The organism is Streptomyces sp. NPDC001750, from assembly GCF_042892615.1.
In the GTDB taxonomy this organism is placed as follows: Bacteria; Actinomycetota; Actinomycetes; order Streptomycetales; family Streptomycetaceae; genus Streptomyces.
This window is the reverse complement of sequence record NZ_JBIAUE010000001.1, coordinates 277,708-735,390: the sequence shown is the minus strand read 5'-3', so window position 1 is coordinate 735,390 and position 457,683 is coordinate 277,708. Positions and strand designations below refer to the sequence as shown.

Sequence of the window (457,683 nt, the reverse complement as noted above, 5' to 3'; positions counted from 1 at the left end):
AACTCCACGAGACGGCCTCGGTGGAGCACCGCGATACGGTCGGCGTCGCGAATGGTGGAGAGCCTGTGGGCGATGGTGATCACCGTGCGCCCCTCGGACACGCGGTCGAGCGACTGCTGGATGTCGTGCTCGGTCCTGCTGTCCAGGGCGCTGGTCGCCTCGTCGAACACCAGCACCGGCGCGTCACGCAACAGTGCGCGTGCGATCGAGAGCCGCTGCTTCTCACCCCCGGACAAATGGTGGCCCCGCTCGCCGACCGTGGTGTCGTAGCCGTCCGGCAGCTCGGATATACGGGCGTGGATACCGGCGGCCGTGCAGGCCTCCACCAGCTCCCGGCCCTCGGCGTCGGGCTTGGCGATCCTCAGGTTCTCGGCGATGCTCGCATGGAAGAGACACGGGTCCTGCGAGACGACGGCGACCGCGTCCGAAAGCGTTTCGAACGTCAGATCCCTCAGGTCCTGGTCGTCCAGAGTGACCCTGCCGCGCGTCGGGTCGTACAGCCGGGCCAGCAACCGGGCCAGGGTCGACTTCCCGGATCCCGTCTCACCCGCAATGGCGATACGGGATCCGGCGGGGATGTCCAGAGAGATCCCCCGGAGAGCCGGCTCGGCATCGGCGGAGTAGCGGAAATCGACATCGTGCAGACGGATGGATCCTCTGATCTCGGACCTGGGCACGGACAGCGCCGTCGGCTTCTCCTCGATCTCGGGTTCCTGATCCAGATACTCGAAGATCCTGGTGAACAGCGCCATGCTGCTCTGCAGTTCGACACCGAGCTGCGCAAGCGACATGGTGGGCCCGAGCAAGGAGGTCTGGAGGGTCACAAAGGCGACGAGGGTTCCGATCGAGAGGGAGGAGCTCCCGTACGCCGAAGCGAGCCCGGCGCCCCAGTAGAGGAACACGGAAAGAGACGTCATGACGATGGACAGCTGAGCGATGCGCCAACGTCCTGTCACTGCTGACCGGATGTCGAGGTCGGCCAGCTCGGAGGAGCGCCTGGAGAACTTCTCGACCAAGGCCGCGGACCGGCCCATGGTCCGTCCGAGGACGATGCCGTCCACGGACAGCGATTCGTCCACATGCGACGTGAGGGACGCCATCTTCTCCTGACGCTTTTGCATGATCCTTCTGCGTGTTCTGCCGACGCTCAGGCTCACCAGGGCCACGACCGGAAGCAGGGCGAGGGAGATGCAGGCGAGCCGCCAGTCGAGAACGAACATCGCCACGGCGGTCGCCAGCAGCGTGGTCACACAGGTGACGGCGGCAGCCGCGGTGTTCGTCACGAACGACTGCACGCCGCCGATGTCGTTGGCTATCCGGGACTGGAACTCACCGGCATGTGTCCTGATGAAGAACCTCAGGGAGAGCCTGTGCAGATGGCTGTAGACGGACACACGCAGATCGTTGATGACCCGCTGCCCCACGGTGGTGGATATCCATGCCTGCCAGACCTGCAGGGATTCTGTGACCATGATGACCGCGAGCATGCCGACGGCCAGCGCCGACAGCAGTCCCGGGCGCTTCTGTGGAATAGCGGTATCGAGTATCTCGCGTATGAGGAAGGGGGAACTCAGCGAGATCGACGAAGCAATGACGATGAGGCCGACCACGATGAACAGACGTGATCTGTAGGGAGCGAAGAGCGCGATGATTCGTCGCACCTCTGCCGTGTCGAACGGCATACGAGTCCCAATCTGCGGAGGCGGCGGTGAGTCGGAACGGCTGTCACACAGTGAGCAGAGCGGTCCCCCATTCCATGGCCGTCGTGTTTCCTCGTGCGTACGACTCCAGGGCCAGGCCCACCCCCGTGACTCCGTCGAGGAATCCGGGGAAGTCCGCCTTTCCGTCCGACCCCTCCACCGAGAAGCGCAGCCCGAACGCACTGTCCGCATCGAAGGATTCGACGATGCGGACCACGATGTCGTCGAGAACCTGCGACACCTGCGGGCAGTCCCCCTCGAAGAACTGAAGCAGGTGGAGAGCTCCGGCCCAGCCGTGGCAGGCGGAGGCGTCGTGCACGACCCAGTCGGACGGGGGGACGCTCAGCTGGGAGGCCACCGAACGGATCGCCAGGTCCGACCAGTCCGGACGGTCGAGTGCGCGTCCGGCCAGTTGCAGGGCACGTGACACCCCCGGCGAGCCGTAGCACCACGAGGGACGCTTCCTGCGCCACGGGCCCACTTCGCCGGCCCGCCACTCGTCGAAGCTCACCCACCCGGGCCAGAAGACTCCGCGCTCGTCCTGAAGGCTCCAGTGGTCGAGGAGCCCGACGAGCCTCTCCGTGGCCGCGCGCTGTCCTTCGACGACGATGCCGGCCGAACACGAGAGGGACAACAGGGCCAGGGGGCCCGCGATCCCGTGGGCCAGGCCCAGATTGAGATGGCCGTCCGCACCGAAGGGCAGAGCTCTGTCCGGGTCCGCGGTCGGCGGCACCAGCGACCAGTACCCGGGCACCCGCGAGCCGCCGTGCTCCACATCGGACGCCATCCGGACCAGGGCGGCGAGAACGCCTTCAAGTTCTTCGCGCATATCGTCCTGCCGCATGAGCAAGTAGCGCCCGATGCCGGTCAGACCGGACAGCACATCGAAGTCCTGAAAACTCTGGCAGGGGCCGCCGCCGGCCATGGAGAGCATGGTTTTGGAAACATACCGGACATGTGTGTCGAGTTTCTCGACGGCCTGGACGTATCCACCGGTCGCGCGATGTGCGATCCAGGTGGCAAACGCCAGTGAGCTGACATCGTTGTACAGGCCCTTGACTCGGTCGGTACGGTGGAGGGCGGCGAGTGATTCCGCGAGGTATTTATGCGTGAATGCTGCACTGCCGGGATCCCGCTCGATACGGCTGCTGAAGAGGAGGGAAATTCCGGGAAATCCCGAACCGAGCGAGAGCGGATACCATTTCTGGCTCTCCGGGAGCAGCTCTTGGGGCACCCATACCTGATCGTGCACTCTGGCCGGATCCGCGAGCTTCTCGGCTATGAGGTCGGAAACGTGGAGGGCTTCCGGTGCATATGTGCGAGTCACGTTCCTTCTCCTTCGCTACGGGGCGGCCCTCAGGGCGCGTGACGCTTTTTCCAGAAGCGACAGGGTCCTTCGCTCGTGTGGGGCGTCCGTGCCGAACAGGCGGTTGTGCTGCATATGGAGCAGGCCGAGGATTGCCGTGTTCTGGGAATCCGTGTCACGCAGCTCGTTTCGGGCGCAGAGGACATGATTCCCGTATTCCTGCGCCACCGTGGAGTTCTCCCAGAAGGGCTTGAGCGCACCGACACCGGTGACCTCGGCGAGCTGTTGGGCCGTACCGCCCGGACGTATGAGCCCGGTGGCCATGTCGACGAAGTGCCGCGGGACGGAGACCGGGCCGGGACTCCTGGGCGCGACATGCGCCGCCCACGCGCACCAGTCCCAGTCCCCCAGGGATTCCAGGAGGGTCGCGTAATTGGCGACCAGGAGGACCTCCGACGGGACCTCCTTGTTGGCGGCGGGCAATTGCGCGAGTGCCGACTGGCTGTCGATGCAGAAGAGTTGCTCCGCCGGGACGATCGCCTCCGGGCCGCCGTACCGCGACACCTCGGGTTCGTACGAGCTCAGTTGCACGTCCCGAAGCAGTCCCGCACTCTTCATCGTCCGTGCATGACGGAACAATGCGGGAAGGACCTTCTGGCAGATCTTCTCGGGGGCGCCGTGGAAGCGAATTCTCAGATGCGGGTCCGGGTCGGCATAGCGAATGAAGTGCCATCGGTCGATGGAATCGGCCACGTCCCGTACGAGCGCCGGCACGAAGGTGGAGAGGAGTTCGTTCTGGGTGGATTCGGAGGAGTAGAGTTTCGCGAAGATCCACTCGCCGCCGGGAAGATGAGTGGTCTCGTCGAGCACGGTCGGCATGGTGAAGTGTGAGTGCTTCTTGTTTTTCACCTGCCGGGGCAGGAGTGGGACGATGAATTCGTTGCTCCGTCCATGGATCCAGTCGAATTCCCGATGGCTGGAGTTCCTGTCCTCTGTGACCCTGGTATCAGGATTCCTGACGATCTCGCGTCGCAGCATCTCCTGTTGGAAGGTGTTGTTGAGATCGATTCCGTACACGCGGTCGTATGTGGCGACGTTGATCCGGTCGGGTATGTCGAATTTCTCCCGCCAGTTTTCGAGCGAAGCTCTCCAGGATGTCCGGGCGGTGGCTGCGCGCAGGAGTTTCCTGTCGACGTTCCACTGGAGAGGTGAGGCCACGGTTCTTCCGAAGCGCACACGTGGCAACTGTGGAGCATGCTCCTGGCCCGACCAGTCCCAGGGCTGCCACATTTTGGGCTCGCCACCGTACCGGAATTCGGCGAGGAACCGCGCGATGTTGGGTGCCTGATCCCGCACGTTGAGCATGTGCGGGAGAACCGGGGTGACTTCCTGCCCGGTCCTCTGCCAGTACAGACGCATACGGTGTCCGTCGTCCGCCACACAGAGGTCGCGCCAGTCGATGTTCGACGGATCCGCCGGATCATGGAAGGTACCCAGATGGATCTTGTGCGGTGCGATGGCCGGAACCTGGACGAGATTGAAGAACCTGGGTGTTCTGGGCATGAAGAACACCTGGGCCGTGATCGCGTCGGGGTCCGGTGCCGCCATGAGCTTCGCCAGCTCGTCCGTGCTTCCGGTGATACCGGCGAACCGTCCGGTCGTGGCACCCGCGGTGACGCTTCCGGTCAGCGGCGTCGCGAGGAGCTCGAAAGCCCCTGAGTTGAGTGCTTCCAGGTCGCGCGCGAGCACCTGGAAGCTCAGTTCCATCGCGGTGGGAACGCGCGGGGGCCGGTCTCCCGACAGATCCAGGACGTCCTGACGGCTGAGGCGTATTTCCCGGGCGCCGGAGCCGAGGCCCTCCTGCAGCAGCGATGCCAGTTTCTCTTCGCGATCGGTGTCCGTGTCGGGGTGCTGGTGTGTGAGGTTCCGGTGCGAGGCCGGGTTCTGATAGGTCGCCGGGAATCCGAGCCCTGCATGCGGATCGGTGAGTCTCTCCATGGGAACGGACCGTCCCGTCCCGTACTTTTCGAGAAAGGCGTTCCGGTACTCGTTCCAATGGGAGTTGGGGGCGCTCTCCGGCGCGATGGACCACATCGCCGACGCGTAGGCTTCTGCTTCGTCCAGTACGGATCGGGGCAGCGTGATAGCCAGCCCGGAGAGCAGATCCACCTGAAGGGGTGGACGGCTGCTGTCCCCAAGGGAATGGACGAGTTCCAGCATGCTCTGCCAGCTCTCGATTCCGTCTCCCGGGGCAAGACCGGCGTATGCCTCCAGGGATTCTGAGACGGCGGCCATGCGAGGTGTTGCGGCGGAGTCCGGGCCGAGCGCGGTCATCGCGCTGCGCAGGGGCGTCTCGTTCGGATGCACGGGGGCGAATGACGTCAGCAGCAGCTCATGCCGGATGAGCCCGGCCATCATGCTGTCGATCTTTTCGAGAGCGGATTCGCCGAACTTTTCGGCTGCCTCGGCCAGCAGCGAGGAGTAGGCCACCGCCTCACGCGTTCGTGACCGGAGCCAGGAGACGGCCTCGGTATGGCGGACCGAAAACTCGCCGCTGAGACGCGATGCGCCGGTGGACGCCTCGTCACCGACACCGGAGCGGGTGTACGGAAGTATCAAGCGGTTTCCGCGAACGAAGCACAGGTTGTTGAACGTGACCGTGACACGGTGCCGCGTCGCGGGATCCTCCAGCCACTGCGTGGTCATTCTGTGGAGCCATTCGCTGTCCAGCCGGACGGACTTTCGCTCCGGGACCTTCGGGCCGACGCTCCCTGTGACATCAACCGATGCTCTGGTAATGCCTGCGAACAGGCCGAAAGGTGTGGTGCGTCCGGTCATACGGAGCATGTAACGGGTGAGGGAGACAGCCGAACTCATCAACTTCTTCCGCTTCACGGGGAAGCCATGGGTGATGCGCTCGACCGTTTCGAGGAGTGAGGTGCTGGAGACTGCGATGCCCTCTCGGAGGACGGGGTCCTTCATGAGCAGCCTGATGTATTGAATCAACTCGTCGTCTGTCGCATCCGGACCACCGGGTGCGTCCGGACTCACGAAGTCGAAGTCCCCGCGGGATCGCGAGGAGACCCGGCACATGATGGGTTCGCCGGCTGCGTAGCTGTTCTCCCGTTCCATTTCCTCATCCTCACGCGCTTCATCCGACAAGAAGGGCCTCCTGCCGGGCGTGTGCAGTGCCGGCAGGAGACCTCCCATTACCTTGCTAGCAGCACGACCTGCACATGGAGAGGAGCGAGCAGGAGTGGGTGGCGCCGCTCTGCGTCGGGTAACAGTTGACGGTTCCGCAGTCCTGGCCCATCGACATCATGGGCTTGGTGTCCTCCGAGACGGATGCACCGGGGATGATCTGGATGTCGAGATCCAGCTCGCTGAGCTCGATGGTCTCGGCGTCGTTTTCCAGAAGCATGGCAGTACCCATGGGGAACCTCACCTTCGGTTGGTGGAACGAGTGCCTTCTGCGCGGCGGAGATTCACCGCGGTTGGACGGTGTCATGCCGACAAGGACGTTTTCTTGCAGGTTCCTTGAACCGGACTTCAAGGAACCTGCAAGATCCTGCGGGCACCGTTCCGGGGTTTGCGGTGCCCTGGTCCGGTAGAAGCTCCTGGCCTACCATGATCTTTTCAGCGGAGGCGTCGCGGCTCTTCGGTCCCGTGATGACGGCAGGGGGTCGCGTGAGATTTCAGTTGCTGGGCCCCGTGGTGGGCTACTCGGGCGAGCAGCGGATTGATCTCGGTTCGGCAAAGCAGCGGTGTGTACTGGCGGTTCTGCTGCTGGACGCGGGGCGTGTCGTGCCCATCGAGCAGTTGATACACCGGGTCTGGGGCGAGGAACCGCCCCGTACGGTTCGTTCCACCCTCTACAGCTATGTGGCGCGCATCAGGACTGCCCTGCGCGATCCGGGCGGGCAGGCGGCCGGAATGACTGTGGTGCGGCATGCCGGCGGATACGTGCTGGAAGCCGGCCATGAGCGTATCGACGTGCACAGCTTCCGACGCCTCACCGAGGCTGCCCGGGCCGCTGACGACGACGGTGAAGCAGGCGACCTCCTGCACGCCGCGCTCGATCTGTGGCAGGACGAGGCCCTTTCCGGGCTGACCGGTGCGTGGGTCGAGAGCGTCCGGACCCGGCTGGATGCCGAGCGGGTCGCCGCGGCGTTGCAGTACAACGACATCCGGATCGGACTGGGCGAGGGCGAGGAACTCCTGCCGGAGCTCCGCAGCCTGATGGCGCTCCGGCCGCTGGACGAACGGCTCGCGGGGCAGCTGGTGACGGCTCTCTACCAGGCGGGGCGTCAGGTGGAGGCGCTGGAAACCTATGAGTTGGTCCGTGACCGGCTCGTCGGCGAACTCGGCATCGATCCGAACCCCGACCTCCAGGCACTGCACCGTCAAGTGCTCTCGGCAGCCCCGGCGCTGAAGGGCACGAGCAGCCGCGAACCGGAGGTTCTCACCACGGTCCCCCGTCAGCTGCCGGCGTTACCGACACCCTTCGTCGGCCGTGAACGCGAACTCTCGGTCCTGGACGAGATGATCAGCGAGGGACCGGAATCCGAGAACGCCGCGGTGGTGGCAGTGATCGGAGGCATGGGCGGGGTCGGCAAGACCTGGCTGGCGATACGTTGGGCATACCGGCACCTCAGCCGGTTTCCCGACGGGCAGCTCTATGTCGACCTGCGCGGATTCGACCACACCGAGGACCCGATCTCGCCGGCCGCGGTTCTCCGGGGGCTGCTCGACGCCCTGGGCGTCCCGCCTGCCGTGATTCCGGCCGGGGTGCATGCACAGACGGGCCTGTACCGGTCCCTGATCGCCGGAAAACGCATGCTGATCGTGCTGGACAATGCTCGTGACACGGTACAGGTGGCCCCTTTACTGCCCGGTGGTCCGCACTGCACCACGCTGATCACCAGCCGCAACGCGTTGGCGGGGCTGCACACCACCTCGCGGACGCGTGCTCTCACCTTGGGCGCTTTCGCGGACGAGGACGCGCGTAGACTGCTGGCCGAGCGGTTGGGCTTCGTTCGGCTCGACGACGAGACGGACGCCGTTGCCGCGTTACTCTCGCACAGCGCAGGCCTCCCGCTCGCCCTGGGCATTCTGGCGACCAGAGCTGCCTCGCATCCCGAATTTCCGCTGGCGGTGGTCGCCAAGGAACTCCACAGCGAGGCGACGCGGCTCGACGTACTGGGCACCGGCGAGCTCTCCACCGATCTGCGCGCGGTATTCGCCTCCTCCCGCTCGGCGCTCGACCAGGAAGCGGCCAGGATGTTCGATCTGCTCGGGCTGGCCCCGGGCTCCGACATCAGCCTGGACGCGGCCGCCAGCCTCGCGGGCCTGCCTTCGCCGCGTACGCGTGTGCTGCTGCACCGGCTCGGCGAGGCCCACCTGGTGCAGCAGCAGGCCCCCGGGCGGTACGCCATGCACGATCTCATCCGGCTCTTCGCGGTGGAACGGGGTCGCATGACGCTGGGGGCCGTCGCCAGGGACCGCGCGCTCAGGCGCTTGGCCGACTTCTGTCTCCATACCGCCTACCGGGCCGACCGGTTGCTCAGTCCGCACCGGGAGACGATGGGGCTGCCGATCCCCCGGGCGGGCAGGCCCTCCGACGTGGTCCACGACGCGGCGAGCGCACTGGCGTGGTTCGAGGCCGAGCACGGCATGATCGCGGATGTCCAGTCACTCGCGGCGAAGCGGGGGTGGCACGCGTTGGTCTGGCAACTGGCGTGGATCTCGGAGCCCTTCCGGCTGAGACAGGGCCGCTATCGGGACAACCTCATGGCGTGGCGGCTGGCGCTCAAGGCGGCCGAACACCTCCGCGATTCGGGTGTGTTCGCCCCCACACTGCGCTTCGCCGGCCGCGCCTTCGCGATGGCCCGCGAGTACCCGGGAGCCGAAGCCCACTCGACCTGAGCATCTGCGGAGCCGGGAGACACCGTGCGGCGAACGGACGCGGACGTGGACGCGGACACGGGAATGGCGGCCCGTCGGAGAGACCCGGACGGCCTGTTGGGCCGGTGTCACCGGGCGAACGCCTCCGGCGACGGGCTCGGCCCTGGGAAGATCTCGTCCGGCGAGGCCATTGCCTCCGCGGAAAGGTCCAGTTCCAGCGCCCGCAGTGCCGAGTCCAGCTGGTCCCGGTCGCGCGGGCCGCCGATCGGCCCTTGTCGTGGTTGGGCCGGGCCTCGCCGTCGGCGCCCGACGTGCCGAGGACGAGTCGGCCGACCGCGAGTCCGGTGCGTCCGGGCTGTGGGTACTTCATGGATGCCGGGACAACGCCTTCGAGTCCGCTCGAAGAAGGGGCGGCCGGGACGCGGCCTGCTCGCCGCCCCGGCGGGGTGCCGGGGCGGCGAGCAGGGGACGCGGGTCCGTGCGGGATCGGGGCCGTTCGGCTACTTCAAGTAGACGAGCCCGTCGGTGGTGATCGCCGGGCGGCCCGACGTGCCCACGACGACGATCTTGACGGTGTGCTTGGCACTGCCGGACCAGGTCTTCGTCCACAGCGCGTCGCGGTACTTGGTGCTGCTGGACTTCAGGTCGACCGTGGACGTCTTCACGCCGTCCACGTAGACGTACACCTGGCCGGAGGTGGCGGCCCTGGAGACGACCAGGGCGGCCGAGCGGCCGGTGAACGTCCAGCTCAGGGACGCGCCCTTGGACGAGCTGGAGTACGACTTGCCGCCGAGGTAGCTGGTCGAGGACTTCGTCGTCCACGTCCCGGTCTTCTGCCCCGAGCTCTCCTGGAGGATGACCGGGGTGCCGGAGACCGACGCGGTGGCGGTGTTGCCCGCCCAGTCGTACGCGGTCATGGGCCAGGCGGTGGCGGCGCCGGACTTGGCGGTGTGCGAGGCGCTGGTCGTCGTCGGCCCGTAGGTCTTGGCGACCGGGGCGGTGAGCCGGACCTCCTTGAGCGCGGCGGTGTCCGTGGCCTTCCACTTCAGGGTGAGCGGAACGGCGGCGGTGTTCACCGTGCCGGTGCGCAGCGCCAGGTTCGGCTTGGTGGCGAAGGAGGGCGCGCTCTGGTCGGCGACCACGGTGACCGCGGCGGACGTGGTGACCTTGCCGGACTGGTGGGTGGCGCGGACCTGGACCTTGTGGGTGCCGACGGCGAGCGTCGCCTTGGCGGAGGTGGCGGTGCCCGCGGTGGTGGCCACGGACTTGCCGTCGACCAGCAGCTCGTACTTGGAGACGAACACGCTCGGGGTCGACGCCGACCAGCCGACGGTGACGGCGGACTTGGTGTAGTACGTCGTGCCCGAGAGCCCGGCGCCGGTCACGGACTTGACGGTCAGCCCGGTGACGGGGCCCGCGGCGAGGGAGCGGATCGCGGGCAGCTGCCCGTACAGCTTGGTGCCGGGGCACTGGGTGTTGAAGCCGTCGCGGTGACCGGAGATGGTGTTGAACGTGTACGCCGTGCCGGAGGTGAACTTGGTGCCCGCGAAGTTGCCGCCGGTCGCCCCCGCCGTGAGCGTGGTGGTGCCCGCCGGGTCGACCTTGTACTGGCCGAGCTTCCACGCGGCGACCCGGGCCACGGCGGTGGTGGCCGCGGTGGGCGCGGCGGCATCCGTGTAGGTGCCGATGACGGCGATGCCGGCCGTGTCGCGGTTGAAGCCGTAGGTGTGCGCGCCGAAGACCGGCCGGTCGACGCCGCCCTTGCGGCCCTCGAAGACCGTTCCGCACTTGTCGACCACGAAGTTGTAGCCGAGGTCCTTCCAGCCGTTGGCCTTGACGTGGTACGCGTACAGGCCGCGCACGATGGCCGCGGAGTCGGCGCACGAGTAGTTGTTCGTCTCGGCGGTGTGGTGGACGAAGACGGCCTTGACGCCGTTCAGGTATTCGGGCGCCTCCGGGCTCAACGACTCGTCGGCGCCCCAGCCGGCGCGCGAGACGATCGGCGGCTTCGGCACGGTCGACGGCGGGGCGGGCGGCAGCGTCGGCGCCGGGGGCGTACTCGCGGAGGGCGAGGGGCTGGTGCTCGCCGTCGGTGTGGGTGTCTGACCGGCCGGTTCGGAGGCGCTGGGCGTGGGATCCGTGGTCGGGGTCGCCTCACCGGACGGCTCCGTGCCGGTGTCGGGCGCGGTCGGCTCGGGCGTGACCGGGTCCGACGGTTCGGTGGTCGGGGTGGCCGCGGGGTCCTCCGCCCCGGGCAGGTCGGCGGCGAAGGCGGCGGGCTCCGCGTTCAGCGTGCCCCGCCCCGGGTCCACGGTGTCCAGCCGCAGTCCGGCGGGCAGCTTCGAGGAGACCTTGCCGCCCGCGTTGATCCGCGCCTCGACACCGTTGGACGGGCCGACCCAGCGAGGCTCGGTGCCCCCGCGCACGCCGGCCCGGCCGGTCTCCGCGCGTCCGGTCACGTCGGTGCCGAGCGGCAGCCAGGACGACCAGGTTCCGTCGGCGGCGGACCGGGTCCGCACCTCCACGGCGCCGGTGACCTTCGCGGCCGGGTCGGTCCAGGTGATGCCCAGCATGCTGAAGGGGGCGGTGTCCCGCTTGCCGAGGGTGGCTGATGTGCCGTCGTCGGCGACCTTCAGCGCGGTCGCGCGGACATCCGGCCCGGCCGGCCCGGACTTGGCGTCGGTGTCCGCCGGGGAGTCGCCCGTGACCCCCTCGAAGACCAGGACCCCTGCCACGGCGGTGGTGGCCAGGGCGGCCGTGAGCCAGATTCTCTTCTTCGATCTCAAGTCGTACCCCACGGGATGGTGTTGGACATGAACGCGTCAGCGTGTGTCCAGCGACAGCACTGGCTCATGACGAGACCAGTGGGGGGTACGAGTGCTGTCGCGTGCTGTCGCGCGCGTGCTGCGAGGACACAGCTTGCCATGCCGCTCCGACGACCGGACCTCTGCCCCCGCCCGTGACGCCCCGGGATGCGATGAATTCCGCTTTCGTTCACCGCCCGGCAAACCGGTACGGAGCGGTCGATGCCGTTCGGTGAGCCGGTTTCGGAAGGACCCGTGCCGCCGGTCTCGCGACGGTCGGGGCCCGCCGTGTCGTGGGCACCGCCCGGTGAACCGGTCCGGCGCCGGTCAGTTCGCCTCGGCGAACCGGTCCAGCGCCGCCAGCACCGCGCGGCGTGTCGCCGTACCGCCCAGATGTCCGGCCCCGTCGATGACGGTGAGCTCGGCGTCCGGCCAGGCCTTCGCCAACTCCCATGCCGTGATCAGCGGTCCGCCCAGGTCGAAACGGCCGTGCACCAGCACGCCCGGAATCCCCGCGAGCCGCCCCGCTTCCCGGATCAGCTCCCCCTCTTCCAGCCAGGCGCCGTGGGAGAAGTAGTGCGAGCAGATCCGCACCAGCGCCTGCCTCGCCCGGCCGGGGCGCCCGCTGTACGGGGGCGGTCCGGTGTACTGCTCCAGGGAGACCACCGCGTCCTCCCAGGCACACCAGTCGGCCGTCGCCCGCTCCCGTACACCGGGGTCGGGGCTCTCCATGCGCCGTGCGTAGGCCGCGAGGACGGCGGGCGTGGCGTTCCCCTCGACCTCCGGCACCCCGGCCCGGAACCGGTCCCACGCCTCCGGGAAGATCTGTCCGGCGCCCCGGTACAGCCAGTCGATCTCGGAACGCCGGGTCGTCGTGACCGCCGGGATCACGATCTCGGAGACCCGCTCCGGGTGCTGCTCGGCGTACGCGAGGATCAGCGTCGAACCCCACGACCCGCCGTACAGCAGCCAGGTGTCGATCCCGAGGTGCCGACGCAGCCGCTCCATGTCGGCGATCAGCCGGTCGGTCGTGTTGTACCGCATGTCGGTGGCGGGGTCGCTCGCGTGCGGGGTGGAACGGCCGCAGCCCCGCTGGTCGAAGAGGACGACGCGATACCGGTCCGGGTCGAAGCACCGCCGGGCCTGCTCGGTGCACCCCGAACCGGGGCCGCCGTGCACGACGACCGCGGGTTTGCCGGCCGGGTTGCCGCACACCTCCCAGTACACGTGGTTGCCCTCGCCGACATCGAGCATCCCGTGCGCGTACGGTTCGATCGGCGGGTACTTCTCATCGGGCTCGCGGTCCACGGTGTCGTCGCTCCCTCGGCTCCGGCGGGCAAAGGGAACATCGTAGGGCGGGGCGTAGCCTGAGCGCCGTGAATTCCGTACCCCGGGTACTGGCCGTACTCGACGAGCTGGTGACCGCCGCGGCGCCCGACGACCGCGGAGCGCTGTGGCAACTGGCCGAGCCGGGCCGGGAGCTGGACGCCAATCTGGTGCGTCTCCCGGCGGGCGCGGAGGTCGGTGAGCATCAGGAGGACGTGCTGGACGTGCTCCTGGTCGTCGTCGCGGGCGGCGGCCGGGCCGTCGTCGCGGGCGAGGAACTGGACCTGACGCCGACCACCGTCCTCTGGCTGCCCCGCACCTCCCGCCGCGCGCTCGTCGCCGGGTTGGGCGGCCTGGCGTATCTGACCGTCCACCGCCGACGCCCCGGACTGACGATCACATCCCCGGCCGGGACCTCGGCGCCGTTCCCGGTCGCGGAGCCGGGTGCTGAGCCGGTCGCGGAGTCGGCCGGGCCGTACGCCGCGCGCCCGGCAGCGGACGAGGGCGGCGAGGCGCCCTGCATGCTGGACCTGGTCTGCCCCGCGTGCGGCCGACTCTCGGCGGACCCGGAGCCGGTGTTCTGCAGCAGGTGCGGGGAGCGGTTCGCCGAACGCTGACCGGCGGGGCCGGCCACCCCCGGCCGGAGCCGCGGACCCCGTCCCGGGCCGCCGCACGGGACGCGCCGATCACCGGGGCCGCCGTCTCGCCCCCGCCGTCGTGGCCGCCTGGGCGGCGCGCGAACGCCGCAACAAGGAGACGCTGTTCTACAGCACCTCCTCGGACAACCACGCCTCGCGGTCCGTCGCCCGGCGTCTGGGGCTCACCCCATTGGGCTGGATCTGGACCGTGCGTTGACCTCCGGGCCGACATGACCGATTGACAAGTACGAAGGAGAGCCGGGGATATGACGGTGCGTCTAATCTGAGGCGCGGTTGATCCATGGAACGCACAGGGGGTCGCATGCACAGCGACGGTACGGAGGATCGCGGTACGGGCGACGGACGCCACGGCGACGGATCCGACAGGCGCCACGGCGACGGAGCCGACGGCTGGTCGTACGACGGCCCGGAGACCCAGCCACCGCCGGAGACGGTGACCGCGCCCCTCGAAGTGATCGACGCGCGTTACCAGTTGCTCCGCAGACTCGGGCACGGCGGGATGGGCGAGGTCTGGGAGGCCCTGGACACCCGCCTGAACCGCAACGTCGCGGTGAAGGGCCTGCTCGACCGCGGCTCCGTGGGGACGGACAAGCAGGCCCAGTTCCTGCAGCGGGCGCGGCGCGAGGCGGAGGCCATCGCGCGGATCAAGCACCAGAACGTGGTCGCGGTCCACGACCGGGTCGAGACGGACAGCCAGGTCTGGATCGTGATGGAACTGCTCAACGCCCACTCGCTGGCCGATCTGCTGCGCGCGGAACAGCAGCTCACGGTACGGCGGACGGCCAGGATCGGTCTGCAGATCCTGCGCGGGCTGCGGGCCGTGCACGAGGCGGGGGTCGTCCACCGGGACGTCAAGCCGCACAACGTCCTGTTTCGACCGGACGAGTTCGCGATCCTGGCCGACTTCGGGATCGCGACCTTCGACGGGGCCGTACCGGTCACCCGGTCGGGGGAGCTGGTCGGGACGGTGAAGTACCTCGCACCCGAGCTGTTCGACCACGCGTCGGGACGGCCGCAGCCCGCGACGCCCGCGTCCGACCTGTGGGCCCTGGGCATCACCCTGTACGAGATGGTCGAGGGCAGGACTCCCTTCGACGGGCTGTCCCTGGTGGAGTTCCTGATCGCGGTGCGCGACTCGCCGGTACCGCCCATGGCGTACGGCGGGCCACTGACCCCGGTCGTCGAGGAGCTGCTGCGCAAGGACCCCCGGCAGCGGCTCTCCGCGGCGGACGCGGAGAAGATGCTCCGGGCGGTCGTCCACGAGTCCCCGGCGCCGGGGACGTCCGTGCCCGGCACCTCCCCGGTGCGCCGGCCGGACACCGCGTCGTCGCCGTCCCCCGACCCCGTCTCTCCACCGGACCCGGCCCCGCCGCCCCCGCGGCACGGGACGCCGACACCGCCTCCGGGGCCGTCCCCGGAGGGTTCCCGGACGCCGGAGGAGCCCGACCCGGCCCGGCCCCGGACCCCGGACCGGGCCCCGGCCCCGGCCCAGGGACCGGACACGGGCCGGGCACGGACCCGGCGCAGGGCCCTGGCCGCCGTGCTGTGCGCCGCCCTGCTGGTCGGCGCCGGCTGGTACGCCGTGGACCTCTCCCGGCGGGGCGAGGAGACGAACGCGCGCGGCGGGGAGGGCAAGGGCGCGCCCGCGCAGCAGTACCGGACCACGCACCGGACCCTGAAGGTCGGCGTCAAGGCCGATCAGCCCGGTCTCAGCGAGCGGACGGCGAACGGCACGTACCGGGGCTACGAGGTCGACCTGGCCCTCGCGATCGCGCGGGACATGGGCTACGCCCCCGAGGCCGTCGAATTCAGAGCCGTGAGCACCGAGAACCGGAGCAGCCTGCTGGAGAGCGGGACGGTGGACCTGGTCATCGCCACGTACAGCATCACCGACGGGCGGAAGAACGCGAAGCCGCCGGAGTACAGCGTCGCCTTCGCCGGGCCGTACTACGTGGCGAACCGGAGCTTCCTGGTGAACAGGAAGTCGAAACTGCACAAGGTCGAGGACTCCAGCGATCTGATCCGCGACGACCTGGAGGTGTGCACCGCCCGGGGATCGACGTACGTGGACTGGCTCGCGGCGGAGAAGTACAACATGACGGCCTCGCGCCCGAACGGATACGAGGAGTGCGTGCAGCGCCTGCTGAATCCGGCGTCGGACGTCTACGCGGTGAGCACGGACGACGTCATCGTCGCCGGGTTCGTCAAGAAGGACCCGGGCCGTCTCAAGCAGCTCCCGAGCAGTTGGGGAGCGGAGGGCTACGGCGTGGCGATGAAGCCCGAGGAGAAGGAGCTGAAGGGCGAGGTGTGTTCCGCCCTCGCGAAGGTCATGGCGGACGGGACGTGGGAGCGGCTCTACCAGAAGCATCTGTATCCGCTGAGGGACCGGGCGGCGGCGCCGAACAGGCCGTCCCTGGAGGAATGCCCGAAGCGCTGACGGGCGGCGGGGCGGGCGGAGACGCGGGACCGGCGGGACCAGCCGCCTCCCGGCTCATCGGGGGAGCGGATCGGTGGTGAGACCCGTGAGGGCGGCGACGGCCAGGCGCACCGTGCGGTCCGTCGCCGCGGCGGTCTCGCGCGTGGCGGAGTGGGCCCCCGGCAGCGATGTGGAGGTCGTGGCACGCGCCGCGGACGTCATCTTCACGCCCCCGCCCGTGCGAGCACCCCTGCTCGCACGCTACGGCGCCCCGCTCGCCCGGCCGCACATCCGCCGTGGGCCCACGCCCCGCCCGCGGACGCGGCGTCAGGCCGTCGGCTCCCGGCGGAACAGGGCCGTCCAGAGGAACGGCTCGCCGAAGGACGGGGACTCGGGCGGTTCGTCGTTCATGCGGCGGAGCTCGACCTCCGTCAGGCCGGAGAAGATCCGGCGCAACGACTCGGGCGTGTAGGCCAGCCCGCCCCGCAGCCCCGCCCCGTCGTAGAAGGCGGCGTCGGGAAGTTCGGACCCCATGCCCCGCTCACCTGCCGCGAAGCAGGTGAGCGCGAGATGCCCGCCCGGGGCCAGCACGCGGTCCAGGAGCGCGAGATAGCTGATCCGGCGGTGCGGCGGCAGATGGTGGAAGCAGCCGGAGTCGTGGATCAGGTCGTACGGACCGGTGAGCCCGGTCCCCTCGGCCGCCGTGAGGGCGAAGGCGTCACCGTGGTGGAACCGGATGTCGGCCCCCGCCTCCCGGGCCCGTTCCCCGGCCCACGCGAGGGCCGCCGGGGAGAGGTCCACCGCGTCGACCCGGAAGCCCAGGGACGCGAGGTGCAGCGCGTTGCGCCCCGGGCCGCACCCCAGGTCCAGGGCGCGGCCCGGGGGGACCAGACCGCGGTCCGTGTACGAGACGAGGCTCTCGTCGGGCTTCGCCACGAAGAACGGGACCGGCTTCATCCGGTCCGTGTAGAAGCCGTCCCACCAGGACGCCGCGTCGGCCGTCCACCGGTCGGCCTCCGGCGTGACCAAGTCGTCAAGAAGCGCGAGGACATCGTCCGTCGTGCGAATGTTCCGGTCCATGCGGATTCCGCTCCCCTTTCCTGCCCGGAAGGGGGAATCGTAGAACCGTCCGGTGCGGGAACCCAGCGCCGAAGAAGACGGCGAAGGCCGCTGCCCGGCCTCCGGCGATCCCCGGCGGGAGGGGCCGAATCCCAGGTCGAAGCCAGTCGGTTCGGGCGTCGTCGCTTGCCTGGAGAGGCGTGGAAGGGCATGTCCGGGCGCCGCCCGCCGGTGTTTTTCCGGCGGTGTCCCCCCGGCCCTTTGTGCCGCGTCCGGACGTCGTGCCGGAGGCGACCTCCCGGGTTTCGGAAGCCCTCGCTCCGGGCGCCGTCACGCCCCCGCCGAATATGCCCATTGGACTCCGGCGTGACTCAGAGTGTCGTTAGAGTCACCGTCGTGAGTGCGTGTCGGCGGCGCCCGTACCGGGTGCGGTGCGGGCCGCGGCGCGGACGAGCGGACCCTCGCGGCCGGGAGGCCGACGCCGTGGCGGCAACGGTTCGTCGGGCGATCGGACTTGATGAGGTGCCGCCCCACGCGTGCCCCACTGCGTGGCGGAGACCCCACCGGCGGGGCGGAACAGGAAGAGTGTGGGGGCAGCGGTACGGACGACGAAGGAGGACCGATGATGGGTGCCGTGGCGAACCAGCGGAGCGGGGCGGCCGGGCAGGAGACGGAGGGACAGGGCGCGCGGGACCGACTCCTGCGGGCCGGACGCCAGTTGTTCGCCGCGTACGGGTACGCGCACACGAGCGTCGAGGATCTGTGCGAGCAGGCCAAGGTGCCCGTTCACGTCTTCCAGCAGGAGTTCGTCTCGCGCGAGGTGCTCCTGATGGCGATCTACGACGAGGTCGCGACCCATGGACTGCGCGCTGCCGAGAACGCCCTCATGGCGGAGGGGATGGAGGACTGCCCGACACGGGAGAGGGTCCGGCTGCTGTTCGACGCCTATGTGAAGGCGGTCACCGGGGACCCCTGCGCGGCCCGGGTGGCGTTCGTCGAGGTGCTCGGGGTCAGCCGGGAGGTGGACAACCATCTCGCCACCTGGCGGACGATGTGGATCGAGTTCCTGACCTCCGAGGCGGAGCGCGCCGTGCGCCGGGGCGAAGCGGTGCCGAGCGACCACGCCGTGACCGTCACGGTGCTGAACCACGCGGTGGACGAACTCATGGCCCACCACGGCCGCCGCCCCCGCCAGGTCGACGCCGAATGGCTGACCGACGAACTGACCAGGCTCTCGCTGACCATGATCCTGCCGTCCTGACCCCGCTGTCCTGCCCCGGCAGCCCCATCTGCCGGACCGGCCGCCCGCCCGCCCCGCCGACCGCCGGTCACCCGTCACCGGGCGGGCGAATAATGGGCGGATGGCGGACGACGGAGAACACCGGGCGCGCGGAGCGCGGCACAGGACCGGGAACCATCAGGAGCACGGCGGCCGGGCGGACGACCGCAAGGCGGGCACGGACGACGAGATCTCGGCCGTCCTGACGGGCGTCGGACCCCGGCTGAGGGCCCTGCGCCAGGAGCGCGGCACGACCCTGGCCCAGATCAGCGAGACCACCGGCATCTCCGTCAGCACGCTCTCGCGGCTGGAGTCCGGCGGCCGCAAACCCACCCTCGAACTGCTGCTGCCGTTGGCGAAGGCGTACGGGGTCCCGCTCGACGAACTCGTCGGCGCCCCGCCCACCGGCGATCCCCGCCTCCGCTTCCGCCCCATCACCCGGGACGGCATGACCTTCGTGCCGCTGGCCCGGCACCTCGGCGGGCTGCACGCGTACAAGCAGATCCTCCCCGGCGGGCGCGGCGCGACGGGGCCGCTGGAGCAGCGGGTGCACGAGGGATACGAGTGGGTGTACGTGCTGACGGGACGACTGCGGCTGGTGCTGGGCGAGCACGATCTCGTGCTGACGGCCGGTGAGGTCGCCGAGTTCGACACGCGTACCCCGCACGCGTGGGCCAGCGCCGGGCCCGAACCGGTCGAATTCCTCAGCCTGTTCGGTCCGCAGGGCGAACGGATGCATGTGAGGGCCCGGCCCGCGGGGCGGCCGGAGAGCTGACGGTAAGGGCGGGGACCCGGCGGGTGGGCGGGGCTTCGACGGCCGGGCGGTCGCCTACGGCCGGGGCGTGTAGGGGCCGCCGAGTCCCCACGCCTGGTGCATCGCGTCGGCGAACGCCGCCGCCAGCCTGTGCTCGCCGGTGGGGCCGGGATGCGTTCCGTCGTACGTGTCCCGGTGGATGTCGTACCCCGTGGGGCGCGAGGCCAGCAGGATCGGGGACATTGGGTCGTCGAGGTCGGCCACGGCCTTGGCCAGGAGTTCGTTGAACCGGTCGCACTCGGCGGCGAACGGGGCGTCCGACTCGGCCCGTACGTTCGGTATCACGGGCAGCAGCACCATCTTCACGCGCGGGTTCGCGGCGCGCGCCGCGGCGATGAACTCCCGTGCGTTCAGGGCGGTCTGGCCGCTGTCGGTGTAGAACCCGAGGTCGATCAGGCCCAGCGACACCAGCAGTACGTCCGTGCGGTGCGCGGTGACCGTGTCGGCGATCACCGGGGCCATGTGCAGCCAGCCCTCGCCCCAGCCGGCCAGATGGGCGCGCGCCCCGGCGGGGAAGTCCGGCGCGGCGTACGCGTGACTGACGGCGGCGTCCGCCCCGGTGTCGTACAGCGCGTCGCGCGGACCGACGATCGCAAACGGGGTGCCGAGGACGGACGTGAGGTGCTGCCACATCCGGTAGCGCCAGGTGAAGTCGCCGGCGCGCCCGATCGTCATGGAATCGCCGACAAACGTGAAACGCATGGGTGTCATCATCGTCGATCAGCGGCGATCGCCCGTCCGGGGGCGGCGTGACGATGGACACTTGTGTCATGCGTTCGTACCTGACTGTGTCCGGAGCCGCCGCACTGCTCCTGTTCGCCGGGGCGCTCCCCGCCGGGGCGGCCGCCACCGAGTCCGGCGACGGGGCCGACCGGAGCTTCACCATCGAGGACCCCCGGATCACCGAGTCCAGCGGTCTCGCCGCCAGCCGCGCCCACCCGGGCGTCTACTGGACGCACAACGACAGCGACGACGGGCCGTACGTCTACGCCGTCGACTCCCGCACCGGCAGGACCGTCGCGACGATCACCATGAGCGGCGTCGGGCGGCCGCGCGACGTGGAGGCCGTCTCGCTCGGACCCGACGGCAACCTGTACGTGGGGGACATCGGCGACAACCTGAACGGCAGCTGGGACCACGTCTGGATCTACCGCTTCCCGGAGCCGAAGGAGCTGAAGGACACCACGGTCCGCGCCACCCAGTTCGACGTGAAGTACGCGGACGGCCCGCGCGACGCGGAGGCGCTGATGGTCCACCCCACGACCGGACGGGTCTACATCGCGTCGAAGAACGAGAACGGCGGGGGGCTGTACGAGGGTCCGGCCCGGCTCGCCACCGGCTCCGTCAACGTGTTCCGGCGGGTGGGCGAGGTGCCGTGGGTGACGGACGGGGCGTTCTCCCCGGACGGCGGGGAACTGGTGCTGCGCTCGTACTTCAGCGCCCGCGCGTACGCCTTCCGAAGCGGCAGGCTCGGCGCCGACCACGCCGTCCGGGCACCGTTCCAGCGGCAGGCCGAGTCGGTGACGTACACGGCGGACGGCTCGGCGCTGATGTTCGGTTCGGAGGGGGAACGCAGCGACGTGGTGCGGGTGGACCTGGGGAAGGACGCCGACCGCGGTGGGAACGGGGCCCGGGGCGGGGACTCGTCGGCGTCCGCCGGGGACACCGGGGACGGCATCGGCGGCGCCGGGGGCATGAGCCTGAGCGGGGTGCTAGTGCTGGTCGCCGTGGCCGCCTTCTTCCTCATGAAGCGGCGTCGCGGACAGGGCTGACCGCATGGAGCGGCGCCGTGGCCCGAGCCGGCCGTCCGGGTGGCGGCCCGGCTCACTCCCCGGACCGTCGTTGCCCGGACCGTCGTTCGACGAGCACCTCGAAACCGTCGATCAGCCGTTGCAGGCCGAACGCGAAGTGGTCGGTCCCGTGGTCGAACGCGTCGTCGGAGAGGGCCGCCATCAGCGGGTAGTCGCCGCTCAGCATGGCCCGTTCCAGGTAGGGGCGCTGGTTCTCCCAGAAGTCGTCGTCGCTCAGCCCGGTCTCCCGGGAGACCTCGGAGGTGTGGAGGCGGGCGCGGGCGATGCCCTCCACGAAACTGTTGACCGTGATGATCACGGAGATCAGCTCGGCGTCGGACAGCCCCATGCCCCTGATGCCGCCCAGGGCCCTCTCCAGACCGCGCACGGCGTTGGGGCCGAGGACCGTGCGTGCCTGATTGACCTTGAGCAGCCAGGGGTGGCGGCGCAGTTGCTCCAGGTAGGAGCGGGCCATGGCGCCGAGGGCGGCGCGCCAGTCCGCGGGCTCGTCCCCCGCCGTGCCGTCGGGGACGGCCGATGGCTCGCCCAGGACGTGGTCGAGCATCAGATCGAGCAGTTCGGCCTTGCCGGGGACGTAGCGGTAGAGCGACATCGTGCCCGTGCCCAGATCGGTGGCCAGCCGCCGCATCGACAGGGCGGCCAGGCCCTCCGCGTCGGCGATCTCCACGGCGGCGGTGACGATCCGGTCGAGGGTGAGGGCAGGCCTGGGGCCGCGGGCGGGTCGGTCGCCGGTGCCCCAGAGAAGTTCCAGGCTGCGTGCGATGTCGCCGCTGCCGGCCGTCGTTCCGTCCGTCCCACCCGCTGAATCCCTCTGAGCCATGGCTCCAGCGTAAGCCGCTGGACAGAAACTGCGTACGATGTACTCTCATCCGGGTACAGCGTACGCAGCTAATGGCGGTGCCTCTCCGGGGGCGCCGGGTGCGCGGCTGCTCGATGCGGTCGCGCGGTTCAGCGGACGAAGGGGGTTGTGTCATGGGTGCGAGCGGATATGCCGTACGTGCCGAGGGGGTCACCAAGCGGTACCGGCGGCAGCGCGGAGGCGGGCGCGGCGAGGAGGAGGCGAGGGCGCTCGACGGCTTCGACCTGACGGTGGGACGCGGCGCGGTGCACGGGCTGCTCGGGCCGAACGGGGCGGGCAAGACCACCGCCGTGCGCGTGCTGTCGACGCTGCTGCGGTTCGACGGCGGACGTGCCGAGGTCGCCGGACTGGACGTGGCGCGCGAACCCCGCCGAGTCCGCGCGAGGATCGGGCTCGCCGGGCAGTACGCCGCCGTCGACGAGATCCTGACCGGCCGGCAGAACCTGGAGATGTTCGGGCGTCTCTTCCATCTGGGCGCCGACCGGGCCCGGCGGCGCGCCGCGGAACTGCTGGACCGGTTCGACCTGGGCGGGGCCGCGGACCAGGGGGTCGGGGGATACAGCGGCGGGATGCGGCGCCGCCTCGATCTCGCGGCCTCGATGATCCTCGCCCCCCAGGTGCTGTTCCTGGACGAGCCGACGACGGGGCTCGATCCGCGGGGGAGAGGTGAAGTCTGGGACAGCGTACGGGCGTTGGTGGCCAACGGTACGACGGTGCTGCTCACCACGCAGTATCTGGAGGAGGCCGACCGGCTCGCCTCGCGCATCACCGTCATCGACCGGGGCCGGGCCGTCGCCGACGACACCCCGGACGGGCTGAAGAACCGGGTGGGCGGTGACCGGATCGAGGTCGTCGCGGGTGACGCGGCGGATCTGCCCGCGGTCGCCGGGATCGTGGGACGGGCCGCCGGTGCCGGCCCCGTCGTCCTCGACGAAGCGGACCGCCGGGTGCACACCGGGGTCCTCGACCGGGTCGCCGCGCTCACCGAAGTCGTGAGGGCCCTCCAGGACGCGGGTATCGCGGTGGAGGACATCGGGCTGCGTCGTCCGACCCTCGACGACGTGTTCCTCGCCCTGACCGGAAGCCCGGCGTCCGAACGTCCGGCGTCCGAACGTCCGGCGTCCGAACGTCCGGCGTCCGAAGGCCCGGTGTCCGAGAGCCCGGGGTCCAACGGCCCGCGGCCCGGACGCCGGACCGGCACCACGGGGGAAGAGGAGGTGGCGGCGTGACCGCCGTCGAACCGCGGGCGTGGGGACCCGCGCGTGGCCGGCTCCACTGGGCGCTGGCCGACAGCTGGAACGTGGCCCGGCGCTCTCTCACCCACTACCGGCGCCAACCACTCGCCATCGTCTGGCAGTTGGGCTTCCCGATCCTCTCCGTGCTGCTGTACGGGTACGTCTTCGGCAGCGCCATGAAGGTTCCCGGCGGGGGCGACTACCGGGAGTTCCTGATGCCGGGCATGTTCGCCACGACCATGGCCCTGGGCTTCATGAACACCGCCGTGGCCATGGTGACGGACGTCGGGAAGGGGGTGGTGGACCGGTTCCGGTCCATGCCGATGGCGCCGTCCGCGGTCTGTGCCGGACGCGGTCTCGCCGATCTGCTGGTCGCCGCCGCCGAACTGGCGATCCTCGTGGCGACCGCGCTGGCGATCGGCTGGCGCGCGGGCGACGGACCGGCCTCGGCCGTGGGCGCGTTCGGACTGCTCCTGCTGCTCAGGTTCAGCCTGATCTGGGTCGGCGTCTGGCTCGGGCTGCTGGTCCCGGACCCGGAGTCGGCGGGTGGGCTGTACGCGATCGCGTTCCCGGTCACGATGATCTCCAGTGCGCTGGTCGCGCCGTCCCTGATGCCGGGCTGGCTGGGCGCCGTCGCCGCCTGGAACCCGATCTCGTCCACGGTCACGGCGACGCGCGAACTCTTCGGCAACCCGGTGGCGAGCGGCGGCACCTGGGTCGAGGAACACGCCCTGCTGATGGCGGTGGCGTGGCCGCTGGTGCTGACCGCGGTGTTCCTGCCCCTGGCGGTTCAGCGCTTCCAGCGACTGAGCCGCTGAGCCGCCGAGCCGCGGTGCCGCTGGATCGCGGGTGGTCGGTGGGGGCGTCGACGCCCCGGGGCCCGCCGGGCACGGGTCGGCCGGCCCGGGTAGGGTCCGGCGCCATGACGAACCAGGAACCCGCGCCCTTCTCCACCGAACGCCTCGACGCCCTGCCGCTGCGGGTCGCGTACGCGGACGAGATGGCGGCGGTGCTGGACGACCCGGCCCTGTACGCGTACACCGGAGGCGCCCCGGAGTCCGCCGACGGTCTGCGGGCCCGCTACGAACGGCAGACCGCCGGTTCGCCCGACCCCGGGGTGCGGTGGTGGAACTGGGTGCTGCGGGTTCGGGACGAGGACCGGTCGGCCGGATACGTGCAGGCAACGGTGCGCGTCCGGGACGCGGAGGCGGAGATCGCCTGGGTGGTCGGGACGCCGTGGCAGGGGCGTGGGTACGCGAAGGAGGCCGCGGTCGGGCTGGTGTCCCATCTGACGCGGGCGGCGGCGGAGGAGGACGTGCGCACCGTCGTCGCCCACATCCACCCGGACCACGCCGCCTCCGCCGCCGTGGCCGCGGCGGCGGGGCTGGCGCCGACCGCGGAGTGGCACGACGGCGAACGGCGCTGGGAACGGAGCCCGGACCGGAACCGGGAGCCCGGCGGGGAAGCCCACTGAAGGGCCGTTGTCAGTGGCGGGTGTGAGGATGGCGCTCGCCGGTGGGGCGCACCGGCCCACCTCGTCTCGCACTGAGCCGACACTGTTTCGCATTGAGGGGACACCACCATGGGCACCTGGGACTCCGGTCACTTCGGCAACGACTCCGCAGCGGACTTCTCGGGGCGTCTGGACGACGCCCGCGAGGCCGAACGGCCGGCGCTGATCCGCAAGGCCCTGGAAATCGCCGCCGCCGCGACGGACTTCCTGGACAGCGACGAGGCGGCGGAAGCGGTCGCGGCGGCGGCGCTGGTCGGTGCGCAGTGCCCGGGAGGGGAGCCGGTGACCACCGCGTACGGCCCCGACAAGCCGCTGCCCGAGCTTCCGGCGGACCTGCGCCCGCTCGCGGTGAAGGCGCTCGACACGGTGCTCGGCGAGAACTCGGAGATGCGCGAGCTCTGGGAGGGCGACGAGACGTGGACGGCGGGCATCGCCCGGCTCCGGGAGGTGCTGGTCGCGGCGAGCGCCTGAGCGCGCCCGACGGGGACCGGGCGCGGCCGAGTTCAGGCGCGGGCGCGGCCGGCCCGGATGAGGTCGTCCACGTCGAGGGCCACCGGGGCACCGATCGAATCCGGGAGCGGGGCGGACTGCCCGGGGGCGTACACCTGGTGGCTGTCGTACCCGCCCCCCATGGGCTCGGTGAGGGCGTGCACCCGGCCGTGCTTGCGGTCGATGATCACGTACACCGGGACCTTGGCCTCGGCGTACGCGGCGACCTTGTTGCGCAGGTCGTTGTTGTAGTTGCTGGAGGTGACCTCCAGCACGAGACGGAAAACGGCCGGGTCGTAGCAGTTGTTCTCGACCATGTGCTCGTCGAAATCGGCGTCGACGACGGCCAGGTCGGGGATGGCGTAGTCCGCGGGGCCGCTGGGGAGCCACAGGCCGATGCCCTGGAGGACCTCGGTCTCGCCGTCATCGATACCGGCTGGCGATGAAGGGGCGCATGACTTTGGTCAGCACTCGGGCGTGCGGTCCGTCCGGGGACGGAGCCACGGTGATGACGCCTCCGATGATCTCGACACGGTAACCCGGGTGCTGCTCCATGAGGCTGTTGGCCGTGTCGAGCAGGGGCTCGGGTTCACCGTCACAGGGGTGCTCGACTGCTGCTGCAGACATTGCGGGCCTCCTGAAGGGATGATGTCGAGGCCCGTCATCGTAGGACGGCCCGGCCGCCCAGGCCCGGAAAGCGACCCGCCATCCGGCCGGGTGAACGGCAAAGGTCCCCGCGCACGCCGGATGCGCGGGGACCTTTGCCGGTCGAGGGACTACGAGCGCGTACGCGTGCCCGTCACAGCTTCTCGATCACGTAGTCGATGCAGGCCGTCAGCGCCTGGACGTCCGCCGGGTCGATCGCCGGGAACATCGCCACGCGCAGCTGGTTGCGGCCCAGCTTGCGGTACGGCTCGGTGTCGACGATCCCGTTGGCGCGCAGTGCCTTGGCGACGGCCGCGGCGTCGATCTCGTCCGAGAAGTCGATCGTGCCGATGACCTGCGAGCGCTTGGCCGGGTCGGAGACGAACGGCGTCGCGTACTTGGACTCCTCGGCCCAGCCGTACAGGTGCCGGGACGAGGCGGCCGTGCGGCGGACCGCGAAGTCCAGGCCGCCCTGCCCGTTCAGCCAGTTCAGCTGCTCGTTCAGGAGGAAGAGGGTGGCCAGGGCCGGGGTGTTGTACGTCTGGTTCTTCAGGGAGTTGTCGATCGCCGTGGGCAGGCTGAAGAACTCCGGGATGTGCCGGCCCGACGCGTGGACGCGCGCGGCGCGCTCCAGGGCCGCCGGGGAGAACACGCCGATCCACAGGCCGCCGTCGGAGGCGAAGGACTTCTGCGGGGCGAAGTAGTAGACGTCCGACTCGGTGATGTCGATGGGCAGGCCGCCCGCGCCGGAGGTGGCGTCCACCAGGACCAGGGCGCCCTCGTCGGCGCCCGCGACGCGCTCGATCGGCGCGGCGACACCGGTCGAGGTCTCGTTGTGCGTGAACGCGTACACGTCCACGCCCTCCTCGGCCCGCGGCTCCGGGTGGGTGCCCGGGTCGGAGGCGACCACGGACGGGTCGGCCAGCCACGGGGCGAGCTTGGCGGCCTTCGCGAACTTCGAGGAGAACTCGCCGAAGGTCAGGTGCTGGGACTTGTTCTCGATCAGACCGTGCGTCGCGATGTCCCAGAAGGCGGTGGAGCCGCCGTTGCCGAGGATCACCTCGTAGCCCTCGGGGAGCGAGAAGAGGTCGCGCACGCCCTGACGGACCGAGCCGACCAGGTTCTTCACCGGGGCCTGGCGGTGGGACGTACCGAGCAGGGACGTACCCGTGGCGGCCAGGGCGTCGAGCGCCTCCGTCCGCACCTTGGAAGGACCGGCGCCGAAGCGTCCGTCGGCGGGCTTGATGTCAGCGGGAATCTGGATATCGGCCACGAACCGGAGCGTAGTACCTCATGGCAGGCTCCGAGGACCATGTCCGTCGGATGAGACACCCGCTCCGGTGCGTGGACCCCGGTGCGCGGACCCCTGCGCTTGGGCCGCGCACCTGTGCAGGGGTCCGCGCACCGGGCGCGTCAGGCCAGGCGCACCGGCAGCTCGTACAGGTCGTTCTGGGTGACGATCGGCTTGTTGCGCAGTTCGGACGCGGGGACGGCCAGCTCCAGGTCCGGGAACCTCTCGTACAGCGCGGGCAGTGCCACCCCCGCCTCCAGCCGGGAGAGCGCCGCGCCCGGGCAGACGTGCGGGCCGTGGCCGAACGCGATGTGGCGGTTGGGGGAGCGGGTGATGTCGAAGTCAGCGGCCGTCGGTCCGTGCTGTCCCTCGTCGCGGCCGAGCGCACCGAAGGAGACGATCAGCGCCTCGCCCTTCGGCAGGATCCGGTCGCCCACCTCGACGTCCTCGGTGGCGAACCGGAACAGGACGTGGGACGTGGGCGTGGACCAGCGCAGCGTCTCCTCGATCACGTTCTCCCACGGCACCTCGCCCTTCAGCACCCGCGCGCGCTGCTCGGGGTGGGTCTGGAGCGCGACGACCGCGTTGACGATCAGGCTGATCGTGGTCTCGTGACCGGCCGCGATGATCAGTTGGAGGGTGTTGACGATCTCCTCGCCGGTGAGCTGGTCGCCGTCCTCGGACGCGGCGATCAGGGCGCTGGTGAGGTCGTCGCCGGGGTTCTCCCGCTTGCCGTCGACGATCTTCGTGAAGAGCGCGCCGAGGTCCGCCATCATCTGCGGGACCTCCTCGGGCGGGGTCTGCGTCGAGAAGAACTTCTCGAACAGCCCCTTCAGCCGCGGGTGGTCGGCGCTGTCGACGCCCATGAGCTCGCTGATCACGTTCATCGGCAGCGGGTAGGCGAACTCCGCCTTCAGGTCGACCGGCCCGTCCTCGGCCAGGGCGGCCAGCCGGTCCAGGCTCGCCGCGGTCAGTGCCTCAATGCCGGGGCGCAGCCGTTCCACCCGCTTGACGGTCAGGGCCTGGGCGACCAGGGTGCGCAGCCGGCGGTGGTCCGCGCCGTCGACGGTGAGCATGGAGCGGCCCGGGTTGGCGAGGCCGATCAGCGGCCAGTCCAGGGGTATCTCGCCGCGCTGCCAGGCGTTCCAGACATTGATGTCCTTCACGAGGCGGCCGTCGGTGAGCAGTTCCCGGGCCTCGGCGTGGTGGGTGACGGCGAAGCAGGGCACCCCGCCCGGCAGTTCCACATCGGCGAGCGGACCGGCGGCCCGCAGCCGGGCGGACTCGCCGTCGAGGTCGGTGACGAAGGGGTCGAGCACGATCCGGGTCATCTCGCGCCTCCGATGGCGGCTTCAGTGGCTGATCCTGGGGCTGATCCGGTGGTTGATGCGGTGAAGGGGCCGATGGCGGCCGCCAGGGCGGTGCCGGTCGGGGAACCGATGGCGGGCGTGGGCGTGAACGTCACGGGCAGGGCGGTGAGGCCGCGCAGCCAGGGGGACGGACGGCGGGTGAGCTGTTCGGCCGGGACGGCGAGGTCGATGTCGGGGAGCCGGTCCAGCAGCACCTCGATGCCGGTGCGGGCGATGACCTCGGCGGTCTCCTGGGCCGGGAACGGGCAGCGGTGCTCGCCGTGGCCGAAGGAGAGGAACGCGTTGTTGCCACCGGTCAGCGCGGAGCCGTCGGTGCGTACCTGCGGGTCGTAGTTGGCGGCGGCGATGCCCAGCAGCAGCATGTCGCCGGCCTGGATGTGGCGTCCGCCGAGGTGGGTGTCGCGCGAGGCCCAGCGGCCCGCTACGTTCTGGGTCGGGGTGTCCTCCCAGAGCACCTCGTTCATGGCCTCGGCGACGCTGTGCCGGCCGCCCGAGAGGGAGGCGGCGAAGCGGTCGTCGGTGAGCATCAGCCGCAGCGAGTTGCCGATCCAGTCGGCGGTGGGCTGGTGTCCCGCGGCCATCATCACCATGAGGTCCTGGGCGACCTCCTCGTCGGTGAAGCCGCCCGGGTCGGCCAGCATCCGGGTCGCTACGTCGTCGCCGGGCGCGGCGTGCTTGTCCGCCAGCAGCTGGAACATGGACGTGGCGAGGTGCTGCTGCCCGGCCAGGGCCCGTTCCCGGCCGTCGATCATGTCGTTGAGCGAGCCGACGAGCGCGGCGCCGATGGTGTCGGCGAAGCCGTAGATCTTCGCCAGGACGAGCGCCGGGAGCAGCATCGCGTAGTCGGCGATGATGTCGGTGCCGCCGGTGGAGCAGAACCGGTCGACGAGGCCGTCGGCGAACTCCTCCGCGTACCGCTTCAGCGAGAACGGGTCGACCCCCTCCAGCGCGTCGCTGATCATCGCGGCGCGCTGGGTGTGGCGGGGGCCGACGGTGTAGAGGATCGACGGCTGCTTGCGGCCGATCATCGGCAGCAGCGGCCAGTCGTCGGGGATGCGGTCCCACTGGTTCCACAGGTCGGAGTCGCGGCTGAACAGCACCGGGTCGCCGGTGACCTGGTGCAGTTCGCGGTAGCCGAGCACCAGCCAGGCGGGGACGTCCCCGTCGAGGACGACGGGCGCCACCGACCCGTGGTCGCGGCGCATCTCCCGGTACAGCCGGGTCGGTTCGGTCTGGAACCGGGGGCCGGACAGCGGTACGCGGCCCTGGGAGAAGGGGCAGCCGGAGGACGGCGCCGGGGGCTGGGTCACGACGTGGGCTCCGGGGTCATCTCCGGCGCGCCCGCCGGAGGGAGGGCGGACGGGTCGGCGGAGGACTCGGCGGCGAGGCGGCGCCGCGACAGCGTGTGCAGGTGTTCGACCAGCGTGATCAGTACGTACTTGCTGGACGAACGGTCGCGGGCGTCGCACTCCACCAGGGGCACGTCGTCGGAGAGGGCGAGTGCCTCCCGTATCTGCTGCTCGGTGTGGAGCGGTCCGCCGAAGTCGTTGCAGGCGACGATGAACGGCGCGCCGTGGTGCTCCAGGCGGTCGATCGCGTACCAGGAGTCGGCGAGCCGGCGGGTGTCGACGAGGACGACGGCGCCGAGCGTGCCCGAGAACAGCCTGTCCCACAGGAACCAGAAGCGTTCCTGACCGGGGGCGCCGAAGAGGTACAGCACGGAGCGTTCGTCCAGGGTGATCCGGCCGAAGTCGAAGGCCACGGTGGTGGCCGTCTTCGAGTGGACGCCGTCGAGGTGGTCGACGGCCTCGCCCGCGCTGGTCATGGTCTCTTCCGTGTTCAGCGGACGGATCTCGCTGACGGAGCGGACCATGGTGGTCTTGCCCACCCCGAAGCCGCCGACGATGGCGATCTTCAGTCCGTTGTCGGCGGTCGCCCGCAGGGCGGCACGGTCAGAGGTTGCGGAGTCCAACGAGCACCTGTTCCAGGATGTCGGGGTCGGGGAGCCGGTCCGCGACCCGGGCGGTACGTGGGTGGCGGGCGCTGATCCGGCCGGTGGCCAGCAGATCGGACAGCAGGATGCGGACGATGCTGACGGGCAGTCCGAGGACCGCAGCGATCTCGACGACGGCGGTGGGCAGGGCGCACATCCGCAGGATCGTGGCGTGCTCCGACTGCATGCCGGGGGTCGGTTCGCACTCGGAGACCACCAGGGTCACCAGGTCGAACATGTCCGAGTCGGACCGGCTGCGGCCCCCGGTGAGGGTGTACAGCCGGTCGGGTGCGTCGTCCCGGCCGGGGCGGGGGCGGCTCATACGGTCGCGGTCGCGTCGACGGAGGTGGATCCCGTCGCTCCGGGAGTCCCGGTGGCGGAGCCCGTGTTGGCGACGGAGGAGCGTGGCGGGGCGCTGAGATGCTCGCCGAGCTGTTCGACGAGTTCGCTCATGTTGTGCCCGACGAGGCCGACGTCCGCCTGGTCGGAGGCGATGACCGCGAGGTGGGCGCCCGCCCCGGCCTCGACGATGAACAACACACCGCCGTAGAACTCGGTCATCGCGGACCGTACACCGCCGGTGCCGTCGCCGAACTCGACGGACGCGCCCTGCGAGAGGCTCTGGATGCCGGCCGAGATCGCGGCCAGCTGGTCGGCCTGGTCGACGGTCAGCTCGGGGGTACGGCACAGCTTGAGGCCGTCCCTGGACAGGACGAGGGCGTGGCGGGCGCCGGGGGTGCGCTCCAGGAGCCCCTCCAGCAGCCAGTTGAGCTTCTCGTCGGTGGTCGCGGTCATCGGGTGTTGCCTTCTTCCGGGTGCGGGGTGTTGGGCCGGACAGCCTGGCGGAAGCTGCTGAAGCGGGCTGCCTGTTCCTTGGGGTCGGCGGCACGGGGCCGGGTGGTCTCGCCGGTGGCGTCGGTGCCTCCGGCGTCGTCGGCGCGGCTGCGGGCCTCGGCGATGCGGGCCTCGGCGGCGGCGAGGGTACGGCCGCGGGGGCGCCGGGGGAGCCCGCTCTCGCCGAACCGGGGGAGGCCGCCGGTGGTATCGGACGCGGCGGAGGCCGCGGGCGTGGCGGGCGCCGGGGCGGCGGCCGGGCCAGGGGCGACGGCGGGGGCCGCGGGCGCGGGGGCCGCCGTCGTCCGCGGGCGGGGGAAGTCGTCGGGGCCGGCCGGGGCGGCCGGGGCGTGCGTGGGCTCCGGTTCGGCGGCCGGGGCCGGGGCCGGGGCCGGGGCCGGTGCGGGGGCGACGGTCCGGGCCGGGGCCTGGACGGGGGCCTGGGACGCGACGGGGGCGGCGGCCGGGGCGGCGATCCGGGTGAGGATCTCCTGCGGGAGCATCATCAGCGCGCCCGTGCCGCCGCGCGCGGACGGCCGGAACGAAACGGTCAGACCGTGCTTGCGGGCCAGCCGGCCCACGACGGCGAGGCCGAGCCGGGTGCCGGAGAGCCCCGTCAGGTCCTGGTCGGTGGCGGACACCGCGCGCTCGGCGCGGCGCAGCTGCACATCGCTCATGACCAGGCCGCTGTCCTCGACGGTCACGACGATGCCGGCCGGAACCTCCTCGACGTACACATGGACCTCGGCCGTGGGCGGCGAGAAGTTGGCGGCGTTGTCGATGAGTTCGGCGAGCGCGTGCATGACGCCCTCGGCGGCGTGACCGGAGACCGCGACATCGCTCGTCGAGTGGAGGCGTACCCGCTGGTATCCGCTGATCCGGCCCATGGCGCCGCGCAGGATGGACTCCATCACGATCGGCTTGGCCCAGCGCCGTCCGGAACGGGCGCCGGTCAGCACGGCGATGGAGTCGGCGAGGCGGCCCGCCTGGGCGGTGCGGTGGTCCAGGTGGAGCAGGTCGCCGAGCACGTCCTCGGCGGAGTGCCGGTGCTCCATCTCGCGCAGGTCGGCGAGCATGCTGGTGGCCAGGGCCTGCATCCGGCCCGCGGCGTTGGCGCAGGCGGCGATCGCGGCGGAACGCTCGCTCTCGCTGCGGGACGCGCGGGCGGCGAGCCGTTCCACCTCGGCAGCCAGCCGTCCGGCCTCGGCGGTGGCCTGCGCGGCGATCCGCGCGCACTCGGCGTCGGCGGCGGCCCTGATCCGGGCGGTCTCGGCCGTGAACCGCTGGCCCTCGGCGGCCGAGGCGGACACCAGCCTGCTGATCTCGCCGGTGAACCGCTGGGTCTCCGACGCGAGACGCGCCCGCAGCCGGTTCGCGCCGGCACGGGCGTGGACCGTGGCGGCCACGGCGGTGGACAGCAGTACGGCGGCGGCACCCGCGCCCCAGGCCAGGGGAGTCCGCACCGAGTCGGGGGCGGCGACGACCGCCCACAGGCACAGGGAACCGGTGACGGCCAGTGATATCAGCAGGGCCAGTGCGGTCGGCCGGGATGAGGCGCTCAAGTGGAGTCCTTGGGGCGGACGGGGGCGGGCGGGCCGGGCGGTCCGACGGAACGATCGGGCCGGCGGACCGGTCGGGCGGAGTGTTTGGGGCGAACAGGGCTTATCGGGACGGTTCGGGGCGGCTTCGGGGCAGGCGACAACTGGAGTTGACTATTCCCAGATAAGTCGTGGTCACTATATGAGAATTGACGCTCTCTTTGGGAAGGCCTTGTGGCCTTCTCTGTTTACGTATGGGGCGACGTGTCCGGCTGTGCGTCGGAGGCGCGACAGACTGTGAATCCGCTGCGTTCGGGGGCGTTCGGGCGTGTTTCCAGCGCGTTCAGGAGCATTTCAGGCATATTTCGTCTCCTTCCGGCTCGCTCTGGCCCGTTCCTGCTCGTTCTGGCTTGTTATGGCTTGTTTCGGCTTGCTCCGGCTTGTTTCGGCTTGTTCCGTCGCGTTGAGGCATTCGCGGGAAACGTGCGCGGTCCGGGCGCGCGGGCGCCCCGCCGACGGCATCCTGGGCCGATGGCCGCACACCAGGAACCGACGGGACGCGACGCACGACCGACAGGGAACGACGCCGACCCGGCGGATCGCGAAACGAAGCGCACGGATCACGACGCACGACCGACGGGACGCGAAGCGAAGCCGGTGGGTCACGGCCTGCGACCGGCGGAACGCGACGCGCTCGCCCGGGCCCTGCGCGCCGCGGTCCGCGGAGAGGTCGACTTCACCCCCACCGCGCGGGCGCTGACGACGATGGACGCCTCCAACCACCGCCGCGTACCGCTCGGTGTCGTCGCCCCGCGCGACGCCGACGACGTGACCGCCGCGCTGGCCGTCTGCCGCGAGCACCGGGTGCCCGTGGTGCCGCGCGGCGGCGGGACGTCCATCGCCGGACAGGCCACCGGCACCGGGGTCGTGCTCGACCTCACCCGCCACATGCGGCGGATCGTCGCGCTGGACCCCGGTTCCCGTACGGCGGTCGTCCAGCCGGGCGTGGTCCTGGACGAGCTGCGCGCGGCGGCCGCCCCGTACGGCCTGACCTTCGGCCCCGACCCGTCCACGCACGGCCGCTGCACGCTCGGCGGCATGATCGGCAACAATGCCTGCGGGGCGCACTCGGTCGCCTGGGGCACCACCGCCGACAACGTGGACACCCTGACCGCGGCCCGCTACGGCGGCTCCACCCTCCGGGCGGGCCGCGGCCGGGACGCCGAACTCCCCGACGGGCTCCGTGCCTTCATCGACACCAACCTGGCGCTCCTGCGCACCGGATTCCCCGAACTCCCGCGCCGGATCTCCGGCTACGCCCTGGACGCGCTGCTGCCCGAACGCGACACCGACCTCGCCCGCGCGTTCTGCGGCAGCGAGGGCACGCTCGGCGTGGTGACGGAGGCGACCGTACGACTCGTCGAGGCACCGGCGGCCCGCGCGCTCGCCGTCCTCGGCTACGCCGACGAGTCCGCGGCCGCCGAGGCCGCCCCCGGCCTCCTCCCGTACGGGCCGCTGACCGTGGAGGGCATGGCCGCCGATCTCGTACGGGGGGCCGCCGACCTCGTGCGGACGTCGGCCGGGCTCCCGCGCGGCGGCGCCTGGCTTTTCGTCGAGACCGGCGGCGCCACCCCGGCCGAGGCCCGCGCCCACGCCGAACGGATCCTGCGGTCCGCCGACCCGCTGGACGGCATGGTGGTCACCGACCCGGCCGGGCAACGGGCCCTGTGGCGCGTCCGCGAGGACGCCGCCGGCACCGCCACCCGCATGCCCGACGGCACCGAGGCATGGCCCGGCTGGGAGGACTGCGCCGTGCCGCCCGCCCGGCTCGGCCCGTACCTGCGCGCGTTCCGCGCCCTGCTCGCCGAGCACGGACTGCGCGGCGCCCCGTACGGCCACTTCGGCGAGGGCTGCGTCCACGTGCGGATCGACTTCGACCTGCTGACCCCCGAGGGTGTGGCCCGATACCGCCGCTTCTCCACCGACCTCGCCGACCTGGTCGTCGCGCACGGCGGCTCGCTGAGCGGCGAACACGGCGACGGCATGGCCCGCGCCGAACTCCTCCCGCGCATGTACGGGGACCAACTGGTCGACCTCTTCACCCGGTTCAAGGACATCTGGGACCCGGACGGCGGCATGAACCCGGGCATTCTCGCCCGCCCCGCCCGGCTCGACGAGAACCTCCGCTTCGACGTGCTGCCGCGACGCCCGGTGGACGTCGCGTTCGGCTACCCGCACGACGGCGGCGACTTCACGGCGGCGGTACGCCGGTGCGTGGGCGTCGCCAAGTGCCGTACGGCCGTGCCCGCGGGCACGGCCGTGATGTGCCCGTCGTTCCGGGTGACCGGCGAGGAGGCCCACTCCACCCGGGGCCGGGCCCGGCTGCTGCACGAGATGCTCGCGGGCGAGGTGATCACGGACGGCTGGCGGTCGACGGAAGTGCGCGACGCGCTCGACCTCTGCCTCGCCTGCAAGGGCTGCCGCACCGACTGCCCGGTGGGCGTCGACATGGCCACGTACAAGGCGGAGTTCCTGCACCACCACTACCGGGGTCGCCCGCGCCCGGCCGCGCACTACGCGATGGGCCGGCTGCCGCAGTGGCTGCGCCTGGCGGCCCCGTTCGCGGGCGCGCTGAACGCCCTGGCCCGGGTGCGTCCGCTGGCCGCCCTGGCCAAGCGGGTCGCCGGGATCGCTCCGGAGCGCGACATCCCGGTGCCGGCACGCGAGACGTTCAGCCGGTGGCTGCGGCGACGCCCGGGCAGGGGGACGGTGATCCTCTCCAGCGACCGGGTGGCCCTCCTGTGGCCGGACACGTTCACCGAACACTTCGCGCCCGAGGTGGGCCGGGCGGCCGTCCGCGTCCTGGAGTCGGCGGGGCGCACCGCGTTGACGCCCGGTCGCGGGCTGTGCTGCGGCCTCACCTATGTCTCCACCGGCCAGCTCGACCGGGCGCGTGCGGTGATGCGCCGGACGCTGGACCGGGTCACCCCGGTCCTGGGCGACCCGATCGTGGTCCTCGAACCGAGCTGCGCCGCCACCCTCCGCACCGACCTGCCCGAACTCCTCCCCGACGACCCGCGGGCCACCGAACTGGCTTCGTCCGTGAGGACGTTGGCCCAGTACCTGGAGGAGTGCGCCCCGCACTGGCAGCCACCCCGCCTGGACCGCCCGGTCGCCGGTCAGACCCACTGCCACCAGCACGCGGTCCTGGGCGACGAGGCGGACCACCGCCTGCGCGAACGGGCCGGGCTGATCGGCGAGTTGAGCGGCGGCTGCTGCGGTCTCGCGGGGAACTTCGGCTTCGAGCGAGGCCACTGGGAGGTGTCGGTGGCGTGCGCGGAGGAGCAACTGCTCCCCTCGGTACGGGAGGCCGGGCCCGGCACGGTGATCCTGGCGGACGGCTTCTCCTGCCGCACGCAACTGGCGCACCTGGGCGGCGGGGTACGGGCACGCCACATGGCGGAGGTGCTGGCGGAGGGGCTGGGGCCGGAACCGGGTGCTTCCTGAAGGCCCGTCGGGTGACCCCTGAGCCCGAGCCCCGAGCCCCGAGCTTCGAGCCCCGAGCTTCGAGCCTCGGGGTGGGGCTGTTCACTCTTTCGTGGGCACGGAGAGAGGGGCGGACCCGGGACTTGAGCTTCGGGCTCCGAGAGCCGGGACGCGAGCTTCGAGGTTCGAGCGATGTTGTTCAACCGGTTGGTTGGAAAGGGAGGTTGGTAAAACCTCCCCGCCCTCCCCAACCCGTAACGGCCAGCAAGTATGACCAATCGTGACCAACTTGCGGCGCGAAGTCGCTCGTGCCCTGCGCACGCCCGCACCCCCGCGCCCCCACTCGCACCCTCACCCGAACGCCAGGACCGGTTACGGCAAGCGATCCGTTCCGGAACAACGCCCGCCCCACGCGGACGACTTCGCGCTGCTGCCCGAACGCGAGCGGCACATCGCGGGTTACGTCGACGCGCTGCCCGAGGGCGGGGCGATGGACATCAAGTCGCTGGCCAGGACCCTGCCGGCGTACGGACAGATGGCCGTCGGCAGCGCGTTACGGGTGCTGAGCGTGGCCGGTCACCTGCGCCACGTCCGGTGCGAGAACGTCGACGACAACGGCCGGGTCCGCTGGGTCACCCGCACCTACTGGTCGAGGACCGCCCACGACAACGAGTGGTGGAACATCTACCTCGCGGCGGAGGAACGCCGCTGCGCATCAGGAGCGGCCACCGCACCCGCCGTACCGGAGCAGCCGCCTGCCCCGTCGGTACCGCAACAGCGCACCGCAGAGCCACAACCGGATTCGCAGCCGGGGTCAGGGGCGCCCATGGACCGGCAGCCCTCGCCCGCCTTCCTCGCCCTGGCCCGTCTCGGCCGTACCGACGCCCGCCTGGCCCTCTCGTCAGCGGACTGCGCGGCACTGGAACAGCTGGCGGCCGAGTGGTTCGCACGTGGTGTGGACGCCGACTACCTGACACACGCCCTGACCGCCGCGCTTCCCACGTCCGTCGGCTCGCCCTTCGGCCTCGTCCGCCGCCGCCTCCACGACAAACTCCCGCCCCGCCTGCCCACCACCACCGGCCCGGCAGCGCCGGGAACTCCCGCGCGCCGTCTGATGGTCGAGTGCACCGAATGCGGCGTCCCCGGAAGGCCCGAAGCGTTCCGCGACGGCCTGTGCACCCCCTGCCGCCAACCCGACCCCGACCCGGCTGCCTGACGACCCGATCCACCGGGAACGTCCTGCTTCGCGGGCCGTTCCCGAAAGCCATGCCCAACCCCCGTAAACCACCCCCGCCGGGGTTGACGAAACAGATAGGGACACCCCCCTTGCGGCCTGGCACCTCCTTTGAACGCACCCTGCCGACTTCGATCGCACCCTGCTGACCCTTCGGACCGGCCGTCGGAGCAATATGCTGGTTCCGTGTGGCGCGTCCGCCCGGCCCTCGGCCGACCTCACTCGGCGGAGACGACAACGGGCGAGCACGGGCTTCGAGCTGCCGGGTCCGGAGCGGAGAGGTGCTCGGCAACTGGTCGCTCTCCCGTGCCGCGGTCTCGTCGAGAGGGGATGAGCCTCGATGATTCGTCCCTCCGCCACCCCCGGCGATAGGCCCGACGACCTCGGCGGCGTCTTCACCGCTACGGCCACGGTCGATGATCGCGGCATCGTGACGGGGTGGAGCGAGGATGCTCGGCTTCTGCTCGGTTACGGGTCCGACGAGGTCGTGGGGCGACCTGCGGCGGGGCTGCTGGCGGAGGACGTCAGCGGTGCGGTTCAGCGGTGCGGAGCCGACGGGCCCGGCCGGAACGCAGACGGCTCCGGCTGGAACGGAAGGGTGACACTGCGGCACCACGACGGTGGCCGCGTCGAGGTGGGACTGCTCGCGCACCGCGGAATGACGGACGGCGGGGCTGTCGAGTGGTTCGTGGTCTGCGCCCCGGCGCGCGAGGCGTGCACCCTCGGGGAGCACGTGCTGTTGGAGCGGGCGTTCGCCCAGTCCCCGTACATTCTGGCGATCTACGACACCGACTTGCGGTCGGTGCGTGCGAACGCGGAGATGGAGCGTGCGGTCGCCATGACGGACGACGAGATGCGCGGGCTGCGCCTGTCGGAGATCGTTCCGCACCCGGACGCGGAGAAGAACGAGAGGGCCATGCGCCGTGTGCTGGAGACCGGCCGACGGGTCTATCTGGAAAACTATCTGCGCGTACCAGGAGAGAGCCGTGAGCACGCCTGGTCGATCTGCGTCGCCCCGGTGGTGGACAGTTCCCATCGGATGAACGGGGTGTGTTTCACCGCGCATGACATGACCAAGCGGTACTGGGCCCGGCAGCGGCTGCTGTTGATCAATGAGGCCGGCACCCGCATCGGCAGGACCCTGGACGTGGCCCGCACCGCCCAGGAGCTGGCCGACGTGGCCGTTCCCCGGCTCGCGGACTGCGCGACGGTCGACCTGCTCTCGTTCCTCCACGGCGGCGAGGAGCCGCGCCCGGGCCCGCTGACCGGCCCTGTCAGCATGCGCCGCACCGCCGTGCAGTGCGCCGGGGCCGTCGAAGCCCCGGCACGGAGGGAGTACATGGTCACCTACCCGGATTTCTCACCTCCGGTCCAGTGCCTTTCCACGGGCCGTCCCTCCGCGTACGACACGACCGACCCGCTCATGGCCCGGTGGGCCGCCCATGACCCCGCGTGGGCGGCGATGATGCGCGAACAGGGGGTGCACTCGGTGATGGTCGCGCCGATTCGTGCCCGCGGCATCACGCTCGGTGTGGCATTCTTCAGCCGCCACCAGCACCCGGAGCCCTTCGAGCAGGACGACATACTGCTGGCCGAGGAGATCACGACGAGGGCGGCCGTCTGTATCGACAACGCGCGCCGTTTCACCCGGGAGCGCACGACCTCCGTCACTCTGCAACGCAGCCTGCTGCCGCGCGAGCTCCCCGAGCACGTGGCTGTCGATGTCGCCTTCCGTTACCTGCCTGCCGGGGGCTCGGTCGGAGTGGGCGGAGATTGGTTCGACGTGATCCCGCTCTCCGGTGCCCGGGTGGCCCTGGTCGTCGGAGACGTCGTGGGCCACGGTCTCCATGCGTCCGTGACCATGGGCCGGCTGCGTACCGCGGTGCGGACCCTGGCCGACATCGATCTGCCGCCCGACGAACTGCTCACCCACCTCGACGACCTCGTCGTCCGGCTGGGCTCGGACGACGAAGCCGAAACCGTCGGGGATGTCGGCGCCACCTGCATGTACGCGGTCTACGATCCGGTCTCGCGCCGGTGCACCCTGTCCGCCGCCGGCCACCCCATGCCCGTCGTCGTACCGCCGGGCGGCACAGCGGAACTCCTTGAGATGCCCATCGGCCCGCCACTGGGCCTGGGCAGCCTGCCGTTCGAGACCGCCGAGGTCGAACTGCCCGAAGGCAGCCTCCTCGCCTTCTACACCGACGGCCTCGTCGAGTCCCGCAACCACGACATCGACGAACGGATCGACACCCTGCGTGCGGCCGTCTCCCGGACGGCTCCTTCGCTGGACGAGGTCTGCGACACCGTGCTCGACGCGCTGCTGCCGCCCCAGTCCGACGACGACATCGCCCTGCTCCTCGCCCGTACCCGTGCCCTGGGACCGGGCCAGGTCGCCGGCTGGGACATCCCCGCCGAGCCCTCCGCCGTCGCCTCGGCCCGGCAGCACGCCGCGGACCAGCTGGCCGCCTGGGGACTGGACGAGGCCGTCTTCACCACCGAGCTGGTGGTCAGCGAACTCGTCACCAACGCCATCCGCTACGGAAGCCCTCCCATCCAGCTGAGGCTGCTGTTCCACGACCACACCCTCATCTGCGAAGTCTCCGACACCAGCAGCACCGCCCCCCACATGCGCCGTGCCCGCGTCCTCGACGAGAACGGCCGCGGCCTCCTCCTGGTCGCCCAACTCACCGGACACTGGGGTACTCGCCCCACCCCGCACGGCAAGACCATCTGGGCCGAACAGAACGTCCGAGCAATGGCCGCAGGGCCGTCGGTCTGATCACCGGTCTCCCGGCGGACGGTCGGTCGGGCCAGGCCGTACTCATCGGTGAGGGCGTTCTCGGTCATCGGACACGGGGGTCGCGGCGGCGGGCATCCCCGCGCACGATCTCGTGGGCGAGGGCGAGGAGGTCCGGCAGCGAGGGGTGGCCGGGGGCGTCGCGCCGGGCGAGGAGGACGGGGAGGGCCGGGGCGTCGACGAGCGGACGGTAGGCGACGCCGGAGTGCGGGTGCATCTCGGCGGTGGAGGCGGCGGAGACCCCGACGCCCCGTCCCGCCGCGATGGCGGTCAGCCAGTCGTCGGTGTTGGCGACGGTGAGGGTCGCGGCGGGGCGGGCGTCCGGCGGCCACAGGTCGAGACCGGTGGTGCCGGAGACGGGGTTGAGGACGACGGTGCCGTCCGCGAGATCGGCGAGGCGGAGCACGGCGCGGGCGGCGAGCGGGCCGTCCGCCGCCACGGCGGCCACCCGGCGCTCCTCGAACAGCACCTCGGTGACGAGCCCGGGCGCCACCACCGGTCCGCGCAGCAGCGCGGCGTCGACCTCGCCCCGGGTGAGCCCGGCGGTGCGGTCGTCGATCCGCAGCAGTTCGAGCGGGGTCGACGGATACCGCTCCTGCCAGCGCCGGAGCAGCGGTGTGGTGTATGGGCCGAACGCGGACCAGGCGTGCCCGACCCGCAGCGGCCTCAGGCGCGGCCCGCCGGGGCCGAGTGCCTCGTCGAACGCGGCGACCGCGGCGACGGCCCGGTCCCGGAAGGCGACGCCCTCGGGGGTGAGGACCAGATGGTGGGTGGACCGGTCGACGAGCCGGACGCCGAGGCGCCGTTCCAGGGCGGCGAGCGTCCGTGAGACCGCGGGCTGGGTGAGGCGCAGCCGGGCGGCGGCGCGCGTGACGTTGCCCTCGTCGGCGACGGCGAGGAAGGCGCGCAGATGACGGATCTCGATGCCGCGGTCCCGCCTGCGGTCCGGAGGGGCCCCGGTGCGGGGGTCATCGCTGGGTCCAAGGCTCATGCGCGCGGAGCATAACCGGAGTCCAACCCGCATTTCACATGGCACGCGGAGGTACCTACCGTAAGAGGGAGGAACCGCTCGGTCCGGTGCAGTACGTTCGATCGGGCGGTTCAGCGGAATGCACTGATGGCGACGGACTCAAGGGCATTTGGACGCTGAGCATCCGGGCATCGACATCGGAACACCGAGCGTCCGGACGTCCAGCATCCGGACATCGAGCGTCCGGGCATCGGACTCGGACTCGGGAGGAACAGCGCAGGTGGACGTGAACGACCGGAGCGCGGCGGCAGAGGCGGCGGCGACGGAACGGGGGGCGGCCGTCGCCGTACCGGGGGCGGTGGCCATGGCCGACAGTGCACCGGGTTCCGTCCGCGCACGCGATTCCGTCGGTGCGCCGGGTTTTGGCCGAGCTCCGGGCCGGGCGGCGGCGCTCGCCCCGATCGCCCTGGTCGTCGCGGGCGGCCTCTCCGTCCAGTTCGGCGCCTCGGTGGCGGTCCTGCTGATGCCCCGGGCCGGGGCGCTCGGGGTGGTCACCCTGCGGCTGGGCGTCGCCGCGCTCGCGATGCTGATCGTCTGCCGCCCGAGGCTGCGCGGTTACTCCCGCGGCGACTGGGGCACCGTCCTGGCCTTCGGCGTGGCCATGGCCGGCATGAACACGCTCTTCTACCAGGCGGCCGACCGCATCCCGCTGGGTGCGGCCGTGACCCTGGAGGTGCTGGGCCCGCTCGCCCTCTCGGTGATCGCGTCGCGCCGCCTGGTCAACGTGGTGTGGGCGGGGCTCGCGCTGGGCGGTGTCGTGCTGCTGAGCGGCGGGGGCTTCGACCGTCTCGACCCGGTGGGCGCCGCGTACGCGCTGGGCGCCGGTGCCATGTGGGCCACGTACATCGTCTTCAGCGCCCGCACCGGCCGACGCTTCCCGCAGGCGGACGGCCTGGCCCTGTCCATGGCGGTCGCCGCCCTCCTCACCCTGCCCCTCGGCGTCCTGGAGTCCGGCTCGAAGCTTCTGGTTCCGTCCACGCTGGGACTGGGCGCGGTGGTCGCGCTGCTGAGTTCCGTGCTGCCGTACACCCTCGAACTCATGGCGCTGCGCCGCCTGCCCGCCCCCACCTTCGCGATCCTCATGAGCCTGGAACCGGCCATAGCGGCCACGGCCGGCTTCCTCGTCCTCGGCCAGGCCCTGGCCCCGACGGACGCCCTGGCCATCGCCCTCGTCATCGGCGCGAGCATGGGCGCTGTCCGAAGCCAGGCCCGGGGCGCCGGGAAGCCGCGCCTCGACCGCGCCTGACGTGCCGCCCGGCCGCGCCTGACAGCTGCCCCGTCCGTACCCGTGCCCCGGCACCCGGACGGGGCACGGGCTGAACCGGGTGCCGGGGCGGGCCCACGGGACGGCCGGGGACGTACGGCGGACCGGTTCAGGCGGGGAGCAGGCGCGCGGTCGCGGGGCTCAGTTCCACCGGGCTGCTCTCGCCGACGACGACGGTGCCGCCGAGGTTGACGGTGTGCCGGCCGACGACGCAGTTGGGTTCGAAGGAGAAGCTCATCCCGGGCAGGAGAGGCATCTCCGTGCCGACCGTGGGGATCTCCGCGAGGAGCCCGTAGTCCTGGGCGTACTCCTGTGCGCGCAGCCCGGCGCCCCAGCCGCAGACCGGCCCGTAGGGGTTGATGAGGTGGACGAGCGGGTGGACGTTCCAGGCCCCGGCCTCCTCCAGCGGGGCGGACATCGCGCGGACCAGGTCCCCGAAGTCGTTGCCCGGCCGCAGCGCCGCCAGCCCCGCCTCGTACGCGTCACGGGCGATCCGCTCCGCGCGCAGGGCGTCCGGGTGGACGTCCCCGACGGCGATCGCGACCTGGTGCTGGGTCTCCTTCATGCCCGCGTACGCGAACACCTCGGCGAGGACGACATCACCGTCCTCCAGGACGTGCGGCCGCTGCGGACGGTAGGCCCAGGCGGGCTGGCCCCAGGAGACGGTCCCCTTCCCCGCCTGGAAGATCATCGGAGGGGCGATCGAGCCGCGCCGGAACGCCTCGGCCATTCCGGCGGCGTAGACCTCGTTCTCCGGCACACCGGGACCGGCGGCCTCGCGCATCGCCGCCGCCATGGCGTCCCCGGTCCGCGCCGCGTGGGCGAGCACGGCGAGTTCCTCGGCCGACTGCTGGGCCGCCCGGAGCAGGAACGGCCGGTACACGCCCCGGAACGAGGCGTGCGGGAGCTCGCCGGTCAGGACGTCCATCAGGGCGTGGGGCATGATCGGCACGAAGTGCCACGGCGGCACGGGGTCCATGCCGATCACACCGATGGCCGCGCGCTCCAGCCCGTGCTCGCGCAGCACCGCGAGCACCCCCTGCGGATGGCGGGCGACGCGCATGTTCTGCGGGGCGATCCACACCTCGTCGCCGCGCCTGCGGGCCTCGATGTGGTCGCCGATGGTCATGGGGGTTCCGACCAGGACGACGGGATCGGCGTCCCGGGCGAAGACCACGATCGTGCCGGGCCGGTCGTTGGTGAAGTACGCGTCGTGCGCGTGCGGTGCGGGCTGCACCATCTCGTGCTCCCCGTACACCAGCAGCGCGTCGAGCCCCTCGTCGCGCATCAGGTCGCGGGCGAGCCGCCAGCGGCGGTCGCGCTCGGTCAGGGACAGGGTGGCATCCATGGCGGATCCTCCGGTCGAAGCGGTGGACGTTCTTGCAAACGGCTGTTTGCAAACGACCGTATGCATCCTCTCCCACGATTGTCAACGGGTGTTTGCAAACGATGGTTGATATGGTCGTGGCATGGGGTTCGGTGAACGGTCTGCCGCCACGAGGGCGGCCATTCTGCGGGCGGCGCGGGAGCGCTTCGCCGTCGACGGCTACGACAGGGCGACGATCCGGTCCATCGCCGCCGACGCGGGCGTCACCGCCGCCATGGTGATCCGCTACTACGGGAGCAAGGGCGAACTGTTCGCTCTCACGCTGGAGCCGGGCTTCGCCCACCTGGATCTCGGCAGCGCCCCGCGCGAGGAGTTGGGCATGCGGTTCGCCAGGGCCGCGCTGGATCCCTGGGAGAGCGGGGCCAATCCCGGTATCGCCGCGGTGCACCGGGCCGCGCCCACGCACGAGGAAGCGGCGCAGATCATTCAGAAGTACCTCGACCGGCAGGTCGTCCCCGCGCTCAGGGCCGCCCTCCCCGACGACCCCGACATCGAGGAGCGGGCCGCCCTCGTGCACAGTCAGGGGCTCGGGGCGTTCATGGCCCGCTACATCCTGCGCCTGGAGCCCCTCGCCTCCATGGACTACGAGGAGTTCGCCGCGGCGATCGGCGACAGCGTCCAGCATCACCTCACCCGCCCGATGCGCCGCTGACGACGCCGCTGGTCACAGGGCCCCCGGCGGGTCGTCGGGCCCCGGGAGCGGGATCAGCTGCGGCAGAAAATCATGCAAGCGTGCTTGCTTGTTTATGGTCGCGCTGTCATGCTCCTGGGCACACCGCCACGCCCCGAGGGGAGCGCACCGTGTCCGATGTCGCAGCAGTGATCGACGATCTGCGTGACGAGAGCGGCGAACTCGACGAGATGGTACGGGGGTTGAGCCCCGAGCAGTGGGCCGCGCCGACGCCCGCGCCCGGCTGGAGCATCGCCCACCAGATCGCCCATCTCACCTGGACCGACGGGGTCGCGTTGCTGGCCGCGACCGATCCCGACGCCTTCGCGGCCGAGGCGGCGAAGGCGCTGGAGGCACCCGACACCTTCGTGGACGTGGCCGCGCGGGCGATCGTGGCGGAGGCCGCCCCGGATGTGCTGCTCGCGCGGTGGCGGGACGGGCGGGAACGGATGCAGCGGATGCTGCGTACGGCTCCGGCCGGGACCCGGATCCCCTGGTACGGGCCGCCCATGAGCGTGGCGTCCATGGCGACCGGCCGGCTCATGGAGACCTGGGCGCACGGTCAGGACGTCGCCGACGCGCTCGGGGTGACCAGGGCGCCGACCGCCCGGTTGCGGCATGTGGCCCGGATCGGGGTGCGAGCCCGGGACTACGCGTACCTGGTACGGGGGATCGCGGTGCCCCAGGAGGAGTTCCGGGTCGAACTCGACGCCCCGGGCGGTGAATTGATCGCCTACGGCCCCGAGAACGCCGCCCAGCGCATCACCGGGCCGCTCCTCGACTTCTGTCTGCTGGTCACCCAGCGCGCCCACCGGGACGACCTCGCCGTACGGGCCACAGGCCCGGACGCCGACCGTTGGCTCGACATCGCCCAGGCGTTCGCCGGACCTCCGGGCGCCGGCCGCGCACCCCGGTCCGAGTCGCCCGACGCCCCCGCCGCCGACCGCGCATCCCGGCCCGAAGGGGCCGAAGCCGACTCCGAAGGGCCCGACGCCGCCCCCGCCCCCCACGGGCCGAGGGCATGACGGCCCCACTCCGGATCGGCAACGCCTCCGGGTTCTACGGCGACCGCTTCGACGCCCTGCGCGAGATGCTCACCGGCGGTCCCCTCGACGTCCTCACCGGCGACTACCTCGCCGAGCTGACCATGCTCATCCTCGGCCGCGGCCGGCTCAAGGACCCCGCGCGCGGATACGCCACCACCTTTCTGCGCCAGCTCGAAGAGGGACTCGGGCTCGCCCACGAACGCGGGGTGAAGATCGTCACCAACGCCGGAGGGCTCAATCCGGCCGGGCTCGCCCACGAAATAAGGGTGTTGGCGGAGAAGGCCGGGGTTCCGGTGCGGGTCGCCCATGTGGAGGGGGACAGCCTGCCCGTCCCCGACGGGTACCTCACGGCCAACGCATACCTCGGCGGCGCCGGGATCGCCGCCTGTCTGCGGGCCGGGGCCGATGTCGTCGTCACCGGGCGGGTCACCGACGCCGCACTTGTCACCGGTCCCGCCGCCGCCCACTTCGGCTGGGGGCCGGACGACCTCGACGCGCTCGCCGGGGCCGTCGTCGCCGGGCACGTACTGGAGTGCGGCACCCAGGCCACCGGCGGGAACTACGCCTTCTTCCGCGACTTCCTCCACGACGATGAGCCGGGCCGCGACGACGAGCCGGGCCGTAACGACGGGCCGGGCCGCGACCACGGGCCACGCCCCGACCGCGAACACGGCCGCGACCACGAGCACGGCCACGAACAAGGCCGCGACCGTGAACGGGGGCGCGGCCGGGCGCACTCCCTGCTCCGCCCCGGGTTCCCCATTGCCGAGATCCACGCCGACGGCAGCTGCGTCATCACCAAGCACGACGGCACGGGAGGCGTCGTCGACATCGGCACCGTCACCGCGCAACTCCTGTACGAGACCGGCGGCGCCCGCTATGCCGGGCCGGACGTCACCGCCCGGCTCGACACCGTACGGCTCGCGCAGGACGGGCCCGACCGGGTGCGGCTGTCCGGGGTGCGGGGCGAGGCGCCGCCGCCCACCCTCAAGGTCGGGCTCAACCGGCTCGGAGGCTGGCGCAACGAGGTGGTCTTCGTTCTCACCGGACTCGACATCGAGGCCAAGGCGCGGCTCGTCCGGGACCAGTTCGCGGACGCGCTGGCCCGCTCCCGTGCCGAACCGAGGGAGGTGCGCTGGGAGTTGGCGCGCACCGACCGGGCCGACGCCGCCACCGAGGAGACCGCGAGCGCCCTGCTCCGGCTCGTCGTCCGCGACCAGGACCCGGAGGCCGTCGGGCGCGCGGTCTCCGGGGCCGCGGTCGAGCTCGCCCTCGCCGGCTATCCCGGCTTCCACGTCACCGCACCCCCCGGGAGGGGCAGCCCGTACGGCGTCTTCGAGGCGCGCTACGTACCGGCCCACGAGGTCCCGCACATCGCCGTCCTCCCCGACGGGCGCCGCGAGCACCAGGAACCGCCCGTGCGCACCCGGCCCCTCCGGGACGCCGAACCGCCTCCGCTGCCCGAGCCGTTGCCTTCCGGCCCCACCCGTACCGCCCCGCTCGGCCGGATCGCGGGCGCCCGCAGCGGGGACAAGGGCGGCGACGCGAACGTCGGGGTCTGGGTGCGCGGTGACGACGCCTGGCGGTGGCTGGCGCACGAACTGACCGTCGAACGGTTCAAGGAACTGCTGCCGGAATGCGCCGAGTTGGATGTCACGCGGCACGTCCTGCCCAACCTCCGCGCGCTGAACTTCGTCGTGCGCGGACTGCTCGGCGAGGGCGTCGCCGCGCAGCACCGGTTCGATCCGCAGGCCAAGGCGGTGGGGGAGTGGCTGCGATCCCGGCATCTCCCCGTCCCCGTAAAGCTGTTGGAGGACGCCCACGCTCCGGAGGTGACCGTATGACCGTCCTGCCCACCGGGCTCGACACCGCGAGCCCCGAATACGCCGCGAACCGCGCGGCCATGCTCGCCAAAATCGACGAACTGGCCACCGAGCACGCCAAGGCGCGGGCGGGAGGCGGCGAGAAGTACGTCGAACGGCACAGGAAGCGCGGCAAGTCGACCGCACGCGAGCGGATCGAGCTGCTGATCGACCCGGACACCCCGTTCCTGGAGCTGTCGCCGCTCGCCGCCTGGGGGAGCGACTACACGGTGGGAGCCTCGCTCGTCACCGGCATCGGTGTGGTGGAGGGCGTCGAGTGCCTGATCACCGCCAACGACCCGACCGTGCGCGGCGGCGCCTCCAACCCGTGGACGCTGAAGAAGGCGCTGCGGGCCAACGAGATCGCCTTCGCCAACCGGCTGCCCTGCGTCAGTCTCGTCGAGTCGGGCGGGGCCGATCTGCCCTCGCAGAAGGAGATCTTCATCCCGGGCGGCGCGCTGTTCCGCGACCTCACCCGGCTGTCGGCGGCCGGCATCCCCACCGTGGCCGTGGTCTTCGGCAACTCGACGGCGGGCGGCGCGTACGTCCCCGGCATGTCCGACCACACCGTCATGATCAAGGACCGTTCCAAGGTGTTCCTCGGCGGTCCGCCCCTGGTGAAGATGGCGACCGGCGAGGAGAGCGACGACGAGTCGCTCGGCGGCGCCGAGATGCACGCCCGCGTCTCGGGGCTCGCCGACCACTTCGCCGTCGACGAGCGGGACGCGCTGCGCCTGGCCCGTCGCGTCGTCGCCCGTCTCAACTGGCGCAAGGCGCACGCCGATCCGGGACCGGCCGAGCCGCCGAAGTACGACGAGGACGAGCTGATCGGCATCGTGCCCGGCGACCTGAAGGTGCCCTTCGACCCGCACGAGGTCATCGCCCGGATCGTCGACGGTTCCGACTTCGACGCGTTCAAGCCGCTGTACGGGACCAGCCTGGTGACCGGATGGGCCGCGCTCCACGGCTACCCGGTCGGCATTCTCGCCAACGCGCGGGGCGTGCTGTTCAGCGAGGAGTCCCAGAAGGCGGCACAGTTCATCCAGTTGGCCAACCAGCGCGACATCCCCCTGCTGTTCCTGCACAACACCACCGGCTACATGGTCGGCAAGGAGTACGAACAGGGCGGCATCATCAAGCACGGCGCCATGATGATCAACGCGGTGTCGAACTCGAAGGTGCCGCATCTGTCCGTGCTGATGGGCGCCTCGTACGGGGCCGGGCACTACGGCATGTGCGGGCGCGCGTACGACCCGCGCTTCCTGTTCTCCTGGCCCGGCAGCAAGTCCGCCGTCATGGGGCCGCAGCAGCTCGCCGGGGTGCTGTCGATCGTCGCCCGCGCCTCCGCCGCCGCGAAGGGGCGGCCGTACGACGAGGAGGCCGACGCCGGGCTGCGGGCCATGGTGGAGCAGCAGATCGAGTCGGAGTCGCTGCCCCTGTTCCTGTCCGGGCGGCTGTACGACGACGGGGTCATCGACCCGCGCGACACCAGGACCGTCCTCGGGATGTGCCTGTCCGCGATCCACACCGCCCCGGTCGAAGGCGCCCGCGGCGGCTTCGGCGTCTTCCGGATGTGAGGCCAGGGATGACCACGCAGAAGTCAACATCGATGTCCCCGACGGCCCCCACGTCGATCTCCGCCAGGTCGGTCGCCGCGCCGACCTCCGAGCCCACTCCCGCGCCGATTTCCGCGCCGATCTCGACGCTGCTCGTCGCCAACCGGGGCGAGATCGCCTGCCGGATCTTCCGCACCTGCCGGGCGCTCGGTATCGCCACCGTCGCCGTGTATTCCGACGCGGACGCCGACGCGCTGCACGTACGGGAGGCGGACACCGCCGTACGGCTGCCGGGCGCGGTCCCGGCCGACACCTATCTGCGCGGTGACCTGGTCGTACGCGCCGCCCTCGCGGCGGGCGCCGACGCCGTCCACCCCGGCTACGGCTTCCTCTCCGAGAACGCCGGTTTCGCGCGGGCCGTGCGGGACGCCGGACTCGTATGGGTGGGGCCGCCGCCCGAGGCCATCGAGCTGATGGCCTCCAAGACCCGGGCCAAGGAGCTGATGGCCGGGGCGGGAGTGCCGCTGCTCGCCGCCGTCGACCCGGAACGCGCCACCGAGGCCGATCTGCCGCTGCTGCTGAAGGCGGCGGCGGGCGGCGGCGGGCGCGGAATGCGGATCGTACGCGAACTTGTCGAGCTCCCGGGCGAGTTGAAGGCGGCGGCGGCCGAGGCCCAGGCGGCGTTCGGGGACGGGGAGGTCTTCGCGGAGCCGTACGTGGAGCGCGGCCGGCACGTCGAGGTGCAGATCATGGCCGACGGGCACGGCGGGGTCTGGGCGCTCGGCACGCGGGACTGCTCGCTCCAGCGACGCCATCAGAAGGTCGTCGAGGAGGCTCCCGCGCCCGGCCTCGACGACGCGCTGCGGACCCGGCTGCACGAGGCCGCCACGGCCGCCGCGCGGGCGGTGGGCTACCGGGGCGCGGGCACCGTCGAGTTCCTCCTCGCCCCCGACGGCAGGCCGTACTTCCTGGAGATGAACACCCGCCTCCAGGTCGAACACCCCGTGACGGAAGCCGTGTTCGGCGTCGACCTCGTCGCCCTGCAAGTGCGCGTCGCGGAAGGCGGCCCCCTGCCCGGCGCCGTACCCCCCGAGCCGCACGGGCACGCCGTCGAGGCCCGGCTCTACGCCGAGGACCCCGCCCGCGACTGGCAGCCGCAGACCGGCGCACTGCTCGCCCTGGAGATACCCGACGAGCCCGGACTCCGCCTGGACACCGGGTACACCGGGGGCGACACGATCGGCGTGCACTACGACGCGATGCTCGCCAAGGTCATCGCCCACGCCCCCACCCGCGACCAGGCCGTACGCCTTCTCGCCCGCGCCCTGGAACGCGCCCGTGTGCACGGGCCGGTCACCAACCGCGACCTGCTCGTACGGTCCCTGCGGCACCCCGACTTCCGCGCGGCCCGCCTCGACACCGGCTTCTACGACCGCCACCTCACGGCCCTCACCGCGCCGGCCGAGCCGACGGAACTCCGCCTCGCCGCCCTGGCCGCCGCCCTCGCCGACGAGGCCGCCCGCCGGGAGGGCCCAGGACCGGGACCGGTCCGCTTCGGAGCCTGGCGCAACAACCCCTCCGGGCCCCAGGTCAAGCGCTACCGCGCCGAGCCCGAAGGCTCCGAGCACGAGGCCGTCTACCGCACCGGCCGCACGGGCCCGGTCCCCGCGACCGGGGAGCGCGTCATCGCCGCCCGCCCGGACCGCGTCACCCTCGAAGCCGGGGACGTCACGCGCCACTTCACCATCAGCGCGTACGGGGAGAGCCCGCACGAGGGGGCCGTCCACCGCGGCACGGTGTACGTCGACACCGCCGGCGGCTCGTACACCCTCACCGCCCTGCCCCGCTTCACCGACCCCGCCGACCGCACCGAACCCGGCTCCCTGCTCGCCCCCATGCCCGGCACCGTCGTCCGCGTCGCGGAGGGACTGGCGGCCGGGGAGGCGGTCGAGGCCGGGCAGCCGCTGATCTGGCTGGAGGCGATGAAGATGGAACACCGCATCCTCGCCCCCGCCTCCGGCACCCTCACCGCGTTCCATGCCACCCCCGGACTCCAGGTCGAGGTCGGCACCCTGCTCGCCGTCGTACGGGACACGGACGCCACCCCGGGCAGCCGGACGCCGGACACCGATACGAGCCCGAGCACCCACGCACCCGGCACCCACGTACCGAGCACCCACGTACCCGGCACCGACGCGCCGAGCACGCACGCGCCGAGCACGCACGCGCCGAGCACGCACGCGCCGAGCACGCACGCGCCGAGCACCCACGTACCGGGCACCGACACACAGGAGGCACCGAAGCGATGAGCACCGTTCTCGAAACCGACGAACACCGGGACCTGCGCGCCGCCGTCGCCGCCCTCGGAAAGCGGTACGGGCGCGACTACATGATGTCCGTCGTGAGCGACGGCTCCCACCCCCGCGAACTGTGGGCCGAGGCCGCCAAGGCGGGCTACCTCGGCGTGAACCTTCCCGAGGAGTACGGCGGCGGAGGCGGCGGCATGGCCGAACTCTCCATCGTGCTTGAGGAGTTGGGGGCAGCCGGTAGCCCACTGCTGATGATGGTCGTCTCCCCGGCGATCTGCGGCACGGTGATCGCCCGCTTCGGCACCGACGAGCAGAAGCGGCAGTGGCTCCCCGGCCTCGCCGACGGCAGCCTCATCATGGCCTTCGGCATCACCGAACCCGACGCCGGTTCCAACTCCCACCGCATCACCACCACCGCCCGCAGGGACGGATCCGGAGCGGACGCCGACTGGCTGCTCACCGGGCGCAAGGTCTTCGTCTCGGGCGTGGACATCGCCGACGCCACACTGATCGTCGGCCGCACCGAGGACGCCAGGACCGGGCGCCTCAAGCCCTGCCTGTTCATCGTCCCGCGCGACACCCCCGGCTTCGGCCGCTCGCCCATCGACATGGAACTCCAGGCCGCGGAGAAGCAGTTCGAACTGGTCTTGGACGACGTACGGCTGCCCGCCGACGCGCTGGTGGGAGGGGGTGTCTCCCACTCGGGCGAAGCCGAGAGCGGGGGAGGGGACGCCGGACTGCTCCAGTTGTTCGCCGGACTCAACCCCGAACGCATCATGACCGCCGCGTTCGGCATCGGCATGGGCCGCTACGCGCTCGCCCGCGCCGTCGACTACGCGAGGACCCGGCAGGTGTGGAAGGAACCCATCGGCGCCCACCAGGCCATCGCCCACCCTCTCGCCCAGGCCCACATCGAACTCGAACTGGCCCGGCTGATGATGCAGAAGGCCGCCCGGCTGTACGACGACGGCGACGACATCGGCGCCGGCGAGGCCGCCAACATGGCCAAGTACGCGGCGGGCGAGGCCTGCGTGAAGGCCGTGGATCAGGCCGTGCACACCCTCGGCGGCAACGGACTCGCCCGTGAATACGGCCTGGCGTCCCTGGTCACGGCGTCCCGCGTCGCCCGGATCGCCCCCGTCAGCCGGGAGATGATCCTGAACTACGTGTCCCACCAGTCCCTGGGTCTCCCCAAGTCGTACTGACCCGGGCCATCCTGTCCCTCCACCGTGCCGCGGCCACGCGCCGCGACCCGTCAGCGCGGCTGCCGATGCGCGGACGCACCGGCAGCCGTCCTTCGCCGCTCCGAAGGGACCCACCGTCATGGCCCACGTGTTCCACAGCGATCTCCCGCCCGTCCGGGCACTCGACGTACCCGTGCACGACGCGGTCCTCGGGCGGGCCGCCGCGTACGGCGACGCACCCGCGCTGATCGACGGTACGGACGACGGCTCCGCCCTCACCTACCGGCAGCTCGACGACTTCCACCGCAAGGTCGCCGCCGCACTCGCCGGGGCCGGTCTGCGCAAGGGGGACGTACTGGCCCTGCACAGCCCCAACACCATCGCCTACCCCGTGGTCTTCCACGGCGCCACACGCGCGGGCGCCACCGTCACCACGGTGCCCCCGCTGGCCACGGCGGAGGAGTTCGCGAAGCAGCTGCGCGACTCCTCCGCCCGCTGGATCGTCACCGTCTCCCCGCTGCTCGCGACCACCCGCCGCGCGGCCGAACTCGCCGGCGGTGTCGAGGAGATCTTCGTCTGCGACCGGGCGGACGGACACACCTCCGTCCTCGACATGCTCGCCACCACCGGGCCCGAACCCCGTGTCACCATCGACCCGGCCGAGGACGTCGCCGCCCTCCCGTACTCCTCCGGCACCACCGGAACCCCCAAGGGCGTGATGCTCACCCACCGCTCCATGGCCACCAACCTGGAGCAGCTGCGCCCCTTCGTCCCCATGGGCCCCGGCGACCGCATCCTGGCGGTCCTGCCCTTCTTCCACATCTACGGGCTGACCGCCCTGATGAACGGCCCACTGCGCCTCGGGGCCACCGTGGTCGTGCTGCCGCGCTTCGACCTCGAACAGTTCCTCGCCGCGATCGAGAAGCACCGGATCACCGGCCTGTACGTGGCCCCGCCGATCGTCCTCGCCCTGGCCAAACACCCCGCGGTCGACCGGTACGACCTGTCCTCGCTGGAGTACGTCGTCAGCGCCGCCGCCCCGCTCGACGCCGAACTCGCCGCCGCCTGCTCGCGGCGGCTGGGCCTGCCGCCGGTCCGTCAGGCGTACGGCATGACGGAACTGTCGCCCGCCACCCATGTCGTCCCGCTCGCCACCGACAACCCGCCGCTCGGCACGGTGGGCAGGCTGATCCCCGGTACGGAGATGCGGATCGTCCCGCTCGACCAGGACGGCGGGAACGGCGGGAACGGCGGGAATGGCGAGGACGCCCCGCCCGGCACCGTCGGCGAGATCCTGATCCGCGGACCGCAGGTGATGAAGGGCTACCTCGGCCGCCCCGACGCAACTGCCGACACGATCGACGCCGACGGATGGGTGCACACCGGCGACATCGGACGTGTGGATCCCGACGGGTGGCTGTTCGTCGTCGACCGCGTGAAGGAGCTGATCAAGTACAAGGGCTACCAGGTCGCCCCCGCCGAACTCGAAGCACTGCTGCTCGGCCACGAGGCCATCGCGGACGCCGCCGTCATCGGCGTGCCTGACGCCGAGGGCAACGAGGTCCCCAAGGCGTACCTGGTCCGCCGCCCCGGCGAGGCGGGGGAGCGGCTGACGGCGGACGACGTCATGGCGTACGTCGCCGAGCGCGTCGCCCCGTACAAAAAGGTCCGGCAGGTCGAGTTCGTCGCCGCGGTCCCGCGCGCGACCTCGGGCAAGGTCCTCCGCCGCGAGCTGCGGGAGCGGTAGGAGCGGCGGTGACGGGTCGGCTGCGGGGAAAGAGACATGCCGACCCGCCGCGCACCACCGTGGGAAGCCTTCAATTACGTTCTACGGATCCGTGTCCTTGCCGCTCGGGGCGGGGCCCCACCGTTGTCGGCACCCGCTGCAGTACCAGTGCCACGCGTCGGGGGCTGTTGGCGAGGTGGAGGTGGTGTCGCGCCAGAGCGGTCGGGGGTCAGGGCAGTGTGGGCACGGCGGCGGTGTCATGCGGTGCGGTGGCAGGGGCAGGCGCACCGCCGGATCTCGATGGGCACCTCCCACTCCGGAGCCCCTGCCCGGCGGGTGACGCCCGGTCCGGGGCACTCCCCGTGCACACCGATCCGGCACGCGGGCGCGAGCCCCTTCTCGGTCGGTGCCGGCGCGGTCACGGCTGCTCGCCGTACGGGCGAAGGCGGCGCTGTTCGCGGCACAGGGCACAGGCGTACAGGACGGTCCCGGGGCCCGAGCCCTGCTCGACGATCTCGATCAGGACCGCTGTTCCGGACGGGCCCTTGTGCCAGTCACACCAGTCGGACTCGGCGCTCCCGGGGCCCGGTACCGCGTGGATGGAGTGCATGCTCACCGCCGCTTGCCTTTGCACCGGTCGCACCGGCAGGCCGGGTACTCGGTCGACAGTTCCACCGTCCTGGCCGGAACCACTTCGGCCTTCGGGCGGACGATACGCGTCCCCCCGTACCGGTCGGCCTCGTACACCTTGATTGTCATTGCCACGGGTTGCTCCCAACCGCCGGATACCGTTTCGCCATCAGCATCGGTCGCCGCATGCAACCCCGGTATGACCAGCGGGGGTTACCTAGGCGGTAATACGCTCGTTGGAGCTTCAGGAAGGTGCCTGAGTGTGCATAGGATTGCTTCGGAAGTCAGCCCCATGGACGCCACTACCCACGGACTGCTCGGTCCTGACGTGCTCGACAGAGAAGACGTGCGCCGAGCCCTGGCTGAGCATGACTTTGCTGCCGTCTTCGCTCTGACCAAGAAATGGGGCGGCCTTTCTCAGAACCGAATTGCATCTGCCTGCCGGCTCACCCCGGGCAAGGTGTCCACGATCACCAGTGGCCGCCACCGTGTCACCTCGTTCGACGTTATTTGCCGGATCGCCGATGGACTCCGCATCCCTGGTGGGTTACTCGGACTCGCTCCGCGCCCCTGGGAGCACCAGCGGAACACGGAGCAGCAGTGTCCGTCGGAGTCGCCGGGTGAATGGCCATCGGACGAGATCCCGTGGCGGTCCGATGCCACAGTGGAATGGGCTGAACATCTCACCAGGAGCGATCTTGTGATGGACCGCCGCGCAGTCACACGCGCACTGGCAGCATCCGCAGTCACTGGTGCTGCCCTGCTCGATTCCCTTGAGGGGTGGCTTGTCCCGGGCGCGGCCGTGGCTGCCCCACGCCGTCCGGGGAGGCTTGGCCTCAGGGACGTCGAGGAACTGGAAGCCACAGCACGGGCGTTCCGCAAGTGGGATCAGCAGTACGGCGGAGGCTTACGACGAAAGGCCGTGCTCGGGCAACTCGTCGAAGTGGCCGCCACCCTTGGTGAACATCAGGCGGACGATGTCGAAGTCCGCCTCCACTGTGTGATGGCTCAGCTTTCTGGCACCGCGGCCACGATGGCGTGGGACTCCGGGCTTCACCGCCAGGCTCAGGACTATTACCGGCTTGCTCTCCGTGCTGCCCACGCTGGCGGGGACGTGGCCTTCGGGGCCAATATCCTGGCGGGCATGGCGCGGCAAATGCTGTACTGCGGCCACGCGGACGACGCGCTTCAGCTCATCAACTTGGCACAAGAGGGCGCCCGTTATGCCATCGGACCTCGCGTCCGAGCCATGCTCCATACCCGAGAGGCATGGGCATATGCGGCGCAGGGGCGACAGGCTGGGTTCCGCCGCGCAACGGCGAGAGCGGAGGAGGCTCTGTCCGACGCAGGAGAGGGAGACGACGAGCCTTACTGGATTACCTATTTCGACAAGGCTGAACTCGCTGGGGTGACCGGTGGGCGACTTCTCGACCTTGCCCGGAGCGATCCACGCAAGTATGCGGACCAAGCGGCTGCGGACATCCGGACCGCTCTGTCTCTGCGCGGCGCAGAAGCCGGCCGGTCCCACGCGCTGGACCGCATCGGCCTGGCTGAATGCTACTTTCTGGCGAATGACGTGGCGGGCGGAGCGGCCGAGGCCCAGCGAGCTGTCGAAGCCGCCCGGGGCACGCAGTCAGCTCGTGTCCGTGCGCAACTGGGACAGCTCTATCCCTACACCGTGGGACACGGTGCCTCACGGTCCGTGCGTAGGGCGCGCGATAGCATCCGCGACCTGCTGGCGAACTGAGGAGTAAGCGTGGCAACTCTGGCCGTGACCGGACATATGGATGTGACCGAGGAGAGTACGCCGCTCGTACGGGCCGCACTTCGTGACTTGCTGGCTGAGTACAGCGCCGATCTGATCGGTGTGTCGTGCATCGCGGCCGGAGCGGACACCCTCTTCGCGGAGGAGGTCACGGCTGCGGGCGGACGGTTGATCGTGGTCATCCCCTCGCAGGACTACAGGAGGACGAAGGTCAAGGGCAATCACGCGCCCGTCTTCGACCGCCTTGTCGAGGCAGCCGTGGAAGTGCTGACTCTTCCGCACGAGAAGGCGAACCGCCGTGCCTACGAGGCAGCCAACGCCGAACTCTTGAAGCGCGCTGATCGGCTCGTCGCCGTGTGGGACGGCTGCCCTCCGTCGGGGAAGGGCGGGGGTACTGCGGACACTGTGATGGAGGCGCGTGCCGCCGGGCTTCCGGTCGACGTGGTGTGGCCGAAAGGAGCAGCTCGGAGGGGCTGAATCCGGACATGTCCGGGTGGCATCTCCCGAGCCTCGGCCCGACCAGAGTCCCCTGCCCCGGGCAGGACCTGGGTGAAGTGAATGCGCCGCCGAGGGCCGGCAACGGAAGGAACGGGCGCGACCATGAGGAGGGGTCCGCTGCCCGGGGCAAGGCAGAACCATGCAAGCACGCTTGATTGTTCTGGGATCCGCTGCCACGCTCTGCGGGACGCCGTGGAACGGCCTCGCGGGGACACCGTGGGGCAACTCGGCGGGACCCCCGGCGCCGCCCCCGGGACGACCGGCCCCCAGGACAAGGAGACGAACCGTATGACGCCGTCGCTCGCCGCCCCCGTCCACGACCGGGGCATCACCACCCTCGCGCTCGACTCGCCGGGCAACCGCAACGCGCTCTCCGCCGCGCTGGTCGGCGAGCTGTCCGCCGCCCTGGAGGTGTGCGGCGCCGACGACGCCGTGCGGGCCGTGGTGCTCACCCACACCGGCAACACGTTCTGCGCGGGCGCCGACCTGACCGCGCCGCCTGATCCGGCGGCGTTCGTCGCCCTGATGCGGCGGATCGTCGCGCTGCCCAAGCCCGTCGTCGCCCGCGTCACCGGGCACGTCCGGGCGGGCGGGCTCGGGCTGCTGGCGGCCTGCGACATCTCCGTCGCCGGCCCCGGCGCCTCGTTCGCCCTCACCGAGTCCCGGCTCGGGCTGGCTCCCGCCGTGATCTCGCTGCCGCTGCTGCCCCGCACCGACCCGCGCGCCGCCGCCCGCTACTACCTCACCGGCGAACGCTTCGACGCCGCCGAAGCGGCCCGCATCGGTCTCGTCACGCTCGCCGCCGAGGGGGACGCGGACCAGGCGCTCGCCCCCGTGCTCGACGGGCTGCGCAGGGCCTCCCCGCAGGGGCTGACCGCGTCGAAGGAGCTGGTCACGGCTACTGTGCTGGAGAATTTCGACCGGTACGCCGAAGACCTCATCGCCCGCTCGGCGGCACTCTTCGCCTCCGCCGAGGCACGGGAGGGGATGACGGCCTTCCTCGAACGACGGGACCCCTCATGGGTGTTGTGACGCCCCCCACCGACAGGACGCCCAAACAGGACCGCAGCCGGGCCACCCGCCGACGGCTCCTGGAGGCCGCGGTGGCCTGCCTGGCCGAACACGGCTGGGCGGGCTCCACGGTCTCGGTCGTCGCCGAACGCGCCGGGGTCTCGCGCGGTGCCGCCCAGCACCACTTCCCGACCCGTGAGGACCTGTTCACCGCGGCCGTCGAATACGTCGCCGAGGAACGCTCCGCCGCTCTGCGCGCCCTGCCCGTACAGGGCCGCACCGCCGTCGTCGCCGCCCTCGTCGACCTCTACACGGGCCCGCTGTTCCGTGCCGCGCTCCAGCTCTGGGTCGCCGCGTCCAACGAGGAGCAGCTCCGCCCCCGTGTCACCGAACTCGAAGCCCGCGTCGGCCGTGAGACCCACCGCATCGCCGTCGAACTCCTGGCCGCCGACGAGACCAGACCCGGCGTGCGCGAGACCGTGCAGGGTTTCCTCGACATGGCGCGCGGCCTGGGCCTGGCCAACGTCCTCACCGATGACACCGCCCGCCGCCGCAGGGTCGTGACGCAGTGGGCGCTGCTGCTGGACGAGGCGCTGGGCTGACCCGGATTCGGGCGGCGCCGCGTGCGGGGCTTGCTCGGCGCAGCCCGTAAGTAGGGCTGGCACCAGGTGACTTGGGGTGACAGCCGGAGTGATCAGCGGGGTTCGCGTGCCTAGCGTCAATAGGCGTGAGACACGAACAGAGTAGAGCAACCAGGAACCACCTCGGAAACCCGCGCTCCGCCGGAATTCAGTTCTCCGCCAGAGTTCGGCACCGCGCCGGAACGAGTCGTACGGCGCGCCGCGCGACGGTGCTGGTGGCGGCCTCGGCCCTGCTGGCGGTCGCCGTCCCGGCGGCGAACGCGTCGGGTGCGGCGCGTGCTTCGGGTGCGGCCGACGAGGCGAGAGCGGCCCAGCGCACCACCGCAGCGCACCGGGCGACCGACGCACCGAACGGTTGCGATGCGGCGCGCACGGCCCTCGGGCGCTCCCTGGACACCCTCGTCACCCGGCACGTCATACCGGGTGTGGCCGCCGAGGTCATCGGTCGGGACTGCGGTCGGTGGACGGCGGAACGCGGCGTCGCGGACCTGCACACCGGCCGGCCGATGCGCGCCGCGGACCGGCTGCGGATCGGCAGCGTCACCAAGACCTTCACCGCCACCGTCGTCGTACAGCTCGCCGACGAGGGCCGGATCGGCCTGGACGACCCGGTCGAGCGCTACCTCCCCGGACTGATCCGGGGCAACGGCCACGACGGCCGCACGATCACCGTGCGGCAGCTCCTCCAGCACACCAGCGGGCTCCCCGACTACACCGAGGCGATCGTCGAGCGGCCCGTCGACGAGTGGCGGTTCCGCCATTTCGAGCCCCGGGAACTGGTCGCGACCGCGCTGGCGATGCCGCGTCCCGCCACTGAGTGGCACTACTCGACCACCAACTCCGTCATCGCCGGGATGATCGTCGAGAAGGTCACCGGGCACGGCGTCGAGGCGGAGGTGCGCCGCCGGATCATCGAGCCGCTCGGCCTGCGCGACACGTACTGGCCCGGCGACCGCACCCGTATCCGGGGCCCGCACTCGCGCAGCTACTTCCCCGCCGCAGGCTCGGCGGACGCCGCACGGCCGGACACCACTTCGTCGTCCGATGGTGCCCCGCTGTCCGACGGCACCTCGTTGTCCGACGGCACCGAGTGGAACATGACCTTCGGAGGCGCGGGCGGGGCGCTGGTTTCCACGCCCGGCGATGTGAACCGGTTCTTCCGCGGCCTGTTCGGCGGGCGGCTGGTGTCCGCGCACGGGCTCGCAGAGATGAAGCGCACCGTCCCCGCCGACCCCGAACGGCTGTGGCCCGGCGCCCGTTACGGCCTCGGCCTGATCGCCTCCCCGCTGACGTGCGGCGGCATGTGGTGGGGGCACGGCGGGACGGTGCCCGGCGGACATCGCGCGCTCGGGGCGATCGGTCCCGACGGACGCGGCATCGCCCTCGCCCTCAACAAGGTGCCCGACAGCCAGGAGGCCGAGGCGGACTTCCTCGCCGCCGTGGACGTCGGCCTCTGCCCCGCCGACCGTGCCCCGCACGCGAGCAGCACCGACAGCACCACCGGCACCGACAGCACCACCGGCACCGACAGCACCACCGGCACCGACAGCACCACCGGCACTGAGAACACCACCGGCACTGAGAACACCACCGGCACTGAGAACACCACCGGCAACAGCACCGACCAGCTCAGGGAGACAGAGTGAACGCCTCGAACAATCGCTTGCCCAGTTCGACGAGTCCGGCCGGGGCCGTGCGTCGAGCCTCCGCCGTCGGCCTCGCCCTGGCCGCCTGCGTCACCGCGTCCTCCGCGCTGGCCACGGCCGCGGCTGCCCCGGTGACCGACCGCGGGACGAACACCGCCACCGCGACCACGGGCACCGATACCGCCACCGGGGCCGGCCTTGACCGCTACCACCGGCAGCACCTCGCCTGGGGCAGCTGCGTCACGGGCCCCGACGACACGGTGGGCCGTGAGCTGGACGAGGCCGGGGCCCAGTGCGCGGACGTGACCGTGCCGCTCGACTACGCCAAGCCCGACGGTCGCACGATAACCGTGGCCATGTCCCGGCTGAAGGCCACCGACAGCCGCCACCGCATCGGCACGATGCTGCTCAACTTCGGCGGCCCCGGCGGCACCGCCGTCGATACCCCGCCGCTCATGCGGAAGGCGATGAAGGACGTCGGCGCACGCTACGACATCATCGGCTTCGACCCCCGCTTCGTCGGCCGCAGCACCCCGCTCGACTGCGGTTGGCCCACTGGCATCTTCTTCCGCTCGGCCGGGCCCGACCGGGCGGGCTTCGACCGCCAGGTCGCCTTCCAGAAGGACCTCTCCGACAAGTGCCGGGCCACCAACGCGTCCGTGCTGCCACATGTCACCACCCGCAACACCGCCCGCGACATGGACGTCATCCGGGGCGCGCTGGGTGAGCGGAAGATCTCCTACCTGGGCTACTCGTACGGCACCTACCTGGGCACCGTCTACAGCCAGATGTTCCCCGGCCGCTACGACCGGATGGTGCTCGACGGGGCGATCTCCCCACAGGACTACGGCCCCGGGCTGCTGCGGGACGCGGTGTCCGAGAACGAACAGGCGCTCGCGGACTGGGCCGGCTGGGCCGCCTCCCGGGACACCACCTACCACTTCGGCCGCACCCGCGATCAGGTCCTCGCCACCGTCGACCGCGTCGTCGAGGCGGCATCCCGCCGGCCACTCACCATCGGCACCAGCAGTGACTCGTACCGGGTCGACGCCTCCCACGTGCCGCTTCTCCTCTTCATGATGCTCTCGGACGACAGCGACGCGTCCCGGGCCGAACTCGCCGCGGCCGTCTCCGTGCTGTCCGAGGCGGCGGAGGGGAAGCCCACCCGGCCGTCACCGGCATTCACCGAAAGCCTGCGGCACGTGCTGACCGGCGACAATTCGCCGACCGGCAGCGTGCAGACCGCGATCCTCTGCGGGGACAGGGCCGCGCCCCGGAACCCCGAGAGCTACTGGCGGGACGTCGAGCGCAGCCGCGCCGCCCACCCGCGGTTCGGCCCCATGACGGAGAACATCACGCCGTGCGCCTTCTGGGACCGGCCCCGTGAGGAGCCCACCCAGGTGCGCCACGACGTCCCGGCGCTGATCGTGGCCGCCACCGGCGACCCGCGCACCACGTACCGCAGCTCCCTCAAGCTGCATCGCGAGCTGCCGAGCTCCAAGCTGATCACCCTCACGGGAGCCAACCGCCACGGGATCTACGGCGACTACGGCAACGCCTGCGTCGACGACCAGGTCAACCGTTACCTGGCCACCGGAAAGCTGCCCGCGAAGGACCGGACCTGCGCCAAGCGGACGACGGGCCGCCAGGACTGACGGAACGTCCGACAACCCCGGCCCCGCCCGGTCAGCCCCGGCCCCGGCAGTCCCGGCCCCGGCAGTCCCGGCCCTCCGGGCGGGCCGGGCCTTGGGCAGGTCCGGGGCCGGGTGGGTTCGGGCCCCGCCCAGGCTCGCGTCCCGCCCGGCATGGTCCGTCCCGCCCTCACCGCGGCCCAGGGCTCAGTTGCCCAGGTCCCCGAGCTGTTCGTACCCCTCGATCGACCGGGGGTCGCGCGGTCCGGGCCCGATGTACCGGGCGGTGGGCCGCACCAGTCGGCCCGTCCGCTTCTGCTCCAGGATGTGGGCCGACCAGCCCGCCGTGCGCGCGCACGTGAACATCGACGTGAACATGTGCGCCGGTACCTCCGCGAAGTCCAGCACGATCGCTGCCCAGAACTCCACGTTCGTCGCCAGCACCCGGTCCGGGCGCCGCGCGTGCAGTTCCTCCAACGCGGCCTTCTCCAGCGCCCGCGCCACCTCGAAGCGCGGCGCGCCCAGCTCCTCGGCGGTGCGCCGCAGGACACGGGCCCGGGGGTCCTCCGCCCGGTAGACCCGGTGGCCGAAGCCCATCAGCCGCTCGCCCCGGTCCAGGGCCCGCTTGACGTACGTGGTGGCGTCCCCGGTCCGCTCGATCTCCTCGATCATGCCGAGGACCCGGGAAGGGGCGCCGCCGTGCAGCGGCCCTGACATCGCGCCGACCGCGCCCGACAGCGCGGCGGCCACATCGGCGCCGGTCGACGCGATGACCCGCGCGGTGAACGTGGAGGCGTTCATGCCGTGCTCGGCGGCCGATGTCCAGTACGCGTCCACGGCCTTCACGTGCTTGGGGTCCGGCTCGCCGCGCCAGCGGATCATGAACCGTTCGACCACGGAACCGGCCTTGTCGATCTGACTCTGCGGCACCATCGGCCGACCCTGCCCGCGAGCCGACTGGGCGACGTAGGACAACGCCATCACCGCCGCCCGCGCCAGGTCGTCACGCGCCGTGCGCTCGTCGATGTCGAGCAGCGGCCGCAACCCCCACACCGGGGCGAGCATCGCCAGCGCGGCCTGCACATCGACCCGGATGTCACCGGAGTGCACCGGGATCGGGAACGGCTCGGCCGGCGGCAGACCCGGACTGAACGCTCCGTCGACCAGCAGCCCCCAGACGTTTCCGAACGAGACATGACCGACCAGGTCCTCGATGTCGACCCCGCGGTAGCGCAGCGAACCGCCGGCCTTGTCCGGTTCGGCGATCTCCGTCTCGAAGGCGACGACTCCCTCTAGTCCCGGTACGAAGTCGGACATGGCGGCTCCCTCGGTCGACGGCTGTGCGGAGGCCACAGTGGCCTGCCCCAAGATATTGGCGGGTCCCCACGACTCGGGGAAGCGTGACATCCGGCACAGCTCCCCTAATCACCGATGACGGACAGTTGCCCTCCTCGCAGGCCGGACGCCTTCCCCGCGGATCTTCCCGGGCTGGACGGGCGCCCCTCCTTGCCGGGCGGGGCCGACCGCTGCGGCAGGATGACCCCGTGCCCACCGCAGACTCACCTTCCGATTCCATCACCGATCCGGCCGCGATGCGCGAGCAGTACCGCTCCGAGCCCTTCACCGAGGACTCGCTGGCCGCCGACCCGATGCAGCAGTTCGCCCACTGGTTCCGGCAGGTCGCCGTCGGAGGGCTGCTGTACGAGCCCAACGCCATGGTGGTCTCCACGGCAACGCCCGACGGCCGGCCTTCCTCCCGCACGGTGCTGCTGAAGAAGTACGACGACCGCGGCTTCGTCTTCTTCACCAACTACGAGTCCCGCAAGGGCCGCGAGCTGGCCGCCAACCCGCACGTCTCGCTGCTTTTCCCCTGGCACCCCATGGCCCGCCAGGTCATCGTCACCGGCACCGCGTCCCGTGTCGGCCGCGAGGAGACCGTGGCCTACTTCCGTACCCGCCCGCACGGCTCCCAGCTCGGTGCCTGGGCGAGCGCCCAGTCCACCGTGATCGGCACCCGCACCGAACTGATCGCACGCTACGAGGAACTGGCCGCCCGCTACCCCGAGGGCGAACACGTCCCCGCGCCCCCGCACTGGGGCGGCTTCCGTGTCGTCCCCGCCACGATCGAGTTCTGGCAGGGCCATGAGAACCGGCTGCACGACCGGCTGAGGTACGTGCGCGAGGGCGAGAGCTGGCGCGTCGAGCGCCTCTGCCCTTGAGGGTCTGTTCCGAGTTCGCCCGCGGCGTCGCGGCGTCGCGGCGTCCGGCACCGTGGCCTCCCGCGTCGTCGTCGTTCGCCGACGCCCCGCGTCGACTCCCTTCTCCGCCCTGGATTCGACCGCACCGGACGCCGCTGCTTGCTCCCCGGACGAACTCGGAACAGGCCCTGGCGGCACGCCGCGCGGCGGGCGTTCCGCGGCGGAAACGCAGAAACCCGCAGGCTCTGGTCCCTCCTCACGGAGGAGCCGGCCGGACTTACCGGCGAGCCTGCGGGTCGGTGACTGCTTGGGATTGGCCGATGACCGGCCTGCACTGCGAAGAGCGCGGCAACGGGCGTCAGCCCGCAGCCACCTCACGAGTCCGAGAAGAAATCACTTTTCGGAACACCTCCTTTCACGTGTGGCAGCAGCCTATGAAGGCGTGGAGCGGGGCTCAACCCATTTATTTCGGCGGCGGAGAACTGGGAAGCCGGAAGCCGGGGCCCGAAGCCGGGCGCCGGTGGCCGGGAGCCGGATCGGGCCGGTCCCGCCACGCCCGGCAAGCCGCGGCGGGGCCGGCCATGACAGGACCGGCCGCGGCGGGATCGGCCATGACAGGACCGGCCGTGGCGGGATCGGCCGTGGCGGGATCGGCCGTGGCGGGATCAGCCGTGGCGGTAGAAGATGCGGTCCCGGTACTCCGTCATCACGCGTCCGTTCCATTCGTGGCCACCGTCCACGTTGCCGGACCGCAGCAGCGGCGGCTCGATGCCGCGCGCCACGAGCCGCTCCGCGGCGGCGGCCATCATGGCCTGCATGATCGCGCTGGTGACCACGGTCGACGCGGGCGCGAACGGCGCCTCGATGCCCTCGGTGGTCAGTTCCGCGTCGCCGATGGCGATCTTGCTGTCGAGCACGATGTCGCAGTGGTCCCGCAGGAAGCCGCCCGAGGAGTGCCGGGACCGGGTGCCCTCCGCGTATGCCACTGACGTGACACCGACGACCTTCAGCCCGAGGGCCCGCGCGTTCATCGCCATCTCCACCGGGAGCGCGTTGCGCCCGGAGAGCGAGATGATCACGAGGAGGTCGCCCTCCCGGGCGGGGCTGGAGTCGAGCACCGCGCCCGCCAGACCGTCGACCCGCTCCAGGGCCGAGCCGAGGGTCGCGGGCATGACGTCGACGCCGACCGTCCCCGGTACCGTCAGCAGGTTCATCAGGGCGAGCCCGCCCGCCCGGTAGACGACGTCCTGTGCGGGCAGCGAGGAGTGCCCGGCGCCGAAGGCGAAGAGCCGGCCGCCTGCGGCGACGGTGTCGGCGATCGCGGCACCGGCCGCCGCGATGTTCCCGGACTCCTCGTCGCGCACGCGCTCCAGCAGGCCGATCGCGGCGTCGAAGAACTGACCGGCCGGCTTGCTGTCGCTCATCGAGGAGACCCTTTCCGCAGGGGGAGAAGTGTTCACGGGATGTCCATGGGGTGTCGTGCCGCGGATCACGTTGCGGTCTGGACCAGTGGCCTGTCAATACCGTCTCCGCCGCTTCACCGCATGCTGTTCGACCGGCTCGGCACGGTTGTCAGCGGTATGCGTCAGAATTGGTGCAGGGCCAGCGCACGACGTTTTCCTGTCACAGCACCGAGGGGCACGAATGTCCGGACTGATCGACACCACGGAGATGTATCTCCGCACCATCCTCGAACTCGAAGAGGAAGGCGTGGTCCCCATGCGCGCCCGGATTGCGGAACGGCTGGACCAGAGCGGCCCGACCGTCAGCCAGACGGTGGCGCGGATGGAGCGCGACGGCCTGGTGCAGGTGGCGGGCGACCGCCATCTGGAGCTGACCGGTGAGGGGCGCCGCCTCGCCACTCGCGTCATGCGCAAGCACCGGCTCGCCGAATGCCTGCTCGTCGACGTCATCGGGCTGGAGTGGGAGCAGGTCCACGCCGAGGCGTGCCGGTGGGAGCACGTGATGAGCGAGGCGGTGGAGCGGCGGGTCCTGGAGCTGCTGCGCCACCCCACGGAGTCCCCGTACGGGAACCCGATCCCGGGCCTGGAGGAGTTGGGCGAGAAGGCCGAGGCCGACCCGTTCCTCGACGAGGGCATGGTGAGCCTGTCCGAGCTCGACCCGGGGGCCGAGGGCAAGACCGTGGTCGTGCGCCGGATCGGTGAGCCGATCCAGACGGACGCCCAGCTGATGTACACGCTGCGGAGGGCGGGCGTGCAGCCCGGTTCCGTGGTCAGCGTGACCCAGTCGCCCGGCGGGGTGCTGGTCGGCAGCAGCGGGGAGGCCGCGGAGCTGGATGCCGAGATCGCCTCGCACGTGTTCGTGGGCAAGCGCTGAGTCGTGACCGGTGCGGCCGGGGGATCCCCTCGGCCGCACCGGGTGCCGTACCTCGACAGGACGCCGGAGCGGAGCCCGGCGTCCGCTTTTCTGTTTTGGCATTCGCTTTTTTTGTTTTTCCGTCCGGACCGCAGCGCTTGGACGGGGCACGTGCCAGGCTGTGGCTCCAGGCATGCCTGAGAGTGTCGGCACTCGGCCGCGCGGCCGGGGAGGGAGCAGGCGCATGCGCCCGTCGAACTGGCACGTCCGCCCCACCCAGCACGTCTGTCCTGTCCCCTCCATGCGGCCCGCCCGGCACGTCCGGCCTCTTCGGCGCATCCAGCCCGTCCGGTCTCCTGGCGCGTCCGGCCCGACGGGTCCGCTCGGCCCGAACAGCAGAGGGCCCCGGCGCCTGCGGACGCCGGGGCCTGTCCTCCCCTGCTTCGACCCGGAGCCCCGAGCTCCCAGGGTCGGTCCCCACGGGCCCTCATCCCCGAGTGGCCCGCCTCCCGGGGAAGGTCTCCCCTCCGACATCGGCGCCAACCCTCGGGGCCGGTCACTCGAACGAGGGGTGTTGGTCGGCGGAACCCCGTTTTCGAATAAAGGTTCGATAGTCTGCGTGCGTGTGACCACACGGTGATCGAGCGGGACCGAGCGGTGATCGAGGACGAGAAGGGGGTGCCAGAACCTATGGCGCGGCGCATCGATGTGACCGGGGCCGATGGCGTACGTCTCGCGGCCTGGGAGTTCGCCGAACCGCCCAAAGGGGGCGCGGAGGGCGAGCGGCCCCCCGGCGTACTCCTGCTCCACGGCCTGATGGGCCGGGCCGCGCACTGGGCGTCGACCAGCCGCTGGCTCGCCGCGCGGTACCGCGCGGTGGGCCTCGACCAGCGGGGTCACGGCCGCAGCGAGAAGCCGGCCGAGGGCCCGTACACCCGGGACGCGTACGTTGCGGACGCCGAGGCGGCGATCGAACAGCTCGGACTCGCCCCCGTCACCCTCGTCGGGCATGCCATGGGGGCGCTCACCGCCTGGCAGGTCGCCGCGAAGCGCCCGGACCTGGTCCGGGCCCTGGTCATCTGCGACATGCGGGCCTCCGCGCTCGGTGCGGCCTCGCAGCGGGAGTGGGAGGAGTGGTTCGCGTCCTGGCCGGTGCCGTTCGCGACGCTCTCCGACGTACGGAAGTGGTTCGGGGAGGACGACCCCCGGGTGGAGCGGCCCAACCCGGCGCGCGGCGACTTCTTCGCCGAGGTGATGGCCGAGCGGGCGGACGGCTGGCGGCCCGTCTTCTCCCGCCGCCAGATGCTCCGGTCCCGTGCGACCTGGGTGTTCGACGCGCACTGGGAGGAGCTGGCCCAGGTCCGTTGCCCGGCCCTGGTGCTCCGGGGCATCGACGGGGTGCTCGGCCGGGCGGAGGCTCAGGAGATGGTCCGCGTGCTTCCGCGCGGGCAGTACGCGGAGGTGGCCGACGCCGGTCACCTCGTCCACTACGACCAGCCGGAGGGCTGGCGCGCGGCGGTCCAGCCGTTCCTGGAGCGGTTTGCCGAGGGCCCCCGGGGCGACGGCGACTCCACGAACTCGCCTCCCGGTGAGCGGGCCCTGACGGACTGAGCGGGCCATGGCGGATCTGAGGACCGTTGACGGCCCGGCCCCGGATCCGGGCCCGGGCCGGGAGTGTCGGGGCCGGCCCAGGGCGCACCCGGGCCGGCCCGTGACGTGCCGGACCTGGGCAGCGGGCCGTGACGACCCCGGCTCCAGGGTCTGTCGTCAAGGCGGCGTCGTTCGGCCGGAAGCCGGGCAGTTCGGCGTCCGGTGTGCGTGATCGCAAGGAGGAAAATCGCCCTCGTACCGGATGTACGGGGACGACTCCGACAATGCCGCGAGCGTGCGGACCGGGTGCCGCACGGCAGGCGACAGTTGGACAGAACACCTAGTGCCGCGGCAGGCAACGTTTGCCCGTCAAGGAGCGCGTCCGGTACGTGCTCTCGGTGTGCCGGCCGGAAGCCCTCGTACTGGATGTACTTGGGATTTCGGCCGGTGCGGCGAGAGGGCGTGCCGGGCGTCGCGACGGGGCGAACGTTGCCTGATGCGGCACTAGCCCTTGCTGACCGCCGCCAGGATCTCCGGGAGCCGGTCCGCCGTGCGCGGTGCGGCGAGCCGCAGCCCCGCCCAGAGGATCAGCGCCCCGTACACCACGCCCGCGGGCAGCAGCGCCCACAGCCACTCGTGCCGGTCGGTGACGCTCAGCCAGACCGTCGCCGTGATCACGGGCGCTCCCAGGACCATGGCCGAGATCATGCCGCCGAAGATCGAGATCCAGGCGAGTCCGGCCTGTCCCGGAGCCACGTTCTTGAACGCCCCGTCCTGCGGAATCGAGTACGGGAACAGCGCCGAGGACACCGCGCCCGTCCCCAGCATCCCGCCCAGCAGGGCGAACGACAGCCCCAGCGCCCCGGGGAATGCCGTCCAGTCGCCGACCATCGCCGCTGTCACCACCGTCACCACGGCCGTGAACGGCAGGGTGATCAGCAGCAGCGCCAGCGCCCGCGCCCGCAGTTCGACGTACGCGTCGCGGCGGGAGGAGATCGTCAGCGCCACCATCCAGAACGCGGAGGTGTCCTGGCCGAACTGGTTGTACATCTGGACGCCGAGCATCCCGGCGGCCAGGCAGGCGAAGTAGACCGAACCGTTGCCTTGCAGCGCGTTGACCACCGGCACGATCAGCCCCACCGCCAGCGCGGTGACCCAGGACGCCTTGGTCTTCGGATCGCGGGCGATGTACCGCAGGCTGCGCTCCATCACCGTTCCGGTGCGTCCGGCGGGCAGCAGGGCGGCGAGCCCGAAGCCGCCCCGCCCGGCCTTCTCACGGGTCGGCGCGGCGGCGGCCAGGGTCGAACCGTCGGGGGCCGTCATCAGCTTCACCAGGCTGCGCTGCCACAGCCACAGCAGGAGGACGAACGCCGCCAGGGACAGCAGGAGCTGCGCGGCGGCCTGCCCGTAGAGGCCCCGCGAGGCCGAGTCCACGGAGCCGATCGCCGAGGCGGGCGGCAGCCAGCGCACCACGTCGGCCACCGGCGCGAGCGCGGACAGGCCGCCCGCCTCGCCCAGCCGCTGCGCCCCGAAGTTGACCACCTGGAAGCCCACCGCGATCACCAGTCCGCTGAGCACCGCCAGGTCGCGGCCCTTGCGCGAGGTCAGCAGGCGGGAGTTGGCCGTGGCCACGGCCCGGGCCAGGGCCACGCACACCAGCAGCGCGAGCGGCGCGGCGACCACGGCGAACGCCGCCCCGGCCGCCCCGTGCGCCACCGCGATGACCGAGCCGAGCACCAGGCACAGCGTGAACAGCGGGCCGATCCCGATCAGCGACGCCACCAGCAGCGCCGTGATCAGCGGACGGGGACGCAGCGGCAGCATCACCAGACGGCTCGGGTCGAGCGTCTCGTCACCGGCGGCGAAGAACAGCGGCATCACCGCCCAGGCCACCGCCAGTACCGCGGCCGTCAGCACGACGACGGAGTCGACGTGCGCGTTCCCGCGCAGCAGGATCAGCCCGAGCAACTGGCTCGCGGCGAACAGCGCGGCGAAGACGATGGAGGTGATGTACGCGGCGCGCCGGCCCGCCGACTGGCGCAGCCCGTTGCGCAGCAGCGCCAGCTTGAGCCGCACGAAGACGGGGACGAGCGCCGTGCGTCCGGTCGCGGCGGGCCGGACGGCCGCGGCTCCCGCAGGGGTGTCGAGCACGCTCATCGGTCGCCGCCCAGCCAGTCCAGGGACTCACCGGCGGTCCGCGAGCCCGCGCCGACCAGTTCGAGGAAGGCGTTCTGCAGGGAGGGTGCGTCGCCGCGCACCTCGGCCAGCGGGCCCTGGGCCCTGATCCGGCCCGCGGCCATGACGGCCACCCAGTCGCAGAGGGACTCCACCAGTTCCATCACATGGCTGGAGAAGACAACGGTCGCGCCCGAGTGCGTGTACCGCACCAGTACTTCGCGGATGGTCTGCGCCGACACCGGGTCGACGCCCTCGAAAGGCTCGTCCAGGAACAGCACTTCGGGGTTGTGCAGCAGCGCGGCGGCGAGCCCGATCTTCTTCCGCATGCCGGTCGAGTAGTCGACGACCAGCTTGTGCTGGGAGCCCGCCAGGCCGAGGACGTCGAGGAGTTGGGTGGCCCGCTTGTCGACCTCCTCGCCCGGCAGCCCGCGCAGTCGCCCGGTGTACGCGAGGAGTTCGCGCCCCGAGAGGCGTTCGAAGAGGCGCAGCCCCTCCGGGAGTACGCCGATCCTGGACTTCACCTCGACCGGGTCGCGCCACACGTCGTGGCCGCCGATCTCTATGCGCCCCTCGTCGGGGCGGAGCAGCCCGGTGATCATCGACAGTGTGGTGGTCTTGCCCGCGCCGTTCGGCCCCACCAGACCGATGAACTTGCCCGCGGGCAGTTCGAGATCGATCCCGGCGACCGCGGTCTGCTGCCCGAACCGCTTCCACAGCCCCTGCACGCGAACGGCGGGCGGTGCCACCGGCACTCCGCTCGCCGTTCCCGTTTCCCCCGGCCGGACTTCTCTTTCGGTCTGTGCCCGGTCCTGCATGATTCCTTGCCTTTCGTCGCCCCGTTTGTACGGACAGCTTACGAAAGGTGTGCGCGGGTCCGCTCCTGCCTACGAAACGTGTGCTCGGCTCCGTCGTCGCCCACGGGAAGCGCGCTCGGGTCCGTCGTCGCCCACGGGAAGCGCGCTCGGGTCCGTCGTCGCCTGTGCGAGGCGCGACCGGGCGTCGGCCGCTTCTCGCGCGCAGGCGTAGGCGAGCGGGCCGATGACCTCCTCCACGTCCGGCAGCCAGCGTTGGGCGGACGTGGGGCGGCGGGCCCACTGGACCGCGCCGCGTCCGCCGACCCGGGTCGGCGGAGCGGTCACGCAGCGGCCCTCGCCGTGGCCGACGAGGTCGATCGTGGCGGCCCGCCAGCCCAACTCCCTGACCAGGCCGTCCGTCTTGGAAGCCGCGCCCGGAAGGACGAAGAAGAACATCCGCCGGTCCGGGGTGCGGGTGACGGGGCCGAGCGGCAGTTCCATCCGCTCCATCCGGGCCAGGGCGAGGAAGCCCGCGGACTCCGGTACGTCGAGCGCGTCGAAGGAGCGGCCGGTGGGCAGCAGGATCGACGCCGTCGGGTGCTCGGACCACATCCGGCGGGCGGCAGAGCCGCTGGCGGTGGCGCGTTCCGCCCAGTCGGCCCCGGCGGGATGGGCGCCGGGCGAGGCGCAGTCGGTGTCGCCGCAGGAGCACCGCTCCGTGCCGTCCCCCGCCTCCAGCCAGGTACCGGGACAGACGTCCCAGTGCCGTTCCTCCGCGTATCGCACGGCGGCGTCGAGCAGTTGCCCGCCCCTTTGCAGGGGGATGTGCGTGGCCTGCGCGGCACCGGCGCTCTCCCGTTCCACGCCGGGCACGTGACCACGGCCGGCCGCGGGGACACCGCCGGGTACGCGCCCGTCGTCGGGCTCCGCGGTCCCGGTCCGCTGCCGGACTCCGACGAGATCTTCCACTCCGATGGGCTCTTCCATGATCGGCACAACTCCCGCCACCGGCCGGGGTTACGGGCGTACCGGGCGCGGCCACGGCGTACCGATCCGGTGAACGGGGCGCATGGATGCATGGGCGGGGGCGCGCGCGAGACGCCGCCCGGCCGGTCGGGTAGCCATGTACCGGCGAGGCCGCGACGACCGTCCGCGGCAACGCCGGAGGGGCGCCCGCGGCATCGTCGGAACGGCCGGCCTCCGTCGTGTGGCGACAGGAGTGACAGGTAATGACAAGGAACGGCAAGGAAAAGCAAGGAACAGTAAGGAATACGACGGACGTGACGAACACGATGAATGTGCGCATTTTCCGTGCAATCGCCGGGCATTGATCCGCTCATCGATCTCTGCGGCCTCTGGGGGAAACATGGCAGCCAGGCCTCTCGTCGCCCGCCAGCCGAACGAACGGCTCCAGGCGCTCATTCAGGAAGCCGGATGTTCCAACGCCGGCCTTGCCCGCCGGGTCAACATGGTCGGCGCGGAGCGCGGCCTCGACCTGCGGTACGACAAGACCTCCGTGGCCCGTTGGCTGCGCGGACAGCAACCGCGCGGCAGGGCACCGGGCATCATCGCCGAGGCGCTCGGCCGCAAACTGGGCCGTACGGTCACGATCGACGAGATCGGCATGGCCAACGGCAAGAACCTGGCGTCCGGCGTCGGTCTCCAGTTCGCCCCGACCGTCATCGGCGCGATCGAGCAGGTCTGTGAGTTGTGGCGGAGCGACGTCGGCCGTCGCGACTTCCTCTCGGGTTCGACGGTCGCCTCCTCGGCCCTGGTCGAACCCAGCCGCGACTGGCTGATCACCGGCGCCGACCCGCAGGTGGCGCGGACCGCCGGGGCGCGGGTCGGGATGTCGGACGTGGCCGCGGTCAGGGCGATGACGTCCGCGCTGGTCGACCTCGACCACCGGTTCGGCAGCGGGCACGTGCGGCCGGTCCTCGTGCATTACCTGAACAGCGTGGTGTCCGGGCTGCTTTCGGGTGCGTACCGCGAATCGGTCGGACGGCAGCTGTTCGCCGCGGTCGCCCGACTCACCGAACTCGGCGGGTACATGGCGGTCGACACGGGCCAGCCGGGGCTCGCCCAGCGCTACTACATCCAGGCACTGCGGCTGGCCCAAGCGGCGGGCGACCGGGCGTACGGCGGATACGTACTGGCCGCGTCGATGAGTCATCTCGCCGCCCAGCTCGGCAATCCGCGGGAGATCGCGCAGCTGGCGCGGGCCGCGCAGGAGGGGGCGCGCGGGCACGTCACCCCGCGCGCGCAGGCGATGTTCCACGCCGCGGAGGCGCGCGGCCACGCCCTGCTCGGCGACGCCCGCACCTGCCAGGCCGCGGCGGGCCGGGCGTCGGCGGCCATGGATCTCGTCGATCCGGACACCGGGGACGACCCGGACTGGATCGCGCACTTCGATCACGCCTATCTGGCCGACGAGTTGGCGCACTGCCACCGCGACCTCGGCCAGGCGGAGGCCGCCGCACGCCGGGCGAAGGAGGCCCTGGACGGTCATCCGGAGTCCCGGGCGCGCCGACGTGGCATCGGGCTGGTGCTTCTGGCCACCGCCCAGGTCCAGTTGCGCGAGGTGGAGCAGGCCTGCCACACCGGCACCCGGGCCATGGAGCTGCTGGCATCGGTGCGTTCGAGCCGGGGCGCGGAGTATCTGGACGACCTGCAGCAGCGTCTGGTCCCGTACGGGGACGAGGCGGCAGTACGGGAGTTCGGGGCGCGTCTGGAGCTCCAGGCGGCCTGACCGGCTCCGCCGGTTCCGCGCCCGTCCCGCGTCGCTTCCCTGACGTCCCGCGTCGGTTGCCTGCGTCGTCCTGCCTCGGTTGCCTGCCGCCCTGTGCCCGTTCCCTGTTGTCCCAGGTTGTCCGACGGTCCTTCGCCCGTGTCGCGTGGGCGCCGGTGCCCGGCCTCTGTGAATGGGGTGGTGAGTGACCGGACACGCTTGGCGGACGGCGGGGGCCACCCGATAGCGTGAGCCGACGATTCCGTAGGTTCACATGTAGGAGTCCCGGTGACGCAGAGCGGACAGGGTGACGAGCGGCAGCTCCCTGCTGTACGGCCCGCGCACGAAGGTGTCGTGCTGCCCGCGGGTGGCGGCGAGCCCTGGATACCAGGAGGGCCCGGCGAGCAGGGCACCCCGGCGGGCGGTCAGCCGTGGGGGCAGGCCTGGGGGCCGCAGGCGGCGCACCCGGACGCCTCGTCACTGCCGCAGCAGGCCACTCCGGGACAGGGTCCGTACGGGCACGATCCGTACGGGCAGGCGCCGCAGGGGCAGTCGTACGGGCAACCGCTGCCCCCGGCGCAGCAGCAGCCCCCGCAGCATCATCAGCACCACCAGCCGCCTCAGATTCCACAGCAGCCGTCGCAGCCGTACGCCCAGCCCCTGCCGCCCGAGGCGGTGCCCCATGCGGGCGGGGACGCGGACGCCACGCAGTACATCGCGCCGGTGCCCGGCGGGCCGGTGCCCGGCGGACTGCCGCCGGAGAACCCCGCGGAGGCCACCCAGTTCCTTCCCCACGGTACGCAGCCGCAGCAGCAGCCGTACCAGCAACAGCAGCAGCCCGCGCACGGCGGCGACGCGGAGGCGACCCAGTACATCCCGCCGGTTCCCGGCGGCGCCCCGTACGGGATCAGGCCCGGCGCCCCGGGTGACCGTCAGCCGCCGGCCGAGTTCGACAACCTGTTCCGCGAGGGCGGGACGGCCGGGTCCACCCAGCAGATGCCCCGGCTCGCACCCGCGCAGCAGCACCCGGGCGGCGGCGCCCATCAGGCGCCCCCGGCGCCGCGACCGGGGTATCAGCAGGCGGACGAGCCGCAGGGGCGGGCCGCACCGCGCAAGAAGCGCGCGCACGTCACGCTCATCGCGACGGTCGTCGCCGCCTGTGCCGTCGTGGGGCTCGGCGCCGGTGCGCTGATGAGCGGCGGCGACGGCAAGGGCGACGACGACAAGCAGCCCGTGGCGGCCACCGGTTCGCCGTCGAACGAGGCCCCCCAGCAGCCGGCCGAGGACCCGGTGAAGACGCAGGCCGAGGCGCTGGACAAGCTGCTGGCGCACAGCAACAACAGCCGTTCCGCGGTCATCGGCGCCGTCGAGAAGACCAAGAACTGCCAGGACCTGGACCAGGCCGTGACGGACCTGAAGGACGCGGCCCGGCAGCGCCGCGATCTGGTGACCCAGCTCGAACAGCTGAGCGTCGACAAGCTGCCGGACCACGAGCGGCTGACCGCCGCCCTCACCAAGGCGTGGCAGGCGTCCGCCTCCGCCGACGACCACTACGCCGCCTGGGCCGAGCAGGCCAAGCAGGGCAAGAAGGTCTGCAAGCACGGCAAGGCCCGCACGACGTACCAGACGCAGCAGGCCACCGTGCGCAGTGGCGAGGCGAGCAAGGCGAAGCAGCAGGCGTCGGAGCTGTGGAACGTGATCGCGTCCAAGCACGGACTGACCCGGCGGGAAGCGGTCGACCTCTGAGGAAGGCGGCCGGCCTCCGACGGCGGGGCGCGCGCCGGGGCGGGGCGCACGCCGAGGTGAGGCGGCCGGGGCGGGAAGGACCGGCCCCGGCCCGTACGCCGACAGGAGCCCGGACGACGGCAGGAGTCCGTACGTCCGCGGGAGCCCCCGGCGGGAGTCCGTACGTCGGCGCGGGGGGCGTACGCCCGCGGCGGGTGAGGAGCGTGGCCGCTCCTCACCCGTTCACCCTCTGGCGCTGGCGTCCGACAGCGTCTCGGCGACGTCCACGAAGCCCTTCTTGTCCTCGACGAGCCGCCCGTCGCGGACCACCTGGAACGTCACCTTGCTGTTGACGATGCGGGGGTACGCGGACGAGCCGAGCGTGTCCGAGAACCGCCAGCGCAGTGGCGGTGTCAGCCCCCCGGTCTCGATCCGCGGACCGTGGCCGAGCGCTCCGACGACCTTTCCGGCGGTGACCTGCGGGGAGTCGATCGTCTTCACGATCTCCTTCAGCGCGGTGTAGGCGATCCACGTGGTCTGGACGCCCGGGTCGTCCGCGTCGATCCGGTTGTCGCCGAAGGCGTGCTTGCGGACCACCGCCCGCATCTCGTTCCAGCGGGAGTCGCTCGGCGCCGGGTACCAGCCGGTGACGTATGCACCCTCGAACGGACTCTTCCGGCCACCGGTGCTGTCGATCATCTGCTGCCCGACACTGCCGAGCACGGACGAGATGCGGACCTCTCCGTACGAGGGTTCGAGCCGTCGGAAGGAGTCGAAGAAGGTCTCCGTACGGCTCCCGAGCACAGCCGTCACACAGCCGCCGCTCCGGCCCGCTGCCCGGAGCGCGCGGCCGGCCGCGTCGTCGTACGACGTGGCCGCCTCGGCCGCCCGGATGTCGGCGGGGGCGGGGCGGTCGGCATCGGTGAGGCCGGTCTTCAGGAGCCACGCCTGGCCGTCGCCGCCCAGGGTGTCGGGCCGCACCACGGACACCCGGTCGCAGCGGCGGGCCAGCTGTCGGGCGTTGCCCGCGAGGAGCGCCGACTGCCCGCCGTTGACCGGGAAGGAGTTGTAGCTGCTGAACTCCTCCTCGGAGGCGCCGTAACCACCGAGGAAGGGGATGCCGGCGGTCTCCAGCGGTGGCATGAACGACGAACCGTGCCGGCTGTAGGAGCCGACGACCGCCACCGCCTTCTTCTCGACGGCCAGCCGGGCGCAGTTGGCCGCGCCGACCGGGGTGTCCGCCTCGTCACAGGTGACGACCCGCAGCTCGTGACCGTTGAGCCCGCCGTTCTCATTGACCCAGCGCCCGTACGTGACCGCCATGGCGGTCATGCCGGACATGTCCAGGGTGTCGGGCCCCGTGGTTCCCGCGGGGGCCCAGGTGACCACGGTGACGGGCTCCCTGGAACCCCCCGTGGCCCCAGGGAGCGCGCCGCAGCCGGTGGCCAGCAACGCCCCGGCCGCCGCCGCGCTCATGAGGAGCCTGCGGGGGCGGGGGGAGGTGGGGCGTCGCCGTCCGGTCATGGACAAGGAGAATTACGCCCCCGGGGTAACGGCACTGTGTGCTTCGCGCAACGCAGGGTGACGTCCAGGTGAATTGCGGGGGCCTGCGCGGTTGGCTGAAAAGGGAACGTACGATCGACTACCGTGCAGCAAGGTTCGCAGAACACTTCCCGCCGCGGCCGCCGCTCCTCCACCATGGGCGGCATGCCGCTGAACGACATGCCGTGGTGGCGCTGGCGCAGCAACGTGCGCTCGGCGCTGCACATGCTCTCCGACCCCGTCTTCCACCAGGAGTGCTGGCTGGCCGGACGGGAAGGGTACGGCGACGTCACCGACGCCGTGTACCGCTTGGTCGAGGACACGTGGCTGGACAACTGGTCCGCCGAGAAGTACGTCGGCACGATCTTCCGCGATGCGGACGAGGCCGCGCTCGTCGACGCCGCCGTGCTGCGGGTGCTGCGCATCCTGCACCAGATCGGCGCGGACGCCCCCGTGTCGGCGTACCTGGAGCACCCGGGCTGGCCGGAGGCCGTGGTCGCCGCCAGGGAGGCCCATGTGCTGCTCGCCACCAACGACGGCGAGGACCCGGACACCCCGCCGCGCTCCCTGGACGTGCTCCGCATCATGACCGGGTCCGCATCATGACGGGCCGGGGCGCCGGCCGCTCCGTGACGGCAGGTCCGAGCGACGGATGGTCCTCGTGAGGGTGCGTGTACACCATGATCGGGTCCGCATCATGATCGGGTCGGCCTGATTCCGGCCCGATGTGGCACCCTACGGGAATGACCGTGCCACATCCCGCCGAACCGGCCGAGACCACCCCCGAGCAGTACGTCCTCACGCTTTCCTGCCCCGACAAGCAGGGCATCGTGCACGCCGTGTCGAGCTATCTCTTCATGACGGGCTGCAACATCGAGGACAGTCAGCAGTTCGGCGACCACGACACGGGTCTGTTCTTCATGCGGGTCCACTTCTCGGCGGACAGCCCGGTGACCGTGGAGAAGCTGCGGGCCAGTTTCGCCGCGGTCGGCGACTCCTTCCGGATGGACTGGCAGATCCACCGTTCCGCGGAGCGGATGCGGATCGTGCTGATGGTCAGCAAGTTCGGCCACTGCCTCAACGACCTGCTGTTCCGTTCCCGGATCGGGGCGCTGCCGGTCGAGATCGCGGCCGTCGTCTCCAACCACACGGACTTCGCGGAGCTCGTCGCCTCGTACGACATCCCGTTCCGGCACATCCCGGTGACGAAGGAGACGAAGGCGGAGGCGGAGGCCGAGCTGCTGGAGCTGGTCGAGGCGGAGAACGTCGAGCTGGTCGTCCTCGCCCGCTACATGCAGGTCCTCTCGGACGACCTGTGCAAGCGGCTGAGCGGCCGGATCATCAACATCCACCACTCCTTCCTGCCGAGCTTCAAGGGCGCGAAGCCGTACCACCAGGCGCACGCGCGCGGAGTGAAGCTGATCGGTGCGACGGCGCACTACGTGACGGCCGATCTCGACGAGGGGCCGATCATCGAGCAGGAGGTCGAGCGGGTGCGCCACGACGTCACCCCGGACCAGCTGGTCGCCCTCGGCCGAGACGTGGAGTGCCAGGCGCTCGCACGGGCGGTGAAGTGGCACGCGGAGCGGCGCATCCTGCTCAACGGCCACCGCACGGTGATCTTCGCGTAGCGCGCGCCGCGGGCCGCACGCCGTGCGTCCCCGCCCCCGCCCGTTCCCGCTCGTCCAGGGCACGGGCGGAGGCAGCGGCGGCCCGGTCGCCGCCCACAACTCGCCGCCGATGCCCCACGGCTTCCGCCGAGCCGCGCCGACATCCCGGATCACCGGTCCCCGGACGCCCCGGCCACTGCGGAGATCATTTCGTCGGGAGTTCTCAGAGGCGGCTCAGCGACGCCGCGGTGAACAGGACATCGCGGATCGCCTCGCGGTCGCCCTGCTGACCGGCCGCCGCGTCCACGGGAGGCACCCGCCCGGCGATCAGCTGGCAGAACTCGACGCTGTCCAGCGCGATCTGCGCCACTGTGTGCGTGGGCGAACCGGAGGCGGCGGGGGAGTCCAGCGGGATGTACCAGTTGCCGCCGCCCGAGCCCTCGATCTCCAGATGCAGCGAGCGGCCCGGCGAACCCGCCGTCACCAGATGACGTACGGGCCCGGCCAGTCCCGTCCTGCGGCGTTCGGCCAGCGCCGCGGGCAGCACCCGGGCCGCCAGGTCGACGATCCGGTTCAGATGCGGGGCGGACGGCGCCTCGTACGGGTAGTCCACCGCGTCCGCGATGTCACCGCCGTGCACCCAGCATTCGAAGGCGCGCTCCAGCAACGCGTCGTGCATCGGCAGCGCGAAGTCGCCGTACGGGACGGAGAGCTCGGAGACCCGGCGGCCCGCGAACGACACCGTGCGGATGAGGGTGTGGCTCTGCGCCCGCCACGGGTCGTGGACCGAGCGGGTGGGCGGCAGACGGGTCGCGGACCAGTACCGCTCCGTGCGGGCGGTGGGCGACAGCGGCCAGTCCTCGGCCCGGCCGATGGTGCCGTCGCCGAGCGGCACGTCCAGGCCGAGGGCCGTGCCGACCAGCCCGTCGACGGTCATGAGATGGCCGACGACGCCCGCGACCGTCGTCCTGCGACGGGCCTGCTCCTCGTCCTCGAACCACTTCAGCCGCACCGGGGCGTGCCACTCGGAGTCGCCGATGTCGTGCAGCAGCGCGTCGAGCCGGGCGGTCTCCGCCTCGTACGGAGCGGCCCAGTCCGGTACCGGGATGGCGGCCGGGCGGCGGGACAGGCAGGAGTCGATCACCCGGGCACGCAGCGCCGGATCGAGATCCAGACTGCGGTCGGTCTGCAGCAGGCCGACCGCGTCGCGCAGCCGCAACGCCTCGTCCGCGCAGGTGGCGCACTCGGTCAGATGCGCCTCGACGGCCTCGGTCTCCTCCGCCGAGCACGCGGCCAGCGCCCAGGCGCCGAGCAGCGCCTTGAGGACGCGATGGGGCAGCAGCGGGGCCGGCGGCTCCGTCGGCTTCTGCGACAACGGCGGGCCCTGTGGATTCGGTGAGCCCGGCGGGCTCTGCGGCTTCGATCGCGGGTTCTGCGGCTTCGGCGGGCCGGATGGTGCCACGGCGGATTCCCGTTCCGGTGTCGTCGGCCGCGGTTCGTCGGATGCCCACGCCCGTTCCTCGGGTGCCCACGGTCGCTCGTCCGGCGTCCGGTGCCGTTCCTCGGGCGGGGACGCCGGGGCGAGCGGCGGCAGCGGCAGGGAGCCGAGGTCGAAGTCGTCGGCGGCCGCCCGCGGTCCCGGTATGCGCGGTGCGCCCCGCACCTCCTCGTCGCGTCCCTCGCTCTCGTCGTCGCGTCCGTGCGCGTTGCCGTCGGTGGTCACAGCGCCCGTCCGTATCCGGGCGGGGACGCACCCTCCAGCGGGTGGGTGTGGGCGGTGGACAGCAGTTGCAGCCCGAGCCGCAGCCGGCGACGGGCCTCGTCCTCGGTGACCCCGAGGTCGGCCGCGGCCTGCCGGTAGTCCCTGCGCTGGACGTAGGCGAGCTCCAGCGCGGCGCGCAAGGGGGCGGGCATGGACGTCACGATGTAGTCGGCGCGGGCCGATGCCGTGGCCCGGCGCACCCGCTCCTCCAACTCGGCGCCGGTCCGCCCGTCCGCGTCCTCGGCGGGGCGGTACGTCTCGCGCAGCCGCCGTACGGAGTGCCGGTGCGCGAGCCGGGCCACCCAGGAGCGCATCGAGCCCTGCTTCGGGTCGTAGGCGTCCGGGTTCTCCCACACGTAGCCGAAGACCTCGCGGGTCACCTGGTCCGCGGCCGTCTCGTCGTCGAGCATCCGGTGGGCCTGGCTGTGCACGAGCGAGGCGAACCGGTCGTAGAGCTCGCCGAGGGCGGCCGCCTCACCGCGCGCCAGCCGCTGCTGCATCTTGCGGTCCCAGCGGGGTGGTGCGTTTCTCGCCATGCGACCCCCAGCCCTGTTCCCCTCGTCACATCGAATGTAGTCGGCGGTGCCGACCACGGACGAGCCTTTGTGGCAAGTGCGCCCCCGGAGAGGCCGGACGTGGTAAGGAAGACGCCGTCTCGCCGCGATGGCGAAATCGTACGCGAACCAATCATTTCGGTTCGAACACGACTATGGCCTCTCGTGCGAGTCGGTGTTTCATGGATCTGCGGCGGGGGCACCCGCGAGAAGGAGCGGAAACTTCCGGAACGTCGGACGAACCGGTCGGGAACGGCCGGAAGCAGTCAAGAAGTCGACGCCACGGAACAACGTCGGAAGACACGGAACGAGAGGCCCCGTCGCGTGACACTGAAAGTGGCCGAGACCGTGCACGGCGACTGGACCGTGCTGCGCATGCGCGGCGAGCTGGATCTGGTGTCGTCGCCCGCGATGCGCCAGTCCGTCCACGAGGCGGTCGCCGAGGGCCGCCACGACGTGGTGCTCGACCTCTCCGAGGTCCAGTTCTGCGATTCCAGCGGCGTCGGCGTACTGATCGCGGCCCGCCGCCTGATGCGCTCGTGCGGGGGCCGGCTGCGGCTGATCCTCCCGGCGCGGGGCGCGGAGGAGGGCTCGCATGTCAACCGGGTCATCAGCGCCCTCGGCGTACGCCGTCTCTTCGACGTCTACCCCGACCGGCGCGCAGCCGTCGACGACGGGGCCCGGCCGCTCCCGGTCTGAGGACCGGGGGAACCGGGGCACCGGCCCCCGCTGTCGGGGAGAACCGCTCGCCGTCGGGAGATCTGTTCGCTGTCGGGGAGATCCGCTCGCCGTCAGGAGAACCGCTCCCGCAGCCGGTACTTCAGCACCTTCCGCAGGGTCTCGTTGCGCGGCAGCTCCGCGACCACCTCCAGCTGTTCCGGCAGCTTGTGCACGGAGAGTCCCCGTTCCCGCAGGTAGCCGGTGATGTCCGGCAGGGTCAGCGGGGCGGCGCCCGCGGGCTGCTCCACGACCGCGCAGACCCGCTCGCCGCGCTCCGCGTCCGGGAGCCCGATCACCGCCACGTCCCCGACCTCCGGGTGTCCGTGCAGCAGGTCCTCTATCTCGTTGGCGGAGACGTTCTCGCCCTTGCGGATGATGATGTCCTTCAGCCGCCCGGTGAGCACCAGGTGCCCGCTCGGCTCGACATGGCCGACGTCCCCGGTGATCAGGAACCCGTCGGCGTCGAAGGCGGCGGCCGTCGCCGCAGGGTCCAGATAGCCCTTGCAGACGGCCTCCCCGCGCAACCGGACCTCGCCGTCCGTGCCGTGCGGCAATGGCAGGCCCTCCTCGTCCGTGATCCGGATCTCCATGCCCGCGGGCGGGCGCCCCTCCGTCCCGGCGAGGTGTTCCGCCGTGTCGTCGGGGGCGCCCATCGTGATCATGGGGACCTCGGTCATGCCGTACCCGTGGGTCAGCTGGACGCCCATCTCCCGCACCACCGCGTGGTACAGCTCCGGCGGCTTCGGCGCCCCGCCGCCCGCCAGCAGCCGCAGGGTGGGGACCGGTCCGCGGCCCGGGGTCCTGCGCTGCTCGGCCAGGAACATCGAGTAGAACGCCGTGGAACCGCCCGCGACCGTCACCCCGTGGCGCCGGTACTCCGCCAGCGCGTCCGGCATCGCGAAGTGCTCGAAGAGCACCGCCGGGAACCCGTAGAGCAGCAGCATCACCGAGTAGTCGGGCCCGCCGACATGGGCGAACGGGAACGCGATCGAGCCGATGTCGTCGGCCGACAGGCGCAGTGCGTGGGCCAGGCAGGAGCCGCCCGCGATCAGGCTGCGGTCGGTGTGCAGGACCCCCTTCGGGTCGGAGGTGGTGCCCGAGGTCCAGTAGATCCAGCGGACCGCGGTCCCGTCGGCGGGCGGCGGGGGCAGTACGGCCGGATCGCCGTCCGGCAGCGACGCGTACACCTCGAAGACCAGCGGTGCGGGCCCGGCCGTCGGGGCCGGTGCCGCCTCCGCGGCCGGTTCCGCCGTGACCGCTTCCGGCGTCGAGGCCCTTGCCGCGGCCAGCCGGTGCGCCATCGCCGTGTGGTCGAAGCCGCGCCAGGTGCCCGGTACGGCGAAGAAGCGGGCCTTCGACTCGCGCAGCGCGAACCCCGTCTCGCGGTCCCGGTGGAACGGGATGACGGGCGACTGCACGGCCCCGATCCGGGTCAGCGCGAACGACAGCAGCACGGTCTCGATCCGGGTCGGCAGCTGCCAGACGACCACGCTCCCGGGGCGCACCCCCATCCCCCAGAGCCCGGCCGCGACCCGTTCGCCACGGTCCCGCAGCTCCCCGAAGGTCAGGGTGCGGTCGTCCTGGATCAGGAACGGGCGGTCCGGCGTCAGGGCGGCCCGTCGCTCGACGAGCTCCCAGAAAGTGCCCGACCTGCCCAGCGCGTGTGCGGTCTCGTCCACGGCGAACCCCTCAAAAAGCTGACGGATAGTCAGATCATGCGGAGAGGGTAGAGCGCCGCGCCTTGTCGGTCCAGGGGTGCGGGGCTAGCCTGAGTCGGAGCTTGATCTGACGGGTCATCAGAAATGAATATCCAGAAACCGTCCGCCGGGGACGCAACCGGCCCGCGGGGGACGGAAGGAGACCCGTCGGGGACGCGAAGAGCCCGCCGGGGACGGACAGGGGACACCGTGACGGAGAAGGGGACACCATGACGGAACTGCCTCGGATCGTCAGCGTCGACGACCACGTGATCGAGCCGCCGCACCTCTTCTCCACCTGGCTGCCCGCCAAGTACCGCGAGCGCGGCCCGCAGCCGCTCACCGCGGGCATCGGGGAACTGGCGTACGTCGGCGGCAAGTACGTCATCACGATGGACCCGGACGGGCCGCCCACGGACTGGTGGATCTACGAGGACCTGAAGTTCCCGTACAAGCGGAACATCGCCGCCGTCGGCTTCGACCGCGACGACATGACGCTGGAGGGCATCACCCGCGCCGAGATGCGGCCCGGCTGCTGGGACCCCGCCGAGCGCCTCAAGGACATGGACCTCAACCACGTCGAGGCGAGCCTGTGCTTCCCCACCTTCCCGCGCTTCTGCGGCCAGACCTTCGCCGAGGCGCGGGACAAAGACGTAGCGCTCGCCTGCGTCCGCGCCTACAACGACTGGATGGTCGAGGAGTGGTGCGGCGACAGCGGCGGGCGGCTCGTCCCGCTCTGCATCATCCCGCTCTGGGACATCGATCTGGCGGTCGCGGAGATCCACCGGAACGCGGCGCGCGGGGTGCGCGCGGTGACGTTCTCCGAAATCCCCACCCATCTCGGCCTGCCGTCGATCCACACCGGCTACTGGGACCCGTTCTTCGCCGCGTGCCAGGAGACCGGCACGGTCGTCAACATGCACATCGGGTCCAGCTCGCAGATGCCCGCCGCCTCCCCGGACGCCCCGCCCGCCGTCCAGGCCAGCCTGTCCTTCAACAACGCCATGGCCTCGATGATGGACTTCCTGTTCAGTGGGGTCCTGGTGCACTTCCCCCGGCTGAAACTCGCCTACAGCGAGGGCCAGATGGGCTGGATCCCGTACGCACTGGAACGCGCGGACGACGTCTGGGAGGAGCACCGGGCCTGGGGCGGGGTGCGCGACCTGATCCCCGAGCCGCCGTCCACGTACTACTACCGGCAGATCTTCTGCTGCTTCTTCCGGGACAAGCACGGGGTCGCCTCGCTCGATGTCGTCGGACGGGACAACGCCACCTTCGAGACCGACTACCCGCACGTCGACTCGACGTTCCCGCACACCAAGGAGGTCGCGCTCGACCATGTCAAGGGGCTGGACGACGAGACGGTCTACAAACTGATGCGCGGGAACGCGATCCGGATGCTCGGCCTCGACCTCGACCGCGACCGCCGCCCGGCCCCGAACGGCCGGGAAGCGTAGGCGCGCGATGGATCTCGCGTACACGGAGGCGGAGGAGGAGTTCCGGGCACGGCTGCGTGCGTGGCTGGCCACCGTACTGCCCTCGCTGCCCGCGAAGCCCGCCCCCGACGACTGGCCGGGGCGGCGCGCGTACGACACCGCCTGGCAGCGGATGCTGTACGACGCCGGCTACGCGGGCCTGCACTGGCCCGTCGACGCGGGCGGACAGGGTGCCACCCCGACCCAGCACCTGATCTTCCTGGAGGAGACGGAGAAGGCCGGCGCCCCGTACGTCGGCGCCAACTTCGTCGGACTGCTGCACGCCGGGCCCACCATCGCCGCCGAGGGAACCGCCGAACAGCGGGCGCGCTGGCTGCCCCCCGTACTGCGCGGCGACGAGATCTGGTGCCAGGGGTTCAGCGAGCCCGACGCCGGATCGGACCTCGCCGCGCTGCGGACCCGGGCGGTGCGCGACGGCGACCACTACGTGGTGAGCGGCAGCAAGATCTGGACCTCGCACGCGGAGGTCGCCGACTGGTGCGAACTGCTGGTGCGCACCGACCCCGCGGCCCCCCGGCACCGGGGCATCAGCTGGCTCGCCATGAGGATGGACACCCCGGGCGTCACCGTCCGCCCGCTGCGCACCCTCGCCGGGTCCACCGAGTTCGCGGAGATGTTCCTCGACGAGGTGCGGGTGCCGGTCTCCCACCGGGTCGGCGCGGAGAACGACGGCTGGCGGGTCACCATGGTCACGCTCTCCTTCGAGCGCGGCACGGCCTTCGTCGGCGAGGTCGTCGCCTGCCGCCGCACCCTGGCCGCCCTGGCCGCCCGGGCACAGGCCGACGGACGCTGGGGCGACCCGGTGCTGCGCCGACGACTGGGCAGGCTGAACGCCGAGTTCCGGGCGCTGTGGCGGCTCACCCAGTGGAACGTGAGCGAGGCGTCGGGGCCGGGCCCCGCCGGGCGCGGCAGGGGTGCGCCCGGCACGGGCGGCGTACCCGGCACCGGGGGTTCGGTCTTCAAACTGCGCTACTCGCACGCCCGTCAGGAGCTGTACGAGACGGCCGCCGAGGTGCTCGGCGCGGACGCCGCCGATCTGGACCGGGAATGGGTCCTGGACCGGCTCTCCTCGCTCTCGTACACGATCGCCGCGGGCACCTCGCAGATCCAGCGGAACATCGTCGCCGAGCGGATACTCGGCCTGCCTAAGGGGCGCTGAACCGGCCATGGACTTCCAGCTCTCGGACGACCAGCGGGCCCTGCGTTCGGGGATACGCGACATCCTCGCCGGGCGCTTCGGCAGGGACCGGATGCGGGCGGCCCTCGACGCGGGCACGGCGGTGGACCGCGGGCTGTGGCGGGAGCTCGGCGAGGCCGGGTTCTTCGCACTGCGGCTGCCGGAGACGGAGGGCGGCGCCGGGCTCGGGCTGCCCGAGGCGGTCCTCCTCTTCGAGGAGGCCGGGCGGGCACTGCTGCCGGGGCCGCTGATCGCCACGCACCTCGCGGCGGGGGCCGTGAAGGGCGCGGCGGAGGGGACGGCGGTGGTCGCCGCGCTGGAGCCGGGCCGGCCGGTGGAACACCTGGGGGACGCGGACGCACTGCTGGTGCTCGGCCCGGAGGGGATGGGGGCGCGGGCGTCGGAGCCGGGGGCGGAGCCGGCGCCGGGCCCGGAACGGGCGTACGCCGTGACGGGCGGGGAACTGCGAGACCTCGTGGGCGGGGCCGCCGAGCCCGTACGGTCGCTCGACCCGTTCACCCCGTTGTGGCGGATCACCGTCCCCGCCGGAGCGCCCCACGAGCGGCGGTCCGTCGAGCTGTTGCCCCGCCGGACGGCCCGGTGGCGTGACGAGGGCGCGCTGCTCGCCGCCGCCGAACAACTCGGCAGCGCCGCCCGCACGACCGAGATGGCTGTCCAACACGCCGGTGAACGCGAGCAGTTCGGCGCCCCGATCGGATCGTTCCAGGCGGTCAAACACCTGTGCGCCGACATGCTGGTCCGGGCCGAGTTGGCGCGCTGCGCCGTCTACGCGGCGGCCGTGACCGCGGACCCCGTCGAGATCGCCGGGGCCAAGCTGCTCGCCGACGAGGCGGCGGTCCGCAACGCCCGCGACTGCCTCCAGGTGCACGGCGGCATGGGCTTCACCTGGGAGGCGGATGTCCACCTGCATCTCAAGCGGGCCTGGCTGCGCTCCGGCCGGTGGATCGGGGCGGCGGCGGCCGAGGAACGACTGGCGTCGGATCTGCGCAGAGGCGCCGGGATGCCGCGCTGAGACCGGCGCCGGGGTTCCGCACCGGGGCCGGCGCGGGGGTTCCTCGCCGGCGCCGGGTTCGGACGTGTGCTGAAAATGTCTCGGATCCGTGCCCAGTCCGGTCGGGACTCGTGTGAGGCGGTTCGAATCCGTGCTCGAGTCGGTCGGGTTCCGTGAAGAATTCCCGCCCGCAGATATGTGCGAACGCGGTTAGCGGTGAGGTGACGGAGGGACCCCAGGGCCTCACGGTACGGAGTCACGCGGTGCGTTCGGCCGCCTCAAGAGCGAGGTCCGTGCCCGCGGGTGGATTCGTCACGGGGCGGAGTCGGCGGTCACCTCGGGTACTCTCCGTGGGGTGCGAGAGGTTCTGGAGCCGGGTGTACCGGACGATCCGGGAGTTGCCCCCGTGGCGGCTCCGGACCGGAGGGGGCGGTCGGCCCGCGTTCCGAGTGGTGACACCGGTCCCGCCCGGGAGATTCCCGAGACCTCCACGTGCTTCTGTTCGACTCCCCGCAATGTGCGTCGCACAGTATGTACCACGCGTACTCCTTCGCGCTGGAATATGCCCGAAGCGCTTGTTGCGGTGACTGTACGTCAACCATGCTGTCGCGTACGGGAATCACGTTCCGTGACCCCGAGGAGGCGCGAGGCGATGTGTCCGCCGGTTCGGATGGTGTGAGCGGTGCAGGTGCTTCAGGTTCAGCTGGAGGTCGGTCCGGATCCCGCAGAGGTCGGGCGGGCACGCAGATGGGCGCGGTCGAGACTGATCGGGTCGGGGATGAGGGGTGACGAGCCGCTGGCCGAGACCCTCATCCTGCTGATCTCGGAGCTCGTCACGAACGCGGTGGTCCATACGGGCTGCCCGGCCGTGCTGCGCATGCTGTTCGGCTGCGCGGGCGGGTCCGGCTCCGGGACGGTACGGGTCGAGGTGGCCGACGCCAGTTGCCGCCCGCCGCAGCAGCGTCACGCGCTGGGCGAGGACACCGGCGGCCGCGGACTGGAGCTGGTCGACGGCCTCGCCGACCGCTGGGGCTGGCAGCCGGAGGGCGCGGGCAAGCGCATCTGGTGCGAGGTCGACCGGGAAGCCCCGCTGGTCCAGGTCGTCCCGCTGCACCCGGGCGGCCAGGCGCTCCGGACTCCCTCGGGGGCGAAGGACACCCACGCGGCGCCGGGCACCCACGCGCGCGCGGTCCATGGCACGTCGTGCGTGGGCGGTCCGCCCTGCGCGGGCGGTTCCTCGTGCGTGGGCGGCGTCGGAGGCACGGGGAGCCCGGACCGCAAGGCGTACGAGTCCCCGCGCGCTGTCACGCGACGTGCATAAAGGTTAAAGCAGTGGTCCCGAGAGGCGGTTGGGGCCGAGCGGAGCCCTTCGGGCCGCCCCGGGGCCGGGGCCCGAGGGGCCCGGGTCACAGCACGGCGACCGGGGCGACCGGGGTGCCGGTGGCGCCGACGAACGGTTCGGGCATCGCCGACAGCAGGAAGGCGTAACGCTTCTCCTCCGCACAGGCCGTGGACAGCGTCTCCAGGTTCCAGTTCTGGCCCTGGAGCATGCCCATCTCGACCAGGTCCAGCGCGTGCACGCCCAGCCACAGGTCCTCGATCTCGGGCGGGAAGATCTCGAAGGTCAGGGTGTCGTTGGCGACCGCCGCCACGTCGCGTGCGCGGAACCACTCGGGTGTGCGTATCGAGAGGCCGGGCGAGGGGTGGGCGTACGCGGGCCTGTCGCCCGTCAGATAGACCCGTACCTGCCCCGTCCGTACGAGGACGATGTCGCCGGAGCGGACCCGTACCCCGGCCAGGTCCTCCGCCGCGTCCAGGTCCTCGGGGGTGACGGCGTGGTCGCCGGGCAGCCGGTCCACGCCGTGGGCTCGGGCCACATCGAGGAGGATCCCGCGCGAGACGAGGTGCGGCACCTTGTCGATGCCGCTGAACCGCGCGCCCTCGTGGGCGGTGATCGTGTCGGCCGGGCGGCCGTTGTAGATCCTCCCGGAGTGCGAGACGTGGGTGAGGGCGTCCCAGTGGGTGGCCGTCTGGAGGCTCAGCACGGCCGAGTCGTCGCTGGTGGCGACGGTGCCGGGGCCGAAGAGCTCCTGGTTGATCTGGACCATGGTGTGCAGCGGGTTGATCCTCCCGGGGACCAGACCGCTCTGCACGCCGTCCTGTTGGAGGGGGAGCGCGAGCGGGACGCGTCGCCCGGAGCGGACCGTGGCGGCGGCGTCCCGTACGACGGAGTCGGTGATCAGGTTGAGCGTCCCGATCTCGTCGTCGGCGCCCCAACGTCCCCAGTTGTTCACGCGCTTGGCGATGTCGTGGAACTCCTCCGGCAGTGACACGGCGCCTCCCGGGGCTTGTGTTAGCGGACCTGATGGCCCATAAAATCTAACGGTCCGTCAGAAACCGCGGGAAGGGGCCGGGCATGGGGAACTTCTTGGCAGGCAAAGTGGTGGCCGTGACGGGTGCCGGTCGCGGCATCGGACGGGCGGTCGCGATCGCGGCGGCGGCCGAGGGCGCCCGGGTCGTCGTCAACGACTACGGCGTCTCCATCGACGGCGGCGAGCCGAGCAGCGAGGTGGCCGAGTCCGTCGTCAAGGAGATCGAGGCGGCGGGCGGGCAGGCGGTGGCCGTCGCCGACGACATCTCCACGATGGCGGGCGGGCAGCGGATCGTGGACACGGCGCTCGCGCGGTACGGCCGGATCGACGGGGTCGTGTGCGTGGCCGGCATCCTGCGCGAACGGATGCTGTTCAACATGTCCGAGGAGGAGTGGGACCCGGTCGTCGCCACCCATCTCAAGGGCACCTTCACCGTCTTCAGGGCCGCGTCGGCGGTCATGCGCAAGCAGGACGACGGCGGCACGCTCATCGGATTCACCAGCGGCAACCACCAGGGCAGCGTCGCCCAGGCCAACTACAGCGCCGCGAAGGGCGGGATCATCTCGCTGGTACGGAGCGCGGCCCTCGGTCTGCACAAGTACGGAGTCACCGCGAACGCCGTCGCCCCGGTCGCCCGCACCCGGATGTCCGCCAACGTGCCCATGGAGCTCAAGGAGATCGGCGAGCCGGAGGACGTGGCGGCGCTCGTCGTCTACCTGCTCAGCGACCGGGCCCGCAAGGAGCGGATCACCGGCCAGGTGTACACCGTCGCCGGGCCGAAGATCGCGGTCTGGGCGCAGCCGAGGGAGCTGCGCGCCGGGTACGCGGAGGGCCCGTGGACCCCGGAACGGATCGCCGACTTCCTGCCGGGGACGGTGGGCACCGACCCCATGCCCATGCTCGCGCAGCTGGAGGAGATGGCAGCGGCGGCGGCCGCCAAGGCCCGGCCGAACGCCTGACGGGACCTTTCAGGACGTCCCGTGGGACCCCGCTTTCGCGGGCGTTCCCTGGCACGGACCGCGCCGGCACGGACCGCGCCGGCACGGACCGCGCCGGCGCGCTGTCCGGCCCCGGCGCGCTGTCCGGCCCCGGTGCGCGGGCGCCGGGCGCCCCCCTCGCTCCGTACCCGTACGCAGGAGGCAACGTGGACTTCACCCTCGGCCCGGACGACACCGCCTTCCGTGCGGAGGCCCGCGCCTGGCTGGACGAACACCTCGTCGGCGCGTACGCGGCGGCGGCCGGCACCGGTGGGCCGGGCAGTGAGCACGAGAGCGTCGACGTCCGCCGTGCCTGGGAACGCGAACTCGGGCGCGGCGGCTGGATCGGCCTCGGCTGGCCCGACGACGAAGGCGACGGACACGGGGACGGCGGCGGGTACGGGGACGGCGGCGGGTACGGGAACCGGCGGGCGAGCCTGATCCAGCAGGTCGTCTGGGCGGAGGAGTACGCCCGCGCCGCCGCGCCCGCCCGGGTCGGCCACATCGGCGAGAACCTCCTGGCCCCGACGTTGATCGCCCACGGCACCCCCGAGCAGCGACGGCGTTTCCTGCCCGCCGTCGCACGCGGCGAGGAGCTGTGGTGCCAGGGCTACAGCGAGCCCGGCGCCGGATCCGACCTCGCCGGGATACGGACCAGCGCCGTCCCCGACCCCTCACGCGGCGGCCACCGCGTGACCGGGCAGAAGGTCTGGACATCGCTCGCCCGGGAGGCCGACTGGTGCTTCGTGCTGGCCCGCACGGAGCCCGGCTCCCGGCGCCACCACGGCCTGTCGTTCCTGCTCGTGCCGATGGACCAGCCGGGCCGGATCGAGGTGCGGCCGATCCGCCAGATGTCGGGGACCAGCGAGTTCAACGAGGTCTTCTTCGACGGGGCGCACGCCGAGGAGTGCGTCGGCGGCGAGGGCAACGGCTGGGCTGTCGCCATGGGACTGCTGGCCCTGGAGCGCGGCGTCTCCACGCTCGTCCAGCAGATCGGATTCGCCGCCGAGCTCGAACGGGTGGTGCGGGGCGCCGTGACCACCGGCGCCGTCACCGACCCGGTGCTGCGCGACGGCCTCGTCCGGCAGTGGGCGGAGCTCAAGGTCATGCGCTGGAACGCCCTGTGCACCCTGGGAGCCGTAGGCGACCCGGGCGCGCCCAGCGTGGCGAAGCTGCTGTGGGGCGGCTGGCATCAGCGCCTGGGCGAACTCGCCGTACGGATCAGGGGCGCGGCCGGGGCCGTCGGCCCGTACGACTGGACGCCGGACGTCCCGTACGAACTCGACGAGACGCAGCGGCTGTTCCTGTTCACCCGGTCCGACACCATCTACGGCGGCTCGGACGAGATCCAGCGGAACATCATCGCCGAGCGGGTGCTCGGCCTACCGAGGGAGTCGGGATGAGAGGCGTCGTCTTCGACGGCAGTCGCACCGAGGTCGTCGACGATCTGGAGATACGGGAGCCGGGGCCGGGCGAGGTGCTGGTGGCGGTGGCCGCGGCCGGGCTGTGCCACAGCGACCTGTCGGTGATCGACGGGACGATCCCGTTCCCGTCGCCGGTGGTGCTGGGGCACGAGGGCGCGGGCGTGGTCGAGGCGGTCGGCGCGGGTGTCGGCCATGTGGCGCCCGGCGACCACGTGGCGCTGTCGACGCTGGCCAACTGCGGGGCGTGCGCGCAGTGCGACCGGGGCCGGCCGACGATGTGCCGCAAGGCGATCGGAATGCCGGGGCGGCCGTTCTCCCGGCGGGGCGAACTGCTGTACCAGTTCGCCTCCAACTCGGCCTTCGCGGAACGGACCCTGGTCAAGGCCGTGCAGGCCGTGAAGATCCCGGCCGATCTGCCGCTCACCTCGGCGGCCCTGATCGGCTGCGGGGTGCTGACCGGGGTCGGGGCCGTGCTCAACCGGGCCAAGGTCGACCGCGGCGACACGGTGGTGGTGATCGGCACCGGCGGCATCGGGCTCAACGTGATCCAGGGGGCCCGGATCGCGGGCGCCCTGACGATCGTCGCGATCGACGCCAACCCGGCGAAGGAGGCGGTGGCCCGGCGCTTCGGCGCCACGCACTTCCTGACCTCGGCGTCGCCCGACGGCGTACGGGAGATCCTGCCGCACGGCGCCGATCACGCCTTCGAGTGCGTGGGCCGTACGGAACTGATCCGCACCGCGATCGACCTGCTGGACCGGCATGGGCAGGCGGTCCTGCTGGGAGTTCCGGCGGCGACGGCGGAGGCGTCGTTCCTCGTCTCGTCGATGTACCTGGACAAGTCGATCCTGGGATGCCGCTACGGATCCTCGCGCCCGCAGCGGGACATCGCGCTGTACGCCGAGCTGTACCGGGAGGGCAGGCTGCTGCTGGACGAACTCGTCACCGAGACCTACCCGGTGGAGGACTTCGCCAAGGCGGCGGACGACGCGCATCACGGCCGGGTGGCCCGGGGGGTGCTGGTCTTCTGACCCCGGTGGCCCGGACGAGGCGGACCTCGGCCTCGTCCTGCCGGGCCCGGGTCCGGGTCCTGTCGGGTCCGTCAGGTCCGTCGGTTCCGCGCGGCCCGGTTCCGGGTTCGGTTCTGTCGGTACTTGGTTCGGTCTTGTCGGTCCAGGGTCGATCCGGGACCGTCGGTCCCGACAGTTCCGCGCGGCCCCGGACCGACGGTCGCGTCGCGTCAGTTCCGCGCGGCCCGGTCGCGGAACGTGCGCCGGTAGGCGCTGGGGGAGACCCCCAGTACCGCCTGGAGGTGCTGTCGCAGCGAGGTGGCCGTGCCGAAGCCCGCGTCGCGCGCCACCTGGTCGATCGACAGATCCGTCGACTCCAGCAGCTGCCGTGCGCGCTCGACCCGTTGACGGGTCAGCCACTGCACGGGACTGATCCCGATCTCCTCCCGGAAGCGGCGGGTGAACGTCCGCACGCTCATCGACTCCTGCCGCGCCATGTCGCGGAGCTGGATCGGGTGCTCCAGCCGGCTGAGTGCCCAGGCGCGGGCAGTGGTGGTGGTTGCCAGCCGCGCCTCCGGCACGGGCCGCTGGATGTACTGCGCCTGCCCGCCGTCCCGGTGCGGCGGTACGACGGTACGGCGGGCGACGTCGTTGGCGACGGCGGTGCCGTGGTCGCGGCGCACGATGTGCAGGCACAGGTCGATCCCGGCGGCGACCCCGGCGGAGGTCAGGACGTCCCCGTCGTCGATGAACAGGACGTCCGGGTCGACCCGCACGTCCGGGAACAGCCGCTGGAAGTGGTCGGCCGATGCCCAATGGGTGGTGGCCGGGCGCCCGTCCAGATACCCGGCCGCCGCCAGCACGTAGCTGCCGGTGCAGATGGAGACCATCCGGGTGCCCGGCCTGACGTGCGCGAACGCGGCGGCCAGTTCGTCGGTGAGCCTGCCCTGCGTGTACACGGGGCCCAGCTCGTAACTGGCCGGGATCACTACCGTGTCGGCCGTGGCCAGGGTCTCGGGGCCGCGTTCGACGGTGATCGTGAAGTCCGCGTCCGTATGGACCGGGCCCGGCGGGCGGACGGAACAGGTCACGACTTCGTAGAGCTTGCGGCCCTTGTCGAGCGGCTCGGAACCGATCGAGCGACCGAAGATCCTTTGCGGGATGCCCAGTTCGAAGGGAAGCAGCCCATCGAGGGCCAGGACGACGACTCGGTGCGGCATGAACGGACTCCCTTCGACTCTAGCTGGTATAGACCACAAGCTGACGCATGTCACTCCCGTGAAGGCAAAGTCGGCAGGGCGCCCGCGCATTCCCGCCGAGGTGCGGGCGAGCGCGCCGGGCGTGTGCGAGGCGAACCCGGCGCACTCGGTACGCCAGGTTCTGCGTGCCGGGTCGCTCCGCATGCCGGGTCGGTGCTCGGGCGCCGCCCCTGAAGGGGTTCCCCGACGCCCGGGCGCAGGAGCGGAGCGCGCCAGGGGTGGAGCGCGCCGGGGGCGGAGCGCGCCGGGGGCGCAGCGCGAGCAATGGAGTGAGGCCGCAGCATGGCCCGATCCTTTCGAACCATGTCCCTACGGCCAGTGGCCCCGACCTCGGGCCGCACTGATGCTGGCTGACGTGACCCAGACGACCGACAGCACCGCCGAGACCGGGGGCGACGACGGCCGGGAGACCGGCCCCACACTCCCCGGGCGCGCGTCCCAGGCCGGTGCCCGCCGCACCCCCCGCCCGAACACCCGCGGTGTCCGCCGTGTCGTCCCCGTCCACCGGGCCTGGATCGTCGCCGCCGTCACCTTCGTGACGATCATCGGTGGAGCCGCCTTCAACTCCCTCCCCGGTCTCCTCATCGACCCGCTCCACACGGAGTTCGGCTGGTCACGCGGGGAGATCGGACTCGCCGTCTCCATCGACATGGCGCTGTACGGCCTCACGGCACCGTTCGCCGCCGCACTGATGGACCGTTTCGGCATCCGCAGAGTGGTCGTGGTCGCGCTCGGCGCGGTGGCGGCCGGGGCACTGGCCAGCGTCTGGATGACCGCCTCCTGGCAACTGATGATCTATTGGGGGCTGCTCGTCGGCCTCGGTACCGGCTCGATGGCGCTGGCGTTCTCCGCGACCGTCACCAACCGGTGGTTCGTCGCCCGGCGCGGCCTGGTCACCGGCATCCTCACCGCGGCGAGCGCCTCCGGCCAGTTGATCTTCCTGCCGCTGTGCGCCTGGATCGTCGCCGAGCACGGCTGGCGGCCCGCCTCGGTGACCGTGGCGCTCGCCGCCCTGGTGGTCGTCCCGTTCGTCTGGCTCCTGCTGCACGACCACCCGGCCGACGCGGGCCTCGCCCCGTACGGCGGCGCGTACACACCCAAGCCCGCGCCCGCGCGCGGGGCGGCGCGGCGAACGCTGCGCGTGCTGTTCGACGCGGCGCGCACCGGCCCGTTCTGGCTGCTCGCCGGGACGTTCGCGATCTGCGGGGCCTCGACCAACGGCCTGATCCGCACGCACTTCGTGCCCTCGGCCCACGACCACGGCATGCCCATCACCGCCGCGGCCTCGCTGCTCGCCGTCATCGGGGTCTTCGACATCATCGGCACGGTCTTCTCCGGCTGGCTCACCGACCGCTTCGACGCCCGCCGCCTCCTCGCCGTCTACTACGCGCTGCGCGGCGTCTCGCTGCTCTTCCTGCCGATGCTGATGGCGCCGGAGGTGCACCCGCCCATGATCTTCTTCATCGTTTTCTACGGTCTGGACTGGGTCGCCACCGTCCCGCCGACGCTCGCCCTGTGCCGCGAGCAGTACGGGGAGGACAGCGCCATCGTCTTCGGCTGGGTCCTCGCCTCCCACCAGGTGGGCGCGGCGGTGGTGGCGTTCCTGGGCGGCGTGGCGCGCGACGTGTTCGGCTCGTACGACGTGGTCTGGTACGCGTCGGGGGCGCTGTGCGCGATGGCGGCCCTGATGGCCCTGGTCATCCGGCGCCGCCGCGACGGGCGGAAGGCCGGAGAACCGGTCACCGGCTGAACCGTACGAGGGATGATCGGCAGGTGGCCGGAGCACCAGGCTCGGGCACTCGACGCGCCGTCGGGGGTCGCAACGGACTCCTGCCGTGTGCACGGGACCACGACATCGGCGAGGTGGGGCTGTGGGAATGGTCGTGCGGCTGTGGGCGGCCGGAGAGATGCCGTACGGCGACGCGCTGTACCGGCCGGACGACACCGGCCTGGAGGTGCATGTGGAGGGGCCCGGGGTCTACCACCCGGACGCCGGCCAGCCGATCCCCTTCCGCCTCGGAGGGCCGGTCGACGTGGCCCGGCTCATCGAGGAGAGCGGTACCACCGAGGCGGACCCCCACTTCGAGAGCCCGCTGCCGGGCGGAACGGGATGGATGTGCGGCGGCGGCAGCGGGATGGGAAACGTCGGCTACCTCGCCCGTCTCGGCAGCGACCACTCCCTGCGGTGGGTGGCCGTGATGTGGAACTCCAACCCCTTCGTGGGGGTGCGCCACGAGGGATCGACCGCCGTCTTCACCAACGACTGGGGGAACTGCCTGACCCTCGACCTCGGTGATCCCGCTCTCGCCTGAGCCCGCAGGCCCGCCTCCACAACGACGTCCGCGCGTTCACCGGGACGACCCCCGTCGGCTGAACGGCTCGAACCGCCCGAACCGCCCCCGGTGGAACAGCAACGGACCGTCCCCGTCGCCGTCGCCGTCCCCGTCCCCGTCCACCGAGTCCGCCGTTCCCGAGGCCCCCAGGGCCTCCACCCGGCCCACCACGATCAGATGGTCGCCCCCGGTGTGGACGGCGTGGACGCGGCAGTCGATCCAGGCCGGCACGCCGCCCAGTAGCGGTGACCCGGTCACCGGGGCCGCCTCGTACGCCACCCCCGCGAACTTGTCGGCCCCGCTCACCGCGAAGCTCCGGCACAACGCCTCCTGGTCCGCCCCGAGCACGTTCACGCAGAACGCCCCGGCGCGCGCGATGCGCGGCCAGGTCGTCGACGTACGGGCGACCATGAACGCGACCAGGGGCGGATCGAGGGAGAGCGACGCGAACGACTGGCAAGCGAAGCCCGCGGCACCCTCCGGGGCGCCGTCGCCGTCGCCCGGGTCGTGTGCGGTGACGATCGTGACCCCGCTGGCGAAGTGCCCCAGTACGCGTCGGAATTCGGCCGGGTCGACGGGGGCCCGTTCGTCCTCCGCGACCGCCCGCAGATCCGGGCGCGGCAGCGGATCGACCGGCGCCGGCCCGGTACTGGTGGCGGCGCCGACGGACCTGAGGTACCGGACGGCGGTGGCGGCCATTCCTGCGTGTCCCATCACACTCCCATTGAAACTGACGAGGCGTCAGATCGGAAGAGTCGGGGCGACGAATCCGGGTGGGACGGCAGGACTACTCTCGTTCCGGAGAGGCTTCGGAGAAGCTTCAAGCCGCGCCCGGAGCCGGTTCCGTCCTGCCTGGGGAGTGGCCGGGGGGGGGCGAGTACGGCGGCACGGGCGCCCGGGGAAGGGGAACGCGTGTCGACGCGTATCGCGGGAGGCACGAGGCAGGCCGCTACGGCATGGACGATGTGGAGCGGTCGGCCGATCGGGGCGAGCGTGATCGCCCAGCTTGTGATGGTCATGATGGGTGTGGAGATCGCGGGGTTCGTCGGCCTGGCCTTTCCGGCTCCCGCCCCGTCGGACGACCCCGGAGTCGCACTGCTCATGGTGCCGTTCCTGCTCTGCTTCGGAGTCCCGTTCTTCCTGGTGGCGAGCCTGCTGGTGGTGCTTCCGACCGTTGCGGCGGCGCGTTGGGCGAGCGTCCGGTTCACCGGCCGCGAGGTGTGGTGGTGGGTCCCGGTGGCCGCGCTGGTCCCGGCCGCGGTGGGCACCGCCGTAGCCGGTATCGCCCTGCACCTGGCTCCGGGCACGCTGCTCCTGTGCTGGCCGGTGGGCGCGGCGCTGCTGACGGGCACCGCGCTGGTGGCCCGCGAGGTCGTGCTGCGGCGCCGCCGGTTGAGAGGAGTGGCCGGCTGGTGCGTGGTGGCCGTCGTGGCCGTGTACGGAATCGGCGCGGGCCTGTACGGCACCGGACTGGTCACGGAGTACCGCCCGCCGAAGGTCGACGCCGCCCAACTGGCCGGGACCTGGACCGACGGCGGGGGCGGCACGTTGCGCCTGGCCGCCGACGGCACGGCACACGCCGAAGCGCTGACCGACCCCGAGGAGGCGTGGCCGGACCCGGCGAAGTCGGCCCCCGCGAAGCACCGTTGCTCGGGGCGGGGCACATGGAGCTACGAAGCCGGTGACTCCACGACCTGGGGGCAGCGCGTGCGGCTCCAAATCGGTGGCTGTCCCGACTACGATGCAACCGGCGGGTGGCGGGTCGGCGGTACCCCGGATCGGATCGAGCTCAACTATGAGTACGGGGACGCGGATTCACCGCACTGGTACACGCTGGCCCCGCGCTGATCGCCCGGTGATCACTCGCCGCCCGACCGGTCAGCCGCCGGCGGCGTACACCAGGAAGTCCGCCCAGGTGGTGGGGGCGAGGGAGAGGTGGGGGCCGTCCGCGTTCTTGGAGTCGCGGACGTGGATGGTGTGGGGGGTGGTGGCGACTTCGACGCAGTCATTTCCGCTACTGCTGTCGCTGTGGCTGCTCTTGAACCATGTCGGCTCGGAGGCATTCCCAGCAGAGGCATTCTGGATCACGTGTTCCTCCAGCACTCGTTGGTACAGGTCGGTTTGGTGATCCGCCTCGCCCTCGGTGGGAGGGCGAGGCGCGGTGTCGCGCTGATCAGAGCTTGGCAGCGTACGTCACGAAGTCGTTCCAGGCGCCGGGGGCGACGGTGAACAGCGGGCCCGGGGCGTTCTTGGAGTCACGGACGTGGACGGTGTGGGGGGTAGTGGCGACCTCGACGCAGTCATTGGGGTTGCTGCTGTCGCTGTAGCTGCTCTTGAACCACGCCAGCTCGGAGCCGTTTCCGGCAGAGGCGTTCCGGATCATGTTTCCTCCAGCATTCGCTTGATGAAAGTCAGCGACTCCCGCGCGCTGAGAGCCTCCGCTCGGATGATGCCATAGCGCAGTTCGAGGATCCTTAGCTGTTTCGGGCTGGAGACGGGACGCCCCCCGAACTCGTCATCGGCGCGCCCAACTGCGGTGCCGTCGCCGAACTTCAGCACCCGGATCCGCCCACTTGTCCCAGGGTGATTCCAATGGGCGGTCGGCATCACCTGGATCTCCACATTGCGCAACTCTCCGACTTTCAAGAGGTGTTCCAACTGCCTGCGCTGGACCATCTTGCCCCCGGTAGGTCGCCGGAGCGTCGACTCTTCCTGGACAAAGCTCAGCTCGGGTGCGGGCGAGCGGTCGAAGATGGACTGCCTGGCCATGCGCGCCGCCACTCCACGTTCCACCTCGTTGTCCGACAGGGCGGGACGCATGGTTTTGAGAAGCGCTCGGGCGCACTCCTCGGTCTGGAGCAGCCCGTGCACGTTATGGCTGCCATAGGACAGCAGCTCCACCGCCCTTGCCTCCATCCGAGCCAGATCCCGGATCTTCTTCGGGTACCGGACCTCCGCCACGTCCGCCTTCATGGCGGAGATCAGCCCGCCTGCCCTCAAGGTCCTGTCGGCCTTGTCCAGATACTCCGGGCGCGGAATCCGTTTGCCCGCCTCGACCTTGTAGACCTGGTCCTCGCCGTACCCGATCGCGAGGCCGAATTCGGCCGCCCGCATCCCTGCGGCCTCTCGGCGCAGCTTCAACTGTCGCCCCACCGTGGCGACGACCGCCGCGCCAGACTCGTCGTCGGGATCGACCTCCCAACCGGGCTCGTCCGTATCGGTCCCGGACTGTTCCGTGCCGTCCGCATCCACCCGCATCCGCGCCACCTCCACCATGGCCTCCTGTCGTCGTCATCGCGACGGCCGTGTCTGTCCGTACGTCCACTCCGGACAGCTCCGACAGCTCCGGACAAGCAGCGGACAGTTACCGTACGCATTCGTCTGATCACTGGTCAGCGTAGGGCGGTGCGGCGAGGCTGAGTGCTGTGAAACAAGAAATCACCCTCCCTCAACACAGCGGCGCTGTCCGCGGGTTCGCCGTGCTGCTCTCGTCCACCCGCCGAGGTGCCCGGCTGGCCCGACTGCTCGCCACGACGCAGCTGGACGAGTGGGGAGTCACGTCACGGGTGGAGGCCGCAGCCCAGATCGTGGCCGAGCTGGCGGCCAACGCCATGGCCCATGGGCGGGTGCACGGGAGGGACTTCCGGCTAGGGCTCGCCCTGTACGGCGGTGGCGCGGTGTTGCGCGTCGAGGTGAGCGACGCGCGTGGCGAGTGCCTGCCGCCCGAGCCGGGGCACACGCTGGTCCCGGACGCCGACCGCGAGTCCGGGCGCGGGCTGCTGATCGTCGAGGCGCTGGCGGACCGTTGGGGCGTCAGCCCGGGGCCCTTGCCCTGCAAGACCGTCTGGGCCGAACTCGATCTCGACCTCGCCCCCGCGCCGTGACCGGGGCCGGTCACCGCTACCGGGATCGGCCGGCCTGGTCCTCCGACCGCCGAGGGGTGCATGAACGAATATCCGTGCGATCACGCTCTCGCCGTCCCGTCGCACACTCGGCTGACCCAGACCAACTGAACTGGAAATAAGCCCGGTTGTCGGGCATATGCTCGCCGAGCGAACACCTTCAGAGGCGTGACGTCCTCAAAAGGCCGCAACACCGCTTTCCGGGAGCCAGTGGCTCGGGACCGTCCGCGACGTACCTCCGGCGGGCCGTCACTCGCCGTTTCTCTCCGCCCAACACATAGACGCAAGTCGTCGGTGACCTGTGCGCCTCTACCGGGCCACGCCCTCCGATCGTTTCAAGCAACTCCAAGGAATCCGTATGGTCAGCTCGTCCCACGAGGCGATGCACCGCATCTTCCAGGAGCACCCGGGGCTCTTCTCCCGTGTTTCCGAGGTGCTGGGGATCTCCATCGGCTCACTGGCCTCGGCCACCGTCATGCCCACGGACCTCACCGAGAACAAGCCACTCGAACGCCGGGTGGACACCCTGCTGCGGATCGACCTGGAGGGCGACGACCAGTCGTACCTCCTGGCGATCGAGGCTCAAGGGAAGAAGGACCCGGAGAAGCCAGTGAGCTGGATGTACTACCTGTCCTACTTGCAGGCCAAGTACAAACTGCCGCCCATGCTGCTGGTCGTCTGCCAGGACCGGGCCACCGCTGAATGGGCCGCTCAGCCGTGCTCCGTCGGGCACCCGCAGGCGCCCGTACTCACCCTGCGCCCGCTCGTCGCGGGCCCGCACAACATGCCCGTGATCAAGGACGTGGCCGAGGCCCGGAAGGACCTGGCGCTGGCCACCCTGGCAGTGATCACGCATGCGGGCGATCCGGACATCGGTACCATGCTGAAAACGCTGTCGACCGCTCTGCGGGATGTGCCGGAAACCATCGCTGACCCCATCGTCGAACTCACCGCACAGGGCCTGGGCAATCGTCCGGCCGCACAACAGTGGAGGAACCTGGTGGCCGTGGATCTTTCGTTCTACAAGTCGGCCCTTTCGGAGGAGCTCCGGGACGAGGGTCGTGCCGAGGGCATCGCGCGGAGTGTGCTGCTTCTGCTGGGGCAGGCCGGTGTGGAGGTCTCGGACGAGGCGCGTGTGCGGATCCTGGGCTGCGGGGACGTCGAGACGCTGAGCCGTTGGCTGCTGCGGGCCCCGAACGCCTCCATCGTTGAGGACATCTTCGCCGGAGAGTAGCCAGCCGCAGGATTGGCGCCGGACCCCGGGGTCCTTACCGCCCCCGGTACTTCGGCGCCCGCCGTTCCACGAAGCCGGCCACGCCCTCGTTGGCGTCGTGCGTGGTCATGTTGATCTCCTGTGCCATGGCCTCCGCCACGAAGGCCGTCGCCCGGTCGGACTCCAGTGAGACGTTCACCAGCTGTTTCGTGAGGGCGATGGACCGGGTCGGGCCCTCGGCCAGCCGTTCGGCCCAGGCGCGGGCCGTCGCCGCCAGCTCCCCGTCGGGTACGACCCGATTGACCAGGCCCAGGCGTTCGGCGTCGGTCGCCGGGAGTGAATCGCCGAAGAACATCAGCTCCTTGGTCCGCTGCGGTCCGATCAGGCGCGGCAGCAGATATGCGCCGCCGCCGTCCGGTACGAGCCCGCGGCGGACGAACACCTCGATGAACTTCGCGGACTCGGCGGCCAGCACCAGATCGCAGGCGAACGCGAGATGGGCGCCGATGCCCGCCGCCGTGCCGTTGACCGCCGCGATCACCGGCTTCTCGCAGTCCAGGACCGCGGCGATCAGGCGCTGCGCGCCGAGCCGGATCGTACGGGCCACGTCCCCCGGAATCCGGTCGCCGGGCGCGCGGGCGCCCGGGGTGGAGGAGCCCGTCGCCGGGGAGCCGCGCAGGTCGGCGCCCGCGCAGAAGCCGCGGCCGGTGGCCGTGAGGACGACCGCCCGGACCGCAGGGTCGGCGGAGGCGTCGGCGAGCAGGGCGATGACGCGTTCCCGCTGGTCCCAGGTGACGGCGTTCATCGCCTCGGGGCGGTTGAGCGTGATCCACGAGACGCCGTTGTCAGTGGTGTGGAGTACCAATGAATCGAGCGGGTCGGCCGGCGAGGTCGGACCGGTTCGTTCGGCGTCCTCGGCGTGCTCGGTGCGCTGATCACGTTCGGTGTGCTCGGCGGTGTCTTCGGGGGAGGACGGCATGAGGCAGCTCCTTGGCAGGTGGTGGGGTCGTGCGCGGCGGCCCGGGGCGGAACGGTGGACCGGGTGGTTGCGGCGGGGCGGTTCGGCGGGACCGAGGTGTCCTGTGGGGCCGATGTGTTCCGTTGGCCCGACGCGTTCAGTCGGTTCGGGCGGCCCGACGAGGGTTTCGGTCCCGCCACCCGTCAGCGGCAGACGGCCAGCGCGTCCAGTGCCACCGCGCCCTGGCCCCGCCCCAGCACCATCAGCGGGTTGATGTCCAGTTCGGCGAGGTCGTCACCCAGTTCCAGCGCCATCCGCTGCACCCGCAGCACGACCTCCACGAGCGCGTCCACGTCCGCCGGCGGGCCGCCGCGCACCCCTTCCAGCAGGGCCCGGCCGCGCAGTTCGCCGAGCATCGACCTGGCCTGGTCCTCGCCGAACGGTGGCACCCGTACGGCCGCGTCGTGCAGCACCTCGACGAGCACGCCGCCCAGCCCGACCGTGACCGTCGGTCCGAACAGCGGGTCCTGCGTGACGCCGACCATCATCTCGACGCCCCGCTCGATCATCTGGCAGACCAGGATGCCGTCCAGGTCGATGCCCTCGTACCGCGCGATGTCGGTCAGCTCGCGGTACGCGTCGCGCACCTGACTGGCGGAGGTCAGTCCGACCTTGACGAGGCCCAGTTCCGTCTTGTGGGTGAGCTGGGCCCCCGACGCCTTCATGACGACCGGGTAGCCGACCAGCCCCGCCGCTCGGACGGCCGCCGCCGCGCTGGTCACCAGTTGCTCGCGCGGCACCCGGATCCCGTACGCCCGCAGCAGCTGCTTCGCCGCGTGCTCGCTCAGCTGGTTGCCCGCGCGCAGCAGTCCCTGTGCCTTGCGGAAGGACGGCGACGGCGTGCGCGGCGCCTCGTCGAAGGGGGAGCGGTAGCGGGTGGTGAACCGGTGGTGGTCCAGATACGCCTTCACGGCGGTGACGCAGTTGCGGAACGTACGGAACGTGGCGACGCGGGAGGACCCGAGCAGCGTCGTGCGGTACGCGTCCTCGGTGCCGACGGGCGAGCCCCACACCACGCAGACCAGCTTGTCCGTGGCCTCCGCCGCGTCCACCAGGTCCTGCGCGAGTTTGTCGCTCATCGGCGGGAAGGGGCCGGTGATCGGACAGATCAGGACCCCTACGTCCGGGTCGGCGAGGATCGCGTCGATGATCTTCCGGCCCCGCCAGTCGCCGACCGGGTGCCCGCCGTTGTCGACCGGGTTCGCGACGTTCAGATAGCCGGGTATCCACTGGTGCAGCTCGCGCTGCTTCTCCTCGGACAGGGTGGGGAGGTTCAGTCCCGCGCCGGTCGCCAGGTCCGAGAAGTGCGCGCCCGTGCCACCGGAGATCGAATACACGACGACTCCGTCGGCCAGCGGCTTGCGGGCCCGGGCCAGCAGTGCGGCCGTGTCCTGGAGCTCGTCGAGCCCGTCCACCCGGATCACGCCGAACTGCCGCATCGCCGCGTCCACCACCTCGTCCGCGCCGGTCAGTTTGCCGGTGTGCGAGGCGGCCGTCCTGGCCCCCGTCTCCGTACGCCCCACCTTGACCGCCACCACCGGCACCCCGGCCCGTGCGGCCCGGTCCGCGGCCAGCAGAAAGGAGCGCCCGTCCTTGAGCCCCTCCACGTAGCAGGCGATGGCCCCGACCTCCGGGCGCTGTGAGAAGTACGAGATGAAGTCGGCGGTCTCCAGATCCGCCTCGTTGCCCGTGGGAGCCCAGTGCGAGAGCCGCACCCCCAGCTCCTGAAGGGTGTACACGGGGCGCCCCTGGTGACCCGACTGGGTGATCAGGGCGATCGCCGGCCCGTCCAGGTCGTCCCGGAACTTCTCGAAGGCGTTGAGGTTGGTGTTCGGCCCGAGCAGCCGCAGCCCGGACCGCTCGACCGCCTCGGCCAGTCGTGCCTGGGCGGCGGCGCCCTCCTCGCCGGTCTCGGCGAATCCGGAGGCGAAGGCGACCGCGAACCTCACTTTGGCCCGGGCGAGTTCCTCGATCACGGGGAGCGGATCGCCGACCAGCAGCACGGCCAGGTCGACCTGCTCCGGCAGATCCGCGACGGACGGGAAGCAGGGCCGTCCGAACACGGTCCCGCGGGTGGGGTGGACGGGATGCAGCCGGGCGCCGACCCGTTCGGCCCAGGCGATCAGCTGTCGGGTGATCCCCGTGTTGGGGCGTCCCTCAGCGTCGGAGGCGCCGACGACGGCCACGGACTCGGGCCGGAAGAACCGGTCCAGGTCCGGCACGGACGCGTGCAGCGGTCGGCCGCTGACATCGAGATCGCCCTCCGCGGCGGCGGTCGCCATGCAGCGGACGGTGGCGTGCGGTTCCTCGCCGCAGGCCACCACCCGGGCGCGGAAGTCGGTGGTGAGGGTGCCGTGAGTCGATCCAAGCATCGTTCCGCCCGCTCCTGCTCGAAGTCCGTCGGGTGCCTGCTTCCGGCCAGCCAATAGCTGACACGCTGTCAGGTTACTGAACTGACGGCTCGTCAGGAATGGGTGTGCAGGCAATACGTGCGGGCGACGCGTGCAGGCAATGCGTACAACCTCCTTGTGATCTTGAACGTCCAATGTGCAGGCCGGTTTTCATCGGCCGCACTCGCCGTCCACGGCCCACCCTTGGGGGAGAGAATGAGATCTGACGTCGCCCGGCGCACCACGCGCCTCGGGGCCCGTACCGCCGCCGCAGCGGCCACCGGCCTGCTGACCGCCGGACTGCTCGCCGTCGGAGCCGCGGTACCCGCGTCCGCCGACGAGCCGGCCGGCCAGACCGACCAGTTGTGGATCAACGCGCCCATCGAACAGACCCTGCCGCTCGGTGGTGGTTCCGACGGCGAGCCGCAGAGCCGTTCGCTGGACATCGGGCTCTCCCACGACAACGACAACTTCGCCGTCACGGACGGCCGGCTCACGGTCGACATCTCCGGCATCGCCGGAGTGGCCGAGGTGACCTGGCCCGACAACTGCACCCCGAGCGGGACGACGGCCGTGTGCGGTGTCCCCGAGGTTCCGGTCGTCGGTGACGCCTACAGCCCGCAGGTCCACCTCACCGTGCGGGCCGCCGAAGGCGCGGCGGCCGGGGCGCACGGCCGGATCACCTACGCGGCCGTCGCCACCGGTGGGCCCACCGGCAGCCTGGAGGCCCCGCTCGACTCGTTCGACACCACGCTCACCGTCGCCGGCGGGCCGGACCTGTCTCTCGGGAACGTCGCACCGGTGAAGGGCGCCCAGCCGGGCAGCACGCACACCGTGCCGTTCACGCTCACCAACAAGGGCGACGGACCTTCCGAGGGCTTCACCGCCAGGCTGGTCGCCTCGTACGGGCTCGATCTCGTCACCCGGTACCCCGAGTGCGCGTACCGGACCATCGGCGGTGACGACTACGCCCCGATGACCGAGGTCGCCTGTACGTTCGACGAGGTCCTCGAACCGGGTGAGTCCTTCGCGCTGCCCGAGCCGATGCGGGTGGCCCTGGCCCCGCACGCGTACGCCGAGCGCCTCGACATCAGCGTCGAGCCCGGCAACGGGGCCACCGACCTGGCGGAGGAGGACAACTACACCATCGCCTCCCTCGGCGCGGTGAACACCGCCGACTTCGAGGCGCGGGGTGCCCGCGTCGCGGGCGTCGCCGGTGAGACCGTGACCGCCGAACTCGGATTCCGCAACAACGGCCCGGCCTGGATCGCCTACCCCGTCTCCGGCGACCCCGTGGCCCGGGTCGACTTCACCGTCCCCGAGGGCGTCACCGTCACCTCCGTGCCCGAGGAGTGCGTGGCGCGCTCCCTGGACGGCGTCGACTCCTGGCCGAGCAGCGCTGGCGCGCCGCGTTACGTGTGCAAGCTGCCGTACTGGAGCCTGCCGGACACGGCGCACGCCTTCTCGTTCAAGCTGCGCATCGACCGGGTCGTTCCCGACGCCACCGGTTCGGTTGTGCTTCGGCCCAGCTTCGGCAGCGAGCCCTTCCCGTTCGACCCGAACCCCGGGAACAACACCGCCCAGGTCGTGGTGAACGCCACCTCCGGGGCCTGACGCACACCCCACCGAACCGCGGCCCCCGGAGGCCTGTCACCGCCGCGTCGGTGCCTGGCATCTCCGGGGCCCGGTAGGGGAGTTCACCGCGCGGGGCGCGGCCGGGCACCAGACCGGCCGCGCCCCGCGCGCGTACCGCTGCGGGCTCGGCCCGTGCGTACCGTTGGGCGCCCGCCCCTTCGTGCGTACCGCCTCTTCGTTGGTACCGCCACGGGCCCGGTGGGCGGGCGGTCAGCGGGCGCGGGCCGTCCTCCGGGCGATCTTCTTCGCGATCTTCGGTGCGTCCAGGGCCATTTCGCGCAGCATGCCGCTGATCGGGTTGGTGAACCCGGTGAAGTACAGGCCGGGAGCCTGCTTGGGCGTACGGCCGCCGCGCACCACCGGGCGGCCCCGGGCGTCCAGCACGCCGAGGTGGCCGACCAACCCCTCCAGGGACCGCCGGTAGCCGGTCGCCGCGATCACCGCGTCCGGAGTGATCCGGTTCCCGTCGGCCAGCACCACCGCGTCCCCGTCGAACGACTCGACGGCCGCCACCGGCACCACCCGGCCGCGCTTCACCGCGGCTATCAGCCCCACGTCCTGCACCGGAATGGCGCCCTCCCGGACCCGTGAGTACAGCCCGGTGTCCGGACGCGGCAGCCCGTACGCGCCGAGGTCGGGCACCGCCAGTCGGCTCATCAGGCGCGCGGCCGGGTCCACCAGCCACACCGGCAGCCTGCGCACCAGGACGGCCGTCGCCTGGGAGGGCCAGCCGAGCGTCGAGCGGCGCACGATGTGCGGCGCCGTGCGCACCGCGATCCGCACCCGTGACGCCCCGCCCTCCACCAGGTCCACGGCGATCTCGGCGCCCGTGTTGCCGATGCCGACGACGAGGACGTCCCGACCCGCGTAGGGTGCGGCGCCGCGGTACTCGGAGGCATGCGCGAACGTGCCGGTGAAGGTGTCGCGCCCCGGCCAGTCGGGGACGCGCGGGGTGTGGTTGAAGCCGGTGGCGACCACGACCGCGCGTCCGGTCAGCATCCGGCCGCCGCTCGCGGCCAGCTGCCAGTCGGAGCCGTCCGGGGCCCGGTCGACGCGGGAGACCTCGACGCCCGTCGCCACCTCCAACTCGTGGTGCTCGGCGTACTTCTCCAGGTAGCGCACCATGTCGTCCCGGGCCACCCAGCGCCCGAAGCGGCGCGGCATCGCCAGGCCCGGCAGCGCGGACCGGCGGCGGGTGGTGTGCAGGCGCAGCCGGTCGTAGTGGCCGCGCCAGGACGCCCCGACGTCGCCGGACTTCTCCAGCACCACCGCCCGCACACCGCGTTCGCGCAGGGCCGCGGCGGCGGCCAGACCGCCCGGACCACCGCCGATGACGTACACGGGCCGGTCCTCGGTGCGGTCGTTGAGGGCCGGGGCGGAACCAGCCGCGGCGGGGGCGGTGTGCGACATGGTTCTGGAGCGTAATCGCGAAGTTGATTGATGGGTCTCGGTCAAGCCCGGAATCGATTGCGAATCGGTCACAGGCCGAATCGATCACGGGAATCAATCGCTCGTGGGGGCCTGCGTCTTGTGCCCGCCGCCGACATCAGGTGAACTGACGTACCGTCAGATTCTTTGGGTGGGAGGGCTCATGCAGACGATCTGGCTCGGCGGAGCCGAGTGGCTGGCCGTTCTCCGGGTGGGCCTCGGGCTGTGGTGGCTGGAGAGCTGGCGGCACAAGGACAAGAAGGGCTGGTTCGAACGCGGTACGGGCATCGCCTGGGCCGCCGACGTGGCGGCGAAACACCGGTGGGGTGCCGTACGCACCGGCTTCCGGCGGATCGTCGCCCCCCGCCCCAGGGCGATGGCCTACGTCGTCGTGTACGCCGAACTCGCCCTCGGGCTGGGTCTGGTCGCCGGATTCCTCACCCCCGTCGCCCTCCTCGGCGGGCTGCTCCTCAACCTTCTCTACCTGGTGCTGATGATCCACGACTGGGCCGAGCAGGGACAGAACGCGATGATGGCGCTCATCTCGCTCGTGGCGCTGTTCGCGATGTCCTGGCAGACCTGGTCCCTCGACCACGCGATCGGACTCTTCCTGTGACCGCCACCGGCCCCGCCCCGCGCTTCGACCTTCCCGAACCCGATGCCTTCACCCGCCCCTACTGGGACGCCGCCGCCCGCGGGCGGCTGCTGCTGCGCCGCTGCGGTGCCTGTGGGCGTGCCCACCACTACCCGCGCGAGTTCTGCCCGTACTGCTGGAGCGAGGACGTCGTGTGGGAGGGAGCCAGCGGGGACGCCACGCTGTACACGTGGTCGGTCGTCCATCGCAACGACCTGCCGCCGTTCGGCGCCCGGGTCCCGTACACCGCTGCCGTGGTCGACCTGGCCGAGGGACCGCGGATGATGACGGAGATCGTGGACTGCGCGGAGCCGGACCTGGTGATCGGTATGCCGCTGCGGGTCACGTTCCGGCGGGAGCCGGGCCGGGAGGCCGTTGCGGTCTTCCGGCCCTGAGCCGCGATGCGATGCCCGGCGTGCCGGTGTCTCAACGCGTCCCGGCGTCGCGCAGCTTGCGGCGTTCCCGGAAGTTGGGGTGGCGAACGGTCACGCCCCCCATGCCGCACGATCCCGTCAGCCGGAGCAGCGGCGCACCGGGAACCCGCTCGCCCGTGGTCCTGTCCTTCAGTCCGCCGAGGCCGAGGGACAGCTCGTCGGCCTGTACGGCCCAGCCCTGCGGGACGACGATCTTCACGCCCCCCATGCCCCCGTGCACGTCCAGTTCGATCTCACGCCACCGGCAGTCGGCGAGGGTGAAGTCGATCCTGACGCCGCCGGCGCCGGCCCGGGCGCGTATCGCCGGGGGCACCTTCCAGCGTCCCGAGCGGGACGCCCCGTGCATGCCTCCGTCGAGGACCAGCGGCTCACCCGCGGCCACCGCGACGGGCACCAGGTCCTCGGTGAGGGGTACCAGTTCCGCGCAGGTCTTGGCGGACAGGGCCAGTCCGAGACGGGTGTCCAGTTCGTCGAGATCGATGCGTCCCTCGGCCGCCGCCTCCCGCAACCGTTCGACCACCGCCTCGCGGTCGGCATCGGAAGCGCGCAGGGGTTTGACGGAACGCGAGGGCTCAGCAGTCATGGCAGTGATGATACGGACGGGCGCGTTGTGAGGCGCCTGTCGCGTTCACGCCCGTACCCGGCGATCCCTCAACGGCTCGCCACGCGCCCCGCAGCTCCCCAGGTCTCCCTCACAGGCCCGGTGCCCCCCACACCGGGAACCACCGCGCCAGGTCCTTCTCCATCCGCAGGTCGTCCCCGAGTACCGCCCTGATCTGCAGCTCCAGCTGGTTGTCACGCTTCTCGACGCCGCCGGGCGCGGGCGCGAACGGGTAGAACGTGCCGCGTTTGTACAGGTAGACCAGGGCCAGCGGGCGATCGTGGTCGTCGCGGAAGCCGATCAGCGAGCAGAGCAGCTGCGGGCCGAAGCCGCCGTCCTGGAGCAGGGTGTTGACCGCGTGCAGATCGTTGACCAGGGACGCCACGTCGTCCGGGGACTGGCGGGCGAGCAGCCAGGTGTAGCCGTACGCGTCCTGGCTGAACTCCACCGGGACGCCGCCGCGGTCGGTGTCGGCGTCGAGGAGTTCGCGCACGTCCTGCTGTACACGGGCGAAGGAGCCGCCCTCGACGCCGGCGAAGCAGACCGAGCCGAGGCCGGTGGGCGTGAACCCGGCGCCCGCCTGGAGGGTGAGGGCGGCGGAGGGTACGGCGAAGAGCTGATCGAGGTCGGGGCGGACCGGTTTGCTGCGGCCCAGGATGGCGTCGAGAAGACCCATGAACGTTCCTTACGGGGGTTCTGGTCCTTGGCGGGTCGTGGACGGGGCGGGGCCGGCTCGCGGGTGAGCGGGGGCCCGGCTCACGGGCGGGCGAGGTCGGCGGAGATGCGGGCCAGCTGGTCGAGGCGCTGTTCCAGGGTCGGGTGGGAGGAGAGCAGCCGGCTCAGGCTCTCCTTGGACGAGAACGCGGGGACGAAGTAGAAGGCGTTGTACGGCTCCGCCTTGCGCAGGTCCTCGGTCGGGATGCGGGCCATCTGGCCGCTCACCTTCGTGAGGGCGGAGGCGAGGGCCGAGGGGCGGCCGGTCAGCAGGGCGGCGGCCCGGTCGGCGGACAGCTCGCGGTAGCGCGAGAGCAGTCGGGTGAGCAGGAAGCTCAGCACGTACACGACCGCGCTGATCAGCGGGATCAGCAGAACCACGATGCCGATGGGATCGTTGCTCCGGCTGCTGCGGGAGAGGCCGCCCCACAGGGCGACACGGGTGATGACCCCGGCCAGCACGCCGAGGAACGAGGCGATCGTCATCACGGCCACGTCGCGGTGGGCCACATGCGACATCTCGTGCGCGAGCACGCCCTCCAGCTCCGGCGGCTCCAGCCTGCGCAGGAGTCCGGTGGTGGCGCAGACCAGGGCCGTCTTCTCGCTGCGGCCCGTGGCGAAGGCGTTCGGTACGTCGCTCTGCGCGATGGCCACGCGCGGCTTCGGCATGTCGGCAAGGGCGCAGATCCGGTCGATGGCGCCGTGCAGCTCGGGCGCCTCCTCCGGCGTCACCTCGCGGGCACCCATGCTGAACGCCGCGATGCGGTCACTGAACCAGAACTGCGCGATGAACATGCCGCCGACCAGGATCAGGACGATCGGCCAGGCGCCGCGCAGCACGGCGAGCAGTACGCCGACCAGGACCACGTACAGCAGTCCGATCAGGAACATGGTGCTGACCATGCGGGTGGTCAGCCCACTGTCCGGGGCGTAACGGGAACGGGTCCGGCTCATAGTCGCCTCCAGTCGCCCTGTCGACTTCCATCTTGCCCCTTTCACCCGAAAAGCGGGGACAAGGCGAGAGCGGGGACGGGCGGGAGGGGGAGGAGGTGCGAGAGCGGGGCACGTGCGGGAGACGGGGGCCGGGGAGGGGCTCGACGTGCGCGCTCGGTCCGGCGGCGGGAGAGTGGCCGACGGAGAGAAAATGGATCAGGGAGGGCCCGAGGGACCGCCGGAGGATATTTGGCCGAACATCACCTGGACCCATTAGATGCCTCGGGCATCTAGTGGGCAGAGATCGGTAGGACTCCCTCCACCCCTGCGAGGTCTGCCATGGCAGTTGCCGAGACCATCCCGTTCCCGCAGAACCGCACCTGCCCCTATCACCCCCCGACCGAATACCGCGGCGCGCACCACGGTGACCAGCCCGTCTTCCCTGTTCGTCTGTTCGATGGACGCACGGTGTGGATGGTGACGGGACACGCCGAGGCGCGCTCACTCCTGGTGGACCCGAGAATGTCGTCCGACCGGGAGAACCCCTCGTTCCCGATCTTCGCCGAACGGGTGGCCAAGTCGTCCCTGCGCCGTGTCGAACTGATCGGCGTCGACGACCCGGAACACAACGTCCAGCGCCGGATGCTGATCCCGAGCTTCACGGTCAAGCGGACGGAGGCCCTGCGGCCGCATATCCAGCAGATCGTGGACCGGCTCCTCGACCAGATGATCGAGCAGGGGCCGCCGACCGACCTGATCGGCGACTTCGCACTGCCCGTGCCCTCCATGGTCATCTGCTCGCTCCTCGGCGTGCCCTACTCCGACCACGAGTTCTTCGAGGCGCAGTCGCGCAAGCTGCTGCGCGGTCCCGCGGCGGCCGACGTGGAGGCCGCGAGGGAGGCGCTCGACGACTACTTCCGTGTGCTGATCGAGCAGAAGCGCACCGCCCCGGGCGAGGGGCTGCTGGACGAGCTCATCGCGAAGCAGCTGGAGACCGGGGCTGTGGACCACGAACAACTGGTCCGGCTGTCCGAGATCCTGCTCGTGGCCGGCCACGAGACGACCGCCAACATGATCTCGCTCGGTACGTTCACCCTGCTCCAGCATCCCGACCAGCTGGCCCGGATGCGCGAGTCGGACGACCTGATGACCTCCGCGGTCGAGGAACTGCTGCGCTTCCTGTCCATCGCCGACGGGATGGCGCGGGTGGCCGTGGCGGACATCGAGGTGGGCGGCGTGACCATCAGGGAGGGCGACGGCATCATCCTGTCCACCTCGGTGATCAACCGCGACGAGAACGTCTACCCCTCGCCGGACGAACTGGACGTCGGCCGGAACGCGCGCAACCACGTCGCGTTCGGGTTCGGGGTCCACCAGTGCCTGGGGCAGAACCTGGCGCGGGCCGAACTGGAGATCGCGCTGCGCGAGCTGTTGCGGCGCCTTCCGGGGCTGAGTCTGGCGGTGCCCGCGGACGAGGTTCCGTTCAAGCCGGGCGACACCATTCAGGGGCTGCTCGAACTGCCTGTGACGTGGTGATCTCGAATCTCCCGTGACGTGGTGATCCGGTGACCGGGACCGGAGTGCCCCGACCGGCCGGACCGGCCGGATCCCTGGGATCGCCCGGACTGGAGAGGCGGCCCGGATCGGCCGGGCCGCTCTGGCCGGCCGGAACGCTCGGATCGGCCGCGCCGCTCGGATCGGCGGGAACGCTCGGATCGGCGGGAACGCTCGGATCGGCGGGAACGCTCGGATCGGCCGGACCGGCCGGATCGGAAAGGTTTGACAAGATGCGGATCGACATCGACAAGGAGCGGTGCATCGGCGCGGGTCAGTGCGCGCTCAACGCACCGAAGGTGTTCACCCAGGACGACGACGGGTTCAGCGAACTGCTGCCCGACTACGAGGACGCCCTCGAAGGGCCCACGGTCAAGGAGGCCGCCCGCGCCTGCCCGGTGCAGGCGATCACCATCACCTGACCATCACCTCGGTCGTCGGGTGCGACCCGTGGGCCCGTGAGCGTGCGGGGGCGTGACTCCGTATGGGGTCGCGTCCCCGCACGGTGTCCACGCGGGCAGCTCCTTCCGCGCGGTCCGGGACCTTCCGCGCGGTCGTGGTGGGCCGTCCGGGGTGGGCCGGTCGGGGTGGGCCGGTCGGGGTGGGCCGTACGTGGTCAGGGCCAGAGCAGTTCCCGGTCCCAGGTGTCCTCCCGCCTGACGTAGCGCAGCCGTACGTGACGTCGTTCGGCGTCCCCCTGGAAGAACTCGACCGCCCGGGGCTCGACCACGTACCGCGTCCAGCTCACGACCTCCGCGTCCGGCTCCGCACGGGCCCGCTCCCAGGCCAGGTCGGAGGCGCGGTTCAGATCGTCGTACGAGCCCAGCACCTCGCTCTGCCGCCCGACCAGCGCCGACGCCAGCGCCCCGGTCGAGCGGGCGTGCAGATCGGCCTGGCTCTCGGCGGGCGAGCAGGCGGTGACCGGCCCCCGTACCCGAACCTGCCGACCCTGGGCGGGCCAGTAGAAGCCGAGAGCGGCGTGTGGGTGGGCGGTGAGCTGGTGGCCCTTCGCGCTGGTGCGGTGGGTGGCGAAGTGCCAGCCGCGCTCGTCCGCGTCGTGCAGCATCACCGTCCGCACGTCGGGCCGCCCCTCGGCGTCGACGGTGGCCAGCGACATCGTGTGCGGCTCGGTCTGCCCGGCCGCCACGGCCTCGGCGAACCACGCGTGGAAGAGCGGAAGCGGGGCGGCGGGCGCGGCATCCGGGGCGAAGGCCGGAAGGTCGATGTCCCAGACGCGCTGGGCGTGCAGCAGGTCGAGGAAGCTCTGCCGCGCGTCGGACTTCTGTACGTCACTCATGGCCCCCATTGCAGCGCATGGCCGCTTGCCGTGTTCCCGCACGGTCCCGTCCCGGGTTTCCGTTCCTGTTCCCGTCCGGCCCCGTCGCGGGTTTCCGTTCCTCCGTCCCTCTGTCTCCCCGTCCGTGCTTCCGGCATCCGGCCCGGCCCGTCCGTGCCTCCGGCATCCGGCCCGGCCCGTCCGTGCTCCCGGTATCCGGCCCGGCCCGTCCGTGCTTCCGGTATCCGGCCCGGCCCGTCCGTGCCTCGACCGGGCCTCGTGCGCCGGCCGCTTCAGCCCCGCCCCAGCACCACCGTCCCCGACGAACAGAACCAGCCGCCCGTCCCCGACGCCACCGCCAGTTCCGGCAGTCCGCCGCCCCTCCTGTGCACCTGGCGCGCGCCCGCCTCCCCGCGCAGCTGCCGTACCGCCTCCACCAGCAGGAACAGCCCGCGCATCCCGGGGTGGCAGGCGGACAGCCCGCCACCGTCCGTGTTGACCGGCAGCTCGCCGGTCAGGCCGGTCCGGCCCTTCTCCACGAACGCGCCGCCCTCGCCCTTCGCGCAGAATCCCAGGTCCTCCAGCGTCACCAGCGTCATGTAGGTGAACGCGTCGTAGATCTCCGCGAGATCGATGTCCGACGGCCGCACCCCGGCCCGCTCGAACGCCAGTCGGCCCGAGACCGCCGCCGGGGAGACCGTGAAGTCGTCCCACTCGGACATGGCGGAGTGCGAGACGTGTTCGCCCGTGCCGAGGACCCACACGGGGTCCTTCGCCGTGTCCGGTACGTGGTCCTCGGCTGCCAGCAGCACCGCGCAGCCGCCGTCGCTGCGGATGCAGCAGTGCAGCTTGGTGAACGGGTCCGCGATCATCGGCCCCGACAGCACGTCGTCCACGGTGATCGGGTCACGGAACATCGCGTCCGGGTTGGCCGCGGCGTTCGCCCGTGCCTGGACCGCCACCTCGGCGAGCTGTTCCAGGGTCGTCCCGTACTCGTGCATGTGGCGGCGGGCGGCCATCGCGTACTTCGCGATCAGCGAGTGCCCGTAGGGCGCCTCGAACTGGAGCGGACCGCGCGCCCCGAAGGAGAGGTTGGAGGTCCGGCGCCCCGCCTTGATGTCCGCCCGGGCCGTCGACCCGTACACCAGCAGTACGGCATCGGCGTGACCCGCGGCGATGGCGTCCGCCGCGTGGGCCGCCATCACCTCCCAGGTCGAGCCGCCCACCGCGGTGGAATCCACCCATCTGGGCTTCAGCCCCAGGTACTCGGCGACCTCGACCGGGGCGAGCGCGCCGAGCCCGGCGGAGGCGAAGCCGTCGACCACGGACCGGTCCAGGCCCGAATCGGCCAGTGCCCGACGTGCGGCCTGGGCGTGCAGGGCGTACGGCGTGGCGTCGTCGACGCGTCCGCAGTCCGCGAGCGATATGCCGACGACGGCGACCTTGCGGTGGGAGGCAGACATGAATCTGACGGTACATCAGATCCGCTTCGGGCGGACCGTCGCGTACGCCGTCGCCACGCGGGCCGTCCGGTCGGGGCGCCCCGCGGTCGGCCGGGCGTGCCGCCGCGCGGGCCGGCCGTCCGGGCCGCCTCGTCGGTGATGCGGGCGGTCCCGTCGGTCGCGTGGCGCCCCGGATGCGCGGCTCTGGGCATCTCGGCGGATCAGCCCTAACATGACGGACCGTCAGATCGGCGGCCGGGGCCGCCGAGGGGAAGGAGCCCGACGATGGACGCCGCCTTCACCGCGGAGCAGGACGCGATCCGCCGCACCCTGCGGGAACTGCTCGCCGAGCACACCGGATCGGACGGAATCCGGAGCGCCGTACGCACCGCCGACGGATACGACACGGCCCTGTGGCACCGCCTCGCCCGCGACCTCGGGCTGCCCGGACTCGCCCTCCCGGAGGAGTACGGGGGCGTCGGCTGCGGCCTCACCGAACTCGCCGTCGCCTGTGAGGAGACCGGGCGGGTCCTGCTGCCGTCGCCGCTGATCGCCACCGCCGCCCTGGCCGCGCCCCTGATCGCCGCACTCGGCACCGGGGCCCAGCGCGCCGCCCTGCTGCCGCGCCTCGCCACGGGCGGGCTGACCGCGACCCTCGCCGTCCCCGGCGACTCGCTCCCCGCCGCGCTCGGCCTCACCGACGACCCGACCGGTGGCGCCTGGGCGGGTGGCGGCCGGGCGGGCGGCATCCAGGCCGTACCGGCCGTCGACGGGGCGGGCTGGCGGCTGTACGGGGAGGCCGCGCAGGTCCTGGACGGGCACAGCGCGGGACTCCTCGTGGTCGCCGCCCACGCCGGGGGCTTCCCGCGCAGCCGTACGCTCCTCTTCCTGGTCCGCCCGGACGGGGCGGCCGGTGTCGTCCGGGTCCGTCGGACCACCCTGGACGAGACCCGCCCGCTGGCCCGCGTCGAACTGCGGGACGCCGGTGCCGAGCTCCTGGGCGCGGACCGCACCGCGGACGTGACCGGCGCACTCGCCTCGGCCGGCCCCCCGGTCGCCGCCCTGCTCGCGGCGGAGGCGGTGGGGTCGGCGACGAGCGCGCTGGAGCGAACCGTCGAGTACGTCAGGACGCGCGAACAGTTCGGCCGGGCGATCGGCTCCTTCCAGGCCGTGAAGCACCGTCTCGCGGACCTGTACGTACGGGTGCGGGCCGCTCGTTCCGCGGCGTACTACGCGGCCTGGGACCCGGCCGCCGCCGGGGGCCTCGCCCTCGCCCAGGCACTGGAGGCCCTGCGGACCACCGCGGCCGAGTCCGTGCAACTGCACGGCGGGATCGGGTTCACCTGGGAACACGACGCCCACCTGTACTTCAAGCGGGCCGCCGCGGACGAACTGCTCTTCGGGCCCGTCCACGGGCTTCGCGCCCACGCGGCGGAGCTGGCCGGTCTGTTCGCGCCTGCTGGCGGCGCGCGCCCCGGCGACATGCGTACGGGCGGCGTACGCCCCGGCGCCGTACATCCGGGCGGCGCTCGCCGCGGCGACCAACATCCGGGCGGCGCACAGGCGGCCGGGCGGGTGGCCGTCTGATGGCGTCCGGTGTCCGGCTGATCCAGAAGGTCTCCGCCACCCGGGCCTTCGCGAGGATCGCCCCGCACGTCATCCCGGCCATGGACCGGGCGGTGCACCGACTCACGCGCGGCAGGGTGCTGCTCAGTGCCCGGATGCTGCCGGGGCTGGTGCTCACGGTGCCGGGCGCGAGGAGCGGGCGGCCCAGGACCACTCCGCTGGCCTGCATGCCGGAGGGCGGGGCGGCCGTGCCGGGGGACGGGTCACCCCGGAGCTGGATCCTGGTCGGCAGCAACTTCGGCCGCCCGGGGCATCCGGCCTGGACCGCGAACCTGCTGGCCGGTCCCGACAAGGCCGTCATCAACTGGAACGGGCGCGACATCCCCGTACGCGCCAGGCTGTTGAAGGGTGCGGAGCGGGAGACGGCGTGGCGGGCGGCGCTGAGGTTCTGGCCCCCGTACGCGTCCTACCAGGCACGGATCGAGCGGGAGATCCGGCTCTTCAGACTGGAACAGTCGGGTGACGCGACGGGCTGACGGAGCGAACCGGCGGGGTCGGCCACCCGGTGGGGCCGCCGGTCCCGGGGGCCCGGCCACCCGGTGCCGGGGCGCCGATCGGCAGGACCGGCCGTCCGGCGGGGCCGTGCGGCGCGCGACGAACCGGTGATGCGTACCGGGGCCCCCGGGAAGCCCCGGATACGCCGACGGCGGACCACGCATGTGGTCCGCCGTCGGCGAGACAGGACCTGGGGCGCCCGGATCGGCCGGACGGTACCCAGTGGGGGAAGTGAGGGGGACCCGGCGCGGGACTACCTCGTCGGTTTCTTGCCGGTGATGCCGAGATGCACCAACAGTGCGAGGTTCGGCTTGAGTTCGGCCTGCTTCACGCCCCAGGTCGTGAAGCCCTTCTGGTGGGAGGCAACCGCGGCCAGCATCGCGACGATCGAACCGGCCATCGCGGCGGCGCTGACGTCCTTGTCGACCTTGCCACGGGCCTGGAGGTCCTTCACCGCCTCCGTGAGGGAGTTGGTCACCGAATTGAGGATCTTCATGCGGATCTTGTAGAAGCGTTTGTCGCCCTCGGCCGCTCCGAGGTCGACCACGCGCAGGATCGCGTCATGATGTCGCCAGAAGTCGAGGAACCCCTCGACGAGCTCTTCGGCGGTCTGCCAGCCGGCCTTGCCGACCCAGGAGCGACCGGCGACCAATTCGGTCAATCCGGCGCCCTCTTTGGCCATTTCCTCGGCGATTTCGAGGACGGCGCCCTCGACGTCGGGGAAGTACTGGTAGAAGGTCGCGGGTGAAGTCCCCGCCCTACGGGCCACGTCGATGACCTTGACGTCCCGGTACGGCGAGGAACTGAGCATCTCGCTGAGGCAGTCGAGCAGCTTCTGCCGCGTCGCCTGTCCGCGTCGACCGGCCACGCGGCCGTCGACGGTGCGTACTTGTCCTGTCATGCCGTCAGCTTACCGAGGGGTGATCCGAGCGCGATTCGGCCGACTGCAAATGGGGAGCCCCGCAGGTGCGCCGGGGGGAGTGGCCGAAAAGTGACGCATGGACCCCGCAGGCAGACAAGTCCTATCAACAGCCTGTGGATAACTTCGGTGGATAACTTTCTGTGACGCCGCGATATCGAACTTTCCTTCGAAGGGTGATCCCGGTGTGGCCACCCGGGGCGCGGCGCGCGCCACTCGCGGTTACGTTTGCTGTGACGAGCGTCACCGCTATGAACCGTGAACCATCGCGGACGACCGAACGCCACCGCGAACGGCCGGGGTGGTCGAGAGCGGTCGGGGCAACGGCGTGAAGACGGAAGGACCGGGCCATGGCCGCATTCGCGCGATCCGCGCCGTGCTGGGTGGATGTGCAGCTTCCCGACCTCGAAGCGGGCAAGCGCTTCTACGGCGAGCTGTTCGGCTGGACCTTCCGGCCCGGCGAGGGCCCGTACGCGGACGCGTTCAGCGGCGGCAGGCTGGTCGCCGCGCTCGTCGCCAAGCAGGACGGCCGCATGCCCACCGCCTGGGGGATCTACTTCGCGACCGACGACGCCGCCGCGTCCGTCGCCCGGATCAGGGAGGCGGGCGGCACGGTGATCACCGATCCCGTGTGGGTCGGCCGTGCGGGGGTGGTCGCCCAGGCGGCCGACCCCGGCGGGGCGGTGTTCGGGCTGTGGCAGGCCGGTGAGCGCGAGGGCTTCGAGAAGCAGAACGAACCCGTCTCGTTCTGCTGGACCGAGGTCCACACCCGGCAGCGGGACCGCGTCGACGCCTTCTACGAGGAGGTCTTCGGCTTCCAGGGCACGGATCTCGGTGCCTCCGGTGCCGACGTCTCCGATTCCGGTACCGGCTCCGGCACTTCCGATTCCGGTGACTCCAGCTCCGACGCCTCCGATGCCGATGTTCCCGGTACCTCCGACGCCTCCGGTACCTCCGGCGCGGGCGGCTCCGGATCCGCCGAGCCCGGAGCGACCGGAAGCGGAACCGCCGGGCCGGGATCCGCCGAACCCCGTACGACCGAGCGGGGATCCGCCGAGCCCGGTTCCGCCGAACCCGATGCGACCGAGCACGACGCCGCCGCCTCCGGCCCCGACTTCCGTATGTGGTCCCCGGCGGGCACCGAGCCGGGTCCCGACACCGCGATCGGTGGCCGCAGCGTCATCACCGACGCCTTCCCCGCCGAACTGCCCAGCTACTTCCTCGTCTGCTTCGCGGTCGAGGACTGCAACTCCACCGCGGGTCACGCCGTACGCCTCGGCGGTCGCATCACCAAGCCGCCCTTCGACGTCCCGTACGGACGGATGGCGGTGCTCCAGGACGATCAGGGCGCCGTGTTCGCCGTGCTTCAGCCCGTTGTGTCCGGGAAGCGGACGGAGTGACCTGTGACACCCCGGTCCGCCCCCGGGTTCGCAACCGGGGGCTCAGCCAGGAACAATCGGGGTGCGCACCGCCGGGTGGTGCCCAGTGGTGAGACGCCGCACAAGGCGGGTTTTCGCGGGCTTCCGTTTCTGGAGGTCCGTACGGGGAGGTGGCAGGGCAAGTGGTGGAGCAGCTGACGCAGCACGACCCGAGGCGGATCGGCCCGTTCGAGGTGCTGGGACGGCTCGGGGCCGGCGGCATGGGGCTGGTCTATCTCGCACGCTCGGCTTCGGGCCGGCGAGTGGCGATCAAGACGGTGCGTACGGAGCTCGCCGAGGACCAGCTGTTCCGGGTCCGCTTCACGCGTGAGGTGGAGGCCGCCCGGGCGGTCAGCGGCTTCTACACGGCCGCGGTCGTGGACGCCGACCCGCGGGCCGCCGTGCCGTGGCTCGCCACCGCCTATGTGCCCGCTCCCTCACTCGAAGAGATCGTGAACGAGTGCGGTCCCATGCCGGTGCAGGCGGTGCGCTGGCTGGCCGCCGGGATCGCCGAGGCGCTCCAGTCGATCCACGGCGCCGGGCTCGTCCACCGCGACATGAAGCCGTCGAACGTGCTCGTCGTCGAGGACGGTCCCCGGGTGATCGACTTCGGGATCGCGTCGGGCGTCTCCAACACCCGGCTGACCATGACGAACGTCGCCGTCGGTACCCCCGCGTACATGTCGCCCGAGCAGGCCAGGGACTCGCGCAGCGTCACCGGCGCCAGTGACATCTTCTCGCTCGGCTCGACCCTGGTCTTCGCCGCCACCGGCCACGCGCCGTTCCACGGGGGCAACCCCGTGGAGACGGTCTTCATGCTGCTGCGCGAGGGCCCCGATCTTGAGGGGCTGCCGGAGGAGCTGCGTCCGCTGATCGAGTCCTGCATGCAGATGGACGCCGCCCTGCGCCCCAGCCCCGCCGACCTCCAGGCCCAGCTCGCCCCGCACCTCTTCGCCTCCGGCGGTGACGACAGCGGTACGGCCTCGGCGTGGCTGCCGTCCGCCGCCACCGCGCTGATCGAGCAACGCCGGGGCGGTCGCAAGCCCGCTTCCCACGCGCCCGCATCCGCGCCCGCCCCCGGACCCGGCACCGCGCCACCGGCACCCGCTCCCGGGCCCGCGCCGGCCCCGGTGCCTCCGCCGCCCCAGCAGCCGCCGGCCGCCGATCCGCATCCCGCGTGGCACGGCGGCGACGCGGATCCGCACCCCGCCGCCCCGGCCCAACTGCCCGACGGCGGCGGCCCGGTCCGGCTGCCCGGCACGCAGGTGCCGATCGGCCCCGGTCCGCGTGCCCAGGATGTGCGGGCCGCCGCCACGGCCGCCCCGGACGCCGGCCACGCGACCGGCTGGGTGCGCCCGCCCACAGGGGTGAACGGTGCGGCCGCCACCGGCGCCGCCGGGGTGAACGGAGGCGCCCCGCCCGCCCCGCTGCCCGCGCCGACGCACGCCCCCGACGCGCCGCCCCCGGGCCCCGAGCGCTGGCGGCCCTGGCGCTTCCGGATGTCGAACGACGTCTGGGGCACCCCCGTCGTCGTCGGGGACCTCCTCTACGTCACCTCGTTCGAGGTGCACGCCCTGGACATCGGCAACGGGCGGCGCCAGTTCAAGACCCGGGACGTGGCCTGGGCGATGGCCGTCGAGGGAGGCAGGATCCACGCCTCCGACGGGCCGTCGCTGTACGCCCTGGACGCCACGACCGGCGCCGAGCAATGGCGGCTGCAGACCGACGCCTGGGTGTACTCCCTGAAGGCCGAGCGCGGCACCGTCGTCACCGGCACCCGGGGCGGCGGCGTCCAGGCGTGGGAGGCGTCCACGGGCGAGAAGCTGTGGGAGGCCATGGGCGTACAGACCGACTTCGAGTCGCAGGACGCGGGGCCCGCGCTCCACGACGGCACGGTCTTCCTCTGGCAGGACGCCCGGCTGCGCGCCGTCGACGCGCGCACCGGCATGGAGCGCTGGGCGTACCCCATCGGCGACGCGGCCTCCTGCGGTGGTGTGCCGGTCCGGGTGACCCCGGCGTCGGACGGTTTCGTGTACATCAGCGCCGGTGCCCGGGTGCTGGCCGTCGATCTCGTGTCCGGCCACGTCCGCTGGCACTTCGAGTCGCCCGCGGTGTTCCTCTCCCCGCCCGCGTTCGCGCCCGGACCCGCCGTCACCGGAGGCGGCGTGTACCTCGCGGACTACCTCGGCACGGTGTACGCGCTCGACGCCTCGACCGGCAAGGACCGCTGGCGGATCGCCACGGAGTCCCGGCAGTCGGCCGAGCCGGTCCTGGTGACGGGGGGGAACGTCCATGTCGGCAGTGGCAGCGCGCTGTACACGCTCGACGCGGTCACCGGCACCCCGAAGTGGCGGTTCGCGGCGGGCGGAGAGGTGGTGGGCGCGCCCGTGGTCGCCGACGGCCGGGTGCACTTCGGCTCCGCCGACCACGTCCTCTACACCCTGGACGCGGCGGGCGGACAGCTCCGCTGGAAGCTGGCGACGGGCGGCGAGATCACCGGTTCCCCGGTGGCGCGCGGCGGTGTCGTGTACGCGTGCAGCAAGGACCGCTGCGTGTACGCGCTGGACGCGCTGAAGGGGACGGGCACGGGCAACCGCGCCCGCACGTAGCACAGCGGTCTCGCTTTCACGGCGTCATGGTGACAGGCGCCATGGGGTCAGGGCGTCACGGGGCTACGCCGTCATGGCGTCAGGACGCCACGGGGTCACGGCTCCCAGGATCCCGACCCGGGACGCCCGGGACCGTCGTCCGGTCGGCCCCTGCGCCCGGGGCCCTCGTCCGGCCCGGTGTGCCCAGGCCCTTCGTCCGGCCCGGGACGTGGACCCGGTCCCGGCTCCGGTCCGGTGTACGGGTGCGGCTCGGGCTCCGGAAGCGTGCTCGTCTGCACGGACGGCCCCGGCTCCTGCGTCGGCGGCCAGGTGTCCGGGTGCTCCGGACCGGGCGCCGCGTACGGCCGGGCGTCCTCCTCGTGCACGGGGTGCTGCCGACCGGGCCGCCACCCGCCTTCGTACCGTTCACCGCCGCGCCGCCGACCCGGCATCAGGGCCGCGCCCAGCAGGGTCAGCACCCCGCCCGCCGCCGCTCCGGCCACGCCCCACCGCAGCCCGGAACCGTTACTCGCGATCCCCAGACTCCCCAGCACCTGCCCCTGGCGCACCATCCACAGCACGGTGAACCCGAGCACCAGCACACCCGCCACCGCCACCAGCGACCGCGAACGCAGCACCACACCGATCACCGTCAGCAGGGCTGTGAAGAGGAAGAACAGAAAGATCGAGCTCAGCAGGCCCGGTCGGGCGGAGGTGATCCCGGTGAACGGGTCCAGGATTCGGTACTGACGCCCGAGGCGCCCGTCGTACCAGTGACGGTAGGGGCTCAGCACGGTGACGGCCGCACCGACGAGGGCGAGAATCGAACCGGGGACATTGCGGATCATCGTCGGCCTCCTGCCTGCGCACGCACGGACCGGTGCCGCGGGCCGGTGCGGGGCCGGCCCGGCGAACCGGTGTCGCGTGCCGGCGTCACAGGTCCGTGTCACGGATCGGCACCACTCCCGGCCTCGACGCTACGCCCGCCCCGCGGGCCTCGCCACCGTGCGCTAACGTGACGCGGTTGTTCGATGCACAACAACTCGGGGCGGGCAACCGCACGGGTGCCGTCCGGGACGCCATGGGCCGTCAGGGATGTGGACGGCGCCATCCGGGACGTCAACGGACGACGACACAGGACGACGACTAAGGGGGGCTGCATCGATGATGCGGCGGCACATCAGACTCTCGGCGGTACTGCTCGTGGTGGTGCTCGCACTCACCGGCTTCTCCACCGGCCGGGGCCACTCCGGCAAGAGCAAGAGCGGGAGCGGCGGATCGAGCAGCAGCGGTGGCGGTTGCTCCAGCTCCAAGAAGAGCAACAACGACTACAGCCACAGCGACTACGGCAGCAGCGGCGGCAACGACGACTACGACTACGGATCGTCGAGCGGCTCCTCCGGCGGCACGGCCCCGTCGCCGTCCGCCTCGGACGCGGCCGACGCGTACGTGTTCCGGTGCGCCCAGCCCCGCAAGGGCAAGCGCAAGGCCGTCACCACCGCCACGGTCAGGCTCACGGCGAACGCCGCCGGTCCGCACACCTACGAGGTCGACGTGACCTTCCTCGACGCGATGGGCAACACCGTCGACACCGGTGAGGCGCGGGTGAAGGCCGAGGGCGGGGACGCCAGGACCGTGTCCGTGCGCATGGACAACCCGCGCAAGGTCTCCAGGGTCAAGAAGTGCCGCGTCGAGGCGGAACTGACCTACTGAGCCGTCCGGCCACCGGGCCGTCCGGCCACCGGGATCCCGGACCACGGAGCCACCGGACCACGGAGCCACCGGACCACGGAGCCACCGGGCCGCCACCCTCACCGCGGCCGGAATCCGCCGTCCTTCCCGCCCACCCCCCGCCCCCGGAAGAGCTCGGACTGCCGCTCCGGCGGCAGGTTCCCGAGCGCGATCAGGTGCGGGGCGTGGGCCATGGCCTGCGCCCTGGCCGCCTCCTTCGCGGACCACACCGCCCGTACCGTCCCCTGCACCGCCTCCGTCGGGTATGAGGAGATCACCCCCGCGGCGCTCAGCGCCGCCGCCACGGCGTCGCCCGGCGCCGTCACCTCGCTGACCAGCCCGATCTCGTATGCTCGCCGGGCCGTGACCCGTTCCGCCGTCCCCATCAGGGACATCCGGGCCACCTCCCCGAACGGCATCCGCTGTGCCATGGTGATCGCCTCGTACGCGCTGACCATGCCGTACGTGGTGTGCGGGTCGAAGAACGTCGCCTCCTGCGACGCCACGACGAACTCCGCCTCGCCCAGCAGATAGAACGCCCCGCCGCAGGCCATTCCCTCCACGGCCGCGATCACCGGCTTCCACAGGTCGTTCGCCTTCGGCCCGATCGTGAGCAGCGGATCATCGATCGTGTACGGAGACGAGGGCTGTGGGACGTGCGCCGACCGGTCGATCCCCGTGCAGAACGCCCGGCCGCCCGCTCCGGTGAGGACGACCGCCCGCACGCCGTCGTCGTACCGGAACGCCCGCCAGACAGCGGCCAGTTCGGCGGCCGTCGTCAGGTCGATCGCGTTCAGCTTCTCCGGCCGGTCCAGGGTGACGAGCGCGACGCCGGTCTCCTCGTCCTTCTCCGTGCGCAGGGTCATCGCCGCCGTCCCCTCACCGCTCCAGCAGCCAGCGCACCAGGGTGGTTCCGGAGGCGTCCGGACAGAACACCGCCCGCACCGGCGCCCCGATGCGCAGTCGCCCCGGATCGATCGAGTCCAGCGGGGCGTCGGGACCGCTCACCACGTTCCCGACCAGCCGGATCGCGGGCGCGTCGGCCAGTTCGACGACGACGGCGTTGTACGGCGCCTGCGCGGCGTACGCGGGCAGCAGCGGCGGGTGCGGCAGCACGTACGACCAGATCCGGCCGCGCCCGCTCATCGCCCGCCACTCGCTCTCGAAGGACCGGCAGTGCGGGCAGCACGGCCGGGGCGGGAAACGGAGCTTCCCGCACTCCGGGGCGGCACACGCCTGGACCCGGAGTTCGCCGCGGGCCGCGTACTCCCAGAAGGGGGCGCCGTCGTCGTCCACGACGGGCGTCAGCAGAGCGTCATCCATGTCGGCTCTCCAATTCTTCGGTTCCCCGGTTCCCCGATTTCTCGGTTTCCCATGCCCTCGGTTCCTCGGTTCCTCAGTTCCTCAGCAGTACGGCGGACGTGGGCACGCCCTCGCCGGCGGTGACCAGGCACGTCGCGGCGTCCGGGACCTGGGCGGTGGAGGTGCCGCGCAGCTGCTTCACGCCCTCGTTGATCAGGTTGAAGCCGTGCACGTACGCCTCGCTGAGCCCGCCGCCCCCGGTGTTGAGGGGCAGCCGCCCGCCGCTCTCCAGCGCCCCGCCCTCGGTGAACGCGCCGCCCTCGCCGCGCCCGCAGAAGCCGTAGCCCTCCAGCGACAAGGGGATGAGCGGGGTGAAGGCGTCGTAGATCTGCGCGACGTCCACGTCCTGAGGGCCGAGGTCGGCCTGTTTCCACAGCTGTCGGGCGGCCGTCCACGCCGGGCCCGAGAGCGGGTCGTCGTTCCAGTAGTTGACCATCCCGTGGTGCTGCGCCGGCAGGCCCTGCGCGACGGAGTGGATGTAGACGGGCCGGTGCCGGCAGTCCCTGGCCCGCTCCGCGGAGACGATGACGCAGGCCAGTGCCCCGTCCGTCTCCAGACAGTTGTCGAAGAGGCAGAGCGGCTCACTGATCCAGCGCGAAGTCATATACATGTCGCGGGTCAGCGGGCGCTCGTACATCACCGCGTCCGGGTTCTGGTTGGCACGGTTGCGGCAGGCGAGGGCCACGTTGAAGAGGTGGTCGCGGGTCGCCCCGTACTCGTGCATGTAGCGCCGGGCCAGCATCCCGATCTCGTCGGCCGGTCGCAACAGCCCGTACGGCCGGGTCCATTGGGCGGGCGTGGGCAGTTGTGCGGTGGTGTTCTTCCACGGGCGGGGGCCCGAGCCCCGCTTCCGCGACCGCCAGGCCACCCCGACGCTCGCCTGCCCGGTCGCCACCGCGGCGGCCAGATGCGCGACCGTGGCGCACGAACCCCCGCCCCCGTAGCCCACCTTGCTGAAGAAGGTCACGTCGCCCGCGCCGATCGCCTTGGCGATGTCGACCTCGTCGGTCTCCTCCATCGTGTACGAGGCGAAGGCATCCACCTCCGAGGCGTCGATCCCGGCGTCGTCGAGCGCCGCGACGATGGCCCGGCAGGCCAACATCTTCTCGGACTCGGGCAGTTGCCTCGCGAACCGTGTCTGACCTATGCCGGCTATCGCCGTCCTGTCCTTGAGTGCCGTCACCGCCACCTCCGAGACCGTCCTGACCGCTGACAGCGGCAGAGGCTACAGCTAATCTGACGGATAGTCAGCTACTGGTGGTCGACTGCCGCTGCGATCGGCTGCCGCGTCGATCGGCTACCGGGTCGATCGACTACTGCGTCAGGAGGGCGGGCGATGCGCGGCGACGAGGAGTGGGGCAGTGTCCCGGGGCTGGTGCGCGCGGCGGCGCGGCGGTACGGGGACCGGGAGGCGGTCGTCGAGGGCCGGACCCGGGTCTCGTACGCCGAACTCGGCGAACGCGTCGAGCGGGCCGCCGCCGCGTGCATGGCCGCGGGCGTCGAGCCGGGGGACCGGGTCGCGGTGTGGGCCCCGAACACCCTGGACTGGATCGTCTCCGCGCTCGGCGCCGTCACCGCCGGAGCGGTCCTCGTCCCCCTCAACACGCGCTTCAAGGGCACGGAGGCGGCGTACGTCCTGCGTCGCAGCCGGGCGAGGATCCTCTTCGTCACCGGCACCTTCCTCGGCACCTCGTACGTGGCGTCGCTGCGCCGGGCCGACGTACCGCTCCCGCACCTGGAGCGCGTGGTGGTGCTGGCGGACAGCGCCCCCGACGACTACCTCACCTGGAAGGACTTCCTGGCGGCGGGGGAGGGGGTCGGTGCCGCGGCGGTCCGGGCCCGCGCCGACGCGATCGCCCCCACCGACCCCTCCGACATCATCTACACCTCGGGCACCACCGGTCGGCCCAAGGGCGCCGTCATCACCCACGCCCAGACCCTGCGCTGCTACGCGATCTGGAGCGAGCTGGCGGGCCTGCGCGAGGGCGACCGCTATCTGATCGTGAACCCCTTCTTCCACACCTTCGGCTACAAGGCGGGCGTGCTCGCCTGCCTCATGCGCGGGGCGACGATGGTGCCGCAGCCGGTGTTCAACGTGGACACGGTCCTGGCCAACGTGGCCGCCGAACGCATCTCGGTGCTGCCCGGCCCGCCCACCCTGCACCAGTCCCTGCTCGACCACCCGGCCCGGGGCAGCCACGACCTCTCCGCCCTCCGCCTGGTGGTGACGGGCGCGGCGGTGGTGCCGTTGCGGCTGGTGGAGCGCCTGCGCACCGAGCTGGGCGTGGCGACGGTCCTCACGGCGTACGGCCTCTCCGAGGCGAGCGGCATCGTCACGATGTGCCGCCGGGGCGACCCGCCGGAGACGATCGCCTCGACGTCGGGCCGGGCGATCCCGGGCACGGAGATCCGCGTCCTGGCCGAGCCGGGCGCCCCCGGCGAGGTCCTGGTGCGCGGCTTCAACGTGATGGCGGGCTACTTCGAGGACCCGGAGACCACGGCGGCGGCGATCACCCCGGACGGCTGGCTGCACACCGGCGACGTGGGGGTCCTCGACGAGCACGGCAACCTCCGGATCACCGACCGGATCAAGGACATGTTCATCGTCGGCGGCTTCAACGCGTACCCCGCCGAGATAGAGCAGACCCTCGGTCTGCACCCGGACGTCGCCGACGTGGCCGTCATCGGCGTCCCGGACCCCCGCCTGGGCGAGGTCGGGCGGGCTTACGTGGTCCGCAGGCCGGGAGCCACCGCCACGGCCGACGACCTGATCGCCTGGTCGCGCCGCGAGATGGCGAACTACAAGGTCCCCAGGTCGGTGGAGTTCGTCCCCGCCCTGCCGCGCAACGCGAGTGGCAAGGTCCTGAAGGGGGAGCTGCGGGGCCGGGCGGACGAGCCGCGGGGCTGACAGGCGGGGGACAGGTCGCCGAGCCGGTCACGAGGGGCGTCGCCGACGAGGCGATCCGCCTGCTGGGCGCCACCGGGCCGCACGGCCGCGAGCACGCCGTCGACGCGGCACCCGCGGTGATCGCGGGGCGTCGGGCGGGCCGGTGGCGGTCTTCACCTCGGACGAGGACGCCATGGGCGAGCTGTGCGGGGCGGGCGCACCGGCCCCGGGGCTGGAGGGCCGCGCGGGACGCGGAGAGGGGCACGAACCGTCGGTCCGTGCCCCTCTTCCGGGCCGCGCGCCCGTGGACGCGCCACGGCCGCGACGGCTCCCCCTCCGCGCCGCCGCGGCCGTTCCCCCGTGCCGGTGAGGACTAGTGCCGCTCCCGGCAACGTTTGCCCCGTCGCACCGTCCGGCACTCACGCTCGCGGCGTTGGCCGATAGCCCACGTAGCCCCGCTACGAGGGCTTTCGGCCCCCTTGCGATCGCACGCACCGGACGACGCTCCTTCCGGGCAAACCTTGCCGGTCACGGCACTAGTGCCGCGGCAGGCAACGTTTGCCCGTCAAGGAGCGCGTCCGGTACGTGCTCTCGGTGTGCCGGCCGGAAGCCCTCGTACTGGATGTACTTGGGATTTCGGCCGGTGCGGCGAGAGGGCGTGCCGGGCGTCGCGACGGGGCGAACGTTGCCTGATGAGGCACTAGTTGGGCTTGGGAGCCGAGGCGTGGCTGTCGAGCGTGGTGATCGTCTCGCCGGAGGCGTGGCTGTCCTGCACGGTGAGCTTCCCGCCGGAGGCGTGGCTGTCCTGCACGGTGAGCTTCCCGCCGGACGCGTGGCTGTCCTGCACCGTGAGCTTCCCCCCGGAGGCGTGGCTGTCCTGCACCGTGAGCTCCTCGCCGGACGCGTGGCTGTCCAGCGGCTTGGTGGCAGGCTTCTTGACGTCGCTCATCGTGGTCAACTCCCGTGATTCGTTCGAGGCAAAAGGTCGGGGACGCCCGTCCGGTGATTCCCCCGTGGATCGCCGGACGGGCATCGCTGGGCCGTTCACCATAGTGGGGCGGCCATTCGTCGATCCGTCTGCCCCCCGACGCGACGGGTCGACGGGTGTAAGAGTGTCGTCAGCCGATAAACGAACGATGAACGCCGGGACGGAAGGGCTCTCACGCAGCCGTGAGGGGTTCCAGGAGGTTGCGGACCTCCTCCGCCTCGTCGGCGCCCAGACGCTCGTAGATGGCCAGGGCCTCGTTCCAGCAGGCTCTGGCCCGGTCCGCCTGGCCCATGTGCTTCAGCGCCTGGCCCAGAACCGTGAGCACGGTGCCCCGTCGCCACTCGCCGCCGATGCCCCGCAGAGCTATCGCCTGTTCGGCATGGGCTGCCGACAGCGCGTAACGCCGGGCGGCGAGATGCAGCTCCGCGAGCCTGAAGTGGGTGACACCTTCCCACAGAGGCTGGCGGTTCTCGTGGAATATGCCGAGTGCCTGTGTCAACTGGTCGAGCGCCTCGGGCAGCCGACGGGCCTGGGTGAGCGCGAGGCCGAGGGCGTAACGCCCGTTGGCGAGACGCAGCGCGAAACCCAACTGATCGTAGATTTCGATCCCTTGTTCAGCGAGATCCACGGCGCTGACGGTACGGGACAGGGCCAGATGAATTCTGGAGAGATTGCACAGCGCGCTCGCCTCCCCGGGCCTGTTGCCGTCCGCGCGAAAAGCCGCGATGGCCTCCTGGAGGTATGCCTCTCCATCCGCGTGCTGATTGCGGTAAATAGCGAGGATTCCACGCTCGTTGGGGGCGTTTCCACTGGTCCACGGGTCCTGGGCCGCCGCGGCGAGCGCCATGGCGTGGTGCGCTTCGGTATCAGCCTGTTCGAACAGGCCCGCGTTGCTGTAGACCTGCGTGAGCGTGATGCGTGCGCGGCCCTCCGTCCGGGGGTCGCCCGCGGCGATGGCGGCGTCGCGGAGTGCGGTGACCGCGCTTTCGTACCTACGGGCGTTGGCCCCTGATTCCGCGAGGTCCTTGACGGCCATCAACAGGTCGATCGCTCGCCGCCGGGTTCGCTCGCCGAGGGACTGGAGCACGCATGCGAGCAGGCAATCCGCTTCGGAGTACAGCCAGTCGAGCGCCTGAGGACGCTCGCTGAACGTGAGCCCCGGGTACTGGGTGGGCTCCAGGTGATCCACGGTCCGGTCCCCCGGCCGCTCCAGCGCGTACACCCCCGCCGCCGTCGCCAGGTAGAAGTCCAGCAGTCGCGACAGCGCCGCCTCGCGCTCCTCCGGGGGCTGCTCGTCCCGTTCCGCGCAGGAGCGGGCGTAGAGGCGCACCAGGTCGTGGTAGCGGTAGCGGCCCGGGGCGGCGGACTCCAGGAGGCTGGTGTCGACGAGGGACTCCAGCACGTCCTCCGCGACGTGCGTGCCCAGGTTGAGCAGCGCGGCGGCGGCGGCCAGGGAGATGTCGGGGCCGTCGGCCAGCCCCAGCAGGCGGAAGGCGCGGGCCTGGGCGGGTTCGAGCTGGCCGTAGCCGAGTTCGAAGGTGGCCTTCACCGCGAGGTCCCCGGCCTGGAGTTCGTCCAGGCGGCGGCGCTCGTCGGCGAGCCGCGCGGCCAGGGCGGAGACCGTCCAGGTACGGCGGGCGGCGAGGCGGGAGGCGGCGATCCGGATGGCCAGGGGGAGGAAGCCGCAGGCGGCGACCACGTCGAGGGCGGCCTCGCGTTCCCCCTCGACGCGGTCCGCGCCGACGATGCGGGTGAAGAGCTGGAGCGCCTCCTCCGGGGACATCACGTCCAGGTCGATCAGGTGGGCGCCGGCCAGGTCGACGAGCCGGACGCGGCTGGTGACCAGGGCGGCGCAGCCGGGCGTGCCGGGGAGCAGGGGGCGGATCTGGGCCGCGTCGTGGGCGTTGTCGAGCAGGACCAGGATGCGGCGGCCGTCGAGCGTCGAGCGGTAGAGGGCGGCGCGTTCGTCGAGCGAGTCGGGGATGGCCGAGTCCGCCGTGCCCAGGGCACGCAGGAACGCGCCGAGGACCGTCTCCGGTTCGGCCGCGCGGGCGCCCGCGCCCTGGAGGTCCACGTACAGCTGGCCGTCCGGGAAGTGCTGGCGCGCCTGGTGGGCGACGTGCACGGCGAGGGTGGTCTTGCCGACGCCGCCGATGCCGGCCAGCGCCGACACGGCCATGACGGAGCCCTCGGCGGTCGCCAGCCGCTCGCCCAGCTCCCGGACGAAGGCGGCGCGGCCGGTGAAGTCCGGCACGGTGGCCGGGAGCTGCGCGGGGCGCACCGGCACGTGGCCCAGGGCGGGTTCGTCGGCCGGGCGGGCCAGTTCCTCGTCGGCCCGCAGGATGCGCTGCTGGAGCTGGGAGAGTTCGGGGCGCGGGTCGACGCCCAGTTCGTCGGCGAGCAGTCGGCGGGTGTCCGCGTACACCGCGAGCGCCTCCGCCTGACGGCCGCTGCGGTACAGGGCGACCATGAGGAGTTCGCGCAGCCGCTCGCGCAGCGGGTGCGCGGCCGTGAGCGCGGTCAGTTCGGAGACCGCCTCCGCGTGGCAGCCGAGGTCCAGGTCCAGATCCAGCCGGGCCTCGGTGAGCTGGAGCCGCCATTCCTCCAGGCGGGTGCGCTGGTTCTCGGCGTACGGGCCGGGCACGGAGGCCAGCGCCTCGCCGTCCCACAGGCCGAGGGCCTTGTCGAGCAGGGCACGGGCGTGGGCGCGGTCGCCGCCGGCGCGGGCCTTCTCCGCCCCGGCCGCCAGTTCCTGGGCCACGGTCAGGTCGACGGCGTCGTGAGTGGTGCGGATCGCGTATCCGCCGGCGTCGCTGACGAGCGTCTGCTGGTCGAGGACCTTGCGGAGCCGGGAGGCGTACGTGCGTACGGCGGCGAGCGCCTGCGACGGCGGGTCCTCGCCCCAGATGGCGTCGATGAGTTCGGCGGCGGTGGCCGTACGGCCGCCCCGCAGCAGCAGGGCGGTCAGCAGGGCGCGCTGCTGCGGGGAACCGGACGGCAGGGCCTCGCCGCCCCGCCACGCCCGTACCGGACCGAGGACGGAGAAGCGCAGACCGCCGTCGTCGGCGGCGGACCGCTGGAGCGGAGCACGTTGCTCCGGAACCCGCGCTCGCGGTCCGTTGTCACGGTCCATTGCCGCCTCCTTGTCCTGCTCGCCTTGCCGGTCCTGCCGATCGTGCCGGTGTGCCGTCCCGGACCGCCCGCCGCCCCATGTTCCGGTCCGGGGCGCATCCGGATTGCCGCGTACCGCTGGTATCGCGCTCAACAGTCTGCCTTGTCGCGGGCGGGGACGTCAGCAGTGGGTGACGCTCTGCACAAGCCCTCGACAACGATCGCAGAACGGGGACCGGTCCAGGTAGCTGACGGTTCGTCAGATCGACGCTACCGTGGTGTGCATGGAGACCTTCCCGAAGATCATCTCGGTGGACGACCACACGGTGGAGCCCCCTCATGTCTGGCGGGACCGGCTCCCGTCCAAGTACCTCGATCGTGCTCCCCGGATCGTTCGCGCGCCGCTCAAGGAAATGACCTTCATGGGTGGAAAGTTCGCGCCTGTGATGGGTGCCGAGGGGGACGACGGCCCGATCGGCGACTGGTGGGTGTACGAGGACCTGCACCGGCCGCTCACCCGGCTGGACACCGCGGTCGGCTACGACCGGGACGAGATCAAGCTGGAGATCATCACGTACGAGCAGATGCGTCCGGGCTCGTTCTCGGTGCCGGACCGGCTCGCCGACATGGACGCCAACCACGTCCAGTCCGCCCTCTGTTTCCCCACATTTCCCCGCTTCTGCGGCCAGACCTTCACCGAAGCGAAGGACCGGGAGCTGGGGCTGCTCGGCGTGCGCGCGTACAACGACTGGATGGTGGAGGAGTGGTGCGGGCCCGAGGCGCGCGGCCGGCTCGTCCCGCTCACGCTGATCCCGCTCTGGGACGCGGAGCTGGCCGCGGACGAGGTCCGGCGCAACGCGGCACGCGGGGTGCGCGCGGTGGCGTTCTCCGAGATCCCCCCGCATCTCGGGCTGCCGTCCATTCACACGGATGAGTGGGACCCGTTCCTGCGCGCCTGTGACGAGACGGGGACGGTGATCGCGATGCACATCGGCTCGTCCTCGCGGATGCCGTCCACCTCGGCCGACGCCCCGCCCGCCGTCGGTTCCACCATCACCTTCGCCAACTGCTGCTTCTCGATGGTCGACTGGCTGATGAGCGGCAAGTTCGAGCGGTTCCCCAACCTCCGGATCATGTACGCGGAGGGGCAGATCGGCTGGATCCCGTACATCCTGGAACGCGCCGACGTGGTCTGGGAGGAGAACCGGGCCTGGGGCGGCGTCGCCGACAAGGTCCGCCGCCCACCGTCGGAGCTGTTCGCGGACCACGTCTACGGCTGCTTCTTCGACGACGCCTTCGGGCTCAGGAACCTGGACTCGATCGGCGTCGGAAACGTGCTGTACGAGACGGACTACCCGCACTCCGACTCCACCTGGCCCAGGTCCCGCGAGGTCGGCGAGGCGCAGATGGGGCATCTGGCCGCCGATGTGGTGGAACGGATCGTCCGCCGCAACGCGATGGAGCTGCTGGGGCTGACGGACGAGGGGCTGTGGGCCGGCCCGGGCGGACGATAGCGGTACGAGGAGAAACGCCGGAGGGGCACAGAGACGGCCGAGGGCGGCCGACGTGCGGAGAAGGCGCGACATCCGGGGCGTGGGTGCCCGGAGCGTGGGCGTCCGGGGTGCGGGCGCCCTGGGCGCGAGGTGTCGGAGCGGGAGGCGTCACCCCGTCGCCGCCCCGCCGCCCCGCCGCCACGGGGCCACGGGGCCTGAAGTGGGCCCGGCCCCGGGGCGTACCGGGCCGACGCGGGGCCGGGCCCGAGTGCGCCAGGCCCAGGCCCACCGGCAGGGCCGGACCCTGCCGCGCGTCAGGCCCTCGCGATCGGCTCCTGGAGTTCGGTCACCCACGCGTCCCGGTCCTCGGGGCACTCCAGGTTGACCTCGCGGGCGTACCCCGCCGACCGGTATCCGTTGGCGTCGATCCAGCGCGCCAGGGCCTGTGCCGTGGGCAGCACGTCGTCCATCGGTCCGCGGTGGACCACGGTGGCCGCCTCGACCGGGGGCAGTTCCACCACCGTGATTCCGGTGTCGCCGACCGGCCCCGGCGGGGCGGAGACCGTCACCCCCGCGTGCACGACGACCGCGCCGCCACCGTCCGGAGCGGCCTCGTAGTGCGCGATCCCGGGTCCGCTCGGGCTGACGCCCGCCGCCGCCAGCAGCGGGAAGAGCCGGTCGTACAGCGGCCCGATCACCGGAGAGATGTCCTCCGGCCCGTAGCCCGCCGCGACACCGGTCAACTCGGCCACCCGCACCGCGGGCACCTTCCGTACCACCACGTCGTCCACGGACATGCGTCCCTCACTCTCGATCGACCGGAGCCTCGCCTCGACCCGTGCCAGCCGTGCCGCCGTCGTAGCCATGGCTTCCTCCAGTTCCGCCCGCCGCAGTCGCAGCATTCCGCGCAGCTCCTCCGTGCTCACCCGCTCGTCGAGGACGGCGCGCACCTGCTGGAGCGTGAAGCCGAGGTCCTTCAGGGCGATGACGCGGTTGAGACGGGCGAGCTGGGCGGCGGTGTAGAAGCGGTACCCGGTGGTGGGGTCGGTCCGGTCGGGGCGCAGGAGCCCGATGGCGTCGTAGTGGCGCAGCATCCGGGCCGACACCTGCCCGTACCTGGCGAAGTCTCCGATGGTGAACATGACGTCTCCCAGTGCAGGGCTTCACACGGTGTCAAGGTCAAGTGCGGTTCGCCGCCGGGGTGGGACGCCGTCCGGTGGGATTCGCCGCGAGGGCGAGTCCGTTCACGGAGACGGGTCCGTTCCGGAGGCGGGGCCGTTTCGCGGGGCGGGTTTGTCGCGCGGCGGAGGATTCCGGCGCGAAAAGGCAGGAGCCCTGCTCCCCGGCGAGACGGGGAACAGGGCTCCTTGGGTACTGCTAGTCGGCCGCGATCGGCCGACCCGGGCAACTAGGCCGGGGTGACGTTCTCAGCCTGCGGGCCCTTCGGACCCTGGGTGACGTCGAAGTTCACGACCTGGTTCTCCTCGAGGGAGCGGAACCCGGACGCGTTGATCGCGGAGTAGTGGACGAAGACATCCGGGCCGCCGCCGTCCTGGGCGATGAAGCCGAAGCCCTTTTCAGCGTTGAACCACTTGACGGTTCCGGTAGCCATAAGCCCTCCTTGGGCCAAAGGGTTGCCCTGCTCCAGAACCTGCAAAGAAGTCTGAAAACTACAAAAGCCTGCGGGTCACATGCTCCGCAGGCTCTGTACTGCAAGGGAAACCAAACTGCAACTTGCGTCGAGCCTAGCACGCAGTGTGTACGGAAGGGTAGAGGGAAAGATCACGTCACTCGGATGTTTCATTGCTGTGCGGATGAGCTGATGAAGTACGCGTCCGGGAGGGTGACGCGCAGGCGTCCCCGAGGTGTCTCGGGAGCGTCTTCGGTGGCAACTTCGAGGGGCGACTTCCGGGGGGCGGCCGAGGCGGCGACTTCAAGAGGGGTGAAGGGGGCTCCGGGGTGCTTCCGGGGGCTTTCGGGGTCGCCCCGGCGCGCGTCGGCGCGGGGTCCGGGCTTGTGTCGCGCGCACCCGGTGCTCCTCGGGCGGCGCCCCGGGTCTAGCCTCGCGACGTGGACAATTCAACCGTTTCAACCGCCGTGCGCGACGCCCGTCGCAGTCGGCCGCGCGTCGGTCACATCCAGTTCCTGAACTGCCTCCCCCTCTACTGGGGCCTGGCCAGGACCGGGACGCTGCTCGACCTGGAGCTGTCGAAGGACACCCCCGAGAAGCTCAGCGAGCAGCTGGTCCGGGCCGATCTGGACATCGGCCCGGTCACGCTGGTCGAGTTCCTGCGCAACGCCGACGACCTGGTCGCCTTCCCCGACATCGCGGTGGGCTGCGACGGACCCGTCATGTCGTGCGTGATCGTGTCGCAGGTACCGCTGGAGCAGCTGGACCGGGCCCGGGTGGCGCTCGGTTCGACCTCGCGGACCTCCGTGCGGCTGGCCCGGCTGCTGCTCGCCGAACGGTACGGGGTCAGCCCGGACTACTACACCTGCCCGCCGGACCTCGGCGTGATGATGCAGGAGGCGGACGCCGCCGTGCTGATCGGCGACGCCGCTCTCCGGGCCAACCTGCACGACGCTCCCCGTCTCGGCCTCCAGGTCCACGACCTGGGGCAGATGTGGAAGGACTGGACCGGGCTGCCGTTCGTCTTCGCGGTCTGGGCGGCCCGCAAGGACTTCGTCGCCGCCGAGCCCGACCAGGTGCGCAAGGTGCACGAGGCGTTCCTGGCCTCGCGGGACGTCTCCCTGGAGGAGGTCACCAAGGTCGCGGAGCAGGCGGCGCGCTGGGAGGCGTTCGACGCGCGGACGCTGGAGCGGTACTTCACGACCCTGGACTTCCGCTTCGGCTCCGAGCAGCTCGCGGGTGTGGCGGAGTTCGCGCGCCGGGTCGGCCCCACGACCGGGTTCCCGGCCGATGTGAAGGTCGAGCTGCTCGGCGGCTGACCGGACGGGAAGAGGGTGCGGGAAGGGGGGCGTGGGAAGGGGCCGGGCGGCACCGCGGACGGATGCCGTGCGCGACGGCGCGGAATGGGTTCGAGAAAGTGGATGAATCTCGAACTTTCGGGGCGGGGAAATCCCTCCGCCGTTCTCGTCGGCCTCTCCCGTTCTTCTCCGCGCCTTCTCCTCGCCGGCTATCGGTTCGGGTTAATACGCGGCGAATAGCCGATTCCCGGCCGATTCCCGGAAGCTGTCCGGACACAGTCGCGGTTCTACGTCGGAATCGCTCGCGTGAACGACGTATTCACGCCTTTTGTTGTGTCCAAAGCTGTTCTTCGTTCCCTTGGGAGCGAAATAGGCGGATGGTTTCCTCTGGGAACCGATGACCTTCGCCGCCTAGGCTTCGACCGGAGATCCGGCCGTACACAGGGGGAGTCACGTATATGCAGCCGCTGGAAGCCGGCGAACCGCTGACCATCGGTGCCTACCGATTGCTCGGCAGGCTCGGTGCGGGCGGCATGGGCCGGGTGTATCTGGGGCGCAGCGCGGGGGGCCGCACCGTCGCGGTCAAGGTCGTGCATCCCCACTTCGCCCTCGACGAACAGTTCCGGGCCCGCTTCCGGCGGGAGGTGGACGCGGCCCGGCGCATCGGCGCGCAGTGGACGGCGCCGGTACTGGACGCCGATCCGGACGCTCCCATTCCGTGGGTCGCCACCGGCTATGTGGCCGGCCCGCCGCTGTCCACCGCGATCGTCGAGCACGGGCCGCTGCCCGAGCACGCGGTGCGGACCCTGGGTGCCGGTCTCGCGGAGGCGCTGGCCGCGGTTCACGGACTGGGGCTCGTCCACCGCGACGTGAAGCCGTCCAACGTGCTGCTCGCCCTCGACGGCCCCCGGCTGATCGACTTCGGGATCGCCCACGCCGTCGGCGCCACCTCCTCCCTCACCTCCTCCGGGGTCTCCGTCGGCTCGCCCGGCTACATGGCGCCGGAACAGATCAGGGGCACGGAGGACATCTCGGGGGCGGTCGACGTCTTCTCGCTCGGGGCGGTGCTCGCCTACGCGGCGACCGGCAGCGCCCCCTTCCTGGGCGACTCGTCCGCCGTACTGCTCTACAAGGTCGTGCACGAGGAGCCCGAGCTGGGGGAGCTGGAGGGCGAGCTGAGGGAGGTCGTCGCCGGGTGCCTGGAGAAGTACCCGGAGGACCGGCCGACCCCCATGGAACTGGCCCGTCGGCTGGCGCCGGGCGGGGCGGCGGGGCTGGTGGCGGGGGGCTGGCTGCCCGGTCCGCTGGTACGCCAGGTGAGCCGGGCGGCGGTGGCGCTGCTGGACCTGGAGCCGCAGGACGCCCCGGCGCAATCGTCGGGCCCGGTGCCGTTCAGCGCGGCGTCCTGGGGCTCGGACGCCGCGCATGCCACGGACGCCCCGGACGGCGGGCGCGGCGCGTGGGGCGGGACCGGCCCTGAGGGCGTGGGAGGTGTGTACGACGGGCGCGGCTCGAAGGGCGCGGGAGGCGTGTACGGCCCGCCGGGTGAGCCGTCTTCGCCCGCGTCTTCGTCCTCGTTCCCGTCTCCTTCGCCCGCCCCGGATGCGTACGAACCGACCCGGCCGCCCTCCTGGACCCCGACCGCCGCGGACGGCTCCGCGCGGCCGGACACGCCCGGGGCCCGGGGGCTGCCGGGGCAGCGGACGTCGGACCCCCGGTTCTCCGTCACCGTCGGCGCGGAATCCGGCCCGTCGCGGTCCGACGGCCACCGCGGCCGACGGCTCAGCTGCACCGTGGCCCTCGCCGTGGCGGGCGTGCTGGCCTCGGTCACCGTCGGCGGCGCGTTCCTCTTCGACCTGATGCCGGGCGGGGGCGGCCGGGACACCGCCGAGCACGGCGTGGGCAACACCCCCCCGGCGTCCGACACGGATCCGGGCCGGGGCGGCGTGGAACAGGTCACCGAGGTGCCGAAGGCGTTCGTCGGCACCTGGAGCGGCCCGCTCACCGAGAAGACCACCGGACAGCCGCACGGCACGCTCACCGCCGTGTTCACCGAGGGCCGAAAGGGCACGGACGTGGTTCGCATGACCACCGAGGTCAGCGCTCTCGGGCTGACCGTCCGCTGCAACAGCGTCGCCGCCCTCACCTCCGGCACCGACGAGGAACTCGTCCTCCACGAACGTTCCGACCCGGACCGCCCCGGCGACCGGGCCTTCTGCACCTCCACCGAGACCGACGTGCACTTCACGCGGAACGCGGACGGCACCCTGCGCTTCCGGTCCGAGGAGAGGGGCGCCGGGCTCCCGTACGGCACGCTCACCCGGTCCGGCGGCTGACGCCGACGGGTGCTGGCGTACGCTGAACCGGTTCGTGGACCCGTTGAAAACCCGCCGAAAGGTGACAGCCCGGTGACCGAGAAGGCCGCTCTCCAGCCCATCCTCGACCGCGCCGCCGAAGGCGGCCGGATCACTCCGGAGGAGGCCCTCGACCTCTACCGGTCGGCGCCGCTGCACGCGCTGGGGGCCGCCGCCGACGCCGCGCGCCGTCGCCGTTACGCCGGTACGGAGCACATCGCGACGTACATCATCGAGCGCAATATCAACTACACCAACGTGTGCGTCACGGCCTGCCGGTTCTGCGCCTTCTACGCGGCGCCCAAGGACACCGCCAAGGGCTGGACCCGCGACCTCGACGACATCCTGCGCCGCTGCGCGGAGACCGTCGAACTGGGCGGCACGCAGATCATGTTCCAGGGCGGGCACCACCCGGACTACGGCGTCGAGTACTACGAGAAGCACTTCTCCGCGATCAAGGAGGCGTTCCCGCAGCTGGTCATCCACTCGCTGGGCGCCTCCGAGGTCGAGCACATGGCCCGGATCTCCAAGGTGTCCGTCGAGGAGGCCGTCCAGCGGATCCACGCGGCCGGCCTCGACTCCTTCGCGGGCGCGGGCGCCGAACTGCTGCCCGCCCGCCCGCGCAAGGCGATCGCCCCGCTCAAGGAGTCCGGCGAGCGCTGGCTGGAGATCATGGAGATCGCGCACGGCCTCGGTGTCGAGTCCACCTCCACCATGCTGATGGGCACCGGCGAGACCAACGCCGAGCGCATCGAGCACCTGCGGATGATCCGTGACGTGCAGGACCGTACGGGCGGCTTCCGCGCCTTCATCCCGTACACCTACCAGCCGGAGAACAACCACCTGAAGGGCCGGACGCAGGCGACGCTCTTCGAGTACCTGCGGATGATCGCCATCGCCCGTATCTTCCTCGACAACGTCGCGCACATCCAGGGCTCCTGGCTGACCACCGGCAAGGAGGTCGGCCAGCTGTCGCTGCACTACGGCGCCGACGACCTCGGCTCGATCATGCTGGAGGAAAACGTCGTCTCCTCGGCCGGTGCCAAGCACCGCTCCAACCGGCTGGAGATCATCGACCTGATCCGCAAGGCCGACCGGGTGCCCGCGCAGCGCTCCACCACCTACGAGCACCTCGTCGTCCACGACGACCCGGCGAACGACCCGGTCGACGACCGCGTCGTCTCGCACATCTCGTCCATCGCGATCGAGGGGGGCACGGCGCACCCCGAGCTGAAGCTCCTGGACGCCAACTGAGACCGGGGGCCCACGTGTTGACGGTGCACACCGCCGACGCGGTGCACGGCGCCGGGTCGACTCCGGCCGGGGCGGACTCCGTGGCCGTGGACGGTGCCGTGGTCGTCGCGATCGGCCCGTTCGAGGAGCTGGTCGCGGACCGCCCCGCGGCCCGGGTGCGGCGGTGGTCCGGGCTGATCACCCCGGGGCTGCTGAACGCGGGCGCACCGGCCCTGCTGGAGGCCGCCTACCACCCGGACCCGCGCGAGGCGGACGAACTGGGCACCGAACCGCTCACCGGCGCCGCGCTCACCGCGCTGGGCATGGACGAGGTCCGCTGGGGCGCGAGTGCCCGGCGCGGGCTGCAGCGGATGCTGCGGCACGGTACGACGGCCGTCCGGGGGCCGTTCGCCCGTCCCGCCGTGCGCAGCGCCGTCGCCCGTTCGGGGCTGCGCGTCCACGCCCCGGCCCGCCCGGCGGGTCAGGTCGCCGTCGACCCGTTGTCCGCCGTGCCGGAACCGACCGGCCTCGACCCGCTGGCCTCCGTACCGGACCCGACCGAGGCGTTCGCCGCGCCTCTGACCGTCGGCGGCCCCGCCGATCTGGCGGTGTTCGCCGTACGGGACATGGCACACCTGCGCACGGAGGGTGCCGGGAGCTGCGTGGCGACGGTGCTCGGCGGGCGCCTGGTCTTCCGCCGCGGCTGACGCGGACGGGTCCCGTCACGCGGGAGGCGGACACCGAGCCGCCCTTGCCGTCGCCGCTGATCGCTCGTATCCCGCCACGGCGGCGACGCAGATCGGCGCTGTCGGGACGGCGGCCACGATCAGCCCTGCCCCGCGCCCTCTCGACCGCTGCGGGCGGCGCGCGCCTGGTGCGGGCATCCGGCCTCCCCGCTCGCGGTTGCTCCGTGCTCCTCATCCGCCATGAGTGCCGGTGGACACGATCGGCTCATTCCGCCACATCACGAGCGGGACCGGCGCGACCCGGTATAGGTGCGGCGCGACCCGGGCCCGCGCGGTGGGCGCCCTACGCGCTGTGCACGATCTGGATCAGGTTGCCGCAGGTGTCGTCGAAGACCGCGGTGGTGACCTGGCCCATCTCCAGCGGTTCCTGGGTGAAGTGCACCCCGAGCCCGCGCAGCCGGTCGAACTCCGCCCGTACGTCGTCCACGGCGAAGGAGGTGGCCGGGATGCCGTCCTGGACCAGCGCGTCCTTGTACGGCTGCACGGCGGGATGGCCGGAGGGTTCGAGCAGCAGCTCGGTCCCGTCGGGATCCTCCGGCGAGACCACGGTCAGCCACCGGGCCTCGCCCACCGGGACGTCGTGCTTCTTCACGAAGCCCAGGACGTCGGTGTAGAAGTGCAGGGCCTTGGCCTGGTCGTCGACGAAGACGCTGGTCAGATGGATCTTCATGGGGTGTTCTCCGGTGCGTCGGGCCTGAGCCATCGGGTCGCGATCCGCTCAAGCGGCTCGGTGTTCAGATCATGGAACTTGTAGCGGCCCTGGCGCCGGGAGAGGACCAGACCCGCCGATTCGAGCACGGCCAGATGCTGGCTGATCGCCTGGCGGGACAGGCCCAGACCGTGCTTGGTCGCCAGCCGCGTGCATATCTCGAACAGGGTCTGACCGTCCCGTTCCGCCAACTCGTCGAGGATGCGCCGACGGGTCGGGTCGGCCAGTGCCTTGAAGACGTCGTCCGCCATGACCACCACCATAGGCAAGTCGCGGCTTGCCTACCAGGTGGGGTACTCCGGGCCGCCGGGCGAGGAGACGCGCCCCGGGCGCGACCGGCGCGAGGCGCCGCGGACCGGGCTGCTTGAATGGACGGGTGATCCGAGCTTCCCTGGACAAGCAGCCGCACGAAGTCGCCACGATGTTCGACGACGTGGCGGCCAACTACGACCTCACCAACGACGTGCTGTCCCTCGGCCAGGCCCGGCTCTGGCGCAAGGAGGTCGCGAAGGCGGTGCACGCCCGGCCCGCGGAGAAGATCCTGGACCTGGCGGCGGGCACGGCGACGTCCTCGCTGCCGTTCGCCGCGACCGGCGCGTACGTGGTGCCCTGCGACTTCTCCCTCGGCATGCTGCGGGAGGGGAAGCGGCGCCACTCGTGGATGCCGTTCACCGCGGGCGACGCCACGAAGCTGCCGTTCCGCGACGAGACCTTCGACGCCGTGACGATCTCCTTCGGGCTGCGCAACGTCCAGGACACGGACGCGGCGCTGCGCGAGCTGTATCGGGTGACGAAGCCGGGCGGCCGGGTGGTCATCTGCGAGTTCTCGAAGCCGACATGGACGCCGTTCCGCACGGTGTACACCGAGTACCTGATGCGGGCGCTGCCTCCGGTCGCGCGCGCGGTGTCGTCCAACCCGGACGCGTACGTGTACCTCGCCGAGTCCATCCGCGCCTGGCCCGACCAGCCGGGGCTCGCGGCGAAGCTCCAGCGGGCCGGCTGGTCGAAGGTCGCCTGGCGCAACCTCACCGGCGGTGTGGTGACCCTGCACCGGGGCGTGCGCGCGTAGTCCTCCCGGTCCTTCGGAGCCGGATCTTCGGAGGGGCGCGTTCCGCACGGCCCCTCCGCCCGGCTTCTCCGAACCGGCCCTTCGGAACCGGACGTTCCGCTCGGCCCCGGAACCGGGTCCTCGGGACCGGTCGTTCGGCCCGCCCCTTCGGCCCGCCCCTTCGGTCCACCTCTTCGGAACCGATCCCGGCCCCGATCGAGGAGCCCTCCGGGAGCCGGGCGAGGGACCCCCATAGACTGCATGGGACAGGTGCCGCGCGGCACGCGCTTTCGAGCCTCCGGGAGATCCGACCGTGACCGAGCCCCTCTCCGAGCACAGCGCGGACGTGATCGTCGTCGGGGCAGGCCCGGCCGGTTCCACCACCGCGTACTACCTCGCCAAGGCCGGGCTGGACGTCCTGCTGCTGGAGAAGACGGCCTTCCCTCGCGAGAAGGTCTGCGGCGACGGCCTCACCCCGCGCGCCACCAAGCAGCTCGCCGCCATGGGCATCGACATCTCCGAAGAGGCCGGCTGGCTGCGCAACAAGGGCCTGCGCATCATCGGCGGTGGCATGCGCCTCCAGCTCGACTGGCCGGAGCTCGCCTCCTACCCGAACTACGGACTGGTCCGCAAGCGCGACGACTTCGACGAGCAGCTGGCCCGGCAGGCGCAGAAGGCGGGCGCGCGGCTGCACGAGCGCTGCAACGTCGGCGCCCCGGTCATCGACGACCGCACCGGCCGCATCACCGGCGTCCACGCCAAGCTCGGCGAGGAGAAGACCCCGGTCACCTTCCACGCCCCGCTCGTCGTCGCCGCCGACGGCAACTCCTCCCGGCTGTCGCTCGCGATGGGCCTGCACCGCCGCGACGACCGCCCGATGGGCGTCGCCGTGCGCACGTACTTCACCTCGCCCCGGCACGACGACGACTACCTGGAGTCCTGGCTGGAGCTGTGGGACCGGCGCGGTCCGCAGGACCGGCTGCTGCCCGGCTACGGCTGGATCTTCGGCATGGGCGACGGCACGTCCAACGTCGGTCTCGGCATCCTCAACTCCTCGTCCGCGTTCAAGGAGCTGGACTGGCGCGAGGTCCTCAAGGCGTGGTGCGCCTCGATGCCGGAGGACTGGGGCTTCACCCCGGAGAACATGACGGACCCGATCCGCGGCGCCGCCCTGCCGATGGCGTTCAACCGCCAGCCGCACTACACCCGCGGCCTGCTGCTCGTCGGCGACGCGGGCGGCATGGTCAACCCGTTCAACGGCGAAGGCATCGCGTACGCCATGGAGTCGGGCCAGATCGCCGCCGACGTCATCGTCCAGGCGCATGCCCGCGCCACCCCCGCCCAGCGCGAACTGGCCCTCACCAACTACCCGAAGGTGCTCAAGGAGACCTACGGCGGCTACTACACGCTGGGCCGCGCCTTCGTGAAGCTGATCGGCAACCCGAAGGTGATGAAGGTCGCCACCCAGCGCGGTCTGACGCACCCGCTGCTGATGAAGTTCACGCTGAAGATGCTCGCCAACCTGACCGACCCGACGGGCGGCGACGCCATGGACCGGATCATCAACGGCCTCTCCAAGGTGGCCCCGAGGGCCTGATCCGCCGCCCCGGTCCCCCGGCCTCTTTCCTCCCGATCCGGCCCTTCCCGACCCGCCCGGCTGCCCGTTTCCCGTGGCCGCCGGGCGGGCTCCGGCGCGTGTGAATGTTTCTGTGATCCGCCGGTCCGCGCCCCGGGCCGTGCCGGCTACGGCCGTGCTCAGTCGGTGAGCGCGGCGCATGACCCGCGGTTCCGGCGCCACGGCCGCGCCCGCATGGGCCGGCCTGGAGACCGCCGAGCAGAACAAACTGACTGCCGTACTGGCACGGCTGTTGCTGCGGCTGCGCGCCGTCGAACGCTCTACGCCTCCTGCGGCAGCCAGAGCCGCTTCGACATCGCCCGGCGCCGGGTGGAAGCGGTCTGCCACACCGACTACATGTTGCAGGCGGGAAACGCGCTGATGTCCGGTCGGGGCCTGGCCGCGGACCTGTCGGTGCGAGAGATCTACCCGGCCGAGTCCCTGCGTCGGCACCTGGACCACGCCGAACCGGGGACCCGGACCGTCCTTGCGGCACACAACAACCACATCCACAAGACGGCTTCTTTCTTTGGAGTTCGGCGGCGGCCTCACCACACTGCCCCTGGGCCAGCACCTGCAACGGATGCTCGGCCGGGACTACCGCACCGTGGCGCTCGTCCACACCGCCGACCATGTGCCGGAGATGTACCCCGACCAGAGCGCCGCGGTCGGCTTCCCTCGCCGAAGCCCCCCTTGAGCCTGCCGAGCCCGGCAGTGTCGAGGCCGCTCCTATCGATGCCGGACTCGCCGACCGGATCACCTTGACCGACCTGCGCCACGCACCGCGCGACGAACAGGGGGGCCGGCCGGCCGCGCGATGGCCGCGCGCGGCGAGGCACAGAACCCCGGTCAGGCCCTGGTCGGGGTGGTCTGCGGTGCCGCGGGCGCGGTGCTCGCCCTCCTGCTCGCCTTCATCGCCTGAGGCCGCTGCCGACGCCGGCCCCCGCCTTCACGCGGTCGTCCTCCGCCTGCGGCAGCGGCCGTTCGGCGTCCGTCTCCGTGTGCCGTTCGGCCTCGGAGTCCTTGGGGGCCAGGTGCGTCCGGCCCTTCCGGTACCAGCGCGGCGTGAGCGAGCCCAGGCGGCGGGCGAGGGCGGTCTCGTAACGGGGCTGGAGCAGCAGGACGAGCCCCAGCGCGCAGACGCATGTGACGCCGTACAGGATCCACGACTTGGCGCCGCGGGCTGAGAACGCCACGATCCCGAACGAGAACAGCGCCGACCAGAAGTACATCAGCAGCACGGCCCGCCGGTGCGAGTGGCCGAGCTGCAGCAGCCGGTGGTGGAGGTGGCCCTTGTCGGCGGCGAACGGCGACTTCCCGTTCCATGTGCGCCGGACGACCGCGAGCACGAGGTCGGCGATGGGCAGCGCGATCACGGACAGCGGCAGCAGCAGCGGAATGTAGACCGGCACCATCGCGGCCGATCCGGCCGTGCCGTCGACCGACTGGTTGAGGAGGCTCGGGTCGACCTCGCCCGTGACCGAGACCGCGCAGCCCGCGATCAGCAGCCCGAGCAGCATGGAGCCCGAGTCGCCCATGAAGATGCGCGCCGGGTGCGAGTTGTGGACCAGGAACCCGAGGCACATGCCCGCGAGGATCGCGGAGATCAGGGTGGTGGAGGCGGCCGACTCGATGCCGTAGCCGTACCAGAGCCGGTACGCGTACAGGAAGAACGCCGTCGCCGCGATGCCGACCGTGCCCGCGGACAGCCCGTCGAGTCCGTCGACGAAGTTGACCGCGTTGATGGTGACCAGGATCAGCCCGACGGTCAGCAGCGTGCCCTGCCAGTCGGCGAGGTAGAACCCGTCGGTGCCCGGCACCGGGAGCCAGAGGATCGTCAGCCCCTGGAACACCATCACCCCGGCGGCGAGCACCTGCCCGCCGAGCTTGACCAGCGAGTCCAGCTCCCACTTGTCGTCCAGGACACCCAACAGCCAGATGATCGTGGCACCGGACAGCAGCGCCCGGGGCGTCGAGCTCTGGGTGAAGATCTCCTCCATGTACGGGAGATGGGAGCCCACCAGATAACCGGTCAGCAGCCCGCCGAACATGGCGATCCCGCCGAGGCGCGGAGTGGGCTCTCGGTGGACGTCGCGCGCCCGGATCTCCGGCATCGCGCCGATCGCGATGGCGAACTTCCGCACCGGGCCGGTCAGAAGATGGGTCACCGCCGCCGTGATGAACAGCATGAGCAAGTAGTCCCGCACGGGCGGCCTCACATCCCGGCCCGTCGGGCCGATTCCTGAACAGCTTCTTCCGGTTCCGCTTCTCCGGGGCTGCTGCTCAGGGTTGGGACGGGCCGATCGGCGAGTCCGATGCACGGCGGCACTGGATCCTGGCTCCGGATCCCGGTCGAGGCCCCTCGCTGCGCCCCGCCGAGCCTAACCCATGCGTATTCCGGAATCGCGGGGTGCCGGGCGGGGATGGCCGGATGCCGAGCCTCCGCAGGTCGCCGCCGGACGGCAGGTGCGGGGCGAGCCGACGGGCTCGCCGGGCCCGGTGGGGCGTTCGGCTCCGACGGGTGGCGACGCGCGATGACCGCGGCGTCGTACGTGCGCCGGGCGCAACCCTGCTCCTGGGCGTAGGTGCCCGTCACGTGCGAGAGCCCCTGCCCGGAGGGAGAAAAGGGTCAGGGGCTCTCGCATGTGACGGCGGGGCGTACTAACGGGCGAAGTGGTCGAACTCGCCCGCCTTGACGCCCTGGACGAGCGCGGCGAACTCGTCGCGGCTCGTCCGGGTGACCACGCGCGGGTCGTCGCTCTCGCGCAACAGGATCTCCCCGGCGTGCCGTGCGACCTCGACGCACTGCTCTCCGCCGCCGCCGGAGAACGACGACTTCTGCCAGCTGATCTGAGTGTCCATGGCGCGGATTATCACAGGTCGCGAGCGAGGTGGTGAATGAAGCTGCGCGACTCCTCGGGGTCGAGACCGGCCTGTTCCGCGAAGTCGAGCTGCACGCGATACCGGTTCAGATCGGCCACGGCGTCCAGCTGGCCCCCGCCGAACGGCGCATCGATGTGGACGGTGTCCAGCTGCGGTGTCACGCCGCCCGCGTACAGCACGGTCTGCGTCGCCTCGACGAACTGCTCGCTGGCAAACGGGATCACACGCAGGGTCACCGCCGGCCGGTCCGCCGCCTCCAGGAGGCGTTCCAACTGGGCGCGCGCCACCTTGCGGCCGCCTATCCGCATGCGCAGTCCGGCCTCGTGGATGACGACGTCGAACTTCGGCGGCACCTCGCGGTCGAGCACGGTCTGTCTGCGCATCCGGTGCTCGACCCGCGCCTCGACCTCGTCCTCGGGCAGCTTGGGAAGGACGCCCCCGAAGAGCGCCCGCGCGTACTCCGGGGTCTGGAGCAGCCCGGGTGCCATCACGGGCTGGAGGCAGCGCATGTAACGGGCGTGGTGCTCCAGCTCCGCGATGTTCAGGAAGCCGGGCGCCAGCACACCGCGGTACTCGTCCCACCAGAACTGTCCCCGGTGCTCGCGCGCGATGGCGCACAGCGCGTCGATCAACGCGGAGTCGTCGCACGAGTAGAAGCTCGCCAGGCGGCGGATCCGTTCCTCGCTCACGCCGATGCGGCCCGCCTCGATATGGCTGATCTTCGCCTGGTCGGTGGAGATCAGCCCGGCGGCCTCGCGCGCGGTCATGCCGGCCTGCTCGCGCAGCTTTCTCAACTCGCAGCCCAGGCGCACCTGTCGTGCGGTGGGGTTGTCCCTCGGTGGCATGTCACCTTCCTCTGATCGCGCACAGTCTGGCGCGGTGCGGACGGTCCGGTCCACCCGGTCGTCGTGAGGCGCTGACGGCAATCCTGCTCCGGGTGCTCATGTGTCTCAGGGGTTCCGCGCCGATGCCGCCCAGCAGCCGTGGTGGTGCGAAGTCCGGCCCCGTTCGGGCGAGTTGGAGGAGCGGGGCGTCAGGACCACCACTGCGGAAGGGTGAGCAGCAGGCCCAGCCCCGCCATCAGGGCGGTCATGGCGAGATTGACGGTCCGGTTCTCCCAGAGCACGGCCACGAACTCGCGGATGGTGGCGCTCGGCCAGAAATACCGGGCGGTGGGGGAGCCCAGCACCTGTCCGCGCACTCCCTCCCGGCGGGCGGTCATCGCGGCGCGGAACGCGTGAAAGTTGTTGGTGACCACCACACAGGTGTAGTCCGGCTTCTCCGCCTCCATGATCACGCGGCTGAAACGGAGGTTCTCCTCCGTGTCGCGGGAGCGCTCCTCGGTGAGCACGTGGGCCGCCGGCGCGCCGTTCCCGACCAGCCATCCGGCCATGGCCGTGGCCTCCGGCACCTTCTCGTCCGGTCCCTGGCCGCCGGACGTGAGCAGCCGGGGCGCCCGCCCGCCGCGTGCCACCTGCCGGTCGTGGATCCGCAGCCCTTCGCGCAGGCGCGAGGCCAGCAACGGGGAGACCCGCTCACCGCCGAGCAGCCCCGCCCCCAGCATCACCACGAAATCCACGTCCCCGCGCACGACGATCCGGCCGTAGAGGAAGGCGTAGCCGAGAAAGCAGACGAAGAGGAAGGAGACGTAGGCGCACAGCATGAGCAGGATCGCCAGAACGAGTGATGTGAGGGCCGAGGGATTGCGGCCCAGGACGTTCAGCACGAAGTACAGGGCGATGATCGCCAGCCCGGTCAGCAGGGAGAGGAGGTTGGCGGGGCTGCGCCCCTCCTTGCGCACCATCGTCAGGCCGTTCGCGATCAGGAACGCCGACAGGACGAGGCTGGCGAACGCGGGAAGGACGAGGTACAGCATCAGCAGCACCCCGGCGTGCTCGGGCCGGCTCAGCAGCAGGCCGGCCCCGGCGCTGATGACGGTCAGCCCCAGAAGCACGGCATTGCGGAACATTCTGCGGTCCTGGCGCACGCTGATCGCAAAGGCGGAGAGAAACACCAGAGCAGGGGCGAAGCTGAGCATGTCGCTGATCATAGGCATTTCCGCTCTGCCGGGATCGGGGTCTCGGGCGGGGCCCCGATCCCGGCACAGGACGCAGCCCCGGCTTGAAGGCGGCTCGGGCGGATCCGGGCGGCCGGCGGTGCACCGGGCCCCGACGAGGCAGACGACGGACGGCGGCGGAGCCGGTCGCGCTCAGGGTGCGAGGCCCTCGCCCCCCGCCTTTGCCGTGAGAGCCCGGGCGCCGTCATGGCGGACCCCCGCATGAGCGGGTCCCGTGCGGGACCATCGCACGTCGATGGTTGCCGGGATGCTCTTCTCCCGTACGAGGAGCAGCCCCGACAGCACCATCAGCACCCAGAGCACCGGGCCCAGCGGGTTTCCGGGGGACATGAAGCCCTGAGCCGCGAGCCCGAGGAGACCGCAGGAGGAGAGCACGGCCGAAAGAACGACCCTGTGGAGACTCGTACGCGGCGTCCTGTCGGACCTGCGGCGGATCTCGAACCGGCCGAAGAGTCCGGTGAAGCATCCCAGGAAGATCCCCGCGACGCCGACCCACACCGGAGCCACGGCGAACCACATCGGGCTGCCGGGCGTCGGTGATGCGAAGCCGAGCCCGACGACCGAGATTCCCGCGGTGACCACGAGCGCCGGCATGTGCCAGAGGTACAGGGTCATGAACCGGGCCCCGCACCACCGCAGGACGGCGACGGCGAACGGCCGTTCAGCGAGTCGCGTCATCACGGGCTTGAGCGTCAGCCACAGTCCGAGCTGGCCGATCGTCAGCGACAGCATCACCGCGGTCGGAGGGCTCATGTTGGAGACGGGGGCGCCGGGCATTCCGATCATGGACGCCGGGTAGGGCCCGAGGAGAACAGCGGCCGCGGTGAGTCCGAAGCCGGCGACGGCCAGACCCGAGGATTTCCAGTCGGCCCACTTGCGCAGGCCGCCGTCGGCATAGTGGAAGCCGAATTGGTGGGCCGCCAGCCAAACGAACAAGGCATTCAGATAGCCGATCGCGGGGCTGACCTCGAAGCGCAATACGTCGACGGTCAGGGAACAGACGGCAAGAATTCCGATCACGCGCCATCCGTGCCGGTGATACAGCTTGAACATGACCGGAGTGGCCGCGATGACAAGCAGGTAGACGGCGAGGAACCAGAGCAGCTGACCGGCGATCTTTCCGGCTATCAGCACCGGTTGGGCAGGCACACCTTCACTCACCAGCACATGGGGCAACAGCAGCCATACGGCGGCCAACGGGACGACCGGCGCCAGGAGGCGTGCGATCCGGCTCCGGAGCCAGTCGCGCACCGAGTCCACGGCTCGGAACGAGAAGAAATTGGCGGCTCCGCCGGCGAAGAACACCATGGGCATGACCTGCGTCAGCCAGGTGACAATCCACCATCCAGGGCTGGCGAGGGCATTCCCGGTACTCAAATGCCCATGCTCATAGGAAAGGACCGGCATCAGCCAGTGCTGGGAAATGACAGCAAGCACGCACAGCGCTCGGATGATGTCTATGAACGAGTCACGACCGTGACTTGATGAATGAGCTCGCGTCGGCTGCATTCAATTATTGTGTGATCAGCGGCGGATACACACAGTAAAGAGGGCACCCGAATCCTTCCGGGGGTCAGCACCGGGTGCTGTGGTGGGGTCTTCCCCACCGGCGCCCGCCCGTCGTGGTGCCCAGGGCGGTCACGGCCGGGCCGGAGGCGGGGGAGGGGCCGACCCGCTCATGGCGAAGGGCCGTCGCCCCCGGGCAAGGAGGGGAGCGACGGCCCTTCGCGCGTATCGCGCTTGTGAATCAGAGAACGCGGACCGCACCGGACGGCGGGTCGTACGAAAGGGAGCGCTGCACCACGCCGGTGCTGGAGTTCTGCGCGCCGACGAACTCGCCGCCGCCCACGTACACCGCGACGTGGTACGCGCTGCCCGCGCCGCCCCAGTACAGGATGTCGCCCGGCTGAAGGTTGCTCAGGGAGACCTGGGTGCCGGCGGTGGACTGGGCCTGCGAGATGCGCGGCAGGTCGACGCCCACCGTACGGAACGCCGCCTGGACGAGGCCGGAGCAGTCCCACGAGTTGGGGCCGGTGCCACCGGACACGTACGCGTCGCCGACCTGGGCCTTCACGAAGGAGACGACGGACGCTGCGGAACCGGTCGCGCTCGACGAGGACGAGGAAGAGGAGGACGAGGAGGCGACGGCCGTGCTCGCGGGGGAACCGCCGGTGGGCGCGCTGAGCGTCGTACGGGCCTGGGTGCGCGAGGCGCGCAGCGCGGCCTCGGCCTTCGCCTTGGCGGCGGCCTCCGCCTTCTTCTTGGCCTCGGCCTTGCGGACCGCCTCGGCCTTGGCCTTCTTGGCGGCCTTCGCGGCGGAGGCCGCGGCCTCGTCCTGCTGGGCCTGCGTCCGAAGGTCCTGAGCGACCTGCTGGGTCGCCTGGGCGGAGGCGGCGACGGCGGTGGAGAGGCCGTCGGTGATGGTGGGCATCTCGATCGTCCGGGTCACCGGCTCGGCCTGGGCCGGACCGGCCGCGCCCGCGACCGCGATGGTGCTGAGGACGCCACCGGCAACTCCGGCGCGCAGCGCCGTCTTCGGTGCGCTGCGGCGGGGCTTCCGGTGGCTGGGTATGTGAGCGGTGTGGGACATGAGTACTAGCGCTATCAGGGCGTCGGGGCTCCCATCAAGAAACGTGTGTTGCGACACAGTTACGTTCGGAATCTCTGAATCCGCTTTCCGGTGAGCTTTATTGACGCCGTAACGGGCAAATCGGGCACGCCTGATCACCGCTGTGATCACGGACTTTCGCCAATTCGTCCGAAATGCCCGCCACTTACCATCCATGCGCACTGATGGCCAAGCCCGCTTTTCTCGGGATGGTGGGCGAGTGACGCAGGTCACATCCTGATCGCGACGTGCGGGGTGTGCGCGATCCATGTGGGCGATTCGCTCGGGGATTGTGCGGGTGGTCGCGCGGACAGTCGTGCGAACCGCTCGCGCGGCGGGGCGGTGCGGAGGGGTGCGCGGAGGGTTCGGGGCACTGCCGGTCGAAGGTCGCGCGGGCGGTCCGGGGGCGCGGTCGCGCGGGATCTTCCATGAGCGCCCCGTCGGCTCACGGGCACCACGCGTCGCGCGTCCGGAAGATCGTGAATGCGTGCACACGTCCACTTCGCTCCGCACGGACCCCCTCGCGCGGGTGAGTCCGGAGTGGGATGGATGCCCATATCATGCATCGCTGTCCATTGCCAATTTGCATGTAGTGGCGTTCCATTGTTAATGGAACAAGGCTTTGACCAGCGACGACAGCACCAGATGTCACATCTCGTAACGGCACTGCCGCTTTGAGTGAAAAGATCGGCCCTCATCCGGCTTCATGATCGTTCGCCTGGTGGTGGAGATCACAAACTCCGTCTACTACCCCGTGTCGCAGATCACAGGACGGCGGGCATAAGATGCGGGGCAGTCGGGCTTGTGAACTGCCTCACATGTGCACGATCTTGATGCGGGGTGGCGAGCCGGAAACGCCCGATGCGGTCCAACGGTCAAGGACGACTGGAAGGAGCGAGGAGCGTGAATGCCTACGCGCCCATCCTCGTGCTCGGCGCCCTCGGGGCAGGGTTTGCGATCTTCTCCGTGGTCATGGCCACGCTTATCGGCCCCAGGCGATACAACCGGGCGAAGCTCGAAGCGTACGAGTGCGGGATCGAACCCACCCCCACTCCGGCCGGCGGCGGCCGCTTCCCCATCAAGTACTACCTGACGGCGATGCTCTTCATCGTCTTCGACATCGAGATCGTCTTCCTCTATCCCTGGGCGGTCACCTTCGACGCGCTGGGGATCTTCGGGCTCGTGGAGATGCTGCTCTTCGTGCTCACCGTCTTCGTCGCCTACGCGTACGTATGGCGTCGCGGCGGCCTGGAATGGGACTGAGGGGCTGAGGGGCACACCATGGGACTCGAAGAGAAGCTGCCCAGCGGCTTCATGCTGACCACCGTCGAACAGGCCGCGGGATGGGTGCGGAAGTCCTCCGTCTTCCCCGCCACGTTCGGTCTCGCCTGCTGCGCCATCGAGATGATGACGACCGGCGCGGGGCGCTACGACCTGGCCCGTTTCGGGATGGAGGTCTTCCGCGGATCTCCGCGCCAGGCGGATCTGATGATCGTGGCGGGACGGGTCAGTCAGAAGATGGCGCCCGTCCTGCGGCAGGTCTACGACCAGATGCCCAACCCCAAGTGGGTGATCTCCATGGGGGTTTGCGCCTCATCGGGCGGAATGTTCAATAACTACGCCATTGTTCAGGGTGTTGATCATATTGTGCCGGTTGACATCTATTTGCCCGGTTGCCCGCCGCGGCCCGAGATGCTGATGGACGCGATCCTCAAGCTCCACCAGAAGATCCAGAACACCAAGCTCGGGGTCAACGCGGAGGAGGCCGCCCGCGAGGCGGAGGACGCGGCGCTCAAGGCCCTTCCCCTGATCGAGATGAAGGGGCTGCTGCGATGAGCGAGAACCACGGCCACGAGCGCGGCGGCGCGGACGGCCTGCCCGCACCGCGCGACGAGAGCGGCGAGGTCATCGGCGTACGCAGGGGCATGTTCGGCGCGAACAACGGCGGCGACACCTCCGGCTACGGCGGCCTCGTCCGCACCGTGGCGCTGCCCGGCGCCTCGTCCCGCCCCTACGGCGGCTGGTTCGACGAGGTGGCCGACGAACTCGAAGGGGCCCTGGAGGAGCAGGACCTGCTGCCCGCCGACGCCATCGAGAAGACCGTCGTCGACCGCGGCGAACTCACCTTCCACATCGCCCGCGAACACCTCGTCCGGGTGGCCCGCACGCTGCGCGACGACCCGGCGCTCCGCTTCGAGCTGTGCACCGGCGTGAGCGGCGTCCACTTCCTCGGCGACAAGGGCCGCGAGCTGCACGCCGTCTACCACCTGCGCTCGATCACCCACGGCCGGCTGATCCGCCTGGAGGTGTCGGCCCCGGACAGCGACCCGCACATCCCGTCGCTCGTCGCGGTCTACCCGACCAACGACTGGCACGAGCGCGAGGCGTACGACTTCTTCGGGCTCGTCTTCGACGGGCACCCCGCCCTCACCCGGATCATGATGCCGGACGACTGGCAGGGCTTCCCGCAGCGCAAGGACTACCCGCTCGGCGGCATCGCCGTCGAGTACAAGGGCGCCCAGATCCCGGCTCCGGACCAGCGGAGGTCGTACTCCTGATGTCTACTCCCCACGCAACGCATCCCGGGACGCCCCTGTCGGACTCCCGTGCCACGACCGAGGGGACCGTGTACACGGTCACCGGCGGCGACTGGGACGAGATCGCCGAGTCCGCGGTCAAGTCCGACGACGAACGCATCATCGTCAACATGGGCCCCCAGCATCCGTCCACGCACGGGGTGCTGCGGCTGATCCTGGAGATCGACGGCGAGACCGTCACCGAGGCCCGCTGCGGCATCGGCTACCTCCACACCGGCATCGAGAAGAACCTCGAATTCCGGAGCTGGACCCAGGGCACCACGTTCGTGACGCGCATGGACTACCTGACGCCGTTCTTCAACGAGGCGGCGTACTGCCTCGGCGTCGAGAAGCTCCTCGGCATCGAGGACCAGATCCCCGACCGGGCCACCGTCCTGCGTGTGCTGCTGATGGAACTCAACCGGATCTCCTCGCACCTGGTGTGCATCGCCACCGGCGGCATGGAGCTCGGCGCCACCACGATCATGATCTACGGGTTCCGCGACCGCGAGCTCGTCCTCGACCTCTTCGAGCTGATCACCGGCCTGCGCATGAACCATGCGTTCATCCGGCCCGGCGGACTCGCCCAGGACCTGCCGCCCGGCGCGATCGACCAGCTCCGCGAGTTCGTGAAGACCATGAAGAGGAACCTGCCGGAGTACGACAAGCTCGCCACCGGCAACCCCATCTTCAAGGCCCGCATGCAGGACGTCGGCTACCTCGACCTGACCGGCTGCACGGCACTCGGCGCCACCGGCCCGATCCTGCGCTCCGCCGGACTCCCGCACGACCTGCGCAGGACCGACCCCTACTGCGGGTACGAGACCTACGACTTCGACGTCCCGACCGCCGACAGCTGCGACGCCTACGGCCGCTTCCTCATCCGCCTGGAGGAGATGCGCCAGTCGCTGCGGATCGTCGAGCAGTGCATCGACCGGCTCGAACCCGGACCGGTGATGGTCGCCGACAAGAAGATCGCCTGGCCGGCCCAGCTCGCGCTCGGCCCCGACGGGCTCGGCAACTCGCCCGACCACATCAAGAAGATCATGGGCACCTCCATGGAGGCCCTGATCCACCACTTCAAGCTGGTGACCGAGGGCTTCCGGGTCCCGGCCGGGCAGGCGTACACCGCCGTCGAGTCGCCCAAGGGCGAACTCGGCGTGCACGTCGTGTCCGACGGCGGCACCCGCCCCCACCGGGTCCACTTCCGCGACCCGTCCTTCACCAACCTCCAGGCCATGGCGGCGATGTGCGAGGGCGGCCAGGTCGCCGACGTCATCGTCGCCGTCGCGTCCATCGACCCCGTGATGGGAGGCGTCGACCGGTGACCGAAGCACGCCAGGAAGTCAGTCTGGGGATGCCGCAGCTCCCCGCACCCGCCTACCCGGACGAGGTCCGCGCCAGGCTTGAGGCGGACGCGAAGGAGGTGATCGCGCGCTACCCCGGCAGCCGGTCCGCACTGCTGCCGCTGCTGCACCTCGTGCAGTCGGAGGAGGGCTACGTCTCCCGCACCGGCATGGCGTTCTGCGCCGAGATGCTCGGCCTGACCACCGCCGAGGTCACCGCCGTCGCCACCTTCTACACCATGTACCGGCGCGGGCCGAGCGGCGACTACCAGGTCGGCGTCTGCACCAACACCCTGTGCGCGGTGATGGGCGGCGACGCGATCTTCGAGCGGCTGGGGGAGCACCTCGGCGTCGGCAACGGCGAGACCACCGACGACGGCAAGATCACCCTCGAACACATCGAGTGCAACGCCGCCTGTGACTTCGCCCCCGTGGTGATGGTCAACTGGGAGTTCTTCGACAACCAGACGCCCGAGAGCGCGACCCGCCTGGTCGACGACCTCATCGCCGGGCGCGGTGCCGAACCCACCCGGGGCGCGCCCCTGTGCACGTACAAGGAGACCGCCCGCATCCTGGCCGGCTTCCCCGACGAACGCCCAGGCGCCGTCGAGGCCTCCGGCGGCGCCGGGCCCGCCTCGCTCGCCGGGCTCCGGCTCGCCCGGGGCGAGGAACCGCACCCGCGCGTGGTCGCCCCCCGCGGCGAGAGCCCGCGCGGCGACCAGCCGCACGACCCGTCGCCGTCCGAGCACCTCAGCTCCCACGACGCACCGCAGCCGACCTCGGCCTCCGACCCGGACCACCCGGCAGGCCCCACGGCCGAGGAGGGAGCGTGATGACGTTGGCCACCCAGCTCAGCGACAACGGCGGCGGCGGGGGAGACCCCGAGAAGCTGCTCGCCCCCGTCCTCTCCGCTTTCTGGGACGAACCGCGCTCCTGGACCCTGGAGACCTACCGGCGCCACGGCGGCTACGAAGGGCTGTGCAAGGCCCTCGCCATGCCTCCGGACGACCTCATCGCGTACGTGAAGGAATCCGGGCTGCGCGGGCGCGGCGGGGCCGGCTTCCCCACCGGCATGAAGTGGCAGTTCATCCCGCAGGGCGACGGCAAACCGCACTACCTCGTCGTCAACGCCGACGAGTCGGAACCCGGCACCTGCAAGGACATCCCGCTCCTCTTCGCCAACCCGCACGCCCTCATCGAGGGCATCGTGATCGCCTGCTACGCGATCCGTTCCGCGCACGCCTTCATCTACCTGCGCGGCGAGGTCGTCCCCGTGCTGCGGCGGTTGCACGAGGCCGTGCGCGAGGCGTACGCGGCGGGATACCTGGGCAAGGACGCCCTCGGCCCGGGGCTCGACCTGGAACTCACCGTCCACGCGGGCGCGGGCGCGTACATCTGCGGCGAGGAGACCGCCCTGCTCGACTCGCTCGAAGGACGGCGCGGCCAGCCCCGGCTGCGACCCCCCTTCCCCGCGGTCGCCGGTCTGTACGCCTGCCCCACCGTGGTGAACAACGTCGAGTCCATCGCCTCGGTTCCCGCGATCCTGAACAACGGCAAGGACTGGTTCACGGCCATGGGGACCGAGAAGTCCCCGGGCTTCACGCTGTACTCGCTCAGCGGACACGTCGCGAGCCCCGGCCAGTACGAGGCTCCGCTCGGCATCACGCTGCGCCAGCTGCTCGACATGAGCGGCGGCATGCGCCCCGGGCACCGGCTGAAGTTCTGGACCCCCGGCGGCTCCTCCACCCCGATGTTCACCGACGAACACCTCGACGTACCGCTCGACTACGAGGGCGTCGGCGCCGCCGGGTCCATGCTCGGCACCAAGGCGCTGCAGTGCTTCGACGAGACGACCTGCGTGGTGCGGGCCGTCACCCGCTGGACCGAGTTCTACGCCCACGAGTCCTGCGGCAAGTGCACGCCCTGCCGCGAAGGGACGTACTGGCTCGTCCAGTTGCTCCGCGACATCGAAGCGGGCAACGGCCGGGCGGACGACCTCGACAAGCTGAACGACATCGCCGACAACATCAACGGCAAGTCGTTCTGCGCCCTCGGCGACGGTGCCGCCTCGCCGATCTTCTCCTCGCTGAAGTACTTCCGCGAGGAGTACGAGCAGCACATCACGGGCAGGGGCTGCCCCTTCGATCCCGCCAGGTCGACCGCCTGGGCCGACGACAAGACCGCTCACCAGGGGGTGAACGCATGACCGTCACCACGAGCGCGCCCACCGGGGGCGGCGAGGCGGCCGTCCCGCCCGAGGACCTCGTCACACTGACGATCGACGGCATCGAGATCAGCGTGCCCAAGGGCACCCTGGTCATCCGCGCCGCCGAACTCCTCGGCATCGAGATCCCGCGCTTCTGCGACCACCCGCTCCTCGACCCGGTCGGCGCCTGCCGGCAGTGCATCGTCGAGGTGGAGGGCCAGCGCAAGCCGATGGCGTCCTGCACCATCACCTGCACCGACGGCATGGTGGTGCGCACCCAGCTCACCTCGCCCGTCGCGGAGAAGGCGCAGAAGGGTGTGATGGAGCTGCTGCTCATCAACCACCCGCTGGACTGCCCGGTCTGCGACAAGGGCGGCGAGTGTCCGCTGCAGAACCAGGCGATGTCGCACGGCGACGCCGAATCCCGCTTCGACGGGAAGAAGCGGACGTACGAGAAGCCCGTCCCGATCTCCACCCAGGTGCTGCTGGACCGCGAGCGGTGCGTGCTCTGCGCCCGCTGCACCCGGTTCTCCAACCAGGTGGCGGGCGACCCCATGATCGAGCTGATCGAACGCGGCGCGCTCCAGCAGGTCGGCACGGGGGAGGGCGACCCGTTCGAGTCGTACTTCTCCGGAAACACCATCCAGATCTGCCCGGTCGGGGCGCTGACCTCGGCCGCGTACCGGTTCCGCTCCCGCCCCTTCGACCTGGTGTCGTCGCCGTCGGTGTGCGAGCACTGCGCGGGCGGCTGCGCCACCCGCACCGACCACCGGCGCGGCAAGGTCATGCGGCGGCTCGCCGCCGACGACCCCGAGGTCAACGAGGAGTGGATCTGCGACAAGGGCCGCTTCGCCTTCCGCTACGCGCAGCAGCGCGACCGGCTCACCACCCCGCTGGTGCGCAGCGCCGACGGGGTGCTGGAACCGGCGAGCTGGCCCGAGGCCCTGGCCGCCGCGGCCACCGGGCTCGCCGCCGCGCGCGGCCGGGCGGGCGTCCTGGCCGGCGGCCGGCTGACCGTCGAGGACGCGTACGCGTACGGCAAGTTCGCCCGGGTCGTCCTCGACACCAACGACGTCGACTTCCGGGCCCGCGCGCACAGCGGCGAGGAGGCCGACTTCCTGGCCGCCCGCGTCGCCGGACGCGGCCGGGACCTGGAACCGGGAAGCACGGGCGTTACCTACGCCTCGCTGGAGAAGGCCCCGGCGGTGCTGCTCGTCGGCTTCGAGGCGGAGGAGGAGTCGCCCGGCGTCTTCCTGCGGCTGCGCAAGGCGATGCGCAAGCACGGCCAGCGCACCTTCGCCATCGCCTCGCACGCCACCCGCGGCCTCACGAAGGCGGGCGGCACGCTGCTGCCCGCCGCTCCCGGCACCGAGCCCCAGTGGCTGGACGCCCTCGCGGGCGGCTCCGGACTCGACGGCGAAGGGGCCGCGGCGGCCGAGGCGCTGCGCGGCGACGGGGCCGTGATCGTGGTCGGCGAACGGCTGGCCGCCGTGCCGGGCGGACTGACCGCCGCGGTGCGGGCCGCGACGGCGACCGGGGCGAAGCTGGTGTGGATCCCGCGTCGGGCCGGTGAGCGCGGCGCGATCGAGGCGGGCCTGCTGCCGTCGCTGCTGCCCGGCGGGCGCCCCGCGACCGACCCGCGGGCCCGGGACGAGGTGGCGGCCGTGTGGGGCGTCGCCGAACTGCCCTCCGGTTTCGGCCGCGACACCGGCCAGATCCTTCAGGCCGCGGCCACCGGCGAGCTGGGCGCGCTGCTCGTCGCCGGGGTCGAGCCGGCCGATCTGCCGGACCCGGCGCGGGCCCTGGAGGCCCTGGACGGGGTCGGCTTCCTGGTCTCGCTGGAGCTGCGGCCGAGCGAGGTCACCGAGCGGGCCGACGTGGTCCTGCCGGTCGCCGCGGTCGCGGAGAAGGCCGGGACCTTCCTCAACTGGGAGGGCAGGGCCCGGCCGTTCGAGGCGGCGCTGAAGCCCGAGCAGATGACGCGGACGCTCCCGCCGACCGACGCCCGGGTGCTGCACATGCTGGCCGACGCGATGGGCGCCCCGCTCGCGCTGCCGGACCTGAGGTCCGTACGCCGCGAGCTGGACCGGCTCGGTGGCTGGAGCGGCGCGCACGCCGAGGACCCGGACGAGCCCACCCGGCCGCTGCCCCGGCCCGGCGACGGCGAGGCGGTCCTGGCGGGCCACCGGATGCTGCTCGACCTGGGCCGGCTCCAGGAGGGCGACGACGCGCTGGCCGGCACCCGGCACGCCTCGGTCGCCCGGCTCTCCGCCGCCACCGCGGCCGAGACGGGTGTCGAGGACGGCGACCTGCTGGCCGTGAGCGGCCCGACGGGCCGCGTCGAACTCCCGTTGAAGATCACCGACATGCCGGACCGGGTGGTCTGGGTGCCGCTGAACTCCGTCGGGCGGGGCGTCCCGGCCGACACCGGCGCCCGGCCCGGCGGCCTGGTCCGGATCGGCCCCGCCGCACCGGGCACCGACGACACCACACCGGAGGTGGGGGCGTGACTGCCTTCGCTCAACTGGCCGCGGCACCGCACGAACCCGTGCTCGCCGCCGAGAACCTGTCGATGTTCGGCACCGACCCGTGGTGGCTGGTCGTCGTCAAGGCGGTGTTCTGCTTCGCGTTCCTGATGGTGACCGTGCTGTTCTCCATCGTGTGGGAGCGCAAGGTCGTCGCCTGGATGCAGCTGCGCATCGGCCCCAACCGGAACGGGCCCTGGGGCATGCTCCAGTCGCTCGCCGACGGCGTGAAGCTGATGCTGAAGGAAGACGTCGTCGTCAAGCGCGCCGACAAGATCGTGTATGTGCTCGCGCCGATCGTCGCCGCCATCCCGGCGTTCATGGCGATCGCCGTGATCCCCTTCGGCCCGCCCGGCAACGAGGTCTCGATCTTCGGTCAGCGCACGGCGATGCAGCTCACCGACCTGCCGATCGCCATGCTCTACATCCTCGCGGTCGCCTCGGTCGGGATCTACGGCATCGTGCTGGCGGGCTGGTCGTCCGGTTCGACGTACCCGCTCCTCGGCGGGCTGCGTTCCTGCGCCCAGATGATCAGTTACGAGATCGCGATGGGCGCCGCGTTCGCCTCGGTCTTCCTCTACTCCGGGTCGATGTCGACCTCGAAGATCGTGGAGGCGCAGCAGGAGCGCTGGTTCATCCTGCTGCTGCCGGTGTCGTTCCTCATCTACATCGTCACGATGGTCGGCGAGACCAACCGGGCCCCGTTCGACATGCCGGAGTCCGAGGGCGACCTGGTCGGCGGGTTCAACACCGAGTACTCGTCGATCAAGTTCGCGATGTTCATGCTCGCCGAGTACGTGAACATGGTGACCGTCTCCGCGGTCTCCACCACCCTGTTCCTCGGCGGCTGGCGGGCCCCGTGGCCCATCAGCACCTTCTGGGAGGGCGCGAACCACGGCTGGTGGCCGATGCTCTGGTTCGTCCTCAAGGTCCAGCTGCTGCTGTTCTTCTTCATCTGGCTGCGCGGCACGCTGCCCCGGGTCCGCTACGACCAGCTGATGAAGCTCGGCTGGAAGGTCCTGATCCCGGTGTCCGTGGTCTGGCTGATGCTGGTCGCCACCGTGCGGGCGCTGCGCAACGACGGCTACGACTTCACGCGGATCGTGCTGTACGTGGCAGGGGCCGTGATCGCGGTCCTGCTGCTCTCCTTCGTCGCGGACGTCTTCCGCGACAAGAAGGGCCGGGCCGAGGCGGCGAAGGCCGGGCCGGAGCCCGAGTTCGACCCGATGGCGGGCGGATTCCCGGTGCCGCCGCTGCCCGGGCAGACCCTGCCGCCGGTGCCGCGCCGCAGGCCGCGGGGCGAACGGCAGCTCGTTGTCAGTGGCGGATCGAATACTGAGAGTGACGGAGATTCGAGTGACGGAAAGGAGGCTGACGGTGTCTGAGTCGAAGGAGCCCTCGGGGGAGAAGTTCCAGAACCCCGTCGCCGGCTTCGGCGTGACCTTCAAGGCCATGTTCAAGAAGCGGCTGACGGAGCAGTATCCGGAGACGCGGAAGGTGACGGCGCCGCGCTTCCACGGCCGGCATCAGCTCAACCGTCACCCGGACGGCCTGGAGAAGTGCGTCGGCTGCGAGCTGTGCGCCTGGGCCTGCCCGGCGGACGCCATCTACGTGGAGGGCGCGGACAACACGGACGAGGAGCGCTACTCCCCGGGCGAGCGCTACGGCCGCGTCTACCAGATCAACTACGCGCGCTGCATCCTGTGCGGGCTGTGCATCGAGGCGTGCCCGACCCGGGCGCTCACGATGACCAACGAGTTCGAGCTCGCCAACACCTCCCGCGCGAGCCTCATCTACACCAAGGACGAGCTGCTCGCGGGCCTTGAGGAGGGCATGGTCGACACCCCGCACGCGATCTACCCGGGGATGGACGAGCAGGACTACTACCGGGGCCTGGTCACCGAGGCCGCGCCCGGCACGGTGCGGCAGACCGCCGTCTCCAAAGGCGAGAAGCCCATCGACGAGGCGTCCGGGACGAGCGGCGACCGTGGCAACGACGGCTCGGCGCGGGAGGTGGACGCATGATGCTCCTGGCCGCGGCGGCCTCGCAGACCTCGACCGGTGAGGCCGTCCAGTTCTGGCTGCTGGGCATCGTCGCCGTGATCGGCGCGCTGTCCACCGTACTGATGAAAAAAGCCGTGCACAGCGCGCTGAGCCTCGCCGGGACCATGATCGTCCTGGCGGTGTTCTATCTCGCCAACGGCGCCTACTTCCTCGGCATCGTCCAGATCGTCGTCTACACCGGCGCGATCATGATGCTGTTCCTCTTCGTCGTCATGCTCGTCGGTGTCACGGCCGCCGACTCGCTGAAGGAGACCATCAAGGGGCAGCGCTGGCTGGCCGCGGCCTGCGGGATCGGCTTCGGCGTCCTGCTGATCGCGGGCATCGGCAACGCCTCGCTGAACAGCTTCAACGGGCTCGGCACGGCCAACTCCGCGCACGGCGGGAACGTCGAGGGGCTGGCCGCCCTCATCTTCACCAAGTACGTCTTCGCCTTCGAGATCACCGGCGCCCTGCTGATCACGGCGACGGTCGGCGCGATGGTGCTCACCCACCGGGAGCGCACCGAACGCGCCCGCACCCAGCGGGAGTTGTCCGAGGCCCGGGTGCGTGGCGGGGCGCAGCTGCCGCCGCTTCCCGCCCCCGGTGTCTACGCCCGGCACAACGCCGTGGACATCCCGGGTCTGCTCCCGGACGGCACCCCGGCCGAGCTCACCGTCATGCGGACCCTGCGTGAACGCGGCCAGATCCGCGATGTGTCGGGCGAGTCCCTGGAACAGCTCAGGGCGCTGGAACAGCGCTCCGAGGAGCGGCTCGGCCGCGGGGGCGAGGGCCGCGAGGGCGAGGGCCGCGGCGGGTCGCGCGGCCGGAACAACGACGGCAGCGACAACGAAACAGAGGAGGTCGCCAAGTGAATCCGGTCAACTACCTCTATCTCGCCGCCCTGTTGTTCACCATCGGCGCGGCCGGGGTGCTGATCCGGCGGAACGCGATCGTGCTGTTCATGTGCGTGGAGCTGATGCTCAACGCCTGCAACCTCGCGCTGGTGACCTTCTCCCGGATGCACGGCAACCTCGACGGCCAGATCATCGCGTTCTTCACGATGGTCGTCGCCGCCGCCGAGGTCGTGGTGGGGCTCGCGATCATCGTGTCGGTGTTCCGTTCCCGCCACTCGGCCTCGGTCGACGACGCCGGCCTGATGAAGCTGTAAGGGGACGTTGAATCGTGGAGAACCTGATTGCGCTGCTCGTCGCGGCGCCTCTGCTCGGAGCGGCGGTCCTGCTCTGCGGCGGCCGACGGCTCGACCGCTCCGGACACTGGATCGGCACCCTGCTCGCCGCCGTGTCCTTCGTCATCGGCGCGGTGCTCTTCACCGACATGCTGGGGCGTGCCGCCGACGAACGGGCCCTGCACCAGAAGCTGTTCAGCTGGATCCCGGTCGAGGGTTTCCGGGCCGACGTGGCCTTCCAGCTCGACCAGCTGTCGATGACCTTCGTGCTGCTGATCACCGGCGTCGGCACCCTGATCCACCTCTACTCGGTCGGCTACATGGCGCACGACGAGCGCCGGCGCCGCTTCTTCGCCTATCTGAACCTGTTCCTCGCGGCGATGCTGCTGCTGGTCCTCGCCGACAACTACCTGCTGCTGTACGCCGGCTGGGAGGGCGTCGGCCTGGCGTCGTACCTGCTGATCGGCTTCTGGCAGCACAAGCCCAGCGCGGCCACCGCCGCCAAGAAGGCGTTCCTGGTCAACCGGGTCGGCGACATGGGCCTGTCGATCGCGATCATGGTGATGTTCACCACCTTCGGCACGTTCGCGTTCGGCCCCGTCCTGGCGGCGACGGGAGAGACCAGTGAGGGCAAGCTGACGGCGATCGGCCTGTTGCTGCTGCTCGCCGCCTGCGGCAAGTCGGCCCAGGTGCCGCTCCAGTCCTGGCTCGGCGACGCGATGGAGGGCCCGACCCCGGTCTCCGCGCTCATCCACGCCGCGACCATGGTGACCGCGGGCGTCTACCTCATCGTCCGCTCGGCCGCGATCTTCGACGCCGCGCCCGACGCGCAACTGGTCGTGGTGATCGTCGGCGCGGTCACGCTCCTGTTCGGTGCGATCGTCGGTTGCGCCAAGGACGACATCAAGAAGGCCCTCGCCGGTTCGACGATGTCGCAGATCGGCTACATGGTGCTCGCCGCGGGCCTCGGCCCGATCGGCTACGTCTTCGCGATCATGCACCTGGTGACGCACGGCTTCTTCAAGGCCGGGCTCTTCCTCGGCGCCGGTTCCGTCATGCACGGCATGAACGACGAGGTCGACATGCGCAAGTACGGCGGCCTGCGCAAGCACATGCCGGTCACCTTCGTCACCTTCGGCCTCGGCTATCTGGCGATCATCGGCTTCCCCGGACTGTCCGGCTTCTTCTCCAAGGACAAGATCATCGAGGCGGCCTTCGCGAAGGGCGGCGCCGAGGGCTGGATCCTCGGCTCGGTCGCCCTGCTGGGCGCCGCGGTCACCGCGTTCTACATGACGCGCGTGATGCTGCTGACCTTCTTCGGCGAGAAGCGCTGGCAGCCGGACGCGGACGGAAACGAGCCGCATCCGCACGAGTCCCCGAGGTCGATGACCATCCCCATGATCGTCCTGGCCTTCGGGTCGGTCTTCGCGGGCGGCCTGTTCTCCGTCGGCGACCGCTTCCTGAAGTGGCTGGAGCCGGTCACCGGCCACAGCCACGGACACGCCCCGGTCAGTGCCACGACCGTCACGGCGGCCACCATGGTGGTGCTCGCCGTCGGCGTCGCCATCGCCTGGGCGATGTACGGGCGCAGGCCGGTCCCGGTCACCGCCCCGCGCGGCTCGCTGCTCACCCGGGCGGCCCGCCGCGACCTGCTCCAGGACGACTTCAACCATGTGGTCCTGGTCCGCGGCGGCGAGCACCTCACCCGCTCCCTGGTGTACGTCGACCACACCCTGGTCGACGGCGTCGTCAACGGCACGGCCGCCACGATGGGCGGGCTCTCCGGCCGGCTGCGCAAGCTGCAGAACGGCTACGCCCGCTCCTACGCGGTCTCGATGTTCGGCGGTACGGCGATCCTCATCGCCGCGACCCTGCTGATGAGGGCGGTCTGATCACCATGTCCTTTCCCCTCCTGACAGCGACGGCGGCGCTCCCGGCGATCGGCGCGATCGCCACCGCCGCCGTCCCGGCCGCCCGGCGCACCGCCGCCAAATGGACGGCGCTGGTGTTCTCGCTGGCCACGCTCGTCCTGGCGGGCGTCGCGCTCGCCCGGTTCGAGCCCGGCGGCGACCGCTACCAGCTCACCGAATCGCACGCCTGGATCAAGGACTTCGGCGTCCGCTACGAACTGGGCGTGGACGGCATCGGGGTGGCGCTCATCGGGCTCACCGCCCTGCTCATCCCCTTCATCGTCCTGGCGGGCTGGCACGACGCCGACCCCCTGGAGACGAAGTCCTCCCGCTGGCGCCCCACCCAGGGCTTCTTCGCCCTGATCCTGATGGTCGAGGCGATGGTGATCCTCTCCTTCGAGGCCACCGACGTCTTCCTCTTCTACGTCCTCTTCGAGGCCATGCTCATCCCGATGTACTTCCTCATCGGCGGCTTCGGGGACCGGGCGCACACGGGCAGCGACGAGAACGCGGCGGCGCAGCGCTCGTACGCGGCGGTGAAGTTCCTCCTCTACAACCTGGTCGGCGGGCTGATCATGCTGGCCGCCGTGATCGGGCTGTACGTGGTCGCGGGGACGTTCTCGCTCTCCGAGATCGCCGCAGCCCGTGCCAACGGCTCGTTCTCCATGGCGACGAGCACGGAGCGCTGGCTGTTCCTCGGGTTCTTCTTCGCCTTCGCGGTGAAGGCCCCGCTGTGGCCGCTGCACACCTGGCTGCCCAACGCGATGGGCGAGGCGACCGCCCCGGTCGCCGTCCTGATCACCGCGGTCGTCGACAAGGTCGGCACGTTCGCGATGCTCCGCTTCTGCCTCCAGCTCTTCCCGGAGGCCAGCAAGTGGGCGACGCCGGTGATCGTCGTCCTGGCCCTGGTCAGCATCGTGTACGGGGCGCTGCTCGCCGTCGGCCAGCGCGACATCAAGCGGTTGATCGCCTACGCGTCGATCTCGCACTTCGGCTTCATCGTCCTGGGCATCTTCGCGATGACCAGCCAGGGCCAGTCCGGCGCCACGCTCTACATGGTCAACCACGGGATCTCGACCGCCGCGCTGATGCTGGTGGCGGGCTTCCTGATCACCCGGCGCGGTTCGCGGCTCATCGCCGACTACGGCGGGGTGCAGAAGGTGGCGCCCGTCCTGGCCGGCACGTTCCTGATCGGCGGTCTGGCCACCCTGTCGCTCCCCGGGCTCGCCCCGTTCGTCAGCGAGTTCCTGGTCCTGGTCGGCGCGTTCAGCGCGTACCCGGCGGCGGGCATCATCGCCACGACCGGCATCGTGCTCGCCGCGCTCTACGTCCTCGTCCTCTACCAGCGGACGATGACCGGCCCGGTGAAGGCGGAGGTCAAGGGCATGGCGGACCTCAAGGTCCGGGAGATGGCGGTGGTCCTGCCGCTGATCGCGCTGCTGCTGTTCCTGGGGGTCTACCCGAAGCCGCTGACCGAGATCGTCAACCCGGCGGTGCAGCACACCATGTCGGACGTCCAGAAGAAGGACCCCCAGCCTGAGGTGGAGGCCGCCAAGTGAGCGCAACAGCTGTCCACAGCCTGTGGGCGACGGCGGGCGGGGTGACGTCGGCCGCCCCGGGCGAGAAGTTCCAGGCACCCGTCATCGAGTACACCCAGCTCATGCCGGTCCTGATCGTGATCGGCGCGGCCGTCGTCGGCGTGCTCGTCGAGGCGTTCGTGCCGCGTCGGTCCCGCTACTACACACAGGTCTTCCTGACCGTCGTCGCCCTCGCCGCCTCCTTCGCCGCGATCATCGGCCTCGCGGCCGGGGGACACGGCACGACGAAGGCGGGCATCGTGGCGATGGGCGCCATCGCGATCGACGGCCCGACGCTGTTCCTGCAGGGCACCATCCTGCTGACCGCGCTGGTCGCCGTCTTCACCTTCGCCGAGCGCCGGCTCGACCCCGCCTCGCACGGCAACCGGGTGGACTCCTTCGCCGCGCAGGCCGCGTCGGTCCCCGGCAGCGACAGCGAGAAGGCCGCGGTCCGGGCCGGGTTCACCACCACCGAGGTCTTCCCGCTGGTCCTCTTCTCGGTGGCGGGCATGCTGGTCTTCCCGGCGGCCAACGACCTGCTGACGCTGTTCGTGGCCCTGGAGGTCTTCTCCCTCCCGCTCTACCTGTTGTGCGCCGTCGCCCGCCGCAAGCGGCTGATGTCGCAGGAGGCGGCGGTGAAGTACTTCCTGCTCGGTGCCTTCTCGTCGGCGTTCCTGCTGTTCGGGATCGCCCTGCTCTACGGGTACGCGGGCTCCGTCTCGTACGCCGAGATCGCGCACGTGGTCGACGGCTCCGTCACGAAGGTCGACCCGGCGCTCGCCGCCACCATGGGCAACGACGCGCTGCTGCTGATCGGCGGGGCGATGATCCTGACCGGTCTGCTCTTCAAGGTCGGCGCCGTCCCGTTCCACATGTGGACCCCGGACGTCTACCAGGGCGCACCGACCCCGGTCACCGGGTTCATGGCCGCGGCCACGAAGGTCGCCGCGTTCGGCGCGCTGCTGCGTCTGCTGTACGTGGTGCTGCCGGGCCTCACCTGGGACTGGCGGCCGGTCATGTGGGCCGTCGCGATCGTCACGATGCTGGGCGGTGCGATCGTCGCCATCACCCAGACCGACATCAAGCGGCTGCTCGCCTACTCGTCGATCGCGCACGCCGGGTTCATCCTCGCCGGTGTCATCGCGGCCACCCCGGACGGCGTCTCGTCGGTCCTCTTCTACCTGGGCGCGTACTCCTTCGTGACGGTCGGCGCGTTCGCCGTCGTCACCCTGGTGCGCGACGCGGGCGGCGAGGCGACGCACCTGTCGAAGTGGGCGGGGCTCGGACGCCGCTCGCCGCTGGTCGCGGCGGTCTTCGCGGTGTTCCTGCTGGCCTTCGCCGGTATCCCGCTCACCTCCGGGTTCTCCGGGAAGTTCGCCGTCTTCAAGGCGGCGGCGGACGGAGGCGCGGGCGGGCTGGTCGTGATCGGTGTGATCTCGTCGGCGATCGCCGCGTTCTTCTACATCCGGGTCATCGTGCTGATGTTCTTCAGCGAGCCGAAGGCGGACGGCCCGACGGTCGCCGTCCCTTCCCCGCTGACGATGACGACGATCGCGGTCGGCGTCGCGGTCACGCTGGCGCTGGGCCTGGCCCCGCAGTACTTCCTGGACCTGGCGAGCCAGGCGGGGGTCTTCGTGAGGTAGCGCACACGCGCACGGCCGGCACCCCCGGCCGGGACAACGCCGGACGGGCTCGAGAAGTCAAGCCCGTCCGGCGTTGTCGTACGCGGCGCCTATCGTGGCAGGGAGCGGTGGCGGCACGGCACGTGCGGCACCGGGGCCAGGCGGATGAGCACGACGGGCGGGACCATGGATGTGACCGAGAGCGAAGCACGACGGACCCTGCACCGCGTGTTCGGGTACGAGGCGTTCCGCGGCGAGCAGGAAGCCGTCGTCGACCACGTGGTGGCGGGCGGCGACGCCGTCGTGCTCATGCCGACCGGTGGCGGGAAGTCCCTGTGCTACCAGATCCCGGCCCTGGTCAGGTCGGGTACGGGCGTGGTCGTCTCCCCGCTGATCGCCCTGATGCAGGATCAGGTGGACGCCTTGCGGGCGCTGGGCGTGCGGGCCGGTTTCATCAACTCCACGCAGGACTTCGACGAGCGCCGCTCGATGGAGGCGCAGTTCCTCGCGGGCGAGCTGGACGTGCTCTACCTGGCCCCGGAGCGCCTCCGGCTGGACTCCACGCTGGGCCTGCTCGCGCGGGGCGAGATCTCCGTCTTCGCGATCGACGAGGCGCACTGCGTCGCCCAGTGGGGCCACGACTTCCGCCCCGACTATCTGGCCCTCTCGGTCCTCGGCGAGCGCTGGCCCGACGTCCCGCGGATCGCCCTGACGGCCACCGCGACGAACGCCACGCACGAGGAGATCACCCGGCGCCTGGGCATGCCTGACGCCAAGCACTTCGTCGCCAGTTTCGACCGGCCCAACGTCCAGTACCGGATCGTGTCCAAGGCCGATCCGAAGAAGCAGCTGCTGTCCTTCCTCAAGGAGGAGCACGCCGGGGACGCGGGCATCGTCTACTGCCTGTCGCGCAACGCGACCGAGAAGACCGCCGAGTACCTGTGCCGCAACGGCATCGAGGCCGTCCCGTACCACGCGGGTCTGGACGCGGGCACGCGCGCCGCGCACCAGTCCCGGTTCCTGCGCGAGGAGGGCCTGGTCGTCGTCGCGACCATCGCCTTCGGCATGGGCATCGACAAGCCGGACGTCCGTTTCGTCGCCCACCTCGACCTGCCGAAGTCGGTCGAGGGCTACTACCAGGAGACCGGCCGCGCGGGCCGTGACGGGCTGCCGTCCACGGCCTGGATGGCCTACGGACTCCAGGACGTCGTCCAGCAGCGCAAGCTCATCCAGGGCGGCGAGGGCGACGAGGCGTTCCGCCGCCGCGCCGCCTCCCACCTCGACGCGATGCTGGCACTGTGCGAGACGGCACAGTGCCGCCGCGGCCAGCTGCTGCGGTACTTCGGCCAGGAGCCCGGCGCCGCGGCCTGCGGCAACTGCGACACCTGCCTCACCCCGCCCGAGACCTGGGACGGCACGGTGGCCGCGCAGAAGCTGCTGTCGACGGTGGTACGGCTGAAGCGGGAGCGCGGGCAGAAGTTCGGCGCGGGCCAGATCACCGACATCCTGCTCGGCCGCAAGACCGCGAAGATCATCCAGTTCGACCACGACCAGCTCTCGGTCTTCGGTATCGGCGGCGAGCTGTCCGAGGCCGAATGGCGGGGCGTCGTACGGCAGTTGCTCGCTCAGGGCCTGATCGCGGTCGAGGGCGAGTACGGCACGCTGGTGCTGACGGAGGAGAGTGGCGCGGTCCTCGGAGGGCAGCGCCAGGTGCCGCTGCGCAAGGAGGCCGCGAAGCCCGCCTCGCGTTCCGGCTCCGCGAAGGGCGAACGCAAGGCGAAGTCCTCGCAGGCCGCCGCCGAGCTGGCGCCGGAGGCCGTCCCCGTCTTCGAGGCGCTGCGGGCCTGGCGCGGGGGCCGGGCGAAGGAGCAGGGCGTCCCGGCGTACGTCATCTTCCACGACGCGACGCTGCGCGAGATCGCGACGGTGCGGCCGGACTCGGTGGCCGCGCTCGGCGGCATCAGCGGCCTGGGCGAGAAGAAGCTGGCGACGTACGGGGAGGGGGTGCTGGAGGTGCTGGCGGAGTTCGCGGACGCGGCGACCGGATCGGGGGAGCCGGACGCGGCGACGGGGCCGAGCCAGGACGCCGTCCCGGAGGCCGGGGCGGCGGTGGACCCGGGACCGGCGACGACCTCGGGCCCGGCACCGGACCCGGCCGCGCCCACCCCTGCTCCGGCGCCGGCCGCTGCCGCTTCCGCGCGGGCCGCTTCGACCTCGGCCGCGTACGACGACGATCCCGGGTTCGACTGGGACGAGGAGCCGCCGTCCGAGTACGAGTGAGCCTCACGGCCGGACTGAGCGGTCCCGGCACCGGGGCTGCTCAGACGCGGTTCACTCGGGGGACATCGCCCGGCGGTACGGGGTGATCGCGGTGAGGTCCAGGTCGACGGGGAAGGGGACGGAGACCTTCATCCGGTCGTGGAAGACCCCGGTGGAGGTGTAGGCGCCGGTCGCCGGTTCCAGTTCGAAGACGTAGACCACTGTCCTGTCGTCCTGATTCTCCACTCGCCAGTAGTGGGGGATCTTCGCCCGCGCGTACTTCACGGGCTTGGTCTCCCGGTCCCGGGTCAGCGACTCGTCGGACACGACCTCGACCGCGAGCAGTACGGACTCGGAGGGGAAACGGGTTTGGCAGAGGCTCTCGACCGCGTCGGCACGCACGACGATCACATCGGGTTCGGGCCGGTTGTATCGGTCGATGTCGATGGTGAACCGGCATACGACCTCGTGGTCGTGCGGGGCCGATGACCGCAGGTGCCGTGAGACGAAGGCGATCGCCCGTGAATGGAACAAGGTCTGCCGGCTCGCGAAAACGAGGCTCCCGTCGACCAGCTCCGTGTGCGGAGGCAGATTCGGGAGGGAGTCCAGGTCATCTGCGGTCCAGCCGCCTTCGGGCGGAACCGGCCACCTCGGTTCGGCGGTCCCTGGTTCGTTGTCCATGCGCGGAAGCCTCGCAAACCTGTCCGGCATGACCGCTGCGAACCGGCTCGGGACCGCGCGAACAGGTGAACGGGTCGGAGACGCTGACGGCCGCGTCCCTCGTGGGGGGCGCGGCCGTCAACGGCGGGCGTCACGCGGACGGAACGATCCGCCCCGTCACCTCGCCGAGGCCCACCCGGGTGCCGTCCGGTCCCGGGGCCCAGGCCGTCATCGTGACCGTGTCGCCGTCCTCCAGGAACGTCCGCTTGCCGTCGGGGAGGTCCAGCGGGTCGCGGCCGTTCCAGGTCAGCTCCAGGAGCGAGCCGCGCAGGCCGGGCTCGGCGCCGCTGACCGTGCCGGAGCCGTACAGGTCGCCGGTGCGCAGCGACGCGCCGTTCACCGTCATCTGGGCCAGCATCTGCGCCGGGGTCCAGTACATGGTGGCGAACGGCGGCTCGGAGACGGTCTGCCCGTTGATCGCGACGGAGATCCGCAGGTCCAGCCCGCCGTCCTGCTCCTCGCCTTCGTCCTCCAGATAGGGCAGGAGCGGGAAGTCCCGGGCGGGGGGCGCGGTCCAGGCCGCCTCCAGGGCCTCCAGCGGGGTCACCCACGCCGACACGGACGTGGCGAAGGACTTGCCGAGGAACGGGCCGAGCGGCACGTACTCCCACGCCTGGATGTCCCGCGCCGACCAGTCGTTGAGCAGCGAGAGCCCGAAGACGTGCTCGCGGAAGTCGCCGAGCGGGACCGGGCGGCCGTGCTCGGAGCCGACGCCGACGACGAACCCGACCTCGGCCTCGATGTCCAGCTTGACGGACGGGCCGAAGACCGGGGCCGCGTCGGTGGGCGCCTTGCGCTGGCCGGACGGGCGCACCACGTCCGTTCCGGAGACCACGACGGTGCCGGACCGGCCGTGGTAACCGATCGGGAGGTGCTTCCAGTTGGGCGTCAGCGGGTCGCCGTTCGGCCGGAAGATCTTCCCGACGTTGGTGGCGTGGTGCTCGCTCGCGTAGAAGTCGACGTAGTCCGCGACCCGGTAGGGGAGGTGCAGCGTGACGGACTCGACGGGGTGCAGCAGCGGTTCGATGTCCGGGCGGTGCGCCGGGACCGTCACCCACGCGGTCAGGGCCCGCCGGACGTCCCGCCAGGCAGTGCGGCCCGCGGCCAGCAGCGCGGTCAGGTCCGGCTGGGCGAGGAGCCGCGCGTAGGGGGAGCCGAGCGCGTGTGCGGCGGCCCCGGCGTCCAGCACGTGGTCGCCGATGCGGACGCCGACCCGGCGGTCCTCGGGGTGGCTGGGGGTGGAGAACACACCGTACGGAAGGTTGTGCGGGCCGAAGGGGTCGCCCTCGGCCAGATCGAGCGGGCTGCTCTGCTCGGGCATGTGTTGCCGCCTCGCTTTCCAGGTCGCTTGGGGGACACGTTACGTCGGCGCCGCCGCCCGTGGGAGTGTCCCGAGCGTGTCCCAACTGTCCGCGAAGACCGGAAAGTTCCGCCGTGCCCCGGGGCGTACGGGGCACGGCGGAAGCTCTCGCCGCGGCGCCGGACCCGTGCGCTCGGCCGGGGCCCGCGCGCTCGGCCGGGCCCGCGCATTCAGCCGGCCGTGCGCGGGATGCGCTTCTCCCAGGTGCGGTGGAAGACGACCTCGCCGCCGTCCCGGCACACCACCTCGTCGGACGTGATGAAGTCAGTGGCGTCCGCGCTGATCTCGGAGCGGGTCTCGATCCGCACGTCCCAGGCCATCTCGGGCCGGTGCAGCCGGATGGACCAGCCGGAACGGGTGCGCGCCGAGAGCGGGTCGTCCTCCTGGATCGTGTACGTCTCCAGGGCGTCCTCGGTGAACTCCAGGCCGTCCGGGTAGACGCGGGTGCCGCCGTAGCGCGGGTCGACCTCCAGCCGCCACTCGCCCGTGGCGACGTCGCGCACCACCAGGCGCTCGGGGCGCTGCTGCCCGTTCAGCTGCACCGGCTGGACGACGCCCAGCGGCGGGGACTGTTCCGGTTCCTCGAACCGGATCTGCGGGTCCTCGGTGTGCCGGCGCACCGGTAGTTCGAGGAAGCTGCCGTCGGCGTCGAGGGTGAAGCCCACCGACCCCGGCTGCGGCCAGATCCACGGCCAGTACGCGGAGGAGACCGCGAGCCTGATCCGGTGGCCGGGCGGGAACGTGTGCCCGATGCCGTTCAGCTCGAAGCCCACGTCCTCGGTCGCCCCGGCCGGCCACTCCACCGCGCGGTCGCGGCCCTGCCGGGCGGAGAGGTTGAGTGCGCCGCGGGTGACCAGCGTGGACGAGCCGTCCGGTGCCACGTCGCAGAGCCGGGCGATCGCCTGGCCGCGCGGCGCGTCCATGCGCAGGCGCAGCTTCACCCGAGGCCGGCCCAGGATCTCGATCGGGGCGTCCTCGACCGGGAACTCGAAGCACACCGACGCGGCGTCCTCGTCGCGCTGGTCCGGCGGCAGGTCGGCGTCGTTGCCGAACGGGAAGAACCGTCCCGCGTCCAGCCCGGTGCGCTGCGGCGAGTCGACGATCTGCGGGCCGCCCCGGAGGGCGTAGGCGACGGTCGACACGTTCGGGGACGGCCAGACGCCGTCCCCGACCCAGCGGCCGGGCAGCGTCTCGTACGTGGTGGCGGGCCGGTGCGACTCGCTGATCCAGGACCGCAGCAGCGGCTCGGCCATGACACCGGTGTCCTCGCCCTTGAGGTGCTGGTCCCACCAGCGCAGCGTCTCCTGGAGGAAGCCGATCGCGGGTCCGGGCGGCAGCCCCCGGTCCGGGTACTGGTGCGACCAGGGGCCGATCAGCCCGCGCACCCGGTCCTGCGGCAGGTGTTCCACGAGCCGCAGGACGGTGTCGCGGTACGGGTCGTGCCAGCCGCCCACCGCGAGGACGGGGGCCTGGATCGCGGAGTAGTCCTCGCAGACGCTGCCGTGCTTCCAGTAGTCGTCGCGGGTCTGATGCGCCAGCCAGGTGTGGATGAACGGCTCGACACCCTCCAGCCGCTTCAGCCACATGTCCTTCCAGCCCTCGCCGACCTGCGCCGGGTCCGGGGGCCGGCAGACGAAGGCCAGCATGGTCGCCGCCCAGGCGTGCATGTCGACGCCGAGGACCGAGCCGCCCATGTAGTGCACGTCGTTGTCGTAGCGGTCGTCGGTCGAGCAGACGGTGACGACCGCCTTCAGCGGCTCGGGGGCCAGGGCGGCGATCTGGAGCGAGTTGAACCCGCCCCAGGAGATGCCGAACATGCCGACCCGGCCGGAGCACCACTCCTGCCGGGCCAGCCAGTGGACGACGGCGACGCCGTCGGCCAGCTCCGTCGCGTCGTACTCGTCGCCCGGCATCCCCTCGCTGTTGCCGTGGCCGCGCACGTCCACCCGGACGGAGGCGTAGCCGTGGCCTGCGTACCAGGGGTGGCGCTGCCAGTCGCGCGGGGCCGTCCAGTCGCTCAGCCGGTACGGCAGGTATTCGAGGAGCGCGGGGACCGGCTCGTCGGTGACCGGCCGCCAGATCCGGGCGTAGAGCCGGGTGCCGTCCGGCAGCGGGATATGGACGTCCTCACGGGTGGTGTCGTACGGGAACGTGGTGCGGATGTGCATGGCGGTACCTCGGTCGACGGGGCGCGTGGCGCGTCGGTGGACGGGGGTGCGCGTGGTCTGTGCGTACGGCGCACGGGGCGCGTGTGGTGGTCAGCGGACGGGGTGCATGGTGCGCCTGAGCCAGGGGGCGGCGGCGATGACGGCCACCCCGGCCACCACCGCGATCGCGCCGTTGACACCGAAGTAGGCGGGGGTGGAGACCTCGCCGTACAACTTCACGACCTGGGCCTGGATGCCGTTGGCGAGGGCCAGCGAGAGGAACCAGAGTGCCATCGTCTGACCGGAGAACGCCTTGGGCGCGAGTTTCGTGGTCGCCGACATGCCGGAGGTCTCCAGCAGGATGTCGCCGAGCCCGAGCAGCAGGTACGAGCCGACGATCCACCAGGCGGCCATCCGGTAGGTGTCGCCGGAGTGGCCGGATGTCGGCAGCACCATCACCAGGAACGACAGCCCGCCGAGGATCACGCCTATAGCGATCTTGTTGGAGGCGTGCGGCTGGCGCGGCCCCATCCGGGCCCAGACGGTGGCGACCACCGGGGCGAGCGCGACCTCGAACGCGCCGAGCGCGGAGGCGTACCAGCCGGCCGGGAAGTGGAAGCCCAGGATCTCGGTACGCGCGTTGGTCGACGCGAGCAGCATCATCGTCGAGTACGCCTGGAAGAGGATGAAGTTGAAGACGACGGAGGCCAGGAACAGCACCACGTACGGGCGCAGCCTGCCGCGCTCCTCGGCGGTGACCCGCGGGCTGCGGAACATCACCACGAAGTACACGATCGGGGCGATCACCGAGACGAGGGTGAGCACGTCGACGAACCGGCCCATGGTGAGCCATCCCGCCAGGGACAGCGCTGTGGCGAGGACGGCGACGACGACCGCGCCGGCCGCGATCAGCCGTACGGCGCGCCGCATGGCCTGCGGCGCCAGCGCGAATTCGGCGCTGTGCTTTCGGCCGATCAGGTGACGCCGGCCCAGTACGTACTGGATCAGGCCGAGCGTCATGCCGACGGCGGCGGCGGAGAAACCCCAGTGCCAGCTCGCGTGGTCGCCGAGCCAGCCGGTGACCAGCGGGCCCAGGAACGCGCCGATGTTGATGCCCATGTAGTACAGGGCGAACCCGGCGTCGCGGCGCTCGTCGTCGGTGCGGTACAGCTTGCCGACCATGGACGCCACATTGGGCTTGAGCAGACCCGTCCCGGCGCTGATCAGACCGAGGCCGGTCCAGGTCATGGCGTCGGAGGGCACCGCCATGGCGTAATGCCCGCAGGCGATGAGGATCCCGCCGTACAGCACGGCCCGGTACGAGCCGAGGATCCGGTCGGCCAGCCAGCCGCCGGCCACGGAGACCAGGTAGACCAGGGTGCCGTAGGCGGCCGAGACGGACGCCGCCGTGCCCGCCTCCATGCCCATGCCGCCCCGGGCGACGGTGTCCGCGAAGTACAGGACCAGAATCGCCTGCATGCCCAGGAACGAGAAACGCTCCCAGACCTCCAGGCCGGAGAGCGTCATCAGCCCCCGTGGCTGGCCGAAAAAGGCATGGTCGCCGCTGGGCGGGGACTGGGTCGGTTCGGTATCGGTTGTCGTGCGAGACAAAGGGAGTACTCCTGATCGTATGAGCTGATCCCGAACATACCGGCGGTGGCGGGAAGCCGCCCACGTTGATCCAAAGGGGACCGGATACGCTGAGTTGAGTGATGGCAGCGACACATCGACATTCCGTGTGATCGTCAGCAGACAGGAGATCCCCTCGTGACCGTCGTCGGGCCGTTCGGACTGAGCGTGCGGGACCACGCTCTTGAGGCCGATGTCCAGGCCGGTTTGGCTGCTGTCGAGTCCGGGCTGCTCGATGCCACCAAGAGCGATGTGCCCTTCATCACGGAGGCCGCGCAGCATCTCGTACGCGCCGGGGGCAAGCGTTTTCGGCCACTGCTGGCCATGCTCGCCGCCCAGTTCGGCGACCCGCACGCGCCGGGCGTGGTGCCCGCCGCCGTCGTCGTGGAGCTGACCCATCTCGCGACGCTCTACCACGACGACGTGATGGACGAGGCGGAGGTGCGGCGCGGCGTCGACAGCGCCAACAGCCGCTGGGGCAATTCGGTGGCCGTGCTGACCGGCGACTTCCTCTTCTCCCGCGCCTCGCACATGCTGGCCGACCTCGGCCTGGATGCCGTACGCATCCAGGCCGAGGCGTTCGAGCGGCTGGTCACCGGCCAGATCCTGGAGACCGCGGGCCCGGACGACCGCGACCCGGTGGAGCACTACCTGGACGTGCTGCGCGGCAAGACCGGCTCGCTGATCGCTGTGGCCTGCCGGTTCGGCGCGCTGATGGCCGGTGCGGACGAGTCGGCCGTCGACATCCTCACCCAGTACGGGGAGCGGCTCGGCGTGGCCTTCCAGCTCGCCGACGACGTGCTCGACATCGCCTCCGACTCCCACGAGTCCGGCAAGACCCCCGGCACCGATCTGCGCGAGGGCATCCCCACCCTGCCGGTGCTCCATCTGCGGGCCCGGGCAAAGGCCGAGGGCAGGCCGGAGGACCTGGAGCTGGTCGCCCTCCTCGACGGCGGCCTCGCCGACGACGCTCGGCACGCCGAGGCGCTGCGCCTGCTGCGCGCCCACCCGGCGCTGGAGCAGGCCCGGCGGGACACCGTCCGGTACGCGGAGGAGGCGCGCCGGACGCTGGCCCCGCTGCCCGACTGCTACGCGAAGGCCGCGCTGGCGGAGATGTGCGACGCGGTGGTGCACCGCGCCGGCTGAAAGCCGGGATGCGGCAGGGCGCGACGGGGTGATGCACCGCGCGCCGGGGCACGGCCTTCCCCGTGCCGAGCGCCGTGGCGCACCGCGCGCCCGCGGGCGCGTATGTCTGTGGTCATACGTGCCTGCCCCTACGGGTCGGGTGGGGTCGGTGCGAGCCCTGTCATACCGAAGGGGTAGGCGGAGTTGCTTCCCCGGGCTGACGCCTTCGCGCCGTCGATTTGGTCGGATGGAGTACATCCACTCCTGAACGAATCAGGTGAGAATGGCGGCGCGGGGTGGACGCGTGCATCCGGACGGAAGCCGCCGACCACGGAGGTAGGGCATACATGGCACCGAACGACAACGCGGCGACCGAGAGTGGGGCGGCGGACACCACGGTCCGCCGCAAGGCGGCACGCTACATCGTCCCGGTCGCGGTGGCGGGGGTGGCGGCCGCGACGATCGGGCTGGTCCCGGCACTCGCGAGCACGGGTGACCCCGATCTGCCGGAGATCACCGCACAGCAGCTCATCGAGAAGATCGCCGCTTCGGACACCCAGCAGCTCTCCGGCACGGTCCGGATCAGCACGGACCTCGGCCTTCCCTCGCTCGGCGGCCTGGCCGGCTCCTTCGCCCAGGGCGGCGCGCCCGGCGGCAAGGGCGGTTCGAGCGCCGATCCGCAGGAGAAGCTGACGGAGCTGGCATCCGGCACGCACACCCTGCGGATCGCCGCCGACGGCCCCGACCGGCAGCGGCTCTCCATCCTGGAGAACGCGGCGGAGTACAGCCTGATCCGCAACGGCGACGAGGTCTGGGCGTACGACAGCGGCAGCAACCAGGCGTACCACGCCGAGGAGAAGCGCGGCGCGGCGGACGGGAAGGGCGCCGCGGGCGAGCACGGGCGTCGGACCCCGGCTCCCGGTTCCACCGTGCCGACCACGCCGAAGGCGCTCGCCGAGGAGGTCCTGAAGGCGGCCGGCCCCACCACATCGGTGACGGTCGACGGCACGGCACGGGTCGCCGGGCGGGACGCGTACAAGCTGGTCGTCAAGCCGAAGCAGAGCGGTTCCACGGTCGGCTCGGTCACGGTCGCGGTCGACGCGAAGAACGGCGTGCCGCTCAAGTTCACCCTGCTGCCGAGCGGCGGTGGCAAGGCCGTCGTCGACGCCGGGTTCACCCAGGTGGACTTCGCGAAGCCGGCCGCCTCCTCGTTCACGTTCACCCCGCCCAAGGGCACCGAGGTGACCGAGGCGGACGAGGCGAAGACGCAGCGGAAGGCCGACGGGCCCCAGGGCCTCGGCCTCCTCCCGGGCGTCGGCGTGCCCGGCGGCGGTGCCGGGGGCACCGACGGGATCGAGGGCGCCGAGGGGTTCAAGGAGCCGAAGGTCATCGGTGAGGGCTGGAACGCGATCGCCGAGATCACCGTTCCCGGCGGCGTCGGGCTTCCCTCGAAGGCGTCGGGCGACGACATGCCGCCCGAGGCGCAGCAGTTCCTGGAGGCGCTGGGCGACAAGGTCTCCGGCAAGTTCGGCTCGGGCACGGTCTTCAAGACCCGCCTGGTCAACGCGCTGATGACCGAGAACGGCAAGGTGTACGTCGGCGCGGTCACGCCGGCCGCCCTGGTCGAGGCGGCCAACGGCGCCTCCTGACGCCGCGGGGCGCGGCACGCCGCCCCGTCGTCGTTCACCCGCCCCGTCGTACGCTCCGTACGGCGGGGCGGTCCGTCCGCACGGGCCCCCGCGCACAGCCGGGACCCGGACGCCCTGGGCCGTCCGGGCCTGTTCGCACATCCGGGGCCGTCCGGTACCGGTCCGCCGGTCCCGGTCGGCCCGACCGAGGGGAGCACGCATGACACGGCCCGGAAACACGCCCGAGCCGGGCCCGGTCATCGAGACACGGGGCCTCACCAAGCGCTACAGCGGCGGCAGGCCCGCCGTCGACGGCCTCGACCTCGCCGTTCCCGCGGGCAGCGTCTTCGGCTTCCTCGGTCCGAACGGCTCCGGCAAGACCACGACGATCCGGATGCTGATGGGCCTGATCGAGCCGACGTCCGGCACGGCCCAGGTGCTCGGCCGGGCCATGCCGGGCGCGGCCCGTACGGTGCTTCCGCAGGTCGGGGCGCTGATCGAGGGGCCCGCGCTGTACGGCTTCCTGAGCGGCCGGGACAATCTGCTGCGTTACGACTCCGCCGACCCGACCGCCGATCCGCGCACCCGCAGGGCCCGGGTCGGACAGGCCCTGGACCGGGTCGGGCTGGCCCCGGCGGCGGGGAAGAAGGCCAGGGCGTACTCGCTCGGCATGAAACAGCGTCTAGGTCTCGCGGCGGCCCTGCTCCGGCCGCGCCGTCTGCTCGTCCTCGACGAGCCGACCAACGGCCTCGACCCGCAGGGCATGCGCGAGATCCGCACCCTGGTCAGGGAACTGGCGGCGGACGGCACCACGGTCTTCCTCTCCTCCCACCTCCTCGACGAGATCGAGCAGGTCTGCACGCACGCCGCGGTGATGGCCGGCGGGCGGCTGGTCACGCAGGGTCCGGTCGCGGAGCTGGCGGCGGGCGCCCGGGGCCGACTGGCCGTCACGACCCCCGACCCGGACGAGGCCGCCCGCGTCCTGAAGGAACGGGCCCTCGCCGGCATCACCGTCGACGGCGAGCGAGTGAGCGCCGACGCGCCACCGGGGGACGTCGAACTCGCGGACCTCAACGCGGCGCTGGTGCGTGCCGGTGTGCGCGTGCGGTCGTTCGGCGTCGAACGGGCGTCGCTGGAGGACGCCTTCGTCGCACTCACCGGAGAGGGATTCGATGTCGCGGGCTGAAGCAGGAAGCGTACGCGCCGGAGCGGGAGGGGCCGCCGGGATCGGGGAGACCACTGGAGTCGGCGGGACCACCGGGACCACCGGGGCGGCGAACGGGGCGGGCGGGACCACCGGGACCACCGGGGCGCGCGGGCGGCTGTGGACGCTCGGACTCCTCCGTTCCGAACTGACCATCACCTTCCGCCGATGGCGCACCCTGGCCCTGCTCGGGGTGCTGGCCGCCGTTCCCGTACTGATCGGGATCGCGGTGCGGATCGAGACCGGCCACGGTTCCTCACCCGGGCCGGGCGACGGCGCGGGAGGGCCCGCGTTCCTCTCCCAGGTCACCAACAACGGCCTCTTCCTGGTCTTCGCCGCCCTCGCCGTGACGCTCCCGGTCTTCCTGCCGATGGCCGTCGGGGTCGTCGCGGGCGACTCGGTCGCCGGGGAGGCGGGCGCGGGCACGCTGCGCTATCTGCTGGTCGCCCCGGCGGGCCGGAGTCGCCTGCTGCTGACGAAATATGCCTCCGTCCTCGCGTTCTGCCTGGTCGCGACCCTGGTCGTGGCGCTCTCGGCACTCGCCACGGGTGCCCTGCTCTTCCCCGTCGGCGATGTCACCACCATCTCGGGGACCCGGATCGGCTTCGGCGAGGGGCTGCTGAGGGCGGGTCTGATCGCGTTGGCGGTCGCGGCCTCGCTGATCGGTTTCGCGGCGCTCGGGGTGTTCGTGTCGACCCTCACCGGAAGCGGGATCGCGGCGATGGCCGCGACCGTGGGCCTGCTGATCACCGTGCAGATCGTCGACACGATCCCGCAGTTGAGCGGCATCCACCCGTATCTCTTCCCGCACTACTGGATGTCGTACGCCGACCTGCTGCGCGCACCCGTCTACTGGGACGAGTTGGCCAAGAACCTGGGCCTTCAGGGCTTGTACGCGGTGGTGTTCGGCTCGGCGGCCTGGGCCCGCTTCACGGCGAAGGACATCACGTCCTGACGCATGGTGCGTCGAGTGCGGGTCATGGGCCACGGAACACCGCCCCGCACCGTCGGCCGGGCGAGCCGTCCCCCGATCGGCTCGTCGCGGCGCGAACGGTGCGAACGGTGCGAACAGCGGGAACTATGCGACACGGCACGTTCCGTTTCCGCCTCAGCATTGTTCGACTTGTGGCGACGGGCTGTCAACAAGGGCGGGTACGAACGCACCTATGCTCACCGAATGATCACATCGCCGAGTTCACTGCGCCGCAGCGAGAGATCACGACGGGCGATCCTGGAAGCCGCGCTCGAACTGTGCACGGAGAAGGGGTACGGCCGTGTCACCATCGAGGCGATCGCGGCGAGAGCGGGTGTCAGCAAGAAGACGATCTATCGCTGGTGGCCCGCGAAGAGCGCGGTGATCCTGGAGGCGTTCACCGACGCCCTGGTCGGCACCACGCCGTTCGTCGACACCGGGGACATCGCCGCCGACCTGCGGGAGAACCTGATGGGAGCGGTGCGGCTGCTGTCCACGCCGCCCTTCGGCCCCGCGTACGCCGGGATACTGTCCGAGGTCCATCACGACGACGCCCTGGCGGAGACGGTCAGGGCGAAGCTGGTCGACCCCCGCTTCGAGGAGGCGGTCGCCCGTCTGCGCCGCGCCCAGGCGCAGGGTCAGATCCCGGCCGACGCCGATCTGCCGCTGGCGGTGGAGATGCTGTACGCGCCGGTGTACTACCGCCACGTGCTGCGCAAGCCGGTGCCGGACGAGGAGACGGTCGCGGCCCTGGTCGCGCAGGTGCTGCGGGCGTTGGGGGCGCGGGCGCCGGAGGAGGTCGGGGTACCGGAGGGCGTCGGCTGAGGGCCGGGGCGGGAGATGGCGGTGGCCAGTTCCCGCGGTCGGGCCGCGCAGCCGGTTCAGGTCCGGCCGAACACCCGCTCAAGCACCTCGGCGACCCCGTCGTCCTCGTTCGACGACGTCACCTCGTCCGCCGCTGCCCGCAGGTCCGGGTGGGCGTCGGCCATGGCGACGCCGTGACCGGCCGCGCGGAACATCGGCAGGTCGTTGGGCATGTCCCCGAAGGCGATCGCGCTGCGGGCGTCCACGCCCAGGAACTCCGCGGCCAGTGAGAGGCCGCTTCCCTTGTCGACCCCGTACGGCTGGAGTTCGACCGTGCCCGGCCCGGAGTGGGTGACGGAGGCGAGAGAGCCGACGGCGGAGCGGGCCGCGTCGGCGAGTTCGTCGTCGGTGAGCCGCGGGTGCCGGACGAGCACCTTGATGACGGGCGCGGACCACAGTTCGGCGCGTCGGCGGGTGCGTTGGGCGGGCAGGGACGGATGCGGCAGCACGTAGCCCGGTTCGATCAGCGTCCGACCGTCGGCACCGTCCTGGTCCACCGCCGCGAACACCGGCCCCACCTGGGCCTCGATCTTTCCCAGCGCGGCCCCAGCTGCCGTTCGGTCCAGTGGGACCGTACGTATCATCCGCCCCGTCCCGGCGTCGTACAGCTGGGTCCCCTGCCCGCAGACCACCGGGCCCCGGTAGTCCAGCCCGGCGAGGAGCCGCCGTACGCCGGGCACCGGCCGTCCGGTGACCACGAGGTGCCGGGCCCCGGCGCGGGCCGCCAGGGCGAGGGCGGTGCGGGTGCGGGGACTCACGGTGTCGTCGCGGCGCAGCAGGGTGCCGTCCAGGTCCGTGGCGACGAGGGCATGGGCAGGGGGTGGGGTGGACATGGTCGGGGCTCCGTTCTTCGACGCGCCCGCCCGTGGTCTCACATGCCGCGTTGACAGGAGACGGCAGGCTGCGTGTAATGAAACCGGTGTCGCGTGACGTCGGCCAAAGAGCAGTGGGCCGGCCGACGACCGGGCGAACACTCTTCATCCAAGGGTTCCGTCATGAGTAGTTCGTACTCCGTGCCCTCCTTCTGATGCCGCGCGGCCGCCGCGCGGCGTTCTCCGCCCTCCGGGCTCCTCGTGCCCTCCGGGATCTCCGTGCTCCCTGGGCGCTCCCTGCCCTCCGGGGTCTTCCCGCCGCGGTGTGAGCCGCACGCGCATCACGTCACGTCCAGCCGTTGCCGCGGCCGCCGCGCCGCGGCCTCGTCCCCATCTCCGGAGAGACAGCACACGCATGCCCACATCTTTCGACCAGTCCGTCATCGACGAGTTCCGCGCCAACGGGGGAAGGGTCGGTGGTCCCTTCGAGGGCGCCGACCTGCTCCTGCTGACGACCACCGGCGCGAGGTCGGGGAGGGAGACCACGACCCCGCTCGGCTACGTCCGTCACGGCGACACGCCGTTGGTCGTCGGCTCCGACCAGGGAGCCCCGTCGCACCCCGCCTGGTACCACAACCTGCTCGCACACCCGGTGGTACGCGTCGAGCTCGGCACGCGTACGTTCGAGGCCCTCGCGGTCCCCGCCGAGGGGGCGCGGCGCGACGCGTTGTTCGCGCACGTGGTGCGCGCGGCGCCCGGGTACGCCGAATACCAGGCCCGTACCGCCCGGATCCTGCCGGTCGTGGCCCTGGAGCGCGCCGAACCCGAGGGCTGGGAGGCGCCCGCGGAGACCGTCAGCCTCGCCGACAAGCTCATGGAGGTGCACACCTGGCTGCGGGGCCAGTTGCGCCAGGTCAGGGCGGAGGCCGACGCTCACCTCGCCGCGCGGGCGGCCCACCAGGGTCCCGGTGAACCGCCGTCCCCGGGCCTGGGCCTCCAGATCCGGCAGCGGTGCCTGGCGTTCTGCCAGTCGTTGCGGTTCCACCACACCAGTGAGGACGCGCACCTGTTCCCCGGGATCGCCCGCCACCACCCGCACCTGGCCGACACGTTCGCCCGGCTCGCCGAGGAGCACCGGTCGATCGCGCGTATTCAGGACGAGCTGGTCGCGCTGCTCGCGGGCATCGGCATCGCGGACCCCGCGCGCTTCCGCGCGGAGCTGGAGAGGATGTCGGTGGAGCTGAACGCGCATCTGGACGACGAGGAGGAGCGGCTCCTGCCCCTGCTGGCCGAGGTTCCCTGGCCTCCGCCCGTCCCGGCCCCCGCGGACCCCGAGGTTCCTACGGCCGGACCGGCCCGGACCGGACCCACCGAACCGTCCGAAGCATCCGAACCCCATGTCAATGGCTGAGTCGAGAGGTTGTGCCGTGCGAGTAAGAGTCAAGGACTTCGATCATCTGGTGCTCAATGTGCGGGACGTCGAGCGGGCGCTGGAGTTCTACTGCGGCCCGCTCGGCCTGGAGCCGATGATGGTGGACGAGTGGAGGGCCGGTGAGTTCCCGTTCCCGTCGGTGCGGGTCAGCCCGACGATGATCATCGATCTGCTGGAGCGGCCGCGTTCCGAGTCGAACGTCGACCACATCTGTCTGGTCGTCGAGCCGTTGGACTGGCGGCAGGTCATCGACTCGGGCACCTTCACCGTGCTGGAGGGCCCGGTCAGCCGCTCCGGCGCCCGGGGCACGGCGGAGTCGGTGTACGTCCGTGATCCGGACGGCAACACGGTCGAGCTGCGCTGGTACCCGCAGGACGTGGCGGCGGACTGAGCCGGGGTCGGGCCGGGGACAGGGCCGGGGCCGGGGTCGGGGATGAGGTGGGCTACGGGCCCCGGGCGCAGGCCCCGCAGCCCGCCCCGGGAGCCGGTACCGGTGAGGCCGTCCGCTCGCGGAAACCGCTTATCCTGGTTACATGACTGCGACCGAGCCCGCGAAGGAGCCCCCGGGACTGGTTCTCCATACCCCGGAGGGCCGTCCCTACCGCTTCGATCCCGGCGCCCTGTGCCTGGAACTGCTGCCCACCGGCGGGTGCGCGCGGTACGCGGCGTACGAGGTGCTGCGCACCCCCGCCGACCTGGTGCACTGGGCGGGCGAATGCCGACTGCCGGGCGAGCTGTCGCCGGAGGTGAGCCCGGAGGAACTGCGCCGGGCGCACGCGCTGCGCGCCGCTCTGTGGGAGCTGGCGTCCGCCCGCGCGCACGGCCGTCCGCTCGACCCGGGCGCGCTGGGCGCGGTCAACGCGGCGGCGGCCGAACCGCCGCTCGTCCCTCGTGTCGACGCCGCGTCCGGTGCCTTCGGCTGGGCCCCGGGCGCGACCGGAACGGCCCTGCTGTCGACCGTGGCGCGGGACGCCGTGGAGCTGTTCACCGGGCCGTACGCCGACCGCGTGCGCGAATGCGGCTCGGACCGTTGCGCGTTGGTCTTCGTCGACGCCTCGCGCCCGGGCCGACGGCGCTGGTGTGCGATGGAACGCTGCGGAAACCTCCACAAGGTACGCGCCCACCGCGCCCGGCACGCCACCACCGGCTGAGGGGCCGCGTCAGCGCCGCGCCCGGCCGAGCGGCACGACTCACCGACCGAGCGGAACGACTCACTGATCGAGCGGCACGACTCACCGACCGAGCGGCACGGCTCACGCCGGACGAATACGGCTCACGCCGAGCGGCACGGCTCACCGGGCGACCCGCGTACGGCTGACCGGGCGTCGGTCCGGGAGGCCGGGGCGTCGGTCGGGGAGGCCGGGGCGTCGGTCGGGGAGGTCCGGGCGGGCAGGGAGATCTCGGCCGCGACCGCCTCCGGGGCGGCCGTGACGGTGACATGGGCGACGTCGTCCAGGCTCGGGTGCGCGCCGAGCCGTCCTGCTCGCCGGGTTGCCCTGGTCGACACGGCCGCGGATCGGGTGCTCCGGACCCCGGACCGACCGGACGGCCGCCGACCGCTTCCACGCCCCCGGCCCCCGTCGGGCGCGCTCAGCCCCGGTCGCCGCGCCGCATCGTGCGGGGGCCGCCGCCCCCGACGGCCCAGGCGACGGCCAGGAGACCGGTCGTGGTGAACGCGAGACCCGCGTGGGAGAGCCCGGGGTGACCGGCCCCCGATGCGCTCGGCACCAGGTGGCCCCGGTCCCCGGCCACGGACGCCGGGATGCTCGGGACTCCGGAGCTTCGCGGGGCCTCCCCGGCGCCCGTCGCGAGCACGCCGGTGCTCATCGGGCCGTCGGCGTACGCGGCGGCGAAGCGGGGGCGCGCGGGGTCGGCGACGAGCGCGGGCGCCGGGACACGTGCGGGCGCCGGGGAGGCCGTCCGGTTCCCCGGCGTCCGGGCGTGGTGCGAACGGCCGTCCTGGAGGCGGGGACCCGGACCGCCCGGCTCGCGGCCGGCCGGCCGGGCGCGCTCCGTGCCGTCGGCCGCGTGCGCCGTGGGCGAGGCTTGGCCGACGAGGAACGACAGCGTGGACAGGGTCGCGACGACGGTACGCAGGAGCACGCGGACGGCCCCGGACATGCGCGTGGATCGGCTCATGGCATGTCAGAAGAATATAAACGGCTGGTAGTTCAGCGATGCCTCACCGTGACGCCGTCAAAGCCCGCCTGAATGCCGTACGGAACACTGTGCGGAATGCAGTAGGCCCGCCCCCGGCGGTGTCAGGCGTCCGGTCCGGCGCCGACGACGCGGTCCAGGTAGTCGCCGACGGCGCGGCCGTCCTCCGCGGGCGCGATCAGCCCTATGTGGTTGTCCGGGCGCACCAGGACGAGGGTGTCCCGTTCGACGCCGTACGCCGAACGGGCGTGGCCCGCCACGTCGTTCAGGCCGTGCCGTGCCCCCGCGTCCACGCCGGTCGCCCGCAGCAGGTCGCCGTGGTCCGCCTCCGCCGCGCGCAGCGCCTGCGCCGTACCGGGACCGAAGCCCAGCAGGGTGAAGTGCGGTCCGGCGAACACCTCGAAGAGGCGGGTCGACGCACCCGTCGCGATGTCGAGGCAGGGGGCGTCCGGGGCCCGGTCGCCCGCCCGTGGGCCGGTGGCCGGTTCGGTGACCGGTCCGGTGACCGGGGCCGCGGGGGAGTGCGCGGTGCGGCGGGTGTCGCGGGAGAGCGGACTCCAGGGGTAGCCGCCGTCCGGCCCCAGCCCCATGGTCTCCGCGGTGACCACCGTCCAGGCCGCCGCCCGGCTCCTTGACCGCGTCGAGCACGGTCCGCAACTGCTCGGCCGTCAGGCCCAGCGTCCACGCCGCCACCGGCAGTCGCTCCTCCTCGTACGTGTCTAGCAGACCCGGGGCCGCCCGCCCGGCGACGACCAGGGCGAGCTTCCAGCCCAGGTTGAACGCGTCCTGGATCCCGGTGTTCATGCCCAGCCCGCCCGCGACGGAATACACGTGCGCGGCGTCCCCGGCCAGCAGCACCCGGCCCACCCGGTAGCGGTCGGCCATGCGCTCGTTGACCCGGTACGTGGACAGCAGCTCGGCCCGCGACATGCGGTCGCCCGGCAGCCCGGTGTGCTTGGTGAGGAGCCGGCGGAAGCTCTCCAGCGAGGGCGGTACGGGGGCGCCCGCCGCGTCCAGCTCCGGACCCGCCTGGAACCGCCAGCCCGATCGCGTGCCCGGGGTCGGGCACAGCATCACGGCGCCGTCCTCGTCGAACCACTGGTGCCAGAGGCCGCGGTCGAGGCCGTCCACCGTGACGTCCCCGCAGACCATCATCCGGTCCTCGGCCGTCCCCTCGAACGTGACGCCCAGCATCTTGCGCACCGGGCTGTGGCCGCCGTCGCAGCCCACCACGTAACGCGCCCCGATGTTCCGGCCGTCGGCGAGCCCGACGGTCACCGAGTCGGCGTGCCGGGTCAGCCCGACCGCCTCCGAACCGAGTTCCACACGGACGCCGTACTCCGCGAGGCGGTCGCGGAGGATCTCCTCCAGCCGCCACTGGGCGATGAGCCGCGGATGGTCGTACGGGGTGTCGGGCGCCGGACGCGACGCGCCGTACGGGTCGGCGTCGGCGACCGGCAGCCCGTTCCGGTACTTGCGCATCGGCAGCGGCGCCGAACCGGCCGCCAGCACCCGGTCCACCACCCCGAGGTCCGCCAGCACCTCCAGGGAGCGGGGGTTGGGACCCTTCGCCCGTGAACTGCGCGGGAACTCCGGCGACCTGTCGATGATCCGTACGTCGACGGAGCGACGGGCCAGATCGCAGGCGAGGGTCAGGCCGGTCGGGCCCGAGCCGACGATCAGTACCTGGGTGGCGGGTGCGGCTGGGGACACGCGGGGCTCCTCGGTCAGGGGTTTCGTGGACGCCCAGCAAAACGCAACCGAGTAATCTTTGTGTCACCCGGTCATGGTGCCGGGGAGGTGGCGGAGGGCGAGGCGGGGTCCCCGGCCGACGGCGATGCCGAGGGGGAGGGTTGTGCCGCCGTCCGCGCTGCCAGGGTCCGGGCCGCCTCGGCCCTCGTCCGCCGCGCCGTCCGGAGCGCGTCCCATGTCAGCAGGGTGAGGGCCAGCCAGACCAGGGCGAACCCGGCCCATCGCTCCGGCGGCATCTCCTCGTGGAAGTACAGAATGCCCAGCACGAACTGGAACACCGGTGCCAGGTACTGCAACAGGCCCAGCGTGGACAGCGGCACGCGGATCGCCGCCGCCCCGAACAGGACGAGCGGTATGGCCGTGACGACACCGGTCGCGGCCAGCAGCGCCGCGTGGCCGGGCCCCTCGGAGCCGAACGTCGACTCGCCGCGCGCGCCCAGCCAGAGCAGATAGCCGAGGGCGGGCAGGAACAGCACGGCGGTCTCGGCGGCGAGTGATTCCAGCCCGCCCATGGCGACCTTCTTCTTCACCAGGCCGTACGTCGCGAAGGAGAACGCCAGCGTCAACGAGATCCACGGCGGCCGCCCGTAGCCGATCGCCAGCACCAGCACCGCCGCGACCCCGGTGCCGACCGCCACCCACTGCGCCGGGCGCAGCCGTTCGCCGAGCAGCAGGACGCCCATGGCGATGGTGACCAGGGGGTTGATGAAGTAGCCCAGCGACGCCTCGACGACATGGCCGTTGTTCACGGCCCAGATGTAGAGGCCCCAGTTGACCGTGATCACGGCCGCCGCGGCCGTGATCAGGCCGAGCTTCCGCGGCCGGCGTACCAGCTCGCCGATCCAGGACCAGCGGCGCAGCACCAGCAGCGCGATGCCGACGACCCCGAGGGACCAGACCATGCGGTGGGCGAGGATCTCGATCGCGCCCGCGGGTTTCAGCAGCGGCCAGAACAGCGGGACGATGCCCCACAGTCCGTAGGCGCCGATGCCGGACAGCAGTCCGGCCCGTTGTTCGTTCGTTCCCTTCGTGGACCCCGCGGACCCTATGGACCCCACCGACCTCACGGCTCCTCCCGGCATGTCTGGGGCGGGCGCTGCGCCGACCCGCGCGACGGTATCGCCGCCGGACGCCCTGTGTCATGACCGTATGACGATACGGCCATGACGCAGCGGTCTCTGTCCGGTGGGTGGGGTTACGCCCCGGCCCCGGCGTCCGTCCCGGCGACCGCCGCGCCGTCCGTCCCGGCGACCGCCGCGGCGATCGTCTCGGCGAGCGGTGTCGTCGGGCGGCCGATCAGCCGGGCCAGGTCCCCGCCGGCACCGGCGAGCAGCCCGCGCTCGATCGCGGCGTCGACGTCGACGAGGATCGCCGCGAAGGGCTCGGGGACACCGGCGCCGACCAGGATCTCCTGGTGCGTGGCGGCCGGGACGTGCCGGTACACGATCTCCTTGCCGGTGGCCCTCGCGACCTGCTCCGCGTACTCGGCGAACGACCAGGCGACATCGCCGTTCAGCTCGTACGCCGCGCCGATGTGGCCCTCGCCGGTGAGGACGGCCGCCGCGGCGGCGGCGTAGTCGGCGCGGGTGGCGGAGGCGACCCGCCCGTCGCCCGCGTTGGCCACGACCGCACCGTGCTCCAGGACGGGCCCGAGGTGGGCGGTGTAGTTCTCGGTGTACCAGCCGTTGCGCAGGAAGGTGTACGGCAGCCCGGAGTCGAGGATCAGGCGCTCGGTGACCTTGTGCTCGGCGGCCAGCTCGAAGTCGGCGTCGGGGCCGCCCAGGATGCCGGTGTACGCGAGCTGCGCCACCCCCGCCGCCCTGGCCGCCTCGATCACGGCGGTGTGCTGCGGCACGCGCCTGCCGACCTCGCTGCCGGAGATGAGCAGGACGCGGTCACCGGCCCGGAACGCGTCCTTCAGGGTCTCGGGGCGGTCGTAGTCGGCGATCCGGATCCCTACACCGAGGGCGGCGAGCGGGGCCGCCTTCTCCTCGTTCCGGACGACGGCGGCGATCTCGTCGGCGGGCACGGTGGTGAGCAACCGGTCGACGACGAGGCGGCCGAGCTCTCCGGTGGCTCCGGTGACAACGATGCTCATGAGGGTTCTCTGCTTTCTGCTTTCGGTGCTTCCGCGCTTTCGGAGCCTTCGGCGGCGCTGGTCCCGGTCCGTGTTCCTCGACGTCCGGGCTCTTCTGCGTCCGGGCTCTGCGGCTCACCCTAAGAGGGGTACTAACTAATGGAAAGTACCCACTTTGAAGTAAGGTACTGGCATGAGTGCGAGCGCCGTGGACTCCAGGCCCGAGGACCGCAGACCCGATGTGAACCGGCCGATGTGCCCCTCCCGGCTGGTGCTCGAACACGTCACCAGCCGCTGGGGGGTGCTGGTGCTCGCCGCCCTGCTGGAGCGTTCGTACCGCTTCAGCGAACTGCGCCGCCAGGTCGGCGGGGTCAGCGAGAAGATGCTGGCCCAGACCCTCCAGACGCTGGAGCGCGACGGCTTCGTGCACCGGGACGCGAAGCCGGTGATCCCGCCCCGGGTGGACTACTCGCTCACTCTGCTGGGCCGGGAGGCCGCCGAGCAGGTGTGGGCGCTGGCCCGCTGGACGGAACGGAGCCTGGACGCGGTGCAGTCGGCGCGCGAGACGTACGACCGGCGGAAGGCCCACGAGGGGTAGCGGCCCCGGGAGGCGGACGGGCTCGCCGCCCTCTCCTCGCGCCCCGGCCGCTGCACACGGTCGTCGTTGGTCAGTCCAGCTGCGGTGCGCGCCCCTCCTCCAACTGCCGCAGCGCCCACGACACGTCGAACGGCAGGATCGTCACCGCCACGTGCGGCAGCCGGGCCAGGGTCTTCGCCATCTGCTCGCCCGTGCCCCGGTGCAGCAGCTTGCCCAGTACATTGCGGTACGTCCGCCGGGGCACCAGTACCGTCAGCCAGGTCTGCCCGTCCTCCGTGGTGCGGGAGGCGAGCTGCAGCATCGCGTGCCGCAGCCGCCGGTCCGGGCACGCCACCAGCTCCAGCGGCACGGAGGTGGCGGACGTCGCTCCCCACCGGGTGGCCAGCCGTCGGCCGTACGCCTCGTCGATCGCGAAATGCACCGCGCGGATCTCGTCCGGGTGCAGCTCACGGGCGTACCGCAGTGCCTTCAGCGTCGCCAGGTCCAGCGACTCGACGAGGACCAGGACCAGATGGCGGCGGTACCGCTCCCGGCCGATGCCCGGGGCCGGGAAGTTCTGCAACGCGGCCGCCTCGCGCCGGTACTCGCGGTTGATCCGCATCAACGCCCACACGCCCAGCGGGAAGACGACCACGACCAGCCAGGCACCCTCGGTGAACTTGGTGATCGCGAAGATCAGCACCACCGCGGCCGAGACGCCCGCGGCCATGACGTTGACGGCGATCTTCAGCCGCCGGTACGGTTCGCGACGGCGCAGGTGGTACGCGGCGAGCCCGGACCCGGCCATGGTGAACGCGGTGAACACGCCGATCGCGTAAAGCGCCACCAGCCGGTCCACGCTGGCGCCGGTGACCAGCAGCAGTGCGAGCGAGACCACGGCCAGCGAGATGATGCCGTTGGAGAAGGCCAGCCGGTGCCCGCGCCGGGTCAGCTGCCGCGGCAGGAACCGGTCCCTGGCGACGAAACTGGCGAGGTACGGGAAGCCGGTGAACGGGGTGTTGGCGCCGGTGTACAGCACCAGCGCGGTCGCCAGCTGCACGAAGACCAGCCCGGCCGTGCCCAGCGGTCCGTCGCCGAACGCCAGATGCGCCTCCTGCGCGATGACGGTCGGCGTGCCGTCCACGTACGGCACGGCATGGGTGAAGTGCGCCATCGTGGACACCCCCAGCACGAGGACGCCCAGGATCAGGCTCATGGCGATCAGGGTGCGACGGGCGTTGCGGCCCTGCGGTTCGCGGAACGTGGAGATGCCGTTGGAGATCGCCTCCAGGCCGGTCAGCGACGAACCCCCGTTGGCGAACGAGCGCAGCACGATGAAGAGCGAGGCCCCGTACAGCCAGCCGTCGCCCGGGGTACCGACCGGCACCACGCCCTCGGCGCGCAGATCGGCGTGCGGCAGTCCGCCCGTGAGCCCGCGCACCGTCCCGACCAGCAGGATCAGACCGACCGCGGCCACGAAGAGATAGGCGGGCAGCGCGAAGGCCCGCCCCGCCTCGCGGACCCCGCGCAGGTTTCCGTACGCCAGGATCACGATCACGGCGACGGACACCGGCAGTTGGAGGTGGTCCAGGCCGGTGAATTCGTTGCCGACCAGATGGGCGAGCGAGATCAGGGCGTTGGTGCCGGCCGAGACCTGCACGGCGACGGTGACGATGTAGTCGACGAGCAGGGCCACGGCGGCGATCTGCGCCACGTCCGGCCCGAAGTTCTCCCGCGCGACGACATACGAACCGCCCGCGCGGGTGTAGATCATCACGACATCGCTGTAACAGAGCGTCAGTAGCACCAGAACGAACAGGATCGCGCCGGTCACCGGCATGAGCATGGTGAACGCGGCCGCACCGACGACGGGCACGAGGACCCGCAGCATCTCCTCGGAGCCGTACGCGGACGAACTGATGCAGTCGGAGGCGAGCACCCCGAGCGCCGTCCGGTTGTTCAGCTTCTCCTCGCTGATGCGCTCGGTGGTGAGCGGTCGGCCGAGCAGACGCCGCTTGACGCGGTACGCGGGACGGTCGAACGTGGGACGGTCGTAGGCCGGACGGTCCGAGGTCATGGCCACATGGTGGGGGCCCGGACGGTGGTCCACCGGTACGCAAACGCCGGACGGGCCGGAATTTCAGCCCGTCCGGCGATCGCGGACGCTCGTGACCGGCAGTCAGCCGACGACGGTCCAGGTGTCGTTGCCCGCGAGAAGTGCGGAGAGGTCGCCCTTGCCGTTCCGCTCGACGGCGGCGTCGAGCTGTTCGGCCATCTGCGTGTCGTAGACCGGGCGCTCGACGCTGCGCAGCACCCCGATGGGGGTCTGGTGCAGGGTGTCGGCGTCGGCCAGCCGGGAGAGCGCGAACGCGGTCGTCGGGGACGCGGCATGCGCGTCGTGGACCAGGACGCGGTCCCGGTTGCCGTCCGTCACCTCGACGACTTCCAGATCCCCGGTGGCGGGGTCGCGGACGACGCCCTTGGAGTCGTCGGCGCCGAAGAGGATGGGTTGGCCGTGTTCGAGGCGGATCACGGCGTCCTGGGCGCGGTCCTTGTCCTTGAGGGCTTCGAAGGCGCCGTCGTTGAAGATGTTGCAGTTCTGGTAGATCTCCACCAGCGCGGTGCCGGGGTGGTCCGCCGCGGCGCGCAGCACGCTCGTGAGGTGCTTGCGGTCCGAGTCGATGGTGCGGGCGACGAACGACGCCTCCGCGCCCAGGGCCAGGGACACCGGGTTGAAGGGGGCGTCGAGGGAGCCCATCGGCGTCGACTTGGTGATCTTGCCGGTCTCGGAGGTGGGGGAGTACTGGCCCTTGGTCAGCCCGTAGATCCGGTTGTTGAAGAGGAGGATCTTGAGGTTGACGTTGCGGCGCAGGGCGTGGATGAGGTGGTTGCCGCCGATGGAGAGGGCGTCGCCGTCGCCGGTGACGACCCAGACGGACAGGTCGCGGCGGGAGGTGGCGAGCCCGGTGGCGATGGCGGGGGCGCGGCCGTGGATGGAGTGCATCCCGTAGGTGTTCATGTAGTACGGGAAGCGGGAGGAGCAGCCGATGCCGGAGACGAAGACGATGTTCTCCTTGGCCAGACCCAGCTCGGGCATGAAGCCCTGGACGGCCGCGAGGACGGCGTAGTCGCCGCAGCCGGGGCACCAGCGCACTTCCTGGTCGGACTTGAAGTCCTTCATGGACTGCTTGGCCTCGGCCTTGGGCACCAGTTGGAGGAGTTGGTTGGTGTCAGGCATCGATGGCCTCCTTGAGGGCCGTCGCGAGCTGTTCGGCCTTGAACGGCATTCCGTTGACCTGGGTGTGGCTGCGGGCGTCGACGAGGTACTTGGCCCGGACGAGGGTGGCCAGCTGGCCGAGGTTCATCTCCGGCACGATCACCTTGTCGTAGCGGGCCAGGACCTCGCCGAGGTTGCGGGGGAAGGGGTTGAGGTGGCGCAGGTGGGCCTGGGCGATGGGGTGACCCTCGGTGCGCAGGCGGCGGACGGCGGCGGTGATGGGGCCGTAGGTGGAGCCCCAGCCCAGGACCAGGGTGCGGGCGCCGTCCGGGTCGTCGGCCTCGACGTCGGGGACGGCGATGTTGTCGATCTTCGCCTGGCGGGTGCGGACCATGTGGTCGTGGTTGGCGGGGTCGTAGGAGATGTTGCCGGTGCCGTCCTGTTTCTCGATGCCGCCGATGCGGTGTTCGAGACCGGGAGTGCCGGGCACCGCCCAGGGCCGGGCCAGGGTCTGCTCGTCGCGCTTGTAGGGCCAGAAGACCTCGGTGCCGTCGGCCAGGGTGTGGTTGGGGCCGGTGGCGAACTGGACCCGCAGGTCGGGCAGCTCGTCGGGCTCGGGGATCTTCCACGGCTCGGAACCGTTGGCCAGATAGCCGTCGGAGAGGAGGAAGACGGGGGTGCGGTAGGTCAGGGCGATGCGGGCGGCGTCCAGGGCGGCGTCGAAGCAGTCCGCCGGGGTGCGCGGTGCCACGACCGGTACCGGCGCCTCACCGTTGCGCCCGTACATGGCCTGGAGGAGGTCGGCCTGCTCGGTCTTGGTCGGCAGACCGGTCGACGGGCCGCCGCGCTGGATGTCCACGATCACCAGCGGCAGCTCCAGGGAGACCGCGAGGCCGATCGTCTCCGACTTCAGTGCCACACCGGGGCCGGAGGTGGTGGTCACGGCCAGTGATCCGCCGAACGCGGCGCCCAGCGCGGCGCCGATGCCGGCGATCTCGTCCTCGGCCTGGAAGGTGCGCACACCGAAGTTCTTGTGCTTGCTCAGCTCGTGCAGGATGTCGGAGGCGGGGGTGATCGGGTAGGAGCCCAGGTAGAGCGGCAGGTCGGCCTGGCGGGAGGCGGCGATCAGCCCGTAGGACAGGGCCAGGTTCCCCGAGATGTTGCGGTACGTACCCGCCGGGAACGCGCGGGTGGCGGGCGCGACCTCGTAGGACACGGCGAAGTCCTCGGTCGTCTCACCGAAGTTCCACCCCGCCCGGAACGCGGCCACGTTCGCCTCCGCGATCTGCGGCTTCTTCGCGAACTTGGCCCGCAGGAAGGCTTCGGTGTTCTCGGTGGGCCGGTGGTACATCCAGGAGAGCAGGCCCAGGGCGAACATGTTCTTGGAGCGTTCGGCCTCCTTGCGGGAGAGCCCGAACTCCTTGAGCGCCTCGATGGTGAGCGTGGTCAGCGGCACCGGGTGGACGCTGTAGCCGTCCAGCGAGCCGTCTTCCAGGGGGTTGCTGTCGTAGCCGACCTTCGCCATGGGGCGCTTGGTGAACTCGTCGGTGTTGACGATGATCTCGGCGCCGCGGGGTACATCGGCGATGTTCGCCCTGAGTGCGGCGGGGTTCATCGCGACGAGGACGTTCGGGGCGTCGCCGGGGGTGAGGATGTCGTGGTCCGCGAAGTGGAGCTGGAACGACGAGACGCCCGGCAGGGTCCCGGCAGGAGCCCGGATCTCGGCCGGGAAGTTCGGCAGCGTCGACAGATCGTTCCCGAACGATGCCGTCTCCGACGTGAAACGGTCACCCGTGAGCTGCATACCGTCACCCGAGTCACCCGCGAACCGGATGATCACACGATCAAGGCGACGGACTTCCTTGTCCCCGGAGCTCGCGTGACCGGCGCCGAGGGCACGTTGCTCCCCGGCGAGTGCCTCGTCGGCCTCGTCGGCCTGTCCGGCTGGGCTACTGACCTGGCTGGTCACTGAACTGGACCTCCCTCGCGGCGGCTCGGGACCGGCCGGCCCGCCGACGGTCCCAGGGCCCACCCTACGACGGTAAGGGTCGCCTTCCCTGGACCGGTCACATGGTGGACATGGTTATGAGACGCGATTCCGTACCGCTTTGTCATATTTCGCGAACCCCCCAAGTCGTTCGACGAAGACGCTGTGCGTTCATTCTTTGGTTGTAGGACCCCGCCGGCGGGATTCCTGCCCGGAGGCGGCGAACCCCACCCCGGCGCGGCGAATACCTGACAGAGTGTCAGCTCATCAGGAGTTCAGATAGGTCAGCACGGCCAGCACCCGGCGGTGATCCCCCTCACTGGGGGACAGGCCCAGCTTCAGGAAGATGTTGCTGACGTGCTTCTCCACGGCCCCGTCGCTCACCACCAGCTGCTTGGCCACCGCGGAGTTCGTCCGACCCTCGGCCATCAGACCGAGCACCTCCCGCTCGCGCGGCGTCAGCCCGGCCAGGACGTCCTGCTTGCGGCTCCGGCCCAGCAGCTGCGCCACCACCTCCGGGTCCAGCGCCGTGCCGCCCCGCGCCACCCGGACCACCGCGTCCACGAACTCGCGGACCTCCGCGACGCGGTCCTTGAGCAGATAACCGACACCTCGGCTGGAACCGGCCAGCAGCTCGGTCGCGTACCGCTCCTCGACATACTGCGAAAGGACCAGGACCCCGATGCCCGGGTACTCCTTGCGCAGCCGCACGGCCGCCCGGACCCCCTCGTCCGTATGGGTCGGCGGCATCCGTACGTCGGCGACCACCACGTCGGGCAGCGCGTCCTGGCCGGCGAGATCGCGCACTGTCTTGATCAACGCCTCTGCGTCGCCCACACCCGCGACGACCTCGTGCCCGAGATCGGTCAGCAGCCGGGTGAGCCCTTCGCGGAGCAGCACCGAATCCTCGGCGATGACCACCCGCACCCTGTCCTCCACCATGACTTCCTGTTCCCCCACTGATCGCCGGTCCCGCACGTCGCCGCCGGTGCCGCGCCTTCTTCGCCGGTCCCGCACATCGTCTGCCGGTTCCGTACCGCCTGCCGGTCCCGCGCCGTTCGCGGGCCGGTCCGTACGGCGTTCAGCATCCCAGTATTCGCCGTATTCGCGGATTCGTGTGCCCGGCCCCCGCACAGGCTTGATTTCGGGGCTGCGCGGCGGCCGGGAGCAGGGGATGCGAAGGCCGTGGTGCGGGAGCACGGGATACGGAGGGGCGTACGACGGGGTTACGACGGGACACGGAGGGCGTGCGCGGGGGCACGGCGTGCGGAGGCCCATGGCGCGGGGGATGTGCGCCACGGGCCTCCGCACGCGGGCCGCTATCGCTTCCAGGCCATGGGTGCGCGCGGACCGCTACGAACGGATTCAGCCACGCCAGGGAAGCTCGGCCGTGATCCGCGTCGGACCACCCGTAGGGGAGTCCACGACGAGCACCCCGTCCACCGCGTCCAGCCGTTCGGCCAGACCGGCGAGCCCGCTGCCCGAGGACGGATCGGCGCCGCCGCGGCCGTCGTCGGTGACCTGGAGCATCAGGCGGTTCCCGGCTCGCCACACGTCGACGGAGGCGGACCGGGCGCCACTGTGCTTGCTGATGTTCTGCAGCAGCTCCGACACGGTGAAGTAGGCGATGCCCTCGATGGCCTGGGCGGGCCGGGACGCCAGGTCGACCTCCACGGCGACGGGGACGGTGCAGCGGGAGGCGATGGAGGAGAGTGCGGCGTCGAGTCCGCGGTCGGTGAGGACGGCGGGGTGGATGCCTCGGGCGAGGTCGCGGAGTTCCTGGAGGGCGGTTTTCACTTCGCCGTGGGCTTCGTCGACCATGCGGGCGGCGGCCTGGGGGTCGTGGGTGAGTTTTTCCTTGGCGAGGCCGAGGTCCATGGCGAGGGCGACGAGTCGGGCCTGTGCGCCGTCGTGGAGGTCGCGTTCGATGCGGCGCAGGTCGGCGGCGGCGGTGTCCACGACCACCCCCCGGTCCGACTCCAGCTCGCTGACGCGGGTGGCCAGCCGGGACGGACCGAGCAGCCCCGCCACCATCAGCCGGTCCACACTCGCCAGACCGCGGATGAGCCACGGCGTGAACAGGACGAGGACCAGACCGCACACGCTCGTCGCGGCCAGCTCGAAGGGGGAGTCGAGGTAGACCTGGTGGTGGTCGTCGCCGTACAGCTGGATGCCGCCGGTGCCCACGTACGACGGGAACACCCACTGCCACAGCGGGTAGGTGAAGACGGCCCACCCGGTCACCCAGAACGTCAGCGAGACGGTACCGGCGAATATCGCCCACGGGAGGTGCAGCAGCATGTAGAGCAGGTGGCGCCAGGACGCCCCGCTCTTGAGGACCGCGCCCATCCAGGACATCAGGCTGCCGGTCCTGCCGCGCACCGGCTCCGGGTCCGCGACGTCCAGGTGCAGCATCTCGCGCGCCCGGACCCGCTCGAACGCGCCGAAGCCCCGGCACATGGCCAGCGCGCCGGCGAGGATCGGCACGCCGAGGAAGGTGATCAGCGTCCCGATCCCCGCAGCCGTGAAACTGACCGCGAAGGCGAACAGGACCGGGCTGATCAGCAGGCTCAGCGACAGATGGCCGAGCTCCCGCAGGGTCCTGCCCTCGAAGGGCGCGCGCAGCACTGGGGGCAGGAAGTGCCGCACCGGGGCGTGGTCCCCGAAGCCGGCTCCGGACCGCTGGTGGTCCCGGGAGTCAGGTCCGTATGCCGTGGCCATGGATGGTGTCCGTTTCTTCTCGTTCTGCTCGGCGGTCTGCGGTCTGCGGTCTGCGGTCTGCGGCCCGGGGGCCCGGCGCCTGGGGCCTGCTGGGGTGGCGTATTCGGCGGTCTGCCGGGGTGGCAGGCCGGCGGCACAGGCGCTCGTGGCCGTGGTTCCTGTGGCTGTGGTCGTTCTCGTGGCCGTAGTCCAAGAGTGCTGGGCCGAGGACGCGCCCACCATGAGGGCGGTATCCCTCTTCGGACGGGGGTTTTCCCCACCCCCGAGGGATGTCGACCATGACGGCGCGGAGGACCGGCCCCGTGGTGACCGGTCCTCCGTACCGCTTCCGACCTGGGCGCGCAGAGAGCGCGCCGTGAACGCGACGTGAGCGCGCCGAGGGCGCCCGGCGCGTTCACCTGAGTTCAGACCCGGGTTCGGTTGCGTTCAGGCGCGCTCGGCGGAGGCCGCCGCGCCACCCCGGCCGCGACCACCCCGGCCCTGGCCACTCTGGCCCCGTCCCTCTTCACGGTCCCGCCAGGGCAGCTCCGCGGTGACCGTCGTGGGGCCGCCCACCGGCGAGTCGAGGACGAACAGCCCGTCGACGGCGCCCAGCCGTTCGGCCAGCCCGGCCATGCCCGTACCGCCGTCCAGCCGAGCCCCGCCGCGGCCGTCGTCGGTGACCTGGAGCATGAGCCGCTTCCCGGCTCGCCACACCTCGACCGAGGCCGTTCGGGCCCCGCTGTGCTTGCTGACGTTCTGCAGCAGCTCCGAGACCGTGAAGTAGGCGATGCCCTCGATCGCCGCCGCCGGGCGTGCGGGCAGATCCACCGAGACCGTGACGGGGACGGTGCAGCGGGAGGCGATGGAGGAGAGTGCGGCGTCGAGTCCGCGGTCGGTGAGGACGGCGGGGTGGATGCCCCGGGCGAGGTCGCGGAGTTCCTGGAGGGCGGTTTTCACTTCGCCGTGGGCTTCGTCGACCATGCGGGCGGCGGCCTGGGGGTCGTGGGTGAGTTTTTCCTTGGCGAGGCCGAGGTCCATGGCGAGGGCGACGAGTCGGGCCTGTGCGCCGTCGTGGAGGTCGCGTTCGATGCGGCGCAGGTCGGCGGCGGCGGTGTCCACGACCACCCCCCGGTCCGACTCCAGCTCCGCGATCCGCCGCTCCAGCTCGTCCGAGGGCGACAGCAGCCCGCGAGCCATCATCCGGTCCACGTTGGTGAGGAACCGCGTGATGAAGGGGAGCACCGGCCACAACAGGAAGAAGCTCACACACGTCACACTGAAGGTGAGCACTCCCCACGGCAGCCGGATGAAGGAGTACAGCACCGCCCGCCAGCCCACCGGATCCTTGAGGCTCGACCACAGCCACGGGAAGAACCCCTGTTCCGTGCGGGTCAGTACCACCGGGCTGGGCTCGTCGACGTGCACCCCGAGCATCGCCCGCACCCGGGCCCGCTCGGCCCTGCCGATCAGGCGCGCTCCGTGCAGACCGGCGGCGAGCAGCGGCAGCCCGACCACCGTGACCGAGAACCCCACACCGACCCCGATCATGAACACCGCGTAAACAAATCCGGCCACGGCCATGGGGAGGTCCGCCAGGAGGTGTGCGATCTCCTTCCACGTCCACCGGTCGAGGGCGAAGCGGGCAGGCGGCGGAACGTCGTCGGCGGGCACCAGGGGGCTCATGGTCATGCCCCCAGCCTGCCGGGCGGGGGCCGCGCATGCCATGGGGTTCATGGGTGGCGTGAAGTAGGGATAACCCCACCCGTTGTCCGACGCGGCTGCTTACCCTCCCTTTAACAGGGCCTAGACTCCCGTGCGTACAAACTGCGCGCGACCGCGTACAGCATCGCCGAACGGATCGATCGAGGGAGCGAGGGACGGACGTGGCGGATCTGCCGGAACCGACCGTTCTCGCGTCGGACTACTTCCACGGCTACGCGGTGGTCGGAATGCTCGCCGTGATCGGCGTGCTGTTCGTCGCCGTCGCGTTCGGTGCCGGGCGGCTGCTGCGCCCCGTCGTGCCCACCCCGGAAAAGCTCCTGACGTACGAGTGCGGCGTGGACCCGGTGGGTGAAGGATGGGCGCATACGCAGGTCCGTTATTACGTGTATGCCTTCCTGTACGTGATCTTCGCCGTCGACTCGATCTTCCTGTTTCCCTGGGCGACCGTGTTCGCCGCTCCCGGATACGGGGCGACGACCCTGGTGGAGATGTTCATCTTCCTCGGCTTCCTGGCCGTAGGACTGCTCTACGCATGGAAGAAGGGCGTCCTCGAATGGACGTGACGAGCCCTCCGCCCCCCGAGCACCGGCACGGAGCGGGTCCGGGAACGGAATCGGCGCCCGGGACGGGTGCCGCACCGGCCGACGGGTCGGGCGTCGTGCCGACCGACGACGGGGCGGGGACCGAACCGCAGCCCGTTCCTGCGTTCCTGCCGGAGCCCAAGCGGCTCGGCGTCCTGTCCCGGCTCGCGCCCGAGCCGATGAAGGTGGTCCTGAACTGGGGCCGCCGCTACAGCCTCTGGGTCTTCAACTTCGGGCTCGCCTGCTGCGCCATCGAGTTCATCGCCGCCTCCATGGCCCGGCACGACTTCATCCGGCTCGGTGTGATCCCGTTCGCCCCGGGCCCCCGCCAGGCCGACCTCATGATCGTCTCCGGCACGGTGACGGACAAGATGGCCCCGGCCGTGAAGCGGCTGTACGAGCAGATGCCCGAGCCGAAGTACGTCATCTCCTTCGGCGCCTGCTCCAACTGCGGCGGCCCGTACTGGGACTCGTACTCCGTGACGAAGGGGGTCGACCAGATCATTCCGGTCGACGTCTACGTCCCCGGCTGTCCGCCCCGGCCCGAGGCACTGCTCCAGGGCATCCTCAAGCTCCAGGAGAAGATCGCCCGCGAGTCGCTGGGCGAGCGGTACGCAACGGGCGGAGGCCGTCCCTCCACCGCCGCGCTGCGCAGCGGCCTGGTCACCGCCCCGCCGGTACCGGGGGAGGAGCGGAAGTGACCGCAGGAGCGGAGAACCGCGACCACGAGGGCCGCGCCCCCGAGAACCGCGGGGCCGAGAACCGCGACCACGAGGGCCGCGCCCCCGAGAACCGCGGGGCCGACGAGGAGCGTGTGGCCCCCGGGCGGGACGCGTACGACCCCACCGCCTACGACCGGTTGCCGACCGCCGCCGCCGAACTCTTCGGCGAGGGTGCGACGGCCGAGCTGGCGTACGACCTGCTGACCGTCGACGTGCCCGCCGATTCCTGGACCACCGCCCTGGAAACGGCCCGCGACCGGCTGGGCTGCAGCTACTTCGACTGGCTGAGCGCGGTCGACGAGCCGGGCACCGGCTTCCGGGTGTGCGCCCATGTCGCGGCCCTGGCACCGGGCGTGGTCCGGCGGCTCCTCGTCCGTACGACCGTTCCGCACGACGCCGCGTCGCTCCCCACGGCCGTCCACGTCTACGCGGGCGCCGCCTGGCACGAGCGCGAGACGCACGAGATGTTCGGCATCGGCTTCGAGGGCCACCCCCATCTGGTGCCGCTGCTGCTGCCCGAGGGGTTCGAGGGCCACCCGCTGCGAAAGGACTTCGTCCTGGCCGCCCGCGTCGCCAAGGCGTGGCCGGGCGCGAAGGAGCCGGGCGAGTCGGAACACGGCGGCCCGAAGCGGCGCACGATGCTGCCGCCCGGCGTCCCCGACCCGAACGAGTGGGGCCCGCTGAAGGGCCAGCTCCCGCCCGCCCCTTCCCGCCCCGCCCGCACCGCGCGCGCGGCGGGCGACCGTCCCGTACGGCGTACCCGCAGCGCGAGCGAGGGCTCGGCCGGCCGGCCGACGGCGGAGGCGTCGTCGGCCGGGGCCGCCGAGGCCGTGCCTGCCGCCCGCCCGCGCCGTACCCGCAGCGCGTCCCAGGGTTCCGCCAGCCAACGGCCGGCCGCCGCCGAGCCGGGCACGACCGTCCCGGCCGCGCCCGCGGCGCCCGCCCGGGACACGGCACCGAAGCCGACGACCGGCCCGGCGCCGACCGATCCGGCACCGGCTCCCACCGGCCCGGCAACCCCGACCGGCCCGGCAACCCCGACCGGCCCGGCGACGTCGAAGCCGAGGGCCGGGGGCAGCGACGCGCCCTGGCACCACGCCCGTCCCGCCTTCGACGAACCCGGAACCGCCTCGGAGTCCGCCCCCGGAAGCACCCAGGGACCGGACTTCGCCGCGTCGTCGGACTCCGCCGCATCGCTCGGCACCGACGCGTCGCCCGACTCCGCCGCGCCCGAATTCCCCGGCACCCCGTCCGAAAGCCCTGAGAGCCCCGAAACCCCCGACCGTCCCGACGGAGGCGATACCGCGTGAACGACGTACTCGACGTCGCCCTCCGTCTCGTCATCGTCTTCGTCGCGTTCATGGTCCTCCCGCTCGTCGTGGGGCAGACCGAGCACAAGGTGATGGCCCATATGCAGGGTCGGCTCGGACCCATGTACGCGGGCGGCTTCCACGGCTGGGCCCAGCTCGTCGCGGACGGCGTGAAGTTCGCGCAGAAGGAGGACGTCGTACCGGCCGATGCCGACCGCCGCGTCTTCCAGCTCGCACCGGCCGTCGCGCTGCTCCCGTACCTCCTCGTCCTCGTCGCCCTCCCGATCGGCCCGGGCGAGGGCGCGGTCGGGCAGGTCGTCGACGCGGGCATCTTCTTCGTGCTCGCCGTGATGGGCGTCGGCGTGCTCGGCTCGCTGATGGCCGGCTGGGCCTCGGCCAACAAGTACTCCCTCCTCGGCGGACTGCGCACGGCCGCCCAGCTGCTCGCGTACGAACTGCCGATGCTGCTCGCCGCCGCCTCCGTCGCCATGGCCGCCGGGACCGTCTCCCTCCCGGGCATCCTCGACGCCTTCGAGTGGTGGTGGCTGCCCTGGCAGATCACCGGCGCGCTGGTCTTCTTCGTGGCCGGACTCGCCGAGCTCCAGCGCCCGCCCTTCGACATGCCGGTCGCCGACTCGGAGATCATCTTCGGCGCGTACACCGAGTACACCGGGCTGCGCTTCGCGCTGTTCCTGCTCGCCGAATACGCGGGCATCGTCGTACTGTCCGGGCTGACCACCGTGCTCTTCCTCGGTGGCTGGCACGGTCCGTTCGGCGCCGACGGGCTCGGCTGGTTCTGGACGCTCCTCAAGACCGCGGTCCTCGCCTTCGTCGTCATCTGGCTGCGGGTGAGCTACCCCCGGCTCCGCGAGGACCAGCTCCAGAAGCTCGCCTGGACCACGCTCATCCCGCTCGCTCTCGCGCAGATCGCGCTCACCGGCATCGTGAAGGTGGCGATGAACTGATGGCCGTTCCCGGCTCCGGCCTGGCCAAGGGCCTGGCCGTCACCCTGCGGACGATGACGCGGAAGAACGTCACCGCGCAGTACCCGGACGTCCAGCCCGAGCTGCCGCCCCGGTCCCGCGGCGTGATCGCGCTGTTCGAGGAGAACTGCACGGTCTGCATGCTCTGCGCCCGCGAGTGCCCGGACTGGTGCATCTACATCGACTCCCACAAGGAGACGGTGCCGGCCGCCGCCCCCGGCGGACGCGAGCGCAGCCGCAACGTCCTCGACCGCTTCGCGATCGACTTCTCGCTCTGCATGTACTGCGGCATCTGCATCGAGGTGTGCCCCTTCGACGCCCTCTTCTGGTCGCCGGAGTTCGAGTACGCCGAGACGGACATCCTCGAACTCACCCACGAGCGCGACAAGCTCCGCGAGTGGATGTGGACGGTGCCCGAACCGCCCGCGCTCGACCCGGCAGCCGAGGAGCCGAAGGAGATCGCCGCCGCCCGCAAGACGGCGGAGAAGCTCCAGGCCCAGCGCGCCAAGGAAGCGCAGGCGGCCCAGCAGGCCACCGAGGCCCGGCAGGCCGCCGAAGCCCAGCAGACGGCCGAGACGCGGCAGGCCGCCGAAGCCCAGCGGGCCCACGAGGACCGGACGGAACAGAAGGGCCGGCAGGAACAGAAGGGCCAGCAGGAACAGAAGGAAGAAGAGGGTGAGGCGTGACACTCGCAGCCATCGCGGCCCAGTCCGCCGCCGGGGCCGCCCAGTCCCTTCCCTCCGTCCCCTCCGCACCCTCCGGCTTCCTCTCCCCGACCGGCGTCGAGATCGCCTTCGTGCTCGTCGGCATCGCCACCCTCGGCGCCGCCCTCGTCACCGTCACGACCAGGCAGCTGGTGCACGCCGCCCTCTGGCTCGTCGTGGCCCTCGGCGGACTCGCCGTCGAGTACCTCCTGCTCACCGCCGAGTTCATCGCCTGGGTGCAGGTGCTGATCTACGTCGGTTCCGTGGTCGTCCTCCTCCTCTTCGGGCTGATGCTCACCAAGGCGCCCATCGGCCGCTCCCCGGACGCCGACTCCGGCAACCGCCGGGTGGCCCTCGGCGTCGCGGCGGCCGCCGCGGGCACGCTCGTCTGGATCGTCGTCGACGCCTTCCGCACCACCTGGATCGACCTCGAAGGACCCGTCGGCGGCTCAACGGAAGTGACCGGTGTGTCCCTCTTCCGGCACTGGGTGCTGCCGTTCGAGGCGCTCTCCGTCCTGCTGCTCGCCGCCCTCGTCGGCGCCGTCGTCCTGTCCCGCAAGCACGGCAAGGAGCAGAGCTGATGCACCTCGCCTACCCCGCCGTGCTCGCCGTCCTCCTCTTCTGCACCGGGCTGTACGGGGTGCTCGCCCGCCGCAACGCGATCCTGGTCCTGATGTCCGTCGAGCTGATGCTCAACGCCGTCAACCTCAACCTGGTCGCCTTCGACGTCTGGCTCCGCGACACCCTCCACGCCGGACAGGCCCTCACCCTCTTCACCATCGCCGTAGCGGCGGCGGAGATCGGCATCGGCCTGGCCATCGTCCTCGCCGTGTACCGCAACCGGGGCACCTCGGACATCGACCGTCTCCGCGACACCGCCGAGACCGATGCCGCCGAGACGCTCCCCGACGAGCCGCCCCCCGGCACCGACGGGAACCACGACACCGCAGACCAGGCCACTGCTCCGGCAGGGAAGGCACAGAAGGCAGAGGCCACTCCGTGACCATCACGACCCTCGCCGTCCTCGTCCCCCTCCTTCCGTTCCTGGGCGCCGCGGGCGGTCTGCTCACCGGACGCATCGCGCCCGGCTTCGTCCGCCCCCTCGCCGTACTGCCCACCCTCACCGCCTTCCTGCTCGCCGTCGTCGTCGCCTCGCGTCAGGGCGGCGGGCCGGCCGTCGACGCGGCGACCCGGCTCACCCCCACCGGGTCCGTGCCGATCGACCTCGCCCTGCACCTCGACGGCTTCGCGGTCCTCGTCGCCGTCCTGGTCGGGCTCGTCGCGACCTGCGTGCAGATCTACTCGACCGCCTACCTGCGCGACGACCCCCGTTACCCCTCGTACACCGCCCTCGTCTCCCTCTTCACCTCCGCGATGCTCCTTGTCGTCTACTCCGGCGACCTGATGGTGCTCCTGGTCGGCTGGGAGATCATGGGCATCTGCTCGTACTTCCTCGTCGGCCACTACTGGGAGACGCCCGAGGCCCGCGCCGCCTCCCTCAAGGCGTTCCTGGTCACCAAGCTCGGCGACGTCCCCTTCCTGATCGGGCTGTTCGCGCTCGCCGTCGACACCGGCTCGTTCCGCATCACCCGCATCCTGGGCGCCGTCGCGAACGGCGGCCTCGACCACCCCACCCTCATCGCCCTGCTGCTCCTCGCGGGTGTCGCCGGGAAGTCCGCGCAGTTCCCCCTCCACACCTGGCTGCCCGACGCGATGGCCGGCCCCACCCCCGTCTCCGCGCTGATCCACGCCGCGACGATGGTCGCGGCCGGCATCTACTTCGTGGCCCGGCTCCTTCCCGTCTTCGCCCAGTCCGGCGCGGCCCTCGTCGTCCTCGCCGTGATGGCCGCGGTCACGATGACCGGCTCCGCCCTCGCCGCCCTCGCCCAGGACGACATCAAACGCGTCCTCGCCTACTCGACGATCGGACAGCTCGGCTACATGGCCGGGGCCCTGGCCGTCGGCGACCGCGGCGCCGCCGTCTTCCACCTCCTCTCGCACGGCGCGTTCAAGGCCGTCCTCTTCCTCGCGGCGGGTGTCGTCATCCACGCCGCCGGGACCAACTCACTGGCCGCCATGTCGCGCATGGGCGGTCTGGCGAAGCGCATCCCGGACGCCTACTGGACGATGACCGTCGCCCTGCTCGCGCTCGCCGCCATCCCGCCGTTCTCCGGCTTCTTCTCCAAGGAAGCCATCCTCGTCGCCGCCGAGCACACCGCACTCGGGGACCGGCACGTCGCCCCGTCCGCCGCCGGCTGGACCGTCCTCGTGGCCGGACTGCTCACCGCGGCCCTCACCGCCGCGTACGCCACCCGCCTCTGGCTCCTCGCCTTCCGTGGCCGTGGTGCCGAGGCCCCCGACCACGGCCGCCAGCCCGTCGCGATGACCACCGTCCTGTGGGTCCTGGCCGTTCCCACCATCGCCTTCGGGCTGACCGTCGGCGCGATCGGCGACTGGTTCGACGACCACGGCCTCACCCCCTCCCTCACCACCGCCGTCCTCTCCACGGGCATCGGACTCGTCGGTGGCCTCGTCACCTACGGCGCCTGGCGCCACACCTCGGCACTCGCCGCCCGTACCGCCGTCGGCACTGTCGCCCCCCACCCCGACGCCGAACCCGCCCTCGTCGAGGCCGAGGCGCTGACCGCGCACACCGCCGCCTACGGCACCGCCGGGGACGCCCCCGACCCGGCCGACCCGGGCCGCCTCCTGCTCGGCCCGCTCCACCGCCACGCCGCCACCGGCTTCCACCTCGACGCCCTCTACACGGCCCTGTTCGTCCGCCCCGTGCGGGCCGCCGCGGGCCTGGTCGGGTTCCTGGACCGCGAGGTCGTCGACACCTACGTACGCGGCTCCGGCACCGGAGCACGCTGGCTCGGCGCCGCTGTACGCCGCGCCCAGACCGGCAACGTGCAGACCTACCTCAGCGCGCTGCTCGCCGGTTCCCTGGTCCTGGCGATCGCCGCCGTCGTCTTCGCCAACGTCAACGCCGGGTCGTGAGCCGTGATCGATATCAGTGAATCCGTGATGCAGTTCCTTCTCGCGTTCGTCGTTCTCGCCCCGCTCGTCGGCGCCGTGGCCGCTCTGCTGCCCGCCCCGCCCGGACTGAAGGGCACCGGCCCCGACCAGGCCGTGCTCCGCCACGGCGTGACCGTCACCGGGGCGGTACTGGCTGCCACGCTCCTCCTCGCCGCGGGCTTCGACCACGACCATCCGTCGAAAATGCAGGCCACGACCGACATCAGCTGGATCCCGGCGCTCCACGTCCGCATCCACCTGGGCATCGACGGCATCTCGCTCCCCCTCCTCGTACTGACCGCGCTGCTGACCTTCCTCTGTGCGCTGTACAGCTACTTCAAGAAGCCGGAAGGCCCCTCCCCGAAGGCGTTCGTCGCTCTCGTCCTCGCCCTGGAATCCGGCACCCTCGCGACCTTCGCCGTCCTCGACCTGGTGCTGTTCTTCCTGGCGTTCGAGATGGTGCTCATCCCCATGTACTTCCTGATCGCCCGCTGGGGCGGTGCGGGCAGGCAGGCCGCCGCCTGGAAGTTCATCCTCTACACCCTCCTCGGCTCGGTGATCATGCTGCTGGGCCTGCTCCTCATCGGGTTGAAGAGCGGCACCTTCGACATGGTGGCACTCGCCACTGACAACGGCCGTGGGCTCACCACGTCCGTGCAGGTCATCGCCGTTCTGGCGATCGGGATCGGGCTCGCCGTGAAGACCCCGATGTGGCCGCTGCACAGCTGGCTCCCCGACGCCCACACCGCCGCCCCGACCGTCGGCTCGGTGCTGCTCGCGGGTGTCCTGCTGAAGATGGGCACGTACGGATTCGTCCGCATCCTGCTCCCCGCCGCCCCCGACGGCATGCACACCTTCGCGCCCTACCTCGCCGCCTTCGCGGTGGTCGGCATCGTCTACGGATCGCTCGCCTGCCTGGCGCTGGCCCGCCCCGGATCCAAGGGCGACCTCAAGCGGCTGATCGCGTACTCCTCCGTCGGACACATGGGCTTCGTCCTCCTCGGCATCGCGAGCATGACCCCCACCGGCGTCAACGGCGCACTCTTCGCGAACATCGCCCACGGCCTCATCACCGGCCTGCTGTTCTTCCTCGTCGGTGCCGTCAAGGACCGCTACGGCACCGCCGACCTCGACACCCTCTCCGGCGCGACCGGGGCCGCGCTCTACGGCCGGGCGCCGCGCCTCGGCGGTCTCCTCGCCTTCGCCGCGATCGCCTCCCTCGGCCTGCCCGGCCTCGCCGGTTTCTGGGGCGAGATGCTCGCCCTGTTCGGCTCCTTCGCCCCGGCCGAAGGACTCAGCCGCCCCGCCTTCCTCACCTTCATGGCGATCGCCGCGTTCGGCACCCTGCTCACCGCCGCGTACATGCTGATCGTCGTACGCCGCGTCTGCATGGGCGACACCGATGCGAAGCGGGAGGAACCGCGACTCGCCGACGTCCAGGCGTACGAGTTCGCCACCTGGACCCCGCTCGTCGCCCTCACCGTCCTCGCCGGCCTGTGGCCCGCCGTCCTCCTCGGCCTCACCGACCCGGCCGTGCAGAAGCTCCTCGCAGGAGGCAAGTCGTGACCACAGCCGCCGCCCTGAGCGCCGTCACCACCGCGCCCGGCCTCGCCGCCGCCGCGACCCACGGCGGCACCGGTCTCGTCACCACGGCCGCCGACGGCACCACCAGCCTCGTCCAGTCCGTCGACTGGCTCGCGATCGCGCCTCCCGTCGTCGTCGCGGCCGCCGCCCTGGTGGTCCTGGTCGCCGACCTCTTCCTGCCCAGGGAACGCAAGCAGGTCCTCGGCCTGATCACCCTCGCCGGACTCGTCGCAGCCCTCGCCCTCCTCGTTCCGCTGCGGGACGGCGACCGCTCCACCTTCTGCCTCACCCCGGCCGCCACCGGCACCGGCGCCAGCGGGGCCTGCAGCTACACCGCCGACCACTTCGCCCTCGCCATCCAGGCCCTCGTCCTCGTCGGCGCCCTGCTCACCGCCCTGCTCTCGCTCGACGACACCCGCAGGCTCCCGGCCGGCGAGTTCTGGTTCCTGCTGCTGTCCTCCGCGGCCGGCGCCGTGCTGCTGCCCGCCGCCCGCGACCTCGCCACCCTCGTCATCGCCCTCGAAGTCGCCTCGCTGCCCGCCTTCGCCCTCGTCGGCCTCAAGCGCGGCGACCGCCGGTCCTCCGAGGCCGCGCTGAAGTTCTTCCTGTCCTCCGTCGTCGCCACCGCCGTCACGCTCCTCGGCGTCAGCTTCGTGTACGCGGCCACCGGCACCCTCCACCTCACGGAACTCGCCACCCGTCTCGACGACGTGCCCGGGCAGCTCGGCACGCTCGCCGAGACCGGTGTCGTCCTCACCCTCGTCGGCTTCGCCTTCAAGACGGCCGCCGCGCCCTTCCACTTCTGGGTCCCCGACACCTACGTCGGCGCCCCCCTGCCGGTCGCCGCCTACCTCTCGGTCGTCGGCAAGGCGGCCGGCTTCTCCGGCCTCATCCTCGTCGCAGTGATCGGCTTCCCGGCGTACGCGGACGTCTGGGGACCGGCCCTCGCCGTGCTCGCCGCACTCACCATGACCGTCGGCAATGTCGCCGCCCTGCGCCAGAACGCCGACCGCGCCCGCAGCGCCGTACGCCTGCTCGCCTGGTCGTCCGTCGGCCAGGCCGGCTACCTCCTGGTGCCGGTCGCCGCCGCCGCGTACGCCAGCGACCGGCACGTCGGTTCCACCGTCGCGTACGCCCTCATGTACGCCGTCGTGAACCTCGGCGCGTTCGCGGTCGCCGCGCTCGTCGCCCGTACCCATCCCGGGAACCGGCTCTCCGACTACCGCGGCCTCTACGCCGACCGCCCTCTCGCCGCCCTCGCGATGGCCTTCTTCCTGCTCTGCCTGGCCGGTCTGCCGCCCGGCATCATCGGCCTCTTCGCCAAGGTCACGGTCTTCTCCGCCGCCGTCGACGCGGGGCTCGGCTGGCTCGCGGTCGTCATGGCCGTCAACGTAGTGATCGCGTTGTACTACTACCTGCGGTGGACGGCGGTGCTCTTCCGCACCCCGGAGCGGGCAGCGGACGAGGTCCCGGACCGGCCCGCCGGAAGGACACCGGCCGTGGGCCCGGCCGCACCCGCCCCCACCGGGCACCATGTCCCGCTCCCCGTCACTCTCGCGATCGCCCTCACCGCCGTCGCGGGCATCGTGCTCTCCGGAGTCCCGCAGACCATCCTGGAATTCGCCGCCGTCGGCCTCTTCTGACCTACCCAAGATCGGTTTGCCCGGGACGGTCCGCACAGGGCAAGGTCTAGGGCCGCACATCGCGACAACACACCCAGGTCCCAGAGGGAGCGAAAGCAGTGCTGAACGGGTTCAAGGACTTCATCCTGCGCGGAAACATCATCTCGATGGCCATCGGTCTGGCCGTCGGATCCGCGTTCACCGCCGTCGTCACCGGATTCAGCACCGCGTTCATCACCCCGCTCATCGGCCTCGCCACCGGTTCGGTCGGCGACTTCAGCTCCGCGGAGTTCGCGATCGAGGGCACGGTCTTCCCGTACGGGAAGTTCCTGGCCGCAGCCATCGCCTTCCTGATCACCGCCGCGGTGCTCTACTTCGGCGTCGTCGTGCCGATGGCGAAGGTCCAGAACCGTTTCTCCAAGGCCGACGAGAAGGTCGACATCAAGGCCGCCGTCCGCGACTGCCCGCGCTGCTACACCGAGATCCCGGCCATCGCCTCCCGCTGCGCCCACTGCACCAGCGAGATCGAGCCGGACCCCGAGGCCCTCGCGGTCGCCGGGTTCCCCACCCAGCGCTGACCCGCCCGGACACGGCTCCCGGACGCGGCACGGACCCCGCCCGGGAGCGCGGAACGGCACAGTACGGACACGGGTGACGAGGCGCGCACGGCCCCGCCATCCGTACGGCGCAGCGCCCGCCCGGACCGCGCGCCCCGTCCCGGCCCCGCCCCGCGGCGGCACGCACAAGGGAACTAGCTCACCTCGCCTGGCGTTGACCCGTACGGGAGGCTCCACTGGGGAAGTGGAGACCACCGAGCAAAGGGTTCCCCTGCCGCACCACTTGGAGGGCGTACCGTGCACCGCCGGCACAACGGGCTGAAGACCGCCGTACTTCTCGGCGGTCTCTCCGCGCTCATCATCGTCATCGGAAGCTTCTTCGGACGTACGGGCCTGATCGTCGCGCTCCTCGTGGCCGTCGGCACCAACGCCTACGCGTACTGGAACAGCGACAAGCTGGCGCTGAAGGCCATGCGCGCCCGGCCCGTGAGCGAGTTCGAGGCGCCGGGGCTGTACCGCATGGTCCGCGAGCTCTCGACGGCCGCCCGGCAGCCCATGCCCCGGCTCTACATCTCCCCGACCCAGGCCCCCAACGCCTTCGCCACCGGCCGAAACCCGCGCAACGCGGCGGTCTGCTGCACCGAGGGCATCCTCCAGATCCTCGACGAGAGAGAGCTGCGCGGCGTCCTCGGGCACGAGCTGAGCCATGTCTACAACCGCGACATCCTGATCTCGTCCGTCGCCGGGGCACTCGCCTCCGTCGTCATGTTCCTGGTCAACTTCGCCTGGCTGGTCCCGGTGGGCCGGTCCGACGACGACGAGGGCCCCGGCATTCTCGGCATGCTGCTGATCATGATCCTCGGCCCGCTCGCCGCCTCCGTCATCCAGCTGGCCGTGAGCCGCTCCCGCGAGTACGAGGCGGACGCCTCGGGTGCCCAGCTCACCGGCGACCCGCTGGCCCTCGCCGGTGCCCTGCGGAAGCTCGACGCGGGCACGAAGCAGCTCCCGCTGCCTCCCGAGCCGAGGATCGAGACCGCGAGCCACATGATGATCGCGAACCCCTTCCGCCCCGGTCAGGGCATGTCCAAGCTGTTCTCGACGCACCCGCCGATGGCGGAGCGCATCGCCCGCCTGGAACAGATGGCGGGCCGCCGCCCGTGAGGCCGTCGGTCCCGCGCACCGGCCCCGGGACGCACGAGGCGCTCCGCGCGAACCGCCTCCGTTCCATTCCGGCTTCTGCTTCTCCATTCCGGCTTCTGCTTCCGTGCGGACCGCTACCGCGCCCCGAACCTCTCGTCGGTCGGCACCACCTCGCGCCCCAGTGGCATGAGGGAGATCGGGATCAGCTTCAGGTTCGCCCAGCCGAACGGGATGCCGATGATCGACACGAACAGCGGGATGCTGGTCAGCAGGTGTCCGAGCGCCAGCCACCACCCGGCGAAGACCAGCCAGATGACGTTGCCGACGAACGAGGGCGCCCCCGCGTCGGGCCGTTCCACGGTGGTCCGCCCGAACGGCCACAGGACGTAGCCCGCGATCCTCAGGGACGCGATGCCGAACGGGATCGTCACGATCAGCACGAAGCAGATGAGCGCGGCCACCAGATATCCGAGGGCCATCCAGAACCCGCAGAACACCACCCACAGGACGTTCAGGATCAGTTGCAGCAGCTTCATGTTTCCCAGCCTTCCACGTGTTTCGTCCGGCAGCGCCCTTCGCCGCCGGTCCCGGCCGACGGCCCGGACCACCGCTCCGCCGATTGTCAGTGCCGTCACTCACCATGAACGCATGATGGACATCGAGCAGTTGCTGGCGGCCGTGGAGAAGACCGCGCGCACCGGGCCGCGCTGGGCGGCGTACCCCCTTCCGGCGCCCCTGTCCGCCGAGGGCGTCGAGCGGGCCGAGGCCGCCCTGGGCTTCCCCCTGCCGCCGCTGCTGACCGCGCTGTACACCCGGACGGCCAACGGCGGCTTCGGGCCTGCGTACGGCTTCCTGCCGCTGATCGGCGACCGGACGCCCGGCGGGGAGGAGTCCGCCGTCGCGCAATACCTCGCGCTGCGCCGGGACGACGCGGAGGAGGGGGCGTGGCCGTGGCCGGAGGGCGTGCTGCCGATATGCAGCCTGGGCTGTGGGATGTACTCCTGCGTGGACTGCCGCAGCGAGCGCACCACGGTCCTGCTCTTCGAGCCGAACGTCGGCGAGCCGGAGCTCGCCTGGTACGTGGACAAGCCGGATCTCGCCCAGTGGCTGCACGCCTGGCTGGACGGCACAGCGTGGCACTGCGAGGAGGCGGAGGACGAGGAAGCCGACATGGAGCCCTGGCCAGACTTCGGCACCCGCATACGACCCGTGGCCGACGGCGCGGTGTCCGCCGACGCCGGGAGAGCCACGCGCCCCTGACGTTCCTCGGGCCGTCCGTTCCTCGGGCCCTGCGGAACGCCCGGACTATCCGGAAGGGCCGAGCGGGTCGAGTCCCGTCTCGCGCAGGGTCAGGTTGAGCCGGCCGTGGCCCAGCCCCGACGCGGGATCGGACGTCCCGGGGACGATCCTCGGTACGCCGTGGAAGGCGAAGCGCGACGGCCCGCCGAAGACGAACAGGTCGCCGGAGGCCAACTCCACATCCGTGTAGGGCTTTCCCCGGTTCTCCGTGTTCCCGAAGCGGAAGACGCAGGTGGCGCCGATGCTGAGCGACACCACCGGGGCACCGGACCGTTCCTCCTTGTCCTGGTGCATGCCCATCCGCGCCGCTCCGTCGTAGAAGTTGACGAGGGCTGCGTCCGGCGCGTACGCCCGCGCGCGGCTCTCGTCCCCGTACGCCGCCACCAGTGCCTCCCGGCCCAGCTCCGCGAGCCGGTCGGGGAACGCGGCGACCCGCGCGCCGTTCACGTCGTCGGCCGTACGCGAGTAGTGGTACGGCTGCCAGTGCCAGCCCAGGCAGACCGTCCGTACCGACATCACACCGCCGCCCGGCAGCACCGTGTGCCGCAGCGGCACCGGCCCTCGCGCCCACTCCCGGCAGGCGGCCACCAGCTCCCGCCGACGTGCGGGCGACAGCCACTCCGGCACGTGCACGGCCCCCGGCGCCACGACGGCCCGCGGTCTGGGAAAGAGCCCGGACATGTCAGCGCACCGCCAGGGCGCCTTCCAGCCTCAGCAGCCGTTCCTTGCGCTCCACGCCGCCCGCGTAGCCGCGCAGGGCCCCGTCCGCGCCGATCACCCGATGGCACGGCCGCACGACCAGCAGCGGGTTGCGGCCGATCGCCGTGCCCACGGCCCGCACACCCGCTCCGGACGCCCCGACGTGCTCGGCGACCTGCCCGTACGACACGGTCTCCCCGTACGGGACGGTGTCGAGCGCGGCCCACACCCGGCGCTGGAAGTCCGTGCCCGCGCCGTCGGCGTACACGATGTCGAAACGGGTCAGCCGCCCCGCGAAGTACTCCCGCAGCTGTGCGGCGATCCCCTCGAAGGCGTCCGGCGCGCGGACCCAGTCGTCCCGGACGACCGCGGCGCCCTTCTGGTCGGGCAGGGAGAGCGAGGCGAGCGCGACCCCTCCGGCCGCGTCGGCGGTCTCCTCGCCGACCAGCAGCAGTTCACCCAGCGGGCTGTCGACCGTCGCGTACATGGTCATGGCTCGTCCTCTCCGCGCCTGTCGTGCCGGAGCCGACAGGATCATCGTCCGGCGCTCACCAGTCTGCGTCCGCGGCCGCACCACGACCGGCGGTATTCGGACATCGCGCCGGACCGAGGCCGCCACCCGTCACCCGTCACCCGCCGCCGTCACGCATCCACAGGGGCGGCTTCGGCGGTGTCGACGGCCTCGGTGGTGGCACCGGGGAACGGGAGCGGCCGACGGGCACAGCCCCTGATCCGCTCCGCGAGCTCCCCGTAGCCGACGGGCTCGCCGCAGAGCCTCCGTACGGAGGTCAGGCCCAGGCTGGCCTGCCCCGTGGCTTCCACGACAGCCCGGGAGGCGACGTGGAAGCACCACTGGCCGACGTCGAGCGGGTCGTAGGCGGCGTGGGTACGCGCGGTGTGGAGTGCGAAGACGTAGACGTCGGCGTTGTAGGACTGCTCCGCGGCATCGCCGTCCTCGGGCGTCCAGATCCGCCCGCGCAGCCGGGAGAAACGGATCTCCGACAGTCGGCGCTGCCCCCACGCCTGGAGATAGGCACTGGTCTTCACCTCGATCTTCAGCCCGTCCGGTGCCAGGACATCGAAGCTCTCCCACTCCGCGTTGCGCTGCTCGGCGCCGACCGCGCGGTGGACCAGGAACTCCGCGAGCAGGCCCCGGGTCGTGTTGGTCCGCAGATCGGGCATCGCGTAGCGCCAGAAGTCCAGCACCGTCACCGTCCCGGCATCCGGGCTTCGGAAGACCTCACCGCCCGCGAGCGGCGTCGGTCTGGCCGGGGTGTGCCGGCCGTCGGGGGTGGTGGACTCGGAGGACATCCCCCCAGCCTGGCATGCGGCCGCGGCGCGATGCGGCCGAACGGCCGGACAGCGGCGGTCGGGGAGGGCGCGCCGGGGGCGGCGACCGGAGAACTCCGTGCCGCCCCGACGCGCCCTCCCCGACCGGGAAACGGACGCCGAGAACCGGTGCCTTCGCAGGTGATGACCCTGCTCCAGCAGCGGATTCGGCTAGTGCTGCGGCCGGAAGGGTTTGTCGCGAGCCGGTGAACCGTTCCGGTCGCGGCACTAGCGGTAGTTCGCGAACTGGATCGCGAAGTCGAGGTCCTTGCCCTTCAGCAGGGCCTGGACGGCCTGGAGGTCGTCCCGGCTCTTCGAGCTGACCCGCAGCTCGTCGCCCTGGACCTGAGCCTTGACACCCTTCGGGCCCTCGTCGCGGATGATCTTCGCCACCTTCTTCGCGTTCTCCTGGGAGATGCCCTCCTGGATCGAGGCGGTGATCTTGTACTCCTTGCCGGACAGCTGCGGCTCGCCCGCCTCCAGCGCCTTGAGCGAGATCCCACGCTTGATCAGCTTGGACTGGAAGATGTCGAGGATCGCCTTGACCCGCTCCTCGCCGTTCGCCGACATCAGGATCTTCTCGCCGGACCAGGCGATCGAGGCGTCGGTGCCCTTGAAGTCGTAACGCTGCGAGATTTCCTTGGCGGCCTGGTTGAGGGCGTTGTCGACCTCCTGCCGCTCGACCTTCGAGACGATGTCGAAACTGGAGTCGGCCATGACGTGTGGCTCCTTGGATCGGGGGTGCTGGGAAACGGGTACGTACGGGGGCGGTCGCGGGCCTCCCGGCCCCGCCCCGCCGGTCAAAGCCTAGCCATCCGCACCCGATCGAGCCGCTGATCAATCCGGTGGCGGAGCACCCCCGGGCATCGGGTATCGTTTACGTCGTTGCCAGGGAGCACCGCCGAAAAGCGGTTCTCGAAGGTGACGATCCCAGGCGGTGTGCCCGAGCGGCCAAAGGGAGCAGACTGTAAATCTGCCGGCTCAGCCTTCCCAGGTTCGAATCCTGGCGCCGCCACAGGAAAAGGCCCCTGTCCACAAGACAGGGGCCTTCTTCGTTTCCGTGGCCCGTCGGCCTGTCCTGCGGGCCTGCTGCCAAGGTCGTGAGCATGGAACCCGTATCCGCGTCCGTATCCGCACCCGTACTGGTCAGCGCCTGTCTGCGCGGTGTGCCATGCCGCTTCGACGGCCGGGGCAAGGCGTCCGACGCGGTGACCGAGGCCATCGGGGACCGTCGGCCGGTGTCCTTCTGCCCGGAGGTGGCGGCCGGACTGCCCACCCCGCGCCGCCCCGCGGAGATCGTCGGCGGCGACGGGCACGACGTGCTGGAGGGCCGCGCCCGCGTCGTCGACGACACCGGGTGCGACGTAACACGGGAGTTCGTGGACGGCGCGGAACGCGCGCTGGAGGTCGCGCGCGGGGCCGGGTGCGCCGAGGCGCTGCTGATGAGCCGCAGCCCCTCCTGCGGGCGCGGCACGGTCTACGACGGCACGTTCACGGGCCGGATCCGCGAGGGCGACGGCGTCACCGCCGCGCTGCTGGAGCGCCACGGCATCACCGTCCGCCCGGCCCCGCGCGACTGAGGGCGCCCGCCGGTCCGCGTGGTCCGGAGCGCTGTACGCGGGCGCCGCCGGTCCGCGTGCCCCGGGCGCCGCACGCGGTTCCCGTCGATGCCACGGACGGCGGTGGGGCCGGCCGGGGCAGCCGGGGTCAGTTGCCCGCCACGTCCTTGACCGCGACCGCCACCGGCACGTTCCCCGAGACGAGCTCCAGCGTCAGCCCCGCCGTCGCGGGGGTCTCCAGCAGCTCCAGCAGCACCGCCGCCACGTCGTCGCGCGGCACCGGTCCGCGGCCGGTCGAGACGGCCAGACGGACCAGCCCGGTGCCCGCGTCGTTCGTCAGCATGCCGGGGCGCAGGATCGTCCAGTCCAGCGCGGTCCTGGAGTGCACGTACGCGTCCGCCGCTCCCTTCGCCCGCAGGTACGCGTCGAAGACCTCGTCGCCCGGGTGATCGGGATCGGCACCCATCGACGAAACCACGACCAGGCGCCGAACGCCTGCCCGTTCCGCCGCGTCCGCGAGCAGCACCGCCGCTCCGCGGTCCACCGTCTCCTTGCGCGGCGCGCCGCTGTTCGGGCCCGCGCCGGCCGCGAAGACCGCCGCGTCGGCGCCGCGCAGTACCGCCGCCACGTCGTCCACGGAGGCCGACTCCAGGTCCAGGACGACCGGTTCGGCGCCCGCCGCCCGGAGGTCCGCGCTCTGTTCCGGATCACGGATGACGCCGACCGCCTCGTACCCGCGCGCGGCGAGCAGCCGCTCCAGCCGCAGCGCGATCTGACCATGTCCACCTGCGATGACAATGCGCATGTTCCCGACCGTACGCCGCCGCGGGCCGCCGTGCTCAGGGCCCGCCGAACGGATCCGGCCGACCCTGGCGCGGCAGGCCGAGGGCGACCACGGTCTCCGAGTCGCAGTACTCGCGCACGGCGCTCGTCCGCGCCACCACCCGGCCGCGGTGCACCACGATCCGGCTGTACGCGAGCGACAGCACGCCCGAGAGCTGTTCCCCGCGCACGGCGAGCAGTTCGGCCGGGAACCCCGCCTCGACCCGGACCTCGGGCAGGCCCATCGCCTTCCGGGCGGTCGAGGAGACCGCCCGGTACGCCTCGGCGGGCCGCAGTCCGCTCTGCGAGGACAGCAGATAGGCGGCCTCCAGCGGGTCCCCGCGGCCCACGGGGTTCGTGACGTCCCGCAGCGCCCCGCTGCCCGCCGCGATCCGGACCCCGGCCGCGCGCAACAGCCCCACGGGCGCGGTGCCCCGGCCCTCCACCCCGCAGCAGCCGCCCTGGGGGAGGCAGATCACCGTCACCCCGGCCGCGGCGAGCTGGTCCGCGGCCCGGGTCGCGGACTGCGAGGGGAGCCGGGCCAGACCGGCGCACGGGCCGACGGAGACACCGGACCGTACCCCGCCCGCCACGGCGGCCAGCCGTCCGAGCCGGGCCGGGTCGTCACCGTCCGTGTGCAGGTCGACGGGGCAACCGTGCTCGGCGGCGATCTCCAGCACGGCCTCCGCGTAGCCCGCCGGGTCCGGGTCGAGGTCGGGACAGCCGCCGACCGCGCACGCCCCCATCTTCACCGCGTCGCGCAGCATGGCCAGGTTGTCGGCGCCCGCGACGCCGGTGAGCAGCCGGGGTACGGCGACCGGCGCGAGTTCGACGAGTCCGCACAGCGAGTCCCGGGCGCGCAGGACGGCGTCGAGCGAGGCGAGGCCCTGGACCGAGCCGATCCGTACGTGCGCGCGCAGCGCGGTGGCGCCGTGGCCGAGCTGCAGCAGCGCGGCCTCGGTGGCCCGGCGCTGGATGTCCTGGGGCCGGTGCGAGACGGGGCCCGGGATGCCGGGGCCCGTGCCGTCGGCGGTGAGCGCGGTGTCGCTGTGGGCGTGGGGTTCGACGGGGGCCGGGAGCAGCAGATGGCCACGCAGGTCCACCCGGGCGCCGGGGACGGCCAGGCTGCCCGCGGTGCCGACGGCCTCGATACGGCTGCCGCCGAGCCGTACGTCCACGACGCGGCCGTCGGTGAGGCGGGCGCCGCAGAGCACCAGGGGGTTCGTCTCGGTGGTCGTGGCGGTGTCGGGGCCGTCGGTCGGGTCGGCAGGGTCGTCGGCGTGGTCGTCGGACGGCCTCGGATGGCTCTCGGTCATCGCGCTCCTGGAACGGGAAGTCCCTGGCAGGGGGTGCGAGGGGGTGCAAAGGGCTGGGAGGGGGGAGGAAGAGGCGTCTGGAAAGCGCGGAAGATCACGCAGAGTGAGTCGAGCCTAGGGGCGTGTTCGGTCCGGTTCGAGGAGGAGCGAAATAGTCGTACCGGTGTGGCTCCGGGGACGTACGGGCCGAGGAAGGGTGCCCGGGGCGGCGCCGGCTTACCGGGGCGAGTCCGAGGGAACGCCGTGGCCCACGGGGCGGGTGATGACCCTGTCGGGGCCGCGGAAGAACCGGTCGGCGCCGCCGGGAACGGGGTGGTGGTGGCCGCGGGTGCGTGGCACCGGGGCGGAACGTCCGTGACCCGTGTGGCGGCCGAGGCGCTGTTCAGGCGGCCGGGAAGCGGGAGCGGGGCGGATGGCGGGCGGGTGGGCCGGCTGCTCGGAGCGGGGCGCCCAAACCGATTTGGGCAACCGGCGACCGAGCGTGTAATGTCTTCCTCGCTCGCCCCAATAGCTCAGTCGGTAGAGCGTCTCCATGGTAAGGAGAAGGTCTGCGGTTCGATTCCGCATTGGGGCTCTGGTGATCGGGAATCCCCGCTTCGGCGGGGGGATCCGTCATCAAAGCGGTGTAGCTCAGTCGGTAGAGCAAGCGGCTCATAATCGCTGTGTCACCGGTTCAAGTCCGGTCACCGCTACTTACGGTAGCCGATTGCGGGGTCGGTCCTTCGATCGGCTACTCTTTTTTGCGTTCATCCGTCCATCCGTCCGTCAAGGAGCACTCACGTGGCTGCCACCGACGTCCGCCCGAAGATCACGCTGGCCTGCGTGGAGTGCAAGGAGCGGAACTACATCACCAAGAAGAACCGGCGCAACAACCCGGACCGTCTTGAGATGAAGAAGCACTGCCCGCGCTGCAACTCCCACACCGCGCACCGCGAAACGCGCTGAATCAGGCTCGTACACGAGGCCGTCCCCGATGGGGGCGGCCTCGTGTCGTTGTATGGGGCTGTTGTTTCGGCCTTTTTCATCTTTCACCAGGAGGTAGCGAGCTCATGGCGCTCGACCAGTCCTTCGTGGGGCGGACCTATCCGCCCACCCCGCCGTACGAGGTCGGCCGCGAGAAGATCCGCGAGTTCGCCGAGGCGGTGGGCGATGCCAATCCGGTGTACGTCGACCCCGAGGCCGCCAAGGCGCTCGGCCACAGCGACGTGATCGCGCCGCCGACGTTCGTCTTCTCGATCACCTTCAAGGCCGCCGGTCAGGTGGTCCAGGATCCGCAGCTGGGCCTGGACTACAGCCGTGTGGTGCACGGCGACCAGAAGTTCGCCTACATGCGTCCCGTGCGGGCGGGGGACCGGCTGACGGTCACCTCGACGATCGAGGGCATCAAGTCCCTGGCGGGCAACGACGTCCTGGACATCCGCGGCGAGGTCCACGACGCGTCCGGTGAACACGTGGTGACCGCGTGGACGAAGCTGGTGGCGCGCGCCGCCGAGGAGGCGTGATGACGGCGAGGATCGGATACGAGTCGGTCGAGGTCGGTACGGAACTGCCCGCGCAGTCCTTCCCGGTGACCCGGGCGACGCTGGTCCAGTACGCGGGCGCTTCCGGGGACTTCAACCCGATCCACTGGAACGAGAAGTTCGCCCGCGAGGTCGGACTGCCGGACGTGATCGCGCACGGCATGTTCACCATGGCCGAGGCGATCCGCGTGGTCACGGACTGGGTGGGCGACCCGGGCGCGGTCGTCGAGTACGGGGTCCGGTTCACCAAGCCGGTCGTCGTACCGAACGACGACGAGGGCGCCCTGATCGAGGTCGGTGCCAAGGTGGCCGCCCTGCTCGACGACAAGCGGGTGCGGGTGGACCTGACGGCCATGAGCGAGGGCAAGAAGGTGCTGGGCATGGCCAGGGCCGTGGTGCAGCTCGCCTGAGACGGCGAGCGGGCCCGCGAAGGCGGGTAACTGCGGGCGCGGACCGGCGAGCGCGCGAGGGGCACCGTCCTGGGGCGGTGCCCCTCGCCGCCCCCCCCCGCGTCCCCCGCGTTCCGGCCGACCCGGGACCAGGCGCCGGCACGCGCGAGGTCCCGGGGCGTGGTGCCCCGGCTTCCCCGAGAGGGGGCCGGGGGCGATCTGCTTGACCAAGTTAGTGATTGCACACTAACTTCATGGCATGGCAAGGATGAGTGCGGAAGAACGGCGCGAGAGCGTCATCCGTGCGGCGATCACCGAATTCGCCCGCGGCGGCTACGACGCCACCTCCACGGAGGCGATCGCCAAGCGTGTCGGCGTCTCGCAGCCGTATCTCTTCCGCCTCTTCCCCAGCAAGCAGGCCATGTTCCTCGCCGCCGCCGAGCGCTGCGTCTCGGACACGAGGAAGGTGTTCACCGACGCGGCCGAGGGGCTGGAGGGCGACGCGGCAGTTACGGCGATGGCCGGCGCGTACCAGCGCCTCATCGTCGACGATCCCGAGAAGCTCCGGATGCAGATGCAGATGTACGCCGCCATGGTGAGCGCGGGGGACCGGGAGTTCGGCGAGGTCCTGCGCGCCGCGTGGCTGCGGATGTGGGACGACGTCCATCTCGCCCTCGGTGCCGACATCGAGGAGACGACCGTCTTCTTCGCGTACGGAATGCTCATCAACACCCTGACCTCGCTCGGCTTCCCGCCCGAGCACCGGGTGTGGGCCGGCTTCTACGACCTGGCCAAGCCGGGTTGCATGCCCGGGCCCTCGAACTGAACCCGTCCGCCGGGCCGATCCGCCGACCCCTTCCACCGGTCCGTAACGGTCCTTCGGGCGGTACGGCACCGATCTTTTCCGGACAGCGCGGCCCCGGGCCTCGCCCGGTCCCGTCGGCGACCGTCCGGCCCGACCCGGTTCCATCCCTTCCGACCTGGCTCCGTCCGGTCCGGCCCGGCTCCGTCCGGATTTCTGTCCGGTTTTCTGTCCAAGCAAGTTAGTAATTGATAACTAATCCGTAGGGGGAGCAGAGCAGTGAACCAGCCAGCGTCAGGCCGCTCGGGAGCGGTCTGGACCCTCGTCATCACCAGCGTCGCCGCCTTCATGGCCGCCCTCGACAACCTCGTCGTCACCACCGCCCTGCCCTCCATCCGGAAGAGCCTCGGCGGCGAACTCGCCGAGCTCGAATGGACGGTCAACGCCTACACCCTCACCTTCGCTGTCCTGCTCATGCTCGGAGCGGCCCTGGGCGACCGGTTCGGACGCCGTCGGCTCTTCCTCGTGGGGCTCGCCGTCTTCACCGGCGCCTCCGCCGCGGCCGCGCTCTCGTCGGGGATCGGCGAGCTGATCGCCTTCCGGGCCGTGCAGGGCCTCGGTGCGGCGATCATGATGCCGCTGACGCTCACCCTCCTCACGGCCGCCGTGCCGCCCGCCCGCCGGGGTGCCGCGCTCGGCATCTTCGGCGCCGTCTCCGGACTCGCCGTGGCCGGCGGTCCGCTGATCGGCGGCAGCCTCACCGAGCACCTGTCCTGGCAGTGGATCTTCTGGCTGAACGTTCCGGTCGGCCTGCTCCTGATGCCGCTCGCCCGGCTGCGGCTGACCGAGTCGTACGCGCCCGGCGCGCGGCTCGACGTTCCCGGAACGCTCCTGGTCAGCGGCGGCCTCTTCGGCCTCGTCCATGGCCTGGTCAACGCCAATGAGGACGGCTGGACCAGCCCCACCGTCCTCGGCTCGCTGCTCGTCGGTGCCGTGCTCGTCGGTGGGTTCGTCGTCCACGGCTTCCGCGCGAAGCACCCGATGCTGCCCATGCGGCTGTTCCGCAGCCGCGCGTTCTTCGGGATCAACGCGGCCGGTCTGCTGATGTTCCTCGGCATGTTCGGGGCGATCTTCCTGCTCAGCCAGTATCTCCAGGCCGTGGTGGGCTACTCGCCCACCGAGGCGGGCCTGCGGATGCTGCCCTGGACCGGGATGCCGATGCTGGTCGCGCCGATCGCCGGGATGCTCTCCGACCGGTTCGGCGGGCGTCCGGTGGTCGTCACCGGGCTCGCCCTCCAGGCGGTCGGCCTGGCCCTCTTCGCCCTGGTCCTCGAACCCGACGCCTCGTACGCCGCGCAGTTGCCCGGCCTGATCGTCAGCGGCGTCGGCATGGCCCTGTACTTCGCGCCCGCCGCCGGGCTCGTGATGTCCAGCGTCCGTCCCGCCGAGCAGGGCATCGCCTCCGGCACCAACAACGCGCTGCGCGAGGTCGGCGGGGCCCTCGGCGTCGCCGTGCTCGCCACGGTCTTCTCCTCGCGCGGCGGTTACGAGTCGGCGCGCGCCTTCACGGACGGCACCGTCCCGGCGGTGTGGATCGGCGCCGGAGCGGTGGCGCTGGCCGCCCTCGTCGCGTTGCTGATACCGGGGCGCGACGAGGCCCCGGCCCCTGGGACCGCGGCGGCCGACGACGCGGCGGGGGAGCGCGTCCCCGCCCCCGCCTGAGCGCGGCCCTCGCGTCCTCTCCGGGATCCCCGGCCCCGGTCGCACCGGTCCGCGGCACCGCCGAGGGGTGGGGGCCGCGTCCCGGGTGCGCCCGGGGACGCGCGCCCGGGCCGTCCACGGGCGGACCGTACTCTTGTCCCCGTGCAGGAACTCCACGACGCCCCCCTCGCCCCGCTGACCACCTTCCGTCTCGGTGGTCCCGCCTCCCGCCTCCTCACGGCGACGACCGACGCCGAGGTGATCGAGGCCGTGCGCGAGGCCGACGACACCGGCACTCCGCTCCTCGTCATCGGCGGCGGCAGCAACCTGGTCATCGGCGACAAGGGCTTCGACGGCACCGCCCTGCGCATCGCGACCCAGGGCTTCGCCCTGGACGGCACGGCGCTGGAGCTGGCTGCCGGGGAGATCTGGACGGACGCGGTCGCCCGCACCGTCGAAGCCGGTCTCGCGGGCATCGAGTGCCTGGCCGGAATCCCGGGCTCCGCCGGGGCGACGCCGATCCAGAACGTCGGCGCCTACGGCCAGGAGGTGGCCTCCACGATCACGGAGGTCGTGGCCTACGACCGGCAGGCCCGTGAAATGGTCACCCTCTCCAACGCCGAATGCGCCTTCTCGTACCGGCACAGCCGCTTCAAGGCCGAACCCGACCGCTTCGTGGTGCTCCGTGTCCGTTTCGAGCTGGAGGACGCGGGCGGCCTGTCCGCGCCCCTGAAGTACGCCGAGACGGCCCGCGCCATGGGCGTCGAACAAGGCGAGCGCGTGCCCGCCTCCGCCGCCCGCGACACCGTGCTCAAGCTCCGCGCGGGCAAGGGCATGGTGCTGGACCCCGAGGACCACGACTCCTGGTCGGCCGGTTCCTTCTTCACCAACCCGATCCTGGAGGCGGCCCAGTACGAGGCGTTCCTCGTTCGCGTCCGGGACCGGCTCGGCCCCGACGTGACGCCCCCCGCCTTCCCCGCGGCCGAGGGACGCGTCAAGACCTCCGCAGCCTGGCTCATCGACAGGGCCGGTTTCACCAAGGGCTACGGCACCGGACCGGCCCGCATCTCCACCAAGCACACCCTCGCGCTGACCAACCGGGGCGGCGCCACCACCGAGGACCTCCTCGCGCTCGCCCGCGAGGTCGTCGCAGGGGTCCACGAGGCGTTCGGCGTCACCCTCGTCAACGAACCCGTCACGGTCGGCGTGAGCCTGTAGGACACGTACGGCGGGCGTGCGGGGCGCCGGACGGTACGCCGGGCCCGCGCACAGCCCCCGGCGAGCCGGGGGCTCCTCAGTACGCCACGCCCACGCCCCGCCGCACCGCGGCCGGGTCGTCGACCAGCGCCAGCATCGCGTGGGCCACGTCGGCCCGCGAGATGGTTCGGCCGCCGCGCGGACTGCCGCCGACGACCGTCCGGTACGTGCCCGTCAGCGGGCCGTCGGTGAGCTTCGGCGGCCGTACCGACGTCCAGTCCGTCGCGCTCCCGGCCAGCGCGGCCTCCATGCGCGTCAGGTCGGCGTAGACCTCCTTGAGGACCGCCCCCAGCACCCTGCGGACCAGCCGGTCCACCAGCGGGTCGTCGGACGGGCGCGGGCCGACCGGGGCCGCGCTGACCACGACCAGCCGCCGCGTCCCCTCGGCCTCCATCGCCCGCAGCACGGACCGGGTCAGCCGTTCCGCCACGCCGTGGGCCCTCCGCCCGCGCGAGCCGAGCCCGGAGAGCACCGCGTCCCGGCCCGCCACCACCTCGCGCAGCGCCTCCGGATCCTCCAGCCGCGCCATCGTGCGGACGCTCACCCCGGGGGGCGGTACGGGCAGCCGCGCCGGATCGCGCACCACCGCGGTCACCTCGTGGCCCGCCGCCACCGCCTGGCGGACGATCTCCCGGCCGACACCGCCCGTCGCACCGAACACCGTGATCCTCATGACGCACCTCCCCGGGGAGTGAACACCCGCTCGCGCGACAGGCTCTCAGCCGACGGGCTTCGCCAGCCAGTCGTCGATGCCCGCCAGCAGCTCCGTGCGGACCGGGGCCGGCGCGGCGGAGCCGCGTACCGACTGCCGGGCCAGCTCCGCGAGCTCCTCGTCGGTGAACGCGTGATGGCGCCGTACGAGGTCGTACTGGGCGGCCAGCCGGGAGCCGAAGAGCAGCGGGTCGTCCGCCCCCAGCGCCATCGGCACCCCGGCGTCGAACAAAGTGCGCAGGGGGACATCGGCGGGCTTCTCGTAGACGCCCAGCGCCACGTTCGACGCCGGGCACACCTCGCAGGTCACCCCGCTCTCCGCCAGTCGGCGTAGCAGCCGGGGGTCCTCGGCGGCCCGGACACCGTGCCCGATCCGGGAGGCGTCCAGGTCGTCCAGGCAGTCCCGCACGCTGGCGGGGCCCGACAGCTCGCCGCCGTGCGGGGCGGCCAGCAGACCGCCGTCCCGGGCGATGGCGAAGGCCCGGTCGAAGTCCCGGGCCATGCCCCGGCGCTCGTCGTTGGAGAGCCCGAAGCCGACCACGCCCCGGTCCGCGTACCGCACCGCGAGCCGGGCCAGCGTCCGGGCGTCCAACGGGTGCTTCATCCGGTTCGCCGCGATCACCACCCGGATCGGCAGACCGGTCTCGCGCGAGGCGGCGTCCACCGCGTCCAGGATGATCTCGATCGCGGGGATCAGGCCGCCCAGCAGCGGGGCGTACGAGGTGGGGTCGACCTGTATCTCCAGCCAGCCGGAACCGTCGACGACGTCCTCCTGGGCCGTCTCGCGCACCAGCCGCTGGATGTCCTCGGGTGCCCTCAGGCAGGAGCGGGCGATGTCGTAGAGCCGCTGGAAGCGGAACCAGCCCCGTTCGTCCGTGGCCCGCAGCCGGGGCGGTTCTCCGCCGGTCAGGGCCTCAGGGAGGCGCACGCCGTACTTGTCGGCGAGTTCGAGCAGGGTCGTGGGCCGCATCGACCCGGTGAAATGCAGGTGCAGGTGGGCCTTGGGCAACAGCCGTACATCACGCTCCATCCCAGGATCTTGCCGCACGGGCGGGCTCCGGCGGTAGCCGCTTTGCCAATCAGGGGTTGCGTGCGAACAAACAACCGACCCCCGGCCGGCCGGGGGTCGGTGACGGAATTCCGGCGCCGCTACGCCTTGGCCTCCGCCAGGAGCTTCTGGAGCCGCGAGACGCCCTCGACGAGGTCGTCGTCGCCCAGGGCGTACGAGAGGCGCAGGTAACCCGGCGTGCCGAACGCCTCGCCCGGTACGACCGCGACCTCGGCCTCGTCCAGGATGAGCGCCGCCAGCTCGACCGAGGTGGCCGGACGCCTGCCGCGGATCTCCTTGCCGAGCAGCCCCTTCACCGAGGGGTACGCGTAGAACGCGCCCTCGGGCTCCGGGCACAGCACGCCGTCGATCTCGTTGAGCATCCGGACGATGGTCCGGCGGCGCCGGTCGAAGGCGGTGCGCATCTCGGCGACCGCGTCCAGGTCCCCGGAGACGGCGGCCAGCGCGGCCACCTGGGCGACGTTGGAGACGTTGGACGTGGCGTGCGACTGGAGGTTGGTCGCTGCCTTGACGACGTCCTTCGGGCCGATGAGCCAGCCCACCCGCCAGCCGGTCATCGCGTACGTCTTGGCGACACCGTTGACCACGACGCACTTGTCGCGCAGCTCGGGCACGAGCGCCGGCAACGAGGTGAACTTCGCGTCGCCGTAGACCAGGTGCTCGTAGATCTCGTCGGTCAGCACCCACAGGCCGTGCTCGACGGCCCAGCGGCCGATCGCCTCGGCCTCGGCCTCGGCGTACACGGCGCCGGTCGGGTTGGAGGGCGAGACGAAGAGGACCACCTTGGTCTTCTCCGTGCGGGCCGCCTCCAGCTGCTCCACGGAGACCCGGTAGCCGGTGGTCTCGTCGGCCACGACCTCCACCGGGACGCCGCCGGCCAGCCGGATCGACTCGGGGTAGGTGGTCCAGTACGGGGCCGGGACGATGACCTCGTCGCCCGGGTCGAGGATCGCGGCGAACGCCTCGTAGATGGCCTGCTTGCCGCCGTTGGTCACGAGGATCTGGGAGGCGTCGACCTCGTAGCCGGAGTCGCGCAGCGTCTTCTCCGCGATCGCGGCCTTGAGCTCGGGGAGCCCGCCCGCCGGGGTGTAGCGGTGGTACTTCGGGTTGCGGCAGGCCTCGACGGCTGCCTCGACGATGTAGCCGGGGGTCGGGAAGTCGGGCTCGCCGGCGCCGAAGCCGATCACCGGACGGCCGGCGGCCTTGAGGGCCTTGGCCTTGGCGTCGACGGCGAGGGTGGCGGACTCGGAGATCGCGCCGACGCGGGCGGAGACCCGGCGCTCGGACGGAGGAGTTGCAGCGCTCATGGCCTCCATGGTCCCAGACCGCCGGGCCCGGCGGCGCGAGGGTTTCGGGGAGCGGACAGGATCCCGAGGGCATCCGGACGGCCCGCGCACGACATGCGGCGGGAGATGCCGCGAGCTATCTGTTCGACGCCGGGCCGCCGAACACGTACACTCACCTGTCGTTGGCCTTCACCGGCCGAATCGCTTCCCCGCCCGGAGTACCCGGGAAGATGCGGTAGGTTGGTGGAAACCACAAAGGGTCGTAGCTCAATTGGTAGAGCACTGGTCTCCAAAACCAGCGGTTGGGGGTTCAAGTCCCTCCGGCCCTGCTACACACTCCTTCGCCAGGAAGTGTGCGCATGTACGTACTTCAATGCACCGCCGTGCGGCTCCACCGGGCGCGGCACGGCCACGACCCGGAATCAGGTGAGAAGCGTGACGGACGCCGTGGGCTCCATCGACATGCCTGATGCCGAGGATGAAGTACCCGAGTCGAAGAAGAAGACCCGGAAGGGCGGCAAGCGCGGAAAGAAGGGCCCCCTGGGGCGCCTCGCGCTGTTCTACCGCCAGATCATCGCCGAGTTGCGCAAGGTCGTCTGGCCGACTCGTTCCCAGTTGACGACGTACACCACTGTGGTGATCGCTTTCGTCGTCGTCATGATCGGCCTCGTGACCGTGATTGACTTCGGATTCCAGCGGGTCATCAAGTACGTCTTCGGCTGATCCCGCGGAGGGCGCCTCATGGGCGCCCCTTTCGCATGTTCCACCCATATGTAGCCAGGAAGAAGCAGCCACCGTGTCTGACCCGAACCTGAACGACGCCGTCGAGCCGACGGCGGGCGCCTTCGAGTCCGCCGAGGACGAGCTCGACATTGTCGAGGCGGCGGACGCCGAGGAGCCGGACCAGGCCGAAGCTGCCGACGCCGCCGCAGGGGAGCCTGCCGAGCAGGCCGCCCTGCACATCGAGGACGACGCCGCAGCCGACGCGGATTCCGACGACGACGAGAGTGATGCCGAGGAGGCCGCCCCGGTCGACCCCGTCGCAGCCCTGCGCGAGGAACTCCGCGGCCTGCCCGGCGAGTGGTACGTCATCCACACGTACGCCGGTTACGAGAAGCGCGTGAAGGCCAACCTGGAGCAGCGCGCCGTCTCGCTGAACGTCGAGGACTTCATCTACCAGGCCGAGGTGCCCGAGGAAGAGATCGTCCAGATCAAGAACGGCGAGCGCAAGAACGTCCGCCAGAACAAGCTCCCGGGCTACGTCCTGGTCCGCATGGACCTGACGAACGAGTCCTGGGGCGTCGTACGCAACACCCCCGGTGTCACCGGCTTCGTGGGCAACGCCTACGACCCGTACCCGCTGACCCTGGACGAGATCGTCAAGATGCTCGCCCCGGAGGCGGAGGAGAAGGCCGCCCGCGAGGCCGCGGAGGCCGAGGGCAAGCCGGCGCCGGCCCGCAAGGTCGAGGTGCAGGTGCTCGACTTCGAGGTGGGCGACTCGGTCACCGTCACCGACGGCCCGTTCGCCACGCTCCAGGCGACGATCAACGAGATCAACGCCGACTCGAAGAAGGTCAAGGGTCTCGTCGAGATCTTCGGCCGCGAGACCCCGGTCGAGCTCAGCTTCGACCAGATCCAGAAGAACTGACGGTTTTCCGCGGATTTCTGGACGCACGCCTACCGAGCAGGTCGGGCCGGTTTCGTCGCCGGTCTGACCTGCTCGGTTTTTGGTCGCGCAGCCATACCCGTTATCGTTGCGCGGTATGCCTCCATCCGGATGACCGGATGGTGGCGGAACACTCTCACTAGGACCCGGAGAGAGCAATGCCTCCCAAGAAGAAGAAGGTCACGGGGCTTATCAAGCTCCAGATCAACGCTGGTGCGGCCAACCCGGCTCCGCCGGTCGGCCCCGCGCTCGGCCAGCACGGCGTCAACATCATGGAGTTCTGCAAGGCCTACAACGCCGCGACCGAGTCGCAGCGTGGCATGGTCGTGCCGGTGGAGATCACGGTCTACGAGGACCGTTCCTTCACCTTCGTCACCAAGACTCCGCCGGCCGCGAAGCTGATCCTCAAGGCCGCAGGTGTGGAGAAGGGCTCCGGCGAGCCGCACAAGACCAAGGTCGCCAAGCTGACGGCCGCCCAGGTCCGCGAGATCGCCACGACGAAGCTCCCCGACCTGAACGCCAACGACCTCGACGCCGCGTCGAAGATCATCGAAGGCACCGCCCGTTCCATGGGCATCACGGTCGAAGGCTGACCCAGCCCCTTTCGTACGCAGTGGTAGGGCCGAGCGCTGGCCCGCACCACGACTCCACACCCTGAGAACACAGGAGCAGAAGTGAAGCGCAGCAAGAACCTCCGCGCTGCGGACGCCAAGGTCGACCGGTCGCGCAACTACGCGCCGCTCGAGGCCGTCCGTCTCGCCAAGGAGACCGCCTCCACCAAGTTCGACGGCACCGTCGAGGTCGCCCTTCGCCTGGGCGTCGACCCGCGCAAGGCCGATCAGATGGTCCGCGGCACCGTGAACCTCCCGCACGGCACCGGCAAGACCGCCCGGGTCCTGGTCTTCGCGACCGGTGACCGTGCTGCGGCCGCGGAAGCCGCGGGCGCCGACATCGTCGGCGCCGACGAGCTCATCGACGAGGTGTCGAAGGGCCGTCTGGACTTCGACGCCGTCGTCGCCACCCCGGACCTCATGGGCAAGGTCGGCCGCCTCGGCCGCGTGCTCGGTCCGCGTGGTCTGATGCCGAACCCGAAGACCGGCACCGTCACCCCCGACGTCGCCAAGGCCGTCACCGACATCAAGGGCGGCAAGATCGAGTTCCGTGTCGACAAGCACGCGAACCTCCACTTCATCATCGGCAAGGTCTCCTTCGACGAGACCAAGCTGGTGGAGAACTACGGTGCGGCGCTGGAGGAGGTCCTCCGTCTGAAGCCGTCCGCAGCCAAGGGCCGTTACATCAAGAAGGCCACCCTGGCCACCACGATGGGCCCCGGCATCCCGCTGGACGCCAACCGCACCCGCAACCTCCTCGTCGAGGAGGACCCGGCCGCCGTCTGAGCCCCCGCGCTCGGCCGTACGCCGTGTCACGTGTGACATCGACGGGCCCCGCAACCTTTTCAGGTGCGGGGCCCGTCCCCGTATCCGTACGCGCGAGATGTCCGTACGTATGAGCGGGCTGTGTCAGACCTGTGCGTTAGCGTGAGGGTCCGAGAGTCGAACGAGGGGTGGAAACGGTCATGAGGACCAGTACTGTGCGACGGGTGGGCCTGGCGGTGGCGGTGGCGGCGGCGCTGACGTCCGTCACATCCTGCAGCGGCGCCGAGAAGTTCGACCCGATCGCCGCGCTGCGCCAGGTGCAGAAGAAGACGGGTGGGGTCAACTCGGCGAAGGTCGAGGGAACCACCGAGATGGGCACTCTCATGTCCATGAAGCAGACCGGCGCCGTCGACTGGTCCGACGGCCTGACGGGCACCATGCAGATCACCTACACCGGCGGCAGCATGGCGGACGCCATGAAGCAGAGCGGTGGCAGCGGCGCGATGGAGGCCCGCTACTACAAGGACGGCTACGCCGTGAACATGGGCGACGGCTTCGCCCAGCAGTCCGGCGGCAAGCGCTGGATCAGCTACGAATACGCCGACCTCGCCAAGCTCGCGGGCGCCTCCGGCGAGGCGATGAAGCAGCAGATGCAGAACGCCACGCCCAACCAGGGCGTGCAGTCCCTGCTGGCCTCCGGCGACGTGAAGAAGGTCGGCGAGGAGGACGTGCGCGGGGTCCGCACCACGCACTACGCCGGCACCCTCGACGTCGCCGGGCTGACCGAGAAGAACTCCGCGCTCGACGCCGCCCAGCTCACCGAGCTGAAGAAGCAGCTGGACGAGGTGGGGATAACCACGGAGCAGGTCGACATCTGGGTCGACGAGAACGACCTCCTGGTCAAGAAGACCGAGCGCGCCAAGATGAAGACCGGCGAGATGAACTCGACCGTCTACTACAGCGACTACGGCACGAAGGTCTCCGTGGAGAAGCCGTCGGCCGGCGACACGGTCAAGTTCACCGACCTCATGAAGCAGCAGCAGAAGACCGGCGCCCCCACGGGCTGAGGCCGCGTGCCGTCGCGGCAGCGGACGGATTTGCCCGACGCGACACCGGTCGCGTACTCTCACCCAGAAGCCAAAGACCGCTGGTCGTCGCCGTGCCCTCGTAGAAGGGAACGGCGACCGAAGGATCCGTCGAGTACGGGCGACCCGCGCAGGTGACTGTGGAGAGCTCCCGGATTCCTTTCGGTCGAGCTACGCCCTGGCGCCTGCGCCGGGGCGTTCGTCTTTCCCGGTCCCTTCTGAGCGGTCCTCATCACCCGGAAGGAGGCCGACGCTCATGGCAAGGCCCGACAAGGCTGCCGCGGTAGCCGAGCTGACGGACCAGTTCCGCAGCTCGAACGCCGCCGTGCTGACCGAGTACCGGGGTCTCACCGTGGCCCAGCTCAAGCAGCTGCGCCGTTCGCTCGGTGAGAACGCCCAGTACGCCGTGGTGAAGAACACGCTGACCAAGATTGCGGCCAACGAGGCCGGGATCGACTCGCTCGACGACCTTTTCGCGGGTCCGACGGCGGTTGCCTTCATCACCGGTGACCCGGTGGAGTCGGCGAAGGGTCTTCGTGACTTCGCCAAGGACAACCCCAACCTCGTCATCAAGGGCGGTGTCCTTGATGGCAAGGCGCTGTCCGCCGATGAGATCAAGAAGCTCGCGGACCTCGAGTCCCGCGAGGTTCTGCTCAGCAAGCTGGCCGGTGCCTTCAAGGGCAAGCAGTCCCAGACTGCCTCGCTCTTCCAGGCTCTGCCGTCGAAGCTCGTCCGCACCGTGGACGCGCTGCGCGCCAAGCAGGCCGAGCAGGGCGGTGCCGAGTAATTCGGCTCGCGCAGTGATCGCTGCTCCGGTGGAGCGGCGGTCGTAGCGGGCCTGTACGCCCGCCTCACATGTACATCCGGCACCAGCCGAATTAGTGGAAGGACGCCATCATGGCGAAGCTCAGCCAGGAAGACCTGCTCGCGCAGTTCGAGGAGATGACCCTCATCGAGCTCTCCGAGTTCGTGAAGGCCTTCGAGGACAAGTTCGACGTCACCGCCGCCGCCGCCGTGGCCGCCGTCGCCGCCCCGGGCGCCCCGGGTGCCCCGGCCGAGGCCGCCGAGGAGAAGGACGAGTTCGACGTCATCCTCACCGGCGCCGGCGACAAGAAGATCCAGGTCATCAAGGTCGTGCGTGAGCTGACCTCGCTGGGTCTGAAGGAGGCCAAGGACCTCGTCGACGGCACCCCGAAGCCGGTCCTCGAGAAGGTCAACAAGGAGGCCGCCGACAAGGCCGCCGAGGCCCTCAAGGGCGCCGGCGCCGCTGTCGAGGTCAAGTGACCTCAGGAGTCGGCCGACTCCTTTCGCCGCCCGTGCCGTACGGCACGGAGGTCGCGTGACGAAGGGCGATCACCCATCGGGGTGGTCGCCCTTCGTCGTACCCGGGGCCGCTGCCTTGCTCTTCCTGCGGCGACGAGTATGGTGATCATCGCCGTTGCCTCTCGGGGGACGGCCGTCCGGCGTCGGCCGCTGTCGGGGCGCGGCCCCTGGCAGGGGGCCTTGACGAACCGGACGCGGCGCGCGATTCTCAGGACGCGTCAGCACATCGATCCGAATCCGAGGCATGGATCGTGGCCGAAGTGGGCAGTAAAGAAGAGCGCAGCACGCGCAGGACCAATAGGTGTTGAGAACAACTGGTGCGAGCAACGTGGGTCTCTGAGAACCCTCACTGGACATCAGTGTGCCGTTTGGCTACACTGTCCCTTTGCGCTGCCTGTTAGCTGCCCCCTGCCCGTCACCAGGGGCATGCCCACGCTTGAGCACCGACGATCACACGTCTCTGACCTGGCCTTTTCTGGCCGGAGTCAGGAACCGACCGTCTCGGCGTCCAGCTTGGGACCGGTACGCGCGTAGTGAGTCCGAGCCCTCGGAAGGACCCCCTCTTGGCCGCCTCGCGCAACGCCTCGACCGCGAATACGAACAACGGTGCCAGCACCGCCCCGCTGCGCATCTCCTTTGCAAAGATCAAGGAGCCCCTCGAGGTTCCGAACCTCCTCGCGCTGCAGACCGAGAGCTTCGACTGGCTCCTCGGCAATGCCGCCTGGAAGGCTCGCGTCGAGGCTGCTCTGGACAGTGGACAAGACGTCCCCACCAAGTCCGGACTGGAGGAAATCTTCGAGGAGATCTCCCCGATCGAGGACTTCTCCGGGTCGATGTCGCTCACGTTCCGCGACCACCGCTTCGAGCCCCCGAAGAACTCGATTGACGAGTGCAAGGAGCGCGACTTCACGTACGCCGCCCCGCTCTTCGTCACGGCGGAGTTCACCAACAACGAGACCGGTGAGATCAAGTCCCAGACGGTCTTCATGGGCGACTTCCCGCTCATGACGAACAAGGGCACCTTCGTCATCAACGGCACCGAGCGTGTCGTCGTGTCGCAGCTGGTCCGTTCGCCGGGTGTCTACTTCGACTCCTCCATCGACAAGACGTCCGACAAGGACATCTTCTCCGCCAAGATCATCCCGTCCCGGGGTGCCTGGCTGGAGATGGAGATCGACAAGCGCGACATGGTCGGTGTCCGTATCGACCGCAAGCGCAAGCAGTCCGTCACCGTCCTGCTGAAGGCGCTCGGCTGGACCACCGAGCAGATCCTTCAGGAGTTCGGCGAGTACGAGTCCATGCGCGCCACCCTGGAGAAGGACCACACCCAGGGCCAGGACGACGCGCTGCTCGACATCTACCGCAAGCTCCGTCCGGGCGAGCCGCCGACGCGCGAGGCCGCCCAGACGCTGCTGGAGAACCTCTACTTCAACCCGAAGCGCTACGACCTCGCGAAGGTCGGCCGCTACAAGGTCAACAAGAAGCTCGGCGCCGACGAGCCGCTGGACGCCGGCGTGCTGACCACCGACGACGTCATCGCGACCATCAAGTACCTGGTCAAGCTGCACGCCGGTGAGACCGAGACGGTCGGCGAGTCCGGCCGCACGATCGTCGTCGAGACCGACGACATCGACCACTTCGGCAACCGCCGTCTGCGCAATGTCGGCGAGCTCATCCAGAACCAGGTCCGTACGGGTCTCGCCCGTATGGAGCGCGTCGTGCGCGAGCGCATGACGACCCAGGACGTCGAGGCGATCACGCCCCAGACCCTGATCAACATCCGGCCGGTCGTCGCCTCCATCAAGGAGTTCTTCGGCACCAGCCAGCTGTCCCAGTTCATGGACCAGAACAACCCGCTGTCCGGGCTGACGCACAAGCGTCGTCTGTCCGCGCTCGGCCCGGGTGGTCTCTCCCGTGAGCGGGCCGGCTTCGAGGTCCGTGACGTGCACCCGTCCCACTACGGACGCATGTGCCCCATCGAGACCCCCGAAGGCCCGAACATCGGTCTGATCGGTTCGCTCGCCTCGTACGGCCGCGTCAACGCGTTCGGCTTCATCGAGACGCCGTACCGCAAGGTCGTCGACGGCCAGGTCACCGACGAGGTCGACTACATCACCGCCGACGAGGAGGACCGCTTCGTCATCGCCCAGGCGAACGCGCCCCTCTCCGAGGAGCTGCGCTTCGTCGAGCCCCGCGTCCTGGTCCGCCGCCGCGGTGGCGAGGTCGACTACGTGTCCGCCGCGGACGTCGACTACATGGACGTCTCCCCGCGCCAGATGGTGTCCGTCGCCACCGCGATGATCCCCTTCCTGGAGCACGACGACGCCAACCGCGCCCTCATGGGGGCGAACATGATGCGGCAGGCGGTGCCGCTGATCAAGTCCGAGGCGCCGCTCGTCGGCACCGGCATGGAGTACCGCTGCGCCACCGACGCCGGTGACGTGCTGAAGGCCGAGAAGGACGGTGTGGTCCAGGAGGTCTCCGCGGACTACATCACCGTGACGAACGACGACGGCACGTACACCACGTACCGCATCGCCAAGTTCATGCGCTCCAACCAGGGCACCTCGGTCAACCAGAAGGTCATCGTCTCCGAGGGCGACCGGGTCGTCGCCGACCAGGTCCTCGCCGACGGTCCGGCCACCGAGAACGGCGAGATGGCCCTGGGCAAGAACCTGCTCGTGGCGTTCATGCCGTGGGAGGGTCACAACTACGAGGACGCGATCATCCTGTCGCAGCGCCTCGTGCAGGACGACGTCCTCTCCTCGATCCACATCGAGGAGCACGAGGTCGACGCCCGTGACACCAAGCTCGGCCCCGAGGAGATCACCCGGGACATCCCGAACGTCTCCGAGGAGGTCCTCGCCGACCTCGACGAGCGCGGCATCATCCGCATCGGTGCCGAGGTCGTCGCCGGCGACATCCTCGTCGGCAAGGTCACGCCCAAGGGCGAGACCGAGCTGACCCCCGAGGAGCGCCTGCTCCGCGCGATCTTCGGTGAGAAGGCGCGCGAGGTCCGCGACACCTCGCTGAAGGTCCCCCACGGCGAGATCGGCAAGGTCATCGGCGTCCGCGTCTTCGACCGCGAGGAGGGCGACGAGCTGCCGCCCGGCGTGAACCAGCTGGTCCGCGTCTACGTCGCGCAGAAGCGCAAGATCACCGACGGTGACAAGCTCGCCGGCCGTCACGGCAACAAGGGCGTCATCTCGAAGATCCTGCCGATCGAGGACATGCCGTTCCTGGAGGACGGCACCCCCGTCGACATCATCCTCAACCCGCTGGGTGTCCCGTCCCGAATGAACCCGGGACAGGTCCTGGAGATCCACCTCGGCTGGCTCGCCAGCCGCGGCTGGGACGTCTCCGGCCTCGCCGACGACTGGGCCAAGCGCCTCCAGACGATCGGCGCCGACCGGGTCGCCCCCGGCACCAACGTCGCCACCCCCGTCTTCGACGGTGCGCGCGAGGACGAGATCTCCGGCCTCTTCGAGGCCACGATCCCGAACCGCGACGGCGACCGCCTGGTGCAGCCCTCCGGCAAGGCCAAGCTGTTCGACGGCCGCTCCGGCGAGCCGTTCCCGGACCCGGTCTCGGTCGGCTACATGTACATCCTCAAGCTGCACCACCTCGTCGACGACAAGCTGCACGCGCGTTCGACGGGTCCGTACTCGATGATCACCCAGCAGCCGCTGGGTGGTAAGGCGCAGTTCGGTGGTCAGCGCTTCGGTGAGATGGAGGTGTGGGCCCTTGAGGCATACGGCGCCGCATACGCCCTCCAGGAGCTCCTGACGATCAAGTCCGACGACGTGACCGGCCGCGTGAAGGTCTACGAGGCCATCGTCAAGGGCGAGAACATCCCCGAGCCCGGCATCCCCGAGTCCTTCAAGGTGCTCATCAAGGAAATGCAGTCGCTCTGCCTCAACGTGGAGGTGCTGTCCTCGGACGGCATGTCCATCGAGATGCGCGACACGGACGAGGACGTCTTCCGCGCGGCGGAGGAGCTCGGTATCGACCTGTCCCGGCGCGAGCCGAGCAGCGTCGAAGAGGTCTGACGGGTTGGCCGGCCGGATCCTCGTGATCCGGCCGGCTCTCCCCGGACCCGTTCAGACCATTGCTGAAGTGCCCCATATTTCTCGCCTGACGCGAGGGGGCTCGAACCCCCGAAAGAGGGATTGACGACAAGTGCTCGACGTCAACTTCTTCGACGAGCTGCGGATCGGCCTCGCCACCGCGGACGACATCCGGACCTGGTCGCACGGCGAAGTGAAGAAGCCGGAGACCATCAACTACCGCACGCTCAAGCCCGAAAAGGACGGACTCTTCTGCGAGAAGATCTTCGGTCCGACCCGGGACTGGGAGTGCTACTGCGGCAAGTACAAGCGTGTCCGCTTCAAGGGCATCATCTGTGAGCGCTGTGGCGTCGAGGTCACGCGCGCCAAGGTGCGCCGTGAGCGCATGGGTCACATCGAGCTCGCCGCTCCCGTCACCCACATCTGGTACTTCAAGGGCGTCCCGTCGCGCCTGGGCTACCTGCTCGACCTGGCGCCGAAGGACCTGGAGAAGGTCATCTACTTCGCCGCGTACATGATCACGTACGTGGACGAGGAGCGGCGTACCCGCGACCTTCCCTCGCTGGAGGCGCACGTCTCCGTCGAGCGCCAGCAGATCGAGAACCGCCGCGATGCCGACCTGGAGGCCCGCGCCAAGAAGCTCGAGACCGACCTGGCCGAGCTGGAGGCCGAGGGCGCCAAGGCCGACGTGCGCCGCAAGGTGCGCGAGGGCGCCGAGCGCGAGATGAAGCAGCTGCGCGACCGCGCGCAGCGCGAGATCGACCGCCTCGACGAGGTGTGGAACCGCTTCAAGAACCTCAAGGTCCAGGACCTGGAGGGCGACGAGCTGCTCTACCGCGAGCTGCGTGACCGCTTCGGCACGTACTTCGACGGCTGCATGGGCGCCGCCGCCCTGCAGAAGCGGCTGGAGTCCTTCGACCTGGAGGAGGAGGCCGAGAAGCTCCGCGAGATCATCCGCACCGGCAAGGGCCAGAAGAAGACCCGCGCGCTCAAGCGCCTCAAGGTCGTCTCCGCGTTCCTGCAGACCAGCAACAAGCCCAAGGGCATGGTGCTCGACTGCGTGCCGGTCATCCCGCCGGACCTGCGTCCGATGGTGCAGCTGGACGGTGGCCGCTTCGCGACCTCCGACCTGAACGACCTGTACCGCCGTGTGATCAACCGCAACAACCGTCTGAAGCGGCTCCTGGACCTCGGTGCCCCGGAGATCATCGTCAACAACGAGAAGCGCATGCTTCAGGAGGCTGTTGACGCCCTCTTCGACAACGGTCGTCGCGGCCGCCCGGTGACGGGCCCCGGCAACCGCCCGCTGAAGTCCCTCAGCGACATGCTGAAGGGCAAGCAGGGTCGTTTCCGTCAGAACCTGCTCGGCAAGCGTGTCGACTACTCGGCGCGTTCCGTGATCGTCGTCGGCCCGCAGCTGAAGCTGCACCAGTGCGGTCTGCCGAAGGCCATGGCGCTGGAGCTGTTCAAGCCGTTCGTGATGAAGCGCCTGGTCGACCTGAACCACGCGCAGAACATCAAGTCGGCCAAGCGCATGGTCGAGCGCGGTCGCACCGTGGTGTACGACGTCCTCGAAGAGGTCATCGCCGAGCACCCGGTGCTGCTGAACCGTGCGCCCACGCTGCACCGCCTCGGCATCCAGGCCTTCGAGCCGCAGCTGGTCGAGGGCAAGGCCATCCAGATCCACCCGCTCGTCTGCACCGCTTTCAACGCGGACTTCGACGGTGACCAGATGGCCGTCCACCTGCCGCTCTCCGCGGAGGCGCAGGCCGAGGCCCGCATCCTGATGCTGTCCTCGAACAACATCCTGAAGCCGGCCGACGGCCGTCCCGTCACCATGCCGACCCAGGACATGGTGCTGGGCCTGTTCTTCCTCACCACGGACGAGGAGGAGCGCAACGTCGTCGGACAGGGCCGTTCCTTCGGCTCCACGGCCGAGGCGATCATGGCCTTCGACGCCCGCGAGCTGTCGCTCCAGGCGAAGGTCGACATCCGCTTCCCGGTGGGCACCATCCCGCCGCGCGGCTGGGTGCCGCCGGTCGCCGAGGAAGCGGGCGACGGCGTCGGCGAGCGTGAGTACCAGCAGGGCGACTCGTTCCGGCTGCGTACGTCCCTGGGCCGCGCGCTCTTCAACGAGCTGCTGCCCGAGGACTACCCGTTCGTCGACTACTCGGTCGGCAAGAAGCAGCTCTCCGAGATCGTCAACGACCTCGCCGAGCGCTACCCCAAGGTCATCGTGGCGGCGACGCTCGACAACCTGAAGGCGGCGGGCTTCTACTGGGCGACCCGTTCCGGTGTCACCGTGGCCATCTCCGACGTCGTGGTCCCCGAGGCCAAGAAGGCGATCGTCGCGGGCTACGAGGCGCAGGACGAGAAGGTCCAGAAGCAGTACGAGCGCGGTCTGATCACCAAGGACGAGCGCACGCAGGAACTCATCGCGATCTGGACCAAGGCGACCAACGAGGTTGCCGAGGCCATGAACGAGAACTTCCCCAAGACCAACCCCATCTTCATGATGGTCGACTCGGGTGCCCGAGGAAACATGATGCAGATGAGGCAGATCGCCGGTATGCGCGGTCTGGTGTCGAACGCGAAGAACGAGACGATCCCGCGTCCCATCAAGGCGTCCTTCCGCGAGGGCCTGTCCGTGCTGGAGTACTTCATCTCCACGCACGGTGCCCGTAAGGGTCTGGCGGACACCGCCCTGCGTACCGCCGACTCGGGTTACCTGACCCGTCGTCTGGTGGACGTCTCGCAGGACGTGATCATCCGCGAGGAGGACTGCGGCACCGACCGCGGCCTGAAGCTGCGGATCGCCGAGAAGGGCGCCGACGGCGTGCTCCGCAAGGCGGAGGACGTCGAGACCTCGGTCTACGCCCGCATGCTCGCCGAGGACGTCGTCGTCGACGGCAAGGTCATCGCACCGGCCAACGTCGACCTCGGTGACGTCCTGATCGACGCGCTGGTCGCCGCCGGCGTCGAGACGGTCAAGACCCGCTCGGTCCTGACCTGCGAGTCCGCGGTCGGCACCTGTGCCTTCTGCTACGGACGCTCGCTCGCCACCGGCAAGCTGGTCGACATCGGTGAGGCGGTCGGCATCATCGCCGCCCAGTCCATCGGTGAGCCCGGTACCCAGCTGACGATGCGTACCTTCCACACCGGTGGTGTGGCCGGTGACGACATCACCCAGGGTCTGCCGCGTGTCGTCGAGCTCTTCGAGGCCCGTACGCCCAAGGGTGTCGCCCCGATCTCGGAGGCGGCCGGCCGCGTCCGTATCGAGGAGACCGAGAAGACCAAGAAGATCGTCGTCACCCCGGACGACGGCAGCGACGAGACGGCCTACCCGATCTCGAAGCGCGCCCGTCTGCTGGTGGGCGAGGGCGACCACGTCGAGGTGGGCCAGAAGCTCACCGTGGGTGCCACCAACCCGCACGACGTGCTGCGCATCCTCGGCCAGCGCGCGGTCCAGGTCCACCTGGTCGGCGAGGTCCAGAAGGTCTACAACTCGCAGGGTGTGTCGATCCACGACAAGCACATCGAGATCATCATCCGGCAGATGCTGCGCCGCGTGACGATCATCGAGTCCGGCGACGCGGAGCTGCTGCCGGGCGAGCTCGTCGAGCGCTCGAAGTTCGAGACCGAGAACCGTCGTGTGGTCACCGAGGGCGGTCACCCCGCCTCTGGCCGTCCGCAGCTGATGGGTATCACCAAGGCCTCGCTGGCGACGGAGTCCTGGCTGTCGGCCGCCTCCTTCCAGGAGACGACCCGAGTCCTGACGGACGCGGCGATCAACGCCAAGTCCGACAGCCTCATCGGCCTCAAGGAGAACGTCATCATCGGTAAGCTCATCCCGGCCGGTACGGGCCTGTCCCGCTACCGCAACATCCGGGTCGAGCCGACCGAGGAGGCCAAGGCCGCGATGTACTCGGCCGTCGGCTACGACGACATCGACTACTCGCCGTTCGGCACGGGCTCCGGCCAGGCCGTTCCGCTGGAGGACTACGACTACGGTCCGTACAACCAGTAAGGCGTACGTCTGATCCGATGCCTGATCCGGAGGGCGGTCACCCCGTGGGGGTGGCCGCCCTCCGGCGTGTCGTGCGGGTTCGGTGAAACGGTGATCGGGGCGCGGACGTCGCGATAAAGTCCGGGATTTGATCAACGAGATCCTGTGGGCAGACCTTGGGGGCGGCGTGGAAACGGCACGGGTGTTCTTCGGATTGTCGGCGGCCTTGTCGATGCCGTGGGGGACGGGCTGGCAACGCACCCGGCCATGGCTGGCCGTCTCCTTCGTGACGTTGTACGGCGTGTACGTCATCGCTCCGTACATGGACGAGGCGAAGGCGTGGTGGGCCTTCGCGATCGCCGTCCTGCTCGTGGGTGGCTCGGCCCTCATGCACCACTCGGCCGGGTCGTGGTCGCCGGGCTTCTCACTGACCCTGCCCCTGAGCAGTGATGCCTCAATGGCGGCGAGGCGGGTCGGCGTGGTCCTCATGGCCCTAGCGGCGGTTCTGGCGCTGTGGACGGCCGGGAGAAAGACGGCCACGTTGAGCGGGGAGTTCCTGCTCAGCGACCGGGCGGCGATCTTTCTGTCCGCACTTCTCCTGGCGGTGTTCGGCGGTGGGGCTCTGAGCAGGGCGGCCACGGCCCCGGTGTGCGCGGAGGTCGAGTCGATGCCGGACGGCCCGGAGAAGACCAAGGCGCTGGATTTCATGAGCGGAAGCAAGAACATCGGCTTGCTGGAGCGCGGGCTTCTCTTCGTCTTCATCGCCGCCGGCCAGCCCGAAGCCGCAGCTCTTGTGCTGGCCGCCAAGTCACTGGCCAGGGTCCCTACGAACGACCACGGTAAACACGCCTCCGAATATTTCCTCATCGGTACACTGGCCAGTGTCATCGCGTCCTTGGTGATGGGAATGGCCGCTCGTTCAGCAGTGGGACTGTCCGTCCTCTAGAAGGAGAGGCACTTGGACCTCACCAAGCACCCACTCGTCCGGAGGCTGCTGTCCCTCGGCCTGGCCCACAAGGATTACGTGGTCGCGGGGAGCGGACCGCTTCTGGCCCATGGGATCAGGGAGAACGTGGGCGACCTGGACATCGTGGCAAGAGGGGCGGCCTGGAAGGCCGTCGCCGATCTGGCCGAACCGGTTCCGGCGCCGTCCGGGCACGGACGCATGGTGCGGCTCTTCGACGGATCCCTGGAATTCTTCGACTCCTGGCTGCCCGGATCATCGAGTCCGGACTCCCTCATCGAGAGAGCGGAATTCATCTGCGGGATACCGTTCTGCCCCCTTCCGGAGGTACTCGCATGGAAGGGAAGATCCACTCGGCAGAAGGATCGGGACGATCTTCTGCTGATTCGGAACCACCTCGAGCGGAATGGGATGAACCAGACACAAGGCGGTTGAGCCCGGTGGTCGGCGCCTTTCGAGGAAAGCATGGCCCCGGTTCGGCCGGCTGAAGAACCCCGGCGTGTCGGTGTGAGACGCATTTGTTTTGACCGGAGTCGACGAGGTAGGTACGCTCAGACCTTGTGCCTGGGGTGTGCCTGGGCTCGTGTGCGTGTCTTCAGCCGCATGGCGAGTTCCTCTACGGCCGCCGCAATCTGCGCCAGTCCTGCCTTGCGGCAGTGGCCTGCAGGATTCGACACACCCGACCGCGTGGGTCGGTGACGTTCCAGGTTAGTTTCACGAACGGCACACAGAAACCGGAGAAGTAGTGCCTACGATCCAGCAGCTGGTCCGCAAGGGCCGGCAGGACAAGGTCGAAAAGAACAAGACGCCCGCACTCGAGGGTTCGCCCCAGCGCCGCGGCGTCTGCACGCGTGTGTTCACGACCACCCCGAAGAAGCCGAACTCGGCGCTCCGTAAGGTCGCGCGTGTGCGTCTGACCTCCGGTATCGAGGTCACGGCCTACATCCCGGGTGAGGGACACAACCTGCAGGAGCACTCCATCGTGCTCGTGCGTGGTGGCCGTGTGAAGGACCTGCCGGGTGTTCGCTACAAGATCATCCGCGGCTCGCTCGACACCCAGGGTGTCAAGAACCGCAAGCAGGCCCGCAGCCGCTACGGCGCCAAGAAGGAGAAGTAAGAATGCCTCGTAAGGGCCCCGCCCCGAAGCGCCCGGTCATCATCGACCCGGTCTACAACTCTCCTCTTGTCACCTCGCTGATCAACAAGATCCTGCTCGACGGCAAGCGTTCCACCGCTGAGCGGATCGTGTACGGCGCCATGGAGGGCCTCCGCGAGAAGACCGGCAACGACCCGGTCATCACGCTGAAGCGCGCGCTCGAGAACGTCAAGCCGTCGCTGGAGGTCAAGTCCCGCCGCGTCGGTGGTGCCACCTACCAGGTGCCGATCGAGGTCAAGCCCGGCCGTGCCTCCACGCTCGCGCTGCGCTGGCTCGTGGGTTACTCCCGCGCCCGCCGCGAGAAGACCATGACCGAGCGCCTCATGAACGAGCTGCTCGACGCGTCCAACGGTCTTGGCGCTGCCGTCAAGAAGCGTGAGGACACCCACAAGATGGCCGAGTCCAACAAGGCCTTCGCGCACTACCGCTGGTAGTCGCTACCCACATCGAGACCGAGAGAAGACTGAGCCTTATGGCCACCACTTCGCTTGACCTGGCCAAGGTCCGCAACATCGGGATCATGGCCCACATCGACGCGGGCAAGACGACCACCACCGAGCGGATCCTGTTCTACACCGGCGTTTCGTACAAGATCGGCGAGACCCATGAGGGTTCCGCCACGATGGACTGGATGGAGCAGGAGCAGGAGCGCGGCATCACCATCACGTCCGCCGCGACGACCTGCCACTGGCCGCTCGAGGATGTTGACCACACGATCAACATCATCGACACCCCGGGCCACGTCGACTTCACCGTCGAGGTGGAGCGTTCGCTCCGCGTCCTCGACGGCGCCGTCACCGTGTTCGACGGTGTGGCGGGCGTCGAGCCGCAGTCCGAGACCGTATGGCGTCAGGCGGACCGCTACGGCGTTCCGCGCATCTGCTTCGTCAACAAGCTCGACCGCACCGGCGCCGACTTCCTGCGCTGCGTCGGCATGATCACGGACCGCCTCGGCGCGACCCCGATCGTGATGCAGCTGCCGATCGGTGCCGAGGCCGACTTCACCGGTGTCGTCGACCTCGTGACGATGAAGGCGTTCGTCTACCCCGTGGAAGCGACCAAGGGCGAGGCGTACAACATCGTCGACATCCCGGCCGAGCTGGCCGAGGCCGCCGACGAGTGGCGCGGCAAGCTCCTCGAGTCGGTCGCGGAGAACGACGAAGAGGTCATGGAGCTGTACCTGGAGGGCCAGGAGCCCACCGCGGAGCAGCTCTACGCCGCGATCCGTCGCATCACGATCAACTCCGGCAAGGGCGGCGAGACGACCGTCACCCCGGTGTTCTGCGGCACCGCGTTCAAGAACAAGGGCGTCCAGCCCCTGCTCGACGCCGTCGTGCGCTTCCTGCCCTCCCCCCTGGACGTCGAGGCCATCGAGGGCCACGACGTCAAGGACCCCGAGGTCGTCGTCAAGCGCAAGCCGTCCGACGACGAGCCGCTCGCGGCGCTGGCGTTCAAGATCATGAGCGACCCGCACCTCGGCAAGCTCACCTTCGTCCGGGTCTACTCGGGCCGCCTGGATTCCGGCACCTCGGTGCTGAACTCCGTCAAGGGCAAGAAGGAGCGCATCGGGAAGATCTACCGCATGCACGCGAACAAGCGTGAGGAGATCGACTCGGTGGGCGCCGGCGACATCATCGCCGTCATGGGCCTGAAGCAGACCACCACCGGTGAGACGCTCTGCGACGACAAGTCGCCGGTGATCCTGGAGTCCATGGACTTCCCGGCACCGGTCATTCAGGTCGCCATCGAGCCCAAGTCCAAGGGTGACCAGGAGAAGCTGGGTGTCGCCATCCAGCGCCTCTCCGAGGAGGACCCGTCCTTCCAGGTGCACTCCGACGAGGAGACCGGCCAGACCATCATCGGTGGTATGGGCGAGCTGCACCTCGAAGTGCTCGTCGACCGCATGAAGCGCGAGTTCCGCGTCGAGGCGAACGTCGGCAAGCCGCAGGTCGCGTACCGCGAGACGATCCGCAAGGCCGTCGAGCGCGTCGACTACACCCACAAGAAGCAGACCGGTGGTACCGGTCAGTTCGCCAAGGTGCAGATCGCGATCGAGCCCATCGAGGGCGGCGAGGCCTCGTACGAGTTCGTCAACAAGGTCACCGGTGGCCGCATCCCCAAGGAGTACATCCCCTCGGTGGACGCGGGTGCGCAGGAAGCCATGCAGTTCGGCATCCTGGCCGGCTACGAGATGACGGGCGTCCGCGTCATTCTTCTCGACGGTGGCTACCACGAGGTCGACTCCTCCGAGCTGGCCTTCAAGATCGCCGGTTCGCAGGCCTTCAAGGAGGCCGCGCGCAAGGCGTCCCCCGTGCTCCTCGAGCCGATGATGGCCGTCGAGGTCACCACGCCCGAGGACTACATGGGCGATGTCATCGGTGACATCAACTCCCGCCGTGGCCAGATCCAGGCCATGGAGGAGCGCAGCGGCGCTCGCGTCGTGAAGGGCCTCGTGCCCCTTTCGGAGATGTTCGGCTACGTCGGAGACCTCCGCAGCAAGACCTCGGGTCGCGCAAGCTACTCGATGCAGTTCGACTCCTACGCCGAGGTTCCGCGGAACGTCGCCGAGGAGATCATCGCGAAGGCCAAGGGCGAGTAACTCTCCCGAGCTCACGCTTTAGGCTTGTCACCGGAGCCTGGTGGGGCGTCCGGCGCGGAGCACCAGCGACGCGTCGGACGCCCCCGGCCCCGGCATCCCAGCAAAGATCACCCTGGCGCCGATGAAGCAAGGCGTACAGAACCACTCCACAGGAGGACCCAGTGGCGAAGGCGAAGTTCGAGCGGACTAAGCCGCACGTCAACATCGGCACCATCGGTCACATCGACCACGGTAAGACGACCCTCACGGCCGCCATTACCAAGGTGCTGCACGACGCGTACCCGGACCTGAACGAGGCCTCGGCCTTCGACCAGATCGACAAGGCTCCTGAGGAGCGCCAGCGCGGTATCACCATCTCCATCGCGCACGTCGAGTACCAGACGGAGTCGCGTCACTACGCGCACGTCGACTGCCCGGGTCACGCCGACTACATCAAGAACATGATCACCGGTGCCGCGCAGATGGACGGCGCCATCCTCGTGGTCGCCGCCACCGACGGCCCGATGCCGCAGACCAAGGAGCACGTGCTCCTGGCCCGCCAGGTCGGCGTTCCGTACATCGTCGTCGCCCTGAACAAGGCCGACATGGTGGACGACGAGGAGATCCTGGAGCTCGTCGAGCTCGAGGTTCGTGAGCTCCTCTCCGAGTACGAGTTCCCGGGCGACGAGGTTCCGGTCGTCAAGGTCTCCGCGCTCAAGGCCCTTGAGGGCGACAAGGAGTGGGGCCAGTCCGTCCTCGAGCTGATGAAGGCCGTCGACGAGGCGATCCCGCAGCCCGAGCGTGACGTCGACAAGCCGTTCCTGATGCCGATCGAGGACGTCTTCACGATCACCGGTCGTGGCACGGTCGTCACCGGTCGTATCGAGCGCGGTGTCCTCAAGGTCAACGAGACCGTCGACATCGTCGGTATCCGTCCGGAGAAGACCACCACGACGGTCACCGGCATCGAGATGTTCCGCAAGCTGCTCGACGAGGGCCAGGCCGGTGAGAACGTCGGTCTGCTCCTCCGTGGCATCAAGCGCGAGGACGTCGAGCGCGGCCAGGTCATCATCAAGCCCGGTTCGGTCACGCCGCACACCGAGTTCGAGGCCCAGGCCTACATCCTGTCGAAGGACGAGGGTGGCCGCCACACCCCGTTCTTCAACAACTACCGCCCGCAGTTCTACTTCCGTACCACGGACGTGACCGGCGTCGTGACCCTCCCCGAGGGCACCGAGATGGTCATGCCGGGCGACAACACCGTCATGTCGGTCCAGCTGATCCAGCCGGTCGCCATGGAGGAGGGCCTGAAGTTCGCCATCCGTGAGGGTGGCCGGACCGTGGGCGCCGGCCAGGTCACCAAGATCGTCAAGTAAGTACCTGTGTACTTGACCGTCTGACCTGGTTGCTCCGCACAGAGCACCAAGAAGGGCCCCGTCCCGCCGTGAAAGCGGTGGGACGGGGCCCTTCGGTGTGTGCGGGCCCTTCGTGGGTTTCGGCCGGGCGCGGCGTCTGGGCGCGTTCGCCGTGCCGCCGGTCAGGGGCGCCAGAGCCAGGGGCGGGCGTCGATGCCCAGGGCCGCGACCGCCGGGCGGCCGTCCGGGGCGAGGTGCAGGGCCGGGGCGTCGAGGGGTACGGGGCCGCGCGACCGTACGGACAGGCCGCGGGGGGTGCGGAGCTGGATCAGGCCCTCCTGCGTGCGGCCGAGCAGGACGGGGGAGTGGGCCGGACCGGCCGCGCCGACGGGGCCGTAGCCGTTGAAGCCGGGGCGGTCGCCGAGGATCCGGCCGTGTCCGTCGAGGCCGGTGTAGTAGCCGGTTGCTGCCGGGCCACGGCCGTCGAGATCGCTCCCGTCCGCCGCCTCGCCGGTCCGTACGGTGGTCAGCGCGGCCTTCGCCGCCGCGCGGTAGTAGAGGTCGATCGTCCCGTCCGGGGACGTCAGCGCGGCAGGGCCGTCGCCCGGGACCGGCACCTCGCCGATCTGGGTGTGCGCGGTCACCGGGTCCTCGGGGGTGTCCTGCGTCCAGTGGTGCACCGCGAACCGGCCCGCCGCGAAGACGTGGACCCGGCCGGCGGCGTCCACCACGGTGCTCAGGCCGTCCTGGACCTCGCCGCCGCCCATGTCCCGCCACTCGCTCCACCGGCCGTCCGTGTCCCGTACCCGGGTGCTGAGACCCTTCTCCGCGTTCCGCACGAAGAGATGGACCCGCCCGTCGGGGGCGGTGACCGCGACCGGGACGCCGATCCGGCGGCCCGCGTCCTGGCCGTGCTCCGGGTTGCCCAGCCCCTCCCAGGCCCGGAAGGCGCCGCCGGGGGAACGCTGTTCGAGGACGACGATCTCGCGTGCGTTGTCCGCCCCGTGCCCGCCGAGCGCGGCGAACCGAAGACCCAGGAGCAGTTGTCGCCCGTCCGGCAGGGGCGCGCCGCCGAGGACCGGGGCGAGCGGGCCGCCGCCGAGGTCGTCCGGCGCGTCCCACACCCCGCTGCCCGGAGCGCTCTCGCGCCAGCGGACCGCCCGCAGCCCCAGCACCCCGTACGCGACGAGCCGGCCGTCCGGTTCGGTGCCGAGGACGGGGCGGGGGCCCGGGTAGCGGTAGTGGGTGGACCGCACCCAGCCCTTCCGATTGGTGAGCGGACGGTCGCCGCCGACGTTGTAGTCGCCGCATCCGGCGGGGTTGCCGCAGTCCCAGTCGGGCGAACCGCCGTACGGAACGAGCGGGGCGGCCTTCTCCGCGAGCACGGCGGGCGGCAGGTTCTTGGGCCAGTGCCGGTTGTAGTACGCGCGGTACGCGGTGGTGACGAAGCCAGGTACTTCGCCGCCGTTCCTGGTGGCCCGCGCCACCCAGCGGATCAGTGCCGTCCAGGTGAAGAGTGCGGCGGCGGTGTGGTCGGGGTGGTCGGAGTAGCCCTTCTGCTCACTGTCCCGGCGCCGCTCGGCCTCGCTGCTGTGCTGGATGTCGGGGTCCGGGTCCAGGGTGTGCACGACGGTCGGCCGGTACTGGTCGAACAGCCCCACCAGGACGTCGACCAGACCGTCGTACGTGTATGAACCGGCCTGCCGCAACGGCGAGCCGTCGGCGACGACGGTGGGCAGCACGAGGCGCCGGTCCTGCCAGAGGCTGGGCAGCCCGAGCCGCCCGTACGTGGTGTGCATGGCGGTGCTGATATGGATCAGTTCGACGCTGCGGCCGTTGTGCGCGAGCCGGTTGATCTCGGCCCGGTGACCTCCGTGCAGGTCGATGACGGACTTCTGCCAGTCCGTGAACCGGTCGAGGCCGAGCAGGGTCGCGTAGGCCTGGCGGAGGCCCTGGTGCCGGGCGGAGGAGTACGCGGCCTTGTCGGGGGCGGGCAGCGGCCGGCCAGGCATCCGGTTGACGCCGTCCGCCTCGCCCCCGGTCAGGTACACGCACACCAGGGGCGTTCCGTCGTGGAACGCCTGCTGGGTGTCCGGGTTCATGAAGTACAGGTCGTCGTCCGGGTGGGCGAGGACCTGCATCATCAAGGCCCGTGGCGAGGCGCTGATCGGCAGTCCGGGCAGCGGGTCGGCGGCGGGGTCGCGGCGGCGGGGCGGCGCGGGGGCCGTGCACGCGGCGAGGGCCGCCGTGCCGGTGGCGACGGCCGCGGCCGTCAGGAGGGCGCGGCGCGGGAACGTGGATGAGGCGGCGCCCGCGGGCACCGTGCGCGCCGCGGGCCGGTCCGTCGCACGCCGATCCGGTACGAGTCGATCCGCCACGCCGTGCTCCGTCCGCCTCACGCGCAGCGGCCGACCGGTCCACGGGCCGGCGCTGCGTACTGGTACGCGCAGGTCGCGGCGGGTGCCACCGCTGCTGCGGGGGGATAGACGGAGATCGACGGGAGAGGGTTGCCTGGTCAGCGCCACCGAATGTGGTACGGGCGGGGGCCGGGGGCACCGGACGGGTGGGAGCGGAATGTTCGGTTCGGTGATCTCTTGGGACACGTCTCTCGGCGGGGCCGGGCGTGCGCACAACCGTCAAGAGCAATGAGCCCCATGCGTAAGGGGGTTGTCCAGGGCTCGTCCCGCGTTGTCCCGGCCGTCCGGGGTGACGTGCTGGGAGCGGTGGGGCGGGTGAGGTGAGGGTGGGGGGCGGTGCCGTGACCACTGCTGCGCCCGGGTGGCGAACAGGGGTTCTATCTGTTGTCCGTCGTCGGTGTCCAGCGCGCCCGGACCCGGGACGGGCCGCGTCTCACGGGTGATCGTGTCCGGCGGCTGAACCGGGCGGCCGAGGGGCGCCGCGCGTCAGCGCACCTCCGGAGCGTCGCCGCCCTCCGCGCGGGTGAGGCGGGCCTCCGGCAGCCCACGCAGCAGTTCCCCGCCGATCTCCGCCAGCCGGGTCGCGTCCGGCGGGGTGCGGCCGAGGCCGATCGCGTACCGCACATGGGACGCGTCGGTCTCGTACGGGCGCGGCCAGGCGTGGGCGTCCGGGGCGCCCGCCTCCGCGAGGGCGGCGAGCAGGGCCAGGATCCGGCCCCGGAAGCGGCCCTCGTCCTCGCCCCGGCGTACGGAGACGAGCGCCCAGGCGGCGTGGCGCAGAGGCAGGGGAGGCCGGGCGCGGAGCAGGGAGCGGGGCACGGGGGCGGTGTCGGGGACGGACTCCAGGATCTCCCAGGCGCGGAACAGCTCCTCGGTGACCAGGTCGCGGCCCGCCGCCGAGACCTGTGTGGTGCAGGAACGCACGGGGGCGGTCGGGGTCAGCACGGTCAGCGGCTGCTGCACAGGGCCTGGGCTCTCCTCGATCTCCCCGATGCCGACCGGGTGGCCCCAGTCCCGGACCGCCCAGGTGGCGAAGAAGTGCCGGAGCAGGGGGAGCGGCGGCAGGTCGCCCGACTCGTGCGCGGTACGGGCCACGAGGACCGACCAGGCCAGGCCCGGCAGCCCGCCGCACGGGGCGGAGTCCAGGCCGCGTGCCCGTGCCCACGCCTTGACCTCGCGGGCCAGTCCGGCGAACGCGGCCCGGTGCGGGGCCGCCGCCGCGAGCACCGCGTCCGCGTCGCTCACCGCGCTGAGCGCCCTGGCCGCCGCCTCGCCCAGCTCGGTACGGCGGCCCACCGCCTCGGCCGGGGGCAGGGCCCCGGTCGGGACGGTCACCAGGTCCACCCGCAGACCGCCGGCGCCGAAGCGCAGACCGGGCACCCGGGCGCCGGTCACCTCGCGCACGTCGACGGCGTCCGGCAGCGCCGCCGTCAGCCGTCCCCGTACGCCGGCACCCGGCGCGTCCACGGTGCCCGGCACCGCCGCGACCAGATCCACGTCCGCGCCGGGCAGTGCGCAGCCCATCCGCCGCGAGCCCACCAGGTGGACCCGGGCCTCCGGCAGGGCGGCCGCCACCCGGCGGACCAGCTCGGCCGCCCGCGCTTCGTCGGCCGCCAATGCCTCGTCGGTCTCGTCGGCCGTGTCAGCCGCGCAAGGCTCATCGTCCTGCGCCGCCCCCGTCCTCAGCTCCACCCGCACCCCGAAGTGGTCCGAGACGTACAGTCCGTCCGGCGCCGGTACATCGCCCAGCAGCACCGCCGACATCGGGCGCCACCGCTCCGAGCGGACCAGCACCCGGTCCAGCCGGGACGCCCGGCCCGACAGGGAGGAGACGGCGGCCAGCGGGTTGACCGACGGGTCGAAGGTCGGCGTGCGGTCCGCCGCGCCGTGCACCCGGCTCCAGGCGTCCGCCATCCCCAGTCGCCGCTGCGGGGTGTCCCCGCCGTCGTTGAAGTCGCCGAGCAGCAGCACCTCGCCCTCGACGGCCGCCAACCCCGTTGCCAGGTCGGTCAGTTCGGCGTCCCGCCGGTCCGCGCCGTTCGGCGAGTGGTCGCTGCTGAGATGGGTGGCCGCGACCGTGACCGGCCCCGCCCCGCTCTCCACCACGACGGCGGCGACCGCCTTGTGCGGACCCAGCTCGTGCAGCCCCGCCTCCCGCACGGGGAGCCTGCTGAGCAGCAGCAGACCGCAGTCGGGGGTGTCCCGGCCGTCCGGATCGGCCCAGAACGTGTAGTGCTCACGGGCCCAGGGCGCGTCCAGGAGGAGGGCGAGCAGGGCGGGTTCGGCCTCCTGGAGCGCGATGACGTCCGCGTCCGCCGTGCACAGCGCGTCCAGCAGCAGCGGCCTGCGCCGGGCGGTGTCGATGCGGTCACTGTCGTAGCGGTCCCAGAGGGTGTTCCAGGTCAGCACGGTCAGGAGCCCGCCGGGCCCGGGGAGCGGCGGCCCGTCGCCCTCCACCGGCGCCCAGGTGCCCCGGGACGCGCAGAACGCGTGCGGGGTCCGTGAGGTGAAGTACGGGGACGGCAGTCGCCGCGGGGCGCGTACCCGCCCGGCCTCCGTCGCGTCGATCCGATCCACGCCGGCCGCCCGGTCCCACACCACCTCGCCGTCCGCCTCGATGAACAGCACCCGGTGCCAGGGGATCTCGCCCCCCGGTGTGAACCGGGGGAGCGGCACCCGCTTCGGCGCCCTCCCGCGCTGCGCCACGCCCATCACGAAGCGTGCCGGTTCGAACCGGGCGTCCCAGCGGACCCGGTGGTAGATCTCCTCGCTGGTACGCATCCGTGCTCCGTCCTCTTCTCTTTCCCCGCTGTCCGCGCCTCCGCCGCTACGCCCGGTCCTCCACCGTCCCGCCGGCTCCGACGTACCAGGTGCGGTGCGCCTGACCCGGGTACGGGGGCGCGTACCGGCGCAGCTGCGAGGCCAGTACCTCCGGCGGCACCGGGTGGGCGCGCCGCCCGTTGCGGCGGACCAGCTCCGCCTCCTCGACGACTGTCACGGCGTGGGTGACCAGCGCGTCCCGCCGCCGGGCCACCGCGTGCACCAGGGAACGCTGGTGCGCGTTGAGCGAGGTGGCGTCCCAGACGACCGTGCCACCCGCCGCGAGCGCGGCGTCCAGCCGGTCCAGGCCCTCGCGCAGCACCTCCCCGTTGGCCCGCTGGTCGGCGCGCGCGCCCCGGGCCCCGCGCAGGTCGTCGAGGGACACGTACGCGTCCACGTCCGGCAGGTCCCGGGCGAAGGTGCTCTTGCCGCCGCCCGACGGGCCGACCAGCTGGATCAGGCACGGGAAGCCCCCTCCGCGCCACCGCCAGGTCGCGGCGACCGCCTCGCCGACGGTGCTGATCCGGCCCAGCGCGTACGCCTCGCGGGCCTGCGCGCGGCAGCGGTCCGCGGCCGTCGGCTCCAGGTCCGCGAACGCCTCGTCCAGCCCGGCCGGCTCCCGTACGTCCTGCGCGTGCAGCGCCGACCACTCCACCTGCTCGCGCTCCTCGTCGCTCCCCGCGACGGCCGCGGCCAGCGCGTGCAGCACCTCCAGGTCGGCGGCGAACGACATCCGGGCCAGGCCGGTGCGCCGTTCCTCGTCCGGGTACGGGCGGTGCAGCGAGGGGTGCAGCCCGACGAGGTCGGCGACGCGGCGGGCCACCGGCATGCCCACGGTCCCTGCCAGCGCGGGCGCCAGCTCCGTGCGCCGCCCCCGGTGCAGCAGCGCGGCCAGGACACCGGTCAGCCGGTCGTCGCCGGTACGGCCCAGCGCGTCGAGCGCGTCGGACATCGCGGCGGCGGCCCCGGCGTCCGCACGGGAGCCGGGCCCCACACCCCCGGGCCCGCCCGCGCCCGCGCCGGAACCCGCGCCCCCGGCGCCCCCCGCGCCGGAACCCGCGCCCGCACCCGAATCCGTGCCCCCGGCGCCCGCCGCTGACGCCCCCACCGCCCCGGCCAGCGCCGCCGCGTCCACGGGCGCGCCGGACCGTACGGCCCAGAGGGCCGCCGCCGGACCGAGCCCGTTCTCCACCACGGCGGCGTGCATCCAGTGCGTGTCCGTCCGTACGTGGCCGGGCCGCACCCACTTCGCCACCAGGCGCCCGAAGTCCGCCGCGTCGAAGCCGTCGGCGGGGCGGACGACGTACCCCTCCTGCCGGCCGGTGTCCGGCCGCAGCGCCCGCAGGGCCTTCTCGGCGCGGGCGTCGAGCACTCCGCGCCACAGCACCGGCGGCACCGGTATCCCCAGACCGCGCAGGAAGGCCACCGTCCGGTCCCAGTCCAGGCAGCGCTCGCCGTCCCAGACGGAGAAACCGTAGAACCAGCTCTCCAGGCCGTCGTACGGGATGGAGTGGCGGGCGAACATGTTCTCGCCGCACACCCGCCGTCCCGCGGGGATCCGGGAGCCGATCCGGCCCTGGAGCGCCTTCACCCAGCCCCGCGAGGGGTGGTGGGCGGAGTCGAGGGAGCGGGCGTGCAGACCGTCGGCGTAGAGCGTGGTGTTCTCGCCGTCCAGCTTCTCGGTCACGACCACCTCGCGGCCCGCCAGCCCGGACAGGTCCGCGATCCGCACGTCGTCCGAGGTGGCCCCGGGGGACCAGGGCAGGTGCGGGGTGCGCGGATAGTGCGTACGCATGACAAGGGCCCCTGGTGACGGAGAAACGGTACGGCGCTGGTGGGAACAGACGTCCGGCCGGTCACTGTAGGGCTGGGGAGAGGTCGGGTTCGACCGGTTTACGGGGCGACGGCCCGGTGCGGCGCGCCCGCCGGGCACGCGTGGTCGGCGCCCGTCGTGCGGGCCCCGACGTGCCCCGTACAGCCCTCCGGAACCACTCCGACGCCCGCCCGCGTTTGACCCGTCGGGTACGGCGGGTACTATCTCCGGCCCGATTGGCCAGGCCCGTGGCCCGTATGGCACACTGCTCAGGTTGCTCGGTTGAGTGTCAATGCTGCGCGCCTCCCGCCGGGAGGACCGGAAGCGAGTCCCACAGTACTCGTCGACCCCCTGCGGGTCGGACGTACGGGAATCTTCCGGGAAGCGTCAGCGGGGCCCCGGCCAGGCACCCGGCGGGTATTCACCCCCGACGCTCCTCGCGGAGCATCGCGGTCCTCGGGTCCGCACCCCCTCAATACGGGAGATTCCTCAGGGAATTCCACGTGGAGGGGTTGCGACACGCCCGACCGCGTGGGTCGGAGGCGGAGGCTGAACCGCCGGGTTCCAGAGCGTTAGCGAGAGACAGGACTACTAGTAGCCATGGCGGGACAGAAGATCCGCATCCGGCTCAAGGCCTACGACCACGAGGTCATCGACTCCTCGGCGAAGAAGATCGTCGAGACGGTGACCCGCACTGGTGCGTCGGTCGCGGGCCCGGTGCCGCTGCCCACTGAGAAGAACGTGTACTGCGTCATCAAGTCGCCGCACAAGTACAAGGACTCGCGCGAGCACTTCGAGATGCGCACGCACAAGCGCCTCATCGACATCCTCGACCCCACGCCGAAGACGGTTGACTCGCTGATGCGTCTCGACCTGCCGGCGGGCGTCGACATCGAGATCAAGCTCTGAGGTGACGCGCGAGATGGCTAAGAACATCAAGGGCATCCTGGGCGAGAAGCTCGGCATGACGCAGGTCTGGGACGAGAACAACCGGGTCGTCCCGGTGACCGTCGTCAAGGCCGGCCCGAACGTCGTGACCCAGGTCCGTACGAACGACAGCGACGGCTACGAGTCGGTCCAGATCGCCTTCGGCGAGATCGACCCGCGCAAGGTGAACAAGCCCCTCAAGGGCCACTTCGCCAAGGCCGACGTGACCCCGCGCCGCCACCTGGTGGAGCTCCGCACCGCTGACGCCGCCGAGTACACGCTCGGCCAGGAGATCACCGCCGAGGTCTTCGAGGCCGGCGTGAAGGTCGACGTCACCGGCAAGAGCAAGGGCAAGGGCTTCGCCGGTGCCATGAAGCGCCACAACTTCCGTGGTGGCAAGGCCTCCCACGGTGCCCACCGCGTGCACCGCAAGCCCGGTTCGATCGGTGGCTGCGCCACCCCGGGCCGTGTCTTCAAGGGCATGCGCATGGCCGGCCGCATGGGCAACGAGCGCGTCACCACCCAGAACCTGACCGTTCACGCCGTTGACGCGGAGAAGGGTCTGCTCCTCATCAAGGGAGCCGTCCCCGGTCCGAACGGCGGCCTCGTCCTGGTCCGTACCGCGGCCAAGGGGGCCTGAGGAACCGATGAGCACCATTGACATCCTTTCGCCGGCAGGCGACAAGGCCGGGACCGTCGAGCTCCCCGCGGAGATCTTCGACGCGAAGACCAGCGTTCCGCTGATCCACCAGGTCGTCGTCGCGCAGCTGGCAGCTGCCCGTCAGGGCACGCACAAGACCAAGACCCGCGGCGAGGTCCGCGGCGGTGGCAAGAAGCCGTACCGCCAGAAGGGCACCGGCCGCGCCCGTCAGGGTTCGACCCGCGCTCCGCAGTTCGCCGGCGGTGGCGTCGTCCACGGCCCGCAGCCGCGTGACTACTCGCAGCGGACCCCGAAGAAGATGAAGGCCGCCGCCCTGCGCGGTGCCCTCTCGGACCGGGCCCGTCACTCCCGCATCCACGTCGTCACCGGCGTGGTCGACGGAACCGTCTCCACCAAGGCCGCCAAGACGCTGTTCGGCAAGATCACGGAGCGCAAGAACCTGCTCCTGGTCGTCGACCGCGCCGACGAGGCCGCGTGGCTGTCCGCCCGCAACCTGCCCCAGGTGCACATCCTGGAGCCGGGCCAGCTGAACACGTACGACGTGATCGTCTCCGACGACGTGGTCTTCACCCAGGCCGCCCTCGAGTCCTTCGTGTCTGGCCCCCAGACCGCTGAGACCGAAGGGAGCGACGCCTGATGAGCGAGGCGACCGTTACCAGCAAGACCTTCACGGACCCGCGCGACGTCCTCGTCAAGCCGGTCGTGTCGGAGAAGAGCTACGCGCTGCTCGACGAGAACAAGTACACGTTCATCGTCGCGCCGGGCTCCAACAAGACCCAGATCAAGCAGGCCGTGGAAGCGGTCTTCTCGGTCAAGGTCACCGGGGTCAACACGATCAACCGGCAGGGCAAGCGCAAGCGCACCCGCACCGGTTTCGGCAAGCGCGCCGACACCAAGCGCGCCATCGTGACCCTCGCCGAGGGCGACCGTATCGACATCTTCGGCGGTCCGACCGCCTGAGGGCGGTCTGGATCGTCCGGAATCGGACGAGGACTGAGAAATGGGTATCCGCAAGTACAAGCCGACGACCCCGGGCCGTCGTGGCTCCAGCGTCGCCGACTTTGTCGAGATCACGCGGTCCACGCCGGAGAAGTCGCTGGTCCGCCCCCTGCACAACAAGGGCGGCCGTAACAACGCCGGTCGTGTGACCGTTCGCCACCAGGGTGGTGGCCACAAGCGCGCCTACCGCGTGATCGACTTCCGTCGTCACGACAAGGACGGCGTGCCGGCCAAGGTCGCGCACATCGAGTACGACCCCAACCGCACCGCGCGCATCGCGCTCCTGCACTACGCGGACGGCGAGAAGCGCTACATCATCGCGCCGCGTGGCCTGTCGCAGGGCGACCGTGTCGAGAACGGCCCCGCCGCCGACATCAAGCCCGGCAACAACCTGGCGCTGCGCAACATCCCGGTCGGTACGACCATCCACGCCATCGAGCTGCGGCCCGGCGGCGGCGCGAAGTTCGCCCGTTCCGCGGGTGCCTCCGTGCAGCTGCTGGCGAAGGAGGGCTCCATGGCCCACCTCCGCATGCCGTCCGGCGAGATCCGCCTGGTCGACGCGCGCTGCCGCGCCACCATCGGCGAGGTCGGCAACGCCGAGCAGTCGAACATCAACTGGGGCAAGGCCGGCCGCATGCGCTGGAAGGGCGTCCGCCCGACCGTCCGCGGTGTCGCGATGAACCCGGTTGACCACCCGCACGGTGGTGGTGAGGGCAAGACCTCCGGTGGTCGCCACCCGGTCTCGCCGTGGGGTCAGAAGGAGGGTCGTACTCGTTCTCCCAAGAAGGCGAGCAACAAGTACATCGTCCGCCGCCGCAAGACGAACAAGAAGCGCTAGGAGCGGGTTTAGATGCCGCGCAGTCTCAAGAAGGGGCCCTTCGTCGACGGCCACCTCATCAAGAAGGTGGACGCGCAGAACGAGGCAGGCACCAAGAACGTCATCAAGACCTGGTCCCGTCGCTCGATGATCGTCCCGGCGATGCTGGGTCACACCATCGCGGTGCACAACGGCAAGATCCACGTCCCGGTGTTCGTCACCGAGTCGATGGTCGGCCACAAGCTCGGCGAGTTCTCGCCGACTCGCACCTTCCGCGGCCACGTCAAGGACGACCGGAAGTCGAAGCGCCGCTAAGCGGGGTGGAACGACTCATGACTTACACCGAAGGGACAACCATGGAAGCCAGGGCCCAGGCGCGGTACATCCGCGTCACGCCCATGAAGGCCCGCCGCGTGGTGGACCTCATCCGTGGCATGGACGCCACGGAGGCTCAGGCGGTCCTGCGTTTCGCCCCGCAGGCCGCGAGCGTGCCGGTTGGCAAGGTGCTGGACAGCGCCATCGCCAACGCCGCACACAACTACGACCACACCGACGCCTCCACGCTGGTCATCAGCGAGGCGTACGTGGACGAGGGCCCGACCCTGAAGCGGTTCCGGCCGCGCGCCCAGGGCCGTGCCTACCGGATCCGTAAGCGGACCAGCCACATCACCGTGGTCGTCAGCAGCAAGGAAGGAACCCGGTAATGGGCCAGAAGGTAAACCCGCACGGGTTCCGACTCGGCATTACCACGGACTTCAAGTCCCGCTGGTACGCCGACAAGCTGTACAAGGACTACGTCAAGGAAGACGTCGCCATTCGTCGCATGATGACGAAGGGCATGGAGCGGGCCGGCATCTCCAAGGTGGAGATCGAGCGCACCCGCGACCGCGTCCGCGTTGACATCCACACCGCTCGCCCGGGCATCGTCATCGGCCGCCGCGGCGCCGAGGCCGACCGCATCCGCGGCGAGCTGGAGAAGCTCACCGGCAAGCAGGTCCAGCTGAACATCCTCGAGGTCAAGAACCCCGAGGTGGACGCTCAGCTGGTGGCCCAGGCCGTCGCCGAGCAGCTGTCCTCCCGCGTCTCCTTCCGTCGTGCCATGCGCAAGAGCATGCAGAGCTCGATGAAGGCCGGCGCCAAGGGCATCAAGATCCAGTGCGGTGGCCGCCTCGGCGGCGCCGAGATGTCCCGCTCGGAGTTCTACCGCGAGGGCCGTGTGCCCCTGCACACGCTCCGCGCGAACGTCGACTACGGCTTCTTCGAGGCCAAGACGACCTTCGGCCGCATCGGTGTGAAGGTCTGGATCTACAAGGGCGACGTTAAGAACATCGCCGAGGTCCGCGCCGAGAACGCCGCCGCCCGTGCCGGCAACCGCCCGGCCCGTGGTGGCGCCGACCGCCCGGCCGGCCGCGGCCGCGGTGGCGAGCGTGGCGGCCGCGGCCGCAAGCCGCAGCAGCAGTCGGCTCCGGCCGAGGCCCCCAAGGCCGAGGCTCCCGCCGCTGCCGCTCCGGCTGCTGAGAGCACCGGAACGGAGGCCTGACCGAAATGCTGATCCCCCGTAGGGTCAAGCACCGCAAGCAGCACCACCCGAAGCGCAGCGGTATGTCCAAGGGTGGCACGCAGGTTGCGTTCGGCGAGTACGGCATCCAGGCGCTGACCCCGGCGTACGTGACGAACCGCCAGATCGAGGCGGCTCGTATCGCGATGACCCGCCACATCAAGCGTGGCGGCAAGGTCTGGATCAACATCTACCCGGACCGTCCCCTGACGAAGAAGCCGGCCGAGACCCGCATGGGTTCCGGTAAGGGTTCTCCCGAGTGGTGGATCGCGAACGTCAAGCCGGGTCGGGTGATGTTCGAGCTGTCCTACCCGAACGAGAAGATTGCTCGTGAGGCGCTCACCCGCGCTGCTCACAAGCTTCCGATGAAGTGCCGCATCGTTCGGCGCGAGGCAGGTGAGGCGTGATGTCGGCCGGAACCAAGGCGTCCGAGCTGCGCGAGCTGGGCAACGAGGAGCTGCTCAACAAGCTCCGCGAGGCCAAGGAAGAGCTGTTCAACCTCCGCTTCCAGGCGGCGACCGGACAGCTCGAGAACCACGGCCGGCTCAAGTCCGTCCGTAAGGACATCGCCCGGATCTACACCCTGATGCGCGAGCGTGAGCTGGGCATCGAGACGGTGGAGAGCGCCTGATGAGCGAGAAGACTGTGACTGAGACGAACACCGACCGCGGTTTCCGCAAGACCCGTGAGGGTCTGGTCGTCAGCGACAAGATGGACAAGACCGTCGTCGTCGCCGTCGAGGACCGTGTGAAGCACGCGCTGTACGGCAAGGTCATCCGCCGTACGAACAAGCTGAAGGCCCACGACGAGCAGAACGCCGCAGGCGTCGGCGACCGCGTCCTCCTCATGGAGACCCGGCCGCTGTCCGCGACGAAGCGCTGGCGCGTCGTCGAGATCCTCGAGAAGGCCAAGTAATTCCTGAGGGGCATCCCCCTCAGGCAAGTTCCGCCAGGCTCGGTGGGGTCCGCTCCGGACACGGGGCGGCCCCCGCCGGGAACCGGCAGACGATCAGGAGATAGACGTGATCCAGCAGGAGTCGCGACTTCGCGTCGCCGACAACACGGGTGCGAAGGAAATCCTCACCATCCGTGTTCTCGGTGGTTCGGGTCGCCGCTACGCGGGCATCGGTGACGTCATCGTCGCCACCGTCAAGGACGCGATCCCCGGTGGCAACGTGAAGAAGGGTGACGTCGTCAAGGCCGTCATCGTTCGCACCGTCAAGGAGCGTCGTCGTCAGGATGGCTCGTACATCCGCTTCGACGAGAACGCCGCCGTCATTCTGAAGAACGACGGCGACCCCCGCGGCACCCGCATCTTCGGCCCGGTGGGCCGGGAGCTGCGCGAGAAGAAGTTCATGAAGATCATCTCGCTCGCGCCGGAGGTGCTGTAAGCATGAAGATCAAGAAGGGCGACCTGGTACAGGTCATCACCGGTAAGGACAAGGGCAAGCAGGGCAAGGTCATCGTGGCCTACCCGGCTCAGGACCGTGTCCTCGTCGAGGGTGTCAACCGGGTCAAGAAGCACACCAAGGCCGGTCAGACGGCTCGCGGTTCGCAGACCGGCGGCATCGTCACCACCGAGGCCCCGATTCACGTCAGCAACGTGCAGCTGGTCGTGGAGAAGGACGGCAAGAAGGTCGTCACTCGCGTCGGCTACCGCTTCGACGACGAGGGCAACAAGATCCGCGTTGCCAAGCGGACCGGTGAGGACATCTGATGACTGCCACCACTGCGCCGCGTCTCAAGACGCGCTACCGCGAGGAAATCGCCGGCAAGCTGCGTGAGGAGTTCTCCTACGAGAACGTCATGCAGGTCCCCGGCCTGGTCAAGATCGTGGTCAACATGGGTGTGGGCGACGCCGCCCGCGACTCCAAGCTGATCGACGGCGCCGTGCGCGACCTCACCACGATCACCGGCCAGAAGCCGGCCGTCACCAAGGCCCGCAAGTCCATCGCGCAGTTCAAGCTGCGCGAGGGGCAGCCGATCGGCTGCCACGTCACCCTCCGCGGTGACCGGATGTGGGAGTTCCTGGACCGTACGCTGTCGCTCGCGCTGCCGCGTATCCGTGACTTCCGCGGTCTGTCGCCGAAGCAGTTCGACGGCCGTGGCAACTACACCTTCGGTCTCACGGAGCAGGTCATGTTCCACGAGATCGACCAGGACAAGATCGACCGGGTCCGGGGCATGGACATCACCGTGGTGACCACGGCGACCAACGACGACGAGGGTCGTGCCCTCCTTCGTCACCTCGGCTTCCCGTTCAAGGAGAACTGACCGTGGCGAAGAAGGCTCTGATCGCTAAGGCCGCCCGCAAGCCGAAGTTCGGCGTCCGCGCGTACACGCGGTGCCAGCGCTGCGGCCGGCCCCACTCCGTCTACCGCAAGTTCGGCCTGTGCCGCGTGTGCCTTCGTGAGATGGCTCACCGCGGCGAGCTGCCGGGCGTGACCAAGAGCTCCTGGTAATTCCCCTCCGCCCCCTGGGCGTTGGGAATCACCCGGAAGCTCTCGGTAAGCATCTGGTCGGCGGGAGCCCCGCCTCGCATGCCGTAGGCTTGCGGGGTTGGGCGCCTGCCGCCCATGACCGACTTACTACGCCGTAGGTCCCCGCACCGCACCCGTCCCGCCTCTGAGCGGGGAGAGGGATGGCGCATACAGGAAACCCCGGCGAGAGAGGCCGAAGGCCAATTCATGACCATGACTGATCCGATCGCAGACATGCTCACGCGTCTGCGTAACGCGAACTCGGCTTACCACGACTCGGTGTCGATGCCGCACAGCAAGATCAAGTCGCACATCGCGGAGATCCTCCAGCAGGAGGGCTTCATCACCGGCTGGAAGGTCGAGGACGCCGAGGTCGGCAAGAACCTCGTCCTGGAGCTGAAGTTCGGCCCGAACCGCGAGCGTTCGATCGCCGGCATCAAGCGCATCTCCAAGCCGGGTCTGCGTGTCTACGCAAAGTCCACCAACCTGCCGAAGGTCCTCGGCGGCCTGGGCGTGGCGATCATCTCCACGTCCCACGGTCTCCTGACCGGCCAGCAGGCGCAGAAGAAGGGCGTAGGTGGGGAAGTCCTCGCCTACGTCTGGTAGTCGGGAACGGAGGAAAAGCTCATGTCGCGAATCGGCAAGCTCCCCATCCAGGTTCCCGCCGGTGTGGACGTCACCATCGACGGCCGCACGGTCGCCGTGAAGGGTCCCAAGGGCACCCTCACGCACACCGTCGCGTCGCCGATCGAGGTCACCAAGGGTGAGGACGGCGTCCTGAACGTCACCCGCCCGAACGACGAGCGTCAGAACAAGGCCCTGCACGGCCTGTCCCGCACGCTGGTGGCGAACATGATCACCGGTGTGACCCAGGGATACACCAAGGCGCTCGAGATCAGCGGTGTCGGTTACCGCGTCCAGGCGAAGGGCTCCAACCTGGAGTTCGCCCTGGGCTACAGCCACCCGATCGTCGTCGAGGCGCCGGAAGGCATCACCTTCAAGGTCGAGTCCCCGACCAAGCTGTCGGTCGAGGGCATCGACAAGCAGAAGGTCGGCGAGGTGGCGGCCAACATCCGCAAGCTGCGGAAGCCCGACCCGTACAAGGCGAAGGGCGTCAAGTACGCCGGCGAGGTCATCCGCCGCAAGGTCGGAAAGGCTGGTAAGTAGCCATGGCATACGGCGTGAAGATCGCCAAGGGCGACGCCTACAAGCGCGCCGCCCGCAAGCGTCGCCACATCCGTGTCCGCAAGTACGTCTCGGGTACGCCGGAGCGTCCCCGTCTGGTCGTGACGCGGTCCAACCGCCACATGGTGGCCCAGGTCATCGACGACGTCGCGGGTCACACGCTCGCGTCCGCGTCCACCCTGGACGTCTCCATCCGTGGTGGCGAGGGCGACAAGAGCACCCAGGCCAAGCAGGTCGGCGCACTGGTCGCTGAGCGCGCCAAGGCCGCAGGCGTCGAGGCCGTCGTGTTCGACCGCGGCGGCAACCAGTACGCCGGGCGGATTGCCGCTCTGGCTGACGCCGCCCGTGAAGCCGGGCTGAAGTTCTGAGCCCCGGTTCCTACGCACAGCGGACGTAACAGAGAGAGGTAAATCCAATGGCTGGACCCCAGCGCCGCGGCAGCGGTGCCGGTGGCGGCGAGCGGCGGGACCGGAAGGGCCGTGACGGCGGCGCAGCTGCCGCCGAGAAGACCGCGTACGTCGAGCGCGTCGTCGCGATCAACCGTGTCGCCAAGGTTGTGAAGGGTGGTCGTCGCTTCAGCTTCACCGCGCTGGTCGTGGTGGGCGACGGTGACGGCACCGTCGGTGTCGGCTACGGCAAGGCCAAGGAAGTTCCCGCGGCCATCGCCAAGGGCGTCGAGGAGGCCAAGAAGAACTTCTTCAAGGTCCCCCGCATCCAGGGCACCATCCCGCACCCGATCCAGGGCGAGAAGGCCGCGGGCGTCGTCCTGCTCAAGCCGGCTTCCCCCGGTACCGGTGTGATCGCCGGTGGCCCGGTGCGCGCCGTCCTGGAGTGCGCCGGCGTTCACGACATCCTGTCGAAGTCGCTCGGCTCCGACAACGCGATCAACATCGTGCACGCGACCGTGGCGGCCCTCAAGGGTCTGCAGCGTCCCGAGGAGATCGCGGCCCGCCGCGGTCTGCCGCTCGAGGACGTCGCCCCCGCCGCCCTGCTCCGTGCGCGTGCTGGGGCGGGTGTGTGATGGCCCGTCTCAAGATCACGCAGACGAAGTCGTACATCGGCAGCAAGCAGAACCACCGCGACACCCTGCGTTCGCTCGGGCTCAAGCGCCTGAACGACGTGGTCGTCAAGGAGGACCGCCCCGAGTTCCGCGGCATGGTGCACACCGTCCGCCACCTCGTGACGGTCGAGGAGGTCGACTGACATGGCGGAGAACAAGCCGCTGAAGGCCCATGACCTCCGGCCCGCCCCGGGCGCCAAGACCGCCAAGACCCGTGTGGGTCGTGGTGAGGCGTCCAAGGGTAAGACCGCCGGTCGTGGCACCAAGGGCACCAAGGCCCGCTACCAGGTTCCGGAGCGCTTCGAGGGTGGGCAGATGCCCCTCCACATGCGTCTCCCGAAGCTCAAGGGCTTCAAGAACCCGTTCCGCACCGAGTACCAGGTCGTGAACCTGGACCGTCTCGCGGCCCTCTACCCCGAGGGTGGCGAGGTCACCGTGGCCGACCTGGTCGCCAAGGGTGCCGTGCGCAACAACCACCTCGTCAAGGTCCTCGGACAGGGCGAGATCTCCGTGGCGCTGCAGGTGACGGTCGACGCCGTCTCCGGCTCCGCCAAGGAGAAGATCACCGCCGCCGGCGGTACCGTCACCGAGCTCGTCTGAGACGACTCGATGGCCTGAACATCCGACCGGGGATGCCTCTCATATGGGGCATCCCCGGTTGGTCGTTCCTTGGGGGGCATGGTCGCCGGTAAGGTGGCGTGCGTTGTTGTGTGGTAGCCCCTGGCCCCGGCCCGGGGAGCCGCTGATTTGTTTCGTATTTGTCGAACCTCAAGACCGTCACCTCTTCGCATTGCGCGGGGGTCGCAGGAGGCACCGTGCTCACCGCGTTCGCCCGGGCGTTCAAGACGCCCGACCTGCGCAAGAAGCTGCTGTTCACGCTCGGCATCATCGTGATCTATCGGCTCGGGGCGCACATCCCGGTTCCGGGAGTGAGCTACGAGAACGTCCAGATCTGTGTGGATCAGGCCAGTAAGGGCAACAACAGCCTCTTCGGCCTGGTGAACATGTTCAGTGGCGGCGCGCTGCTGCAGATCACGATCTTCGCGCTCGGCATCATGCCGTACATCACGGCCAGCATCATTCTCCAGCTGCTGACCGTGGTGATTCCCCGACTCGAGGCGCTCAAGAAGGAGGGGCAGAGCGGCCAGGCCAAGATCACGCAGTACACGCGTTATCTGACCGTCGCGCTCGCCATCCTCCAGGGCACCGGTCTGGTGGCCACCGCCACCAGTGGCGCGCTGTTCAGCGGCTGCCCGGTCGCCGACCAGATCGTGCCGAACCAGTCGATCTTCACCACCATCGTCATGGTGATCACGATGACCGCGGGCACCGCGACCGTGATGTGGCTCGGTGAGCTCATCACCGACCGCGGTATCGGCAACGGCATGTCGATCCTGATGTTCATCTCGATCGCCGCCAGCTTCCCGGGCGCCCTGTGGGCCATCAAGACCAGCGGCAAGCTGGCCGACGGCTGGATCGAGTTCGGCACCGTCATCCTGATCGGCTTCGTGATGGTCGGGCTCGTCGTCTTCGTCGAGCAGGCCCAGCGCCGCATCCCGGTGCAGTACGCGAAGCGGATGATCGGCCGCAGGTCGTACGGCGGCACCTCGACGTACATCCCGCTGAAGGTGAACCAGGCGGGTGTGATCCCCGTCATCTTCGCTTCTTCGCTGCTCTACATCCCCGCCCTGATCGTGCAGTTCTCCAACTCGAACGCGGGCTGGGCGACCTGGATCCGGGACAACTTCGTCAAGGGCGACCACCCTTACTACATCACCGCGTACTTCCTCCTGATCGTCTTCTTCGCCTTCTTCTACGTGGCGATTTCGTTCAACCCCGAGGAAGTCGCCGACAACATGAAGAAGTATGGTGGGTTCATCCCGGGTATCCGGGCTGGTCGACCTACTGCCGAGTACCTGAGCTATGTGCTCAACAGGATCACTTGGCCGGGCTCGCTGTATCTGGGCCTGATCGCTCTGGTGCCGACAATGGCGTTGGCAGGCTTCGGTGGTGCCAATCAGAACTTCCCGTTCGGCGGGACGAGCATCCTGATCATCGTGGGTGTGGGTCTGGAGACCGTGAAGCAGATCGAGAGTCAGCTCCAGCAGCGCAATTACGAAGGGTTCCTCCGCTGATGCGAATCGTCCTCGTCGGGCCGCCCGGTGCCGGCAAGGGAACGCAGGCTGCGTACCTTGCCAAGAACCTGTCGATTCCGCAGATTTCCACGGGCGATCTCTTCCGCGCCAACATCAGCCAGGGCACGGACCTTGGCAAGCAGGCCCGTGCCTACATGGACGCGGGGCAGTTGGTCCCGGACGAGGTCACCATCGGGATGGCCAAGGACCGCATGTCCCAGCCGGACGCCGAGAACGGGTTCCTGCTGGACGGCTTCCCGCGCAACGTGGGCCAGGCCGAGGCGCTCGACGCCATGCTCAAGGACGAGGGCACGAAGCTGGACGCGGTCCTGGACCTGGAGGTCCCCGAGGACGAGGTGGTCAAGCGCATCGCGGGCCGCCGGATCTGCCGCAACGACGGCTCGCACGTCTTCCACGTCGCGTACAACCCGCCGAAGACCGAGGGCGTCTGCGACGTCTGCGGCGGCGAGCTGTACCAGCGCGACGACGACAGCGAGGAGACGGTGCGCACCCGGCTGGAGGTCTACCACACGCAGACCGAGCCGATCATCGACTACTACCGGGAGCAGAACCTGGTGGTCACCATCTCCGCGCTCGGCAAGGTCACGGACGTGACCGAGCGGGCGATGGAGGCCCTGAAGTCCGACGAGGACTGAGCGGGACCTTCGCAGTACTCGTACAGTCGGCCGCGGCGTCCTCGGGCGCCGCGGCCGACTGCGTGCGCCGTATCGTTGAGTACGCCGCACCCGTCACCCTTCGATGCAGAGAGGCGCCGCACCATGGTGCAGATCAAGACCCCCGAGCAGATCGCCAAGATGCGTGAGGCGGGCCTGGTGGTCGCTGCCATTCACGCGGCCACCCGGGAGGCGGCGGTTCCCGGCGCCACGACGGCGGACCTGGACCGGGTCGCCCGGAAGGTCATCGCCGACCACGGCGCGAAGTCGAACTTCCTGGGGTACGGCGGTTTTCCCGCGACGATCTGCACGTCGGTCAACGAGGTCGTCGTCCACGGCATCCCGGACGACAAGACCGTCCTCAAGGACGGCGACATCATCTCCATCGACGCCGGCGCGATCGTCGACGGCTGGCACGGCGACGCCGCGTACACCGCGTTCGTGGGCACCGGTCACGCACCGGAGCTGGTCGAGCTCTCCCGGGTGACCGAGGAGTCCATGTGGGCCGGTATCGCCGCGATGAAAGTGAACAACCGCCTCGTCGACATCTCGAAGGCGATCGAGTCCTACATCCGCCGCCAGCCCCGTCCGGCGACCGGCAAGTACGGGATCATCGAGGACTACGGCGGCCACGGCATCGGCACCGAGATGCACATGGACCCGCACCTGCTGAACTACGTCTCGCGGGGGCGCGGCAAGGGCATCCGGCTGGTGCCCGGCGTCTGCCTGGCGATCGAGCCGATGGTCTCGCTCGGTACGGCGAAGACCGAGGTGCTCCAGGACGACTGGACCGTGATCACGACGGACGGCACCTGGTCCTCGCACTGGGAGCACTCGATCGCCCTGACCGAGCAGGGCCCGCTGGTCCTGACCGCCCCCGACTGCGGGCGGGCGAAGCTGGCGCAGTACGGCATCGAGGCGGCGCCGGATCCGCTCGGCTGATCCTCCCCGAGGTCTTGAGGACCAGGGGAGATACCACGGCCGATCGGGGCCCGTACGGCCCGAGTGGTCCGGCGGCCCCTCCGGAGCCCTGTCGGGCGACGGGGCGATTCGACTCCCAGACGCCGCGACGCCGCTGACAATCGTGGGCGAGGTCGTAAGGATCTACTCCGCCGGGCAAACTTGACGGATTCGTCTTTTGGAGTCCGCTGACGTAGACTGACGCGTCGGCTCTCGTGCATCCGTGTGTCCACATTTCCACATCCCGATGCCGGAAGCTGATCAAGGTAGCCGATTCGAAGGGCGAAGCGTGGCCAAGAAGCAAGGTGCCATCGAAATTGAGGGCACCGTGATCGAGTCCCTCCCGAACGCCATGTTCAAGGTGGAGCTCCAGAACGGTCACAAGGTCCTCGCGCACATCAGCGGCAAGATGCGGATGCACTACATCCGGATCCTCCCGGATGACCGGGTCGTCGTGGAGCTTTCTCCGTACGACCTGACGCGTGGCCGGATCGTCTACCGCTACAAGTAGATCTTGCCCGCGCCGCGCTCCGTCGCGGTGATGGCACTGACCCGGAGAACCTGACATCCCATGAAGGTCAAGCCGAGCGTCAAGAAGATCTGCGACAAGTGCAAGGTGATCCGCCGTCACGGCCGGGTCATGGTCATCTGCGACAACCTGCGCCACAAGCAGCGCCAGGGCTGACGCACGACCACCTGCATCTCGCAGCACTTCGCGCGACGCACGCAACAACGTACATACGCAGAGTCCGTCCAAGCTTCGGCTGACGGCACCTCCGGCGGGGGCCGGGGACCCGGACGTACCACCTCTCGGACGAGGGGTCGGCGGTCGGGAGCGGCTCTGTGGAAGACCCCCGACACGACAACTGGAGCCATTTCATGGCACGCGTTTCAGGTGTTGACATCCCGCGCGAAAAGCGCGTGGAGGTCGCCCTCACCTACGTCTTCGGCATCGGGCGCACCCGGTCCAAGGAGATCCTCGCCGCCACCGACGTGAACCCGAACACCCGCGTTCGCGACCTGGCCGAAGAAGACCTGATCAAGATCCGCGAGTACGTGGACGCCAACCTCCGCACCGAGGGTGACCTCCGCCGCGAGATCCAGGCCGACATCCGCCGCAAGGTCGAGATCGGCTGCTACCAGGGTCTGCGTCACCGCCGCGGCCTGCCGGTCCACGGCCAGCGCACCAGCACGAACGCTCGTACCCGCAAGGGCCCGCGTCGCGCGATCGCCGGTAAGAAGAAGCCGGGCAAGAAGTAGTCCTCAGCGGACGCACTGCGGCTGTCCGGGCCACCGGAACCCGCAGCAACCAGCGGTCTTCGCTGTAGGACCGATCACCTCCCCTCTCCATCTGGAGTCAAGACATGCCCCCCAAGGGACGTCAGGGCGCAACCAAGAAGGTGCGTCGCAAGGAAAAGAAGAACGTCGCTCACGGCCACGCGCACATCAAGAGCACGTTCAACAACACGATCGTCTCGATCACGGACCCCTCGGGCAACGTGATCTCCTGGGCCTCGGCCGGCCACGTCGGCTTCAAGGGCTCGCGCAAGTCCACCCCCTTCGCCGCGCAGATGGCCGCCGAGTCGGCCGCCCGCCGCGCGCAGGAGCACGGCATGCGCAAGGTCGACGTCTTCGTGAAGGGTCCGGGCTCCGGCCGCGAGACCGCGATCCGTTCGCTCCAGGCCACCGGCCTGGAGGTCGGTTCGATCCAGGACGTCACCCCCACCCCGCACAACGGATGCCGGCCGCCCAAGCGCCGTCGCGTCTGATCTTCGCGCGGTAAAGCACTGCGGGTCCGGGCGGTACGGCCCCTCTTCGGGTCGTACCGCCCGTACCCTTGTCAGTACCTGGGGGCGTCAAATAGTGGGCGCCCACGACTGAAGGATCTCCACCATGCTTATCGCTCAGCGTCCGTCGCTGACCGAAGAGGTCGTTGACGAGTTCCGCTCCCGGTTCGTGATCGAGCCGCTGGAGCCGGGCTTCGGATACACCCTCGGCAACTCCCTCCGCCGCACGCTCCTCTCCTCGATCCCCGGTGCCGCCGTCACCAGCATCCGGATCGACGGTGTCCTGCACGAGTTCACCACCGTGCCGGGCGTCAAGGAGGACGTGACCGACCTCATCCTCAACATCAAGCAGCTGGTCGTCTCCTCGGAGCACGACGAGCCGGTCGTGATGTACCTGCGCAAGCAGGGCCCCGGCCTGGTCACCGCCGCGGACATCGCCCCGCCGGCCGGTGTCGAGGTGCACAACCCGGACCTGGTCCTGGCCACGCTGAACGGCAAGGGCAAGCTGGAGATGGAGCTGACCGTCGAGCGCGGTCGCGGCTACGTCTCCGCCGTCCAGAACAAGCAGGTGGGCCAGGAGATCGGCCGTGTCCCGGTCGACTCCATCTACTCGCCGGTGCTCAAGGTCACCTACAAGGTCGAGGCGACCCGTGTCGAGCAGCGCACCGACTTCGACAAGCTGATCGTCGACGTCGAGACCAAGCAGGCCATGCGGCCGCGTGACGCCATGGCGTCGGCGGGCAAGACCCTGGTCGAGCTGTTCGGCCTGGCGCGCGAGCTCAACATCGACGCCGAGGGCATCGACATGGGCCCGTCCCCGACGGACGCCGCGCTCGCCGCCGATCTGGCGCTGCCGATCGAGGAGCTGGAGCTCACGGTCCGCTCGTACAACTGCCTCAAGCGCGAGGGCATCCACTCGGTGGGCGAGCTGGTGGCCCGTTCCGAGGCCGACCTGCTCGACATCCGCAACTTCGGTGCGAAGTCGATCGACGAGGTCAAGGCGAAGCTGGCCGGCATGGGCCTGGCGCTCAAGGACAGCCCGCCCGGATTCGACCCGACCGCCGCCGCCGACGCCTTCGGCGCCGACGACGACGCGGACGCCGGTTTCGCGGAGACCGAGCAGTACTGAACCGCCTCCGGCCGGGGCGCCCGGGATTCCCGGGCGCCCCGGACCGGGGTTCGGGCCCTGTCCTCCCTGTGGGACGGGCCCGACCTGGATCTCCCGCGTGGCGTCCGCCGCGCGGGAACTGACACCGGTACCTGACACGGCCGGTGCAGCACACAAGGAGAAGAACCATGCCGAAGCCCGCCAAGGGTGCCCGTCTGGGCGGCAGCGCCGCGCACGAGAAGCTGCTTCTGAACAACCTCGCGAAGTCGCTGTTCGAGCACGGCCGCATCACGACGACCGAGGCCAAGGCCCGCCGCCTGCGTCCGGTCGCCGAGCGCTTTATCACCAAGGCGAAGAAGGGCGACATCCACAACCGTCGCCTGGTGCTGCAGTCGATTACGGACAAGGGCGTCGTCCACACGCTCTTCACCGAGATCGCCCCGCGGTACGAGAACCGCCCCGGTGGTTACACCCGCATCACCAAGATCGGCAACCGTCGTGGCGACAACGCCCCGATGGCCGTGATCGAGCTGGTCGAGGCGCTGACCGTGGCCCAGCAGGCCACCGGTGAGGCCGAGGCCGCCACGAAGCGCGCGGTCAAGGAGGACGCCCTGAAGAAGGACGCCGCCGAGGCCGTCGAGGACGCCAAGCCGGCCGAGGCCGCCGAGGCGGAGTCCAAGGACGCCTGAGTCCGAGGACGCCTGAGTCCGAGGACGCCTGAGCGTTCCGAGACCGCTGGACGGGCCCGCATCACCCTTCGGGGCGGTGCGGGCCCGTTCCGTAGGCACGGGCAGAAAGAGATCTGTGGGTGAGTGACGGTGGCTGACGAGGTGGAGCCCGGGTCCGTACGGCTGCGGCTGGACCTGGCGTACGACGGCAAGGACTTCTCCGGCTGGGCGAAACAGACCGGGCGGCGGACCGTGCAGGGCGAGATCGAGGACGCGCTGCGGACCGTGACCCGTTCGGCGCGGACGTACGACCTGACCGTGGCCGGACGCACGGACGCGGGGGTGCACGCGCGGGGGCAGGTCGCCCATGTGGACCTGCCGGACGAGGTGTGGGCCGAGCACGGCGACAAGCTGCTGCGGCGGATGGCCGGACGGATGGCGCCCGATGTGCGGATCTGGCGGATCGCCGAGGCCCCGACCGGGTTCAACGCCCGCTTCTCGGCGCTGTGGCGTCGTTACGCGTACCGCGTCTGCGACCGTCCCGGTGGCGTGGATCCGCTGTTGCGCGGTCATGTCCTTTGGCATGACCGGCCGTTGGACGTCGACGCGATGAACGAGGCGGCGGCGCGGATGACCGGCGAGCACGACTTCGCGGCGTACTGCAAGAAGCGCGACGGCGCCACGACCATCCGCACGCTCCAGAAGCTGAGTTGGGTGCGGGACGAGACGTCGGGCATCCTGACGGCGACCGTGCAGGCCGACGCGTTCTGCCACAACATGGTGCGGGCGCTGATCGGCGCGGCGCTGTTCGTCGGGGACGGGCGCCGCGAGCCCGAGTGGCCCGCCCGGGTGCTGGCGGCGCGGGTACGGAACCCGGGGGTGCACGTGGTGCGCCCGCACGGCCTGACGCTGGAGGAAGTCGCCTACCCGGCCGACGAGCTGCTGGCCGCCCGCGCCGAGCAGGCGCGCAATGTGCGCACGCTCCCCGGGGCGGACGGCACCGGTGCCGGTGGTGACCGGGACGACGAGGGCTGCTGCTGAGCGTCCGCCCGGTTCGGGGCCCTGGGCTCGGGACGGCAGGACGACGGGGGAGCGGATCGGGGGCCGCGGATCGGTCCGCGGCCCCGGACGGCCCGTCAGCCGGTCTGGGCGGTGGCGGCGGCGGATGCCTGGAGCTCGCCGCGGTGGTGGATCTGACGGAACGTGAAGTTCGTCAGGTCGTTGCCGGTGGCGTAGACGTTCTTGTCGTCCGTGGTGACGTTCTTGCCGTCGGTGAAGCCGCTGATGGAGAAGTAGGCGTAGCGGCCGTAGGAGTTGGCGGTGCGACGGCAGACCGTTCCGGCGGGGCAGAAGGCCGGTACGCCGGCGCCGCCGAGCGCGGCGATGCCGCCGGTGGACTGCTGGGCCGCCCGCCGGGCACGGGCCTCGGTGGGGAAGACGGCGATGCCGACGGTGACGGCGACGCCGTCCTTGGCGTAGGTGGCCCGGACGACCTGCTCGCAGCCGTTGGCGGTGAGGACCTGACCCAGTCCGCTCTTGGTGGGGGCGGCGCAGTTCTCCGTGCGATGGGTCGCGCCCTTGACGTAGACGCGGTCGCCCATCGTCAGCTTCTTGCCGGGGAAGAACGCGTCGACCGTGATCGGTGCCTTGTCCTTCCTGGCGTCGGAGATGTAGTCCTTCGGGTCCGGCGGGGGCGGTGGGGCCACCGAGGAGAAGGACGGCTCCGGGCCGGTGGTCTCGTCAGGCAGGTCCGCCGGTTCGGGGAGATGATCGGCGTTCTTGCCGGCGCTCGTGCCGTTGTCGCCCTTGCCCGTCGTGACGACCGCCGTGGCCACGATGGCGCCCACCGCGGCGGTGGCGAGCACCCCGCCGCCGATCAGCAGCCACTTCTTGCGACGCCCCCGCGCCGCGGACGCGTCGGCGAGCGCTGCCCAGTCCGGAGTCGGCGCGCCTCCTGGCCCCCAGGAGGGCCCCCCTTGCCCAAAGCTCATGCGGCGCATCCTAATGCCGTGCGCCCCGGTACGGCGGGGCGGAAGGCAACGACCTGGGGAACGACGGGGAGCGGGCTCCCGACGCCCTGCGACTCCGCCTCCCGCGTTGTCGTCGGTCACCGATGCTCCGCGTCTCCTCCCTCCTCCGCCTTGGATCCGAAGCCGCACGACGCCGCTCGCTGATCCACTCCCTGTCGTTCCCCGGGTCGTAATCCGTTTGGGCCGGTATCGCGCGACCGTGACAATGCTGCGTATGGGACATCTCGAAGCGGGCCACCTGGAGTACTACCTACCGGACGGGCGGGTGCTGCTCGGTGATGCCTCGTTCCGGGTGGCGGACGGTGCCGTGGTCGCCCTGGTCGGGGCCAACGGCGCCGGGAAGACCACGCTGCTGAAGCTGCTCTCCGGGGAGCTCCAGCCGCACGGCGGCTCGGTCTCGGTGAGCGGCGGCCTCGGGGTGATGCCGCAGTTCGTGGGGTCGGTCCGGGACGAGCGCACGGTCCGGGACCTGCTGGTCTCCGTGGCCCAGCCCCGTATCCGGGAGGCCGCGCTGGCCGTGGACCGGGCCGAGGAGCTGATCCTCACGGTCGACGACGAGCCCGCGCAGATGGCGTACGCGCAGGCCCTGAGCGACTGGGCGGAGGCGCGCGGCTACGAGGCCGAGACGGTCTGGGACATGTGCACCACGGCCGCGCTCGGCATCCCGTACGAGAAGGCGCAGTGGCGCGAGGTGCGCACGCTGTCCGGCGGGGAGCAGAAGCGGCTGGTGCTGGAGGCGCTGCTGCGCGGGCCGGACGAGGTGCTGCTGCTCGACGAGCCGGACAACTACCTCGACGTCCCCGGCAAGCGCTGGCTGGAGGAGAAGCTGAAGGAGACCCGCAAGACGGTCCTCTTCGTCTCCCACGACCGCGAACTGCTCGCCCGCGCCGCCGAGAAGATCGTCAGCGTGGAGCCGGGCCCGGCGGGCAGCGACGTATGGGTGCACGGCGGCGGCTTCGACACGTACCACCAGGCCCGCAGGGACCGGTTCGCCCGGTTCGAGGAGCTGATGCGGCGCTGGGAGGAGGAGCACGCCCGGCTGAAGGCGCTGGTCCTGCGGCTGCGGCAGCAGGCCGCGAACAGCCCCGACATGGCGTCCCGCTACCGGGCCATGCAGACCCGGTTCAAGAAGTTCGAGGAGGCGGGTCCGCCGCCGGAGCCGCCGCGCGAGCAGGACATCAGGATGCGGCTGCGCGGCGGGCGGACCGGCGTGCGGGCGGTCACCTGCGAGGGGCTGGAGCTCACCGGGCTGATGAAGCCGTTCGACCTGGAGGTCTTCTACGGGGAACGGGTCGCCGTCCTCGGTTCGAACGGCTCCGGGAAGTCCCACTTCCTGCGGCTGCTCGCGGGCGAGCCGGTGGCGCACACGGGGACGTGGAAGCTGGGCGCCCGGGTGGTGCCGGGGCACTTCGCGCAGACGCACGCCCACCCGGAGCTGCTGGGGCACACGCTCGTCGAGATCCTGTGGAAGGAGCACGCCAAGGACCGGGGCGGGGCGATGTCGGTGCTGCGCCGCTACGAGCTGGAGCGGCAGGGCGACCAGCCGTTCGAGAAGCTGTCCGGCGGGCAGCAGGCCCGGTTCCAGATCCTGTTGCTGGAGCTGGCCGGGACGACCGCGCTGCTGCTGGACGAGCCGACGGACAACCTGGACCTGGAGTCGGCCGAGGCACTGCAGGACGGTCTGGAGGTGTACGAGGGGACGGTGCTGGCCGTCACGCACGACCGGTGGTTCGCGAAGTCCTTCGACCGGTATCTGGTGTTCGGCTCGGACGGTGTCGTACGGGAGTCGAAGGAGCCGGTCTGGGACGAGCGGAGGGTCGAGCGGGCGCGGTGAGCCGGGCCGCACGTGCGACGGCGGGACGGGGGCTGCCGCGCGGGTGGGCGGTCCGGTTCCGCCCGCGCGTCGGTGCGTCTGCGGGTTCGTGCGGTGCGCGGTGCGCGGCAGGGGTGTCGCCGCCTCCCGTACGGGGGCCGGGAGGCGGCGACGGTGCGGGGGAGCGGCGTCAGCCCGCCCAGACGTCCTCCACGTAGCGGTTCTCGTCCATGAGCGCGGCCAGCCAGTCCTCGGCACTCCGCGCGTCGTCCTTCGCGTGGTCGCGGTGGATCCGCTGGAACGCCTCGCGCACCGCGGGGGCCATCGCGCGGCCGTCGCCGCAGACGCGGACATGGGCACCGGCCTCCAGCAGTTCCCAGATCCGGTCCGCCTCGCGGGCGATGCGGTGCTGGACGAAGCGGTCGCCGTTCTCGGGGGCCCGGGAGAACACCGGGCGCAGGTCGGCCGCCCCGGCCTCCTCGGCCTTCTCCAGCTCGGCGCGGTGCAGGTAGTCCACGTCCGGGTGGTCGCAGCCGAAGTAGCAGACGAGGGGTGCCCGGTCGGGCCGCGGCTCGGCGGCGCGTTCGGCGATGGCGGCGCGGAACGGGGCGAGCCCGGTGCCGGCGCTCACGGTGATGACGGGCACGGACGGGTCCTCCGGGAGCCGGAACACGTCCCGGCAGGGGGCGCTGCGGGCGTGCACGGTGTCGCCGGGCTCGACCGTGCTCAGGTACGCGGGGCCCGCGCCCAGGAAGGTGCCCTTGCCGCTGCGGTGGGGCGCCGGTGCCGCCGCGACCATCAGGTCGACGGTGTCGGGCGAGGTCGCGGGCGACGAGGAGATCGAGTAGTAGCGCGGCCGCATCGGGGGCAGGGCCTCCAGCAGGAGCGCCAGCGACGGCCGCAGGGACGGGTAGCGCTCCAGCAGGAGCGGCACGGTGGGCAGGGCCTCGTCGGTCGCGGACCGCGGGGCGGCTGCCAGTTCCTCCAGCGCGATCCTGTCCGGCGGGCAGGGGGCGACGGACGCGAGGAGTTCGGCGCCCCGCGCGGTGACGGGCTGGGCCAGTTCCACGAAGTGCGTCAGCAGCGCGCGTACGCTCAGCGGCCGGTCCACCGGCAGCGGGTCGCGGCCCGTTGCCGTCGTCCGCAGCCGGACCACCCGGTCGAGGTCGAGGCCGAGGAGCGCGGCGGTGCTCTCCACCAGCGCGGCCGGGTTGGCCGGCCGGACGAGCAGGTGGTCGCCGGTGCGGTAGTCGGCGCCGGCCGGGAGCCGCAGCCGGATGTGGCGCTTGGAGCGGGCCAGCGGGCTGGTGGTGTCGCACAGGTCCTCGTTGGACAGCACCTCCAGGGGCAGCAGCTCGTCGCCCTCCGGCGACATGCCGAGGCCGTCGGCGTCCGGGGCGTCGTCGGTGTCCTCCACCGTGTAGCGGGGGGCGGTCTCCTCGGGCTCCGTGCCGTCGGTGGGCTCTCCGTAGCGGTCGAGCAGGGCCGACCACAGGCCGGTGCCCCAGCGGGCGGTCTCGTCGGTGCCGTCGGCGCCCATGTCGATCGCCGCCCGCTCCACCACGGGTTCGGCCCCGGCGGCGGACAGCCGCTCGTCGATCAGGGCGGGGATCTTCTGGTAGGTGGCGGCCCAGTTGCGGTCGCCGAGGCCGAGGACGGCGTACGGGACCCCGGCGAGGCGCGTGTCCTCGGCGTCGTCCGAGAGCCAGGACACGAAGCGGGCGGCGTCGTCGGTCGGGCGCCCGTTGTAGGAAGCGGTGACGATCACCACGGGACGGCCGGGGGCCAGGGTGTCCACGGCGTCGTCCAGCCGGCCGACCTCGGGGGTGAAGCCGTGCCGGGCCGCCCGGTCCGCGAGGTCGTGGGCGAGCGACCGGCAGGCGCCGAGGTTGGAGCCGTAGAGCACGGTGAGCGCGGTGCCGGGGGCGCGCAGCGCGGGGGCGGTCTCCTCGGGCGGGGCGGCGACGGAGGCGGCGGGCGGGCGGACGCGGGCGCGGTCGGCGTCCGTCCTGCGTATCGGGGTGAGGGTGAAGCCGTCCGGCTTGAGGGTCAGGGTCTCCTTGATCCGCAGCCGGTAGTGGGAGTGGTCCACCAGCCGGTAGCGGTGGATGAGCAGGCCGAGCAGCAGCGTGGCCTCGTGCAGCGCGAACTGCCGCCCGATACAGGAGCGTTCGCCGTTGCCGAACGGCTTGAACAGGTGCGGGTCGCGCTCGGCCACCCGCTCCGGGTCGAAGCGCGACGGGTCGAACAGCTCGGGGTTGTCCCCCCAGCCGGGGTCGCGGTGGAGCATCGGCGTGAGGACGACGGCGCTCTGGCCCCGGCGCAGCGGGTAGCGCCCGCCGAGCACGGTGTCCTCCAGGGGTTCCAGGGCGAAGGCGGGGGCGGTCGGCCACAGCCGCAGCCCCTCGTTGAGGACCTGGCGGATGTAGCGCAGCCGGCCGACGTCCTCGTAGGTGGGATCGGGGTCGGCGTCCTCGCCCCACAGGGCGGCCGTCTCCTCCTGGGCCCTGGCCAGCACCGCGGGGTGCTTGAGCAGGTAGTACAGCGCGAAGGAGAGGGCGCCGCTGGTGGTTTCGTGCCCGGCGATCAGGAAGGTGATCACCTGGTGGCGGATGTTGACGTCGTCGAGCGGTTCGCCGGTGTCCTTGTCGCGGGCGTGCAGCATCAGCCCCAGCAGGTCGTCCGCGCCGTCGGTGCGGTCGGGGCCGGCGGCCCGGCGGCGCCGGACGACCTCGTCGACGAGCCCGTTCATGGCCGCGACGTCGGCCGCGTTGCGCGCGTTGCGGGAGCGGTAGAGGAAGTCGAGGCCCGGGATGAACTGCGGTTTGGCCTGGGCGTGGGCCAGCGCCCGCACCATCGAGCCGATGAAGGGGTGCGGGGTGTCGCGGCCGAAGGAGTCGAAGTCGTAGCCGAAGCCGCACAGGCCGATGGTGTCGAGGGTGAGCCGGGTCATGTCGCCGGGCACGTCCACCGGGCGGCCCGCCTGCCGGTCCCAGTGGGCGATCAGTTTGCGCGCCACCTTCAGCATCGCGGGGTGGTAGTCGCGCAGCGCGTTCGCCGCGAAGGCGGGCAGCAGGATGTTGTGCGCCCTGCGCCAGTTCGGCTCCTCGCCGTACGCGGTGAACAGGCCGTCGCCCGCGAAGTCGCGCACCGCCTCCAGGGCGTCGGTCACCGTCTTGCGGAAGCGCGACTCGTCGCACAGCTCGGCCACCAGGTCCAGCGAGGAGACGATCAGCATTTCCTGATCGAAGATGCGCAGCGTGTATATGGGCCCCAGGGCGCGCGCCTCCCGCATCGAGTACAGGAGGAAGCCGTCCGAGGGCATGGTCAGCGCGTGCCCGACGAAGGGCAGTGAGCCCCTCTCCGGTGCCTTGCCCGGTGCAGGAGCCCTGCCCCTGCCCTTGCCCGGCAGCAAGCTCGTGATCGCCATCTTTCCGCCCTTCGCTGGTGCGTCGCGTGATGCCGTCCGCCGTTACTGTACGACCGACTTTGTCAGCCGACAAAGTCGACTGACATGTTCGCACGCTCATGTTGTTAGGATCGGTCGCATGGCTCACGTAAGCGCCGCAGACCGCCGTCCCCAGCTCATCGCGGCGGCCATCGATCTCATGGGGCGCGAGGGGGTCGCCGCGGGCAGCACGCGGGCCATCGCCTCGGAACTCGGGGTCGCCCAGGCGACCGTGCACTACACCTTCGGGGCCAAGGCGGACCTGTACCGGGCCGTCCTGGAGAGCCTGTCCGCGGAGATGGTGACCAGGGTCCGCGCGGCGTCGGGCCGCAGCTCAAGGACGTTCGAAGGGGCGTTCCGTGCCATCGGGGGCGTGCTGTGGCGCCAGCTCTGCGAGCACCCGGAGCGGCATCTCCTGATGCATGAACTCGTCACCTTCGCCCTGCGCAGCCCGGAGCTGAGGGGTGTCGTCGAGCGCTACTACCGCGACATCCAGGAGACGGCGGCGGGGATCATCGCCGAGGCCGCGGAACGGGCCGGGCAGGTGCCCGCCGTGCCGCCGATGGAATTGGCGCGTTTCTTTCTCTCCGGTTTCGAAGGTCTCTCGCTGGAGCTCCTGGTGCGGGGCGGCCGTCCCGAGGCGGACATGGAACGCTCGATGGAACAGCTGACGGCGGCGACGGTGGCCCTCGCGGTGCCGGGCGGGCCGCCGGCCCCGCCGCTGCCGACGGCGGGCTGAGGGCCTGTCGGGTCCCGCCCGCCGACGCGTCGAGGCGGCCGGACGGGGCGTCGGCGCGCCCGACGCGGCCCGCGGGCTTCCCGGCGGGCGTGGGCCGGGGCGATTTTGACCCGCGCAGGGGGCGACGGTAGTCTGCTGCTTTGTTATGCGTATTGGCTTGGTCGTTCTCACGCGAGGGGCCCTTACGCCGGTCCACCGGGCCGATGACCAGCGGCAGGCACTCGGGTTGCGTCCCCGTGGAGCCGCCAGGGCTGGTGCGATCGGCCGGGTGGCCTTGTCAGGACCCACTCACTGAAGAAGCGAAGGCTACGACCGTGCGTACGTACAGCCCCAAGCCCGGAGATGTGACGCGCCAGTGGCACGTCATCGACGCCCAGGACGTCGTCCTGGGCCGTCTGGCCACCACGGCCGCGAATCTCCTCCGCGGCAAGCACAAGGCGATCTACGCCCCCCACATGGACATGGGCGACTTCGTCATCATCATCAACGCCGACAAGGTCCACCTGTCCGGCAACAAGAAGACCCAGAAGATGGCGTACCGCCACTCCGGGTTCCCGGGCGGTCTCCGCTCCGTCCGTTACGACGAGCTGCTCGCCAAGAACCCCGAGAAGGCCGTCGAGAAGGCCATCAAGGGCATGATCCCCAAGAACAGCCTGGGCCGACAGGTTCTCTCGAAGCTCAAGGTCTACGCGGGCGACCAGCACCCCCACGCTGCTCAGCAGCCGGTCCCGTACGAGATCAGCCAGGTCGCGCAGTAGTTCCGGCCTCCCCCTAAGACCAAGAGAAAGATCTGAGGAGAATCGTGGCCGAGACCACTGTTGAGAACCCGGTCGAGGGCGAAGAGGTTTTCGCCGAGGTGACCACCTTCGAGTCGGAGGTTCCCGTCGAGGGCGAGTACACCAGCGAGTCGCTGGCGTCGCGCTTCGGCGACCCGCAGCCCGCCGCCGGCCTCGGCCGTCGGAAGAACGCCATTGCCCGCGTCCGGATCGTTCCGGGCACCGGCAAGTGGAAGATCAACGGTCGCACCCTTGAGGACTACTTCCCCAACAAGGTGCACCAGCAGGAAGTCAACGAGCCCTTCAAGGTGCTCGAGCTCGACGACCGCTACGACGTCATCGCCCGCATCTCGGGCGGCGGCGTCTCGGGTCAGGCCGGTGCCCTGCGCCTCGGCGTGGCCCGTGCGCTGAACGAGGCGGACGTCGACAACAACCGCCCGACGCTGAAGAAGGCCGGCTTCCTCTCCCGCGACGACCGTGCGGTCGAGCGCAAGAAGGCCGGTCTCAAGAAGGCCCGCAAGGCGCCGCAGTACAGCAAGCGCTAATCCGCCTGCTCGCCTGCTTTACACGTTCGCCCCGGCGGCACACCTCGTGCTGGCCGGGGCGTTCGTCTATGGGCACCCCCGGGCGTATAACGGCATAAGGCGTTCATACGCTTTTAAGCGCACGGGTGTGGTGCTGTTGCGACCCGTGTGCTGTGTGTGCCGTGTCTGCGCGGTGCTCCGGATGCCGGCCCGGTGGTGCTCGGCGTCCGGCCCCAGGTGGTGCGCAGGGGGCGGCTGCATTGCTTTGCTTTGGTTTGTCTTGGTTTGTTGTGCGGTTTCGAAGAATCTTCGGAGGACACCAGTGGGACGACTCTTCGGCACGGACGGTGTGCGCGGTGTCGCCAACGCGGACCTGACGGCCGAGCTCGCGCTCGGACTGTCGGTCGCTGCGGCGCATGTGCTCGCCGAGGCGGGCACCTTCGAGGGGCATCGGCCGACCGCCGTGGTGGGGCGCGACCCGCGTGCGTCCGGGGAGTTCCTGGAGGCCGCCGTCGTCGCCGGGCTCGCCAGCGCGGGCGTGGACGTGCTGCGGGTCGGGGTGCTGCCGACCCCCGCGGTGGCGCATCTGACCGGCGCGCTCGGCGCCGACCTCGGTGTGATGCTCTCCGCCAGCCACAACGCCATGCCGGACAACGGCATCAAGTTCTTCGCCCGTGGCGGTCACAAGCTCGCCGACGAGCTGGAGGACCGGATCGAGACGGTCTACGAGCAGCACCGCACCGGTGAGCCGTGGACGCGTCCGACGGGTGCCGGGGTGGGCCGGGTCACCGACTACACCGAGGGCTTCGACCGGTACGTGAACCACCTCGTCGGCGTCCTCCCGAACCGGCTCGACGGGCTGAAGGTCGTCCTCGACGAGGCGCACGGCGCCGCCTCCCGGGTCTCGCCCGAGGCGTTCGCGCGGGCCGGTGCCGAGGTCGTCACGATCGGCGCCGACCCGGACGGCCTGAACATCAACGACAACTGCGGATCCACCCACCTGGACCTGCTGAAGGCCGCCGTCGTCGAGCACGGCGCCGACTTCGGCATCGCGCACGACGGCGACGCCGACCGCTGCCTCGCCGTGGACGGCGCGGGCGAGGAGGTCGACGGCGACCAGATCCTGGCCGTGCTCGCGCTCGCCCTGCGCGAGGCCGGGAAGCTGCGCAAGGACACCGTGGTCGGCACGGTCATGTCCAACCTCGGCTTCAAGATGGCCATGGAGCGGGAGGGCATCGAACTCGTCCAGACCGCCGTCGGCGACCGGTACGTGCTGGAGTCGATGAAGGCCGAGGGGTACGCCCTGGGCGGCGAGCAGTCCGGCCACGTCATCGTCCTGGACCACGCGACGACCGGCGACGGCACGCTGACCGGCCTGCTGTTGGCGGCCCGGGTCGCCGCGACCGGCCGTGCGCTGGCCGACCTGGCGGGCGTGATGCAGCGGCTGCCGCAGCTGCTGATCAACGTTCCCGACGTGGACAAGTCCCGGGTGGACACCGCCCCGGAGATCGCCGCCGCCGTCGCCGAGGCCGAGCGCGAGCTGGGCTCCACCGGTCGCGTACTGCTGCGCCAGTCGGGCACGGAGCCCCTGGTACGGGTCATGGTCGAGGCCGCCGACATCGAGCAGGCGCGGGCGGTCGCCGAGCGGCTGGCCGACGTGGTGAAGTCGGCGCTCGGATAGGCCGCGTCTTCGAAGTGCCGTCGTTCGGCCGGAGGCGGCACGGTCCGCCGAGGTGCGGGCGGCCGGGCGCCGCGACAGGCTCTCAGCCGCCGGTCGGGCGGGCCCTGCGGCCCGCCCGGCGGCGGTGGGCCGCCCACAGGGCCTTCTGGACCAGCAGCGTCAGGGTTCCCGCGACCACGATCCCGCCGAGGTTCGCCAGCAGCTGGGCCGCCGAGCCCCACATCTGCGCGTAGTCGCCGTAGCTGAACGCCGCCGCCGCGTTGGCGGCGGCCGGTACCGTCGTCACGGAGATGGCGACCCCGATCAGCGCCCCGGACTTCGCCGACGTGAGCGAGAGCGTCCCGGCGATCCCGGCCAGGAACGCCACCACGAACGACAACGGGTCCGGCTTCCAGATGAACGAGGTGTTGGGCCGGTCCGCCTCGATCATCGCGTAGGAGAACAGCCCGAGGGCGTCCATCAACCAGACGAACCCGGCGGTCAGCACCATCGCGACGGCGAAGCCGCCGATCAGCGCATACAGCGAGCGCAGCGCGAGCCGCGGGGCGCGCTGCACCATGGCCGTCGAGATCCCGGCCAGCGGCCCGAACTCCGGGCCGACCGCCATCGCGCCCACGATCAGGATCGCGTTGTCGAGCATCACACCGCAGGCCGCGAGCATCGTCGCGACCGCGAGGAACGCCACGTACGTCACGCTGAACGTGGACTCCTCGTGGGTCGCCTCCGTCAGCTCCTCCCACAGCACCGCGTCCGCGCCCTCGCCCGGTGCTTCCCGCTCCGCCCGGTCGGCGTGCGCGGAGAGCGTGAGGTCGAGGTTCTCCAGGCTGATCGACCCCTGCTCGTCGATCCCGAGCCCGCGCAGCGCGCCGATCAGGTCGTCGCCCGCCTCGCGCGCGACGTCGCACAGCACCATGTCACCGGCCGGGTCGCGGGCCACCCCGGGCATCACCACCAGGTGTGCCGTACCGGCGGTGCCCTCCACCAGGCGCACCACCTCGTCCGTACGGTCGGCCGGGACGATCAGGCGCAGATGCAGCACGCGACGGGCTCCTCGGAACGGAGGGGGGTACGGGACGTACGGTCAGAGCTTGCGCAGCGACAGCCGCCTGACCTTGTGGTCCGGCCCCTTGCGCAGCACCAGGGTGGCACGTCCCCGGGTGGGGGCGACGTTCTCCACGAGATTCGGCCGGTTGATGGTCCGCCACGTCGTCGCCGCGTATGCCATGGCCTCCTCCTCGGAGACCTGGGTGTACCTGCGGAAGTACGAGGACGGGTCCTGGAACGCCGTCTCGCGCAGTTTGCGGAACCGGTCGAGGTACCAGGTCTCGATGTCCTCGGTGCGCGCGTCCACGTACACGCTGAAGTCGAAGTAGTCGGCGAGCCCGACCCTGGTCCGTCCGTCCTTGCCGGGCAGCGCCGGCTGGAGCACGTTCAGCCCCTCCACGATCAGGATGTCGGGGCGGCGCACGGTGAGCCGTTCGCCCGGCACGATGTCGTAGATCAGGTGCGAGTAGACGGGCGCCGTCACCTCGTCCTTGCCCGCCTTGATGTCGGCGACGAACCGGGTCAGTGCCCGGCGGTCGTACGACTCGGGGAACCCCTTGCGCGACACCAGCCCGCGCGCCTTCAACTCCTTCATCGGCAGCAGGAAGCCGTCCGTGGTGACCAGTTCCACCCGGGGGTGCTCGGGCCAGCGGGCCAGCAGCGCCTGGAGGATGCGGGCGGTGGTGGACTTGCCGACCGCGACACTGCCCGCGACGCCTATGACGAACGGGGTGCCCCGCTGCTCGCCGTGGCCGCCCACCGCCTCCCCGAGGAAGGTGTTCAGGGCGCCGCGCAGACCGGAGGTGGCCTGGACGTAGAGGTTGAGCAGCCGGGAGAGCGGCAGGTAGACGTCCCGGACCTCGTCGAGGTCGATGACGTCGCCGAGCCCGCGCAACCGTTCCACCTCGTCGGCGGTCAGCGGCAGCGGGGTCTTGTCGCGCAGGGCGCTCCATTCGGCGCGCGACAGGTCGACGTACGGCGTCGACGCGTGCTCGGCGCGTCGCTGGGTGCTCCGTGGCGGCGAGGTGATCACGTCTTCATTGTCGCGGGAGTTCGAACGGAGCGGGGGGTGCGCTCGGTCACGTGGGGTGCACGTCGCCGGCCGCGCGGGCGGGCCCCAGGGGGAGGCGGGCGTCCAGGGTGTGGTGGCCGGGGCGGTCGGTGCCGCAGGTGAGCCGGCCGCCGACCGCGGCGACCCGCTCGGCGAGGCTGCGCAGACCGATGCCGGGGGAGGGGGCGGTGGCGTCCGGGCTCGGTACGCCGTCGTTGGTGACGGTCAGCCGGACCGACTCCGGGCCCACCCGGACCAGCAGCGCGCACGACCGGGCGTCGCTGTGCCGGAGGACGTTGGCCGTCGCCTCGCGCACCACCGTGGCAAGGACGGTCTGGAGCGGTGCGGGGAGCGCCGTGCGCGGGAGGGCGACCTCGGTACGGACACCCGCGGACTCCAGCAGGGTCCGGGCGGTCTCGGTCTCCGTCTCCAGGGACAGGCAGTGGTAGCCGTGGGCGACCGTGCGCACGTCGTCGAGGATCTGGCGCATCCCCCGCAGCGCCTCGGCCAGTTGGTCATGGGCGGTCTCCGGCCTGCCGTCCAGCAGTCGGTCCGCCAGCTCGCACTGGAGGATGACCGCCGACATCCGCGGGCCGACCAGGTCGTGCAGATCGCGCGCGAAGCGCACCCGTTCGCCCACGACGATCCGGCGCCGCTCGGTGGCGGAGAGACCGGCGGGTGCTCCCGCGGCGGCTTCGGTGGAAGGGCCGGAAGCGGGGAGGGCGGAACCCGCGAGGGCGGGCGCGGGCGGTGTGGTCAGCGGCTGTGGCACGGCATCCCCGCTCTGCTGTCGTCGACTGCTCCTGCTGCGGGGGAGTTTCGCCGGGGCCGCTATCACTGCACTATACGAGCCGGGCGGACGTGCTCCGTTCCCTGGTACACAGAACGGCGGACCGCCGCGGTACCGAGGGGGAGACAGGGGGACGCATGCAGCGGATCGTGCTGGCCGAGGACATGCACGTGGTACGGGTGGCGCTGGCCGCGCTGCTCGACCTGGAGCCGGACCTGGAGGTGGTGGCCCAGGTCGGCCGGGGTGACGAGGTGGTGCCCGCGGTGATCCGTACGGGCGCCGACACCGCGCTGCTCGACATCGGGATGCCGGGCATGGACGGGATCGCCGCCGCGGCCAGGCTCCGGGAGGCGGTGCCGGAGTGCCGGACGCTGATTCTGACCGGGATGCCGCAGCCCGGCCGGCTGTGGCGGGCCCTGGAGGCCCAGGTCGGCGGATTCCTGCCGAAGGACTCCTCGCCCGACCAACTGATCGACGCGGTCCGCAAGGTCGGGGCCGGACGGCGCATCATCGACCCCGAACTGGCCATGGCCGCCTGGGAGATCGGGGACAACCCGCTCACCCCGAGGGAGATCGAGGTGCTCGGCCGGGTCGCCGGGGGCGCGGAGGCCGCGCAGATCGCGACGGCCACGAACCTGTCGGTGGGCACGGTGCGCAACTACCTCACGACCATCGTGAACAAGCTCGGCGCGCGCAACCGCGTCGACGCCCTGCGGATCGCCCGCGAGAACGGCTGGCTGACGTGAACGTGGACCGGGCGCGGGATCGGCCGGCCGGCACCGGTCCCGTTCACGAGCACCGTGTCCCGCTGGCGGGACCTTCCCGCGGGGCTTACGACCTCGCCCGCGATGGGCAGTGGGAGAAGGAGCGGTGTCCGGGGCCTTCGTATCCGAGGCGGAGGAGGGAGTCGGATGGGGTCTCCCCTGCTCGAAAGCAGCTGAGAGCTCGGGGAAGGAGCGTCGGCAACTGACGACAACGCCGGAGGCGGAGGCCCCGGACGCTGCGACGCCGCTGACCATCGCGGGCGAGGTCGTTATAGGGCCTTCATCGGGGATCACGCTGTACTGCCACCATGCCAACGACACGACGCGCGCGGGTGCGGGCGGGGGCCGCCGCGGGTGCGCCCGGCGGCGGTCTGCACGCACAGGACCGGTCCGCCGCGCACTGGGCGCTCGACTACGCCCGGCGGCTCGCCGACCGGTACCCCGCGCACCACCGCATCCTGATCCAGACCAGCATGTCCCCGACCGGCTACTTCCACATCGGGAACTTCCGGGACACGGTCTGCGCGCATCTGGTGCACCGGGCGCTGACCGGGATGGGCCGCCGGTCGGCGATCCTGCTGAGCTTCGACGACTACGACCCGGTGCGCGAGAGCCAGGCCGCCCGCGACCCGGAACTCGCCGGGTACGGGGGACGGCCGCTGGCCGCGCACCGGGAGCGGGCCACCCGGATCTGCCGCGCGTACCTCGCGGAACTGAGGGCCGTGGGCATCCTTCCGGCCGACGCCGACGAGGACGGCCGGACGCCGCCGGGCTCCGCGTGGGAGACCCACTACCAGTTCGAGCGCTACCGCGCGGGCGAGTACCGCGAGCGGCAGCGGCGGCTCCAGCGCGACGCGGGGCGGCTGGCCGACCTGCTCGGCAAGGACGACGGGCGCGACCTGTTCGCCGTGTACTGCCTCCAGTGCGGCCGCAACGACACCGAGATCCACGAACTGGGCGCGGCGGCGGCCCGGTACCGCTGTCTGTCGTGCGGCGCCGAACTCACCGCGCGCGACCCCGCCGTCGTCAAGCCGTCCTGGGCGCTGGACTGGGCCCTGCGGGTCGCCCACGAACACATCGACTGCGAGCCCGCGGGACAGGACCACTGCAGCGCGGGCAGCACGATGGACCGCACCCGCCCTGTGTACGACCGCTATCTGCGCCGCCCGCAGCCGGTCATCGTGCCGTACGGTCTGGTGCGCGGCGAGCGGGGCGGCGGCAAGGTGTCCGGCTCGCGCGGCGGCGGCCCGTACGTCCGGGACCTGCTGACGGTGTACCCGCCGGTCCTGGTGCTGTGGCTGTACGCCCGCGGCAACTGCCTGTCCGACTTCCGGCTCGGCTTCGGCCCCGGCGCGTTCTTCGGCGCGTACGACGCCTTCGACCGGTTCGTGCGCGCGGCGGAGCACCGGGAACGGGCCCGTGTGCTCTGGGAGTTGCTCGGCGACGAGGCCCGGGCCGGACGCGCCGCGCTGCCCCGCATGCGCTCGGTGGTCGGCGCGCTCTACTCCCACGGCGGCCGGACCGCCCCGGCCCTGCGCCACCTGGAACGCCGCCACCCGGAGGCGGCGGGCGAGCTGCTGGCCGAACGGGTACGGCACGCGCGCAACTGGCTGAGCACGCACGGACACCGGCGCTACTGGGGCGCGCCCGACGCCGCCGGGGGACGGGGACGTACGGACACCGCCGGAGCCGCGGAAACCGCCCGCGCGGGACCCGCCGTCGCTACGCTCATCGACGGGCTGCGCACGCACGACGGCCCCGGCGCGCCCCGTGCCGCCCGCACCCGGGAGGACTTCCGGGAGATCTACGGGGCGCTGTTCGGCACGGCGCACGGGCCGCGGCTCGACACCCTCGCCGACGCCCTGGGCCCCACCGTGCTCGCCGACGCCCTGGCCGCCTACCGCGACCACGGACGGCGCCCCCTGCTGGGGAAGCCGTCCGCCCGCCCCGAACCCGTGCTCCAGGAGGCCGTACCGCATGCGGGCTGAGATCTTCACCCCCGGCGAGGAACCCGCCCCCGACGGCTGGGACGCCTTCGTCCGCGCCCGGAAGGGCTGCGCCCTGTGGGAGGAGTCCCTGCTGGAGGCCGCCGCGTGGGGCAGCCCGCGACCGCTGCGCGCGGGCCTGGTCCGCGACGCGGGCGAACCGGTGGCCGCGTTCTGCGGGCTCCTCGGACTGCTGCCCCCGACCCGACGGTTCGCCGTGCCCGGCAGGCCCCGCCTGCCGGCCTGGTTCCAGACGCATCTGCCGAACAGCTTCAGCCGGGGCCGGATGTACGCCGCGGAACTCGGCCCCGCCGCCCGCACCGCCGCGCTGCGCACCTTCGAACGCGCGCTGCGCCGACGGCTGGGCGCCCGCTGCCTGGGCGTCCTGCACCTGGACGTGGAGCGCGACGAACTCGCCGAGATTCCCGGCACGTTCACGGTGCGCCGGGCGACCGCGCCCTGCTCGGTGCTGCACAACCGCTGGGACTCGATGGACGCCTACTTCGCCGGGCTGCCGCGCACCCGGCGGCGCAGGCTGGCCGCCCTGTACGAACGGATCGGCGGCGACCCCGGACTGACGACCGGACGGGTGACGGCCGTCGACCCGGTGCGGGCCAGCCGTCTCGACCAGCTGACCCGGATGAAGCACACCCGCCGCCCCGGCGCGACCGCGCCCCTGCTGCCCGTCTACTTCGAGCGGCTCAACTCGCACCCCGGGGCCGCCTACTTCGCCCACCGGGAGCGCGCGTCGGGCCGGCTGCTCTCCCTCGACCTGGTGCTGGACGTGCCGGCCGGCTGGGCCACCACCGTGACCGGTTCGGACGGGACCCGCGACCTGTACCTGGACCTGTACCTGCGCGAGATCGACCGGATGATCGGCGCCGGGGTGCCCGCGGTGGAACTGGGGCCCGGCATGCGCGAACTCAAGGAGTCCTTCGGCGCCGTCGCCGTCCCGCGGAACGCGGTCGCCGTCCCGTTCTGAACCCGGAGAACTCGCCTTGAGGGGGAACCGGTTCATGACGCGGCCGCCCCCGGAACGAACCCGAACACGGCACATCGCCGAGAGAGCCGAGAGAGAAGAGAACCGCATGGAGTTCACCGCCGCCCTCGACCGCCACCTGGCCGCCATCGGCGCCCGCGACCTGGACACGTACATGGACACGGTCCACGACGAGGCGACGTACATCCTGCCCAACGGGAAGACCGTGACCGGCGCCGAGGACGTCCGGGCCTTCCACCAGGGCTGGTTCCAGGACCCCGACTGGACGATGGAGACGGAGGTGACCAGCACCCGGGTGCACCAGGACACCGCCGTCGCCGTGCTCCGCGTCGACTACCGCGACCTCGACCCGGAGGGCAAGCCCTACCGGCTGAACTACCTGCTCAGCCTGGTCTTCGCCCGCTCGGACGGCCGCTGGCTGCTCGTCCACGACCAGAACACCCACTGCTGACATGGCCGGAGGATCCCAGCCCGCGCGTCCGCCGCGCACGCGTCCCCGGCACGCGTATCCGCGTCCCACCTACGCGCGGACCGTGCGGCGCGCCCTGCGCACGGTCCCGCACTACCGGGAGCGGTACGCCGCCACCGGTGCGCTGCCGCCGCTGACCCGCGCGGAGGCGGACGAGCGGCGCCACCTGCTGATGCCGCTGGGCGAGGCGCCGCCCGCCCGCCGCGATCCCGGCCTGCCGGTGGCCGAGCGCACCGCCGAACTGTACGAGGCGCTGCGGCTGGCCGGTCACCGCACCAGGGGCCTGGACGTGTACGAGGCGGCGCGGTCGCTGCGCGACCCGGTGCGGGCCCACGGCTCCACCTGGCGGGTCCTGCTCGACTCCACCGCGCACACCGACCCGTACGCGGAGCCGGGCATCCGGCCCGGCGCGCTGCCCGAGGGCCCCGCCCTGGTGGTCGGGGACCCCGGGACGCCGGGCGGCCGGGACCTGGTGCGGGTGGCGCGGACGAGTCTGGCCGAGGCGGCGGGCTCCCGGCCGCCTCGCGGCTCGCTCTGGTACGAGCCGTGGCTCGGCCACCTCGGCGCGGTGCCCCCCTCCTGCGGGGAACTGCACCTCAACACCGGGCGGGTGCACGCGCGGCTGCTCGGCGACACGACCGTGCTGACCCTGCTGCGCAGACGCCGCCCCACGTTGGTGCACGTGTGCCCGGAGGCGGCGGAACGGTTCCGGCCGGAGCGCTGTCCCGTGCACGGCACCCCGATCGTGCGGAGAACGCCATGACCCCTGGTCTCTCGCCCGTCATGAAGCTCGGTCCCGTGCTGCGCAACCTCGTGCGGACCGTGCGCCTGGACCGGGCCGGGCCGGAGCGGCTGGCCGAGGAGCAGCGGCGGCTGCTGGTCCACCTGGTGCGGCACGCGCGGGCGCGGGTGCCGCGCTACCGCGAGCTGATCGACCCGGCGACGGCCGCCGCGTTCCGGGGCCCGGAGGACCTGCCTTCCCTGCCGGTCCTGGACCGTACGGACCTCCACGCCGGTCCGGCCGAGGAACTGCTCGCGGCCGGGTTCACCGTCGCCTCCACCAAGCCGGGCACCACCAGTGGCTCGTCCGGCATCCCCATCACCATCCGCAACTCCGAGCGGGACCTGGGGTATCTGCGGGCCTCGTACCTGTACGACATGCTGGCGTCCGGGCTGCGGCCGTGGGACCGGATGGCGTACTTCCGGGTCAGTCCGTTCCTGCGGCACCCGCTGGAGCGGTTCGGGGTGCTGCGCACGTTCCACATCGACACCAGCGCCACCCTGGACGAGCAGGTGGAGGCGTTCCTGGCGGCCCGGCCGACGTTCCTGGTCGGCTTCCCCCACGTGATCGCCTCGATCGTGGACGAGCTGGAGCGGCGCGGGGTGCGGTACACCGGCGCGCGCCGGGTGCTGTTCGGCGGTGAGCGGCTGACGCCGACCGCGCGGGCCCGGGTGCTGGGGCATCTGGGGGCGCGCTGCGACGAGGTGTACGCCTCGGTGGAGGTGTTCACGGTGGCCCGTACCTGCCGGCGCGGCGCGCTGCACCTGCGGAGCGCGGACGTGGTGGTCGAGGTGGAGCGGGACGACGGTTCGACGGTCCTGGCCGACGGCAGCCGGGTGGTGGAGGGCGAGATCCTGGTGACCCGGCTGCACAGCGAGGCGATGCCGCTGATCCGCTACCGGCTCGGCGACCGGGTGACGATCGGTCCGGCCGGCTGCGGCTGCGGGCGGGCGACCCCGGTGGTGCTGCGGGTGCAGGGGCGCAGCGAGGACCGTTTCCGGGGTGCGGACGGGCGGGAGTTCTACGCCGACTTCCTCACGTTCAAGGTGCAGGGCTTCCCGGAGGTGGCCCGGATGCAGCTGGTCCAGCGGCGGCCCGCCCAGGTCACCGTCTCGGTGGTGCTGTCGCCGGGCGCGGAGGCGTCGGTGGTCGACCGGATCGCGGAGTCGGTGCGGGAGGCGGTGCCGGAGTTCGACGTGACGGTCGAGCGGGTGGCGTTCATCGCGCCGGAGCGCAACGGGAAGATCAAGATCGTGAAGGTGGTGAGGGAGACGGAGGCGCAGGCGTAGGCGTAGGAAGACGGCCGTGTCCGGTACGGTTCCCCCGTACCGGACACGGCCGTCGTCGCGTCCGCGCCCGCCCCCTCAGGTCGTTCGGCTCAGATCGAGCGCCGCGCCTCCAGGGCGGCCCGCCAGGACGGCGGGAGGTTGCGGACGACCTCGATGCCGGAGAAGACGGACGGCTCCTGCGGGCCGACCTCCTTCACCCAGCGGGCCATGCGGCCGATGCCGTCCTCCAGCTCGACCGGGGCCTCGGGGGCGCCGAACACCTTGTGGGCCTTCTCGTGGGTGGCGTAGGCGTCGCGCACCTCGTCGCGCTCGGGAAGGTGGTTGACGCGCAGCTCCACGTCCATCGCCTCGCAGACCGCCGCCGCGATCCGGTTGACGGTGTAGACCCGGTCGCCGCCGACGTTGAAGATCTCGTTGTACGCCTCGGGGACGTGGACCGAGCGGGCGATGGCCGGAGCCACGTCCTTGATGTAGCTGAACGCGCGGGTCTGCTCCCCGTCGCCGAAGACGGTGAACTCCTCGCCGCGCAGCGCCTGGTTCATGAAGATGCCGATGACGTTGCGGTACCGGTCGCCGATGTTCTGGTACTCGCCGTAGACGTTGTGCGGCCGGAAGATGATGTACGGCAGGCCGAACATCCGGTGGGTGACGTGGAGTTCCTGCTCGACGGAGAACTTCGCGATGCCGTACGGGTCCTCGGGCGCCGGTACGAGGTCCTCGCGCATCGGGAGCTGTCCCGCGCCGTAGACGGCGATGGACGAGGTGAACACGAAGCACTTGACCGAGCCCGCGTTGACGGCGGCGTTGATCAGGTTGACGCTGCCGACCACGTTGTTCATGTAGTTGAAGCGCTTGATGAAGTGGCTCAGCCCCTCGGCGGCGTACGCGGCGAGGTGGAAGACGTAGTCGACGCGGTGCGCGGCGAACACGGCGTCGACCACCTCGGGGTCGCAGACGCTGCCGTGCCGGAACTCGGCGCCCGCCGGGACGTTGCCGCGGGCGCCGCCGCTGAGGTCGTCGAGGACGATCACCCGGTGGCCCGCGGCGAGGAGTTCGCGCGCCACGTGGGAGCCGATGAAGCCGGCGCCGCCGGTGACGAGGGAGACGGGGGCGGTGTCCTGGCCGGTGGTGGTGCCGGTGTTCATACTGGTTCCTTCTCTCTGGGGACGGGGTCGGAGTGCGGGGGAGTGCCGGTCGCGGACCGGCTGCCGAGGCCCAGCAGACCGAGTGCGGGGCCGGTCATCACCGTGGTGAGCACGGCCATGACGACCAGGACGGTGAACGCGTTCTGATTGATGAGTCCGGCGTCGAGCCCGGCCCTCAGCACGACGATCTCGGTGACGCCGCGGGCGTTGAGCAGCACACCGAGCCCGAGCGAGTACCGCCAGGACAGCCCCGCGGTACGGGCGGTGACGGCGGTTCCGACGAGCTTGCCGACCACCGCGGTGACGACCGCGACCGCCGCGGCCAGCAGCAGCCCGGCGTGCCCGGTGACCTGGGTGAGGTCGACGGTCATGCCGACGGACAGGAAGAACAGGGGCAGCAGCAGTCGGCGGTTGAGGGCGTCGACCCGGACCTGCACGGCGGTCAGGCCGCTGCCCGCGCGGTGCGGCAGCAGCAGGCCGGCGAGGAACGCGCCGAAGATGGAGTGGACGCCGATCAGGTCGGTGAGCCGGGCCAGCGAGAACACGAGCAGCAGCAGGAAGACCAGCCGGGCGGCGGCGGGCAGCCCGGCCCGGTCGGCCCACCGCTCGGCGGCCCGGACCAGGGGACGGCCCAGCAGCAGCACCACGGCCGCGACCGCGGCGGCCAGCAGCACCGTGCCGCCGGCTCCCCAGACGCTGCCCGCCCCGGCCACGGCCATGGCGGTGGCCAGCGCGCCCCAGGCGATGACGTCGCAGGCCGCCGCGCAGGTCATCGCCATCGTGCCGAGCGGGTGCCGGGACAGGCCCGACTCCTGGACGATCCGGGCCAGCACCGGGAACGCGGTGATGCTCATCGCCGTGCCGAGGAAGATCGCGAAGGGCAGGAAGCCCACGCGCCCGGCGGCGAACTCGTGGTACACGAGCCCGGACGACAGCACGCCGAGCACGAACGGGATGATCATGCTGCCCTGGCTGACCGCGCCCACCACCCGTCCGCTGCGGCGGAGCTGGGAGGGGTCGAACTCGGAGCCCACGGAGAACATGAAGAGGACGAGGCCGACCTGGGCGAGCAGCCCGAGGACCGGCTGGGCGGCGTCGGGAAAGAACAGTTCCTTCGAGACCGGGAGGAACGCCCCCAGGCAGGAGGGGCCGAGCAGCAGACCGGCCGCGATCTCGCCGACGACCGGCGGCTGGCCGAGCCTGCGGGCGAGCGCGCCGCCCGCCGCGGCGACGGCGGCGACCGCGGCCAGCGCGCCCACGATGCGCAGCAGCGTCTCGCTGGCCTGGGTGGCCTCGGCGGGGGGCGTCGCGGTGCTGCCCGAGGGAAGGTCGTCGGGCACGCCGAGACCGAGGCCGAGTACGGCGAAGAGCGCGCCCAGGGCGAGGACGGAGATCAGCAGGGGGTAGACGATGCCGCGCCAGGCCGGGCGGCCGCCCGCCGCGTCGGTGTCCGCCGGGATGCCGCCGTCGGGTTCTTCCTCGGCGGGGCTGCGGGTGGTCCGAGGACGATTCATCGGGTGAGCTCCTCAGGTGGTCGGGTCCGCGCGCGGGGCACGGTGGTCACGGTGCGGTGGTGACGGTGCGGTGGTGACGGGTGCGGTCACGGGGCCGGTGCGGCGGCGGGCCTCGGGGCGGTCCGCAACAGGAGCCGGGCGGCCAGGACGTGGGCGATCTCCCCGGCCACGAGCGCGGTGACCGCCCCGAGCGCGCCGAGCGCGGGCACCAGCACCAGGCCGAGCAGGACCGCGCAGACCAGCCCGGCCACCGAACCGGCGGCGGTGACCCGCAGGGTGCGCGTGGTGGCGTTCTCCAGCAGGTAGTTGAGGCTGCCGACCGCGAAGAACAGCGGTACGCACAGGACGTACAGGAGCAGTACGGCGACCGGGGGCGACACCAGGCCGCTCTGTTCGGCGTGCCGGGTGAGCAGCAGCGCGGCGGGGGTCCACAGGATCCCGGCCACCGCGACCTGCGGCAGTCGCCGGACGACCCGGCGGTCCAGCCGGGTGTCCGTCACGCCGCGCAGGGTCAGCGACACATGGGGCTGGAACAGCCGCAGCAGGTAGCCGAAGCCGTTCAGCAGCACGGACGAGGCGAGCACCATCAGATAGAGGTGGCCGCTCTGTTCGTGGTGGCCGGAGGCGCCGAGCAGGGCGAAGAGCAGGCTGAGCGTGCCGGAGGCCGCCACGTCCCCGGACGCCATGAGCAGGGAGGTGCCGACCGCGGGCGCGACCAGCCGGCGGCGCACCGGCCGGGCGGCGGCCCGGTACAGCGCGGGCAGATGGGCCAGGTCGAGCAGGGCGGTCCCGCCGAGGATCCAGCCGATGAAGGCCACCGGCCCCCAGTCGAGCAGGGTCGTGAGGGCGGTTCCGGCGACGATGATCAGTGACAGGGCCGCGAAGTTGGCGATGTCGGCCCGGTTGCGGCCGAGCGCCCGGCACAGCCCGACGAGGACCGTGTTCAGGCCGAGGAGGGCGGCGTACAGTCCGGCGAGCAGCGCCGCCATCCGGTGGTCGCCGGACGGGACGAGCACCACCGCGCAGCCCAGCCACAGCACGACGGCACCGGTGAGGGCCAGGGCGCAGGCCAGGAAGACGGTGATCAGCCGGCCGCCGGTGCGGCGGGCCCGCGGCACCAGCTTCAGGGCGGACTTCTCGATGCCGAGCGAGGTGATGGTGGTGAGGACCTGGGCGGTACCCATGGCGCCGGCGTAGTGGGCGTACGGCCCCTGGCCCCAGCTGGCGAGGAGGGCGGCGTTCGCCCCGACCAGGGCGAGCCGGAAGGCGGCGCGTCCGGCGAGCAGCGAGGTCAGCAGGCCGACGGTGGGCCGCCGCGAGGCGGCCGTTCCGCCCGTCCCCGGATCCCGGTCCCGGTCCCGGTCCGGCGGGGTGGTCCCGGCCGTCTTCCGGTCCTTCGGGGTGGACCCGTTCGTCCCCCGGTCCGGTGCGGGGGCCGGGGCGGCGGCCGTCATGGTGTGTCGGCCGGCACCGGCCGGGGTGCCACCGCCTCGGAGGTGACGAAGCGGCCCTTGCCGCCCGCCGTGATCTCGATCCGGTCGGCCCGGACGACCCGCAGCGGGAACACGCACTCGGCCACGGTGTGCAGCCGCTCGGTCACCCCCGCGCACAGTGCGTCCCAGGCGTCGTCGTCCATGGCCTCGGCCGGGACGACGTCGAGCCGCACCGCGCCCTCGCGGTCCTGGTGGACGGCGCACTCGGCGATGCCCGGGAAGGTCGCCGCCAGGTGCAGGAAGGTGTCCGGGTACAGCTGGCGGCCGGTGGGCAGCAGGACCGAGTCGTTGACCCGGCCGGCGGTCAGGCGCAGGGTGCGAAAGCGCCGCCCGCACGGGCAGGGCCGCGTCTCGATCCGGCCGACGTCGCCGAGGTCGTAGCGGATCAGCGGCATCGCGCGTTCCATGAACGCGGTCACCACGACCCGGCCCTCGGCGCCGTCGGGCAGCGGCCGGTCCTCCTCGTCCAGGATCTCCACCAGGAGGCGGTCCTCCGCGAGGTGGGCCCGGCCGTACCGGCAGTCGTATGCGACGTTGAGGACCTCGAACGCCGAGTACTCGTCGCGCACCGGCACCCCGAACTCCTTCTCGAACAGGGCCCGGTGGGCGTCGACGAGAAGTTCGGACTCGGTCATGACAAGACGCAGGGTGCTGCGCAGGGCGGCCAGTTCGGCCGGTGTCAGGGCCCGGAGCAGGGCCCGCAGGTGCACCGGGTACCCGATGACGACCTGGGGCCGTTCGGCGAGGAGTTCGGCCTTGATCTCCTCCATGGGCCGGTCGGTGAGCAGGACGTGGCGGCGGAACAGCTTGGCCTTCTCGAAGCCGCGCGAGGGCGGTGCGAAGGGCCGGATGTGCGAGAGCCGGTCGGTCGGCAGGTACCGGCGGGTCGCCAGGAACCGGCGTACGCACGCGGCCATGTGGTAGTCGTGGCTGCGCTGGTCGTGCACCACGGTCACCCGGCGGCCGGTGGATCCGCTGGTCCGGAAGGTCGGCAGGGTGCCGGGGGTCACGCCGTCGGCGAGGAAGTCCTCCAGGGGCCTGGCGCGCAGGACCTCCTTGTTCAGGACCGGGAGCCGGGCCGCCTCGGCGAGGGTGCGCAGCGGCCCGGTGCGGTAGGCCGGGTCGTCGCGGTAGTACGGCACCCGGGCGCGGGCGTGCGCCAGCATCCGGTTGAGCTGGCTCAGCTGGCGTCGGCGCAGCGAGCCCCGGGTGCCGTACTGGCGGGCGTACGTGACAGGCACGTACACGGCCTCTCGGAGGAACATCGTCGTCGTCTCCTCGTCGTCTCCTCGGCGCGGGCGGTCGTCAGCCGGCCGCGCGGGCCCCGGCGTCGGTGGTCCTGGCGTCGCGGTCGGCGGCGTCACGGGTCGTGGCCTCGCCCGCCCCGGAGCCGCGGACCTCGGAGCCGGGACGGCCCGAGCGACGCAGCAGCCGGGCGACCGGGGTGAACCAGCGGGTGGGCGCGAACAGCACGAACACGACGAGCACGAGGTGGGTGATGATGAACGCGTACGCCTCGTACTTGCTGGCGGCGTGGCCGAGGAAGACCGTCATGTGCGAGGCCCAGGTCCACACCTCGGGAATGGTCTGCCACTGCGGGTCGGTGTGGTCGTTGACGGTGAGGTAGGCGAAGTCCTCGACGCCGGAGAGCATCAGCAGGATCATCGCGTAGGACAGCCGGCGCACCAGGTGGGAGGCGCCGCCGCCGACGCGGAACGAGAAGACGAGGCTCAGCACGACGAACGGCGTCAGCGTCAGGATGTAGTAGTAGAGCTCGGGGTGGTCCTCGGCGACGAAGAAGATCTTCGGCACGAAGTAGATGAAGTAGACGAGGAAGCAGAGCGGTATCGCCAGGTGGAGATGGATCCTCCTGGCCCATGCCGGGTCGAGCTGGGCGACCGCCTCGGTGGCCAGGACGAACGGCACCAGCTTGAACAGCAGGATGCCGAGGCTCTTGACCTCGCGGTCGTGGGGCATGACGAACCACACGATGCCCGCGAAGACACCGGCGAGTACGAAGAGGATCAGGAAGGGCGCGTTGCGCCGGACGGTGTTCAAGGGGTCTTCTCCGTAAGGAGTCGGGTGTCGGAGCCGGGGCCGGGAGCGGCGTCGGTGGCGGGCGGGATGTCGGGGGCGCGGTCCGGGTCGGGTTCCACGTCGAAGCGCAGCAGGGCGTCGGCGCGGGCGCGCGCCTCGCGGAGTTCGGTGTGGCTGTCGGCGACGAGCAGGAGGTAGCCGAGCTTGTGGCCCGCCTGGGTGTAGCGGTGGACCTTGCCGCCGGGGCTCGCGAAGATCTGGAGTTCGGCGGTCTGCGGCAGGGCGCGGACGGCATCGGCCCCCTCGACGGCGCGCAGGACGCCGTCGGTGTCGCTGGTGAGGATCCGCAGGGCCGTCTTCTTGTTGTGGCGAGGCGTCAGGTCGAAGTCCTCGCCCAGCGCGAGGCGCAGCGCGGCCTCGTAGGTGTTGATGCCGTAGGCGTGCTTGACCAGGAGCGGCATGCCGTTGCCGCCGAGCCGGGCGCCCATCTCGATGAAGCGGATCTCCTCGGTGTGCTCGTCGACGACGAAGTCGAAGTTGACCGGGCCGTCGACGTGTCCGAGCTCCCCGCAGACGTCCATGATCAGGGAGCGGAGCCGGATCTCGGTGGCGGGCGCCAGTTCGGCCGGCACCGTGTGGCCGGTGGTGATCATCCGGGGGGCGCCGGTGGTGGTGCGTTCGGTCACGGCGACGGTACCGAGCCGGGCGCCCCGCAGGAACGCCTCGGCGGACAGGTGCCGGCCGAGCAGCATCTCCTCGACGATCACCTGCCCGGAGAAGGAGTAGCGCCGTGCTTCGTCGAGGGCCGCCGGCAGCGCCTCGGGGTCGGCGACGACCTGGACGCCCTTGCTGCCGGAGGAGTCGCTCGGCTTGACGATGACGGGCATCGGCAACTCGGCGGCTGCCCTGCGCAGTTCGGCGGGGTCGTCGGACTGGACGTGGCGGTAGGTGGGCAGGCCGAGCCGGGCGAGGACGGAGTGGAAGTAGCCCTTGTCGACGGAGGCCCGTACGGCGTCCGGGGACGGCTGGTGCGGGGTCTTCAGGAGTCTGCTCAGTTCGGCGACCGATTCCTGGGCCGCGTCGCTGGCGGGCGAGACGACCGCCGCGACGTCGAGGTGCCCGACCATGGCCGCGATCCGCTGCGGATCGCGGGTCGTCATGCACAGGAACAGGTCGGCGGCGGCGGCGCCGAGCGCCTCGGGGCGCTGGTCGACACCGATGACGCCGTGGCCGAGGCGGCGGGCCTCGTGGTAGGCGGGCAGCTGGTCCTCGCCCCCGCCGAGCACGAGGATGTGGGACTTGGTCATGGCAGATTCCCTGTCTGCAGCATCGGTCCGGGGGTCGCCCGGCCGGTGGGCTCGTTCTGGTACGCGTAGAGGTCGTCGCGCGGCCGTAGGGGGATGTTGGCCTCGCGGATCTGGTAGCGCGGCAGGCCGGCGCTGCCGCGCATGATGCGCACCAGGTAGCGGGCGAGCAGCGCGAGCGCGCCGAGACCGGCGGCGTGCAGGACCACGGACGCGGTGGCGAGGAGGGGGACGTCGCCGTGGCCGATCGCGAGCGCCGCGGCAGCGGCGGCGGCGACCGCCGCCGCGACGTAGACGAGGGCGAGGGGCCGGTAGGAGAAGCCGACGAACAGGTCGATCGCGTGCCGGAACAGCTTGCCCAGCGACCACTTGCCCCGGCCCGCGCTGCGCGCGGAGTGCGCGGTCTCCACCGTGGTGTACCGCGCGCCGATCAGCGGCAGGGTGGCGATGAAGTACGGGGTGCTGACCTCGCAGTCGGCGACCTTGCGGGCCACCGCGGTGCGCACCACCCGGAACACCGAGGCGTGCACGGGCAGTTCGATCCCGAGGATCCGGGTGGCGATGGCCTGGTGGCCCCGGGTGCCGAGCCGGCGGTACCAGGGGTCCTGGCGGGCCCTGCGGACCGCGAAGACCGCGTCGTAGTCGCCCTCCACGGCCCGCCCCGCCAGCCTGTGGAGTTCGGCGGGCGGGGACTGGAGGTCGGCGTCGAGCTGGACCGTCCATTCCTTCGAGGCGTAGGCGAACCCGGCGGTGAAGGCCGATTCGAGACCGAAGTTGCGGGCGAACGAGAGATAGGCGACGCGCGGGTCCGACGCGGCTATTCGCTTGATGATCTCAAGAGTGCGGTCGGTGCTTCCGTCGTCGATGAAGAGGATCTCGGAATCCTCGTACCGGTATATCTCCTTCTTGATTTCCAGGTATGCCTGCTCTATGCACTCCTCCTCGTTGTAACAGGGCACCATCGCGGTGATCGAAAGCGTGGCAGGCAACCTGGCCATCATTCGCAGCTCTCTCTTTTTCCGCCCCTCCGGAATTCCTGATTCCTAAGGGCTGGCCCGTGATCCGTGGTGGATCAGCGCGCGGCGTCAGATGTGGTGCATCGCAAGGCGGAGGGGCGCCCGCATACTGGACGTATGCGGGCGTTCCGACAACGCGGCGAGGTGCCGCAGCTGTCGTCGCGTGCCCGCCAGGGATTACGTGACAGCCCTTAGTCGAACATCGCCGTCATGGTCTCGTGCGTGGCGGTCTTCGACAGGTCGGCGCCGCTGGCCCAGCAGGTGTTGAGGATGATGCGGGTCTTGTCCGCGTTCAGCGGGACCGTGCGGTGCAGCGTGGTGTCGGAGCGCAGGAAGTACAGGTCGCCCTTGGCGTGCCCGTAGGAGCGGATCGGGTGCTCCTGGAGGTACTCCTCGACGCGCGGGTCGTCCTTGTTCCAGTCGGTGTGGGGGATGGCCTGGAGCATGCCGCCGAACTCCAGGGCCGGCGCCTCGATCAGCCAGATGACGGTGAAGCTGAAGTCGCCCCAGTGCCAGCCGTGGGTGTCGCCCTTCTGGTGCTGGCGGGTGATGATGTACTTCTCCTCGTCCCACGGGCAGTCCATCACCTCTTCCTTGGCCAGGCGGGACAGGAAGCCCTTGAGCGCGGGGGACTCGTAGACGGCGGGGATGAGCGAGCCGTCCGAGGCGATCGCCTTCTGGCCGACCGTCGACATGTAGCGCGGCGAGTCGCCGGTCTCCTTGAGGCGGATGTCGATGCGCTTCTGGTGGGTGTCGATCAGCTGGTGCGTCTCGTCGGCGACCGCGGCGAAGACCTCCTCGGAGACCAGGCCGGGAAGCTTGACGTAGCCCTCGCGGCGGAAGTGCTGGGAGAGCTTGAGGACTTCGTGGTCGCTGCTGAAGCGCTCCGTGATGTTCTTCGAGATCAGCTCTTCCACATTGGCCGCGGTGATGGCGTTCTGCGACATGGGGGTACGACTCCTTACGCATTGCGGCTGCCGGAATTCACGGTTCGGGTTTCCCCGCGCTCCCCGTGCCCGGTCGCTGTTGACGGCTCGATTCTGCTGGGAGGCCCGTCTGCGCCGGTAGTGTCCCGTTCACCGATTGCGCGTGAACAACCTTCGCCGACCACCCCGCATGAGGAACCCACACCGCATGTGAGATCTTCATGCCGGGGCAGTCGATGAGAAATGCACGCTTGCGGTGGCCGGTATCTTCCTGTCACATTCCAATGCGCCCCGGGGATCAATCCTGCGATTCCCGTACGGGTACGCCATGCGATTCCAGGGACGTGATTCCGGGGACGCGAATCCGGGGGACGCGATTCCAGGGAGGGTATGAGAATGGCCAGGAAAGCTGTAGTGGCCGGCGGGGCGGGATTCCTCGGCTCGCATCTGTGCGAACGGCTGCTCGCGGACGGGTGGGGCGTCGTCTGCGTCGACAACTTCAGCACCGGCGATCCGCAGAACGTGGCCCACTTGGCCGACGAGCACGGGTTCCGGCTGATCGAGGCCGATGTGTGCGAGGGGCCGCTCGCCGTCGAGGGCGAGGTCACGGCCGTACTGAACCTCGCCTCGCCCGCGTCCCCCGTCGACTACCTCGAACTGCCGCTGGAGACCCTTCGGGTGGGGGCCGAGGGAACCCGCCATCTGCTGGACCTCGCCCGGGAGAAGAACGCCCGGTTCGTGCTCGCCTCCACGTCGGAGACGTACGGCGACCCGCTGGTGCATCCGCAGCCCGAGAGCTACTGGGGCAACGTCAACCCGGTCGGGCCGCGGTCCGTGTACGACGAGGCGAAGCGGTACGCCGAGGCGCTGACCATGGCCTACCGGCGCACGCACGGCGTCGACACCGGCATCGTCCGCATCTTCAACACGTACGGGCCCCGCATGCGCGCCCACGACGGCCGTGCCGTGCCCACGTTCATCCGGCAGGCACTCGCCGGGGAGCCGATCACGGTGGCCGGTGACGGGTCGCAGACCCGGTCGCTGTGCTACGTGTCCGATCTGGTCGACGGCCTGGTGCGGATGGCCGGGCACACGCTGGCCGGACCGGTCAACCTCGGCAACCAGGAGGAGATCTCGATGCTCCGGCTCGCCGAGTGGGTCCGCGAACTCACCGCGTCCCGGTCCGCCATCGTGCGGGTGCCGCGGCCGGTGGACGACCCGTCGGTCCGCCGCCCGGACACCACCCGGGCCCGCGAGGACCTCGACTGGCGGCCGACGTTCAGCACCGCGCGGGGCCTGGCGGAGACCGTCGCGTGGTTCCGGAGCCCGCCCCGGGGCGAGCGCGGGGCCCTGCAGCTGACGGGTGCAGAGGATTTGTAGGCACGACCGGCATCCTGGCCGGGCAGTTGTGCGACGAGGGGGATCGACGTGTCGGCCCTGGGCAGTTTCTCGAAGGTCCCGTCCGGCCGGGGCGGTCCAGAGGCCGGTCGGGGGTGCCCGGAGGTCCGTCGGGCGAGTCCGCCGTCCGGCCGGGGGCGCCCGGACGCGCGCCGGGGCTGCCCGGGGTCTTGCCGCAGGTGCCTGGAGTTCCGCCGGGAGTGTCCGCATACGCGTCGGGCGCCGGACGGCACACCGCACCTGACCCCAGGCGATGCGCCACGTCCGGCGCCCGACGTCGGCCCGGGAGGAAACCTCGCCGGTCCGCGAGGGTTGCTCGCCCACCCGTGGGGGCTCCTCGCCGGTCCGCGCGGACGGCGAGGGCGGGTCTCAGACGCAGAGCCAGCCCCGGCCGGCGGCGAGGGCGCCCGCCTCGAACCGGCTGCGGGCGCCCAGTCGTTGCATCAGGTCGGCCGTGATGCGCCGGGTCGTGCGCACCGACACCCCCAGCTGACGGGCGATCGCGTCGTCCGTCATGCCCTGGCCGAGCAGTTCGAGCACCGCCCGTTCCGGCGGCGAGAGCGGGTCCTCGCCGGTACGGGACGCGGTCTCGCCCAGCGGGCGCGCCTGCTGCCAGGTGTGTTCGAAGAAGGCCAGCAGCGCGGCCACGGCGCCGGTGCCGTGCAGCACCAGGGCGCCCAGATCCGCGGCGGTCGGGTCCACCGGGACGATCGCCGTGTCCCGGTCGTAGATGAGCATCCGCGACGGCAGCCGAGGCACGGTCCGTACCTGACCGCCGCGCGCCCCGAGCCAGTTCACGTACTCCCGGGTGGCCGGCGAGTTCGCGGCGCTGTCGAGGAACACGTACCGCAGCTGGACGCCCCGGTCGACGGCCGCCCGGTCGAGCGGCCGGGCGGCGTCCAGGTTCTCCGCGCTCTGCGCGCCGCCCGGTACGAACGCCGCCACCTCGGTGGTGCAGGTGTTCGCGAGGTGCTCGATCTTGGACTGGATCTGGTCCATCGTCCTGAGCTTCTGCACCTCGTTGGCGGTCTGTCCGCCCGACGCGCGAATATCGGCCAGCATCCGGGTCATGGCGAGTCGGCTCGCGCTGATCTGGCGCTGGCGTTCGAGAACCTCCTCCTCCTGGCTCATCAGGAGCGCGGTCAGTCCCAGTTCGGGGTCGACGGGCCGTCCCGGACCGCCGTCCGCCGACGGACGCACCAGCGAGAGCGCGGCCAGCCGGTCCAGCGCTGCACGAAAGCGCTCCTCCGTCCAGCCCAACTGACTTACGAGACCGGAAATGCCCCCTGTGCCACCGGCGAGCATCGCGCGGTACACCGCTTCCTCGTCCGGCCCGAGGCCCAGTTGACGCAGCATCTATCCCTCCCCCAAAGGCAGAAGCCCCACAGTCCGCACGCGACACCCACCTGGGTGGCGGGTGCGGCCGATGTGAGCCAACACCTTATTCGATGGCCGAAAGTTCACAGGAGTTCCACGGAATCGGCTATGGCAAGTGGAAGGCGGTCGTCATGTACGTCGTGAACCTTCACCCCGATCCGGCCCACGGTCGCTGGGCCGGTGACATCGGCGCGGCGCTGTGGGGGGCGGTCCGTCCCGGCCACGGGGTGGAGCACATCTACGCCCAGCCGGCGCCCTCGGGGGCCGCGGTGCTCTTTCTGTGCCAGCCCACCCTGGCGGACGCCGAACGCGCCGCCGACGACGTCCTGGCGCGGTGTCCGGCGCGCTTCACGAGGGGGTCGGTCGTGCCGCTGACCATGCTGGTCGAGCTGCTGGCCTACGAGAGCCACCCCTGGTGACGGGTCGTCGCCACGAGCGGGGGCCGCACCGCGGCGCCGTCCGCGATCTTGTCCGTGTCCTGCCATTGCAGCTCCCTGACAGAGTCAACCCTGTGCAAAGTTCTGGCCATCGCGCAGAGTTGATATCACCGGTCAGGACGCCTCGCCAGAACGGCGAAGCCTCACGGCAGATCTTCGTACGACCACACGAGGCCCGCCCGTACCGGTAAGGAGCCTTGTCGGACGACCTCCGATCGGAAAGCGTGCGTGCCAGGGCGTGGCCGCCCGGTAAGAGGTCACCCGACAGGCTCCAAGGGGAGACCGCCGCACGTGACCGGACCAGGCCCCGTGCGTACAAACAGGGGGATACGATGCACTTTTCGTACGGAACCACCCGCACCCGGACGCTTGCCGCCGAGACGTCCGGCCCTCACTTCCACGAGTACCGCACGGGCTTCCACGAGTCCCGCACGGACCGGCCCGGCAACATCTGGGGTCCGTGACCCCGTGGCCGCGAAGCAGACCCCGTACCCGGACACGCGAGCTCCGCACCCGGACGCGGCGCGAGCCGCGCGTCCGGACACGACAAAAGCCCTGTACCTGAACCTGCTCGGGCCGGTGGAGGCCCACCTCGGCGCGACCCCGCTCAACCTCGGCGGCGCCAAACCCCGCACGGTCCTGGCGGCCCTGCTGATGGCCCGCGGCCGGGTCGTCGCCGACACCGAGCTCACCGCACTGCTGTGGGGCGACCGCCCGCCCGCCACCTGCACCGCCCAGATCCACACGTACGCCTCCCGGGTACGCCGCCTGCTCGGCGCCGGCATCGACGTGGAGCGCCGCCGCCCCGGCTACCTCATCCGGCTGCCGGAGCACGGCGTCCACGTCGACCTGCTCGCCTTCCAGGAGCGGGCGGCGCGCGGCGCCGCCGCGCTCGCCGCGGGCGACGCGCGGACCGCGGCCGACACCCTGCGCGACGCCCTCGCCTGCTGGCGGGGCGAGGCGCTGGGCGGCGTCTGCGACCCGCTCGTCGTCGCCGGGCGCGACCGGCTGGAGGAGGAGCGCCTGGTCGCCCTCGAACGGCGTATGGACGCCGACCTGGAACTGGGACGGCACGGCGAACTGATCCCCGAGCTCATCGCCGAGATCGCTTCCCACCCGCTGCGCGAGGGACTGCGCGCGAAGCTGATGACCGCGCTGTACCGGGCGGGCCGGCAGGCCGACGCGCTCGCCGCCTACCGGGCCGCGCGCGCCACGCTGGCCGAGGAGCTGGGACTGGACCCCTGCGCCGAACTCCAGCGTCTGCACCAGGCCCTGCTCACCGGCCATCCGTCCCTGCTCCAGCCGCGCCCCGTCCCCACCGCCGCCGTACCGGCCGCCACCGCTCCGGTCGCCGCAGCCCCCGTCTCCGCCCCGCTTCCCGTGCCCGCCGAACTGCCGCCCGCACCCGTCCGCTTCACCGGCCGCGACCAGGAGGTGCTGCGGCTGAGCACGGCCCTGAGCGACCACCGCCCGCGCGGCGGCGAACCGGCCGTGCACGTCGTGACCGGCATGATCGGCGTCGGAAAGACGGCCGTGGTGCTCCGGACCGCGCACCGGGTCCGGCACCGCTACCCGGACGGTCAGATCCACCTCGACCTCCGCGGCTCCGGCCCGGACCCGCTCGAACCGGCGGACGCGCTCGCCGAGCTGCTGCGGCTGCTCGGTGTGGCCCCCGACCGGATTCCGGCCGGTTCCGACGACCGGGTACGGGCCTATCGCACCCGGATCGCGGACCGGCGGCTGCTGCTCGTCCTCGACGACGCGGCCGACGAGCGCCGGCTGCGCCCGCTGCTGCCGGTGACCGAAGGCTGCGCGGCCCTGATCACGAGCCGCTGCGCGCTGCCCGCCCTCGACGGCGTGGGCCGGATCGCGCTGCGCCCGCTGCCCGCGGCGGACGCCCGCGGGCTGTTCGACGCGCTGACGGGCCCGGCCCGTACCGCCGCCGAACCCCGGGCGGCCGATGCCGTCGTCGAGGCGTGTGCGGGGCTGCCGCTGGCGCTGCGCATCGCCGGTCTGCGGGCCGCCGCCCGGCCGCTGCGTCCGCTGGCGACGCTCGCCCGGCGGCTGACCGCACCGCACCGGGCCCTGGACGAACTCGCCCTGGGCGACCTGTCGGTGCGGGAGAGCCTGATGGACGGGTATCGCAGACTCGCCCCGCCGGGCCGACGCGCCCTGCGGTTCCTGTCGGCGCTGGGCCCGCACCCCGTGCCGCCGCAGACCGCCGCCCGCGCGCTCGGCGTCGGGCCCGACCGGGCCGAGGACCTGCTCGACGGGCTCGCCGAGGAGCATTGGACCGAGCGGGTCGACCTCGGCGGCGGCCCCGGCCACCGGCTGCACCCGCTGGTCCGGCTGTTCGCCGGGGAGTTGCTGGCCCGCGAGGAGGGCGGCGTACCGCTGCCCCTGCCGGTACGGTCCGGCGCCGGCGTCCCGCTGTCGCCGCCGGTGCGGTCCGCGGCCGGACCCGTGCTCCCGGTGGGGGCGGCGGCCGGACCTCTACCGCCGGTACGGTGCGCGGTCGGCGTCCCGCTCCCGCTGTCGCTGGGACCGGCCCCGGTCCGCGTCCGCGCCGGCCGGGCGAACTGACCCGTACGGGGCGAGGACCGGGGACGCGCTCCGCACCCATCGGACGAGCCCGACCGGCGCCCGGCCCGTGTCGGCCGTGCGCGCCCGCACCGGCCGCGCTGACCCGGGCAGACCCGTGTCGACCCGGGCAGGCTCGTGACCCCGCGCAGGCCCGAGTCGAGCGGAGCCGGCCCGGGGGTGTGAGGGCCGCGTCCGCCGCCCGCCGCTCGTACGGCTCGCCCCGCGGCACACCGTCGCCGGTTTCCGCCTGGCGGCACCGACGGAGATGAGGCACAGTCCGCACATGCCCGCACCTTCTGGATTCAGTTACGAGACCCGCGCCGACGGCACGGTCGTCATCACCCACCGCGGCCGCAAGGCCACCACCCTGCGCGGCCCCCGCGCCGCGCAGTTCGTCGCCGAGATCGAATCCGGCGACGAACAGGCCGTCATGGCCCGCTGGACCGGCTCCTACAAGTTCGGCAACGAACGCACCGCCCGCAACCATCCGAGAAACCAACGGCGCCGTGGCTGATACGCGCGCCGCCCGAAGGACACCTGCCATCCATGACTGACACCACGACCCTCTCTCCCGCACCCCGCCGGATCGCCGTGTTCGGCGCGGGCTACATCGGCCTGGTGACCGGGGCCTGCTTCGCCGAGCTCGGTCACCGGGTGGTGGTACGCGACATCCAGCCGGAGCGGATCGAGCTGCTGCGCTCCGGCGACGTCCCGTTCTTCGAACCCGGCCTCGGCGACCTGATCATCCGGAACAAGGAACGGCTGTCGTTCACCCTCGACGCGGACGAGGCCGTACGGGACGCCGAAGCGGTGTTCGTCTGCGTCGACACCCCGCCCACGGCGTCCGGCGACGCCGACCTCTCCCGGGTGTGGGCCGTCGTCGAGGCGCTGAAGAACACCGCGTCGCACCTGGTCGCGATCGTGGTGAAGAGCACGGTGCCGGTCGGCACCGGCAGCCGGGTGCGGGCCGCCCTCGACGAGGCGGGCCTGAGCGGCGTCGGCTACGCCTCGAACCCCGAGTTCACCGCTGAGGGAAGTGCGGTCGCCGACTTCCTGCACCCCGACCGGGTGGTGATCGGAGCCTTCGACGAGGCCACCGCCCACTGGGTGGAGGGGCTCTACACCGGCATCGACGGACCGGTCGACATCATGGACGTCGCCTCCGCCGAGATGGTGAAGCTCGCGTCCAACGCGCTGCTCGCCACGAAGATCACCTTCATCAACGAGATCGCGACCGTGTGCGAGGCCACCGGGGCGGACATCACGCAGGTGGCCCGCGCGGTCGGCCGGGACCACCGGCTCGGGCCGCACTTCCTGAACGCCGGTCTCGGATACGGGGGTTCGTGCTTCCCGAAGGACTCCCGGGCGCTGCGCGCGATGGCCAGCAACTCCGGCTATCCCTTCCAGCTCCTCAACGCCGTCATCGAGGTCAACGAGCTCCAGCCCCGGCGCGCCATCCAGCGACTGAAGTCCGAACTGGGCGGGCTGCGGGGACGCCGCGTCGCCCTCCTCGGCCTGACGTTCAAGCCCGGTACGGACGACATGCGCGAGGCCCCCAGCACCGTCATCGCCTCCCGCCTCCTGGCCGAGGGCGCCGAGGTGACCTGCTGGGACCCGATGGCCCGCCCCGGCGAGGCCGAGCCCTGGACCTCGACGACCCGTCACCAGGACGTGGCGGACGCCGTGACGGACACCGACGCGGCCGTGCTCGTCACCGAGTGGCCCGAACTGGCCGACGTCGACTGGCATGCCGCGGCCCGCCGCATGCGCGGCCCGCTGATCCTCGACGGCCGCAACCTGCTGGACTCCGAGGCGCTGCTGGACGCGGGCTTCACATACATGAGCGTGGGCCGGGCGACCCGGTACGGCCGGGAGCCCGCGCGTACCGCGGCCACCCGCCCCGAGGGCGCGTAGCACCGGCCTCCGTGAGCCGGCGACCCGGGCGTCATTGGGCGGCCGGTGACCGGGCGGCGGTGCGGCTGTGCGAACGTGGCACCGAACAGGGTGGCCGTCGCCTCCCCGGCGGCGTCCGTACGTGAAAGGCACACAGCATGTCGCCGTCCCCAGGGGTGGGCACACACCCCGATCTGCCCGACACACTGGTCCACTTCACCGGCAGGCCGAGGAGCGAGAAGGACGTACCCCCGGATTTCGCCCGGGGGAGCGCGGAGGACCGCATGGTGAGCGTACTGCGGGGCGGAGTGCTGCGCGGTACGAAGGTGTTCGGGTCCGATCTGCCGGTGATCTGCTTCAGCGAGGCGTCGGAAGCCGCGCGCCGGGTGATGCTCCGCGACGGGGTGGTCGAGCGGCGCGGACCCTACGCGCCGTGGGGCCTCGCCCTCGACCGCGAGGCGTTGATCGACGCGGGCGTCCGCCCGGTGCTCCACCTGTCCGGGGAGGAGATGAGACTGACGCAGGGGCTGCCGTCCCGGCTGCGGAACCGGCGGGTGCGCTACGACCCCGGCAGCTCCGACTGGTTGCACGAACGGGAGTGGCGCCTGTGCTTCGACGCCGACGAGACACCCGAACTGGCCCTGACACCCGAACTGGTGGTCGGCGTCGTCGTCGGCATCCGGGGCTGGCTCCCGCCGGGCGAGGTCACGCCACTGCCCCTGAAGGGCTTGGGCACGGCCACCCTCACCCAGTACGCCGCGCCCGCCCACAAGCTCGCCCGCTGGTGGTGGGACGGCGAGGACCTCGTCCCGGACGGCGAGTTCGACATCGAGGAGCAGCAGCGCATGGAGGCCACCTTCTACGAACCGTTCACGTTCTAGTGCCGCTCCCGGCAACGTTTGCCCCGTCGCACCGTCCAGCACGCGCTCCCCCAAGGCCTTAAGGGCCAGGGGGACCCCCTTCGGCGTTGGCCGAGACCCCACGTAGCCCTTCCCCAAGCTCTCGACTTCGTTCGAGCAGGGGAGACCCCATCCGAGGGCTTTCGGCCGCCTTGCGATCAATGGGGTCTCCCCTGCTCGAACAAGGCTGAGAGCTTGGGGAAGCACCGGACGACGCTCCTTGCGGCAAACCTTGCCGGTCACGGCACTAGTGCCGCGACCGTGCCCCCGAAGTGTCCTTCATGGCGGCGGTCGCCTCGGTTCGACCCGTCGCAGCGGCGAGCACCGTGAGGATGCCGTCCACCTCGGTCTCGCGGACCCACGACTCGTCGCCAGTGCCCGTGCGGGGCCGGTGGTGACCTCTGTGTCGCCGCCGTGCCTCGCCCAGCCCGAGATCCAGCCCCCCGGCCGCACCCTCCCTGGATCGTCACCTTCCCGCGAGTGCGAGATCGGCCCAGACGGTCTTGCGGGGAAAAGGCCCTGCTCGCACACCCCACCGGACCGAGAGCGCCTCGACGATCAACAGCCCCCGGCCCGCCACGGATTCGCCGTCCGGCTCCGGCACCCGGGGCATCGCGTCCCCGCGGGCATCGGTGACCTCGATACGGAGCGTGTCCCCGTCGACGGTCAGCGAGATGCGGAAGTCCCTGCCCGGTACGTGGCCGTGCAGCGCGGCGTTGGCCGCCAGCTCGGCGACGACCAGCCCGGCGTCTTCCAGCGGCAACCCCCAGGAACGGAGCTGCTCGGTCGCGAGAAGCCTGGCGAGCCGGGCGCCCCGACGGGTGGCGGAGAGCTGCACGGCGAACTTCTCGGCAGGTACACGCGGTTGGGTGATTTCTCGATTCACGTCACTCAGCGTGGCCGACGCTGCCTACGCTGAAAAGCAATGACATGGGTACGGACGGTGACTGTCCAGCGGTGGTACGGGGCTGTCCATCCAGTACGGCGCCGGGCGCGGAACCGCGTGGGCGCGGAGCGAAGGCGGGGTGTCGTATGACGGACGAGGACAGGGGCAGCGGCGTCATCGAGGACCTGGGGTTCCTCGCGACGGACGGGACGGACGACGCCGACCAGTGCGTCGACCTGGAGGACGACTCGGGCGCGGTGATCGCGGCGGTGGGCCGACAGATCCGCCTCTGGCGGGAGTCGGCGGGTCTGCGGGCGAAGGACTTGGGCGACGCGATCGGTTACGGGGAGAACCAGGTCTACAAGGTGGAGGGCGGCAAACGCATCCCCAAGCCGGAGTTCCTGGACAGGGCGGACCAAGTCCTGGGCGCGGGCGGCAAGATCGCCGCGATGAAGAAGGACCTGAGGGAGGCGCGGTACCCGAAGAAGGTTCGGGATCTGGCGAACCTGGAGAGGGCTGCGGTCGAAATCGGGGCTTATGCCAATGGTGTCGTAGACGGACTGCTTCAGACCGAGGAATATGCCCGTGCCCTGTACAAGGAGCGACGTCCCGCCTACACCGAGGACCAACTGGACCGCTTGGTGGCTGCGCGGATGTCCCGCCAGGACATCTTTAAGCGAAGCCCAACACCCCTTCTGACCTTTGTTCAGGAAGAGGCGACACTCAGGCGGCCCACTGGAGGGAAGACGGCCCTGCGGCGCCAGCTTAAACACCTGCTAGAACTCAGCACGTTGAGGCACGTGGAAGTGCAGGTCATGCCAACGGAGACCGAGGAGCACGCGGGGCTGGCCGGCGGGCATCGGGTGCTTAAGCTGAGAGACGGTACGTCTGTGGGGCTCAATGAAGTTCAGCTCACGAGTCGGCTGATCAGTGATCCCAGGGAAGTCCAGATCCTTGAGATGCGATACGGCATGATCCGAGCCCAGGCGCTGACACCTCGGTTGTCACGGATCTTCATCGAGAAACTGCTGGGAGAGACATGAGCGCGAAGTCCTCGTCGGGAATCACCTTCGAGCTGGCATGGTTCAAGAGCAGCTACAGCACCAACGACGGACCCTCATGCGTCGAGGTCGCTGTGGCCCCTGGCGCGGTGCACGTGCGCGACTCGAAGGTTGCGCAAGGTCCGCGGCTCGGGTTCGCTCCGGACACCTGGTCGGAGTTCGTGGCGTACGCGTCCGCGTGCTGACGACCGTCGCGGTCCGTTCTATTCGTAGCGCCCCACCTCTCCGATTGTCGGGGAGGTGGGGCGGGCCGCTTTCTCGGGGAGCCTGGACGGGCTCCCCGCTCACGTGCCCGCCCACCGCCCTGGCCGACGACGACCCGAGAAGAACAGCCGTGGCTAAACAGCGCATCACCGTCTGCGTCCCGCCCTCCGAAGACCTTGCCGATTCCGATGCTCTGCGCCGCGCGATCAGGAAGGCCATGGCCCCGTACTACTACGACCGCTAGGACAGGCCGCACCCCGACTGGTGTGCCGAGCCGCGATAGTTGGCACCTGGCCACGCTGGTTGGCATCGCCCTCGTTCATCTGTGCCAAGATTCGTGTGACTCAGCAAGCAAACTGTCGTGTCAGCAAGGCATCTGTCGTCACGGGCAGATGTCGGTCTCACGGACTGTGCCGAAGCGCGGCAGTCGTCACTAGGCGCGATAGCGATAGTCGTCACCAAGGTCGAAACCTGTCGCCGAGCCTGGTCGGCAACCGCTGCCGTGCCATCCGCTCCGGGCCCACCATGGCCCAACACCGCCGGGGAGCCCGCCGGGAAACCGGTACCGGCAGACTGCCGGTACCGCGCGCCGCCGGTGGAGTCAGGGCGCGGCCGCGCGCGCCGCCTCCAACTCGGCCACCAGCCGCTTGACCCGCTTGTTGGTCCGGCCCGAGCCGTGGCCCGCCAACATGTGCAGCTGGTCCGTCCCGCCGGCGGCCAGCACCAGCTCCGGGACGTCGGACGAGTAGACCGTGCCCTCCAGGACGGCCACCCGCACCTCCCGGATGTCCGCCCACACGTAGGAGCGCGCCCCGAGCAGCCCGGAGTACTTCACCCCTGCCGGCCCGTAGGAGACGCCGAACACCGGCGCACGGAACGTCAGCACCACACCCGGCACGCCGAGGATCAGGACCGGAATCAGGTATTCCAGGTTTTCCACCCCCACGCGGGCCCACTTCGTCGCCAAGCCCGTCGCCATCACCACGGCGACCAGCAGACACGCACCGCCCAGCAGGAAGTAGGTGAGCGACCAGGCCGTGCGCCTCTTCCGCTTCCGCATGTCCACGCCCCCTTTCCGCGGCGCGCGGCGCCGTCCCGAGTTCGGGGGTGCCGCCACCGCCCGTGCGCAAGCATACGAACCAGTGGCCGCGCTGTCGGGGGCAAGGCACCGGCGCGACCCCCAACCCCCTCGTCGTCCTGCCCTGACCCTGTTTCTGCCCGCCACCTACGCTCTCGCGCCGGCCGCCGTCGTCACTCAACCCCTGGAGAACACCACAGCTCTGGAGTCCGCATGAGCCGCGCTGCCGACGTCCCCGCCGAGGCCCGCGCCCGCCGTGTCATGGACCAGTACGTGACGGAGTGCCAGGACACGGCACCAGGCCGAGCGTCCTCACCCTGGCCACCAAGCTTGGCCTGAGCAATACCACCTTCCGGCGGCACTTCCCCGACCTGGCCAAAGAGATCTCCACCATCCGCTCCAACCCGGAACCCGCTGCCGCGGCGGAGAAGCCCCCGAGCCCCTACGAGATTCTCGCCGCCAGGAACGCCAAGCTCCGCCGGACGAACCGGTCCCTGACCGAGAATCTCCGCTTCGCGGCGGCCCAGATCCAGCACCTGGCCGTGGACAAACGGCCGCTGACCACGGAGTCCCACGATCAGCGACGGTCACCCGTCCTCAGGCAGTTCCCTCGCGAAGAGCAGCCCTCGGACGGGACCAACCTTCTCCCGGAGAACTTCCGCGTCAAGCTGGTCCACGACGACGGCGCATCCAGCCCAGTCACCGCCGCACTCGATCACCATTTCCTTCACCGCCCTAGCCTGACTGCCGGTCTCGATCCAGTCGTCCACAAGCAGCACTCGGTCCCCCGACGTCACAGAGTCACTCTGGAGCCGGAGCGTGTGACGCAGCCCCCGATAGTCAGGAGACGCCTCACGCACAAGCTTGTCGCCGGGGAAGAGCCCTTCCGCCTTCCGTACTGGGATGAAACCAACGCCGAGCGCAACGGCAGCCGCACCGCCGAGGAGGAAGCCACGGGACTCCACACCGCAGACTGCGGTGATCCCCTCACCCCTGAACGGTTCCACCAGACCGGAGACCGCAGCTGCGAGCGTCACGGGATCCCTGAAGACCGCCCAGACATCCGCGTGTCCATCGATCCAGCGGAAGCGTTCCAGGACAAGATCCCGAGCCTTAGCAGACATGGCGGCGAGTCTCCCCGTCAGCACAGTCGTGATCAATCCATTTCAGAGGGGCCTGAGCGGCGGTCAACGGTCAGTCGAGAACTACCGCCACACGCTGGCGCTGGACGTATACACCCACTCCATCTGCGCTTTCCGGCTCACGCTGGTGTCGGACACATCGGTCGACGTTGCGATGGTGCTGCGGGACGTGATGCTCCCGCTGCCCATGCGGGCCGACTGGGACGGCGAGATGGAGTGGCCCTAGGCGCCTGCCCCAGGGAAGCCACCGGGCCGGTGACTTAGCCGCTTCGGTGACGCCACGTCACCGTCCATCGACGCGTCCACCCCTCACCGAGGGCCAGACCCTGGCACCCTGCCGCCACGCTGACGGGAACCAGCATGTTCTTCCATCTGCACAGATGGGACCACAGCGGCCCCGAGTGCGTAGAGGTGCCAGCCGTCAGCGGTGACGGGAAAGCCCTGCGTGACCTATCCACCCCGCCATCGAAGTAGCCAGCTCGCGTCGGCGGGGCGACTTCTCGGAGCTGGCGACAACTTGCTTGCCGAACGATCACCAACCGACAGATACCTCGCTGAATCAGCGACAGTTGTCGTGCTCACCCGCCCGGAGAACCGCACGTCGAGTAGTGCGGTTAGCGACAAGTAGCGTGCTGAGTCACAATTCGAGGGTGGATATGACCGACGTCACGCGTGCGATCGCGGCTGCGACTTCGGTCGCCGCATCGCTCGACCTGCCAGCCAACGATGCAATCGTTCTCCACAACTCGAACAAGCTGGCACTGCGGCTGACGCCATGCGACGTCTTTGCCCGGGTCGCCCCCGTGGGACAAGAGGTTGCACAGTTCGAAGTCGATCTCGCCCAGCGGCTCACCGGGGTCGGATGCCCGGTGTGTCCCTTGGAGCCTCGGGCGGACCCGCGTGTGTACACGCGCGATGGCTTCGCAGTGACGCTGTGGACCTACTACGAGCCCGTGACACCTCACACCTCACCAGTCGACTACGCCAAGGCGCTGGAGCAGCTGCACGCCGGCATGCGCAAGGTCGATGTGCCGAGCCCGAGGTTCACGGACCGGATCACGGAAGCGGAAGAAGTTGTCGCCGACCCGGATCGCTCGCCGGAGCTCACCGACGCGGACCGCGTGTTCCTCAGCGCCAGGCTGGCAAGCCTGCGACGAGCGATCGACGACCGCGGCGCCGTGGAGCAACTGCTCCACGGCGAGCCGCATCCAGGCAATGTGCTCAGCACGAAGAACGGCCCGTTGTTCATCGACCTTGAGACGTGCTGCCGTGGACCCGTCGAGTTCGATCTCGCCCATGTTCCCGAGGCGGTCTGCGAGCACTACCCAAGCGTTGACCAAGGGCTGCTGGACGAGTGTCGGCAGCTCGTCATCGCGATGGTCGCCGCGTGGCGTTGGGAGCTTGGCGACCAGTTTCCGAATGGGAGGCGATTCGGAGAGGAATTCCTGCGCTTGCTGCGCGAGGGTCCTCCTTGGCCGACACTCGACACGGTGACCAGGCGACTGGATGGTCTGTAGAAAACGCCCAAGGTCACGTGAAAAAGGCAAGGAACCAAGCGACGAGACTGTCGCGTTGCAACCCCATGCGCGCCGGCCTCGCTGCCGCGCTGAACCATGGCGCCGGTGCCAACAAACGTGGTAATTCATTACAGATGCCAAGAACCTTGGCCAGGCGGTGCCAACTAGTGCCGCATCAGGCAACGTTCGCCCCCGTCGCGACGCCCGGCACGCCCTCTCGCCGCACCGGCCGAAATCCCAAGTACATCCAGTACGAGGGCTTCCGGCCGGCACACCGAGAGCACGTACCGGACGCGCTCCTTGACGGGCAAACGTTGCCTGCCGCGGCACTAGCTTGGCCAGGCTGTTGGGAGCCTCAGGTCACATGGCCCGATTAGTGCCAACTGTCGTGGCCCGGCACACCTGGGTGGGTGAGTGGGACTACTGGTTCATCTCCGGTGCCAACTGCGCCTTCGCCGTGTTGCCCGAGCGCGAGGACGATGCCCGGCTGGTCCGGTTCGACGACTGGAACGATTCCGCCGAGGAACTGCCCCGGGACCGTTGCCACGGCGGGCCCCGCGGTCTCCTCGACCCGACACCGACCGTGAGGCCGTCGCGGACGAGGCTGCCCGGCGGTGGGACAGATGGACGCGGTTCGCCGCCGGTCATCCATCGGCGTTCCGTATAGGGAGAGCCGTGAGGAGTTCCCGCAAGCCTCGTCTCCGGGAGCCCGGGCGGCTCCCGCCCGCCCCACCATGGCCGGAAAACCGCATGCGGTGCGGGGGATCGATTGCAACGCTGAGGCCATGAGTGCTCAGCGTGATCCCGACCCCGCTTCCGGCAACGGCTCCGACCCGGCTCCCGACCCCGGCTCCGCCCCCGCACCCCCGGGCGCGGACCGGATCACCACACCTCCCACCCCCGACCTCGTACGCGGTGCGTTCGAGCTGGAGCGCACCGAGCACGGGGTGCTGCCGCACCGGCTGCCCGCGTGGGCCCGGGCGCAGGGGGACGGGCAGTTGGCGATGGTCGAGGCGCAGCCGTCCGGCGTACGGCTGGTGTTCCGTACCCGGGCCACCGCGGTCGAGCTGGACACGCTCCGTACCAGGCCGGTCTACCAGGGCGCCGCGCCGCGCCCGGACGGGGTCTACGACCTGGTCGTCGACGGGCGTCTTGTGGCGCAGGCCAGTACGACCGGCGGCAATGTCCTGGTAGCGGATCTGGTCAACGGGCCGGTGGAGACCCGGCCGGGGCCGGTCGGCACCGTCCGCTTCCCGCCGCTGCCGGAGGGGGAGAAGCGGGTCGAGATCTGGCTGCCGCACAACGAGATCACCGAACTGGTCGCCCTGCGCACCGATGCCCCGGTCGAGCCCGTGCCGGCGGACGGCCGCCGGGTGTGGCTGCATCACGGGAGCTCGATCAGCCACGGTTCGGACGCCGCGAGCCCCACCACGACCTGGCCGGCGCGGGCCGCGTCCCTCGGTGACGCGGAACTGGTCAACCTCGGGCTGGGCGGCAGCGCCCTGCTGGACGCCTTCACCGCGCGCGCCATGCGCGACACCGCCGCCGACCTGATCAGCGTCAAGATCGGTATCAACCTCGTCAACACCGACCTGATGCGGCTGCGCGCCTTCACCGCGGCGGTGCACGGCTTCCTCGACACCGTCCGCGAGGGACATCCCACCGCCCCGCTGCTGGTCGTCTCGCCCCTTCTCTGCCCCATCCACGAGGACACCCCCGGTCCCAGCGTCCCGGAGTTCGACGGGGGACGGCTCAGCGTACGGGCCGGGGGCGATCCCGCCGAACGGGTGGCAGGGAAGCTGACGCTCAACGCCATCCGGGACGAACTGGCCCGCATCGTGGCGCGGCGCGCGGCCGACGACCCGCATCTGCACTACCTCGACGGTCGCGAACTGTATGGCGAGGCGGACTTCGCGGAACTGCCGCTGCCCGACCAGTTGCACCCGGACGCCGCCACGCACCGCCGTATCGGTGAACGGTTCGCGGCCCTGGCCTTCGGTTCTGGGGTGTTCGCCGCCGCGGCCGAAGACCGGGGCTGATCGGTCGACGGGTTGATCGGCTGAAGGGCCGGCGGCATCCGGCCGGTCCCTGGGCACGACGCCGCCCCGTCTCACCCGATCGGACCCGTCGGCCGGCCGGGGAACGCCCGGCCGGACCGCCGCGGCCCCGAAATTCCCGTCCTTTGCGCCCGGCCCCATTCCCGTGACGCGTTCCCTGCCGCCCTCCCCGGCTTCTGCGACGATTCGGGACGGAGGGGGTGAATGACCCGGAAGGCAATGAGGCGCAGAGAAGGGAACGGTATGTGCGGGATCATCGGATACGTCGGTGGGCAGTCGGCGCAGGACGTCGTCGTCGCGGGGCTGAAGCGTCTTGAATACCGGGGCTACGACTCGGCGGGCGTCGCCGTGCTCGCGGACGGCGGGCTGGCCGCGGCGAAGCGGGCGGGCAAGCTCGTCAACCTGGAGAAGGCCCTGGCCGAGGCGCCCCTTCCGGCCGGCACCACCGGGATCGGGCACACCCGCTGGGCCACCCATGGAGCGCCCACCGACGCGAACGCGCACCCGCACCTGGACAACGCGGGCCGGGTCGCGGTCGTGCACAACGGGATCATCGAGAACTTCGCCCGGCTGCGCGCCGAACTCGCCGAGCGCGGCCACGACCTGGCGTCCGAGACCGACACCGAGGTCGTCGCCCACCTCCTGGCCGAGGAGTTCTCGTCCTGCGCGGACCTGGCGGAGGCGATGCGGCAGGTGTGCCGGCGGCTCGAGGGTGCGTTCACCCTCGTCGCCGTGCACGCGGACGCGCTGGACACGGTGGTCGGGGCCCGGCGCAACTCGCCGCTCGTCGTGGGGGTGGGGGCGGACGAGGCGTTCCTGGCCTCCGACGTGGCCGCGTTCATCGCGCACACCCGCTCCGCGATCGAGCTGGGCCAGGACCAGGTGGTGGAGCTGCGCCGCGACGGCGTCACCGTCACCGATCTCGACGGCAGGCCCGCGACCGTCCGCGAGTACCACGTGGACTGGGACGTGTCCGCCGCCGAGAAGGGCGGTCACGCCTCCTTCATGCTCAAGGAGATCGCCGAACAGCCCCGGGCCGTCGCCGACACGCTCCTCGGGCGGATCGACGGCGCGGGCGCCCTCCACCTCGACGAGGTGCGGATCGCGCCCCACGAGCTGCGGGAGGTCGACAAGGTCGTGGTCGTCGCCTGCGGCACCGCGTTCCACGCCGGGATGATCGCCAAGTACGCCGTCGAGCACTGGACCCGGATCCCCTGCGAGACCGAGCTGGCCAGCGAGTTCCGCTATCGCGACCCGATCCTCGACCACCGCACCCTCGTCATCGCGATCTCCCAGTCCGGCGAGACCATGGACACCCTGATGGCCGTACGCCACGCCCGCGAACAGGGCGCGAAGGTCCTCGCCATCTGCAACACGAACGGCTCCACCATCCCCCGCGAGTCCGACGCCGTGCTCTACACGCACGCCGGACCCGAGGTCGCCGTCGCCTCCACGAAGGCGTTCCTCACCCAGCTCGTCGCCTGCTACCTCGTCGCCCTCTACCTGGGGCAGAACTGCGGCACCAAGGGGGGCGACGAGATCCGTACCGTGATCCGTCAGCTCTCCGAGATGTCCGGGGCGGTCGCCCGCGTCCTGGGGACCATGGAACCGGTCCGGGCGCTGGCCCGGTCCCTCGCCGACCACGACACCGTCCTCTTCCTGGGCCGCCACGTCGGCTACCCGGTCGCCCTCGAAGGCGCGCTCAAGCTCAAGGAACTCGCGTACATGCATGCCGAGGGCTTCGCCGCCGGCGAGCTCAAGCACGGGCCGATCGCGCTCGTCGAGGACGGTCTGCCGGTCGTCGTGGTCGTGCCCTCGCCCCGCGGCCGGTCGGTGCTGCACGACAAGATCGTGTCGAACATCCAGGAGATCCGGGCCCGTGGCGCCCGCACCGTCGTCATCGCCGAGGAGGGCGACGAATCGGTCGTTCCCTACGCCGACCACCTCATCAGGATCCCGGCAACGCCTACGCTGCTTCAGCCGCTGGTCTCGACCGTGCCGTTGCAGGTCTTCGCCTGCGAACTCGCGACGGCCCGCGGCAACGACGTGGACCAGCCGCGCAATCTGGCGAAGTCCGTGACCGTGGAGTAGCGCGCCGGCCCGCCGGCGCGCGTGCACACCAGCGAGCGAGTGATGAGGAACGCCTGTGATCATCGGGGTGGGGATCGACGTGGCCGAGATCGAACGGTTCGACGCGGCGCTGAAGCGCACGCCGCACCTGGCCGACCGGCTCTTCCTGGAACGGGAACGGCTGCTGCCCAGCGGCGAGCGGCGCGGCATCGCCTCGCTCGCCGCGCGGTTCGCCGCCAAGGAGGCCATCGCCAAGGCGCTCGGCGCGCCGGCCGGACTGCTGTGGACGGACGCCGAGGTCTATGTCGAGGACAGCGGGCAGCCCCGGCTGCGGGTCCGCGGCACGGTCGCCGCGCGCGCCGCCGAGCTGGGCGTGCGGCACTGGCACGTGTCGCTCAGTCACGACGCGGGAGTGGCGTCGGCCGTGGTGATCGCGGAGGGTTGAACCATGCGTACCGCCTACAGCGTGGAGACCGTACGGGCCGCCGAGCGCGCCCTGATGGACCGACTGCCCGAGGGCGCCCTGATGCAGCGCGCCGCGGCGGGGCTCGCGGCGGCCTGTGCCGACGTGCTGCGACGGCGCGGACGGGTGTACGGGGCGCGGGTCGTCCTGCTCGTCGGCAGTGGGGACAACGGGGGTGACGCGTTGTACGCCGGTGCGCGGCTGGCCCGCCGGGGCGCCGGGGTGCGCGCCGTGCTCACCTCGCCGGGCCGCGCGCACGCGGGCGGAGCCGCCGCACTGGTCGCGGCGGGCGGACGCGTGGTGGAGCCGGGCACGGCACCGGGCGAGGGCGCGGGACCGGACGGCCCGCCGACGGCCGCCGCCTGGGGCGGGCACGTCGACCTCGTCGTGGACGGGATCACCGGCATCGGCGGACACGGCGGTCTGCGACCGGACGCCGCCGCACTGGTCCGGGCCTTCACGGCGACCGGCGCGGCCGTCGTCGCCGTCGACCTGCCCAGCGGGGTCGAGGCCGACACCGGCGAGGTGCTCGGCGACGCCGTGCGCGCCGACGCGACCGTGACCTTCGGCACGTACAAACCGGGCCTCCTCGTCGACCCGGCCGCCGAACGCGCGGGCGCACTGCACCTCGTCGACATCGGGCTCGGGCCCGAACTGCCGGACGTGCCCGACCTGGAGGCGTTGCAGTACGCGGACCTCGCCGCGCTGCTGCCGGTGCCCGCGAACGAGAGCGACAAGTACCGGCGGGGCGTCGTCGGGATCGTCGCGGGTTCGGCCCGGTACCCGGGGGCCGCGGTGCTGGCCGTCTCGGGGGCGCTGCGCGGCGGCGCCGGGGCGGTGCGGTACGTCGGTCCGGGCAGCGGCGCGGTGATCGCCCGTCACCCGGAGACCCTGGTCCACGCCGGCCCGCCGTCGAAGGCGGGGCAGGTGCAGGCGTGGGTGGTGGGACCCGGGCTCGGTGACGGCGCGGAGGCCGCCGAAGCGGTCGGCGACGTGCTGGCGGCGGACGTCCCGGTGCTCGTCGACGCGGACGGGCTGCGACTGCTCGACCGCGACGCCGTGCGGGCGCGCACCGCGCCGACCGTCCTCACCCCGCACGCGGGCGAGGCCGCCGCCCTGCTCGGCGTCCCCCGCGAGGAGGTGGAGGCCGGCCGGCTCGCCGCCGTACGGGAACTGGCCGAGCGTCACCGGGCCACGGTCCTGCTGAAGGGGTCGACGACCCTGGTCGCCACCGCCGACCGGAACGTCCCCGTACGGGTCAATCCGACCGGCACCTCCTGGCTGGCCACGGCCGGCAGCGGCGATGTCCTCTCCGGGCTGACTGGCTCCCTGCTGGCGGCGGGCCTCGTCCCGCGCGACGCCGCGTCCGCCGGTGCCTACCTGCACGGTCTCGCCGCCCGGTACGCCGCCGACGGTTCGCCGGTCGCCGCCCAGGACGTCGCGGAGGCGATCCCGGCGGCGTGGCGGGACGTACGGGCCTGAGTGATCCTGGGCACAGGCCACGACGGGCCCCGGGCACGGGCCACGACGGCAGCGCGCAAGCGTGACGGGGCGCGCGGGCACGGGGCGACACGCGCCGACAGGAGGGCCGGCCATGGGCAGGAGCAGCGACAGAAGCGGCAACGTACGCGTACGCCGGGTGTACGACCCGCCGGAGGACGGCGACGGCACCCGCGTCCTCGTCGACCGGCTCTGGCCGCGCGGCGTGGCCAAGGACCGGGCCGGGATCGACAAGTGGTTCAAGGACGTCACGCCGTCGAAGGAACTGCGCTCCTGGTACCACGAGGACCGCACCGGCGCCCGTTACGACGGCTTCGTCGACCGCTACCGGGCCGAACTGGCCGACCCCGTCCACACGGCGGCCGTCGGCGAACTGGTGGACCTGGTCCGCGGGGGCGGCCCGGTGACCCTGGTCACGGCGGTCAAGGACGTACCGCACAGCCACGTCCCGGTCCTCGTCGACCACTTGGAGCACGAGCTGCGCCATCACTGAGACGGGCTCCCCGGCGGACCGGACGGTCCGGGGCGGGCCGGTCCCGGGCCCCTTCCGGCCGTGCACGGAAAAGGCACAACACGTGCCTCTGAGAGACTGGGGCACGATGAACGAGACAGCGTCCTTGAGAGCCCGAGCCGAGATCGACCTCGCCGCACTGCGCGCGAACGTGCGTGAACTGCGCGCACGGGTGGGCGGAGCGCACCTCATGGCGGTTGTGAAAGCCGACGCTTACGGGCACGGGGCCGTGCCCTGCGCCCGGGCCGCGCTGGAGGCCGGGGCGACCTGGCTGGGCACCGCGACACCGCGCGAGGCGCTGGAGCTGCGGGCAGCCGGGCTCGGCGGCCGGGTGATGTGCTGGCTGTGGACGCCGGGCGGGCCCTGGCGCGAGGCGATCGAGGCCGACATCGACGTGTCGGTGAGCGGGATGTGGGCGCTGCGCGAGGTCGTCGCCGCGGCCGAGGAGGCCGGGGTTCCGGCCCGGGTCCAGCTCAAGGCCGACACCGGGCTCGGCCGCAACGGCTGCCAGCCCGCCGACTGGTCCGAGCTGGTCTCCGCCGCCCGCGCCGCCGAGGAGGCCGGCACCCTCCGGGTCACCGGCCTCTGGTCCCACTTCGCCTGCGCCGACGAACCCGGCCACCCCTCCATCGCCCGGCAGCTGAACGCGTTCCGGGACATGGTCGCGTACGCGGAGAAGGAGGGGATCGACCCCGAGGTCCGGCACATGGCCAACTCCCCGGCGACGCTGACCCTCCCCGAGACCCACTTCGATCTCGTACGGCCCGGGATCGCGATGTACGGCCTCTCGCCCAGCCCCGAACTGGGCACCCCGGCCGACTTCGGGCTGCGCCCCGTCATGACGCTCACCGCATCGGTCGCCCTGGTCAAGCACGCGCCGGCCGGTCACGGGATCAGCTACGGGCACCTCTACACGACCTCGCGGGAGACCACCCTGGGCCTGGTGCCGCTCGGTTACGCGGACGGCATCCCGCGCCACGCCTCCGGCCGCGGGCCCGTTCTGGTCGGCGGTGTACAGCGGCGGATCGCGGGCAGGGTGGCCATGGACCAGTTCGTCGTCGACCTCGACGGGGACGTGGTCGAGGTGGGCGACGAGGCCGTCCTCTTCGGCCCGGGGGACCGCGGCGAGCCGACCGCCGAGGACTGGGCCCGGGCCGCCGACACGATCGCGTACGAGATCGTCACCCGGATCGGGTCCCGGGTGCCCCGGATCCACCTGCAGGGGACCGCGGCCGGCTCCTGACCGGCCGGGCGCCCCTGACCAGCATGGTCCGGCGGCCCGGAGCGGTCGGTCCGGTCCGCGCCGGAGCCGACGGGCGACCCGCACGACGGGCACGACGGACACGACCGACGAGGAGCGCGGCACGGTGAGCGAGATCAGCGCGGCGGACGCGGTGACCGCGGCGGACGCGGTCACGACGGTCGGCTGGCGACGGGCCGGGATCGCCGGGGCCGCCATAGGCGTGCTCGCGGCGGGCGCGGCGGCCGGTGTCGCGGTCGAGCGGCTGACCGTGGGGCGCGGCATGCGCAGAAGGGCCCGGCTGGCGCTGGACGCGTCGGGTCCGTACGGCTCGCTGCGCGGGCTGCCGGGCCGGGCCGTCGCAGACGACGGCACCGAGCTGTACTACGAGGTCGACGAGGTCGATCCGGACGGCGCGGCGCCCTGGCACGAGAGCGACGAGACCGACACCGACGCCGGTGATGCCGACACCGGCACCGGCGTCGCCGGTACCGCGCGCGCCACCGGCTCCCGTACCGCCGGAAACGGTCCCCGCCGCCGCAGACTCTTCGGCCGCAAGGAGCCCGCGCCCGTCACGATCGTGTTCAGCCACGGCTACTGCCTCAACCAGGACTCCTGGCACTTCCAGCGGGCGGCGTTGCGCGGGCTGGTCCGTACCGTCCACTGGGACCAGCGCAGTCACGGCCGTTCGGAGCGGGGCCGCGCCCAGGCGGACGGGGTGACGGTCGGCATCGACCAGCTCGGGCGGGACCTGAAGGCGGTCATCGACGCGGCCGCACCCGAGGGCAGGCTGGTGCTGGTCGGGCACTCGATGGGCGGCATGACGATGATGGCGCTCGCCGAGCAGTACCCCCGGCTCGTCCGGGACCGGGTGGCCGCCGTCGCATTCGTCGGCACATCGAGCGGAAAGCTCGACGAGGTCAGTTTCGGGCTGCCGCTCGCGGGCGTGAACGCGGTGCGGCGGGTGCTGCCCGGGGTGCTCAGGGCGCTCGGCTCGCAGGCGGAGCTGGTGGAACGCGGCCGTCGGGCGACCGCCGACCTGTTCGCCGGGCTGATCAAGCGGTACTCCTTCGGTTCGCGGGACGTCGACCCCGCGGTGGAACGGTTCGCCGAGCGGCTCATCGAGTCCACCCCGATCGACGTCGTCGCCGAGTTCTACCCGGCCTTCACCGAACACGACAAGAGCCACGTCCTGCCCGCGTTCCGCGAAGTCCCGGTGCTGGTCCTGGCGGGCGACAAGGACCTGGTGACGCCCAGTTCGCACAGCGAGACCATCGCCGACCAGCTGCCGGAGGCGGAGCTGGTCATTGTGCCGGACGGCGGCCATCTGGTGATGCTGGAGCACCCGGAGACGGTCACGGACCGGCTGGCCGACCTGCTGGCGCGCGTGGGCGCGGTCGCCCGCAAGAGCTAACGGCCTCGCCTACGATTGGCAGTGGGAGAAGGAGCGGCGTCTGGGGCCTTCGAATCCAAGGCGGAGGAGGGAGTCGGATGGGGTCTCCCCTGCTCGAACGCAGCTGAGAGCTTGGGGAAGGGGCGTCGGGGACTGACGGCAACGCCGGAGGCGGAGGTCCCAGACACCGTGACGCCGCTGACAATCGTGGGCGAGGCCGTAACGTTGGCGGACATGGAAGCACCGCACAACAGCCCGCTGACGGACGCGCCGCGCGGCGCCGTGACGGACGAGCCACCGGGCGGCCCGGCGACGGAGGCGTCGCACAGCGGCCCGGCGACCGGGGCGGGCGAGGACGCCGGCCCGGACACCGTCACGGTCGGCCTGGCCGTCGACTCACCCGAACAGATGCAGGCCCTGGGCCGCCGGCTCGCCCGTGTGCTGCGCCCCGGCGACCTCGTGATGCTCACCGGCGAGCTCGGCGCCGGGAAGACGACGCTGACCCGGGGGCTCGGCGAGGGCCTCGGCGTGCGCGGCGCCGTCACGTCCCCCACCTTCGTGATCGCCCGCGTCCACCCGTCCCTGACCGGCGGCCCCGCGCTGGTCCACGTCGATGCGTACCGGCTGGGCGGTGGGCTCGACGAGATGGAGGACCTGGACCTCGACGTGTCGCTGCCGGAGTCGGTGGTGGTCGTGGAGTGGGGCGACGGCAAGGTCGAGGAGCTGTCGCAGGACCGGCTGCGGGTGCTCATCCATCGCACGGTCGGCGACACGGACGACGAGCGGCGCTCGGTGACGCTGGTCGGCGTCGGAGCGCGCTGGGCCGGACTGCGCGAGGCCCTGGAGGGCTGACGGGCGGGCCGCGCGAGGGTCGTGCGGGCCGATGGAGCCGGGCCGCGCGAGGCCCCGAGGACGGGTGGGAACGGACTGCGGGGGCCGTGCCCGACCCCGTGCACACTTTCCGACAGTGTGTCGGCAAATTGTTGCGTCGGGCGGGGAGGGCGTGGTCACATGGATGGTGAGAGCAGGTTAGGTCTACCTCACCAGGCCTGCCATCGGAGCCTCAGGAGGCATCCATGACGACGCCCGCCGAACGCGAAGTGCCGCCGCCGTCGATGAGCGACCTGCTGGCGGCCTGCGCGGCGGCGACGGCGGTCTCGACGCCGCCCCCGCCGTCCGACGACCGCGACGCGGACACCGCCGCGCCCGCGCCCGAGCCCTCCGCCGATGCCGCCCCGGACTCCGGGACCGACGCCGAGGCGGACTCCGGCACCGGCAACGGCGCCGCTCCCGTGCCCGAACGCCGGGCGGGCTGACCGCGGCCGGAAGGGACTGACGCGCGGCGGCGGCCCCGCCTAAAGTGTCGTGAGCCGCTCGGGGAACTCACGCATACGCGTGTGTAGCACGCCGTGGCGGCCATGAGGGGGAGGCCGGGAATGGGTGCACGGCAGGGCTGGTCGTCGGACGGGCTGCGGCTCGACGCGGGACGGATCGCCGAGGCGTACGAGCGCGTCAGACCGGACCTGGTGCGCGACCCGCTCCTCGTCGCCGACGCCGCCGCGTACGACGTCGGCGTGGACGCTCTCGACAAGCGGATGAGCGCGCCGCCGCAGGACCTCACGGCCGACACCTTCTGGGGCTGGCTGAACGGCGCCGACCAGTACCGGTGGGCGGGCCTGCGGGTGCTCGCCGAGGCGTACGCCACCTCCGGGACCGAACACCGGACGGGGCGCGTCGTCGTGCCCGAGGGGGCGATGAGGATCGCCCGCGGCGACGTGCGCGTCGACGGGGACCTGGTCCTGGAGGACCAGGCGATGGTGCTGGTGCTCGGCACGCTCACCGTCACCGGCTCCCTCATCGCCCTGCCGGACTACACGATGGTCGCCGCCGCCGAGGTCGTCTGCCGCGACGGGGTCTCGGCGGGCGAGGTCCTCGCCCTGGGCGCCGTCCGCTGCCCGGGGACGCTCTACCTCGCCCACGGCGACCACTCCTGCCGTGCGCCGCTCTGCGCGGGCGGGACCCTCGTCGACTTCGAACGGGACAACGCGTTCGGCGCGGTCGACGTCGCCGAACGGATCACCGACTGGGACTTCGCCGCCGCGGCGCGTGCCCTGGGCCTGCCGGAGGACGTGGACGACCTGCGGGAGGCGTACGCGGCGAGGCTGCTCGGCTCCTGACCGTCCGGCACCGGTTCGGGCACCGGTCACCGCCCCCGCGCCGGGCGCGGGGGCCCGTACGGCGCGCTCAGGGGCCGTCGGCCGCCGCGGCGGCGGTGCTCAGGGAACCACGACCACCGAGGTGCGGTTCCAGGCGAAGTTCCACATCGCGTCCCCGTCGGCCCGGGACATCCGCACGCCGCCCGTCTTCAGCGAGGGGTCCGGGCTCTTCATCGAGCCGTCCACCGCCGCGCTGAAGCCGACGGTCACCCCGTCCACCAGCGCGAAGCGCACCACGTGCTCGATCATCACGCCGTCCGAACCCTTGGTGGGGGGCTCGCTGCGGCTCGTCACCCGGTACGTCCCCGGGGCGGGGTTCAGCGCGCTCGGCACGACCTCGAAGGTCCTGAGCACCTTGTCGTTCTCGTCGACGAGCCACACCCGGCGGTCGGCCAGCGCGTACACCGTCCGCTTGCCGGTCCCGGAGCCGGCGGGGACCGCGGGCGGGGCCTCCTTCTCCTTCTCCGGCTTCGCGGGGGCGGTGGCCGTGGCGGACGCCTTCGGCTTCGGAACCGCGACGGAGTCGGGCGCGTTCGCCGATGCCTGGTACGCCAGGAAACCGACCGCGGCGAGGGCCGCGGCGGTGAGCCCGGCCACGATTCCCGAGCTGCCCCTAGCCACCGTGCGCGCCCCTTTCGCCTTCGTTCACAGCACAAGCGTTTGTCGTACAAGCGTTTACGTCGTTAGGTCGTACTCGCGTGTGCACGGTGACGGTAGCAGCCGGGCCCGGCCCCGCCCGTCCCGCCGGGACGCCGGGCCGGGGCGCGGTGCCCCGTCCGGCGGAGCCGTAGGCTGTTTGCGTGCTCTTGCTCGCCTTGGATACCGCCACCCCCGCCGTCACCGTCGCCCTGCACGACGGGACCTCCGTCGTCGCCGAGTACGGACAGGTAGACGCCCGAAGGCACGGGGAGCTGCTGTTGCCCGCCGTCGACCGGGTCCTCGCCGAGGCCGGTACGAAACTCGACGCCGTGACGGACCTCGTCGTGGGCGTCGGCCCCGGCCCGTACACCGGGCTGCGGGTCGGTCTGGTCACGGCCGCGACCTTCGGGTCCGTCCTCTCCGTGCCCGTGCACGGGCTGTGCACCCTGGACGGTCTCGCGTACGCCGCCGGGCGGGCCGGTCTGGAGGGCCCGTTCGCCGTCGCGACGGACGCGCGCCGCAAGGAGGTCTACTGGGCGCGGTACGAGGACTTCCGCACGCGGGTCACGGAACCCGCCGTCGACCGCCCCGCCGACATCGCCGGGGCGCTGGCCGGGCTTCCCGTCGTGGGCGCGGGCGCCGTCCTCTACCCGGAGGCGTTCCCGGACGCCCGGGGCCCCGAGCACGTCGGCGCGGGCGCGTTGGCCGCCCTCGCCGCCGAGCGCCTCGCCGCGGGCGCGGAACTGCTGCCGCCCCGGCCGCTCTACCTGCGCAGGCCCGACGCCCAGGTGCCGAAGAACTACAAGGTGGTCACCCCGAAGTGACGAGCACGAGCACGACCGCCGTGCTGCGCGAGATGCGCTGGTGGGACATCGGCCCGGTGCTGGAGCTGGAAGCCGAGCTGTTCCCGGACGACGCCTGGTCGGCCGGGATGTTCTGGTCCGAGCTGGCGCACGCGCGAGGCCCCGGCGCCACCCGCCACTACGTCGTCGCCGAGGACCCGGTCACCGGCCGGGTCGTCGGCTACGCCGGACTCGCCGCGGCCGGAGACCTCGCCGACGTGCAGACCATCGGCGTCACCCGCGACCATTGGGGCGGCGGCCTCGGTTCCGCGCTCCTCACCGACCTGCTCAAGCACGCCACGGCCTTCGAGTGCGCCGAGGTGCTGCTCGAAGTCCGCGTCGACAACACCCGGGCGCAGAAGCTGTACGAACGCTTCGGCTTCGAGCCCATCGGCTTCCGCCGCGGCTACTACCAGCCGGGCAACGTCGACGCGCTCGTCATGCGCCTGCGCGTGCACGAGGAGGCGCACCAGGACGTGGACGCGCACGCGGACGCGCAGGAAGACGTAACAAGAGCCCGTACCGGAAACTGGAACTGACTGATGGCTGACGAACCGCTCGTACTCGGCATCGAGACCTCCTGCGACGAGACCGGTGTCGGCATCGTCCGGGGCACGACCCTGCTCGCCGACGCCGTCGCCTCCAGCGTCGACACGCACGCCCGCTTCGGCGGCGTCGTCCCGGAGATCGCGTCCCGGGCGCACCTGGAGGCGATGGTCCCCACCATCGAGCGCGCCCTGAAGGAGGCCGGGATCAGCGCCCGCGACCTCGACGGGATCTCCGTGACCGCGGGTCCCGGACTCGCGGGCGCGCTGCTGGTCGGCGTGTCGGCGGCGAAGGCGTACGCGTACGCGCTGGGCAAGCCGCTCTACGGGGTGAACCACCTGGCCTCGCACATCTGCGTCGACCAGCTGGAGCACGGACCGCTGCCCGAGCCGACGATGGCGCTGCTGGTCAGCGGCGGCCACTCCTCGCTGCTCCTGGCCCCGGACATCACCAGCGACGTGCGTCCGCTGGGGGCGACCATCGACGACGCGGCGGGCGAGGCGTTCGACAAGATCGCCCGGGTGCTGGACCTCGGCTTCCCCGGCGGCCCGGTCATCGACCGGCTCGCGCGGGAGGGCGACCCGGCGGCGATCGCGTTCCCGCGCGGACTGACCGGTTCGCGCGACCCCGCGTACGACTTCTCCTTCTCCGGCCTGAAGACCTCGGTGGCCCGCTGGGTCGAGGCCAAGCGGGCGGCGGGCGAGGAGGTGCCGGTACGGGACGTGGCGGCGTCCTTCCAGGAGGCCGTGGTGGACGTGCTCACCCGCAAGGCCGTCCGGGCCTGCAAGGACGAGGGCGTCGACCATCTGATGATCGGCGGCGGCGTCGCGGCCAACTCGCGGCTGCGGGCGCTGGCCGAGGAGCGGTGCGAACGGGCCGGCGTCCGGCTGCGGGTGCCCCGGCCGGGGCTGTGCACGGACAACGGGGCGATGGTCGCGGCGCTGGGCGCGGAGATGGTGGCCCGGGGACGGGCCGCCTCGGACCTGGAGCTGTCCGCGGACTCGTCGCTGCCGGTGACGGACGCCCATGTGCCTGGTGCCCACGCGCACCATCACGGCCACGACCACGTGCACGAGATCAGCAAGGAAAACCTCTACTCATGACCGGTACGACCGTCGCGCTGATGTGGGAGGCCCGCGCCGTCACCGGCCGGGGCGCCGAACTGCTGGAGTGGGCGCGCGCCCGCGCGGCCGAACTGGCCCGCGAGCCGCTGCGGCGCGAGGTGCTGCGCGCCCCGCAGGACCGGGTCCTGGTCATCACGTGGTGGGACGCGGCCTACGGTGACGCGCTGCCCGAACTCCCTTCACCGGCGGCCGATCTGGTGACCCGTCCGGTGCACCGCTGGCGCTTCGAGTCGCTGGAGGCGGTGGAGTCCGCCGACCGGGCGGGCTTTGGCCGAGAGCCTGTCGGGTGACCTCCGGCCGGGCGGCCACGCCCTGGCACGCACGCTTCCGGCGTTGCCGGGATGTCCTGGTAGCGCCGCTACAGGACATCCCGGCGCCTTGGAGTCGCACGCACCATGTCGCGTCCGCTTTCCGGCCGAAGGTCACCCGACGGGCTCTGAGCGGAGCGGCGGGCGGCGGCCCGCGTGGCTCACGGGCGCCGCACCTCGAACTGGAAGCAGCCGTACTCGACGGCGCGGACGTGCACCAGCGCCACCTCCGGGTCGGCGAACGCCTCGTCGAAGGCGCGGTCGAACGCCTTCTCGGCGTTCTCGGGGATTTCGAGGAGACGGCCCCCGACGATGCGTCCCGCGGCGTCGTAGCGGCGGATGGTGCGCAGGGCGCCCGGCCGCACGAACGGGTAGCCGGGGGCGTCCCGCGGCCCCTCGCACGCCTCGGCGTGGATGAACACCGGGCCCGCCTCGTCGTACGCGCCGGGCTCGCCGCCCGTCGCCGAGGCCCAGCGCCGCAGCGGCGCGTACGAGACGAGCGCCACCCGCTCGCCCGGTTCGACGGGCCGCAGACAGCAGCGCAGGGGACTTCCCACACAGTCGAGCGGAACACCGTCCTCGCGCGCGGTGTACGGGCGCGACGGCCGGCCGGAGTCGTCGGTGACGCGGAGTTCCCCGAGCGCGTCGGGGTGGATGGGGAGAGCTGTGTACGCGGTCATGGAACCCAGTCTTGGCGGGCCGCACCCCGGGGCGCTGGCGGAATCGCGACACGCAGGCCCCTCCCGGGCCGACCGGGCGCGCGGGCGGAGGACCGGGCCCGTGCCGCAGGCCGGTTCGGCCGGTTCGCGGCCGGTCAGCCGGTACGGGGCTCGTGGCGGAGCAGCCCTTCGATGATCGCGTCGAGTTCCTCGGCCACCCGGTAGTCCGCGGCGTACTCCCGCCAGCGGTCCTTGAGCGCGGTGAGCCGGGGCAGCGTCGCGGCGTCGTCCTCGCTGATCATCTCGGGGAAGTACCGCATGCTGGGCGGACTCTCGACGCGGCGTTCGGCACGGCGCTCGGCCGCCCTGCGGAAGACCAGGTCGGCGTAGACGTAGCACCAGATCGTCCGGTACGCACGCACCGACCGGGCGGGGGAGAGGCCGCACGCGACGGCGCAGTCGATGATCTCCTCGACCATCCACAGCGCGTTCTTGTCGGTGAGTTCGCCCAGCGCCAGGACGTCCAGCACCCAGGGGACGCGCGCTAGGACGTCGTGCATGTGGACCGCCACGGCGAGCAGCCGCTCGCGCGGGTCCTCGGGCAGCTCGGGGCGGGGGAAGGTGTCCGAGGCGCCCGACAGGGTGAGCATCAGCAGCTCGTCCTTGTCCCGCACGTAGTGGTAGAGCGCCATCGGGGTGGAGCCGAGCTCCTTCGCCACCCGTCGCATGCTCAGGGCGGCGACGCCCTCTTCCTCGATGATCCGGCGCGCGGTGGCGACCATCGCGTCCGGGTCGAGCCTGCGGGGCCGTCCGACCGAACGTTTCCCCGCCGCCCGCTGCCCGCCCGTCGCGTCCTGCCTGCCCGTCGTCCCGCTCGCGCCGGCCGGGGTCGTCCCGTCGGCCGGGGGCTTCCCGCTCGCCGAGCTCTTGCCGCCGGTCTGCGTCTCCTGCCCGTCGGCCGGACTCCTCCCGGTCCTTCGCCGTGCGCCGCCCGTTCGCTTCTTCGCTGTTCCGGGGGCCGTTCCCGGCTCCGGTGTCTCTTCTGTCCCTGGCACCCCGGCATTGTCCCCCGCCCGGGCCCGCCGTGCCCGCACGCGTCCGCCGCCCCCGCCCGCGCCGTGATTATTTTCTATACGCGTATATTAATTAACGGCGGGACGGGAGCACGAACGAGAGGGGACGTCGTGGACGATCGTGGAGACCGGCATGGCCCCTCCGGGCTGCTGAACAGCTCCCGCCAGGTGGGCAGCTCGCTGGGGCTCGCCGTCCTGGTCCCGTCGCCGCCCGGGTCGCCGGCGACGGGCGGCGCCCGGCCGACCTGGCGGCCGGCTACACGGCGGCGTTCTGGGTCTGCGCGAGGCTGCTCGCGGCGGCGGCGCCGGCCGCCCTCCTGCTGCTGCCACGACCGGAACGGACCGCTCCGGTCGTCGCCGGAGAAAATTCCCGGAAGAATTCCGGAGCGGATGTCGATCCGGCCGTCTCCCGTTCGACGCAGGGGTGAGAGGCGGGGAACGGCCCCGCCCCTTCCGACCGAGGAGTCACCATGCCGCGCTTCATGTCGCTGATCCGTCTCGACGAGCAGACCTCCGGGCGTCCGGGCCCGGAGGTCGAGGAGCGGATGAAGGCCCTGTTCGAGGAGATCACCAAGGCCGGGGTCATGCTGGAGACGGCCGGGCTCACCCCGACCTCCGAGGGGACCAGGCTCACCTGGTCCGGTGGCCGGCTCAGCGCCACCGACGGCCCCTTCACCGAGACCAAGGAGGTCGTCGGCGGCTACGCCATCCTCCAGACCAAGGACAAGGCGGAGGCCCTGGAATGGGCCCGGCGGTTCCTGCAGGTGCACCCGGAGGAGTGGAGCATCACCTGCGAGGTCCGTCAGATCGAGGAGCCCCCGGGCGCCTGACCGGTGCCGGTGGCGGTTTTGGTACCGGCACCGGTCGCGGTGCGGGTACCGTCCCCGGTCCCGTCGCCGACCCCGCGTCGGCACCGGGACCGGGACGGCCCGCCGGACTTGCCGCCCGGCCGCCCGGCTGATCGAATGCGGATCGTGACGGTGGGGAGCACGGCGACGGCGATCGAAGCGGTCTTCAGGATCGAGTCCGCGCGGATCGTCGCGGGTGTCACCCGCATCGTGCGGGACGTGGGCATCGCCGAGGAGATCGCACAGGACGCCCTGGTGGCCGCCCTGGAGCAGTGGCCGGACTCGGGCGTCCCGGACCGGCCGGGCGCCTGGCTCATGACCACGGCGAAACGCCGCGCCATCGATCTGGTACGCCGCAAGGAGACCTACGCGCGCAAGCTCGCCGAGGTGGGGCGGGCCCTGGAGGACGTGCCGCCGCCCGAACTCGCGGAAGCCGACGACATCGACGACGACCTGCTCCGGCTGATCTTCACCGCCTGCCATCCGGTGCTCGCCACTCCGGCCCGTGTCGCCCTCACACTGAGGCTGCTCGGCGGACTCACCACCGAGGAGATCGCCCGCGCGTTCCTGGTGCCCGAAGCGACCGTCGCCCAGCGCGTCGTCCGAGCGAAACGGACCCTGGGCCGTGAGGGCGTCCCGTTCGAGGTGCCGTACGGAGCGGACCGCGCCGTACGCCTCGGCTCGGTGCTCGAAGTCATCTACCTGATCTTCAACGAGGGCTACGCGGCGACGGCCGGTGACGACTGGCTGCGTCCGGCGCTGTGCGAGGACGCGCTGCGGCTGGCCCGGGTGCTCGCGGCCCTGACGGAGGACGAGCCCGAGGTCCACGGCCTGGTCGCGCTGCTGGAGCTCCAGGCGTCGCGGGGGACGGCCAGGACCGGACCCGACGGCGCGCCGGTGCTGCTCGCCGACCAGAACCGGGCCCGCTGGGACCAGCTCCTGATCCGGCGCGGCATCGCCGCCCTGGAACGGTCCGTGGCCCTGACACGGGCGGCGGGCACCGGACTCGGCCCGTACGCCGTACAGGCCGCGATCGCCGCGTGCCATGCCGGGGCGACACGGTACGAGGACACGGACTGGGCCACCATCGCGGGCCTCTACGACCGCCTCGCCGCGATCGCGCCGTCGCCGGTCGTCGAGCTGAACCGGGCCGTGGCGGTGTCGAGGGCACGGGGTCCGGAGGCCGGGCTCGCCCTCGTCGACGCCCTCGCCGACGACCGCGCGCTCCGGGACTACCACCTGCTGCCGAGCGTCCGCGGGGACCTGCTGGCCGGCGCGGGCCGTACGGACGAGGCACGCGCGGAGTTCGTACGGGCCGCCGGACTGACCCGCAACGAACGGGAACGCGCGCTGCTGCTCGACCGCGCGGCACGGCTCGACCGATGACGCTCCTGTCCGCGGCGCCCGTTCGGCGCACGGTCGTGCCTGTCCGGCAGACCGGTCGACGCACGATCGGGCCCGTTCGGCAGGCGGCGTCCGTTCGGTGCGCGGCGCCCGATCAGCGCACGGCCACGCCCAGCGAGGCGGCGCCCATCGCCCTCGGCGCGCCCTTCTCGTAGAACACGTCGAGGTCGGTGATCGTGAAGCCCGCGGCCGTCACCATCCCGGCGATCGGCCGGGTCAGACGGCAGCCCCCGAAGAGCCGCCGCTCCAGCGGGTCGAGGCGGTGCTGCAGGCGGCGCACGTCCTCGTCCTCCTCGGGCGCCAGTCCGTGCTCCAGGAAGTGCAGGGTTCCGCCGGGCTTCAGGACCCGCCGCACCTCGCGCAGCGCCGCGTCGGCGTCCGGGATCGTGCACAGCGTCCAGGTGGACAGGGCGCCGTCGAAGGTCTCGTCGTCGAACGGCAGGTACCGACTGTCCAGCCCGGCGCGCCGCACCGGAGTGAGTCCCGCGTGGACGCGGTCGCGGGCGAGGCGCCAGCCGAGGTCGGACGGCTCGATCGCGGCCACGCCCGTGACGGTGTCCGGGTAGAACGGCACATTGCGCCCGGAGCCGAAGCCGATCTCGACGATCTCGCCGTACAGGCCCTCGCAGACCCGGCTCCGCAGCGGTTCCGTCGTCTTCATCCCGCCGACCACGTCGACGATCCGGGGCACGATCCGTTCGGCGTAGAACCCCATCAGGAACCTCCGTCTGTCCCTCTCCAGCATGGCACCGGGGCGGTCCCCGCGCATCGCACGTTGCGCGGAAGCGGTGGTCCGCGCTCGATAGGGTCGGGTCCATGTCATTGCGCACCCAACTGCCGCCGCCCCCGCCGCCCGTGGAGATACGTGCCTGGCCCGGCCATGAGGCGATGCTCGCCGACCGGGCCGGGGTGCTCGCGGAGCTGGTGAGACGGCACATGTCGTTGGGGCGGCTGGCGCTGCTGTGGCTGTGGGCCGTGCTCTGCGCGCTCGGCTGGTCGCTGGTGGGTGCGGCGATGACCGCGTTCGAGCAGACCTCCGACTTCTTCAGCGCCGTGCTCGCGCTGATCCTCGTCGTCATGGGCGTCTGCTGCGTGGTGCCCGCCGTCGTGCTCGTCGCCGTCGGGCTGCGCCGCGACCGTGACATCCGTCGACTGCTCGTATCCTGGGGCGAGTTGGGGCGCGACCCGGCCCGGGACGCGGGGCTGCGGATGCCGGGGACGGCCCTGGTGTGGCTGCTGCTGTCCTACGCGCTGTGCGCGCTCGGGCTGTACATGTGCTTCGCGTTCCCGGCGGCCGAGGAGGCGGTCCAGGAGTCCTACGGGCTGGTCACCCTGGTCATGGGGCTCGGGATGATCGCCTGGATCACCGGACTGATCGGCCTCGTCAAGGCGTTCACCCACCGCCGCTGGGTGATGCGGGTACTGGCCGGGGCGCCCGCCCCGCAGCCGCTGTTCTCCACCGGCGGCGGCGCGCACCGCTGACCCGCGCACCACTGACCGCGGTCCGGCCCGACGCGTCCGGCGCCCGGCCTCTTCGAGGGCCGGGCGGACCAGCGAGGCAAGTCCGGACGGGGCCCCGGGCCGGGGACGGGTCAGCGGCCGGCCGGCGGCCCGTCCCCGACCGGTGGGCCGGTCGGCGCCGGTCAGGTCAGCGGCCGGCCGATCAGCATCGTCGGCGCCCCGGCCACCCGGGTCAGGAACACCGTGGCGGCGTTCGGTCCCCGGAGCTTCATCCGGCGGCGCAGCTCCTCCGGTTCGACGGCCGAGCCGCGCTTCTTCACCGTCAGGACGCCCACCTCCCGCTCCCGCAGCAGCGCCTTCAGCTTCTTCATGTTGAACGGCAGCCGATCGGTGATCTCGTACCCGGAGGTGTACGGGGACGCGTACGGCCGGTCGCTCGTGACGTACGCGATGGTCTCGTCGATCAGCCGCCCGTCGCACCGCGCCACCACGTCGGCGACCAGATGGGCGCGGATCACGGCGCCGTCCGGCTCGTACAGATAGCGCCCGACCGGGCCGACCGGCGGGGCGGGCGGCGGGGCCGCCGACCACAGACCGGCCCCGGCCGGGAGCACGGTGGCGCGGTACGAACCGGCCGTGAAGCCCTCGCCGAACCAGAGCACCGCCTCCTTCACATCGCCGCCGTCCGAGATCCACTCGGCCTCCGCCCGCTCCGGGATCGCCTCGTGCGGGATGCCGGGGGCGATCTTCAGTGCGGCGCGGGGGGCCCGCAGCGCGGCACCGGTCGCCCAGGAGAGCGGCGGCGAGTACGCCTCGGGGTCGAAGATCCGGCCCCGGCCGCCGCGCCGGGCCGGGTCGACGAAGACCGCGTCGTACCCCGAGGCGTCGACCTCGGTCACATCGGCGCACCGCACCTCGATCAGGTCCGCCAGACCGAGCGCGGCGGCGTTGGCGCGGGCCACCTCGGCGGTCAGCGGGTCGCGGTCCACGGCGAGGACCCGGATGCCCGCCCGCGCGAACGCGATCGCGTCGCCGCCGATCCCGCAGCAGAGGTCCGCGAGGCTCCGCACCCCGCCCGCCTCGGCGAACCGCCGGGCCCGGTGCGTGGCCACCGACGTACGGGTCGCCTGCTCGACACCGTTCGGCGTGAAGAACATCCGGTACGCGTCCGCGGCACCGAACTTCGCCACCGCCCGCTGCCGCAGCCGTGCCTGCCCCAGCGCCGCCGACACCAGGGCGGGCGGGTGCGTGCGGCGCAGCCGGGTGGCGGTGGCCAGCTCCTGGGCGGGGTCGTAGGACCGCAGTTCGTCCAGCAGAGCCGTTCCCTCGGGAGTGCGCAGGGCCCGGAATGCGGCGAGCGGACCGTCGGCGCCGGAGGCGTCACCGGTCCCGGACGTGGCGTCGGCCCCGGACGGGGCGTCCGTGCCTTCCGGGATGTCCGCGCCGGACGTGGCGTCGGCGCCGAATGGGGCATTCGAGTTGTTCGGTCCTGCCGGGTCGGGCGAACCGGCCGGGTCGTTCGGGGCGAGAGCGTTCACCCGCCCCATTGTGAGCCAGTCGGGTCGACCGGTGGGGCCGGAGGTGGTGTCGGGCCGGAGCGCCCTTCGTGAGCTGGCAGCATGCAACGCCACGTCATTTATACGACTAATGCGACGGAGGGAAGGATGAGCCATGACGGCGTGTGAATCGGGCCCGTGCGCGTCCCGCGGGCCGGGCTCCGCAGGGCGTCGGCCGACCCGCGCGGTCCTGGCCGCACTCCTGGTCGCCGCGGTCGGTTCGGGGTGCGCCTCCGGGCCCGCGGATCGGGCGGACACCGGCCCCGGGCACCGGACCGGTGCGTCCATGGGCCCCTTTCCCGGGCTGCCCACCGAACCGCCCCCCGGGCAGCCCGGCGGACCGGGATACCACGGAGGGGCCGGAGCCCCGGCCGACCGCGGCGCCCCCGCCGGGGCGCGCGAGAACGCGAAGCTCGCCCCGGCCGTACGGGCCGCCCTCGCCAAGAAATGGGGGCTGGCCCGCGCGCCCCTGATCGCGCCCCCGCCCGCCGCCAAGCCGCGCATCACCACCCGGAGGGGCTTCGAGGTCACGGGCGGCGACGCCTCCCTGCCGCCGGTCTTCACCACCGTCCCGACCAAGGACCGGGTGGTGTTCCTGACCATGGACGACGGTGCGGAGAAGGACCCCGAACTGCTGCGGATGATGGACGAACTGGACATCCCGTACAGCGCGTTCCTCACCGACCACGAGGTGCGCGGAGACTACGGGTACTTCGGCGAGGCGCAACGGCTCGGCGTCGGCCTCAACAACCACACCCTCAGCCACCCCTACCTCCCCGGGCTCTCGTACGAGGAGCAGAAGCGCGAGATCTGCGGTCAGCAGGACATCATCGAGAAGCAGTTCGGGAAGCGGCCCGTCCTCTTCCGTCCGCCGTACGGCAACTACAACGGGGACACGCTGCGCATCGCGAAGTCCTGCGGGATCAAGGCCGTGCCGCTCTGGAACGCGGAGGCGTTCCCGGACCACATGGAATGGCGCGAGGGGGACGGGAAGCTGCGCCCCGGCGACATCATCCTCACGCACTTCCGGGGCCGGAACGAATGGGGCGCCGACATGACCGAACTGGTCCGCGCCGTCATGAAGACGATCACGGACCAGGGGTACGCGGTGGCCCGTCTGGAGGACTACGTATGACCGGAGGGCCGCGCACGAGCCGCGCGGGAGGGCGCGTACGGGACGTGCGAGGCGTACGAGACGTGCAAGAGGCGCCGGACGGGCGGGGCGGGCGCGCCGCTGACGGCGACGGCCGGGTGCGCGCGGTCGGTGCACGGGAGTGCCGAGCGCGGGCGGTCGGGCGCGCCGACGGTCTGCCCTCGGCCACCCGAGTCCCGGCACTCGCCGCTGTCGTCGCCGCTGAGGCACGGGTGGCCGGACCGGCCAGGACCGCGCGCCGGGGTGGGCACCGGCTCCGGGTGCGAGCGCCGGCAGTCCTCGTGCCGGGCCGGCACCGTCGCGACGCACAGCAGGAGCGCGGCCGACAGCTGGATCGCGCCCGCCCAGGGCCATTTTCGCCGGATCAGCGGCACGGCCGGCAGGCGGATCAGGACCGTGAGCCCGCGGTGGACGAGGGCGGGCGTCCCGTCCATCGGCGGCGGAGTCGTCGGTTCCGTTCGGCGGCGTTCCGGCGCGAGAAGGCGATGTGGACGGCGGCGACCGCGCAGATCACTCCTCCGGGGCCAGCAGGCGCCTCGGCACCCCGGGCCGACGGGGAAGTCCGGACGCCACGACTGGCTGAATTGGCACTCCGCTTGACCGAGTGCTAATCGCGGTCATAGTCTCGGTGCTGGCACTCACCGATGGAGAGTGCCAGCAGTACTGTGCGACTGGCAGGTCCGGCACCCGCGACGACGGATCCACCTGGTCGCCACACACAGACTCTTAACCCCGTGAGATCTCCGAAGGGGGAGACCGGATCGTGTCGACCGCCAGCACCAAGGTTGCGATCAAGCCGCTCGAAGACCGCATTGTGGTCCAGCCGCTCGACGCCGAGCAGACCACGGCCTCCGGCCTGGTCATCCCGGACACCGCCAAGGAGAAGCCCCAGGAGGGCGTCGTCCTGGCCGTGGGCCCGGGCCGCTTCGAGAACGGCGAGCGCCTTCCGCTCGACGTCAAGACCGGCGACATCGTGCTGTACAGCAAGTACGGCGGTACCGAGGTGAAGTACAACAGCGAGGAGTACCTCGTCCTCTCGGCTCGCGACGTGCTCGCGATCATCGAGAAGTAATTCACCCACGTCTGCTTCCGTTCCGCGCCCCTGGCCCCGTGCGTTGTGATCAGCCGGGCGGCCGGGGGCGCGGTTCGTTCGAGAGGAAAGCTCAGCTCCCATGGCGAAGATCCTGAAGTTCGACGAGGACGCCCGTCGCGCCCTCGAGCGCGGCGTCAACAAGCTTGCCGACACGGTCAAGGTGACGATCGGCCCCAAGGGCCGCAACGTCGTCATCGACAAGAAGTTCGGTGCCCCCACCATCACCAACGACGGTGTCACCATCGCGCGCGAGGTCGAGATCGAGGACCCGTACGAGAACCTCGGTGCCCAGCTGGTGAAGGAGGTCGCGACCAAGACCAACGACATCGCGGGTGACGGCACGACCACCGCCACCGTGCTGGCCCAGGCGCTGGTCCGCGAGGGTCTGCGCAACGTCGCCGCCGGCGCCTCCCCGGCCGCCCTGAAGAAGGGCATCGACGCGGCGGTCAAGGCCGTGTCCGAGGACCTCCTCGCGACCGCCCGCCCGATCGACGACAAGTCCGACATCGCCGCCGTGGCCGCGCTCTCCGCGCAGGACCCGCAGGTCGGCGAGCTCATCGCGGACGCGATGGACAAGGTCGGCAAGGACGGTGTCATCACCGTCGAGGAGTCCAACACCTTCGGTCTGGACCTCGACTTCACCGAGGGCATGGCCTTCGACAAGGGCTACCTGTCGCCGTACATGGTGACCGACCAGGAGCGTATGGAGGCCGTCCTCGACGACCCGTACATCCTGATCCACCAGGGCAAGATCGGCGCCATCCAGGAGCTGCTCCCGCTGCTGGAGAAGGTCATCCAGGCCGGTGGCTCCAAGCCGCTGCTGATCATCGCCGAGGACGTCGAGGGCGAGGCGCTGTCGACCCTCGTCGTCAACAAGATCCGCGGCACCTTCAACGCCGTCGCCGTGAAGGCCCCCGGCTTCGGTGACCGCCGCAAGGCCATGCTCGGCGACATCGCCACCCTCACCGGTGCGACCGTCATCGCCGAGGAGGTCGGCCTCAAGCTCGACCAGGCCGGTCTGGACGTGCTGGGCACCGCCCGCCGCGTCACCGTCACCAAGGACGACACCACGATCGTGGACGGCGGCGGCGAGCCCGGCGACGTCAAGGGCCGGGTCAACCAGATCAAGGCCGAGATCGAGGCCACGGACTCCGACTGGGACCGCGAGAAGCTCCAGGAGCGCCTCGCGAAGCTGGCCGGCGGCGTGTGCGTGATCCGCGTCGGTGCCGCCACCGAGGTGGAGCTCAAGGAGAAGAAGCACCGTCTGGAGGACGCCATCTCCGCGACCCGCGCCGCGGTCGAGGAGGGCATCGTCTCCGGTGGTGGCTCCGCTCTGGTCCACGCCGTCAAGGTCCTGGAGGGCAACCTCGGCAAGACCGGCGACGAGGCCACGGGTGTCGCGGTCGTGCGCCGCGCCGCCGTCGAGCCGCTGCGCTGGATCGCCGAGAACGCCGGCCTGGAGGGTTACGTCATCACCTCCAAGGTCGCCGACCTCGACAAGGGCCAGGGCTTCAACGCCGCGACCGGCGAGTACGGCGACCTGGTGAAGGCCGGCGTCATCGACCCGGTCAAGGTCACCCGCTCCGCGCTGGAGAACGCCGCGTCCATCGCGTCGCTGCTGCTCACGACCGAGACCCTGGTCGTCGAGAAGCCGGCCGAGGAGGAGGCCGAGGCCGGTCACGGCGGCCACGGCCACGCGCACTGACGCGTAACCCCGGCATCAGCCACCGAGGCCCGGTGTCCCGTCGCGGGATACCGGGCCTCGGCCTGTGTGCGGGTCCGGGCGGCCGTGCGCCGTACGAGGTGCGGGCACCGGATCCCGGGCCCCGGACACGTGGACACGCGGACGGCCCGTGGCCGAGGGGCCACGGACCGTGGGAGGAGCGGGCGGCGGAGCCGCGCCGCGGGCGGTCACGCCGACCGGGTCAGCACCCCCGCGCGGACCGGGTCCGCGAACGGCTTCCCCTGCGTGTACCGTTCCAGCTCGTCCAGCGCCTGGTCGGCCATCCGGTGCAGCTCACCGCCGAGCGAACCCGCCACGTGCGGGGTGAGCAGGACGTTCGGCAGCTCGTACAACGGCGAGTCGGCGGGCGGGAGTTCGGGATCCGTCACGTCCAGCACCGCGTGCAGCCGCCCCGACACCAGCTCCGGCAGCAACGCCTCCTCGTCGACCAGCGAACCGCGCGCCGTGTTGATCAGCGTGGTCCCGGTCGCCATGGCCGACAGTTGCGCCGCGCCGATCAGGTGATGCGTCTCCGGGAGTTGCGGTGCGTGCACCGAGACCACCGAACTGCCCGCGCACAGCTCGTCGAGCGAGGTGAGCCGTACGCCGAGCCGGGCCGCCTCCGCCTCGTCCACGTACGGGTCGTACAGCAGGACGTCCAGGTCGAAGGGGCGCAGCAGCTCGATGACGCGCCGGCCGATGCGGGAGGCACCGATGACGCCGACGGTGCGGCGGTAGTTGCCGGAGCCGCCGAGTTCCGCGAGCCAGTCGTGCTCGGCGCGCAGGGCGCGGTAGCGGTCGGCGGAGTGCAGGACGCGCTTGTTCGCGAAGAGGATCGCGGCGAGCGTGAACTCGGCGACCGGCAGCGCGTTGGCCCCGGCGGCGGAGGTGACGGCGATGCCGCGTTCCCAGCAGGCGTCGGTGATGTGGTGCTTCACGGAACCGGCCGCGTGCACGACAGCCCGCAGCCGGGGGGCCGCGGCCAGTACCTCGGCGGTCAGCGGGGTCGCGTCCCAGCAGGTGAACAGCACCTCCGCCTCGGCGAACGCGGCGGCCACCTCGGGCGACGGATCGGTCAGGTCGTGGGCGACCAGGTACGGGTCGGTGCGGGTGAGGGCGGCCAGCCGGGCGCGGTGGCGGTCGGCGAGCAGACGGTCGGCGATGCCCGGACCCATCGCGAGCAGGGCCGTCGGCCGGTTGTCAGTGGCGTGGGTCATGGTGGTACCCGTACTCCTCGGGGCTCGTGGGGGGCTCGTGGGAAGGGTCACTTGACGCTGCCAGCGGTCATACCGGCCTTCCAGTGCCGTTGGAGCGAGACGAAGGCGACGATCAGCGGGATGACGGCCAGGAGCGAACCGGTGACGACGAGCGGGTAGAAGCTCGGCTCGCCGTGGGTGTTGGTGTTCCAGGAGTACAGGCCGAGGCTCAGCGGGAACAGCTTGCGGTCCGAGAGCATCACCAGGGGGAGGAAGAAGTTGTTCCAGATCGCGGTGAACTGGAAGAGGAAGACGGTCACGAAGCCAGGCATGATCATGCGCAGTCCGATGGACCAGAAGACGCGCAGCTCACCGGCGCCGTCGATACGGGCGGCCTCCAGGGCCTCGTTCGGTATGTAGCCGGTGCTGAACACCCGGGCGAGGTACACGCCGAACGGGTTGACGAGCACCGGGATCAGCACCGACCAGTAGGTGTTGACCAGGCCGGTCTTGGAGGCCAGCAGGTACATCGGCAGGGCGAGGGCGGTCGTCGGAACGAGCACGCCCATCAGCACGAGTCCGAACAGCTTCTCCTTGCCGCGGAACTCGTACTTGTCGAAGGCGTATCCGGCGGCCACGCAGATCAGCGAGCAGACGAGTGCGCCGATGCCCGCGTACAGGAGGCTGTTGAGGTACCAGCGGAAGTAGATGCCGTCGCCGTAGGAGGCCAGGTTCGACAGGTTCTCGCCGAGGTTGAAGCCCTGGAAGGAGAACGCGTTGCCCGCGAGCAGGTCGCCGGTGTCCTTCGTGGCGGCGGTGACCAGCCAGACGAGGGGGAAGAGCATGTAGACGACGGCGAGCAGGAGGAAGCCGTTGACCGCGGTCTTCGACATCCAGCGGCCGCGGGAGGCGGGGGAGTTCATGCTTTCTTGCCCTTCCGGCCGGTGAAGCGGGTGACGACGAAGGACAGCAGCGCGGCCGTGAGCGCCAGCAGGATGGACGCGGCCGCGGCGAGACCGTAGTCGTTGCGCTCGAAGGCCGCGGTGTACGCGTACATGTTCGGCGTCCAGGTGGAGGTGACGGCGGAGCCGGTCCCCTTGTTGAGGATCAGCGGCTCGGTGAACAGCTGGAGCGAGCCGATGACCGTGAACAGGGCGACCATCACGACCGAGGCGCGGATCAGCGGCACCTTGATGCCGACCGCGATGCGCCAGGCACCGGCCCCGTCGACCGTCGCCGCTTCGAGGACGGAACGGTCGATGGCCTGCAGGGCGGCGTAGAAGATCACCATGTTGTAGCCGAGCCACTCCCACAGGGCGATGTTCACGACGGAGGGGAGGGCGCCTTCGGGCGAGAAGAAGTCGAAGCTGAGTCCGCCGGACTCCATCGCGCTGACGACCGGGCTGAGCTGGGGCGTGTAGAGGTAGACCCAGATCAGCGCGGCGATGATGCCGGGCACGGCGTGCGGCAGGAAGAGCGCGAGCTGGAAGAAGCGGCGGGCGCGGGCCAGCGCGGAGTCCAGCAGGAGGGCGAGGGCGAGGGCCCCGATGAGCAGCAGCGGAATGTAGAACAGGCAGTATCCGAGGAGTACGCCGAAGCCCTCGCGGAACGCCCGGTCGCCCAGGGCCGCCGTGTAGTTGTCGAGTCCGCTGAAGACGGTCTCGGTGCCGCCGAAGCCCAGGCCGGACTGCTTCTCGGTGAACAGGCTGAGCCAGACCGCGTATCCGATCGGCAGCACCATGGCCACGGTGAACAGTACGAAGAAGGGCCCCAGCAGGATGGCGGCGGCTCTGGTCGTCCGGGCGTGTTTCATCAGCCTGCGTCCTCGACCTTCAGACCGCGCTTCTTCAGCTCGGCGACCGTGGCGTCGTGCCCGGCCTTCACGGCGTCCTTGATGGTGGTGGAGCCGCTGGCGACCTTGCCGAACTGGTCCTTCATGGTGGTGTTCGTGGTGCCGGTCGTCGGGCCCCAGTTCCAGTTCTGGCCGATCGACGCCGCGGCGCCCTCGAACACCTGGTAGATGTCCTCGCCGCCGTAGTAGCCGGCGTCGAACGCCTTCTTCGCGACCGGGCGCAGCTCCGAAGCGGCCGGGAAGGCGCTGGAGGTGCCGGACTCGATGCGGGCCTTGATGCCTTCCTCGGTGGTCGACATCCAGGTGGCGAACTCGACCGCGGCCTCGGCCTTCTTGCTGTTCTTGGTCACCGCGAAGGTGGAGCCGCCGAGCATGCCGCTGGCCGGCTTGCCGTCCCAGCTGGGCATCGGGGCGACGGCCCACTTGCCGCTCTGCTCGGGCAGGGTGCCCTTGAGGACGCCCGCACCCCAGGCCGCGCCGAGGTAGCCGACGGTGCCGCCGCTCTTGAGCGAGTTGGTCCACTCGGGGCTGAACGAGGCGTTCGAGCGGATCAGGTCGTCGTCGAGCATGCCCTGCCAGTAGTCTGCGACCTTGTTGGTGGCGGCGTCGGTCGTGCTGACCTTCCAGGTGTCGCCCTCGGGCTTGTACCACTGGGCGCCGGCCTGCCAGGCCATCGCCTGGAACGTGGTCGGGTCGTCGGGGAAGAAGGTGCCGATCCGGGCCTTCTTGTCGGCCTTCTTGATCTTCTCGGAGGCCTTGCGGAAGTCGTCCCAGGTCTTGGGGACCTCGACGCCGTACTTCTCGAACAGGTCCTTGCGGTAGTAGAAGGCCTGCGGGGACGCGTCGAACGGGACGGCCCAGCTCTTCCCGCCCAGCGTGGTCAGTTCCACGGCCTGGGGGAGCAGCTTCTTCTTGATGTCGTCGGTGAAGTACTTCCCGATGTCCTGGAGCGCGCCCTGGCTGACGTACTCCGGGAGCTGCGGGTACTCGATGGAGACCAGGTCGGGGGCGTTGCCCGCCTTCACCGCGTTGGAGATCTTGGCGTAGCCGCCGGCGTTGCCGGACGGGATCTCCTCGTAGACCACCTTGATGTTCTTGTGCGAGGCGTTGAACGCGTCAACGACCTCCTTGGACCCCTTGGCCCAGCCCCAGAAGGTGATGCTGACGGGCTTCCCGTCGCTTCCGGAGGCGGAACTGTCGTCACCGTTGCCGCCACAGGCCGTGAGAAAGGCGAGGGCGGTGGCGGCGCCGACGACGGCGAGGGACGTTCTGCTCGAACTGCGGCTCACAGCGAGACTCCTGAACAGGCGACGACATTGGCGTTGGCCGAGATCTTTCGACCAGCCGTGACCGAAGTCAAGAGCGAAAGAGCGATTGATCGAAAAAAGATCAGATACATTACGTGTCGAAGCGGGCGGAACGCCGTGTGCTACGAACGGGTGAAGGGCGGGGGAACACCCGCCCGCCGTCTCCCGTCCCTCGGCCTTCCGCCTCGTGTTCGTGTCCGCCGGGTCCGCCGTGTCGTCGTTTCCGCGTCTCCTACGTCGTCGTTCCTACGTCGTCGTTCCTACGTCTCCGAGAGCGAGGCCCCGCAGGAGTCCCGGACCCTCAGCTGCGGCAGCAGTGTCAGGTGCCGCCGGGGCGTGCCCGAACTCCGGCCGAGCCGTTCCACCAGCAGTTCCGTCGCGTGGCGGCCCACGTCGCGCTTGGGCGGCGCCACCGCCGTGAGCGGGGTGTCCGCGAGCCCCGCGACCTCGTCGTCGTAGGCGATCAGCGCCAGGTCGTCCGGCACCCGCACGTGCAGCTCGGCCAGGCGCTGCATCACCTGGATCGCGTCCACGTCGTTGTGGACCAGCGCCGCCGTCGCCACTCCCGAGGTCACCGCCTCGCGCAGCGCCTGCACGGCCTCCTCGAAGGCCTCCGGCGCGAGTTCGGCGGGGACGGAGTCGATCACGTCCTGCGGCGGGCGCAGCCCGAGCACGTCGAGGGCCTCCGCGTACCCGGACCGCACCGCCACGGCGGTCGGGGAGTCGGCGCGGGCCATCAGCAGCGGCGCCCCGTGTCCGAGACCCACCAGGTGGCGCATGGCGAGCAGCACTCCGTACGCGTGGTCCGAGCAGACCCGGTCCAGGCCGTCGAGCGGGGAGCCCGCGGCGGGCCTGCGTTCCAGCAGGACGGTCGGCACCGGCAGCGAGGCGATCCAGTCGCCGAAGGCGGCGGGGTCGCCGGGGTGCTGCCAGCCCGGCGCGATCAGCAGCCCCTCGGCGCCCGCGGCGAGCAGGCCCTCGGTGCGGGCCTGGTCCTCCTGCGGGCGGTAGTCGGAGATCCGCAGGATCAGCCGGGCGCCCGCCCGGGCGGCGGCCTCGTGGGCGCCGCGGATCACCTCGGCGAAGTAGTACGTCGACGAGGGCGCGAGCATGCCCAGGACGAGGCCGTTGCCCCCGGTCCCTGCGGCGGGGGCAGGGGCGGCGTCGCGCGGCCAGGACACCGAACCGTGCACCCGGTCGAGCAGGCCCCGGCCGGCCAGCTCCTCCACGTCCCGGCGCGCGGTGACGGGGGAGACCCCCAGCTGTGCGGCCAGGTCCGAGACCCGGGCCGAGCCCCGTTCCCGGACCAGGGCCAGCAGGCGGTCATGACGTTCAGCAGCACTTTCGCGCACGGCGGCAGTCCCCTCGCAGTGTTGTGGCCCGATCTCCGGACCTGCCGGTGCCGGAGCCGTTGTCCGACCCTAGACCAACGTGATCGAACGATGGGAGTTTCGATCATTCAAACGCGATCCATTGACGTTCGATCAATCCGAGTCCAGGATTCCGGGCAGTCCGAGTCCGGGATTCCGGCAGGTCCGAGCCCGGTTGTCCGGTGGCGCCGGTTCGCCCTGCCCGGCTCCACCGACCGTCGACCCGCTCCGTTCCGTTCCCGGACCCGGCCCGGCCTCGATCCGGACCTGATCATTCGCCCGCCCTCGATCGTCCGTCCTCGATCATTCACCCTCGGTCATTCGCCCCGACCTCGACCGTTCGTCCCGACCGTTCATTCGACCTGACCGTTCGCCCGGCCCCGTTCCCAACCGATCGTCCGTTCCCAACCGATCGTCCGATCTTGACAGTTCGTACGGAGGAATTGTGAGTCATCGTGTCACCGCTGCCGCGCTCGCGGCCCTGACGGTCGCCGGCCTGACCGTCGTCGGCCAGGGCGCCGCGCAGGCCGCGCCCAACGGCCGTACCTACCACGTCGACTGCGCCGCCGATCCGGCCGGTGCCACCGGCAGCAGGCAGCATCCGTGGACCACGCTGGCCGAGGCCAATGCGCACACCTACGGCCCCGGTGACCGGCTGCTCTTCAAGCGCGGCGCCACCTGCACCGGCACCCTCGCCCCCGAGGGCGCCGGTTCCGCCCGTTCCCCGTTCACCATCGCCGACTACGGCAACGCCCCGGACCGTGCCAAGCTCGACGGGGCGGGCGCCCACGACGTCGTCCTGCTCGCCAACACGCAGTACGTGCACCTCAAGGCGCTGGAGATCACCAACGCCGACAACCCCGGCAGCGAGCGCAACGGCGTCCGCCTGCGCCTCACCGACTACGGTGTCGCCCGCGGCTTCGTCGTCTCCGGGCTCTACATCCACGACGTGCGCGGTGGCGACTACAAGACGCTCACGGGCTCCAGCGCGATCCAGATCGCCGTCGAGGGAACCGCGAGGGCCAGCTGGTACGACGGCCTGGACATCGCGCACAACCGCATCGAGGACGTCGACCGCGAGGGCATCTACTTCAAGTCGACCTTCTCCAAGCGCGATCTGGTCGGCCAGCAGCAGGACCCGAACGTCTACCCCGGGGAGTGGACGCCCAGCACCGGCGTCCGCATCCACCACAACACGCTGAAGTCCCTGGCCGGTGACGGCATGAAGCTCGACACCACCAGCGGAGCGCGCGTCGACCACAACCGGATCGACGGCTTCCAGCTGCGCTCGCCCTCGGCCAACGCGGGGATCTGGACCTTCAACACCGACGACACGCTCATCGAGTACAACGAGGTCTCGGGCGGCGGGAACACCCACGACGGGATGTCCTTCGACGCCGACGGCGCCTCGCGGAACACGGTCTTCCAGTACAACAACAGCCACGACAACAAGGGCGGCTTCCTGCTGATCTGCCCGTACAGCGGCGCCAAGACCGTCGGCACGGTCGCCCGCTACAACGTCAGCCGGAACGACGGTGCCCGCCTGATCCAGAACTGCTGGGGCCCGATCCTCGACACGAAGATCTACAACAACACCTTCCACAACAAGGAGCAGATCCCCGGATACCTCGTCCAGGACGACGCCGGCAGCCCCGCCACCACCCAGCACGAACTGTCCATCCGCAACAACGTCTTCGTGAGCGAGGGCATCGGAGGCTACGCCTTCAAGAACCCGACGCCCGGGCTCTCCTTCGACCACAACGCCTTCCACGGCATCGACATGACCCGCCCCAACCCCGGCGGCATCACGGCCGACCCGAAGCTGCGGGCCGACTTCCGCCTCGGCGCGGGATCGCCCGCCCTCGCCGCCGGAGCCGTCATCGAGGACAACGGCGGCAAGGACTACTTCGGCAACAAGCTGAAGCCCGGCGCCCCGAACATCGGCGCCTACGCGGGCCACGGGGTGCGCTGAAACCCCTCCGGGAACCGGATCCCGCCGCCCCGGCACCGGATCGCGTCGTCGCGCGGTGGACAGCGGTCCGACGACACGGCCCGTCAGGCCACCGCCCCTCCGGTGCCTGACGGGCCGACATGGCCCCTCCCCGGAAACGGAGTCCCCCGGCCGGGCGACCGCGTGCCCGGAAGGCCCGCGCCCGGAAGGCCCGCGCCCGGAAGGCCCGTGACCGGGAACCGCGCAGCCGGATCCCCGCCGTCGGCTGATCCGGTAACGACCTCGTCCACGATTGGCAGGGGGGAAGGAGCGGCGTCTGGGGCCTTCGAATCCAAGGCGGAGGAGGGAGTCGGATGGGGTCTCCCCTGCTCGAACGCAGCTGAGAGCTTGGGGAAGGAGCGTCGGTGACTGACGACAACGCCGGAGGCGGAGGTCCCAGACGCCGCGACGCCGCTGACAATCGTGGACGAGGTCGTAACAGGCCCGCGGGGGACCGTTCGCTCACTGGGGTCCGTACTTGCGGCCCGTCTTGGAGGCGGCCCCTCCGAGCAGGCCGCGCGGCGTCAGCTTCACGACCCCCATCAGCGCCTTGTACCGCGGGTCCGGCACCGACAGGGACTTGCCGCGCGCCAGGTCCGCCAGCGCCGCCGCCACCAGCTTGTCGGCGTCCAGCCACATCCAGCCGGGGATGTTGCCGGTCCCCATTCCGGCCCGCTGGTGGAACTCCGTGCGTACGAAACCCGGGCACAGCGCCATCAGCCGCACCCCCGAACCGGCCAGGTCCTTCGCCGCGCCCTGGGTGAACTGCACGACCCACGCCTTGGACGCGCCGTACGTCCCGCGCGGCACGAACGCCGCCACCGAGGCCACGTTGACGACCCCGCCCCGTCCGCGTTCCCGCATCCCGGTCACGGCGGCCGAGGTCAGGCGCAGCACCGCCTCGCAGTGCACCTTGAGCATGTTCAGCTCGTCGGCCATGGGCACTTCCAGGTAGCGGCCCTTGTTCCCGAACCCGGCGTTGTTGACCAGCAGGTCAACCGGATGTTGACGGTCCGTCAAGCGTTCCTCGACCGTCGCGATCCCCTTGTCCTCGGACAGGTCGGCCCGCAGCACCTCGGCCTCGATGCCGTGCCGGTCGTGCAGTTCGGTCGCCTGCTCGCGCAGTCGCTCGGCGTCGCGCGCCACCAGCACCAGGTTGTGCCCGTCGGCCGCGAGCCGCCGCGCGAACGCGGCGCCGATACCCGCGGTCGCGCCCGTAATCAGTGCAGTCGTCATGGGCGGCACGTTAGTGCCTGCCCGCCGGATCACGGCCGGACGGTGACCCGGACGGCGCCTCGGTCGGGTCGGGCCGCCCACGGACGCGCGGTCCGTGCCGGCGCCCGGGCCGGCGCCCGGACCGATGTCCGGTCCGCCGTCCGGGCGCCCTGCTCACCGGGCCGCCGAACCCTGCTCCCCGTGCCCTTGTTCGATGTACTTCAGGGCGGCGCGCAGGGTCTCCGGATGCAGCGCGTCACGGGCCGCGAGCAGCCGGGGCAGCAGTTCGCGCCGGGTCGTCGACGCCTGGAACTCCATCCGCACGGTGACGTCGTGGCCGGGCCGGTGCACGATCTTGACCGGGTCCCCGGCACGGATCTCGCCCGGCGCGATCACCCGCAGGTACGCGCCCGGGGCGGCTGCCCGCGTGAACCGCTTGACCCAGCCCTTCTCTCCGAGGTGCCCGGCGAACGTGCGGCACGGGATCCGGCTCGACGCGACCTCCAGCACCAGGTCGGGGCCTATCCTCCAGCGCTCCCCGATCCTCGCGCCGTTCACGTCCACCCCACTGGTCGTGAGGTTCTCGCCGAACGAGCCGTTGGGCAGCGGGCGGCCGGTCTCCCGTTCCCAGGCGTCCAGCTCCTCGCGGCCGAAGGCGTACACGGCCTGGTCGGAGCCGCCGTGATGGCGCAGGTCGCACACCGCGTCCCCGACCAGGCCGCTGCCGCCGGTGCCCTTGGGGCCGGGGTCGAGGACACGCACCGGACCCTCGACCGGCCGCTTGCCGATGCCGGTCGCTCCGCCCGGGGCGTCGGTGTGGGCGACGATCCTGGGCCGTCCCACGTTCACGCTCAGCACCTTCATCGGCCTGCCACCGCCCCCTCGCCGCCTCTCCATGCCTCTTCGGCTCCGGGTTGCCTGTTCTGCCCCGGGCCTTCGCTCCCCGCCGTCCCGCCCCACCAGGGCCACGCACAGGATGCGCACCGGACGCGTCTCGGGCGCGCACGGAGAACGCTAACCGCCCCGCCCCCAAAGGCGCATCCGGGTAATTAGCGCCACTCCCAAGAGATGCTTATGGTTGAGGGGTGATCGAAGCCCGTCATCTCCGTGTTCTGCGCGCCGTGGCCGCCACCGGCTCGTTCTCCGCCGCGGCCCGCGAACTGGGCTGCACACAGCCCGCGGTCAGTCAGCAGATGAAGGCCCTGGAGTCCTCGGCCGGGACCACGCTGCTGATCCGCACCGGACGCGAGATGCGACTCACGCAGGCGGGCGAGGCCCTCGTTCGGCACGCCTCGGGCATTCTGGCCGGGCTCACCGCCGCTGAGGAGGAGGTCGCCGCGATCGCCGGGCTGCGAGCGGGCCGGGTCCGGCTCGTCTCGTTCCCCAGCGGCAGTTCCACCCTGGTGCCCGGGGCCCTCGCGGCACTGCGCGCGGCCCATCCCGGAACCCGGGTCTCCCTGGTCGAGGCCGAGCCGCCGCGTTCGGTCGAGATGTTGCGCGAGGGCGACTGCGACATCGCGCTGGCATTCCGCTACGGCGCTCCGGGCGCCGAATGGGAGGACCTGGTCGTGCGTCCGCTCCTCGCCGACCGGCTGATCGGCCTGGTCCCCGAGGGGCACCGGCTGTCCGGTACGGGGGCGGTCACCATCGCCGAGCTGGCCGAGGAGTCGTGGATCGCCGGCTGTCCGCGCTGCCGGCGCCAGTTGGTGGAGGTCTGCGAGGAGGCGGGCTTCACGCCCCGGATCGATTTCGCCACCGACGACTACCCCGCGGTCGTGGGCCTGGTGGGGGCCGGGCTCGGGGTGGCGGTGCTGCCGGAACTGGCGATCGAGTCGGTACGCACCAAGGGGGTCCGCACCGTCACGGTCGAACCGGCCGTCGAGCGCGAGATCGTCGCCCTGACCCTCCCCGACCTGGCGCAGGTGCCCGCCGTGGCGGCCACGCTGGACCGGCTGTCCCTGGCGGCCGCCCGCTGACCGGGGGACCGCCCGTGACCGCCTGCCGGCCGGGCGCTGCCCGTGACGCGGTGCGGGAAGCCGCGCGTGTGACCCGTACCGGGGCCCGGGCGGCTCGGAAGCGTGCGTGACCCGGCTCGGGGCCTGCCTGTGACCCGGCCTCCCTCGGTGGTCGGGTGGTGATGAAGAGACGTTTTTTTGTCTTACGGGCCGCGTTTTGTCCTACGGGCCGCGCGGGCCGCCGGGATCAGCCGTGCCCCGCCGGGGACGGAACGCCGCCCGACGGTGCCGATGCCGCGATCAGACGATTGCGGGCCCGCCCCATGAGCTCCTCGCGCTCGTCCTCGGTGAGTCCGCCCCACACACCGTAGGGCTCCCGTACGGCCAGCGCGTGTGCCGCGCACTCCGCGCGTACCGGGCATCGCATGCAGACCTCTTTCGCCGAGTTCTCGCGGGCGCTGCGTGCCGCCCCGCGCTCACCCTCGGGGTGGAAGAACAGCGAGCTGTCGACCCCGCGGCAGGCCGCCAACAGTTGCCAGTCCCACAGATCGGCGTTGGGTCCGGGAAGGCGGGAGAAATCTGCCATTGCTTGTCCCCTCAAACCATGCTGAGTCGGAAACGTCGTTGTCGTCCGGTGTCGCCTATTTGATGGTGCTCATGACACGTACATCCACGGTGCAAGTAGATGTAAATATGACTGATTGCGAATCTAGCCACAGACACCGGGAAAAGGGAAGAAGACCCGCTAAATGGGGCATACCTTCATATGGAAAACCAGTTGATGACTGGACGATCCGCGTCGCTCTCCTCCGTGCACGCTCCCTCACGTAGAGTGCCGAACCCGGCCGTCGAACCCGTAACTCTTTCGAGTGACCATCGTTGAGAGGGCGGAAGTGGTTGACAGAAAAAGCGATCGGGCAGATGTCCGAGAGCGTCAACCGCTCAGGTGACGAATTGTGAACAGCCTGGAGGCTCAAGGTGACGCGCATCAGCTGCGGAGGGCGGCCATGACATCCGTCCTCGTCTGCGACGACTCCCCGCTTGCCCGAGAGGCGCTCCGTCGCGCGGTCGCGACCGTGCCCGGCGTCGAGCGCGTGACGACGGCGGCCAACGGCGAGGAAGTCCTCCGCCGCTGGGGCGCCGACCGTTCGGATCTGATTCTGATGGACGTACGCATGCCCGGCCTCGGGGGTGTGGAGACGGTCCGGCGGCTGCTCTCCGCCGACCCCGGCGCCAGGATCATCATGCTGACCGTCGCCGAGGACCTGGACGGTGTCGCGCTCGCGGTCGCCGCCGGTGCCCGCGGCTATCTCCACAAGGACGCCTCCCGCGCGGAGTTGCGGGCCACCGTCACCCAGGCGCTGGCCGATCCGACGTGGCGGCTCGCTCCGCGCAGGCTGCGGTCGGCCGAGATGGGCGCCGCGCCCACGCTCACCGCGCGGGAGATCCAGGTGCTCGAAGGGATGAGCCACGGTCGCTCGAACGCCGAGATCGGCCGTGAGCTGTTCCTCTCCGAGGACACGGTGAAGACGCATGCCAGGCGTCTGTTCAAGAAGCTCGGCGCCTCGGACCGCGCCCACGCCGTCGCTCTCGGCTTCCGCTGGGGCCTGGTCCGCTGAGGGCCGGTCGTGACCGGCGGTCGACCGTCTCCCCGCCCGCGCTCCGGCGGGCGGGGTGCCGGGACCGCCGTGCGCGGGGCGGGCGCCGCCGCACCGGTGGTGTCCGCCGGGCCGACCGCGTCCGCCGGGCCGACGGCATGTGACGCTTCACGGCCGATGCCGCATCCTTGAGACGTGGAGTTCCTCGGGAACGATTCGGTCGTGCGGAAGGGGAGGGCGCAGGACATGACTTCCGGCGCACCCGCTCATAACGCTTCGGTGCACAACTACGGACGCGGCGGAGCGGAAGACGAGACTCCGAGGCACCATGGTCCGATGCGCGACGACGAGACGACGGTGATCGGTGCACTGGTGCACCGCGCCGTCGAGGGCGATGCGCAGGCCACCCATGATCTGCTGGCCCATGTTCACCCGCTTGCGCTGCGTTACTGCAGGTCGCGGCTGAGTCGTCTGCCCGGTGACGCGCGCCACTTCGTCGAGGACCTGGCACAGGAGGTCTGCGTCGCGGTGCTCATGGCGCTGCCGCGCTACAAGGACACCGGCAGACCCTTCGAAGCCTTCGTCTTCGCCATCGCGGGCCACAAGGTGGCCGATCTCCAGCGGGCCGCCATGCGGCACCCGGGGTCCACGGCCGTGCCGTCCGACGAGATGCCCGAGCGGCCCGACGACTCGCTCGGCCCCGAGGAGCGCGCGCTGCTCAGCAGCGACGCGGCCTGGGCCAAGAAGCTCCTGGCGAACCTCCCCGACAACCAGCGCGAGCTGCTCGTGCTCCGGGTCGCGGTCGGCCTGACCGCCGAGGAGACCGGGCAGATGCTGGGCATGTCGCCGGGCGCCGTCCGGGTCGCCCAGCACCGTGCGCTGAGCAGGCTGCGGGCGCTCGCCGAGCAGTGAATCGGGGTCGGCCGAAGGGGCTTCCCAGGCTCCGGCTCCCGTTCCGGTCACGGTTCCGGGTACGTCCCGCGCCTCTCGTGCGTACCGTTCGTGCACGATCCGTGCCGCTCCGGTTCCGTACGAACCTACAGAACCTGTAGGTGATCTTGCACGTGGAATGAGACACGTGCGAAGGCCGTTAGCATGGACATCCGCACCGATCAAGGCCATTTGGGGAAGGTGTCATGACTGCAAACGTCGACGGAGTGCCCGAGAAATTCGCGACGCTCGGGCTGACATACGACGACGTGCTGCTGCTGCCCGGCGCGTCCGACATGGCGCCCGATCAGATCGACACCTCCTCGTACATCTCCAAGAACGTGCGGGTGAACATCCCGCTTCTCTCCGCCGCGATGGACAAGGTCACCGAGGCCCGCATGGCGATCGCCATGGCCCGGCAGGGCGGCGCCGGTGTGCTCCACCGCAACCTCTCCATCGCCGACCAGGCCAACCAGGTCGACCTGGTGAAGCGCTCCGAGTCCGGCATGGTCACCGACCCGATCACGGTGCACCCGGACGCGACCCTGCGCGACGCCGACGAGCTGTGCGCCAAGTTCCGCATCAGCGGCGTCCCGGTCACCGACGCGGCAGGCAAGCTGCTCGGCATCGTCACCAACCGCGACATGGCGTTCGAGCCGGACCGCTCGCGCCAGGTGCGCGAGGTCATGACGCCGATGCCGCTGGTCACGGGCAAGGTCGGCATCTCCGGCGTGGACGCCATGGAGCTGCTGCGCCGTCACAAGATCGAGAAGCTTCCGCTGGTCGACGAGGCGGGCGTCCTCAAGGGCCTCATCACCGTCAAGGACTTCGTCAAGGCCGAGCAGTATCCGAACGCCGCGAAGGACAAGGAGGGCCGGCTGCTGGTCGGCGCCGCCGTCGGTGTCGCGGGGGACGCCTTCGAGCGGGCCCAGGCGCTGATCGAGGCGGGTGTCGACTTCATCGTCGTGGACACCGCCCACGGCCACTCCCGTCTGGTCGGCGACATGGTCGCCAAGATCAAGTCGAACGCGTCCGGCGTCGACGTCATCGGCGGCAACATCGCCACCCGTGACGGCGCCCAGGCGCTGATCGACGCCGGTGTCGACGGCATCAAGGTCGGCGTCGGCCCCGGTTCCATCTGCACCACCCGCGTCGTCGCCGGTATCGGCGTCCCGCAGGTCACCGCGATCTACGAGGCTTCGCTCGCCGCGAAGGAGGCGGGCGTCCCGGTCATCGGCGACGGCGGCCTGCAGTACTCCGGCGACATCGCCAAGGCCCTGGTGGCCGGCGCGGACACCGTGATGCTCGGCTCGCTGCTCGCGGGCTGCGAGGAGTCCCCGGGCGAGCTGCTCTTCATCAACGGCAAGCAGTTCAAGTCGTACCGCGGCATGGGTTCGCTCGGCGCGATGCAGTCCCGCGGCGACCGCAAGTCGTTCTCCAAGGACCGCTACTTCCAGGAGGGCGTCGCCTCCGACGAGAAGCTGGTCCCCGAGGGCATCGAGGGCCAGGTCCCCTATCGCGGCCCGCTCTCCGCGGTCGTCCATCAGCTCACCGGCGGTCTGCGCCAGTCGATGTTCTACGTCGGCGGCCGCACCGTGCCGGAGCTCCAGGCCAACGGCCGGTTCGTCCGGATCACCTCCGCGGGCCTCAAGGAGAGCCACCCGCACGACATCCAGATGACGGTCGAGGCGCCCAACTACAGCAGGAAGTAACGACCCTGCCCACGATGGGCGGTGGGGGAAGGAGCGGCGTCCGGGGCCTTCGAGTCCAAGGCGGAGGAGGGAGTCGACGCGGAGCGTCGGTGACCGACGACAACGCCGGAGGCGGAGATCCCGGACACCGCGACGCCGCAGACGATCGTGGGCAGGGTCGTAACGCGCGCCGGCGCCCCGAGGGGCGGACCCGGGCTCTTCCGGCCCCGCTGGGCGACCAGCGGGGCCCGGGAACTCCCGGGGCCGCCCCTCCGCCGTGTGTCGGGGATACTGGACAGCGCAGACATAGAGGGAAAGGCCACACCATCGTGACTGAGATCGAGATCGGGCGCGGCAAGCGCGGCCGCCGGGCATACGCGTTCGACGACATCGCCGTCGTTCCGAGCCGCCGAACCCGCGACCCGAAGGAGGTCTCGATCGCCTGGCAGATCGACGCCTACCGATTCGAGCTGCCGTTCCTGGCCGCCCCCATGGACTCGGTGGTCTCCCCGCAGACCGCGATCCGCATCGGTGAGCTGGGCGGTCTCGGTGTCCTCAACCTGGAAGGGCTGTGGACCCGGTACGAGGACCCGCAGCCGCTGCTGGACGAGATCGCCGAGATGCCGGCCGAGTCCGCCACCCGCCGTCTCCAGGAGATCTACGCCGCTCCGATCCAGGAGGAACTGATCGGGCAGCGCATCAAGGAGGTGCGCGACGCCGGGGTCGTCACCGCCGCTGCGCTCTCCCCGCAGCGCACCGCCCAGTTCTCCAAGGCGGTCGTCGACGCGGGTGTGGACATCTTCGTCATCCGCGGTACGACGGTCTCCGCCGAGCACGTGTCGGGCGCGGCCGAGCCGCTCAACCTCAAGCAGTTCATCTATGAGCTGGACGTCCCGGTGATCGTCGGCGGCTGCGCCACGTACACCGCCGCGCTGCACCTGATGCGTACCGGTGCGGCCGGTGTGCTCGTCGGTTTCGGCGGGGGCGCCGCGCACACCACGCGCAACGTCTTCGGCATCCAGGTGCCGATGGCGACGGCGGTCGCCGACGTGGCCGGGGCCCGCCGCGACTACATGGACGAGTCGGGCGGCCGGTACGTGCACGTGATCGCGGACGGCGGCGTCGGCTGGTCCGGCGACCTGCCGAAGGCCATCGCCTGCGGTGCGGACGCCGTGATGATCGGCTCCCCGCTGGCCCGTGCGACGGACGCGCCGGGCCGCGGCCGGCACTGGGGCATGGAGGCCGTCCACGAGGACGTGCCGCGCGGCAAGCTGGTGGACCTCGGTTCCGTCGGCACGACCGAGGAGGTCCTCACCGGTCCCTCGCACTCGCCGGACGGCTCGATGAACATCTTCGGCGCGCTGCGCCGGGCGATGGCGACGACGGGATACAGCGAACTCAAGGAGTTCCAGCGCGTCGAGGTGACGGTGGCGGACTCGCAGCACCGCCGCTGACCGTCTCGCGTCCTCCGCCGGTCGCCTCCGGCGACACATGGGCGAAGGCCCCGGAACCGCACGTGGGTTCCGGGGCCTTCGCCCATGTCCGGCGGGGCGCGCCTTTTCGATCACGCCTTCGCGGGAACGCCGTCCCGGTCACGCCTTCTTGGCGCCACCGAAGGCCGCCACGGCTCCGAGCAGCAGGAAGGCGTAGGTCATGAAGTCCGATCCCTCGCTCCACGCCTTCGTCAGCACGTCGAAGTGGTCGATGAAGAGGGTGGACGCGGACTGGTGGATCAGGTCGGACAGGATGATCGAGATGCCGATCAGCTGGCCGAGGTAGACGGCGCCCACGGACAGGACGGCGCTGACGACGGGCAGGATCGGGTTGCGCCCGCCGACCTTGCTCGCCGCGAAGCCGACGAGGAAGCCGACGCCGATGGCGATGTAGCCGACCTCGCGCTCGATCGCTCCGGCGATGACGCCGTAGAGGAAGGCACCGACGAGCGCGGCGACCACGGCCGCGACCAGCCCGAGGGCCACCTTGTCGCGGGGCGGCGCCGGCGGGGCGAAGGGCGCGCCGCCGAACGCGGGGGCGGGCTGGCCGTAGGCGCCGGGCTGCTGACCGGCGAACGGGTTGCCGGTCGGGGCACCGGGCTGCTGGCCCGCGTACGGGTTGCCGTCTCCCGGCTGGGCGCCGGGATGCTGGGCGGCGTACGGGTTGCCGTCGACGGGCTGGGAACCGGGCTGCTGGTTCGGCGGCGGCACGGGCTGGCTCATGGTGGGATCCCCCTTGGAGCGGAAGCGCACGATTGTGCGAGAAGTGACGCCGCAGGCTAGCAGTCGGCTATGACATCGCCTACCGAAATCCCCGAAGACCCCGAAGCTTCCGCAGCCCCCGGAATGCCCTGGTTCACAGCCGGTGCGCGGCCCCCGCCGGGGTCGCGCCCCGGGTGTCCAGGAGCAGTTGGGCCTTCACGGCGAGACCCTGGAGGTCGTACGTGCGGTGGTGCTGGAGCAGCACCGTGAGGTCGGCGTTCGACGCGGCCTCGTACAGCGAGTCGGCGCGCGGGACGGGGAGGTCGCGTACCCGCCAGTCCAGGACGTACGGGTCGTGGTAGCCGATCTGCGCGCCCATGTCGAGCAGCCGGGAGGCGATCTCCCGGGCGGCGGACGCCTCCTGGTCGGCGAGGTCGGGCTTGTAGGTGACGCCGAGGAGCAGCACGCGGGCGCCGCGCACCGACTTGCCGTGCTCGTTCAGCAGGGTGGCGCAGCGCTGGATCACGTACTGCGGCATCCGGTCGTTGATCTCCTGTGCGAGCGCGACCATGCGCAGCGGGTGGCCGGGGGTGCGGCTGTGGTACGGGAGGCGTCCCGGGTCGACGGGGACGCCGTGTCCGCCGACGCCGGGCCCCGGGCGGAACGCCTGGAAGCCGAAGGGTTTGGTCTCGGCGCACCGGATGACGTCCCACAGGTCGACCCCGAGGTCGTGGCAGAGCACCGCCATCTCGTTCACGAGGGCGATGTTGACGTGCCGGAAGTTGGTCTCCAGCACCTTCGTCATCTCGGCCTCGCGCAGCCCGCGGGCGCGGACCACCTTGTCGGTGAGCCGGCCGTAGAAGGCGGCGGCGGACTCGGTGCAGACGGGGGTGAGGCCGCCGATGACCCTGGGAGTGTTGGCGTGGACGTGGGTCCGGTTGCCGGGGTCGAGGCGGCTCGGCGCGTGGGCGAGGTGGAAGTCCCGTCCGGCGCGCAGTCCCGAGCCCTCTTCGAGGAGCGGCCGGATGTGTCCCTCGGTGGTGCCGGGCTGTACGGCCGACTCCACCAGCACGGTGGTGTGGGGGCGCAGTCGGGCGGCGAGCGCGCGGGTGGCGTCGGTGAGCGCGGCGAGGTCGGGGGTGCGGTCGGCGCCGAGCGGGGTGGGGGCGCAGATGACCGCGGTGCGGACCCGGCCGAGTTCGGCCGGGTCGGTGCTGGGCCGGAAGCCCCCCGAGAGCATCCGGCGGACGTCTGACGCGGTGAGGGAGCCCTCGACGGGGGTGCGGCCCGCGGCGAGTTCGGCGTGGGCGCGCGGATCGGTGTCGTAGCCGACGGTTTCGATGCCGGCGGCCACGGCGGCCTGTGCGAGGGGCAGGCCGAGGTGGCCGAGTCCGATGACAGCGAGGTCTGCGGGCATAGGGGGCCGTCCTTCCCTCGGACCGGGCGGGGCACGGAGGTTGGCGTCCTCCGTGTAACCGGCCGGTACATGACCATGAGAGCAGAAAGCGCAACCGCTGGGGACAGCGCAATGTCAGACTAGGCGTAAATATGACCTGTATGAAGCATTTGTCAGGTGTCGCGAGGCCCGTGCCGCCCCCGCTGTCGTCCGTGGTTGTCCCCAGGCGGTGGCCGAAGTCGTGGACGGCGGACAGAATCGAGGGGTGGGCCGGGGCGTCCGACCGATCGGTCGGGTCGCGTCCCGTGCCGGACCAGCCCGAGCCACCCGGGAGGCAGCAGTGAGGACAGCGACACTGGGACCCGCGGATCGCGCCGAGGCGCTCGCCGCCATGGCCGAGCGCGAACTGGACGTGCTGGTCGTGGGGGCGGGCGTGGTCGGCGCCGGTACGGCGCTGGACGCCGCGACGAGAGGGCTCTCGACCGGCCTGGTCGAGGCACGCGACTGGGCCTCGGGCACGTCGAGCCGGTCGAGCAAGCTGATCCACGGCGGGCTGCGATATCTGGAGATGCTGGACTTCGCGCTCGTACGGGAGGCGTTGAAGGAGCGCGGACTGCTCCTCCAGCGGCTGGCCCCGCATCTGGTGAAGCCCGTGCCGTTCCTCTACCCGCTGCGGCACAAGGGCTGGGAGCGGTTCTACGCGGGCTCCGGCGTGGCGCTCTACGACGCGATGTCGGTGTCGTCGGGACACGGCCGCGGTCTGCCCGTCCACCGGCACCTCTCCCGCCGCAACGCGCTGCGGGTCGCCCCGGCGCTGCGGAAGGACGCCCTGGTCGGGGCGTTGCAGTACTACGACGCGCAGATGGACGACGCCCGCTACACGGCGGCGCTGGTGCGCACCGCCGCCGCGTACGGCGCCCGGGTGGCGAACCGGGCGCGGGTGGTCGGCTTCCTCCGGGAGGGCGAACGGGTCGTCGGCGCCCGGGTGCAGGACGTCGAGGCGGGAGGGGAGTACGAGGTCAGGGCCAAGCAGGTGGTGAATGCGACCGGCGTGTGGACGGACGACACCCAGGCGCTGATCGGGGAGCGCGGGCTGTTCCACGTCCGGGCGTCGAAGGGGATCCACCTGGTCGTCCCGAAGGACCGCGTCCACTCCTCGACCGGCCTGATCCTGCGGACCGAGAAGTCCGTCCTCTTCGTCATCCCGTGGGGACGGCACTGGATCATCGGGACGACCGACACCGACTGGGACCTGGACAAGGCGCACCCGGCGGCGTCCAGCGCCGACATCGACTATCTCCTCGAACACGTCAACAGCGTGCTGGCCACCCCGCTGACCAGGGACGACGTCCAGGGCGTCTACGCGGGGCTGCGCCCGTTGCTGGCCGGCGAGTCGGAGGCGACCAGCAAGCTCTCGCGCGAGCACACGGTGGCACATCCGCTGCCGGGCCTCGTCGTCGTGGCGGGCGGCAAGTACACCACGTACCGGGTGATGGCGAAGGACGCCGTGGACGAGGCGGTGCACGGTCTCGACCAGCGGGTGGCGGAATGCGTCACGGAGGACGTCCCGCTGCTGGGCGCGGAGGGGTACCGGGCGCTGTGGAACGCCCGCGCGCGGATCGCCGTCCGGACGGGTCTCCACGTCGTCCGCGTCGAGCATCTGCTCAACCGCTACGGCTCGCTGACGGAGGAGATCCTGGAACTGATCGCCGCCGACCCTGTCCTGGGCGAGCCGCTGCCCGCCGCCGACGACTACTTGAAGGCCGAGATCGTCTACGCCGCCTCGCACGAGGGCGCCCGGCACCTCGACGACGTCCTGACCCGGCGCACCCGGATCTCCATCGAGACCTTTGACCGGGGCACGCGCAGCGCCCGGCTCTGCGCGGAGCTGATGGCGCCGGTGCTGGGCTGGGACGAGCGGCAGATCGACCGGGAGGTCGAGCACTACGAGAAGCGGGTGCAGGCGGAACGGGAGTCGCAGCGTCAGCCGGACGACCTCACGGCGGACGCGGCACGGCTCGGCGCGCCGGACATCGTGCCCCTCTGAGAGCCTGTCGGGTGACCTCTGACCGGGCGGCCATGCCCTGGCACGCACGCTTCCGGCGTTACCGGGATGCCCTAGTAGCTCCTTCCTCAAGCTCTCAAGGAGCAGGGGAGACCCCATCCGAAGACATACCGGCGCCTTGGAATCGCACGCACCATGCCGCGTCCGCTTTCCGATCGAAGGTCATCCGACAGGCTCTGAGGGCTGTCCCGCCCCAGGCCGAGCGCTTCCCGTCCCAGGCCCCGTCGTCAAACGTGCGGTGCGGTGCGGCGGGGCGGGCTCAGTCGCCGTGCGCGCGGGGGCAGAATTCCGCTTCGAGCAGCGCCCGTTCGAGTCGCGGCGTGCCGGCCAGGCTGTCCGTGTCGACCCGGAACGTCAGGATGTGGCGGCCCCGGGGGGTGGCCGCGGTCCGGACGTAGCTGCCCGGGATGTGCCCGTTGTGGCCCCAGACGGTGACGGCGCAGGAGAGTTTCTGCGGATAGACGCCCAGGCCGTAGACGCCGCGCGTGGCGGTGGTGTCGAGCAGATCCGCGAGCTGGGCGGAAGGGAGGAGACGGCCGCCGAGCAGGGCCGTGTAGAAACGGTTCAGGTCGTCGAGCGTCGAGATCAGTTCCCCGGCCGCGCCCGCGGTGCGCGGGTCCAGTGCGGTGACGTCGCGCAGGGAGCCGTCGGCCGGGTCGCGCGTGAAGCCGCGGCCGTGCGGTGAGGGCAGCGATGTCCGGGAGCCCGGCAGGGATGTGCCGGTGAGACGCAGGGGGGTGATGATGCGTCGGCGGATCTCCTCGGCGTAGTCGTGCCCCGTGACGCGCCGGACGACGAGTCCGAGGACGACGTAGTTGGTGTTGGAGTAGGCGTAGCGGCCGGGGGTGTTCGTCGGCGGGTGGGACAGGGCGATGCGGACCGTGTCGACGGCGGACGGCGGCCGTACGGGGGAACCGGCGGAGACGGGCAGGGGCGGGGCGTCGGCGGTGTAGTCGGGGAGGCCACTGGTGTGATTGAGCAGGGCACGCAGGGTGATGCGGCGGCCGTCGTTGCCATTGCCCCGGATCAGGCCGGGCAGCAGCCGGTCGACGGAGTCCGAGAGCCGCAGCCGCTTCTCCCGGGCGAGTTGGAGCACGACCGTGGCGACGAAGGTCTTGGTGATGCTGCCGACCCGGAACCGGTCCACCCTGCGGATGCCGGGCCCCGTCGAGCGGAAGGTGCCGTACGGTGCCGAGGAGGCACGACCGGCCAGCAATGCCGCCGTGGGAGCGCCGCCCTCGGCGACAAGCCGGGGAAGGTGGGAAGCCGCGGGGGTGAGGTGTGGTTCCCTGTGCAGGGGCGTCGTGCCCAGTCCCAGCAGCGCCAGCAGCAACGGGACGGAGAACAGCGCCCGGAGTGTCGGCATGGCGGGGATTCCCTTCCTCGGAGCACATCATGACGGGTCCGTGGGCCGGGTACCCGACCGGGGCGCTGACCTGGCACCATGACCGGCCCGTGGACCGGACCCACGACCGGGCCCGTGGACCCGGCACCAGAACCGGTCCCGGGGTGAGGGACAATGGACGCTCTGCCAGGGCGGGTTGATCGCAGAGGGGACGCATGTCGGAGGCGGAGCAGGCACAAGAGCCCCAGCGGGACAAGGACGGACGTCTTCTCGCGGGGCGGTACCGGCTCGGGGCGGTGCTCGGCCGGGGCGGTATGGGCACGGTCTGGCGTGCCGTCGACGAGACGCTGGGGCGCACGGTCGCGGTCAAGGAACTGCGGTTTCCCTCGGCCATCGACGAGGACGAGAAGCGCCGTCTGATCACGCGCACACTGCGCGAGGCCAAGGCGATCGCCAGGATCCGCAACAACGGCGCGGTGACGGTCTACGACGTGGTCGACGAGGACGACCGGCCGTGGATCGTGATGGAGCTGATCGAGGGCAAGTCCCTCGCCGAGGCCATCCGTGAGGACGGTGTACTGACTCCGAGGCGCGCCGCCGAGGTCGGCCTCGCGATCCTCGACGTGCTGCGCTCGGCGCACCGCGAGGGCATCCTGCACCGCGACGTGAAGCCGTCCAACGTACTGATCGCCGAGGACGGCCGGGTCGTGCTGACCGACTTCGGCATCGCGCAGGTCGAGGGCGACCCGTCCGTCACCTCGACCGGCATGCTCGTCGGCGCGCCCTCGTACATCTCGCCGGAGCGCGCGCGGGGGCACAAGCCGGGACCGCCCGCCGACCTGTGGTCGCTCGGCGGCCTGCTGTACGCGAGCGTCGAGGGGTCCCCGCCGTACGACAAGGGGTCGGCCATCGCCACCCTGACCGCGGTGATGACCGAGCCGCTCGACCCGCCGAAGAACGCCGGTCCGCTCAAGGAGGTCATCTACGGCCTGTTGGCCAAGGACCCCGACCAGCGGCTCGACGACGCGGGGGCGCGCGCCCTGCTCGACGACGTGATCCACGCACCCGAGAAGCCGGAACCGGTGGTGCCGCCGCCCGCCGAGGCCACCCGGACCATGGCGCTGCCCGGGAAGTCCGCCGAGGGCGACGGCCGGACGGCGGCGAAGTCCGGTGAGCCGGGCGAGGGCACCCGAGACCGGCTGCGGGGCGCCCTGCGTTCCGTACGCGGTGCGAAAGCGGCACCGGCCGCCGCCGCGACCCCGGCCACCGCACCGCCCACGCCCTCGGTGCCGCCGCCCGCCGCGTCCCCCTCGCAGGCGGCGGGATCGGCGAAGAGGGCGGGCGCGGCAGGAGGCGCGGCCACCGCCGCCGTACCGCCGCAGCGCCGGGCCACGTCCCCGGCCGCCCCGCCCCGCGCGTCCCTCACGGACGTGGTGCCGCGCCGCACCCTGGCCATCATCGCGGCCGTGATCGTGCTCGCCGTCGCCGCCACGGTCCTCGCGCTCACGCTCGGCAACGACGACGACAAGAAGGACGCGAGCGCCGGCAACGGCAAGAACGACAAGGCCACCTCGGCCGGGGCCTCCGGCAGCTCCCCGGACGCCGACAGCGGCGACGGCGCCAAGCCCGCGGACGGCGGCGCCCCGGATCAGGACAAGGGCGCGGGCCAGGACAAGGGCCAGGGCGACGGCCCGGACACGGGGACGGACGGTTCGAAGGACGACAAGCCGGACGACGCGCTGCCCGACGGCTACAAGGCCGTCGCCAACAAGAAGTTCCACTTCTCCATCGCGATGCCCGAGGACTTCCGGTTCGACCGCACGGCCGGCAGCAACTCGGGTGCCATCTACAACACCGACGGCGGCTTCCCGCGCCTCCAGGTCGACTACACCGATTCGCCCGGCGGTGACGCGGCCGCGGCCTGGAACGCCGCGAAGAAGGGTGTCGCGGCCACCAGCAAGGGCTACCGCCACCTGGGCGTGAAGAAGGTCGACTACAACGGCTATCCGACGGTCGCCGACTGGCAGTTCGAGCGCATCCAGCAGGGCGAGCGGGTCCGCGTGCTCAACCGGGGATTCAAGGTCGACGCGAAGCACGGTTACGCGATCATGATCAGTTGTCCGGCGAGCGAATGGGACGACGAGGAGTGCCGGACGCTGCGCGCCACCGCGCTCGGCACCTTCGAACCCGCCGACTGACCCGCGGGCGGGGGAGGGCCGGGACGTGCCGCCCCCGGCGCGGTGCTGTCACGCGCCACGTATCGTGAGAACCTGAGTCCGTACACGATGGGACGGTCGGTCAACCGCACGCCGAGCGCACGTGGTTGACGTGTGCGAGTGGTCTTCATGGCCGGGGGTAGGCACGCTCTGGGGAGGCGTCATGAACGACTACATGGGTCGGGTGCTCGCCGACCGCTACCGCCTTCCGCTGCCTCCGTCCGACGAGTACGAACTGGTCGAGACCCGGGCGTTCGACACCTACAGCGGGCAGGAGGTGCTGATCCGTCAGGTGCCGCTGCCCGAGGTGGTGGACGCCGAGGTGCTCGACGCGGAGGGCCCGGTGCTCTCGGTCCGGCAGGTCACCGGGCGGGCCGTGCGACGTCCCGCGGACCCGGCGGTGCGGCGGGCCGTCGAGGCGGCGCAGGCGGCGGCCCGGATCCCCGACCACCCCAGACTCGACCAGGTCTTCGACGTGTTCGCGGAGGCCGGATCGCTCTGGATCGTGAGCGAGTTCGTCGCGGCCCGCCCGCTCGCGGCGCTGCTCGCCGAGCGTCCGCTCGACCCGTTCCGCGCCGCCGAGATCGGCTCCGACGTGCTGACCGCGCTGCGGGTGCTGCACGCCCACGGCTGGACCCACCGCAACATCACCGTCCGCACGGTGCTGATCTGCGACGACGGACGCGTCGTACTGACCGGCCTGGCTGCCGGGGCGGCGGAGGAGGCGCTCTGCGGGTACGTGTCGACGCCCCGGCCGGACGACGAGGAGGAACTCTCCTACGGCCGCCCGGCGGGCGGGACGGATCCGGCCGGGGTGTTCGCCCCGCCCCGGCCGTCCCTGCCGCCGCCGCCGGCGGAGCTGCCGGCCTCGCCGGGACCGGTGTCCGTCGAGAAGGGCCGGACGGACGGTGACGCCGACGACGACGCGCGCGGGGGCGCGGACGACGAGGCCCACGAGGCCGATGGTGACCACGACACGTACGCGTACGCGGACGGCGACGTGCACGGGGACCGGGACGGCGACGACGCCGGGCACGGAGACGCGTTCCGGCGGGACGCACGGAGCGGCGCGGCCGGTGAACTGGAGGCCGTGCGACGGCCGGTGGGCCCCGCACTCCCGGCGCCCGAGCCCGTGGAGGACGGTACCGAGCGGTCGCGGGCCGAGCGCGCCGGGGCCGTCGCCGCCTACCGCGAGGGGGCCCGCGCCGCCGCACGGATCGGCGAGGAGCGACGCCGCGCCGGTACGGGGGAGTCCTCCGGGGGCGCGGAGGACACGGCTCCGCTCCCCGTCCAACGTCCCGCCCGGCCGGACGACCACCCGGACACCGCGGACTCGTACGCCGACGGCCCGCGCTCCGAGGCCCTGTACACCGACGGTCCGTACAGCCGCGACGCGTACGCCGACGCCCTGTACGCCGAGGACCCGCGCGCCGAGGCCCCGTACGGCGACGCCCCCTACGGCGACGAGGCCGACGGCTACGACGACCACGACGGCACCGGTCACGACGACGGCGACGAGGACGGACTCCTGCCCCCCGCCCGCCGGATGCACCTCACCGGCATCTGGAGCGACGGCCCGGGGGACGGCCGCCCTGTCCCCGCCGGAGGCACCGGCGAGTCCGCCGCGCACACGGACACCCGGGGCCCGGCCCCGGTCCCGGCGCTCCCGGCACACCACTCGGGGCAGGAGCACCGCCCCGGTCGCTGGGACGACCTCGTGACGAGCGGGCATGCCGAAGACACCTCGTACCGGGGCCCCGACACCTCACTCGCCGCCGAGCGCGCCCGGCAGGCCCGCATCGCCGTCGTCGGCGCGGTCACCGAGCGCTGGGCGCCCGAACAGGGCGGGCCCATACACGAGAACTGGCGGCTGGCCCCGCCGATCGGCCCCGCCACCGACCTCTGGGCGCTCGGCGCGCTGCTCTACCGCGCCGTCCAGGGCCACGCCCCGTACCCCGAGGAGAACGCCGCCGAACTGGTCCAGATGGTGTGCGGGGAACCGCCCGCCTTCGCCGAGGAGTGCGGCCCGCTGCGCCCCGTCGTGGAGTCGCTGCTGCGTCAGGACCCCACCGACCGGCCGGACGTCGAGGAACTGAGCGGCTGGCTGCGTTCCCTCGTGCGGTCCGCGCCCGAACCCGAGGCCGGTCTGGACGTCGTGCCGCTGCCGTCCGCCGACGCCCCCCGGCTCCCCGTCGTGCGCCGCCGCGGCGAACTGGTCCGCAGGCGTCGCTTCGGCCGGGGCGCGGCCCACGGCCGCCACCGGCACACCCGCGAACGGCCGGAGCGCACCGAGCCGCCCCGCGAGGAGCAGGGTCCCCGGCCGGAGAAGGCGCCCCGGACGGCCCGGGCGCCGCGCGAACCCAAGGGCCCCAAGGCGCTGCGCACCCCGCCGCCCGGTTCACCGTACGGCGAGGCACGCTCGCCGAGGCGGCTCGGACGACTCCTCCTGGTGCTGATCCTGCTGGCGCTGGCCGCCGCCGTCGGATACGCCGTGCTGTTCATGCCCAAGGCGGACGACAGGACCGGCGCCGAACCCGGCACCGGCGGCCCGGACACGTCGGCGTCCGGCGCGCCGCGGGGCGGCACGGAGCCATCGGGCGACCAGTCCTCCGCGCGGCCCGGCGGCGCCCAGCAGCCTCAGACCACCCGCTCCGCCGTGGCCCTCGCCGCCGGATACGCCCTGCGCGAGGACCCGGAGGGCTTCGAGGTCGGCGTCCTCAAGAGCTGGCGGCGCACCCCCGCCAACGCGGACCGTCAGATCCGTTACGAGGGCGACGGTTTCACCCTGCTCGTCGTCCCCGGGCGTGACTCGGTCGAGACCGAGGGCGCCGACCCCCTGGCGTACCAGGCGGACAAGGAGCGGGAGTTGCGGCCGTTCCGCGAGTCCGGCTGGTCGGGGTCGAGCGGGCTGCGCCGGATCGACGTCGGCCGGCAGACCATGGCCGAGGGCCAGTTCACCTGGCAGGACGCGAACGGCCGTGAGGTGTACGCCCGCAATCTCGCGATGATCGTCGACGGCCGATACCACGTCGTCCAGGTCATCGGCCCGGAGAACCGGCGCGACGAGGTCTCGGAGATCTACCAACAGGCCGTCGGCTCCTACCGGGTGACGCGCTGATCCGTTCCGGTCCGCCGCGCGGCAGAAGGCGGGGCGAGCGACAAGCATCACAGTGCGGTCACCACGGGGATGCGAGGTTCCGTGGCCGAGAGCCCCTCCGTAATCTGGCCTCCGAGGGAACGGGGCGGGGATCACGTGGAACGAGCACAGGGTACGGACGCGGGACTGGTTTTGGCCGGGAGGTACCGGCTGGGCGAGGTCCTCGGGCGCGGCGGCATGGGCAAGGTCTGGCGCGCCCACGACGAGGTGCTGCACCGCACGGTCGCGGTCAAGGAACTGACGGCCGGGCAGTACGCCGCCGAGGCGGACCGGATCGTCCTGCACGCGCGCACGCAGAAGGAGGCGCGCGCCGCCGCCCGGATCACCCACCCGGGCGTGGTCACCGTCCATGACGTGATCGAGTACGACCACCGGCCGTGGATCGTCATGCAGTACGTCGACGGTCCTTCGCTCGCCGACGCGGCCAAGAAGACCGGCGAGATCGAGCCGCGTGAGGCCGCCCGGATCGGCCTGCACGTGCTGGGCGCCCTGCGCGCGGCGCACGCCGCGGGGGTCCTGCACCGGGATGTGAAGCCCGGCAACGTACTCCTCGCCGCCGACGGCCGGGTACTGCTCACCGACTTCGGGATCGCGGCCATCGAGGGCGACTCGACCATCACCAGGACCGGTGAACTCGTCGGCTCCATCGACTACCTGGCGCCGGAGCGGGTACGGGGCGGCGATCCGGGCCCGGCCTCCGACCTGTGGTCGCTCGGCGCCACGCTCTACACCGCGGTCGAGGGCCGCTCGCCGTTCCGGCGCACGTCCCCGATCTCCACCATGCAGGCCGTCGTCACCGAGGAACCGCCGCCGCCGGGGCGCGCGGGCCCGCTCGGCCCCGTGATCACCGCGCTGCTCCGCAAGGAGCCCGAGGACCGGCCGTCGGCGGCGGAGACGGAACGGATGCTGCTCGACGCCATGGAGGGCCGCGAGCCCCAGGCGGCACAGGCGTACGTGCCGACGCAGCGCGTCCCCGACGAGGTCCTGCGCACGCTCGGCACGGTCACCGCCGACCCGGGCGCCGCGCCCGGCGAGACGGGGGCGGCCGGCACGGCCCAACTGATGGCCCCTCCCGGCGAGTCCGCCGCGGGGCCGGTGAACGGCCCGACATCGGCCCCGGTGACCCGGCGCAGCCGCGGCCGGTGGCGTACGGCGGTGCTGGTCCTCGTCGCCGCCGCGCTGATCGGCGGCGGCGCGGGACTCGTCGCGATGCGGTACGCGGACCGTGGCGACGACACCACGGCCCGGCAGGGGGGTGCGGGCAGGCACGCGCCCGCCACCCCCAGCGAACCGGCGAACAGCCCCTCCGAGAAGCCCGATCCCTCGCGCAAGAGGACGGGGGCCAAGGAGATACCCGACGGCTGGCACCGGGTGGACGACCCCGAGGGCTTCAGCCTGACCGTGCCGGACGGCTGGGAGCGCCGGGCGGACGGCAATCAGATCGACTACACCCCGGACAACGGCTTGCACTACATCCGGATCAGCGTCGACCCGGAGCCCGACTACGAGAACTCGTACATGCACATGCTGAACCTGGAGAAGCAGCTCTCCGAACGGCTCCCCGGGTACGAGCGCGTGACCCTGCACTCCAACACCTACCGGGACCGGCCCGGCTCGCTCTGGGAGTTCACCTGGACGGAGACGAAGAACCATCCGGGGCCGCGCCACGCGATCGACCAGATGTACTTCGGGGAGACGGGCGGCCCCGAGTACGCGCTGTACATGACGGGACCGGCGGAGGACTGGGACACGACCCGTGCGCAGTTCGACACGATCCTGCGCGGCTGGCGCGCGCCCGACGAGTCCGACTGACGGCTGCCGGCGACCGACTGCCGGATGGCCGGCCGACGGCCGTCGGCCGGCTCCCGACCGGGCTCCGGGTCGGGTCTCCTGGTGGTGAAGGGGGCCTGATCAGGGGCTTTGTTGCCAGTGATCGCTGGCGTCTTTGTGGGGTGTGTGAAAACCTGTTACCCACGGGTACCCAAAGTGGTCGGGTGGACGTACTCTCGGCCTCATGACGGACTCGCAGGCCCCCCAGCCCACCCCCGCGGCCCCGGCCGGCGGTACTTCCGCGACCCCGGTCGGCACCAACCCCGTGGCCGCAGCCCCGGCGGGCGTGCGTACCGCCGCCGACGTGGTGACGCCCGACCTGGTCGCCCGGCTGACCCGTGACGTGGCCGGCTCCGGCCGCACCGCCAACCACACCCCCTTCACCGGGGAGAAACTGGCCGATCTGCCCGAGTCCACGCCCGAGGACGTGGCGGGCGCCTTCGAACGGGCGCGTGCCGCCCAGCCCGCCTGGGCAGCGACCCCTGTCCGCGCCCGTGCCGCCGTCCTGCTCCGCTTCCACGACCTCGTCCTCAGCCGCCAGGCCGAGGTCCTCGACCTCATCCAGCTGGAGACCGGCAAGGCCAGGCTGCACGCCCACGAGGAGGTGCAGGCCGTCGCAGTCGTGGCCCGGCACTACGGGCGCCGGGCCGGCGCGTATCTGCGGCCGAAGCGGCACACCGGCGTCGTGCCGACCCTCACGAAGGTGACCGAACTGCGCCAGCCGCGCGGTGTCGTCGGCCAGATCGCGCCGTGGAACTACCCGCTCGAACTGTCCGTCGGGGACGCCCTGCCCGCGTTCGTCTCCGGCAACGCCGTCGTAATGAAGCCCGACACGGAGACCGCGCTCACCGCCCTGTGGGCCCGGGACCTGCTGATCGAGGCCGGGCTGCCCGCCGAGGTCTTCCAGATCGTCCTCGGTGACGGACCGGTCGTCGGCCCGGAGGTCGTCAAGCATGCCGACTACGTCTCGTTCACCGGCTCCACCCGCACCGGCCGTGAGGTCGCGCAGGGCGCGGCGGCCCGGCTGGTCGGGGTCTCGCTGGAGCTCGGCGGGAAGAACGCGATGCTGGTGCTGGAGGACGCCGACGTGGAGAAGGCCGCCGCGGGCGCCGTCCGCGCCTGCTTCTCCTCGGCGGGTCAGCTCTGCATCTCCATCGAGCGGCTGTACGTCCACGAGTCGGTCGCCGACGACTTCGTGGCCCGCTTCGCCGCCCGCACGAAGGCGATGCGACTCGGCAGCGCCCTCGCCTACGGTGCCGACATGGGCTCCCTGGTGAGCGAGCGTCAGCTGGAGACCGTGACCAGGCACGTCGCCGAGGCCGTCGAGAAGGGCGCCACGGTCGTCGCGGGCGGCGTCGCCCGCCCCGACATCGGCCCGCTGTTCCACGAGCCGACCATCCTCGACGGCGTCGAGGCGCCGATGGCGGTCTGCTCGGAGGAGACCTTCGGACCGGTGGTGTCCCTCTACCGCTTCCGTGACGAGGACGAGGCCGTGGCCCTCGCCAACGCCACGCCGTACGGCCTGAACTCGAGCGTCTGGACCAGGAACTCCGCGCGCGGCCACCGGGTCGCCGCCCGGCTGCGGACCGGCACGGTCAACATCAACGAGGGGTACGCCCCCGCGTACGGCAGCGTGCAGTCGCCGATGGGCGGCATGAAGGACTCCGGCCTCGGCCGGCGGCACGGCTCCGAGGGCATCCTCAAGTACACCGAGGCACAGACCGTCGCCCAGCAGCGGCTGATCCAGCTCGCGCCCTCGTTCGGGATGGACGACGCGGGGTACGCGGCGTTCATGACGCGCAGCCTGAAGGTGATGAAGGCGTTCCACCTGCGCTGACGGCCTCCGTACCGCCCCGCTTTCCGCCCGTTCCGCACCGAGCCTTTCCGTACCGAGCCTTTTCGCACTGAGCCTTTTCGTACCGAGGAGAGCCATGCCCGAGGACAGCCCTGCCCGGAACCGGACCGTTTCCCGGAACGCGACCGCCTCTCCGGAAGAGGCCATGTCCGGGGAAGGGACCGACGACGACGCCGCGTACGACTACGACGTGCTCGTCGTCGGTTCGGGCTTCGGCGGGGCGGTGTCGGCCCTACGGCTGACGGAGAAGGGATATCGCGTCGGGGTCCTGGAAGCGGGTCGCCGCTTCACCCGGGGCACCCTCCCCAAGAACTCCTGGGACCTCAAGAACTACCTGTGGGCCCCGGCTCTCGGCCTCTATGGAATCCAGCGCGTGCACCTGCTCGGCAACGTGATGGTGCTGGCCGGCGCGGGCGTCGGCGGCGGTTCGCTCAACTACGCCAACACCCTGTACGTGCCGCCGGCGGCGTTCTTCGAGGACCGTCAGTGGGCGTCCATCACCGACTGGCAGGACGAGCTGAAGCCGTACTACGACCAGGCCAGGCGGATGCTCGGGGTCCGGCTCAACCCGACGACGACCCCCTCCGACGTCCATCTGAAGGCGGCGGCGCAGGCCATGGGCGTCGGCGACACCTTCCACCTCGCCCCGGTCGGCGTGTTCTTCGGCGACGGCGAGGACGCCGACGGCACGGCGCGGGCGGAGCCCGGCGGCACGGTCGCCGACCCGTACTTCGGCGGCGCGGGCCCCGCACGCCGGGCCTGCACCGAGTGCGGCGAGTGCATGACGGGCTGCCGCCACGGCGCGAAGAACACGCTCGAAGAGAACTACCTCCACCTCGCCGAGAAGGCCGGGGCCGTCATCCACCCGATGACCACCGTCGTCGCGATCACCGACCATCCGGAGGGCGGCCACCGCGTCCTCACCGTCCCCACCGACCGCCGCCGCAAGGCGAGGCCCACCCGGCTGCGAGCCCGCCAGGTGGTCGTGGCGGCCGGCACGTACGGGACCCAGACCCTGCTGCACACCATGAAGGACCGGGGGCTGCTGCCCCGGATCCCGGACCGGCTCGGCGAGCTGACCCGTACCAACTCCGAGGCGATCGTCGGCTCGCAGACCACCGACCGGCGCTACCGCAGGAAGCACGGTGCCGCGCGCGCCGACTTCACCCGCGGCGTCGCGATCACCTCGTCGATCCACCCCGACGAGAACACCCACATCGAGCCGGTCCGCTACGGAAAGGGCTCCAACGCGATGGGCGCGCTGTCCATCCTCCAGGTGCCCTACGGCGGCCGGGCGCCGCACGGCGGCAGCCGGGTGCTGGGCTGGCTCGCCAACGTCGCCCGGCACCCCGCCCTCGCCGTCCGCTCGCTGTCCAACCACCGCTGGTCGGAGCGGACCATCATCGGGCTCGTCATGCAGTCGCTGGACAACTCCCTGACGACGTACCGCAAGCCGGGAGGCATCGGCAAGGGACTGCTCACCGCGCGGCAGGGGCACGGCGCCCCCAACCCGACGCAGATCGAGGAGGCGACGCGCGGCGCCACGCTGCTCGCCGAGGAGATCGACGGCTTCGCCGGCTCGAACGTCGGCGAGCTGATGGGCATGCCGCTCACCGCGCACTTCCTCGGCGGTTGTCCGATAGGCGCGAGCGCCGAGGACGGAGTCATCGACCCGTACCACCGCCTCTACGGACACCCCGGCATATCGGTGGTCGACGGTGCCGCGGTCTCCGCGAACCTCGGGGTCAACCCGTCGCTCACCATCACGGCCCAGGCGGAACGCGCGATGTCCTTCTGGCCCAACAAGGGCGAGGAGGACCCGCGCCCGGCGCAGGGCGAGGCGTACGAGCGGCTGGCCCCGGTCGAGCCCCGGTCGCCCGCCGTGCCGAAGGACGCCTTCGGCGCGCTCAGGCTGCCCTTCCTCGGCATGCCGACGGTCCCGCCGAAGAAGAAGCCGTGAGCGCTGTGAGTGCGGTGGGCACCGCATGCGTCGTGCGCGTTGTGACCACCGTGAGTGCGGTGAGCGTTGTGAGTGCGGTGAGCGTGACGAGTATGTCGCGACGAACACGGGGTGTAGTGAGTGCGCTGCGACTGCTGTGACGCACGTGACCTCTGGGCGGAAGCGGCAGAAGGGGCCGAAAGGGCTGCACCCCTCCGAGCGCAGCCCTTCTGCGCACCTCGCGCCCTCACCGGGCGTGACCGGTCGTGCGCATGGTTGACCTGCGGTTCGCCGCAATGGTTGCTCGGAGACTCACAAATCCCGGCTGTGACGCCACTCACGCCGGCCCGGCCCGTCACATCGCCCCGGCCCGTCGCTCGTGCCCGGCCCGTCGCATCGGCGTGGAGAGGTCATGAGCGAGGGCCCCGCCGGACACCGGCCGACGGGGCCCTTCGCGCATCGATGTCGGGTCGGTGCCCGGGCGCCGGGGCCGGGACCGTACGGGACCTTGCGGTAAGCGCCGTTCCCGACCGGGACACGGTCGGCTCCGGGCGTCCCCGGAGCCGACCGCGTGGGTGACCGGACTGCTGTCCCCTGCCGACCGGTCACGCACGCCGGGCCGTGGTCCCACGGCGTACCTGCAGTACGCCTCACGTCCCGGCGGAGCCACGCGTGGTTTCCTTCCAAAGCCGCCCCTGGCTGGCACGGACACCGGGACCAACGAAGCCGTCGCGGACCCGGTCACGCGCCGTACGGGTGAGAGCGGCACCGAACTGGGATACGCCCGCAGACACCCCGGACGGCAGCGCCGTCAGACCCGGCCGCGGCACAGCTCCAGCAGGGTCATGGCGAGGGAGGTGCCGGGCTTGCCGAGCGCGTCCCGGTACTGGCCGAGGATCTCCATCTCGCGGGAGAGGTTGACGCGACGGCCGCCGGATGTGATCCGTGCCTCCTGGATGACGGCCGAGACGGCCATCCGTTCCTGGACGAGACCGATGATGCGGTCGTCGAGGGTGTCGATCCGGGACCGTGCCTCGGCGATCAGCGCGGCGGCCTCCTGGGTGCGCGCGCCGGTCCTCTCCTCGGGGCTCTGCGTGTCCGTGACGCTCTTCGCGTCCGTGCCGGCCGGGGCGGTGGCGGTGCTGGTCATGGTGGGGACTCCTCGTGGGGTGCGGGTGCGGTCCCCGGAGCCGATCGGTCCGGAAACGCCGAGGCGCCCCGGGCCTTTCGGCCCGGGGCGCCTGGAACGTTGCTTGTCAGTGGATCAAGCAGCACGACCATGGCAGCCGGCGGGCCGGATGCCATAGGTAAAGACGAAGGTCGTGTGCTGACGCATAGGCCCAGTATGGACCGCCCGCGCGGTCTGTCCAAGCGCGACCGGATGCTGAGACCCGTCCGTTCGGCCCCGACCGGTCCTCCCGTACGCACGCGAAGCCCGGTCCCGTACGTGCCGGAACGGCACGGCGCCCGCCCCTCCGCCCGTACGGGAGGGCGGGCCTCGCCCCCGGGACGGCGGGCTCGCCCCACGGGGCCGACGGCCGACTCCGCACCCCCGGTAGAATCGACAGCACCGACCCCCTTTTCACCGTTCACCGCCGGAAGGCCGCCCCCGTGCCAGCAGCACCCCCCGCCGCTCCCGACAGCGCGACCGACGTGGTTCTCGTTGTCGACTTCGGCGCCCAGTACGCCCAGCTCATCGCCCGTCGCGTCCGCGAGGCCCGGGTCTACAGCGAGATTGTCCCGTCCACGATGCCGGTGGCCGAGATGCTGGCCAAGAACCCCCGGGCGATCATCCTGTCCGGCGGCCCCTCGTCGGTGTACGCGGAAGGCGCGCCCACGCTCGACCGTTCGCTGTTCGAGGCCGGGGTGCCGGTCTTCGGCATGTGCTACGGCTTCCAGCTGATGGCGACCGCGCTCGGCGGCACCGTCGACGACAACGGCGCCCGCGAGTACGGCCGCACCCCGCTCACCGTCACCAAGAACGGCTCCACGCTGTTCGAGGGCACGCCCGCCGAGCAGTCGGTCTGGATGTCGCACGGCGACGCCTGCTCCGCCGCCCCCGAGGGCTTCACCGTCACCGCGTCCACGGACGTCGTCCCGGTCGCCGCCTTCGAGAACGACGAGAAGAAGCTCTACGGCGTCCAGTACCACCCCGAGGTCATGCACTCCACGCACGGCCAGCAGGTCCTGGAGCACTTCCTCTACCGCGGCGCCGGAATCGAGCCGACCTGGACCACGAGCAACGTGGTCGAGGAGCAGATCGCCGTGATCCGCGAGCAGGTCGGCAGCAAGCGCGCCATCTGCGCCCTGTCCGGCGGGGTGGACTCCGCGGTCGCCGCCGCCCTCGTGCAGAAGGCCATCGGCTCCCAGCTGACCTGCGTGTACGTCGACCACGGTCTGATGCGCAAGGGCGAGACCGAGCAGGTCGAGAAGGACTTCGTCGCCGCCACCGGCGTCCAGTTGAAGGTCGTCGACGCCTCCGAGCGGTTCCTGAGCGCGCTGGCCGGGGTCTCCGACCCCGAGCAGAAGCGGAAGATCATCGGCCGCGAGTTCATCCGCGTCTTCGAGCAGGCGCAGGCCGAGATCGTCGCCGAGGGCGCCGCCGACGGCGAGGACGTCGCGTTCCTCGTCCAGGGCACGCTCTACCCGGACGTCGTCGAGTCCGGCGGCGGCAACGGCACCGCCAACATCAAGTCCCACCACAACGTCGGCGGTCTCCCCGAGGACATCGAGTTCCAGCTCGTCGAGCCGCTGCGCAAGCTGTTCAAGGACGAGGTCCGGATGGTCGGACAGGAGCTCGGCCTGCCCGAGGAGATCGTCCAGCGCCAGCCGTTCCCCGGCCCGGGGCTCGGCATCCGGATCGTCGGCGAGGTCACCCGGGAGCGGCTCGACCTGCTCCGCGAGGCGGACGCCATCGCCCGCGAGGAGCTGACGGAGGCCGGCCTGGACCGCGAGATCTGGCAGTGCCCGGTGGTCCTGCTCGCCGACGTCCGCTCCGTCGGCGTCCAGGGCGACGGCCGCACCTACGGCCACCCGATCGTGCTGCGCCCGGTCTCCTCCGAGGACGCCATGACCGCCGACTGGTCGCGCCTCCCGTACGAGACCCTCGCCAAGATCTCGACCCGGATCACCAACGAGGTGGCCGATGTCAACCGGGTCGTGCTCGACGTGACGAGCAAGCCGCCGGGCACCATCGAGTGGGAGTGATCCCCGCGCGCCCAGCGCCCGGGAGCACCCCCTCACCAGGGTCAACGCCGATGCCGTCGCTCATTTGTTTGGGCGGCGGCATCGCCGTTCGTGCTGGGTACGCTGGCTGAGGAGACGAGACTCTGCCCCATGGGAGCAATCATGAGCGCCGCAGCCACATCGTGCGGGTGTGGAACTTACGCTGCGGACCCCGAGCGACCTGGACGTCGACCGCGAGGGTGAGAACACGGCTCCGGGCCCGGTCGGCTCCCCGGCACCCCTGGCCACTTGTCGCGACCAGCGGTAGCTTCCGCCTCCCTACGTCCTGGGAGCCGAGGAGGCGTCATGCCCGAGCCCGAGCCCACGCCCGAGCACATGCCGGAGCCCACGCCCGTACCCGTGGACCGGCTCCACTTCGCGATGCCGCCCGTCCACGAGTCGGTGCGGGAGGAGCGTGCCCATCGCAAGGAGCGGCTGGCCGGGGCGCTCCGGCTGTTCGGCGAGTACGGGTACGAGGACGGTGTCTCGGGTCATCTCACCGCGCGCGACCCGGAGTTCGCCGACTGCTTCTGGGTCAATCCCTTCGGGGCGCCTTTCGACGGGATCACCGCGGACGAGCTGATCCTGGTGAACGGGGACGGTCAGGTCGTCGAGGGGCAACACCACGTCAACCAGGCCGCGTTCGCCGTCCACGCGCAGGTGCACCGGGCCCGCCCCGATGTCGTCGCCGTCGCGCACACCCACTCCGTGCACGGGCGGGCCCTGTCCGCGCTCGGTGAGCTCGTCGAACCGATCACCCAGGAGGCCTGCGCCTTCTACGAGGACCACGCTCTCTACGACGCTTACACCGGGGTCGTCGTCGACGCGGAGGAGGGGCGCCGGATCGCGGCGGCGCTCGGCGGGCGCAAGGCGATCGTGCTGCGCAACCACGGGCTGCTGACCGTCGGCGGCACGGTGGATGCCGCCGCGTGGTGGTTCATCTCCCTGGAACGCTGCTGCCAGGTGCAGTTGGCCGCGCGCGCCGCCGGGAAGCCGGTGTCGATCGGCCACCGGGACGCCGTCGCCACGCGGGAGCGTCTGGGCGGCGACCTGGTGGCCTGGACCAACTACCAGCCGCTCTGGCGCCGGATCAGCCGTGCTTTCTGACGCGTCGACGAGTCGCATCTTCTGGTGACATCGGGCGACTTCTGACGGCCGGATCACTCGCACATTCTTGCGAGGTGTGCCGGTGCGTCTCCCCGATGCGGCCCCAGGCCCTTCCGTACGGCACAATTCGCAGCAATAACAGTCGAGTTGACTGGACCGTGGCTGGATCGGGGCTGGAAAGGGCGGCGTTCTCCGTGGCGTTGGACGAGGCGAGGGCGAGCGGCACGCACGGCGGCGGCTGTACGTGCGGCGGCTGCCCGCACGGGGCACGCGAGGGCCATCGGCGCGCGGTGGCGGCCTTCCTGGCCAAACGGGACGAATTCGCCGCGGGGCAGGGGGTGCCGCCGGGGGTCGCACAGTCCGTCTCCGCGACCCGGCAGTGGGTGTCGGACGAGCTGACCCAGTCGGCCAGGACCGTCGCCGAACGGGGCCGGGAGGCGGGGGACGCCTGGCTGTACCGGGTATGGCGGCGCACCCTGATCGCGGTGTGGGGAGGCGTGGCCGTGCTGGTCGTCGCCGAGACCGCCACCGCCATCGGTGCGGGCTGGAGCAATGCCCGTACGGCCGGCCTGATCGCCGGAGTGGTCACCGCGGCCCTGCTGACCGGCGCCGCCCACGTCCACCGGGCCCGCGGCGGTCTGCTCGCCCCGGTGACAGGGGAGGACAACCGGCTCTCCACCTCCCGGGCGGTCGCGGCGTCCTGGGTGCTGCTCGCCGTGTTCTCCGTGCTCGTGCTGGCGCTCCAGCTGGCCGGCGCCTCCGACCACGCCGAGCGCGATGCGCTGATCGAGGGACTGGACCTGGCCAGGGGCGCCGGGGTGGTGACCGTGCTGGCGCTGGTGTGCGCCGTCGCCGTGGTCGTGCGCCGGGTGGTGGGCGTACGGGCCCTCTCCGGGCGGCTTCAGAAACTGCGGGCCGAACGGCCGCGCGCCGCCGATCTGCTCACCGACGACTCGGGGCGGGGCAGCTTCACGGACGTGCAGTACGTGCTGGTGAGCACCGTCGCGGTGCTGTTCGCCGCGATCCGGCTGGCCCGCAGGCCCGAGCAGCTGCCCGACCTGCCCTGGGGGCTCGCGCTGCTGGTCGCCGTCTCGGCGGTCGCGTACTTCGCCGGGAAGTACACGGAGGGCGGGCGCCCGGTGGTCCTCTCGGTGGTCCGGTCCCGGGAGGCCGGGGACCTGGACGCGCCGATCCGTACCGGTGACGACATCGAGATCCGGGGCGCCGGCTTCGTGCCGCCCGGCGCCGGGACCCCGGACCGGCTGGCGGGCATGGTCGTGCGGATCGGCCGGGTCCATGTGCACGTACCGCTCGTCCCGGTCACCGGCGGCTTCGCCAACCCGACGGACGGCGTGCTCACCGTTCCGGTACCGGTGGACGTGGAGCCGGGCCGGGTGGAGGTGCAGGTCGTGACCGCCGCCGGGGTGGAGACGAACCCGGTGGAGATCGAGGTGACGGACTGACCGTCGGCCGCCCGGCCGACGTACTCCGCGCCGCCGGGGCCTCCCGCTGACGGCGCTTCATGCAGATGGGCGTCCCGCCGACGGATCTTCCGGCCGGACGGCCCATCGGGGGGAGCGCCGTGTTGCCCCTTCTACGTATCGTCTGATGACGGGATTACGGAAGGATGGGCAGTCACATGCAAGGTTTGCAGGAATTGCCGGGTCTGCGCGGCTACGGAGTGACGATGGGCAGTCCGGGCGGGGCGCGGGGGCTCAAGGAACTCGCACGGGAGTACGCACTGCTGCCGCTGCGGATCTTCCTCGGCGTCACCTTTCTCTACGCCGGGATCGACAAGCTGACGACCGACGGTTTCTTCCGCGCGAGCGGCCCGGGCTCCATCGGCGAGATGATGCGCGCAGTGCGCGACTCGTCCGCGATCCCGGCCCTCGTCGACCTCGCGCTGAAGAACCCCGGGGCCTTCGGATACGCCATCGCCTTCGGCGAGATCGCAGTCGGGATCGGCACTCTCATCGGACTGTGGGCACGGCTCGCCGCGCTCGGCGGGGCACTGATCTCGCTGAGCCTGTGGCTGACCGTCAGCTGGCAGGTCAAGCCGTACTACTTCGGCAACGACCTGGCCTATCTCATGGCCTGGCTGCCGCTGCTGCTCGCCGGGGCCGCGGCGTTCTCCGTGGACGCCCTCCGCGCGTCACGACGGCGGCGGATCACATAGTTCGCGCAGGTCACGGTGGTGGCCAGCCAGAGGCCGCCGAAGAACAGCGGGAAGAAGAAGACCCACGGGGCGTCCCAGGCACCCGCCGCGTCCGCCGCGTAGCCCGCCGCCAGGGCGAGCATCACCAGGCCCGCCACCGCCCGGCCCGGACGGATCTCATGAAGCAGCACGGGTGACCTCCACCTGTCCGATACCGATCTCCAGAGTGAGCTCGACCGTACCCGCGGGCTTGCTCCCCGGGGCCGGCGGCAGTGTCCTGTGTTCGTTGCGCGACGGCCTGACGTCCACGTCGCCCGGAGGCCCGGACGGTGCCTCCCCCGTGCGGTCGACGGGCAGCGTGATGTCGCCGAAGCCCGCCCGGGCGTTCAGCCTCACCGTGACCGCCTTCGGCACGACGACGACCAGACGGCCCGCACCGACCCTTGCCGCCGTCGCGACGGTCTCGCCCTCGGGAACGCTGATCCCGGTGAGGTCCAGTCGCGCCTGCCCGGTGCCCAGCGCGTACTCCGACCGGACCGCCGCCGCCGTGGCGGGCCGCCAGCCTTCGCGCATCCACTGCGTGGTGATGTCCTTCGGCAGCGCGGACGCGCCTGCCAGCAGCACCGCCGTGATCATCGCCAGCATGACCGTGCCGAACCCGGTCCGGCCGAGGAACGAGCTGACCAGCATCCCGAGCCCGAACACCGCGAGCGCCCCGGCCAGACCGAACTGCAGGCTCGTGCCGAGCGGCTGGGACTCCCAGGTCAGTGACGTGCCGAGCCCGCCCGCGATCAGCGCCAGCAGGAAGACGAGACCACCGATGGAGACCGGGCCCATGGTGCCGGGCTCCCGTCGGGGCGCACGGTACGGATTCCGCGGTGCCGACCCCGGCGTGCGCGGGGGCCGCCCGCCGGGCGACGCGTCGGCCGGACCCCACAGATACCCGTGTGCCACCGGCCCCGTCGTGCCGTCCTTGACGATCGGGTCCCGCCACCACGACGGGCTGCCCGGCGACGGCGGTGCCTTCACCTCGGGCGGCGCGTCCGCCACCGCCTGCGCGGTCGCCGGGTGCGACGGATCCCGGGGCACCACCGCCTTGCGGTTCTGCGTCCAGACGGCGAAGCCGACGACCGCCAGCGACAGCATCGCGGAGAACGCCAGCGTGCCGCCGTTGCCCAGCATGGAGAGGAACAGCCCGCACCCGATCAGCGCGAGCAGCACCGCGATCAGCGACGCGCCCTCGACACGGCCCGACAGCAGCCTGCGTGCCTCGTTCTCCTCCTCGCCGTCCAGCGGGATCAGCAGCCAGGCGAAGCCGTAGAAGATCAGCCCGATGCCGCCCGTGACGGACAGCACCCCGAGCACGATCCGGAAGATCACCGGATCGACGTCGCAGTACCGGCCGAGTCCGCCGCAGACCCCGGCCACGACTTTCTGGCGCGGGCTGCGCCGCAGTTGCGGTCGCGGTTCGGGGGGCGGCGCGACACCGGGGGAGGTGTCCTGGGGATGGGTCATGGCTCCATGGTGACGGGCCGGGCGCGTGTCCGGGACCCGCCCCCACCCTGGCCGATCCCTGATATTCGCCCACGGGGCCCCTGGGGGAGGCCCACCGCCGACGGTCCGGGGCGCACGGCCGGGGCGCGGCCGCCCGGTCAGAGGTCATCCGACAGGCTCTCAGGGTGGAGTCCGGGACGGACCCTGATGCCGCGTCCCTTCCGGGCATGTGACCATCGGGTCATGCAAGCCGCCACGCCCCGGGCCATGAGCTCCGTCAGGACCGAGCCGGAGGAGCCGCCGACACGCAAGCTGTACCGCAGCGCCGACGGGCGGCTGCTCGGCGGCGTCGCACGCGGTCTCGCCGGACACCTCGGGCTGCCCGTCGCCTGGGTGCGCTTCGTCTTCGTCGGCCTGTTCTTCGCCGAGGGACTCGGCGCACTGCTCTACGCCGTGTTCTGGATCGTCGTCCCGCTCGGTGTCGGTGGAGTGGAGGCCCCGCGCCCCCTCTTCGAGACCGGACCGGACGGCAGACGCAGGCTCCGCAAACCCGACAGGGGACAGGTCTTCGCCCTCATCGCGCTGCTCATCGGCGCGATGATCTTCGTCGGCAACGTCGACATGGGCGGCGGGGCCGACCGTTACATCTGGCCCGCGCTGCTGATCGGCGCCGGTTCCGTGCTGGTGTGGCGGCAGGCCGACAACGCCCGCCGCGCCCGCTGGATGGAGACCGGCAATCGCCGCCGGGTCCTGCACCTGGCCCGGGGGCTCGCCGGGGTCGCCCTGGTCGGCCTGGGCCTGGCCGTCTTCATGGTGGTACGCGGCTCCGCCGCCCAGCTCGGCAACGTCCTGACCGCCGCGATCGCCGTCCTCACCGGCATAGCGCTGCTGGCCGGCCCGTACCTCGTGCGCATGACCCAGGACCTCTCCGAGGAGCGCACCATGCGCATCAGGGCCCAGGAACGCGCCGAGGTCGCCGCGCACGTCCACGACTCGGTGCTGCACACCCTCACCCTGATCCAGCGCAACGCCGAGGACGCGGGCGAGGTCCGCCGGCTGGCCCGCGCCCAGGAACGCGAACTGCGCAACTGGCTCTACAACCCCGAAGGCACCGGCAAGGAGGAGGACGACGAACCCGAGACCCTCGCCGAGGCGGTCAAGCGCGCCGCCGCCGAGGTCGAGGACAAGCACGGCGTCCCGCTGGAGGTCGTGGTCGTCGGGGACTGCCCGCTGGACGAGAAGCTGGGGGCACAGATGCAGGCCGCGCGCGAGGCGATGGTCAACGCCGCCAAGTACGGTGGCGAGGGCGGTGCCGTGCAGGTCTACGCGGAGGTCGAGGGCCGTACGGTCTTCGTGTCGGTGCGCGACCGGGGGCCGGGATTCGACCTGGACTCCGTACCGGGGGACAGAATGGGCGTACGAGAGTCGATCATCGGCCGGATGCAGCGCAACGGTGGCACGGCGCGACTGCGTTCGGTGCCCGGCGGGGGCACGGAGGTCGAGCTGGAGATGGAGAGGGCGAGCGATGACGGAGACCACTGAGACGGCCGGGAGCCAGGGGCCGGCCCGCCGGGTGCGGGTCGTGCTCGTCGACGACCACCGGATGTTCCGCACCGGCGTCCAGGCCGAGATCGGCCGCACCGAGGAGACGGGCGTCGAGGTGGTCGGCGAGGCCGCCGACGTCGACCAGGCGGTCACGGTCATCACGGCGACCCGCCCCGAGGTCGTCCTCCTTGATGTGCACCTGCCGGGCGGCGGCGGCGTCGAGGTGCTGCGCCGCTGCGCCTCGCTGATGGGGGCCGTCGACGACCCGGTGCGGTTCCTGGCGCTGTCCGTCTCGGACGCCGCCGAGGACGTCATCGGCGTCATCCGCGGCGGCGCCCGCGGCTACGTCACCAAGACGATCACCGGCACCGACCTGATCGACTCGGTCTTCCGGGTCCAGGAGGGCGACGCGGTGTTCTCGCCCCGACTGGCCGGCTTCGTCCTCGACGCGTTCGCCTCCACGGACGCGCCGCCGGTCGACGAGGACCTGGACCGGCTGACGCAGCGCGAGCGCGAGGTGCTGCGGCTGATCGCCCGCGGCTACGCGTACAAGGAGATCGCCAAGCAGCTGTTCATCTCGGTGAAGACGGTCGAGTCGCACGTCTCGGCGGTGCTGCGCAAGCTCCAGCTGTCGAACCGTCACGAACTGACCCGCTGGGCGACGGCCCGACGGCTGGTCTGAACCGGCCGCCCCGGGACGACCGGAACACCCGGTCCGACCGCTCCGGAACGCCGGCCCCGGGGCGCCCGGGCCGGCTGCCCCCGACGCCCGGTCGGTGCGGGTGCGTTCCGGAGCGTCCGGCCCGGGGACATCGCATCCGTGGCCCGGACCGTTCCGTCCTCCCGCGCGGCGGTGGCTCAGCCGTCCGCCCCGTCGTGGGCGAGCGGGACATCGGGTTCGTCGGGTGCGACGTCCGGTCCGGTGAGTGAGATGTTCAGCTTCTCGCCGACCCTGCGGTAGCCGATGCCCGCGTAGATCCGTTCCACGTCCGCGTCGGCGGGCTCCAGCCACACCACCCGGCAGCCGCGCTCGAAGGCCGTCGCCGTCAGGTGCGCACAGAGCGCGGCGCCGATGCCGCGGCGGCGGAACGGGGCGGCGACCGCGACCCCGGCCAGTTCGCTGAGGCCGTCGACCGGGACCGAGCAGCCGCCCGCACCCGCCGGCACCCCGTCGAGCACGGCGAGCGCGGCGGCCCCGCCGCCCTCGGCCGCCGTGCGCAGCCACGCCGCCTCGCCGCCCTCGGGCTCCCCGGTCCCGCCGTAGCCGTGGTGCTGGACCCGGGCGGCGGCGTCGAACTCCGCGTCGGTGACCGGCTCCGCGATCACGAGGGCGTCCACCGGTTTCGGCGGCAGCAGCCCGTCCGGGGCACAGGCCAGGACCGGGGCGCGGTCCTCGACGGTGAAACCGGCGGCGAGCACGGCGGGTTCGACCGCCGGAGCCCAGGTGGGCAGGAACTCCAGCCGGGGCAGCCGCCCGCGCTCGCGGAACGCCGTGACCAGGGCGTCGACCTCCGCCGCCGTCGGCTCGGCGTCCCGATCGGGAATCGCGTAATTGGCGTACTTGAGCGACCAGTGCGGGTCGTACCGCACGGTGAAGGGCCCGACCCGCAGATGGTCGGGGGAGCGCAGCGCGAGCGTACGGGCATGGGTCTGGACGTCGACGTCCATGGTCATGTGCGGGTGTCCTTCGGCCGGTTGATCCGGTGACGTCCCGGTACGTACGGCCCGGTGGCGGGCCGGCCGGGGAGCGTGATCGGATTCGGGAGCCTACGCCACCCGGGTCGCCCCGGCGAAGGGCATCTGGTCGAGGGGCGCGATCCGGACGGGGGCTCCCGGACGCGGGGCGTGGATCATGCGGCCGTTGCCGATGTACAGCCCGACGTGGCTGACGCCCGGGTAGAAGAACACGAGGTCGCCCGGGGCCAGTTCGGAGCGCGACACCCGTTGCCCCGCGTTGATCTGGGTGTACGTGGTGCGGGGCAGCGAGACACCGGCGGCGCGCCAGGCGGCCTGGGTGAGCCCGGAGCAGTCGAACGAGGACGGGCCGGTCGCGCCCCAGACGTACGGCTTGCCGAGAGCCCCGTACGCGAACGCCACGGCCTCGGTGGCGCGGGCGTTCGGCGCCAGGACCGGGCCGCGCGCCAGGTCGCGGTCGGCGCGGGCACCGGATCGCGCACCGTCCGCGTACGCGGCGCGGTCGGCCGGGGACAGGGAGGCCAGAAGCCGCCGCGCCTCGGCCAGCTTGCTCCGGATCGTCGCCCGGTGCTTCCTCATCTCGGCCCGGCGCGCCTCCAGGTCCGCCAGTTTCTTCCCGGCCTCCGAGCGCAGCTGGGCGATCCGGGCGACCTGCCGCTCCGCCACGTCGACCTCGACGGCCCGGCGGTCGGCGATCCGGTCCACGTACGAAGCGCGTTCCAGGTACTGGTCGGGGTCGGACGAGAGGGCCAGCTGCACGGACGGGTTCAGCACCCCGCTGCGGTACTGCGCGGTGGCGAGCGAGCCCAGGGCGTTGCGCGCGGTGTTGAGCCGGTCGGTGCGGCGGGCCGCCTCGTCGCGCAGGGCATCGACGTCCTCGGCGGCGGCCCTCGTCCGCTCCTTCGCGCCGTTGTACTTCTCGGTGGCGACCTCCGCGTCCCGGTAGAGCCGGTCCACCTCGGCCTCGACCCGGGCGGGGGTCCGCCGGGGGTCGGCGTGCGCCGAGCCCGGCAGAGCGGCAGCGGTCGCGGCCCCGGCGAAGGCGAGGGCGGCCGCGGTGCGGGCAGCAGTGCCGGTGTACGGGCGCTGCTTGGGTTTCCGATGCGCTGCCACGGGGGCGTGCGTCCTTCCTGGCGACTGCCCGTCGGGGACTACCGGCGGGCCCGCCCGAGGCCCGGCGGCGGGGCACCGGTACGGGAGCGGTCCGCCGCCGGAGCACTCGGCGGGGTGGCCGGCGCCTTGTCCGGATGCGGAGCGGGGTGGGGCCGGTCACCTGGTCAGGGACGCTAATCCGAGGGCACGGGAAAGAGTCGTAATGACGCTTATTGTCCGAATTTGGCGTGCCGTTGTCGCCAATCGATCAGGGGAAGTGCATCGGAGTCGGGCAATTGGTGCAGACACGAGTGTGGCTTCAGGAACGTGCACCTGCCTGTCGAGTGGTGATATGGGCAGGGTTAGGCTGCGCCTCATGGACGTACTCATTCATGTCTTGGTCGCCCTGCACATCATCGGGATCGCCTCGCTGCTGGGCGGTTTCCTGACCCAGATGAAGGCCATGGGCGCGGGCGCGGCCCGGTTCGTCCCGGCGATGCTGCACGGCGCGCTCACGATGCTGGTCACCGGCGTCGCGCTGGTCGGCCTCCACCAGGCCCAGGGGCACGAGGTGAACAACATCAAGATAGGCGTGAAGCTGCTGATCCTCGTCGTCATCCTCGCGCTCGTCTACATCAAGCGTGACGAGGAGAAGGTCGACAAGGGCGCCTTCGCGGCGGTGGGCGGGCTGACGCTCGCCAACATCTTCATCGCCACGCTCTGGGTCTGAGCCCCGATCCCGCCGCGCGAGCCCCTGCGAGTCGTCGCAGGGGCTCGCCGCCGTTCCGGGGCCGTGCGACGCCTGCCACGCACGTTCGCGGCGTTGCCGGAGTCGTCCTCGTGCGTCCGGTACGAGGGCGATTCTCCGCCTCGCGATCGATGGCGTCTCTCCTGATCGATGGGGTCTCTCCTGTTCGAGCGAAGCCGAGAACTCGGGGAAACACCGGACGCCGCACGGCCCGGCCTCCGGCCGGACGACGGCACTTCGACGAAACGGCCTAGACTCGTTCAGCGATGAGCAGCCTCTTTGACGACAGTTTCCTGGCCGGCCTCCAGCACTCGGAGGAAGGGCCCCCGCCGCCCCCTGAGGAGTCGGCGCCCGAAGACGTGCCGGAGGACCTCTTCGCGGGCGTGTTCGACGGGCCCCCGCCGCCCAGGGACGCGTTCTACCGCGACGGTGCGCCCCGCCCCGTCGTCGATCCCGCGGCGCTCCTCGACGGGCTGAACGAGCAGCAGCGCGCCGCAGTGGTCCACGCGGGCTCGCCCCTGCTCATCGTCGCCGGGGCAGGCTCCGGCAAGACCCGCGTACTGACCCACCGGATCGCCCACCTGCTGGCCACGCGCGGGGTGCATCCCGGGCAGATCCTGGCGATCACCTTCACCAACAAGGCCGCGGGCGAGATGAAGGAGCGCGTCGAGCAGCTCGTCGGCCCGCGCGCCCATGCCATGTGGGTCATGACGTTCCACAGCGCGTGCGTGCGCATCCTGCGCCGCGAGTCGAAGAAGCTCGGCTTCACCTCGTCGTTCTCGATCTACGACGCCGCCGACTCCAAGCGGCTGATGGCCCTGGTCTGCCGCGATCTGGACCTCGACCCGAAGCGCTTCCCGCCGAAGTCGTTCACGGCCAAGGTCTCCAGCCTGAAGAACGAACTGATCGACGAGGAGACCTTCGCGGGCCAGGCGGGAGGGGGTACCTCCCATTCGAGCGAATTCGAGAATGGGGGAGGCTTCGAGAAGACCCTCGCCCAGGCGTACACGATGTACCAGGCGCGGCTGCGCGAGGCCAACGCGCTGGACTTCGACGACATCATCATGACGACGGTCCATCTGCTCCAGGCTTTCCCCGACGTCGCCGAGCACTACCGCCGCCGCTTCCGGCACGTCCTCGTCGACGAGTACCAGGACACCAACCACGCCCAGTACACCCTCGTACGCGAACTGGTCGGCCCGGCGGGCGAGGGCGAAGTCCCCGCCGAGCTGTGCGTCGTCGGTGACGCGGACCAGTCGATCTACGCCTTCCGGGGCGCGACCATCCGCAACATCCTCCAGTTCGAGGAGGACTACCCGGACGCGACCACGATCCTGCTGGAGCAGAACTACCGCTCCACGCAAACCATCCTGTCCGCCGCCAACGCGGTCATCGAGCGCAACGAGAGCCGTCGTCCCAAGAACCTCTGGACGAACGCGGGCACGGGAGCCAGGATCACCGGCTACGTCGCCGACACCGAGCACGACGAGGCGCAGTTCGTCGCCGAGGAGATCGACCGGCTGACCGACGCGGGCGACGCCAGGGCGGGCGACGTCGCGGTCTTCTACCGCACCAACGCGCAGTCCCGTGTCTTCGAGGAGATCTTCATCCGCGTCGGCCTGCCCTACAAGGTCGTCGGCGGGGTGCGCTTCTACGAGCGCAAGGAGGTCCGGGACGTCCTGGCCTACCTCCGGGTCCTCGCCAACCCCGAGGACGCCGTCCCGCTGCGCCGCATCCTCAACGTGCCCAAGCGCGGCATCGGCGAGCGCGCCGAGGCGATGATCGAAGCCCTGGCACTGCGCGAGAAGATCACGTTCCCGCAGGCGCTGCGCCGGGTCGACGAGGCGTACGGCATGGCAGCCCGGTCGGCCAACGCCGTCAAGCGGTTCAACACGCTGATGGAGGAGCTGCGCACGGTCGTCGAGTCGGGTGTGGGCCCGGCGGTGGTCCTGGAGGCCGTTCTGGAGCGTACGGGCTATCTCGCCGAACTCCAGGCGTCCACCGACCCGCAGGACGAGACCCGCATCGAGAACCTCCAGGAACTCGCCGCCGTAGCCCTCGAGTTCGAGCAGGAACGGGGCGAGGCGGGCGAGGAGGGCGCCGGCACGCTCGCGGAGTTCCTGGAACGGGTCGCGCTCGTCGCCGACTCCGACCAGATCCCCGACGAGGACGAGGAGGGCTCCGGCGTCATCACCCTGATGACGCTGCACACCGCGAAGGGCCTCGAATTCCCGGTGGTCTTCCTCACCGGCATGGAGGACGGCGTCTTCCCGCACATGCGGGCGCTGGGCCAGACCAAGGAGCTGGAGGAGGAGCGGCGCCTCGCGTACGTCGGCATCACCCGGGCCCGTGAGCGGCTCTACCTGACCCGGGCGGCGATGCGCAGCGCGTGGGGGCAGCCCTCGTACAACCCGCCGTCACGGTTCCTGGAGGAGATCCCGGACCAGCACCTGGAGTGGAAGCGGACCGGGCCGATGGCCGCCCCGGCCGGACCGACGTCCGGCATCGGCTCGTCGCTCTCCTCCTCGCTGTCCTCGTCGCGTTCGCGCTCCGGCCCCTCGGGCTTCGCGACCCGGCGGACCTCGGACAAGCCGACGATCTCGCTGGCCGTCGGGGACCGGGTCACGCACGACCAGTTCGGGCTCGGCACGGTGACGGCGGTCGAGGGCGTCGGCGACCAGGCGAAGGCCACGGTCGACTTCGGCGACGACCGCCCGAAGAAGCTGCTGCTGCGGTACGCCCCGGTCGAGAAGCTTTAGCCGGTCGGCCGCCCGGTTCCTCCGGGCGGCCGACCGCCAGGACGCCCCGGGGGCACGGCCCTCCGGGGTCCGGGCGGGACGGGTGGCTCAGGTCGGGTCGACGCCGTGACTGCGGAACCATGCGAGTGGGTCCGTCGGCGTGCCTCCACCGGGCCGTACCTCGAAGTGCAGGTGCGGGCCGGTCGAGTTGCCGGAGTCCCCGGAGTACGCGATGACGTCACCGGCCTTGACCGGGCCCGAGCGGATCTTCGTGGTGCTGAGGTGGCAGTACCAGGTCTCGGTGCCGTCGGCCATGGTGACGATGGCCATGTTCCCGTAGGCGCTGTTCCACTGCGTGCGCACGGTGCCGTCGGTCGCGGCCATCACCGGCGTGCCGGTGAAGACGGGGAAGTCGATGCCCGTGTGCACGGACATCCAGTTGACGCCCCCCTGGCCGAAGTACGCGCTGAGGCCGTGCTGTGCGACCGGCATGACGAACTTGGGGCGCAGCGCCTCCTTGCGGGCGGCTTCCTCCAGGCGCTTCTTCTTCTCGGCGGCCTGGCGTTCCCGCAGGTCGATGCGTTCCTGGGTGCGGCTGGCGCGGTCGGCGAAGTTCTCGGCGTCGGCGCTGAGGTTGGCGAGCTGGGTGTCCAGCTTGCTGTTGGCAACGGCCGGCTTCACGGAGCCGGAGGCCGCGGCCGCCAGCGTGGTCGTGTCGTCCTTCTTGTCCTCGCCGCCCAGGCCGCTGACCGAGGCCGCGGCGATACCGGCCACGCTCATCACACAGGCGGAGGGCACGGCGACCGTGAGAAGCGCGGAGCGCTTCGCGGGGGAACGCCGTCGGCTCCGGCCGCCGCGCGCGTCGGCGCGGCCGGGGGAGCGGTGGGGGTCGAGCACGATGTCGGCCGTGTCGGCGGCGTCGCCGCCCCCGGCCTCGCTCTCCGAGTCGGCGGTCGCCCCGGCCGGCGCGTCGGCCGCACCGGCCGTGTCGTCGAACGTGGTGACCGCGGCCATCGTGGCGGTGGTGGCGTCGTGGACCGGGTCCCGGCGGGCCGTGGCGGGCTCGTCGGCCCGTTCGTGTTCCGCTGCCGTCGGCACCTCGTGCGGCGCTTGCGGGGTGTGCGCGGCGAGCCCTTCGTGCTCCGGTTCGGGCGCGGCGCCGGTGTTCCAGGCGGTGGCGTCGTACGCGCCGGTGTCGTATGCGCCCGTGCTGTACGCGGCGGTGCCGGTCGTCGCCCACTGGCCGGTCTCGTACCAGCCGCCGGTGTCCCACTGGCCGGTGACGTCCGGGGCGTCGGCCTGCGACGGGACGTCGGCGAAGGCGGTGGTGGTCATGGTCGTGGTCGCAGCCGTGCCGTATGCGGCGGACGTCCACGTGGCTGTCGTGTCGTACGTCTGACCCGGGGCGTAGATCTGCTGCGCCTGCGTGTCGTACGAGGTGTAGGCGTCGTACGCGGCGGTCGGGTGTGCGCCCGTGTCCCACTGCGTGGAGTCGTAGTGGCCGCTGTATCCGGCCTGCTCGGTCTGCCCGGCCTGTCCGGTGCCGTAGCCGCCGTCGGCGTACGTGCCGTCGTGGCCGCCGGACATGGGGCCGAAGAGCGGATCGATGGCGAAGCTGCCGGTGGCTTGGCTGTCGTATCCGGCGTACCCGGCGTGGGGGTGCTGGTCGTTCACCAACTTCTCTCTCGCCTCGGCAGCAGGACCTGTGTTCCGGGGGCCAGCGGGCGGATCCCGGGGGAAGCAGTGGCCGCGACTGTACCCGGCGGTATGCGGCGCGGACAATCTTCGGCGGGTGTGGACGACTCGGGAAAGGGGCAATCGGCCGTCTTTCGACGGGCCGTCCACAGAGCCTTGGCTCTATGTTCGAAGATCGTTCTATTTATGAGGCCCGGGGTGGGGTGGGGCGGGGCGTCGAGGCAGGGGCAGGGGTGGGCGGGTGTGAGGGCGGGCGGGCGCCGGGGTGACGGAGCCGGTCCGGGTCAGGCCACCGGAGCGGTTCCGTCGGATGGAGTTGCCCCGTCGGACCCGGTGACTTCGGAGCTGCCCGATGCCCGCGCGGTCCCCTCCGCCTCCGCCTGCTCCGTAGCCCCCTCTGCGGACTCCTCCGTCGTTTCCCCGGCCGTTCCGTCGGTCGTTCCGGCCGCCGGGGTGCCGGACTCCAGCGCCTGCCGGACCGCGGTGGCGACGGTGGGGTGCGCGGGGAGGGCGAGGTGGCCGACCCCGGTGACCCGTACGTTCAGCGCGTCGAGGTCGGGGTGATCGATACGGGCCGCCTCCGCCGGAACGATCACCCGGTCGATGTCGCTCCAGAAGCTCACGAACCGGGTGCGGCAGCCCGGTGCCGGTCCGCGTAGTTCCTCGATCGGCGCGGAGTCCGTACGCATCTGGCGCACGAGGGGATGGGCACTCGCGGGCGGGGCGACGGTGGTCCCGCCGTGCGGTGTGCCGAGCGTGACCAGGGTGCGGACCCGCTGGTCACCGCCCAGACATTGCACGTAGTAGCGGGCGATCAGACCACCGAGGCCGTGCCCGACGATGTCGACCTCGTGGTGTCCGGTGCGGGCGCAGATCTCCTCGACGTGCCGGCCGAGCAGTTCGGCGGCGGTGCGGAGGTCGCAGGTCAGCAGCGAGTAGTTGAGCGACTCCAGATGGCGCCGGCCGTGCCGGGCGAGGGTGCGGCGCAGCAGGACGAAGACCGAACGGTGGCCGATGAAGCCGTGCAGGAGGACGACGGGAGTGCGGTCATCGCTCCCGGCACCGTCACTGTTTCCGTTCCGGCTTCTGCCACGGCCTCTGCTGCTGCCCCGGCCTCCGCCTTTGCCTCTGCCTCCGCTTTCGCCTCTGCCTCCGCCTTCGGCGAGGAAGGGCAGGACTTTCATGGCCGACCTCCTCCTGCTGCGGCGAGCGGGGGAAGCGGCTGCGACCCCGCGGGCCCTCATGGGAAGCCGTGGGGGAGCGGTGCCCGGGTCCGGACCCGATGAGGGCCGTACCACCGTGCCGCGCGGCTGGGGGCGCGGTGGTACGGCGACCTCGTAGCGGCTCCCCCGGCGGACGTTTCCGCGACGGCAGGCGTACCGCATCACGTGGGAACGGCGCCAGGCGAACATGTCCCACGTGTGATTTCCCCCTCCCCGTACACCGCGAAACGACGGGTTGCGGGATGCTGTCGATAACGTTCGTTCACATCCCCGGCCCTTCAGGCACGGGAGACGCATGTGGAGGCAGTGATGGGTGTGACAGGTCCGATCCGTGTGGTGGTGGCCAAGCCGGGCCTGGACGGCCATGACCGTGGAGCCAAGGTGATCGCCAGGGCGCTGCGCGACGCCGGTATGGAGGTCATCTACACCGGGCTCCACCAGACGCCCGAACAGATCGTGGACACCGCGATCCAGGAGGACGCCGACGCGATCGGCCTCTCGATCCTCTCCGGCGCCCACAACACGCTCTTCGCCAAGGTGATCGAGCTGCTGAAGGAGCGCGAGGCGGAGGACATCAAGGTCTTCGGCGGCGGCATCATCCCGGAGGCGGACATCGCGCCGCTGAAGGAACAGGGCGTCGCGGAGATCTTCACCCCGGGCGCCACGACGGCCTCGATCGTCGACTGGGTCAACGCCAACGTCCGGCACCCCGCGGACGCCTGAGCACGCCGCGAGTCGGCGGCCGCACGGCCCGCCCGCCCGGAACGGAACGCCTGCTCCGAACGGCATCGCGACGTGCGCCCGCAGGGCGCGGTACGGGCCTGCGGCGATGGCTCCGCACGGTCGGGCGGGTACGGCGGTACGGCCGTAACCCGGTTCGGCGACGGCCGGTATGAGCATGCGGGCGTGCGGCTTCGGGTGTGCCCCGTCTGCCCGGGCGGCCCGGGCCGGGCGGCCGGAGAGGTTGGGCCGGTCGGGGCGAGCGGAACGCGTCGGCATCGGGCCGCCCACCTGCCGACCGGGCAGGCGGAACCGGTCGGTCATCCGGTCGGCCCGCCCGGACGACCGGGCGGGCCGACCGGACACGTCGTGGCCGTACCGCCGGTCAGGAGTGCCGTGCGGCCGTTGAGTCCGACAGCAGCTCCGACTCCATCGCCGCGCGCAGCCGAAGCGTGGAGACCAGGCGCTGGAACGCCTCCGACCAGTAGCCGTTGGCGCCCGGAGACGCGTCCTCCGGTTCGTCCTGGGGCGTGGTGAGGACTTCCAGGCGGTCCGCCTCGGCCGGGTTCAGGCAGCGTTCGGCGAGTCCCATCACGCCGCTGAAACTCCACGGATAGCTGCCCGCGTCCCGCGCGATGTCCAGGGCGTCGACGACCGAGCGGCCGAGCGGTTCGGCCCAGGGTATGGGGCAGGCCCCGAGCAATTGGAACGCCTCCGACAGCCCGTGCGCGGCGATGAAGTCGGCGACCCACGCGCTGCGTTCGGCCGCCGGAAGTAGGGCGAGGAGCTTCGACCGCTCGGCGAGCGACGCCGTGCCGGGGCCGTTCGACGGAGGGACGGCAGGGGCGCCGAGCAGTGCGCGGGCCCACTCCGGATCCCGCTGACGCACCGCCGCCCGGCACCACGCCGCGTGCAGCTCCTCGGCCCAGCCGTCGGCCACAGGCAGGGCGACGATCTCCCGCGCGGTGCGCCCGCCGAACCGGGCCGGCCAGGCGGTCAGTGGGGCGGACTCCACCAACTGCCCCAACCACCAGGACCGTTCGCCCCGACCGGGCGGCGGAACCGCCACCACACCGTCGCGCTCCATCGCGGCGTCGCATTCGTGCGGGGCCTCCACGGCGACGCGGGCGTCGTCACCCGTGACGTCCGGACTCACGAAGGACAGCGCACGGGCCGCCATCCGGCCGGCGAACGCCGACTCCGGCAGCGCGGAGAGCAGTTCGGCGGCGGTGGAGCGGACGTTCCGGCTGCGGTCGCAGAGCGCCCGCTCCAGGAAGGGCTCGTCCACCGGGGACAGCCCGGTGCGCAGGGAGTCGAGGAACATCAGCCGGTCCTCGGCCCGCTCGGTGGTCCAGGTGCCGGAGAGCAGCGCGAGCGCCTCGGCCGGGTCATGCGCCCGTACGGCCCCGAGCAGGGCGACCCGTTCGGCGAACAGCCCTTCCTCCCACAGCCGGGCGACCGCGTCCCGGTCCGGGACGTCGGGCAGTGCCGAACCACCGGAGGAGCCACGCAGCGCGAACCTCCACTCGGGGTTCAGCCCGGCCAGCCACAGCCCGCGCGGCCCGGCGAAGGCGAGCGCCTGCGGCCGCAGATCGGTACGGGACCTGGCCGCGTCCAGCAGTTGAGGGAGCAGCGCGGCAGGGGCGCGGAAGCCGCGCCGGTTGGCGATCGCCAGCCACTGGGGGATCAGTTCGGTGAGATCGGGCGCCGTGCCGCGTCGGCCGCCCGAACCGCCCGGCGCCGACCGGTCCGCGAGCAACTGAGCCAGTCTGCGTCGCGCGGCCGGGGGCAGCGGCGGCCGGGGATCGACCGGGGACGGCGCGGGTCGGGCGGCCGCGGGGGCGGGCAGCAGCCCCGCTCGGCGCCGTACGGTCAGGATCGCCGCGGCGTCCAGCAGCTCGGCCGGTCCGCCACCCTGCCGCGCGGGTCGTCGGTCGGTGCCGAGCAACGCCGACGTGACGAGCTCCTCCCACGGCTCGGGCCTGGTGGTACGAGGCATTGGTCCTCCTCGGACGTCGAATCGGATGCCATCGGAAGTCGTCGGAAGCCATCGGATGTCAGACGAGCGGGACGATCTCGACACCCCCACTTCCGACGCTTCCGACACCGTGGTGCTCTGTGCCGCCGGTGTCGGCCCCGACGGACCGCGGCACGCCCGGGGTCGCTCCCGCACGCGTACCCACCGATCCCGCCGTACCCGCCCTTGCGTCCGGGGCCGCAGTGCCGTCCCGGTCCGCGTCCGTGGTCGTGGCCCAGGCTGCCAGCGGGTCGAAGCCGCGATGGCCGCACTCGCCGAAGACGGTGACCGGCGCGCCGCCGGAGAGCGCGACCAGCTTCCACAGCCCGGGCCGGGCCCGCGCCGGCGCAGCGACGGGCAGGGCGCCGTCGCCCGCGGCATCGACCAGCTGCCAGCCCTCCGGACCGGACGGCACCGGTATCACCTCGCGCAGCGTCGTCGGCCAGGCGTCCAGCCACGGATCATGCCGCAGGGCGCTTCCGTAGGCGGCGAGCGCGTCCCCGGTCGTACCGCCCCCGGGCGGCGTACCGGCCGGTGACGGGAGGCCGAACCGCTGTCCCGGCTCGGCCCGCAGCTGACCGGCGCCGGGATACGGCGTGATCTCGGCGTCGACCGTGGTGCCCACCGGCAGCGAGAGCTCGGGCGAACGCCCGGCCGCCCCGAAGGAGAGCAGCAGTGCCGTACGCCCCGACTCCCTTCCGTACAGCCAGACGCGGCGCGTGACGAGCCTGCCGTCCGGGGTGTCGTACTGGGCGAGGACCAGCCAGCGGTCCCGGACGGGTGGGCCCGAGGCCGGGACGTTCAGCCCGACGCGCGTACGGACCGTGGCCGCCAGCGGTTCCGGCAGCCGGTCGATCTCCAGCCAGGCCCGGTCCAGCAGATGCAGCAGTGCGCACTCCTCCAGCAGCCGCACCGGCCAGCCCGGCCCCGACGCCGGTACGGCACCCAACTCCCGGACCCGTGCGGCGAGTCCGGGCGCCTGGGCGTCGACCATGCGCGCCGCGGTCTCCTCCCACATCCCGTACCCCGACTGGTCGGCCGCGGCCAGGCCGCCTCGCAGCAGGTCGGCCAACCGCTGCTCCAACTCCTGGGCACCGCCGGTGATCCGCTCCGCCCGGCGCTCGGCCCGCCGCCGCGCGGCCTCAGGGTCGGCCGGACCCGCCGTGGTCCCGTTCGCGCCCCCCTCCTTCTCCGCCGCCCGCCCACGGCGGTCCGTCAGCCACTCACCGGCCCAGCCGGGCGCCTCGCTCACGGGCAGGGCCGACTCGTCGGCCACCCAGACCAGCAGCAGACCCAGCGCGTGCTTGCACGGGGACTTCCGACTGGGGCAACTGCATCCGTACGCCGGGCCGGTGGTGTCGACGACCGTTCGATACGGCTCGCTCCCGCTTCCCGCGCACAGCCCCCACACCGCACCCGAATCGTCGTGTCCGCTCCCCGACCACGACCCGGACGAACCGAGTCCGCGCCCCGCCGTGCGCGACGGCGCGTCAGGAGCCAGCGCCAGAACCTGCTCCACCGTCCACCGCACGGCCGGGGCAGCCGTGCGCGAAGGTTCTCCCCCGTGAGATAGCAGCATGGGAACGACGGTAGAGCGCCCCACTGACAATCGGTCCGACCTGACTCCTCACGGCGGGCGGCTGCGTCGCGGTCTCGCCGGTGGCCGGCTGAGCACACCGCCCGCGGCGTCCACCCGCCGCGGGCGAACTGCCCCGCCGCGACGGGCGAATCGGCGACGCACGAACCGGCGACGCATGAACCGGCGACGCATGAACGCATCGCGAGGAAGCGAACCGGCCGCGACGCACGAACGTGCGGTATGAACGGACCGCGGCCGTCGGCGGACCTGCGGCCGCGGACGTACCGGCCGGGATGCGCGGATCGGCCTCCGGCCTGCGACGGGGGCCGACTGTCAGTGCCATGGTGCACGGTGGGAACCGCAACAGGTCGACCGATCTGGAGGGGGACCCATGACCGTGTCCGAAACCGCCGCTGCCTCCGCCGCCGCTGCCACCACCGATGTCGGGACACAGGCCCTGCGACCGCACGCCGAGGACGCCTTTGCCCATGAGCTGAAGGCCCTCGCCGAGGCCGACGACCGTCCCAGGCCCGCCCGTTGGCAGTTGTCCCCCTGGGCCGTCGCCACCTATCTCCTCGGCGGCACCCTGCCCGACGGCACCGTGATCACCCCCAAGTACGTCGGTCCGCGTCGCCTGGTCGAGGTCGCCGTGACCACACTCGCCACCGACCGTGCCCTGTTGCTCCTCGGCGTCCCCGGCACCGCCAAGACGTGGGTCTCCGAACATCTCGCGGCCGCCGTCAGCGGCGACTCGACGCTGCTCGTCCAGGGCACGGCGGGCACCCCCGAGGAAGCCGTTCGCTACGGCTGGAACTACGCGCGACTGCTCGCGCACGGCCCCGGCAGGGACGCGCTGGTGCCGAGTCCGCTGATGCGCGCCATGGCCGAGGGCATGACCGCGCGCGTCGAGGAACTCACCCGCATCCCCGCCGATGTGCAGGACTCGCTGATCACGATCCTGTCGGAGAAGACCCTCCCCATCCCCGAACTGGGACAGGAGGTCCAGGCGGTCCGCGGCTTCAACGTCATCGCCACGGCCAACGACCGCGACCGAGGGGTCAACGAACTGTCCAGCGCCCTGCGCCGCCGGTTCAACACGGTCGTCCTGCCGTTGCCCGCCACACCGGACGCGGAGGTCGACATCGTGTCCCGGCGGGTCGACCAGATCGGGCGCTCGCTCGACCTGCCGTCCGGAACCGACGGACTGGCCGAGATCCGACGCGTCGTCACCGTCTTCCGCGAGCTGCGCGACGGAGTCACCACCGATGGACGCACCAAGCTCAAGTCACCGACCGGGACGCTGTCGACGGCCGAGGCGATCTCCGTAGTCACCAACGGACTTGCGCTGGCCGCCCACTTCGGCGACGGGGTGCTGCGCCCCGGCGACGTGGCGGCGGGCATCCTCGGCGCGGTCGTCCGGGACCCGGCGGCCGACCGCGTGGTCTGGCAGGAGTATCTGGAGACGGTGGTACGGGAGCGGGACGGGTGGAAGGACTTCTACCGCGCCTGCCGCGAGGTGTCCGCATGACCCGGACCGCGGGATCGGGCGGCCCCCTCCTGCTGGGGGTGCGCCATCACGGGCCGGGCTCGGCCCGCGCCGTCCGTGCGGTCCTGGAGGCAGCGCGTCCGCGGGCCGTCCTGGTCGAGGGCCCGCCGGAAGGGGACCCGCTGCTTTTGCTGGCCGCCGACGAACGGATGCGTCCGCCGGTCGCGTTGCTGGCCCACGCCGTCGACGACCCGGGGCAGGCGACGTTCTGGCCACTGGCCGCGTTCTCCCCCGAATGGGTCGCGATCCGCTGGGCCCTGGCGCACGACGTGCCGGTCCGCTTCATCGACCTTCCCGCCGCGAACTCCCTGGCCATTGCGAGGGCGGCCGAGCAGCGGGCAGCCGGGGAGGAGGACGCGGCCGGGGGAGGAGACCCGGACCGAGGCGGGGAGGAAGGGCCGGGTGCCGATGGTTCGTCCGGGCGCGTCCCCGTCGACCCCGTCCGCGTGCTCGCGCAGACCGCTGGTCACGACGATCCGGAGCGCTGGTGGGAGGACGTCGTCGAGCACCGTGCCCAGGGCGGCGACACCGACCCGATGGCACCCTTCGCCGCGCTCGCCGAGGCGATGACGGCCCTGCGCGAGGTGTACGGGGACGGTGACCATCCCCGTGACACGGTTCGCGAGGCACACATGCGCATTCAACTGCGCAAGGCACGAAAGGAGTTCGGCGACGACATCGCGGTCGTCTGCGGCGCCTGGCACGTCCCCGCGCTCGCCACGAGGACCACGCTCGCCGCCGACAGGGCCGTGCTCAAGGGACTGCCCAAGGTCAGGACCGAGCTGACCTGGGTGCCCTGGTCGCATCGCAGGCTGGCCCGGAACAGCGGGTACGGGGCGGGCATCGACTCGCCCGGCTGGTACGGACACCTCTTCGACGCGGCCGACCGCCCGATCGAGCGATGGATGACCAAGGTCGCCGGACTCCTGCGCGACGAGGACCGGTTCGTGTCGTCCGCCCATGTCATCGAGGCCGTCCGGCTCGCCGAGTCCCTCGCCGCCGTGCGTGGCCGCCCGCTCGCCGGGCTGAACGAGACGACGGACGCGGTCAGAGCCGTGATGTGCGACGGCTCCGACGTCCCGCTGGCACTCGTACGGGACCGGCTGATCGTCGGCGAAGTTCTCGGCGAGGTGCCCGACACCGCCCCCGCCGTACCGCTGCAACGCGACCTCACCCGTCAGCAGCGTTCCCTCCGGCTCAAACCGGAGGCGCAGGAGCGGGAGTTGGAGCTCGACCTGCGCAAGAACACCGACGCGGCACGGAGCCGGCTGCTGCACCGGCTGCGGATCCTCGCCGTCGACTGGGGCGAGCCCACGACCGGCCGGACGAGCACCGGAACGTTCCGCGAGAGCTGGCGGCTGCGTTGGGAACCCGAGCTGTACGTGCGGGTGGCCGAGGCCGGGACGTGGGGCACCACCGTGCTCTCCGCAGCGACGGCCAAGGCCGGGTCCCGGGCCGCTTCCGCCGCCTCCCTCGCCGACATCACGGCCCTCGCCGAGCACTGCCTGCTCGCGGAACTGCCGGACGCCCTGCCCGTGGTGATGCGGGCCCTCGCCGACCGCGCCGCGCTCGACGCCGACGTCGGCCGGCTCGCCGACGCCCTGCCCGCACTGGCCCGCACCCTGCGCTACGGCGACGTGCGGTCCACGGACACCGGGGCGCTCGGGGAGGTCGCCGCCGGGCTGGCGGAGCGCGTCTGCGTCGGCCTGCCGGCGGCGTGCACCGGACTCGACGCCGACGGCGCCGCCGAGATGCGCCGCCGGATGGACGGCGTCCACACCGCGATCGGACTGCTCGGCGGGGCCGCTGCCGCGCGTTCCGAAGCGGACGGGCTGCGCGGGCGCTGGACCGCCGTACTCCACCGGCTCGCCGCCCGGGACACCGTCGCGGGCATCATCAGGGGACGCGCGGCCCGCCTGCTGCTCGACGAGGGGCGGATCGCGGAGGACGACGCGGCACGGCTGATGGGTCTGGCGCTCTCGCCCGGCTCGTCGCCCGCCGATGCGGCGGCCTGGATCGAGGGGTTCGTCGGCGGGGCCGGCGGCGGAATGCTCCTCGTCCACGACGCACGGCTGCTCGGGTTGGTCGACGCCTGGATCACAGACGTCCCGGCCGACTCCTTCGCCGACGTACTGCCCCTGCTGCGTCGTACCTTCTCGGCCTTCGAGGCCGGGGTGCTGCGCACGCTGGGCGAACTCGTGCGGCGTGGTCCGGCCGCGGGCGGGGCGGCTGCCGATGCCACCGGTGCCGGTACGGGCGCCGGCGCGGTGGCCCCCGGCTTCGGGCCCGGACTCGACGCGGCGCGGGCCGAGGCCGTGGAGCCCATTCTGTGTCTCCTGCTCGGCACCACCATCGACGCGACCGCCGAAGCCGAGCCCGAAGTCCGAGCCGAAGCCGATAAGGGCACCGGCACGACCGCCGACACCGCTACCCCGACCGGCACCGGCACGAACGTCGGCACCGGCCCCGGCACCCGCACCGGCCCGGCCGTGGTCCCCGCCGTGCGGCCGGGCGGAGGCGACCCGGACGACAGGACCCGAACCGTCGAGGAATCACTGGCCGAGGAACCCCTGGGGGCAACGGGATGACCACGAACACGGCAGACACCACGACCCACCCGCCCCACGACATCCGGTCCGGCCCGACGGCCGACGAGCGACTGCGCCGCTGGAGGCTGGTGCTGGGCGGGGACGGCGAGGAGGGCACCGGGCGCGGCCTCACCGGCCACGACGCCTCGATGGACGGGGCGCTGACCGCGCTGTACGGCGGCGGTGCCGGGGCGGGAGGCCGGGAGGGGAACAGCCGCTCGGCCGGGCTCGGGGCCTCCGCCCCGTCCGTGGCCCGCTGGCTCGGCGACATCCGCACGTACTTCCCCAGCTCCGTCGTCCAGATCATGCAGCGGGACGCCATCGACCGGCTCGGCCTCTCCGCGCTGCTCCTCGAACCGGAGATGCTGGAGGCCGTCGAGGCCGACGTCCACCTCGTCGGAACGCTCCTCTCGCTCGGCAGGGCCATGCCCGAGGCGACGAAGGAGACCGCGCGGGCCGTCGTGCGCAAGGTCGTCGACGACCTGGAGAATCGGCTCGCGACCCGCACCCGGGCCACCCTCACCGGTGCACTGGACCGCTCGACGAGGAACGAACGCCCCCGGCACCACGACATCGACTGGGACCGCACGATCCGGGCCAACCTCAAGAACTACCTTCCCGAGTACGGCACCGTCGTCCCCGAACGGCTCATCGGGTACGGGCGGGCCGCACGGTCCGTGAGAAAGGACGTCGTCCTCTGCGTCGACCAGTCCGGGTCGATGGCGGCCTCCGTCGTCCACGCCGCCGTCTTCGGCGCGGTCCTTGCCTCCATGCGCACGCTGCGCACCAGGCTCGTCGTCTTCGACACGGCCGTCGTCGACCTCACCGACCAACTGGACGACCCCGTCGACGTGCTGTTCGGGACGCGGCTCGGCGGCGGTACCGACATCAACCGCGCGCTCGCGTACTGCCAGTCCAGGATCACCCGCCCCGCCGACACCGTCGTCGTGCTCATCAGCGATCTCTACGAGGGCGGCATACGCGACGAGATGCTGAAGCGGGTCGCCGCGATGAAGGCGTCCGGGGTGCAGTTCGTGGCCCTGCTGGCGCTGTCGGACGAGGGCGCGCCCGCCTACGACCACGACCACGCGGCGGCCCTCGCGGCCCTGGGCGCACCGGCGTTCGCCTGCACGCCGGACCTCTTCCCCGAGGTGATGGCCGCGGCGATCGAGAAGAGACCGATACCCGTACCGGACAGGGAGGCCCCCCGTGCCCGCGACTTCCGGACGGCACCCTGAGCCCGTCCCGGGAGCCCTGCCACATCGGCCACCACTCCGTCCACCGCGCCCCGGCCACCCGCCGGATCTGTGACCGTAATCACCGCTCAGGTGTGATCTGCGATTTAGGGTCACGCGGAGCGCGGGGATAACCTGCGAGATGGACATGCCGCGTACACCGGGTCACCCTGTGCGCCTTCCTCGTGACAGAGCAGTCGCATTTGCCCCTCGCGGCACGCCCACGCAGAAAACGAACCGCGAGACCACTGATTAAGGGACGGACGCGCGTGGACCTGTTCGAGTACCAGGCGAGGGACCTCTTCGCCAAGCACGGTGTACCGGTGCTGGCCGGTGAAGTCATCGACACGCCTGAGGCAGCCCGCGAGGCGACCGAGCGGCTGGGCGGCAAGTCGGTCGTCAAGGCGCAGGTGAAGGTCGGAGGCCGCGGCAAGGCCGGCGGCGTCAAGCTGGCCTCCACGCCCGACGAGGCGGTCGCCCGCGCGACCGACATCCTCGGCATGGACATCAAGGGCCACACGGTCCACAAGGTGATGATCGCCGAGACCGCTCCCGAGATCGTCGAGGAGTACTACGTCTCGTACCTTCTCGACCGCACCAACCGCACCTTCCTGGCCATGGCTTCGGTGCAGGGCGGCATGGACATCGAGGAGGTCGCGGAGAAGACCCCCGAGGCCCTCGCGAAGGTCCCGGTCGACTCCAACACCGGCGTCACCATCGAGAAGGCCCGCGAGATCGTCGCCCAGGCGAAGTTCCCGGCCGAGGTCGCCGAGCAGGTCGCCGAGGTCATGGTGACCCTGTGGAAGACCTTCGTCGCCGAGGACGCGCTCCTCGTCGAGGTCAACCCGCTCGCCAAGGTCGCCTCCGGCGACATCCTGGCGCTGGACGGCAAGGTCTCGCTCGACGACAACGCCGACTTCCGTCAGCCCGAGCACGAGGCGCTGGAGGACAAGGCCGCGGCCAACCCGCTGGAGGCCGCCGCCAAGGCCAAGAACCTCAACTACGTCAAGCTCGACGGCGAGGTCGGCATCATCGGCAACGGCGCCGGTCTGGTCATGTCGACCCTGGACGTCGTCGCGTACGCCGGTGAGAAGCACGGCAACGTGAAGCCCGCCAACTTCCTCGACATCGGCGGCGGCGCCTCCGCCGAGGTCATGGCGAACGGCCTGGAGATCATCCTCGGCGACCCGGACGTCAAGTCCGTCTTCGTCAACGTCTTCGGTGGCATCACCGCGTGCGACGAGGTCGCCAACGGCATCGTCCAGGCGCTCGAACTGCTCAAGTCCAAGGGCGAGGACGTCACCAAGCCGCTGGTCGTGCGCCTCGACGGCAACAACGCGGAGCTGGGTCGCAGGATCCTCTCCGACGCCAACCACCCGCTCGTGCAGCGCGTGGACACCATGGACGGCGCGGCCGACAAGGCCGCCGAGCTCGCCGCGGCTGCTGCGAAGTAAGGGACGAGGGACTCCAACACCATGGCAATCTTCCTCACCAAGGACAGCAAGGTCATCGTCCAGGGGATGACCGGTGCCACCGGTATGAAGCACACCAAGCTCATGCTCGGCGACGGCACGAACATCGTCGGTGGCGTGAACCCGCGCAAGGCGGGCACGTCGGTCGACTTCGACGGCACCGAGGTACCCGTGTTCGGCACGGTCGCCGAGGCGATGGAGAAGACCGGCGCGAACGTGTCGGTGCTCTTCGTGCCGCCGGCCTTCGCCAAGGCCGCCGTGGTCGAGGCGATCGACGCCGAGATCCCGCTCGCCGTCGTGATCACCGAGGGCATCGCCGTCCACGACTCCGCCGCCTTCTGGGCGTACGCGAGCTCGAAGGGCAACAAGACCCGGATCATCGGCCCGAACTGCCCCGGTCTGATCACCCCCGGCCAGTCCAACGCCGGCATCATCCCGGGCGACATCACCAAGCCCGGCCGCATCGGTCTCGTGTCCAAGTCCGGCACGCTGACCTACCAGATGATGTACGAGCTCCGCGACATCGGCTTCTCGTCCGCCGTCGGCATCGGTGGCGACCCGGTCATCGGTACGACGCACATCGACGCCCTCGCCGCGTTCGAGGCCGACCCCGACACCGACCTGATCGTGATGATCGGCGAGATCGGCGGCGACGCCGAGGAGCGCGCTGCCGACTTCATCAAGGCCAACGTCACCAAGCCGGTCGTCGGTTACGTCGCGGGCTTCACCGCCCCCGAGGGCAAGACCATGGGCCACGCCGGCGCCATCGTCTCCGGCTCCTCCGGCACCGCGCAGGCGAAGAAGGAGGCCCTGGAGGCCGCCGGCGTCAAGGTCGGCAAGACGCCGACCGAGACCGCCAAGCTGGCGCGCGAGATCCTCGGCGCCTGACCGTCGCTCCGACCGGGGCGGCACGCCCCGGCGCGGCACCGCACAGACGGCGCGGGCCCGTATCCCTGGTCAGGGGTGCGGGCCCGCGCCGTTTTCGTTCCGCCGCAGGACCGCCCGTTCGCCCGGCCCCGTGACAGCCCGTGTGCCCGGCCTGCGCGGCGGTCGGGAAGGCCCCGTGACGGGCGGGAAGACGGTCAGTCGGCCCGGGGGCTCAGGTGGGCGGGCCCCTGGACGAGTTCGCCGTCCAGCCGCGTGCGCGGCTTCAGGTCCTGCGGGGTCAGCGGCTGGGGACCGAATCGCGGCGGCGCCTCCTCCCCCCGGTGGACCGGGGACTCCGCGGGCTCGTACCGGGCCGGCGTCGTGACCGGGGCGAACAGCGGCAGACCGATCAGCAGCGCCGCGCAGGAGAAGACCACCCCGGTCCACCGCCGCGCCCTGCGCTCGCTGCCGGTACGGACAGCGCCGGGCGCGGGGAGCGCGGCGGACGCCTCGGGGTGCCCCCGGGCGAGCACGCCGATCCGTTCACGCAGGAGGGCCGACCGTTCGGCGGTGGACGAGGGGTTCGCCAGCTCGGGCAGTCGCTCGACGACCGCGGCACGCGCGTTCATCAGCCTGCTCGCCGTCGCCGGGGTGCTGGCCTCCGTCTCCGCCGCGGTCTCCGGCAGGGCCAGGCCGACGGCGTCGTGGAGCACGAGCGTGCGCCGGTAGGACGGGGGCAGCGCGAGCAGCGCGTCGAGCAGGGCCCGTGCGCCGGACTCCTCGGGCAGCGGGTCGACGCCGCGGTGCGCGAGGCGCAGCCGGTGCCACGGCGACAGCGCGTACTCGTACGCCGCCGCCCGCACCCAGCCGACCGGGTCGGGGTCCACCGCGACCTCGGGCCAACGCTCCCAGGCCAGTGCGAAGGCCCGCGCGACGGACTCGCGGGAGCGTCCTCGGCGCCCGGTCAGCAGGAACGTCTGGTGGAAGAGAGCGGTCGAGCAGTGCGCGTACAGGGCGTCGAACGCCTCGACCGCCGCCTCGGACACATCGCGCGGCTCGACGGAACCACGATCCCCTTCCTCGGGTCCGGACCTGCCGCCGCCGGCAGGCCCGGACCCGCCGGTGGACACCGGCCCGCTGGGCGCGGGCACGGCCCCGGCAGGCAGGGGCACGGTGGGCAGGGCGGTTGGTTCAGGGGTGTCGCGGGGGCGCCCGGCCGGCGTCATGAACGGACCCTCGTAGGTCTGCGCCGAGTCATTGAGTACATAAACGCATATTGAGCGACACAGTGGTCGTTCTTACACGAAATAGGCGCGTGTCGTTGGCAGCATGATGGCGTGACCCAAGTGACCGGAGGCAGCCCGCCGTTGTCGGCGGAACAGGCCGCGGAACAGGCCGCGAGGCGGACCGCGGAACAGACCGGGAGAAAGACCGAGGGGCCGACCGGCGTCCAGGCGGCGGAACGATCCGCACGACGCAGCCGCTCCGCCGTACTGGTCTTCACCTTCCTGCGCGGAGGGCTCGCGGCCGGGCTGGGGCTCGGCGCGTTCACCGTGCTCGTCATGGTGCTGTGGATCAGTTCCCCGAGCTCCGACGACGGGCCCTCCGGAGCTCTTCACACGGCGGCCGGGCTTTGGCTGCTCGCCCATGGCGCCGAGCTGATCAGGACCGACACGCTCGACGGGATTCCCGCCCCGGTCGGCCTCGTCCCCCTGCTGCCGGCCGTGCTGCCGCTGTGGCTGGTGCACCGTGCGGCCCGGGACGCCCTGGAGGCCGAGGAGGGGCGCGCGGCGCCTTCGGCGTCGGCCGCGTTCGGCCTGGTCACGGGCGGGTACGCGGTGGTCATGGCGGCGGTCGCGCTCCATGCGCGAGACGGTTCGCCGACCGTGCGCGTGGTGTCGCTGCTCTTTCCCGCGGCCGTGGTGGTGGCCGCTGCCGCGGCGGCCGGCGTCTGGACGGCGTACGGGCACCCGGTCGGTCCGCTTCCGGCCCGGGTGCCGATGCGCGTCCGTGCGGCGCTGGCGCGCTCCGGGTCCCGGGAACGCGCCGCGACGGTGTGGCGATCCGCCGCGGCGGGCGTGACGACGCTGCTGGGCGGCGGGGCGCTGCTCGTCGCCGTGGCGCTGGTCTGGCACGCCGACGCGGCTCATCAGTCGTTCGTCCAGCTCGTGGGGGGCTGGGCGGACCGGGGCGCGGTGCTGCTGCTGGCGCTGGTCCTGGTGCCGAACGCGGCGGTGTGGGCTGCCGCGTACGGGCTCGGCCCGGGCTTCGCGCTCGGTACGGCGTCCACGGTCACCCCGCTCGCCTTCTCGGGGCCCCCGGCGCTGCCGGTCTTCCCGTTGCTGGCCGCGGTGCCGGAGCGAGGGGAGGGGACGTGGCCGAACTGGGCGGCCGCGGTGGTGCCGGTCGCCGCCGGGGTGGTGGTCGCCCGGTTCACGGTACGAAGCGCCGTCCCCGTCCACGACGCGGGTGACGGCGGCGACGGAGACGCAGGCAGCGGCAGAAGTGGCGGAGATGCGGACAGGGGCGGGCCGGGGGAGGCGTGGAGCGCGGGCGGGACAGCGCTGACGGCCGCGCTCGGGGCGCTGGGGTGCGGATCGCTGATGGCCGTGCTGGCCGCCGCCGCGGGCGGGCCGCTCGGCACCCGGGCGCTCGCGGAGTTCGGCCCGGTGTGGTGGCTGACGGGTGCGGCGGCCGCGGCGTGGACGATGGTGCTGGCCGTTCCCGGGGCGTTGTTGCTGCGGGCCTGGCGGCTGCGCGGGTGGAACGGCGGACGGGGACGGGGCCGTCGCCGGAACGCGGCCGACGGGGCGGAGGAGACGGCGCGAACGGGTCGGGCGGCGCGAAGCACGGACCGGACGGCGGGGACGGAGCGGGCGGAGGGAGCGGCGGGGGCGGAGGGAGCGGCAGGCGGGCCCGTCGGTCAGGCGCCCGCCGAGGCACCCGTTCCACCGACGCGCCCGAGATGGGCACGGACCGGCCGGGGCTCCGCGAGGGCGTCCACACCACGCGGGGCGGTGGCCGTCGGCGGGGCGGAGGGGTTCGAGGACGACGACGCGGAGCAGTACGACTTCCTGCCGACCGACCCCTGGCACGCGCGGACGGCCCGGCGTACGGGGGGAGACGCCGGGCCGTCGGGGAAGCCGTGAGACGGGCCGCCGCCGGAGGGGACGGCCGGTCCTCGGATCCGAGGACCGTTCGGTCCTCGGTGAAGGACGGTCAGTTCTTGATGCCGAAGATGGGCTCCAGCGGCTTGGGCAGCAGATCGTTGCAGGCGAGCTGGCCGGACTTGGTCAGGGCGTCGTTCACGCAGGTGTAGTAGTCGCGGTAGACCAGCTGCACCGTGAACGTCGTCGCGACGACCGAGAGCGCGAGCACGGCCGTCACCAGACCGCTGAGCGCGGCCGTGGTCTGCTGGCGGCTGTAGCTCGGGGCGGGGGAGCCGGGAGCGGACCCGGCCGCCGGGACGTGCCCGGTGCCGGACCCCTGGAGGGAGCCGACGGCCGGTGCGCCGCCCGGCGCGGCCGGGCGGGACGCTCCGGCGCCGCCCGGCGCGGAGGGATCCTTCGGCTTGTTACGGAGCGCGCTGATCGACCAGTACACGGCGAGCGCGCCGAGCAGCAGGGCGATCTCCGGGAAGTCGAACAGCGCGAAGAAGAACGCCCACATGCCGCCGAGCAGTGCGTAGCGCGCTCGGCGCTGGGCCGGGTCGGTCGGGTCCCAGCGCAGTCCGCCGGGGCTGCCCTCGGGACCGCCAGGACCGCCAGGACCGTTCGCGCCGCCCGAGCCCCCGGGCCGTCCGCCGAAACCGCCGCTCTGTCGGCCGGGCTGCCGATTGCTCCACTGGCTGCCCCAGGCCGGCCGGTCGCCGGAGGAGCCGCCCTCGGGCGATCGGCCGCCCTCGCTCCCGTTCCCGCCGCGTTCGTCGCCGTGGCCGCCGTTCTCCCGGCCGTCGTCGGCGTTCGAGGGGGTGCGGGGCCGCCAGGGCCGGTCGGGGCGGTTCTCGGGCGGTGCCGCGAACGGATTGTCGTCGGCGGGACCGGAGGACCCTTGAGAACGCGCGGAACCGGGGGCGCCCGCGGTGTCCGGGGAGGACGGGGAGGAGTCGGCGGAGGACCGGTACTCGCGCAGCAAGGGCGAGCCAGGCGCGGGCAGCGGCCGCGACGACGTCGAGGGCGCTCCGAACGACACCGAGGGCGCTCCGAACGACGGCTGCGGCAACAGTGAGGCCGGCCCGGGCAACGGCTGCGACGAGTGGTGGAAGGCGGTGCGGCGGCGTCGGTCCGTCATGTGGTGAACGTCTTCCCCATCTCGTCATTTCCGTCCTGCGGACGGATCCCTGTCCCCTGACGCTACCTCCCGGCCAGGAGGGGCCGAAAGCTGGGAGTGGCCGCGCCGAGCGGCCGGACCGCGACCCCGGGCCCGCCCCGGGCCCCGTGGTGGCCGATATGCGACGGATGCGCGGTCCCTCACCCCGTCCCGAGGGGGCTCGCACGGCTCCCGGTATCGTTGCTGACGGTCGACCGTTCGTAGAGTTCCCCGTATCGAGGGGCGCGATTCTTTCGTACGACCATACAAATTCAGCGTCACTTGCTCCATGCCGCTTGATTCATCGTCGCCTGCTTCATCACGCGAGAAAGGGCCCAGCCGTGGCCTCCCCGCCCCCTTCCACCGGACCGGCCCGCCTGGTCGTGCTGGTCTCCGGTTCCGGAACGAATCTCCAAGCACTGCTCGACGCCATCGGTGACGACCCCGAGGGCTTCGGCGCGCGGGTCGTCGCGGTCGGAGCCGACCGCGACGGCATCGTCGGTCTGGAGCGGGCGGAGCGCGCCGGGCTGCCGACCTTCGTGTGCCGGGTCAAGGACCACGCCACGCGCGAGGAGTGGGACGCGGCGCTCGCCGCCGCGACCGCCGAGCACCACCCGGATCTCGTGGTGTCGGCGGGATTCATGAAGATCGTGGGCAAGGAGTTCCTCGCCCGGTTCGGCGGCCGGTTCATCAACACCCACCCCGCCCTGCTCCCCAGCTTTCCCGGTGCCCACGGGGTGCGCGACGCGCTCGCGTACGGCGTGAAGGTCACCGGGTGCACCGTCCACTTCGTCGACGACGGGGTCGACACCGGTCCGATCATCGCGCAGGGCGTGGTCGAGGTGACCGAAGAGGACACGGCGGAGGGCGAAGCGGCCCTCCATGAACGCATCAAGAAAGTCGAGCGCAAGCTGCTCGTCGAGGCCGTGCGGCGGCTCGCCCGCGACGGCTATCGCATTGAGGGACGAAAGGTTCATCTCGGTCATGTCGGTGAATAAGCCCATCCGCCGCGCCCTGGTCAGTGTCTACGACAAGACGGGGCTCGAAGACCTCGCCCGCGGTCTGCACGAGGCGGGTGTCGAGCTCGTCTCCACCGGCTCCACCGCCGGGCGGATCGCCGCCGCCGGGGTGCCCGTCACCAAGGTCGAGGAGCTGACCGGCTTCCCCGAGTGCCTCGACGGCCGCGTCAAGACGCTGCACCCGCGCGTCCACGCCGGCATCCTCGCGGACCTGCGCCTGGACGCCCACCGCGAGCAGCTCGCCGAGCTGGGCGTGGAGCCGTTCGACCTCGTCGTCGTGAACCTGTACCCGTTCAAGGAGACGGTCGCCTCCGGCGCCTCCGCCGACGAGTGCGTGGAGCAGATCGACATCGGCGGTCCGTCCATGGTCCGCGCCGCCGCCAAGAACCACCCGTCGGTCGCCGTGGTCACCAGCCCCGAGCGGTACGCCGACGTCCTCGCCGCCGTCAACGCGGGCGGCTTCGACCTCGCCGCCCGCAAGCGCCTGGCCGCCGAGGCGTTCCAGCACACCGCCGCGTACGACGTCGCCGTCGCCTCCTGGTTCGCCGCCGACTACGCCGCCGCCGACGACTCGGGATTCCCGGACTTCTTCGGTACGACGTACGAGCGCGCGAACGTCCTGCGGTACGGCGAGAACCCCCACCAGCCCGCCGCGCTCTACACCTCCGGCACCGGTGGCCTGGCCGAGGCGGAGCAGCTGCACGGCAAGGAGATGTCGTACAACAACTACACGGACACCGACGCCGCGCGCCGGGCCGCGTACGACCACGTCGAGCCGTGCGTCGCGATCATCAAGCACGCCAACCCGTGCGGCATCGCGATCGCCGACGACGTCGCCGAGGCGCACCGCAAGGCGCACGCCTGCGACCCGCTGTCCGCCTTCGGCGGGGTCATCGCCGTCAACCGTCCGGTGACCGTGGCCATGGCCGAGCAGGTCGCGGAGATCTTCACCGAGGTCATCGTCGCCCCGGCGTACGAGGACGGCGCGGTCGAGGTCCTGGCCCGCAAGAAGAACATCCGCGTGCTGCGCTGCCCCGACGCCCCGACCGCCCCGGTCGAGGTCAAGCCGATCGACGGCGGCGCGCTGCTCCAGGTCACCGACCGCCTCCAGGCCGAGGGCGACGCGCCGGCCAACTGGACCCTGGCCACCGGTGAGGCGCTTTCCGAGGACGAGCTGAAGGAACTCGCCTTCGCGTGGAAGGCGTGCCGCGCGGTCAAGTCCAATGCGATCCTGCTCGCCAGGGACGGCGCCTCGGTGGGCGTCGGCATGGGACAGGTCAACCGGGTCGACTCCGCGAAGCTGGCCGTGGAGCGGGCGGGCGAGGAGCGCGCACGGGGCTCGTACGCGGCCTCCGACGCGTTCTTCCCGTTCCCGGACGGCCTGGAGATCCTGACCGCCGCCGGTGTGAAGGCCGTGGTCCAGCCGGGCGGCTCGGTCCGTGACGAGCTGGTCGTCGAGGCCGCGCAGAAGGCGGGCGTGACGATGTACTTCACGGGTACGCGCCACTTCTTCCACTGAGCGCCGCGCGCCTGAGCACAAAGGGCCGGGACTCCGCGAGGAGTTCCGGCCCTTTGTGAACCGACGTCAGGTCTGCGTCAGCTCTTCTTGACCACCAGCGTGCCGGCGGCACGGTCGTGCCAGCCCTGCAGCTTGCCGGAGTTGTCGAAGAACGGCGACAGGTAGACGAGGACGGCGCCGATGTAGCAGAGGAACGCGCCGACGATCGGGATGATGTAGCGGATGAAACCGGCACCGAGGCCCGGCTTCTGACCGGTGCTCTCCTTGACGACCTTCAGGCCGAGCGCCATCTTGCCCAGGGTCGCGCCGACCAGAGAGATCATCAGCCACTCGTAGAGCAACGTGACCAGGACGAGTATGGCCAGCATGCTGAACATGGTGGCGATGAAGCCGGCGCTTGCGTCGTTCATGCAGGAGTCGTAGCCGGCGGTCCCGTAGGTGCAGTCCTCGGTGCTCTTCGCGAGGCCCAGGGCGCCGGCCACGCCGATCGCGCTGATGATGCCGTACAGCACGCCGATGGCCAGACCGTCGATCAGACGCGCGCCGAGACGCAGGCCCATGGTGCCGATCTGGACCGTGCCCAGGTTCGGCACGTTGATGTAGCCGTTGTTGGCCTGGAGCGTGCCCGGGGCCGGGGGTTGCTGCGGGTAGCCGTAACCGGGCTGACCCTGCGGCGGCTGACCGGGCTGCTGCGGGTAGCCGTAACCGGGCTGCCCCTGCTGGGGGGCGCCGCCCTGCTGCGGGTAGCCGTATCCCGGCTGGCCCTGCGGCGGCTGACCGGGCTGCTGCTCGTACGGGTTGTTCGGGTCGCCGAAGCTCATCTGGGGAGTTCCTCCAACGTGCACATGGGGACGATGCGGCCGCACGGAGGAAAGAGAAGGTCTGTGGTCCGCCCCCCGGTACTACTGCGGCACAGCGCTCATAATCGTTATAAACAGAATGTAAGTTTGTCCAGTCGGGATGGCTGGATGTTGCTCAAGCGAGACATGACGGCTGTTCCCGGGCGCCTGGAATTGGTATACGGGCGGGGTCATCCGCGAGTATGGGGACATGAGCGCCCAGATTCTCGATGGCAAGGCCACCGCAGCCGCGATCAAGTCCGATCTCACCGTCCGCGTGGCGGCCCTCAAGGCACGGGGCGTCAACCCTGGCCTCGGAACACTGCTCGTCGGGGACGACCCGGGCAGCCGCTGGTACGTGAACGGCAAGCACCGCGACTGCGCAGAGGTCGGCATCGGCTCCATCCAGCGCGAACTTCCCGACACCGCCACCCAGGAGGAGATCGAGGACGTCGTCCGGGAGCTCAACGCCGACCCCGAGTGCACGGGGTACATCGTGCAGCTGCCCCTGCCCAAGGGGATCGACACCAACCGCGTCCTGGAGCTGATGGACCCCGCCAAGGACGCCGACGGTCTCCACCCGATGAACCTGGGCCGGCTCGTGCTGAACGAGACGGGTCCGCTGCCGTGCACCCCGCAGGGCGTCGTCCAGCTGCTCCGCCACCACGGTGTGGAGATCAACGGGGCGCACGTCGTGGTCGTGGGCCGGGGCGTCACGATCGGCCGTCCCATGCCACTGCTGCTGACCCGCAGGTCCGAGAACGCCACCGTCACCCAGTGCCACACCGGTACGCGTGACCTCTCCAAGCACCTCAAGCACGCCGACATCATCGTCGCCGCCGCCGGGGTGCCCCACATCATCAAGCCCGAGGACGTGAAGCCGGGCGCGGCCGTGCTCGACGTCGGCGTCAGCCGGGACGAGAGCGGCAAGATCATCGGAGACGTCCACCCGGGTGTGGCCGAGGTCGCCGCCTGGATCTCCCCGAACCCCGGCGGTGTCGGTCCGATGACCCGCGCCCAGCTGCTCGTCAACGTGGTCGAGGCGGCCGAGCGCGCCGCGTCCGCCGCCGCCTGACCCGGCGGACCCGAATCCGGAAGGAACCCCCATGGGTGCTGGTAGGAGCCCGGCCCGCCCGGCCGCCGAGGTGGACGCCGCCACTGCGGACGCCGCCACGGCGGACGAGGGCGCGCCGGGCCGGGCCGCGTCGAACGAGGACGCGTCCGGCGAGGCCGCGGCGAGCGAGGTCGCTCCGGGCGAGGGCGTGTCCGCCGAGGCCACGTCGAACGACGCGGCTCCGGGTCAGGGCGCGTCCGGTGAGGCAGCTTCGAACGAGGCCGCTTCCGGCGAGGGCGGTGACGCCGGTTCCGGTTCGTCGCGGCGGCCCCCCTTGTTCACCCGGGACACCGCGCGCCCCGAGGGCGGCGGCCGGGCCGCGCCCGGGGACGCTCCCGCACCGGCCCGGCAGTGGCCGCTGCTCGCGGTGCTCTGCGTGGCCGGCCTCGGGCTGCTGATCGTGGCCGTCGACCCGTTCGCCGAGGCGTTCCGCGTGGGCACGATCCTGATCGGTGCCTCCCTCATAGGCGGCGCGGTGCTGCGGCTCGTGGTCCCGTCGGTCGGGATGCTGGCGGTCCGTTCCCGCTTCACCGACCTGGTGACGTACGGACTCCTCGGCTTCCTCATCGTGATGCTCGCGCTGGTGGCCCAGCCCAAGCCGTGGCTGGACATCCCGTTCCTGGAGGACGCGGTCCACTTCACGATCCGCTGATTCCCGCCCGCCCGCCCGTACGACAACGGCGCCGCCCCAGTGGGCGGCGCCGTTGTCGTGGCGCCCGTCCCTTCCCCCGAGGAGGGACGGACACCGGGGTCGGGGGGCCACCGGAACTCGTGTTCCGCATTGTGGCGACTTGCGTGGCCTTGCCCCCGTCCTGACCTCAGCCTCGTGGACGGCGGAGGGCGGTTCAAGGGAACCCTGGGGCCTGTGGCACGGAAGTGACCATTCCGCCACGGTGTGATCGCCGCGCAACGGTGTCGGCCCCGTTCCGTACGGCTCCCCCTAGGACGACGGACGAGGCCGTACGACGTGCGCTCATACGCGTACGAGCGCACGTACGAGGGCCCGTACACGGACCGTACGCATACGAGCGATACGGACCCGCACGCGTACGACGGACCCGCACGTGTACGACGGACCCGCACGCGTACGAGCGAAACGGGCGCGCCGTGCGCACAGGTGGCCGGGAATCAGCCCCGAGGAAGAGGACGAAGGGGGCGGGAACGAAGGGGGAAACGGATACGACCGGGTGAGCAGAGCGGGACGGCTCGTGCGTGGTCCCACAGGGGGCCAAACGGCCAGGAGGTTCCGGGTCGGATAGCCTGGCCGATGGATATCTCTTCACATCAAGATTCAGGGATGTCCAGCTCCAGGGGCCAGGAACCCCCACCGCCAGCTGTCTAACGGAGATCGCCATGACCCGCACTCCCGTGAATGTCACCGTGACCGGCGCAGCCGGCCAGATCGGCTACGCACTGCTCTTCCGCATCGCTTCCGGCCACCTGCTCGGCCCGGACGTGCCGGTCAACCTGCGCCTCCTGGAGATCCCGCAGGGCCTGAAGGCCGCCGAGGGCACCGCGATGGAGCTCGACGACTGCGCCTTCCCGCTGCTGCGCGGCATCGAGATCACCGACGACGCCAACAAGGCCTTCGACGGAGCCAACGTCGCCCTGCTGGTGGGCGCCCGCCCGCGTACCAAGGGCATGGAGCGCGGCGACCTGCTCTCCGCCAACGGCGGCATCTTCAAGCCGCAGGGCAAGGCGATCAACGACCACGCCGCGGACGACATCAAGGTCCTCGTCGTCGGCAACCCGGCCAACACCAACGCGCTCATCGCGCAGGCCGCCGCCCCGGACGTACCGGCCGAGCGCTTCACCGCGATGACCCGCCTCGACCACAACCGCGCGATCTCGCAGCTGGCCGCCAAGACCGGCGCCGCCGTCTCCGAGATCAAGAAGCTGACGATCTGGGGCAACCACTCGGCGACCCAGTACCCGGACATCTTCCACGCGGAGATCGCCGGCAAGAACGCCGCCGAGGTCGTCAACGACGAGGCGTGGCTGGCCGACACCTTCATCCCGACCGTGGCCAAGCGCGGCGCCGCGATCATCGAGGCCCGTGGCGCGTCCTCGGCCGCCTCCGCCGCCAACGCCGCCATCGACCACGTCCACACCTGGGTCAACGGCACCGCCGCCGGTGACTGGACCTCCATGGGTGTTCCGTCGGACGGCTCCTACGGCGTGCCCGAGGGCCTCATCTCGTCCTTCCCCGTCACCACGAAGGACGGCAAGTACGAGATCGTCCAGGGCCTGCACATCAACGAGTTCTCCCGCACCCGCATCGACGCGTCGGTCCAGGAGCTCACCGAGGAGCGCGACGCGGTTCGCGAGCTCGGCCTGATCTGACCCGTTCCTTCCGGGACGTACGTCTTCACGCGCGTACACCACCGCCCCCGGCGACGACTGCGGATGCAGCGCCGCCGGGGGCGGTGGCGTACCCGCCCGCTGTCCGACCGGCCGTGCGACCGGTCGGACAGCGGGCGGTCGCGGACGGTCAGTGGGTGGTCACCCCTTGAGCAGTTCGTCGGCGGTCTCGCGCAGGGCGGCCATGGCCCGGTGCTGCAGCCCGGGGCCGAACGTGATCCGGGTGGCGCCCAGCTCCCCCAGGCGGCGCGGCGGCGGCCCGTCGAGCAGGGCGACCGCGTTGAGCGGCCCCGGGACGGCGGCGGCCAGCCGGGGCAGGGCCTCGGGCGGCGCCATGATCGGGTAGACGCAGTCCGCGCCCGCCGCCACGTATGCCTTGGCGCGGCGGACCGTCTCCGCCTCCTGATCCGTGCCGTCGGGGACGCCGCAGACGTACGTGTCCACGCGGGCGTTGACGAAGAGCCGGTCACCGGCCGCCGCGCGCACCTCCGCCAGCCGGTCCGCCTGCCGCTGGACGTCGATGAGGAAGCCGTCGACCGAGTCCTCCAGGTTGCAGCCGACGGCACCGGTCTCCAGAAGGCGTTCCACCAGCTCTGCGGCCGGCAGCCCGTACCCCGCCTCGATGTCCGCCGAGACGGGAACGGTCGTGGGGACGGCGCGCACGATCCTGGTCACGGCCGCGAACATCTCGTCGGCGGGTGTCTCCCCGTCCCTGTGGCCGAGCGAGGCGGCGATACCGGCGCTGGGCGTGGCGAGCGCGGGGAAACCCGCCTCGACGAGGACCCGGGCGCTCGCCGCGTCCCACGGACCCGGGAGGATCAGCGGGTCATCGGGTGCGCGGTCGAGGTGGAGGGCTCGAAGGACTGACGCGGTCATCGTGGACTCCCTGGAGAAGAGGGCCATGTGCGGGGCGGGTGCGCGGAGTGTGAGCGGGGGCGTGCGGCGCGATCAGAGCCTGCGGGCGGACCCGGAGGCGCGGGGGATGCGCAGGGCCTTTGCGGCGGCATGCTAGGTCAGCGGGCGCGCGGGGCACGGGGGACGCGCAGGGCGTACGAGGCGCGCAATCCGCGCAGAGGTATGCGGAGGTGCGCGGGGCACGAAAGGCGCGCGGCCAGCGGAGTGAGCCGTGAGACCTGCGGTTCATGACTCATGGCCTGTGCTCCCATGTCCCGTGACACCCGCACCCCCGGGTCCCGCGACATGACCCAGGACCTGTGCCCCCATGTCCCGCGAGTGGTGAGATGCGCACGCCGAGGCCCGTGCGACGGAGGCCGCGCACGGTCGGGGCCCGTGCGACGGGAGTGCACGGACCCGGTGCGGCACCGATCGGTGCCCGTCAGTGCTTGTTGTCGCCCGGCTGGTAGTGGCCCGGGACCATGCGGGTGGTCACGGCGAACCGGTTCCAGGCGTTGATGGTCGTGATCGCGGCGACGAGATGGGCCAGTTCGGTCTCGTCGAAGTGCTTGGCGGCGTTCTCCCACACCTCGTCCGGCACGAACCCGTCGGTCAGCACGGTCATCGCCTCGGTCAGCTCGATGGCCGCGATCTCCTTGGGCGTGTAGAAGTGCCGCGCCTCCTCCCACGCGCTGAGCTGGACGATCCGCTGGACGGACTCGCCCGCGGCCAGGGCGTCCTTGGAGTGCATGTCGAGGCAGAAGGCGCAGTGGTTGATCTGGGAGGCGCGGATCTTCACCAGCTCGCCCACGACCGGGTCGAGACCCCCGCGGGACGCCCTGTCGAGCCGGACCATGGCCTTGTAGACATCGGGCGCCAGCTCGGCCCAGGCCGTACGGGGGGTGTGCTCGGGGTTGAGCTCGGAGGTGGTGCTGGTGTTCTCGTTCGTTGTCATGGGGACGACGTTACGGGAGGGTGGCGCAGCGATATGGTCCATTTCCATGAAGGATTCCTGGGCCACTTTTGGAGCCGATCTCCACCTGGAGACGAAGGGTTCGACCGGGCTGCGGGCGGGGCTCATGGACGCCCTGCGCGAGGCCGTGCGCACGGGGCGGCTGACCCCCGGCACCAAGTTGCCGTCCTCCCGCAGCCTCGCCGCCGACCTCGGCATCGCCCGGAACACCGTCGCCGACGCGTACGCGGAGCTGGTCGCGGAAGGATGGCTCACCGCCCGCCAGGGATCGGGCACGCGGGTGGCGCGGCGGGCCGAGCCCCGCCGGACGGCCACCCGGGCGGTGCCGTCCCGTCCGGTGAGCTCCCGGCCCGCCCGCAACCTGATGCCCGGTTCGCCGGACGTCTCCTCCTTCCCGCGCGCCGAGTGGCTCAAGGCGTCCCGGCGCGCCCTGACCGCCGCCCCCAACGACGCCTTCGGCTACGGGGATCCGCGCGGGCGCGTGGAACTGCGTACCGCTCTCGCCGGCTATCTGGCCCGCGCCCGCGGCGTGTACGCGGACCCGGAACGGATCGTGATATCCGCGGGCTTCGTGCACGCCCTGAAACTGATGGGGACGGTGCTGCGCAAGCGCCGGGTGCGCGAGGCGGCCGTCGAGTCGTACGGACTGGATGTGCACTGGCGGCTGCTCACGGACGCAGGTCTGCGCATCCCGCACCTCCCGGTGGACGAACACGGGGCCAGGACGGATGACCTGGACCGGATACGTGGCATCGGGGCCGTGCTGCTCACACCGGCCCACCAGTTCCCGACAGGGGTACCCCTCCACCCCGACCGGCGGGCCGCCGCGGTCGACTGGGCGCGTCGCACGGGCGGGCTGATCCTGGAGGACGACTACGACGGCGAGTTCCGTTACGACAGGCAGCCGATCGGTGCCCTGCAAGGGCTGGATCCGGAACATGTCGTGTACCTGGGCACGGCGAGCAAGTCCCTGGCCCCCGGGCTGCGGCTGGGATGGATGGTGCTGCCGGAACGTCTGGTGGGGGAGGTGGTCGAGGCGAAGGGTATCAACGACTGGTCGTCGAGCGCGCTGGAGCAGCTGACGCTCGCGGAGTTCATCGAGTCGGGCGCGTACGACCGCCACGTACGCGCGATGCGCCTGCACTACCGCCACCGCCGCGACCAGCTCGTCGCGGTCCTGGCGGAACGTGCCCCCGACGTCCGGGTCAGCGGCATCGCCGCCGGTCTGCACGCCGTGCTCGAACTCCCCGAGGGTGGCGAGGCGTCGGCGCTGCGCGCGGCGGCGTGGCAGGGGCTCGCGCTGGAGGCGTTCTCACGCTTCCGGCACCCGGAGGCCGCGCCGGGCCCTGACGCCCTGGTCATCGGCTACGGGACGCCGACCGACAGCGCCTGGGCGGGCACGCTGGACGCGCTGGTCCATGTCCTGTGGTCCGTGACCTCCGAGCCCTGACGGGGCCGGGCACGGTGGTCGGTTCGACCACACCGTGTCGGCCTGCCGACCGCAGCACTTCTACGGACCGGGGCTCGCGGGCGGCGGCGGCACGGTCGGCTCGATGGTTGACCGGACGTAGATCCGAGTGGTACCGGGCCTGAACTCGTGCGCGAACAGGTCGACGCAACGCCGAAGGTGCACGCCTTCGGGAGAGGCGAGGCCGTCGGGGCACAGGCTGGCCCGCCGCAGTCCCCGCACGAGCGTCTCGGGTTCTGCCAGCCCAAGATGGGAGAAGGCCGCGGCGGGCCGGTAGTCCTTCTGCTTCGGACGGAAGTTTCCGATCATCCTGGTGCCCTCCGGGAGAAGTCGGCCCGTGTACGCCTCCGCCTCCTTGCTGGGCAGGACGAAGGACAGCAGTCCCGTGTCATAACGCTCGCCCACTTTGTAGCCCGCACGCCGGTCCGATGCCGCTTCCGGAATACGGACACCCATCTGCCCGCGCGTCGGCAGCCGGTGGCGAGGTCGCGCAGGATGGCGGGGCACGGGGGCAGCTCGGCGAGTTGGTACGTACGGCGCTCGCCGGTGCCGGTCCATAAGAGCCACAGGTCGTGTGTGGCCGGTGGCTCGACCGCCCAGAGGCGTGCGGCGTGCTCGGTTCGTCCGCGGTGCTGGTTGTCGTGTGCGGCGAGTTCGCACAGCGCGTAGCCCTCCAAGCCGGTGTCGGGCGGGTTGGCGGGGCCGCCGGGCATGGTGGTGAGCGCGACGAGCACGTCCATCTCGGGAACGTCGGTGAGCGCGGTGCGTGCACTGCAGCATGTGAACTCTTCTCCGGGGTCGCGGGCGGAGGCGGGCAGGAGTCAGGGGAGTTCGACGACGGTGGCGCCGCGCAGTTGACGGTGGAGGCGGGAGGCGAGCATGCCGGGGAGGCGGGGTGCGGCGTACGGGGAGAGGACATCGTTCTCGGACGTGTGCCATCCGGTGGCGGTCAGCCGGTAGACGGTGCCGGACACGCCGTAGAGCTGAGGTTTGCGTACGCGCAGTACGGCGTGGTCGGCGCGGCGCAGGAACGGGCACTGAAGCACGGATACGCGGGCGTGTTCGGCACACAGGGGTGGCATGGAGGTGATCGATTTCTCGGGCCAGACCGGCGGCGAGTCCGGCCGACGCCAGTCGAGGAACAGCCACCCCTGCTCGTTCCGGTCGGAGGGTTCGCCGCAGACCTGGCACAGCAGGTTCTCCATACAGGCACGCTGCCGGTGCACGTGCATGCGGTTGTACTGCACGCGTCCGGTGGTGGATTGGTCCATGCGTACCCATAGGTTGCCGTGGTGGTCGCGGTCCCCCGGTCGTGGGTGGCGGTAGGCGAGCCGGGGCCCGCTCCGGGCGAACTCGATGGTCAACTCCGCTTCGCGTACGGGCTGTTCGGTGGTGCGCAAGGCGACGTACGGCGTCAGGAGGGGCATGAGGGCGCTTCCTTTTCGGCAGACCGGGCGAGGGCGATGGGGGGGAGGAGGGGGCACGGGCTGTGCCGGTGATGTGAGGGGTACGCGGCCATCAGCGCACGAAGCGCGGGTGCGGGCGCAGGCACGGCCGCGGGGGCAGACGTGGGCACGGGTGTGGGCGCGGGCCGTAACACGTATGGGGGAATCCGTGGGGTGCCCGGTTCCGGGTCCAGTCCGTTCGCGATTCGTGCGGCCTGGCCGTGGTGCCACCGGGGGGCGAGCCGAGGCGTCGTGGCGAGGGTTGCGCCGAGCCGGGCGGTCGTGTGGCCATCACCCGCGTGTGCTGCGGAGGGGGAACGGTCCTGTCACAGCAGCTCACCACGGCTGCGACGGTTGGCGCGGGTGAGCTCGGCGCGCAGCCGCTGTATCGGGTCGGCCGGCCGTACGTCCTCCGGATCGACGGTCCACTCGACCCCGCCCCCGACCGGTCGCAAGGACCACTTCCCGCACCACTCACCGCGGAACTCACCGACGCGGTCCTGTGATAGGTCCACCATGAGCGTGCTGGGGGCCGGGGCCGGGGTCGGGGTCGGGGCGTGTGGGGGTTCCTGTTCGTCCGAAGCGCCGTACTTCGTGGACACGGGCCACTCCTCTCCGTAGTGATTCCACTACCAAGGCGGCTCAGCGTGACCTACCGCCAGCCCCTCTTCAACTTGCATAAAATGCTCAGAGAGTTGGATGCCTCAAATGGTGAACCGCAAAGAACTGGATCCCGAGGAATCGCCGGGCGCGGCGTTCGGCCAGCGCTTACGCATGCTGCGGGACGAGCGCGGCTGGACGCAGGACGAGCTGGGCGACCGCATGGGATGCTCTGGGACGCATATTTCCGCTGTGGAAACTGGCCGTCGCCCTCCAACTCGCCAGTTCGCAGCAGCCGCCGACAGGGTGTTCGGCACCGGTGACAGGCTCGAACGCCAAAGTCGGGCGGTGAGGCAGACATCACTGATTGAGGGGTTCCCGGACTACGTCACCCTGGAGGCTCGGGCCTCGGAGATCCGACTCTACGAGGTAGGTGTCATTCCTGGACTGCTGCAGACTCCTGAGTATGCGACCGAGCTGGAGGCCGACGCAGTACGTCGGGAAGCCATCACCCCTGAACAGGCTGGCGAGCGAGTGGAATTGGTGGCGAGACGGCAGGCCGCTCTTGTCCGCTCGCCCTCACCCCTCATCTCCGCAGTGCTGGATGAAGGGTGCGTTCTCCGCCCGATGGGTGCCTCGGCGATCATGGACGCTCAGTTCGCACGACTGTTGGAGTTTGCCGAGCTACCGAACACTGTGCTTCAGATCGCCCCGTTCCGCATGGGAGCACGTCGGCCGTTCAGCCTGCCCGTAACCATGCTGACGCTGCCCGACCGGTCCCTTGTCTCCTACGCCGAGTCCGCGCACCGGGGGCATCTGGAGCGTGAAAGCACGTTCGTACTGCCCATATTGGCGGCCTACCATCAGCTACAGGCCGAAGCACTGTCCCAGGCAGAATCCGTGGCCGTGATCAACCAGTTGCGAAAGGGCACCCCGTGACAACCGAATCCCCCCGCTGGTTCAAGTCTTCATACAGTGGCAACGGCGGCCAGTGCATCGAAGTCGCCGCCAACCTCGCCGCCTCACGCGGCATCGTCCCCGTCCGCGACTCCAAGGTCCCGGGCGGTCCGGCGCTGAGCACGAGCACCGACGCATTCGCGTCCTTCGTGGCGGGCGTCAAGGCTGGAGACTTCGGCGTGTTCTGACCGTCCGGTTCGCGTACCCGTTGAGGTTGCCCCACCATGCGTCGCATGGGTTTCTCGTGCTGCAGTGGACTTGGCCCTGCTACAAGCCGAGGCGTTGTCTCAGGCGGGCACGGTGTGGCACACCCGGTCCCCCAGGGACCACACCCGCGTACGCGGGGGACCATTCCAGCGAGCATGCGGACGTGGGCGCGGGCGGGAGACCATCCGAGCCGGAACCCGCCCGGTAACGGAGCCCCGGGACCACCCCCGCGTGCGCGGGGACCATCGTTATGCCGACCTCGGGATGCACGTCCACCCGGGACCACCCCCGCGTGCGCGGGGACCATCTGCGGCGCGCCATCCCGGAAGCGCGCAACGCTGGACCACCTCCGCGTGCGCGGGGACCATCACGTCCTGTTCATCGAGCGAGGCTGGGACCCGGGACCACCCCCGCGCGCGCGGGGACCATGCGAACTGCTGGCCGGTGTGGAGGCCGTAGTAGGGACCACCCCCGCGTGTGCGGGGACCATGCAGTCTACGTACACGGTGCGTCAATCCTGCTGGGACCACCCCCGCGTGCGCGGGGACCATGCGGGCCACCAGGATCGGGCCGTGAGTCGCGAGGGACCACCCCCGCGTGCGCGGGGACCATCTCGTCCCGCACCACACCGGCAAGGCCGGCGTCGGACCACCCCCGCGTGCGCGGGGACCATGCGCTCGGGGCCGCGATTTTCGTCATCACGAAGGGACCACCCCCGCGTGCGCGGGGACCATACGTACGCCTGCCCCTCGGCCGGCGGCCAGTTGGGACCACCCCCGCGTGCGCGGGGACCATCGACAGCCGCCGTGTCGCCCGCTTGGCCGCGTGACGCACCGACGGGCCGCCCGGGACCACCCCCGCGTGCGCGGGGACCATACTCCCGCACGGACAGGGCTGACCGGGGACCGGACCACCCCCGCGTGCGCGGGGACCATTGCATGGGCGTCGACAAGGCGTCCGACGCCTCGGGACCACCCCCGCGTGCGCGGGGACCATAGTTCCTGACCTGCGGGTTTAGGTGGCGCCGCGGGTGTTTTTGCCCACTTCCTCGGATTGCGACATCGGGGTCAAAGTGTCCTTTTCGGTGTGCCGGATTGCTCGCGTACCGCCGCTGTGCACATCTCCGGCGTCGGGAACTGCCGTGGCTTGGAGACTACTCGGCGACGGTTCCTCTCCGGCGGAGCTTGTCCGCGCGTAGTCGCTGTCTGATAGTGCGTCGGCTCAAGCGGTCCGCCCTCCCATCCCCTCTCCCGCTGCGTGTCTTCCTCGGCCAACGGCTCTGAGGCGAACGGTAATTGAAGTTACCGGCGCACTTGCTCGCGGTGTACGCCGAGGCGGCCCGACGGGGCCTTCTCGCCCCGGAAAGAGCCTCTCGTCCTCTCGCCATCCCCGCAGTGCCGCCCGGCCCGTGAGTGGTGTCCGGTGCGGGCCTCGTGCCCCCACTTCCCGACGCGATCCGCCGCGTTCTAATCTGACAAACGGTCGAACTGGCCGGATTTATACGACGGGGGAGACGGAAACATGGCCATACGCAAGTTGAGGTCGAGCACCGTGGTGCTCGGCGGCATGGGGATGCTCGCCGCGGTGATCACCTCCTGCGGTTCGGAGCCGGACAAGCGGTGTGTCGACCCGCTGTCCCACAAGGAACTGCCCAGCTACAAGTGCAAGAGCGGCAGTGGCAGTGGCAGTGGGAGCGGCAGCAGCAGTGGGAGCGGCGGCGGTTCGTACTACTACGGCGGCAAGAGCAAGAACGGCAGGGTGGAGGGCGGCAGTTTCGACAAGGCGGCCGTCGAACGCGGCGGCTTCGGCTGCTCTGGCACCGGAGGCGGCTGAACCGCGATGGAACGCCGCACCACACAGCCGCGTCCCGGCTGGCAGGAGACGGTCGAGAGCCAGGGCGTCGTCTACCCGCTGACCCGTTACCCTGACGGGTCGCTGCGGCCGTATTGGGACGAGAGCGCCTACTACGTGTTCTCGCTGCCCGAGGTCGAGGCGCTGGAGGAGGTCGTCAAGGAGTTGCACACGATGTGCCTGGCCGCCGCCGCGCACATCGTGGAGCGGGACAGGTTCGCCGAACTCGGCATCACCGACCCCAGGTTGGCGGATCTGATCAAGGAGTCCTGGCGGCGTCGCGACGAACTCCCCTCCATCTACGGCAGGTTCGACCTCCGCTACGACGGGGCCGGGCCGGCCAAGATGCTGGAGTACAACGCGGACACCCCCACCTCGCTGGTGGAGGCCGCGAGCGCCCAGTGGTTCTGGATGGAGGACCGCTTTCCGGACGCCGACCAGTGGAACTCGCTGCACGAACGCCTCGTCGAGGCGTGGCGTCGGCAGGCCGGGCTGCTGCCGCCCGGACCGGTGCACTTCGCGCACTCCGAGGGCGACGAGATCGGCGAGGACCTGATGACGGTCGCCTATCTGCGGGAGACCGCCGAACAGGCCGGCCTCGACACGGAGGCGCTCTCCGTGGAACAGATCGGCTGGGACCGGCTGACGGGCCGGTTCGTGGACGAGCGCCTGGGGTTCATCCGCAGCTGCTTCAAGCTGTACCCGTGGGAGTGGCTGGCGACCGACAAGTTCGGACCGCACGTCCTGGACACCCTCGACAACGGCGGCGGCACCGGCACCACCTGCTGGATCGAGCCCGCCTGGAAGATGCTCCTCTCCAACAAGGCGCTGATGGCGATCCTCTGGGAGCTCTATCCGGGCCACCCGAACCTGCTCGCCTCCTACCTCGACGGCCCACGCGAACTGGCCGGGCACGGCACGGGCGCCGGGGCCGGTTACGTCGCCAAGCCGCTGTTGGGCCGGGAAGGCGCCGGGGTCACGATCCACGAGCCGGGGAGCGCCGAGGTACTGCGCGACGAACCGTGCTGCTACCAGGAGTTGGCGCCCCTGCCGGACTTCGACGGCAACCGGGTCGTGCTCGGGGCGTGGGTCGTCGAGGGCGAGGCGGCGGGTCTCGGCATCCGGGAGTCGGACGGGCTGGTGACGGACGAGTACGCCCGATTCCTGCCCCACGTCATTCTGTGAGGCCTTCCCGCCCCTCACATCATCCTGTGAACGGGTCCCGGGGTTCCGGCGTTCTGAACGGGTTCCGAGGTTCTGAACGGGTGCCGGGTGCCGGGTGGCGGGTGCCGGTGCTGAGCGCCGGGTGCCGGATGCGGGGTGCCGGGGCCGTTCGACGGTCCCGGCGCCCTCGGGAGCTCCCGGGGTGCGTCGGGAGTTGTCGGCTCAGCCGCGCAGCACGCCGCGGATCTGCTCCAGGCCCCAGTCCAGGTCCTCCTTGCTGATCACCAGCGGCGGGGCGATCCGGATCGTCGAGCCGTGGGTGTCCTTGACCAGCACTCCCCGGTCCATCAGCTTCTCGGAGATCTGCCGGCCGGTGCCGTGGCGCGGGGCGATGTCGACGCCCGCCCACAGGCCGCGTCCTCGTACCTCTTCCACCGCGCCGCCGCCCACCAGCAGGTTCAGCTCCTGGTGGAGGTGTTCGCCGAGTTCGGCCGCCCGCTGCTGGTACTCGCCGGTGCGGAGCATCGCGATGACCTCCAGGGCGACCGCACAGGCGAGCGGATTGCCGCCGAACGTCGAGCCGTGCTCACCCGGCCGGTACACACCGAGCACGGCCCGGGAGGAGACCACCGCCGACACCGGCACCACGCCACCGCCCAACGCCTTGCCGAGCACGTACATGTCCGGCACGACCCCCTCGTGCTCGCACGCGAAGGTCTTCCCGGTGCGGCCCAGGCCCGACTGGATCTCGTCCGCGATGAACAGGACGTTCCGCTCCCGGGTCAGTTCGCGTACCCGGGGAAGGTAGCCGGGCGGCGGCACCAGCACCCCGGCCTCGCCCTGGATCGGCTCCAGCAGCACCGCCACCGTGTTCTCGGTCATCGCCTCCGCGAGCGCGGTCAGGTCCCCGTACGGAACGATCTCGAACCCCGGCGTGTACGGGCCGAAGTCCTCCCGCGCCTCCGGGTCCGTGGAGAAGCTGATGATCGTCGTCGTACGGCCGTGGAAGTTGTTCGAGGCCACGATGATCTTGGCCATGCCGTCCGGGACGCCCTTCACCCGGTAGCCCCACTTGCGGGCGGTCTTCACCGCGGTCTCCACGGCCTCCGCCCCGGTGTTCATCGGCAGGACCATCTCCATGCCGCACAGTTCGGCGAGCCGCGTACAGAAGTCGGCGAACCGGTCGTGATAGAAGGCGCGCGAGGTGAGGGTCACCCGCTCCAGCTGGTCCCTGGCCGCGTCGAGCAGGCGCCGGTTGCCGTGGCCGAAGTTGAGCGCCGAGTACCCGGCGAGCATGTCGAGATAGCGCCGGCCCTCGACATCGGTCATCCAGGCGCCGTCCGCCGAGGCGACGACGACGGGCAGCGGGTGGTAGTTGTGCGCGCTGTGCGCCTCGGCGGAGGCGATGGCGTTGTCCGTGGTCGACACGGGATCTCCGATCGTCGTGCGGCGTGGGCGGAGGATGGTGCCCACTTTGTATCGTCGGTCACAACCGGGGCGAGGAAACCTGCGATCCACGGCGCGCCCGTCCGGTCTCCGCGACGTCGCTGTCCGTGTCCCTGCGGCGCGCCCGCCCGGACCTCCTGTCACATCGCTGTTCGTGCCCTCGCCGCATGTCTGCCCCGGCCCCGCGACATCGCAGTCCGCACCCCCGCGCCGTGCCCGCCCGGCCGCCACGGCGTCCCTGCCCGTGCCGCGCACCGTGCCCGCCCGGCGCCCCTGCCGTACGCCCGCACCGCCCGGCGCCGCCCGCCGTACCGACCGCCCCGGTCCCGTGCCGTCCGCGCCGCACGGCTGCGCCACCGGCTGCCGGAGCTGCGTGCCGCACCTGAGACAATGGGGCCATGGCCTCTGAACGTCCCCGCGTGCTCTCCGGAATCCAGCCCACCGCAGGCTCGTTCCACCTCGGCAACTACCTCGGCGCGGTGCGCCAGTGGGTGGCGCTGCAGGACTCCCACGACGCCTTCTACATGGTGGTGGACCTGCACGCGATCACCGTCCCGCAGGACCCCGCGCAGCTGCGCGCGAACACCCGGCTCGCCGTCGCCCAGCTCCTCGCCGCCGGTCTCGACCCCGAGCGCTGCACGCTCTTCGTCCAGAGCCACGTGCCCGAGCACGCCCAGCTCGGCTGGGTCATGAACTGCCTGACGGGCTTCGGCGAGGCGTCCCGCATGACGCAGTTCAAGGACAAGTCCGCCAAGCAGGGCGCCGACCGCACCACCGTCGGCCTCTTCACGTACCCGATGCTGATGGTCGCCGACATCCTGCTGTACCAGGCCGACCAGGTCCCGGTCGGCGAGGACCAGCGCCAGCACCTGGAGCTGACCCGCGATCTCGCCGAGCGGTTCAACGGCACCTACGGCGACACGTTCACCGTGCCGGACCCGTACATCCTCAAGGAGACGGCGAAGATCTACGACCTCCAGGACCCGTCGTCGAAGATGAGCAAGTCGGCGGCCACCCCGAAGGGTCTGATCAACCTCCTCGACGAGCCGAAGGCCACCGCCAAGAAGGTCAAGAGCGCCGTCACCGACACCGACACCGTCATCCGCTTCGACCGGGCCGAGAAGCCCGGCGTCAGCAACCTGCTGACCATCTACTCCACGCTCACCGGCACCGGTGTCGCGGATCTGGAGCAGAAGTACGAGGGCAAGGGCTACGGTGCGCTCAAGACCGACCTCGCCGAGGTCATGGTCGACTTCGTCACACCGTTCCGCACCCGCACCCAGGAATACCTGGACGACCCGGAGACGCTGGACTCGATCCTGGCCAAGGGTGCGGAGAAGGCCCGTGCCGTGGCGGCCGAGACCCTGGCCCGGACGTACGACCGGATGGGCTTTCTGCCCGCTAAGCACTGAGTCCAAGGACCCTGGCGGTTTTGTCGCCCCAGGCGTCACACTGGCGATGGGAAATCCACCGGGCGGATGGCCGAAAAAGGGCTGTTCACCATTGAGGACCACCGACCTTCGAGGATTGAGGAGAACGACGTGGGGACCGTAACGCTCGGCGTTTCGATCGCGGTCCCGGAGCCCTACGGCAGTCTGCTCCAGGAGCGGCGCGCGAGCTTCGGGGATCCTGCCGCGTACGGCATTCCCACCCATGTCACCCTCCTTCCGCCGACCGAGGCCGCCGCGGCCGACCTGCCCGCGATCGAGGCGCACCTCGCCCGGATCGCGACGGCCGGCCGGCCCTTTCCGATGCGGCTGTCCGGGACGGGCACCTTCCGGCCCCTCTCGCCGGTCGTCTTCGTGCAGGTCGTCGAGGGCGCCTCGGCCTGCTCGTGGCTCCAGAAGCGGGTCAGGGACGCCTCCGGGCCGCTGGTGCGCGAGCTCCAGTTCCCGTACCACCCGCACGTGACCGTGGCGCACGACATCCCCGAGCAGGCGATGGACCGGGCGTACGAGGAGCTGGCCGACTACGAGGCCGCCTGGACCTGCGGTTCCTTCGCCCTGTACGAGCAGGGCCCGGACCTCGTGTGGCGCAAGATCAACGAGTTCCCGTTCGGCGGCGGGGGCGGCACGCCCGCCGTGCCCGCGCAGGGCGGCTCCTCCGTGGACGAGCCCTCCCTGCGGTCCTGACCCGTCCCGTGTACGCGCCCGTCCCGGTCCCGCCGGGGCGGGCGCGTACGCATGTCGGACCGGTGGCGTTCGTGCGTCACATCGGCAGGCGTCGGAACAGCGGGCGCGGCACGTGCCGCAGCGCCGACATCACCACGCGCAGCGCGCCGGGCACCCACACCGTCCCCGAGCGTCGTCGCAGCCCCGTCACGATCGCCGTCGCGACCGCGTCCGGCGTCGTCACGAGAGGCGGTGCCTCCAGCGGTGCCGCGGCGATCCGGGAGGCGGCGTCCCCGTACCGGGCGAGCCGTGCGGCCGTGATCCGTGACGGCACGGACTGTGACGGCGCGGACCGCGGCGGCATCGACCGCGAGGTCGTGGGCCGTGGCGTCGTGGGGCGCGGTGCCGCGGGCTCGGCGGGCGTCGCCGTCTCCGGCCGTACGACGCCGGGGCGCACGACCATCACGTGCACCCCCGTGCCGCGCAGTGCCTCTCCCAGGCCCTGGGCGAACGTGTCCAGGCCCGCCTTGCTGGACCCGTAGATGAAGTCCGCGCGGCGGGCCCGCTCGCCGGCCACCGAGGACAGCACCACCAGCGAGCCGTGCCCCTGCGCCTGGAGTCTGCCGGCGCACACCAGCCCGGCGGAGACGGCTCCCGTGTAGTTGGTCTGGGCGACCCGGACCGCGCCCAGCGGTTCCTCCTCGTCCCGTTCCTGGTCGCCCGCGATGCCGAAGGCGAGGAGCACCACGTCGATGTCGCCCTCGGCGAAGACCTTCCCGAGGACCGTCTCGTGGGTCTCGGGGGCGAGGGCGTCGAAGTCGACCGTGCTGACGTCGGCGCCGTACGCGCGCAGCTCCTCCGCGGCCGATTCGAGGGCGGGTGAGGGGCGCCCGGCCAGCCGGACGGTACGGGTGCGCGCGGCGACCAGCCGGCGCGCGGTGGCGAGGGCGATCCTCGACGTGCCGCCGAGCACGAGCAGGGACTGCGGAGCACCGAAGGCGTCCTTCACGGAACACTCCTTGCGGACGGGGATGTGGACGGGGATGCGTACGGGCATGCGGGCGGGCGCGGCCGGGGGCGGCACCGGAGAAGGAACGGGACGGGGCAGGGCGCGGCCGGCCCCGGACGGCCCGGTCAGAGCGACAGGCGCCGCGACAGGTCCGAGCGGAAGGCCCCGTGCGGATCCAGTTCCGCGCGCAGCGACCGGAACTCGTCCAGCCGCGGGTACATGGCGGCGAGCATCTCCGGCCGCAGCCGCGCGTCCTTCGCCAGGCACACCCGGCCACCGGCCGCCGCCACCTCCTCGTCCAGCGAGTCCAGGAACCGGCCCAGACCGGGCAGGGCGGCGGGCAGGTCAAGGGCGAGCGTCCAGCCGGGCACCGGGAACGAGAGCCAGCCCGGGTCGCCGGTGCCGAGCCGCTTCAGCACCGCGAGGGGCGAGGCGCAGCGCCGCCCCGAGATCCGGCGCACGATCCGGCGCAGCGTCTCCTCCTGTCCGTGCCCGACGACGAACTGGTACCGGACGTATCCGGCGCGGCCGTGAAGGCGGTCGAGGTGGTCGAAGCGGTCGAGAAGGCCGACGAGATCGAGGCGGTCGGGACGTTCCGCGCGGTTCGGGCGGCCGTGAGGTGCCGGGCCGTGCGGGCGGTCGAGGCGGCTGCCGTGCGAGGGGCCGTCCATGGGGTGGAAGAACGCGGACAGCCGCTGGAGTTCGCCGATCCGGTAGGACGGTGCCCGGCGGTAGCGGAGTTCGTTGAGAAGGGCCACGGAGGCACGGCCGAGCGGTCCCGCCGGTACGAGGGCGGGGGCGGCGGGCAGCCGTGCCGGGCGGAGGGCGAGAGGTGCGCGCCGGGCGCCCGGCGGGAGCGCGTACGGGGGCGCGTGCTCTCCTCGGGTGAGTACGGAACGTCCCGTCGAGCGGCCCCTCGCCTGGAGGTCGATCCAGGCGGACGAGTAGCGGTAGCGGTGGTCCCCGGAGGAGAGCCGGGCGAGCAGGTCGTCCAGGTCGACGGCCCGTTCGGTGTCGACGGACATCCACGCGCTGCCGACCCGGTGCAGCCGCAGCGTGGCCGAGAGGATCACCCCGGTCAGCCCCAGCCCGCCCGCGGTCGCGTCGAAGAGGGCGGTGCCGGGCCGGACCGTACGGATCTCGCCGTCGGCCGTCAGCAGCTCCAGCTCCCGCACGTGGCGGCTGAAGGAGCCGGAGACGTGGTGGTTCGGCCCGTGGACGTCGGAGCCGATCGCGCCGCCGACGGTGATCCGGCGGGTGGCCGACGTGACCGGCGGGAACCAGCCGAGCGGCAGCAGGACCTCCATCAACCGGTGCAGGCCGACCCCGGCGTCGCAGACCACCAGACCGGCCCCGGCGTCGATGGTGCGGATACGGTTCAGCGCGGTCATGTCGAGCACGGAGCCGCCGCCGTTCTGTGCCGCGTCGCCATGGGCCCGGCCGAACCCCCGGGCGATGGAGCCGCGCGGCCCGCAGCCGCGCACCATCTCCACCGCCTCCTCGTAGGTGCGCGGGCGAAAGCGCAGGGCGGTCGTCGGGGCGGTACGGCCCCAGCCGGTCAGGGACACGGTGTCGACGGACATGACGGTGACCGTATCGCCTGAGAAAACCCATTCGGGGGATTTATCAATGTGCTCACCTATATGGGCGATTCAAGATGTTTCGATACGTTTCAACTCGTTCGCCGGTGAGGGGAGTTTCGGGTTTCGGCGCCCGGACAGGTAGTCGTATGTCATGGACTGGCTGAAGAACCTCCCCGTCATCGGGCCGATCGTCTCCCGGCTGATGGCGACTCACGTCTGGCGCTCCTACGAGACCCTGGAACGGGTCCACTGGACCAGGCTCGCGGCGGCGATCACGTTCATCAGCTTCCTGGCACTGTTCCCGCTGATCGCGGTCGGCGCGGCGATCGGTGCCGCGCTGCTCACCGAGGGGCAGCTCCACCGGATCGAGAACGTGCTCGCCGAGCAAGTGCCGGGCATCTCCGACCAGCTCGGCATCGCGGATCTGGTGGCCCACGCCGGGACGATCGGGGTGGTCGCCGGTGCGGTGCTGCTGTTCACCGGCATCGGCTGGATCGGCGCCCTGCGGGACTGCCTGCGCGCCGTGTGGGGGATCGACGACGTGGACACGGGCAACCCCGTCGTCCGCAAGCTCAAGGACGCGGGGCTGCTGCTGGGGCTGGGCGGGGCCGTGCTGGCGACGCTCGCGATCTCCTCGGCCGGTTCCGTCGCCGTCGGCTGGACCGCCCGGCTGCTGGACATCCCGGACCGGGGCGCGGGCGGTGTGCTGCTCCAGGTGGCCGCCCTGCTCGTGGCGGTCCTCGCCGACTTCCTGCTGCTGCTCTACCTGTTGACGCTGCTGCCCGGTGTGGAGCCGCCGCGCCGCAGGCTGCTGGTCGCCGGGGTGATCGGCGCGGTCGGCTTCGAACTCCTCAAGCTGCTGCTCGGCGGCTACATGCGAGGCGTCGCCTCGAAGAGCATGTACGGCGCCTTCGGGGTGCCGGTGGCGCTCCTGCTGTGGCTCAACTTCACCGCGCGGCTGCTGCTGTTCTGCGCCGCCTGGACGGCGACGCCGAGCAACGGCGAGGAGGCCGGTGAGGACGAGGGCGAGGACAGCGGCGAGGACGACGGAGGGGGCGCCGGGCCCGTCAGTGACGGGAGCGGCGACGCACCAGGTCCGGCAGCGGCCAGCGCCGGTTGATCAGGAACGCCGCTCCGCCCACCAGCGCCACGACACCCGCGGCGATGCCCAGCGCGATCCCGGCACCGCTCCCGCCGCCGTCGGAGGCCGCGGTCCCGGCGGCGTGCGAGGAGCTGTTTCGGCCGTCGCCCGTCCCGTTCGCGGCCGTGGGGCCCTTCCCCGTCCCACTGACGGTGTCGTCCTCCGTACCGGTCCCGGCGGACCTCGGCGGCACCAGCTCGCCGACCGGGGTCACCTTGCCGCTCGCCTCGAAGCCCCAGTCGAGGAGGCTCGCGGCCTCCTTGTAGACGGCGTGCTGCTTCTCGGACGACGGGTTCATGACGGTGACGAGCAGCACCCTGCCGTCGCGCTCGGCGACCCCGGTGAAGGTGTTGCCCGCGTGCGTGGTGTAGCCGTTCTTGACGCCCGCGACGCCCTTGTACGGGGCGACCCCGTCCGCGCCGGTGAGCAGCCGGTTGGTGTTCTGGATCGCGAAGGTCTCGCGCTCCCCGTTCTTCTTCTTCTCGCCGGGGAACTCCGCCTCGGCCGTCGAGCAGTACTCCCGGAAGTCCGCCTTCTGGAGGCCGCTGCGGGCGATCAGCGTCAGGTCGTACGCGCTGGAGACCTGCTCTGGAGCGTCGTACCCGTCGGGCGACACCACCTTCGTGTCGAGCGCCTGCAACTCCTCGGCGTGCGCCTGCATGTCGGTGACCGTCCGGGGGACGCCCCCGTACATCGCGGACAGCGCGTGCACGGCGTCGTTGCCCGAGCGCAGGAACACCCCGAGCCACAGGTCGTGGACCGTGTAGGTGAGGTTCTCCTTGACCCCGACCAGGCTGCTCCCCTCGCCGAGATCGGCGAGGTCCTCGGGCCGTACCGTGTAGGTCCGGGTCTTCGGCTGGAGCTTGGGCAGCACGGTGTCCGCGAAGAGCATCTTCAGCGTGGAGGCGGGCGGCAGCGGCCAGTGCGCGTTGTGTGCGGCGAGCACGTCGCCGTTCTCCGCGTCGGCGACGATCCACGATCTGCCCGTGAGGCCCTTGGGCAGGACCGGCGCCCCGGCCCCCAAGTCGACCTGCGTACCGGCCCGGCTCAGCAGCTCGCCGCCGACCTGCGACATGCCCGAGGGCGGCTTCGGCTTCTTGTCGGAGGAGTCCTTGTCGGCCGCCGATGCCGGATTGACGGCAAAAGCAGACAACATGGCGGCAGATGCGACCGTCAGTGCGATCTTTTTCAGTGCGGGCACGGTCGGAAACGTACAGGGTGAAGATATGAACGCGGGCGCGGATGGCCTGACCCGCCGTATGCTCCGCCAGGACGGCCCACCCCGGGCGACCTCGCCGGAGCGCGGCGGTGATACTGGGTCCATGAAGCTCAGCCGCCCCGTCTCCTGGTTCCTGCTCGCCTTCGGGGTGTGGAGCTGGGTCATCTGGATCACTTTCGTCAAGAACCTGTCGAAGGACGCCAGCGGGCTCGCCTTCGACGACGCGGGTGACCCGACTGCCTACTTCTGGGTGCATCTGCTGCTCGCCGTCACGTCCTTTCTCCTGGGGACGGCAGTCGGGGTGATCGGGTTCCGAGGTCTGCGGGCCCTGCGCCGCGAGCGTCGATAACCGGACGGACGAGCGGCGGGGGAGACGCACATGACCGTGGCGGGTTTCGCGCTGGTGGTGCTCGTGGTGCTCGCGCTGCTGGCAGGAGTGCACCGCTACGTCTGGCAGCGCCTCGTCGGCGACACGACCACCAAGGGCAGCGCCCTGCGCCGGGCCGGCACGGTGGCGGCGTACCTGCTGCCGCTGCTGAGCATCGGCGCCCTGGTCGCCGGGCGCGTCGGCGCTCCCTTCCCGCTCCAGCAGGCGCTGGCCTGGCCGGGCTATCTGTGGCTGGCGGCGGTGCTGTACCTGACCCTCGCGCTGCTGGTGGGCGAGGCGGTACGGCCGGTGCTGCGACGGGTGCTCGCGCGCCGGGACGCCGTACGGGGACGAGGGGACGCCGTACGCGGGCGAGGGGACGGGCGTGCGGCGGACGAGGTCTCGCGGGGCGGGGCGGCGGACGCGGAAGGGGCCCCGGCGGCGCCGGCTGCCTCGGTGGCGGCTTCCCCGGCGACGGAGGGGCCGTCGGCCACGGCTTCCCCGGTGGCGCAGGCTCCCTCGGCCGTGATGGTGGGTGACGGTGACGGCGGCTCCGCAGCCGCGCGCACCGACTCCGGGACTGCCGGCACCGGGGCTGAACACTGACAGCGGCACGGCCGCCCCTGCCATTGTCCCCGTCGCCGCCTCCGCCCTCACGCGTCGCCTGTTCGTCGCGCGGGCGGTCGGGGGTGCCGCCGCCGTCGCCGGGCTCGGCACGGTCGGCCACGGCACGTACGGCGTGCTGCGCGGGCCGCGGGTCAAGCGGGTCACCGTCCCGCTCGCCAGACTGCCGCGCTCCGCGCACGGTCTGCGGATCGCCGTCGTCAGCGACATCCATCTCGGGCCGATCCTCGGCCGCGCCCACACCCAGCGGATCGTCGACACGATCAACCGGACCCGGCCGGATCTGGTCGCGGTCGTGGGCGACCTGGTGGACGGCACCGTCGACGACCTCGGTACGGCGGCGGAACCGCTCGCCGGGCTGGACGCCCGTCAGGGGAGCTTCTTCGTCACCGGGAACCACGAGTACTACTCCGGCGCCGCCCCATGGGTGGACCACGTGCGGGAATTGGGCCTCCACCCGCTGGAGAACGCCCGGGTCGAGATCGACGGATTCGACCTCGCCGGTGTCAACGACATCGCCGGGGAGGCCGAGGGGCAGGGCCCGGACTTCGAGGCCGCGCTCGGCGACCGTGACCCCGCGCGCGCCTCCGTCCTCCTCGCCCACCAGCCCGTCGTCATCGACGACGCCGTCGCCTGGGGCGTGGACCTCCAGTTGTCCGGACACACCCACGGCGGGCAGCTCTGGCCGGGCGACCTGGTCGCCGGACTCGCCAATCCCACCGTCGCCGGACTCGACCGTTACGGCGACACCCAGTTGTACGTCACGCGCGGGGCGGGAGCCTGGGGGCCGCCGGTACGGGTGGGCGCGCCCTCCGACATCACCGTTGTGGAGCTGGCCTCGCTGCGGGTCTGACACTCCGTCGTTGTCTTGTTACAGACCATGTTGAAACCGGCAAGGTTTCAAGTGCCGAACAAAAGGCTATGAGTCCCAGTTTTGGTCTTCCAGATGTGAAAGTCGTGTGATTGGGTGAACGCGAGCATGCGGTGGCCTGCGTGTCTGCGCGCGACACCGAGGTGGGGCTGGTAATAGGGAGAGCACGTCCATGCGGTCGATCCGGGTACGGATTCTCGCGATTTTCGCGGTTTTGGTCATCGCCGGCGTCATCGCCTGGCAGTTGCTCCCCTCCGACGAGGTGAAACGTGATCCGATCCTGGTCGGCACCACGGACGACGTGACCTCGCTCGATCCGGCCGGTGCGTACGACGTCGGTTCCTGGGCGATGTACAGCAACATCTACCAGTCCCTCCTGACGTTCAAGCCCGGCGGGACCGTTCCCGAGCCCGACGCCGCCGAGAGCTGCCAGTTCATCGGCCAGAAGCTCCAGACGTACCAGTGCAAGCTCCGGGACGACCTGCACTTCTCGAACGGGCGCCAGATCACCGCCGCCGATGTCAAGTTCTCCATCGAGCGCATGATCAAGATCAAGACGGATGTCGGTCCGTGGGTGCTGTTCCCGAGCCTGAAGAACGTGGTGACCGAGGGCCGCACCATCACCTTCAACCTCTCCTCGCGCGACGCGACGTTCCCGCAGAAGCTGGCCACCGGAGCCGGTTCGATCGTCGACCGCGAGTCGTACCCGGCGAACAAGCTCCGGACCGGGAGCACCGTCGACGGCTCAGGCCCGTACCTGCTGAAGTCGTATCAGCCGGGCAAGGTGGCCGAGTTCGTTCCCAACCCGCACTACAAGGGTGTGGTGAAGAAGTCCGGTGTGCCGGTCACCGTGCATTACTACAAGGAGTCGGAGGAGCTCCTGGCGGCCTGGAAGGCCGGCAAGCTCGAAGTGACGCACCGGCAGCTGCCGCCGGCCACGCTCGCCGCGCTGAACCCCGGCGACCCCGACCTGCGCATCACCGAGGCGGACAGCGCCGAGATCCGCAACCTCGTCTTCAACGTCCGCCCCGACTCCCCGTTCGCCGACAAGCAGGTCCGGCAGGCGGTCGCGTCGGTCCTCGACCGCGGGCCGCTGGTGACCGACATCTACCAGGGCACCGTCGAGCCCCTCTACTCGCTGATCCCGCAGGGCGTCATCGGGCACAGCACGCCGTTCTTCGACGCCTACCCCTCGCCCGACTCCGAGCGCGCCAAGAAGCTGCTGCAGGAGGCCGGTGCGCAGACCCCGGTGTCGATCGACATCGCCTACGGCCGGGGCGACGAGGCGTACGTCAAGGAGAGCGCCGAGATCCGCCGCCAGCTGGAGAAGGACGGGCTGTTCAAGGTCAGCCTCAAGTCCGTCGACTGGCAGCAGTTCCAGAAGGACTACGCGGCGGGCAAGTACGACGCGTACACCATCGGCTGGGTCCCCGACTACCCGGACCCCGACACGTTCAGCCAGCCGCTCGTCGGCAGCGGCAACAGCCTCCACAACGGCTACTCCAGCAAGAAGATGGACTCCCTGATCTCGTCCACGCTCCAGTACAGCGACCGCGGGCGCACCTCGTCGGACTACAAGCAGCTCCAGGCGCTGGTCGGTGAGGACGTGCCGCTGGTGCCGCTGTGGCAGAAGAAGGACTACGTCCTCAGCAAGACCGCGGTCTCCGGTTCGCAGTACCTCTCGAACGGCACCGGCATCTGGCGGCTGTGGGAGCTGCGGCGGATCTGACGGACGGCGCGGGCGTGCGTGCCGCCCGAGCGGTGCGCACGCGCCGGGCACGCCGCCCGGCCGGACTCGCTGCCGGTTCCTCGGCGGTTCACGGGATGGGGCACCGGCTCCCCGGTGACTGAACTATCGTACGAACGTGGACCAGTTGATCACCGAGGACCCGGCGTACATAGGCCCGTACCGACTGATAGCCCGCCTCGGCGCGGGCGGCATGGGCCTGGTGTATCTCGGCCGTTCGGAAGCGGGCCGGACCGTGGCGGTGAAGGTGGTGCAGGCCGAGCACGCCCAACACCCCGAATTCCGCAAGCGTTTCGCGCGGGAGGTCGCTGCCGCCCGGCGGGTGGGCGGGTCCTGGACGGCGGCCGTGCTCGACGCCGACACCGAGGCGCCGGTGCCCTGGGTGGCGACCCAGTACATCCCCGGCCCCGACCTGACCACCGTGGTCGCCGAGGACTTCGGCCCGCTGCCCGAGCACTCCGTCCGGGTTCTCGCCAACCGCCTTGCCACGGCCCTTGGTTCGGTGCACGAGGCGGGGCTGATCCACCGCGACCTGAAGCCGTCCAACGTGCTGGTGACCGTGGACGGGCCGCGCGTGATCGACTTCGGCATCGCGCGGGCCATGGACAGCCTCGGCCCGGACAGTCTGCACACCCGCACGGGAATGCTGATCGGCTCGCCCGGCTTCATGTCTCCCGAACAGGTGCGAGGGCTCGAACTCACGGCGGCCAGCGATGTGTTCTGCCTGGGCGCGGTCCTCGTGTACGCCGCCACCGGCCGCCTCCTCTTCGGTGCCGCGGAGTCCGGTCTGAACGCGCACCTCTTCCGGGTCGCGGAGGAGGAGGCGGACCTGACCGGCGTACCGGAGTCGCTCGTCGACCTCGTACGCGCGTGCCTGCACAAGGACCCGGCGCGGCGGCCCACACCCGCCGAGGTGGCCGCCCGTACGGCCGCGGACGGGGCGGGGGAGTGGCTGCCCGGTTCCGTGCTGGCCCAACTCGGCCGTCACGCGGCCCAGTTGCTCGACTTCGCGCCGGAGACCCGAGCCGCGCGCCCGGACCCGCGCATCCCGGCCGGGCCCGAGCCCGCCGTCCCGCCCCCGCAGTCCGAGCCCGCCGTCCCGTCCCCTCGGCCCCAGCCCCCGGGGCCCGCCGCGCAGCCGCCCCGGCCGGTCCCGCCGCCCGCGTACACACCGACGGCCTGGGCGGGGTACGGCCCGGTCCCGGCCGGTGTCGTGGGCTCCCTCCCCGGACGGTGGTGGGGGCTGGTGACGGCCGTGCTGGCGCAGATGCTGGTGCTGATCGGCGCGACGACCACGAGCGTGGCGCTGCCGGCCGTCTACGCCGACCTGGGCCTCTCGCCCGACGACATGCGCTCGATGACCGAGGGCAGGGCACTGGCCTTCGGCTTGCTGCTGCTGCTCGGTGGGCACCTGTGCGACCTCCTGGGCCGCAAGCGGGCGGTGGTCGTCGGCCTGGCCGGTTTCGCGGTGGCCTGTGCGGTCGGAGGCTCGGCCGGCTCGGCCGGTGCGCTCATCGGGGCGAACATCCTGCAGGGCGCGTTCGCCGCGCTGCTCTCGTCGGCCGTGCTGGCCCTGGTGTCCAGCGGCTTCACCTCCCCCGGCGAACGCGGCGTGGCCTTCGGGATCTACGCGGTGGTCATCGGCAGCGGCACGGCGATCGGCCTGTTCGCCGGCGGGTGGCTGACCGAGATCCTGACCTGGCGCTGGTGCCTGTACGCCGCGGTTCCGGTGGCGGTCGTCGCCGCGATCGGTACGGCCCTGATCGCGCGCGACCATCCGGCCCGCACTCCGGCCCGTCCCGATATCCCCGGCCTGCTGCTCGGTGCCGTCGGCCTCGTCGCCCTCGTCCACGGCTTCATCGAGGCCGGGGAGCGCGGCTGGACCGACCTCCTGGTCGTGGTCCTCCTCGCGGGCGGGGTCGCGCTGCTGGCGGCCTTCGCGTGGTGGCAGACCAGGGCGGCCGGCCCGCTCCTGCCGCCGTACGTCTTCAAGGACCGCGACCGCTTCGGCTCCCTTCTCGCCCTGGCACTCGCGGGTGTGGGTGTGTTCCTCGTGTGCCTGATCCTGAGCATGTACCTCCAGGGCGCCCTCGGTTACAGCCCCGGTGCGGTCGGCGTGGCCGTGCTGCCCATGGCCGGTGCGGTCGCGATCGGCTCCGTCCTGGTCTCCGCCCTGCTGTACCGCAGGCTGGCGCCCCGCGTCCTGATCGTGTCCGGGCTGGTGTCCGCGGCGATCGGCCTGCTGCTCCTGACCGGCCTCGACGCCGACGGCGCGTACACCACCCAGGTGCTGCCCGGCATGCTCCTCTTCGGCTTCGGCATCGGCCTGGCCTTCATGCCGCTCCTCGCCACCGCGACCGGCGGGATCTCCCCGCAGGACTCCGGCGGGACGGCCGCGGCGGTCTGCGCGGCCCAGCAACTGGGCGGCTGGGCCGGCATGCCCCTGTTCGGCACCCTTGTCGCGGGAGTGGTCTCCGTGCGGATGGGCCACGCGACGGGTCTTCCGGACGGCCTGGCCGAGGCGGCCGAGAAGGGGATCCTGTTCCGCGGGCAGGCGCTTCCGGGGCAGCTCTCCGGCGCCGTGGCGAAGCTGGACGCGGCGGTCCTGGAGGGGTACTCCGTCGTCCTCTGGTGGGCGGCCGGGCTCACCCTGCTCGCGAGCCTGCTCGCCGGGCTGCTGGTCACGGCCAGGGCCCCTGGGCGGTGACACGCCGCCGGTCCGCACGGCCGGGGCCGGTCACGGCCCCGGCCGTGTCCTTTGCCGGGCACCGTCCACGAGAGCGGGCAGCAGACGTTCAGCGCCCCGGGCAGCACCGGGATCGAGGCGACGGTGTGCGTGAGCACCGACAGCACCCGCGCGCAGCCGGGGCAGCTGTCCGCCGGATACGCTCCCGGTATGAAGATCATGGTGGGTGCTCTTGCGGCTGGGGTGGGATTCGGCGCGGCCACCTCGCTCATCAACGCGCTTTCCTCCCCGTACGCGGAGCTCGGCGCCCCTCTTGTCGGCACCGTCTGGGCCGATGCCGCCAAGCTTCTCAGCCTGCTGGTGGACGCCGGTTGGTCCTGGGCCGCGCTGGCGGTGGCGATGGGCTGGCTGGCCGGGACACCGGTCCGAGGCGCGTCGGCCGGGGCCCTGGCGCTGTTCGCCGCCACGGGGGCGTACTACGCGACGGACGCCTTCGCCATGGGGGCCGACACGGACCTGGTCAGGTGGTGGGTGGCGGGACTGCCGCTCGGGCTGATCCTGGGCGCGGTGGGTGCGGCCATCAGGCGGCCCGGACTGATCGGCCTGCTCGCGGCGTTGACGGTTCCGGTGGGTGCTGCCGTGCAGATGGTCGTGCTACCGCCCCGACCGCACCTCACCTTGACCCCGCTGATCGTTCTCGCCGAAGTCGTCGTCTGGACGGGCGCCGTGCTCGGTGCCGGCTGGGCCGTCCACCGCTTCCGGGCCACGAGGCGTGCGGCCGTGACCGGATAGCTTCGCGGGCCGGACGGGGCTCTCGCAACACGCCCTAGGACACGCGTCCGGCGGCGCCCGGCAGGAACTCCACCAGCACCTCGTGGATCTGTCGCACCAGCGGCCTCAGCGCCCGGAAGCGTGACAGGGCGATGGCGCGTGCGGCGATCGGCGCGGCGCGCTCGACCAGGCGGCGGCTGCGCTCGGTGTGCTCCGTGCGGTCGTACACCCAGTACAGCACCAGGCCCATGTGCATCAGCCACATCAACTGTGGCAGCAGCTCGGCCAGTTCGGGATCGGCCTTGGTGTCGGAACCGGCCAGGCAGCGCCGGTGGATGGAGATCGCGGCCTCCCGGGCGGCGACCGAGTCCGCCGAGAACGGGCTGAGCGGACTCTCCGGATCGGCGGCGTTCTTGAAGAACTGGGCGGCGAAACGGTGGTACGGCTCCGCCACGTCCAGCCAGGTGAGCAGGACCCCGCGCACCCGCACCGCGAGGTCCTTGTCGCCGTCCAGGACCGGCCGCACAGCCGCCTCGTGCTCGGCGGCGAGCCGGTCGTAGAAGCCCTGGACGAGGTGTTCCTTGTTCGTGAAGTAGTAGTAGGCGTTCCCGACGGAGACCCCGGCCTCCTGGGCGATGGCCCGCATCGTCGTCTTGTCGTAACCGCGCTCCTGGAAGAGCCGGAGGGCGGTTTCGAGGATGAGTGTGCGGGTCTGCTCGCTCTTGGGGACCCTGGCATCCTTCCCCTGGGACACCCCGGTTTCCTTCACGTCCTTCGCTTCCTTCACCACAGCCCCGAGCGTATCCGCCCCGGTCGGTCCACGGCTCCGCGGACCGTACAGGTGGCGTCCCCGTCCCCGCCGCCGCTTCCGTCGCCGCACGGCCTCGCGGTCAGTGAACGGTACTTCGCGGCGGCGAGCACGGCCGCCCGGGCGAACGGGCGGCCCGCCGGGGTGGTCAGCCAGTGGGACGTGGGCCGGTGCTCGGCCAGCGCCCAGAGGCAGACGATCCAGGCCGACGTCCCCCGGTAGACCTGCCCCAGGTCACCGACCACCGTGATCTCGTCGAGCGTTCCGGCGTGGTCGAGCCGGGGGAAGCGGCGGCGCGCCTCCTCGGACGCCGCCGGAACGAGGTCGAGCGGGACCAACTGGCGCTGCCCCACCAGCCACTGACGCAGATGGAGACAGAGCGGACAGTGCGCGTCGTAGAGCACCGTGAGGCGTCCGACGGGCAGCCGTATCGGCCGCCGGCCGCCCGCATCGGTCGTCACGGCGGGCTCAGGCCGTATGGGTCGGAGCGGCCCAGGGGCCGTCGCCCGGTCCGGTCCAGCCCTGCGGAGGCACCGGCGGGACCTGCTCGCGCTCCATCAGCCCGCGGCGGCGGATCCTGCTGAACACGTAGACGTTCCCGAGGTGCAGCGCGCCGAGGACGAGGAGCACGACGCCGAGCTTCACCGACAGCGCCTCGAACAGCCCGCGGGCGTCGGCGACCCCTTCGCCGCTCCTGAGGTAGAGCGTGACGAAGCCCAGGTTGACCAGGTAGAAGCCGACCACCAGCAGGTGGTTGACGGCATCGGCGAGCTTCTCGTTCCCGTGCAGCACATCGGCGAGGAACGCCTTGCCGTTGCGGCTGAGCGTGCGCGCGACCCAGACGGTGAGCGCCACGCCGATCAGAAGGTAGATGACGTACGCGATGACAGTGAGGTCCATGCCCCACCCTCCTTTGAACGCGTTCAAAAGGTGTTGTCATCGACTGTAGACCCACTTTTGAACGTGTTCAAGCATGCGTGGACCGATACCGGTCGGCATGAAAGGAGGGAGAGGGTCCGGCTCCGGCTGCGAGGGCGGCCCTCGGCCTCGCGATCGCGCACCGGGAAAGTCGGCCGCCGGAACGCCGCGCGCCGTACGGCCCGGTCTCAGGCCGTACGGCGGCAGTGCGAAGGGGGGGCAGGGGCGACGACGGCGCGCGGCGCGCGGTGCGCGGCACTCGGCCTGGCGGTCGCCCCGACGGAACGTCAGGCGCTCATCGCGCGCGCCGAGTTGAGCTGCGCCATCACCCACGGGAAGGTCTCCGGACCGGTCGCCGGGATCATCGTCGAGTGGTGCTTCCCGTCGCTGGTCACCGAGACCTGGATGAAGCCCGTCGTCTTCTTCTCCTTCATCAGGAGGAAGAGCAGACCGACCAGGCAGAGCAGGGCGAAGACGATCGCCAGCACGATCGCGACCGTGGGGATCCGCTCCTCGGTGTGCGACAGGTCCGTGGCGGACCACACGGCGCCCTTGAGCGGCATGGTGCCGACCGGCGTGATGATCTGGTCGTTCACGATGGTGATGTCCCCGAGCGCCAGCAACGGGGCGCCGGCCACCGGCGTGCCCGGCTGCGCATAGCCGGGACCGGGCACCATCGGCTGGGCCGCGGGCCCCGGGGGGTAGCCGTAGGCGGGGCCGGGCTGCGCGGCGGTTTCGGGCAGCGGCTGCGGGTACCCGTAGGCCGGAGCCCCCGCACCGGCGGGCCCGTTCCCCTGCCCGCCCGGTTGGGGAGGGCCCCACTGGTACGAGTCGTCCGCGTGCGGATTCGGATCGCTCAACGTTCCCCGCTCTCGATCAAGCCTGTGCCCCGGGCTCTGTCGCGCCGGCAGCGGCACACCGGTGTCCGTTCCGCACGACCGTACCGCCCGAACCGGAACCGCGCAGCAAGCGGTCCCGCATCCGGCGGGACCGGTTCGGACACGACCGGTTCCGCCGGGTACGTCCGGCCGGATGCGGTCCGGCCGGATGCGGTCCGGCCGGACACCGGCCGAATCGTCGTCACCCGGCCGACGGGTACCGGGTCACATCCGTCACCTTGCACTTCGTGTCCGCCGGAGAGTCGCCCAGCCCCTGCGCCTTCTGCGTCGACTTCTGCCCCGGGGCCAGGTTGTTCGCCGCGGCCATTCCCTCGGCCACCCGTGTGCCGGACCCGTCCACGAACTCCACGGTCACGATGTAGTTCGACTTCACGTCGCTGTGGTTCATGATCTCCACGTCCACGGACGGCCACTTGGTCAGATCGTTGACCTCGCACTTGGACAGCTTCACGTCCGCCGCGGCGTCCGCCTTCGCGCCGTTTTCCTTCTCGGCGGGCTTCTCGGCGCGGGGCTTCTCCCCGGAGGGGTCGTCCTTCGCCGGTGCGTCCTTCCCGGGGGCCTCGTCCACCGACGACTCCCCCGAGGAACTGCTCTCGTGCACGGTCCCGTTGCTCACCACGGACACGACCAGGGCCCCGCACCCGCCGAGCAGCACCAGGCCGCCGAGCACGGACAGGGTGATGATGAGCCCGGTCCGGCGCTGCTTCGGCGGCGGCACCGGCGCGCCCCATCCCGGTCCCTGCGGGTAGGGCTGCTGCTGGTACGGCTGCTGCGGGGACGGGCCACCCCACTGCGGAGGCTGCTGCGGTTGCTGCGGCTGAGGGCCGGGCGGCGGGAAGCCCTGAGACATGCGTGATCCCCCCAAAGGATGCTGGCGTGAGGAGACACGCTACGTCCTGGCCGGAACATGCCGCATCAGAAGTGCCGGAATCGTGACGGAACTGTGCAGGTCGTGGCTTCTCGCACGGGGCGTGGCTTCTTGCCCGGAGGTCGCCTCTCGCGCGGCCGGGGAAGGGGCGGGCGGCTCCGTGCGGTGTCCCTGCGGCCGGTACGGCGAACGGCCCCGTCCCGCGCAGAGGCGCGGGACGGGGCCGTGGGAGACGGCGGTGCCGTGAGCGGCCGGTCAGAAGCGGCGCGTGATCAGCGCCCGCTTGACCTCCTGGATCGCCTTGGTGACCTCGATGCCACGCGGGCAGGCGTCCGTGCAGTTGAACGTGGTGCGGCAACGCCACACGCCGTCACGGTCGTTGAGGATCTCCAGGCGCTGCTCGCCACCCTCGTCGCGCGAGTCGAAGATGAAGCGGTGCGCGTTGACGATCGCCGCTGGGCCGAAGTACTGGCCGTCGTTCCAGAACACCGGGCACGAGGACGTGCACGCGGCGCACAGGATGCACTTGGTGGTGTCGTCGAAGCGCTCGCGGTCCTCGGCGGACTGCAGGCGCTCGCGGGTCGGCTCGTTCCCCTTGGTGATGAGGAAGGGCATGACGTCGCGGTACGCCTGGAAGAACGGCTCCATGTCGACCACGAGGTCCTTGAGGACCGTGAGGCCCTTGATGGCCTCGATCGTGATCGGCTTCTCCGGGCTGATGTCCTTGATCAGCGTCTTGCAGGCGAGCCTGTTCTTGCCGTTGATCCGCATCGCGTCGGAGCCGCAGATGCCGTGGGCACAGGAGCGGCGGAACGTCAGCGTGCCGTCCAGGTCCCACTTGATCTTGTGGAGCGCGTCGAGCACACGCTCCTTCGGGTCGATCGTGATCTGGAAGTCCTGCCACTCGGCCTCTTCGGAGACCTCGGGGTTGAAGCGGCGGATCCGGAAGGTCGCCGTGATGTACGGCGAGGCGGCGGACTGCGTCTCGACCTTGTCCAGAGTCGGGGTTGCCATCAGTACTTACGCTCCATCGGCTGGTAGCGGGTCTGGACGACCGGCTTGTAGTCGAGCCGGATCGACTCGGTGCCGTCGTCGGCGACCTCGCGGTACGCCATGGTGTGGCGCATGAAGTTGACGTCGTCGCGGTTCGGGTAGTCCTCGCGGTAGTGACCGCCGCGCGACTCCTTGCGGGCCAGCGCGGAGACCGCCATGACCTCGGCCAGGTCGAGCAGGTTGCCCAGCTCGATGGCCTCCAGGAGGTCGGTGTTGAACCGCTTGCCCTTGTCCTGGATGGACACGTCGTGGTACCGCCTGCGCAGCTCGGCGATCTTGTCGACGGCCGTCTTGATGGTCTGCTCGGTGCGGAACACCATCACATTGGCGTCCATGCACTCCTGCAGCTCCTGACGGAGCGCGGCGACCCGCTCGGAGCCCGTCGAGTTGCGCAGCCGCTCGATCTGCTCCTCGACCAGCTGCGCCGGGTTCTCCGGGAGCGGCACGAAGTCGCTCTTGGCGGCGTACTCGGCGGCACCGATGCCGGCGCGGCGGCCGAACACGTTGATGTCGAGCAGCGAGTTGGTGCCCAGGCGGTTGGCGCCGTGCACGGACACGCATGCGACCTCGCCGGCGGCGTACAGGCCCGGGACGACGGTGGTGTTGTCGGCCAGCACCTCGCCCTCGACGTTGGTCGGGATGCCGCCCATGGCGTAGTGCGCGGTCGGCTGGATCGGGATCGGGTCCGTGTAGGGCTCGATGCCGAGGTACGTACGCGCGAACTCGGTGATGTCCGGGAGCTTGGCGTCCAGCTGCTCCGGCGGCAGGTGCGTGAGGTCGAGGTAGACGTGGTCGCCCTCGGGACCGCAGCCGCGGCCCTCACGGATCTCCGTGTAGATGGAGCGGGAGACGACGTCACGGGACGCGAGGTCCTTCATGACCGGCGCGTACTTCTCCATGAAGCGCTCGCCGTCCTTGTTGCGGAGGATGCCGCCCTCACCGCGGGCGCCCTCCGTCAGCAGGATGCCCATGCGCCAGATGCCCGTCGGGTGGAACTGGAAGAACTCCATGTCCTCCAGCGGCAGACCGCGGCGCCACGCGGCGGCCTGGCCGTCACCGGTCAGGGTGTGCGCGTTCGACGTCACCTTGAAGAACTTGCCGGTGCCGCCGGAGGCGAAGATGATCGACTTCGCCTGGAAGACGTGGATCTCGCCGGTCGCCAGCTCGTACGCGACGACGCCCGAGGACTTCGTGACGCCGTCGACGTCCTGGAGCAGCAGGTCGAGGACGTAGAACTCGTTGAAGAACTCCACACCCTCCTTGACGCAGTTCTGGTACAGCGTCTGGAGGATCATGTGGCCGGTGCGGTCCGAGGCGTAGCAGGACCGGCGGACCGGGGCCTCGCCGTGGTTGCGGCTGTGGCCGCCGAAGCGACGCTGGTCGATGCGGCCCTCGGGCGTGCGGTTGAACGGCAGGCCCATCTTCTCCAGGTCGAGGACCGAGTCGATGGCCTCCTTCGCCAGGATCTCGGCGGCGTCCTGGTCGACCAGGTAGTCGCCGCCCTTGATCGTGTCGAAGGTGTGCCACTCCCAGTTGTCCTCCTCCACGTTGGCCAGCGCGGCGGCCATGCCGCCCTGCGCGGCGCCCGTGTGGGAGCGGGTGGGGTAGAGCTTGGTGAGCACGGCGGTACGGCTGCGCTTCGTGGACTCGATGGCCGCGCGCATGCCGGCGCCGCCGGCGCCGACGATGACGGTGTCGTACTTGTGGATCTGCATGATTTCCTCTGGTCCCTCTGGCCCGGCGCGCCTAGCGGATGTTCGGGTCGAAGGTGAAGATCACCAGCGTGCCCAGCAGGACGGTGAACACCGTGGCGGTGTACAGGAGCATCTTCAGCCAGAAGCGGGTGTTGTCCCGTTCGGCGTAGTCGTTGATGACCGTACGCAGGCCGTTGGCGCCGTGCAGCATGGCCAGCCACAGCATCCCCAGGTCCCAGATCTGCCAGAACGGCGAGGCCCAGCGGCCCGCCACGAAGGCGAAGCCGATCTTGGTGACGCCGCCGTCCAGCACCAGCTGGATCAGCAGGTGGCCCAGGACCAGGACGACCAGGACGATGCCCGACAGGCGCATGAAGAGCCAGGCGTACATCTCGAAGTTGGTGCGCGAACCCTTGGGGGTCTTGCCGGTGCGCTTGCGCGGCGGCTCGATGACCGGGGCCGGGTTGTCGACGTCGTAGAGGCTGACGCCCTCGACGGAGCCGATCGCGGCGGAGGACTCGGTGGACATGGGCCTCAGCTCCCGAAGACTTCGCGTACGGCGTGACCGAGGACCGGGTACAGGGCCCCGACCATCAGCACGATCCAGATGCCCACGACGGACCAGAGCATCTGCTTCTGGTAGCGCGGGCCCTTGGCCCAGAAGTCCACGGCGACGATGCGCAGACCGTTGAGCGCGTGGAAGAGAATGGCGGCCACCAGGCCGTATTCGAGCAGCGCGACGATCGGCGTCTTGTACGTGGCCACGACGTCGTCGTACGCCTCGGGGGACACACGGACGAGAGCGGTGTCCAGGACGTGTACGAACAGGAAGAAGAAGATGAGGACACCGGTGACTCGATGAGCCACCCAGGACCACATGCCTTCCCGGCCGCGGTACAGCGTTCCAGCCGGCACGGAAAAACCCTCCGGGAGCGGGGATCGGGGCCGGCCGGCTTGACTGTCGGTCTGACCCGGCCGGGTACGGTCCACCGGCCCCGGCCATCGTAGCGACGGTTTGTCGGTTCGCTCGCGCCGGGGCCTGTGGTGTGATCAAAGTGGCAATCAAACAGCCACGGACGGGCTAGAACGGGACGTGTCGGCACGGCCGGACCGCCCTGTTCCGTTATGAATCCGATATCAGACCGATGATGCGGCCCCGGGCGAGTCGCCTCATCTCGTCGGCCGTGGTGACCCGTTCCTGGTCGGGATCGTGGCCCAGCCGGGCCCGGATCCCGGCGAGCACCTGGTCCGGATGCTCGGCGGGGTCGTACGCGTCCAGGCAGATCACGAAGACGTGCCCGAAGCGGCTCTCGTACGCTGCGTGGGCGGCCCGCAGCGCCAGATGGGCGGAGTGCGGGGCGGTCTCGCGCAGCCCCGGCGCGGGCTCGGCGGCGAGCGCCTCGGCGAGGTCCGCGGGGGGCATGTCGTACCCCGCCTCCTCGGCGGCGGCCAGCAGCGCGCCCGGATCGGGGTACGGGCGGTGGGCGGCCAGCCGCCGCGCCCAGCGACGGCTGCCGCAGCAGGCGAGGAGGGCGGCTTCGGCGTCGGCGGGCGGCAGGGCGTTGAAGCGGGCGAGACCGGGGAAGCGGTGGGGGTCGGTGTTGGGCGCGGACGCGGGGGCAGGTGCCGCCTGGCCGGGGTGCTGAACGGGCAGGGCCGTGCGGATGGCCGGTTGCCGCGGTCTCTCCGGGAGGCCGGCGTGGGACTCGCTGGACCTGGACAGCGTGGTGCTCCTCGGATCAACGGGTTCTGCGCACCTGGAGTCGGTGGGACGGGTGAGACCAGGCGGAGACAGGGTGAAGAGAGAGACGAATGGGCCTCAAAGCTAGCGAGGCCGGGCAACAGTCGTATGACGGATACGCGAACTTCACCCGGACGGGAGAGTTTCGGAACGCCTGGGGGACCGTTGGGATGTATCCAAACGTCTCGGCGGCCGTGTTCCAAGGAGCTCGTCGGCGTTTCGCCGTCACGGCGTGTCGTCCGCCCGGCGTTCGTTCGCCGCGGCGACCCGGCCGTCCCGGTGTCTCCCTCCGCGCCATGGAGGGGCGCAGCCCTCCGTTCGCTCCCGACCGCTTCCCCTTTCCTTTCTCATACCGGAGGTTTCTGACCGATGTCGCCCTCACGCGGCGCCCTCGTGACCGGGGCGGTTCTCACCGCGGCGGCTGCCGTGACGGTCGCCGTCGTCGTCTGGCCTGATGGCTCGGGCGGCGGACCGGGGGAGACGGGGGCCCGTACCCCCATCGGCTCCCCGGCCACCCCCTCGCCGAACCGGACCTATCCGCTCTCCACCGCCCCCCGCACCATCCCGGCCGTGCGCGAGCACATCGCGGCGCGCGGCCCGGGCTGGCGGCCCGGACCGGATGCCGGGGTCGTCCTCGCGGGCGGCAGCGGCGCGCTCGCGGACGAGGGCCGGTTGCTCGCACAGGAGCTGAGCATCCACTACCGGGGAGACGTTCCCGCCCGTCCGGGCGACGTGGAGCTGGCCCTCACCCCGGGCAAGGGCACCCCGGAGTCGTACACCCTCGGGGCCCGCGACGGACGGGTCACGATCAGCGGCCCCGACCAGGCCGGTGTCTTCTACGGGACGCGCACCCTGAAGCAGTCGGTGCGCGCCGACGGCGTGATGCCCGAGGGCGAGGTGCGCGACCGCCCCGACCGGCCGCAGCGCGGATTCAACCTCGACATCGCGCGCAAGTACTACTCCGTCTCCTGGATCGAGGACCGGCTGCGCGAGATGGCCGACCTCAAGCTCAACCAGTTCGGCCTGCACTTCTCCGACGACCAGGCGTTCCGCATCGAGTCCGAGACCCATCCCGAGGTGGTGTCGCCGCAGCACCTGACCAAGGCCGAGGTGCGGCGGATCCTCGCCCTCGCGAACCGGCTGCACATCCAGGTCGTCCCCGAGATCGACTCGCCCGGTCACCTGGGCGCGGTCCTGAAGGCCCACCCCGGCCTCCAGCTGCGCAACGTGTCGGGGGTGCCCTCGCCCGGTTCGCTCGACATCTCCGACCCGGGGGCGGCGAAGCTCCTCGACGAACTCCTCGGCGAGTTCACCGAACTGTTCACCGGCCGGTACTGGCATCTCGGCGCCGACGAGTACCTCGCGCTGATGGCGCGGGACCCGGCGGCCTCCTACCCGCAGCTGCAGCGCGCCGCACAGCAGAAATACGGGCCACAGGCCGGTATCAAGGACCTCGCCACCGGCTGGCTCAACGACCGCGCGGCGGTGGTGCGTCCGCACGGCAAGCAGCCCAAGGCGTGGAACGACGGATTCTTCCGGGGCGGCGTCGTCCACGCCGACAAGGACATCGAGGTCGAGTACTGGACGGGCAGGGAGTACGGAGCCCGGCCGCCGGAGGAGTACCTGGGCGAGGGGCGGAAGGTGGTGAACCTCAACGACGAGTTCCTCTATTACGTGCTCGGCCAGCCCAACAACTTCGTCTATCCCACGGGCAAGCGGATCTATGAGCAGTGGACCCCGCTCGTGCTGCGCGGCACCCAGCCGGTGGCGTCGCGCTGGTCCGGCCAGATCCTCGGCGGGCGGTTCGCGGTCTGGGGCGATATCCCGCAGGCCCAGACCGCGGAGCAGGTGGCGGCAGGGGTCAGGATGCCGCTGCGGGCGACCGCCCAGAAGCTCTGGCACCCGGGCAGGCCGACGCTGAGCTGGGACCAGTTCCAGGCGCTGGCGAAGCGGATCGACACGGCGCGCTGACTGGGCCGGACCCGGCGGGAGGAACGGCGGGGCGGGCCAGTCGGGCGGGTCGCCGACGGCGATGAACGCGTGGTGGGGCGTGCGGGTCTGCTCGCCGGTCCTCCCGGTACGCGTCCGGGGCGTACTGGCGGGCCGAGGAGGCGGAGGGGACCGTGGACTCGGCCGGCCCGGTGACGGTGGCCGACGCGCTCGACGTCGTGGCCGCGGTCCTCGCGGTCCTCTTCGTACGGAAGCTGCCCCGGTTCGTACGGAAGCTGCCCCGGATGCGGCGGGAGCGGGCGGCACTCGGCGGGGAGCCGCTGCCCTCCGTCCTGCCGCGCGGGGCGGAGAACGAGGACGACCGGGGCCGCCACCCCCCACAGGAGAGGCCCCGGTCGTCTTCCACGGGGCCGCAGGACGACCCCGTATTCCACTCAGCGCCGCCGCGGCGATTTCTGTCACACCGCACTCTGTCCGAAGAATGTTGCAGGTTGTACAAGCCGTGGACGTACTCACGCGTAAGGTCGTAGCGTGCTGACTCGCGCAGGGTGACGCGGCAGTGATGACCAGCTGCTATTCAAGACAGCAGGGCAGGTTGAGGGAGTGCTGGGGGACGACGCTGAGCTGACTGCGGCCGTACTCGCGGCGCAGGGCGGGGACGAAGATGCCTTCCGTACTGTGTACCGCGCCGTGCAGCCGCGATTGCTCGGCTACATACGGACACTCGTGGGGGAGTCGGACGCCGAGGACGTGGCGTCCGAGGCGTGGCTGCAGATAGCCCGCGACCTCGACCGCTTCAGTGGCGACGCGGACCGGTTCCGCGGCTGGGCGGCGCGCATAGCCCGCAACCGCGCCCTGGACCATCTGCGGATGCGCGGCAGGCGTCCCGCCATAGGCGGCGACGAATCGGAGCTCTCGGACAGGCCGGCCGCCTCCGACACCGCCGACGAGGCGATGGAGGCCCTGGCCACCGGCAGCACGATGTCGCTCATCGCCCAACTGCCGCAGGACCAGGCCGAGGCCGTGGTGCTGCGCGTGGTCGTCGGACTGGACGCCAAGAGCGCGGCGCAGACGCTGGGCAAGCGGCCGGGTGCGGTGCGCACCGCCGCGCACCGGGGGCTGAAGAGGCTGGCCGAGCTGCTGCGTGTGAATGGTGCGAGCAGTGTGAACGGCGTGGGCGGCGAGGGCGACGGAGAAGCAGGAGGAGCGGGGGGAACGGAACAGGCGGACCACGCTCGCGCGGATGATCCGGCGGGCCAGGGCGCGACGGGCCGGACGACGGAGCTCGGTGCCGTGCCCGCCCAGCGTCCCGCGCACCAGGGGCTGGCGGCCCCGGCCGGTGTGACGCATACGCGTCCTTGGACGCAGAAGGACATGTGATGGCCGACGAGCGGTACGAATGGCTTGACGAGGACGCGGCGGAGCACCTGCTTCGCGGCGAACCGGTCGCTTCCCTCGACGGTCACCAGGCTGCGGAGGCGCAGGAGCTGGCGGCGGCACTGGAGGCCGTCGCCCGGACCGCCCGCCCGGCCGCCGGCGAACTGCCGGGCGAGGCCGCGGCGCTCGCCGCCTTCCGCGCCGCCGCGCGCTCCGCGTCTTCCGTGCCCACGAACGCGGGCGATCTCGCCACGAGCACGGAGACGTCGGAGCACGCCGAGGTCACCGGGCACGCGGAGGAGGCGGGCGAACCGGTCACGGTCGGCGTGCTCGACCCCGTCCGTATCCACTCCGCCACCGGCGCATCCGCTTCGACCGCCCCGTCGGCCGCGGGCTCCCCGGCGGCGGGCCGCGGCCGTGCCCGTGCCCGTTCCCCGCGCCGGAACAGACCCGTGCGGTTCGGTCTGGTCGCCTCCTTCGCGGGCTGCGCGCTCGGCGGGGTGGCGATGGCCGCGAGCGCGGGCATGCTCCCCGGGCCGTTCGGCGGCCACGCCCCCGCGCCTGCGAGTTCCGTGTCGGCCGACGCGTCTCCCGACGCGGTCGGCTCACAGGACATCACCGGCACGCACCCGCCCACCGATCCGCCGGTCTCCCCGGACGCGCCGCCCTCCGCGCCCCGGACCGGCTCCTCCGCCCCCGACGACCGGGACGCCGACGGGAGCGGCGAGGACGCCGACCCCGGCAGCGGCGACGGCCGGACGACCGGCCGCGGGCCGGACGGCAAGGCGTCCGAGAAGCCGGGAAAGGGGACCTCCGGCCGCTGGTACGCCGAGGCGAAGCGGGCGTGCCGGGACTACCGCGACGGCGACCTGGACGACGACGGCAGACGCGCCCTGGAAGCGATGGCGAAGGGTGCCCGGAACCTGGAGCGGTTCTGCGACCGGATACTCACCAAGGACGAAAAGGGGCGGAACGGGCAGGGCGGGCAGGGTGATCAGGACGGGCAGGGCGGGTCGGGCGACGGCGACCGCACCGCCGAGGACAGCGACGACGACGGTCAGGGCCAGGGCGAGGGTGTCGCGAACGAGCGGAGCGTGGGGAACGGGCGGGGCGAGGGGAACGGGCGGAACCAAGCCTTCCCGGCGGCCCGGTTCACCACCGCTCCGAAGCGGCCGTCCGTGACCCCGACTCCGCGGCGCCCCGCGCCCCGGTACCCGTCACCGTCCGCCTCGCCCTACGTGGCACCGCCCCCCTCGCCGTCCACGATCCCGTCCTCGGCGTACCGGGCGGCGGATGGTCCGGCGGCCGACTCCTCGGGCCACGGGCCGTGCGCACGGGGCTGCGGCAGCGACGCCCACCACCAGGTGTGACGTTTTTCGAGGCCGTGACGCAGTACTGAATGCCGACTGGTCATCGGCAGCGCGACGAGCCGAGGTTCCCCCCGTACCTGTGGCTCAGCGCATCGGCGCGGGTGGGACATGTTCCCCCTGTCCCGCCCGCGCCACCCCGCTTCCGGCCGAGGACTACGGCCCTCAGCCGTGGACGACGACCTTGTCCCCCTCCCTCACCTGGGCGAACAGCGCGGCGATCTTCTGCTCGTCGCGGACGTTGACGCAGCCGTGCGAGGCTCCGGCGTAGCCGCGGGCCGCGAAGTCCGCCGAGTAGTGCACCGCCTGGCCGCCGCTGAAGAACATCGCGTACGGCATGGCCGTGTGATAGATCGTCGACACGTGGTGCCGGGACTTCCAGAAGACGGAGAAGGTGCCCTCGCGGGTCGGCGTGTACTGGGAGCCGAAGCGGACGTCCATCGACGAGACGACCCGGCCGTCGACCATCCAGGACAGCGTGCGGCTGTTCTTGCTGATGCACAGCACCCGGCCCGTCATGCAGCGCTTGTCCGGCTTGGCGACGGGCAGGGTGGTCGGCGGGCGCAGTTCGGCCGCCGTTGGCGGGCGCGTCATGTCCAGCAGTCGCTGCCAGGTGACGGTGTCCGTCTCGCCGGTGGCGGCCAGGCCGCGCTTGGTCTGGAAGGACCGCACGGCGGTGGCCGTGACCGTGCCGTAGTAGCCGGTGGGGGAGCGGTCGAAGTGACCGATCTGCCGCAGCCGGGCCTGGAGCTCGCGCACCCGGTCCCCCTGCGTGCCGCTCGCGATCAGTGGCGTGCCCTGCGGGTCCGGTTTTGTCGACGGCTCGGGCGTGGCGGTCGGCCCGGCGGTCGCGGTGGCCGTCGGGGAGGCCGACGAGGGCGCGGCCTTCGGGGACGTGGCCGACGCGTCCGGGGACGCCGACCGCCGCGCGACGGGCTTGGCGTCGTCGCTCGGCGTGGACCCGGGCGGTGCCGGTGGCGGCGCCGAGCCGTCGGCGGCCGGGGCCTCGCAGCCGGCGGTCGCGACGGCCACGGCGAGCACGGCGAGCGTCGCCTTGGCCGTGGCCCCCGCCCAGCCGTGTCTCCTGCGCCCCGCCCGGACACTGCGGCCCGTCCGCGCGGTGGGTGGTTCGGTGTCCCGCGACCCGGGCGGTGCCCCGCCCCGCGACGCGTCTGCCATGGTGCTGCGTATCATCTCGGTCCCCTGCTCCTCCGGGTTGCTCCGGTTTCCCCAAGGACTGTCCTGTGATC

400 protein-coding genes, 4 tRNA genes, 6 pseudogenes and 1 CRISPR repeat array (1 of these 411 only partly in view) are annotated in these 457,683 nt (G+C 71.4%); of the genes and pseudogenes, 252 read left to right on the top strand and 158 right to left on the bottom strand.

Features of this window, described 5'->3' with window-relative positions; translation table 11 throughout:
• From ACFYY6_RS03270 to ACFYY6_RS03255, 4 genes are all read right to left on the bottom strand, one after another.
• Positions 1-1,661, bottom strand: partial view of an ABC transporter ATP-binding protein gene (locus tag ACFYY6_RS03270; RefSeq protein ID WP_388650639.1) — the 5' portion only. The gene continues 88 nt to the left of window position 1, outside the view; the window shows 1,661 of its 1,749 coding nt (coding positions 1-1,661); it begins with the start codon at positions 1,659-1,661; its stop codon lies beyond the left edge, outside the window.
• A 64-nt stretch (positions 1,662-1,725) separates the two neighbouring features.
• Positions 1,726-3,027 carry a lanthionine synthetase C family protein gene (locus tag ACFYY6_RS03265; protein WP_388650637.1) on the bottom strand — a complete coding sequence of 434 codons (1,302 nt, stop codon included), beginning with the start codon at positions 3,025-3,027 and terminating at the stop codon, positions 1,726-1,728.
• Positions 3,028-3,042: 15 nt separating this feature from the next.
• Positions 3,043-6,168 (bottom strand): lantibiotic dehydratase, encoded by a 3,126-nt coding sequence (locus ACFYY6_RS03260; protein WP_389191414.1) that lies wholly within the window; start codon positions 6,166-6,168, stop codon positions 3,043-3,045.
• A 55-nt stretch (positions 6,169-6,223) separates the two neighbouring features.
• Complete coding sequence (locus tag ACFYY6_RS03255) at positions 6,224-6,439, bottom strand: hypothetical protein (RefSeq protein WP_360108677.1); 216 nt, start codon at positions 6,437-6,439, stop codon at positions 6,224-6,226.
• Between the two features lie 254 nt (positions 6,440-6,693).
• Between ACFYY6_RS03255 and ACFYY6_RS03250 the strand changes: the two genes are divergently transcribed.
• On the top strand, positions 6,694-8,931 hold the full coding sequence (locus tag ACFYY6_RS03250) for a BTAD domain-containing putative transcriptional regulator (protein WP_388650633.1): 2,238 nt from the start codon (positions 6,694-6,696) through the stop codon (positions 8,929-8,931).
• Positions 8,932-9,038: 107 nt separating this feature from the next.
• On the opposite strand, the pseudogene ACFYY6_RS03245 reads toward ACFYY6_RS03250, so the two are convergent.
• From ACFYY6_RS03245 to pip, 3 genes and pseudogenes are all read right to left on the bottom strand, one after another.
• Positions 9,039-9,182 (bottom strand): annotated as a pseudogene (locus ACFYY6_RS03245) (aldo/keto reductase); the annotation flags it as partial.
• 228 nt (positions 9,183-9,410) lie between these two features.
• Positions 9,411-11,696, bottom strand: a complete 2,286-nt coding sequence (locus ACFYY6_RS03240) for an N-acetylmuramoyl-L-alanine amidase (protein WP_389191412.1) — start codon at positions 11,694-11,696, stop codon at positions 9,411-9,413.
• Between the two features lie 345 nt (positions 11,697-12,041).
• The gene (gene pip, locus ACFYY6_RS03235) at positions 12,042-13,022 is read right to left on the bottom strand and encodes a prolyl aminopeptidase (RefSeq protein ID WP_389191409.1); all 981 of its coding nucleotides are present in this window, start codon (positions 13,020-13,022) and stop codon (positions 12,042-12,044) included.
• A gap of 68 nt (positions 13,023-13,090) precedes the next feature.
• Here pip and ACFYY6_RS03230 point away from each other — a divergent pair, with 68 nt between their 5' ends.
• The 3 genes from ACFYY6_RS03230 (at position 13,091) to ACFYY6_RS03220 (ending at position 16,136) form a co-directional block, all read left to right on the top strand.
• Entirely contained in the window at positions 13,091-13,657 is a 567-nt protein-coding gene (locus ACFYY6_RS03230) for a hypothetical protein (protein WP_389191406.1), read from the top strand.
• Between the two features lie 100 nt (positions 13,658-13,757).
• Complete coding sequence (locus tag ACFYY6_RS03225; RefSeq protein ID WP_386608333.1) at positions 13,758-13,895, top strand: hypothetical protein; 138 nt, start codon at positions 13,758-13,760, stop codon at positions 13,893-13,895.
• Positions 13,896-14,000: 105 nt separating this feature from the next.
• Positions 14,001-16,136, top strand: coding sequence for a serine/threonine-protein kinase (locus ACFYY6_RS03220; RefSeq protein ID WP_351519524.1), 2,136 nt, complete (start codon positions 14,001-14,003; stop codon positions 16,134-16,136).
• A gap of 54 nt (positions 16,137-16,190) precedes the next feature.
• On the opposite strand, the gene ACFYY6_RS03215 is transcribed toward ACFYY6_RS03220, so the two are convergent.
• Positions 16,191-16,343 carry a hypothetical protein gene (locus ACFYY6_RS03215; RefSeq protein ID WP_351519526.1) on the bottom strand — a complete coding sequence of 51 codons (153 nt, stop codon included), beginning with the start codon at positions 16,341-16,343 and terminating at the stop codon, positions 16,191-16,193.
• Between the two features lie 99 nt (positions 16,344-16,442).
• Entirely contained in the window at positions 16,443-17,195 is a 753-nt protein-coding gene (locus ACFYY6_RS03210) for a class I SAM-dependent methyltransferase (RefSeq protein ID WP_389191402.1), read from the bottom strand.
• Between the two features lie 604 nt (positions 17,196-17,799).
• On the opposite strand from ACFYY6_RS03210, the gene ACFYY6_RS03205 reads away from it, so the two are divergent.
• Both ACFYY6_RS03205 and ACFYY6_RS03200 read left to right on the top strand, forming a co-directional pair.
• Positions 17,800-18,435: a TetR family transcriptional regulator gene (locus tag ACFYY6_RS03205; RefSeq protein WP_351627078.1), complete on the top strand. Its 636-nt coding sequence runs from the start codon at positions 17,800-17,802 to the stop codon at positions 18,433-18,435.
• Positions 18,436-18,535: 100 nt separating this feature from the next.
• The gene (locus ACFYY6_RS03200) at positions 18,536-19,228 is read left to right on the top strand and encodes an XRE family transcriptional regulator (protein WP_351519532.1); all 693 of its coding nucleotides are present in this window, start codon (positions 18,536-18,538) and stop codon (positions 19,226-19,228) included.
• 54 nt (positions 19,229-19,282) lie between these two features.
• Here the strand turns inward: ACFYY6_RS03200 and ACFYY6_RS03195 are convergent, their stop codons facing one another.
• Complete coding sequence (locus ACFYY6_RS03195; RefSeq protein ID WP_351519534.1) at positions 19,283-19,969, bottom strand: GDSL-type esterase/lipase family protein; 687 nt, start codon at positions 19,967-19,969, stop codon at positions 19,283-19,285.
• A gap of 68 nt (positions 19,970-20,037) precedes the next feature.
• On the opposite strand from ACFYY6_RS03195, the gene ACFYY6_RS03190 reads away from it, so the two are divergent.
• The gene (locus ACFYY6_RS03190; RefSeq protein WP_388650626.1) at positions 20,038-21,039 is read left to right on the top strand and encodes a WD40 repeat domain-containing protein; all 1,002 of its coding nucleotides are present in this window, start codon (positions 20,038-20,040) and stop codon (positions 21,037-21,039) included.
• A 52-nt stretch (positions 21,040-21,091) separates the two neighbouring features.
• Here ACFYY6_RS03190 and ACFYY6_RS03185 read toward each other — a convergent pair whose 3' ends face one another.
• Entirely contained in the window at positions 21,092-21,898 is an 807-nt protein-coding gene (locus ACFYY6_RS03185; protein WP_351519538.1) for a TetR/AcrR family transcriptional regulator, read from the bottom strand.
• Between the two features lie 152 nt (positions 21,899-22,050).
• Here ACFYY6_RS03185 and ACFYY6_RS03180 point away from each other — a divergent pair, with 152 nt between their 5' ends.
• The 4 genes from ACFYY6_RS03180 to ACFYY6_RS03165 all read left to right on the top strand — a co-directional run bounded on the left by ACFYY6_RS03180 (position 22,051) and on the right by ACFYY6_RS03165 (position 25,156).
• Positions 22,051-23,166, top strand: coding sequence for an ATP-binding cassette domain-containing protein (locus ACFYY6_RS03180; protein WP_389191399.1), 1,116 nt, complete (start codon positions 22,051-22,053; stop codon positions 23,164-23,166).
• Complete coding sequence (locus ACFYY6_RS03175) at positions 23,163-23,990, top strand: ABC transporter permease (protein ID WP_351626924.1); 828 nt, start codon at positions 23,163-23,165, stop codon at positions 23,988-23,990. Before ACFYY6_RS03180 ends, ACFYY6_RS03175 begins: the two co-directional genes overlap by 4 nt.
• A gap of 104 nt (positions 23,991-24,094) precedes the next feature.
• Positions 24,095-24,646, top strand: a complete 552-nt coding sequence (locus tag ACFYY6_RS03170; RefSeq protein ID WP_351626926.1) for a GNAT family N-acetyltransferase — start codon at positions 24,095-24,097, stop codon at positions 24,644-24,646.
• Positions 24,647-24,754: 108 nt separating this feature from the next.
• On the top strand, positions 24,755-25,156 hold the full coding sequence (locus tag ACFYY6_RS03165; protein WP_389191396.1) for a DUF4259 domain-containing protein: 402 nt from the start codon (positions 24,755-24,757) through the stop codon (positions 25,154-25,156).
• Positions 25,157-25,188: 32 nt separating this feature from the next.
• Here ACFYY6_RS03165 and ACFYY6_RS03160 read toward each other — a convergent pair.
• The 8 genes and pseudogenes from ACFYY6_RS03160 to ACFYY6_RS03125 form a co-directional block, all read right to left on the bottom strand.
• Positions 25,189-25,801, bottom strand: a pseudogene (locus ACFYY6_RS03160) (Uma2 family endonuclease).
• 172 nt (positions 25,802-25,973) lie between these two features.
• Positions 25,974-27,092, bottom strand: coding sequence for a phosphoserine transaminase (serC, locus tag ACFYY6_RS03155; protein WP_389191393.1), 1,119 nt, complete (start codon positions 27,090-27,092; stop codon positions 25,974-25,976).
• 140 nt (positions 27,093-27,232) lie between these two features.
• Complete coding sequence (locus ACFYY6_RS03150; protein WP_351519552.1) at positions 27,233-28,441, bottom strand: cytochrome P450; 1,209 nt, start codon at positions 28,439-28,441, stop codon at positions 27,233-27,235.
• A complete protein-coding gene (locus tag ACFYY6_RS03145) occupies positions 28,438-29,790 on the bottom strand; it encodes a cytochrome P450 (protein WP_388650620.1) in 1,353 nt (450 codons plus the stop codon). Before ACFYY6_RS03145 ends, ACFYY6_RS03150 begins: the two co-directional genes overlap by 4 nt.
• Positions 29,787-30,452 (bottom strand): ATP/GTP-binding protein, encoded by a 666-nt coding sequence (locus tag ACFYY6_RS03140; protein ID WP_351519556.1) that lies wholly within the window; start codon positions 30,450-30,452, stop codon positions 29,787-29,789. Before ACFYY6_RS03140 ends, ACFYY6_RS03145 begins: the two co-directional genes overlap by 4 nt.
• Positions 30,433-30,795 carry a DUF742 domain-containing protein gene (locus tag ACFYY6_RS03135; protein ID WP_351519558.1) on the bottom strand — a complete coding sequence of 121 codons (363 nt, stop codon included), beginning with the start codon at positions 30,793-30,795 and terminating at the stop codon, positions 30,433-30,435. Before ACFYY6_RS03135 ends, ACFYY6_RS03140 begins: the two co-directional genes overlap by 20 nt.
• Positions 30,792-31,268, bottom strand: coding sequence for a roadblock/LC7 domain-containing protein (locus tag ACFYY6_RS03130; RefSeq protein ID WP_351519560.1), 477 nt, complete (start codon positions 31,266-31,268; stop codon positions 30,792-30,794). Before ACFYY6_RS03130 ends, ACFYY6_RS03135 begins: the two co-directional genes overlap by 4 nt.
• Complete coding sequence (locus tag ACFYY6_RS03125) at positions 31,265-32,869, bottom strand: sensor histidine kinase (protein WP_388650618.1); 1,605 nt, start codon at positions 32,867-32,869, stop codon at positions 31,265-31,267. The genes ACFYY6_RS03130 and ACFYY6_RS03125 overlap by 4 nt, the downstream gene beginning before the upstream one ends.
• Before the next feature lie 741 nt (positions 32,870-33,610).
• Between ACFYY6_RS03125 and ACFYY6_RS03120 the strand changes: the two genes are divergently transcribed.
• From ACFYY6_RS03120 to ACFYY6_RS03110, 3 genes are all read left to right on the top strand, one after another.
• Positions 33,611-36,352 carry an FAD-binding and (Fe-S)-binding domain-containing protein gene (locus tag ACFYY6_RS03120; protein WP_389191479.1) on the top strand — a complete coding sequence of 914 codons (2,742 nt, stop codon included), beginning with the start codon at positions 33,611-33,613 and terminating at the stop codon, positions 36,350-36,352.
• A gap of 259 nt (positions 36,353-36,611) precedes the next feature.
• Entirely contained in the window at positions 36,612-37,547 is a 936-nt protein-coding gene (locus ACFYY6_RS03115; protein WP_389191390.1) for a MarR family transcriptional regulator, read from the top strand.
• 358 nt (positions 37,548-37,905) lie between these two features.
• The gene (locus tag ACFYY6_RS03110; protein ID WP_351519564.1) at positions 37,906-40,347 is read left to right on the top strand and encodes a SpoIIE family protein phosphatase; all 2,442 of its coding nucleotides are present in this window, start codon (positions 37,906-37,908) and stop codon (positions 40,345-40,347) included.
• Positions 40,348-40,411: 64 nt separating this feature from the next.
• On the opposite strand, the gene ACFYY6_RS03105 is transcribed toward ACFYY6_RS03110, so the two are convergent.
• The gene (locus tag ACFYY6_RS03105; RefSeq protein WP_389191387.1) at positions 40,412-41,356 is read right to left on the bottom strand and encodes a LysR family transcriptional regulator; all 945 of its coding nucleotides are present in this window, start codon (positions 41,354-41,356) and stop codon (positions 40,412-40,414) included.
• A 265-nt stretch (positions 41,357-41,621) separates the two neighbouring features.
• Between ACFYY6_RS03105 and ACFYY6_RS03100 the strand changes: the two genes are divergently transcribed.
• Positions 41,622-42,641 carry an EamA family transporter gene (locus tag ACFYY6_RS03100; RefSeq protein WP_351519598.1) on the top strand — a complete coding sequence of 340 codons (1,020 nt, stop codon included), beginning with the start codon at positions 41,622-41,624 and terminating at the stop codon, positions 42,639-42,641.
• A gap of 127 nt (positions 42,642-42,768) precedes the next feature.
• Here the strand turns inward: ACFYY6_RS03100 and ACFYY6_RS03095 are convergent, their stop codons facing one another.
• The gene (locus ACFYY6_RS03095; protein WP_386608341.1) at positions 42,769-44,007 is read right to left on the bottom strand and encodes a M24 family metallopeptidase; all 1,239 of its coding nucleotides are present in this window, start codon (positions 44,005-44,007) and stop codon (positions 42,769-42,771) included.
• 121 nt (positions 44,008-44,128) lie between these two features.
• On the opposite strand from ACFYY6_RS03095, the gene ACFYY6_RS03090 reads away from it, so the two are divergent.
• From ACFYY6_RS03090 to ACFYY6_RS03060, 7 genes are all read left to right on the top strand, one after another.
• Complete coding sequence (locus tag ACFYY6_RS03090; RefSeq protein WP_351519570.1) at positions 44,129-44,698, top strand: TetR family transcriptional regulator; 570 nt, start codon at positions 44,129-44,131, stop codon at positions 44,696-44,698.
• A 149-nt stretch (positions 44,699-44,847) separates the two neighbouring features.
• Positions 44,848-45,741, top strand: coding sequence for a TIGR03084 family metal-binding protein (locus ACFYY6_RS03085; RefSeq protein WP_389191384.1), 894 nt, complete (start codon positions 44,848-44,850; stop codon positions 45,739-45,741).
• Positions 45,738-47,606 carry an acyclic terpene utilization AtuA family protein gene (locus tag ACFYY6_RS03080; RefSeq protein WP_351626947.1) on the top strand — a complete coding sequence of 623 codons (1,869 nt, stop codon included), beginning with the start codon at positions 45,738-45,740 and terminating at the stop codon, positions 47,604-47,606. Before ACFYY6_RS03085 ends, ACFYY6_RS03080 begins: the two co-directional genes overlap by 4 nt.
• Positions 47,603-49,201 carry a carboxyl transferase domain-containing protein gene (locus ACFYY6_RS03075; protein ID WP_351519576.1) on the top strand — a complete coding sequence of 533 codons (1,599 nt, stop codon included), beginning with the start codon at positions 47,603-47,605 and terminating at the stop codon, positions 49,199-49,201. Before ACFYY6_RS03080 ends, ACFYY6_RS03075 begins: the two co-directional genes overlap by 4 nt.
• An 8-nt stretch (positions 49,202-49,209) precedes the next feature.
• Positions 49,210-51,489, top strand: a complete 2,280-nt coding sequence (locus tag ACFYY6_RS03070; RefSeq protein WP_389191381.1) for a biotin carboxylase N-terminal domain-containing protein — start codon at positions 49,210-49,212, stop codon at positions 51,487-51,489.
• Positions 51,486-52,694: an acyl-CoA dehydrogenase family protein gene (locus ACFYY6_RS03065; protein ID WP_351626956.1), complete on the top strand. Its 1,209-nt coding sequence runs from the start codon at positions 51,486-51,488 to the stop codon at positions 52,692-52,694. Before ACFYY6_RS03070 ends, ACFYY6_RS03065 begins: the two co-directional genes overlap by 4 nt.
• A 118-nt stretch (positions 52,695-52,812) precedes the next feature.
• A complete protein-coding gene (locus ACFYY6_RS03060; RefSeq protein WP_389191378.1) occupies positions 52,813-54,420 on the top strand; it encodes a 4-coumarate--CoA ligase family protein in 1,608 nt (535 codons plus the stop codon).
• 397 nt (positions 54,421-54,817) lie between these two features.
• Here ACFYY6_RS03060 and ACFYY6_RS03055 read toward each other — a convergent pair whose 3' ends face one another.
• Positions 54,818-55,015, bottom strand: coding sequence for a hypothetical protein (locus ACFYY6_RS03055; protein WP_386608346.1), 198 nt, complete (start codon positions 55,013-55,015; stop codon positions 54,818-54,820).
• 306 nt (positions 55,016-55,321) lie between these two features.
• Between ACFYY6_RS03055 and ACFYY6_RS03050 the strand changes: the two genes are divergently transcribed.
• The 6 genes from ACFYY6_RS03050 to ACFYY6_RS03025 all read left to right on the top strand — a co-directional run bounded on the left by ACFYY6_RS03050 (position 55,322) and on the right by ACFYY6_RS03025 (position 62,245).
• Entirely contained in the window at positions 55,322-56,776 is a 1,455-nt protein-coding gene (locus tag ACFYY6_RS03050; protein WP_386608347.1) for a helix-turn-helix domain-containing protein, read from the top strand.
• 9 nt (positions 56,777-56,785) lie between these two features.
• A complete protein-coding gene (locus ACFYY6_RS03045) occupies positions 56,786-57,271 on the top strand; it encodes a hypothetical protein (RefSeq protein ID WP_351626962.1) in 486 nt (161 codons plus the stop codon).
• Positions 57,272-57,580: 309 nt separating this feature from the next.
• Positions 57,581-58,324 carry an enoyl-CoA hydratase family protein gene (locus ACFYY6_RS03040; RefSeq protein WP_351524188.1) on the top strand — a complete coding sequence of 248 codons (744 nt, stop codon included), beginning with the start codon at positions 57,581-57,583 and terminating at the stop codon, positions 58,322-58,324.
• Complete coding sequence (locus ACFYY6_RS03035; RefSeq protein ID WP_351524187.1) at positions 58,312-58,905, top strand: TetR/AcrR family transcriptional regulator; 594 nt, start codon at positions 58,312-58,314, stop codon at positions 58,903-58,905. The genes ACFYY6_RS03040 and ACFYY6_RS03035 overlap by 13 nt, the downstream gene beginning before the upstream one ends.
• A gap of 125 nt (positions 58,906-59,030) precedes the next feature.
• Complete coding sequence (locus ACFYY6_RS03030) at positions 59,031-60,590, top strand: serine hydrolase domain-containing protein (protein WP_389191374.1); 1,560 nt, start codon at positions 59,031-59,033, stop codon at positions 60,588-60,590.
• Positions 60,591-60,637: 47 nt separating this feature from the next.
• Positions 60,638-62,245, top strand: a complete 1,608-nt coding sequence (locus ACFYY6_RS03025; protein ID WP_388650605.1) for an alpha/beta hydrolase — start codon at positions 60,638-60,640, stop codon at positions 62,243-62,245.
• Positions 62,246-62,428: 183 nt separating this feature from the next.
• On the opposite strand, the gene ACFYY6_RS03020 is transcribed toward ACFYY6_RS03025, so the two are convergent.
• Positions 62,429-63,538 (bottom strand): citrate synthase 2, encoded by a 1,110-nt coding sequence (locus ACFYY6_RS03020; protein ID WP_351626967.1) that lies wholly within the window; start codon positions 63,536-63,538, stop codon positions 62,429-62,431.
• Positions 63,539-63,813: 275 nt separating this feature from the next.
• Between ACFYY6_RS03020 and pdxH the strand changes: the two genes are divergently transcribed.
• Positions 63,814-64,440, top strand: a complete 627-nt coding sequence (gene pdxH / locus ACFYY6_RS03015) for a pyridoxamine 5'-phosphate oxidase (protein ID WP_351524194.1) — start codon at positions 63,814-63,816, stop codon at positions 64,438-64,440.
• 644 nt (positions 64,441-65,084) lie between these two features.
• Here pdxH and ACFYY6_RS03010 read toward each other — a convergent pair.
• The gene (locus ACFYY6_RS03010; protein WP_351524183.1) at positions 65,085-65,843 is read right to left on the bottom strand and encodes an SIS domain-containing protein; all 759 of its coding nucleotides are present in this window, start codon (positions 65,841-65,843) and stop codon (positions 65,085-65,087) included.
• A gap of 220 nt (positions 65,844-66,063) precedes the next feature.
• Between ACFYY6_RS03010 and ACFYY6_RS03005 the strand changes: the two genes are divergently transcribed.
• Both ACFYY6_RS03005 and ACFYY6_RS03000 read left to right on the top strand, forming a co-directional pair.
• Complete coding sequence (locus ACFYY6_RS03005; protein ID WP_073785569.1) at positions 66,064-66,756, top strand: metal-dependent transcriptional regulator; 693 nt, start codon at positions 66,064-66,066, stop codon at positions 66,754-66,756.
• A gap of 669 nt (positions 66,757-67,425) precedes the next feature.
• Positions 67,426-68,346: an alpha/beta hydrolase gene (locus ACFYY6_RS03000; protein ID WP_351524193.1), complete on the top strand. Its 921-nt coding sequence runs from the start codon at positions 67,426-67,428 to the stop codon at positions 68,344-68,346.
• A gap of 483 nt (positions 68,347-68,829) precedes the next feature.
• On the opposite strand, the gene ACFYY6_RS02995 is transcribed toward ACFYY6_RS03000, so the two are convergent.
• The 3 genes and pseudogenes from ACFYY6_RS02995 to ACFYY6_RS02985 all read right to left on the bottom strand — a co-directional run.
• On the bottom strand, positions 68,830-70,482 hold the full coding sequence (locus ACFYY6_RS02995; protein ID WP_351524182.1) for a transporter: 1,653 nt from the start codon (positions 70,480-70,482) through the stop codon (positions 68,830-68,832).
• Positions 70,479-71,318 carry an ABC transporter ATP-binding protein gene (locus ACFYY6_RS02990; protein ID WP_351524181.1) on the bottom strand — a complete coding sequence of 280 codons (840 nt, stop codon included), beginning with the start codon at positions 71,316-71,318 and terminating at the stop codon, positions 70,479-70,481. Before ACFYY6_RS02990 ends, ACFYY6_RS02995 begins: the two co-directional genes overlap by 4 nt.
• A gap of 171 nt (positions 71,319-71,489) precedes the next feature.
• A pseudogene (locus tag ACFYY6_RS02985) lies at positions 71,490-72,170 on the bottom strand (bifunctional DNA primase/polymerase); the annotation flags it as partial.
• A 493-nt stretch (positions 72,171-72,663) separates the two neighbouring features.
• On the opposite strand from ACFYY6_RS02985, the gene ACFYY6_RS02980 reads away from it, so the two are divergent.
• The gene (locus ACFYY6_RS02980; protein WP_351524179.1) at positions 72,664-74,046 is read left to right on the top strand and encodes a transcriptional regulator; all 1,383 of its coding nucleotides are present in this window, start codon (positions 72,664-72,666) and stop codon (positions 74,044-74,046) included.
• Between the two features lie 249 nt (positions 74,047-74,295).
• On the opposite strand, the gene ACFYY6_RS02975 is transcribed toward ACFYY6_RS02980, so the two are convergent.
• On the bottom strand, positions 74,296-74,490 hold the full coding sequence (locus ACFYY6_RS02975; RefSeq protein WP_351524195.1) for a hypothetical protein: 195 nt from the start codon (positions 74,488-74,490) through the stop codon (positions 74,296-74,298).
• Between ACFYY6_RS02975 and ACFYY6_RS02970 the strand changes: the two genes are divergently transcribed.
• Positions 74,410-75,771, top strand: coding sequence for a hypothetical protein (locus ACFYY6_RS02970; RefSeq protein ID WP_388648766.1), 1,362 nt, complete (start codon positions 74,410-74,412; stop codon positions 75,769-75,771). The two genes, ACFYY6_RS02975 and ACFYY6_RS02970, sit on opposite strands and share 81 nt — an antisense overlap.
• Positions 75,772-75,993: 222 nt before the next feature.
• Here ACFYY6_RS02970 and ACFYY6_RS02965 read toward each other — a convergent pair whose 3' ends face one another.
• Entirely contained in the window at positions 75,994-77,274 is a 1,281-nt protein-coding gene (locus ACFYY6_RS02965; RefSeq protein ID WP_351626981.1) for an ABC transporter substrate-binding protein, read from the bottom strand.
• A 174-nt stretch (positions 77,275-77,448) separates the two neighbouring features.
• On the opposite strand from ACFYY6_RS02965, the gene ACFYY6_RS02960 reads away from it, so the two are divergent.
• Both ACFYY6_RS02960 and purU read left to right on the top strand, forming a co-directional pair.
• Positions 77,449-77,898, top strand: a complete 450-nt coding sequence (locus ACFYY6_RS02960) for a hypothetical protein (RefSeq protein ID WP_351519754.1) — start codon at positions 77,449-77,451, stop codon at positions 77,896-77,898.
• A 137-nt stretch (positions 77,899-78,035) separates the two neighbouring features.
• Complete coding sequence (gene purU, locus ACFYY6_RS02955; RefSeq protein ID WP_351519747.1) at positions 78,036-78,923, top strand: formyltetrahydrofolate deformylase; 888 nt, start codon at positions 78,036-78,038, stop codon at positions 78,921-78,923.
• A gap of 202 nt (positions 78,924-79,125) precedes the next feature.
• Here purU and ACFYY6_RS02950 read toward each other — a convergent pair whose 3' ends face one another.
• Together ACFYY6_RS02950 and ACFYY6_RS02945 are read right to left on the bottom strand one after the other, a co-directional pair.
• Positions 79,126-80,625, bottom strand: a complete 1,500-nt coding sequence (locus ACFYY6_RS02950) for a zf-HC2 domain-containing protein (protein ID WP_389191371.1) — start codon at positions 80,623-80,625, stop codon at positions 79,126-79,128.
• The gene (locus ACFYY6_RS02945; protein WP_351519744.1) at positions 80,622-81,200 is read right to left on the bottom strand and encodes a sigma-70 family RNA polymerase sigma factor; all 579 of its coding nucleotides are present in this window, start codon (positions 81,198-81,200) and stop codon (positions 80,622-80,624) included. Before ACFYY6_RS02945 ends, ACFYY6_RS02950 begins: the two co-directional genes overlap by 4 nt.
• Before the next feature lie 342 nt (positions 81,201-81,542).
• On the opposite strand from ACFYY6_RS02945, the gene ACFYY6_RS02940 reads away from it, so the two are divergent.
• Positions 81,543-81,917, top strand: a complete 375-nt coding sequence (locus ACFYY6_RS02940) for an STAS domain-containing protein (protein WP_351519743.1) — start codon at positions 81,543-81,545, stop codon at positions 81,915-81,917.
• A gap of 92 nt (positions 81,918-82,009) precedes the next feature.
• Here the strand turns inward: ACFYY6_RS02940 and ACFYY6_RS02935 are convergent, their stop codons facing one another.
• On the bottom strand, positions 82,010-83,617 hold the full coding sequence (locus tag ACFYY6_RS02935; protein WP_351519742.1) for an AMP-binding protein: 1,608 nt from the start codon (positions 83,615-83,617) through the stop codon (positions 82,010-82,012).
• Between the two features lie 248 nt (positions 83,618-83,865).
• On the opposite strand from ACFYY6_RS02935, the gene ACFYY6_RS02930 reads away from it, so the two are divergent.
• The 4 genes and pseudogenes from ACFYY6_RS02930 to ACFYY6_RS02915 all read left to right on the top strand — a co-directional run.
• Entirely contained in the window at positions 83,866-85,092 is a 1,227-nt protein-coding gene (locus ACFYY6_RS02930) for an amidohydrolase family protein (protein WP_351519741.1), read from the top strand.
• Between the two features lie 7 nt (positions 85,093-85,099).
• Entirely contained in the window at positions 85,100-86,290 is a 1,191-nt protein-coding gene (locus ACFYY6_RS02925; protein ID WP_351519740.1) for an acyl-CoA dehydrogenase, read from the top strand.
• A gap of 7 nt (positions 86,291-86,297) precedes the next feature.
• Positions 86,298-87,341: an acyl-CoA dehydrogenase family protein gene (locus tag ACFYY6_RS02920; protein ID WP_389191367.1), complete on the top strand. Its 1,044-nt coding sequence runs from the start codon at positions 86,298-86,300 to the stop codon at positions 87,339-87,341.
• Positions 87,342-88,002: 661 nt separating this feature from the next.
• Positions 88,003-88,464 (top strand): annotated as a pseudogene (locus ACFYY6_RS02915) (ATP-binding protein); the annotation flags it as partial.
• Between the two features lie 262 nt (positions 88,465-88,726).
• On the opposite strand, the gene ACFYY6_RS02910 reads toward ACFYY6_RS02915, so the two are convergent.
• Positions 88,727-89,653, bottom strand: coding sequence for a cyclase family protein (locus tag ACFYY6_RS02910; RefSeq protein ID WP_351627002.1), 927 nt, complete (start codon positions 89,651-89,653; stop codon positions 88,727-88,729).
• Between the two features lie 83 nt (positions 89,654-89,736).
• On the opposite strand from ACFYY6_RS02910, the gene ACFYY6_RS02905 reads away from it, so the two are divergent.
• The 3 genes from ACFYY6_RS02905 (at position 89,737) to ACFYY6_RS02895 (ending at position 93,124) form a co-directional block, all read left to right on the top strand.
• A complete protein-coding gene (locus tag ACFYY6_RS02905) occupies positions 89,737-90,651 on the top strand; it encodes an SDR family oxidoreductase (RefSeq protein ID WP_351627004.1) in 915 nt (304 codons plus the stop codon).
• A 185-nt stretch (positions 90,652-90,836) separates the two neighbouring features.
• On the top strand, positions 90,837-92,072 hold the full coding sequence (locus ACFYY6_RS02900) for an acyl-CoA dehydrogenase family protein (RefSeq protein ID WP_351519735.1): 1,236 nt from the start codon (positions 90,837-90,839) through the stop codon (positions 92,070-92,072).
• Positions 92,069-93,124, top strand: coding sequence for a Zn-dependent alcohol dehydrogenase (locus tag ACFYY6_RS02895; RefSeq protein WP_389191364.1), 1,056 nt, complete (start codon positions 92,069-92,071; stop codon positions 93,122-93,124). The genes ACFYY6_RS02900 and ACFYY6_RS02895 overlap by 4 nt, the downstream gene beginning before the upstream one ends.
• 209 nt (positions 93,125-93,333) lie before the next feature.
• On the opposite strand, the gene ACFYY6_RS02890 is transcribed toward ACFYY6_RS02895, so the two are convergent.
• Positions 93,334-94,323 (bottom strand): GlxA family transcriptional regulator, encoded by a 990-nt coding sequence (locus ACFYY6_RS02890; protein WP_389191361.1) that lies wholly within the window; start codon positions 94,321-94,323, stop codon positions 93,334-93,336.
• 382 nt (positions 94,324-94,705) lie between these two features.
• Here ACFYY6_RS02890 and ACFYY6_RS02885 point away from each other — a divergent pair, with 382 nt between their 5' ends.
• The gene (locus ACFYY6_RS02885) at positions 94,706-96,112 is read left to right on the top strand and encodes an MFS transporter (protein ID WP_389191358.1); all 1,407 of its coding nucleotides are present in this window, start codon (positions 94,706-94,708) and stop codon (positions 96,110-96,112) included.
• 127 nt (positions 96,113-96,239) lie between these two features.
• Positions 96,240-96,674, top strand: a complete 435-nt coding sequence (locus ACFYY6_RS02880) for a hypothetical protein (protein ID WP_351519753.1) — start codon at positions 96,240-96,242, stop codon at positions 96,672-96,674.
• 36 nt (positions 96,675-96,710) lie between these two features.
• Here the strand turns inward: ACFYY6_RS02880 and ACFYY6_RS02875 are convergent, their stop codons facing one another.
• Entirely contained in the window at positions 96,711-97,394 is a 684-nt protein-coding gene (locus tag ACFYY6_RS02875; protein WP_389191476.1) for a flavin reductase family protein, read from the bottom strand.
• Positions 97,395-97,607: 213 nt separating this feature from the next.
• On the opposite strand from ACFYY6_RS02875, the gene ACFYY6_RS02870 reads away from it, so the two are divergent.
• The gene (locus ACFYY6_RS02870) at positions 97,608-98,543 is read left to right on the top strand and encodes a hypothetical protein (protein WP_351627014.1); all 936 of its coding nucleotides are present in this window, start codon (positions 97,608-97,610) and stop codon (positions 98,541-98,543) included.
• A 30-nt stretch (positions 98,544-98,573) separates the two neighbouring features.
• On the opposite strand, the gene ACFYY6_RS02865 is transcribed toward ACFYY6_RS02870, so the two are convergent.
• The 3 genes from ACFYY6_RS02865 to ACFYY6_RS02855 form a co-directional block, all read right to left on the bottom strand.
• Positions 98,574-98,783, bottom strand: coding sequence for a DUF397 domain-containing protein (locus tag ACFYY6_RS02865; protein WP_386610172.1), 210 nt, complete (start codon positions 98,781-98,783; stop codon positions 98,574-98,576).
• A gap of 85 nt (positions 98,784-98,868) precedes the next feature.
• Entirely contained in the window at positions 98,869-99,078 is a 210-nt protein-coding gene (locus ACFYY6_RS02860; protein ID WP_351627020.1) for a DUF397 domain-containing protein, read from the bottom strand.
• A complete protein-coding gene (locus ACFYY6_RS02855; RefSeq protein ID WP_351627105.1) occupies positions 99,075-99,953 on the bottom strand; it encodes a helix-turn-helix transcriptional regulator in 879 nt (292 codons plus the stop codon). Before ACFYY6_RS02855 ends, ACFYY6_RS02860 begins: the two co-directional genes overlap by 4 nt.
• A 167-nt stretch (positions 99,954-100,120) precedes the next feature.
• Between ACFYY6_RS02855 and ACFYY6_RS02850 the strand changes: the two genes are divergently transcribed.
• The gene (locus ACFYY6_RS02850) at positions 100,121-100,579 is read left to right on the top strand and encodes an ATP-binding protein (RefSeq protein ID WP_351627023.1); all 459 of its coding nucleotides are present in this window, start codon (positions 100,121-100,123) and stop codon (positions 100,577-100,579) included.
• Positions 100,580-100,955: 376 nt separating this feature from the next.
• Complete coding sequence (locus ACFYY6_RS02845; RefSeq protein WP_351627026.1) at positions 100,956-101,831, top strand: hypothetical protein; 876 nt, start codon at positions 100,956-100,958, stop codon at positions 101,829-101,831.
• A 34-nt stretch (positions 101,832-101,865) separates the two neighbouring features.
• Here ACFYY6_RS02845 and ACFYY6_RS02840 read toward each other — a convergent pair whose 3' ends face one another.
• The gene (locus ACFYY6_RS02840; RefSeq protein WP_389191355.1) at positions 101,866-102,789 is read right to left on the bottom strand and encodes an enoyl-CoA hydratase/isomerase family protein; all 924 of its coding nucleotides are present in this window, start codon (positions 102,787-102,789) and stop codon (positions 101,866-101,868) included.
• Between the two features lie 182 nt (positions 102,790-102,971).
• Complete coding sequence (locus ACFYY6_RS02835; protein WP_351627031.1) at positions 102,972-105,200, bottom strand: acetate--CoA ligase family protein; 2,229 nt, start codon at positions 105,198-105,200, stop codon at positions 102,972-102,974.
• A gap of 234 nt (positions 105,201-105,434) precedes the next feature.
• Here ACFYY6_RS02835 and ACFYY6_RS02830 point away from each other — a divergent pair, with 234 nt between their 5' ends.
• Positions 105,435-106,832, top strand: coding sequence for a hypothetical protein (locus ACFYY6_RS02830; protein WP_351519727.1), 1,398 nt, complete (start codon positions 105,435-105,437; stop codon positions 106,830-106,832).
• A gap of 231 nt (positions 106,833-107,063) precedes the next feature.
• On the opposite strand, the gene ACFYY6_RS02825 is transcribed toward ACFYY6_RS02830, so the two are convergent.
• Positions 107,064-108,263 carry a flavin-containing monooxygenase gene (locus ACFYY6_RS02825; protein ID WP_389191352.1) on the bottom strand — a complete coding sequence of 400 codons (1,200 nt, stop codon included), beginning with the start codon at positions 108,261-108,263 and terminating at the stop codon, positions 107,064-107,066.
• A gap of 181 nt (positions 108,264-108,444) precedes the next feature.
• On the opposite strand from ACFYY6_RS02825, the gene ACFYY6_RS02820 reads away from it, so the two are divergent.
• Both ACFYY6_RS02820 and ACFYY6_RS02815 read left to right on the top strand, forming a co-directional pair.
• The gene (locus ACFYY6_RS02820) at positions 108,445-108,897 is read left to right on the top strand and encodes a DoxX family protein (protein ID WP_389191349.1); all 453 of its coding nucleotides are present in this window, start codon (positions 108,445-108,447) and stop codon (positions 108,895-108,897) included.
• Positions 108,894-109,310, top strand: a complete 417-nt coding sequence (locus ACFYY6_RS02815; RefSeq protein ID WP_073785495.1) for a Zn-ribbon domain-containing OB-fold protein — start codon at positions 108,894-108,896, stop codon at positions 109,308-109,310. The genes ACFYY6_RS02820 and ACFYY6_RS02815 overlap by 4 nt, the downstream gene beginning before the upstream one ends.
• A gap of 31 nt (positions 109,311-109,341) precedes the next feature.
• Here ACFYY6_RS02815 and ACFYY6_RS02810 read toward each other — a convergent pair whose 3' ends face one another.
• From ACFYY6_RS02810 to htpX (ACFYY6_RS02800), 3 genes are all read right to left on the bottom strand, one after another.
• A complete protein-coding gene (locus ACFYY6_RS02810) occupies positions 109,342-109,932 on the bottom strand; it encodes a DUF1707 domain-containing protein (RefSeq protein ID WP_073785493.1) in 591 nt (196 codons plus the stop codon).
• Between the two features lie 109 nt (positions 109,933-110,041).
• The gene (locus tag ACFYY6_RS02805; RefSeq protein WP_073785491.1) at positions 110,042-110,626 is read right to left on the bottom strand and encodes a hypothetical protein; all 585 of its coding nucleotides are present in this window, start codon (positions 110,624-110,626) and stop codon (positions 110,042-110,044) included.
• Between the two features lie 80 nt (positions 110,627-110,706).
• Positions 110,707-111,618, bottom strand: a complete 912-nt coding sequence (htpX, locus tag ACFYY6_RS02800; RefSeq protein ID WP_389191346.1) for a zinc metalloprotease HtpX — start codon at positions 111,616-111,618, stop codon at positions 110,707-110,709.
• A 318-nt stretch (positions 111,619-111,936) separates the two neighbouring features.
• Here htpX (ACFYY6_RS02800) and ACFYY6_RS02795 point away from each other — a divergent pair, with 318 nt between their 5' ends.
• Positions 111,937-113,133: a cytochrome P450 gene (locus tag ACFYY6_RS02795; protein ID WP_389191343.1), complete on the top strand. Its 1,197-nt coding sequence runs from the start codon at positions 111,937-111,939 to the stop codon at positions 113,131-113,133.
• 251 nt (positions 113,134-113,384) lie between these two features.
• Positions 113,385-113,573, top strand: coding sequence for a ferredoxin (locus ACFYY6_RS02790; RefSeq protein ID WP_073785485.1), 189 nt, complete (start codon positions 113,385-113,387; stop codon positions 113,571-113,573).
• Positions 113,574-113,767: 194 nt separating this feature from the next.
• Here the strand turns inward: ACFYY6_RS02790 and ACFYY6_RS02785 are convergent, their stop codons facing one another.
• Together ACFYY6_RS02785 and ACFYY6_RS02780 are read right to left on the bottom strand one after the other, a co-directional pair.
• On the bottom strand, positions 113,768-114,457 hold the full coding sequence (locus ACFYY6_RS02785) for a pyridoxal 5'-phosphate synthase (protein WP_386608392.1): 690 nt from the start codon (positions 114,455-114,457) through the stop codon (positions 113,768-113,770).
• A 263-nt stretch (positions 114,458-114,720) separates the two neighbouring features.
• Positions 114,721-115,890 (bottom strand): acetyl-CoA acetyltransferase, encoded by a 1,170-nt coding sequence (locus ACFYY6_RS02780; RefSeq protein ID WP_389191340.1) that lies wholly within the window; start codon positions 115,888-115,890, stop codon positions 114,721-114,723.
• A 264-nt stretch (positions 115,891-116,154) separates the two neighbouring features.
• Here ACFYY6_RS02780 and ACFYY6_RS02775 point away from each other — a divergent pair, with 264 nt between their 5' ends.
• Both ACFYY6_RS02775 and ACFYY6_RS02770 read left to right on the top strand, forming a co-directional pair.
• Positions 116,155-117,456: an acyl-CoA dehydrogenase family protein gene (locus ACFYY6_RS02775; RefSeq protein ID WP_389191337.1), complete on the top strand. Its 1,302-nt coding sequence runs from the start codon at positions 116,155-116,157 to the stop codon at positions 117,454-117,456.
• Positions 117,456-117,971 carry a nitroreductase family deazaflavin-dependent oxidoreductase gene (locus ACFYY6_RS02770; RefSeq protein WP_351627054.1) on the top strand — a complete coding sequence of 172 codons (516 nt, stop codon included), beginning with the start codon at positions 117,456-117,458 and terminating at the stop codon, positions 117,969-117,971. The genes ACFYY6_RS02775 and ACFYY6_RS02770 overlap by 1 nt, the downstream gene beginning before the upstream one ends.
• Before the next feature lie 272 nt (positions 117,972-118,243).
• Here ACFYY6_RS02770 and ACFYY6_RS02765 read toward each other — a convergent pair whose 3' ends face one another.
• The gene (locus tag ACFYY6_RS02765; RefSeq protein ID WP_351519710.1) at positions 118,244-118,891 is read right to left on the bottom strand and encodes a TetR family transcriptional regulator; all 648 of its coding nucleotides are present in this window, start codon (positions 118,889-118,891) and stop codon (positions 118,244-118,246) included.
• Positions 118,892-119,259: 368 nt separating this feature from the next.
• Here ACFYY6_RS02765 and ACFYY6_RS02760 point away from each other — a divergent pair, with 368 nt between their 5' ends.
• Positions 119,260-120,309: a VOC family protein gene (locus ACFYY6_RS02760; RefSeq protein WP_389191334.1), complete on the top strand. Its 1,050-nt coding sequence runs from the start codon at positions 119,260-119,262 to the stop codon at positions 120,307-120,309.
• Between the two features lie 164 nt (positions 120,310-120,473).
• Positions 120,474-122,936 carry a PQQ-binding-like beta-propeller repeat protein gene (locus tag ACFYY6_RS02755; protein WP_389191473.1) on the top strand — a complete coding sequence of 821 codons (2,463 nt, stop codon included), beginning with the start codon at positions 120,474-120,476 and terminating at the stop codon, positions 122,934-122,936.
• A 95-nt stretch (positions 122,937-123,031) separates the two neighbouring features.
• On the opposite strand, the gene ACFYY6_RS02750 is transcribed toward ACFYY6_RS02755, so the two are convergent.
• The gene (locus tag ACFYY6_RS02750) at positions 123,032-123,763 is read right to left on the bottom strand and encodes a hypothetical protein (protein ID WP_351519707.1); all 732 of its coding nucleotides are present in this window, start codon (positions 123,761-123,763) and stop codon (positions 123,032-123,034) included.
• Positions 123,764-124,079: 316 nt separating this feature from the next.
• Here ACFYY6_RS02750 and ACFYY6_RS02745 point away from each other — a divergent pair, with 316 nt between their 5' ends.
• The gene (locus tag ACFYY6_RS02745; RefSeq protein WP_386608387.1) at positions 124,080-124,628 is read left to right on the top strand and encodes a hypothetical protein; all 549 of its coding nucleotides are present in this window, start codon (positions 124,080-124,082) and stop codon (positions 124,626-124,628) included.
• Between the two features lie 98 nt (positions 124,629-124,726).
• Here the strand turns inward: ACFYY6_RS02745 and ACFYY6_RS02740 are convergent, their stop codons facing one another.
• The 3 genes from ACFYY6_RS02740 to ACFYY6_RS02730 form a co-directional block, all read right to left on the bottom strand.
• The gene (locus ACFYY6_RS02740) at positions 124,727-125,512 is read right to left on the bottom strand and encodes an enoyl-CoA hydratase/isomerase family protein (RefSeq protein WP_389191331.1); all 786 of its coding nucleotides are present in this window, start codon (positions 125,510-125,512) and stop codon (positions 124,727-124,729) included.
• Positions 125,513-125,525: 13 nt separating this feature from the next.
• A complete protein-coding gene (locus ACFYY6_RS02735; protein WP_351519702.1) occupies positions 125,526-125,969 on the bottom strand; it encodes an OB-fold domain-containing protein in 444 nt (147 codons plus the stop codon).
• Positions 125,970-126,042: 73 nt separating this feature from the next.
• Complete coding sequence (locus ACFYY6_RS02730) at positions 126,043-127,191, bottom strand: lipid-transfer protein (RefSeq protein WP_351519700.1); 1,149 nt, start codon at positions 127,189-127,191, stop codon at positions 126,043-126,045.
• A gap of 153 nt (positions 127,192-127,344) precedes the next feature.
• Between ACFYY6_RS02730 and ACFYY6_RS02725 the strand changes: the two genes are divergently transcribed.
• On the top strand, positions 127,345-128,916 hold the full coding sequence (locus tag ACFYY6_RS02725; protein WP_386608385.1) for a FadD3 family acyl-CoA ligase: 1,572 nt from the start codon (positions 127,345-127,347) through the stop codon (positions 128,914-128,916).
• Between the two features lie 679 nt (positions 128,917-129,595).
• On the opposite strand, the gene ACFYY6_RS02720 is transcribed toward ACFYY6_RS02725, so the two are convergent.
• Positions 129,596-129,844: a hypothetical protein gene (locus ACFYY6_RS02720; RefSeq protein WP_351519697.1), complete on the bottom strand. Its 249-nt coding sequence runs from the start codon at positions 129,842-129,844 to the stop codon at positions 129,596-129,598.
• 211 nt (positions 129,845-130,055) lie between these two features.
• On the bottom strand, positions 130,056-133,016 hold the full coding sequence (locus tag ACFYY6_RS02715) for a BTAD domain-containing putative transcriptional regulator (RefSeq protein WP_389191327.1): 2,961 nt from the start codon (positions 133,014-133,016) through the stop codon (positions 130,056-130,058).
• Between the two features lie 262 nt (positions 133,017-133,278).
• Between ACFYY6_RS02715 and ACFYY6_RS02710 the strand changes: the two genes are divergently transcribed.
• Positions 133,279-134,508, top strand: coding sequence for an amidohydrolase family protein (locus ACFYY6_RS02710; protein WP_351519693.1), 1,230 nt, complete (start codon positions 133,279-133,281; stop codon positions 134,506-134,508).
• 293 nt (positions 134,509-134,801) lie between these two features.
• On the opposite strand, the gene ACFYY6_RS02705 is transcribed toward ACFYY6_RS02710, so the two are convergent.
• Together ACFYY6_RS02705 and ACFYY6_RS02700 are read right to left on the bottom strand one after the other, a co-directional pair.
• The gene (locus ACFYY6_RS02705; RefSeq protein WP_351627728.1) at positions 134,802-135,629 is read right to left on the bottom strand and encodes a MerR family transcriptional regulator; all 828 of its coding nucleotides are present in this window, start codon (positions 135,627-135,629) and stop codon (positions 134,802-134,804) included.
• Between the two features lie 266 nt (positions 135,630-135,895).
• Entirely contained in the window at positions 135,896-136,099 is a 204-nt protein-coding gene (locus ACFYY6_RS02700; protein ID WP_003967102.1) for a cold-shock protein, read from the bottom strand.
• Between the two features lie 458 nt (positions 136,100-136,557).
• On the opposite strand from ACFYY6_RS02700, the gene ACFYY6_RS02695 reads away from it, so the two are divergent.
• From ACFYY6_RS02695 to ACFYY6_RS02680, 4 genes are all read left to right on the top strand, one after another.
• Complete coding sequence (locus ACFYY6_RS02695; RefSeq protein WP_351517697.1) at positions 136,558-137,436, top strand: menaquinone biosynthesis protein; 879 nt, start codon at positions 136,558-136,560, stop codon at positions 137,434-137,436.
• A 437-nt stretch (positions 137,437-137,873) separates the two neighbouring features.
• Positions 137,874-139,751 carry a serine/threonine-protein kinase gene (locus ACFYY6_RS02690; RefSeq protein ID WP_351517698.1) on the top strand — a complete coding sequence of 626 codons (1,878 nt, stop codon included), beginning with the start codon at positions 137,874-137,876 and terminating at the stop codon, positions 139,749-139,751.
• 72 nt (positions 139,752-139,823) lie between these two features.
• Entirely contained in the window at positions 139,824-141,023 is a 1,200-nt protein-coding gene (mqnC, locus tag ACFYY6_RS02685; RefSeq protein ID WP_351517700.1) for a cyclic dehypoxanthinyl futalosine synthase, read from the top strand.
• A 14-nt stretch (positions 141,024-141,037) separates the two neighbouring features.
• Positions 141,038-141,709 carry a hypothetical protein gene (locus ACFYY6_RS02680; RefSeq protein ID WP_389191324.1) on the top strand — a complete coding sequence of 224 codons (672 nt, stop codon included), beginning with the start codon at positions 141,038-141,040 and terminating at the stop codon, positions 141,707-141,709.
• Positions 141,710-142,031: 322 nt separating this feature from the next.
• On the opposite strand, the gene ACFYY6_RS02675 is transcribed toward ACFYY6_RS02680, so the two are convergent.
• Positions 142,032-142,418: a VOC family protein gene (locus tag ACFYY6_RS02675; RefSeq protein ID WP_351517702.1), complete on the bottom strand. Its 387-nt coding sequence runs from the start codon at positions 142,416-142,418 to the stop codon at positions 142,032-142,034.
• Positions 142,415-142,708 carry a metalloregulator ArsR/SmtB family transcription factor gene (locus ACFYY6_RS02670; protein WP_351517703.1) on the bottom strand — a complete coding sequence of 98 codons (294 nt, stop codon included), beginning with the start codon at positions 142,706-142,708 and terminating at the stop codon, positions 142,415-142,417. Before ACFYY6_RS02670 ends, ACFYY6_RS02675 begins: the two co-directional genes overlap by 4 nt.
• Before the next feature lie 125 nt (positions 142,709-142,833).
• Between ACFYY6_RS02670 and ACFYY6_RS02665 the strand changes: the two genes are divergently transcribed.
• The 3 genes from ACFYY6_RS02665 (at position 142,834) to ACFYY6_RS02655 (ending at position 145,817) form a co-directional block, all read left to right on the top strand.
• A complete protein-coding gene (locus ACFYY6_RS02665) occupies positions 142,834-143,526 on the top strand; it encodes a demethylmenaquinone methyltransferase (RefSeq protein WP_360119341.1) in 693 nt (230 codons plus the stop codon).
• Between the two features lie 292 nt (positions 143,527-143,818).
• Complete coding sequence (locus tag ACFYY6_RS02660; RefSeq protein WP_351517706.1) at positions 143,819-145,102, top strand: geranylgeranyl reductase family protein; 1,284 nt, start codon at positions 143,819-143,821, stop codon at positions 145,100-145,102.
• A gap of 547 nt (positions 145,103-145,649) precedes the next feature.
• Positions 145,650-145,817, top strand: coding sequence for a hypothetical protein (locus ACFYY6_RS02655; RefSeq protein ID WP_388648639.1), 168 nt, complete (start codon positions 145,650-145,652; stop codon positions 145,815-145,817).
• Positions 145,818-146,031: 214 nt separating this feature from the next.
• On the opposite strand, the gene ACFYY6_RS02650 is transcribed toward ACFYY6_RS02655, so the two are convergent.
• The 6 genes from ACFYY6_RS02650 to ACFYY6_RS02625 form a co-directional block, all read right to left on the bottom strand.
• Positions 146,032-147,327 carry an MraY family glycosyltransferase gene (locus ACFYY6_RS02650; protein ID WP_351517710.1) on the bottom strand — a complete coding sequence of 432 codons (1,296 nt, stop codon included), beginning with the start codon at positions 147,325-147,327 and terminating at the stop codon, positions 146,032-146,034.
• Between the two features lie 454 nt (positions 147,328-147,781).
• Positions 147,782-147,982 (bottom strand): DUF397 domain-containing protein, encoded by a 201-nt coding sequence (locus ACFYY6_RS02645; protein ID WP_351517711.1) that lies wholly within the window; start codon positions 147,980-147,982, stop codon positions 147,782-147,784.
• Positions 147,983-147,993: 11 nt separating this feature from the next.
• Positions 147,994-148,848 carry a helix-turn-helix transcriptional regulator gene (locus tag ACFYY6_RS02640; protein WP_351517713.1) on the bottom strand — a complete coding sequence of 285 codons (855 nt, stop codon included), beginning with the start codon at positions 148,846-148,848 and terminating at the stop codon, positions 147,994-147,996.
• A 188-nt stretch (positions 148,849-149,036) separates the two neighbouring features.
• Entirely contained in the window at positions 149,037-150,041 is a 1,005-nt protein-coding gene (locus ACFYY6_RS02635) for an ElyC/SanA/YdcF family protein (protein WP_351517715.1), read from the bottom strand.
• Between the two features lie 171 nt (positions 150,042-150,212).
• Entirely contained in the window at positions 150,213-151,589 is a 1,377-nt protein-coding gene (locus ACFYY6_RS02630) for an acyltransferase (RefSeq protein ID WP_389191321.1), read from the bottom strand.
• Between the two features lie 238 nt (positions 151,590-151,827).
• Positions 151,828-152,670 (bottom strand): C40 family peptidase, encoded by an 843-nt coding sequence (locus ACFYY6_RS02625; RefSeq protein WP_351517717.1) that lies wholly within the window; start codon positions 152,668-152,670, stop codon positions 151,828-151,830.
• A 921-nt stretch (positions 152,671-153,591) separates the two neighbouring features.
• On the opposite strand from ACFYY6_RS02625, the gene ACFYY6_RS02620 reads away from it, so the two are divergent.
• From ACFYY6_RS02620 to recQ, 15 genes are all read left to right on the top strand, one after another.
• The gene (locus ACFYY6_RS02620; protein WP_031093067.1) at positions 153,592-153,951 is read left to right on the top strand and encodes an NADH-quinone oxidoreductase subunit A; all 360 of its coding nucleotides are present in this window, start codon (positions 153,592-153,594) and stop codon (positions 153,949-153,951) included.
• An 18-nt stretch (positions 153,952-153,969) separates the two neighbouring features.
• On the top strand, positions 153,970-154,524 hold the full coding sequence (locus ACFYY6_RS02615) for an NADH-quinone oxidoreductase subunit B family protein (RefSeq protein ID WP_351517720.1): 555 nt from the start codon (positions 153,970-153,972) through the stop codon (positions 154,522-154,524).
• Positions 154,521-155,246 carry an NADH-quinone oxidoreductase subunit C gene (locus tag ACFYY6_RS02610; protein ID WP_351517721.1) on the top strand — a complete coding sequence of 242 codons (726 nt, stop codon included), beginning with the start codon at positions 154,521-154,523 and terminating at the stop codon, positions 155,244-155,246. Before ACFYY6_RS02615 ends, ACFYY6_RS02610 begins: the two co-directional genes overlap by 4 nt.
• Positions 155,246-156,592 (top strand): NADH-quinone oxidoreductase subunit D, encoded by a 1,347-nt coding sequence (locus ACFYY6_RS02605; protein WP_351517722.1) that lies wholly within the window; start codon positions 155,246-155,248, stop codon positions 156,590-156,592. The genes ACFYY6_RS02610 and ACFYY6_RS02605 overlap by 1 nt, the downstream gene beginning before the upstream one ends.
• Before the next feature lie 29 nt (positions 156,593-156,621).
• The gene (gene nuoE / locus ACFYY6_RS02600) at positions 156,622-157,443 is read left to right on the top strand and encodes an NADH-quinone oxidoreductase subunit NuoE (RefSeq protein ID WP_351517791.1); all 822 of its coding nucleotides are present in this window, start codon (positions 156,622-156,624) and stop codon (positions 157,441-157,443) included.
• Positions 157,443-158,816, top strand: a complete 1,374-nt coding sequence (nuoF, locus tag ACFYY6_RS02595; RefSeq protein WP_351517724.1) for an NADH-quinone oxidoreductase subunit NuoF — start codon at positions 157,443-157,445, stop codon at positions 158,814-158,816. Before nuoE ends, nuoF begins: the two co-directional genes overlap by 1 nt.
• Entirely contained in the window at positions 158,813-161,326 is a 2,514-nt protein-coding gene (locus tag ACFYY6_RS02590) for an NADH-quinone oxidoreductase subunit G (protein WP_351517726.1), read from the top strand. The genes nuoF and ACFYY6_RS02590 overlap by 4 nt, the downstream gene beginning before the upstream one ends.
• Positions 161,323-162,726: an NADH-quinone oxidoreductase subunit NuoH gene (nuoH, locus tag ACFYY6_RS02585; protein WP_351517727.1), complete on the top strand. Its 1,404-nt coding sequence runs from the start codon at positions 161,323-161,325 to the stop codon at positions 162,724-162,726. The genes ACFYY6_RS02590 and nuoH overlap by 4 nt, the downstream gene beginning before the upstream one ends.
• Complete coding sequence (nuoI, locus tag ACFYY6_RS02580; RefSeq protein WP_351517729.1) at positions 162,719-163,366, top strand: NADH-quinone oxidoreductase subunit NuoI; 648 nt, start codon at positions 162,719-162,721, stop codon at positions 163,364-163,366. The genes nuoH and nuoI overlap by 8 nt, the downstream gene beginning before the upstream one ends.
• Positions 163,366-164,256, top strand: coding sequence for an NADH-quinone oxidoreductase subunit J (locus ACFYY6_RS02575; RefSeq protein ID WP_386608402.1), 891 nt, complete (start codon positions 163,366-163,368; stop codon positions 164,254-164,256). The genes nuoI and ACFYY6_RS02575 overlap by 1 nt, the downstream gene beginning before the upstream one ends.
• Positions 164,253-164,552: an NADH-quinone oxidoreductase subunit NuoK gene (nuoK, locus tag ACFYY6_RS02570; protein WP_073785426.1), complete on the top strand. Its 300-nt coding sequence runs from the start codon at positions 164,253-164,255 to the stop codon at positions 164,550-164,552. Before ACFYY6_RS02575 ends, nuoK (ACFYY6_RS02570) begins: the two co-directional genes overlap by 4 nt.
• A 14-nt stretch (positions 164,553-164,566) precedes the next feature.
• Entirely contained in the window at positions 164,567-166,462 is a 1,896-nt protein-coding gene (gene nuoL / locus ACFYY6_RS02565; protein ID WP_389191318.1) for an NADH-quinone oxidoreductase subunit L, read from the top strand.
• Between the two features lie 5 nt (positions 166,463-166,467).
• Complete coding sequence (locus ACFYY6_RS02560; protein WP_389191315.1) at positions 166,468-168,039, top strand: NADH-quinone oxidoreductase subunit M; 1,572 nt, start codon at positions 166,468-166,470, stop codon at positions 168,037-168,039.
• Positions 168,036-169,700 (top strand): NADH-quinone oxidoreductase subunit NuoN, encoded by a 1,665-nt coding sequence (gene nuoN / locus ACFYY6_RS02555; RefSeq protein ID WP_351627686.1) that lies wholly within the window; start codon positions 168,036-168,038, stop codon positions 169,698-169,700. Before ACFYY6_RS02560 ends, nuoN begins: the two co-directional genes overlap by 4 nt.
• Before the next feature lie 165 nt (positions 169,701-169,865).
• Positions 169,866-171,959 carry a DNA helicase RecQ gene (gene recQ / locus ACFYY6_RS02550; RefSeq protein ID WP_388648620.1) on the top strand — a complete coding sequence of 698 codons (2,094 nt, stop codon included), beginning with the start codon at positions 169,866-169,868 and terminating at the stop codon, positions 171,957-171,959.
• A gap of 51 nt (positions 171,960-172,010) precedes the next feature.
• On the opposite strand, the gene ACFYY6_RS02545 is transcribed toward recQ, so the two are convergent.
• The 4 genes from ACFYY6_RS02545 to ACFYY6_RS02530 form a co-directional block, all read right to left on the bottom strand.
• On the bottom strand, positions 172,011-172,619 hold the full coding sequence (locus tag ACFYY6_RS02545; protein ID WP_389191312.1) for a Uma2 family endonuclease: 609 nt from the start codon (positions 172,617-172,619) through the stop codon (positions 172,011-172,013).
• 130 nt (positions 172,620-172,749) lie between these two features.
• A complete protein-coding gene (gene fahA / locus ACFYY6_RS02540; RefSeq protein ID WP_351627679.1) occupies positions 172,750-173,979 on the bottom strand; it encodes a fumarylacetoacetase in 1,230 nt (409 codons plus the stop codon).
• 209 nt (positions 173,980-174,188) lie between these two features.
• Positions 174,189-176,186, bottom strand: coding sequence for a CocE/NonD family hydrolase (locus tag ACFYY6_RS02535; protein WP_389191309.1), 1,998 nt, complete (start codon positions 176,184-176,186; stop codon positions 174,189-174,191).
• Positions 176,187-176,276: 90 nt separating this feature from the next.
• Positions 176,277-177,776: a peptide MFS transporter gene (locus ACFYY6_RS02530; RefSeq protein ID WP_389191306.1), complete on the bottom strand. Its 1,500-nt coding sequence runs from the start codon at positions 177,774-177,776 to the stop codon at positions 176,277-176,279.
• A 156-nt stretch (positions 177,777-177,932) separates the two neighbouring features.
• Between ACFYY6_RS02530 and ACFYY6_RS02525 the strand changes: the two genes are divergently transcribed.
• The 5 genes from ACFYY6_RS02525 (at position 177,933) to ACFYY6_RS02505 (ending at position 183,549) form a co-directional block, all read left to right on the top strand.
• Entirely contained in the window at positions 177,933-178,940 is a 1,008-nt protein-coding gene (locus ACFYY6_RS02525) for a polyprenyl synthetase family protein (protein WP_351517741.1), read from the top strand.
• 326 nt (positions 178,941-179,266) lie between these two features.
• A complete protein-coding gene (locus ACFYY6_RS02520) occupies positions 179,267-180,568 on the top strand; it encodes an outer membrane lipoprotein carrier protein LolA (RefSeq protein WP_389191303.1) in 1,302 nt (433 codons plus the stop codon).
• A 199-nt stretch (positions 180,569-180,767) separates the two neighbouring features.
• Positions 180,768-181,733, top strand: coding sequence for an ABC transporter ATP-binding protein (locus ACFYY6_RS02515; RefSeq protein ID WP_351517745.1), 966 nt, complete (start codon positions 180,768-180,770; stop codon positions 181,731-181,733).
• The gene (locus ACFYY6_RS02510) at positions 181,720-182,706 is read left to right on the top strand and encodes an ABC transporter permease (RefSeq protein ID WP_351627668.1); all 987 of its coding nucleotides are present in this window, start codon (positions 181,720-181,722) and stop codon (positions 182,704-182,706) included. Before ACFYY6_RS02515 ends, ACFYY6_RS02510 begins: the two co-directional genes overlap by 14 nt.
• 222 nt (positions 182,707-182,928) lie before the next feature.
• Positions 182,929-183,549 carry a TetR/AcrR family transcriptional regulator gene (locus ACFYY6_RS02505; RefSeq protein WP_351517748.1) on the top strand — a complete coding sequence of 207 codons (621 nt, stop codon included), beginning with the start codon at positions 182,929-182,931 and terminating at the stop codon, positions 183,547-183,549.
• 56 nt (positions 183,550-183,605) lie between these two features.
• Here the strand turns inward: ACFYY6_RS02505 and ACFYY6_RS02500 are convergent, their stop codons facing one another.
• Positions 183,606-184,421: an HAD family hydrolase gene (locus ACFYY6_RS02500; protein ID WP_389191300.1), complete on the bottom strand. Its 816-nt coding sequence runs from the start codon at positions 184,419-184,421 to the stop codon at positions 183,606-183,608.
• 394 nt (positions 184,422-184,815) lie between these two features.
• Between ACFYY6_RS02500 and ACFYY6_RS02495 the strand changes: the two genes are divergently transcribed.
• The 3 genes from ACFYY6_RS02495 (at position 184,816) to ACFYY6_RS02485 (ending at position 186,983) form a co-directional block, all read left to right on the top strand.
• Positions 184,816-185,811, top strand: a complete 996-nt coding sequence (locus ACFYY6_RS02495; protein ID WP_351517750.1) for a nitroreductase/quinone reductase family protein — start codon at positions 184,816-184,818, stop codon at positions 185,809-185,811.
• A 16-nt stretch (positions 185,812-185,827) separates the two neighbouring features.
• The gene (locus ACFYY6_RS02490) at positions 185,828-186,223 is read left to right on the top strand and encodes a VOC family protein (RefSeq protein ID WP_351517752.1); all 396 of its coding nucleotides are present in this window, start codon (positions 185,828-185,830) and stop codon (positions 186,221-186,223) included.
• Positions 186,224-186,365: 142 nt separating this feature from the next.
• On the top strand, positions 186,366-186,983 hold the full coding sequence (locus ACFYY6_RS02485; RefSeq protein ID WP_351627659.1) for a CGNR zinc finger domain-containing protein: 618 nt from the start codon (positions 186,366-186,368) through the stop codon (positions 186,981-186,983).
• 122 nt (positions 186,984-187,105) lie between these two features.
• Here ACFYY6_RS02485 and ACFYY6_RS02480 read toward each other — a convergent pair whose 3' ends face one another.
• The 5 genes and pseudogenes from ACFYY6_RS02480 to ACFYY6_RS02460 all read right to left on the bottom strand — a co-directional run bounded on the left by ACFYY6_RS02480 (position 187,106) and on the right by ACFYY6_RS02460 (position 191,839).
• Positions 187,106-187,339 carry a hypothetical protein gene (locus ACFYY6_RS02480; RefSeq protein WP_351627656.1) on the bottom strand — a complete coding sequence of 78 codons (234 nt, stop codon included), beginning with the start codon at positions 187,337-187,339 and terminating at the stop codon, positions 187,106-187,108.
• Positions 187,340-187,422: 83 nt separating this feature from the next.
• Complete coding sequence (locus ACFYY6_RS02475; RefSeq protein WP_351517756.1) at positions 187,423-187,971, bottom strand: hypothetical protein; 549 nt, start codon at positions 187,969-187,971, stop codon at positions 187,423-187,425.
• A 122-nt stretch (positions 187,972-188,093) separates the two neighbouring features.
• Positions 188,094-189,702, bottom strand: a pseudogene (locus ACFYY6_RS02470) (FAD-dependent monooxygenase).
• Positions 189,703-189,773: 71 nt separating this feature from the next.
• Complete coding sequence (gene rarD / locus ACFYY6_RS02465; RefSeq protein WP_389191296.1) at positions 189,774-190,823, bottom strand: EamA family transporter RarD; 1,050 nt, start codon at positions 190,821-190,823, stop codon at positions 189,774-189,776.
• 113 nt (positions 190,824-190,936) lie between these two features.
• Positions 190,937-191,839: an SDR family oxidoreductase gene (locus ACFYY6_RS02460; protein ID WP_351627651.1), complete on the bottom strand. Its 903-nt coding sequence runs from the start codon at positions 191,837-191,839 to the stop codon at positions 190,937-190,939.
• A 172-nt stretch (positions 191,840-192,011) separates the two neighbouring features.
• Here ACFYY6_RS02460 and ACFYY6_RS02455 point away from each other — a divergent pair, with 172 nt between their 5' ends.
• Complete coding sequence (locus ACFYY6_RS02455; protein ID WP_351517762.1) at positions 192,012-192,416, top strand: helix-turn-helix domain-containing protein; 405 nt, start codon at positions 192,012-192,014, stop codon at positions 192,414-192,416.
• Between the two features lie 70 nt (positions 192,417-192,486).
• On the opposite strand, the gene ACFYY6_RS02450 is transcribed toward ACFYY6_RS02455, so the two are convergent.
• From ACFYY6_RS02450 to ACFYY6_RS02425, 6 genes are all read right to left on the bottom strand, one after another.
• Positions 192,487-194,472 carry an APC family permease gene (locus ACFYY6_RS02450; protein WP_351627645.1) on the bottom strand — a complete coding sequence of 662 codons (1,986 nt, stop codon included), beginning with the start codon at positions 194,470-194,472 and terminating at the stop codon, positions 192,487-192,489.
• Between the two features lie 102 nt (positions 194,473-194,574).
• Positions 194,575-195,633, bottom strand: coding sequence for a 2-oxoacid:ferredoxin oxidoreductase subunit beta (locus ACFYY6_RS02445; RefSeq protein WP_073785380.1), 1,059 nt, complete (start codon positions 195,631-195,633; stop codon positions 194,575-194,577).
• Positions 195,626-197,581 (bottom strand): 2-oxoacid:acceptor oxidoreductase subunit alpha, encoded by a 1,956-nt coding sequence (locus ACFYY6_RS02440; protein ID WP_351627641.1) that lies wholly within the window; start codon positions 197,579-197,581, stop codon positions 195,626-195,628. Before ACFYY6_RS02440 ends, ACFYY6_RS02445 begins: the two co-directional genes overlap by 8 nt.
• A gap of 285 nt (positions 197,582-197,866) precedes the next feature.
• Positions 197,867-198,541 carry a response regulator transcription factor gene (locus tag ACFYY6_RS02435; RefSeq protein WP_351517767.1) on the bottom strand — a complete coding sequence of 225 codons (675 nt, stop codon included), beginning with the start codon at positions 198,539-198,541 and terminating at the stop codon, positions 197,867-197,869.
• 423 nt (positions 198,542-198,964) lie between these two features.
• Positions 198,965-200,320: a sensor domain-containing protein gene (locus ACFYY6_RS02430; protein WP_351517769.1), complete on the bottom strand. Its 1,356-nt coding sequence runs from the start codon at positions 200,318-200,320 to the stop codon at positions 198,965-198,967.
• A 426-nt stretch (positions 200,321-200,746) separates the two neighbouring features.
• Entirely contained in the window at positions 200,747-201,991 is a 1,245-nt protein-coding gene (locus ACFYY6_RS02425) for a sensor domain-containing protein (RefSeq protein WP_351517770.1), read from the bottom strand.
• Between the two features lie 194 nt (positions 201,992-202,185).
• On the opposite strand from ACFYY6_RS02425, the gene ACFYY6_RS02420 reads away from it, so the two are divergent.
• From ACFYY6_RS02420 to htpX (ACFYY6_RS02365), 12 genes are all read left to right on the top strand, one after another.
• Complete coding sequence (locus tag ACFYY6_RS02420) at positions 202,186-202,587, top strand: NADH-quinone oxidoreductase subunit A (RefSeq protein ID WP_073785375.1); 402 nt, start codon at positions 202,186-202,188, stop codon at positions 202,585-202,587.
• On the top strand, positions 202,578-203,306 hold the full coding sequence (locus ACFYY6_RS02415; protein ID WP_351517773.1) for an NADH-quinone oxidoreductase subunit B family protein: 729 nt from the start codon (positions 202,578-202,580) through the stop codon (positions 203,304-203,306). Before ACFYY6_RS02420 ends, ACFYY6_RS02415 begins: the two co-directional genes overlap by 10 nt.
• A gap of 113 nt (positions 203,307-203,419) precedes the next feature.
• Positions 203,420-204,637 (top strand): NADH-quinone oxidoreductase subunit C, encoded by a 1,218-nt coding sequence (locus ACFYY6_RS02410; RefSeq protein ID WP_389191470.1) that lies wholly within the window; start codon positions 203,420-203,422, stop codon positions 204,635-204,637.
• Positions 204,634-205,602, top strand: a complete 969-nt coding sequence (locus ACFYY6_RS02405) for a complex I subunit 1 family protein (protein ID WP_351517775.1) — start codon at positions 204,634-204,636, stop codon at positions 205,600-205,602. The genes ACFYY6_RS02410 and ACFYY6_RS02405 overlap by 4 nt, the downstream gene beginning before the upstream one ends.
• Positions 205,599-206,306, top strand: coding sequence for an NADH-quinone oxidoreductase subunit I (locus ACFYY6_RS02400; protein WP_351627741.1), 708 nt, complete (start codon positions 205,599-205,601; stop codon positions 206,304-206,306). Before ACFYY6_RS02405 ends, ACFYY6_RS02400 begins: the two co-directional genes overlap by 4 nt.
• An 11-nt stretch (positions 206,307-206,317) precedes the next feature.
• Complete coding sequence (locus ACFYY6_RS02395; RefSeq protein ID WP_386608399.1) at positions 206,318-206,905, top strand: NADH-quinone oxidoreductase subunit J; 588 nt, start codon at positions 206,318-206,320, stop codon at positions 206,903-206,905.
• On the top strand, positions 206,905-207,327 hold the full coding sequence (nuoK, locus tag ACFYY6_RS02390) for an NADH-quinone oxidoreductase subunit NuoK (RefSeq protein ID WP_351517776.1): 423 nt from the start codon (positions 206,905-206,907) through the stop codon (positions 207,325-207,327). Before ACFYY6_RS02395 ends, nuoK (ACFYY6_RS02390) begins: the two co-directional genes overlap by 1 nt.
• Positions 207,324-209,324, top strand: a complete 2,001-nt coding sequence (locus tag ACFYY6_RS02385) for an NADH-quinone oxidoreductase subunit L (RefSeq protein ID WP_389191290.1) — start codon at positions 207,324-207,326, stop codon at positions 209,322-209,324. Before nuoK (ACFYY6_RS02390) ends, ACFYY6_RS02385 begins: the two co-directional genes overlap by 4 nt.
• Positions 209,325-209,351: 27 nt before the next feature.
• Entirely contained in the window at positions 209,352-210,908 is a 1,557-nt protein-coding gene (locus ACFYY6_RS02380; protein ID WP_351627737.1) for an NADH-quinone oxidoreductase subunit M, read from the top strand.
• 134 nt (positions 210,909-211,042) lie between these two features.
• Positions 211,043-212,569, top strand: coding sequence for an NADH-quinone oxidoreductase subunit N (locus ACFYY6_RS02375; RefSeq protein WP_388648750.1), 1,527 nt, complete (start codon positions 211,043-211,045; stop codon positions 212,567-212,569).
• A 98-nt stretch (positions 212,570-212,667) separates the two neighbouring features.
• On the top strand, positions 212,668-213,126 hold the full coding sequence (locus ACFYY6_RS02370) for an MscL family protein (protein WP_351517778.1): 459 nt from the start codon (positions 212,668-212,670) through the stop codon (positions 213,124-213,126).
• Positions 213,127-213,402: 276 nt separating this feature from the next.
• On the top strand, positions 213,403-214,266 hold the full coding sequence (gene htpX / locus ACFYY6_RS02365; RefSeq protein WP_073785361.1) for a zinc metalloprotease HtpX: 864 nt from the start codon (positions 213,403-213,405) through the stop codon (positions 214,264-214,266).
• A gap of 113 nt (positions 214,267-214,379) precedes the next feature.
• Here the strand turns inward: htpX (ACFYY6_RS02365) and ACFYY6_RS02360 are convergent, their stop codons facing one another.
• The gene (locus ACFYY6_RS02360; protein WP_351517780.1) at positions 214,380-214,781 is read right to left on the bottom strand and encodes a YccF domain-containing protein; all 402 of its coding nucleotides are present in this window, start codon (positions 214,779-214,781) and stop codon (positions 214,380-214,382) included.
• Between the two features lie 112 nt (positions 214,782-214,893).
• Here ACFYY6_RS02360 and ACFYY6_RS02355 point away from each other — a divergent pair, with 112 nt between their 5' ends.
• Positions 214,894-215,505, top strand: coding sequence for an SMI1/KNR4 family protein (locus tag ACFYY6_RS02355; protein ID WP_388648590.1), 612 nt, complete (start codon positions 214,894-214,896; stop codon positions 215,503-215,505).
• A 45-nt stretch (positions 215,506-215,550) separates the two neighbouring features.
• On the opposite strand, the gene ACFYY6_RS02350 is transcribed toward ACFYY6_RS02355, so the two are convergent.
• From ACFYY6_RS02350 to ACFYY6_RS02335, 4 genes are all read right to left on the bottom strand, one after another.
• A complete protein-coding gene (locus tag ACFYY6_RS02350) occupies positions 215,551-216,225 on the bottom strand; it encodes an alpha-ketoglutarate-dependent dioxygenase AlkB (RefSeq protein WP_351517782.1) in 675 nt (224 codons plus the stop codon).
• 1 nt (position 216,226) lies between these two features.
• Positions 216,227-216,736, bottom strand: coding sequence for a methylated-DNA--[protein]-cysteine S-methyltransferase (locus tag ACFYY6_RS02345; RefSeq protein ID WP_351627624.1), 510 nt, complete (start codon positions 216,734-216,736; stop codon positions 216,227-216,229).
• Between the two features lie 149 nt (positions 216,737-216,885).
• Complete coding sequence (locus ACFYY6_RS02340; protein ID WP_386608362.1) at positions 216,886-217,554, bottom strand: hypothetical protein; 669 nt, start codon at positions 217,552-217,554, stop codon at positions 216,886-216,888.
• Between the two features lie 246 nt (positions 217,555-217,800).
• Complete coding sequence (locus ACFYY6_RS02335) at positions 217,801-218,289, bottom strand: YajQ family cyclic di-GMP-binding protein (RefSeq protein ID WP_351627618.1); 489 nt, start codon at positions 218,287-218,289, stop codon at positions 217,801-217,803.
• A gap of 216 nt (positions 218,290-218,505) precedes the next feature.
• Between ACFYY6_RS02335 and ACFYY6_RS02330 the strand changes: the two genes are divergently transcribed.
• Positions 218,506-218,587 (top strand) — tRNA-Tyr (locus ACFYY6_RS02330).
• A gap of 91 nt (positions 218,588-218,678) precedes the next feature.
• A complete protein-coding gene (locus tag ACFYY6_RS02325; RefSeq protein ID WP_351521109.1) occupies positions 218,679-219,152 on the top strand; it encodes a DUF523 domain-containing protein in 474 nt (157 codons plus the stop codon).
• Positions 219,153-219,279: 127 nt separating this feature from the next.
• Here the strand turns inward: ACFYY6_RS02325 and ACFYY6_RS02320 are convergent, their stop codons facing one another.
• Positions 219,280-219,936 carry an SDR family oxidoreductase gene (locus ACFYY6_RS02320; RefSeq protein WP_351521111.1) on the bottom strand — a complete coding sequence of 219 codons (657 nt, stop codon included), beginning with the start codon at positions 219,934-219,936 and terminating at the stop codon, positions 219,280-219,282.
• Positions 219,937-219,970: 34 nt separating this feature from the next.
• Positions 219,971-221,269, bottom strand: a complete 1,299-nt coding sequence (locus ACFYY6_RS02315) for an amidohydrolase family protein (protein WP_351521113.1) — start codon at positions 221,267-221,269, stop codon at positions 219,971-219,973.
• A 501-nt stretch (positions 221,270-221,770) separates the two neighbouring features.
• Here ACFYY6_RS02315 and ACFYY6_RS02310 point away from each other — a divergent pair.
• The 8 genes from ACFYY6_RS02310 to ACFYY6_RS02275 all read left to right on the top strand — a co-directional run bounded on the left by ACFYY6_RS02310 (position 221,771) and on the right by ACFYY6_RS02275 (position 226,899).
• Positions 221,771-221,843 (top strand) — tRNA-Thr (locus ACFYY6_RS02310).
• 45 nt (positions 221,844-221,888) lie between these two features.
• Positions 221,889-221,961 (top strand) — tRNA-Met (locus tag ACFYY6_RS02305).
• A gap of 88 nt (positions 221,962-222,049) precedes the next feature.
• Positions 222,050-222,214: a 50S ribosomal protein L33 gene (gene rpmG, locus ACFYY6_RS02300; RefSeq protein ID WP_003956487.1), complete on the top strand. Its 165-nt coding sequence runs from the start codon at positions 222,050-222,052 to the stop codon at positions 222,212-222,214.
• A 104-nt stretch (positions 222,215-222,318) separates the two neighbouring features.
• The gene (locus ACFYY6_RS02295; RefSeq protein WP_073786739.1) at positions 222,319-222,771 is read left to right on the top strand and encodes a MaoC family dehydratase N-terminal domain-containing protein; all 453 of its coding nucleotides are present in this window, start codon (positions 222,319-222,321) and stop codon (positions 222,769-222,771) included.
• Positions 222,771-223,199 (top strand): MaoC family dehydratase, encoded by a 429-nt coding sequence (locus tag ACFYY6_RS02290; RefSeq protein WP_351521115.1) that lies wholly within the window; start codon positions 222,771-222,773, stop codon positions 223,197-223,199. The genes ACFYY6_RS02295 and ACFYY6_RS02290 overlap by 1 nt, the downstream gene beginning before the upstream one ends.
• 247 nt (positions 223,200-223,446) lie before the next feature.
• The gene (locus tag ACFYY6_RS02285) at positions 223,447-224,004 is read left to right on the top strand and encodes a TetR/AcrR family transcriptional regulator (protein ID WP_389191467.1); all 558 of its coding nucleotides are present in this window, start codon (positions 223,447-223,449) and stop codon (positions 224,002-224,004) included.
• A gap of 255 nt (positions 224,005-224,259) precedes the next feature.
• Entirely contained in the window at positions 224,260-225,702 is a 1,443-nt protein-coding gene (locus ACFYY6_RS02280) for a DHA2 family efflux MFS transporter permease subunit (protein ID WP_389191287.1), read from the top strand.
• A gap of 141 nt (positions 225,703-225,843) precedes the next feature.
• Positions 225,844-226,899: a UDP-N-acetylmuramate dehydrogenase gene (locus tag ACFYY6_RS02275; protein WP_351521119.1), complete on the top strand. Its 1,056-nt coding sequence runs from the start codon at positions 225,844-225,846 to the stop codon at positions 226,897-226,899.
• Between the two features lie 76 nt (positions 226,900-226,975).
• Here ACFYY6_RS02275 and ACFYY6_RS02270 read toward each other — a convergent pair whose 3' ends face one another.
• From ACFYY6_RS02270 to ACFYY6_RS02260, 3 genes are all read right to left on the bottom strand, one after another.
• A complete protein-coding gene (locus ACFYY6_RS02270) occupies positions 226,976-227,611 on the bottom strand; it encodes an NAD(P)-dependent oxidoreductase (protein ID WP_389191284.1) in 636 nt (211 codons plus the stop codon).
• Positions 227,612-227,656: 45 nt separating this feature from the next.
• Complete coding sequence (locus tag ACFYY6_RS02265) at positions 227,657-228,679, bottom strand: adenosine deaminase (protein ID WP_351521123.1); 1,023 nt, start codon at positions 228,677-228,679, stop codon at positions 227,657-227,659.
• Between the two features lie 119 nt (positions 228,680-228,798).
• Positions 228,799-230,025 carry a pyridoxal phosphate-dependent aminotransferase gene (locus ACFYY6_RS02260; RefSeq protein ID WP_389191281.1) on the bottom strand — a complete coding sequence of 409 codons (1,227 nt, stop codon included), beginning with the start codon at positions 230,023-230,025 and terminating at the stop codon, positions 228,799-228,801.
• A gap of 235 nt (positions 230,026-230,260) precedes the next feature.
• On the opposite strand from ACFYY6_RS02260, the gene ACFYY6_RS02255 reads away from it, so the two are divergent.
• The 16 genes from ACFYY6_RS02255 to tuf all read left to right on the top strand — a co-directional run bounded on the left by ACFYY6_RS02255 (position 230,261) and on the right by tuf (position 249,601).
• Positions 230,261-230,333, top strand: a tRNA-Trp gene (locus ACFYY6_RS02255).
• A 106-nt stretch (positions 230,334-230,439) separates the two neighbouring features.
• Complete coding sequence (gene secE, locus ACFYY6_RS02250) at positions 230,440-230,727, top strand: preprotein translocase subunit SecE (RefSeq protein WP_073786747.1); 288 nt, start codon at positions 230,440-230,442, stop codon at positions 230,725-230,727.
• A gap of 73 nt (positions 230,728-230,800) precedes the next feature.
• Positions 230,801-231,652, top strand: coding sequence for a transcription termination/antitermination protein NusG (gene nusG, locus ACFYY6_RS02245; RefSeq protein WP_073786748.1), 852 nt, complete (start codon positions 230,801-230,803; stop codon positions 231,650-231,652).
• A gap of 176 nt (positions 231,653-231,828) precedes the next feature.
• A complete protein-coding gene (rplK, locus tag ACFYY6_RS02240) occupies positions 231,829-232,263 on the top strand; it encodes a 50S ribosomal protein L11 (RefSeq protein ID WP_073786749.1) in 435 nt (144 codons plus the stop codon).
• 81 nt (positions 232,264-232,344) lie between these two features.
• Positions 232,345-233,067 (top strand): 50S ribosomal protein L1, encoded by a 723-nt coding sequence (rplA, locus tag ACFYY6_RS02235; protein ID WP_351521130.1) that lies wholly within the window; start codon positions 232,345-232,347, stop codon positions 233,065-233,067.
• Positions 233,068-233,246: 179 nt separating this feature from the next.
• Entirely contained in the window at positions 233,247-234,113 is an 867-nt protein-coding gene (locus ACFYY6_RS02230) for a hypothetical protein (RefSeq protein WP_351521131.1), read from the top strand.
• 274 nt (positions 234,114-234,387) lie between these two features.
• Positions 234,388-234,918: a 50S ribosomal protein L10 gene (gene rplJ, locus ACFYY6_RS02225; RefSeq protein ID WP_073786754.1), complete on the top strand. Its 531-nt coding sequence runs from the start codon at positions 234,388-234,390 to the stop codon at positions 234,916-234,918.
• A 110-nt stretch (positions 234,919-235,028) separates the two neighbouring features.
• Entirely contained in the window at positions 235,029-235,415 is a 387-nt protein-coding gene (rplL, locus tag ACFYY6_RS02220; protein WP_351627593.1) for a 50S ribosomal protein L7/L12, read from the top strand.
• Positions 235,416-236,017: 602 nt separating this feature from the next.
• Complete coding sequence (gene rpoB, locus ACFYY6_RS02215; protein WP_351521133.1) at positions 236,018-239,503, top strand: DNA-directed RNA polymerase subunit beta; 3,486 nt, start codon at positions 236,018-236,020, stop codon at positions 239,501-239,503.
• A gap of 130 nt (positions 239,504-239,633) precedes the next feature.
• Positions 239,634-243,548, top strand: coding sequence for a DNA-directed RNA polymerase subunit beta' (locus tag ACFYY6_RS02210; protein ID WP_351521134.1), 3,915 nt, complete (start codon positions 239,634-239,636; stop codon positions 243,546-243,548).
• A 127-nt stretch (positions 243,549-243,675) separates the two neighbouring features.
• Entirely contained in the window at positions 243,676-244,473 is a 798-nt protein-coding gene (locus ACFYY6_RS02205) for a hypothetical protein (protein ID WP_351521135.1), read from the top strand.
• 12 nt (positions 244,474-244,485) lie between these two features.
• Positions 244,486-244,926: a hypothetical protein gene (locus tag ACFYY6_RS02200; RefSeq protein WP_351521136.1), complete on the top strand. Its 441-nt coding sequence runs from the start codon at positions 244,486-244,488 to the stop codon at positions 244,924-244,926.
• 310 nt (positions 244,927-245,236) lie between these two features.
• Positions 245,237-245,608, top strand: a complete 372-nt coding sequence (rpsL, locus tag ACFYY6_RS02195) for a 30S ribosomal protein S12 (RefSeq protein ID WP_003948652.1) — start codon at positions 245,237-245,239, stop codon at positions 245,606-245,608.
• A 2-nt stretch (positions 245,609-245,610) separates the two neighbouring features.
• Positions 245,611-246,081, top strand: coding sequence for a 30S ribosomal protein S7 (gene rpsG, locus ACFYY6_RS02190; RefSeq protein ID WP_072485550.1), 471 nt, complete (start codon positions 245,611-245,613; stop codon positions 246,079-246,081).
• Positions 246,082-246,119: 38 nt separating this feature from the next.
• Entirely contained in the window at positions 246,120-248,246 is a 2,127-nt protein-coding gene (fusA, locus tag ACFYY6_RS02185) for an elongation factor G (protein WP_351521138.1), read from the top strand.
• A 161-nt stretch (positions 248,247-248,407) separates the two neighbouring features.
• Positions 248,408-249,601: an elongation factor Tu gene (gene tuf, locus ACFYY6_RS02180; protein WP_351521140.1), complete on the top strand. Its 1,194-nt coding sequence runs from the start codon at positions 248,408-248,410 to the stop codon at positions 249,599-249,601.
• Positions 249,602-249,762: 161 nt separating this feature from the next.
• Here tuf and ACFYY6_RS02175 read toward each other — a convergent pair whose 3' ends face one another.
• The 3 genes from ACFYY6_RS02175 to ACFYY6_RS02165 all read right to left on the bottom strand — a co-directional run bounded on the left by ACFYY6_RS02175 (position 249,763) and on the right by ACFYY6_RS02165 (position 256,612).
• Positions 249,763-251,721 carry a PIG-L family deacetylase gene (locus tag ACFYY6_RS02175; RefSeq protein WP_386608397.1) on the bottom strand — a complete coding sequence of 653 codons (1,959 nt, stop codon included), beginning with the start codon at positions 251,719-251,721 and terminating at the stop codon, positions 249,763-249,765.
• 762 nt (positions 251,722-252,483) lie between these two features.
• A complete protein-coding gene (locus ACFYY6_RS02170) occupies positions 252,484-254,778 on the bottom strand; it encodes a poly(A) polymerase (RefSeq protein WP_389191278.1) in 2,295 nt (764 codons plus the stop codon).
• A gap of 46 nt (positions 254,779-254,824) precedes the next feature.
• Positions 254,825-256,612: an RNA ligase family protein gene (locus ACFYY6_RS02165; RefSeq protein ID WP_351627580.1), complete on the bottom strand. Its 1,788-nt coding sequence runs from the start codon at positions 256,610-256,612 to the stop codon at positions 254,825-254,827.
• A 618-nt stretch (positions 256,613-257,230) separates the two neighbouring features.
• Between ACFYY6_RS02165 and rpsJ the strand changes: the two genes are divergently transcribed.
• The 31 genes from rpsJ (at position 257,231) to truA (ending at position 274,689) form a co-directional block, all read left to right on the top strand.
• Positions 257,231-257,539, top strand: coding sequence for a 30S ribosomal protein S10 (gene rpsJ, locus ACFYY6_RS02160; protein ID WP_003948644.1), 309 nt, complete (start codon positions 257,231-257,233; stop codon positions 257,537-257,539).
• A 13-nt stretch (positions 257,540-257,552) separates the two neighbouring features.
• Positions 257,553-258,197, top strand: a complete 645-nt coding sequence (gene rplC / locus ACFYY6_RS02155) for a 50S ribosomal protein L3 (RefSeq protein ID WP_351521145.1) — start codon at positions 257,553-257,555, stop codon at positions 258,195-258,197.
• A gap of 7 nt (positions 258,198-258,204) precedes the next feature.
• The gene (rplD, locus tag ACFYY6_RS02150; RefSeq protein WP_351521146.1) at positions 258,205-258,855 is read left to right on the top strand and encodes a 50S ribosomal protein L4; all 651 of its coding nucleotides are present in this window, start codon (positions 258,205-258,207) and stop codon (positions 258,853-258,855) included.
• The gene (gene rplW / locus ACFYY6_RS02145) at positions 258,855-259,178 is read left to right on the top strand and encodes a 50S ribosomal protein L23 (protein WP_335934456.1); all 324 of its coding nucleotides are present in this window, start codon (positions 258,855-258,857) and stop codon (positions 259,176-259,178) included. Before rplD ends, rplW begins: the two co-directional genes overlap by 1 nt.
• Positions 259,179-259,218: 40 nt before the next feature.
• Entirely contained in the window at positions 259,219-260,055 is an 837-nt protein-coding gene (gene rplB, locus ACFYY6_RS02140) for a 50S ribosomal protein L2 (protein WP_073786778.1), read from the top strand.
• Positions 260,056-260,067: 12 nt separating this feature from the next.
• The gene (gene rpsS, locus ACFYY6_RS02135; RefSeq protein ID WP_283853425.1) at positions 260,068-260,349 is read left to right on the top strand and encodes a 30S ribosomal protein S19; all 282 of its coding nucleotides are present in this window, start codon (positions 260,068-260,070) and stop codon (positions 260,347-260,349) included.
• A gap of 41 nt (positions 260,350-260,390) precedes the next feature.
• The gene (gene rplV, locus ACFYY6_RS02130; RefSeq protein WP_009997296.1) at positions 260,391-260,738 is read left to right on the top strand and encodes a 50S ribosomal protein L22; all 348 of its coding nucleotides are present in this window, start codon (positions 260,391-260,393) and stop codon (positions 260,736-260,738) included.
• Positions 260,738-261,574, top strand: a complete 837-nt coding sequence (gene rpsC, locus ACFYY6_RS02125; RefSeq protein WP_073786782.1) for a 30S ribosomal protein S3 — start codon at positions 260,738-260,740, stop codon at positions 261,572-261,574. Before rplV ends, rpsC begins: the two co-directional genes overlap by 1 nt.
• A 5-nt stretch (positions 261,575-261,579) precedes the next feature.
• Positions 261,580-261,999 carry a 50S ribosomal protein L16 gene (rplP, locus tag ACFYY6_RS02120; protein ID WP_072485538.1) on the top strand — a complete coding sequence of 140 codons (420 nt, stop codon included), beginning with the start codon at positions 261,580-261,582 and terminating at the stop codon, positions 261,997-261,999.
• Complete coding sequence (gene rpmC / locus ACFYY6_RS02115) at positions 261,999-262,223, top strand: 50S ribosomal protein L29 (RefSeq protein ID WP_015035581.1); 225 nt, start codon at positions 261,999-262,001, stop codon at positions 262,221-262,223. The genes rplP and rpmC overlap by 1 nt, the downstream gene beginning before the upstream one ends.
• The gene (rpsQ, locus tag ACFYY6_RS02110) at positions 262,223-262,507 is read left to right on the top strand and encodes a 30S ribosomal protein S17 (protein WP_030977953.1); all 285 of its coding nucleotides are present in this window, start codon (positions 262,223-262,225) and stop codon (positions 262,505-262,507) included. Before rpmC ends, rpsQ begins: the two co-directional genes overlap by 1 nt.
• A 106-nt stretch (positions 262,508-262,613) precedes the next feature.
• Positions 262,614-262,982, top strand: coding sequence for a 50S ribosomal protein L14 (rplN, locus tag ACFYY6_RS02105; protein WP_003966950.1), 369 nt, complete (start codon positions 262,614-262,616; stop codon positions 262,980-262,982).
• 2 nt (positions 262,983-262,984) lie between these two features.
• Entirely contained in the window at positions 262,985-263,308 is a 324-nt protein-coding gene (gene rplX, locus ACFYY6_RS02100; protein WP_073786786.1) for a 50S ribosomal protein L24, read from the top strand.
• Positions 263,308-263,865 (top strand): 50S ribosomal protein L5, encoded by a 558-nt coding sequence (rplE, locus tag ACFYY6_RS02095; protein WP_006126888.1) that lies wholly within the window; start codon positions 263,308-263,310, stop codon positions 263,863-263,865. The genes rplX and rplE overlap by 1 nt, the downstream gene beginning before the upstream one ends.
• Before the next feature lie 2 nt (positions 263,866-263,867).
• Positions 263,868-264,053 carry a type Z 30S ribosomal protein S14 gene (locus ACFYY6_RS02090; protein ID WP_003956452.1) on the top strand — a complete coding sequence of 62 codons (186 nt, stop codon included), beginning with the start codon at positions 263,868-263,870 and terminating at the stop codon, positions 264,051-264,053.
• Between the two features lie 225 nt (positions 264,054-264,278).
• On the top strand, positions 264,279-264,677 hold the full coding sequence (gene rpsH / locus ACFYY6_RS02085; RefSeq protein WP_019888762.1) for a 30S ribosomal protein S8: 399 nt from the start codon (positions 264,279-264,281) through the stop codon (positions 264,675-264,677).
• 21 nt (positions 264,678-264,698) lie between these two features.
• Positions 264,699-265,238 carry a 50S ribosomal protein L6 gene (gene rplF / locus ACFYY6_RS02080; protein WP_073786788.1) on the top strand — a complete coding sequence of 180 codons (540 nt, stop codon included), beginning with the start codon at positions 264,699-264,701 and terminating at the stop codon, positions 265,236-265,238.
• 2 nt (positions 265,239-265,240) lie between these two features.
• A complete protein-coding gene (rplR, locus tag ACFYY6_RS02075; protein WP_335934428.1) occupies positions 265,241-265,624 on the top strand; it encodes a 50S ribosomal protein L18 in 384 nt (127 codons plus the stop codon).
• Positions 265,625-265,671: 47 nt separating this feature from the next.
• The gene (gene rpsE / locus ACFYY6_RS02070; RefSeq protein WP_335934427.1) at positions 265,672-266,277 is read left to right on the top strand and encodes a 30S ribosomal protein S5; all 606 of its coding nucleotides are present in this window, start codon (positions 265,672-265,674) and stop codon (positions 266,275-266,277) included.
• On the top strand, positions 266,277-266,459 hold the full coding sequence (gene rpmD / locus ACFYY6_RS02065) for a 50S ribosomal protein L30 (protein ID WP_005313525.1): 183 nt from the start codon (positions 266,277-266,279) through the stop codon (positions 266,457-266,459). Before rpsE ends, rpmD begins: the two co-directional genes overlap by 1 nt.
• Before the next feature lies 1 nt (position 266,460).
• Positions 266,461-266,916, top strand: a complete 456-nt coding sequence (gene rplO / locus ACFYY6_RS02060) for a 50S ribosomal protein L15 (RefSeq protein WP_073786794.1) — start codon at positions 266,461-266,463, stop codon at positions 266,914-266,916.
• A gap of 215 nt (positions 266,917-267,131) precedes the next feature.
• Positions 267,132-268,451 (top strand): preprotein translocase subunit SecY, encoded by a 1,320-nt coding sequence (gene secY, locus ACFYY6_RS02055; protein WP_351525706.1) that lies wholly within the window; start codon positions 267,132-267,134, stop codon positions 268,449-268,451.
• Complete coding sequence (locus ACFYY6_RS02050) at positions 268,451-269,107, top strand: adenylate kinase (RefSeq protein WP_351525705.1); 657 nt, start codon at positions 268,451-268,453, stop codon at positions 269,105-269,107. The genes secY and ACFYY6_RS02050 overlap by 1 nt, the downstream gene beginning before the upstream one ends.
• Positions 269,108-269,230: 123 nt before the next feature.
• Complete coding sequence (map, locus tag ACFYY6_RS02045) at positions 269,231-270,067, top strand: type I methionyl aminopeptidase (protein WP_351525974.1); 837 nt, start codon at positions 269,231-269,233, stop codon at positions 270,065-270,067.
• A 307-nt stretch (positions 270,068-270,374) separates the two neighbouring features.
• A complete protein-coding gene (gene infA, locus ACFYY6_RS02040; protein ID WP_003956442.1) occupies positions 270,375-270,596 on the top strand; it encodes a translation initiation factor IF-1 in 222 nt (73 codons plus the stop codon).
• Between the two features lie 60 nt (positions 270,597-270,656).
• Complete coding sequence (gene rpmJ / locus ACFYY6_RS02035) at positions 270,657-270,770, top strand: 50S ribosomal protein L36 (RefSeq protein ID WP_003956441.1); 114 nt, start codon at positions 270,657-270,659, stop codon at positions 270,768-270,770.
• A gap of 194 nt (positions 270,771-270,964) precedes the next feature.
• Complete coding sequence (gene rpsM, locus ACFYY6_RS02030) at positions 270,965-271,345, top strand: 30S ribosomal protein S13 (RefSeq protein WP_073786802.1); 381 nt, start codon at positions 270,965-270,967, stop codon at positions 271,343-271,345.
• A 104-nt stretch (positions 271,346-271,449) separates the two neighbouring features.
• A complete protein-coding gene (gene rpsK / locus ACFYY6_RS02025) occupies positions 271,450-271,854 on the top strand; it encodes a 30S ribosomal protein S11 (RefSeq protein ID WP_125496499.1) in 405 nt (134 codons plus the stop codon).
• Positions 271,855-271,978: 124 nt separating this feature from the next.
• Complete coding sequence (locus ACFYY6_RS02020; RefSeq protein WP_351525976.1) at positions 271,979-273,001, top strand: DNA-directed RNA polymerase subunit alpha; 1,023 nt, start codon at positions 271,979-271,981, stop codon at positions 272,999-273,001.
• Between the two features lie 167 nt (positions 273,002-273,168).
• Positions 273,169-273,669, top strand: a complete 501-nt coding sequence (rplQ, locus tag ACFYY6_RS02015; protein ID WP_073786806.1) for a 50S ribosomal protein L17 — start codon at positions 273,169-273,171, stop codon at positions 273,667-273,669.
• Positions 273,670-273,798: 129 nt separating this feature from the next.
• The gene (gene truA / locus ACFYY6_RS02010) at positions 273,799-274,689 is read left to right on the top strand and encodes a tRNA pseudouridine(38-40) synthase TruA (protein WP_351524422.1); all 891 of its coding nucleotides are present in this window, start codon (positions 273,799-273,801) and stop codon (positions 274,687-274,689) included.
• 95 nt (positions 274,690-274,784) lie between these two features.
• On the opposite strand, the gene ACFYY6_RS02005 is transcribed toward truA, so the two are convergent.
• Positions 274,785-275,639, bottom strand: a complete 855-nt coding sequence (locus tag ACFYY6_RS02005; protein WP_351629516.1) for a hypothetical protein — start codon at positions 275,637-275,639, stop codon at positions 274,785-274,787.
• A 253-nt stretch (positions 275,640-275,892) separates the two neighbouring features.
• On the opposite strand from ACFYY6_RS02005, the gene ACFYY6_RS02000 reads away from it, so the two are divergent.
• Entirely contained in the window at positions 275,893-277,512 is a 1,620-nt protein-coding gene (locus ACFYY6_RS02000) for an ATP-binding cassette domain-containing protein (RefSeq protein WP_351524420.1), read from the top strand.
• Between the two features lie 169 nt (positions 277,513-277,681).
• On the opposite strand, the gene ACFYY6_RS01995 is transcribed toward ACFYY6_RS02000, so the two are convergent.
• Entirely contained in the window at positions 277,682-280,921 is a 3,240-nt protein-coding gene (locus ACFYY6_RS01995; protein WP_351524419.1) for a cytochrome P450, read from the bottom strand.
• A gap of 118 nt (positions 280,922-281,039) precedes the next feature.
• On the opposite strand from ACFYY6_RS01995, the gene ACFYY6_RS01990 reads away from it, so the two are divergent.
• The 4 genes from ACFYY6_RS01990 to glmM all read left to right on the top strand — a co-directional run bounded on the left by ACFYY6_RS01990 (position 281,040) and on the right by glmM (position 284,659).
• Positions 281,040-281,678, top strand: a complete 639-nt coding sequence (locus ACFYY6_RS01990; protein WP_389191272.1) for a TetR/AcrR family transcriptional regulator — start codon at positions 281,040-281,042, stop codon at positions 281,676-281,678.
• A 314-nt stretch (positions 281,679-281,992) separates the two neighbouring features.
• Complete coding sequence (gene rplM / locus ACFYY6_RS01985; RefSeq protein ID WP_073786810.1) at positions 281,993-282,436, top strand: 50S ribosomal protein L13; 444 nt, start codon at positions 281,993-281,995, stop codon at positions 282,434-282,436.
• A 44-nt stretch (positions 282,437-282,480) separates the two neighbouring features.
• The gene (gene rpsI / locus ACFYY6_RS01980) at positions 282,481-282,999 is read left to right on the top strand and encodes a 30S ribosomal protein S9 (protein WP_073786812.1); all 519 of its coding nucleotides are present in this window, start codon (positions 282,481-282,483) and stop codon (positions 282,997-282,999) included.
• Positions 283,000-283,300: 301 nt separating this feature from the next.
• On the top strand, positions 283,301-284,659 hold the full coding sequence (gene glmM, locus ACFYY6_RS01975) for a phosphoglucosamine mutase (protein ID WP_351524417.1): 1,359 nt from the start codon (positions 283,301-283,303) through the stop codon (positions 284,657-284,659).
• An 82-nt stretch (positions 284,660-284,741) separates the two neighbouring features.
• Here glmM and ACFYY6_RS01970 read toward each other — a convergent pair whose 3' ends face one another.
• Genes ACFYY6_RS01970 through ACFYY6_RS01960 form a run of 3 tightly spaced genes read right to left on the bottom strand, consistent with a single transcriptional unit; the run spans position 284,742 to position 287,526 of the window.
• A complete protein-coding gene (locus tag ACFYY6_RS01970) occupies positions 284,742-285,698 on the bottom strand; it encodes a DUF389 domain-containing protein (protein WP_351524416.1) in 957 nt (318 codons plus the stop codon).
• Positions 285,699-285,740: 42 nt separating this feature from the next.
• Complete coding sequence (coaA, locus tag ACFYY6_RS01965; protein ID WP_360117672.1) at positions 285,741-286,736, bottom strand: type I pantothenate kinase; 996 nt, start codon at positions 286,734-286,736, stop codon at positions 285,741-285,743.
• A 46-nt stretch (positions 286,737-286,782) separates the two neighbouring features.
• Positions 286,783-287,526 carry a histidine kinase gene (locus ACFYY6_RS01960; protein WP_351524414.1) on the bottom strand — a complete coding sequence of 248 codons (744 nt, stop codon included), beginning with the start codon at positions 287,524-287,526 and terminating at the stop codon, positions 286,783-286,785.
• A gap of 155 nt (positions 287,527-287,681) precedes the next feature.
• Here ACFYY6_RS01960 and ACFYY6_RS01955 point away from each other — a divergent pair, with 155 nt between their 5' ends.
• The 6 genes from ACFYY6_RS01955 (at position 287,682) to ACFYY6_RS01930 (ending at position 293,832) form a co-directional block, all read left to right on the top strand.
• Positions 287,682-288,290 (top strand): response regulator transcription factor, encoded by a 609-nt coding sequence (locus ACFYY6_RS01955; protein ID WP_351524413.1) that lies wholly within the window; start codon positions 287,682-287,684, stop codon positions 288,288-288,290.
• A 326-nt stretch (positions 288,291-288,616) separates the two neighbouring features.
• Positions 288,617-290,296: a lysine--tRNA ligase gene (locus ACFYY6_RS01950; protein ID WP_389191269.1), complete on the top strand. Its 1,680-nt coding sequence runs from the start codon at positions 288,617-288,619 to the stop codon at positions 290,294-290,296.
• Complete coding sequence (locus tag ACFYY6_RS01945; protein WP_351629502.1) at positions 290,286-291,275, top strand: hypothetical protein; 990 nt, start codon at positions 290,286-290,288, stop codon at positions 291,273-291,275. Before ACFYY6_RS01950 ends, ACFYY6_RS01945 begins: the two co-directional genes overlap by 11 nt.
• 106 nt (positions 291,276-291,381) lie before the next feature.
• A complete protein-coding gene (locus ACFYY6_RS01940; RefSeq protein ID WP_351524410.1) occupies positions 291,382-291,744 on the top strand; it encodes a nuclear transport factor 2 family protein in 363 nt (120 codons plus the stop codon).
• A gap of 1 nt (position 291,745) precedes the next feature.
• Complete coding sequence (locus ACFYY6_RS01935) at positions 291,746-292,525, top strand: hypothetical protein (RefSeq protein WP_389191266.1); 780 nt, start codon at positions 291,746-291,748, stop codon at positions 292,523-292,525.
• On the top strand, positions 292,522-293,832 hold the full coding sequence (locus ACFYY6_RS01930; protein WP_351629498.1) for a phenylacetate--CoA ligase family protein: 1,311 nt from the start codon (positions 292,522-292,524) through the stop codon (positions 293,830-293,832). The genes ACFYY6_RS01935 and ACFYY6_RS01930 overlap by 4 nt, the downstream gene beginning before the upstream one ends.
• An 89-nt stretch (positions 293,833-293,921) precedes the next feature.
• Here the strand turns inward: ACFYY6_RS01930 and ACFYY6_RS01925 are convergent, their stop codons facing one another.
• From ACFYY6_RS01925 to ACFYY6_RS01890, 8 genes are all read right to left on the bottom strand, one after another.
• On the bottom strand, positions 293,922-294,977 hold the full coding sequence (locus ACFYY6_RS01925) for an NAD-dependent epimerase/dehydratase family protein (protein WP_386608697.1): 1,056 nt from the start codon (positions 294,975-294,977) through the stop codon (positions 293,922-293,924).
• Entirely contained in the window at positions 294,974-296,491 is a 1,518-nt protein-coding gene (locus ACFYY6_RS01920; protein ID WP_351519291.1) for a cation:proton antiporter, read from the bottom strand. Before ACFYY6_RS01920 ends, ACFYY6_RS01925 begins: the two co-directional genes overlap by 4 nt.
• Positions 296,492-296,577: 86 nt before the next feature.
• Positions 296,578-297,945, bottom strand: coding sequence for a hypothetical protein (locus ACFYY6_RS01915; protein ID WP_389191263.1), 1,368 nt, complete (start codon positions 297,943-297,945; stop codon positions 296,578-296,580).
• A complete protein-coding gene (locus ACFYY6_RS01910; RefSeq protein ID WP_351519288.1) occupies positions 297,942-299,249 on the bottom strand; it encodes a phenylacetate--CoA ligase family protein in 1,308 nt (435 codons plus the stop codon). Before ACFYY6_RS01910 ends, ACFYY6_RS01915 begins: the two co-directional genes overlap by 4 nt.
• A gap of 40 nt (positions 299,250-299,289) precedes the next feature.
• Positions 299,290-300,042: a hypothetical protein gene (locus tag ACFYY6_RS01905; protein WP_351519286.1), complete on the bottom strand. Its 753-nt coding sequence runs from the start codon at positions 300,040-300,042 to the stop codon at positions 299,290-299,292.
• The gene (locus tag ACFYY6_RS01900) at positions 300,039-301,328 is read right to left on the bottom strand and encodes an ATP-grasp domain-containing protein (protein ID WP_388648541.1); all 1,290 of its coding nucleotides are present in this window, start codon (positions 301,326-301,328) and stop codon (positions 300,039-300,041) included. Before ACFYY6_RS01900 ends, ACFYY6_RS01905 begins: the two co-directional genes overlap by 4 nt.
• A complete protein-coding gene (locus ACFYY6_RS01895; RefSeq protein ID WP_389191464.1) occupies positions 301,325-302,323 on the bottom strand; it encodes a glycosyltransferase family 2 protein in 999 nt (332 codons plus the stop codon). Before ACFYY6_RS01895 ends, ACFYY6_RS01900 begins: the two co-directional genes overlap by 4 nt.
• Before the next feature lie 209 nt (positions 302,324-302,532).
• Positions 302,533-303,288, bottom strand: a complete 756-nt coding sequence (locus ACFYY6_RS01890) for an ArpA protein (RefSeq protein ID WP_351519282.1) — start codon at positions 303,286-303,288, stop codon at positions 302,533-302,535.
• Between the two features lie 375 nt (positions 303,289-303,663).
• Between ACFYY6_RS01890 and ACFYY6_RS01885 the strand changes: the two genes are divergently transcribed.
• A complete protein-coding gene (locus tag ACFYY6_RS01885; protein ID WP_386608695.1) occupies positions 303,664-304,647 on the top strand; it encodes a UDP-glucuronic acid decarboxylase family protein in 984 nt (327 codons plus the stop codon).
• 387 nt (positions 304,648-305,034) lie between these two features.
• On the opposite strand, the gene ACFYY6_RS01880 is transcribed toward ACFYY6_RS01885, so the two are convergent.
• Positions 305,035-306,021, bottom strand: a complete 987-nt coding sequence (locus ACFYY6_RS01880; RefSeq protein WP_351519280.1) for a LuxR C-terminal-related transcriptional regulator — start codon at positions 306,019-306,021, stop codon at positions 305,035-305,037.
• Positions 306,022-306,113: 92 nt separating this feature from the next.
• Here ACFYY6_RS01880 and ACFYY6_RS01875 point away from each other — a divergent pair, with 92 nt between their 5' ends.
• From ACFYY6_RS01875 to ACFYY6_RS01850, 6 genes are all read left to right on the top strand, one after another.
• The gene (locus ACFYY6_RS01875) at positions 306,114-306,461 is read left to right on the top strand and encodes a hypothetical protein (RefSeq protein WP_351519278.1); all 348 of its coding nucleotides are present in this window, start codon (positions 306,114-306,116) and stop codon (positions 306,459-306,461) included.
• A gap of 350 nt (positions 306,462-306,811) precedes the next feature.
• Positions 306,812-306,943, top strand: a complete 132-nt coding sequence (locus ACFYY6_RS01870) for a hypothetical protein (RefSeq protein WP_351519277.1) — start codon at positions 306,812-306,814, stop codon at positions 306,941-306,943.
• A gap of 4 nt (positions 306,944-306,947) precedes the next feature.
• Positions 306,948-309,062 carry a BTAD domain-containing putative transcriptional regulator gene (locus ACFYY6_RS01865; protein ID WP_351519276.1) on the top strand — a complete coding sequence of 705 codons (2,115 nt, stop codon included), beginning with the start codon at positions 306,948-306,950 and terminating at the stop codon, positions 309,060-309,062.
• Positions 309,063-309,345: 283 nt separating this feature from the next.
• Positions 309,346-309,576: a hypothetical protein gene (locus ACFYY6_RS01860; protein ID WP_073786841.1), complete on the top strand. Its 231-nt coding sequence runs from the start codon at positions 309,346-309,348 to the stop codon at positions 309,574-309,576.
• Between the two features lie 32 nt (positions 309,577-309,608).
• On the top strand, positions 309,609-310,976 hold the full coding sequence (locus ACFYY6_RS01855) for a UDP-glucose/GDP-mannose dehydrogenase family protein (protein WP_351519275.1): 1,368 nt from the start codon (positions 309,609-309,611) through the stop codon (positions 310,974-310,976).
• Positions 310,977-311,113: 137 nt separating this feature from the next.
• Positions 311,114-311,836, top strand: coding sequence for a hypothetical protein (locus tag ACFYY6_RS01850; RefSeq protein ID WP_351519273.1), 723 nt, complete (start codon positions 311,114-311,116; stop codon positions 311,834-311,836).
• Between the two features lie 484 nt (positions 311,837-312,320).
• Here the strand turns inward: ACFYY6_RS01850 and ACFYY6_RS01845 are convergent, their stop codons facing one another.
• On the bottom strand, positions 312,321-312,740 hold the full coding sequence (locus ACFYY6_RS01845; RefSeq protein WP_388648535.1) for an ATP-binding protein: 420 nt from the start codon (positions 312,738-312,740) through the stop codon (positions 312,321-312,323).
• A gap of 146 nt (positions 312,741-312,886) precedes the next feature.
• On the opposite strand from ACFYY6_RS01845, the gene ACFYY6_RS01840 reads away from it, so the two are divergent.
• Both ACFYY6_RS01840 and ACFYY6_RS01835 read left to right on the top strand, forming a co-directional pair.
• Positions 312,887-313,783, top strand: a complete 897-nt coding sequence (locus tag ACFYY6_RS01840) for a helix-turn-helix domain-containing protein (protein WP_388648533.1) — start codon at positions 312,887-312,889, stop codon at positions 313,781-313,783.
• Positions 313,780-313,986, top strand: coding sequence for a DUF397 domain-containing protein (locus ACFYY6_RS01835; protein WP_386608692.1), 207 nt, complete (start codon positions 313,780-313,782; stop codon positions 313,984-313,986). Before ACFYY6_RS01840 ends, ACFYY6_RS01835 begins: the two co-directional genes overlap by 4 nt.
• 620 nt (positions 313,987-314,606) lie before the next feature.
• Here the strand turns inward: ACFYY6_RS01835 and ACFYY6_RS01830 are convergent.
• Both ACFYY6_RS01830 and ACFYY6_RS01825 read right to left on the bottom strand, forming a co-directional pair.
• The gene (locus ACFYY6_RS01830) at positions 314,607-315,065 is read right to left on the bottom strand and encodes a hypothetical protein (protein ID WP_388648529.1); all 459 of its coding nucleotides are present in this window, start codon (positions 315,063-315,065) and stop codon (positions 314,607-314,609) included.
• A 605-nt stretch (positions 315,066-315,670) separates the two neighbouring features.
• Positions 315,671-316,207 carry a phosphoribosyltransferase family protein gene (locus ACFYY6_RS01825; RefSeq protein WP_388648527.1) on the bottom strand — a complete coding sequence of 179 codons (537 nt, stop codon included), beginning with the start codon at positions 316,205-316,207 and terminating at the stop codon, positions 315,671-315,673.
• 28 nt (positions 316,208-316,235) lie between these two features.
• Between ACFYY6_RS01825 and ACFYY6_RS01820 the strand changes: the two genes are divergently transcribed.
• The 13 genes from ACFYY6_RS01820 (at position 316,236) to ACFYY6_RS01760 (ending at position 329,153) form a co-directional block, all read left to right on the top strand.
• Entirely contained in the window at positions 316,236-316,451 is a 216-nt protein-coding gene (locus ACFYY6_RS01820; RefSeq protein WP_389191485.1) for a hypothetical protein, read from the top strand.
• A gap of 430 nt (positions 316,452-316,881) precedes the next feature.
• Positions 316,882-317,742, top strand: coding sequence for a phosphotransferase (locus ACFYY6_RS01815; RefSeq protein ID WP_388648744.1), 861 nt, complete (start codon positions 316,882-316,884; stop codon positions 317,740-317,742).
• Between the two features lie 376 nt (positions 317,743-318,118).
• Positions 318,119-318,409, top strand: a complete 291-nt coding sequence (locus ACFYY6_RS01810) for a hypothetical protein (RefSeq protein ID WP_388648524.1) — start codon at positions 318,119-318,121, stop codon at positions 318,407-318,409.
• Between the two features lie 118 nt (positions 318,410-318,527).
• Positions 318,528-319,781: a GDSL-type esterase/lipase family protein gene (locus ACFYY6_RS01805; RefSeq protein ID WP_389191260.1), complete on the top strand. Its 1,254-nt coding sequence runs from the start codon at positions 318,528-318,530 to the stop codon at positions 319,779-319,781.
• Positions 319,782-320,042: 261 nt separating this feature from the next.
• Positions 320,043-321,890, top strand: coding sequence for a glutamine--fructose-6-phosphate transaminase (isomerizing) (gene glmS, locus ACFYY6_RS01800; RefSeq protein WP_389191257.1), 1,848 nt, complete (start codon positions 320,043-320,045; stop codon positions 321,888-321,890).
• Positions 321,891-321,945: 55 nt separating this feature from the next.
• The gene (locus ACFYY6_RS01795; protein ID WP_073786857.1) at positions 321,946-322,314 is read left to right on the top strand and encodes a holo-ACP synthase; all 369 of its coding nucleotides are present in this window, start codon (positions 321,946-321,948) and stop codon (positions 322,312-322,314) included.
• A gap of 3 nt (positions 322,315-322,317) precedes the next feature.
• Positions 322,318-323,814 carry an NAD(P)H-hydrate dehydratase gene (locus tag ACFYY6_RS01790; protein WP_351629462.1) on the top strand — a complete coding sequence of 499 codons (1,497 nt, stop codon included), beginning with the start codon at positions 322,318-322,320 and terminating at the stop codon, positions 323,812-323,814.
• A gap of 112 nt (positions 323,815-323,926) precedes the next feature.
• Positions 323,927-324,325, top strand: a complete 399-nt coding sequence (locus ACFYY6_RS01785; protein WP_351519266.1) for a DUF488 family protein — start codon at positions 323,927-323,929, stop codon at positions 324,323-324,325.
• Positions 324,326-324,431: 106 nt separating this feature from the next.
• Positions 324,432-325,586, top strand: coding sequence for an alanine racemase (alr, locus tag ACFYY6_RS01780; RefSeq protein ID WP_351629459.1), 1,155 nt, complete (start codon positions 324,432-324,434; stop codon positions 325,584-325,586).
• A 124-nt stretch (positions 325,587-325,710) separates the two neighbouring features.
• Complete coding sequence (locus ACFYY6_RS01775) at positions 325,711-326,997, top strand: alpha/beta fold hydrolase (RefSeq protein ID WP_389191254.1); 1,287 nt, start codon at positions 325,711-325,713, stop codon at positions 326,995-326,997.
• A gap of 213 nt (positions 326,998-327,210) precedes the next feature.
• Positions 327,211-327,828 carry a tRNA (adenosine(37)-N6)-threonylcarbamoyltransferase complex ATPase subunit type 1 TsaE gene (gene tsaE / locus ACFYY6_RS01770; protein ID WP_351519262.1) on the top strand — a complete coding sequence of 206 codons (618 nt, stop codon included), beginning with the start codon at positions 327,211-327,213 and terminating at the stop codon, positions 327,826-327,828.
• A 224-nt stretch (positions 327,829-328,052) separates the two neighbouring features.
• Positions 328,053-328,292, top strand: a complete 240-nt coding sequence (locus ACFYY6_RS01765; RefSeq protein ID WP_351519261.1) for a hypothetical protein — start codon at positions 328,053-328,055, stop codon at positions 328,290-328,292.
• 120 nt (positions 328,293-328,412) lie between these two features.
• The gene (locus ACFYY6_RS01760; protein ID WP_351519260.1) at positions 328,413-329,153 is read left to right on the top strand and encodes a hypothetical protein; all 741 of its coding nucleotides are present in this window, start codon (positions 328,413-328,415) and stop codon (positions 329,151-329,153) included.
• Positions 329,154-329,252: 99 nt separating this feature from the next.
• Here ACFYY6_RS01760 and ACFYY6_RS01755 read toward each other — a convergent pair whose 3' ends face one another.
• A complete protein-coding gene (locus tag ACFYY6_RS01755; RefSeq protein WP_360117681.1) occupies positions 329,253-329,789 on the bottom strand; it encodes a hypothetical protein in 537 nt (178 codons plus the stop codon).
• Positions 329,790-329,992: 203 nt separating this feature from the next.
• Between ACFYY6_RS01755 and tsaB the strand changes: the two genes are divergently transcribed.
• The 4 genes from tsaB to ACFYY6_RS01735 are packed head-to-tail and all read left to right on the top strand — an operon-like array spanning position 329,993 to position 332,633.
• Positions 329,993-330,655: a tRNA (adenosine(37)-N6)-threonylcarbamoyltransferase complex dimerization subunit type 1 TsaB gene (tsaB, locus tag ACFYY6_RS01750; protein ID WP_351519259.1), complete on the top strand. Its 663-nt coding sequence runs from the start codon at positions 329,993-329,995 to the stop codon at positions 330,653-330,655.
• Between the two features lie 32 nt (positions 330,656-330,687).
• The gene (rimI, locus tag ACFYY6_RS01745) at positions 330,688-331,212 is read left to right on the top strand and encodes a ribosomal protein S18-alanine N-acetyltransferase (RefSeq protein WP_351519297.1); all 525 of its coding nucleotides are present in this window, start codon (positions 330,688-330,690) and stop codon (positions 331,210-331,212) included.
• 3 nt (positions 331,213-331,215) lie between these two features.
• Positions 331,216-332,322, top strand: coding sequence for a tRNA (adenosine(37)-N6)-threonylcarbamoyltransferase complex transferase subunit TsaD (gene tsaD / locus ACFYY6_RS01740; protein WP_351519257.1), 1,107 nt, complete (start codon positions 331,216-331,218; stop codon positions 332,320-332,322).
• Entirely contained in the window at positions 332,319-332,633 is a 315-nt protein-coding gene (locus ACFYY6_RS01735; protein ID WP_351519256.1) for a hypothetical protein, read from the top strand. Before tsaD ends, ACFYY6_RS01735 begins: the two co-directional genes overlap by 4 nt.
• Before the next feature lie 179 nt (positions 332,634-332,812).
• On the opposite strand, the gene ACFYY6_RS01730 is transcribed toward ACFYY6_RS01735, so the two are convergent.
• The gene (locus tag ACFYY6_RS01730) at positions 332,813-333,331 is read right to left on the bottom strand and encodes a DUF1203 domain-containing protein (RefSeq protein ID WP_351519255.1); all 519 of its coding nucleotides are present in this window, start codon (positions 333,329-333,331) and stop codon (positions 332,813-332,815) included.
• Between the two features lie 134 nt (positions 333,332-333,465).
• Complete coding sequence (locus tag ACFYY6_RS01725; protein ID WP_351519254.1) at positions 333,466-334,365, bottom strand: TetR/AcrR family transcriptional regulator; 900 nt, start codon at positions 334,363-334,365, stop codon at positions 333,466-333,468.
• A gap of 488 nt (positions 334,366-334,853) precedes the next feature.
• Here ACFYY6_RS01725 and ACFYY6_RS01720 point away from each other — a divergent pair, with 488 nt between their 5' ends.
• Positions 334,854-335,213, top strand: coding sequence for a YciI family protein (locus ACFYY6_RS01720; protein WP_351629441.1), 360 nt, complete (start codon positions 334,854-334,856; stop codon positions 335,211-335,213).
• A gap of 135 nt (positions 335,214-335,348) precedes the next feature.
• Positions 335,349-336,617: an RNA polymerase sigma factor gene (locus ACFYY6_RS01715; protein ID WP_386608689.1), complete on the top strand. Its 1,269-nt coding sequence runs from the start codon at positions 335,349-335,351 to the stop codon at positions 336,615-336,617.
• Between the two features lie 112 nt (positions 336,618-336,729).
• Here the strand turns inward: ACFYY6_RS01715 and ACFYY6_RS01710 are convergent, their stop codons facing one another.
• Positions 336,730-337,350, bottom strand: a complete 621-nt coding sequence (locus tag ACFYY6_RS01710) for a class I SAM-dependent methyltransferase (RefSeq protein ID WP_389191251.1) — start codon at positions 337,348-337,350, stop codon at positions 336,730-336,732.
• Positions 337,351-337,451: 101 nt separating this feature from the next.
• Between ACFYY6_RS01710 and ACFYY6_RS01705 the strand changes: the two genes are divergently transcribed.
• Complete coding sequence (locus tag ACFYY6_RS01705) at positions 337,452-338,117, top strand: hypothetical protein (RefSeq protein ID WP_389191248.1); 666 nt, start codon at positions 337,452-337,454, stop codon at positions 338,115-338,117.
• A 161-nt stretch (positions 338,118-338,278) separates the two neighbouring features.
• On the opposite strand, the gene ACFYY6_RS01700 is transcribed toward ACFYY6_RS01705, so the two are convergent.
• Positions 338,279-339,436, bottom strand: a complete 1,158-nt coding sequence (locus ACFYY6_RS01700; RefSeq protein ID WP_351519296.1) for a methyltransferase domain-containing protein — start codon at positions 339,434-339,436, stop codon at positions 338,279-338,281.
• A gap of 502 nt (positions 339,437-339,938) precedes the next feature.
• On the opposite strand from ACFYY6_RS01700, the gene ACFYY6_RS01695 reads away from it, so the two are divergent.
• Positions 339,939-340,787 (top strand): polysaccharide deacetylase family protein, encoded by an 849-nt coding sequence (locus ACFYY6_RS01695; RefSeq protein WP_388648512.1) that lies wholly within the window; start codon positions 339,939-339,941, stop codon positions 340,785-340,787.
• On the opposite strand, the gene ACFYY6_RS01690 is transcribed toward ACFYY6_RS01695, so the two are convergent.
• Positions 340,778-341,314: a DUF6234 family protein gene (locus tag ACFYY6_RS01690; protein WP_389191460.1), complete on the bottom strand. Its 537-nt coding sequence runs from the start codon at positions 341,312-341,314 to the stop codon at positions 340,778-340,780. The genes ACFYY6_RS01695 and ACFYY6_RS01690 overlap by 10 nt on opposite strands.
• 254 nt (positions 341,315-341,568) lie before the next feature.
• Between ACFYY6_RS01690 and groES the strand changes: the two genes are divergently transcribed.
• Together groES and groL are read left to right on the top strand one after the other, a co-directional pair.
• Positions 341,569-341,877: a co-chaperone GroES gene (groES, locus tag ACFYY6_RS01685; RefSeq protein WP_073786877.1), complete on the top strand. Its 309-nt coding sequence runs from the start codon at positions 341,569-341,571 to the stop codon at positions 341,875-341,877.
• A gap of 100 nt (positions 341,878-341,977) precedes the next feature.
• Positions 341,978-343,603, top strand: coding sequence for a chaperonin GroEL (groL, locus tag ACFYY6_RS01680; RefSeq protein WP_073786879.1), 1,626 nt, complete (start codon positions 341,978-341,980; stop codon positions 343,601-343,603).
• A gap of 206 nt (positions 343,604-343,809) precedes the next feature.
• Here groL and ACFYY6_RS01675 read toward each other — a convergent pair whose 3' ends face one another.
• The 5 genes from ACFYY6_RS01675 to ACFYY6_RS01655 form a co-directional block, all read right to left on the bottom strand.
• A complete protein-coding gene (locus tag ACFYY6_RS01675; RefSeq protein WP_389191245.1) occupies positions 343,810-344,838 on the bottom strand; it encodes a hydroxyacid dehydrogenase in 1,029 nt (342 codons plus the stop codon).
• Positions 344,839-344,885: 47 nt separating this feature from the next.
• Positions 344,886-345,740 (bottom strand): carbohydrate ABC transporter permease, encoded by an 855-nt coding sequence (locus ACFYY6_RS01670; protein ID WP_351519244.1) that lies wholly within the window; start codon positions 345,738-345,740, stop codon positions 344,886-344,888.
• The gene (locus ACFYY6_RS01665) at positions 345,737-346,630 is read right to left on the bottom strand and encodes a sugar ABC transporter permease (protein ID WP_351519243.1); all 894 of its coding nucleotides are present in this window, start codon (positions 346,628-346,630) and stop codon (positions 345,737-345,739) included. Before ACFYY6_RS01665 ends, ACFYY6_RS01670 begins: the two co-directional genes overlap by 4 nt.
• Positions 346,630-347,958 (bottom strand): ABC transporter substrate-binding protein, encoded by a 1,329-nt coding sequence (locus ACFYY6_RS01660; RefSeq protein ID WP_389191242.1) that lies wholly within the window; start codon positions 347,956-347,958, stop codon positions 346,630-346,632. Before ACFYY6_RS01660 ends, ACFYY6_RS01665 begins: the two co-directional genes overlap by 1 nt.
• 278 nt (positions 347,959-348,236) lie before the next feature.
• Positions 348,237-349,328: a substrate-binding domain-containing protein gene (locus tag ACFYY6_RS01655; protein ID WP_351519240.1), complete on the bottom strand. Its 1,092-nt coding sequence runs from the start codon at positions 349,326-349,328 to the stop codon at positions 348,237-348,239.
• A gap of 463 nt (positions 349,329-349,791) precedes the next feature.
• Here ACFYY6_RS01655 and ACFYY6_RS01650 point away from each other — a divergent pair, with 463 nt between their 5' ends.
• A complete protein-coding gene (locus ACFYY6_RS01650) occupies positions 349,792-351,318 on the top strand; it encodes a right-handed parallel beta-helix repeat-containing protein (protein ID WP_351519238.1) in 1,527 nt (508 codons plus the stop codon).
• A gap of 480 nt (positions 351,319-351,798) precedes the next feature.
• Here ACFYY6_RS01650 and ACFYY6_RS01645 read toward each other — a convergent pair whose 3' ends face one another.
• Together ACFYY6_RS01645 and ACFYY6_RS01640 are read right to left on the bottom strand one after the other, a co-directional pair.
• Positions 351,799-352,572: an SDR family oxidoreductase gene (locus tag ACFYY6_RS01645; RefSeq protein WP_351521618.1), complete on the bottom strand. Its 774-nt coding sequence runs from the start codon at positions 352,570-352,572 to the stop codon at positions 351,799-351,801.
• A 153-nt stretch (positions 352,573-352,725) separates the two neighbouring features.
• A complete protein-coding gene (locus ACFYY6_RS01640; protein WP_386608685.1) occupies positions 352,726-353,415 on the bottom strand; it encodes an MOSC domain-containing protein in 690 nt (229 codons plus the stop codon).
• A gap of 221 nt (positions 353,416-353,636) precedes the next feature.
• Here ACFYY6_RS01640 and ACFYY6_RS01635 point away from each other — a divergent pair, with 221 nt between their 5' ends.
• Positions 353,637-354,527: a LysR family transcriptional regulator gene (locus ACFYY6_RS01635; protein ID WP_351629419.1), complete on the top strand. Its 891-nt coding sequence runs from the start codon at positions 353,637-353,639 to the stop codon at positions 354,525-354,527.
• A gap of 226 nt (positions 354,528-354,753) precedes the next feature.
• On the opposite strand, the gene ACFYY6_RS01630 is transcribed toward ACFYY6_RS01635, so the two are convergent.
• Entirely contained in the window at positions 354,754-355,092 is a 339-nt protein-coding gene (locus tag ACFYY6_RS01630) for a WhiB family transcriptional regulator (protein ID WP_073786897.1), read from the bottom strand.
• 421 nt (positions 355,093-355,513) lie between these two features.
• On the opposite strand from ACFYY6_RS01630, the gene ACFYY6_RS01625 reads away from it, so the two are divergent.
• The 4 genes from ACFYY6_RS01625 (at position 355,514) to ACFYY6_RS01610 (ending at position 360,179) form a co-directional block, all read left to right on the top strand.
• Positions 355,514-356,125: a response regulator transcription factor gene (locus ACFYY6_RS01625; protein WP_003948568.1), complete on the top strand. Its 612-nt coding sequence runs from the start codon at positions 355,514-355,516 to the stop codon at positions 356,123-356,125.
• Between the two features lie 315 nt (positions 356,126-356,440).
• A complete protein-coding gene (locus ACFYY6_RS01620; RefSeq protein ID WP_073786900.1) occupies positions 356,441-357,016 on the top strand; it encodes a sigma-70 family RNA polymerase sigma factor in 576 nt (191 codons plus the stop codon).
• Between the two features lie 224 nt (positions 357,017-357,240).
• Positions 357,241-358,746: an IMP dehydrogenase gene (gene guaB, locus ACFYY6_RS01615; protein WP_351521611.1), complete on the top strand. Its 1,506-nt coding sequence runs from the start codon at positions 357,241-357,243 to the stop codon at positions 358,744-358,746.
• Between the two features lie 308 nt (positions 358,747-359,054).
• Complete coding sequence (locus tag ACFYY6_RS01610; protein ID WP_073786904.1) at positions 359,055-360,179, top strand: GuaB3 family IMP dehydrogenase-related protein; 1,125 nt, start codon at positions 359,055-359,057, stop codon at positions 360,177-360,179.
• 138 nt (positions 360,180-360,317) lie between these two features.
• Here the strand turns inward: ACFYY6_RS01610 and ACFYY6_RS01605 are convergent, their stop codons facing one another.
• Both ACFYY6_RS01605 and ACFYY6_RS01600 read right to left on the bottom strand, forming a co-directional pair.
• Positions 360,318-360,941: a hypothetical protein gene (locus ACFYY6_RS01605; protein WP_351521609.1), complete on the bottom strand. Its 624-nt coding sequence runs from the start codon at positions 360,939-360,941 to the stop codon at positions 360,318-360,320.
• Positions 360,942-361,074: 133 nt separating this feature from the next.
• Positions 361,075-362,337 carry a nucleotide sugar dehydrogenase gene (locus ACFYY6_RS01600; protein ID WP_360116301.1) on the bottom strand — a complete coding sequence of 421 codons (1,263 nt, stop codon included), beginning with the start codon at positions 362,335-362,337 and terminating at the stop codon, positions 361,075-361,077.
• A gap of 319 nt (positions 362,338-362,656) precedes the next feature.
• On the opposite strand from ACFYY6_RS01600, the gene ACFYY6_RS01595 reads away from it, so the two are divergent.
• Positions 362,657-364,363, top strand: coding sequence for a glycerol-3-phosphate dehydrogenase/oxidase (locus tag ACFYY6_RS01595; RefSeq protein WP_351629411.1), 1,707 nt, complete (start codon positions 362,657-362,659; stop codon positions 364,361-364,363).
• A gap of 277 nt (positions 364,364-364,640) precedes the next feature.
• Here the strand turns inward: ACFYY6_RS01595 and ACFYY6_RS01590 are convergent, their stop codons facing one another.
• The gene (locus ACFYY6_RS01590; protein ID WP_351521605.1) at positions 364,641-365,747 is read right to left on the bottom strand and encodes a serine hydrolase domain-containing protein; all 1,107 of its coding nucleotides are present in this window, start codon (positions 365,745-365,747) and stop codon (positions 364,641-364,643) included.
• A gap of 194 nt (positions 365,748-365,941) precedes the next feature.
• Between ACFYY6_RS01590 and ACFYY6_RS01585 the strand changes: the two genes are divergently transcribed.
• From ACFYY6_RS01585 to ACFYY6_RS01565, 5 genes are all read left to right on the top strand, one after another.
• A complete protein-coding gene (locus tag ACFYY6_RS01585; RefSeq protein WP_389191239.1) occupies positions 365,942-367,924 on the top strand; it encodes a serine/threonine-protein kinase in 1,983 nt (660 codons plus the stop codon).
• Positions 367,925-368,105: 181 nt separating this feature from the next.
• Positions 368,106-371,060 carry a serine/threonine protein kinase gene (locus ACFYY6_RS01580; protein WP_389191237.1) on the top strand — a complete coding sequence of 985 codons (2,955 nt, stop codon included), beginning with the start codon at positions 368,106-368,108 and terminating at the stop codon, positions 371,058-371,060.
• A gap of 135 nt (positions 371,061-371,195) precedes the next feature.
• Positions 371,196-372,911, top strand: coding sequence for a serine/threonine-protein kinase (locus tag ACFYY6_RS01575; protein WP_388648503.1), 1,716 nt, complete (start codon positions 371,196-371,198; stop codon positions 372,909-372,911).
• A gap of 202 nt (positions 372,912-373,113) precedes the next feature.
• A complete protein-coding gene (locus ACFYY6_RS01570) occupies positions 373,114-374,766 on the top strand; it encodes a succinic semialdehyde dehydrogenase (RefSeq protein WP_351629398.1) in 1,653 nt (550 codons plus the stop codon).
• Positions 374,767-374,860: 94 nt separating this feature from the next.
• The gene (locus ACFYY6_RS01565; protein WP_360116283.1) at positions 374,861-376,744 is read left to right on the top strand and encodes a GMC family oxidoreductase; all 1,884 of its coding nucleotides are present in this window, start codon (positions 374,861-374,863) and stop codon (positions 376,742-376,744) included.
• 790 nt (positions 376,745-377,534) lie between these two features.
• Here ACFYY6_RS01565 and ACFYY6_RS01560 read toward each other — a convergent pair.
• Entirely contained in the window at positions 377,535-377,873 is a 339-nt protein-coding gene (locus tag ACFYY6_RS01560) for a chorismate mutase (RefSeq protein WP_351629392.1), read from the bottom strand.
• A gap of 461 nt (positions 377,874-378,334) precedes the next feature.
• On the opposite strand from ACFYY6_RS01560, the gene guaA reads away from it, so the two are divergent.
• The 4 genes from guaA (at position 378,335) to ACFYY6_RS01540 (ending at position 383,231) form a co-directional block, all read left to right on the top strand.
• Positions 378,335-379,930, top strand: a complete 1,596-nt coding sequence (gene guaA, locus ACFYY6_RS01555; protein WP_351521595.1) for a glutamine-hydrolyzing GMP synthase — start codon at positions 378,335-378,337, stop codon at positions 379,928-379,930.
• A gap of 324 nt (positions 379,931-380,254) precedes the next feature.
• On the top strand, positions 380,255-381,055 hold the full coding sequence (locus ACFYY6_RS01550) for a class II aldolase/adducin family protein (protein ID WP_389191233.1): 801 nt from the start codon (positions 380,255-380,257) through the stop codon (positions 381,053-381,055).
• Positions 381,056-381,249: 194 nt separating this feature from the next.
• A complete protein-coding gene (locus tag ACFYY6_RS01545) occupies positions 381,250-382,518 on the top strand; it encodes a hypothetical protein (RefSeq protein ID WP_351521621.1) in 1,269 nt (422 codons plus the stop codon).
• Between the two features lie 176 nt (positions 382,519-382,694).
• Positions 382,695-383,231, top strand: a complete 537-nt coding sequence (locus tag ACFYY6_RS01540; RefSeq protein ID WP_386608678.1) for a DoxX family protein — start codon at positions 382,695-382,697, stop codon at positions 383,229-383,231.
• Here ACFYY6_RS01540 and ACFYY6_RS01535 read toward each other — a convergent pair.
• Both ACFYY6_RS01535 and ACFYY6_RS01530 read right to left on the bottom strand, forming a co-directional pair.
• Positions 383,138-383,401, bottom strand: coding sequence for a hypothetical protein (locus tag ACFYY6_RS01535; protein ID WP_351629388.1), 264 nt, complete (start codon positions 383,399-383,401; stop codon positions 383,138-383,140). The genes ACFYY6_RS01540 and ACFYY6_RS01535 overlap by 94 nt on opposite strands.
• A complete protein-coding gene (locus ACFYY6_RS01530) occupies positions 383,388-384,725 on the bottom strand; it encodes a PspC domain-containing protein (RefSeq protein ID WP_351521592.1) in 1,338 nt (445 codons plus the stop codon). The genes ACFYY6_RS01535 and ACFYY6_RS01530 overlap by 14 nt, the downstream gene beginning before the upstream one ends.
• Positions 384,726-384,947: 222 nt before the next feature.
• Here ACFYY6_RS01530 and ACFYY6_RS01525 point away from each other — a divergent pair, with 222 nt between their 5' ends.
• On the top strand, positions 384,948-386,246 hold the full coding sequence (locus ACFYY6_RS01525) for a PspC domain-containing protein (protein ID WP_351521591.1): 1,299 nt from the start codon (positions 384,948-384,950) through the stop codon (positions 386,244-386,246).
• Entirely contained in the window at positions 386,230-386,931 is a 702-nt protein-coding gene (locus tag ACFYY6_RS01520) for a response regulator transcription factor (protein WP_351521590.1), read from the top strand. Before ACFYY6_RS01525 ends, ACFYY6_RS01520 begins: the two co-directional genes overlap by 17 nt.
• A gap of 176 nt (positions 386,932-387,107) precedes the next feature.
• Here the strand turns inward: ACFYY6_RS01520 and ACFYY6_RS01515 are convergent, their stop codons facing one another.
• Positions 387,108-387,923, bottom strand: a complete 816-nt coding sequence (locus ACFYY6_RS01515; protein WP_389191229.1) for a GNAT family N-acetyltransferase — start codon at positions 387,921-387,923, stop codon at positions 387,108-387,110.
• A gap of 93 nt (positions 387,924-388,016) precedes the next feature.
• Positions 388,017-389,057 carry an NlpC/P60 family protein gene (locus tag ACFYY6_RS01510; RefSeq protein WP_351629378.1) on the bottom strand — a complete coding sequence of 347 codons (1,041 nt, stop codon included), beginning with the start codon at positions 389,055-389,057 and terminating at the stop codon, positions 388,017-388,019.
• Positions 389,058-389,412: 355 nt separating this feature from the next.
• Here ACFYY6_RS01510 and ACFYY6_RS01505 point away from each other — a divergent pair, with 355 nt between their 5' ends.
• Both ACFYY6_RS01505 and pcrA read left to right on the top strand, forming a co-directional pair.
• Positions 389,413-389,766: a hypothetical protein gene (locus tag ACFYY6_RS01505; protein WP_351521584.1), complete on the top strand. Its 354-nt coding sequence runs from the start codon at positions 389,413-389,415 to the stop codon at positions 389,764-389,766.
• Positions 389,767-390,050: 284 nt separating this feature from the next.
• Positions 390,051-392,543: a DNA helicase PcrA gene (gene pcrA / locus ACFYY6_RS01500; protein ID WP_351629375.1), complete on the top strand. Its 2,493-nt coding sequence runs from the start codon at positions 390,051-390,053 to the stop codon at positions 392,541-392,543.
• A gap of 87 nt (positions 392,544-392,630) precedes the next feature.
• Here the strand turns inward: pcrA and ACFYY6_RS01495 are convergent, their stop codons facing one another.
• Positions 392,631-394,196, bottom strand: coding sequence for a M23 family metallopeptidase (locus tag ACFYY6_RS01495; RefSeq protein WP_386608799.1), 1,566 nt, complete (start codon positions 394,194-394,196; stop codon positions 392,631-392,633).
• Between the two features lie 305 nt (positions 394,197-394,501).
• Positions 394,502-395,401: an esterase/lipase family protein gene (locus tag ACFYY6_RS01490; RefSeq protein WP_389191224.1), complete on the bottom strand. Its 900-nt coding sequence runs from the start codon at positions 395,399-395,401 to the stop codon at positions 394,502-394,504.
• A 348-nt stretch (positions 395,402-395,749) separates the two neighbouring features.
• On the opposite strand from ACFYY6_RS01490, the gene ACFYY6_RS01485 reads away from it, so the two are divergent.
• Entirely contained in the window at positions 395,750-396,163 is a 414-nt protein-coding gene (locus tag ACFYY6_RS01485; protein WP_073786948.1) for a cobalamin B12-binding domain-containing protein, read from the top strand.
• A 382-nt stretch (positions 396,164-396,545) separates the two neighbouring features.
• Here the strand turns inward: ACFYY6_RS01485 and ACFYY6_RS01480 are convergent, their stop codons facing one another.
• Positions 396,546-398,159 carry a DUF5691 domain-containing protein gene (locus ACFYY6_RS01480; RefSeq protein WP_389191221.1) on the bottom strand — a complete coding sequence of 538 codons (1,614 nt, stop codon included), beginning with the start codon at positions 398,157-398,159 and terminating at the stop codon, positions 396,546-396,548.
• Positions 398,160-398,217: 58 nt separating this feature from the next.
• The gene (locus tag ACFYY6_RS01475; protein ID WP_389191218.1) at positions 398,218-399,756 is read right to left on the bottom strand and encodes an SWIM zinc finger family protein; all 1,539 of its coding nucleotides are present in this window, start codon (positions 399,754-399,756) and stop codon (positions 398,218-398,220) included.
• 391 nt (positions 399,757-400,147) lie between these two features.
• Between ACFYY6_RS01475 and ACFYY6_RS01470 the strand changes: the two genes are divergently transcribed.
• From ACFYY6_RS01470 to sucD, 5 genes are all read left to right on the top strand, one after another.
• Positions 400,148-401,284, top strand: a complete 1,137-nt coding sequence (locus tag ACFYY6_RS01470; protein ID WP_389191215.1) for an AAA family ATPase — start codon at positions 400,148-400,150, stop codon at positions 401,282-401,284.
• The gene (locus ACFYY6_RS01465) at positions 401,281-403,890 is read left to right on the top strand and encodes a DUF5682 family protein (protein WP_389191212.1); all 2,610 of its coding nucleotides are present in this window, start codon (positions 401,281-401,283) and stop codon (positions 403,888-403,890) included. Before ACFYY6_RS01470 ends, ACFYY6_RS01465 begins: the two co-directional genes overlap by 4 nt.
• Entirely contained in the window at positions 403,887-405,128 is a 1,242-nt protein-coding gene (locus ACFYY6_RS01460; protein ID WP_351524962.1) for a VWA domain-containing protein, read from the top strand. The genes ACFYY6_RS01465 and ACFYY6_RS01460 overlap by 4 nt, the downstream gene beginning before the upstream one ends.
• A gap of 266 nt (positions 405,129-405,394) precedes the next feature.
• Entirely contained in the window at positions 405,395-406,579 is a 1,185-nt protein-coding gene (sucC, locus tag ACFYY6_RS01455; protein WP_351524963.1) for an ADP-forming succinate--CoA ligase subunit beta, read from the top strand.
• 21 nt (positions 406,580-406,600) lie between these two features.
• On the top strand, positions 406,601-407,485 hold the full coding sequence (gene sucD / locus ACFYY6_RS01450) for a succinate--CoA ligase subunit alpha (protein WP_351524964.1): 885 nt from the start codon (positions 406,601-406,603) through the stop codon (positions 407,483-407,485).
• Between the two features lie 194 nt (positions 407,486-407,679).
• On the opposite strand, the gene ACFYY6_RS01445 is transcribed toward sucD, so the two are convergent.
• Positions 407,680-408,690 carry a sigma factor-like helix-turn-helix DNA-binding protein gene (locus ACFYY6_RS01445; protein WP_389191209.1) on the bottom strand — a complete coding sequence of 337 codons (1,011 nt, stop codon included), beginning with the start codon at positions 408,688-408,690 and terminating at the stop codon, positions 407,680-407,682.
• A gap of 111 nt (positions 408,691-408,801) precedes the next feature.
• On the opposite strand from ACFYY6_RS01445, the gene ACFYY6_RS01440 reads away from it, so the two are divergent.
• Complete coding sequence (locus tag ACFYY6_RS01440) at positions 408,802-410,613, top strand: DUF6350 family protein (RefSeq protein WP_389191206.1); 1,812 nt, start codon at positions 408,802-408,804, stop codon at positions 410,611-410,613.
• 70 nt (positions 410,614-410,683) lie between these two features.
• Here the strand turns inward: ACFYY6_RS01440 and ACFYY6_RS01435 are convergent, their stop codons facing one another.
• On the bottom strand, positions 410,684-411,754 hold the full coding sequence (locus ACFYY6_RS01435; RefSeq protein WP_389191203.1) for a hypothetical protein: 1,071 nt from the start codon (positions 411,752-411,754) through the stop codon (positions 410,684-410,686).
• Between the two features lie 359 nt (positions 411,755-412,113).
• Here ACFYY6_RS01435 and purN point away from each other — a divergent pair, with 359 nt between their 5' ends.
• Positions 412,114-412,770 carry a phosphoribosylglycinamide formyltransferase gene (purN, locus tag ACFYY6_RS01430; RefSeq protein ID WP_351525295.1) on the top strand — a complete coding sequence of 219 codons (657 nt, stop codon included), beginning with the start codon at positions 412,114-412,116 and terminating at the stop codon, positions 412,768-412,770.
• Positions 412,757-414,310 carry a bifunctional phosphoribosylaminoimidazolecarboxamide formyltransferase/IMP cyclohydrolase gene (gene purH / locus ACFYY6_RS01425; protein ID WP_389191199.1) on the top strand — a complete coding sequence of 518 codons (1,554 nt, stop codon included), beginning with the start codon at positions 412,757-412,759 and terminating at the stop codon, positions 414,308-414,310. The genes purN and purH overlap by 14 nt, the downstream gene beginning before the upstream one ends.
• Before the next feature lie 77 nt (positions 414,311-414,387).
• On the opposite strand, the gene ACFYY6_RS01420 is transcribed toward purH, so the two are convergent.
• The gene (locus tag ACFYY6_RS01420) at positions 414,388-415,131 is read right to left on the bottom strand and encodes an RDD family protein (protein ID WP_351525293.1); all 744 of its coding nucleotides are present in this window, start codon (positions 415,129-415,131) and stop codon (positions 414,388-414,390) included.
• A 229-nt stretch (positions 415,132-415,360) separates the two neighbouring features.
• On the opposite strand from ACFYY6_RS01420, the gene ACFYY6_RS01415 reads away from it, so the two are divergent.
• The 3 genes from ACFYY6_RS01415 (at position 415,361) to ACFYY6_RS01405 (ending at position 418,606) form a co-directional block, all read left to right on the top strand.
• Positions 415,361-416,224, top strand: a complete 864-nt coding sequence (locus tag ACFYY6_RS01415) for a bifunctional methylenetetrahydrofolate dehydrogenase/methenyltetrahydrofolate cyclohydrolase (protein ID WP_351525292.1) — start codon at positions 415,361-415,363, stop codon at positions 416,222-416,224.
• A 31-nt stretch (positions 416,225-416,255) separates the two neighbouring features.
• A complete protein-coding gene (locus ACFYY6_RS01410; RefSeq protein ID WP_351525291.1) occupies positions 416,256-416,915 on the top strand; it encodes a DUF3017 domain-containing protein in 660 nt (219 codons plus the stop codon).
• 701 nt (positions 416,916-417,616) lie between these two features.
• Positions 417,617-418,606 carry a malate dehydrogenase gene (locus ACFYY6_RS01405; RefSeq protein WP_351525290.1) on the top strand — a complete coding sequence of 330 codons (990 nt, stop codon included), beginning with the start codon at positions 417,617-417,619 and terminating at the stop codon, positions 418,604-418,606.
• Between the two features lie 159 nt (positions 418,607-418,765).
• Here ACFYY6_RS01405 and ACFYY6_RS01400 read toward each other — a convergent pair whose 3' ends face one another.
• Positions 418,766-419,500, bottom strand: a complete 735-nt coding sequence (locus ACFYY6_RS01400) for an isocitrate lyase/phosphoenolpyruvate mutase family protein (protein ID WP_351629985.1) — start codon at positions 419,498-419,500, stop codon at positions 418,766-418,768.
• Positions 419,501-419,960: 460 nt separating this feature from the next.
• Complete coding sequence (locus ACFYY6_RS01395; protein WP_351629983.1) at positions 419,961-420,473, bottom strand: carboxymuconolactone decarboxylase family protein; 513 nt, start codon at positions 420,471-420,473, stop codon at positions 419,961-419,963.
• A gap of 46 nt (positions 420,474-420,519) precedes the next feature.
• Here ACFYY6_RS01395 and ACFYY6_RS01390 point away from each other — a divergent pair, with 46 nt between their 5' ends.
• Positions 420,520-421,941 carry a PLP-dependent aminotransferase family protein gene (locus ACFYY6_RS01390; RefSeq protein ID WP_389191195.1) on the top strand — a complete coding sequence of 474 codons (1,422 nt, stop codon included), beginning with the start codon at positions 420,520-420,522 and terminating at the stop codon, positions 421,939-421,941.
• Between the two features lie 60 nt (positions 421,942-422,001).
• On the opposite strand, the gene ACFYY6_RS01385 is transcribed toward ACFYY6_RS01390, so the two are convergent.
• From ACFYY6_RS01385 to ACFYY6_RS01375, 3 genes are all read right to left on the bottom strand, one after another.
• The gene (locus ACFYY6_RS01385; protein ID WP_389191192.1) at positions 422,002-422,415 is read right to left on the bottom strand and encodes a hypothetical protein; all 414 of its coding nucleotides are present in this window, start codon (positions 422,413-422,415) and stop codon (positions 422,002-422,004) included.
• Between the two features lie 365 nt (positions 422,416-422,780).
• Entirely contained in the window at positions 422,781-423,386 is a 606-nt protein-coding gene (locus ACFYY6_RS01380; protein ID WP_351523219.1) for a hypothetical protein, read from the bottom strand.
• Positions 423,387-423,730: 344 nt separating this feature from the next.
• Complete coding sequence (locus tag ACFYY6_RS01375; protein WP_389191189.1) at positions 423,731-424,006, bottom strand: hypothetical protein; 276 nt, start codon at positions 424,004-424,006, stop codon at positions 423,731-423,733.
• Positions 424,007-424,112: 106 nt separating this feature from the next.
• Between ACFYY6_RS01375 and ACFYY6_RS01370 the strand changes: the two genes are divergently transcribed.
• The 4 genes from ACFYY6_RS01370 (at position 424,113) to ACFYY6_RS01355 (ending at position 428,204) form a co-directional block, all read left to right on the top strand.
• On the top strand, positions 424,113-424,943 hold the full coding sequence (locus tag ACFYY6_RS01370; RefSeq protein WP_386608786.1) for a Scr1 family TA system antitoxin-like transcriptional regulator: 831 nt from the start codon (positions 424,113-424,115) through the stop codon (positions 424,941-424,943).
• Entirely contained in the window at positions 424,940-425,149 is a 210-nt protein-coding gene (locus tag ACFYY6_RS01365; protein ID WP_351523223.1) for a DUF397 domain-containing protein, read from the top strand. The genes ACFYY6_RS01370 and ACFYY6_RS01365 overlap by 4 nt, the downstream gene beginning before the upstream one ends.
• Positions 425,150-425,385: 236 nt before the next feature.
• Positions 425,386-426,164: a CRISPR direct-repeat array (repeat unit 29 nt; unit sequence GGGACCACCCCCGCGTGCGCGGGGACCAT).
• A 525-nt stretch (positions 426,165-426,689) separates the two neighbouring features.
• On the top strand, positions 426,690-427,001 hold the full coding sequence (locus ACFYY6_RS01360) for a hypothetical protein (protein ID WP_351523225.1): 312 nt from the start codon (positions 426,690-426,692) through the stop codon (positions 426,999-427,001).
• A gap of 6 nt (positions 427,002-427,007) precedes the next feature.
• Positions 427,008-428,204 (top strand): glutathionylspermidine synthase family protein, encoded by a 1,197-nt coding sequence (locus tag ACFYY6_RS01355; RefSeq protein ID WP_389191186.1) that lies wholly within the window; start codon positions 427,008-427,010, stop codon positions 428,202-428,204.
• A 201-nt stretch (positions 428,205-428,405) separates the two neighbouring features.
• Here the strand turns inward: ACFYY6_RS01355 and rocD are convergent, their stop codons facing one another.
• Positions 428,406-429,611 carry an ornithine--oxo-acid transaminase gene (rocD, locus tag ACFYY6_RS01350; protein WP_351523228.1) on the bottom strand — a complete coding sequence of 402 codons (1,206 nt, stop codon included), beginning with the start codon at positions 429,609-429,611 and terminating at the stop codon, positions 428,406-428,408.
• A gap of 416 nt (positions 429,612-430,027) precedes the next feature.
• Between rocD and trpS the strand changes: the two genes are divergently transcribed.
• On the top strand, positions 430,028-431,041 hold the full coding sequence (trpS, locus tag ACFYY6_RS01345; protein WP_351523230.1) for a tryptophan--tRNA ligase: 1,014 nt from the start codon (positions 430,028-430,030) through the stop codon (positions 431,039-431,041).
• 129 nt (positions 431,042-431,170) lie between these two features.
• Positions 431,171-431,761 (top strand): 2'-5' RNA ligase family protein, encoded by a 591-nt coding sequence (locus ACFYY6_RS01340; RefSeq protein ID WP_351523232.1) that lies wholly within the window; start codon positions 431,171-431,173, stop codon positions 431,759-431,761.
• Positions 431,762-431,837: 76 nt separating this feature from the next.
• Here the strand turns inward: ACFYY6_RS01340 and ACFYY6_RS01335 are convergent, their stop codons facing one another.
• Positions 431,838-432,749, bottom strand: a complete 912-nt coding sequence (locus ACFYY6_RS01335) for an SDR family NAD(P)-dependent oxidoreductase (RefSeq protein WP_351523234.1) — start codon at positions 432,747-432,749, stop codon at positions 431,838-431,840.
• A gap of 125 nt (positions 432,750-432,874) precedes the next feature.
• Positions 432,875-434,332: an FAD-binding oxidoreductase gene (locus ACFYY6_RS01330; RefSeq protein WP_351523236.1), complete on the bottom strand. Its 1,458-nt coding sequence runs from the start codon at positions 434,330-434,332 to the stop codon at positions 432,875-432,877.
• A gap of 151 nt (positions 434,333-434,483) precedes the next feature.
• On the opposite strand from ACFYY6_RS01330, the gene ACFYY6_RS01325 reads away from it, so the two are divergent.
• Positions 434,484-435,452, top strand: a complete 969-nt coding sequence (locus tag ACFYY6_RS01325) for a YihY/virulence factor BrkB family protein (protein ID WP_351523238.1) — start codon at positions 434,484-434,486, stop codon at positions 435,450-435,452.
• Here the strand turns inward: ACFYY6_RS01325 and ACFYY6_RS01320 are convergent.
• A complete protein-coding gene (locus ACFYY6_RS01320) occupies positions 435,400-436,674 on the bottom strand; it encodes a D-alanyl-D-alanine carboxypeptidase family protein (protein WP_389191183.1) in 1,275 nt (424 codons plus the stop codon). The two genes, ACFYY6_RS01325 and ACFYY6_RS01320, sit on opposite strands and share 53 nt — an antisense overlap.
• 121 nt (positions 436,675-436,795) lie before the next feature.
• On the opposite strand from ACFYY6_RS01320, the gene ACFYY6_RS01315 reads away from it, so the two are divergent.
• From ACFYY6_RS01315 to ACFYY6_RS01295, 5 genes and pseudogenes are all read left to right on the top strand, one after another.
• Positions 436,796-437,041: an SCO4848 family membrane protein gene (locus tag ACFYY6_RS01315; RefSeq protein ID WP_079185888.1), complete on the top strand. Its 246-nt coding sequence runs from the start codon at positions 436,796-436,798 to the stop codon at positions 437,039-437,041.
• A gap of 30 nt (positions 437,042-437,071) precedes the next feature.
• Positions 437,072-438,536, top strand: a pseudogene (locus ACFYY6_RS01310) (metallophosphoesterase).
• A 190-nt stretch (positions 438,537-438,726) separates the two neighbouring features.
• The gene (locus ACFYY6_RS01305) at positions 438,727-440,283 is read left to right on the top strand and encodes an ABC transporter substrate-binding protein (RefSeq protein ID WP_389191180.1); all 1,557 of its coding nucleotides are present in this window, start codon (positions 438,727-438,729) and stop codon (positions 440,281-440,283) included.
• 136 nt (positions 440,284-440,419) lie between these two features.
• Positions 440,420-443,008: an MDR family MFS transporter gene (locus ACFYY6_RS01300; RefSeq protein WP_389191177.1), complete on the top strand. Its 2,589-nt coding sequence runs from the start codon at positions 440,420-440,422 to the stop codon at positions 443,006-443,008.
• Positions 443,009-443,137: 129 nt separating this feature from the next.
• Complete coding sequence (locus ACFYY6_RS01295) at positions 443,138-443,779, top strand: hypothetical protein (RefSeq protein WP_351523247.1); 642 nt, start codon at positions 443,138-443,140, stop codon at positions 443,777-443,779.
• A gap of 34 nt (positions 443,780-443,813) precedes the next feature.
• On the opposite strand, the gene ACFYY6_RS01290 is transcribed toward ACFYY6_RS01295, so the two are convergent.
• The 10 genes from ACFYY6_RS01290 to ACFYY6_RS01245 all read right to left on the bottom strand — a co-directional run bounded on the left by ACFYY6_RS01290 (position 443,814) and on the right by ACFYY6_RS01245 (position 451,652).
• The gene (locus ACFYY6_RS01290; protein ID WP_351523248.1) at positions 443,814-444,548 is read right to left on the bottom strand and encodes a TetR family transcriptional regulator; all 735 of its coding nucleotides are present in this window, start codon (positions 444,546-444,548) and stop codon (positions 443,814-443,816) included.
• Positions 444,542-445,027 carry a DCC1-like thiol-disulfide oxidoreductase family protein gene (locus ACFYY6_RS01285; RefSeq protein WP_351523249.1) on the bottom strand — a complete coding sequence of 162 codons (486 nt, stop codon included), beginning with the start codon at positions 445,025-445,027 and terminating at the stop codon, positions 444,542-444,544. Before ACFYY6_RS01285 ends, ACFYY6_RS01290 begins: the two co-directional genes overlap by 7 nt.
• Positions 445,028-445,034: 7 nt before the next feature.
• Entirely contained in the window at positions 445,035-445,466 is a 432-nt protein-coding gene (locus ACFYY6_RS01280) for a hypothetical protein (RefSeq protein WP_351523251.1), read from the bottom strand.
• 305 nt (positions 445,467-445,771) lie between these two features.
• On the bottom strand, positions 445,772-446,344 hold the full coding sequence (locus tag ACFYY6_RS01275; protein WP_351629930.1) for a hypothetical protein: 573 nt from the start codon (positions 446,342-446,344) through the stop codon (positions 445,772-445,774).
• A gap of 220 nt (positions 446,345-446,564) precedes the next feature.
• Positions 446,565-447,233, bottom strand: a complete 669-nt coding sequence (locus ACFYY6_RS01270; RefSeq protein WP_351523254.1) for an FxLYD domain-containing protein — start codon at positions 447,231-447,233, stop codon at positions 446,565-446,567.
• Positions 447,234-447,506: 273 nt separating this feature from the next.
• Positions 447,507-448,265, bottom strand: coding sequence for a succinate dehydrogenase iron-sulfur subunit (locus tag ACFYY6_RS01265; RefSeq protein ID WP_351524344.1), 759 nt, complete (start codon positions 448,263-448,265; stop codon positions 447,507-447,509).
• Positions 448,265-450,019 (bottom strand): succinate dehydrogenase flavoprotein subunit, encoded by a 1,755-nt coding sequence (gene sdhA, locus ACFYY6_RS01260; RefSeq protein WP_351524345.1) that lies wholly within the window; start codon positions 450,017-450,019, stop codon positions 448,265-448,267. Before sdhA ends, ACFYY6_RS01265 begins: the two co-directional genes overlap by 1 nt.
• A 31-nt stretch (positions 450,020-450,050) precedes the next feature.
• Entirely contained in the window at positions 450,051-450,527 is a 477-nt protein-coding gene (locus ACFYY6_RS01255; protein WP_351524346.1) for a succinate dehydrogenase hydrophobic membrane anchor subunit, read from the bottom strand.
• Between the two features lie 5 nt (positions 450,528-450,532).
• A complete protein-coding gene (gene sdhC, locus ACFYY6_RS01250) occupies positions 450,533-450,913 on the bottom strand; it encodes a succinate dehydrogenase, cytochrome b556 subunit (RefSeq protein WP_073781590.1) in 381 nt (126 codons plus the stop codon).
• A 208-nt stretch (positions 450,914-451,121) separates the two neighbouring features.
• The gene (locus tag ACFYY6_RS01245; protein WP_351524361.1) at positions 451,122-451,652 is read right to left on the bottom strand and encodes a 2-oxo-4-hydroxy-4-carboxy-5-ureidoimidazoline decarboxylase; all 531 of its coding nucleotides are present in this window, start codon (positions 451,650-451,652) and stop codon (positions 451,122-451,124) included.
• A 456-nt stretch (positions 451,653-452,108) separates the two neighbouring features.
• Between ACFYY6_RS01245 and ACFYY6_RS01240 the strand changes: the two genes are divergently transcribed.
• The 3 genes from ACFYY6_RS01240 (at position 452,109) to ACFYY6_RS01230 (ending at position 456,436) form a co-directional block, all read left to right on the top strand.
• On the top strand, positions 452,109-453,710 hold the full coding sequence (locus tag ACFYY6_RS01240; protein ID WP_351524347.1) for a glycoside hydrolase family 20 protein: 1,602 nt from the start codon (positions 452,109-452,111) through the stop codon (positions 453,708-453,710).
• A 582-nt stretch (positions 453,711-454,292) separates the two neighbouring features.
• Positions 454,293-455,069 (top strand): RNA polymerase sigma factor, encoded by a 777-nt coding sequence (locus ACFYY6_RS01235; protein WP_351524348.1) that lies wholly within the window; start codon positions 454,293-454,295, stop codon positions 455,067-455,069.
• A complete protein-coding gene (locus ACFYY6_RS01230) occupies positions 455,069-456,436 on the top strand; it encodes a hypothetical protein (RefSeq protein WP_389191173.1) in 1,368 nt (455 codons plus the stop codon). The genes ACFYY6_RS01235 and ACFYY6_RS01230 overlap by 1 nt, the downstream gene beginning before the upstream one ends.
• 162 nt (positions 456,437-456,598) lie before the next feature.
• Here the strand turns inward: ACFYY6_RS01230 and ACFYY6_RS01225 are convergent, their stop codons facing one another.
• Positions 456,599-457,612 carry a L,D-transpeptidase family protein gene (locus ACFYY6_RS01225; RefSeq protein ID WP_386608776.1) on the bottom strand — a complete coding sequence of 338 codons (1,014 nt, stop codon included), beginning with the start codon at positions 457,610-457,612 and terminating at the stop codon, positions 456,599-456,601.
• Between the last annotated feature and the right edge of the window lie 71 nt (positions 457,613-457,683).

Bases quoted from the DNA above. Each gene is read 5' to 3' on its own strand.
- ACFYY6_RS03255 (WP_360108677.1), bottom strand. From the start codon at position 6,439: ATGGGTACTGCCATGCTTCTGGAAAACGACGCCGAGACCATCGAGCTC.
- ACFYY6_RS03220 (WP_351519524.1), top strand. From the start codon at position 14,001: ATGCACAGCGACGGTACGGAGGATCGCGGTACGGGCGACGGACGCCAC.
- ACFYY6_RS03210 (WP_389191402.1), bottom strand. From the start codon at position 17,195: ATGGACCGGAACATTCGCACGACGGACGATGTCCTCGCGCTTCTTGAC.
- ACFYY6_RS03205 (WP_351627078.1), top strand. From the start codon at position 17,800: ATGGGTGCCGTGGCGAACCAGCGGAGCGGGGCGGCCGGGCAGGAGACG.
- ACFYY6_RS03200 (WP_351519532.1), top strand. From the start codon at position 18,536: ATGGCGGACGACGGAGAACACCGGGCGCGCGGAGCGCGGCACAGGACC.
- ACFYY6_RS03195 (WP_351519534.1), bottom strand. From the start codon at position 19,969: ATGCGTTTCACGTTTGTCGGCGATTCCATGACGATCGGGCGCGCCGGC.
- ACFYY6_RS03190 (WP_388650626.1), top strand. From the start codon at position 20,038: ATGCGTTCGTACCTGACTGTGTCCGGAGCCGCCGCACTGCTCCTGTTC.
- ACFYY6_RS03185 (WP_351519538.1), bottom strand. From the start codon at position 21,898: ATGGCTCAGAGGGATTCAGCGGGTGGGACGGACGGAACGACGGCCGGC.
- ACFYY6_RS03180 (WP_389191399.1), top strand. From the start codon at position 22,051: ATGGGTGCGAGCGGATATGCCGTACGTGCCGAGGGGGTCACCAAGCGG.
- ACFYY6_RS03170 (WP_351626926.1), top strand. From the start codon at position 24,095: ATGACGAACCAGGAACCCGCGCCCTTCTCCACCGAACGCCTCGACGCC.
- ACFYY6_RS03165 (WP_389191396.1), top strand. From the start codon at position 24,755: ATGGGCACCTGGGACTCCGGTCACTTCGGCAACGACTCCGCAGCGGAC.
- ACFYY6_RS03150 (WP_351519552.1), bottom strand. From the start codon at position 28,441: ATGACCCGGATCGTGCTCGACCCCTTCGTCACCGACCTCGACGGCGAG.
- ACFYY6_RS03135 (WP_351519558.1), bottom strand. From the start codon at position 30,795: ATGAGCCGCCCCCGCCCCGGCCGGGACGACGCACCCGACCGGCTGTAC.
- ACFYY6_RS03130 (WP_351519560.1), bottom strand. From the start codon at position 31,268: ATGACCGCGACCACCGACGAGAAGCTCAACTGGCTGCTGGAGGGGCTC.
- ACFYY6_RS03120 (WP_389191479.1), top strand. From the start codon at position 33,611: ATGGACGCCTCCAACCACCGCCGCGTACCGCTCGGTGTCGTCGCCCCG.
- ACFYY6_RS03110 (WP_351519564.1), top strand. From the start codon at position 37,906: ATGATTCGTCCCTCCGCCACCCCCGGCGATAGGCCCGACGACCTCGGC.
- ACFYY6_RS03105 (WP_389191387.1), bottom strand. From the start codon at position 41,356: ATGAGCCTTGGACCCAGCGATGACCCCCGCACCGGGGCCCCTCCGGAC.
- ACFYY6_RS03095 (WP_386608341.1), bottom strand. From the start codon at position 44,007: ATGGATGCCACCCTGTCCCTGACCGAGCGCGACCGCCGCTGGCGGCTC.
- ACFYY6_RS03090 (WP_351519570.1), top strand. From the start codon at position 44,129: ATGGGGTTCGGTGAACGGTCTGCCGCCACGAGGGCGGCCATTCTGCGG.
- ACFYY6_RS03080 (WP_351626947.1), top strand. From the start codon at position 45,738: ATGACGGCCCCACTCCGGATCGGCAACGCCTCCGGGTTCTACGGCGAC.
- ACFYY6_RS03075 (WP_351519576.1), top strand. From the start codon at position 47,603: ATGACCGTCCTGCCCACCGGGCTCGACACCGCGAGCCCCGAATACGCC.
- ACFYY6_RS03070 (WP_389191381.1), top strand. From the start codon at position 49,210: ATGACCACGCAGAAGTCAACATCGATGTCCCCGACGGCCCCCACGTCG.
- ACFYY6_RS03065 (WP_351626956.1), top strand. From the start codon at position 51,486: ATGAGCACCGTTCTCGAAACCGACGAACACCGGGACCTGCGCGCCGCC.
- ACFYY6_RS03060 (WP_389191378.1), top strand. From the start codon at position 52,813: ATGGCCCACGTGTTCCACAGCGATCTCCCGCCCGTCCGGGCACTCGAC.
- ACFYY6_RS03050 (WP_386608347.1), top strand. From the start codon at position 55,322: ATGGACGCCACTACCCACGGACTGCTCGGTCCTGACGTGCTCGACAGA.
- ACFYY6_RS03040 (WP_351524188.1), top strand. From the start codon at position 57,581: ATGACGCCGTCGCTCGCCGCCCCCGTCCACGACCGGGGCATCACCACC.
- ACFYY6_RS03035 (WP_351524187.1), top strand. From the start codon at position 58,312: ATGGGTGTTGTGACGCCCCCCACCGACAGGACGCCCAAACAGGACCGC.
- ACFYY6_RS03020 (WP_351626967.1), bottom strand. From the start codon at position 63,538: ATGTCCGACTTCGTACCGGGACTAGAGGGAGTCGTCGCCTTCGAGACG.
- pdxH (WP_351524194.1), top strand. From the start codon at position 63,814: ATGCGCGAGCAGTACCGCTCCGAGCCCTTCACCGAGGACTCGCTGGCC.
- ACFYY6_RS03010 (WP_351524183.1), bottom strand. From the start codon at position 65,843: ATGAGCGACAGCAAGCCGGCCGGTCAGTTCTTCGACGCCGCGATCGGC.
- ACFYY6_RS03005 (WP_073785569.1), top strand. From the start codon at position 66,064: ATGTCCGGACTGATCGACACCACGGAGATGTATCTCCGCACCATCCTC.
- ACFYY6_RS03000 (WP_351524193.1), top strand. From the start codon at position 67,426: ATGGCGCGGCGCATCGATGTGACCGGGGCCGATGGCGTACGTCTCGCG.
- ACFYY6_RS02995 (WP_351524182.1), bottom strand. From the start codon at position 70,482: ATGAGCGTGCTCGACACCCCTGCGGGAGCCGCGGCCGTCCGGCCCGCC.
- ACFYY6_RS02990 (WP_351524181.1), bottom strand. From the start codon at position 71,318: ATGCAGGACCGGGCACAGACCGAAAGAGAAGTCCGGCCGGGGGAAACG.
- ACFYY6_RS02980 (WP_351524179.1), top strand. From the start codon at position 72,664: ATGGCAGCCAGGCCTCTCGTCGCCCGCCAGCCGAACGAACGGCTCCAG.
- ACFYY6_RS02965 (WP_351626981.1), bottom strand. From the start codon at position 77,274: ATGACCGGACGGCGACGCCCCACCTCCCCCCGCCCCCGCAGGCTCCTC.
- ACFYY6_RS02960 (WP_351519754.1), top strand. From the start codon at position 77,449: ATGGGCGGCATGCCGCTGAACGACATGCCGTGGTGGCGCTGGCGCAGC.
- purU (WP_351519747.1), top strand. From the start codon at position 78,036: ATGACCGTGCCACATCCCGCCGAACCGGCCGAGACCACCCCCGAGCAG.
- ACFYY6_RS02945 (WP_351519744.1), bottom strand. From the start codon at position 81,200: ATGGCGAGAAACGCACCACCCCGCTGGGACCGCAAGATGCAGCAGCGG.
- ACFYY6_RS02930 (WP_351519741.1), top strand. From the start codon at position 83,866: ATGACGGAACTGCCTCGGATCGTCAGCGTCGACGACCACGTGATCGAG.
- ACFYY6_RS02925 (WP_351519740.1), top strand. From the start codon at position 85,100: ATGGATCTCGCGTACACGGAGGCGGAGGAGGAGTTCCGGGCACGGCTG.
- ACFYY6_RS02920 (WP_389191367.1), top strand. From the start codon at position 86,298: ATGGACTTCCAGCTCTCGGACGACCAGCGGGCCCTGCGTTCGGGGATA.
- ACFYY6_RS02905 (WP_351627004.1), top strand. From the start codon at position 89,737: ATGGGGAACTTCTTGGCAGGCAAAGTGGTGGCCGTGACGGGTGCCGGT.
- ACFYY6_RS02895 (WP_389191364.1), top strand. From the start codon at position 92,069: ATGAGAGGCGTCGTCTTCGACGGCAGTCGCACCGAGGTCGTCGACGAT.
- ACFYY6_RS02890 (WP_389191361.1), bottom strand. From the start codon at position 94,323: ATGCCGCACCGAGTCGTCGTCCTGGCCCTCGATGGGCTGCTTCCCTTC.
- ACFYY6_RS02885 (WP_389191358.1), top strand. From the start codon at position 94,706: ATGCTGGCTGACGTGACCCAGACGACCGACAGCACCGCCGAGACCGGG.
- ACFYY6_RS02880 (WP_351519753.1), top strand. From the start codon at position 96,240: ATGGTCGTGCGGCTGTGGGCGGCCGGAGAGATGCCGTACGGCGACGCG.
- ACFYY6_RS02875 (WP_389191476.1), bottom strand. From the start codon at position 97,394: ATGGCCGCCACCGCCGTCCGGTACCTCAGGTCCGTCGGCGCCGCCACC.
- ACFYY6_RS02860 (WP_351627020.1), bottom strand. From the start codon at position 99,078: ATGATCCGGAACGCCTCTGCCGGAAACGGCTCCGAGCTGGCGTGGTTC.
- ACFYY6_RS02855 (WP_351627105.1), bottom strand. From the start codon at position 99,953: ATGCGGGTGGATGCGGACGGCACGGAACAGTCCGGGACCGATACGGAC.
- ACFYY6_RS02845 (WP_351627026.1), top strand. From the start codon at position 100,956: ATGGTCAGCTCGTCCCACGAGGCGATGCACCGCATCTTCCAGGAGCAC.
- ACFYY6_RS02840 (WP_389191355.1), bottom strand. From the start codon at position 102,789: ATGCCGTCCTCCCCCGAAGACACCGCCGAGCACACCGAACGTGATCAG.
- ACFYY6_RS02835 (WP_351627031.1), bottom strand. From the start codon at position 105,200: ATGCTTGGATCGACTCACGGCACCCTCACCACCGACTTCCGCGCCCGG.
- ACFYY6_RS02830 (WP_351519727.1), top strand. From the start codon at position 105,435: ATGAGATCTGACGTCGCCCGGCGCACCACGCGCCTCGGGGCCCGTACC.
- ACFYY6_RS02825 (WP_389191352.1), bottom strand. From the start codon at position 108,263: ATGTCGCACACCGCCCCCGCCGCGGCTGGTTCCGCCCCGGCCCTCAAC.
- ACFYY6_RS02820 (WP_389191349.1), top strand. From the start codon at position 108,445: ATGCAGACGATCTGGCTCGGCGGAGCCGAGTGGCTGGCCGTTCTCCGG.
- ACFYY6_RS02810 (WP_073785493.1), bottom strand. From the start codon at position 109,932: ATGACTGCTGAGCCCTCGCGTTCCGTCAAACCCCTGCGCGCTTCCGAT.
- ACFYY6_RS02805 (WP_073785491.1), bottom strand. From the start codon at position 110,626: ATGGGTCTTCTCGACGCCATCCTGGGCCGCAGCAAACCGGTCCGCCCC.
- htpX (WP_389191346.1), bottom strand. From the start codon at position 111,618: ATGAGCCGGACCCGTTCCCGTTACGCCCCGGACAGTGGGCTGACCACC.
- ACFYY6_RS02795 (WP_389191343.1), top strand. From the start codon at position 111,937: ATGGCAGTTGCCGAGACCATCCCGTTCCCGCAGAACCGCACCTGCCCC.
- ACFYY6_RS02790 (WP_073785485.1), top strand. From the start codon at position 113,385: ATGCGGATCGACATCGACAAGGAGCGGTGCATCGGCGCGGGTCAGTGC.
- ACFYY6_RS02785 (WP_386608392.1), bottom strand. From the start codon at position 114,457: ATGGGGGCCATGAGTGACGTACAGAAGTCCGACGCGCGGCAGAGCTTC.
- ACFYY6_RS02780 (WP_389191340.1), bottom strand. From the start codon at position 115,890: ATGTCTGCCTCCCACCGCAAGGTCGCCGTCGTCGGCATATCGCTCGCG.
- ACFYY6_RS02775 (WP_389191337.1), top strand. From the start codon at position 116,155: ATGGACGCCGCCTTCACCGCGGAGCAGGACGCGATCCGCCGCACCCTG.
- ACFYY6_RS02770 (WP_351627054.1), top strand. From the start codon at position 117,456: ATGGCGTCCGGTGTCCGGCTGATCCAGAAGGTCTCCGCCACCCGGGCC.
- ACFYY6_RS02765 (WP_351519710.1), bottom strand. From the start codon at position 118,891: ATGACAGGACAAGTACGCACCGTCGACGGCCGCGTGGCCGGTCGACGC.
- ACFYY6_RS02760 (WP_389191334.1), top strand. From the start codon at position 119,260: ATGGCCGCATTCGCGCGATCCGCGCCGTGCTGGGTGGATGTGCAGCTT.
- ACFYY6_RS02750 (WP_351519707.1), bottom strand. From the start codon at position 123,763: ATGATCCGCAATGTCCCCGGTTCGATTCTCGCCCTCGTCGGTGCGGCC.
- ACFYY6_RS02745 (WP_386608387.1), top strand. From the start codon at position 124,080: ATGATGCGGCGGCACATCAGACTCTCGGCGGTACTGCTCGTGGTGGTG.
- ACFYY6_RS02740 (WP_389191331.1), bottom strand. From the start codon at position 125,512: ATGACCCTGCGCACGGAGAAGGACGAGGAGACCGGCGTCGCGCTCGTC.
- ACFYY6_RS02735 (WP_351519702.1), bottom strand. From the start codon at position 125,969: ATGGATGACGCTCTGCTGACGCCCGTCGTGGACGACGACGGCGCCCCC.
- ACFYY6_RS02725 (WP_386608385.1), top strand. From the start codon at position 127,345: ATGCGCGGCGACGAGGAGTGGGGCAGTGTCCCGGGGCTGGTGCGCGCG.
- ACFYY6_RS02720 (WP_351519697.1), bottom strand. From the start codon at position 129,844: ATGAGCGACGTCAAGAAGCCTGCCACCAAGCCGCTGGACAGCCACGCG.
- ACFYY6_RS02715 (WP_389191327.1), bottom strand. From the start codon at position 133,016: ATGGACCGTGACAACGGACCGCGAGCGCGGGTTCCGGAGCAACGTGCT.
- ACFYY6_RS02710 (WP_351519693.1), top strand. From the start codon at position 133,279: ATGGAGACCTTCCCGAAGATCATCTCGGTGGACGACCACACGGTGGAG.
- ACFYY6_RS02705 (WP_351627728.1), bottom strand. From the start codon at position 135,629: ATGTTCACCATCGGAGACTTCGCCAGGTACGGGCAGGTGTCGGCCCGG.
- ACFYY6_RS02700 (WP_003967102.1), bottom strand. From the start codon at position 136,099: ATGGCTACCGGAACCGTCAAGTGGTTCAACGCTGAAAAGGGCTTCGGC.
- ACFYY6_RS02690 (WP_351517698.1), top strand. From the start codon at position 137,874: ATGCAGCCGCTGGAAGCCGGCGAACCGCTGACCATCGGTGCCTACCGA.
- ACFYY6_RS02675 (WP_351517702.1), bottom strand. From the start codon at position 142,418: ATGAAGATCCATCTGACCAGCGTCTTCGTCGACGACCAGGCCAAGGCC.
- ACFYY6_RS02670 (WP_351517703.1), bottom strand. From the start codon at position 142,708: ATGGCGGACGACGTCTTCAAGGCACTGGCCGACCCGACCCGTCGGCGC.
- ACFYY6_RS02645 (WP_351517711.1), bottom strand. From the start codon at position 147,982: ATGGACACTCAGATCAGCTGGCAGAAGTCGTCGTTCTCCGGCGGCGGC.
- ACFYY6_RS02640 (WP_351517713.1), bottom strand. From the start codon at position 148,848: ATGCCACCGAGGGACAACCCCACCGCACGACAGGTGCGCCTGGGCTGC.
- ACFYY6_RS02635 (WP_351517715.1), bottom strand. From the start codon at position 150,041: ATGCTCAGCTTCGCCCCTGCTCTGGTGTTTCTCTCCGCCTTTGCGATC.
- ACFYY6_RS02630 (WP_389191321.1), bottom strand. From the start codon at position 151,589: ATGCAGCCGACGCGAGCTCATTCATCAAGTCACGGTCGTGACTCGTTC.
- ACFYY6_RS02625 (WP_351517717.1), bottom strand. From the start codon at position 152,670: ATGTCCCACACCGCTCACATACCCAGCCACCGGAAGCCCCGCCGCAGC.
- ACFYY6_RS02615 (WP_351517720.1), top strand. From the start codon at position 153,970: ATGGGACTCGAAGAGAAGCTGCCCAGCGGCTTCATGCTGACCACCGTC.
- ACFYY6_RS02610 (WP_351517721.1), top strand. From the start codon at position 154,521: ATGAGCGAGAACCACGGCCACGAGCGCGGCGGCGCGGACGGCCTGCCC.
- ACFYY6_RS02605 (WP_351517722.1), top strand. From the start codon at position 155,246: ATGTCTACTCCCCACGCAACGCATCCCGGGACGCCCCTGTCGGACTCC.
- nuoE (WP_351517791.1), top strand. From the start codon at position 156,622: ATGCCGCAGCTCCCCGCACCCGCCTACCCGGACGAGGTCCGCGCCAGG.
- nuoF (WP_351517724.1), top strand. From the start codon at position 157,443: ATGACGTTGGCCACCCAGCTCAGCGACAACGGCGGCGGCGGGGGAGAC.
- ACFYY6_RS02590 (WP_351517726.1), top strand. From the start codon at position 158,813: ATGACCGTCACCACGAGCGCGCCCACCGGGGGCGGCGAGGCGGCCGTC.
- ACFYY6_RS02575 (WP_386608402.1), top strand. From the start codon at position 163,366: ATGCTCCTGGCCGCGGCGGCCTCGCAGACCTCGACCGGTGAGGCCGTC.
- ACFYY6_RS02560 (WP_389191315.1), top strand. From the start codon at position 166,468: ATGTCCTTTCCCCTCCTGACAGCGACGGCGGCGCTCCCGGCGATCGGC.
- recQ (WP_388648620.1), top strand. From the start codon at position 169,866: ATGGATGTGACCGAGAGCGAAGCACGACGGACCCTGCACCGCGTGTTC.
- ACFYY6_RS02545 (WP_389191312.1), bottom strand. From the start codon at position 172,619: ATGGACAACGAACCAGGGACCGCCGAACCGAGGTGGCCGGTTCCGCCC.
- fahA (WP_351627679.1), bottom strand. From the start codon at position 173,979: ATGCCCGAGCAGAGCAGCCCGCTCGATCTGGCCGAGGGCGACCCCTTC.
- ACFYY6_RS02535 (WP_389191309.1), bottom strand. From the start codon at position 176,186: ATGCACATCCGCACCACGTTCCCGTACGACACCACCCGTGAGGACGTC.
- ACFYY6_RS02520 (WP_389191303.1), top strand. From the start codon at position 179,267: ATGGCACCGAACGACAACGCGGCGACCGAGAGTGGGGCGGCGGACACC.
- ACFYY6_RS02515 (WP_351517745.1), top strand. From the start codon at position 180,768: ATGACACGGCCCGGAAACACGCCCGAGCCGGGCCCGGTCATCGAGACA.
- ACFYY6_RS02510 (WP_351627668.1), top strand. From the start codon at position 181,720: ATGTCGCGGGCTGAAGCAGGAAGCGTACGCGCCGGAGCGGGAGGGGCC.
- ACFYY6_RS02505 (WP_351517748.1), top strand. From the start codon at position 182,929: ATGATCACATCGCCGAGTTCACTGCGCCGCAGCGAGAGATCACGACGG.
- ACFYY6_RS02500 (WP_389191300.1), bottom strand. From the start codon at position 184,421: ATGTCCACCCCACCCCCTGCCCATGCCCTCGTCGCCACGGACCTGGAC.
- ACFYY6_RS02495 (WP_351517750.1), top strand. From the start codon at position 184,816: ATGCCCACATCTTTCGACCAGTCCGTCATCGACGAGTTCCGCGCCAAC.
- ACFYY6_RS02485 (WP_351627659.1), top strand. From the start codon at position 186,366: ATGACTGCGACCGAGCCCGCGAAGGAGCCCCCGGGACTGGTTCTCCAT.
- ACFYY6_RS02475 (WP_351517756.1), bottom strand. From the start codon at position 187,971: ATGAGCCGATCCACGCGCATGTCCGGGGCCGTCCGCGTGCTCCTGCGT.
- rarD (WP_389191296.1), bottom strand. From the start codon at position 190,823: ATGCCGGGAGGAGCCGTGAGGTCGGTGGGGTCCATAGGGTCCGCGGGG.
- ACFYY6_RS02460 (WP_351627651.1), bottom strand. From the start codon at position 191,839: ATGAGCATCGTTGTCACCGGAGCCACCGGAGAGCTCGGCCGCCTCGTC.
- ACFYY6_RS02455 (WP_351517762.1), top strand. From the start codon at position 192,012: ATGAGTGCGAGCGCCGTGGACTCCAGGCCCGAGGACCGCAGACCCGAT.
- ACFYY6_RS02450 (WP_351627645.1), bottom strand. From the start codon at position 194,472: ATGACCTCGGACCGTCCGGCCTACGACCGTCCCACGTTCGACCGTCCC.
- ACFYY6_RS02445 (WP_073785380.1), bottom strand. From the start codon at position 195,633: ATGCCTGACACCAACCAACTCCTCCAACTGGTGCCCAAGGCCGAGGCC.
- ACFYY6_RS02435 (WP_351517767.1), bottom strand. From the start codon at position 198,541: ATGGTGGAGGACAGGGTGCGGGTGGTCATCGCCGAGGATTCGGTGCTG.
- ACFYY6_RS02430 (WP_351517769.1), bottom strand. From the start codon at position 200,320: ATGGCCACGGCATACGGACCTGACTCCCGGGACCACCAGCGGTCCGGA.
- ACFYY6_RS02425 (WP_351517770.1), bottom strand. From the start codon at position 201,991: ATGACCATGAGCCCCCTGGTGCCCGCCGACGACGTTCCGCCGCCTGCC.
- ACFYY6_RS02415 (WP_351517773.1), top strand. From the start codon at position 202,578: ATGGACGTGACGAGCCCTCCGCCCCCCGAGCACCGGCACGGAGCGGGT.
- nuoK (WP_351517776.1), top strand. From the start codon at position 206,905: ATGCACCTCGCCTACCCCGCCGTGCTCGCCGTCCTCCTCTTCTGCACC.
- ACFYY6_RS02380 (WP_351627737.1), top strand. From the start codon at position 209,352: ATGCAGTTCCTTCTCGCGTTCGTCGTTCTCGCCCCGCTCGTCGGCGCC.
- ACFYY6_RS02360 (WP_351517780.1), bottom strand. From the start codon at position 214,781: ATGAAGCTGCTGCAACTGATCCTGAACGTCCTGTGGGTGGTGTTCTGC.
- ACFYY6_RS02355 (WP_388648590.1), top strand. From the start codon at position 214,894: ATGATGGACATCGAGCAGTTGCTGGCGGCCGTGGAGAAGACCGCGCGC.
- ACFYY6_RS02350 (WP_351517782.1), bottom strand. From the start codon at position 216,225: ATGTCCGGGCTCTTTCCCAGACCGCGGGCCGTCGTGGCGCCGGGGGCC.
- ACFYY6_RS02345 (WP_351627624.1), bottom strand. From the start codon at position 216,736: ATGACCATGTACGCGACGGTCGACAGCCCGCTGGGTGAACTGCTGCTG.
- ACFYY6_RS02340 (WP_386608362.1), bottom strand. From the start codon at position 217,554: ATGTCCTCCGAGTCCACCACCCCCGACGGCCGGCACACCCCGGCCAGA.
- ACFYY6_RS02335 (WP_351627618.1), bottom strand. From the start codon at position 218,289: ATGGCCGACTCCAGTTTCGACATCGTCTCGAAGGTCGAGCGGCAGGAG.
- ACFYY6_RS02325 (WP_351521109.1), top strand. From the start codon at position 218,679: ATGGAACCCGTATCCGCGTCCGTATCCGCACCCGTACTGGTCAGCGCC.
- ACFYY6_RS02320 (WP_351521111.1), bottom strand. From the start codon at position 219,936: ATGCGCATTGTCATCGCAGGTGGACATGGTCAGATCGCGCTGCGGCTG.
- ACFYY6_RS02315 (WP_351521113.1), bottom strand. From the start codon at position 221,269: ATGACCGAGAGCCATCCGAGGCCGTCCGACGACCACGCCGACGACCCT.
- ACFYY6_RS02295 (WP_073786739.1), top strand. From the start codon at position 222,319: ATGGCGCTCGACCAGTCCTTCGTGGGGCGGACCTATCCGCCCACCCCG.
- ACFYY6_RS02290 (WP_351521115.1), top strand. From the start codon at position 222,771: ATGACGGCGAGGATCGGATACGAGTCGGTCGAGGTCGGTACGGAACTG.
- ACFYY6_RS02285 (WP_389191467.1), top strand. From the start codon at position 223,447: ATGAGTGCGGAAGAACGGCGCGAGAGCGTCATCCGTGCGGCGATCACC.
- ACFYY6_RS02270 (WP_389191284.1), bottom strand. From the start codon at position 227,611: ATGAGGATCACGGTGTTCGGTGCGACGGGCGGTGTCGGCCGGGAGATC.
- ACFYY6_RS02265 (WP_351521123.1), bottom strand. From the start codon at position 228,679: ATGGAGCGTGATGTACGGCTGTTGCCCAAGGCCCACCTGCACCTGCAT.
- ACFYY6_RS02260 (WP_389191281.1), bottom strand. From the start codon at position 230,025: ATGAGCGCTGCAACTCCTCCGTCCGAGCGCCGGGTCTCCGCCCGCGTC.
- rplK (WP_073786749.1), top strand. From the start codon at position 231,829: ATGCCTCCCAAGAAGAAGAAGGTCACGGGGCTTATCAAGCTCCAGATC.
- ACFYY6_RS02230 (WP_351521131.1), top strand. From the start codon at position 233,247: ATGAGGACCAGTACTGTGCGACGGGTGGGCCTGGCGGTGGCGGTGGCG.
- rplJ (WP_073786754.1), top strand. From the start codon at position 234,388: ATGGCAAGGCCCGACAAGGCTGCCGCGGTAGCCGAGCTGACGGACCAG.
- rplL (WP_351627593.1), top strand. From the start codon at position 235,029: ATGGCGAAGCTCAGCCAGGAAGACCTGCTCGCGCAGTTCGAGGAGATG.
- rpsG (WP_072485550.1), top strand. From the start codon at position 245,611: ATGCCTCGTAAGGGCCCCGCCCCGAAGCGCCCGGTCATCATCGACCCG.
- fusA (WP_351521138.1), top strand. From the start codon at position 246,120: ATGGCCACCACTTCGCTTGACCTGGCCAAGGTCCGCAACATCGGGATC.
- ACFYY6_RS02175 (WP_386608397.1), bottom strand. From the start codon at position 251,721: ATGCAGGTCCTCGCCCACCCGGACGACGACCTGTACTTCATGAACCCG.
- ACFYY6_RS02170 (WP_389191278.1), bottom strand. From the start codon at position 254,778: ATGCGTACCAGCGAGGAGATCTACCACCGGGTCCGCTGGGACGCCCGG.
- ACFYY6_RS02165 (WP_351627580.1), bottom strand. From the start codon at position 256,612: ATGCGTACGCACTATCCGCGCACCCCGCACCTGCCCTGGTCCCCCGGG.
- rpsJ (WP_003948644.1), top strand. From the start codon at position 257,231: ATGGCGGGACAGAAGATCCGCATCCGGCTCAAGGCCTACGACCACGAG.
- rplC (WP_351521145.1), top strand. From the start codon at position 257,553: ATGGCTAAGAACATCAAGGGCATCCTGGGCGAGAAGCTCGGCATGACG.
- rplD (WP_351521146.1), top strand. From the start codon at position 258,205: ATGAGCACCATTGACATCCTTTCGCCGGCAGGCGACAAGGCCGGGACC.
- rplW (WP_335934456.1), top strand. From the start codon at position 258,855: ATGAGCGAGGCGACCGTTACCAGCAAGACCTTCACGGACCCGCGCGAC.
- rplB (WP_073786778.1), top strand. From the start codon at position 259,219: ATGGGTATCCGCAAGTACAAGCCGACGACCCCGGGCCGTCGTGGCTCC.
- rpsS (WP_283853425.1), top strand. From the start codon at position 260,068: ATGCCGCGCAGTCTCAAGAAGGGGCCCTTCGTCGACGGCCACCTCATC.
- rplV (WP_009997296.1), top strand. From the start codon at position 260,391: ATGGAAGCCAGGGCCCAGGCGCGGTACATCCGCGTCACGCCCATGAAG.
- rpsC (WP_073786782.1), top strand. From the start codon at position 260,738: ATGGGCCAGAAGGTAAACCCGCACGGGTTCCGACTCGGCATTACCACG.
- rplP (WP_072485538.1), top strand. From the start codon at position 261,580: ATGCTGATCCCCCGTAGGGTCAAGCACCGCAAGCAGCACCACCCGAAG.
- rpmC (WP_015035581.1), top strand. From the start codon at position 261,999: ATGTCGGCCGGAACCAAGGCGTCCGAGCTGCGCGAGCTGGGCAACGAG.
- rpsQ (WP_030977953.1), top strand. From the start codon at position 262,223: ATGAGCGAGAAGACTGTGACTGAGACGAACACCGACCGCGGTTTCCGC.
- rplX (WP_073786786.1), top strand. From the start codon at position 262,985: ATGAAGATCAAGAAGGGCGACCTGGTACAGGTCATCACCGGTAAGGAC.
- rplE (WP_006126888.1), top strand. From the start codon at position 263,308: ATGACTGCCACCACTGCGCCGCGTCTCAAGACGCGCTACCGCGAGGAA.
- rpsH (WP_019888762.1), top strand. From the start codon at position 264,279: ATGACCATGACTGATCCGATCGCAGACATGCTCACGCGTCTGCGTAAC.
- rplF (WP_073786788.1), top strand. From the start codon at position 264,699: ATGTCGCGAATCGGCAAGCTCCCCATCCAGGTTCCCGCCGGTGTGGAC.
- rplR (WP_335934428.1), top strand. From the start codon at position 265,241: ATGGCATACGGCGTGAAGATCGCCAAGGGCGACGCCTACAAGCGCGCC.
- rpsE (WP_335934427.1), top strand. From the start codon at position 265,672: ATGGCTGGACCCCAGCGCCGCGGCAGCGGTGCCGGTGGCGGCGAGCGG.
- rpmD (WP_005313525.1), top strand. From the start codon at position 266,277: ATGGCCCGTCTCAAGATCACGCAGACGAAGTCGTACATCGGCAGCAAG.
- rplO (WP_073786794.1), top strand. From the start codon at position 266,461: ATGGCGGAGAACAAGCCGCTGAAGGCCCATGACCTCCGGCCCGCCCCG.
- ACFYY6_RS02050 (WP_351525705.1), top strand. From the start codon at position 268,451: ATGCGAATCGTCCTCGTCGGGCCGCCCGGTGCCGGCAAGGGAACGCAG.
- map (WP_351525974.1), top strand. From the start codon at position 269,231: ATGGTGCAGATCAAGACCCCCGAGCAGATCGCCAAGATGCGTGAGGCG.
- rpmJ (WP_003956441.1), top strand. From the start codon at position 270,657: ATGAAGGTCAAGCCGAGCGTCAAGAAGATCTGCGACAAGTGCAAGGTG.
- rpsM (WP_073786802.1), top strand. From the start codon at position 270,965: ATGGCACGCGTTTCAGGTGTTGACATCCCGCGCGAAAAGCGCGTGGAG.
- rpsK (WP_125496499.1), top strand. From the start codon at position 271,450: ATGCCCCCCAAGGGACGTCAGGGCGCAACCAAGAAGGTGCGTCGCAAG.
- ACFYY6_RS02020 (WP_351525976.1), top strand. From the start codon at position 271,979: ATGCTTATCGCTCAGCGTCCGTCGCTGACCGAAGAGGTCGTTGACGAG.
- rplQ (WP_073786806.1), top strand. From the start codon at position 273,169: ATGCCGAAGCCCGCCAAGGGTGCCCGTCTGGGCGGCAGCGCCGCGCAC.
- ACFYY6_RS02005 (WP_351629516.1), bottom strand. From the start codon at position 275,639: ATGAGCTTTGGGCAAGGGGGGCCCTCCTGGGGGCCAGGAGGCGCGCCG.
- ACFYY6_RS02000 (WP_351524420.1), top strand. From the start codon at position 275,893: ATGGGACATCTCGAAGCGGGCCACCTGGAGTACTACCTACCGGACGGG.
- ACFYY6_RS01995 (WP_351524419.1), bottom strand. From the start codon at position 280,921: ATGGCGATCACGAGCTTGCTGCCGGGCAAGGGCAGGGGCAGGGCTCCT.
- ACFYY6_RS01990 (WP_389191272.1), top strand. From the start codon at position 281,040: ATGGCTCACGTAAGCGCCGCAGACCGCCGTCCCCAGCTCATCGCGGCG.
- ACFYY6_RS01955 (WP_351524413.1), top strand. From the start codon at position 287,682: ATGCAGCGGATCGTGCTGGCCGAGGACATGCACGTGGTACGGGTGGCG.
- ACFYY6_RS01950 (WP_389191269.1), top strand. From the start codon at position 288,617: ATGCCAACGACACGACGCGCGCGGGTGCGGGCGGGGGCCGCCGCGGGT.
- ACFYY6_RS01945 (WP_351629502.1), top strand. From the start codon at position 290,286: ATGCGGGCTGAGATCTTCACCCCCGGCGAGGAACCCGCCCCCGACGGC.
- ACFYY6_RS01940 (WP_351524410.1), top strand. From the start codon at position 291,382: ATGGAGTTCACCGCCGCCCTCGACCGCCACCTGGCCGCCATCGGCGCC.
- ACFYY6_RS01935 (WP_389191266.1), top strand. From the start codon at position 291,746: ATGGCCGGAGGATCCCAGCCCGCGCGTCCGCCGCGCACGCGTCCCCGG.
- ACFYY6_RS01930 (WP_351629498.1), top strand. From the start codon at position 292,522: ATGACCCCTGGTCTCTCGCCCGTCATGAAGCTCGGTCCCGTGCTGCGC.
- ACFYY6_RS01925 (WP_386608697.1), bottom strand. From the start codon at position 294,977: ATGAACACCGGCACCACCACCGGCCAGGACACCGCCCCCGTCTCCCTC.
- ACFYY6_RS01920 (WP_351519291.1), bottom strand. From the start codon at position 296,491: ATGAATCGTCCTCGGACCACCCGCAGCCCCGCCGAGGAAGAACCCGAC.
- ACFYY6_RS01915 (WP_389191263.1), bottom strand. From the start codon at position 297,945: ATGACGGCCGCCGCCCCGGCCCCCGCACCGGACCGGGGGACGAACGGG.
- ACFYY6_RS01910 (WP_351519288.1), bottom strand. From the start codon at position 299,249: ATGTTCCTCCGAGAGGCCGTGTACGTGCCTGTCACGTACGCCCGCCAG.
- ACFYY6_RS01900 (WP_388648541.1), bottom strand. From the start codon at position 301,328: ATGACCAAGTCCCACATCCTCGTGCTCGGCGGGGGCGAGGACCAGCTG.
- ACFYY6_RS01895 (WP_389191464.1), bottom strand. From the start codon at position 302,323: ATGGCCAGGTTGCCTGCCACGCTTTCGATCACCGCGATGGTGCCCTGT.
- ACFYY6_RS01890 (WP_351519282.1), bottom strand. From the start codon at position 303,288: ATGTCGCAGAACGCCATCACCGCGGCCAATGTGGAAGAGCTGATCTCG.
- ACFYY6_RS01885 (WP_386608695.1), top strand. From the start codon at position 303,664: ATGGCCAGGAAAGCTGTAGTGGCCGGCGGGGCGGGATTCCTCGGCTCG.
- ACFYY6_RS01880 (WP_351519280.1), bottom strand. From the start codon at position 306,021: ATGCTGCGTCAACTGGGCCTCGGGCCGGACGAGGAAGCGGTGTACCGC.
- ACFYY6_RS01875 (WP_351519278.1), top strand. From the start codon at position 306,114: ATGGCCGAAAGTTCACAGGAGTTCCACGGAATCGGCTATGGCAAGTGG.
- ACFYY6_RS01870 (WP_351519277.1), top strand. From the start codon at position 306,812: ATGCACTTTTCGTACGGAACCACCCGCACCCGGACGCTTGCCGCCGAG.
- ACFYY6_RS01860 (WP_073786841.1), top strand. From the start codon at position 309,346: ATGCCCGCACCTTCTGGATTCAGTTACGAGACCCGCGCCGACGGCACG.
- ACFYY6_RS01855 (WP_351519275.1), top strand. From the start codon at position 309,609: ATGACTGACACCACGACCCTCTCTCCCGCACCCCGCCGGATCGCCGTG.
- ACFYY6_RS01850 (WP_351519273.1), top strand. From the start codon at position 311,114: ATGTCGCCGTCCCCAGGGGTGGGCACACACCCCGATCTGCCCGACACA.
- ACFYY6_RS01840 (WP_388648533.1), top strand. From the start codon at position 312,887: ATGACGGACGAGGACAGGGGCAGCGGCGTCATCGAGGACCTGGGGTTC.
- ACFYY6_RS01835 (WP_386608692.1), top strand. From the start codon at position 313,780: ATGAGCGCGAAGTCCTCGTCGGGAATCACCTTCGAGCTGGCATGGTTC.
- ACFYY6_RS01830 (WP_388648529.1), bottom strand. From the start codon at position 315,065: ATGCGGAAGCGGAAGAGGCGCACGGCCTGGTCGCTCACCTACTTCCTG.
- ACFYY6_RS01825 (WP_388648527.1), bottom strand. From the start codon at position 316,207: ATGTCTGCTAAGGCTCGGGATCTTGTCCTGGAACGCTTCCGCTGGATC.
- ACFYY6_RS01815 (WP_388648744.1), top strand. From the start codon at position 316,882: ATGACCGACGTCACGCGTGCGATCGCGGCTGCGACTTCGGTCGCCGCA.
- ACFYY6_RS01805 (WP_389191260.1), top strand. From the start codon at position 318,528: ATGAGTGCTCAGCGTGATCCCGACCCCGCTTCCGGCAACGGCTCCGAC.
- glmS (WP_389191257.1), top strand. From the start codon at position 320,043: ATGTGCGGGATCATCGGATACGTCGGTGGGCAGTCGGCGCAGGACGTC.
- ACFYY6_RS01790 (WP_351629462.1), top strand. From the start codon at position 322,318: ATGCGTACCGCCTACAGCGTGGAGACCGTACGGGCCGCCGAGCGCGCC.
- ACFYY6_RS01785 (WP_351519266.1), top strand. From the start codon at position 323,927: ATGGGCAGGAGCAGCGACAGAAGCGGCAACGTACGCGTACGCCGGGTG.
- alr (WP_351629459.1), top strand. From the start codon at position 324,432: ATGAACGAGACAGCGTCCTTGAGAGCCCGAGCCGAGATCGACCTCGCC.
- tsaE (WP_351519262.1), top strand. From the start codon at position 327,211: ATGGAAGCACCGCACAACAGCCCGCTGACGGACGCGCCGCGCGGCGCC.
- ACFYY6_RS01765 (WP_351519261.1), top strand. From the start codon at position 328,053: ATGACGACGCCCGCCGAACGCGAAGTGCCGCCGCCGTCGATGAGCGAC.
- ACFYY6_RS01760 (WP_351519260.1), top strand. From the start codon at position 328,413: ATGGGTGCACGGCAGGGCTGGTCGTCGGACGGGCTGCGGCTCGACGCG.
- rimI (WP_351519297.1), top strand. From the start codon at position 330,688: ATGCGCTGGTGGGACATCGGCCCGGTGCTGGAGCTGGAAGCCGAGCTG.
- tsaD (WP_351519257.1), top strand. From the start codon at position 331,216: ATGGCTGACGAACCGCTCGTACTCGGCATCGAGACCTCCTGCGACGAG.
- ACFYY6_RS01735 (WP_351519256.1), top strand. From the start codon at position 332,319: ATGACCGGTACGACCGTCGCGCTGATGTGGGAGGCCCGCGCCGTCACC.
- ACFYY6_RS01730 (WP_351519255.1), bottom strand. From the start codon at position 333,331: ATGACCGCGTACACAGCTCTCCCCATCCACCCCGACGCGCTCGGGGAA.
- ACFYY6_RS01720 (WP_351629441.1), top strand. From the start codon at position 334,854: ATGCCGCGCTTCATGTCGCTGATCCGTCTCGACGAGCAGACCTCCGGG.
- ACFYY6_RS01715 (WP_386608689.1), top strand. From the start codon at position 335,349: ATGCGGATCGTGACGGTGGGGAGCACGGCGACGGCGATCGAAGCGGTC.
- ACFYY6_RS01710 (WP_389191251.1), bottom strand. From the start codon at position 337,350: ATGGGGTTCTACGCCGAACGGATCGTGCCCCGGATCGTCGACGTGGTC.
- ACFYY6_RS01705 (WP_389191248.1), top strand. From the start codon at position 337,452: ATGTCATTGCGCACCCAACTGCCGCCGCCCCCGCCGCCCGTGGAGATA.
- ACFYY6_RS01695 (WP_388648512.1), top strand. From the start codon at position 339,939: ATGGGCCCCTTTCCCGGGCTGCCCACCGAACCGCCCCCCGGGCAGCCC.
- groL (WP_073786879.1), top strand. From the start codon at position 341,978: ATGGCGAAGATCCTGAAGTTCGACGAGGACGCCCGTCGCGCCCTCGAG.
- ACFYY6_RS01675 (WP_389191245.1), bottom strand. From the start codon at position 344,838: ATGACCCACGCCACTGACAACCGGCCGACGGCCCTGCTCGCGATGGGT.
- ACFYY6_RS01670 (WP_351519244.1), bottom strand. From the start codon at position 345,740: ATGAACTCCCCCGCCTCCCGCGGCCGCTGGATGTCGAAGACCGCGGTC.
- ACFYY6_RS01665 (WP_351519243.1), bottom strand. From the start codon at position 346,630: ATGAAACACGCCCGGACGACCAGAGCCGCCGCCATCCTGCTGGGGCCC.
- ACFYY6_RS01645 (WP_351521618.1), bottom strand. From the start codon at position 352,572: ATGACGACTGCACTGATTACGGGCGCGACCGCGGGTATCGGCGCCGCG.
- ACFYY6_RS01640 (WP_386608685.1), bottom strand. From the start codon at position 353,415: ATGAAGGTGCTGAGCGTGAACGTGGGACGGCCCAGGATCGTCGCCCAC.
- ACFYY6_RS01630 (WP_073786897.1), bottom strand. From the start codon at position 355,092: ATGGCAGATTTCTCCCGCCTTCCCGGACCCAACGCCGATCTGTGGGAC.
- ACFYY6_RS01625 (WP_003948568.1), top strand. From the start codon at position 355,514: ATGACATCCGTCCTCGTCTGCGACGACTCCCCGCTTGCCCGAGAGGCG.
- ACFYY6_RS01620 (WP_073786900.1), top strand. From the start codon at position 356,441: ATGCGCGACGACGAGACGACGGTGATCGGTGCACTGGTGCACCGCGCC.
- guaB (WP_351521611.1), top strand. From the start codon at position 357,241: ATGACTGCAAACGTCGACGGAGTGCCCGAGAAATTCGCGACGCTCGGG.
- ACFYY6_RS01605 (WP_351521609.1), bottom strand. From the start codon at position 360,941: ATGAGCCAGCCCGTGCCGCCGCCGAACCAGCAGCCCGGTTCCCAGCCC.
- ACFYY6_RS01600 (WP_360116301.1), bottom strand. From the start codon at position 362,337: ATGCCCGCAGACCTCGCTGTCATCGGACTCGGCCACCTCGGCCTGCCC.
- ACFYY6_RS01590 (WP_351521605.1), bottom strand. From the start codon at position 365,747: ATGCCGACACTCCGGGCGCTGTTCTCCGTCCCGTTGCTGCTGGCGCTG.
- ACFYY6_RS01585 (WP_389191239.1), top strand. From the start codon at position 365,942: ATGTCGGAGGCGGAGCAGGCACAAGAGCCCCAGCGGGACAAGGACGGA.
- ACFYY6_RS01580 (WP_389191237.1), top strand. From the start codon at position 368,106: ATGAACGACTACATGGGTCGGGTGCTCGCCGACCGCTACCGCCTTCCG.
- ACFYY6_RS01570 (WP_351629398.1), top strand. From the start codon at position 373,114: ATGACGGACTCGCAGGCCCCCCAGCCCACCCCCGCGGCCCCGGCCGGC.
- ACFYY6_RS01565 (WP_360116283.1), top strand. From the start codon at position 374,861: ATGCCCGAGGACAGCCCTGCCCGGAACCGGACCGTTTCCCGGAACGCG.
- ACFYY6_RS01560 (WP_351629392.1), bottom strand. From the start codon at position 377,873: ATGACCAGCACCGCCACCGCCCCGGCCGGCACGGACGCGAAGAGCGTC.
- ACFYY6_RS01550 (WP_389191233.1), top strand. From the start codon at position 380,255: ATGCCCGAGCCCGAGCCCACGCCCGAGCACATGCCGGAGCCCACGCCC.
- ACFYY6_RS01540 (WP_386608678.1), top strand. From the start codon at position 382,695: ATGCAAGGTTTGCAGGAATTGCCGGGTCTGCGCGGCTACGGAGTGACG.
- ACFYY6_RS01530 (WP_351521592.1), bottom strand. From the start codon at position 384,725: ATGACCCATCCCCAGGACACCTCCCCCGGTGTCGCGCCGCCCCCCGAA.
- ACFYY6_RS01525 (WP_351521591.1), top strand. From the start codon at position 384,948: ATGCAAGCCGCCACGCCCCGGGCCATGAGCTCCGTCAGGACCGAGCCG.
- ACFYY6_RS01520 (WP_351521590.1), top strand. From the start codon at position 386,230: ATGACGGAGACCACTGAGACGGCCGGGAGCCAGGGGCCGGCCCGCCGG.
- ACFYY6_RS01515 (WP_389191229.1), bottom strand. From the start codon at position 387,923: ATGACCATGGACGTCGACGTCCAGACCCATGCCCGTACGCTCGCGCTG.
- ACFYY6_RS01505 (WP_351521584.1), top strand. From the start codon at position 389,413: ATGGACGTACTCATTCATGTCTTGGTCGCCCTGCACATCATCGGGATC.
- pcrA (WP_351629375.1), top strand. From the start codon at position 390,051: ATGAGCAGCCTCTTTGACGACAGTTTCCTGGCCGGCCTCCAGCACTCG.
- ACFYY6_RS01490 (WP_389191224.1), bottom strand. From the start codon at position 395,401: ATGAAAGTCCTGCCCTTCCTCGCCGAAGGCGGAGGCAGAGGCGAAAGC.
- ACFYY6_RS01485 (WP_073786948.1), top strand. From the start codon at position 395,750: ATGGGTGTGACAGGTCCGATCCGTGTGGTGGTGGCCAAGCCGGGCCTG.
- ACFYY6_RS01480 (WP_389191221.1), bottom strand. From the start codon at position 398,159: ATGCCTCGTACCACCAGGCCCGAGCCGTGGGAGGAGCTCGTCACGTCG.
- ACFYY6_RS01475 (WP_389191218.1), bottom strand. From the start codon at position 399,756: ATGCTGCTATCTCACGGGGGAGAACCTTCGCGCACGGCTGCCCCGGCC.
- ACFYY6_RS01470 (WP_389191215.1), top strand. From the start codon at position 400,148: ATGACCGTGTCCGAAACCGCCGCTGCCTCCGCCGCCGCTGCCACCACC.
- ACFYY6_RS01465 (WP_389191212.1), top strand. From the start codon at position 401,281: ATGACCCGGACCGCGGGATCGGGCGGCCCCCTCCTGCTGGGGGTGCGC.
- ACFYY6_RS01460 (WP_351524962.1), top strand. From the start codon at position 403,887: ATGACCACGAACACGGCAGACACCACGACCCACCCGCCCCACGACATC.
- sucD (WP_351524964.1), top strand. From the start codon at position 406,601: ATGGCAATCTTCCTCACCAAGGACAGCAAGGTCATCGTCCAGGGGATG.
- ACFYY6_RS01445 (WP_389191209.1), bottom strand. From the start codon at position 408,690: ATGACGCCGGCCGGGCGCCCCCGCGACACCCCTGAACCAACCGCCCTG.
- ACFYY6_RS01435 (WP_389191203.1), bottom strand. From the start codon at position 411,754: ATGACGGACCGACGCCGCCGCACCGCCTTCCACCACTCGTCGCAGCCG.
- purH (WP_389191199.1), top strand. From the start codon at position 412,757: ATGTCGGTGAATAAGCCCATCCGCCGCGCCCTGGTCAGTGTCTACGAC.
- ACFYY6_RS01420 (WP_351525293.1), bottom strand. From the start codon at position 415,131: ATGAGCTTCGGCGACCCGAACAACCCGTACGAGCAGCAGCCCGGTCAG.
- ACFYY6_RS01415 (WP_351525292.1), top strand. From the start codon at position 415,361: ATGAGCGCCCAGATTCTCGATGGCAAGGCCACCGCAGCCGCGATCAAG.
- ACFYY6_RS01410 (WP_351525291.1), top strand. From the start codon at position 416,256: ATGGGTGCTGGTAGGAGCCCGGCCCGCCCGGCCGCCGAGGTGGACGCC.
- ACFYY6_RS01405 (WP_351525290.1), top strand. From the start codon at position 417,617: ATGACCCGCACTCCCGTGAATGTCACCGTGACCGGCGCAGCCGGCCAG.
- ACFYY6_RS01400 (WP_351629985.1), bottom strand. From the start codon at position 419,500: ATGACCGCGTCAGTCCTTCGAGCCCTCCACCTCGACCGCGCACCCGAT.
- ACFYY6_RS01395 (WP_351629983.1), bottom strand. From the start codon at position 420,473: ATGACAACGAACGAGAACACCAGCACCACCTCCGAGCTCAACCCCGAG.
- ACFYY6_RS01390 (WP_389191195.1), top strand. From the start codon at position 420,520: ATGAAGGATTCCTGGGCCACTTTTGGAGCCGATCTCCACCTGGAGACG.
- ACFYY6_RS01385 (WP_389191192.1), bottom strand. From the start codon at position 422,415: ATGGGTGTCCGTATTCCGGAAGCGGCATCGGACCGGCGTGCGGGCTAC.
- ACFYY6_RS01380 (WP_351523219.1), bottom strand. From the start codon at position 423,386: ATGCCCCTCCTGACGCCGTACGTCGCCTTGCGCACCACCGAACAGCCC.
- ACFYY6_RS01370 (WP_386608786.1), top strand. From the start codon at position 424,113: ATGGTGAACCGCAAAGAACTGGATCCCGAGGAATCGCCGGGCGCGGCG.
- ACFYY6_RS01360 (WP_351523225.1), top strand. From the start codon at position 426,690: ATGGCCATACGCAAGTTGAGGTCGAGCACCGTGGTGCTCGGCGGCATG.
- ACFYY6_RS01355 (WP_389191186.1), top strand. From the start codon at position 427,008: ATGGAACGCCGCACCACACAGCCGCGTCCCGGCTGGCAGGAGACGGTC.
- trpS (WP_351523230.1), top strand. From the start codon at position 430,028: ATGGCCTCTGAACGTCCCCGCGTGCTCTCCGGAATCCAGCCCACCGCA.
- ACFYY6_RS01330 (WP_351523236.1), bottom strand. From the start codon at position 434,332: ATGTCCGTCGACACCGTGTCCCTGACCGGCTGGGGCCGTACCGCCCCG.
- ACFYY6_RS01325 (WP_351523238.1), top strand. From the start codon at position 434,484: ATGGACTGGCTGAAGAACCTCCCCGTCATCGGGCCGATCGTCTCCCGG.
- ACFYY6_RS01315 (WP_079185888.1), top strand. From the start codon at position 436,796: ATGAAGCTCAGCCGCCCCGTCTCCTGGTTCCTGCTCGCCTTCGGGGTG.
- ACFYY6_RS01305 (WP_389191180.1), top strand. From the start codon at position 438,727: ATGCGGTCGATCCGGGTACGGATTCTCGCGATTTTCGCGGTTTTGGTC.
- ACFYY6_RS01280 (WP_351523251.1), bottom strand. From the start codon at position 445,466: ATGGACCTCACTGTCATCGCGTACGTCATCTACCTTCTGATCGGCGTG.
- ACFYY6_RS01270 (WP_351523254.1), bottom strand. From the start codon at position 447,233: ATGTCTCAGGGCTTCCCGCCGCCCGGCCCTCAGCCGCAGCAACCGCAG.
- ACFYY6_RS01265 (WP_351524344.1), bottom strand. From the start codon at position 448,265: ATGGCAACCCCGACTCTGGACAAGGTCGAGACGCAGTCCGCCGCCTCG.
- sdhA (WP_351524345.1), bottom strand. From the start codon at position 450,019: ATGCAGATCCACAAGTACGACACCGTCATCGTCGGCGCCGGCGGCGCC.
- ACFYY6_RS01255 (WP_351524346.1), bottom strand. From the start codon at position 450,527: ATGTCCACCGAGTCCTCCGCCGCGATCGGCTCCGTCGAGGGCGTCAGC.
- ACFYY6_RS01240 (WP_351524347.1), top strand. From the start codon at position 452,109: ATGTCGCCCTCACGCGGCGCCCTCGTGACCGGGGCGGTTCTCACCGCG.
- ACFYY6_RS01230 (WP_389191173.1), top strand. From the start codon at position 455,069: ATGGCCGACGAGCGGTACGAATGGCTTGACGAGGACGCGGCGGAGCAC.
- ACFYY6_RS01225 (WP_386608776.1), bottom strand. From the start codon at position 457,612: ATGGCAGACGCGTCGCGGGGCGGGGCACCGCCCGGGTCGCGGGACACC.